This is a genomic window from Methylophaga frappieri (assembly GCF_000260965.1).
GTDB lineage: Bacteria > Pseudomonadota > Gammaproteobacteria > Nitrosococcales > Methylophagaceae > Methylophaga > Methylophaga frappieri.
The window spans coordinates 1315858-1725000 of sequence record NC_017856.1 but is presented as its reverse complement, the minus strand read 5'-3'; the positions used below and the strand labels follow the sequence as shown (position 1 = coordinate 1725000).

Sequence of the window (409143 nt, the reverse complement as noted above, 5' to 3'; positions counted from 1 at the left end):
AAATCATTAACTGAATCCATAGGTTAATGAAGCGAACCCGGCGAACTGAAACATCTAAGTAGCCGGAGGAAGAAATCAACCGAGATTTCCCAAGTAGCGGCGAGCGAACGGGAAACAGCCTGCAAGTAATAATTAACGTTAGTGGAATGCTCTGGAAAGTGCTGCGGTACAGGGTGATAGTCCCGTACACGAAAGCGTTAATGGTACTAAGCTTGCGACAAGTAGGGCGGGGCACGAGAAACCTTGTCTGAACATGGGGGGCCCATCCTCCAAGGCTATACTCCTTATCGACCGATAGTGAACCAGTACCGTGAGGGAAAGGCGAAAAGAACCGTTGAGGGGAGTGAAATAGAACCTGAAACCGTGTGCGTACAAGCAGTAGGAGCTCTTCGGAGTGACTGCGTACCTTTTGTATAATGGGTCAGCGACTTAATTTCAGTAGCGAGCTTAACCGGATAGGGGAGGCGAAGGGAACCGAGTGTTAACTGCGCGAGTAGTTGCTGGAATTAGACCCGAAACCTGGCGATCTACCCATGAGCAGGTTGAAGGTGCGGTAACACGCACTGGAGGACCGAACCGGGATCTGTTGAAAAAGATTCGGATGACCTGTGGGTCGGAGTGAAAGGCTAATCAAGCCAGGAGATAGCTGGTTCTCCTCGAAAGCTATTTAGGTAGCGCCTCGTATCTCACTCTCGGGGGTAGAGCACTGTTTGGGCTAGGGTCATCCCGACTTACCAACCCCATGCAAACTCCGAATACCGAGAAGTGCAATTACGGAGACACACGGCGGGTGATAACGTCCGTCGTGGAAAGGGAACAACCCAGACCATCAGCTAAGGTCCAAAATTATGGCTCAGTGGAACGAGGTGGGAAGGCACAGACAGCTAGGAGGTTGGCTTAGAAGCAGCCACCTTTAAAGAAAGCGTAATAGCTCACTAGTCGAGTCGGCCTGCGCGGAAGATGTACCGGGGCTTAAGCCATATACCGAAGCTATGGATGCACTTAGTGCATGGTAGAGGAGCGTTGTGTAAGTCTGTGAAGGTGAGTTGAGAAGCTTGCTGGAGATATCACAAGTGCGAATGCTGACATGAGTAACGATAAAGGGGGTGAGAGGCCCCCTCGCCGAAAATCCAAGGTTTCCTGCTCAACGCTAATCGGAGCAGGGTGAGTCGGTCCCTAAGGCGAGGCTGAAGCGTAGTCGATGGAAAACAGGTTAATATTCCTGTACCGGCTGTTACTGCGATGGGATGACGGAGAAGGTTAGGTCAGCCAACTGTTGGACATGTTGGTTTAAATGTGTAGGCATGCTTGCAGGCAAATCCGCAGAGCTTAGCTGAGGCATGATGACGAGTTCATTAGAAACGAAGTGATTGATACCCGGCTTCCAGGAAAAGTCTCTAAGCTTCAGGTAACAGACGTCCGTACCCCAAACCGACACAGGTGGATAGGATGAGAATTCCAAGGCGCTTGAGAGAACTCGGGTGAAGGAACTAGGCAATAGCACCGTAACTTCGGAGAAGGTGTGCCCTCATTAGGTGAAGCGACTTGCTCGCGGAGCTGACGGGGGTTGCAGTGAACTGGTGGCTGCGACTGGTTATTAAAAACACAGCACTCTGCAAATCGAAAGATGACGTATAGGTGTGACGCCTGCCCGGTGCCGGAAGGTTAATTGATGGGGTTATTCTTCGGAAGAAGCTCTTGATCGAAGCCCCGGTAAACGGCGGCCGTAACTATAACGGTCCTAAGGTAGCGAAATTCCTTGTCGGGTAAGTTCCGACCTGCACGAATGGCGTAACGATGGCCACACTGTCTCCACCCGAGACTCAGTGAAATTGAAATTGCGGTTAAGATGCCGTATACCCGCGGCTAGACGGAAGACCCCGTGAACCTTTACTACAGCTTTGCACTGAACTTTGAACCTACTTGTGTAGGATAGCTGGGAGGCATAGAAGCGTGAACGCCAGTTTGCGTGGAGCCGCCTTGAAATACCAGCCTGGTATGTTTGGAGTTCTAACCTCGGCCCATTATCTGGGCTAGGGACAGTGTATGGTGGGTAGTTTGACTGGGGCGGTCTCCTCCCAAAGCGTAACGGAGGAGCACGAAGGTACACTAAGCATGGTCGGACATCATGCGGTTAGTGCAAAGGCAAAAGTGTGCTTGACTGCGAGACAGACACGTCGAGCAGGTGCGAAAGCAGGTCTTAGTGATCCGGTGGTTCTGAATGGAAGGGCCATCGCTCAACGGATAAAAGGTACTCCGGGGATAATAGGCTGATACCGCCCAAGAGTTCACATCGACGGCGGTGTTTGGCACCTCGATGTCGGCTCATCACATCCTGGCTGTAGCCGGTCCCAAGGGTATGGCTGTTCGCCATTTAAAGTGGTACGCGAGCTGGGTTTAGAACGTCGTGAGACAGTTCGTCCCTATCTGCCGTGGGCGTTGGAAATTTGAGAGGAGCTGCTCCTAGTACGAGAGGACCGGAGTGGACGTACCCTGGTGTTCGGGTTGTCATGCCAATGGCATTGCCCGGTAGCTATGTACGGACGGGATAACCGCTGAAAGCATCTAAGCGGGAAGCCCCCTCAAGATAAGATTTCCCAGGACTTTAAGTCCCTGAAGGGCCGTGGAAGACTACCACGTTGATAGGTTGGGTGTGGAAGTGCAGTAATGCATGAAGCTAACCAATACTAATTGCCCGTGAGGCTTGACCATATAACCCAATGCGTTGTGAGCTACACAGCCAAAGTTACTTCCGAAGGCTTATTGAAAGATAAGCAAACCAGTTATGCCTGGCGGCCATAGCGAGTTGGCACCACCTGTTCCCATCCCGAACACAGTAGTGAAACGTCTCAGCGCCGATGATAGTGTGGAGTTCCCATGTGAAAGTAGGACACTGCCAGGCTTATATAAAGATACCCGGCCTCTCAGAGAGGACCGGGTATTTTTTTGTCTCTGAGAGTTGTATTGACCTTTACTCTAAGCAATACCAAGAAGATTCGTTAATCCATGGGAGCGATAATGGACGCCGATAGGCGCACGAAGGGTGAGGTGTCGGAAGCCAATGCCAAGCTTTGTATATAAGAAAAAGGCCATCCTCTTTGAAGGTGGCCTTTTTTTGTCAAACTACGTTGGGAGTCCTGTGTTTATGTATTTGGCTTACAATTTGTTGCCAAAAAGAAATAAGATTAGCGCAGGCATTATTAAGTCAACGTATCACCAATAGTAATAACGATAGCCAAAGCGTGGTCCATACCAGACACCAGACTTGATTCGCGTGTTCCGGCTCAAATTCCCGATTAAGCACATTGGGTATATCAGGCCGTTCAACAGTCGCTTGTTTATAAGCATGAGGTCCCGGCTGTTTGCAAATCAGTCCCAGCTCAGACATCAGCCGTCTGACCTTGAAGCGGCCAATCTCTATCGCTTCGTCCCGTAGCATGCCGACGATGGTACGACTACCAGCGCTGTCTCGGCTTTTTGTAAATAGCTCATTCACCTTGGAGCGTAGTTGAAGTCGCTTCACGTCGGGCTGTGTCCGGCGCCTGTCATAAAAGCTACTCAGGCCAACACCAAACAGCGAGCAAATCAGGCTCAGCTTACCGTGCTCTCTCAATTGCTCTATCAGCGTGTAGAGCCGAGTTCGTCCGACATCAAGAGAGCGGTAGCCTTTTTTAATATGGTTTTGTCCTGCTCCAGACGTTTAACACGGGCTTCCAGCTCCTGAATACGCTGTTGTTCAGGCGTCAGAGCTTTTGATACTGGGGTACTTCCACCACGCTCTGCTTCTAATTGTTTAACCCACCGCCGCAGGGCTGACTCGCCAACATCCAGCGCTTTGCAAGCTTCTGTAACGCTGTAGTTCTGGTCGACAACTAGACTGGCTGCTTCCAGCTTGAACTCAGGGGTAAAACTTCTTCTTTGTTTTGTCATTGAACACCTCTTCGGAGGTCATATTACCTCCTAAAATGGTGTCCGGGATCAGTAAACCACTACAGATACATTTTAGCTGACGCGCAATAAACTGTGCCACCCAGTGGTGTAGCTAGGTGTTTTATGTTCTTGTTTCATTTTCCAAGGGTGTTTAAATCCTTCTCGAGCAATTTTCAGGCTATCTCGGCCTATGTGTTTATTAATATCATCCAGTAAATTCATGATTCGAGTATCTGTGATCGCCTGCTTTTCTTCAAAAAGATAAGGATGTTGCTGCTCAGTCGTTGTGATGTCTCCAAGCGCAATACCAGCTTTTGCATATCGCCGTCCCGGAATATAAATCTCTTTCAGAATTATCAATGCGACCTTAAGTAGCTTTCTAGTGTCATTTGTAGGCGTGTTAAGTGCGACACAACGGTATCCATGATAGAGCGGCTCACTGCTTTTAAAAGGACTTGTTCGAATCGAGACGTAGAGGGTGGAACAGACGGATTCCTGTTGACGAAGTTTATTGGCAGCACGGCTGATATGTAGCGTCAGCGATTCCGCTAAACTTTCTTTGTCTGTAACGGGTATACCAAAACTACGTGAACTTAGAATTTGCTTTTTTGCTGCCTTAGTCTGTTCAAGCTCAATGCAAGCGATGCCATTTAATTCTAAAACAGTTTGCTCCATTAATACGCTAAACTGGCGTCTTAATTGATTTGGGTTGGCACGTTTAAGATCATAGGCAGTAGCGATTTTATATTCATTACTAAGTCTGCGGGCAAGTTTTTTGCCGATCCCCCAGATTTGCGTATGCGGTATCGACATCATGATTTGGTCCAAGATCGTAGGGGGGAATTGATTGAAATTACAAACACCAGCTAAATGATGCTGTTTTTTTGCTTGATAATTAGCTAATTTCGCAAGTGTTTTGGAGGCACCCAAACCAATGGAAATTGGTAAGCCAGTCCATTGTTGAATGGTTTGACGCATTTTTTGCGTATAGTCATCTAAATCAAGATGTTGAAAATGTGTTAAATCAAGAAAGCATTCATCAATGGAGTATATTTCTTGATCCGGACAGAACTGACTCAGAATACGCATAACGCGATTACTCATATCGGCATATAGTGCGTAGTTAGATGACAAAGCAAGGATCTGGTTTTGTTTAGCAAAAGCTTCGAATTTAAACCAAGGGGCCCCCATTGGAATGCCAAGCCGCTTTGCTTCATCACTCCGCGCCACAGCGCAACCATCATTATTACTGAGCACCACAACCGGACGGCCATTGAGTTTAGGGTTAAAGACCCGCTCACAAGAGACATAAAAGTTATTGACGTCGATTAACGCAATGTGTCGTCGGCGATTTGACATGTTAGAACCGTCTGAAAGAGCCAGTTACTACCCCCCAAATCTCAAATTGCATATCCTCATTGATCACAATTGGTTGATAAGTACCAAGGTGATTTTCAGGTAATAAGACAGCGAGACCGTCACGACTGATACTTAGCCGCTTAATAGTGAACTCACCATTTACAACAGCGAGAACAATATGATTTTTTTGTGGTTGTTTTGAGCGATCAACGACGACTTTGTCTCCAGGCAGCAACCCAGCATCAATCATAGAGTGTCCCTCGATTGTGACGAAGAACGTGGCATCTTGGTTATCAATGAGAAAGTCGTTGGGGTCGAGCCGCTTCTCCATATATTCATCAGCAGGAGAGGGAAAACCAGCCGCAACTTTACTACTGAATAATGGATAGGCATGGATACGAAGTTGTTGACTTGGTCGACTCATCGTATCGGTTATTTTTTCTGACTGGAAAGTCTGACTCTTATAAACCTGAATAAAGTTTTTGACCACGGTTTGCTGACTTTGAGGAATACGCATGACAACAGTAGGTTCTTGTTTGCGAGTGCCTTTTTTTCGTCCTGCGCCAGGCCGACTTCCACCATGCGAAAATAATTTTGTCACAAAGTTAACTTGAATAATTGAAACATTTAATCAAGTTTAAAGTTTATCCTTGTTACTGACAAGGATAAATATGATGCAAATCTGGTAAATGATATCGTGGTTTTGTATTTAGAGAAAAAGCAAGAAGTAGCTGGAAATAAAATATAAGTGGCTAAAGTGTTAGGGCAGGCCAGCTTGCTTGCAGCTGACCTGCGCAGCATAAAAGCGTTTTAATCTTGTGTAGCTAGCCAGTCATCATCTGAGTCTTCATTCATCCCTTCAAATAAGAAAGTGGAAAGGTAGCGCTCACCGGTATCAGGTAGCATTGCCAGTATGGTTGCGCCCGGTTCAGCATGCTCAGCAACTTTCATTGCGGCTGCCAAAGTTGCGCCACAGGACAGGCCGACAAAAATGCCTTCTTCACTAGCCAGTTTCAATGCCCAATGCTTCGCTTCGTCATCGGTGACCGGGTACAGTTCATCATAAATGTCACTATTCAAGACTTCGGGAATAAAGTTGGGCGTCCAGCCTTGAATTTTATGTGGGTTCCACTCCTTGCCGCTCAATAAGGCTGCTGCGGCTGGTTCTGTCGTGACAATACGTGTGTCTGGCCTGGCTTGTTTAATAATTTCACCGGCACCAGTTAATGTGCCCCCAGTTCCCCAGCCTGAAACCCAGTAATCGAGCCGCTTTCCGGCAAAGTCACGCAAAATTTCCGGCCCGGTTGTATTACGGTGATAGGCAGGGTTGGCAGGATTTTCAAATTGTCTGGCAACAAACCAACCATGTTTTTCAGCGAGTTCTTCCGCTTTTTTTACAGTGCCACTGACCTTTTCAGCTGCAGGCGTCAGAATCACTTTTGCGCCGAGTGCCCGCATAATTTTGCGGCGCTCGATAGAAAAGGTTTCAACCATGGTGGCAACGAAAGGATAGCCTTTTGCAGCACAGACCATCGCTAATGCGATACCAGTATTACCTGATGTCGCTTCAACAACAGTTTGTCCCGGTTTTAACACACCACGTTGCTCAGCATCTTCGATGATAGCGATGGCTAGGCGATCTTTCACAGATGCCATCGGGTTGAATGATTCGACTTTAACGTACAGATTAATATTTTCGGGGGCAATACGATTCAGGCGGACAACTGGGGTATTCCCAATTGTCTGGAGGATACTGTCATAAATCATGGAATTATCTCTGTCGTTGGAAGGTTAACATCGTGTTGTCAATCAAGTGTAACAGAGAGAGGGGGGATACAGAACTGCCGCCCAATAGCAGATTGGGCAGTCTAGTTCGGGCTACTGACGTGTATCGTTTGTTTTGTAGATTGTGAACTAATGGGTTTACGTGAGTCCGGGTTAGCCGTTTTTTCTAATGCTTTCAAAATGCCTTGGCGCGTAATTGAGCCAACCAACCGGTTCTCTTTGATGACTGGCATACATTTGTAAGCTTTTCTCAGGAAAATATCGGCGACATCAATAATCGAGGCCTCGTAATCAATGGTTTCTACACCATGATGCATAAACTCTTCGACCCGACCCGCTGCTTCACCCTGATAAGCGGCATTGAGCGCCACTTGCATGCAGTCTTTTTCAGATAAAAACCCAATCATATTGCCCCGTTGATCAATCACCGGTGCACCTGAAATTTTAAACTCGATTAATTGATGTATAGCTCGGCGAATCTCCATTTCTGGCGTGAAAGTGAGTTTAGTGCCGTTCATATAATCTTTAACTTTGAGTGATGCCAGCATGGGAGTATCCTCGCGTCTACGTCTTATTTATGGGATTCTTGACGCGTTGCACATTGGCGTTTTTCTTCTAAACTACATGCGCCACCGCAACTTCCAGAGAGCCCCATGGCACCAAGTCCGCCACAGCTTCCCTGAATCGCATTACGCCCAAACAAAACCCCTATCGCCATTGCAGCAATGACGACTAATAAAATGACAAAAGCAGCAATAAAAGTCGACATTTAACCTCCGAAATCATCAAGCATGATGTTTTCACGTTCAACACCCAGATCTTCAAGCATTTTGATTACAGCAGCGTTCATCATTGGTGGGCCACACATGTAATACTCACAATCCTCTGGTGCTGGGTGATCTTTGAGATAATTCTCGTACAAAACATTGTGTATGAATCCAGTGTAGCCCTGCCAGTTATCTTCTGGCAATGGGTCTGACAGCGCGACATGCCAAGTAAAATTGTCATTTTCAGCTGCGAGTTCGTCGAAGTCTTCTGTGTAAAACATTTCTCGTAGACTTCGAGCACCATACCAGAACGTCATTTTACGCTGACTATTGATACGGCGAAGCTGATCAAAGATATGGGAGCGCATTGGCGCCATACCGGCACCACCACCGATGAAGACCATTTCTTTATCGGTATCTTTAGCAAAAAATTCACCAAATGGACCAGAAATAGTGACTTTATCACCGGGTTTCAGGTTAAAGATGTAAGAAGACATAATGCCTGGCGGAACGTCATCATCGTTTGGCGGTGGCGAGGCAATCCGCACATTTAACATGATGAGGCCTTTTTCTTCGGGATAGTTCGCCATCGAGTAAGCACGGACAACGTCTTCTTTTACGACCGACTTGTATCGCCATAAATCAAATCGATCCCAGTCGGGACGATATTCATCTGCGATATCGAAGGTTTTATATTCAACGGTATGCGGTGGGCACTCTATCTGAATAAAGCCACCAGCGCGAAATTTAACATCCTCACCCTCAGGCAATTCCAGAATCAGTTCTTTGATGAATGTCGCGACATTATCATTAGAGCGAACAGTACATTCCCATTTTTTTACACCGAAAACTTCTTCAGGCACTTCAATGCGCATGTTTTGTTTGACACTGACCTGACAAGAAAGCCGATCACCATCTGCCGCTTCACGCTTGGTAATGTGAGATTCTTCAGTGGGCAGGATTGAGCCGCCACCTTCCATGATACGCACCCGGCATTGCGCGCAAGTACCACCACCACCACATGCGGATGACACAAACAGATTCGCGTTAGCGAGTGCACCAAGCAGTTTGCCACCAGCTGGAGTACGAATCACTTTTTCGTCATTGACAACGATTTCAATATCGCCCGTTGCAACCAGTTTTGACCGGGCCCCCAGGATCACACCCACCAGAATCATGATGATCAGCGTGAACAGAACAATACCAAGTACTATTTCCATTACAGTTGAATCCCCGAAAAGGCCATAAATCCAAGCGCCATCAATCCCGTCGTAATGAAAGTGATGCCAAGTCCTTGCAAACCATCCGGTACATCGGAGTATTTCAATTTCTCACGAATACCAGCAATAGCCGTAATGGCAAGTGCCCAGCCAAAACCACTCCCCACACCGTAAACAGCACTTTCAGCAAGATTGTAATCGCGTTCAACCATAAACAATGTGCCGCCAAGAATGGCGCAGTTAACCGTAATTAAAGGCAGAAAAATACCCAGTGCGTTGTATAACGCCGGTGCATATTTATCCATGGCCATTTCCAAGATCTGCACCATGGCGGCAATCACGCCGATGTAGCTGATTAAACCAAGAAAACTCAGATCTATTTCCGGAAAACCTGCCCAACTGAGCGCGCCTTCTTTCAATAAGTACTGATAGATAAGGTTGTTGGCCGGTACGGTTATTGTTTGTACAACGATGACCGCAATACCGAGCCCCAGCGCCGTTTCAATCTTTTTTGAAACCGCTAAAAACGTACACATGCCAAGAAAAAAAGCTAATGCCAGATTCTCGACAAAAATAGAGCGGATAAACAGACTGAGATAATGTTCCACTTACAATACCTCCGTCCGATGAACCTGATGTATTTGATAGTCGGGTGACTCGACCTGCTGTGGCTTCCAGCTCCGGATAGCCCAAATCATCAAACCAATCAAGAAAAACGCGCTTGGGGGTAACAGCATCAGGCCGTTTGGAATATACCAGCCGCCTTCATTGGCAACCGGAATAATCGTGTGCCCGAATAATTTTCCCGCGCCGAGCAATTCACGGAAAAAGGCGACACCCATCAAAATCAGGCTATAGCCAAGGCCATTACCTAGCCCATCCAGAAAACTCATCACGGGCGGGTTTTTCATGGCGTAGGCCTCGGCACGCCCCAAGACAATACAGTTAGTAATAATCAGTCCGACAAACACGGATAATTGTTTACTCGCTTCATAGGCGTATGCCTTGAGGATTTGATCGACGATGATGACCAGCGAGGCAATAATCGTCATCTGCACGATGATACGAATATTGGCTGGAATATGCCGCCGAATAGCACTGATCATCGCACCAGAAAAAGCAGCAACACTGGTGAGTGCAATAGACATGATCAAAGCTGCCGTCATATTTGTGGTGACGGCCAGCGCAGAACAGATGCCTAACACTTGTAGGGTGATCGGATTGTTATCAATCAGCGGATCAACAATATTTTTTTTCGCCTGACTTGCCATTAGTTACTCTCCAGCTCAGTGCGTAAATTTTTCAGAAATGGTCCAAAACCATTGTCGCCCAGCCAATAAACCATCATGTTGGATACCCCCTGACTGGTCAGTGTCGCGCCAGACAAACCATCAACTTTGTACTCGGCATTTTGGGCATTTTCATCAACAAAGCCCCGAACGACACGCAAGGCCACATTGCCGTTCTCATCATAAATTTGTTTGCCTTCCCACTTGGCTCGCCAACGCGGATTATCAATTTCACCACCAAGACCGGGGGTCTCAGCGTGTTGATAGAACCGCAAACCAGCGATGGTATTTAAGTCAGGCTGTAATGATAAAAAACCGTACATTGTTGACCATAGACCGTAGCCATGAACGGGCAAAACAACTTGTTGTACCGCTTGGGTTTCAGGGTCACGAAGTAAATAAACCGTGGCGTATTGCGCACGATTACCAATGCCGGCAATATCATTTTCAATATCAACACCATATTCTGCCGTGCCCGCCGCTTTGTATTGATCAAAGCTCAACGGATCGAGATCGGTTTCTGCAAATTCACCCGCTGACAAATCGACCAACTTAGCTTCAAATTGTTCAAATGCCGCGTTGACATCCATGCCCGGTTCGTACAGTCCGGTAACCGCTAAAATATTTTGGCGAATATCATTTTTTTTATTCGCGGTTTGCTGGCTTTTCAGAGCCACCGCGGCCGTTGATACTAGAACAGAGCAGACCAGACAGAGCAGGACGGCAATCAAAATGGTTTTACGAGGGTCGTCATTTGGCAGCGCCATTAAACGACCAAACCAGCCTTTTTTTGGGTTATTTCTGACATATTTAAGTTCGCTGTAATCTGCGTTTTACATTGGCCTGGACGACGAAGTGATCAATTAATGGGGCAAAAATATTGCCAAACAAAATCGCCAGCATAATACCTTCCGGGAAGGCGGGATTAACGACGCGAATCAGAACAGTCATAAAACCAATGAGTGCTCCGTAAATCCAGCGACCTTTATTGGTCATGGCCGCAGAGACCGGATCTGTCGCCATAAAAACCATGCCGAAAGCAAGTCCGCCCAAGGAAAGATGCCAATACCAAGGCATTCCAAACATGGGGTTAGTTTCACTGCCAATCAGATTAAAGAGAGCAGAGGTAACGAACATCCCCAAAAAAACACCAAATATGATGCGATAAGAGGCAACCCGTGTGATAAGTAAAAATGCCATCCCTATCAGAATTGCCAAAGTAGAGGTTTCACCAATAGAACCAGGCATCATGCCAAAAAAGGTTTGACTCCAGGTATATCCCGCCTCTGTAATCGCGGCTACGCCACCCATCGCGGCTAAACCGAGTGGCGTCGCACCGGTATAACCGTCGATAGCAGTCCATACCGCATCTCCGGACATCGCGGCGGGGTAGGCAAAATAGAGAAAAGCACGGCCCGTCAGAGCCGGGTTGAGGAAGTTCTTACCGGTGCCACCAAACACTTCTTTGCCAATGACGACACCGAAAATGATGCCTAAAGCGACCATCCAAAGGGGAGTGGAGGGAGGTAATGTTAACGTATACAACATGGAGCTGACCAAGAAGCCCTCGTTGACCTCATGGTTCCTGACAGCAGCAAAAATGACCTCACAGACACCGCCCGCTACCAGCGTCATAATGTACATCGGAAGAAAATACAACAAGCCATGAAACATATTGGCAAACAGGCTTTGCGGATCATAAGCAATGCCCAACCCGTCCATCAGCCAGCCACGCCAGCCGTCGACCGTTGACATACCAAGCTCAGCCATAGCGCTGTTGGCCTGAAAACCGGTATTCCATAACATGAGTAATAAGACCGGGAAAGTGGCCAATACCACATAACTCATTACCCGTTTGAGATCGATGCCATCCCGGACATGGGGGGAACCCCGTGTCACATCAGCAGGGCTGTATATAAAGGTGTCGACCATTTCGTATAAAGCATAAAACTTCTCGTACGGTCCACCCTTTTGGAAAGCTGGTTCGATGCGGTCAAGAAAACGTCGTAAACGTGCCATAAATCAGCCTTCTTTCTCTATCTGTGTCAGGTTTGCCCGTAATGCCGGGCCATATTCGTATTTGCCGGAGCAGGCATAGGAACACAGTGCCAGATCTTCTTCATCCAATTCCAAACAACCTAGCGCTTGAGCAGAATCGGTATCTCTAACTAGCAGCGCACGTAATAGCTGCGTCGGCAAAATATCCAGTGGCATGACGTACTCAAAAACACCGACCGGCACCATCGCTCTGGGGCTGCCATTTTGCGATGTAGTGAGTGCCAGTTCTTTTTTACCAAACAACTTTGAAAAAAAGACATTTAGCGCAGAAAACTTGTTTTTACCGCCTGGCCGAATCCAGCCGAGCAGCTCGCGTTGGTTACCTTCAGCCAATACCGATATTTGTGTATGAAACCGGCCAAGGTAAGCTGCCCAGTTACTTGCTGTGTGGCCATTAAGAACCGAACCAGAAATGACCCGTGATTGCACAGCCTGTATTTCACCACGAACCAGGTCTTCAGTGCTGGCTCCCAGTCGGGTTCGAAGCAATCGGGGTTGGCTCACTAGCGGACCGGCAAGGGCAATAACGCGTTCAGTCCAAATTTGGCCAGTTGTAAATAATTTTCCAATAGCAATGACATCTTGGTAACCGATATGCCATACCGATTTAGTGGCACTGACAGGGTCAATGAAATGGATATGGGTACCGACCAGCCCGCTGGGATGTGGTCCGGAAAAGGTATAGGTTTTTAACTGTGTCAGCTCAGGGGTCGGTAATGCTGACTGCGGTGTTTGGCAGAGATTGATCGGGCCATCCGTCAACCGGCTTAGAATGGTAAGCCCATACTGGAAATCAGTCGCATGTTCTTTAATAACGACCGCCGGATCCGCCGCTAATGGGTTTGTATCCATTGCCGTGACAAAAATGGCTTTAGGTGTACTGCCCGGGGCCGGGCTTTTGCTGTAAGGCCTGGTCCGAAATGCCACCCAAAGGCCAGATTGCAGAAGCTGTTGTTCAACAACCGCTCGATCCAGTACAGCCAGTTTCTCAGCGGGATGCGCGTCAAACTGGATGGCATCTTCAGCGTTATTATCCAGCTCAATAATGACTGACTGCAAAGCGCGTTTGGCGCCTCGATTAATGGCTTTGACGACACCAGCACCCGGCGCGGTAAATAACACGCCTGGAATTTTTTTATCTTCAAATAATGGCTGCCCGAGTTTTACCTGTTCACCTTCTTCAACCAGCATGGTGGGGCGCATACCAACGTATTCATTGCCCAAAACGGCGACAGAGGTAACCGGGTTTGCATCACTAATGGATTGTTCCGGGCTACCGGCAATGGGCAAGGTTAGCCCTTTCTTAATTGAGAAATGCATATCTCACCTGATTTATGACGACAGGGACCAGACGGTCATCAGTAGTTATTATTAGTTAAATTTAACCTCATAATTATAACGGTTTTATGTGAATATTGGGAAGTTAAGCGCAATCTAGAATAAATGGGTAATAGGTTAATTCCTTGCGCGGGTTTTAGGTTCAAGCCAAATAAGACCAATCAAAAAACTGAACAGGGCCACTACGGCTGCCAGTAAAAAAGTGTCAGTCGGACCTGGGCTTAGCCACAGATAGCCACTCAATAAACTGCCCACCGCACTGCCGGCACCAAAGCTGACACTACTATATAAAGCCTGCCCCCGGCCTTGATTTCTCCCTGTAAAATGATGATGTACCCAAGCGATAGCCGCCGCATGAAACATGCCGTAACTTGCTGCATGCAGGCTTTGTGCAATTATCAGCATGGTCAGGTTTTCGGGGAACAGGGCAATCAGCAACCAACGGAAAGCGCTGAGCAGGCAACTTAACAACAATACGTTACGCAGACCAAATCGAGGCAGCCAGCGATGCATTAAAAGAAACACGCCAACCTCAGCAACGACCCCCAAAGCCCACAGCACACCGATCAAACCACGACTATAGCCGTAACTCTCCAGATAAATACTGTAAAACGTGTAATAAGGGCCATGGCTCATCAGCATCAGAAAGCAAATCATCAAAAATGCCATCACCGCCGGTCTCTTCAGCAAGTTTGCGATCGTGATGTGATATTGGCTTTGTTCTGTGGCAGCAGATTCAGGTACGGTCAGACTGACCAGCCAGATACCTGTCGTCGTCATCAATAGGGCGACGGGAATGATGCCAAGATCAAATTGCTGGGTCAGCCAGCCAAGTAACAGCACGATTAGGATAAAGCCTATCGAACCCCAGACTCTGACTTTGCTGTAATGATGACTGAGATCACCCAAGTGTTGCAGCGTTGTGACCTCAAATTGCGGTAAGGTCGCATTCCAAAAAAAACTGAATGTCATCAGCACCAGCGCCATCCAGAGATAGCTTTGGTTGAAAAAGATACCGCTCAATGCCAGCACGCCAATAAAACTGGCGAAACGAACTATTTTCATGCGGTTTCCCGCATGATCGGCAAGCCAGCCCCAGACATTGGGTGCGATGATACGGGTTGCCAGCAAAATGGCGGTTAATTCACCAATCTGGCGTGCGTTAAACCCAGTCCACTGCAAGTAAAGACTCAGGTACGGTACCTGTATACCAAGCGTTGCAAAGTAAAAAAAATAGAAACCGGACAGTCGCCAGTAAGGAACCTTGCTGATGAGTTTTGACCCCGATTTACTTGGTTATAACCGGCGTGCTGGTTGTCACATCGGCATTTTGTGCGCGATGACGAAGCAGGTGATCCATTAAAACTAATGCCAGCATGGCTTCTGCAATTGGCGTTGCACGGATGCCAACACAAGGATCATGACGACCATGGGTGACGACCTCGACAGGTTCGCCGTCAATATCAATGCTTTGTCCGGGAATACGCAAACTTGAGGTGGGTTTTAATGCCATGCTGACCAGAATATCCTGACCACTGGAAATACCGCCCAAGGTGCCGCCAGCATGATTGCTCAAGAATCCATCCAGTGTCATTTCATCACGATGTTCCGTACCTTTTTGTGTCACAGCATCAAAACCGGCGCCGATTTCCACGCCTTTGACGGCATTAATGCTCATCATTGCATGCGCAATATCGGCATCAAGTCGATCAAAAACGGGCTCCCCCAAGCCTGGCGGCACATGCCGGGCAATGACATTGATGCGGGCACCAATTGAATTGCCTTCCTTGCGAAGCGCATCCATGTACTTTTCGAGTTCGCTTTCAATAGCAGGGTCGGGGTTAAAAAACAGACTCTGATCTCGGTGTGCCCAGTCCAGCCTGTGTCCTTTTATTGGGCCTAACTGTGCCAGATAGCCCTGTATTTCAATGCCATAGCGATCCATCAGGAATTTTTTGGCAATCCCGCCAGCGGCAACACGCATCGCCGTTTCTCTGGCTGATGAGCGACCACCACCACGATAATCACGAAAGCCGTATTTATGGTGATACGTATAATCGGCATGAGCGGGGCGAAATTGTCGTGCGATATTGCCGTAATCTTTAGAACGCTGATCGACGTTTTCAATCAGTAAACCAATCGGCGTACCAGTTGTTTTTCCCTCAAACACACCGGAGAGGATTTTGACTTGATCTGGCTCTCGACGCTGCGTTTCATGGCGACTTTTGCCAGGACGCCGCCGGTCCAAATCCCGTTGTAAATCTGCTTCAGATAACATGAGGCCTGGCGGACAACCATCAACAATACAACCGAGCGCTAAACCATGGCTTTCACCGAAAGTGGTGACGGTGAAGAGTTTTCCGAAGCTGTTGCCTGACATAAAAGTTTTTCCGGTTATCTGTTAAACAATAAATAGCGTAGCAAATCCGAGGAAAGCCATAAAACCGATGACATCCGTAATCGTTGTCAGCAAAACACTGCCGGATAACGCCGGATCAATCCCCACCTTTTTCAGTGCTAATGGAATAGTGACGCCTGCCAGCGAGGCGGCCAGCAGATTAATAATAATCGCAATGCCGATAAGCACGGCAATGCCGACTTCCTGGAACCATAAGTAAGTGACAAATGCGATGGCGATAGCCCAAATAATGCCATTTACTGCGCCCACCGCAATTTCTTTGCGCAGTAGCCAGCGTTTGTTATTGTCATTAAGCTGTCCCAGCGCCATAGAGCGAATTACCAGCGTAAGCGTCTGACTACCGGCGATGCCGCCCATACTAGCCACAATAGGCATGAGTACGGCGAGCGCAACCACTTTTTCAATGGTGGTATCAAACAGCCCAATTACCCACGAGGCAAGAAAAGCGGTCAACAAATTAATCCCTAACCAAACCGAGCGACGATGGACGCTACGCTTGACTGGGGCAAAGGTGTCTTCATCTTCACCAAGACCCGCCATACTCAGCATCGAATGCTCGGCAACATCACGGATAACATCGACGACGTCATCGATAGTAATCCGTCCTAATAGGTGATTATCTTTATCTACGACTGGGGCGGAGATAAGATCATGTTTTTCAAACCGATGCGCGACATCTTCATCTGACATATTGGCCGGAATTGGCTCAATCTGATGCGACATGACTTCGCGAACCGTCATTGAACGACTTCGACTGACGACTTGAGATAACTGTAGTGTTCCCAAATATTTGTCATTATGGTCAACGACATAAAGGCTATCAGTGTTTTCTGGCAGCTCACCGAGCATACGCAAGTAGCGTAAAACAACTTCCAATGTAATATCAGAACGAACGGTGACTACGTCCGTATTCATCAAGCCACCGGCGGTATCCTCTTCATAACCGAGAATAACTTCGATTCTGCGACGCCGTTGACTGTCCATCGCCCGCAGCACTTCCTGCATAACATGGTCAGGCAAGTCTTGCAGCAAGTCGACGACGTCGTCTGTATCCAGATCTTCGGTCGCATTCAGCAGGTCCGCCGTATCCATGTCGACCATGAGGCTGGTCCGAACATCTTCACCGATGTAGGACAGTACTTCACCGCGAAGCTCGGGATTAATAATTGGCCAACAGACTTTGCGTTCTGCTGGAGGCAAAGATTCCAACAGGTGTGCTGTTTCAGCAGGATGTAAACTGGACAACAATCGCCGCATCCTGATGAAACGTCCGCTTTGTAGCGCTTCAGCAAGGGTATTCAGCGACTGGTTTAACGCATTGTGTTGTTCCAGTTCAGACATGTCCGTCTCCACAGGGCGGCGGGGTTAAGGGGATAGATTTGTCCCACTATTTTAGCTTGTGGTCGACCTGCTGGATAGCGTTAATCTAGGCTTGATGATCTGGCTCGTTGATTTGTTCAATCAACATGTCCGCTTCTATGGCATCAGAAACAGCCATGATTTGCAGTGTGTTTGCGGGTAACTGAGCTAAATCGGTTTCGTTGATAATCCGCTTGACCTCAAGCAATGCATTGGGGTGCATACTGAAGTTTTCCAGACCCATGGCGAGCAGTAATCGCGTATAGCGGGCATCACCTGCCATTTCACCGCACATGGAAACCGGTATTTGATGTTTTCTGCCAGCTTCCAAGGTCATGTGAATCAATTTCAATACGGCGGGATGGAGCGGATCATAAAGATAGTTAACGTGGTCATCAATGCGGTCAATGGCCAGCGTATACTGAATCAAATCGTTGGTACCAATTGATAAAAAGTCGACATGGCGGGCAAACATCTCCGCGCAAACTGCACTGGCTGGAATTTCAATCATCGCGCCAATTTCAATATGTCGGTCATACTCCAGACCTTCCCGATCCAGCTCTGCTTTACATTGTTCCAACAGATTTCTTGCTTGAAATAATTCATTCATCGTTGAAATCATCGGGAACATGATTTTGATTTTGCCAAAGGCAGAAGCCCGCAAAATGGCGCGTAGCTGTGTCCTAAACATTGCCGGTTGCGTCAGACACAGTCGTATGGCGCGTAACCCCAAAGCAGGATTGGTGACAATGTTTTGTGACAGTTGCCGTCCGCCATCAACCGTTTTGTCGGCACCAAGATCGAAGGTTCGAATAGTGACAGGTTGACCATTCATCCCCTCCACAACATCGCGATAGGCTGCCAACTGTTCTTCTTCTTCTGGCGGTGAGAGCCGGTTCATATAGAGAAACTCAGTACGATACAGGCCAATGCCTTGGGCGCCAGCAGCAGAAATGGTACTGATATCCTCTGGCAATTCGGCGTTAGCCAGTAAAGTAATGGCTTTGCCATCCCGGGTTTTTGTTGGTTGAGATTTATAGCGGCTGAGCGAGGAAATATGCTCATCAAAAGCGCGCAATCGACGCTGGAATTCATTGGTCGTGGTTTCATCTGCCCCGGCAATCATAATGCCGGCCTCACCATCGACAATCAGCGGTTCATTATCCTGAACATAACGTCGTACTGACTCGACACCAATAATCGCGGGGATACCAAGACTTCTGGCCAAAATGGTCGTATGCGAGGTGGCGCCACCGTGTTCTGTGACAAAAGCAGCAATGCCCTGATGCTGCATAAGAACCGTATCTGCTGGTGTTAAATCTTCGGCGATAATGATATGGCCTTTGAGTCGTCCATCTGGAATCTCATGATCGGCCACTTCCTGATCGGCCAATATCCGGTGCACACGATTGATAACATGATCAATATCATCACGCCGGGTACGCAGGTAAGGATCATCCATTTCGTTAAACACATTAATGAGGGCATCACGCTGTAATTGAAGTGCCCACTCTGCGTTGCAACGACGCTCACGAATCATTTCTACAGGAACCTTATTCAGTGAGGAATCACTGAGCATCAAAATATGCGTATCGATAAACGACGTGATGTCCGAAGGCGCATTGGCAGGAATATGGTTGCGAATAGATTTGAGTTGCTGTTTTGCTTGACTCAGGGCATCTAATAATCGGTCAACTTCCTGTTGTATTGCAAAAGCAGGAATCAGATATTCTCGGACATCTGGCTGATTATGAAACAGAATATGTGCACGCCCGATGGCGATGCCACGAGAGACACCAATACCCTGAAGCTCCAGCGTCATTGGCCTTCTCCAAAATAATCGTTAATCAAGATGCCAATGTCTTGCAGTGCCTGTTCTTCATCATCCCCTTCGGCAACAACCGTAATTTGCGTCCCTTTGGCCGCCGCCAGCATCATGACACCCATAATACTTTTGCCGTTGACTTCCCGATTGTCTCGTCTGACCCGAATATCAGCACTAAACTCGGACGCTTTGGTGACGAACTTAGCGGCAGCGCGCGCATGCAAACCAAGCTTGTTAATGATGGTAAACGTTTGCTCAGTCATGATAAATAACCCGAATGATGGCAACGCACAATGCCTTCCTGACCGCCACTGATGGCTTTTATTTCAAGCTCATCAAGTGACAGTGCCGGGTAATTGAGCACGCGAATTAACATGGGAAGATTCAAGCCGGAAACAATGCGGATATCATTCCGATCTGAAACAGCACACGCAATATTGCTTGGCGTAGAGCCAAACATATCTGTCAAAATGAGAATACCATGTCCCTGATCTAGTCCAAGTAACTCCTGATCTAGCTGTTTACGAATCGCCTCAGGATTGTCTTTGACTTCAATAGAGATGACTTTGGTTGGCAGCGGACAACATGAAAGCATTTGCCTTGCCGTATTAATAAGTTCCGTACCGATATGGTTATGCGATACGATTAAAACGCCTACCGTCATTAGTGCGGGGACCTGTGCTAAAGCGGGGTAATTGGCCTGAATGTAATGTATATCAGGGTATTTCGCAAATTTCAGTGTTGTTTTTGTTTGCTGTATTACTAAACCGAGCCTGCGATTTCAGGCGTTGGGTTGGATCGTGACTTCAACCATAAAGCAACCCTTGAGGGTAATGGGAGAGGATTGCTAACAGTTAGCGATAATTTTGGTAGCGCTTTCCCTGCCAGCATTTCGACAGTTGCTGACTCGTCAAGCAACGCTGTCGGTGTCAATGATAATGAAATTACAGCATCAATCTTGGCAGCTGGACAAAACGCATCACTGCCAAACATAGCTCGAATATCCAGTAAGCCGAGTTCACGATGATGTAACAGGCCGATAATTTTCGGTGGGCAACGTGCCGTTAACCAATCGTTATCGGACACGATATCAATACAATCGTCAGCAACTAATTGTCCGCCAAGTTCAATCAGGGCGAGCGCCAAACTGCTTTTGCCAACGCCTGGCTGGCCGGTAATGAGCAACCCAGTCTGTTGCCAGACAACCATTACGCCATGTTGATAGCGCGTAATGTTTGCGCTCATGAGACTAATCTTCGTCTAATGACAATAAATACTCAAATATCGCATCAGCACTGCCTGCATGGCGAATTTTTCCGCAGCAATCGGCATCGCGAAATATACTCACCAATCGTGATAAATGCTGTAGATGATTTTCTGAATCATCTTCTGGTACCAGCAGACCAAAAGCGATATCAACTGGCTGTCCATCAGCAGATTCAAAATCTACCGGTTCACTTAAGGTGAGCATGGCTGCCATGGTATGGGTTAAACCTGGAACGCGGGCATGGGGGATCGCAATACCTTTGCCGAGTCCGGTACTGCCCAAACGTTCCCGTTCAAGCAGTACCTGAAAGACTTTATCGGCAGACAGCGCTTCGCTGTTAGCCGCCAGCAAGTGACTGAGGTTTTCCAGTACTCTTTTTTTACTGGTGGCTTCATCCTGATAACTAATATTATCGGCATTGACTAACAGCGCAGCGATCAGCATGAGTCAGCCCTTAACTCGCATTATGTTTTTTCATGGCACCATCCGCTTGATGGTGATTGGTGATTTTATCTTTGTGTTTAATAATCTGGCGATCCAGTTTGGCAACCAGATTTTCAATTGCGCTGTACATGTTTTCCTGCTCATCAGAAGCGAACAGATCGGCGCCACTGACATGGACCGTCGCCTCGGCTTTTTGTCGCTCTTTTTCGACGGACAAAACCACATGAACGTTGGTCATATGGTCAAAATGACGGGTCAGTTTTTCAAATTTTTTGTTGACGTGATCACGAAGACTATCGGTGATGTCTAAATGTTGTCCGCTTAAGTTTAATTGCATAATGCTTCACTCCTGTTGGTGGATGAAAACTGGTTTACACCAGTCGCTTACGCTCGTTTGACGGAGGGATAAACAAGGTTTCCCGGTATTTAGCAATGGTACGTCTTGCAACATTGATCCCCTGTTCTTTGAGAATATCAGCAATTTTACTGTCGCTCAGCGGTTTTCTTGGGTTCTCGGCTGCGACCAGTTTTTTAATAATAGCTCGAATTGCCGTTGCTGAACATTCGCCGCCGCTTTCGGTGCCGACATGACTGGAGAAAAAGTATTTCAGCTCAAAAATACCGCGGGGCGTATGTAGATATTTGCGGGTTGTGACTCGCGAGATCGTAGATTCATGCATTTCAACCGTTTCAGCAATGTCTGCCAACACGAGTGGCTTCATGGCTTCATCGCCGTGATCCAGAAAATCGCGTTGTCTGTCGACGATGGCTTGCGTTACTTTGAGTAGCGTTTCATTGCGACTTTGCAGACTTTTCAGGAACCAGCGCGCTTCCTGCAGGTTATTTTTCAGATAAGTATTTTCGGCACTGTTATCTGCCCGATTAATTAATTGAGCATAATGGTCGGCAATTTGTAATTTTGGCGCATTGTCAGGATTCAAAGACAAACGCCACTGGCCTTGATATTTACGTGCATAAATATCTGGTACCACATATTCGGTATTGTCCCGCTGGATTAATGTGCCAGGCCGCGGGTTCAAAAGTTGTATCTGACGCACCAGATCAGTCAGTTCGTCATCACTGACTTTGAGGGCTCGTTTGATTGCGACATAATCACGTTTTGCCAAGGTGTCCAGATGTTGATCAATCAACGCCGTCAATACATCCAGATGCTGGACGGCATCTGCATCGAACAGACGAAGTTGGATCAATAAGCATTCCCGCAGATCTCTGGCACCGACGCCGACCGGATCAAAATGTTGAATGCGATGTAAGACAGTTTCGATTTCGTCTAATTCGATTTCTTCAAAATCATCGCCCAGCGTCAGTTGAATGTCTTCAAGCGTGCATTTGAGGTAGCCATCGTCTTCAATGGAGTCGATTATTGCCGTCGCAATGGCATATTCAATTTCAGTAAATGGCGTCAGGCGCATCTGCCACAGAAGATGTTGTTGCAGGGTATCACCACTCTCATCGTGACCATCCCGCTCAAAATCTGATTCTGCGGTGTTTACAGAGGTTGAGGCTGTATAGGTTGTCTGGTCGTAAACATCATCCCACTGACTATCAACAGGTAACTCTTCTGGAATATCACGATTTTCGAGTTCACTGATTTCTCGACTATCGTGGTCTTCATCGCGCTTTTCAGGCGCATCAGATTCACCGTCGAAATCAAAGTCTTCTTCAACTTCAAGCAGGGGATTCGTTTCGAGAACTTCCTGAATTTCTACTTGAAGCTCTAACGAAGAAAGTTGTAGCAGACGAATGGCCTGTTGTAACTGCGGCGTCATCGACAGGCTTTGGCCTACACGTAGCTGTAATGATGGTTTCACTTAAATGCGCGACGAGTTGTTATGACCATGTGTCAATGTTACCGCAAAGCTCCTGCCATTGCCTATACAACAAATCAAAATTTCACAGCAAATAAGGTAACCAGCTTGTTTTGCTGATATTGATCACATTAATTTAAGGCGTAAGCAGTCCCAGACGTTCACAAACCGTTAATACCGGCTGGGTTTTGTTCATTGTGTAAAAATGTAGTCCTGGCACATCCAGATCCAGCAATTGCTGGGTAAAATCAGTCAGGAAATCGGTTGTAAAAGCTTGCAATGAAGCCGTGTCGTCATGAAATGCTTCAAGCCGCTTACTCAACCAGCGCGGAATTTCAGCTCCGCAGCCGGCGGAGAAGCGAGCTAACTGGGAATAATTATTGATCGGCATGATGCCCGGAATGATGGGAATATCCAGTTCCGCCTGCTCACAGCGATCGACAAAATATAAATACGCGTCAATATTGTAAAAATATTGGGTAATGGCACTATCGGCACCTGCATCGACTTTGCGTACGAAGTTGTCAAAATCAATGTTGGCATTCGGCGCTTGTGGGTGTACCTCAGGATAAGCGGCAACTTCAATCGTAAAATGATCTCCCGTTTCGGCACGGATGAATTCTACTAACTCATTTGCATAGCGAAACTCTCCCGGATCACGCATCCCGGACGGCAGGTCACCACGTAAGGCAACCAGTCTGGAAATGTCGTTATCGATGAATGTTTGTAAAATCTGGCGAATCCCTTGGCGAGATGAACCGACGCAAGAGAGATGCGGCGCGGCATCTATGCCGGTTGTAGCGGCACGTTGCTGAATCGCAATCACGGCATCAAGCGTATTGTGTTGTGTCGAGCCACCGGCGCCAAACGTGACCGAATAAAAAGCCGGTTGGAGTTCGGCAAGTTCTGTTGCCACCTGCAAAAATGTGTTGACGCCTTTCTCTGTTTTAGGAGGGAAAAACTCGCAACTGATAATAGGGGATTTAGCCATTTTCTTCCTCGCAAAAACAGGCTGGTGGGGAGCAAGTTCAGCTCCCCTGCTAAGGGTTAATAGCGATAGTGTTCTGGTTTGTAAGGACCGGTTTTCGGTAATCCTAGGTATTGTGATTGCGCTTCGGTCATTTCTGTTAGTTTGGCGCCAATACGAGTTAAATGTAATTTTGCCACTTTTTCATCAAGGCGTTTTGGCAATACATAGACTTTATTTTCATAGTTCTGGTGATTTTGCCAAAGTTCGATTTGCGCCATCACTTGATTAGTGAATGAGGCAGACATGACAAAGCTGGGGTGACCCGTAGCGCAGCCCAAATTAACCAGACGACCCTCAGCCAATAAGATAATGCGTTTGCCATCAGGGAAGATAACGTGATCAACTTGAGGCTTGATATTTTCCCATTCGTATTGGCGTAGGGAAGCGACATCGATTTCATTATCAAAATGACCAATATTGCAGACAATGGCTTCATTTTTCATAGCCGTCATGTGCTCATGATTGATCACATTGATGTTGCCAGTTGCCGTTACAAAGATATCGGCTTTATCCGCAACGTCTTCAAGAGTCACGATGCGATAGCCTTCCATCGCGGCCTGTAATGCGCAGATAGGATCAATTTCAGTTACCAGAACGGTTGCTCCCATACCGCGAAAAGCTTGAGCGCAACCTTTACCGACGTCACCATAGCCTAAGACGACGCAGATTTTGCCGGCAACCATGACGTCGGTTGCACGCTTGATACCATCCAGCAAGGACTCACGACATCCATATAAATTATCAAATTTCGATTTGGTAACCGAGTCGTTCACATTGATAGCCGGGACTTTAAGACTGCCGTCGCGCATCATTTCATAAAGGCGATGCACACCGGTGGTGGTTTCTTCTGATAGTCCGCGCACTTGTTCCAGTAATTCGGGGTAATCGCTATGCATCAGTTGGGTTAAATCCCCGCCATCGTCGAGAATCATGTTTGGCCGCCAGCCATCTGGGCCTAGAATCGTTTGACGAATACACCAAACAGCTTCTTCTTCGGTTTCACCTTTCCAGGCAAATACGGGAATTCCCTGATCGGCGATGGCCGCTGCAGCATGATCCTGAGTCGAAAAAATATTACAGGATGACCAACGCACCTCTGCGCCAAGTTCGACTAATGTTTCAATGAGTACAGCAGTTTGAATGGTCATATGCAGACAGCCTGCAATGCGGGCACCTTGTAATGGTGCTTGACCTTGATATTCGTCGCGTAATGCCATCAGGCCAGGCATTTCACTTTCCGCAATTTTAATTTCCTGATGTCCCCATTTCGCCAAGTTAATATCAGCAACTTTATAATCGGGAGTCAGATTTTCGACAGCAGCATGAGAGGTCATAGTATTCAATTTCCTAATAAATTATTTGAGGCCAGCCGCATTGCGCAACAGTGGGGCAAGGTTGGTTTGTTCCCAAGGGAACGCCACGTCTTCACGGCCAAAATGACCGTAAGCAGCTGTGGCCTGATAAATCGGTCTAACCAGATCCAGCATCTTGATAAGGCCGACCGGGCGCAAATCAAAATGTTCACGTACCAGCTGGACTAATTTGGCTTCGTCAATCTTGCCGGTGCCAAAGGTATCGATACTGATCGAAGTCGGTTCAGCGACGCCTATAGCATAAGAAATCTGAATTTCACAACGCTCAGCCAAGCCGGCGGCAACGATATTTTTAGCGACATAGCGACCCGCGTACGCCGCACTGCGATCAACTTTGGAAGGATCTTTGCCTGAAAAGGCGCCACCACCATGACGTGCCATACCACCGTAAGTATCGACAATAATTTTTCTTCCAGTCAGACCGCAGTCGCCAACCGGACCGCCAATAATAAACTGACCAGTCGGATTGATATGATATGCGGTTTGCGAAGTTAACCATTCAGATGGTAAGACGGGTTTAATGATATGTTCCATCACCGCTTCGTGCAGATCTTTCTGGCTGATGTCTGGGTTGTGTTGAGTGGATAATACGACGGCATCAACACCAACGGGTTTACCGTTCTCATAAACAAAAGTAATCTGGCTTTTCGCATCTGGACGTAGCCAAGGTAATTCCCCTGAGCGACGAACTTGCGATTGTTGTTTGACGAGACGATGCGCGTAAGTAATGGGCGCAGGCATTAATACATCGGTTTCATTACTGGCATAGCCAAACATCAGGCCCTGATCCCCAGCACCTTGCTCGTCTTCATTACCGCGGTCAACGCCCATGTTTATATCGGGCGATTGTTTGCCAATGACAGACATGACGCCACAGGTTTCACCGTCAAAACCCACATCAGAACTAGTGTAGCCAATGTCTTTAATCGTTTTGCGAACGATGTCTTCAATATCGACCCAGGCTTCGGTGGTGATTTCACCGGCAATAATGGCAACCCCCGTTTTTATCAACGTTTCACAAGCCACACGCGCTTTGGGGTCCTGGGTAATGATGGCATCAAGTATGGCATCAGAAATTTGATCGGCGACTTTATCTGGATGACCTTCTGAAACAGATTCAGAGGTAAAGAGATAAGCACGACTCATAGACTGCATCCTTAGTTAGGGGGCGGGTAGGTACAGATAGCAGAATGGTGAGAAAAGTTCAGAGACGATGCCCATTACTACCAGTGACCTGTTAATAATGAACGCCGTTTTATGCTACATCATTGAATAAGCCTAGCAGAATCGGTGTCTGTCGCAGCGTTCCTTATTCAACTGCAATATGTTAATTCATCTTGGGAAAATTACAAGTAAATCCGGCCGTTAAAACAGTAACGTATGGCCCTGCTGCTTCAGCCATTGCCGCTGAATTTTAAAATCAGGCATCTGCTCCCCGACTAATCGCCAGAATGCCGGGCTGTGATTCATCTCTTGCAAATGGCAAAGCTCATGGATCAAGACATAATCGATAACCGAAATCGGTGCCTGAACCAGTTGCCAGTTCAGCCGAATTTCGCCGCCAGCGTGACAACTCCCCCATCGTGACTTGTAATAACGTACCCGAAACCTGGCTGGCATGAGGCCGGTTTTTTTGGCAATCTGCCAACCGCGTTGTGGCAGATAATCTGTGGCTAATGTTTGATAAGCTTCGCTTAATTTATTTTTGGCGATCCTTTGATCTGAATCTGTCGGCAGTTTTAACTGTATTTGTTCGTCGTTCAATATAAAGGATGAGGTTAATTGTGGCTTGAAGCGTAATTGTAACGACTGGCCTAAATAGGGTTGCTGTGAGTTGTTGTTATAGCGACGAACCGGCTGATTGAGCTGTTTTTTTAGCGAGTTTTTCAGCCACTCTTGTTTTTGCTCAAGAAACTTCTCTCCTAAGGATAATGGGCAACGCCAGGGTAAATGTAAGCTGATCCTATTATCAGTGACTTTGATTGCTACCGATTTTCGACGTCGGTCACGACGAATCGAAACCGGCTGGTTTTCAAAGAAAAGTTGTGGGGGTTGGTGAGTCTTTTTACGAAACATCCGCGCATTTTAACCGTTGATTTGCGAAAATAGATATTTTGTCATTGGAAATATTGTGAACACTGCGCTTAAACTGGCTCATCGATTATCCGTCGCGCCCATGCTGGATTGGACTGATCGTGATTTTCGCTATTTATGCCGATTATTGTCGAAACGCGCCATGCTGTATACCGAAATGGTAACTACCGGGGCGTTATTGCATGGTGATGTGGCCCGCTTTTTGGCACATGATGCACAAGAATATCCCTTGGCTTTACAGTTGGGTGGATCTGATCCAGAGGATTTAGCGACTTGTGCCAAGCTGGCTGAGTCAGCCGGTTTTCAGGAAATAAATTTGAATATTGGCTGCCCCAGTGATCGCGTTCAAAATGGTCAATTTGGCGCCTGCTTGATGGCTAGTCCAGAATTAGTTGCAGATGGCATCGCTGCCATGAAAGCCGCAGTGCGTATTCCCGTGACGGTCAAAACACGATTAGGAATAGATGACCAAGATAGTTATGCATTTTTGTGGCAATTCGTTAATGCGGTTAACCAGGCAGGGGCGGATGCGTTGATTTTGCATGCGCGCAAAGCGTGGTTACAGGGGTTAAGCCCAAAGCAAAATCGCGAAATCCCATCACTGGATTATGATCGCGTTTATCAGATAAAAGCCGATTTTCCTGAGCTGCATCTCGATATCAATGGCGGCATTCAGACGCTTGAGCAGGCGGCATGCCATTTGGAAAAAGTAGATGGGGTGATGATTGGACGAGCGGTCTATAATCAACCACATCTTCTCGCATGGGTTGATCAAAAACTTTTTGGTGACGACACGCCAGTCATTAGTGAAACAGAGGTTGTAGAGAGCATGATCCCCTACATCGAGAGACGTCTTGATGAAGGTCGGCCTTTAAAATCAATCACTCGGCATATGTTGGGATTATTTCAAGGCCAACCTGGTGCACGCCGCTGGCGGCGCCATCTGAGCGAAAATGCTCACTTGTCTGGCGCCGATACCGGAGTCATTCGTGAGGCATTAAAACAGCTTAGTTAACGGTTAGCTTCTGAGGCCGGTTCCTTTTTTTAATAAATGCAAGGCATACCAAGTCAGACTGGCAATAAACAATAAAATAATGACAAATGCTGCGACAACAGGTACATCACTCGTCCCTAACAAGCCGTAGCGGAAGGCATTTACCATGTAGAGAACAGGGTTGAGCAGAGACAGTTTCTGCCAGACTTCCGGCAACAGACTAATGGAATAAAACACGCCTCCTAAATAGGTTAATGGTGTCAAAACAAAGGTCGGAATAATGGAAATTTCGTCAAAACTGCGAGCATAAACGGCGTTAATAAATCCACCAAGGGCAAACAAGATAGCGCTCAGTACCACCATGCTCAGCGTAACCCCCCAGTGCTGCACCGACAGGTCGGTAAAAAACAAGGCCACAATAGTAACAATTACCCCAATCAGCAGGCCGCGAGCTGTGCCACCAACGACATAGCCGGCAAGAATCAAATAATTGGGTACGGGCGCCACAATTAACTCTTCAATGTGGTTTTGAAACTTGGCACTAAAAAAAGATGAGGCTACGTTGGCATAGGCATTGTTGATAATTGACATCATAATCACGCCGGGCGCGATGTAAGCCATATAATCAAATCCGTCCATCGCGCCTATACGGCTACCAATGAGACTGCCAAAAATAATGAAATACAGGGTCATGGTTATTGCCGGCGGCAACAGTGTCTGTGCCCATATACGCAAAAACCGGCGTACCTCACGAATGACAATGGTACTAAAAGCAATCCAATGCTGGCGGTGACGCGTTGTCGTCATTTGGGTTGCTCCGATGGTTTAACGAGTTTCAGGAATAATTCTTCCAGCCGATTGACCTTGTTTTTCATACTGCCAACCTGAATGTTACGCGCCGTAAGAAACTGGAATAAACCGTTTAAATTGTCACGTCGGTTGATTTCGACTTCCAGTGTTGTGGCATCAATCAAGTGATAATCCAAACCTTGCAAACAACTGGTATCAGTGAGTTCTTGCTGCAAGTCCAGCACAAAAGTCTCTTTATCCAATCGATTTAGCAGTGACTTCATATCGGTATTTTCCACTATTTCACCTTTGTCGATAATGGCGATGTTTCGACATAGGTTTTCGGCTTCTTCCAGATAGTGAGTAGTCAGGATAATGGTTGTGCCTTGACGGTTTATGTCACGTAAAAAAGTCCACATGGATCGGCGCAACTCTATGTCAACACCGGCGGTTGGTTCATCCAAAATTAACAATTTAGGTTGATGAACCAGCGCCCTTGCAATCATTAAACGTCGTTTCATACCGCCCGACAATGAGCGAGAAGGGGTAAAACGTTTCTCCCAGAGGCCTAACTGTTTCAGTAACGCATCGGCGCGAGGTTCCGCTTCATTTGCAGCCAACCCATAGTAACCGGCCTGCGTTAGCAGGATATGTTTGACCTGTTCAAAACCATTAAAATTAAATTCTTGTGGTACCAGACCGATGTAACTTTTTGCCAGTTCAGGATCCTCATCCAAATCAGCATCAAAGACCTGAATTTGCCCCGCTGTTTTGGTGACGAGGGAGGTAATCAAACCAATCGTGGTCGATTTACCTGCTCCGTTCGGCCCTAGTAATGCAAAAAAGTCCCCATCCTGCACGGTGAGGTTTATCTCTTTCAATGCTTGCAAGCCGTTATCGTAGGTTTTGCTTAAATTATTCAGCGATAGTGCGGTCAAAATGGTTATATCTCGGGCAGAAATGAGCTGGCTAGATTATCATGCCATTATGTCAGATCAAATTTTCGTGCCAAGAGTTCCGCCGGCATCTGAATCAGAGTTAATGGAGCGCTGTCGCGCCATTTCAGGCAAAACTTTGGGCCAACTTGCAGCGTCAGCGGACGTTGTTGTACCCAAAGATTTGCGACGCCATAAGGGGTGGGTCGGCGGCTTTTTAGAATCATTGCTTGGCGCTGATGCTGGCACATCGGCAAGGCCAGATTTTACCCAATTAGGCATTGAACTGAAAACCTTACCCTTAGCGGCCACAGGCATGCCCAAAGAATCTACGTATGTCTGTACGGTAGACATGTCAGAGTATGGTGAGATGCCCTGGGAACAGAGTTGGTTGAGACGAAAGCTTGCGAAAGTGCTATGGTTACCAGTGGAAGGCGTTTCAGCGGTTCCCTTGATTGATCGGTATGTCGGTATGGGGTTTTTATGGTCACCGGATAGCCAACAAGCCGCTTTGCTAAGGCAGGATTGGGAAGAGTTAATGGAAATGCTGCTGACGGTGGGACCAGAATCGGTTACGGCTCGGCAAGGTGAAGTGTTACAGATCCGGCCTAAAGCGGCGAATAGTCGGATGCAGGTTGCAGGATTAACCATGGATGGAGAACAAACGCAAATTAACCCGCGAGGGTTTTATTTGCGACCGGCCTTTACCAAAGCCATTCTGGATAGCAATAAAGCTTGCCGATAGGTTGCTGGTAAAGGCAGAATGATGCGATGGAGAAGGAATCACCTGTGCAAAAATTAACTGCGCTTGTTGTCGATGCGGCGGCTGGCTTTCGTGAGCAAGCAAAATCAATTCTAACGGCAGCAGGCTTCAACGTTGAAGTGGCTGAAAATGGTCAGCAAGCCCTGACTTTGGCAAGTGCCGGTCGGTTTCGGCTGATTTGTTGCAGTGATGATTTGCCTGATATCGCGGGCAGTGATTTTTGCGGTCAGCTCCGCGCGCTGGATGGTTATGATTATGCGGCGGTGTTAATCATGACGGACAATGATAACGCCAGAAAATTAAAACAGGCTTTACTGGCAGGCGCGACCGATATTTTCAACAAGCATGATACCCAAGAGTTAGAAATATATGTTCGTCGGCTAGCGGAGCGAGAGACACGTCATTTATCGGGGCGCGTCTTGTTCATTGAAGACTCTCGGGTATTACAGACAATCATCATCGATTTGCTGACCGATATGGGCCTCGATGTGGATGCATACACCTTTGCCGAAGAGGCTTGGGCCGCTTTTAGTGGTGGTGATTATGATTTGGTTATCACCGATATCATGCTGGAAGGGAGTATGAGTGGCATTACACTCGTTCGCAAAATCCGCAGATTACGGGAAGAGTCTGGGAACTTACCGATTATTGCAACGTCTGGCTTTGATAATATGTCCCGCAAGATTGAGCTTTTTCAGTTAGGCGTCAACGATTTTGTTTCTAAGCCTATCAACCGTGAGGAATTACGTCAGCGGGTTTTTAATCACATTACCAGTTATCAAAATGTGCGTGAACTGCGTGCGCAACAGAATTCACTTTATAGCCTCGCTATGCTCGATCAGTTGACGCAATTATTTAATCGTCATGCGCTGAGAGAGTTTGCGGGTAAGTATTTCAGCGAGGCTTATCGATTTAACCGGACGTTGTCTATGGCAGTGTTGGATCTAGATCATTTTCGTGATTTAAATGATAAATATGGCCATGACAAAGGGGATCAAGTGCTGGCCGAACTAGGCAACTGGCTGAAGCGACATGTTCGTGATGAGGATATGATAGCGCGATGGGCTGGCGAAGAGTTCGTCATGTTATTGCCAGGTTGTGATGCCCCAGCTGCCGTCGTATTAATGCAACGTATGCAAAAGCGGCTGCAACGCTTCAAGCCGGCAAATATGACGATTTCACTTAGTGTTGGCGTGGCCGAGATGCGACACGAGCCCCAGGATAATTTGAATACGCTGTTTGAATTAGCGGACCGGGCAATGTATCAAGCAAAAATGGCGGGTCGCAACTGTGTCCGCCAGTATCAAACAGAAGAGGGCGAAACGCTTTAATGATAGCGGTTTGAGAAGTCAACGCACTGTTGTTGGGTCAACATAAAAATGCCTTGGCCGCCTTGCTCAAAACTTAACCATAAAAAATCCATTTCTGGCCATGTTTCCATCACGGTAACGTCACTATGGCCTACTTCGACAAACAGCAGACCATTCTCAGTCAGATGCGTTGCTGCACCAATAATAATTTGCCTTACTAAGGCAAGGCCATTATCGTCAGCACGTAAGGCGTCGACGGGTTCATGGCGATATTCTGCAGGCAAATCCGCCATTTCATCATCACTGACATAAGGTGGGTTACTCACGATTAAATCGTATTGCTTATCCGCAAGGTTTTGCCATAAATCTGAGGTAATTAAATGGAGCCTGTCTTGCAGTTGATGTTTGTGTTGATTAATTTTGGCAACTTCAAGTGCCGCATCACTAATATCAACGGCATCGATGTCAGCATCAGGAAATACATGCGCTAAGGCGATAGCAATACATCCACCGCCCGTACACATATCGAGAATATGACTTGTGTCATCGGGCGAGCTCAGCCAAGGACTGAACCGGTCAGAAATCAATTCTGCAAAAGGCGAGCGGGGGATTAGAACGCGCTCATCAACGTAAAACGGAAGACCAAGAAACCAAGCCTCTTGGGTTAAATAAGGTACGGGAACCCGTTCTTCTATGCGTTTTTTGATTAAAATCATTAGCGCTGTTTTTTCTGCGCTAGTCAGTCGGGCATCCAGAAATAATTCAGGTACCTCGCCAACCGGTAAGTTCAGGTGGTGTAGGATGAGCTGCGATGCATCGTTAAAAGCATCTTCAGTACCATGACCAAAAAATAATCCAGTTTCCTCAAAGCGTGAAGTCGTCCAGCGCAGAAAATCCCGCAAGGTCATTAATTCTACCGTTGCGGAATCGTAATCAATGGTCATGAATGATCAGTAATATCAACAAAGTGGCCAGCGATTGCGGCGGCGGCAGCCATTGCAGGGCTGACTAGATGGGTTCGCCCACCTTGGCCTTGACGACCTTCAAAGTTACGGTTTGAGGTCGAAGCGCAATGTTCGCCTGCTTCCAATCGATCGGCATTCATAGCAAGGCACATCGAGCATCCTGGGTCACGCCACTCAAAACCGGCCGCAATAAAGATTTTATCCAACCCCTCTTGCTCAGCTTGCTGTTTTACCAGGCCCGAACCCGGCACAACCATTGCCTGTTTGACACTGCTCGCGACTCGGCCACCTTGTATAGCACTGGCAGCCTCACGCAAATCTTCAATGCGCGAATTGGTACATGAGCCAATAAAGACCCGGTCCAGATGAATGTCAGTAATGGCTTGGTTTGCATTCAATCCCATGTATTTTAGTGCTTTTTCCATGCCGTTGCGTTTGACGGCGTCAGCCTCGCCAGAAGGATCTGGAACCATAGCGCTGACTGGCACGACCATTTCTGGTGAGGTGCCCCAGGTGACCTGAGGTTTGATGTCTTCCGCCTTCAGTACCACGACTTTGTCAAAATACGCATCGGGATCAGAGTGTAATTGCCGCCATGCCGTTACCGCCTTGTCCCAATTTTCGTCTTGTGGGGAAAACGGGCGGTTTTTGAGGTAATTAATAGTTGTGTCATCGACCGCAATCATACCGGCGCGGGCGCCTGCTTCAATCGTCATGTTGCAGACAGTCATACGACCTTCCATACTTAACGCTTGGATCGCTTCGCCAGCAAATTCAATCGCATAGCCAGTACCGCCAGCAGTACCAATTTCACCGATAATCGCCAACACAATATCTTTGGCAGTAATACCCGGTTTGACATGTCCTTCGACACGAACCTGCATATTTTTTGATTTTCGTTGAATCAGGCACTGTGTGGCCATCACATGTTCAACTTCCGAGGTACCAATCCCAAAGGCCAGCGCGCCAAAAGCGCCATGTGTAGAAGTATGTGAGTCACCGCAAACGACCGTCATGCCGGGCAGGGTTGCGCCTTGTTCCGGACCCACCACATGCACAATGCCCTGCCGCATATCGCTCAGGCCAAATTCGGTAATGCCAAACTGCGCGCAATTTTGGTCAAGTGTCTCGACTTGTAACCGGGAAATCGGATCAGCAATGCCTTTCTCGCGATCTGACGTCGGTACATTGTGATCCGGGGTTGCCAAGATAGCACTTAATCGATAAGGCTGACGACCGGCTAGACGCAACCCTTCAAATGCCTGTGGAGAAGTGACTTCATGAACTAAATGGCGATCAATATATATCAATGCAGTACCGTCGCTCTCGCTACGCACTACATGTTGATCCCACAGTTTGTCGTAAAGGGTTTTCGCGGTCATCGTAATGTACTACAAATTTCAGTAAACAGGTCATTATACAACGATATATGGAGACGCTCTATTATCAAATCAACTGACGTTAAATTGAAGCAAAAAAAAGGCAGCCCGGAGGCTGCCTTTTTGGCATATGACTTCAGGAACAGTGGTTATTCCATATTGGCATGCCGGTACCGCATATCTTCTTCTGCGATGCCTTTCTCATGGATAAGATAAGAAATTGTGGCTTCGAGAAAAATCAATGTGGAAAGTTCAAACATGGTGCCCATGGGCAGGCCTTTAGTTGTTGCAAAGCTGCCATCGTTACCGATTTGAACCGTTTGGTCTGCAATATCGCCAATTGTGGATTTTGATTTAGAGCAAATCAGAATCACTTTTGCGCCTTCTGACTTGGCCTTATTGGCGAATGAAACCAGTTGAGTGGTTTCCCCTGACCCGGAAATGACGATCAGAAGATCACCACTACGGATACTTGGGGTAGCAACTTCACCCTGAACATAGGTTTCATAACCACTATGCATCAATCTCATACCCAGGAAATTACCTACTAGCTTGGAACGACCAGCACCTGTAATGAAGATACGCTTGGCATCATCACACATAGAAACCAGTTTGGCTTCATAAGATTCTTCCGTCGCGCCAAGAATGTCAGTGATTTTGTTTAACAGTAGATCACGATGCATTATTTAGTTTCCTTATTTTTATGCTTAGGCTGCGTCAACCAGTGCACGCAGTTCTTTAGCAGATTCTGCTGGAGAAGGCGCGCCGTAGATAGCTGCACCAACAACAACGATAGCCGCACCTGCTTGTACACAGCTTTGGATAGTGTCTTTGTTGATACCACCAGCAACAGAAACTTTAACATTCAGACCCAGACCAGTGATGGTTTTCAGATCTTCGAATGGTGTTTGACCTGCAGCTTGTGCGTCCAGACCAGTGTGAACACCGATGATGTGCGCGCCGTTAGTTGCTGCATCTTTAGCAACAGCAGCTTTATCTTCAACACCGATCAAGTCGATTTGAGCTTCGCCGTTGTTTGCGTTAGCCGCTTTGATAACCCCTTTCATGGTCGCCATATCAGAAGCGCCCAGAACAGTTGTGATGTCACCACCAGCTTCAAAGAAAGGAGTGGCTTCGTATTCGCCCGCATCCATTGTTTTCAGGTCAACCAGGATTTTCTTGTCTGGGTGAGCAGCTTTCAGTGCTTTAACCAGTTTCAGACCGTTGTATTTGATGCAAGGGGTACCAATTTCCAGAATATCGACGTAAGGAGCGACTTGTTCAGCCAGCGCCATTGTTGCGTCAAAATCCAGTGAGTCCAGAGCCATTTGAATTTCAGCCATGTTGTTTACTCCTAAAGTTAAAAAATGATCCCATTATGGTTAACGGGTTTTTCTTATCAGCAATTAGAACAGCGTGCTGTTCCAAAAGACTGTGTTGTCCGGTCGGGTAGTTCAACCGACCGGACGGGTGCTAATGATGTTCGATTAGCTTTCCAGCTCTGCCAGACGTGATGCCAGCAGTTCTTCCAAGGTTTCCAGCGCCTTAGCAAAACCATCAATGCCTTCGGACAATTTCTCTGCCGCCATGCGGTTTTCATCATGCATTTTGTCGAAAGTGGCTTTATCGATACTGATTTTATCGATGTTGGCATTGGCTGCTTTCTCTGGAGACAGTTTACGTTCCAGCGTGCCTTCTGTTTTTTGCAACTCATCTAACAGAGCAGGCGAAATGGTCAGCAAGTCAACACCGGCCAGTTCAGTGATTTCACCCACATTACGGAAGCTGGCGCCCATGACTTCAGTGTTATAGCCAAACTTTTTGTAGTAGCTATAGATTTCGGTGACAGAAAGTACACCTGGATCTTCATGAGAAGCATATGAATCACGACCGGTATCTTTTTTGTACCAGTCAAGAATGCGGCCAACGAATGGTGAAATCAGTGTGATACCGTTTTCTGCGCAAGCAATTGCCTGGTGCAGACCGAACAGCAATGTCAAATTACAGTGAATGTTTTCTTTTTCCAGCACCGCAGCAGCCTGAATACCTTCCCAGGTTGACGCGATTTTAATCAGGATACGATCTTTAGATACACCCGCTGCTTCATATTGCGCAATGATTTCACGCCCTTTGGCGATGGTTGCTTCTGTATCGTAAGACAGACGCGCATCAACTTCAGTTGAGACACGACCAGGAATGATTTCCAGAATTTTCAAACCAAAAGAAACGGCCAGACGATCAAACGCCAGGGTAGCGACTTCTTTGGCATCCGCACTTGCTCCCAGGGATTGACGCGCTGCTTTCAACGTATCATCTACGATAGCCTGATATTGTGGCATTTGCGCGGCTGCGGTAATGAGTGATGGGTTGGTTGTCGCATCACGTGGTGTATATTTTTCGATGGCTTGAATATCACCAGTGTCTGCAACAACAATGGTCATTTGCTTCAATTGATCAAGTAAGTTCGCCATTTGAGTACCTTTTTTAAACGAATATTTAAAAGTCTGTCGGGTTGGGCGGCCCAGTTAAAATTGCCGGCCAATGCCGGCAAAAATTACGACGCCATAGCAATGCGAGCATTGCTGCGTCGTAATGTAGCTGTTTGCTTGCGTAGCGCTTTAAGACTTGCTACGGATATAGCGCTCTACACCAGTCAGTGGTTTGGTGCCAGCACTGTTACGGATGTATTTCTCTACACCAGTCAGTGGTTGGTTGTTGCTGAGTTGATTGCGAATATAACGCTCAACACCGGTCAAAGACTGACCATTCTGCGCTTGGTTACGAATATAACGCTCAACACTGGTCAGTCCATCATTTGCCGGTTTGCTCGACGCATTATCGTTGCAACAATCACTGTCCTTAGAGGCGGAAAACAATCCTTTCAGGAAGCTGCAAATTGATGCCAAAAGTCCTTTGTCACTCATGAGAAATACCCCTGTTACCTTATTATTCTAACCCCATCTGCCCAACGGTTAGTGAGGTTGGCGCAACGGGTAAATTACTATTTTAGGTTTCTTGTGGCAAGCCAACACATAAACGCGATTAAAATTATAGCGCTGCAAAGTTGTCTTTGACCACTCTCAGCTAGCCGACAGTTTTGGCTGCGTGCCTGACAAGTTCAACCAGCCTGTAAGGAATCTGATAAAAAAAACGAGTGGCAGTGTGCCACTCGTTTTCTAGTTTCGTTCAATGGTCTCGCTTAAGCAGCATCAACCAGAGCACGCAATTCTTTAGCAGATTCTGCTGGAGATGGCGCACCGTAGATCGCCGCACCAACAACAACAATGTTAGCACCAGCTTGGATAGTTTTCTGGATAGTGTCTTTGTTCAGACCACCAGCAACAGAAATACGCACACCCAGATTCAGTGAAGCAATGGCTTGCAAGTCAGCGAATGGGGTTTGGCCAGCAGCTTGTGCATCCAGACCAGTGTGAACACCAATGATTTGCGCACCGTTTTTCGCTGCTTCAGTGGCAACGGCTTTTTTATCTTTAACGCTGATCAAATCGATTTGTGCTTCAGCATTATTTGCATTGGCTGCTTTGATAACGCCGCCCATAGTTGCTTTGTCAGAAACACCTAAAACGGTGCAAATGTCAGCGCCAGCTTCATAGAAAGGCGTCGCTTCATATTCACCCGCGTCCATTGTTTTCAAGTCAACCAGAATCAAGTTGTTCGGGAATTTGGCTTTCAGTGCAGTAACGATTTCCAGACCGTTATATTTGATGCACGGTGTACCAACTTCGAGGATGTCGACATAAGGCGAAACTTGCTCAGCAAGTGCGATAGTTTGATCGAAATCCAGAGAATCAAGGGCCATTTGAATAAGTGCTTTTGCCATGCTGACATGCTCCTAAAATTTGATTTAATTTATGGTTTTACGTTGAATTTACGCCACAAGACTATAAAGCAGTTGCTCAAACGCTGTCAATTTTTAGCCATCAAGCGGCTCGGTGAACTGGTGGATTGGGCTGGACAGGGTCACAGCAAAGTGCGACGCTTAAATGATTTTTTATCTCAGACCAAACGTAACTCACATGCAGACGAAAATTGAAAATATCGGCGGGCTGATCATCGATATGGATGGCGTACTCTGGCACGGCAATAACGCGTTACCCGGACTATCGGAGTTTTTTGCTTTATTGCGCTCGGTAAAGTTGCCGTTCGTGTTGGCGACTAACAACGCCAGTCTTACCCAAACACAATATATCGACAAATTAGCCAGTATGTCAGTTGAGGTATCCGCGGATGAGGTTTTAACTTCGAGTATGGCAACAGCCCGTTACCTTAAGGAAAATCTGCCAGATGACAAAAAACGGGTATTTGTGATTGGTGAGGCTGGCTTACGGCACCCCCTTGAAGAACAGGGTTTTTCGTTAACAGACCTCATTGATTTAAAACCCACGCACCCTGATGAGTCGGTTGACTGGGCCGATGTTGTTGTTTCTGGCCTTGATAGAAAACTGACTTGGGATAAATTAGCCACCGCAACGCTTAACCTGAATCATGGCGCCCTATTTTATGCGACAAATGCTGACTCTAGCTTGCCTACAGAGCGGGGAGAGGTGATGGGCAATGGTGGCGTCTTGGCGGCGTTAACCAGTGTGACTGGAAAAGCACCAAGGGTTATTGGTAAACCGGAACCGATCTTATATCAACAAGCTTTTGAAATTTTGGGAACAGAGAAACACAACACCATTGCCATTGGCGATCGTTTGAACACCGACATATTAGGGGCTGTTAATGCAGGTATCCGGAGCCTGATGGTATTGACTGGTGTTTCAACAGCATCGGAAGTAGACGACTTGGACTACGGGCCAGACTGGATTTTACCCGACCTGCCTGCGATTACTGCTGCGCTGGAAGCTAGTCTGAAATAAGGAATCTATTGATGAAAAAACTATTGAACCAACCGGACACATTATTGACAGAGTCATTACAGGGCTTTGCCATTGCCCATGCCGATATTGTCATTGCAGAAACGTCGCCGAGATTTGTTCGGCGAAAGCATATTGCGAATCACCCTAAGGTCGCGCTTGTTTCAGGTGGTGGTGCGGGTCATGAACCACTGCATGCCGGTTTCGTTGGTCAGGGGATGTTGGATGCGGCCTGTCCGGGACAGGTCTTTACCTCACCAACGCCCGATCAAATGCTGGCGGCGGCTGAATCCGTTGAAAACGGTGCTGGTGTGCTATTCATTGTCAAAAATTATGCTGGTGACGTGATGAACTTTGAAATTGCCGCCGAGATGTTGGAAGCAGAAAATGCGACCGTGCTGGTAGCGGATGATGTCTCGTTGCCAGCAGATCACAGTACGGGCAGACGGGGTGTTGCCGGGACACTTATCGTCGAAAAAATTGTTGGTGCAGCCGCTGAACAAGGTCGGGATCTCGCTGCCTGTAAAGCACTGGGCGAGAAAGTCTGTCGTCAAACTGCTTCAATGGGGTTGGCGCTGAGTAGTTGTACCGTTCCGGAAGTGGGTAAGCCAACTTTTACGATCGCTGATAATGAAGTCGAAATGGGTGTAGGTATTCACGGTGAGCGCGGCCGCGATATTGTGCCGATGGCCTCAGCGGAAACATTGGTTCAGCAATTAACCGAAACGATTGATCGGGATTTATCGCCACAGGCTGGACAAAAAATATTGCTGCATATCAATGGTCTTGGCGCCACCCCATTGATGGAGTTGTATTTGGTATTTGATATTGCTGCCAAATATTGGCAACAAAAAGGTATTGAAATTCATCGTAGTTTAGTGGGGAACTACACAACCTCTCTGGACATGATCGGCTGCTCTGTCACGGTTACCCTGTTAGATGAAGAACTCATTGCACTCTGGGATGCTCCCGTGCATACAGCGGCTTTACGGTGGGGCTGTTAAACCTTATTGGTTTTGAATAACTTCGTCTGCAATGGCGCTGAGAATGAGCTGACTGGTTCTGGCACCTGCATCAATATGGCCGCGTGCTCGTTCCCCCAGGAAGGACGCACGGCCTTTGGTCGGCAACATGTCTTTTGTTGACAACATGCCTTGCTCGGCGGCCTGCTGCAATGACTGCATTGCTTGCATCAGCGAGTCGTTTGAACGCACACTGGCCTGCAAACTCACCAGCGCGGGAATCAGCGTGTCCAACATGGTTTTCTCGCCAATATCTGCCTTACCGCGAGCCTTGACTGCAGCGACGCCCGCGGCATAAATGTCTACCAAGCCTGCAAAGTCTGCTAGGGTGTTTTTAGCCGTTTTGCCCATGGTGACAAACATGGATCCAAGCAATGAGCCGGACGCACCACCCATAGTGGACATCAGTGTCATACCAATTTTGCTCAACGCCTCAGGTAACGCCATCTTATCCAACGAACTCGAATCTTGCGTGAGGGCAGTCAAGCCACGTTGCAGATTAACCAGGTGATCACCATCGCCAATGGCCTGATCCAGTTCCGCAACCTCATCAGCATGCTGTTGCAAGGTCAGTGTAATGGCGTTCAGGCAGGTTGAAATGGCAATAGTCATATTCATCAATTAGCAATAAAAGAATCTCAAAAGCTATTAAAAAAACGGCTTTGGTGCAAGCCAAAAATAAAAAAAGCCCCAACCCGAAGGTTGAGGCTTTCAAGACGTTAAGCTGAATCCAGTGGATTCAAGCTAACTGGTCTTACCAGCTAATGAAACCACCGATAGCGATAACATCAGTTTCTGGTTCTGCTGAAGTATCATGGAATTCAGTTTCCATTTTAGAGTATTCAGCAACCAGTTTCAGGTTGGAAGTAACGTCATGGTAAACACCAACAGTAAACATGCTGTTTTTATCGAGGTTACCGAAACCATCAGAAATCGTTGCAGCACCAGCGTTATCAAGTGTTGATTCACCGTAAGAAGCTGCAAGGAAAGTTTGTCCACCAAAGCGGTAACCTAACTGTGCATAGTAACCATCGCCTTCACGAGCATCGCCATTAGCATCAAATGCCCCCAGACCTAAACCAGCCAGGCCTTGGCCTTCACTGTCATAGTATGCGGCAACGGCTTCAAAGCCACCTAATACTAATTGGCCACCCAGTGTCCAAGCGTGTGAACGATCGTCAGTACCAACATACTCAACTTTTTGAGACATGCCGTCTAACCACAGCTTCATGCTGCCGCCGTCAAAAGCACCCGCATAGCTGATAGACGCTTCATAGCGTGGGTCTTTTTCTTCAATACCACGGCCATAAATCGAATTTTCGTAGTCGTCAGCATCCAATACCGCAACAGCAACTTTAAAGCCGCCCATATCGTTTGATGTCCACTTGATTTGTGAACGCCAGTTTGCGTACTCATAACCCCAGCCAATACGACCCAGTGTCGTAACAGCAGAGTTTTGTGCACCACCAGCAGCCAAGCCAGTCGCACCCACACCAAACAAAGTTTGATCCAGCAAGATGTTGTTGGCTGAGTACAGACCCAGACCTTTACCTAACATCACTTGACCAAAAGAACCGTCAACAGTCGCAAACGCTTCACGTTGCTCCATTGCGCCACTGCCTTGGTTCAAAGCACCGCCGAAATAGCTGCCATCATTAGTCGATGGAGAGATAGAAACGCGTGCGGCTACTTTCAGACCATTGACTTCAGGTGCTGAAACGTTGAAGCCAAAGAATGTTGGCAACAGGCCGTTGGCAACTTGAGAATTTTTTTGATCGCCCATGCCTGGGTTATCTGAATCCGTGTGGATAAAGAATTGGTTGATATTACCGTCAACACTGAACTCGTAACCATTTTCGCCACCAACAACGATTGTCGCGTTGGCTGCGCCAGCTACGGCAAATGCTGCTGCGCCGATCAGGCTCGCTAATGTAGTTTTTTTCATGTCTGTTTACCTTCTAATTGTTAACAGATTACTTTAAGTATCTCTCGTAACCGGACTTCTCTCTCGGTTATTGCTTATTTTGCACATCCAAAAAACGTTTGCAACACTTTTACAACAAAAAGTTTACCGATTTGGCAAAATCGCCTTTATTTGTGTGTTTTTTACCACAGATAGTGTTGAGCGAGGTAAGGATATTTTAGAAGGCAATGCGATAAAGGCGTTGTCTTGGCGGCAGACGGTGTGGTTTGAGGAAAGTGTGGCAGGATGTGGAATGCTTATCTGGCTAGACAAAAAAGCCCGACCTAATTACAGGCCGGGCTTTTTGTATTCGTGGTGGCTCGACCTGGAATCGAACCAGGGACACAGGGATTTTCAATCCCTTGCTCTACCAACTGAGCTATCGAGCCAATAAGGTCGCGTATTAAACCTGTTCAGCCGGCTGCTGTCAAGCGCCTACCTTAAAAACGATATTCATGACTTGTTGCCAGCAAGATCACATGGTCTAATGACAAAAATAATATTGGGAATATTTCCGGTAATATTTCGGGAATTTTTGGTGGTATATGATGCAGGCAAAACAATTTTGGCTCTGGGGTGTGGTGTTATTAAGCACATTGGCAATAGGTATTCTAATGTCTCCCAATATATTGACATCAGATTGGTTAGATAAGCTTGATTCAGATGATGATGTCGTTGCGTCTGATAGTGAGAAGTCTGCACCTAGTTTAATGGCCGTTGAACTTGATTCGGATTTGATTGAGTTGGCCGGAATTAAAACGGCCATAGTAAAAGAAGCCATATTATCTCCTGAAGTTCGAGCTTGGGCTTCAGTTCATTCTGTTCAGCCATTGTTAGAACAGCGGGGAGAGCTTGTACAGCAACAGGCACAACGTAAAGAAGCGGAAGTTGTGATGGATGCGATGTACCAAGAGTGGTCACGCTTGCAAGAGTTAGCGACACAAGCTGGCAGCATTGCTAATAAGGAAGTCGCTAGTGCTAAAGCAAAATGGCAAGCAGCAAAAGCAAGGTTTGATTCAGCGCAACTTCATTTTGACCTGATAAAAAACAAGATTGCAGGGTACTGGCCTGAAACAATTGCAGACTGGATAACTGCGGACAATAGTTTGGCTTTAAACCGGATTGTTAGCCGTCAGGATAGTTTGTTGCGCGTGAGTTTGCCGGTTGGATCTTCGTTAAATTCAGAAGTGAAAACTCTCAGCGTTGTCTTACCTAATCAGGAAAAAGCGCTGAAAACGGCGACCTTTATAGCGCCTGTATTAAGCGGTAATCAGAGTGCGTTTGGTCAATCATATTACTTTCTAATTAAGGATACCGCATTACCAGAAAGCCTTAGGTTGGATGTGTGGGTACCTAAACAACCAACAGCTTTAAAGGGAGTCTCAATACCGGGGGAAGCGCTTGTCTGGTATGGCGGCCAACAATGGATTTATGTAAGGCGTTCATTGGAAAACTTTCAGCGCGTTTCAGCGCAGTCCATGATACCTACAGCTATAGGTGTGTTTGACATAAACAATCTTATTTCACCCCAAGAAAAGGTGGTTATAAGGGGGGCTCAAACGCTTTTGTCAGAAGAATTCAAGTGGCAAATCATGGATGAAGACGACGATGACGATGATGATTAGCTTTAAAGCACGTGAATTTAATTTAGAGAGAATTTGAGCGACTTCCTATGTTAGCCAAAATCGTGGCCTTCTCGGTTCGTTTTCGTGGTGTCGTGCTGGTGCTTGCTGTGTTGATGATGGTCTATGGCGTCTATCAGCTAAATGGCGCTAGTCTGGATATTTTTCCGGAATTCGCCCCCAAGCAAGTTATTATTCAAACCGAATCTCAAGGATTTACAGCTAAGCAGGTTGAAGCACTCATTACTCAGCCCTTGGAAAATGTTTTAGGCGGTCTACCGGATGTCGACTTTGTTGATTCTGCATCAACACCGGGCCTATCCGTCATCACACTTACCTTTGATGATAAAACAGATATTTACCGAAACAGGCAATTAGTTGATGAGCGGTTAGCGGGCTTAAAAGACATTGTTCCTGAATTTATAACACCGGCGATGGTACCGTTAGAATCTTCATCGGGTACTATCATGACGATTGGTTTGACATCAGATTCGCAAGACTTAATGTCATTACGATCCGTTGTTGATTATGCCCTTACCCCTAGACTTCTTGCTGTGCCGGGCGTTGCAGATATTAATGTCTTCGGTGGAGAGGTTAAGCAACTGCAAATTCAGCCAGACCTTCCGGCACTACAACAACTTGGTTTAACTATTCAAGATGTTACGACGGCAGCCAGACAGGCTACCGGCCTACATGGGGTTGGATACATAGAAAATAGCAATCAACGCATTATGTTGACAGTCACTGGCCAGCCAAATTCAGCCGATGAGATGGCCAAGGTTGTCGTTAAACATCAAGGCGAGAATGTGATTCTACTCGGTGATGTTGCGACAATAACAATGGCGGCGGCACCGACGATTGGTGGTGCCGCCGTGAGCGGTCAGCCCGCTATCGTCATGATGGTGATTGGGCAATATAAAGGGAATACGTTGTCGGTGACTCAAGGTGTGGAAGCTGCCTTGCGTGAATTCCAAAAGGGGTTTGAGAGTGATGGGATTGTGCTCCACGACGATTTATTTAGGCCCGCAAATTACATACAACGGTCACTGAGTAATATCCAGCATCATTTGTTTGTCGGCGGCGGGCTGGTCTTATTGGTTTTATTCCTTTTTTTGTTTAACTTCCGTACGGCATTAATTTCGATCACTGCAATTCCATTATCTTTGATGGCGGCCATTATTGTTCTTCTAGAGATGGGCGTTAATCTAAATATAATGGTTCTAGGCGGGTTGGCGATAGCGTTAGGGGAGGTGGTAGATGATGCGATCATCGACACAGAAAATATTTTCCGAAGGCTCAGAGAAAATGCATTATTAAGTGAGCCAAAGTCAGTTACAACGGTCGTTTATGAGGCCTCGATGGAGGTGCGAAGCTCGGTTGTTTATGCCAGCTTTATCGTCATGCTTGCGTTTGTTCCTCTACTAACCTTAAGCGGTGTGGCGGGACGTATGTTTGAGCCGCTTGGTGAAGCCTATATCCTGGCGATTTTTGCTTCATTGTTAGTTGCATTAACCGTCACGCCAGCCTTATGCCATTTAATGCTGGGCAAACTCAGTCATACCAAAAATGGGGAACCACCTTTAATAAGATGGTTAACACCAAAATATGGCCACATGCTGGGCCGGATTTGCCAGTTTCCTAAAATAACGTTCATGACGGTATTGGTTTTATGTATTGGTGGTATTTCCGTATTACCTTTTTTCGGAAGCGGCTTTTTGCCCGAGTTGAGGGAAGGTCATTACATTATCCATACGACAAGTATTGCTGGCACATCAGTTGAATCATCATTGCAAATAGGTGGGCAAATCGAGCGGCGTATCGCAAAAATCCCTGGTGTCAGGGCAACATCGCAGTGGGCTGGAAGAGCAGAACGTGGAGCGGATACTTACGGCACCCACTATAGTGAGTACGAGGTTGATCTTGAGCCTGATTTAAACGGTCAACAACAACAAGCGATTTTAGATGAAATCCGGGAAATCTTATCAGAGTTCCCAGGCATTGCTTCAGAAGTGAATTCTTTCCTCGTTGAACGCATTGACGAGACAATTTCTGGTTATACATCTCCGATTGTCGTGAATTTATTCGGTAAAAATCTGGATGTACTGGATAGCAAAGCAAGGGAAGTTGCTGCGGTGATGGCGGAAATCCGTGGCGCGTCAGATATACAAATTCGTGCACCGGTAGGAGAACCTCAGTTACAGGTGAGACTGAAATTAGATCAACTTGCTTTTTGGGGGCTTAGGCCGACAGAGATAATGACCGTATTGAAAACGGCCTATGATGGCATGTTGGTTGGTCATGTCAGTGAGGATAATCGACAATTTGAGACTGTTGTTGTCTTACCAAAAACACTAAGACATAACCCGCACCAAATTTTGACCTTACCCGTTCGCACATTGACTGGCGGCATCATCCCCTTGTCAGAAGTTGTAGAGCTATCACAGGTTTCAGACCGACATGCGATTCTACATAAAGGGGGGCAACGTTTACAGACGGTAACCTGTAATTTAACTGGCCGGGATCTCAGTTCATTTTTCGATGAGTTGCGGAAACGTATCCATGAGCAGGTAACGTTTAGCGCTGAGGTTTATCCAGAGTTCACCGGCGCCGCAGTTGTTGAGGCTGAGTCACGGTCTGATTTGTTATTACACTCGTTATTAGCCAGTATCGGGGTAATGTTGTTGATCTACGTGGCACTACGAAGTTTTCCCAATATGATATTGGTCCTAATGAATTTGCCGTTTTCATTGTTAGGTGGTGTTGTTGCTGTACTCATTACTGGCGGCGTACTATCAATTGGTTCTTTAGTTGGTTTTGTTACTTTATTTGGTATTACGTTGAGAAACTCAATAATGCTTGTTTCGCATTACCATTATTTAGTAGAAAAGCTGGGAAAACCTTGGCAGCTAAGTACCGCCATTCAAGGGGCACAGGAGCGCCTGCCGTCAATTTTGATTACAGCCCTGGTTACAGCATTAGCAATGTTGCCGATAGCCATTGATGCCGATAACCCGGGACGTGAAATCATGGGGCCGATGGCGGCAATTATTATTGGTGGACTTGTCACTTCGACATTACTAAATCTTTTAGTTCTGCCAGCCATTATGCTGCGTTTTGGCGTATTTAACTCAAATGCGCATCAAACCACACATCTCAGTCGAGAGGGATGAGCCAAGCGATAGCGACAACAGCCAATACAATACCGACAAAAATGAGCTCAAGCCACATCAGTTGCTGATGGCAAATGTTTTGACCTCTTCTGCACGGTGCTCAGCAAAGTAGAGGTAGATATCACGTATTTCATCTGCCTCAAACTCAATCATAATCAGTTGCTGGCCTGGGAATATCAGATTAGGGTTACGCCCCATGGCTTCGGTTCTGAAGTTATAAACATAACTGCTGGTGACTTTTTGATTGAGGATTTTACCTAGGAAAGAACTCAGTCCATCCGGTAGCGGTTCATCGGCATCTGCGGGGATGGTAACACTTAAGGTCGATTGCGGCCCCATACCTTCCAGACGCATACCGCGACGAAATTTGTTAATGAGACCTGACTGAATAATGCCCCATAAACCCTGATAATCTGCCTCGGTTACCCGGTGCAGATAGAGCAGACTGTCTTTCTCTATTGGTTCGCCCGCGAGCAGCTCTTCGAGTGCAATTTCTTTGTTGCCATGATTGATGACAACCGTTACTTCCTGCTGGGGGGCAATATCAGATTTGGCCAATTCGGCGACGGTGGTCTGAATTTGCTTCTTTTCCTGACGTACCTCGGTGACTGGTTGGTTTTTGTCTATGTCGTCGCGTTTAACCAGCTCCGATAATGGTGCTGTAATGGTTTCGCCGGATTCGGTTTCGATGGTCACTGGTGCGATGTGATCTTCTTTACTCTCGACCATCTTTTGAATAGTCGTTTCTTCACGCGTTTCTTCGGTGAAAAAAACTGATACGGGCGTATCATCCGCAAGGGCTTCATCATCGAGTAGTTTTTCAAGCGTGGTCACACGCTCTTCCAGAGAAGGTAGCGCAATAACACTATCTGACCGGACAAATTGATCTTCGCCCTCGGTTAAACGAACCGCTTCCGTTGGTTCCGCTGCCAGGTTTTCAACAAAAATCTCTGCTTCATTTTCACGAATTTCTTCTTGAGCCGGCAGGCTGTCATCCACTTCGATGATCTCCAGCGGCAGCTCTGGTTCAGCGAGTTCGATGGGCGGATCAACGATTTCCTGTTTTTTAAAATGTTCGCCATCGGTAAATAACAAATAGCCAAACACCCCCAGCACAATTATTGCCAGCAAAAATGCCAGCCATAAAGAACGGGTGCGGGAAAACTTTTCCATAGCTAACGCCTCGAATCGCTTGATTTCACTCGGAGAATAAGCTAGTAAGCAAGGCTTTATCAAGTTGCTTTGCCCATGCAACCGTTTGCCAGGATAGGTTTTGACAGGATTCCAGCAAAGATTGTGCATCAGTAGCGGTAAATTGGCGCGGCACATGGCGACATAAAAACAGGGCGTTCGACAACATATCTTGATCAGGTGTGTTAGCGAGAATGTTGACCAGTTGATCAAACAAATTCTGTAGATCAATGGCGCCAAAGAGCGTTGGAAAGGCAAGGATTCGAAGCTGCTTGTTTTCAATCTCTATATGCACACCAAGCTTTTCCAGTCTGTCTTGATAAGCAAGGAATAATTCGGCTTGAGCAGCGTCAATATGAAAACTGACGGGCACCATGACCGGGCGGTGGCTGAGTTGGTTTTGCGCGATGGCTTGGCACCACTTCTGATACGTCAATTCTGTCTCAAGCTTGATCAGATCAATTAGCCAATGTTGTTGCTGATAATGTATTACGACAAATTTCTCAGCGATAATTTGTAATGAGTGCGATGCTGGTTGAGCAGGAATAGCAAGCTGATGGTAATCGGCTGCAGATTCTCGGACAGATACCGGTTGGTTGTCGTAATGACTGGTATGTTGCGGAACGGTTGTTGAGGTTGATTTTGGCATCGTCTGGCGCAAAGCATCGCGAATTGCACTGGTGATAAGCCCATGGATAAGCCGTGCCTCTCTAAAGCGTACTTCGTGTTTCGTTGGATGGACGTTGACATCCACCCGGTCCAAAGGCAATGTCAAATACAGTACATAAGCTGGATGTCTTCCTGCTGGAATTTGTTCCGCAAAAGCTTGGCGTACAGCATGACTTATCAATCGATCACGAATCACGCGCCCGTTAATAAAAAAATACTGAATATCATTGTGGGCTCGGTGTGCAATTGCTGGGCAAATCCAGCCATTGAGCTGCATTAAATCGCGCTGTTGTTCGATAACAAAAGCATCCTTTACAAAGCGGCTACCACAGATTTTGCGTAACCGCTGCAATTGTTTACTGTCACTATCCGCAGCAGGTAGAACCATTTTTTGTTGGCCATTAAGCTGACAATCTAGGGCGATATCTAAGCGACTTAATGCCAATCGTTGCAGTGTGGTTAAAATGTGTTGTTGTTCAGTTCGCGCACTGCGTAAAAAACGACGCCTTGCAGGCAGGTTGAAGAATAAGTCCCGCACTTCAACGGTGGTACCTAAGGGGTGAGCGGTGGGTTTTAAGGTATTTTCTGACGGTATTAATTGCCACGCACAATCGCTGTCCGCTTGCCTTGAAATAAGTGTCAGTTTGGCCACAGAGCTGATACTGGGCAAAGCTTCACCGCGAAATCCGAGACTGCCTATCTGGCTCAGTTGGTCACTGCTACTTAATTTGCTGGTGGCATGTCGCGTTAATGCCAGCGGCAAATCTTCCGGGTGAATGCCTGCACCATTATCCCGGACATGAATCAGTTGACTGCCACTGCCTTCGATTCGAATATTTAATTGCGTTGCGCCAGCATCCAGACTGTTTTCAACCAACTCTTTAACAACGGAAGCCGGACGCTCGATCACTTCGCCCGCGGCAATCTGGTTTGCTAACTGCAGTGGCAGGGCATGAATACGCGGTATGTTGAGCGGTTTATTGACCATGCCCTAGTGTAAACCGGCAGCACGATAGCCGAAACAGGCCGTGAGAAAAATACCTTGGATAATCTGCTCCGAAGCGGCGAGCCTCAGGTCAGTTCAGCGGTGCAGGATCGCGTTGAGGTTTAGGGGATTTGCAGTACTTCACCAATACGTAAAGTATTACTTTGCAGATTGTTATTGGATTTCAATTCAGCCATTTTGACTTGGTAGCGTTGGGCAATGCCACTCAATGTGTCGCCACTACTCACAATGTGTTGTTGTGTCTGGCCTGGCCGAGTGACGGGGTTGCGTTTGAAATACCCACGAATACCCGACATCATTGCGGCGGCCAATTTATACTGATGATTGGCGTTTCTCAGGTTACTTTCTTCTGTAGGATTAGAGATAAAAGCCGTTTCAACCAATACGGAAGGAATGTCTGGTGACTTCAAGACCACAAAAGATGCGGATTCAACCTGCTTTTTATGCACTCTGCCAACGCGTTTTAAACCGCTGAGCACCGAGTTTCCGACTTCCAGACTGGCTTCCAGACTGGCTGTCTGCGACAGATCCAGTAGTACTGATGCCAGCACATCGTCTTTGTCTTCAAGTGTGACGCCGTAAAGATCTGCTGCATTCTCGCGATCGGCTAAGATTTGTGCGGCTTCACTACTGGCGCCGCGATCTGATAGCACATATACCGAAGATCCACGTGCATTTCTATTGGTAAATGCGTCGGCATGAATTGAGATAAACATATCCGCACCATTTTGCTTCGCTCTAAGAATACGTTGACGCAAAGTAATGAATTCATCCTTACTGCGGGTCATGTAAGCACGCATACCCGGTTCTTTGTTGACCAGGGTTTCCAGTCGTTTGCCAATTTGCAGCACTACGTCTTTTTCACGTGTACCACTGGGTCCAATTGCGCCTGGATCACGACCACCATGTCCGGGGTCAATGGCAATTACGATATCGCGACGAGGCAGGATGGGGGCTTTTTTTATCACAGTATCGGTCAGCGGTGGCGGCGTGACTGCTGCCAATTTTTCAGGTGTCTCGATCGGGTCTGAAGTTCTTGGCAGCGTTGTTTTACTGGCAGCCAGATCAATGACCAGTCGGTGCGGGTAGTCGCCACTCGGCGCCAATTTACGACTGGTAAATGCGGTTTCTTGGTGGAGATCAAGCACCATGCGCAGCGTTGTTGGGTTCAACTGCCCTTGACGGATATTTTTGATATGGCTTTGCTCAAGTTCAGGCATCGCCAGATTTTTGTTGGTTTTTCCACTGCTGACATCGATGACTAGACGCGGCGGATTGTCCAGCGTGAAGGTTTTGTAGTCAACGGACTCGTCCATATCTAAAACCAGTCGCGTGACATCCTCTCCATGAGAGAGTCGGATCTGCTCTACGGTCGCTGCCGAAACCGACAATGACAGCAAACTGAGACAGATTGTCATCAACAGCATCCGCATTGCGTTTTTTCCGTGTGAGTTTGACTTAGGGGTAAGTGTGAAATGGTCAAACAAAAAAATCAAGCTTTTTTCATATATTTAAACAAGATAGCTTGTAAATCTATACTTGATTGTGAAGTTTTTCGCAGATTGCTTTGCCGCGGGCTGACTGGTCTTTTAGCTCAAGTTGGCGACCATCTGCCTGATAACGCAGTTGAATGATCATATCCGGAGGGGGTAACAAGTCACCAGCTTGCTCCGGCCATTCGATTAGCAGTAAGGCCGATTGACTTAAATAGTCTTCGATACCCAAATATAGGAGTTCTTCCGGATCAGCTAGACGATATAAATCAAAATGAAAAACCTGTCTCTCAGCAATATGATAGGGCTCAACCAGCGTATAAGTCGGACTTTTGACATTGCCTTGATGACCCAAAGCATGGAGCAAACTGCGCACCAGCGTGGTTTTACCGGCCCCTAAATCACCTTGCAAATGGAGTGTGAATGATCCCGCAGGGATCAATTGGGCAAGCTGGTAGGCAAAATTCTCTGTCGCTTCGGTATTTTCCAGCCACATTACGCCGACCCCTGCAAATTAATCAGTTGTTGAAGAAACGGCAAACAGTCCAATGCCAACAAGCCTCTTTCGCCACGGACTTCTGCTGCTTTGTCGTTCGCCAAGCCGTGTAAGAATACGCCCCGCTCAGCGGCTTGTCTTAGGGGTAGTCCCTGTGCGGCAAGACCCGCAATAATACCGGTCAGACAGTCTCCCATGCCACCACTAGACATGCCCGGGTTACCCGTTGATGACAAACTAAGCTGCGGAGGTTTATTGGCGATCAGTGTGCCTTTACCCTTCAAAACAACCGTGCCGCCGTAGCGTTGTTGTATGGCTTTTACGGCTGTAACTCGATCTTCTTGGATAGCACGGTTTGGTAGGTCGAGCAGGGTTCCTGCCTCGCCAGGGTGTGGCGTTAAGACCCAGTTATCGTTCTTCAAGTCTAATTGGCTGAGTAGAACAAGTGCATCGGCATCAACAACGATTGGTTTTTGAGAAAAAATAGTAGTCTGAAATAGCATCTGCGCCCAATCGTCATTGCCCAAGCCAGGACCGATTGCAATGACAGAAGCGCGTGCAATGAGTGTTTGGAGTTGTTCTACGTGCGTGATGCCACTCACCATAATTTCAGGACGGTGTAAGTTGATTAATGAGGCATGTTGCTGATGAGTGGCAATGGTAACGAGGCCAGCGCCTGAGCGAGCGGCTGCCTCCGCGGCGATTAATGCAGCGCCTGACATGCCAATATTACCGCCAATGATGAGAACATGGCCAAAGAGACCTTTATGACTGTTTTTGGCGCGTGGCGGTAAGATGGGGAACAACTGTTGCGTTGTCAGGTGATACGCTAATGCAGAAACTTGCGCTTTAATAGTGTCTGACACATTCAGATCGTCAAAATGTATGTTGCCGCAGTAATCGGGACCATCGTGAGTCAATAACCCAATATTAAGACCAATTAAGCTAAGCGTTATTTCTGCTCGAACTGCTTTGCCCATGATACAGCCGGTATCGGCATTAATACCAGAAGGGATATCCAGTGAAAGCACGTCGTATTGACTTTGGTTGATTGAGTCTATTGCAAATGCGTAGTCGCCACTTACTTCTCGATTTAAACCCGTTCCAAAAAGTGCGTCAACAATACAGTCTACCTGAGGGAGGGGATCTGACAGGCTGATCTGATTGACGCCAGCAGCCAAGGCTTGTTGATAACAAAATTTTACTTCAGCACTGGCAAGTCGCGGATCCCCAACTGACAATAAGGTGACGTGTTTGCCTGACTTTGCGGCTTGGCTGGCAAGCTCGTAGCCATCTCCGCCATTATGCCCTTGCCCACAAAAAATAAGGAGTTTTTTTGCATCGGGCCAAGCTCGGTTGATACAGGTCAGTGCTGCCGCGCCTGCTCGAGTCATCAATGTTGCTGAGTCTAAGCCGGCGTTTTTTAACGCAAGTTCATCAATTTGACGAGTCTGTGCGGCCGTATATAACGCTGTTGGCAAAGGCAACATTAAGCACTCCGTTTTCAATATGTTCTCTGCTTTATACTATCTGGCATGATCCAAATTAATACAACACAGTCTGCTGAGGCAGTAATTGAAGAGATGCAATCTCTTGCTCGACAATGTGGATTTCAACAGATTGGTGTGAGTGATATCAATTTAACAGAGGCTGAAAATCAGCTTCAAGATTGGCTGGCGCGAGGCTTTCATGGCGAAATGCATTTTATGGAACGCCATGGGGTTAAGCGCAGCCGTCCTGACGTTTTATTGCCCGATACTGTGCGAGTTATCACGGCGCGAATGGATTATTGGCCTGAGAGTACGGCAGCGCCATGGCCAGTTATCGCCGATGACCAAAAAGGCTTTGTTTCCCGGTATGCCTTAGGACGGGATTATCACAAACTTATGCGTAAGCGGTTACTTCGTCTATCAAATAGTTTGGAAGCACTATTGGGGAAAATGGGATATCGGGTTTTTTGCGATAGTGCACCGGTCATGGAAAAGGCGCTGGCCGAAAAGTCAGGCCTTGGTTGGATGGGTAAGCATACGAATATATTGAATCGGCAACATGGGTCGTACTTTTTCTTAGGTGAAATTTATACAGATATGCCGCTGCCGTTGACGAAATCTGTTTCGGCACATTGCGGCAAATGTTCAGCCTGTATCGATATTTGTCCTACGCAGGCTATCGTTGCGCCGTATCAATTAGACGCGCGTCGTTGTATTTCATACTTGACTATTGAGTTGAGGGGAGCAATTCCGGAGTCTTTACGGCCGTTAATTGGTAATCGGATATACGGCTGTGATGATTGCCAACTGGTTTGTCCATGGAACAAATTTGCACAACCCAGTATGGAGAGTAGTTTTCAGCCAAGAGAAAATCTGGATGCTCCTCAATTATTGGACTTGTTTGCTTGGTCAGAGACTGAGTTTTATCAAAAACTGGAAGGTAGCCCCATTCGTCGTATTGGATATGATTGCTGGCAGAGAAACTTGGCTGTTGCTCTCGGTAATGCACGTCCAAGTCAGCCGATACAGCAAGCTTTGCGAGCCAGGCTTCCCATTGTCAATGAGATGGTTGCAGAACACATCGAATGGGCGTTAAAGCGTCAATTAATGTCATAAAATCGCATCGTAAAACGGTTAAGCTTTTTGTTTTGATCACCCATAGAAGTTAATTTAGGGAAAACGGGTATGCCACCGAATCTCTTTTCATCGCTATTAGATAAGCAAGTTCGGCGACGCAAAGTATTGCAATATGGACTAGGCGGTCTCCTTGCCGCAGCGATGCCTGTCTCGGTTCGAGCGGCGACATGGCACCAAGCTAAGACCCGTTTGTTAGGATTTGCAGCCGTAGCCAGCGCCGATTTGAGAGATGATATTCAAGTGCCTTCGGGGTATCAGGCTGAGGTGATTTATCGCTGGGGCGATCCAGTGTCAGCGGGGCCGGAGTTTAATCAGGATGCAAGCAATACAGCGGCGGAGCAGTTGCTTCAGGCCGGTATGCATCATGATGCCGTGCAATATTTTCCTTTACCGAAAGGGTCGACGAATAGTGATCATGGCCTATTGGTCATGAACCACGAATATCTGGATCTGGATTTGATTCACATTGACGGTAGTCATATTCACGCGACACCTTACTCTTCAGAAAAAATGATAAAAGAGCAGCATGCTCATGGTGTGTCACTGATAGAGGTCAAAAAAAAGAACCATGATTGGCAGATTGTTCGGCCATCGGCTTATGCGCGACGTTTGACCGCAAACACACCGATGCATTTAAGTGGTCCTGTTGCAGGCCATGAATTAGTCAGAACGATTGATGACCCGGATGGCAGAGTGGTTCTTGGTACATTAAATAATTGTGCTAATGGTAAAACACCCTGGGGTACTTATCTTGCTTGTGAGGAAAACTTTCAATACTACTTTGTTCGAAACAAGATGATTGAGAAAGCGCCCCGAATAGAGCGCCGCTGGCAACGCTATGATTTGGGGTTTAGCTACTACGGCTGGCATCAATTTGATAAGCGGTTTGATCTGGACAAAGTCCCCAATGAAGCGAACCGGTTTGGCTGGGTTGTTGAGTTCGATCCTTACGATCCGGAGCATATTCCGATCAAACGGACGGCACTTGGTCGATTTTGCCACGAGAATGTGGCGCATAAAGTTGGCAGAGATGGACGGGTTGCCTTCTATTCTGGTGATGATGCTCAGTTTGAATATATTTACAAGTTTGTGACTCGCGAAGCGTGGGATGGTAGCCAAGGGGTGGAAAATGGTCATTTGCTCGATGAGGGCGTGTTAACCGTTGCCCGGTTTGATGACAATGGTCAAATGCAATGGTTGCCATTAATTTTTGGCGAGTTGGGGTTAACGCCGGATAATGGCTTTCAAGATCAGGCGGATGTGTTAGTGCATGCCCGCACAGCGGCTGACATCTTAGGAGCGACCAAGATGGACCGACCGGAGTGGATCACGGTCCATCCCCATTCTGGCGACGTATTTGTGTCATTGACCAACAATAATCAGCGCGGTGTTGACGCGCAACCTGATAAAGACGGGGCGAACCCACGCAACCAGAATCATTTTGGTCACATTCTCAAACTTCGTGAGACAGACGCGACGGCTTTGGCTGGGCAGTGGCAGGTGTTTGTTTTGGCGGGTGAGAGCGATAGTAAAGGGGAGATATTTGCCTGCCCAGATGGACTTTACGTTGATGAGCGTGGTGTACTCTGGATTCAGACGGATGTGAGCTCAAGTGCCTTAAATCAAGGAAAATTCAAACGCTTCGGTAATAACCAGATGCTGGCAGCAGATCCCACAACTGGCGAAATTCGACGATTTTTAACGGGACCTGTGGGCTGCGAAGTCACCGGTGTCGCCATGACGCCGGATATGAAAACCATGTGGGTCAATATTCAACATCCTGGTGAAACCTTGTCATTGTTAAAAAATCAGGGCCTGAAAACATCTCCGGAAACTCCCAGAGCCGTCAGTAACTGGCCTGATCATCATCCCGAGGGCCGGCCACGTTCCGCAACGGTGTTAATCACGAAAAAAGATGGCGGCATTATTGGCACCTGAATAACGGCTGCCGGCAATCTGATAGTTTGTTGTCTCAGACTAAACAACTTTCATGAGCAGAAGCTTCGTGTTTGAAACAGGAAGTTTTCCTGATTTTGAGATTAAGCGCTTGTAGGGCAGGTGAATTAAGCATAGGGTGGAACTTCTTTTTGATTTAGAAGCCAATCAATCACCAGACAGCTTAAATCAAGTCTATTGTTAGAAACCATCAACGCTGAGGTTATTATGTTTAATTTTCGTTACATCCTTTCATCTTTACTGATTGGCTTTGCTTTCTCAACATCTGTCCAAGCTGCGCCTAGCAGTCAGGATTTGATTGGCACTTGGTACAACGAGCGTGAGGCAGATGGTGAAACCATGAAATGGTTGATGCGGCGGATGGATGACAATAAATATGCTGCCCTGTTTTTAGTGTGTAATGGCGACGATTTATCTTGGGTTCAGAAAGAACTGGGTGCCTGGCAAATTCAGGATGATAAATTAATTGACACCATGCACACGTTGGAAAATATGAATGGCAAACAAGCTGCGCCAGAAAATACCCAAACCGTCTATATCGATTTAAGTTTGGACGGAGAAAACCTGCATTATCAAAAGCAGAACTCAGACAAACAGTTTGACTATAAGCGGGTTGAGAATGGGTTTCAGATCAGCTGCAAATAAAAATCGGTAACGAAATTTGAGGGCAGATCGCTGGTTGAAAACGGCATGGCTGAGTGGTTTAAATTGAATTTCAGTCACAGACTTGCTGTAGAAAGCGACTTTTCTGTTGATTTATTAGATACTAATAATTATCATTTTCACCCAAATTAATCACGTTATCAGGTGGACTATGGTTGCAATTGTCTATGGATCAACGACTGGCAATACAGAAGATGCAGTCGCTAAAATTCAGGCTTTCTTCGGGGAAGATAATACCGAATTATTCGATGTAAAAGACGCTGGACTAGCGGCGCTGGAGTATTTCGATAAGCTGATTTTTGCTTTGCCAACATGGGATTACGGCGAAGTTCAAACGGATTGGCAAGATGTCTGGGATGAAATCGATGAAACCGATTTTACCAACAAAACAGTTGCTTTCGTGGGAATGGGCGATCAATTTGCTTATGCAGAATGGTTTCAAGATGCCATGGGTATGTTGCATGACAAAGTGATTGCCAAAGGTGCCACCGTTATCGGCCACTGGCCGGTAGAGGGTTATGAGTTTGAAGCTTCCAAGGCGCTGACTGAAGACAAAAAATCTTTTGTTGGTCTGGCACTGGACGAAGACTGCCAACCGGAATTAACTGAACAACGCGTTAATCAGTGGTGTGAGCAAATCAAGCCCCACTTATTTGGTTAACACGCTACAAACCGCAGGGAAGCGGTTTACTTTTCTGGTAAATCCTTAAAAGCGGCAATGGCTTGTTGGCGTGCTGATTTGTAATCAATAACAGGCAAGGGGTAGCCGCACTCGGAGCGCAGCGCATCCGGCGGATTATGAATTTTTGATGCTGGAATCTCGGCTAACTCAGGCACGAAGCGTTTAATAAATTTGCCATCGGGGTCATAGCGTTCAGACTGGAGCGTCGGGTTAAAAACCCGAAAATACGGTGCGGCATCAACGCCCGTCGATGCACTCCATTGCCAGCCGCCATTGTTGGATGCGTAATCACCGTCAATGAGATTTTCTAAGAAATAATCTTCACCTTGCCGCCAGTTAATTAATAAGAGTTTAGTGAGAAAACTGGCACTAATCATCCGCAATCGATTGTGCATCCAACCGGTTTGATTTAGCTGGCGCATTGCTGCATCCACGATTGGAAAGCCTGTTTTGCCTTCGCACCATGCGTCAAAACCGGCCGCATCCTCTCGCCAATGCACAAATTGTGTTTCTGGTTTGAAAGGTTGATGCTTACTTAGCTGAGGAAAATATAGAAGTAATTGGCGATAAAAATCCCGCCAGGCGAGTTCACGCAACCAATCATCATGTCGCCAATCTCGGTTCTGCTCACCGCAAAAAAATTGTACGGTCGCTAACAGTCTTCTTGGTCCAAGCTGACCAAGGCTAAGGTAGGGTGATAATAAACTGGTTGCGGGTTTGTTCGGGATGTCGCGTTGCTTTTTATAATCTTGCAGCTTTATTTCACCAAATAACGACAAGCGTGATAAGGCATTTTCTTCATCGCCCGGCCAGAGATCGTGTCTAAATTCACCCGCCCATTGATATGGCCATTTCTCTGGCTGGTAAGCTTCACCTTGAGGCTGAAGGGCAGGGTAAGGGGAGGATTGACTGTCTTCCAAAATTTGCAGCCAGCGACGGTAGTAAGGTGTGAAAACTTTAAAGGGCTCATTTTGTTGCGTTTTGACGGGTGCGGCGACAATCAAGTCATAATCCAGCTCATGAACCTCTATATCTGAATCAGCTAAACATGCGCTAACAGCAGCATCGCGTTGTGTTTCATCCCAAGGGGTTTCCGGTTGAAACCACAAGGCTTGAATCGACGCTTTTAAACAAAACGCTTTCAGCAGCGCCGGCACTTCCTGAAACCAGTCAGTTTCCAGTATCGTGAAGGGAATCCCCAGCTTGGCTAGCCTATCTGCAATATCTTTTAAGGCGGCTGCTTTCAGGCCTAATTTTGCCGGTGACTCTTTATGATGACGCCATTGTGCAGGTGTCGCGACAAAGACAACATGAATGGGACCTTGCTGTTGTGCTTCACTTAACGCTGGATGATCATCCAGCCGCAAATCATTGCGTAACCAAACCGCTTGTTTATTAGTCATAAGGCTTCTCTAGGGTAGTTGACGATGCAGTTTTTCAGCGTGTTTACGAATCGCTTTTTGTTCAGATTTTGACTTGCGTTGCCAGTTTTTGACTTGCATGCCCAATCTTGGATTTTGACTGAGCAGATCGTGATGACGATCAACAAACGCCCAGTATAACGTTGTAAACGGACAGGCCTTTTCGCCATGCGCTTGTTTTGGATCAAAACGACAATGCTGACAATAATTCGACATTCGGTTGATGTAGGCGCCACTCGCAATGTAAGGCTTGGAGCCGACGATACCGCCATCCGCATATTGGCTCATACCTAAAGTATTGGGTACTTCAACCCAAGCAACGGCATCAACATACATGGCAAGATACCATTCATGTATTGCCTTGGGTTTCACGCCCCATAAGAGTGAAAACAGCCCCGTAACCATCAGTCTTTGTATATGATGGCCATAACCGTAAGTAAGCACTTGCATGACAGCTTGGTTCAGACAGGTCATGTCGGTTTTTGCATCCCAATATAACTGCGGTAGTTCGCGGCGAGCGTTGAGTGCATTCATTTGCAGCCAGTCTTGTTTATGCGTCCAGTACAATCCCCTGACATATTCGCGCCAACCGAGAATTTGTCGGACAAATCCTTCAACCGCATTGAGCGGTGCTTCGTTCCGCTCGTAAGCTTGAATCGCAGCATCGATAACCTCATCAGGTGAGAGGAGTTTGAGATTTAAGGCAACGGATAAACGTGAGTGATATAAAAAAGGCTGATCCAGCCACATCGCATCTTGATAATCACCAAACTTGGCAAGTCGTTGTGAAATGAAATCATCCAGCGTTTGTTTGGCTTGATTCAGTGTGACCGGCCAATTGAATTCGTCAAGGTCTCCGGGTAAATCCGGTAAATATTGATGAATCGCCTTTATCACGTCTTTTGTTATTTTATCGGGCTTGAATTGATGAGTCTCCGCAAGAGCATCGGGCCCTTTTTGAGAAAAAGCGTGACGATTATCCTGATCAAAATTCCAGCGACCACCAACTGGTGACTGGCCTGACATCAAAATCGCTCTTTCTTTGCGAAGCTGGCGGTACCAATATTCCATGCGAGGTTGCTTTCGTTCAGAAAGCCACCTTTTAAACTCACCTTGGCGCGCAATAAAATGTTGGTCTGGTAACCATTCGATGGAAATATCGTGTTGATTTGTCCAATGATTAATTTCTTTAACAACACGATAATCGCCGGCGAGAACACAACGAATGGTTTTGAAGGGAGTATTTTTCAGATGGTGGTCTAGTGCATCGCTGAAACTTGCTAACCGTTTGTCCAGAGAATAATAAAATAAGGGCAGATCGTCTTTTTGACAGTTTTCAGCAAAGTGCCGCATGGCAGAGAGAAATACGGTGGTTCGTTGTTTAGATGAGAGGTAACGACTTGATTCATCCAGCACTTCAGCCATCATGAAGTGTGAGGTCTTTGTATCGACATCCTCAAAAATCAAGCTGTTCCGGTTTAATTGATCACCGAGTATCAGTAAAAGCGTTTGTGATGTCATGACGTACTAATGCCAGGGTTGGCTGTCGTATTCTGAAAAGGCCGTCAAGGTCAGAACGTCAAGGTTTGCCGGACGGAGTTTAGTCAAAAAGCGAATTTGAATTCGGCAGGCATCCAAATCAAAATGACGAGGCGTGTTGGTCTCGCTTTCGAGTTTGTGTTGAGCCTCATGCGCATCTTTTACACGCCCTAGATACAGCCATTGGTCGAGTAAGTGATAATGTACTTCGATGCTCTCATCTGAGACAGATTTCTCCCGCACAATAACAGGCCCTGACCAGGGCCATGCCTGATTTTTAAGACCTAAAAGCGCGATATTCAAACGCAGGTTGTAACGATTAGCGGACTCGATGCCATGACATGCACCACGACATTTTTTTAATTGATAGTTAAAGCAAGTGCCTTTATGGGTGGGTTCGAGCCCAGTTAACTGCGGACATAGCTGTTGTTCTTGCACAATTTGTAACAATTTTTGCTTGGCTTGGCGTTGACTCCGAAACAGGCCGTAACGCGTTGACAATTGTGAAAGCTGTTGTAAATCAGCCATTTCGATCCTGAGGCGCTGATATCCTTGAGCATCTTTGTGGAGTGCAAATTGAAATAACTTTTTGGCTTTAGTTTGACGTCGGTTGTAACGCGGTATTTTCGATTTAATTAACTGATTTTCCAGTAACTGCGCGCCGAAATCAGATGGGGTAGTAATGAAGTTGATGTGTGCGAGTTGTTGCTGAATTTCTTGATGACGTGCTGTTTTGGTATCAGCAAAATGGCTAAGAACACGTTGCTTAATATTGACGGATTTACCGATGTACAGCAGCCCGCCCTGCGCGTCATAAAACTCATATATGCCTGGACTGTTTGGCAACTTGTCGATTTCAGCTGTATCCAACTGACTGGGTAGACGGGGGCATTGCATGACCTGTCGGCAAGCATCAGCAATAGTTCCGCTATCGTGATCACGGCTTATCTGCTCAAACAGAGACACAATCACTTTAGTGTCGTCCATGGCACGATGACGATTCGCTATGGTTAAACCTAATCGAGAGACGATAGCATCGATACCATGTTTTTTTTGATTAGGATAAAGCGCCCGGCTTAACTTTACTGAGCACAAGGTCGGCGACGTAAAATCAATACCGCTTCTTCGAAATTCGGCGGATAAAAAACGGTAGTCAAAACGCGCATGGTGGGCAACCAAAACAAACCCAGAGAGCTTTTCAAACAATGTCTCTGCAAGCATCTCAAAAACAGGCTGGTCAGCCACCATCTCGTTGCTAATGCCAGTCAGGTTTGTAATCCAGTCGGAGATAATTTGCTTCGGATTAAAAAGCTGTTGCCAGTGATCTGTTATTCGGCCATTTTCAACAAAGATGAGCGCAAGCTCAGTGATACGGTGATGATTTGCATGTGCCCCCGTTGTTTCACAATCCAGCAATACCATTTTTTCCGGGAAGCCATTCGACAAAGCCATTATAGATGTCGCTGCCGTCGACAGCGTTCACTGCAATAAATGACACTTTGCCAACAATTTGCCCATTTCTTTCGCCAGGAAAATGGGCGTTGGCAAATGGGACATTGTTTTTCAGGAAGATGCGGTTTTAAATGCGCCATAAGCAAAAAATATTCTGTTTAAGCGCAATGTTAGTTCTACGGTGTGAAAACGCCGTGAATGGAATAGTATTCTGGCGGGGTTACTCGGGTAACTTAATGAGAAATTCGCGGTAATGCTGAAGTTCACGAATCGAGTCTTTAATATCATCCATGGCAAGATGGGATGATTTTTTCTTAAAGGCTTTTTCGACTTTGGGGGCCCAGCGTCGTGCGAGTTCTTTAAGACTGCTCACATCAAGATTACGGTAATGAAAAAAGGCTTCCAGCTCTGGCATGCAGCGCGCCATAAAGCGGCGATCCTGACAGATACTGTTGCCACACATCGGGGAGGTATTGGCGGGGACATATTGTTTTAAAAATGCCAGTGTTTCGGCTTCTGCTTGTGCTTCCGTATAGGTACTGCTGCGAACCCGTTCGGTCAGACCAGAACTGCCATGTTGCCGGGTATTCCATTCATCCATGCCGTCCAGTTTGCTGCCAGACTGGTGAATTGCAATGATAGGGCCTTCTGCAAGGATGTTGAGGTTGGCATCTGTGACGATAGTGGCAATTTCGATGATGCTGTCATTTTGTGTATCCAGACCCGTCATTTCGAGATCAATCCAGATCAAATTATTTTTACTTTTGGCCATGGTCTCCGCTTTATATTGCTAGTGAAGAAGGAACGTTGTTGCTTCAAATTGTATCAAAGGCTACTCTGCTGTTCACGAATTAGGTTTTTATAGTTGAATTGAAATGAACGAATTTACTTGGGTATTTATTTTTGCGCTCTTGTTGATGACAGGTATTGAGATCTGGTTGAGTTTGCGTCAAAAACGGCATGTATTAGCCAGTCGACATGCGGTACCAGCTGCCTTTAGTGAACAAATCAGCTTATCAGCACATCAAAAAGCAGCGGACTATACCGTCGCAAAAGGGGGCTACAAACGTGGCGAAGCAATTTATAGTGGCGTGATTTTATTGCTATGGACACTCGGCGGCGGTTTGGCGCTTCTATACGGAGGTTGGTCTGCCTTGGGACTCTCTGAGACTGTGACAGGGCTGTTGTTTATTCTTAGTTTTATGGTGATTGGCTCAGTGCTTGAGTTACCGGCGGGCTGGTATAAAAGCTTCGTGATGGAAGAAAAATTTGGTTTTAACCGGGCAACACCGAACATTTTCTTTGCGGATTTTGCCAAACAATTGCTGTTATTAGTGGTCATGGGGGTGCCAGTTGTCTGGGTGACCTTATGGTTAATGAATAGTACCGGCGAATTTTGGTGGTTGTATTTGTGGGCGGCCTGGATGGGGTTTGCCTTATTCATGATGTGGGCTTATCCGGCCTTTATTGCCCCATTTTTTAATAAATTTACGCCACTTGAAGATCAGGAGATGGTCCACCGGGTGGATAACTTGTTGCAACGTTGCGGGTTTAACAGCCAGGGTATTTTTGTGATGGATGGGTCCCGCCGAAGTGGTCACGGCAATGCCTATTTTACCGGGTTGGGTAATAATAAACGGATCGTGTTTTTTGATACTTTGCTTGAGACGTTGAATCCCGATCAAATTGAAGCGGTACTGGCACATGAGTTGGGCCATTTCCGCCGTCAACATGTCATCAAAAATATGGGATTGCTGGCGATCCTGAGTCTTGTTGGCTTGGCATTGTTGGGCTGGGCTTCGACACAAACCTGGTTTTACACCGGACTCGGCGTTGATACGCAAAATGCTGCTATGGCACTTACCTTGTTCATGCTGGTTATTCCGGTGTTCAGCTTTTACCTGCATCCCTTATTGACGCATTTATCGCGTAAATATGAGTTTGAAGCCGATGCCTATGCGGCCAGTGTCGCTAATGCGGATGATCTGATTGCGGCATTAGTGGCGCTTTATAAAGAGAATGCCAACACGTTAACGCCAGATCCGTTGGTGTCTGCTGTGTATGATTCGCATCCACCAGCTTCGATGCGTATTGCTGCATTGCAAAATCATCCAGTCTGAAATCGTGCCGTGAGGATAGCTTGTCATCCTCACGGTTTGCTATTTGCGGTGTTGCTTATTGCTCAAGCTCTGCCGCGGTGGTAGATGTTGGCCAGATTTGCACGCGATTACGACCCGATTGCTTAGCCTGATATAAGGCTTGATCGGCACGTTCAATGAGTTCGATAGGCGTATCGCCGACTTGATATAGACTGGCACCAATCGAGATAGTGACTTCACCGATTGATTCCTGGCTATCCTTTTTCTTTAATCGACTGGCGGCGCAGCTTTGCCGAATACTCTCGGCGATAGCGTGAGTTTCCTCGGCAGTCGTATGTAATAGCAGCATGGCTAACTCATCACCACCATAGCGCGCAGCAATATGCAGATCGTCACAATGTTTGTGTAACAATGACGCAAGATACTGCAGCAGCTTATCGCCAAGGGCATGACCAAAACGGTCATTAATTTCTTTGAAGTAATCGATATCAATTAATAATAATGAAAACCGAACCTGGCCAGTTTGGCAAAGTTGTGACAGCTCTTTATCAAATTGTCCGCGATTATTCAGGTTAGTCAGGCTGTCTGTGCGTGCTTGATGTTTGACCGCATTGAGCTCGTTACGCAACTTCAGTATTTCTTGAGTTGAATCGGCGAGTTCTTGACGAAGGCTCAGACTGGAGTCGGTTAACTTACGGGTATTTTCCAAAATACTTGCTAACACATCACGGATATCGTCTATATCGTGGCAATTTTCTAGAATGCTTTGCCGTTTGTGCAGGTCATTGGCGACGTCTCCAGCAGTGGATTCGGCCCGATTAATGTAATTAATCGTATTGTCCACTACCAAACGGAGACCATTGTTGGTTTGTGACAGCTTTTCTGGCATGCCCATCAAAACATACTTTTCGTAAAGGTACTGGTTTATCTCATTGCTGATCGTCTCACCTTTACTCAACCGGGTATCAATGGCGTCAATCAAGGCCTGATTATGGCCAGAGACATATTCATACCAAACCGCATAATTCACCGGATTAACCGGCGTTTTGTGCTGATTAATCAGCGGCAGGGTTCGGCGCAGATTTTCAGACGCTTGTTGAAAGGCATCTGTGTATACAGGCGGGAAAGAGGTTGGTTTTGCCACAAATTCATTCCTTGTTTTGGGGCTTCGCTGGATTATTGCGCTGTTTCACCCGTAAATCAACTCCGCATGTTTTTCTTTAGTTTAAAAAGTATCGGGGCTAATAATATTAGCGTCAACCAAGGCAAAAACTGTAAAAAAAGTGTGCTGCTTAGTTGATAGCTGGCTATTATCCAGGTCACGAGAAGAAAGCTGACCATGGTCAAATTCTGGATCCAGTTATTGCCAGCCAAGATGGTGCCGAGCTTTGCTTTGGGCGCCGTTTTTTGAATCAAAGCGTTCAGTGGAATAATGAACAAGCCGCCGGCAAAGCCAAAACCAATTATTGCGATCGCATAACCTGATACATTCTGGATGGATGGGATAGCCGTTAAGGCAATCACCATTCCCGCACCACCAATCAAGATCAGGCTATAGCGAATAGCTTGCCGACAAAGACGCCCTGCCAGTAATGACCCGACAATAATACCAATGCCTGAGCAGGCGAGCAGTCCTTGAATAACGATGGTGTTGGTTTCATTCAAAACCATTTTGGCAAAAGCGGGGAAGACAGCCAGCATCGTTTGAGAGACACCCCAAAACACGGACAGGCCCAGAATGCACCTCCAGATTAAAGTGCTCCGGCGTAATTGTTTCAGGTTTTCGCGCAGTAAATAGCCACGCCGATAAGCCTGCCAGTCATACTGTAAAGCGGGATTTGCAGCCGGTAAACGGGGCAGCCGCGTCGTTAACCACAATTCAAGCAGGGACAGCGCAATTAATAACCAGCCCAAGGGGGCGATCTGCCGAATGACATTCGTTTCAGTTAAGTCACTTTGTCCGGTCAGTAACAGTTCAAAAAAAATGGTAAAGACAAAAATGCCGGTGAGGATGGCAATAATCGTTGTTGCCTGCAAAAAACCGTTGGCAGGTGCCAACTGCGTGTTGTCCGCGACTTCACGAATATAACCATATTTTGCTGGCGAATAAATGGCACTTTGCACGGCAAGGATAAAAGTAAACCCAAAAGCCGCTTGAAACCAGCCTTGGTAATAACAAAGCGTAATCATTGACGTGATGAATACCGCAGAACATGCTGACCAGCGCATGATTTTGGGTTTGGCGAACCGATCAGACAGAAAGCCAGCTGGCGTAAACAATAAAATAAAAGGCAATAAAATCAGTGCATTGACCACAGCTGTCAACGCAACCTGGGTCGCATCATCATACACCTTGAATAGGGTGTTCTGGATAGTGATTTTATGCCCCAAGTCGACCATCGCATTGATAAAGGCGACCAATAAAAAGGGGATTAATCCCGAGATGTTTTTTGGCATTAAGGCTTAGTCATCCTGTAAGCGTACGGCCAAAACATCGCAATGAGCGTGGTGTAATATGGCATTGGCGGTGGAGCCGAGTAACATTTTTATGCCATGCCGGCCATGCGAACCCACGACAATCAGATCGACGTTATGCTCATCGGCAATCCGCACGATATCCCGGCCGGGACTACCACTTTCAACCCACTGATAATCGGCAGGAATATGGTATTTCTCACCAAGACTAGCTAATTGTTGCCGCCCGGCATCAAGCAATGAGTCTCGCATATCCAAATCGACACTGATCATGGGTTCATAAGCAAAATCGGTAAGCGGAAAGTCCTCGACAATATGACATAAACAAAACTGGGACTTGGCAGACTCAGCAAGTGCCAGTGCGCGTTGCATGACCTGATCGGTATGATCAGAAAAATCGGCGGCGATCAGAATATGTTTGTAGATGGACATCGCTTATCTCCTAAATAAAAAGGCAGGTTTTAACCTGCCTTATCAAGGATTACTTCTGACTTTCTAAAAATCGTTCTGCATCCAGCGCCGCCATACAGCCGGCCCCTGCAGAAGTAATGGCCTGTCTGTAAATAGGATCAGAAACATCGCCAGCGGCAAAAACGCCCGGAATACTGGTCTGCTGACCTTTTTTCAAAATGATGTAATCATGTTGCATATCCAATTGTTCCTTGAACATGCTGGTATTGGGCTGATGGCCAATGGCAATAAATACCCCTTGGACAGCCACTTCTTGCGTAGTCTCATCCTGACTATGCTTAACGCGAATGCCGGTGACACCAGCATCATCACCCAGCACTTCATCAAGGGTGCTGTTCCACAAAATCTCGACATTGCCCGATTCCGCTTTTTTCATCAGTTGATTAATCAAGATTTTTTCGGCGCGGAAGCTGTCGCGACGGTGTATCACAGTGACCTTTGAAGCAATATTTGACAGATACAAGGCTTCTTCGACCGCCGTATTACCACCACCCACAACAGCAACAGGTTGGTTTTTATAGAAAAAACCGTCACAAGTGGCACAGGCCGAAACGCCTCGGCCTTTGAAGGCTTCCTCAGATGGCATACCCAGATATTTTGCCGAAGCTCCAGTTGCAATAATCAGCGCATCTGCGGTGTAGGTACCGGCATCGCCCGTCAATGTAAAGGGGCGTTGTTGTAAATCAGCAGTGTGAATATGATCAAAAACGATTTCAGTACCAAATCTTTCTGCATGCTTTTGCATTCGTTGCATTAATTCTGGTCCTTGCACGCCATCAGCGTCGCCAGGCCAGTTGTCTACGTCGGTGGTCGTGGTGAGTTGTCCGCCTTGTTCAATGCCGGTAATCAGAACGGGATCCAGTGCTGCCCGGGCTGCATATACTGCAGCAGTATAGCCAGCCGGGCCAGAACCCAGAATCAGTAAACGACAGTGTTTGCTGTCTGCCATGTAACGGTTCTCCGCGTTAAATTTAGGATGATAGTCAAGAGTAACCATTGACTCGGATTTGGACAAGCGTATCAGTTAAAAAGCTGTGTTAGAATTTGCCGATAATTTGTTGGCGTAACTGGATTTATTACATTGGCACAGGCGACCCGGGTAAACGACAAAAACAAACAGGAAAGCACTGAAGGCGCGGTCAGTTTTCGTTTGCGAGAAGCAGCGTTAATTTTGGCATTGGCACTGGCCGCGTATTTGCTGTTGTCCTTATTCACTTATGAGCCAACCGATCCGGGTTGGTCAACCACCGGCACTGATGACCTGATTGCCAATCGTGGCGGTATTGTTGGGGCGTGGCTAGCCGATGCGTTGCTCTATGGATTTGGCCTGCCAGCGTATTTGGCGCCATTGATGGTGGCATTTTCAGGTTGGTTGTTGTTCAGTTGGGGACGACGTGCTGATAGTGCTGACGCATTGCATTTCTGGGTGTTAAAGCTCGCCGGCCTGCTGATCGCGCTGGCCGCTGCCAGTGGTTTGTCGACGCTGGGATTGATGGATTATGCAACCCTACTCCCAATGGGCGCTGGCGGGGTGTTGGGTGAAGTTGTCGGCCATGGGTTTGAAGCTGTTTTTGGCGCTTCTGGAACCAGCCTGTTGCTTCTGGCTTTATTATTGACGGGGGTGACTTTGTTTACTGGTCTGTCCTGGTTAATGGTTATCGACAGACTCGGTGCGGCCGCACTGGTGTTGATTAACTGGTTTGCCCGGCGCAGCAGAGATCTGCAAGCTGAGATTCAGGCCAAAAGAACCCGACAGCAACGCGAAGAGACTTTCCTGGAGCAAAAAGAAAAACTGCAGCATAAAGCTAAGGTGCGTATCGAGCCAGTGCTTAACAAACCGTCAGCGCCAAGTAAGCGCGAAGAAAAAGAGCGGCAAAAGCCGTTATTTGAAACGCCGGATACGCCCGGTATGCCGACATTATCCTTACTGGATATGCCAAAAGCAGCGCAACAAGGCTACAGCGAAGAGGTATTACAGGCGTTATCCCGTCAGGTTGAGCTCAAGTTGAAAGATTTTGGCGTTGAGGTGCAGGTTGTCGAGGTACAGCCTGGGCCAGTTGTGACCCGGTTTGAACTGCAGCCTGCGGCAGGCATTAAAGTGAGCCGCATCAGTGGTCTGGCCAAGGATTTGGCGCGAGCATTATCGGTGAGTAGTGTGCGCATCGTAGAAGTGATTCCAGGCAAGCCGGTGGTCGGGCTGGAAATTCCAAATGAACATCGGGAAATTGTCCGGCTGCGCGAAATTCTGGCGTGTGCCGATTATGAAAACAGCAAATCTCCTTTAGTCATGGCCTTAGGTAAGGACATTGCTGGCAGGCCCGTCGTCGCTAATCTTGAAAAAATGCCCCATCTTCTGGTGGCAGGGACCACTGGTTCGGGTAAGTCAGTCGCTGTAAATGCAATGATTCTGAGCTTGCTATACAAAGCAACTGCCAAGGATGTGCGGCTGATTATGGTCGATCCGAAAATGCTGGAGTTATCCGTTTATGAGGATATTCCGCATCTGTTAACGCCGGTCGTGACAGACATGAAAGAGGCAGCTAATGCCTTGCGTTGGTGTGTTGCTGAAATGGAGCGCCGCTATCCACTGATGGCAGCGTTAGGAGTGCGCAATATTGCTGGTTACAACAAAAAAGTGCAGGAGGCGATTGATAAAGGTGAGCCGTTAACGGATCCGACTGCAGAGGTATTGCCCGGAGAACCTTTACCTTATCTTGAGCCATTGCCATTCATTGTGGTCATCATTGATGAGCTGGCCGATATGATGATGGTGGTTGGTAAGCAGGTCGAAGAGTTAATCGCCCGGTTAGCACAGAAAGCACGTGCTGCCGGTATTCATTTGATATTGGCAACGCAGCGCCCGTCGGTGGATGTGATTACCGGGCTTATCAAAGCGAATATTCCGACCCGCATGGCATTTCAGGTGTCATCTCGAATTGATTCACGGACCATTTTGGATCAAATGGGCGCGGAACAATTACTTGGTCAGGGCGATATGCTGTATTTGCCGCCCGGAAGTGGTTTGCCTGAGCGGGTACATGGCGCATTTGTTGATGACAATGAAGTGCATGAAGTAGTGAACTTTCTCAAATCGCAAGGCGGCCCGGATTACCTTGAAGAAATTACCCGGGCATTGAGCGATGAGGGTGAAGGTGGCGGCTTTGGCGATGGTGCCGATGGCGAGCAGGATGAGTTATATGATCAGGCTGTGCAGATCGTGACCGAGTCTCGTCGTGCCTCTGTTTCAGGTATTCAACGCCGATTAAAAATTGGCTATAACCGGGCTGCTCGAATTGTTGAGGCCATGGAGGTTGCGGGTGTGGTTTCTGCAATGCAGGGGAATGGCAGCCGGGAAGTGTTGGCGCCACCGCCGCGCGACTAGCGCACTAACTGCGTATTCAGCTTGTCTGAAACCTGAGTTCAACTAAGATTTAGGAGAAAATATGGCTAGGCGATTTTCGCTTTCCTTGCTAACGGTATTGAGTTTGTTATTCAGCGCATCAACTTACGCTGAGGATGCCGTTGTTGACCGATTAACGCAGTTTGTTGATCAGGTTCAGCAGTTTCAGGCACGGTTTCAACAGGTGGTCGCAGATCCCGAGGGACAAATAGTGGAGCAGGCCGCCGGTGTTTTCTATTTATCACGGCCAGGCAAATTCCGTTGGGATTATCACACACCCTACGCCCAGCAAATCGTCGCAGATGGTCAGCAGATCTGGTTTTACGATGAAGATTTAGAACAAATTACCGTAAAAAATCAGTCTGCTACATTAGCTGATACGCCAGCTGGCTTATTGTCTGGAAAAAGCCGACCGGATGAGGCTTACCATATCACCCGGCTGAATTCTGACGATGGTTTGCAATGGGTTGAATTGACGCCGAAGGAAGCCGATGCGAATTATCAACGGGTGCAATTGGGATTTTCAGAACAATCCCTGCAACAAATGCGCATGGTGGATGCTTTTGATCAACAAACGCGTCTGGTTTTCAGCGAGGCCAATGTGAATCAGCCAATTGCGGCCGAAAAGTTTCAGTTTGTCCCGCCTCAAGGCGTTGATGTTATTGGAGAGTCACCCTAAGTGAGTTTGTTTGATAACCTGCAAGTCGCATCCGGACGGCCATTGGCCGACAGAATGCGGCCGCAGAGTTTGGATGACTATATCGGACAATCGCACTTGCTGGCTGCCGGCAAACCGCTTCGTCAAGCGATCGCCAGTGGCCAACCCCATTCGATGATTTTTTGGGGGCCGCCAGGGACGGGAAAAACAACACTGGCGCGTTTGATTGCAGGCTATTGTGACGCGGAATTTATCACTATTTCAGCGGTACTGGCTGGGGTCAAGGAGGTACGAGAAGCCGTTGCCAGAGCCAAGTTGTTGGCTCAGGAACGTGGCCGCCGTACGATGCTCTTCGTTGATGAGGTGCACCGATTTAATAAGTCGCAGCAAGATGCGTTTTTACCTTATGTTGAAGATGGCACCTTTACCTTTATTGGTGCGACGACCGAAAATCCCTCGTTTGAACTAAACAATGCGTTGCTATCTCGCGCGCGTGTTTACGTTCTGAAGTCGCTGGAAACTGAAGATCTGAGGCAGATTGTTGATCGGGCGCTTGCGGATGGTATCAAAGGTGTCGCTGCACGAAATGTAACGATGGCAGAGCCACTGCGTGATTTGCTGGCAGAGGCCGCTGATGGTGATGGGCGTCGTGTACTCAATTTATTGGAGATTGCGATTGATTTAGCTGACAGTCAGGGCCAACAGGCCGTGACTGAAGCAGACATGACCTCCGTATTGAGCGGCAGTTTTAGACGCTTTGATAAGGGTGGCGAAGCATTTTACGATCAAATTTCCGCACTGCATAAGTCGGTGAGAGGTAGTGCTCCGGATGCGGCTTTGTATTGGCTTTGTCGTATGCTTGACGGGGGATGTGATCCCGTTTATTTGATGCGACGGATTGTGCGTATGGCAACGGAAGATATTGGCAACGCTGATCCGAGAGGCTTGGAAATCACCCTCAACGCCTGGGACAGTTTTGAGAAACTCGGCCGGCCTGAGGGGGAATTGGCCATTGCCCAAGCCGTGGTTTATCTAGCTTGTGCCCCTAAAAGTAATGCTGTCTATAACGCTTTTAAAGCGGCGATGCAGGATGTACGCAATCATGGTTCAGCGGAGGTGCCGCTGCACCTTCGAAATGCGCCCACTAAGCTGATGAAAGAACTCGATTATGGTAAGGCGTATCGCTATGCACATGATGAACCTGAGGCTTATGCCGCAGGTGAAACGTATTTTCCGGAGAGCCTTGGCGAAAAGCAGTATTACCACCCCGTTGATCGGGGCTTGGAAATCAAAATTGCTGAAAAACTTAGTCGCCTTCGCGTTTTGGATAAACAGGCACGACAAAAAGGTTAAGTCAGACGCGGTTTATAAATATCATAGCGGGTATTTTTGCTGGTAATTGAGGCGACTGGTTTGATTTGAGCAAGAAATGCGGCTGATTTTGGCCGCTTTACCACAATCCGTTGTCGTGCTCGTTGGCAGGCGATATCGAGTAAGTCGTGGCTGTGTTGATCGGTGCCAACCAGCTGATGCAACAACTGCATTTCTTTTTTTACCAGAGCCGTTTTGTCCCGTTGTGGATACATGGGATCCAGATAAATCGTGTCTGGCCAGTCTATTTGAGACAATGTCTGCAAGTAATCAACCGCATTAGCTCGGTGAAGTGACATGCGCTGAATGATCGGGGCAACAGCCGGGTCTGCATTGCCACGTGTCAAACCGTCGCTAATTAATGCAGCAATGATTGGGTGCTGTTCAATCAGCGTGACGTTAGCACCAAGCGAGGCCATGACAAAGGCATCACGGGCAAAACCGGCTGTTGCATCGATAATAACGGGGCTGACACCTTGCTTGAATCCCAAAGCTCTTGCCAGGGGTTGATTGCGACCACCACCATAAAGTCGCCGATGGGCATTTTTACCCGATACAAAATCTACCTGAAGCGGGTTGCCTGACGATGGCGCTGACAGTGATAAGCCATGAGCATTAAGATGTAATATGAAAGATGATGTAGGTGTGGTCGATACGGTTAATCCAAGTTGGCTGGCCAATTGATCTGCCATATCCAGCCAGTCTTCGGATGCCGGTTTTATCTGACAAAATAGTTGCATTATCGTCCAGTAATAAAATCACCAAAAGCCCGGCTACCTTGTCCTGTTTCAAGTGTATTGATAACGGCATTTAGAGCTGTATCAATAATGGAAACCCGGCCGCTTCCCCAGTTTGCGACATAAACATAGCGTCCGTCTTCAGTGATATCAATACCCTCCGGGGTGTCATCTACCGCGATGTCGGTAACGACCTGTTGACTTTGTGTGTCAACTTTAGACACGGTGCTTTCATCTTGATTAGTCACATACAACCAGCGATCATCAGGACTTAGCACGGCACAATATGGCCATTCGCCGACATTAATGGTGGCTAAGACTTGATGTTTTTGGGTATCGACCACACTGACCGTATTGTCTTGGACATTAACGGAATATAGCCGTTGACCATCACGTGTGAGAGCAAGGCCAAATGGTGCTTTACCAACGCTAATTTTGGCAATCTTTTGATACGTGGTTAAATCAATGATCGTGATGGAATTATCGTCACGGTTAGCAACATAGAGTTTATGTCGCTTATTATCAACAATTAAGCCTGCTGGGCTCTTATCAACTGGGATTGAGTGAATGATTTGACGTTTTTCAGTATCAATCACCTTAACCACATTTTCATACCAGTCTGCTACAAAAACGCGATGCCCATTTGAATTAGTTGCGATCCCAACCGGGCCACTTCCAGTTTTGAGTCGAAAGGATTCCTGCATCAAAGCGGTATCAATGAATGAAATATCCTGAGAGTCTGGGTTGGTAACGAATAATTTCTTCCCATCTTGGCTTAAAGCGACACCAGCAGGTGCTTTACCAACCTTAATGGTCTGAATTACGGATTGTGCTTCTAAGCTAATGATACTGACACTGTCGTCGAGTTGGTTTGTGATATAGGCATATCGCGGTGTCTCTGCATAACTTAATATCGGGATAGAAGAGATAAGAAAAAAACGGCCCATGAAAGGACCGTTTTCGTTGTATAGCTGAAATTCGTGATAAACATTATTTTTCTAGTACGTTTTTCAGATTTTCCAAACCAGATTTATAAACATCTGTAATCACATCGACAGCATCCGAATCCGATTGACCTTCTGGAACGGGTGGATTATCCATAAACGAGCGATAAAATTTTCCCCGCCATTTAACTTCGGTTCCTTTATCGACTTCTTTAACATAAATCCATGATTTATATGTGGAAACTGGCAAAGTGTAATAAGGTGTATCTTTACTATTGAAAGTAATCGTCTTGACAACGCTCATGTCTTCAATGGTGTAGATTAACATCATTTTTTCATCATCAACTTTGTCCAGTTCCTCAGTGATCGTTGGCTCACCATCCGCTTTAAGTGTGAGTGTGCGTGTTTTATCATCTTTCATTGCAACGCTTTTGACTGCCGGATGCCATTGATCTATTGCAGAGAAGTCTTTGACCATTGCCCACACTTTGTCGACCGGCGCATTAATAATAATTTTCTCTTCCACCATTTGACGAGTTGGACCATGAGCACTTGCCAGCATTGGTATGATAGTCATGGTAACGGCGAATAAATGTAACAATTTTTTCATTTTTTACTCCGAATTGATTTACAACGCACTAGGGAACTTATCACGTCAATTCTGAACTGACTATGAACAAAAACCAACGGAAAATTTCCTATTCGAATGCCGAAGGAGAAATCATAGGCGCTAATAAGTGGTCATGACACCTTAGTTTGATTTGACTTAAATCAACATATTACCCAAAATTAACCCCTTTATTTTTTAGTTGCCGGCAGGGCTATGACGCCACTGATCAAAATACGGGATTTGCATTTTTATCGCGGTAATAAAGCGATTTTCGATGGTATCGATATCGACATTTATCGCGGTAAGGTGACGGCTATCATGGGGCCAAGTGGCACAGGAAAAACCACTTTGCTGAAGTTGATTGGCGGTCAGTTGAAACCCCATCGTGGCACTATTGAAGTCGATGGCCAAGATGTCAATAAACTGAATCGGTCGTCACTGTATGCGCTTCGTAAACGGATGGGAATGCTGTTTCAGAGTGGTGCATTACTTACTGATATCAGTGTTTTTGATAATGTTGCGTTCCCGCTTCGCGAGCATACGCGACTGCCCGCCTCGATGATTCGCGATTTGGTATTAATGAAATTACAGGCCGTTGGTTTACGTAATGCGCGACATTTAATGCCATCAGAGTTGTCAGGAGGTATGGCGCGTCGTGTTGCGCTGGCCCGTGCCATGGCGCTGGATCCGATGATGATTATGTATGATGAGCCTTTTACTGGTCAGGATCCTATCTCAATGGGCACCCTGGTCAACCTGATCCGGCGGGTTAACGATGCCATGGGACTAACCAGTATTGTGGTGTCACATGATGTTGCCGAAACAGCGCGCATTGCCGATGATATTTACTTACTTTCTGGCGGAAAAGTGATCGAACAGGGCACCACAGAGCAGTTGAAAAAGTCGGGTTCGCCTTGGGTTGAACAATTTTTGCAAGGTTTACCCGATGGTCCGGTACCGTTTCATTATCCGGGAACCAGTTTTGAGGCGGATCTGATGGCAGGGGAGGAATCCCAATGATGACAATCCGACGTCTTGGGCGCTGGGGCTTAAGCACAATGGAACGTCTGGGACGTGCCAGTTTGTTGCTTGGTCAGGTTCTCGTTGGCACGCCCGCTTTATTCTTGCGTTTTTCTCTGGTGGTTCAGCAGCTTTTCTATGTCGGGGTCTTGTCGGTACTGATCATTGTGATTTCCGGACTGTTTGTCGGCATGGTGCTTGGCTTGCAGGGCTACAATACGCTTGTTGATTTTGGCGCAGAAGAATCGTTAGGTGTGTTGGTCTCTTTGTCGCTGGTGAGAGAGCTGGGACCGGTGGTCAGCGCGTTACTGTTTGCCGGTCGTGCGGGTTCGGCATTAACCGCGGAAGTCGGTTTAATGAAAAGTACGGAACAACTTTCTGGTATGGAGATGATGGCGGTTGATCCAGTGCGTCGCGTCATTGCACCACGGTTTTTGGCCGGGGTAGTTTCGATGCCTCTGTTAGCAGCGATATTCAGTGCTGTGGGCGTCTTGGGTGCATTTCTCGTTGGACATGGCCTGCTGGGTGTTGACGATGGTGCTTTCTGGTCACAAATGCAAGCTAAAACAGATTGGTATGATGACGTATTAAACGGCGTAATTAAAAGCATTGTATTTGGTTTTGTTGTCACATGGATAGCCTTGTTTGAAGGCTATGATGCGGTGCCGACATCTGAGGGCGTGGGACGGGCGACAACCCGTACCGTTGTGCACTCAGCATTTGCGATTCTTGGGCTGGATTTTGTTCTGACAGCGTTGATGTTCGGAGAGTAGGTAATGATGCAAAATAAACAAGCAGAGATTCTGGTCGGCCTGTTCGTCGCCGCTGGGTTAGCAGCCCTGTTCATGCTGGCAATGAAAGTCAGTAATCTAGGTGATTTGGCGGATCAGCAGGGCTACCAAGTGACGGCCAACTTTCAGAATATTGGCGGGTTAAAAGTGCGCTCACCGGTTTCGATGGCCGGGGTGCGCGTTGGTCGTGTCGCCAATATTAAACTGGACCCGAATACGTATGATGCCGTTGTGACACTCAATATTTATTCCCAGTACGACACCATCCCGCTGGATAGCTCGGCCAGTATTTTCACCGCTGGTTTGCTGGGTGAACAATATATCGGTTTAGAAGCCGGCGCAGATGATTTTTATCTGGCCGATGGTGATGAAATAATGCTGACCCAACCAGCGGTGGTGCTGGAGCAGATTATTGGTCAGTTTCTTTATAGTCAGGCAGAAGGTAACTGAACATGATGCAACTATTAAAAAGTCCAAAACAGTTTACTGCGATGCTTCTCAGTTTGGCATTGCTGGCGGTGATAGGAACTGTATCGGCAGCCGACATGCCGGCACCTCAGGCATTAGTTAAAACCGCTTCTGATGATATGTTGGCCGCGCTGAAAGAGAATGAGGCCAAGTTGGAAGCAGATCCAACACAAATATATGGTCTGGTGGAAGAAATTCTTATTCCACATTTTGATTTTGCTCGAATGGCCAAGCTGGCATTGGGGAAAAACTGGCATCAACTGGACGGGGAGCAACAAAAACAGTTTGTTGAAGAGTTTCGCATTCTGCTGGTGCGTACTTATTCCACTGCGATGTTGGAGTACACAGAAGAAGAAATTCGGTTTTTGCCGTTTCATGATGACTTAAGCAAAAAACGGGTCAATGTGCCAATGGAAGTGGTGCAAACTGGCGGGCCTGCTATTCCAATGGTGTTGTCGTTGTATCAAAACAAAGAAGATGCCTGGAAGGTCTATGACGTCAAAATAGAAGGTATTAGTCTGGTGACCAATTATCGTTCTTCCTTTGCGCGGGATATTAATAACGGCGGGGTGGAAAAACTGCTTGCAGATTTGACCGCCCGGAATCAGAAAGCCCGGTTATGACGGTCAGTTTGGACGATGCAACACAAAGACTGATAGTCAGTGATGTGCTGACGTTTGAAACGGTTGCGCAGAATTTGGCGCAAAGTGAACCACTTATCGCTGAGCTGACAACAATCAATGTCGATTTGGAGAATGTTGAACACAGTGACAGTGCGGGACTGGCATTGTTGATTCAATGGTTGCGTATGGCAAAACAACAAGATAAAGCCATTTACTTCTCAAATCTGCCCACACAAATGCAAGCCATGGCGAAAGCCAGTGGTTTGGAAACACTTTTACCTCAGGAATCTTTGTAAGTATGAAAGCCAGTGAAATTAAGCAGTTAATCGAAGCCGGATTGCCTGATGCCGACGTTGTCGTTATCGGCGAGGATGGTGAGCATTTTGATGCGGTGGTGATTTGTCCTGCCTTTGCTGGTAAAAGCCTCATTGAACAACACCGTATGGTTAAGGCCACACTGGGCGATAAGTTTACCAGTGGCGAACTGCATGCCTTGTCATTAAAAACCCGTGCCGAGAAGTAGTCTGCGACCACTGAAAATCGAGAAACTATGGATAAATTGATTATTAATGGTGGCGCGGCGCTGGATGGCGAGATCAGAATATCTGGTGCGAAAAACGCGGCATTACCGATATTAATGGGCGCGTTGTTGGCCGACGGGCCAGTTCGCATCGGTAATGTGCCACACTTGCATGATATTACGACTACGCTTGAGCTATTGGGTCGGATGGGGGTGACGCTAACGGTCGATGAACGTTCTGGTGTTGTCATTGATCCGACTACGCTGTCGGCCACCGAAGCAGCCTACGATCTGGTGAAAACCATGCGGGCTTCCATTCTGGTGCTTGGTCCATTATTAGCAAAATACGGGAAAGCAGATGTGTCTCTGCCGGGTGGTTGTGCTATTGGTTCACGCCCAGTAGACCTGCATTTGCGTGGGCTCGAAGCAATGGGTGCAGACATAAAAGTTGAAAATGGCTACATCCGTGCGACTAGTGGCAAAGGCCTTGTCGGCGCGCATATTTTTATGGATCAGGTAACGGTAACCGGTACTGAAAACTTGATGATGGCGGCGACTCTGGCAAAAGGCAAAACGGTTATCGAAAATGCGGCAAGAGAGCCGGAAGTGGTTGATTTAGCCAATTACCTTATCAAGATGGGTGCTAATATTCAGGGAGCCGGTACCGCGACGCTTACCATTCAAGGTGTTGAGGTGTTATCAGGAACAGATTACACCATTTTGCCTGACCGTATCGAAACGGGTACCTATTTAGTCGCGGCGGCAATGACGCGTGGTCGGGTCAAACTGAAAGATACCGATGCCAATCAATTGGAAGCGGTACTACTCAAGCTGGAAGAGGCGGGTGCAGAGTTAACTGTTGGTAAAGACTGGATTTCATTAGATATGCAGGGTCGTCGACCTCGCGCTGTGAATATCAGAACGGCACCTTATCCGGCCTTCCCAACCGATATGCAAGCACAATTTACGGCATTGAATAGCGTTGCTGAGGGGCAGGCAACCATTGTGGAAACCGTGTTTGAAAACCGGTTTATGCATGTACAGGAAATGCAGCGTATGGGAGCAAACCTGCAAATTGAAGGTAATACGGTTGTCTGTCAGGGACAACCTCAGTTAACTGCTGCGCCGGTAATGGCTACCGATTTGCGTGCCTCAGCCTGCTTGGTGCTGGCGGCATTGGTCGCTGAAGGGGAAACGGTGGTGGAGCGGATTTACCATATCGACCGTGGTTACGAGTGTATCGAAGAAAAATTACAGCAACTCGGTGCGCGAATTCGACGGGTGCCAACGGCGATCCGGAGTGCAGCCAATGGCTGAGCAATTGACGCTGGCCTTATCCAAAGGACGTATTTTTCAAGAAACGCTGCCCTTACTTAAAGCAGCCGGTATTGAACCTGTTGACGATCCAGAAACCAGTCGCAAGTTGATTCTGGAAACCAATCAGCCAACAGTCCGTCTTATTATTGTTCGCGCTTCTGATGTACCGGCATATGTTGCTTTTGGTGGCGCAGATCTTGGGGTGGCAGGTAAAGATGTGTTGCTTGAGCATCCTGATGCCGCGTTATATGAGCCAGTTGATTTGAAAATTGCCCGTTGTCGATTGATGACGGCCGGTAAACCCGATATACCGACTCCGATTGGTCGGCTCAAAGTGGCAACCAAATTTGTCGAAAGCACGCGACGGTTTTACGCGGCAAAGGGCGAGCAGGTTGATATTATAAAGCTTTATGGCTCAATGGAGTTGGCGCCATTGGTTGGCTTGGCTGATCGTATTGTTGATGTGGTTGATACCGGCAATACCTTAAGAGCCAATGGTCTGGAACCCTTAGAGCATATCGCGGATATTAGTTCGCGCTTGGTTGTGAATAAAGCGTCAATGAAAACCAAACATCAACGGATTCAAGAGTTTATTTCTAATATCCGTGACGCGGTAAGAGAAAGAAATGATGATTGATATCAGTCAACTTAATTATAGTTCAGCCGATTTTTGGCAACAACTTACCCATCTTCTGGCTTGGGAAGGCGTGTCTGATGCGGCGGTAACGGAAACCGTTAGAAACATACTGGCCGACGTAAAAAAACGTGGCGATGCGGCGGTGGTCGAATACAGCTGTCGTTTTGACCGCTTGAACGTCTCCACTATGGCGGAGTTGGAAATTCCACTGAACCGTGCGCAGGCAGCGCTGAATAATATTCCAGTTGTGCAGCGCCAGGCCTTGGAACAGGCGGCAGAGCGGGTTCGTCGTTACCATGAACATCAAAAACAAGATTCTTGGCAATATACGGAAGCCGATGGCACGGTACTGGGTCAACAAGTAACACCTTTAGACCGGGCTGGTTTGTATGTGCCTGGTGGCAAGGCGGCTTACCCCTCTTCGGTATTAATGAACGCTTTGCCAGCCAAAGTGGCCGGTGTCAAAGAATTGATTATGGTTGTGCCAACGCCGGATGGCGAAGTGAATGAACTGGTGCTTGCTGCTGCAGCCATCGCAGGTGTTGATCGGATTTTTGCCGTGGGTGGTGCTCAAGCTGTCGCTGCTTTAGCTTATGGTACTGAAACCATTCCGCAGGTAGATAAAATTGTTGGACCGGGCAATATTTTTGTGGCTACGGCAAAAGGCATGGTGTTTGGGACCGTTGGTATTGACATGATTGCCGGGCCATCAGAAATTTTGGTGATCTGTGATGGCAAAACGGATCCTGACTGGATAGCGATGGATTTGTTTTCGCAGGCTGAGCATGACGAAGATGCGCAATCCATTTTGGTTTCACCCGATGCCGATTTTTTACGACGAGTTTCTGAATCCATCGAAAAGTTGCTGCCCACGATGGAGCGACAAGAGATCATCACAACCTCACTGAACAGCAGAGGGGCATTGATTCAAGTGGCAGATTTGGATGAAGCGATTGAAGTGGCTAACTTTATTGCTGCGGAACACTTGGAGCTGTCTGTTGATGATCCAGCCGAAATGGCGAAAAAAATCCGCCACGCGGGCGCGATTTTTATGGGCCGTTATACGCCGGAAGCGCTTGGTGATTATTGTGCGGGACCAAATCACGTCTTACCTACCTCGCGGACAGCCAGATTTAGTTCTCCGCTGGGCGTTTATGACTTTCAAAAACGATCCAGTCTGATTCAGGTTTCTGCAGAAGGCGCACAGCCTTTGGGTAAGATTGCTTCGGTACTGGCGAGAGGCGAGAGCCTGACCGCACATGCACGCAGTGCGGAATATCGTCTGAAGTCCTGATGAGTCAATATTGGAGTGACTTTGTGCATTCGCTGGAGCCTTACGTGCCCGGTGAACAACCGCGTGGCCATAATTTGGTTAAGCTAAACACCAATGAAAATCCATTTGGCCCTTCGCCCAAAGTGATTGAAGCCATTCGACATGCGGCAGATGACCGGCTGCGTTTGTATCCGGTTCCGGATGGTGGCCTATTACGTCAAACGATTGCCGATTACCACGATGTTGAGATAAAGCATGTTTTTGTAGGTAATGGCTCTGATGAAGTGCTGGCGCATGTTTTTCATGGCTTGTTCAAGCATGACTTACCGATTTTTTTTCCGGATATTACGTACAGTTTCTATCCAGTCTATTGTCAGCTATACGATATTGATTATCGTCAGATCCCGTTAGCTGGGGACTTTTCGCTGAAGGTGTCTGATTATCTGCAGCCCAATGGCGGTATTATTTTCCCCAACCCGAATGCGCCCACTGGCCGACCATTGTCGGTGTCAGAAATTGACGTATTACTGCAAAAAAATACCGGATCAGTCGTCGTCATTGACGAAGCTTATGTTGATTTTGGCGGTGAATCGGCAGTTCAGCTAACAAAGCACTATCCGAATCTATTGGTTACGCAAACACTCTCCAAGTCGCGGTCTTTGGCAGGAATGCGAATTGGCTTTGCTATTGGTGATGCCGCACTCATAGAAGCCTTGGTAAGAGTGAAAGATAGCTTTAATTCTTATCCTCTTGATAGCCTAGCGATTGCGGCGGGTGTTGCTGCATTTGAAGATGAAGCCTACTTTGCTTCTTGTCAGCAGAAGGTGATTGCTGCGCGAGAGGATGTGACACAGGCAATGCAAGCATTGGGTTTTGACGTGTTACCTTCAGCCGCGAATTTCGTGTTTGCCCGACATGCTGATTATGACGCGGCTAAATTGGCGCAGGCATTGCGCGAGGCCGGCATCATTGTCCGACATTTTAAAAAGCCACGGATTGAACAGTTCTTGCGAATTACCATTGGCACAACGGAACAGAACAGATTATTGCTGGCCGAGCTGGCGCGCTTGCTTTAACGTTTTTTTCTTTCCAAAAGATAACGTAAACGCTGTCGGTCATCAGCATATTGTTGACGTGCTTGTTCCAGTTCGGTGCTAATCTCACGGTGCATCTTTTGGTGATTGGTCAATTCCTGACCTGCCGCCATCAATCGTTTTTGCAGATTATTACTGATTGACTGACCTTCGATTTCCCGCTGCGCCGCTTCTTGTTGAATCCGAATCAGTTTTTGCTCTAAATCAGGAATCTTGTCCTTAAGCAGATTTTGCTTTTCAATGAGATAACTCAGTTCTTTATCCTGCGCGGCATCAAGTTCAGCTTCAGAACGATACAGGGCTAATAAATTAGAATCATAGAGTCGTTGTTGCCGTTGGCGTTCCGCTTCTACTTTGGCTTGTTGTTCAGCGATGGCACGTTGCTCTGCCTGCTTCTCAGCGCGTACCGCCTGTTCGGCAAGTTCTGCTTCTGTCAGCGCGGGTGGAATCCGTTCAATCAAGCGCATGGTTTCATCATCAAGAATATCGTAGCCTTTTTGCGCCGCTTCAGATGGTAGGTGTTTACTTAGTGTTGGCGTACCGGACTCATCCTTGAAACGAAACAACTGGCCTGCCTCACTCACGCTGACAATGGCCAATAGGGTAAGTAAAAAGGTGCTGTTACATAACGCTTTGCGTATCATCCCTAGCCTCGACTAATTTTTCGGGTGTCTTCATGACGCTGTTTGAACATTGTATTCTGTTTGTTGTTTCATTGTTAGCCAATACCTTTTCTGCGTTAAGTGGCGGTGGTGCCGGCCTGATCCAGTTCCCGGTGCTGATTTTTCTGGGCTTGAGTTTTGCCGTTGCTCTGGCGACACATAAAGTTGCCAGTGTCGCCTTGGGCTTGGGGGCGATATTGCGTTATCTGCGTACCAGTCGGCTTGAACGACAGTTTGTCAGTTTGTTACTGGTTGCCGGGTTACCGGGTGTCGTGCTGGGGGGCAATCTGATTTTGCAAGTTCCGGATCGGCTGGCCGAGGTGGCACTGGGTGTATTAACCGGCAGTTTGGGGATTTATTCATTTTTAACACCGGACTTAGGGCAAGATTATCAACCTAAACGACGCGATGTGCGTGGTTTTGCTTGGGGTGGTGGAGCGCTGTTTTTTCTGGGTGTGTTGAATGGTTCGTTAACTTCCGGAACCGGTTTGTTTGTGACGCTGTGGCTGGTGCTTTGGTTTGGCATGGATTATCAACGTGCCGTTGCCTACACCCTAATTCTGGTGGGACTGTTCTGGAATGGGGCGGGGGCGATAACGCTGGGCATATTGGGAGATATTCGCTGGGACTGGTTGCCAGCACTGCTCTTCGGCTCATTAATAGGCGGTTATCTCGGTTCGCATTTGGCGCTGCGCTGGGGTAATCGCTGGATTAAACGCTGCTTTGAAATCGTGACATTATTGATAGGAATTCGGCTCATTACCGGGCCAATTTAAACACCATATTCAGCCCGATAGGCAGCGACGGCATCACGATGTGTTTGTAAGTCAGATGCTGATTCCAGATAACGCAATAAATCTGCCAGACAGATAATACTGAAAACAGGTATGCCATAGTTGGCTTCAACTTGGGCAATGGCAGACAGCGCAGTTTGCCCCCGTTCCTGCCGATCCAGAGCGATAACAACCCCAGCCGGTTCAGCGCCTGCTGCCCGAATCAATTCGACAGACTCGCCGACAGAGGTACCTGCAGAAATGACATCATCAATAATGAGAACACGACCTGCAAGTGGGGCGCCGACCAACGTTCCGCCTTCGCCGTGATCTTTGGCTTCTTTACGATTAAAAGCATAAGGCACGTCACGTTGATGCTGTTCCGCCAAGGCAATCGCCGTGGCTGAAGCAAGCGGAATACCCTTATAGGCAGGCCCAAACAACACATCAAAAGCCACTTCACTGTCAACAATACGCTGTGCGTAAAACTGGCCCAGTCGTGCCAGACTGGCGCCACTATGGAACAAGCCACTGTTAAAAAAGTATGGGCTTTGGCGGCCTGACTTTAAGGTAAATCGGCCAAATCGTAATACGCCGGTGTTAAGTGCAAATTCAATAAATTGTTGTGGCTGATGCGTCATGAGGCAATATTCTGAATGAGATAAACAGCGGTTTCACCAAACAAGTTAGGCAATAACCGAATAGCCGGAGTGTCTTTGTAAGCATGGTTGACGACACTGCGGCCCAGCACATTATAACGATTTGCTGCGCATAATTTTTCAAAGTCTTTAATGGTACAAAGATGAATATTCGGCGTTTCAAACCAGGCGTTTGGCAGGCTTTTCGAAACCGGCATATGGCCACCCAGACCCAGCTGTAAACGACAACGCCAATGACCGAAGTTGGGAAAACCAATAATGCCATGTTGACCAACACGCATGATTTCATGCAACAGAAAATCCGGGCGTTTGATAGCCTGCAAGGTTTGCGACAAGATGACGTAGTCAAAACTGTGATCGGCAAATTGCCGCAACCCATCATCCAGATCGGCTTGGATGACTTGGATACCAGCGCGCAGACAGTCCGGAAACTTACTATTGTCGATTTCCAGTCCGTAACCCGTAATACCTCGCTGTTGCAGGTGGTTAAGCAAAGTGCCATTGCCGCAACCAAGATCCAGCACGCGGCTGCCGTCTGGAATCCAGTCACTAATGATTTGCAAGTCAAGTCGAAGGGTCATTAAAGGTTTACCTCACGCGCCACTTGTTGCATATAGGTCGAAAAAATTTCCATATATCGGGGGATCGGCATCAGGAAAGCATCATGACCTTGGTTTGCTTCAATTTCAGCATAGCTGACTTGTTTACCAGCGGTTAACATGGCATTGACGATTTCTAATGAACGGAGTGGAGAAAAACGCCAGTCACTGGTAAAGGACATGACCAGTGTTTTCGCTGTGATGGGTTGCATCGCCGCCGATAAATCATCATTGAATGCTTTGGCAGGATCAAAGTAGTCCAATGATTTGGTCATTAGAAGATAAGTATTGGCATCAAATCGTTCGACAAAGCTTGAGCTCTGATAGCGTAAATAACTTTCGATTTGAAACTCAACGCCGTAGCCATATTGAATAGCGCCGCTGCGCAACTCTCGACCAAACTTTTGCCCCATGGCCTCATCAGACAAGTAAGTAATATGACCCAACATTCTGGCCAGACCGAGTCCTTGTCTGGGCAATGTATTATGCGCGGCATAATGGCCGTCATGAAAATCTGGATCCGACTTGATTGCCGTACGGGCAACTTCATTAAAAGCAATATTTTGTGCTGATAATTTTGGCGCAGCGGCAATAATCAAGGCATGTCGCAGGCGATTCGGTAACGAGATAGCCCACTGTAGCGCCTGCATACCACCTAAACTGCCACCAATTACCGCTGCCCATTGCGACACGCCTAATGTGTCGGCGAGAATGGCCTGACTGTTCACCCAGTCATTAACGGTGACGATAGGGAAATCTGGCCCATAAACTTGGCCGGTTTCGGGATTTATTGTGGTTGGCCCGGTTGAGCCTTTGCAGCCACCTAAATTATTTGGACAGACGACGAAAAAGTGATTGGTATCAATCGCTTTTCCGGGACCAATCGCGGATTCCCACCAACCAGGTTTACGATCGTCAAGATCATGATATCCCGCTGCATGGTGGTCGCCAGACAATGCATGACAGATCAGAACCGCATTGGATTTGTCGGCATTCAATTGTCCATAAGTTTCATAAATGAGTGTGAACTCAGGTAACGTGCGACCGCAGTCCAATGTTAATGGTGTTTTAACATGCAATGTGTGCGGCGCGACAATACCAACAGAATCGGCTGGCAATGAATCAGGCATAGTGGCGTTCCAAAGAGTGTAGAAGCATTTTAAGTGGCGACAGTACGCTCGACAATCATATTAGCGATCGCGATAGCTCAGAAATAAGGCCAACAATAAACATATTGAAGGCTTGCAATAGAACGATCACTAATAACGGCGCCAAATCTAAGCCACCCATGTCAGGAAGTCGCTGCCGAACCGGATCAAGTAGTGGCGCATTTAACCTTGAAATCAGCGACATCATGGGGTGATAACTGCCGGCAGGCGTTACCCAACTGAGAATCACTTCAACGATGATACTGATGGTAAATAAAGTGACAAATAAAGAACACAAGTCGGCGAGTGCAAGCAACAGCAACATGAACAGATTTGGCACAACACCTTGTAATGCTGTAATGAAAAATAATTTGCAGAGTGCTAATAAAATCAAGAGCAACAAGACGGCGCTATCCAGTCGACCAATGGCCGGCATGAACTGACGCATCGGTTTAATTGCTGGTTGCGTAGCACGAATGACAAATTGACTAAGCGGGGCATGGCTTGGCCAATGAATCCACGGCATCAATAAGCGCAGTGCAACCACCATCATGTAGAGAAAAAACAGCGTTTCGATAATGAAGATTAACGGGTTTGCAAAATAACTAGGTGTCATTGTCCTGTCCCAACTGGTGGCCGAGTTCTCGCGCCCGAAGCGCCGCTGCAACGATGGCATTTTCAAACAAGCCGTGTAGGCCGCCATCTTCTAGTTCATGAATGGCGCGTTCTGTGGTGCCGCCCGGTGAGGTAACCTGATGTCGAAGCGTTGCAGCAGAATGCTTACTTTCCAAGGCCATTTTAGCGGCGCCAAAAGCGGTTTCCAAACATAACAGTCTGGCGGTTTCCTCGGGTAATCCTAATTCCATCGCCGCTGCTTGCATGGCTTCCATGACCAGGAAAAAATAAGCTGGACCACTGCCGGATATCGCGGTGACGGCGTCCATTTGCTGTTCATTTTCAACCCAGATAACGAGTCCAACGGCGCGCATCACGGACTCTGCTAACTGGCGCTGTGCCGTCGAAGTTTGTGTGTTGGCAAATAACGCGGTTGCCCCCGCCTGAACTAAGGCTGGTGTGTTCGGCATGGCGCGCACGATAGCGGTACCGGCATGATTCAGCCAGCGCGCCATATCATCAGTATGAATCCCGGCCGCGATAGAAATCATCAGTGCTTGCGGCGGCCAAACAGGGGACAGACTCTTAATCACCTGCTGAAGCATTTGCGGCTTGACTGCCAGAATGATCACAGTCGCCTCTTCTAAGACTGTGTCTGCAGCATTATAAACGGTGATGCCAAAATCAGCGGCAAGGCGCTGTCTAGTTTCGGTTTGCGGCTCGATAACATGGATCTGTTCCGCGGGCATTTTATCTGCAATTAAGCCACCGATGAGGCTGCGGGCCATATTGCCGCCGCCGATGAAAACGATCTTGTCTTGAATCATAATGCTGTTCTGATTTGTGTGAAGTGGTCAGTGTACTGAATTATGGTGTTTGCTGGGTATGTCGTTCACCAAATAATGCTGTGCCAACTCGGACAAGGTTGCTGCCTTCAGCAATCGCAATGGTCATATCTGCTGACATCCCCATTGACAGGGTATCAATAGATTTAAATCGACTTTGCAATGACTGATAAAGTTGATATGTCCTAGCGAATGTGCGTCGTTGCTCGGATTCATCCGGTGTGACTTTGGGAATGACCATTAGTCCTCTCAGCGCCACCTTGGGCAATTTGATGACGGCATCCGCCAGTGCCGGTAATGCTTCAGGCGTAACACCGGATTTTTGTGGCTCTTGGTCAATATTGACTTGTAAACAAACATTTAATGGCGGCAACGCATCTGGACGTTGTTGGGAAAGACGCTGAATTATTTTAAGCCGGTCCACGCTATGCACCCAATCAAAATGATGAGCAATGTCCTGCGTCTTATTGGATTGGATCGGGCCAATAAAATGCCAGATGAGATTTTCGTTGCCAAGCAGGTCAATTTTAGTCAGTGCTTCTTGCAGGTAATTTTCACCAAAATCTCGTTGGCCGGCTTCAGCCAGCGTTTTCACCACATCTGCAGGCCAGGTTTTGCTGACAGCCAGCAGAGCGACGTCGTTTTCTGGTCGTCCTGCTTGCTTTTCAGCAGAGCGAATATTCGTCAGTACGTTTTGTAATCTTTTTTTTGCGTCCATTTTGTTGCAAGCCTTTTAAGAGCACGCTACCTTAGCAAAATAGCGGCGGCATTACGCCAGACATTCATTACAGGAAAAGTCTATGGATATTACTGAACTGCTTACCTTCAGTGCAAAAAACAACGCCTCGGATTTGCACATATCCTCGGGTGAGCCGCCTATGATTCGTGTCGATGGTGATGTTAAGCGGATTAATCTACCGCCAATGGAACACAAAGATGTTCACAGCATGATTTACGACATCATGAATGACAAACAGCGCAAAGACTTTGAGGAGTTTCTTGAAGCCGACTTTTCATTTGAAGTGCCAAATCTGGCGCGTTTTCGGGTCAATGCATTCAATCAAAATCGTGGTGCGGCGGCTGTTTTTCGGACCATTCCTTCGGTCGTTCTCACTTTAGAGCAACTTGGGGCGCCAGATATCTTTAAGCAAATTGCCGATAATCATCGCGGCATCGTTTTGGTGACAGGACCGACCGGTAGTGGTAAGTCCACCACGCTGGCGGCAATGATTAATTATCGTAATGAAAAAGATAATGAGCATATTCTGACGATTGAAGATCCGATAGAGTTTGTGCACAAAAGTAAAAAATGCTTGATCAACCAGCGTGAAGTACACCGCGACACCCATGGCTTCAGTGAAGCCTTGCGCAGTGCATTACGGGAAGATCCTGACATTATTTTGGTGGGTGAGCTACGGGATTTGGAAACCATCAGGCTGGCTTTGACTGCTGCGGAAACAGGTCACTTGGTGTTTGGAACGTTGCATACCTCTTCAGCGGCGAAAACGATTGACAGGATTATTGACGTTTTCCCAGCAGCGGAAAAAGCCATGGTGCGGTCAATGTTATCAGAATCGTTACGGGCCGTTATTTCGCAGACATTGTTGAAAAAAATAGGCGGTGGTCGTATTGCTGCCCATGAAATTATGATTGGGACGCCAGCAATTCGTAACCTGATTCGCGAAGACAAAGTCCCGCAAATGTACTCAGCAATCCAAACCGGTGGCGCGATCGGTATGCAGACTCTGGATCAATGCTTACAAGATCTGATTCGTCGTCAGCAAATTACCAAAGGCGAGGCATTGCCTCGTGCGGTTAATAAAGACTTATTCCGTTAGGAGCGATTGATTATGGAAATTGTCACCATTCTCAAGGCAGCGGTAAAACATGAAGCGTCGGATATATTCATTACGGCAGAGCGGCCGCCGACATTGAAAGTCAATGGGCGTATGGCAACATTATCGCAAGAACCGTTGACAGATGAGCAGGCGCGTAATCTGGTGCTCAGCACCATGAATGATGAACAAAAAAGAACCTTTGAGCGTGATAAAGAATGTAATTACGCCATTGATGCCAAAGGGGCTGGACGTTTTCGGGTGAGTGCGCTTTATCAGCGTAACCGGGTGGGAATGGTCATGCGCTTGGTCAAAGAGGACATCCCCACCATCGAACAATTGAATGTTCCGGAAATTATCAAAGATCTCTCTATGACCAAACGCGGGTTGGTTATTTTTGTCGGGGCAACCGGTAGCGGTAAATCTACAACGCTGGCAGCCATGATTGGCTACCGTAATCAAAACAGCACCGGGCATATTTTAACTATCGAAGATCCAATCGAGTTCAGTCACAAACATGCTGGCTGTGTGGTCACTCAGCGTGAAGTCGGCGTCGATACCGATTCCTATGCCATTGCTCTGAAAAACTCTCTACGGCAGGCACCGGATGTCATCATGATTGGCGAGATTCGTTCTCGCGATACGATGGATTACGGTATTGCCTTTGCTGAGACGGGGCATTTATGTTTATCGACATTACACGCGAACAATGCCAACCAGGCCTTGGACAGGATCATTAACTTTTTCCCTGAAGATCGTCATCAGCAACTGTTTATGGATATGTCGCTTAATTTAAAAGCAGTAGTAGCACAGCGACTCATTCCTAAAAAAGATGGCATCGGGCTCTGTGTCGCCGTTGAGGTCATGGTAAATACGCCACTGATTGGGGACTTGATTGAAAAAGGCAAAGTCTCTGAAATTAAAGATGTCATGAAGCGTTCTCGAGAACTAGGCATGCAGACCTTTGACCAGGCTGTTTATGACTTATATAAAGCAGGGCAGATTTCTTATGAGGATGCTTTGAAAAATGCCGACTCAACAAATGAAGTCAGGCTAATGATTAAACTGGGTGCTGAGACTGGTGAACTGCCGGAATCACTGGCTGATGATGGTGGTCTCGCATTGGAACCTGAAAACGAAGGTTTTATGGGACGCCTATAAGAAATGACTAATAACCTTGATTAATGAATGTATTAGACGGCAATCATTATTCGTATTATGATTACTGTCAGGCAAATGCAACAGTTGTACTTTTTAAGCAACACAGCTGTTGTTTACGCTTTGTAAAACTCTTTCTGTCTTAAAGAAAAAAGGAAGCGCTCATGAATTTATTTGTCAAACTTGCTGCGACTGTGATGACAGTCAGCCTGTTGGCTGCCTGCGCCGGCCAAGATAAACGTACAGCCGATACTTACCTGCTTTGTTCTGCCAGTGGTGCCATTGTCGGTGGTGCAGGTGTTGGTGCGGTGAGTGGTGGTGCCGGTGCTGTTGGTGGTGCCGTTGCTGGCTCACAATTGGCCTTGTTACTCTGCGGTCCGGACGAAATGCCTGCTGAGCCAGAGCCTGTTGAAGAACCTGTAGTGTGTGAAATGACAGCGCCCGCGGGTGCTCTGACAGACCAAAATGGTTGTGCTTTCGATAGTGATAATGATGGTGTCGTTGATGGTATCGATATGTGTCCAGCAACCCCTGAAGGTGTTCAAGTAGACAGTGAAGGCTGCCCATTAGATTCTGATGGTGATGGCGTTGCAGACTACAGAGACCTGTGCCCAGGTACGCCTGCTGGTGTCAAAGTGGATAGAGATGGCTGCCCAGTAAGTGGTGCCAACATTCTGTCATTGACCGGTGTTAACTTTGCCTTTGATAAAGCGGTTCTGACACCAGAAGCTGAAATGATTCTGGATGATGCGGTCGCACAAATCAAAGATACCGATGATGTTTTGGAAGTTCGCGTTGAAGGTCATACTGACAGCGTGGGTCCTGAAGCTTACAACCTGAATCTGTCTCAGCGTCGTGCTGAAGCTGTAGTCGATTATCTGGTTGCAAACGGCGTTAATGGTTCACAACTGGTGCCAGTTGGTATGGGTGAAGGTCAGCCAGTTGCCGACAACAGCACTAGCCAAGGTCGTGCTGAAAACCGTCGTGTTGATTTCGTTGTTGTTGAATAAAACAACGTTAATCTGAGTGTTACAAAAAAGGCCCTTCACAGGGCCTTTTTTTTGGTCAATGAAGCAAGGGATATAGCCCGGAAGATCTCACCTGACCATCCGCTTCATTCAACCATTGCTGATATTCATCGGTTTGCATAATTTTAGTGACATGTGACCGTACCTGTTTTGCGGACATGCCCGGCCGCAGACTGGGGTGGTAAAGTAGTTTTAATAGCATGTAATCCAGCCCAGTCAAAAACTCATCCACACTTCGATCATTAAAAATTGATGGGAAAACGCGGTCATCATCGTTAGGTAATCCCATGATCTGTGTGAGCTCTTCAACAATACAGCTTAAGAGTTTAGCGTTAGCACGAGCACGGTCAACCGGGATCAGTACCAGCGCATGCTTGATGTGATTACCTGCGGTACTGATACGTGCCAGGCAAATATTATGATGCTGAATAGCGGTTAATTGTGTCCCAGTCAGCTCAAATTTTTGTTTTAAATCCTCACCTAAATTTTGCTCATTAGTAAAATAAATTTGCAACTTTGATGATTCAGCTGTTTTAGCAGGCAGGAAGGTGGTGCCGGTAATACTGGCAAGTTGTGACAAATGAATTTTGGTCAGTTGGTTGTGCAGCGCTTTATCACCTGTCTCATGGTGAATAAAGTAGGTGATAGGTTGCTCCCAACGACGAAGCACTTGGGGAGCTGAATTATATTCACTTTGCAGTGCAATACGCTCAAAACTCTCTTGAATAAATGACGGGTTTTGCCAATGTGATGCGAAGCTGGGAGGAGGGCCAAGACATAGCAGTATCGTGACCATCCCAGATGATCGTACAAGTTGTTTTTTTATTGAATGGCTTAAAGAGACTTTGAACGTTTTTTTCATGAATAGTGTCAGCTTGAAGGGGTGGGCTTCACGCGTTAATTTAAAAGTAGTTTAGAGCCAAGGGACTGAATGCCGTATCAAATATGGCAAGGCTGTTGGTCAAGTAAAAATTGCAAACCTAAATTTAATCGGAAAGCCGAGTTTTGATTTCTAAAATTTCCGTCATATTTTGCTCTAAAAGTGGCGGTAAATCTGGATCGAGATGCGTACCAGCTTGTTCTTTAATATAGGAAAGGGCCTCTTCAACCGGCCAGGCATGCTTGTATGGGCGCTCACTAGTCAACGCATCGAAAACATCGGCAATCGCGATGATACGGCTTTCAATCGGAATCTCTTCACCTTTTAAACCATTAGGATAACCGGAACCATCCCATTTTTCGTGGTGTGTTAGCGCAATTAAATGCGCCAATTGGATAAGTCTTGATCGAGAGTTGGCTAAGATTTCCGCACCAATTAGCGTGTGCGTTTTCATTTCATCAAATTCTTCGGCTGTTAATTTATCAGGTTTCAGCAGAATCCGATCAGCGATGCCGATTTTACCAATATCATGCATCGGGGCGGCCATCATCAGTTCATCAGCCGCATAGTCATCAAAGCCATACGCAAGAGCTATAACCTTGGCATAATGACTCATTCGCTGAACATGCATGCCGGTCTCATTATCTTTATACTCTGCAGCGCGGCCAAGCCGATGAATCAAATCAATGTGCGTAGCATGAAGTTCATCTGCTCGCACTAACGAGATGTGGGTTTTAACTCTGGCCAATACCGTTGAAGGCACCACTGGCTTAACAATGTAATCTACAGCACCAATTTCAAAGCCTTGGGCTTCATCAACGGCATCTTGTAACGCAGTAACAAAAATGACAGGTATATGAGCATAATCGGTCATCGATTTGAGATGTTGACAGACCTCCAGCCCGGTCATTTCGGGCATCATAATATCGAGCAGAATTAGATCTGGCTGCTCTTTCTCAACGAGTTCAATCGCGCTTTTACCCGAGCGTGCGAAAGATAATTTGTAGCGGTCTCCCAAGATTTGACGTAATACTCTGAGATTGGTCGGCTCATCATCGACAACTAAAATACGAGGGGTAGCTTGATTAGTTAGGGTCATAAACTAGCTCTCGTTTGCAAGGCGAGCCTGGATAACGGCTAAATGATCTTGAGCACCGTTAAAGTCAAAATCATCCAATGCAGTTTGCACTGCGGAGGCCGTACGGTGCAAATCAGCAGGTACGCCCTTGACCAGTTGTTGAATTAGCTCCTCATCAACCTCACCAAGCTGGGCCATTTTCGTCAGGCTCGTCAACAAATTCTGAAGCGCATCAGCATTAAGGCTTTCTACTGAATTTGGCATGTTTTGTGATTGGTTGATGGCTTGGCTGAGTGACGACATTTCATCATGAAATAATCCCATCGCGACTCGGAGTGACTCAATATCCGCCAGTGTTTTTTCAGAGTTCTGTTTCGCAATATATTGTTCCATTTGAACGGCACAATGATAGATTTTGGTCAGTCCAAGGTTACCAGACAGACCTTTTAATTTATGCGCTGTACTCCGCAGTGCAGACCAGTCTTTGGTCTCACAGAGTGTGGTTAGTGTATCGACAATATCATGGTGTTGTTGCCAAAAACGGCCTATTTCATGAAGATACGTTGCTTCATCGCCCCATAAAGCGGTGCCGTGCTCAAGGTTAATGTTCGGCGTTGATGTCACTTTATTTTTGTTCAGTGCTTCAGCCGTTTCTATTGTTTCATCAAGAAGCCCCAAGACACGCGCCATTTCGACATTGAGGGCACGTATATCAATTGGTTTATGGGCAAAACCATCCATGCCGGCTAGCTTTGCTTCAATTTTATCTTCGCTTAAAACGCTTGCTGTTAAAGCAACAATAGGGGTTGGCGTAAGCTGATTTTCCGCCTCATAAATCCGAATCATCTTGGTGGCAGTAAAGCCATCCATGACCGGCATTTGCAAGTCCATCAAAATAATATCTGGTTGCGATTTTTTGAATATATCTAACGCTTGCTCGCCATTTTCTGCTTGAATAACGATGTGTTTTTGACGTTCTAAAATGAGCGTGAGTAAAGTCAGGTTTTGTTGAATATCGTCCGCTATTAAAACTCTTTTCGGTAACAAATGAATGAGCTGGTTTTCGGCAACTTTACCAGGATCTAACTGAGTTTTCTTGAGCGGCAAAGCGAAGTAAAAACGACTTCCAATACCCGGTTCACTGCTTGCCTGTAACTTCCCGCCCATTAGCTCTACAAGTTGTTTTGAAATGGTGGTCCCTAGACCGGTGCCGCCAAAACGACGACTCATGGAGGCGTCCGCTTGTGAGAATGGTTCAAAAACCTTATCCAGCGTCGCTGAGTCCATACCAATACCGGTATCTTCAATGCTGAAACAAATATGTTGTTGTGCATTAATGGAAACCGATAAGTTGACGCCACCCTGCTCGGTGAATTTGATCGCGTTACCAATGATATTAATCAGTACTTGTCGGAGACGGTTTTCATCGCCACGGTAGGCTGTATGGATATTGTCAGGGAGCTCAAAATTCAAATACAAGCCTTTATGCTTTGCTTGTAACCATAGCGTTGAGATAACCGAATCGACTAAACGGGTGAGATCAAAGGTAGTTTCATCTAACTCAAGCTTGTTTTTTTCAAGCTTGGCGCTATCCAAAATGTCATTTAATAAATGCAACAAAGAGCTGGCTGATTGGCTGATAGTCTGCAGATGCCCTCGATTGCCTTCTGGCATATCATCAGCATCAATCAATACATTGGTAAACCCAATGATAGCATTCATTGGTGTGCGAATTTCATGGCTCATGTTGGCGAGAAATTGGGCTTTACTTTCTGCAGAAATTTCCGCTTTCACCTTGGCTTTTCGAAGATTATCCTCCATTTCCACCCGATCGGTGATATCGAGGATCAAACCATCTATCCAGACCGGTTCCTCGTTTTCCCAGATAATGGAGCCATGTTCCAAGACCCACAGTGTTCTGCCATCGCGGTGGTTATAGCGAAACTCAATGCTGTAATTGGATTTTGTGTCCAGAGCAACTTGAACGGCTTGATTCGTTTTTGCCACGTCATCTGGATGAATGACGTCGGCAAGTTCGATTCGTTTATTATAAAAATCATCAGGATGCCAACCGGTTAAATCATAAATGGCATCACTAACAAATATCGCTGTCCAGTTGGCATCGATCAAACAACGAAAACTGGCGCCAGGAATGTTTTTGACAAGAGAACTAAATTTTTCTTCACTTTTACGCAGCTGCTCTTCCATTGCCCATCGCTGAGAGATGTCAGTAACAAACCCAACAAACATAGACCCCACTTCTGACAGATTGATATGACCTACGCCGAGCCGTATCGGAAAAGTATGGCCTTGTTTGTGTTTAGCGAATGTCTCTCGAGCTTGTCCGCTTAATTGTGTCGTATTGGTTTGCTGAAAACTCGTCAGATAATCATGAAATTCAGCTTGGGCATCATCAGGGACTAATTTCAAAAATGGTTGGCCAATGATTTCATCAGATTGCCAGCCAAAAATCTCGATAGCAGAACGGTTAAAATCCCGGATAATGCCATTGGCATCGACCGTTAAAATGCCATCGACTGCCGTTTCCATCATTGTTTGTAAACGCCGCTCATTCGCTGTCTTTTCAATCAGCAACTGTCGATAACGCAACTGAGAAGCAAGCGCTGCCGTCAGAATAGAAATCAATAAAGTGGTAAATGCAACGATGTACGATAACTGCAAATGTTCATTTTGCATCGCGTGCGCCACGACTGTCTCGTCGGTGACAACATATCGTGCAGCAGCCATACCGGTGTAATGCATGCCTGAAATAGCGAGCCCCATAATGACCGCGCTAATACCATTAACTTTGGTCATCGAGATGTGTTGCCAAACGAGGCGGAGATAATAGCGTGCCGAAAGTGCAATAAAAGCCAAAATGACGGCGACAATTATCGAAGTGCCAAATAGCAGAGGGTCATATTGCAATGAAACATGCATCTGCATTGCCGCCATACCGGTGTAATGCATGATACCGATCCCCGCACCGACACACACACTGCTGATAATAAGTTGCCACAGGGTGAGATGAGATTTTTGTAACATCTTTAGTGCGATATAGGCTGCTACTAAAACGGGGATGATGGAGAGTAAAGTGAGCGTAGTGTCGTAACCGACATGTGACCCCATGTTGTATGCCAGCATACCAACGAAATGCATACTCCATACGCCGCCAGCCATGATGGCTGCACCAATCATAATGGCCAGGTGCCGATGACTGCTGACCAAAATAGCTCTGCTCATCGATGCAAAATGCAAGGCGATAAATGAGGCGACCGATGCGACAATAATCGAAAGCACGACCAAATCGTAGTTATACACGCCACTAATTTGGGCTAATTGGTCGGACTCAGTAACAAAAAATGTTTCCAGCCACTGCATGGCAAATCCTAATGATGAAAATTACAGATTGTTGTTTGGTACGTGCTTGGTTTGATTGTGAGCGTTAACATCAAGCCTATGCAATTAAATAAGCTTCATAAAAGCCTTTGAATTACATTAAAAATTCGCCGAATATCACTTAGTTTTATGCCAAAGTATCCGAGGTGTGCAAGCGGCTTAACGAAGTTTTTCGTTGCTGACTACTTTGTTGTTCAATTTTGTTCGCAAGATAAAGTAGCAATTTATTGATAATAAATAAATTAATTTAGAAATAAATATCGGCAGCACGATCACAAAATTTAAGGAATTTTTATACAACAATCTAACCTGCTCAGCCAATGGGGCATCTCAAAGCAAGATAAATTAAAGGGCATCATGACAATTTTTGATAAAGCGTCTGTGTTATCTGCTCGATGAACTCACTACGCAATGATAAAATTATCATCGTATAGTCACATCACCTGAGCAAAATCTTGAGGCAAGTTTATCTGTTGCGCTTTTTCGCATGCTGTGGAAGCGTTCAGTCTCTTGCTGTCAGTAGAGATATGAAAATTTAATTTAATGACGACTTAAGTGTATTTGAATAAGGAAAAACAATGAAAAAAGCACCACGCGATATTTTGGATCAATGGATGCAGGCTGTGAATGGAGCGGATGTCGAAGGATTACTCGCCCTATATGACGCTAATGCGGTACTAATTCCAACCTTTTCAAACAGTGTGGCCAATACACCTGAAAAACTGCGTGCTTATTTCGAAAAGTTGGGTAGCCGTCCGGAGTTAAGCATTGCGCTACATGACAAAACATTGATCATTCAAGAATTGGAAAATGAGGTGTATGTTTTGGGCGGTATTTATAACTGGCGTTTTGCGGTTGATGGCGAAGTTCTTAACTTTGAAGCTCGCTTTAGCTATGTGATGGATACTTCCAAAACAAATCCAATTTTGCATCATCATTCATCACAAATTCCGCGCTCGCTTTAAGACGGTAAAGCGCGCAGATACGGATCCAATTAGAAGGTAGACGGCAAGTAAATTGTTCACTGCGATCGGTTTGCTTGCCGATGTGTTTAGCGCCACAACAGAGTTGTTTCTGTGGAGTAATAACAAATACTTTTCTGGAAAATAATACCGATTGATGTTGCTGGCGGAGTGAAGAAAAAAATGGCGCGCCCGACAGGACTTGAACCTGTGACCCTCGGCTTCGGAAACCGATACTCTATCCAGCTGAGCTACGGGCGCTTAACTTGAGAATGGAACACAATCCCATCTTAACAAGGCGATGCATTATACGGCTTCAGAGCCTGCCCGGCTAGGGCAGGCCAGAAAAAACTTAACCAGAAAATGTGATTTGCCAGCTTAGTCTATGGGTGATCCAATAGGCGTCAGCTTCCAGATATCCTGGTTATAATCCTGCATCGTCCGATCCGTAGAAAACTTGCCGCTGTGAGCACAATTTAAAATACTCATTCTGAGCCAGCGAGACTGATCCTGATAAGCCAAGCCAGCCTCATGTTGAGCATTGACGTAGCTACGGAAGTCGGCGATGGTCATCCAAGGGTCCTGGGGGCTGGTTAAGGCTGCGAGAATATTGTCAAAGCACCCTGATTCGAGCGGATTAAAGTAACCTGATTTGAGCCATTGCATGACTCGTTTGAGATCTGCGTCCTGCTCAATGATTTGCTGTGGGTTATAGTGGCCTTTGCGATCGTGAACTTCGGCTTCTGTCAGACCAAACAAGAAAAAGTTTTCTTCGCCGGCTTCTTCTCGAATTTCAATATTCGCGCCATCCAATGTGCCGATAGTCATGGCGCCATTCATCATAAATTTCATATTACCGGTGCCCGAGGCTTCTTTGCCAGCGGTTGAGACTTGCTCAGACAAATCCGCCGCCGGGCAAATGACTTCCATCGCCGACACTTGATAGTTCGGTAAAAACACCACTTTCAGCCAATCGCCAACAGCCGGATCGTTGTTAATGACTTTGGCAACGTTATTAATCAATTTAATAATTTGTTTTGCCATAGCATAGCCGGGTGCAGCCTTACCGCCAAACAGCACACAGCGTTTAACTAAGCCTTCAGTTTCACCATTTTTGATGCGGGCATAAAGATGGATGACATGCAGAATATTGAGCAACTGACGTTTATATTCATGAATGCGTTTGACCTGAATATCGAACATGGCGTCAGGATGAAATTTAATGCCACAATTGTCCGCAACCAGTTCAGCAAGCCGAACTTTATTATTGCGTTTGGCAGCGTGCCATTTCTGCTGGAATATCGGGTCATCTGCATAGGGAACCAGTTTTTTCAGTTGGCTGAGGTCGGTTATCCAATCATCACCGATGGTATCTGAAAGCAGCTGTGTCAACGCCGGATTACACCAAGCCATCCAGCGACGCTGGGTGACGCCATTGGTTTTATTGTTAAATTTTTCAGGCCAGAGTTCGTAAAAATCACGAAACAGACCTTTTTTCAGAAGTTCTGAGTGGAGCGCAGCGACGCCGTTGACCGAAAAACTGCCCACAATGGCCAAATGTGCCATCCGAACTTGTTGTTGATGGCCTTCTTCGATAATTGATAACGCATTTAAACGAGATTTATCGCCGGGCCAGTGGTTGGCAACTTCACGCAGAAAGCGCGCGTTAATTTCGTAAATGATTTCCAGAATCCGCGGCAATAATCGCCCAAACAGGTTCACCGGCCAACGCTCCAGTGCTTCTGGCAAGAGCGTGTGATTGGTATAAGCCATGGTGCGGGTCGTGATTTGCCAGGCCGCTTCCCAACTCATCTGGTGTTCATCAAGTAGCAGACGCATGAGTTCTGCAACGGCGACTGTAGGGTGAGTATCATTGAGTTGAAAACAATTCTTGTCGGCAAAACCGGTAAAATCTTGTCCATGCCGATTCACCCAGTGCGCCAAAATATCCTGCAAGCTGGCTGAAGCCAAAAAATACTGTTGTCGAAGACGAAGCTCTTTACCATTTTCACTGGCATCGTTCGGATAGAGCACCATGCTGATGTTTTCAGCCGCGTTTTTGGCCGCAACCGCATCGGTGTAGGAGCCTGCGTTGAAATCTTCTAGGTTAAATTCATCCGTTGCGGCTGCTTTCCACAGTCTGAGCCGATTGACGGTACCATTTTGATAGCCTGGAATAGGGAGGTCATAAGGCACGGCTAATACATCGTTTGTCGCAACCCATTGCACTTCCATCCAGCCACTGGCAGAACGATGGTATTCTGTATGCCCGCCAAATTTAATGCGCCGGGTATATTCTGGTCGTTCTAATTCCCAGGGATTCCCATCTCGTAACCAGTGATCCGGCATTTCCTGCTGATAGCCATTTTCGATGCGTTGCTGAAACATGCCGTATTCGTAACGCAAACCATAACCGGTAACGGGTAGCTGCAGTGTGGCACAACTATCAATAAAGCAGGCTGCCAACCTGCCCAAACCGCCGTTGCCCAGACCGGCATCATGCTCCATTTCTGCCAGATCTTCGTACTCCAAACCCAGTCCGTTAAGCAGCTGTTTTAATTCGTCATCAAGCCCCAGATTCAACGCCGCATTGCCTAAGGCGCGACCCATGAGAAACTCCATTGACAGATAATAGGCTTGCTTACAATTTTGTTGTCGATACGTTTCTTGCGTTACCCGCATCCTCTCGAGCAGACGATCTCGCAAGGTCAAAGCCAAGGCTGTGAAAAGGTAGTGGCCGGAAGCACAGCCTTTACCTTGTGCCAAATGGACACCGTAATAGCGCTTGAAATCATCAGTCAGCGCTGATGCGGAGAGCGATAACGCTTCAATATCGTAAAGGTCGGGGGCAGGCGTGGCAGAGCAACTGTAACGTGTAGTCATAAACAATTCCTTGCTAAAAATCGGCACGATCAGGGGGCAAAATGGCCTGACAATGACTTGCATTTGAGGGCATCTTTACCCACGGTTTAGGTTGTTTGGCGTCAGAATTGACTGAACTCGAGTATAACACCCGATGCCGTCAAAAAATCTAGCGGCTTCGCTGTTTTTTGCCCGTGTAGATGGCGTAATTTATTAATCTTTGAATATTCGCCACCGTAGCGCCATTTTTGTCTTTAGCCAAGTGAAAGGCACACGGCGTAGTCACTTTACGCAAGCGATTGACACCACGGCCGGGTACAAAAATAGTTTCAGCACTGCGGGTTGGCTTTTTGGTCACAAAAGCGGCGGAGATGAGAGATAATCAACTGCTAGCGTTAGCCCGCATGCCGTTTTGAGAATCCGTTGCCGGTTGAATACCTAAGAGGCGGATGCCGGCTGCTCAGGGAGGTTAAACCATTCATCGAGTTGACTGATGGCCTGGTCTCGCCCTGATTTGTTCAATGAAGAAAAAAGCTGCACTGTTGCAGGAATATCGGTGCGTTGTAACTGTTGGCGGACTTTTTGTAAGACACCATTACCGGCGCCCCGGCTAAGCTTGTCGGATTTAGTGAGTAAAATATGCAGGGGTAAGGCCGCCGCCTTCGCCCACAGCAAAATTTGTAAATCAAACTCTTTCATGGGATGACGACAATCCATCATGAGGACAAGTCCTTTCAGACTTTGGCGTGACTCAAGATATTTACCTAATGTTGCTTGCCATTGCAGCTTCATTTTTTCCGGGACTTTAGCAAAACCGTAGCCGGGTAAATCGACCAAGGCACGCGTCTCGTCCAGCGTAAAAAAATTAATCATTTGGGTGCGCCCTGGGGTTTTGCTGATTCGAGCTAAGCCATTGATTTGCGTGATGGTATTGATAGCACTTGATTTGCCAGCGTTTGAGCGTCCAGCAAACGCCACTTCGATGCCGGTGTCGGCAGGAAGCTGGTCTAATTGAGCGGCGCTGCCAGTATATTGAGCCCGGCGATAAACCTCTGACATGGGAACCTTTCTAGGTGCAAAAAAATCCGATAAAGCGTACCATATCGAAAAATTTATTATCAGAGAGTGTGTGATCGGAATCGACCATGAAAAAATTTGTTTTGGCAGTAATTTCGAGCCTTATAATAATTAACTCGGCTCAGCTTGCTGCAGCTGGCGATGTCAGCGCCGGTAAGCAAAAGTCTGCAGCATGTGCGGCTTGTCATGCAGCGGATGGCAATAGCCCCTCACCAGATTTTCCAAAGTTAGCAGGACAAAACGCTGGTTATATCGCCAAGCAGCTATCAGACTTTAAAAGCGGCGCACGAGAAAATGCCATTATGGCGCCCATCGCTCAAGGGTTAAGTGAGCAGGATATGCTTGACTTGGCAGCCTACTTTGCAAGTCAGGAGGTTGCTGCTGGCGCGGTTGCGGAAGATTTGATTGAAGCGGGAAGACAACTTTACCGAGGCGGTAATGCGCAAAGTGGTGTGCCTGCTTGTATGGCATGTCATGGACCCAATGGTAAAGGGATTCCCTCTGCTAAATGGCCGATGTTGTCATCTCAGTACAGCAAATATACCGAAACACAGTTGCATCAATTCGCTAAAGGGAACCGTGCAAATGATCCGAATAGCATGATGCGGGATATTGCTGGCAGATTATCTGAAGCAGAAATCAAGGCGGTCTCTGCATATGTTTCCGGTCTGCACTGAGACTGGTTTGAGATGACAACGGTGCCAACATCGCGTTGGCATCACAAACGTCAAAGCGTTTACTATGTCGCAGCCAAAATCCTCTAGGTTAAAAAACGTGCCATTTGGCAAGCGTTTGTTTGCTTTTCTTGGTTCGATGGACCTCGCCATTACATTGCTTTTGACGTTAGCGATTGCTTCTGTCATCGGCACGGTCTTGCAACAAAATCAGCCCTACACGGATTATGTTCTCAAGTTCGGTCCCTTTTGGTTTGAGGTCTTTGAACAGTTGGGGCTTTATGATGTTTACAGTGCCGGCTGGTTTCTTTTAATACTGACATTGCTGGTTATTTCAACGGGCGTCTGTGTTATTCGACATTTCCCGTCAATGGTTCGGGATATGTGGCAGTTGCGAACCCAGGTGCAAAAGAAGTCTCTTCGGCTCATGCCGCATCATGCGCAGTGGTCAGTGCGTACCCCACTAGAAACGACCACAACCACACTTCGAGATGTCATTAAGCAAACAGGCTATCGTAGCCGACTGGTTGAAAAGCAGGGCGGCTTATTAATTTCAGCAATGCGAGGTGGGGCGAATCGATTAGGGTATTTGTTTACCCACATCGCGATTGTTGTGATTTGCCTAGGCGGGTTGATTGACGGCAATTTATCGCTAAAACTGGCTGAGTTACAAGGCAAAATACAAATTGAGACCCGGGATTTGGCGATTCGTGATATTCCGGCACAAAGCCGTCTGCCGGTCGGCGATAAAGCTTTTCGTGGCACGGTCAGTATTCCGGAAGGCAAGTCAGCCGATGTGGTTTTCTTGCCCGTGCGAGATGGCTATTTATTGCAGGCTTTACCGTTTCGCATTGAAGTGGAGGAGTTCCGGGTCGAGCATTATCCAAACGGCCAACCGAAGTCTTTTGAGTCAGATTTACGTATTCATGACCCGGAGTTGGCGGCGCCGTTAGAGCAGACAATTGCGGTCAATCATCCTTGGATTTATAAGGGACATGCTATTTATCAGGCCAGTTTCAGTGATGGCGGATCTCATGTAAGCATTAAAGCTTGGCCTTTGTCAGGGCAAAGCACAACTACTGGCCCGGCATCACTGGATACCAAAGTATTTTCAACTAGCGAAATGCAGGTTGGTGAACAGCTGTTCAAGTTGGAAATGATTAATTTTCGGCCATTTAATATCAATCCGGATCCGACAGAAGAAGACTCGGATAATTTGCGTAATTTTGGTCCCAGTATCGGTTTTAAAATTCGAACTGAAACGGGTGAAGCCCAAGAGTTTGAAAACTATATGTTCCCGGTGCCACGAGATGGACGTAACTTTTTTCTGAGTGGTGTCAGAAACACTCCTGCTGAGCAATTTGCCTACTTGTATTTACCAGCGGATGAAAACGGGCAGTTAGAAGGGTTTATTGCTTTTAATCAAGCGCTGAGGAATGAATCGGTTACCAGCCGAATCGCTGGCGAGATGATGCGTGATGCTTTGTCTGTGCTGCCTGCAGCCAATGCTGAACTGGAGCAAAACCTGCAGTCGACATTGGAAACACTGCTCAGCATGTTTGTGCGTGGTGGCTTTGATGAAGTAAGACGCTTTATTGATGATGAGCTGCCAGATAGTGAACGCGATAGTCTCGCCCCTGCTTACCTTGGAATGTTGCGGGAAATGCTGTCCCGTATTTATTTCACTGAGGTTGCACCCGATGCCAGTATTGATGATCCAGATGCGATGCTGTTCTTGCAGGATGCGGTCGATGCGATCGGTATTTTACCGCGTTACGGGGCACCAGTTTTCTTGCAATTAACCGACTTTAAACATATCGAATCTACCGGTCTGCAAATTGCCAAAGCGCCGGGGAAAAACATTGTTTACTTTGGCTGTCTGTTATTGGTCATTGGGGTGTTTTTGCAGTTTTATCTCCCGCAAAGACGCTTCTGGCTCTGGGTGGAACCGTCAGAAAACGGCAGTCAGATTTTGCTGGCGGGCTCAAGTAATCGCAGGGGGCGTGACTTTGATGAAGCCTTTAATCAACAACACGAGAAACTATTGGCGGCAACCCGTACAAGGGAACTCTAGACCCTGTATGGCAACCTAATTTGTACAGCCCGCTCATATTAGAAACATAGGGAAGCTGATGACAACGACTTATCTAACAACGCCAGCCTCACGTCAGTCTTGGTGGTGGCCTTTGCTACTTGCCGCTGCAACGGTGGGTATCTTTTACTTTTTTTATGCCTCGCTGGATGTCTATGAACAGATTATCCTTGTTCTGACCGCTATCAGCATGGCTTGGCTTGGATGGTACTGGCCAGCATTTCGTTGGCATAGTCTTGCGGTCGCTGCGCTTAGCCTGACGGCAGTGCAACTTTATGGCACCGACTTGAATCAGGCGGAATCGAGTTTCTGGCTGATTTATTTTCTTTCCAGTCAATCAGCACTAATGTGGATGAGCGCATTGTTTATTGCTGCAACAGTGACTTACTTTGCGGGGCTTACGCTGCGTTCGGATTATTTGGAAAAAATGGGTAGTGTCCTGACTTGGATTGCTACCACACTCGGTATGACCGGTTTGATGGTGCGCTGGCGAGAAACTCACTTGATGGGCGCCGATATTGGCTATATTCCCGTAAGTAATTTGTACGAAGTCTTTATTTTATTTGCGGTTGTGACGGCGTTGTTATACCTGTTTTATGAGCGGCGTTATGACACCCGTAAACTGGGAGGCTTTGTACTTTTAGTGATTACGGCGGCGGTGTTTTTCCAGTTATGGTATAGCTTGGAACGTAATGCCCATGAAATTCAGCCATTGGTGCCTGCGTTGCAAAGCTACTGGATGAAAATTCATGTGCCGGCCAATTTTATAGGTTATGGTGCCTTTGCCATGGCGGCAATGATTGCTGTAGCTTACTTGATAGTGCATTGGCGCTTACAAAAACAGCCGAATGGAACTTGGGTGCAAGCAATGCCGTCTTTAAGTCTGATGGACGATGTCATGTATAAGGCGATTGCGCTTGGATTTGCCTTTTTTACGGTGGCGACGATCTTGGGCGCATTGTGGGCAGCTGAGGCTTGGGGTGGCTATTGGTCTTGGGATCCCAAGGAAACCTGGGCTTTGATTGTCTGGCTTAATTACGCTGCCTGGTTACATATGCGAATGACTAAAGGATGGACGGGACCGCCAATGGCGTGGTGGGCAATTGTTGGTTTATTCGTCACATTGTTTGCCTTTTTAGGGGTCAACATGTTCTTATCCGGACTTCACTCATACGGCACTTTATAAAAACAAAGGAAATAATTATGACGACTCTCTGGCGGACTTTGCTGATTTTGCCAAGCCTTATGCTGTTACCAATGACCGCGAGTGCAGCGGACTTTCAGCAAGGCCAACATTATGAAGAGACCGGGACACAAATGCCCCGTAACGACAGCAGTAAAGTACAGGTGATGGAGCTGTTTTCCTATTCTTGCCCGCATTGTTTTCGTTTAGATCCGTTGGTTTCTGACTGGAAGCAAACATTGCCAGAAAATGCTGAGTTTCAATTAGTGCCAGCGATTTTTCGCGATAGTTGGTTACAACTGGCCCGTGTTTATTATGCCGCAGAGCAAACGGGCGATTTACCTCAACTTCACGATAAGCTGTTTCATGCGATTCATGTTGATAAACGACGTTTGAATACCGAAGACGATTTGCTTGATTTTGTGGAAGAGCAGGGTATTGATCGGGAAAAATTTGCTAAACAAATGAACTCTTTTACGGTGCAAACCAAAGTAAAGAAAGCACTGGTTATCAGCCGGACTTCAGGAATCACAGGGGTGCCATCCATGATTGTTGATGGAAAATATCGTACGGATGCGCCACAAGCAGGCAGTATGGAAGCGATGCTTGAGGTTGTTGATTATCTGGTTGAAAAGGCTGCGTTAGAAAAATAGCTTAAGTCTCGGTCAACAAAAAACCCGCGTAAGCGGGTTTTTTTATCATCATAATGCAGCGGGTAGTGCCTGACTTGGTCCTTCCGGTGGGGTGATAACTGGCGGAGGGATGGGGTTGATATTTTCATGCTGCAATAAAATATCGTAATAGCGACGAATATTGGCAACATAACGTACAGGTTCACCGCCGTTAGCATATCCGTAACGCGTTTGTTCAAACCATTTCTTTTGGGCGAGTAGTGGCAAGTTTTCACGAATATCACTCCAGCGATCTGGATTACCGCCATTCTTCTGGGTCAGAATGCGAGCATCTTCGAGATGACCCAAACCGATATTATAAGCGGCTAGTGCCAGCCAAGTGCGATCGGGTTCTTGTATTCGTTCAGGCAGCCGTTTTCGCATTTCATCTAAATAGGCCGAACCGGCCATAATGCTCTGATACGGATCTTCCCGATCGGTTACCCCCATTTCTTCTGCTGTTGCTCGCGTCAACATCATCAAGCCTTTCACCCCAGTGCTGGAAACAGCTGTTGGATTCCAGTGAGACTCCTGATAGGCAATGGCGGCGAGCAATCGCCAGTCAAAATTATTGACGCTAGACGCCTCCATAAACCACGATTCATAATCCGGTAAGTGCGTTAGGATACGACGATGAATTGCTCTCGTGTCGACATAATCAAAGCGACGAATATGGCCGTAATAGCGTTCAATAAGCTTATCTAAAAAGCCTTTTTCTTCAATTTGTTCGAAGTAACGCATGACCTCACGGTAAAGACTGACATCCGGGCCTTTTGCCAGCCCCCAAGCAAGCGGCTGGGGGTCGGAGACATCAAAGGCCACCCGCAACTCTGGGTAGGAACCTTGAATCGCAGCAAACTCGATAGAATCTGTAATCGTGTAGTCAATTAATTCCAGTTCAATTAACCCCAGCAATTCCTGACTGTCAGCATCATGATTTGGGATCCAGCTCAGGTCTGGAATCTCTTTTTGCAAAGCAATTAAATGTTCTTCGTGGCTACTGTTAGCAATGATTTCGAGTTGCCCGTTGCCCAGATTAGCAATATTACGGGGTCGTTTTGCCCCATTTCGATAAATTAATTGTTGTGTTACCTCGTGATAAACCGGACCAAAACGCATTTTTTGTTGTCGCTCCGGTGTCATCGTCAGGCCGGCAGCAGCAATATCGGCACGACCATCATCCAACATAGTCAGCATTTCACTGAGATTTGCCGGCACGATCATGTTGAGATCCACCCCTAATGTATCGGCAAAATGCTGTGCCAACTCATATTCAAAGCCACTAAATTCTCCGGGGGTTTTTTCATAATAATTGGTTAAACCGGTTCGCGTAGCTACACGTAATTCTCCGCGCTCCAGAATACGGTCGAGATGGGTTCTGTCATCGTTGCAGGCGGTTGCAATACCCAGACAAATCAGCGTTAACAGGCGGATTATTTGGCGCATTTTTCGTTAGTCTAGCCGCACAAAATAAGCAAAATTAATAAGTTCATGCTAACAGATTAGTCTTATCGTCATAGATAAAGTGCGCTTAACGACGCTGACGAAAAAAAGTACGTAATAATTCACTGCTTTGTTCAGCCAAAATGCCAAATTCACATTGAACGCGGTGATTAATACCTGACAAAGCAAAGCAATCAATTAGACTGCCAGCGGCACCTGTTTTCGGTTCTCGAGCAGCGATGACGAGTCGTGCAAGCCGAGCATGAATCAAAGCGCCTGAACACATCAGACAAGGCTCCAAAGTCACATACATAGTAGCGCCGGGTAGACGATAATTTTCTTGTTCTGTGCAAGCATGGCGTAAGGCGATAATTTCAGCATGTGCCGTAGGGTCAGCGAGTCGGATTGGTTGATTAAATCCTTCTCCTAGAAGTAAATCATCACGAACGATGACCGCGCCAACCGGGACTTCACCATGTTGCTCAGCTTGTTTTGCCAACGCCAGTGCACGCTGCATCCAGTAATGATCATCCTTCATCGAGAATATGTCGCTTCACTAGATTGAGTAGTCGGTTACTTGCACCTTGGTTCTTCCGAATGATTTCGAGTCCTGCTTCCCCCATTTCGGAACGTCGTTTTGGATCTGCAAATAAAGCACAAACGGCTTCGGCCAAACTCGCAGCATCGGCTTTGACTTTAACTGCCGCTGACTGGGCCAGAAATAACTCGGTAATTTCGGTAAAATTAAAATAATGAGGACCCGTAATGACAGCACGCCCCAATGCTGCTGGCTCGAGCAGGTTATGTCCACCATGGGGTATCAGGCTGCCGCCAATAAAGGCAACGTCGGCGGTCGGGTAAAACAGAGTTAACTCACCCATGGTGTCAACTACCATGACCTGAGTTCGGCTTGTACACGGTTTGTTTTCGCTTCGACGTAAGACATGTAATCCATGCCGGCGACATAATCCAGCAACACGATCAAAGCGTTCTGGGTGCCTTGGCACAATCAGTAATAATAAGTCTGGAAATTGACTACGCACTTGTTTCGCTGCATTGAGAATAATTTCCTCCTCACCATCATGCGTACTGGCTGCAATCCAAACAGAACGATTACCCCACATTGATCGAATAGCTTCTGCTTGCTCATTCAAACTGGCCGGTAAAGCAATCTCATATTTTAAGTTACCAATAGCGTGTACGTTTTCTGGTTTTGCGCCCAGAGCAAGAAATCGGCTCCGGTCAGCTTGGGTTTGCGTCGCTATCAAAGGCAGACTAGTAATAACTTGCTGACTAAACGCTGATAAACGCTGGTAGCCTCGTGCGCTACGTGCTGATAAACGGGCATTAGCCAGCGTTAAGGGGATATTTTTCTGTTGGCACGACAGTAATAAATTTGGCCAAAGTTCGGTTTCCATAATGATCCCCATTACAGGGTGCATTGCTTTCAAAAAACGCCGAATGGCGAAGGGGAGATCATAGGGTAAATAAACGTGTTCAACTTTATCGCCAAACAAATGCCCGACGCGCGCACTGCCGGTTGGCGTCATCGTGGTAATCAATAATTGATGATTGGGGTATTGCTTACGAAGTCCATTAATGAGTGGACGACTGGCTTCAACTTCACCCACTGATACTGCGTGTACCCAAATTAGCGGACTGTGTGATTTTCTCTTTGCGACAAAACCAAAGCGTTCTGGCCAGCGTTTAAAATAGTCAGGTGCCTTAATCCCTCGCCAGATCAATCTAAGCAGGATAAATGGCAAAGCCAGATAAAAAAGCAGTGTGTAAAGTAACCTCAAATTCAACTCACATTGGTTTCAGTTGGGCGAGAAATGACGTGAAATGATAGCATAGGCGCGTTTTTACAGATGACTGCCATTATGAAATCACTGTTTGTCACTTATTGGCACCCACGGCACTGGTTTAGCTGGATTGGACTCAGTTTAATGCGTCTATCAGCATTGTTGCCGGTTATGGGGCAACGATTCGCTGGAAAGGTGATTGGTCAAATGATGTGGTGGTTTGCCAGAGATCGCGCTGATATTGCCAAGCGCAACTTGGCGTTATGTTTTCCCGATTTGACGCCTCAACAACGGCATCATCTATTGCATAAAACGATGCAAACCATGGGCATGATGCCAATTGAGACGGCATTAAGCTGGTGGGGGAGTGATGAGGCGCTCGCAAAGCGTGTTGATTATCATGGTTTACAGCATTTACAAGAAGCGTTAGCTAAGGGCAAAGGTGTATTGTTACTGACAGGTCACTTTACCAGTATGGAGTTAGGAGGGCGCTTAATCCTCCTCAAACAACCTGCTTACATCATGTTCAGAGAACTGAAAAGTCCATTGTTCAATGCAGTCATGCTCAAATATCGAAAATACCATAGTGAAGGCACCATATTACAAGCAGATATGCGCGGTATGTTACGTGCTCTAAGAAAAAACAAGGTGGTTTGGTATGCGCCCGATCAGGATTTTGGTCGGCGAACCAGCGTGTTTGCCACTTTTTTTGGTGTTAAAGCGGCGACCATTCCGGCGACAGCACGGATTGCAAAAATGAGTGGTGCAGCGGTGGTGCCCTATGTGCCGAGACGTTTGGCCAATGGCCGCTATCAGATTGATATTGGTCCCGCCTTGGACAACTTTCCCAGCGATGATGAGTTGGCTGATGCACAACGCATAAACGATTGGGTAGAGCAGCAAGTCAAACTGGCTCCTGAACAATACTTATGGGTTCACCGACGGTTTAAAACACAGCCAGAAGGGCGCGGCCAACTTTATAAATAAATTTGCATGGATCAGCGGGTAAAACTGTAACTAAGAATCACTGACTCTGAACCTGGATTATTTCCCGATAACCCGGCGTTAGATAAGTGATAAAGCGTTATCGCTAACTTTGATCCTGATGTCAGGCGATAACCCAGTTCTATCCCACTCCGAAAAAGTAACCCACTGCCCAGATCTTCACCGCCGCCATTTTCATACCCGACGAGGGCCAGTTGTGGTGTTATTAGCCACTTTTGATTCAGTTGTAAATCATAACGCAGCCCCAGATGCGCCCAATAGCCGCCATCGCTATTTGCAGACAAACCGATTTCTGGAATTAACGACCATTTTCTCGGGCTAAAACGATAAGCCAAACCGAATTCGGCACTGCGTTGGGTTGCAAAAGCTTCAAAAGCACCACCAGACAGGACAAACTCCGGGGCGTCTTCAGCGCGAGTTGGTGTGACAAAAACAAACAATAAGACGGCAAAGGATAAGACTGAGATACGTGACATAAGCGATCCTCTGACAAATAAGTTTTTGTAATCTATTTATCACACTTTTTTTTAAAGAGCAAAAAAAAGCCACCCGAAGGTGGCTTTGAAAAGCTGTGAATGATACCAACAATTAACGTTTGGAAAATTGTGGTCTCTTGCGTGCTTTGTGAAGACCGATTTTTTTACGTTCGACGGCACGCGCATCACGTGTAATGAAGCCAGCTTTGCGCAAGTCAGTTTTCAATTCATTATCAAGCTCAACCAGTGCCCGGCTAATACCATGACGGATAGCACCGGCTTGACCATTATTACCACCACCACGAACGGTGATTTTCAAGTCAACCTTGTCGAGCATTTCAACCAATTCAAGTGGTTGGCGAACGACCATGCGAGATGTTTCACGACCAAAATAGTCTTCAAGACTACGGGTATTGATAGTGATGTTACCGCTGCCTGGTTTCAGGAAAACACGCGCTGTTGAGCTTTTGCGACGGCCGGTTGCGTAATATAAATCTGCCATGGGGATATCCGTTAAATTTCCAGCATTTTAGGTTGTTGGGCAACATGAGGGTGTGCTTCGCCAGCATAAACTTTAAGCTTGCTGAACATGGCACGACCCAGCGGATTTTTCGGCAACATGCCTTTAACCGCTGTCTGGATAACACGCTCTGGTGCTTTGTCCAGCTGTTTTGCCAGAGAAATTGATTTAATGCCGCCGATGTGACCAGTGTGATGATAATAAATTTTATCTTGCATTTTATTACCAGAAACACGCAGTTTTTCAGCATTGATTACAACGATATAGTCACCAGTATCGACATGCGGCGTATAGATCGCTTTATGTTTGCCACGCAGACGGCGGGCGATTTCGGTTGCCATACGACCCAGCGTTTTGCCGGTCGCGTCAATAACGAACCAGTCACGACGAACTTCGGCTGGTTTTGCACTTATGGTTTTCATTCCGCAGGTTGCTCCAGAAAAATACGCAGGCGGTCTAAATAAAGAGGGAGAATATTACGGACACAATCCCAGTCTGTCAACAGCTATCATAGAAATAACCAGAACAGCACGCCGCCAAGAATCAGTCGATAAACGACAAAAGGCCACATACCGATATGATCCAGCATTTTCATAAAAATGACCACACATAAATAGGCACTGATTGCTGAAAACAGGGCGCCACTGAACAAAACCATCCAATCTGTTGGACTATCCGCAACGACCAATTGAACAGTTTTTAGGCCGCCAGCCAGAAGGATGACCGGAATAGACAATAAAAAAGAAAACCGGGCCGCCGCCTGACGTGTCAGACCCAGCATGAGACCCGCCGTCATAGTGATGCCGCTGCGGGATGTACCAGGAATAAGAGCTAGTGCTTGGGCACAGCCAATAATGATGATATCAAGCCATCGTAATTGGTGTTCATCACGGCGTCGTTTACCCCACCAGTCAGCCAGTCCCAGTAAGATGCCAAAGACGATGGTGGTGGTTGCGATGACTAAAGGGTTGCGTAACATAAACTCGATGGCATCGTTAAAAAAAAGTCCGGCAATGCCAACGGGAATGGTCGCGATGCCCACCGCCCATGCTAAGCGGCTATCACCAATATGCCGTTGTTTAAGAACTGAGTTTGTCCAATCCAGGATGAGGCTTTTCAGCTGACCGCGAAAATAAAAAACAATGGCGCTGAGCGTACCGACATGCACGGCAACATCAAAGGCCAAGCCTTGATCTTGCCAATCGGCCAGCATCGGCAACAAAATGAGGTGTGCTGAGCTGGAAATAGGTAAAAACTCCGTCATGCCCTGAAGCAGAGCCAACAGCAAAATGTGCAGAAAGGGCATGCGTAATATCCTGACTTAACGATCTGGTGTGTCTTGAAGCGAACCAGATGGCATTCTACATCGTCGTGATAGAATAGTGTCGTGGATAACCTGACAAATCAATAGAAACCAAAGATGATAAACCCAGAGCACGAGCCATTATTAGCGTCTTTAAAAAGTATTGTTGGCAAACGTTATGTGTTGACAGCACCTGCCAAAATTCAACCTTATTGCAAGGGCTTTCGCTTTGGAGAGGGTGAAGCGTTAGCGGTAGCCAGACCGGCGACCTTGCTACAGGTATGGCAATTGTTGCAGCAGTGTGTTGCTGCTGATGTGATTGTCATCATGCAGGCGGCGAATACCGGTTTGACTGGCGGTTCCACACCGGATGGTAATCAGTATGATCGACCAATCGTCATTATTAATACTATGCGCATTGATCAAATTCAGCTGATTGATAATGCGAAACAGATCATTGGTTTGGCAGGTAGTACCTTGTTTGGACTGGAAACCGTATTGGCGCCCTATGGCCGAGAGCCGCATTCGGTGATAGGTTCCTCTTGTATAGGGGCATCCATTGTCGGTGGTATTTGTAATAATTCCGGCGGCGCTCTGGTGCAACGTGGTCCCGCTTATACCGAGCTGTCATTGTATGCGCAGATTGCGGCGGATGGCACCTTATCACTGGTTAATCATTTAGGAATTGATCTGGGCGAAACGCCAGAAGCAATGCTGACCAATCTGGAGCAACAAAATTATCGCCAGACAGATATTCATTATCCCGATAAACGGGCGTCAGATGATGAATATCACCATCGGGTCAGACAAGTAGACGAAGAAACGCCAGCCCGATTTAACAATGATGGTCGGCGGTTGCATGAGGCATCGGGTTGTGCCGGCAAGCTCGCCGTATTTGCGGTACGGCTGGACACCTATCCGATCGCGAAAAAGCAACAGGTGTTTTATATCGGTACCAATGACAGTACGGTGCTGGCAAAAATGCGACGTGACATCTTGTCTGAGTTTGATAACTTGCCTGTTTCTGGAGAATATCTGAGCCGTGAGTATTACGATGTTTGTAAAAAGTATGGCAAAGACACGTTTTTGGTTATTGATAAACTGGGTTCAAAGTACATTCCGAAACTGTTTTCGCTTAAACGCACGGTAGATCGCATTGCCGGCAATTTTAAATTTTTGCCGGCTAAATTATCTGACCACCTTATGCAGTACCTGAGTTATCTCTGGCCAAATCATTTGCCCAAAAAAATGGATGCGTTTCGTGAGCGGTTTGCACATCACTGGATTCTGGAAATGAATGACGACGGGGTGGAAGAAGCCCGGCAGTATTTATCGACTTTTTTTGCGTCGCATGAAGGTGACTATTTTGAATGTACGCCTGCCGAGGGCGAGAAAGCGATTTTGCATCGGTTCGTTGCTGGTGGCGCGGTTGGCCGTTATCACACGATTAAACGCAAACAGTTTGGCCCGATGATGACGGTTGATGTGGCCTTAAAGCGTAATGAACAGCAATGGCTGGAAGTTTTGCCGCAAGAGATTGAAGATAAACTGGAAGCTAAATTATATCTTGGCCACTTGTTCTGTCATGTCATGCATCAAAATTACATTTTGAAAAAAGGCGTTGATGCCAAAGCGCTTAAACAACAGCTATTGGCATTTTTTGATGCCCGCGGCGCGGAATATCCCGCTGAACACAATGTAGGGCATGAGTATCATGCCAAGCCAGCGTTAAAGACTTTTTACAGAAAACTGGATCCCACCAATGGATTTAATCCCGGGATAGGCAAAACCAGCAAGAACAAGCACTGGTCAGAATAATGAGATGCCTGTCTTTACCATCAAGATGGTAAAGACAGGCTACGCCGTTAATATAGAACTCTGAGACGAATGGTGCCTTCAACGCTTTGCAAATGCTCATAGGCCAGGGTGGAATCAAACTCGGCAACATCAATCAGCAAATAACCAATTTCATCCTTGGTTGTCATGCTTTGCGCCAGAATATTAATATCATGCTCGGCAAACAGCCGGTTGACATTGGAGAGCACGCCGGGCTGATTATGATGGATATGCAGCAAACGATGTGTATTGGGTCTGGCCGTCAACGCAATTTGCGGGAAATTGACGGCCGATACCGTGGTGCCACTTTGTGCAAATTGAACAAACTTGTCTGCGACTTCCAAACCAATATTTGCCTGCGCTTCAACGGTTGACCCCCCGATATGTGGGGTCAGAATAACGTTCGGGTAACCACGAAGTGGCGATTCTAATGGCTCTTCGTTCGATTTTGGTTCAGATGGAAAAACATCAATGGCGGCGCCAGATAAGCGTTTTTCATCCAGCGCGGTGACCAGATCTTCAATTTTGACACAGGTACCTCGGGCGGCATTGATGAAAATGGCACCAGACTTCATTTTGTTAAATTCGACCTTGGTCATCATATTTTTGGTTGACTCAAGTTCAGGCACATGCAGCGAGACAACATCTGATGTGCGCAGCAGTTCGTCCATGCTGTCAATCTGGCTGGCATTACCTAGCGGCAGCTTGGTCACCACATCGTAATAAATGACATTCATACCAAGCCCTTCGGCGAGTACAGACAGTTGTGAACCAATGCTGCCATAGCCAACGATGCCGAGGGTTTTACCGCGAGCTTCATAGGCATTAGCTGCTGTTTTTGGCCAGGTGCCGTTGTGAACATGCCAGCTTTTTTCCGGAATACCTCTGAGCATCAGTATCAACTGACCGATCACTAACTCTGCAACAGAACGGGTATTGGAATATGGCGCATTAAATACGGGGATACCGCGCATTTTTGCGGCTTCCAAATCCACCTGGTTTGTGCCAATACAAAAACAGCCAATGGCGGTCAATCGGTCTGCTGCATTAATAACCTTTTCGGTTAACTGGGTTCTTGAGCGGATGCCGACAAAACGCGCCCCTTTGATTTTTTCAATCAATGCCGCTTCATCAAGGGCATGAGAAATATATTCAATATTGGTGTATCCGGCCTTTTCAAGGGCTTCAACCGCATTTCTATGCACGCCTTCCAACAGCAAAAAGCGTGTTTCGGACTTCTTATAAGGTTGTAATTCCATTGCGTGATATCTGTGTTTAAGTGGTGGGCGAAAAAATGCCAGAATTCTAACACGAAGCGTTATCTTTTGAGTAAAACATGGATAGTGCTAACCGTTTTTTTGTGGTGTCAGAGCGAAATAATTTTCACTGCTTATGCGAGAACACCTTATTTTTTTGTTAGGGGTTCAGCGGCAAAGCTGATGCCATCCCAGCCATGTTTTAAAAAATGCCGGATGTTTTGATGATCACTGCCTTGTGGTTGTAACAACACCTCTTTTCGGTAGTAGTCTCCAAAACAAGCTAACGTTTGTGCCTCATTAAGATCTTGTAACAGACCAAAAGCGAAAATTTTACAAGATCCGTTATTTTCACCAGCCTGGTTTTCCAAGCCTGCATTTTTAAAGGCGGTCGGTGTGAAATCATAATTAGCGTCAATGACCGCCATCGTATCTGTAAAACGAATGCGCTCAGGCTGGGTTTCAAGAAGACTGAGGTAGGTAGTGAGTTCCATTATTTCTGCTCCACGCAATAATCAAAATAGAGTGAGGTGTTGAGCCATCTCTGGTTTTTTGCAGGATGACCCAGTTTAATTTTCAAATTTAGGTTCGGCTTCTTTCAGGTGGAGTACAAAGCCAATCATGAGCGTTGCCAAAGCCAGCAAAGCCAGTTGATAGAGCCATTCGCCCCACAAGAAACCAATCGAAAAACTAAATGCAATTACCAACATTACAACGGCTTGTAATTTGGTTTGACGACGTACCGTTCTGGTTTGGTCCCACTGCTTAAGCGGTGGGCCGATCCACCGGTTATTGAGCAACATGCGATGAAATTTCGGCGAGGTTTCAGCAAAACAGGCAAGCGCCAGAATCATAAATGGTGTGGTTGGCACCACAGGCAAAAGTGCGCCGATTAAACCGAGAATGACACACAGCCAACCACAGCAGAACAGGAAGTAATGCTTCAGTCGAGCTGGCAACATGGAGGACGTTTCTCTGACAATGGCGAGTTATCTCTGACACGATGATTTACGCTGGCATTATAGCGGGCCAAGATTAAGATTGTGTTTGAATTAAGTAATAAGCGCTTTGCCACAGCTATTTCGCGGCACCGAGTGTCTATAGGCTTATAATAAATAACGACAAAGCATAAGACAGAAGAGGCAAAAATGGCAATTCAGTGGTATCCGGGACATATGTATAAAGCCGGACAAGAAATAAAGAAACGTCTGCCAGAAGTAGATCTGGTGATTGAAGTGCTGGATGCCCGTATTCCCTTCAGTAGTGCTAACCCATTGCTTGAAAGACTGGGCGATGGCAAGCCGTGCTTGAAAATATTAAATAAGGCAGATCTGGCTGATCCGCAGTTGACCCAACAATGGCAGACTTTTCTGGAGCGGGATCAAGGTGTCAAAACGCTGGCAATAACCGCTCTGCAAGGTGACAGTCGGCAGCTTATTCTGCAGCTTGCAGAAAAACTGGTACCAGCCAAGTCAGAAAACAGTAAAAAGATACAAGCGTTGATTATGGGGATTCCAAATGTCGGGAAATCAACGTTGATAAATCTGCTCTCTGGCCGCGCCATTGCAAAAACGGGTAACGAGCCTGCTATTACAAAAATGCAACAACGTATCAAAGTGGGTGACCGACTGGTGTTACATGACACGCCAGGCATGTTGTGGCCAAACTTGGAAAACCCTGGCACAGGGTATCGGCTTGCGATAACCGGCGCGATAAAAGAAACCGCCTTTGAAAATATAGATATTGCGCTGTATGCGGTGAGTTATTTAAGAAAAACCTATCCCCAAGCCTTAAAACAACGATTTTTATTGGATACGCTTTCTCATGATGATTTGTTGTTAATCACTGCTATGGCGGCAAAGCGGGGTTGCTTACAGCGCGGCGGCAGTGCTGATTTCGACAGAATCAGCAAGTTAATGTTAACTGAACTCCGTGCAGGAAAAATTTGTCCAGTCACTTTAGAAACCCCTGAGATGATGCTTGAAGAGCAAGCACAACTGGTAAAAATTCGGGCAGAAAAAGCGGAAAAGAAAGCATTGCGTAAGCAAAGACGTGCCGCCAAAGTAAAGTAACCCTTCTTCGGCTGCTAGAGGGCGAGCTTAGCGGGTTAAAAGGAAAACGGACATGCGATTATTGATGTTACTGCTGAGTTTTGCTTTGGCTGGTTGTGCGATGCAACCAGCAAATCCCTGGCAGCCCAGAGCGCAGGATATCTCATTAAATGATGTGCTGAATTCACCAGACAGTAACTTGCAAGCCCCGATTCTTTGGGGTGGTGTGATTGTCGATATCAGCAACAAACCGGATGGTGCAACACTGACTATTGTGGCGTTTCCATTAAGTCCTGATGGCAAACCCCTTACCACGCAATCCAGTGCGGGTCGATTTGTGGTCGAGTCAGACGGATTTCTGGATCCTCTCATTTATGCTCCGGATACCTTAATTACCGTCACCGGAAGCGTGTCAGCGATCAGGCATATCACTATTGATCAGAAAACATTAAGCGTTCCGTTAGTGGTACTTAAAAACGCGAAAGTCTGGCCCGAAAAATATGCGGATAGACGCAGACCTTATAATCCAAAACATGATTTACCGTTTGCTGGATATGGTTACTACGGTACGGGTTCTTTTTCGCCTTAAATGACCGGAATTTAACGGTCTTTACCTCACAAATGAAAATGATTTGCATTTAGATTATCTGGTGATCTATACTCAATCTCCATGTTGAGTGCCGATCGCTGAGGGTCAATCTTATGCCGTTTCGAAATGTATTTCGTAAACGTCAGGCCGTGCGCCTGGCTTTTCGTCCAGATAGGTTAGAGGCGCTTATCCGTCAAGGTAAGCTGCACGCCGCTGATTTTAATTGCTTAGATGCTTCTTCTAAACGAAGTGTCTGGAGTATGTTGCTTTCTGCTGCTGCACGCCGCACCGAGATGTAATCATGTCGGTGTTAAACGAGCCAGCATGGAGCTGTGAAGTGATGCAGGCAGCCATAACAGAATTGGAAACACGCTACCGCCAACAAGCCAGTGCCTGTCTGGCATTACAAATTTCACGTAACTACCGGTTATTGACCGAAATGGATGCGCATCCGTTAAAACAACGGTTGTGGCAGTCACTTTCTCGACGCTGGTGGTTGAGTTATCAATTACATCGGGGATCGCGACTCAATTGCGAAACCTATGAAATGTCCTTGTAAGGAGAAATGAATGGCTGCAACGAATAGTTGTCGTCCGGAAACAATTTTTAGTTCACCGGGTTGTGAGGTGCAGTATTGTGCCGATTGTCAAATGGTTCACCTGAATATGGGTGCGTTAACATTGCGAATGTCAGAACAACAATTTGCCAACTATGCCATTGATATCAGCAAGGCCATGTTCAGTCTACGGCAACGTGAAGTGGCCACCACCCATCAGCCGGCACAGTACGTCATGTAATGATTCCTTCGTGCCGGCTGTTTTGCTGTAACCGCTCCAACCGGCACGTCTGATCAGCTGGGCGTAAGCCTAATGTTGTCTCGAAAGCCGAGCGATTATCTACTTCGATTGACGCGTTTGGGGGCGCATGTAACGCTGATAATTGAGCAGACTGGGTTTGCATGTATTAAATAAGGCTAGGCAATTGAGCACAGTGACGGAACAGAATATGGCGTTTTTGTATAGTAAAACGGTGCTCTGTTTCCTGTCTTTTCTCTCCAGATTCGGTAAAATGGCTGTTCAACAACAAGCCTTAACATCTAACGCCCTAATGAAAATATTGGCTTCATCGCTGCTCAAGTGGTTGCTGCTTTTAATGACTGGCCTGCTGATCGTGTTCTGGCTGGGTAGTGCGATTCTGTTAAACCATCAGAGTTTCCTTGGTCTCGACAAAGTGAAAATCAGCACTGCCTGGCTCAAGCAGCATTATCAGGTGGGTGAACTGCAGGCAGATAAAGCCTATGTCTTGGCGGGGCACGTCATTGTCGGCGTTAATGAAAAGCTCTACGTCAATGCGCAGCCCTTATTGAATTTACCCAGACCACTGGTCGGTGCTGTCGCGTTGGAAGATCTGCTCGTGCTGGCAACAGATGATGCATTGATCTTGCTTAATAAAGAAGGCGAGTATCTGGATACGCTTGGCGCTGCTGCCGGTATTCCGCCACAAATCCAAAATATTGGGGTGCATTACAGCGAACCGGTGCTGCAGACCTACACGGGCATGTGGCGCGGTAACTTTCTTCTCGATCAGTGGGAGTTGATGTCTTTACAAGGGGTCAGTTGGAGTCAGCCTGAAACCATGTCTTCAGCCAGTCGTAAAGCGATGGAAGTTCAATTGTACGGTGATGGTATTCCGATTAATCGCGTGCTCACCGACTTGCATACGGGGCAATTGTTCAATGGTATTGCCAGATTTTTCATTGATGTATGGCTGCTCTTGCTAATCGTCATTGCCTTCCATGGTATGTTTGGATTAGCAGGTAAGTTTCAGCGCCGCTAAATTGTGTCATGATGTCGGTATTGAGGAGGAAATTTTGCGTCAGACCGACTTTCCGTATTTGCCCAAAGATTTCATCGAAACCGATGAAGGGCTGGTGTTTGCGGTCATTTCCTATCATCCCCATCAGCAGCATATTGGTTGTTTTTTGCGATATGTTAAGCAAGATGGACGTTGGCAGAAAGTCGATACAGACACGGCAAATCGATTGCTGGAAAGACACTATCCTGACTATCTGTATCAATCTGCGCAGTTTGATGCGGCTTTTCATGCCGTTAGACCGGACAATGTCGTCCGGCATTATCGACCTGAAAGTAAACTTGCCGAATTGATGACAATGCTGTCTCAAGACCAATTGACTGATAAACTGCAACGATTGACGGCACTATTTTGTGCGGCGGGTATTGCGTCAGACAAATTGGGTGTAACGGGTTCCGTGTTGATCGATAATCATGGCCCGGATTCTGATATTGATTTTGTGGTTTATGGTAGAGACAACTTTCACCAAGTCAGACAGGTGGTGAAAGAGAGCGTGGCAAACGGTACGCTAAAGCTCTTGGATGAGACATTGATGCACGCTAATTATGAGCGACGACAAAGTTCATTAAACTTTGATGATTTCGCCTGGCATGAGCAGCGCAAATTTAATAAAGCCATGCTGGACGGCAGCAAGTTTGATATTGGCATGGTCTGTTTTGAGTCAGAACTGGAGCCGGAACATCGGCATTTCATGAAGTGTGGCAGCCAGGTGACTCGGGCCCGGGTGATTGATGATCAAAATGCATTTGATTTTCCGGCCCGTTACAGCGTTGATCACCCCAGAACACCGGAGGTGATATGTTTTACGCATACGTATGTTGGACAAGCGTTTGCTGGAGAGATAATTGAGGTGGCGGGAGCGGTGGAGTGTGACAATGCGGGAAACTGCCGGATTGTTGTGGGGTCATCGCGCGAAGCCGATGGTGAATATATAAAGGTGATAACGAAATTATGACAGTAATGGAGAAAAAGGCTGATATTGGCCTGGTTGGTCTGGCCGTCATGGGGCAGAACCTTGTATTAAACATGAATGATAAGGGCTTCACAGTAGCAGTTTATAACCGGACAACCAGCAAGGTTGATGAGTTTATTAACGGACCGGCCAAAGACACCAATATTATCGGTTGTCATGACCTGAAAAGTTTCGTGGAAACGCTGAAAGCGCCACGCCGGGTGATGTTGATGGTGAAGGCTGGTCCTGTTGTGGATCAGTTTATTGAGCAACTCGTTCCTTACCTCGACAAAGGCGATATTATTATTGATGGCGGTAATTCGTTATTCAATGACAGTGATCGGCGCACCCATGAGCTACACAAAAAAGGCATTTTATTCATTGGTAGTGGTGTTTCAGGCGGTGAAGAAGGTGCTCGGTTTGGGCCTTCCTTGATGCCGGGTGGCAATAATGCGGCCTGGCCCGCAATTAAACCGATTTTCCAGTCTATTGCTGCACAGGTTGACGGTGAACCTTGTTGTGATTGGGTTGGTAATGACGGTGCTGGTCATTATGTCAAAATGGTACATAACGGTATTGAATATGGCGATATGCAATTAATTTGCGAAGCCTACCAGATGATGCGCGAAGGTCTCGGCATGTCAGGTGATGAGATTCAACAGGTCTTTGCAGAGTGGAATACCGGTGTCTTGGACTCTTATCTTATCGAAATTACCCGGGATATCCTGACGGTTAAAGAGCCGGATGGCAGTTTGCTGATTGACCACATTTTAGACACTGCCGGTCAGAAAGGGACGGGCAAATGGACGGGTATGAATGCCTTGGATCTGGGTATTCCACTGACCTTGATTGGTGAGGCCGTTTTTGCACGGTGCTTGTCTGCACAGAAAGAAGAGCGTGTCGCCGCCTCGGAAAAACTTCCTGCTTTGGCAGCCAAGTTTGAAGGTGATACCCAAGAAATGGTGGATGCCATTCGAGATGCCTTATATGCCTCGAAAATTATTTCTTATGCCCAAGGCTACATGTTAATGCGTGAAGCTGCTGCAACCTATGGGTGGGAGCTGAATTATGGTGGCATCGCGTTGATGTGGCGTGGTGGTTGTATTATTCGCAGCCGTTTCCTCAGTAATATTCGGGATGCGTTTGATCGCGATCCCTCTTTGCAAAATCTGTTGATGGATGATTTCTTTATCAACGCAATTACGGAAGCCTTACCAGGTTGGCGTAAAGCGGTTGGTACCGCGATTAGCCTTGGGGTACCGGTACCCAGCTTCTCGAGTGCCTTGTCTTTTTATGATGGTTATCGTAGTGCTCGCTTACCGGCAAACCTGTTGCAAGCACAGCGTGATTATTTTGGGGCGCACACTTATGAGCGTCTGGACAAGCCACGTGGCGAATTTTTCCACACCAACTGGACAGGACGTGGCGGAGATGTGTCTGCCTCAACCTACGATGTGTAAAATTTAGGCTAAATCATCAGCAGAGCAGATCTTGCTCTGCTGATTTTCTTTATGGCAACGCCAAGTTCTCGAAAAACCTTGTTGTTGATGCGGCATGGCAAAGCTAGCAACAATAGCCACTATGCTGATATTGACCGTCCTTTGACCCGTATGGGGGAAGATCAATGTCGACAAATCGCTGACTGGTTAGGAAGTCATGTCGGTAAGCCCGACTACTGGTTAGTTTCACCGGCACTGCGAACCCAGCAAACTGCTGATATTGTCAGTCATCGTTTACGATGTCACCCTCGTGCCTCAGTGAGTCCAATTTCTCTCTATTTAGCTGAACCGACCAGTTTGATCGGGAGTCTTCGGCAGTTACCGGATACGGTTCAGACTGTGATACTCGTTGGTCATAATCCGGGGCTGAGTGAGTCATTACGACTACTGACAGGGGGAACGATGCTGGAGAGTCTTTTGCAGCCTGCCAGTTTGGCAGTGATGACATTGGATGACGCTTGGTCGAGACTAGGCAGTTCGCCATTGCGGTTATATCAAGTCAAACATGCTAGCTGACAATGTCAGCATGATTATTGAATGATGGAAACGGCTTTTACCTGCGCATAAACGGATTGTCCAATCTGGCAATTAAGCTGATCGGCGGATTTTTTTGTGATGCGACTGAGAAGATACGTTGTCCCGATCTGAAGGCGCAGTAAAACCTGCGCATCAGAAACGGGCCGGATATCAGTAATCCGCACCGAAAAGCTATTTAAAATACTGCTGTTGATAGGGCGGGTAAGGCTGATGCTTACATCCGTTGCATTGATTCGCAAGCGAACTGCGGTGCCAATGGCTAACAGCTTTGTGATAAAAAAATCGTCATCACCAAATTGCAGACGCGATAACCCATATTGCGAATCATGACTGATAACAAGGGTATTAATAATGGCAGCGGCATTATCTGCTCTGGCCAAGGGCGAGTCCAATGAGGTGAGAATCGTCTGACTTGAGCCATAAGCGATAGACCGTCCATGATCTATCAGCATAATGTTATCGCTCAGGCGGGCGACCTCAGCTAAATCATGACTGACGTAAAGCATGGTTATTTTCAGTTGACGCTGAAACATTTCAATATAACTCAGAATTTCAGCCTTATGGGCTTCATCCACTGCGGCAAGCGGCTCATCCAATAATAGCACTGACGGTGATGTCATAATGGCTCTTGCCAAGGCGACACGTTGGCGTTCGCCACCAGAAAGCGTCTGTATACGCCGCGACAGCATTGAGGAGAGTCTGAGTAGTGCAATAGTATCGTCAAAAGAAGATCGGCGTTGTGAGACAGGTAGTCGCTTCAGACCAAACCGAATGTTTTCTTCTACAGTCAGGTGGGGAAGTAAACCGGCATCCTGAAAAACAAAGCCGATACGGCGCTGATGTGCGGGCAGGCAAACCGTATCACTGAGCCAGATTTCATTATGGACTTGTATCCGGCCGGTGACATTTTTTTCGAGACCGGCAATGCTCCTTAAAATAGTGGTTTTGCCACTGCCAGATGGGCCAAAAATAGCGCTAACTTTGCCCGTTGCAACGGTTAAATCAAGATCCACGGTGAAATCTTCGCGCGGAATGTTGAGGGTTGTCTGTAAACTCATGTTCGCAACACACTGAAACGCCGATTAAGGCCATAAACCGTCAGTAACATAATCAAAGACAGGATCAGCAATAGTGCGGATAAGGTATGCGCTGAAGTGTAATTTAGTGATTCCACATGATCATAGATGGCGATAGACACCACTTGCGTGCTGCCTGGAATATTGCCACCAATCATCAACACAACTCCAAATTCGCCGATAGTATGGGCAAAACCCAGTACTGTCGCGGTCAGAAACCCTGGTTTGGTGAGTGGAAAAATGACGCTGAAGAATCGATCAACTGGCCCGGCGCGTAAAGTGGCAGCTTGATCTAGGACGTTTGTACCAATGCCATTAAATACATTTTGTAAAGGCTGAACCACAAACGGCAATGAATAAAACACAGAACCAATAACCAGCCCAGTAAAGGTAAAAGCGAGGGGCGTTCCCCCCAGTGTCGTTGTTAATCCACCTATGGGGCCGTTTGGGCCCAACATAATCAATAAATAAAAGCCCAGTACAGTAGGCGGCAGAATCAGAGGTAACGCAATAATGGCCTCAATGACGAACTTATAGCGCCACTGACTGCGAGCCAGCCACCATGCCAGCGGCGTACTGATTATCAGCAGCAATACAGTTGTGACGGCAGCCAACTTGAAGGTCACCCATAATGCAATCAAATCACTCGTCAGCATCGGGGGTTTGATAACCATAACGTTGAATCAAGGCCTGACTCTCAGGTTGATAAAAAAACTGCATAAACTGCCTGATTAATGGCGAATCGTTGAGTTTAACCACTTGCTGCACGATAGGTTCATGACTTTCTGCTGGAATCAGCCAATAGTGGCCTTGATCAGGGGCACCTGGCTGTAGCAGTTGTGACAAGGCGATTAAACCATACTCTGCATTACCGCTTTTAACAAAATGATAGGCCTGACCAATATTTTCACCACGAACGATTCGTTTTTGCAGCGTTTTCCATAAGCCTTGTTGCGTAAGAAACTGTTGTGCAGCGAGTCCATAGGGAGCCAAGTGGGGGTTCGCTATGGCTAAATAACGAAAATCATCCTGCTGAAGTGTCTGACTATTTAGCGGGAAATCAGTAGATAACGTCCACAGTACTAAACTGCCAATTGCATAACTACGCCGGCTACCAGCGATAATACGATTTTCTTGTTCTAATTTGGCCGGTCGATTTGCATCTGCAGCAAAAAAAATATCCACGGGCGCGCCATTCATAATTTGCGCATAAAGCTTACCCGTTGATCCCGTTATCACAATGACAGGTTGTTGGTGTTTCGCCTCAAAGCGTGCTGCAATCGCTTTCAGAGGGAGTGAAAAATTGGTAGCAACGGCAATACGTAGCGATTCCGCTTGCGCGGGCAGGGCAAACACCAAGACCGACAACAAGAAACAGTTCAGTATAAAGTGACGCATGTGACGGGTTTTTCTGAGCGTTTTTGTAACAAGTTTGGACGGTTGATGTTATTCGTCAACATCATCCATGTCGGCTTGCCCCGACAAGCGTCGCCGGATATGTGACCAAGACATGCCCACCGACAGAACCGCCGCTGTCAAAAACAAAACGATATAGGTCAGGCCGGAAAACTTATCAATGCTGAGCAGCCCCAGATCAACCAGCCACCAAATAATGATGGCAAAAAAAGCAAATGATAATAGGAGTCCAAAGCCACCTAACGACCGCAAGGTGGCGCGCAAGTATATTGTCCAGCCAATCAAAAGAATAATGGTGATGAGTGCAAAGGGCGGTGTGAGAAAAACCGAACTGTCAGCAATAATATCACTGGCCCAATGATAGTAACTAAAGCCACTAGGGTTAAATGTTGCAAATACCAAAATTAATGCAAATAAAAAACGTAGCCAAAAACCCCGAGCATTAAATCTTTGCGCCATGTATGCCTCTTGTCACCATGTTATATCAAAGTGACATCATAACGGTTACGGCCGTTTTGACAATCCGTTTTGGTGTGTATTCAGAAAAATCAGGAACGACCGGTCAACTGCGATGAAGGCATACCGAAAAATGCGCCTTGAGAAAAGTCAATGTTCATCGCCAACACTTCTTCCTGTACGGCTTTGCAATGCACAAATTCTGCGACGGTTTTCATATTGAGTCGTTTTGCAAACTCCACGATCCCCTCAGTGACCTGTCTTGCTGTTGGATCTTCGTGAATATGACGGATCAAGCTGCCGTCAATTTTGATGATATCCACATTCAGGCGTTGTAAGTGGGCAAAGTTGGAATATCCGGTACCAAAGTCATCAATGGCAATCTGGCAACCAAAGGCTTTAACCCGATGAATAAACTGGATGACGTCATGATAGTTGGCAATGCCATCTGATTCGAGAATTTCAAAGATGACTTGCTTGCCTAATCCTGTCTCACGCAGCGTATCGGTCAGAAAATCCACTAATCCTGGCTCTTGAACATCGGCACAAGAAAGATTAATCGAAAAGGTAAAATCGGTATCCCGAAAGGTAGCAAAACATTTTTCTATCATGCGCCGGGTCAGTTCTCGGGAGAGGCGCAGTTGATGCGCTAATTCCAGAAACTGGCCTGGGCTAACGATATTGTCTGTCTGATCTACCAAGCGGATGAGACATTCATACTTGTTTATTCGTCCGGTGACATTATCATAGATCGGTTGAAACCAGGGAATGATGCGATCGGCGGTCAGCGCATCACGCAATTGTCGGGATAACCGCATATTCTGCTCATAAACAGCCTCTTGGGAATCAGCCGGATCATAAAACCCATAATTCCTCGATGCGCTTCGCGCTTCGCGCAGCGCAATACTGGCATAGGTAAGCAGTCGATCATCATTAGGCGTATGACGTTTATCATCCTGGCTGGCAATACCAAAAGTGAAATGCAGGGTTAGCAGTTGACCCTGCCAATTTACTGTCAGTCCTTGAAGCTGTTCATGTAGATTGCTGGCCAGTTGCTCTCGTTCGGTCGCTGGCAAGATTGGAAAGATGAGTGCAAACTCATCTCCAGGCAATCGATAAAGCTGCATTTCCATGGGTTGAGCAATACGTTGCAGTTTATCCGCCACGGCAATCAATACACTGTCCCCACACGATTGGCCAAAAAGTGAGTTAATCTCTTTAAAACGGTCAATGTTAATTAGGACTAACTCAACTCGGTCACTGCTTGCTATATCAATCAGCAGCTTAGGTCGGTTTGGCAGATGGGTTAACGAATCAGTGTAGGCTGCGTTCAGAGCTGCCAGTAATTTCAGCATGCGCCGAAGTAGCCAGAAGCTGATGCCCATCAGTATGAGACCAGTAACAATCAGAATATGCTGATTGGTATCACGCATTGGCAACAGGACGGCATCAATTTCATCTTGCGGCGCTCCGACCCCAAACACCATGCCAGCAGGCGTACTGTCAAACCAGAGTAACCAGTCCCTGTTTGCAATGTGAACCTCATCAGTGTTTGGTTCAGGTTGCGCCCTAAGCGTGGGATCATTGGGTAAGTCCAGCGCCAGAATGGCATCAATCAACTCTTGGGCAAGTAGGGTATCTTCATTCAGGTTGAGGCTGGATAAAGATCGATTATTTTGATCCAGTAAAAATGCAAAACCACTATGGGTGACATGTGTCTGGCTGACCATTTCGATAATAGTATCGGCTGCCCAGTCGGTTGTGGCATAGCCAATAAGATTATTTTCAATATCAAACATGGGGCTAATCAGCGCCAGTTTTGCCTGCTGTTCAACGACATCAAAATAGGCGGGAGTCCAATAGACTTTACCGGGAATGGGTGGGCTGTTACCAAGCTGTTCGGAAAGGTGTCGAAACCAGCCTTCTTGCTGGTAATCTTTATCGGCTGATAACGGGGCACCAACATGACCATTGTCTAAGTGATAACCCAAGGCCCCAAAGTAGGCTGCCAGATCGGATTTAAACCACAGGTAACCACCAGACGCGCCCTCAAATCCTTGCAGGTGTGCTTTCACCGTGTGATCGAGTTGATCCCGGAGCCGGGTTTTGGCGATAGGCTCATTGCTGGTTTGTGTTAAACGCCAAAAGCTTTCTCCTACTTGGGCTAGTGTCGTGTTGTAGCTTTGCAGCGCATTTTGCCGATGTTCAATTCTGGCGAGTCCCGCTTGGAAATTATCTTTTATCTGCTCACTACGCAGACCAGATAACGTTTTTTCCGAAAAATTCAGATTCAAGGAAGACAACACCCACATGCCAGTAAACATCAGCAATACCAGCAAAACGATCAGCCATAACAAGCTTTGTCTGGCATGATCCTTAAGTAAGGCAGGCATACCCGATTTCAATCGTGAAGGGAGTGCCAATTTCAGGGGATAACCTCAGTGGTGGCTTTTTTTTCAAGTAACTTTATCGCCTCAGGATGACCTGATTCGGCGGCTTTCTGATACCAGTAATTGGCTTTATTGAGATCTTGCGATGTGCCTTGTCCTCGCGCATACAGAGTCGCTAACAGAAAGCTGCTATCCGCAGAGGCAGGCGCGGCTTTTTCGGCCCATGAAATAGCTTCATCATACCGGTAGAGTGCGTTCAGTATTTTTGCCATTTGATATTGCGCCGCCGTATCGCCTGCGGCAGCCAACGGCTCACAGGTTTTTATTGCTGCGCTGTAATTTTTGATGCTGGTCAACAGATAACACTTTTCAAGCTCGGCCGAAGGCGTAGAACTCGTTGTTGCATTGTTTTCAGAAGAAAGCGACTCACTTTCGTTCGCCACCGTGCTGTCTTGGTCTGTTGGTTCAAGTCGTGCTGCATAAGCAGATACTTCAGCGGGGCAGGAAAACTGATAACCAGATTGGTATCTGGCAACCGACTCAGCGGTAACAGGGCGGTTATCATATTCTTTGGCAATAACCTGACAACGTCGGTCTCGTTCTGCTTTGACAAGTTTTATTGAGGCTGACAGATTTGTCTGATCAGCATGCGTTTTCAGATACTGTGTCAGCGGGTCAATATAATCTTGCGCAAACAAATCGCGCACGGTTTGCGCGTCTTTTAGATCTGAAAAAGCATCACGTTCAGGTTCCGTGATCTGCGTGTTTGTCTCTTGGTTGGCATCCGGGCCCGGTTCAAGTGTGACTGCTGATTGCGTTGATGTGGTTTGTTGTTGAAAAAAGGTACAACCAGTCAGCATCAGGCAAACGGTTGCCAATAGCACCAGAGACACGGGGAAATGAGTCGGCTGTGATTTCAGAAAATTACCCTGCGTTGCAACAATCAGATTCCATATAATCTGACACACCTTTTTATATTTCAGCAAATCAAATTGCTAAGCAATTATTTTTGTCTGGTTTAGCGCTGTTTATCGGCTCTGACAGCTGTTTTTTTTAAGATACTCAAGCGAGAGGCAGACTCGCTTAATCCATCCTAAGAGAAATACCGGCATTCAACGCCGTTAAGCATAATTTTGCTCTAAAATCGACTCGTTAGGCTATCCCGTTGCGAAAAGCTGCTGAGGTGATCTCGCAGCGAATAACTCAGCGCACATGCTGCGATGATTATTCCCACTCGATTATCAATAAGAGGTTTTTATGTTTTATTTTCAGTAGGTTAGGGTTTCGTGTTTGACTGATACCATGAAAAATACCATGCTCAGAAAATGCTGAAAAATAGTTACCTCCGTGCCTGAAGGTTTGTAGTTCGCCACGCTGCCCGACCCAACCCCCCTCAAGAAGCAATACTTTTTGTTTGAAATATAATAGCATATTGCTATATTAGAACGCATGGGAAAAGTGCAGTACAGCAGAAAAGCAATTAAAGGACTTCGGAAACTACCCGCAAACGTTGCTGACCAGTTCCGTACTGCATTTCAGGAAATAGCTAATAGCCGAGGCCATTGGGAAGTCAAAAAACTGGCAGGACGCGAAGGCTACCGGCTGCGGATTGGCGGGTACCGTGGTATTTACAAAATTGAAGGCGAACAGGTAACGGTTCTTGTGTTGGCTGTTGGCCCACCTGGAGGTATCTACAAATGAGCGCACAGATCATTGAGAACAATGGCGTGCCCGAGTATGCGGTGGTGCCAATTGCCGACTACCAGGCATTAATCGAAAAGGCTGAAATGCTGGACGATGTAGCCGCTTTTGATAAGGCCGAAGCCACACTGGCGGCAGGTGAGGATGAACTGGTGCCGTCTAATATCGTTGATTCGTTGCTGGCCAATGTAAACGCGGTGAAAGTTTGGCGTGAATACCGTGGTATGTCACAGGCTACTCTGGCTGATGCTGCAGGGCTTTCACAGGCGTACATCGCGCAAATTGAGACCGGAAAGCGTGAAGGACGGGTTGATGCCTACAGGGCCATTGCCAATGTGCTGGATGTCAATATAGATGACTTGGTGTAATGATCGGGTTTACGAGATACTTAAACAAAAGTGCTCGTTGACCTTAAAAATAATCTGAAAACTTCATAAAGGCTTGGGCAGCCCGGCAGAATCTTTGATCAAACCGCCTCAGCTCATACCTTGTCCCTACCAAAAACTCCATCCATTAACAGCTCCCTCTTCTATTTGATCGAATAATTTGCCTGTGAACAGCTGCCAAAATTTTTGGAGACGTATCGATCATCTACAGTGACATAAATCCACGCAATTATTGTTGGCGACCATGGGCAGATCGTCGCATCATCTGAGCACAGACGCCTTGCTATTGGGCCGGTATTTACAGACCCGCAGTCTTGGCAAACAAAAATCAAGCTGCGCGTCGGTACTCTGTCGCAACAACGCCTGGTTCAAAAAACATAGCTGGTATGCAGATGAACTCGTCGAGCTGAAACGGCCGGTTGGTCCGCTGCTCAGTTAAGAACTGAAGGCTCTACTTCTCGCCATTTGCTATCGCCACTCTTTCTAGTTGCGCAGCATTATGTTCGTCATACATGCCTAATAAATTTGCCTCAAACTGCACTTTCTCAGGCGTATTGCAGGACAGCTTGCTCATGAAGGCGCTAGTGGCTGCCGTGACGTCTGATACTGTCAATCGTTCTTCGTCGCCATGCATCCGATTCAGAATGCTGTCTGAGACCTCAGCTTGGTAAGGATCTGCTCGGCTTATGGGCACGAGTCTCTTATAGAGACGCTCTGGCACGGTATGCCTGATGGTATTCGAAGACGTCACCCGCTCTGACTCAATACCTAAGCCGTAATCGGTTTTGGTAATCGCTATCCAAGGGATGGAAATTGTTTTCGGATTCGGCCCCATACATTGCGAAAACGTATCGTCATAACGGAAGAGATAGGTGACGTAGGCGGCAGGTAAAAGGCTTTGATTGGCGATCCATTCATCCATGGCAGCTCTTTCGCGCTCTGTCAAAAATCCTTTCCCTGACAATAAAGAGCTCAAATCCTGATAGGCCCGGTTTCCATCTCCCGTCATGGCCTTGACATAGGGCGCCGCGAAACGACGATCAGACACGGCCACCTTATTTGGCAGGTTTCGATAAATCGCCTCGACATAAGCGCCACCTGTTGGCAAACCCTGGACCAACTGCGCATCTTTACCCTGTAGCTCTTTGTCATCAAAAGGATTGCTCGTTGGAGCCACCGACGCATACATGCTTTTCTCGGGAATGCCCTCGCGGGTCAGTTTTACTGTGGTGAGATACTGCCTCAAGACCGGCGTCAAAGTAGACGGCATTAACGTCGCAGCAGTTTTGGGAGAGGCCGTTTTGCGATCAATCGCAAGCTTACCAGCCCATTGGCGATCACCCGCAAGGGTAAATTGACCATAAAGGCTGGATTGCGCCATGACGTCCTCAGAACCGCCGCCGCAATTTTCAGACATTAATTCAGGATAGACTTTGGAATGCTCTGTTATCTGCCCTCCATCCGTCTGAATATAATATCGGCTAGTGCTATATCGTGCGGTTACGGGGCGAGGATGTTTGTCAGCGATACGAATATTTACGGGCAGAACACAATCGCGCACTGGGTCATGGGCAAAACCGTCATAGATTCTCTCCGCATACGAGCTGCCCTTTGTCTCATATAAAACGAGGTCGAGCGATCGGTTTTGCGCCGCCAGTCGCCATGGCCCTTCGAGGTTTGCAGTGGCGGGGATATTGCTCGCGGCTTCACGCGCTTTTTGAATACGGTCACGTTCTTCCTGCCGACGTTGCGCAGCAGGTTTTTTCATTTCAACACCCGCTTGCCCAAACAGGTCTTCCAACGTGCTGCTCATCTCCTTCATCGATTGAGCAGATGCAGCCACAGGTGCCAAACCAAGTGAACTTGAGGCAATCACAGCAAAGAATATTTGATAGAAGATATTGCGAGTGGTAAGTCTCACGGTCGCCACATTTCTGAAGATTGATACAACATGAGTATACCCGATTGGAGTGGTCAAGTGGTTTTTGACAACCCAGTTACGCCGCGACATTTGCTGTTCGGCGGGTGTTGACACGTTTACGACTTTCAATGTGGACCAAGAATTCTGGGCTAGGTCACACCGTTGGGCTCGCTATACTTGCAGTGACTTTGACTTGACCGTCACGGCGTTCGAAGACCTCAACATCGATAACAAATGTTCATTATTGCGGCCCGGTATGCGTAACACCCAAGGCCTCCAGTCGGCTGGTTAACAGCGCAATGGCTTTGGCATAGCGTTGCGACAATGATGCGGCCTGGGCATCGGGTAAGTCACGAAGGCGCTCAGGGTCAGTATTGTCCAGCAGATCGCAAAGCTTCACTTGCATTGCACCTACTGTCCCCTGCTCCGCCAACCACTCGATACGTTGCGCATAGGTGCGGTCATCATCCGGGTTCTTGGTCAGCGCACTGACGATGTCAATGGTATCGTCCGAATAACCCCGTTGGTGCAGGTCATCTGCGGTGATACCGCAATCTTCCATCACGTCGTGCAACAGGGCAGCGTGGCGGACATCCTCTCCCGCATCGGGAAACAGCGCCTGCAAGCGCATATGTACACGCAGCGGATGCTGGGCATAGGCGTGGCCAGCCTTGTCGGTTTGCCCGGCATGCAGTTTGATGATCCAGGAAACCGTGTCATGTACGCGTCGTTCTCTTGCCCAGCGATCCCATGTCTCATCCGTGACCTTGTCGTCATCAAAAATGCCATAGACATCGAGTGTATAAATCTGGCCGGCAAGATCCGCATGGAAGTCCTCGTCGACGCCGGGCAGGCCCTTGCCCTCGGTATCGGTGACACACTGGGTCAGCAATAATAATTCATCCCTGAATAACAACTCGACAGGGGGTTCTCCCCAAACGTTTTCCATCGCTTCGCTCAAGGACTCAACCTTCTGCGGACGACGTTCTTCTGGGCCAGAAATAAGGTAATGCAATTCCGTAGCCCAGTAGTGATTAGCGCAATACCGCACAATTGCCTTGATCGCCGCCCATTCCTCGATGGAGGCATCGACGGCGGCGAAGGCATAGTCTGTGCGTTCAATGGTGATCATAGCCCTGACCTCAGACACACTTACTGTTTGGTGGAGAGGCTTTCAGCTCTTTTCATGGCACTCTGACCGCGCGACTTGTCGCTGAAATAGGCCTTGAGCAGTGCATCAACCTCATCAAAGGTAGTGAGAGATAATGCCTGGTTTGCCGTCACAGCTTGCTCCAGCGGTTTACTGGCCTTTTGCAGCTGCTCCAGCGCGTATTCATAATAATCAATCTGGCGTCTGACCCGCTTGCCATCGCCATGGATATCTCGATGCGAGTAGGCCAGATTCAGCCCGATATCCGCGGCCGTGATGTACAGTTCGAGCCAATCGGATTCCCTGGCTAAGACCCGCTTGTTCTCTGCTTCCACGATATTACTAATCGCTTCACGGGCATCGGGGTTATCGTTATAGGTGAGCCAGTTCCGGTAGGCTGTATCGCGAACCAGCTTCAAATGACCCGCATCATCAATCTTAAAGTTCAATTTATCCGGATTAATCCGTTCATCGGCAATCCTCCCCTCTTCAGGCCTGAATTTCAGCACCAGCAGCTGCTTTGAATGCGGGTTGGCGTTGGGAAAATCAGGGCATATTTGCTTAATCTTAGGAATAATGGTGTTCTGTAAATACGCGGCAGGATTGGCAGCCAGCAGCGAGCTTTTTACCTGGTCATTCTCGTATTCAGCAATCACGCTGACATACGCGTGTTGGCACCAGGCTTTGCCGGCTGAATAGAAATGAGAGTGTGTAACCAGCCCCGGCGCTCTGTGGAGAACGTAATCAGTAAATTCTGGGTAGTCGTCGACCGATTTTTTAGCCCGGCTCACAGCAGCGGGGTTCGGCTTGGGCTGATCCCTGGCACCGCACAGTACCGGCAGATCATCCCACTTGCCGCTACTAAAATCACCGTAGACCGGAAAAAGATCGTCCCATGACACCATCTTGCGCTGGTCCCGGTCATACCAGGAATTGTGCCCCCTTAAGCCCATGTAAGGCGCATCACCAGCGAGCTGACGATACTCCTCGGCAGTGAAGTTGTGGTTATCCTGGGATTGAAAGGCTTTGTAGCTAATCACCCCAGGTAGCGTGGAACAGGACGGCCGCTTATCCGGATCAAGGTATTGCTTGAACGGGATAACAAAGACATTGCCGTATTCGGTGGTGATGATGTCCTGTGCGTGCGCGGACGATATGCCCACTACCGCAGCCATAAGGTTTAACAGTAGCTGCCTGTGCCAACGAAACATTGTAGGGTCCCTCATTCTGGTTAGTGGGCGAGTCGGAATCCGCCTCTGGCCATAGGGTAACTGCCAGCCATGAGCCTCTAGCAACCAAAACCCGATAGCGTAACCGCATGGCCGGAAATTCGGGCCATTGGGCCCATGAAACCGTCAGGGTCATACCCGACTTCGACAACAGCGTCGCCAGTCTTGCGGTGAAGTCCAGCGGGTTTCCTTTCCATATGTATGAAAACGATAACTCGGAATTACCTATGCTGCCGGGTTTTAAACCCCACCCTGCCGTCGAGGGGTTACGACTCGTAATGTTGCGATGTTATACTCGTTAGTCAAGTATCGGAGTCTAGGGAAATTGCGAACGATGACCCAAAAAATAGTTCTGACGTTGATCTTTTTCGGTCTGCCAATCAGTGCTACTTACGCCAACACAGACTGCAACATCGAACAACTGGCAGGCGAATACAAATCAGCTTACGGGGCGATGGAGTGTGGGGCGGCTTCAGGCCGACTTGATTGCTGCTACGGTAATGTTCGCTCGTGTGATAAGAAACTGGAGCTTACGCTATCCTCGCGCGGTAACGAGCTGACGGGCAAATGGATTGAGGGGAGCCAGAACGGGGCAGCACGGTTTACCGTCACAAGAGATTGCAGCGTAAGTGACGGCTTCTGGGGTAATGGTCGACGCGCCACCTCGCCCTGGTCGGTTGCACGCGTGGGACAAGCAAAGAAAGCACCCGCTCCGACCCAAGGTACTGCCAAGGCCACGGTCAGCCGACCTGCCCCTGCTCAATCCATTAGCTCATCATCAAGCTCACAGTCAGATACCGCCACTGGAATGCGCATCGAAAGTGCTCTCGCCGCGCTGGGATACGACCCGGGCCAGGTGGATGGCGTAATCGATGGGAATACCCGGCTTGCTATTGTCGATTGGCAGCGCAAGACCGGGCACAACGCAACCAGGGGGTTGTCGACGCGCCAGCTGGAGTATATGGAAGAGCAGGCGGTCGAAGCACGTGCGCTTGCTGAGCGCCGCGCCCAACTCGAGTCCATAAGCCCGCTGGCTCGCTTTAACAGGCGTGTAGAGCGCAATGAAGCCGTCGTCCTGTTGGATACGAAAACCCGCTGCGAAGAAACAGGCGACCCGCTGGTCGTTATCGCCGAGAGCGAAGCGGCCATACCCGAGAGTGGCCGCGTGCTGGGTGCTTTGCAGAACGCCATCAGCTCCATGCGTTCCGAGTGTCGCAGAAACTGGCGGCGTTTTGACGTTCCCGTCTACACACCGGCAGGTGCAAAGCTGAGCGAACGCTACATGTATATGTACAAATCAGGCGTGATCCTGCCCTACTCTGTTCTTACCGCAGAATATCTGGATTTTCTCAGCAATGACCCAGGGTACCCGTTTGCCCGGGTGGCTCCCCCCCTGATCAATATAGCCAGTGGCTTGTGGGAGCGGGAATTTACCCGCGGCGGCTGGTCTCAGTCCATGGGTGGCGATGCACATTGGCAAACCATCGCATTTCAGTTCGCGCTGGCGGATGCACAACTGTGCAAAAACCAGGTCGGTAAGACCGTAACCTACAAACACACTATTACGCAGCAGGACGAATATACCGTGGATACCACTACGGTCACCTATGAGTTTGATGCAGACTGGGAGCCGATTATTCTGCAGATACTTGCAAACGGAAACCACATCGGCATTCCCATGGGCACCGGCGCCAAGCACCTGATCCGGACTTTCGGATGTGATTCAGAGGAAGTGGCCCGCCTGCGGCGCAACCCGATTACCGTGGTGGCAAAAACGCTGGGTATGCCATTGCCGCCCGGCGCAGGACACGTTGAGCAGTAAAATATACTCCGAGGAACAGCGGCGGCTACTGGTCGAGATAGATTTGCAATATCTCGATCAGAGTTGCCATTGGGGTCTTCGCTGATCGCAATGTCAGCCATGCGCCGGCAGCAGCGCTCAGTCCACAGCCCGCGCCGTACAGTGCGCATCTTTACGACATAACCTCACACGTCAGGGAACACCGATTGGGCCAAATGATCTACTGATTGCTGCACATGCCCTTGCGAATGACCTTACGGTGGTGACTGCAAATATCGGTGAATTCTCGCAGGTTCCTGGACTGAAAATAGACAACTGGTTGCAGAACTAGCCATCGACGCCAGACTTGACCGTGGAGAGAAATCTTCGTGACTGCTGTCGAAAATAATCATTGACAGTCTTCCCAGAAAAAACTGTCCACTCTCGATTCGCTGAGAAATATGTCTTTGTCGTTAATACCTGCAGTTGCTAGTCGGTGCCAGACATTGCCTGTCAGTGCCGGTCACTCCCACTCGATTGTAAATAAGCATTTATTTTTCTTATTTTTCATACAGTTACAAATCGCCATATTCCAAATACCACGAAAAATACCATGCTCAGAAATTACTTGAAAATAATTTCATTTTTTACTGGTTAGCCCAGCCTTAAAGGGCAAGCACCAGAACAACCGAGTGTCCCCTATGGATGGGGTTAGCAAAAAACTCACATGCTGACGATGTTACAACATCTCTCCCCTTAGCGCCTCAAAGGGATCTCAGTCATTCTCGACAACAATGGCAAAATGCTCAGAGCGCTTCCCGGGGAGGCCGTCTTTGCGGAATCGCGTTTCCTGGCCGCCTGCATCCCGCTTGAGATCTAGTCGCTGTTCTTCTGTACTGACCCGCGCATAACCAATAACGCTCAAATTCCGCCCCTTTAATTTCGTTCACACTTAGTTTCCACGCAAAATAGATAAAAAAGATCCTTTTTGTTATGGTTTTCATATTTTTTTTGATGATGAGTGCACTACCGCAGTCTACGGGGTTCGAAAGCCCCCGCCTCAACACATCCCGGCAGGCTAAAAAGGATCCATTTCCGATCTCGTATAGGAATGGGCGCACCGCAAGACATTAGAAAACCTAGCGATTTAAGTGAGGATCGAACCTATGACAAGGTACGGCGATAGTATTGAAAGGATTCAAGCAACCCTGACACTGATGGTATGGATGGCGATCCTGTTTCTGCCCCTCTCACTCCAGGCGGCAACGCTAGAAGAAAAACGTGCCACAAGACTGGAACGGATGGGTGTGATGATCGGGCGCAGCGATAATTACGAGGTCTATTCAAATCAAGCGGAATTCAACAATGGCAAAGCGGTTTGCTCTATAGGATTAGCCGTTGCTGACAGGGCAAAAGCCGAAGCTGAATTCAATACCCGCCAAGAGGCTTTACGCCTCGCCCATGAACCAGAAGAGAGGCGCATTCAACAAGCTCTCACGGATATCGGGAATACGTTAAGAAGCCAAAAACTGAGTGGGCCAGAGGTCAAACGGTTGACAGAGGACATGGCCAGATTGATGGAGGAAAATAAAGACCTCAAGGCGCGCTATTTAGAACAAACAGACGCAATAGATGCATCGCGGAATGCTGCCATATCCAAGGCTGGTGCAACCAAAGTCGATTTCAATATACTTCATACACCATCTCATCCTACGCAAACAATATTGCCATTTTCCGGCGATCAACCCGATAACAGGTTTATCAAGAGCCTGAACGATATCGTCAGTTTGTTCCTGGGCACATGCGGCAAGACCAATGGAGCCTATAGTTCTCACTATTATAAAAATGCATTCCGCTACGGGGAGAGTGACAAGCCTGTTTTATCTTTTGGCTACGAGGTCGAAAACAACCGGCTGAACTTCAATCGCTGTGATACACCGGCTTGCCGTGCTATCAGATCATCACGGGGCATCACTGCTGATCCGCAGGAAAACCCGGAGCTAACCCTCGCGGGCTTTATCAAGGGCGAACTGCAAAAAGCCGAAAGTGCCGGAGATTACCGGAAAGCATTCGCTTATGAAGCTGGGCGTCGCGAGGGCATCGTCTACAAACTCGATCCCTATTGGGGGCGCTATGACGGGTTTGATATCGCCCGGCGCATCTTCGAGGGAGAGTTTGGCGAGTACCGCAATACACCGGAATTCAAAGCTTTCTACACTGGCTTGGCCATGTCCTATTCCAAACGCTGCAAAGCCCATGTAAAGCAGTGGCAAACTTTCGAGCGCAATTACGATGCTTATGAAGGCACGGATCATAATCTCGACGGATCGAGAACCATCCATACCTCGGAGCAAACCAAGACCTACCGGATTGATGCACGGTTCGGCGCGCACTGGGCGCAGTTTGACTCCGACCTCAACAGGGCCGTTCTGGATCAGGGTATCTTTCAGGGCTTCGGGCTTGTGCTTGGCCTGCGCGGGGAGATGGAAACTTTCCTCAAGACTCATGCATGTGACAGCGCGACTGTCCGTCAAATGACAGATAACTTTATCCGCGCGGCAAACGGCCAGCCATCGGTGCAGCAGGCCGGGCTGCGTTTTGCCGGAGCGGCAACGGAAAGCGATGCACCCACAAAGACAGGAGCACCGCCACCGCCCTTTACCCCTGTCGCGAACGTGCAGGAAGAGAATGAAACCGTCAATGCAGCGGTTGCAGCTTTTGGCGGGGGCGGTCTATTCGGGGAAGACTGGAAAACGCCGACAATGAGCGAAAAGGAATTCAACCGGGAAGTGGATCACGTTACCGGAGAAGGTCAGGATAATTTCAATCGCGCCGCACGCGATGCCGAGCAATCACTGGATGAGCTGGAAGAAGCTACGCGAGAAGCGGCACAGGCCCAATCCCAAAACAGGCAAAACCTTGAGCAGCGCCTGATCGAGTTGATCAAGGAGCGCAATCAAACGCCGGAAAATTCGCAAAGGTACAACGACCTGCAAAACACTATCGAATTCACCATGCAGCATATGGGAATAACGGAAGAACCGACAGTCCCCTCCGAGAACAGGCCGCCTGCCCCCAAAACACGGGGTCAAAGCCAACAACCCCAACAAGACAGCGCACGTCAGGCAACCGCAGACCGCCGTCAGCGTATCCGCCAGATTGACCAGGAAACCGATAAGAAAGTTCAGGCTCTGATACAGGCGCAGCATCAAACGCAGGTCGAAGAGGCCGAAGTGTTCATGAAGCAGATAACCACGGTTTCCGGACCCGAGCGTACCCGTCTGCTCAAAGACTACGAGCAAAAACAAAGAGCCGCTGGCGAACAATTGCGTGAGCAGGTTCAGGCTCTCAGGGCTGAGGCGAATGAGCGCAAAAGACAACTTTAACGATGACAGTTTTAAATCTGTACTCGCCGTTGCAAGTCTCTGCGTCCTGAACGCCGCCTGCTCATCCCCTGTTCCATCGCCGCAAGATGATCAACGCACGAACGGACACGCCCTTGAGATACAGGATGGGGAAGAGCGTTGTTTCGAGATATCTTCAGGCAATGGAAAAGACGGCGCAAAAAACAAGTCCACAACCGTCTGCCCGTTTGTTGATCTCCGCCGGAAATCAGACGAAAGGTGAAAAATGGACGAAGCATTTAGTGGCGTAAAATATTTCATGTTCGACAAAAACTCAATCAAAACCTTGTGGGAAGAAGGCATTATCACCGAGTGCTATCGCATTGAATGTGAAACCAATAAGCTTATCCGTGATGATAGGCTGGCATATTATATAACGATAGAGCTCAGTGATCGGCATGAGATCAGTCAACGTGAATTTGATAATCAAAGCAAGCTTGCTGCAAAAGTAGGATGATTAACCATTATGAATAAAATCAGACAGCTTACTCTACTAAATAGCGGTAAACGAGAAGCTTTTATGTTACTGCACAAGATAACGTTGGCGTTATTAGTTATCCTTTCGCTATCAACGGTAAGCGCAACGGCTACAGCTGCCAACACAACGGGTGAGAGCAATCTCAAAGCAGGTGTCATCAATTATCTACTGGAGCGTCAAAAACAGCGGCTACCCGATGTATTTATCGATGAGTATGCAGGATACCTGACTCAACAACTGTCAGGTTCGCCTTATATTGCCAGTCTTCTGGGTCGCGCTTCGCAGCCAAAAAGCGGCAAGCCATTTGTCAATTTAGGCATCATTGGTGATGCCCGCTATGGCGGTCTCACCCCAGCAACGACCAAGCAAGCCTTGAAAGAGCTAATCGAAAAAATTCAACTGGCCGACCCACTGGCCAACGCCATGTTCTACGATCTCTGGCTTGTTTCATCTCGCCCCGACGGACTCTCTTTGCCAGCCAATATTGAATCCATGCTCTTAGCCCAACGACCTTCCGGAGCGGGTGCCCTGGCCAATATTGCACTGATTGACGGCAATGCAATGCTCAGTGATTTGATTCAGAATTTCACACCAAAAAACCAAAGGCGCCCAGCTTATATTGCAGCAGATGGCTATCGGCAGCCACTAGGCGATGTTTATTTTATTAAGGCAGAGTATTTTCCGGATAACGGTGATACACACTACACCGAACAGCATTGGTTTTGGTATGAATCACCCCCCAGTTTTTGGCCAGAGTTAACGGCAGAATTAACCACCGTGGATTTTAATAGAATCCATGAGAGAGTTAATTTACCACCAGCTTATGTCAAGAATATTGTGCGTTCCTCCGGCCCTTCTCTCCGGTTTACCTCACATGGCCTACTTAAAATAGACGATCCCTTTCTCAAGGCTCCTGGCCTGGAAAGTGATTTGTACACGCCTTCAGTAAAAGTTCAGTCACTACTGGGTTACGCCATGGTTCAACCTTTGCGCAACAAGCGTGATTATTTTTTGTATTTCAATGACTTTATCAATGCCTATAGTGAGCGTTGCTCCAATTTTATCCAAAATAAAGTGCGCTACACTACTCGCGCAGATCAAGTCACCACACAAGGCGGCTTTGAGGTCGGTCGCGTCAAAGGTAAAGAACATACTGTTTATGCCGATGAACGTTATCTACCTTACTACAAGGCATACACACAACGGCTGAATACTATGCTGGCAGGTGACCTGTTTCGATTATTGTCCCGAGGACAAAACAAGGACGCCATTGCCAGCGGCATGTCTTTAATTAATCGCAAAAATGGCACCGTAGAGGCACTTATTGACAAAGGTTGTGACAGCAAAGTCGTGCAAGTTGTCTATCACAATATGCTGTATGAAACCGGGAAAATCTCGGCTGATACTTCACTTCGATATTAAGAGGTCATTTTCCATGATCACCTTTGAAAACCAGCATGATGGCTTCCTGGATATGGATTGCACGCAGGAAGAGTTTGACGCCATTAGAATAATGATCAGCCATGCACTGGCACATTATGATAAAACAGACTTATTTTATGCCAATATAGATCGCAAAGATGTTGAAGGCTTAAAAAAAGAATTAGACATGTTTCATGACTTACCTTTACCACTGGAAGAGAAATATTTTTTCCGTCTCCTGGCCGTTATGGATAGCGCACATTCTTTTATCATTCCAGAAATATCTGAAGCACGGAAAAAAGATATTAATCGACAAATACAAGCGGTCAGTATCGACAAGTTATTTAATAAATTATAATTCCGAATCACACACTTCATCGTCCTGAGGTGTCTTTTCAGGTTTTACCGTACAAAAAATAGGGCAAAGAATAACGGGGCGGTCATCGCCTTCAAGTTGACGGTCACAACAGCTTCTTGGCCCTGTCGCTGACTCAGAAAGTGAAGGTGAAGGTGAAGGTTTGCAAGATACAGCCTCCTGTGACACCGAACGCGGTGGTTTTGGTTGTGGTTGCGCCTCGCAAGCCACCAGGCAAGAGGCTATAAGAGCAAGCAGTACATTAGGAGATAACCGCCAGCCTGTTAGTGACTTTTTTAACCGTTTGCTGTTACTTTCCATTCAATACCAGACCTCAAATTCAATACCGGCCCTGAATATTCGTAAGGGTATAAGTTAAAAATTCCGTCATTCCTAATCACGCCCTGCCTTTTCAAGTCACTCTTTCCAATAACTCCCTCAGCCAATCTTGTGATTTAACGTACTGGGACTTACCGTCTTTCCTCTTTACTGAGTTCCAATGAGGTTCTGTCCAAACCAGCAAACTTTCAATTATCGTTTTACTCCCCTGAGGCCATATAGCGACAGGTAACTCTTCAAGCAGATAAGCACCATGCAGCGCTATAAGCCTGTCTTCAGAACACATCCCCCAGATGGCAAAATCTCGATGATCTTTCTGGTTTTTAAGCAGATGTTCCTGATGAAATATCACCCGATCCAGAATCCTTTTCTCTATCTCAGTATAAACTTGCGTTTGAGAAAGCGTCTTACCCAAACGCTCCGATGGCATAAAGCGTCGTGCCCAGGCAATAAAGCGCTGACGCTGTTCGTCATTGAGATCAATAAGCCAGTAAGCATTGGACAGAGCACGCAATGGATAATGCTGTGCACAACTGAAAAACAGCTCAAACTCATCTTCACCATAGAACCAGTGCGCCATGCCGATGAGATCATCGACATCCTTATAGGAGTGCTCTGCCAACGCACTGTAGATCGCACTTTTATACTCACCCCGATTAAACAGGTTGGTTAAAGACTGTATCGAAGGTTTTAGCTCATCGAGATGAGCTGGCCCTTCACTATCGGCTTCCCAGTCGAAAAAGCTTGTCACAATTTCGGTGATATGATGCAAATCTCCCAGACTCAGCTGCATCTCAGTCACATACTCAACAAATAGCGGAAAAGCCTTGAGAGCTTGGTCATAGTCCTGATCTTCCTGCCAAAAAATCATTTCCGAAATGATGCTGTAAGCTTCGGCAAGATTACGAATGACCGCCTCTCCCGGATTCCCGGCGGCGAGTGTTTCGTAAAGCCCGGCGCCGTAAAGGGCCTCCAGATAGGCTTCTATATTCTCTACGACTGGATAACCAATCTCGCCAACTGAGTACAGTGAAACAGCAAGCGGGTGAGGTGACTGAGTGCTTGGCATCGCTAAAACTCTCCTTGTGAAATCTGAGTAAGACCTTTCTAGGTCATTTGGTGTTTAGCTTGCTTTGCCCGGCCACTGCGCCAACGGTCTTTTGATGTGGATGGTTGTTTATCATCTCGCTCTGTTGGCAACTGGCCTTTTTGCTTCATTACTTATGCCCATTCGCACGGGCCATGCGTTCATTTTGCGCAGCATTGTGTTTGTCATACATCGAAAATAAATTTGCCTCGAACTGAGATTTTTCAGGCGTATTGCATGATAGCTTGCTCATGAACGCATGTGTGGCAGCTGTGACGTCAGATACTACCAAACGCTCTTTATCACCATGCATCAGGTTCAAAATTCTATCTGAAGCTTCTGCCTGGTAAGGATCTGCTCGGCTTATGGGTACAAGTCGATCATAAAGGCGTTCTGGCACGGTGTGAACGATGGTGTTCGAAGACGTCACCCGCTCTGACTGAACGCCAAAACCATAATCAGTTTTGGTGATTGCCACCCAAGGAATATGAACAGATTTTGGGTTCGGCCCCATACATTGCGGAAATGTATCCTCATAACGGAAAAGATAGGTGACGTAGGCGGCCGGTAACAGGCTTTGATTGGCGACCCATTCATCCATTGCGGCTCTTTCGCGCTCTGTCAAAAACCCTTTACCTGACAATAAAGAGCTTAAATCTTGGTAGGCCCGGTTTCCTTCTCCTGTCATAGCCTTCACATAAAGTCTTGCAAAACGACGATCAGCCACAGCAACCTTATTCGGCAAATTCCGATAAATGGCCTCTACATAAGTCCCACCTGTGGGCAATTCTCCGACCAATTCTGCATCCTTACCCTGCAACTCTTTATCCGCGAAAGGGTTATTCTTCGGGGCCATAGACGCATAGATACTTTTCTCGGGAATTCCTTCACGAGTTAGTTTTACGGTGGTAAGGTATTCTCTCAAAATCGGTGTTATCGTAGAGGGTATTAACGTTGCCTCTAATTGTGTCGCATCAATACGTCTATTGACTGCAAGCTTGCCTGACCATTGGCGATCTGCTGCTAAATTAAGCCGACCATACAGGCTGGATTGTGCCATCACGTCTTCCGACCCGCCGCCGCAATTGCCAGTCATCAATTCCGGATAGACTTTGGAATGGTCTGTTATCTGCCCACCATCAGTCTGAATATAGTATCGGTTCGTGCTATAAGTCGCGACGACCGGATGAGGATGTCTGTCCGGGATACGTATATTGACTGGCAGGACACAGTTGCTCACCGCGTCTTGGACAAATCCGTCATAAATTTTTTCAGCATATGAGCTGCCCTTCGTCTCATATAGAACGAGATCGAGCGATTTATCATGCGCAGTTAAACGCCAAGCACCTTCCAAATTAGCAGCAGGTGGAATTTTACTTGCGGCTTCACGCGCTTTTTGTATACGGTCTCTTTCTTCCTGCCGTCTTTGCGCGGCCGGTTTTTTCATTTCTACACCCGCTTGCCCGAATAAGTCTTGCAGAGCTTTGTTCATCTCTTCCGGTGTTTGTGCAGAGGCAATCGTTGGGAACATACCAAATGACCACAACATGACGAAGGACATGAATAGCTGATAGACAATTGTTCGAACTCGATTTTTCATTGCTGTCTTTTACCTGTTTTGAGTTTACATATTTGGTTTTAGGATGACGAAAGACTGAACTCATAGTTCTTAATCCTGTTTACTTCCATAATAGGCTGGAAATAATCCATTTAATTTTTGGTAGTATCTCAGTTTAAGCTGTTTACCTTCATAACCTTCAAAGCGCCTGATTCCGACATGTACGCCTATTTGCCAAACAAACAGGCAGCGTGGAACCCTTTAAACCCTTTTTCATCAGACTCTGAGCCAAAATCACCTAACATCACAGTCCGAACCGCACCATTCTGTCTGATATCGGCGTAGATTTTCAAAGTCTTGGATTTCATCGCCTCTTCTAGCGAAAGAAAGCCCCCCGCCATCTTCGTCAACCCCTCTACGGACGTTCCAAAGAGTTTGGCCTGAATTCGAGCGCGCTCAAGCGCTGCCGGATCCTGAACGTATTTGTTGTCTCGCCTGGATGGAATCAAATCGGCGAAAGTAAGACTCAACGTATTGGTGTATAGCGTTTTGTTGACCTGCTTTAATGCAGCGTTATGAATGATGGTACCGCATTCAGTTTCTATTCGAACCGGTATCGAATCGCCCCGCCTCACCGCCCATTCAGCATTCGTTGCCGAAGAGGATGCATGGGTGACTGTTACGTAAATTGCCTGATAACCTGAGAGGTTGTGGCAAAGCATCTTGCTTTTGAATAAGAGTCCCCGGTCGCGGAAATTTCGTTCAACCCCGAAGTATTTGCCGCCAACACCATCAAGTGTACCCCAGCGTTCAACGTCCAGTTCATTATTGATGTCATAGGCTCCCCGGTGCAAGATGGACAGCTTTTGGTTCAAAGTGGCAAGTTGCTCCTTAGGTGTAAGTTCTGTCTTTTCTGATACCCCTGCATTTTCAGCTGTTTGCCGGGAAGCACGCGCCTCGGCCAGCTCTACGGCACCAGCCTTCATCTTAGCCATCTGTTGTTTCGTTTGCGCCTTGCGCAGAGCATCACCTCTACTCACGGCTTCAAAGAGCCCATCCTGATCGCCGTGGCTATGCGTCTCTATTTTGTATTCATCACATTGCAGTTCACCGCGGCGTTTAGCTTCCGTCACTTCGTTCAGAACAAGCATCGCTATTCCGGCCTTTCTGGTGAACGCCTGTTCGGGGGCGTGTATTGAAGCAAATTCCGAAAATTCTTTATGCAGACCCTTTCCTTTTTGAAGAAGGGTTGAGCATATGCCAATGACGTCGTTCGAGACAAAACTCGCTAACACCAATTGGCCTGGCTGCTCAGCTTGCTGCAGAGTGGAAATAAACAGCAGGGTCTCTTCATCCTGAAAAATCGATCTGGAAAATGTAGGATTCGCCTGCCAGTCTTCACGCGGTTCTTTATAAGCTGCCATTCGATCCACTGGAATAAAGCCTATATCGAACAATCTAAACTTTTGTTCGAACGAGTTTTTCTCTGCCTCTTTAAAAACGGGTACATATTGATTTTCAGAATTGATTGAATAAACACCAAGCGGCCCGAACTCGTCACTGATAGTCACTAGGTCACCTTGTACCGGCAAAAAATAATCGTCGGTGCTATAAATATAGTCTTCAGATTGCCAGCAGCCAGCAATTACCAAGACTGAAAATAAAAGTAATATTCGGGTCAAAATCATGGTCACATCTTCTCTTTTCAGTTTGGCGGTAACATCTTTTAGATTCGTACAGAACCTATGCTCTCGAACAGTATCAAGCATTTCGCTGAATGCGACAAATAACCTTTTCGGTTATTATTCGCTCTCTGTCGGTCACCAGCTTTACACACTGACTGACATCGATTGCTCCGCTCCGAGATCGCTAACATCTTCCATTTTTCCGAGAAAAATTCAGCAGTAGGTTTGCGCTTCTTAGTGGCATACAAGCAGGAAACGAAGGGAAGCGAAGACTAAACTTGTCACAGATCACAGAAAATTATAAAATTTTGAAGTCTTGCGCACCACCCGATCAGGGAAAATATCACCGTGAAGGATACTCTAAAACCTGTCTTACTATCCGTTTTTACTCTTGTTTTATTTGCAGTTCCGTTTTCTGTTTCTGCGCAAGAGCCTGATGAGAGTTATAAATACGGCGTTCCTCCGCTTGATATCGAGACATACCAGATCTTCGATGGCCGCGTGATCTAACTTCCGGCATCCTCAAGCATAAGTCCCGAATTTATGGGCGAGATGCAGTACGCCTATGCGGAATGTAAACTGAATGATCTTGACTACGGCCCGACCTATTGCGGTTGCCGCGCAATGATCATCCTGAAAACCCGCCTGGAGATGCCCGAAGCAAACGTACGGAATGTGAGGAAGGAAGCGGGAAAGAAGATGCACTGCTACGTCCCCGAAAAGCTTCAGGCGAGATACGTCTTCGAATGTACGAATTCCATGCTCTACAAACGGGCGGCCTCCAAGGAAGAAGGCGATGCGTATTGCGCCTGTTACGCGGAAGAGATAACGTCGAAGCTCATTACCCTTGAGCCCGGCTACCACCAAGACAACAGGTTCATGAGGAACAGCCCTCTGAGCAAGAGCGCTCAGAAAAAGTGCCGTCGGTGACGGCCCGTAGAACCAGCTACTCTTGTGGCGGGGGCGAGCGTGACAGTTTATCGTTTCCGCCACGCCCATCCATTAGGTCTGGATTTGCTGAACCATAGTTGTTATGTGCATCATCGGTATCAATCAGTGTCAGCCCGTCGGTCAAGTCCAATGCGGTTTCATCAGAATTTTTATTTTGAATACAGGTATAATCCTGCTTATTGTTGGTCTGATGATAGATTATCAGCGAATGAATTGATAGTCTGGTTACATTTTTAAAGTTGTTTTTGTCCAGGTAAAAATACCAGCATCAAGGATAGGTTTATGCAGTTACCATTCATGCTTTCAAACAAAAAAATTATCTATGGCGTCTTCGGCTTTTTAGTTCTTATTATCCTTCCGAAAATTGTTTTTTCTTCCAACGATCCTGTCATTCGTGCCGATTTACCGATCCTTGAAGACGTCTATAAGGACGTGCATGCAAAGCGTAAAGATTACGAAATTTATGGATTTTACCCCGGCATATCGCGTCAGGAAGTGATTGATCAGGCGCAGGATATAGCCGATAAGGAGATTAAATATATTCGCCCTCAAAGCGATGCCCCACTCGAATTTTATACCGAGAAAGGTCGCATGCAGATTAAAACGAAATTTTCGACCTCTGCTGCTCATAAAAAAATCTTGCGACATCGTGGGAAAAAAGAAGATGACTCCGTTACTTTTGCTACTTGGATCCAGATTGAAGAATTATATGAAGATGGCAAACTCAATAGTGAGAAAGTTTTAAAACGTGCCCGTAAAAAATTTGGTACGCCAATCGCGGAGACGCAGAGCGATAAATTTCATGCATTAGAATATAAAATGGATGATGCGATATATGAAGTTGCCCGGCGCCAATGCATTGCTGAAGTGATTGAGAAGCGTGGGGACAAAGCGTATGGATATGGTGCGGAGTTCGGACGAAAAGTGGCACACATAAAAGCGGAGCCGTTAGCTGAAGCTATGAAAATGTGTCCGAATAGTGTGCAGGCATTACGCCGGGCAATGATCAGTGAAATGAGTCCACGGTTAGAGGTCCGTGTTATTGCACCTCGTAACCGCGTTATTTATACCATGAGCTATGAAGCAGGAAAGACATTCCAGCATCGTAACGCAATCAAAGATTTAGCGGAGATCAAAAAGTAATAAATTTCATTGTGCAGGACACGCACGTTTTAAGACAGCTTCAAGATCAAAATCACGCGTTCGCCAATCGCGCATATCGCAATAAAAATTACCGGAGCGATCATAGGGCGCGCCGTGATCATCACATGAGGTGAGCCTCTTGTCGCACTGGATGATCTCCGGGCAGCCCCATGTTTCACAATTTTGATAATCCGTAACCTTGGCACACGTAATGATGTGCTTCATTGCTTCATCGCGGCACGCTTTCACTTGTTGGCTATACTTAACAGTACCCGCGGGAGCGCTTGCGGTGTTGTCACGGCTGTTATTCTCACTGCCATACTTCAGCATCGTACCGATAGCTTCCCCCAGCTCGTAGGCCGTCATTTCTTTTTTAGGCTGTACGTCGCGGGCTTTTTTCTTGGCGACCATCAACTCGATCGCAGCTTTGTGCATGGCATCCATGTCTTCGTTGGTACCGCCAATCAGCTTCAAGTCGTTCATATAAAACGCTTGATACCACCAGAGCGCTCTGTCTGTGTCTATTTCCACACCTTTACCGTAGCGATAAATATCACCGACTTCTCTTTGTGCGCGGATATGCCCTTTATTCCCGGCTTTTTCGAACCAGAAAAGGGCCTGCTGCATATCATATCTGGGGTTATTCTTATCCGCATATTCTTTGGCCAGCTCATATTGACCAACGGGATCAGTCGGTTCAAGTACGTTTTCTTCCGCTTGGGTCTGATTGGAGCCGGTCGCCTCAGGATTTTTTTTGATTGCCTTAGGCAACTCCAGAAAAGCCTCAGATGATCTGTATGGGGTATCCCATCCATCGCCGCTTTTGCGATTCTCAGAAGCAGGTGATGCCGTGCTGGCAGCCGGTGTATCGGTGCGGTCATCTGCAAACACTGCAAGTTTGCTTTGGGAAAACGCTATACCGAGTGCACCAAGTGCGGCTACTACAATCAGTGATTTATTCAAGAAGTTTCCAGAACTCACTCTTTAATACCTCTAAGAAAAATACCATGCTCATCGTTGAGCTGTGATGCCGCAAAGAAACTATCTCGCAGAGCCGCATCTGAACGAACAGGCTGCCCTCGACCCGAGAAATGAAGCAAGGCTTGGACTTACTTCCCATTGATAATCGCAAGCGCATCAAGGCTGTTGGTCGGGCAGGCCGAGATAGCATATTTCATCCCCTTATAGACATCCGTCTCTTTGCTGCGTGCAGCCAACAGGCGGTCCAGCTCGGCGGGCTTCTGCTCGTACCAGAATGCGTAGCTCAGGGTCTTGTACTCACCATTGTCATAGAAGCCGGTTGGGCCGTAATTGCAGTAAAGTACGGGATAGCCGCGTTTTTCCAGTTCGAGACCGACCGTGCGCATGGCGGGAACCTGACGCCGGCCATCATTGGCCATGCCCATGCCGGTCCGGTAGGCGACCAGATTTTCATCATAATAGGCATATCCCTGCGCCTTGGGACCGGGGTTGCGGGCGCGCGCAGCGATGGTCTCATCCATAAAGCGGCGAGTATCGGCGCGCTCATAGTCGGCGCTGGCTGCATCTGCCCCCACAAACGAGATTCCAGCTCTTTGTGCAGACGACCGCCCATTCGCGCCGCGCCACAGATTTTCGCCATATTGCCGAACGATCGGAGAGGTGCAGCCTTCCGTGCGCAGGAAACGGGCTGTTTCCCGGTCTGTAACGAGATCCTTTGCCAGCCCCGTCAGAGTTTCACCAACGAAAGAGAAGGGATTACGACCTTCTACTTCAGCCATGGAGTTGACGATCGACATCAGGAAAGCGGAAGTATCCTTCTTGTACTTGATATCCCCCATTTTCTCAAAGGCTGTCGCAAACCGCGGAGCCATTTCAACGTAAGAGGAACTGGTCTGTGAGGTTACGCCATAACGCGTTTCAAACCAGGTTGCGGTGTAGGATTTCCGGCCTGCTGGCAAGTGGGGTTCGCAGACCTCATAGTACTGATACACATAGGTGAGGTAGGCTTCAGCAAATTCGGCCGGGTGTTCAATGAAGTGAAAGTTGCCTTCGATGACATTCCGGGGTGTGTCGAAATTCGCGTATTGCTTCCAATATGAACCAGGCTTGTTGACGATCCCCGAACGCCGGTCTGTGACCAGCCTGCGGGCATAGGCGTTCTGTATATCAGTCTGCATTTTCGCTGCAGCTACCTTGTGGCGGTCAAACATGGCGAGGATCATTTTTCGGTCATCACTCACGCCATCATCAACGCGTTTACGGCGCTGCAGAACGCTTGCAACAGTGAGGCGATCGACGGTTTCGGCGTGGCCGAGCAAGCCGTCCACCTCATAGGCCGGACGCCATTTTCCGCCACTGCCTTGTCGCTTCAGCAACATCCAGAATACGGCATCTTCGGCGGTGCCTGAATAATCGAAATCACGCGTTGTTTGCAGATGCAGATCCTGAATATAGAATTCGACGATCACGCGATCCTTATAGTGTTTCCACATCGGATGCGCGCGCCATTCCGGAAAAATGCGATCAACATTGGGCAGGACATGGTTTGCAATACGGGCGATCTCATCCTCCCCATAGTTCAGGCCGTCCTGGGCCGGAGCCTCCTTCTGCGGTTTTGCTTTAGCCAGCGTTGCATTGAAGAAGACACCCTTTGCATCCGGTATGCGTTCGACAAAGATCTTTAATTCCTGTTCGTAGAGATTGGCCTGCCGCGGACAACCATTGCGATGGGTGACGATAGCGCCGTAATATTTGCCGCTGGCATCTTGATAGAGAAGACGGGCGTCCTGAATTTTGCGACTTTCCAGGCCTTCAACACGCTGAAAAGACTCACTTTCAGCCAGAACATCAGCCGCGCGCTTTTGTGCACCAGACTTGCCATAGTCATCGGCCACACCGTAGGACTTTGAGGCCGCCTGCATCAATTCACTGGCCTTATCCTGCTGTCCGGCCGTCCGGGCCTGCTTCGCCTGCTCATATTTTATCTCGGCGTCATAGAACCAGTAGGCTGGGCTTTTCGCTGGGCCGCACGCGGCGAAGGACGTCAGAGACGAAGGGTCAAGACTTTTTCTGTCCGTGAAGTCCCCAAAGAGGATTTCACATTGCGCTGTCAGTTGTTTATCGGGCAGAAGCATTGCCTGTCGCTGCTTACTGTCCTGCACAGGCCGGTTACTGGCGTAGGTGACTTGCGCCGTGCGCAGCCCTTCTCCTGCACGAATATAGTGCAGCTCCACCCCCGGTTGCTGATCGGTGCTCACCAGCTGGGGCAGGCTTGCCGCTTGCGACAATGCCTTACCATGAAAACGCACGATCATATCGCCAACGCGTAACCCGGCTTGCTCAGCACTGCAAGATGGCTGGATCACGTTCACAACCAGACCGTATTGGTACGCTCCGGCGTTCGTCAACTTGCTGTTCCAGGCAGAGGCACCCAGCTTCAAACAGTGCGGCAGCGTGGCCACCATGTGTTCTGTTATTCTCTGTGCAGCAGCCTGAGCCGACTTTTCAGAGACCTCTGACTGCGCTTGCAGCGGGGCTGCCAACATGCATAGAAATAATGAAAATCTGGCCTCAGCGGCTGTTATGCGCATCTGATATTCTCCTTTGCTTATCGGAACGACGATTCCCTCTTTTTATCTGGTTAGTACATCCCGGTATACGGAATAAAACAGTCGGATTGGACCGTAAGGAATCGGCGTGGTGCATCAGGCGCCCAAACGAGTGCCGTCAGCCCGCCACCGTGAACCGCACCGGTATCAATACCTGTGGCGTAGGGAAACTCTGCTGGCCTTTCGAGAAACAACTGATGGCCAAATACAACATGCCCAAACCGGCCATCATACGTCTCTGCCCAGAATGGATCTTCTGGGCGCTGGGCGCCGAGGGCGAGAAACTCGCCTGAAGCTGCATCGACATAGCGCGTACGAAAAATCTTTTCAAAGCGTTTTGCTGCTCGGCCAGTCAGCCGTCTTGCCTCGTCGATTGACGAAGGGAATGTGCTCATGGTGCCAGGAATACCACCGTGAACGACAAGCACATCAAGCGGCTTGTAGTGAAAAAACGGCACTGACCCATCCAGAAATGCTAACCTTTCCGCGTCTAGCTGTTTGTGCAGTAATGCCAGTTCAGGTGCGCGGACGGCCTGTTCCGTGGCAACGTTCGGCCGCAGTTTACGGTTGCGTAAGTAACGACGCATCCGGTCTTCGTGATTCCCTTCAACAAGAACAACTTCAAAGCTGGCATGGCGACGCAGTGCTTCAACATAACGTAGAACACCGATAGAGTCCGGCCCCTTGTCGATCAGGTCGCGCACAAAAACCAGCGTGTCCGAAGGCTGAATATCCAGTTCATCGACAAGCTGGCGAAGCGCATCGAGCATGCCATGAACATCACCAATGATGAGGAGTCTGTCGTCCATATCAGAGTTGAAACCTGTAGCTGTCGAACGCATCAATACCCAGCGTATTTTCGATAACGATCACGTTTGGCTCCACTTCGCCCTTTAAGTGCATATTGCAGTCATGCCTGCCAACAATCAGCATCTGCAAAGTGTAAAACCCGTCCCAAACGTAAATTTGCCCTGAAGCGCCATAAGTGGTTCCACCGCCGCAAAGACGCCCGTCTGACGTAATAAACCAGTCTGAATAGCCCGCCTCTGCGCCAGCAAGGTCCCATATCCGGTAGCTCGCGTGCTGTTCCGTGTTTGGCTGCCAGGGTTTTACCACCTTTTGCGCCTTTTCAGATTGAGCCGCGCACTTGAAACTGTACTGCTTTCCACCCGGCCTGACGATCCAGTCAATGCGTACATCTGGTGACGGTAGATGGCGGGTGTTGATGTAGCGCTGTTTTTCGGAAGGCTTCATCTGGCCAAACTGCTCGCATGACAAGACCGCACGACGATCTGATGGCTCCGGCCACAAAGGCAGCGGCAAAATATCAGTACATTCACCGGACTGGCGACTCCAGACGCGCACAAGATAATCGCGGCCCCAGGTAATCAGGCGATTATCATCGAGCAGCTCTGCGCCTGTTACATCGCCCAGATGATGACCCTGCAAATAGCCTGTGCACACCCCCGTTTGCGCATTCCAGATCGCCATGGGCTGAGGGGTTAGTGGTCGCCGCCAGCCGTCATCAAGAAATTCTTTGCGATAGCACTTCCAGCCAAAATCAACGCCGAGAACGGTTCCGTCACCAAGATCAAATAATTTGGATACCTCAGCGCTGCCCGCCAGCAATACAGGTTCACCTGCTTCCGGGATAAACCAGGCCGGTTTGCTTCTATCCCAGATCATTAGAAACTTTCCATCTTCCCAGTGTTTTTCATAGTCACGCTGAGCTGCGGTTAGTTTATCTATCTGGCGGATTGCGGCCTCCATCTTTTGCCGGGCTGATGCATTCGCCGAATGGACCGATATTTTTGGCGGTTGCCAGCCGCGCCCGCCAACCGCTTCTTCAATCCATAGCAACACATCATAACCCGTGCCTCGCTCATCATCGCCGAGGTCATGGTCAAGGCTGATCTCCGTTACCTCGCCAGAATAAAGCAGCTCAATGACCTCATCTGGCCAATAACACCTGACCCAGCCGTCTGGAGTCTTGCGTTCATCGTCGAGGTAAACTTTCATGTGCTATTTATCTTCCATACTTACGCTTTGATTCGAGCATTCCCTCTCAAAATTACAGAGTTAAATGACATGACTTTTGACATCGCAGTTTCCTCCTCCTCGGTCAGCTCTCCATCGTCGAGATCAAATGCATGCGAGCTGTACGAGCTGTAAGTCGCCCATTCACTAAAAGTCATTGGCACAACCACGGGCGATTTCGTGCTTTCATCAATCTGTTTCAGCTTTGCAACGAGTGCTACGAATTTATCCCACTCGGTGAGATCGTACATTGAGTTGTCGATGCACTCAGGGTCATCAATCATTTTCTGAAAAACCCGATTATGGGCTGAGAGTTCTTCAGGCGTAAATTCCAGGACAATATAGAGCTGATCGTTATAGTTCCGATCTTTGCCATAACCATCGTCACTACAGGCCTCGTATACCATCTCAAGCAGCACTCGATCAGCCAGTGTCTGCGCAGCAAACCCGGCATAATCCAGCAGCCGGACGAAATCGTCCTGTTCATCCGTGCTCATCTGCAGATTGACACCTCGATGCGCTGTTGTAACGTAAGGCTCAAGCATTGAGATCATTCTCTGGAGATCTGCGTCGTTTATGATCCATGCCGCATGGTCGATCACCCCCGCTGTATGATAATTTTTCAGCATGTAAGCAAAGGTCTCGTAAGCGACATTGACAATGCGTTGATCGAGCCACAGCGAGACAGGTGCCGCTGTTTTTTCAGGCAGGGCTGCCACTTGAGTGTGTTTACCGCCTAGCAAGGTGCTCAATCGCTTTTTAATGGTGGTTAGAACACCCATAGTTAATGATTTCCCTATACAGTTTCAGAGTCCAAAAGTCTGTCATTCTGGCTCACCAGACGGTAGCCCAAGTTTTCGCTGACAATCTCCGGTGCGCCCTCTACGGCAGACAACACACCCCGTAAACGGCTAATGGCGGTATTGATAACCGTGTCTTGCGGCGACAGGTTTTTGTAATCCGTCCACACTTCATGCCAAAGCGCCTTGCGACTGACCCACTCTCCCTGGCGTTCGGCTATCGCCTTCAACAGTGCAAATGATTGCGGGCGAAGCGGTAGTGGTGTGTTGTTGACCAACGCCTGGGCGCTCGATTTTCTGATTTCGAGTGTGTCAAAAATCAGCACACTCGCCGGTGCTCGATTGGACGCTGCACGACGCGCAACAGCACGCAGGCGCGCCCTCAACTCTTCGCGTTCGAATGGCTTGTTGATGTAATCATCAGCGCCCGTCTCTAAGCCCAGCACATGGTCACTCACAGAGCTCAGGCGGCTGGCGATGAGAATCCCAGGGCGCTTTCCCTCCAGTGCGTTCAGCCACTCGATGTAATCGAGCCCCTCGCTACCGTCCCCCAGCATCCGGTCGAGAATAACCAGATCAGGCAGCTGCGTGACGCTCTGCCGCTTGGCCTGGTCGAGGGTTTCTGCTTGACTAATCCCATAGCCAAGTTCGCCAGCAACATCAGCCATCAGCGATGCAATTACCGGGTCGTCCTCAACAATGAGTACGTTACTGGTTTCAGACATTTCCTTTCGCTTTCCTATATCATCTTGGCCAGAGTACCCCGAAAACACGCTTTCCGCACCTAACAATCGAGGTTAGACACTTTTGAGCTATTCCAGACTATTAACCTTGGGGCTTACCTCCCTACTGATCACCGGATGCCTTACGCAAACAAAGACACCTCCAAAATTATCATATGACGCTTCGAGCCCTTTTGACTCTTCGCTTGCGAGTGCTCTTTACCAGTCCGAGGTCAGCTTTTTGGATCGACAAGCGGCAGGTGACGCCTATGGCATGGCGCGCGCCGCAAAATCGCGCTTGAACCTGGTTGAACAGCTTGACTCAAACACTCTGGAACAAAACACTCACCGTTTTGATCTCAAATCTGACCAACGCCGATCAGCAATCCTGGCGTCAGCTCGCGACATGGTAGAGGCTGCCAACCGTATGGCTGCCGATGATGAAGACACGCTTCGCCGAATTGAACAGTTATCTCCTCTAACGCCAGCTACGCAGCCCAGTCTACTTGGTGGATTTGCCGGCATCATTGGCAGCCTGCGGGAAGTCAAAATGACCATAGGGCTGGAAGTACAAGCAACCCTCTCCCCTGCTGAAAAAGACAGCATCAGATTACCTGTTGATGGAAGTCAAGGCACAACGATCTACGCCCAACCTGCCGGCCATCAACACCTTGAAACAGCAGCCAAAATCACCATGAACATCTCGCGTTATGCCCAAAATGAAGAAAGTTGGAAAAGTGTCATTTGCCCGGAGACGACTGCAGCGCGGCTGCCTTGCTTTGTCCCACCAGGCGACCATTCTGAAATCGAAATCAACCTGCAGAATAATGGTGATTCAGGGATTGATGTACTGGTTTTCATCAGTGGCAATGCCAAAACCGTGGCCACATCAATGGAACGACAACAAGCAAACCAACCCAATCGGTTAGGTGACGAGTAACCAACACTTCGCCAATAATAAGCAGAAATTGCGTATCAGCATACCCATCTTAGGGAGGGACAGTGCGAGCCAGAAATCCAATCGTTGTTGCTCTACTCATCAATATACTGGTGACCCTACTGGTTGCCTTGATTGCCGGGGTTACGGCCTACAGCGCGATCAATATTGCGGTTGAGCGATCAGTCAAAGAGGATGTATCTCGCGACATAGCGGTTATGCTGGAACGGGCGCCAGAGCGCGGCATTATTCCCGACATTACTATTTTAATGAAGAACATAGGTATACGCCTATCGGGAGATGAAAGTGGGGAAAACGGCGCAGTCTATTTGCTGGCTAATTCCAATGGCGAAAAGATCATCGGCAATGCGGAACGAATGCCGAATCACCCGTCAGATCCCTGGATAGAACTGGATGGCGTAGACATTGGAATAGCCGCAGGCCCATTGCTTCTACACCGCGTTCATATTGAACCGGATTTTGCGCTTGTCGTCGGCCGCCGCCTGAGTGCGCGAGAGTCATTGAATCATTGGTTTGTTCCAGTGATGATAGTGGCTGTTATTTTTCTCGGTCTTTGTAGCTCTCTTCTTTTGGGATCCCTCAATCACCGCTTTCGTAGCAGAATTAGACGTATCAATGCTGTTTTTCAACGCATTGAGGAAGGCGACCTGTCTGCCCGAATTTTTTCAACACCGAAGGCTGGGTCTGGTGATGAGCTTTCACAATTGTCTGTCAATATTGACAAGGCTTTGGCTGAAGTCGAGCGCCTGCTGCACGGCCTTGAATCCTACAGCCAGGTCGCAGCACACGAGCTTAATCACGCCATATCGAATCTACGCAATCAGATAGTCGCCGCTGGCAATACCGAGATCGCCGCTGAAGCTGACCAGCTGATTGAACTCGTCACCCATATTCTGGAGCTTGCAAAAATCGAGGCAACACCAGGCTTTGCCATGAAGCCGCTCAATCTTGAGAGCGTCGTACAATCGGTTGTTCAACTCTATGCTGATGCGTTTGAAGAAAGCGCTGTCACCTTGAAACAGGAGATCTTATGCGAGATGGCAGAAATACTGGGATCCAGACCACTTATTGAGAGTGCCTTGGTCAACCTGATTTCAAATGCATTGAAATACGCACCACCTGGCTCAACGGTACTGATAACGCTCAAACACGATGGTTACCGGTTCTCGTTAAGTGTGCGTGACTATGGGGCCGGCATTGAGGATACAACGCTGGATCTGCTGGCAGCTTTAGGCCGTCGCCAGGATTCAGGCGGGCATGGATTTGGTCTGCGCCATGTGGAAGCCGTTGCGATCCGTCATGGCGCAAAGCTGTCGCTGGAAAATGCTAACCCGGGGCTCAGGGCTACATTGCATTTTAACGCGGCTATGAGATCCTAACCAGGATGGTTAGATGGCAGAGAAAGCTCAATGGTGTAAGCTCAAGAAATAGAACCCAGAGTATTTCAACCCTATTTGTAGAAGAAATATTGGTAAAAAAATGTCTGTAGAAGAAACACAAAATCGCGAAGCGGATATTATGGGCCAAGCTTATCAGGTTATCGCACAAATCGCTTTGGCAGCTGACCTCTTCGACAATGAGGACGTTCAGCGTGCGCTGAATTACTTTTCCGCAAATGAATATCGGGAAGATTTCTTGCCTTTCCCATCAAACCCAATGACGCCCTCGAATGCTAAAACCTCCTCGGCGGAAGAGTATTAATATCAAGGATACGGAAGACCATCATGACGACTAAACCAACTCTACGCACTTCTTTTTCGCTGTTAGCGTTAATGTGGCTTTTTCTTGGCCAAACTGCATTTGCAGAAGCAAAACTCGGTATCGAGCTTAAACAAGGTTATAACACAGCGTACATCTCTGATATTGATCCTTTTGGTAGTGGCGCCGCCTCTGGCCTTATGGCTAGTGACCGTATCAAAGAAGTGAATGGCGTTGCCATCTGGTTTGTCGATCAGGCAGAGCGTATGTTGAAGTACAACATCGCAAAAGAACAGCCCTTTATCGTTATGGTAGAACGTAAGGGTGGACTCAACCGTATTATGGTTGACGCCAATAAACCTTCACGTAGTTTTCCAAAGAAAAAAGGGAGTGATTTTTATGCCAACTGCTACATGGCCCCTGATGCAGCCTGTCTTGAAACTGTTATCGATAACTCACAACCGATGACTCAAGATAATAGCTCAATAATGCGTAACTACAGCAGTAAAGTAGAGCGTTATAGTTTACTTGGAAGGCAACAAAAAACGCTCTCAGCTTATAAACAAATGGATGTCCTCTTTTTTCGGGATAAAGGTCTTATCAACTATGATACGGCCACGCTGTTTTCAGCGATGGAGAAACTGGGCCTCAAACCTGAGAAACGTCACTTCGATTACGTTTATGTAAATACAAAGAAAAGTGTCAGTGCTCTATCCGGTGCAGCCGACCTATTTGCAAAATACGGCTCGATGAATCATGCCAATGCTTTTTATAAGGATATGGTTAATTTGATCAAGCAGAAGCCAAAAGAGCTTAAAAATAAAACGATGTATGTTGGCCAAACCCTGGCTAAGTTAGGCAAAAAAGATCAGCTTATCTCCTATCTAAAATCAGACCAGCACTCATCCGAAACAAAAAACAAACTGCTTGAAAGATACATTGTTGAACTGGTCAAATCTCAGAAAAAAGAAGAGGCGCAGGAAGCTGTCAATCTTGTATATTCCGTAAAACGATCATGGACAAACGGGGACTATATTATTTTTGTACGGTTATTTCATAAGTTGCATATGCAAGATGCAGCCTGGAATACCATCAAACGATTGGAAGCGTTCTACAAAAGCGGAGAAGGTAATATGTTTATTCAGCCCCTCACCGCAGGCAGCCTTGTTGAAGCCTATGGTGCAGTGGGTAGCATTCACAATGGGCGCAAGTATATTGATAAGCACTTTAAAGACAACCCCCTTGAGATGATGATGAAACTGACCATCGAAGCAGCGAACTCCAGAAGCGCCAAGGGGCTAGCATTACAGCATTACAAAGACTTACCCAAACTGGTTGATGAGACTTATGCCAAATTCAAGGCTGCGACACCAGAACAAAGAAAAAAACTAAGCAAGCTTGTTGTTGAACAGTTTTATGAGGTTTTAGCAGCCTATCTACCCGCCAACCCTTCTGTTAACGAACTCTCCCCCTTTGTTGATGATAAATATGGACACAAAGGAGTTATAGACGCTTTTATTGAAGTACGAAAATTTGATAAAGCAACAGAGTGGACCAATGCCGTTGAAACCAAATATGGAAATACCTACAAGCATAATGACATTTTGGCCGCCGTTGGCGCTCTGGCATCATCCCATGAACAAGTAGAGCAATTTAAACGCACCACCGCTTTTAAGAAAAAGGACTTCTTCCTCAAAAGACCCTATTTAAAACGTCTTTATTGGAATGGTTATTTTGATCAAGCCCTGGCTGAATTTAATACAATGCCCGAGAAAGAGAAAGTCAACGCTATATTAGCGCAGATGCCTTTTGTTGTTGGTTGTAAAGGCTGCACGCTTTGACAACTGCCTGTTCAAGTATTGGCTTATGATCAGCGCGAGTAATAGGCAATCATCCCAGCTTCCAAGGCCTTAATATGCGGGTGATCACAACTGTGTTTTTCCGTTACCTTTTTCAAACCTCGCACCAGCTTACCGATTTTTGATCATTGAATAACGCATCGCTGGCAACGGCATCACCACTGAAACTGGAACGCCACAATTTTTCGAAATGTGGTGCCAGGCGGCGCGGCATGGTGTACTTATCGTATTCTGTCCAGGCATTGCGCGAGATTTCAAAACCAAAACCATCTTTTCTGGTTTCAGTTGTAGTTTTGCTGACAGTAGCGATAAATCGATCGGCACCCAGACAGTCAGGGTAAGTTTTCTGATAGTTCAACATATAGCTGGAAAAAAAAGGATTTACCGCCGTCATATTGCGTGAAAAACTTGCAGAATCCTATCTGGCATTGGTGTTAATCATCGACATGGCTTTGCCCGCCAGGGCAATAAAGGGCTTAAACCCCTGGGTGTATTGCTGATCCAGTTCTCTTAGCGTCTGCGCATCACGATTAGCCAATGGGCAATTGCGACCTCACTGATGCAATGTTATATGATATTAAAATCTCACTTTGGAAAATGCCCAGTTTTCTTATTCTTAATAGGAGCTTGGTAAAATTCACGACTTTTAAAGGACCACTCATCAAAAAATGCTATCATATTGAATATATTGCCGATTTTCGTGGCACACTGGATGAAAAAGACTCTGTTACGTTTTATTGAGTTACCGCTGTTATTTGATTTTCAAATAAATTTTATATAGCTATAAACACAAGGGAAGTTCTTTCTCCTTAAATGAACATGACAATGGAATACAAATAGATGCGCTATCAATTTAAGCCTCTCAGGTTAAGACAAAAAATTCTCTTCATGCTGCTTTGCCTGATGCAATTTAGCGGCATCGCTCTGGCAAACCCGTTAAAAGAGCGGAATTTACCTGATGGGAAGCTTTTATATTCGGACGGAACGAACGCCTATTACGGGGTTTATATGACCAGTGACTACAATGCTCTTAACGGTTTGGATGCCAGTGATAAAAAAGCTAATTTTAGGGTGATTGCATTTCGAAAGGCGGCTCCGGATGGAACGCTTGTCAGCTTTCTGCCACAACAAATAAAAGACTATAATGGCAATCCGATTGAAGGAAAGCGCTACGGTCAAAATGAAATTGATCTAGTCAATCAGCATATTATTGGTCCGGTAGATGAGAAGTTTCCAGAGCGCCGAGAAAAGAATTACTTAAGAATTCTTGTATATTCGAAAGGTGAATATTTCTCCGGCTCACCACTAAGCACGCAATCACCAAATCCAGACCTTGAAGAGCCGGAACAATGGATAACAGGCTTGAATTTTGAGAGAAAAAATCAAAGATCACCCATGCGGCCTGCTTATGAGGCACTTGGAAAAACAGGGGTGCCAAAAATACATTATGCAAAAGGTACGCAGGATACAAAAAGAAAGAAACTGCCTTCTACGATTGCCAGCCTTCGAAGTAAACGTCAGGCTGAAATTGCTATAACGAAACCAGAAATTAACCCAGCGCTCGGAAAACAAGTGGTTAAGGATCAGGAGTTTTGGGATCGTCTTCAATTTAGCGGTACGGTCAAGGATGTTTTTGAGGGTAATTTCAGCGATACATCATCCAAAACGTTCAAAGTATATTTTTCAGCCATGCAATGGGCCTATTCAGATAGCTGTAAACCCTATCTTCCGGCCAACACGGTAAAGCGAGGATATGTCACATGGAATGTTTACAGTGATGGCTATAAGGATACTCCGGTTGAGCGTAGCGCACTGATTGATCCGAAATTCATTGAGCTCTACGATGCCTATCAAGATGATGTCTCCAGCTTTATGCAGCAACAGAAACGAACACTGCAAAGTCAGGCAAATACTTCGATATCAAGGGGACGCGGTTTATCCGACGTTCTAGGCGGCGCAATCAATAATGAACCCATCCATCAATTGTCTCGCTTTATCGCATCATCAGGTGGCTGCGAGACATCTGCTGTTTACCAGCTAAGGGAAAACTTTCTGCGCGCAGCAAAAGGACAGCCTTCTTTGCAAAAGGCGGGTATTGTTTTAGAGAACGCTGTTGCTGAAAGTAGTAAATCCAAATCTTCATTGTATGGGTCCTGTATGAACACCTATGATCCCAGTAAAAAATATTGTTTATGTTTTGAAAGAGAAGCCCTCAAGGTGCTTAGCAGTAAAGAGCGCCAATTATTTGAAGCTGATTTTGATGAATATTACAAAGCTGTGAGAAAATTAAGCGAAAGGCCTGCACCTCCGGCATCTGACAGAGCATGGGCTTTAAACGCTATTCGCTCAAAATGTAATTAAATGCAAATAAAAGCCGTAGTGGCCTAGCGCGAGAGCATTCAAAACAGCCAACCCACACCAGCCGCGACCAAAAAGCAATTTTACGGAACCATCTCGCTTGACCCGGTCAAAGCCAAAATGGACTTTGCTACAATCATGGATGAAGTCGTTCAGCAGTTCACGGCCAAGCTTGGCGTCAATGTCAAAATTTCGGTTGAGATTGAAGCCAGCAGCCGTGACGGATTTGACGAATCCATGCAACGCGCGGTCAAGGAAAATTGTAACGTCCTGCGCTTTAATTCAGTGGAGTTTGAGGAGGAATCATGACCGCTACAGCGGAAAAACCCCGTACTCGCCGAGTATTGTTGGCTGCCTTTGCGGTTATAGCCGCCATCGGCCATTTTCTACGCGATGTGCTTGGTTTTTTCGCTGAAGGTGCAGACACTGACGCTGAAAGAACGTCGTCTGATACTGTTCGTGGAGGCGTTATGAACTACCGCACCGGCAAACTCGACGACGGCACAGACGCCGCTGGCTGGTACGAAAAAAATTAACGCTTCTTGCCCTTGGTTAGCGCCATTTTCCCGATACTTCCCCCCTGGTTTCCCGCGTCCTGCGCGGGAGCCTTGATGGGGCTCGCTGCGGCGTCAATCGACCGCCCTACTTTCACACCTGCCCACGCCATCATCCCACTCCACAGCAACGGCAATCCCAAATAGAGGCTGGTGGTAATCATATTCAGCAGCATGCGCTTGGCGTCGTGTTCGCCGGGGTTGGCGAAGATCTGCAGGAAGACATTGACGTCCGGGTACATGGACAGAATCAGGTTCTGATCGACCCACATAGCCAGATACCAGAGCACTGTCCAGAACTTGATGGTGAAGATGGCCATGCCACCAATTACCATCATGGCGATGGAGTAGCGGGACAAGACCACGACCAGCGGCAGCAGAGCATAGATGCCCAGCAGCAGTATGGCCTGCACCATCGGCAATGATTGCAGCACGGCGGTCATGGTGACAGAAAACAGGGCCGATGCGGTGACCACACCACCGGTCGCCAGGCCGCCTTTGACGATATTCCCTGCCGTATTAAACAAGCCCGAGCCGGAGGCATTATTGGCGATCAGTTCGTTGCTCGACCAGGAAGGCGGCGCATTGGTAAGCACGGTTTTGGCGACAGCATCGTTTTGCTGTTCACTGGCCAGTGCCGGCGCAATAGCGACCACCAGACCGGAGAAGCCGGCAGAGGTGGCATCCGCCTCGTTGATCAGCTTTTCCCGCAGGCCGATGGCTCCATCCTCCCACCACTGTTTGCAGTAGGGTTTGCCCCAGGCGGGCGGTGTCGCGGGATCGTATTCGGTATCCCTGATCGGGTTGTAAGCCCAGCCGGTGATTTGATTGGCCGGTCGCAAGGTGTCGTAGAAGCCTGCGGTATCCCGGTAGACGTGTGAGCCCATCCAGTCGGGGTCATCGGCGCCGTAGGTGGTGAGAATGCCATTGATGGCCGCTGTGTTTGGTCGTTCAGCCTGGTATTTGGAGCGGGCCGGGATATAGCACTGGCTGAAGAAATCGCTCACCTCCTGCCGGAGTCGCGGATCGGCGATGGTGGCCAGGTGTGCTTGTTGCTCGAAGGTGCGCATATCCGCCACGGTTGGCAGGCCTTCGACAATGGCGTGATTCAGGCCGGAGCTGAGGGCGATCACACCGTACCACCAGACGGGAACATTGACGGTTGCGGCAGAACCCGTGAAGCCGGTCGTGCCATAGGTGCTCTGTGGGGCCGCGACAGTCACGGTTGTTGGCGTTGGATTCAGCAAGGTCGGCGGCGGCGAGTAGGACAAGGTACCGGCATTGAGTGGCGTGAGGGCAGCGGGTTGCCCGGCCAGCACAACCACTAGTAGCGCAATGAACAGCTCGATCTCCATGCGCCGCAGTGAGAGGCCACTGGCATGGCCCACCTCACCGCCCTGCGCCGGTTCGCGCCAGTTGTCGATCAGGATGCCCAGAAACGGAAGATAGACGATGCCGGTACTGACCAGCACGTCCCACAGAATGCCGTAGAAGGTCCAGCCAAAAAGGGAAGTAAAGAGCTCCAGATAGCTATCGACACTCATTGCCCTGCTCCAACGATCAAGCTCTAACCATCAAGCCAATGGCGTTGACCAACACACCCTGCCCTAGCACCAATTCGAGCAAAACCAACCAGGTGACGGCGCGCCAGCGTAAGTCTGTTAGCCGGGTTGCTTTGGCCCGGTTCAGGATCTCCGCATCAGCCAGCCAGGCAACCAGATGATTCCAGCCAAAGGCAATGACGGCGATCACTGTCCAGCGCATGGCTGTTAGTGTCGTCCGCCAGGTATCGATGCATTGTTGGACGGATTGCACGGAATCCGTTTGTAATCGATGCATCAGGAGATACCCCACCAGTCCCGTCAGCAACACAGCCATGGTGGTGCATAGCAGAAAGTTTTTTCGCCGTGATCGGAGGTTATTGAACACGCCCACCTCGCAACGGATTGGGATCCAGGGTCGGCACTTCCGGTACGGTAAGTGAACTCTGCCGTTTGGCAGCCGCTCGCTCCAGTAATGTGGCAACGGTGTCGGACACCACTTCTTTGCGCACACGGGTTTCAAACAGCAGGTTTTCGATTTCTTTATCGAGCTCGGCGATGGAGTTGTCGGCATGCTCGCGGGCCACTTCGGTGGCATAGACTTCGGGCACCTGCCGCCCCGACAGCAGCAGACGGCGGGCGTACAGTGCCTTCTCGACCGTGCGCGCAGTGCTGATCTCGGAGACCAGTCGGCCCATGATCAGGCTCTGCTCTGAGGCAGGCATCTCGCGGATCGCTTCGATCACCTGGCGGGTAATGGCCACGCCGGGGGCGGTGATCTGGTCCAGGTTAGCCAGAGTGGGTGGTGTCGCGCCACTGACCAGGTTCTGGATCTCGGTGGTGACGGTGGCGGATTCCTGATAGAGCTTCGGCAGCAGGCCCGTACCGGGAATGCTGTCCTTGCGGCAGGTATCGCAGGTAGTGACGATATTCTCGCCCACCACATCCACGGTCCAGTCCCGGGCTTCGGCAGGCGACCCCCAGATTTCCGACAGATGGGTGGCCGATGCGGCCGGTACTGGACTGGCGTCAGTCACGGCGCGATTCATATTGATGTTGTAACCAGCCTCGACGATATCGCCGGTGAACTCCAGCACTGGCTGGCCGGTTCCTCCGGCCTGCCCGCCGATCCAGGGCACACCGTTATCGCCGTTAGAGGATTCCACCGTATCTTTGGCGGTGACGGCATCATTGCCGCCTATACCCATTTGCACCTTCCAGTCGTTGCCTTTGGATAGAGTGATCAGATCGGCGTAGGGGTTCTTGCCTTGGGCGATTTCGGCCTCCATCTGCTCACAGGATTTGGTCGCCAGCTGCATGGTTTCTTCGGCCTTGATCAGGGCATTCTGGAAGAGATCGTACAGGCCGGGGTTGGCTCGTTGCAGAATGAGCGCCGGTAACGACGCAATAGCACTGGTGGCCGCTGCCGTCATGGCGTTCATCATGTTGTCGACACCGGAACCGATGTCGTTCAGGGTATTGGTGACCGCCGCCACCGGATCGAACTTGCCGCAGCTGTAGCCGAGTCCCAGTTGGGCAGAGCCTCCCAATGTCGTGGAGACCACAGCAGGATTGGCCGGTACCGAGACCGGTTCGGCGCCACCGATCTCGTAATACCACAGCCCATCTTCCGTGGGCGCCTGAGCGGCATAGCTGTCGGGGACAATAGCGACGGCCAAAGCGATCAGCAGACAGTGAATAGGGTTGTGTTTGATCATGGCGGGTAATCGATCCAGTTGATGTCGAACAGAAAAAACTGACCTTCTTTTTCACAGCACTGATAAGGCCTCCACAGGTTCCAGGCGTAATCACCCTCCTCGTCCACGCGGCCACCACCCCAACCATTGGCGCTAGCGAGATCGTTGGTGCCAAAAACAGCGCAGCTTGATTCTGCTTTGGGGAGCAACATCTGCCACTCACCGGTGGCGGGATCGTCTTCAACCAATGGACCCGGCGACCAAATCCGCTGGTCGGAGCTGGAAGACGGTTCGATCTGATCGTAAATGTGCGGCTGACCGTTCCGGGTCACGATATCCCCGGCTCGCTGCGCATTGATTGCTGCGGCCTTGGGTTCCTCTGCCTGTGTGGTCCAGCCTGTTCTGGGGTAGACACCACCCCAGGTTTGCGATGGCCAATTACCGATTTCCCGCAGACCGGGGATCAGGCTCGCTGGATAGAACATCTCCGGGATTTCCATCCGCCAGGAGAGTGCATCCAGGCTCGACATGAAATAGGGATAAAAGGAGGTGGTTTCCGATTCACACAAATAGCCGGTACCAGCGAGGACACCCGACAGCGAACCTAAAGGGTGGCCAATGACATCGGTCTCCCGAAAGATCAGATTGCGGTGATCCTTGTTGCCCTGCCCACCTTCCGTTCGATTCCCGGCGCTCTCGATGGGCACGGCCAGCAAGCTACCGAGCAGTCCTGTCGCGGCGGAACTTTGGGCGGCTCCAAGAATGCTGCGAATCTCTGTCCAGGGATTGCTACCAAGTTCGTTGTAACTGCTCACCACCGCATCCGGCTGGTAATGGCCAACTTTGATTGAGGTCTCGACATCGCATTCGTAAATGGAACAGCGCAGCCAAAAGCACATCCCCACGGGCATCCAGCGCATACAGCTGAGCGCGGCACTCGTGGTCTGGGAGACGATTTCCGTGGTGGAGATGGTTCCAGCATGGCTCATGAGCGGCGCACACATCAGCAGGATGAATCCACAACGGCGGATAGCGCGCATCATGGTCGAGCCTCCCCGGCCTGCCACTGCCGATACCGTTGGGTTGCCGCTCGAATGTCAGTGATGCCGTAAACCACCGCATTGCCATCGAAGACAATGGCCGGGTAGCGATCAATGCCGTACTGCATCGCCTGCACCAAACCGTTAGCGGCGTTTTCCAGTTCATGGCTGAGTTTATTGTCCATACGCTGAAAGCGATGGAGGGCTGTCTGTTTTGCAACTTCGGGATTCGCTGGCAAGTCTTTGGAGAGTTCCTTCTGAAGTCGATCAATACGGTCTATGTAGTACACCGTTATACCGTCCGCATTATTCGCGACCGGGTTCATTGAATCGGTAAATACCTCGATCGCAGTTGAGGGTTCGTCAGCCAAAACCGGCTCACAGAGCACCCCTGTTAGACCGATCGAAAGAATGAGATGAGCTCTTGCAATATTCACTGGCGGCCATCCGGATCCACATACCTTTGACAGAGCATTCATGCTGAAGGATTGACGGTGGGGGATAAACGGAAAATCCAGACATGAAGCGTCGATGTTTCTGGCCGACCAGAGGCGACATTCCTATAATGGCGGGACATTCGTAACGGAAGAAATACAGGAATGGATTTCAGCCCCATCATCCAACAGGTCTACGGCGCGCTGTGGTACCTCATACCTCTCGCCATCCTGGCAGGTGTTCTCAAGTCCCCCTGGTTCAAAGGCATTACCGGTGAGTTTCTGGTGAATACGGCCGCACGACTGTTTCTTCCAAAGGACGAATACCGCCTGATCAAGGATGTGACATTACAAACCGATGATGGCACCACACAGATCGACCACATCATTGTGTCGCGCTACGGCGTATTCGTAATTGAAACCAAAAATATGAAGGGCTGGATATTCGGCTCGGCCAACCAGAAAACCTGGACCCAGAAAATCTACAAACACACCCATAAATTTCAGAACCCACTGCACCAGAACTATAAACACGTCAAAACCCTGGAAACCCTGCTGAATATTCCGGCTTCCGCGATTCACTCGCTGGTGGTGTTTGTCGGTGATTCGACGTTCAAGACGGAGTTGCCCGAGAATGTGGTTTATGCCGGTGGGTATATCCGGTATATCAAAGCGCGGCGCGAAGTGATCCTCAGCCAGGCCGCCGTGGATACTATGACGGCACAAATCGAACAGCTGAGATTACAGCGGGGGTTTACCACCAACCGACAGCACGTCAAGCATTTGCGCCAGAAGAAGGCTCCCTCACCGCCAGCCGCCCCCGCAGTCGTGCCGTCAGTCACAGCGTCAACGACGCCCCAAAGTCAAAAACAGTGCCCAAAGTGTGGCGGTACGATGGTGCCAAGAACGGCCAGAAAGGGACAAAACGCCGGCAATCAATTTTGGGGATGCGCAACCTATCCGGCCTGCCGTGGAGTCGTGAAACACCCCTGAGATCAGTAAAACTGCTACGCACGAGACTGCTCGATACGCTTGGCGATCTCGTAAACCGCCTCCAGCTCCGAGCAGTTCTTCTCACGCATAATCGCTGCACGTTCAGCCTTCTCATGCTTTTCGGTCATGGCCAGGGCGAGCGATAAGGCTGGCGGTACGTTGCGGAACAGCGCTTCGACCTTGTCGGCCAGGACGACTCCTTCCACGTATTTTCCCGGCTCCTTGCGGGCAGACAACAGGAGGTTGCGCTGTTCGTCATTGAGATCCTTGAAGCGGGCGATCTGCTCCACCTCTTCTTTCGGCATGACCAGGCACAGCCACCACTCCATCATGTTGAGCATCTTGCGGCTGGCATCCGGAAAGTCTTCCAGATTCTGGGTGGCGATCCAGAACCAGGCACCGAGCTTGCGCCACATTTTGGTGATCTTGACCACGTAGCGCGCCAGCAAGGGATTGGTGGTAATGATGTGGCCTTCGTCAGTCACCACCAGCGTGGGCCGATCGTCATGTTGATGACGTTCCACCAGGTCATTGATATGGCTCATCATGGACAGGTAGGCGACGGTGAGCTGATCCTCGTAGCCCTCTCTGGCCAACATGCCCATTTCGAGGATAGTGACATCGGCTTCAGGCCAGGACTGTCCCGGCCGGTTGAAGAAGTGGCCCGCCAGGCCCGAACAGAACAACGCCATACCATCCCCCATTTCCAGGGCTCGATTACGCCGGTGTTCGGGCAATTCCCTGTTGGTGGCGATGGTCTGGAAGGCGTTGACCACATCCTGGGTAATCACCTGGGTTCGACTGGTCTCTTTCACGGTTTTTGCGGCAAGGAATATGGCATTGCGGATCAGCAGTCGGTCGGCCCGGGTCAATCGCGCGTCTTCGCGTTCATCGCCGCCGGTAATCATGATACGTGCAGCGATCTCCATTTCGCCGAGGATATCGCGACCGCCCCCTTCCTCCTCGATCTCATCATCTTCGTCTAACGTCTCCTCCATTGTGGATACATCGACATCGAGTGGATTAAACGCGTGACGCCGATCCAGAAGTCGAAGCGCATCGGCGAAAGGCGGCAGGCTAACATCGACATTAGGGTTCAGGGTGATCTGGTTCACTGACAGACCGTGATGCGCAAAATGCTGCCCCAGCAACGAAAACGAAGCCCCTGCCTCGATAATAAAAAACCGTGGCCGATGCCGTGCCATCATCTGCTGCAGCAGATATACCAACAGTGCCGACTTGCCCGCCCCCGTCGGCCCAAGGATCAGCATGTGGGCGTTTTTCTTACGGTCATCCCTGTGCAACGGGTCGAAGACCAGCGGTTCGGCGCCCCGGTTGTAGAACACCAGGCCGGGATGACCGGTGCCACGGGAACGGCCGTAGAACGGTACCATATTGGCAATATGCCGAGAGAAGATCAGCCGCGAGCGTCGGCGGGATTTGTCCAGGTCGGCGTCGTAGGCCATGGGCAGGTTACGGATGTAACTGTCGAGCGACAGCAGGTCAGCTTCCTGGGCAATGGGCTGCAGACCATTGGGCAAAAGCAGCGCGTGGAGACGATTCAAATTGTTCCGTAGCGCCTTTTGATTATCTCCGCGCACATAGAAGGCCATGCTCACGGGATACAGCTTGTTCCCCTGCGCCATTTCCCGCTCCACGTGTTCCGCATCTTCCCGGGTGATCGACGCCTCAGCGGAATCGCCTACCGAAGCACGCTTGATCTGGGCAATGTGATTGCGGGTAGTGTCTTGCGGTTTGAGCGTGAGAGTTATCGCCATGATGGTGTGCTCGGGTAAACGATCGAACAGCGAATACACCTGATCCCCGGCCTGGCGTTCCGCCGTGAAGTGCCCTATATCTGGCGCCCGCCGCAGACTTTGAATGGTCACCACCGTATGAGGCAAGTTATCGAAGAGCCAAGTCGCTGTTGTCTCGTCGGAACGGGGCATCGACAGGGTCAGCTGTTCGGCAAAGTCATAGCCGAAGGGTAAATTGTCATCGCCCGGATAGGGTGCCAACTGGAGCATTGATTCTGGATTACCGTCTGCCAGCGGTGGATTGGGATTGAACCAGCTCAGCAACCAATGATAAAACGCCTGACCATTGACCCGTTGGGCGTTGATTCCGGCAGAGGTCAGTGAGGCGATCCATTTGGTGGCCACGTCATTGAGCGCCTCCTCCACTTCAACAGCGGGTGGCATTTTGCCGTTGCTTTTCAAACGGCGGTAGAGCACAACGCGGATCCGCCGTTGCTGCCCCTGCCAACGCGAACCGGTGACGGTGGTATCGTCAAACAACCCACCCGGTCGGGAAATCGCTTGCAGGTGCTTCGACATCACCGACTGGTAATGTTGAGAGTAATCCGAAGCACGAACCGCCGGCGACGGATAACGGGCCAACGACTCATTGAATTGAGTTAGCCTGGGCTCGTCCTGCACATAGATCTGCAATACCCAAGGCGCATCGTCGCGCTCGGGAATGGCCTCGTTGATTGCCGTTTGAATGGCGTCACGCAGCTGGGTCATAAAGGCTGGCGTCCTTGCCTCACAACCGACCGGCTGCACCTCGAACAGCGCGCCGAGGCTGACCCCATCCTCTAACAGAAAAGCTCTACTCTCGGGAATGTATTCCATCCAAGGCAGCAAATCGGTAAACGACGGCGGGCGGGTATAGTGTTGTTTGACCGCGGCAGTGGTTAAGGGCGCACCCTCGGGAAGGTTAGGTTTATGTTTTGGCATCAAGCGTTCCTACTGATCCAACGTCGAATGATTGGCCGTTGCGGACGATTCACCAGGTACTTCCCCCGGCACTTCTCCCGGTAAGGCGTACTCCACCTTTTCATAGAAGGGAAAGGTGGTGACATAACCTGGTACCGGGGTGCGCTCACTGCCCGACAGGTGGGGAAAGATATACATCACCAGCGTAGGATTCGGCAGACGGGGAAATACCGTGTCGATTTCATTAGCGGCCTCTCGCACAAAGCCCTGGTAGTGGTCGATACCGGATTGCGGTAACGGCTGACCACCGATGACTCGCCGATGGTCTGGCTTCTGAACATCCACCATGTGCTGATCGTAAATGGACTTCATGGTCGGGCCGTCCTGCGGTAGTACTGTCTCTTTAGTACTGGCGCAGCCGACCATCAAGGCGCTAGTCCAGACCAGAACCAGTGGTAATCGTCGCTTGCTGGAAAAGATGGGTTTCATGATGAAGTTTCCTGCCGTTGGAATGGAAATCGATGGGGAGTTCATGATCAACGTGGATTGCCAGCTCGACACCGGCGGGCACGAAGACCGCATCGAAGCTCTGTGCCTGACGCTCCCGCAGCCACTGGGCGACTTCGTCGCTACCGCCGCTCAGGGTTTTGCCCAGTACGTATTTACCGGTCTCACCAGAGACCACACTGGTGGCCGAGCCTGAATCATTGATCAGCGTTGTGGTTTCGGCCTGTGCTGCCGCTTCACCAGCCGCTTCGAGAGCCATCACGCCAATGCGCTGTGTCAGGAATGCGGGTGCGTTGGTCTTGCGTTCGCCCGTGATACAAGGGATACCCCGTGCATCGGAGATCCAGCCCAGCGGTCTATCGCTGCTTCCACTGGAACCACCCCGTTGGTTGTCATCGCTGGAGAGGGTCTGAATGGTGCCGTCCTCGAACACGAAGGTCACCGATTCCAGCTTTCCGGTCACACAGGAGAGCGTCCAGTCGCCAACTGCCGTTCCACTCCAGATCATGCCTTCAATGCCTGGAATGCGCAGTCCATTGGCGGCGAGGTTTTCTTTGCCGGTAATCACCTTGAACGGCATGGGGTCGCGCACCTGTCCCTGAATCGGCACCCTGCCCACCAAGGCGGTCATGCCAGTTGATCCAATCAGGGTGGCATTGCGCGGCACGGTGTAGACCGGCAGAGCGGTATTGAGGGCTTCAGATCCTTTCGTTACCAGCGATTTCACTTCCGGACCGGCGCTATCTAACGCATTGCGGCTGCCGCGACTGAAGCGGTTGAGCATCGTCTCCTTATCATTGTCAGCTGACGGAGTGAGTTCGAGAGGGCTGACCCACACCAGCGATTCCGCTTCCGCAGATGATCCTCTGACACCATCCAGACCGAGCCCGACCGGAATATCAGAACCCGTGGAAGACCGCTGTGTCGATGATGTCCCAAAGCGGTTGGCCAGGGAATCCACCCTCGCCGTCAACGCGGCGATGGCCGACGTGGTTTCGCTTGGCGCGGCGTCGCTACGCTTTGCCTCCAAGGCTGTCTGCACTCTCGACAACACGTTGTTCTCGATCTGCTTTCGGTCTTCGATCAAATCGCGGTTTTCCTGTTTGAGTGCGGTGTTATCCCGGCGCAAGGCGTTGAGCTCCGAAGTCATGGCGCTGACATTGGCCGTCAGTGTCTTGATGGTATCCGCCGGGGTATCGGCATCCGGTTTCGGTGCCTGTGGCACGGCTTCCAACAGCTGGGGTTGATGGTCACTCGGGGAACAGGACTTCACCGCGACGACCACCGCCATCAGCACAACGGAACCGGCAAGAAGTGGTAACAAACGATTACTGGTGACCATCGACATGGTGGATTCCTATCCTCTCTCAAAGCGCCACATCAAAAGGCCGCATCAAAGCGCCGATCCGACACCAGATAGACGGCTGTGGTATCGGCCTCACTGCCAGCGGGTAACAGGCGATTGTGCTGAAAGGTTGCCGCCAGCCATGACCCGCGCAGTTCGCGTGGATCCAGCACGACGGGGCTTTGGGTACGATTGATCAGCTTGACGGCAGTGACGTAACGCAAACCCGCCTTCCAGGCAGCAACCGGCACGGCTTCGATCTTGCCGCCCACTACAAGATCGACCGGTTCGGGGTTTACGGGTACGGCAACCACGCCCGGCTGCCGGGGGATCAGTCGTGTTGGCGCATAGAGTTGTTGCGCGGCATACCGGGTTAAAGCGGCATAACCCAAAGACTGTGATTGCTTGTCCGAAGTTGACTGATCGGCACCAGCATCTTCCGACAAATCCTGTGGTGATTTCAGCAGTACCTGCACATCCGGCAATGATCGACCGCCTGCTCCGCCTGGCGCTGCTGAAATATCGAGGACGTAGATTGGGCCGTCGGTTTCCGAGCGCACCATGACACGGGTGGGCTCAAAGGCTTGCCTGGCCAACAGGTATAGAGTGCCGTTGATGCTTTGGCTGCGCAGCAACGGTGTCAGTGACTGCGGCAGGCCGATGCTCACCGAATCCGGAAAATGCACCTGGCGCTCTTCACCAACGACCAACGGAATTGCGATGGGCGCTTTGTTCCAGACAACGCGTTCTGGAACGTTCGGAGCCGCATCATCGACTTGTGCAAAGGACAGCAGCGGGAAACAGAGACCGAGCAAAGCGATCCATCTCAATGGCGTAAAGAAATCACGAGAATTCATTGGGAGGATTCCTTATTGGTAATGGCGCCAGTCACGCTGGGTTCAGCCAACTCGGCTTCGGTTAATCGACGCGGGCCGTCGCTAGAGTACCCATCGAGTGCCAGGCCCCAGGGATTGGTTTCCGGATCGATAGCCTGACGCACCACCCGAATCGGGTAGCGAATCGTGGTTTGCTTGACGGTCATGCCTTTCACGGACTCCAGCAGATCCAGATCCAGCCAGACAATCCAGACATCGGGCGATAACACATCGACGCGGCGCTCCTCGTAGCCGTGCCCCGGCACTTCATGGACACCGCGCACCCGGTAGGCCAACTCGCCGCGCCGGGCTTTGAGTTCCATATCGGCGATCAGGTCATTGCGGTAGCGCGGTGTCAGGTAGGGCGAGAGCCGAAAAATTGCGCTGCCGTAATCCGTTGCGCCGTTTTCTGGCCAGCGATTGAGCTGCTGGAAAATGTAGAACGCAAAGGCATAGACATTGGCCGGAGGCACTTCTTCGGCCGCCAGAACAGCACCCGACCGCAGATCAGGTGGCACATAAACACGCAGCTGCTTGGGTGCCTGGCTCCAGCCGATCCAGAGCGCGAGAATGATCATCCCTTGCAAGCCAATCACGACCCACAGGGAGCGCAAATGGGACCGCACGTTATCGATTTCGAGTCGGTAGCGGCGCATAGTGCGTTCTCCCTATATCCCAGGAACCGCTGCGTAGTACCCAGGGCGTGCGATACAGCCCCATCGTCTGCAGACGAATACGCAGCCATTGCTGGTAATAGCCTTCAGGCCGGCCGCGTTTGATACGCTGAAAGAGCGTCGCCAGAGTGACTACAGTGGCCACCACACCGACACCGGCAATACCAAAACCCATGGTGATGGCACCCAGCAACCAGGCCAGCAACAGACTGAGGGGCAGCCATATCACAATGGCTAACCCCACAATCATGCCCAGCTCAGAAGATGAGCAACCCTTAAAAATGGCGGGCTCGGCATTGAGCCGATCCGCCAGAATTTCATGGTCGTTGGACATTCGCGTCTCCTACGGCAAGTTGATATTGACGTCGGGTGTTAAATAACGCCGGCCGCTTCTGTGAGCAGATAGCTGGCAAAGATCAGCACGATCGCGCCGACAATCCCCAGCACACCGACTTCAGCCCACTCTGCCTTGCCCTGGCGAGCTTCATTGAATTTTGCGAAGCCTAGGTAGGCGATCCAGAGAAAACCCAGTACAGCGATGGCCAGTCCGAGTACCAAGCCGCCGTCTTTGATGTAGCCCTGAATCAAGCCGATCCAGTCACCCGCTGGCGGCGCCGTACTCGGCGCAACCGGCGTCGGCAACGCCGCCCAGAGCGGCAGTGGTAATAGCCCCGCGACCGCTGCCGATAGCGACTTGCGGATGGCAACAGATTTCTTGTTGAAACCGCTTTTTGTATTTGATGTGTCCATAACAAATGTCCTCTTCTGTAACGCTGATAAAAAGGGGAACCATCCCCGCATCCCACTGCGCTGCATCGCCGTTTGCCCTTACCGGACTTTCTCGGTCTCAACTCGATCGACTCACCGCAAATAGAAACCCAAAACCATCAACACAATGCTTGCCCGCAGGGTGCTCCAGGTCAGATCAAAGAGCGTGGCCTGCCCTTCCTGCCAGGCCCGAAAAGTTCCTAACGCTACCCAAATCACCCAGACAAACGCCAACACCAACACCATCGACGCGATGGCCGTCAGCATGGTGGCCGGGGTAATACCGGAACCGGCTTGAAAGGCTGTTTGTTGTGCGGCGTTCATGACGAGACCTATCGACGGTAATCGCCGCGCAATGGCGGAAATGAGCGAGGCTGAGCACGGGGAGAGTCGATGTGTGAATGGATGCCATCCTTGATCTGCTTCAGATCCTGACGCAGCCAGTCATAGCGAAATCGGATACGGGAATCCTGCTCGGCGTTGGCCTCGGCACGCTTGATTAATGACTCGAGGGCATTGAGCTCATGGATGACTTTGGCGAGCGCCTCGCGCTCGGCGCCTGCATTGGCAAAAGCCGCCGGCGTGACAACCAAGCCTATAATCAGAAAAGAAGGTAGCCAGAGATGGCGTTTCATGGCACTGCTGCTCCCGTGAGTTGTTACGGGGCATAGTGCGAGAATTAATGATGGGGGACGAGGGGAAATCTATTCGGTGGGTGGGGTGGTTTTTAATTCTAGATCGTCATTCAACAGTTGCTACCAGGAGGGATATTACTTGAGCAAACTATCCTCGAGATTCTGAATATGAATGTGAGCAAGAGACTGAGGTGATACCGCGATAGTTAGGGGGGGGGGAGACGACCCGCTCCTGCCGCCTGGTTACCCAACCCCCAATTGATATAGGAGCCGTGAAGGCGCTTGTGTGTGGGCTGCCAACAGCCATTAAGGGTAGAGCGGTGCGCCACGCCTAATATACTTCACGACTGCGCTTGGCGTCTAGCTCTTTACCGAGATCGAATTTGCCCCCCCATGCCGTAAACCAGTGGTCATTGGTCTTCTGAATAGCTGTAAGTGTTGTGGCATCCAGCCCGAAAAACTGGCCTATCGCGTCCTTAGTAGCGGTGCTAATGTAGGGGCATACAATCAAATCCAATAGAAGGATCATGGCTTCCGCATCATTGTGGCAATGCGCTCTCATATACTCGAGCTTACGAATGATGTGCTCTTCAGTGAAGGCCTTAAGTTTCGCATAGCGGACTTTATCCTTTATGTAAGACAACAGCACCGTAATGGAAAAATGACTCATGAATCCGACACGCTGATACTTGTGCGTGGCCTCTTCCTCCGTAATGAGAAAATGCCGCAGCAAGACTGACTCAGGTAGCCAATACTCTCGCCCGATTTGCGACAAAGAAATGAGAAGATATAAGCTTTCGACTTCACAATGAGCGTTCATCGCGTTCTTTTCCAGCTGTTGCAATACATTGTCATGGACGTATTTGAACAGCAAGTGCTTCAATTCATAAGGAAGTGAATTAACGCAGAGAAAGTCAATTGAGGCTGTAATCATCCGGCAAAGCCGAATCGTATGATTTACGCGCGGGTTTGCAGAATACACAAAAAATGCGAACTCCATAACCGCCAAAAGCGTTTTAAGTAGCTGCTTCTGGTCATGTATTGTTTTGTCACACGCCAGATAGGATTGAAAAAGTTTTTCGATTTTGTTTTCGGTAATAGCGAGAGTGTAATTCAGTAGCTCGCCGTAAGTGACAGACGTTTCTTTAATTACCGTCTTGAAGCGAATAATGAGCCGATTTGAATTTACGGGACATGCGAGCTTTATAGCCCCTGCCTCCTCAGGGTCCTCTACAACAACCTCTTCAGTGGCCGGATTGATTTCGTTATTCAATAGCGTTGATATGCGATTCTTGGCAATCGTGATTTCGGTGATGATGGGCTTTTGATAGTGCTTAATCTTGGAGGTATTAATACTTAACTTATTGACCTTCAAAAAAGCTTGCAGCGTTTCTATAATTTTTAACTGTGTAGACTCCTCATTGTAAAAAACAAAGTAGTCATCAACGTAACGAAAAATCTCATAATCAACTTTATGCGTAAGATTAGAGTCTTCGGACAGACGCTTCGAAAGCTCGACATCGACCGCCTGCAGGATAATCTCTGAAAAAATTCGGGAGAATTCTGGCCCGATCACAATCCCGTTGGTTTCATTGTGATTGAGGTTCTGCATCAATGTATCGAACAATCCACCGAACGTATGTTTGGATTCCGATAAACTGAACTTTGTCTGCGACTTTCCGAGCACAGCCCAAGGTAGAGAGTGAGTATAAATACTATCAAAGCATTTATTTACGTCTATTTGGACCATCGCGTCATATTTTTTCTCACATCGATGATATTTGTACGACTCAAAGAACTGGTGAATATTGCGGTACTTTTTGTAAACAAAATAAGAGCCAAGCTGTTCATATTCCTTGTCTTCTTCTTCCACACCGGCGACGGAATCCAGCTTTTCCTGATGCAATCTGTCATTGAAATATGCATGGCGAGATACCGAAACCGGCCGCCGAATCGAGAAGTCACTTAAAGAAGTGTAGTAAACAATTAGCGCGCTTTGCGCCGCATAGAAACTCGCGACCGCAACCTGATTGCGCGGATGCACGACACTTAGGGTTCGACCGTCGAGATTGTGAGAAATCTGGAAATTGAAAGGTATTGTTGTCATATTGCATTTTTTCAAACGAACATATCTACGCGTCTTCGTCCTCCCCCACTCGCTTAAAATTTCGGTTTCAATCGAGCCCTTGTCTTCGATGCCGAATAACAGTTGCATTGTTGCATCGAGATCATTGGTATCTGAAACCCAGCGAATACATCCATCATCAATCTCTATATCGTGATCTCTTAAAAATCGGTAAAAACCTCGATTGGAGAAGGTCGGAGGCACCTCAAACGGCAGCATATCCGTTAGAACGGATCGCTGCTTTCTATGGGTGAGAGTGGCACGCCGTTTACTCATATTTCCAAGCCTTTACTATCGTTTGCAGCTCACGCGAATTGAAATTATGAAAACGCCGAGTCTTAAAACCCTCCGTGAACTTGTAAGTTTTGAGCCGCTTCCGAAGACTTGCACGCTTAATCTTCGCCACACGTTTCTTCATTAGTTTATCCAGCATCTCGAAACTAGAGAGATCGTTTGCAATGGAATTGTTGTAATATATCCCCGTTGCCGCCCGTGACTTGCTATTCGAAAGGCGAGTGTTACCTGTTAGAAACTTTATTCGCGATACAAGAACACGATAAGCCCGCCTGGAGTCAGTGGAGCAGCTTTTCCAGTAGTCTTCAAATGCAGCGTTCATGCGGTTCTTATATTTCAGAATTTTCGCAGAACTGGCTTTAATTTGGCACTGGCCAGGCTGGACCAGAAATCGATAACCAAGGTACTCGAACTTCTTCGGCTCCTGCCTCTTCAGATCAAATTCATAAGTCTTGTCCAGATTGTGTGTCAGACCATTTTCTGCAAAAACTTTGATGACGTGATCTTTATATGAGCCAAGATCCGTGCCAGTGGGAGGACGCGCAAAGATCGCCACTACGTCATCGACAAAACGGCAGTAAAGAATAAGCCCTGGAATGGCGCGAATTGCCTTGTCAACTGGACGCAAGTAGAGTTCAGCTAAATAAGCGCTGATGCCTACACCCCTAGGGATACCGGTGGATGTTCCGGATAGAACCCCGTAGGAATCCAATACCTGATTAATGAACTTTTTTGAGGAAGGGCTTAGGAGCTGATCCTTATCAAGTTTCTTGATGAGCCTCTTTCTGTCAATACTTTCGTAGAACGTTGAGATGTCTGTCCGAACCATCTCAAAAGGAAATTTTGTCCCGACGGTATCACGCACTTGGCATACGAGATCGTGGCGATTGGCCTGTTTGACGCCATAAATCCGGTAGATATTACGCTGAAGCTGTTTGATGACAAAAAAGGTCTCTGGCTTCGAATCAATACAATAAACAAGCTTTCCCTTGGGTCCAGTCTTTTGGCTAAGTTCGATTTTGAAGCTAGGCTGCAGTACCTTGAGGCTAATATCATCCATTTTCTCGTCAATCGCAGCGGACTTTGTGGCTTTCAAATGGACGAGCTCAGCCTTTAGGGCGTCTAGATTCTGCTTGAAATCTTCAGCCTTGATGCTGGATTCTCTTGATCGATACGCACGAATTTCCTGAACTTTGTTGCGAACAGCGAGAGTATGGGGTTCGAGATCGGGAAAATAGAGACCTGCGAGATCAAGACCCTTCCGATTTTCACTATCATAGATACGTCGGAAATTTTCCGCAGTGAACATCTGATCAAGCATCTACACTTATCCTCCATTGATAAGCCACTCTTTGGCTAGAAAACTGGTGGCAATTCATTGCGCAATTTCGCTCATCATGACTCAAGGTTAAAACCTAATTTGCATTTCCATTACGTCTCATCACCTCTGTCACTTGAGCCGTCTGCCTGCTATCAATTTCCGCCCCATGAGCTCCACCAATCTTTGCTCTGAGATCTTCAACGCCAACCGCTTTCGTCAACGCGTCTAACGATGGACCTCTGTGGCTGCACGGCAAATTCGCTGCCTGTGCCCACGGAATGGCGGCTTTCTGACTGCAGAACACACCTTGAATTGGCGGCATTGATAAACCGTATCGGGCGACGTGATCCAGCAGGATCGGCCAGTCAAAACTGGCGTTGTGGATGACGATGAGTTGATCTTTCAGGTAGTCGGCAATCTGGTTCCATTGGGAATCAAAGGCATCAAATCCTGCAGCCTGTTCATTGGTAATACCGTGTATCGACTGCGCTTCTTCTGAAATGTGTTTTTGTGGCCGTGTTTTAAACTCGACGGATTCCGCTATCTCTCGATTTCTCACCACGGTGAAGCCAATCGTCACGATATCCGGCGGGCCGTTTTCGTCAGGGAGACCGGTGGTTTCGGTATCGAGGACGATGTAATCGTCCGGGAGTTGTGTGAAGATCCACAGCAGCTCTTTATACATTGCCATCACCTCCTGCCACTGCCATCGAGAGATTCGACGTTGACTATCGCCCCCTGGTCATAGTGGTAGCTCAGATAACGCCAGTGAATCGCATCGGACAGCGATCGGGCACGCATCACTCCGTAGCACTCCCCTTTTGCTCTCACGCTTTGGTAGTGAACACCGTAACTTTTAGCATCACGTAACGCGTAACCGAGCTGCTGGGCTTCGTCATAATGATCAAGGTCGTAGATGGCGTCTTCAAGCAGGTGACGGACATCGTGGAGAGTTGTCGGCCCCAACTGTGCGCGAATCACGCGCATTTCCTGGGTGGTCTTGTCGATTCGGGACTCACGCAGAAATCGCGCCCGGTGGTAGGACGATTCGGCGATGGCGACTGCTTCATCGGCAGCGCAGTAATAGATGCCGAAGTCCCGGTTGAAGCGACCACCTCGGCCATCCACTGGCGGGTGGGTAAAGGCCGCCATTATCCAGGATGCACCGTCACCGTAGACCCGGTCTTCCGGCGGCACCAGGCGAATATCACCAACTTCATCCCGTAGCCTGGGATTCGTCAGGGACTCGACGGCGTAGAGCACCTCCCAATCCTGTGGGCTGGAGACGCGTTCGAACAGGTGGATCTGCGGGTAGCGCGACAGTATGACCCGATAGACCGGTTCATTGACCTCGCTGCTGGGTAGCGTATCGATTGCAATCACCAGCCACCCCGCTCCGCATCAAGAAAATCCCTGACCACGGCCAGGTCGACCACCTGACCAGCGAGTATCCGGTCCAGCGGCGCCGTGCCATTGAACAGCGGGTTGTCGTTCGGTGTGGCCAGCCACTGGTCAGCCAGCACCTGATCAGGCAACAGGATTTGCAGGGACTTGTAGATCCCCAAAATGTAGCTGGCCCGTTCCAACAGGTCTCGCGTCAGCTTGGCCTTCTCGGGTTGGCTCTTCCAGTTATAGAGGGTCTTCTCATTGCTGAGCCCCAGTAGCGTCATCTGCTGGGCACCAGTGAGGCGCCACTGGCTGAAGATAGTGAAAATCGCCGGCAGCAGTGACCTGGTGACACTGGAACCACGTTGCAGCAGTTGTTCGGCTTGAGCGATCATGATTGCCTCCTAAACAGCATTCAGACTGTATCTTTACAGTGCTTAAATGCAGCCTAGCAGACTGTAACGGTACAGTCAACTGGCTCAATCACTTTGTATTAAAGGTACTTTTTAAAGGTACTGGCTGTGATGGTGACGGCGAAGGCAAAGGCCAGCGCGAATGGCAGGATGATCCAGGACGGGTGCAAACTGAACGGCAGCGCCAGGTACAACACCCAGGCCATGATGATCAGCGGTATGGCGGCTTTCTTGGCGTAGTGGTACACGAAAGAACTTTCCCTGCCGCCGCCCCAACGCCGCAGGTCGCGCCGCACCAGCCCATCCACCAGCGCTACCAGGGTGAACAGTCCAAATACCGGCGTGGCCAGCGTCAGGATGGCGAGTCGTACCGCAAAGACCTGGGTGATTTGCATACCCGCCAGCACATAGTCAGCGACGGGCCGGTAAAATCGGTGCAGTACCGGTCTCAGACCAGTCTCCTCCGCAGACGGTACCGGTGTGATCCAATGAATCAGATCCACGAGCCCCGTCCACTCGAAGGCAAACTGGTAGACGCGATCCGAGAGGTTACTGGCGAACACCATCGGCTGGGCGGTTAACCAGCTGCGATGAAAGTCGGTGCCGAGGAACTGCAATTCGTTCACCAGCATCTGTCGACTGTGGCCAAGTCCTTGCTCTTCCCACCAGAACACCATGCCGACCCACTCCACCAGAATGGAGAACAACAGGGAGAGAAACAGCCACTTGAGGCACTGGGCGATACCCGTCAGCAACCGGGATACGGTACCCGGCTGTGCAACCGGCCGTCGGGGATCACGGGGCTCCACCGTGCTCAAGCCTGCTCACCGGCGTCTGAGGGTCGGATCGCGGCCTCGGAGACTGCGTGCCACCAGTGGTCGGTGACCCGGTACCAGTGATCGTTGGTGATATAGCTGCGGCGCATGGCCTCGGCTATTGCCTCGAAGTCGTCGGGCATGGCCGTATCCTCGCGGTCGTCCGGCAATGGGATACGGATTTTCCACAGCTGGCCGCCTTCCAGCAGGGCGAAGGCCTGCCCTTTGGGCAGCGTGACCATATCGGCGGCAGTTAGCATCGGTACTTCCGAGACACTGATCCGGTCTTCGTTGCGGGATTTGAAGTCGACCCCGGAACCGGGATCCGACGAATCATCGACGCCAGAGACACTCATCAGGGTGAAGACTTCAACCCGCGGTAACTGCTCGGTCAGCATGGCGGCAGTATCCAACTCCTTCACTCGTAGCATCAGCATAGTGTTGAAGTTACCGGCCACCTGCCCCGCTTTGGCCCGACTACCGATACGCGCTTCGACGTCCGACCAGGTCTGGGTGTAGGCCGTGACCTGAAAGCCTGCCCCGCCCGCCTTGTTCAACAGCGGCACGAATTCATCACCGATCAACTCGTTGAACTCATCCGCATGCATAGAGATGGTGGGGGTCGAATGCCGCTGACGTTCTGATTCGGACGCATCAGCGCCATTGGCCGCGACGCCGTGCTTGTAGATATGCCCTGCCACAGACACCAAATCAGCAAACATGGAATTGCCCACTGCACTGGCGACCGTGGTATCGGTGAGCGCATCCAATCCCACATACACGATACCCTTGCGGCGCACCACATCCATCCATTCAAAGATCGGCCTCGCATCCTGCTCGTCCTGGTAATCCGGTGAGATCAACCCGGCGATGGTGCCGGTGGTCAGCTTTTCCATCAACGGGCCGACAGAGCTGACGATCTTGTCGAAATAAGTCTTATCGTATTTGAACGCGGAAATCAGCCCGTCCAGGACAGGGTCATAAATGGCCTTCTCCTGCAGCAAGCGCATGCAGGCGATGGCTTCCATCGACCGGCCACGCAGGGCATTGGGTAAATTGCGCTCTTTGATATCCGCCGCGCGCGCTTCAACCAGAGACGGCCAGGCTTCGATGTCGGCCACACCGGCGCAGTGCCCGGCGTATTCCACAAACAAGGGCTCAATGTCGTTGATGTAGCGACGGATCTGCTGGTAGTCCGGCCGGCGTTTCAGGGCCACCAAGGCGCGCGCAATGATATTCACGAAGCGCCAGGCGAACTCCTTGAAGGCAGCTGAGTTGCCCTCGTTGGGCAGCTGATTGGCGATGCGAGTCGCGACCTCGGTGATGCGGGAGAAGTTCCCGATGGCGTTGTAACGCGCCGACAGTTCCGGAAAACCGAGATGGAACAGATAAAAATCGTCCAGCCGACCGGCGCGCTTTGCCTCGGCGTAGATGCGACGCAACAGATCGGCATCCCCTTTCGGATCGAAGACAATGACGACATCACCCCGGCGGATGTCCTGGGTAATCAGCAGTTCCGCCAGGCGTGTCTTACCGACGCGCGTGGTGCCCAACACCAGCGTGTGCCCGACCCGTTCACCCAGATCCATCCACACTGGCTGCTCTTGCGGTTCAACCGCGTGCAGGGCGGGCTTACCGCCGACGGCCGGTAATGGCGCCAGCGGGTTCCAACGGCTGCGACTACGCAGAGCTTTGGTCAGCAAAGACAGGACTGGAATCGATTCCCAGGCAACTTCCTTTTGTCGCGCCCACTGGTAAAGCGTGCCCGGCTGAACGTAACGTTGAACCTCGGGCTTCAGGGTATCGCGCAGACGCTGAGTGTGTTGCTGGCTCCAGCGAAAGCCTTTGCCCAAAAACAGCTTATGGCGACTGACGGGAATCTGGTTGGCCCGCACTTGGTAATCCGGCAGCCGCTTCATGTGATGCTGGTAGCGCAATACACGCCATGCTTGACGGCTCCGCCACAAGCCAAAACCGAAAAAGGTCAGGCTGGTGGCCATTGCGATACCCGGTGGCATCATCAAGGCCCAGGGGGCGAGCCAGGCCAGTGTACCCGCCGCAAACGCCGTACAGGTGGACCACAACTCCACGGGAGGCCGCAACAGCGCTTCCATCGGATGCGAGCTCATTGCCGGATGCCATCACGGGTAATCAATACCGGGTAATGTTGAATACCCAATGCGGCGGCCAGATCACTCCCGGACCCCAGAGTGATGGATAAGTCCTGCGCCACTTCAGCAACCCGTCGAACATCCGCCTCGGTATCGGCTTGTACCAACATGCCCACCGCACCCAGGTCTTTGAGAGTGTCGTGGTGAGTCGCCAGCCATTGCAATGACAACGCATCCGAGCCGATGAGAAAGAAGGGGCGTGGATTCCCTTGCGCCAAACGCGCCAGGGCTTCGGGATTCAGTTGGCTATCGGCGGTATCGCCAACCGCCAATCCGGGTGACCGTATGGGCAATAAATTGCTGAGAGTCGCCGGACCGAGCAAGGACTTTGAAGATAGATTCTGGTTGTTCGATTCAGCCGGGGCGGTCGATTGAGTATTCTTCAACAAAAGTGGGCTGAGTAACGGCGCCAAGGGCCGGGTCTCACCACTGTCATAAATCACCGCCAGCTCAGCCAATACGGAGGAGTTCATGACCAGCCCGAGCACGAGGACTGGTAACGATCGTTGTTTACGGATTCTCAAAGCGTACCTCCTGTGATGTATCGGCCAACCGCATCCAGTGCGCCTTGACCCGCTGACCATAGCGATCAGCTCGGGCAGGATCGTTGGGTGCGTGATAGCAGCCGGCGCTTTGAATCCAGTGGGTGTGTTCGACGAAGCAGTCGCGCAGGATCGCGGCGGCCACACGCAGGTTGTGGTAGGGATCCAGCGCTTGCCAGGATGAACCCAGGACTGAACGGTGGTAACGCCAGCTGATTTGCATCAGCCCGATATCCACCGAGATTTTGGTTTCCGTCAACACCTTCTCCAAGGCCTGCCATGCCATCTGACGCGACAGGAAATAGTGTCCTTCCCCATCAATATTGAGAGCCCACGGCCAGGGGCGGAACTGTCCATCGCTAAGCGAGCTTTGTCCGCTCTCGGTCAAGGCCACCGCGTAGAGCAGGCCCGGAGGCAGGCCGTATTCGCTCGCGACTTGCTGATACCCCACTGGCACGGATTGCGACTGCGCGGCCGTCGACCACCACAGCAAACCGATGACACAAGGTATGATCGGCCAACTCCCCATGACCGGCGCCCGCTAGAATCGTGATACCGGCAAGGGCATCAAGCGATCATCCCGCCGCAGTATCAGTACGGGCAAATCTTTTCCTTGCAGCCCCGTATGTGCGGAGACCTTACCTAGCGCACCGGCGTCGATGTTCAGGGTAATCTTGTGCTCGCTCACCCACTGGGGATCGATCTGTTTCGAGGCCGCCCAATCACGTATGCGAGATTCCTCACCGGCAAACACATCGATCAGGTACAGATCGATGCCGGAGAACTGTTTGATCTGGCTGACCAATCGCTCCAGCACCGCATCGCAGGTCGGGCATTGGGTATCGGTAAAGAACAACACCCGGTCCGACGATTGCCACACGAATTTTCCAGCCAGACCTTGATCCGGCTTGGTGGACGCTGCAACACCGGGATCGATCAACAAACCGTTGGGGAACAAGCGCCGCTGGGCGTCGTCGTAAGCCCGCTGAAACGCCAGGATGCGCTCGGCATCGTCACGCATCATCACTGCCCACTGTTCAGCGTAGCGCCGACGTTCATCGGCACTGCGGGCGTGGATGCCCAGCACTTCGAGGGGTGACAAGGTCGCAGGACTCACGCTGCCCCGGATACCTTGCAGCAAAGATTGGTAACGCTGCCATTCCGATTCATCTAATCCCCACTGGTCAGCACGAAACGTCTGAGAATCGATACGTTCTGTCGTCGATTGCTCGACAGTCGGGGCGTTTGAAGATTTTGATTCGGCTGCCTGTCGGGTATCCGCGTTCACGGGCAACGTGATGCAAAGGCAGAACCCGACTAATGCGATGGCAGGTTTTCTCATGCGATGCTCAATGGTCATCTTCATTGACCTGTTGATCAACGGGCACGGTCAGATCGCGCTGAATGATCAGCTGATACTCCTGATCAAAAATACGCACGGAGCATTCTCGATCGTCTATCTGATCGCCGATCGAAACCGCCTCACTTTCAGCACGCGGTTCCGGATCAACTTGCCTGGACTCAGCACCCAAAAACCATGCGGTAACAAAAACGATGGCAATGACGAAGGCCTCCATTACTGCGCACCTCCCGTCACATTGGGGGAAGAAATATCCACGCAACGCTCGAACGCAATGAGGCGGTGAACGGGATCCTGGATGAGATGAAAAGCAGGACCGATCATAAGTCCCATCACGGTTTGAAGTGGCATGGGCTCAAAGCGGCGATGCACCGCTGGCAGTGGCAGCGCCAGCATGGCTTTCGCCTCCTCCGACAGCACAGCATCGGCCGCCAGGCGATAGCCGGAATCTCGCAACATCCAGTGGAAAGCCTCCCCCACACTGTCGATGTCGCCTGGAATCGTGATCGCTCTCGTCACCGATAACAGATCCCGCTGCCCGGCGGTCGGCTGAGCGACCATCACTGAATAGCGACTCGTTTGGGTCAGTGTGGTCATTGTTGTGACGGGCCGCTCGGCCGCCACTACCGAATGGCTCCCGACGGCAGCACCAGAACAGCACACCATTATCGTTAGGAGACGAGGGATTCCATGATGTTTAAACGGAGACATGTTTTGGCCTCAATCGTGATGAATGGCATCATAATCGCCAAGTGATCTTCTGGCGTGAATGGTTAATCCACTCGGTGAGTGTCGTGCTTATCCATGAGACGCCTCAACCCAAACTCATCGACCTAAATACACAGCGCTGATCTGCTCGCGGGCGTGGCCCAATTCGCGACTGATGGTGAGTCGTGCCTGATGGTCCTGCTTTCGTTGCTCAATGCTCAAACTGTTTGCGACTGGTCCACCCGCCGCAGGACAGGCCCAACCCGTCAACGCCTGATAGCGTGACTGGGCATACGCATGGCGCAGGCCATGCAGTTTCGATAAACCTGCCTGAGTGGTATGACGTTCGTAGGTCCGCAGCTGCTGGATGTAGGTTTTCTGCGGTGGAATCAGGGAACCAGATCCCACCAGTCGGTGGGCACGATTCAAGACGGCACGCTGTTCCTGGGTGAGCACCGGCACCATCCGCGTCTTGCCTCCTTTCGTCCAACTGGCTTTCAACCGAATGTGATCACCCTGATCGGCATAAGCTGGGATAAATTTGATTGCTTCCTCCCTGCGCAATCCGAAGGCGCGCTGTAACTCCAGAGTCATTCGCACATGCTCATCTTTAACGCTGGTCAACGCATCGTTACCGACAACCACCGCCTTGGAGTGTTGACTGACGAACTGCCGATCGGGAATGCCGTAGAACTCATTCGATCTGGCGATAACATTGCGTCTATCCACCTTGGCAGCCCACCAGCGCAAGCAATTCATACGGTTTTTGATGGTACCGGCTGCCATGCCCTCGCTGAGCCATCGTTTCACCAGGGCGTCCACGTGCTTCGGCTTCAGGGATCGGGTAGTCATACGCCGATACCCCATCTCCTGCAGTTGATTGGCAATCTGATTAAGTATGCGCGCTCGATTGGCTTGCGTACTGTAACTGCCATCGCGATTGCGTTTGCACAACTGTTTCAATTGGTAGTTCAGGTCTCTCATCGTGTACTTTCCAGTCTGGTAAGTGTTTCTGACCAACCACAGGCTCGTAGCCTGACTGGGTCCGCCGAAGCGGAAGGGTCAAGGGACACTACTCCCCGTTCGACCTGATAAGCCTGGTCGCAGGCAACCTGGCTGCTCTTCTGCTGAAGATGGTGCCGGGTAAACCAATGGACTCTAAGAGTCAGTTGCGATGGTGAGTACTTCACCTCCTTTTAAATGAGCGGAACCATCGGTCCGCGAGTTGAAAGAAACCGTCGGTTAAACGGCGCGTTGAAAAGTCGGCTACTTGCAAGCCGGGTTTGAGGTGGCGTTAGCCAGATTGAAGTGAGGACGAACGTCCTGCTATTGAGGAAACGTTGAAGATGAGCCGCAGCTGATGCTGTGCGCCATGGTAGCTCGGCTGGCGCCGTTGCCGTTTTTGCCATTTTCGATGGCGAGGGCGACAATCCTCATCCACGTTACCGCCGTGGCCGCGTATGGAACTGTTTACGTTTCTTGCCCGCTAGTATAGTTAGAGCGAACTCGCTGGGAACGCATCAATCCGAGCGCAATCCGTTGTCGTTCCGTGCTCCGCCGCCCTCGTCACTACCCCGCTTCGCTAAGCAGTGACGAGGGCTTCGTTCGAATCAACTACCACGCCAGGTCTGCGACCTGTCATGGCAGTTGAACAGACAAATCTGTTCGACCCATGGTTACAGTGGAACCATAAGCAAAACGTCAGGTTGATGCGGTGTTGGCACTTCCGATTGAAAGCAAGATTAAGCGGAACGGCAGGCGGGAGCAGATGAAGTGCCACTTTATCCCAAGTGGCCAGGGCAAGGAGCCGATTCGATCGGCGACATTAATCTTCGTTGGGCAGCATGATCGTGACGACCGGTTCACCGGCATCACCGGGGCCAACCATCAGTTTCAAACTCACCTCGCCGGCTTCTGTCGAATGCCCGTCTTTCGGCACGCGGTACAACGAGAACAGCAACCGATCACCAGGAGCAGTAGCCGTTCGAATGGCGTAGAACGCCATAAACAGCACGTCCCACAAACGGCCAGACTCGTCCTGGTGCACTTGAAAGCGGTTATCCCGCTCTGTCCAGGCTACGCAATCACACCAAGCCGTGTGGGTAAGTGCGACTGGCCACTTGAAGCCAGCCTCACGTGCCATAGCGGTGACATCGATCAGGACGCCATCTTCTATAGCCTGTGCACGACTGTAACTTGCGACAACAGGACCGAAGACATCTTCCAACGACTTGTACTCTGAATTTTTCATAAGGTTTCTCCCTGGAGAAATGAATTAAGAAATTCAGGGAGCACCTCCTTCCCATTGGGGAAGAAGACTCCCCAATGGGTTAAGTAAATGGCGTTACAGCAATCCGCGTTCGGCGAAGGAAACTGATTCCCCCACCGTGACCACAAAGTGATCCAGTACACGGATGTCAACGAGTGCCAGCGCATCTTTTAATCGCCGGGTAATCGCTTCGTCCGCGTGACTGGGCTCGGCGACACCACTCGGGTGATTGTGAAAAAACATCACCGCTGCCGCGTTAAGCGTCAGCGCCTGTTGTACCACCACGCGGGGGTACACCGAGGCGCCATCAATGGTTCCCTGGAACAACTCTGCGGCTTCGATTACCCGATGCCGGTTATCCAGGTACACACAACCAAAGACTTCCGCTTTGCGTTCAGCCAACAACATCCGCAAGTAATCACGGGTGTGGTTGGGGCTCGGTAGCTCCAGGCCCGGCTGGTGCAGGTCCTGCAAGATCGCAAAGGCCAGCTGCAGCAGGGATTGCTTTTCAGGATCGTTCAACGACGCCATGCGAATGGCCGCAAAACGGTTTTTAGGAATCACCCGGGAGGGTGAGGATTTGGAAGCCATGAGCGGTCTCCTTGAAGAGTCGAGGAGACCTGCCCAGCAAGGGAGAATCTCCCTCGCTGGGTTGAAAAATTGATCGCATCACAAGATGCGATCAGATTTGGTCGTCAGGCTACGGCGTTGTGGGTCTCAGCCGTCGGCGCCGGAAAGGGCTGACCTTCGACTTTGATCCACTGGAACCGCAGTAACCGGGACTTCAGGCTGATGCCCGTCGTACCGGCTCGATCACCGTTTTTGAAGATGAAGGTTTCGGCTTGCAAATCACTGAGGTGAAAACCCACCAGCACTTTAAAGTCAGCTTCCACCGCAGGCAGCAGCTGACGCACCAGATCCTTCGCCTCTTCACCCACCACCACGCACTCGAAATGCGTGTGCTGAACGTTATCGGCTGGCCCTCGTAGCGCCGCGATGGTGACACTGAGAAAGGGGAACCCATTCTCGGGTGTTACTTCGCGAACCCGGTTGAGGTAACCAATGCCGTGGATATCAAGATCGAAATACTTCGGTTTTTCAGGGGTAGATTGTCTACTGGTCATAACAGTTTCTCCTTGAACATAATGGAAAGCCGGAGAACACGATTCCCTGGCGGGAAGGTATTTCCCGGCAGGGTGAGTAAAATCAGGGCAAGCCCTGACACTGGATTGACGGTAAAACCGCGATGTCACTTGCACAATCCGCTGACATCTTCTTTGCCACTGAGACCGCAGTGGCCACGTACAAAGTCGTTACCCCTCCCTCACCGGGGCGTCGCAGACAAACTGCAGGTACTTGAGCATGCCCCTTGCGTTAGCAAAAGCGGCATGGTCGGCAATGGTTTGATTGGGAAACCAGTTGGCAATATCAGCGGCTAACGCGGCACTGCCACCGCCGACGAACAGTACACGATCCAACTCCACACCGAGTCCAAGCTTGCGGCGGGTTTCGGTATAGAGTCGCTCCACCAACTCGCGTTTTGCTTCCGCCACCATGGCCGAGACATCGTGATCCTTGCCATGCAGGCGCAACCGATGTGTATCGACGGCCCGACTGATACTCTGCTCGCCCAGTTCGTTGATATCGAACTGTTCCTGTATACGGTTCGCCACGCGAATCTTGACGTTCAGCATGCCGCGATTCAGAGAGCCGGAGGAACCATGCACAATGCCCTGGTCCTGGACCACCACATAATCCGTGGTGCGGCCACCGATATCGACAATGGCGATGGGCGCGTTGACCCGATCCGCGTCCAACGTCACACCATCATCATCGGTCATAACAATCACATAGTCGTACCAGGCAGCCAGCGCCTCCGGAATAACTTCATGAAAGGCGATGCTCACCTTTAGGAGCCCCTGTTGCGCTGCCCTTTGCGATGCTTTTCTGGCAACAACAGGCTCAACCGCCAATTTCAAACCCTCCCTTTTTGCCTGGATCGCTCGTCGTCGTTGCTGACCATCGTTGCGGTAAAAGGCGGAGACCGGCAACCCCGTCACCACATGGACGGATCGGCCCGACAAACCCGCCTGTTGCAGTGCATGCTGGACGATCACCCGATTCAGGGCCGAGCCCGGGTATTCATCGAATTGAGTGGGCTCACCATCGACCGCACCGACGGAATACACACTGCCACCGGTTTCGTACTCAAAAATTTTCTGTTCCTCATCCCGTATCCAGGTGACACCGGCCGATCCCATGCGTGCCCGCGAAGGCACCGCCAGGAGGCGACCATCCGGTAACGCCACTTTGGTATAGGCATAGCCGTCATCGAGACCCACCTGCCCAACCGCCATGGGATGAGTGGTCACGGGAGGTTTGTCTTCGTCAGAAAATTTCTCATCGGTCAGTTCTGTCATGGTGCGATTCCTGATATCGGGGTTAGACGTCTTTACTCACCGATCACTCGTCTCAGGTGCGTAAAGGGTTTTCTGGTGTCGTTTGGGGGAGCAAGCCTGGCGCGTTCGCTGTTGTGTGAGCTGCCAGGTGACCGCGCAGCGTGATCGAGCATCGTCTCGGTTGTTCGCGGCTGGACGGAACCCGCTCCGCGACTTCCGTTTATCTGGGTGGATGTACACGGCTGGCTCATAGGCATTGCGTGTGCCGGCAGCGCTTGCTCAGATCGGATGGCCTGACACTCGCTTCGAAATCCCACCAGCAACAGCTGCCGCAACCACTCGTTTTGTCTGCTGTTAGGCAGGCGGCGTAAACGCTGAAGCACCATCGCTTCGAGTGGAATTCGCGTATCGAGCGAGATGACAAGCTGCTGAAGCGTGCTGGTGGCCACGGCGTTCAGCCCTCGTCAGAATCTGCGATGGCGTTGTTATTCAGCTGTTGAAATGCCAGGGGACGCAGAGACGGCAACCGCTCACCATTGAGGATGTCCTGGGGAATCTCGCCCATCCGCTCTCTCGCTTTGATGGCTGCCGGTGTTCCTTGCCGGATATCGGAGCGACGAACGTCCAGGCAGTGATACCCCTGGGGCAACGCAAACACCCGGCGCACCCATCGCCCACTACCCGACACCTGCTCAATGAGGTCAGTGGGCATGTCGAGACCTAAGTAATGCAACGTCATGTCTGCGCACATCAACCGGTCGTACTCACCCAGCAACTGTGCAGCGCGGAAGGCGTAGGGATTGGCGAACTGTAACGATACGCGCTGTGGTCGACTCGATTGTGCGACGCTGAATTCGAGAGCACTGTTGGATTCAGTGATAAGGGCGTCCATCCTTTGCTGCAATCCCTGCAGCTGTGCGCGGATATCGGCAACGCCCTCTTCCACTTTGAGCAACCACCAGTCGGCATAAGGGTCGTCGAAGCGGACGGCCTGCCATAGCGACTTCAGCCGATCTGCAAAACCGATCAATCCCATAATGGCAGGCTTGCCATCGGCTGCACGGCGGCCGCGGATCAGGCTCTGAGCCTGATAGGTCTGAATCGTCAACCAGACTTCACCCTGCAGGGCGCCTGGCACTGACTCGTTTTGATTTTCAGCTGTATTCTCGTGTGACTGTTCTGCGTCTGAATTCATTTGCGTCATTCCCTTCAAGATCAACTCTGACGTGCTATGAATCCACGAATGGGAAAATGGCACCACGGAATATCCATCCGACTGGTGCAGTGTTTTGCGTTGCTGCGATCAGATGGTTCCAGTGGAAACAGTGCAGGGAAGTAACGACGGAGATATGTCACATCACGTGTGATAACGGGCGGTCGCGCTATTTATCCATATTCAATGATGCTCGTAACTTGGCCAGCTGCTCACGCCCATAGGCTTGGTTTCGTGCTCGCTCTTCAGCCGCTTTAGTTTTCTGTTCTTCGTTTTCTGGCGGTGGTACGTGATGTGCCCGATCTTGTCTTGCCTCGGCCACCTTGATCCCGAGGTTGGGCACAAATTCGCCTTGTTGTGCCGCCTTGCACAGCGAATGCAAGAATCGCAGCTCGTCATAAACCGGCTTCATGCCTTTTTGCTCAGACTCCAGACGACCCTGAAGTTCGTCGAGCACCAACTGCCGATCATCAAGATCGATCATGGCAAGATACCTGTCCGCCAGGTGTTTCTGGTTCTCCGACAAGCGCGGCGGATAGATCAGCGCTCGCTCTGTCACCGACGGGACTGATGGATTGGATTCAGAAAATGTTTTCTCTTCATGGTTTGTATTTTGTGTAGTGGTTGTTGTAGTTGTTTTTTTATAATGACTACTACAACGACTACTGTAGTGTTCCTTAGCCTCCGCCTTTGAATTTTGGTCCTGGACGGATTGTGCTGATGCGCAGGCCCCGGACGAATTTTTCAGTTTCCCGATGGTCGCGGCGTGAAAGGTAAAATAACGACCGCTGTTGCCGTGGTTTCCGCTGGAAACTGACAATTGTTGGGCGGCCTGCAGTCGACGCTCAATAGTTGACTCCTTCCGTCCTAACGACTCGCCTTCCTGAATATCCTTATCCAGACTCTCCAACACAGCTTGCGCCACGCGCCGGACGCGGGCGTGATGATGCTCCTGGGATTGGGTAACGAATGCCATGTAGGACTCATCCAGGTACAGGGCATCGACCAGAGGCAGGGGTTCATCGTGAAGACTGTAGACATTGCCGGTGAAACGGCCGCTTTTTTGACGCACTCTGGCACACAGCGTTAGCCAACGCGTCAAGCGCAGAATGGCAATAGCACGAGAGACAGTGGAGGTTGAGGAAACGTTAGTTTTAGCCGCAATGGTATCGTAATCGGGAAACGCCGTTCGTCCTCCAGTCTCTCTGGCATGGAGCATGATAACCATCCATACCAGTTTATCGACGGGTTCCAACACCGGGTCCTGGATGACCATGGCCGGCACGGCCTGATGCCAATTCCCCATGAACAACATGGCATCCGGTAACGATGGATCACTCTGGGCACGAACCTTGGCAACAGTTGCCTTGATTAAAGCGTCGAGAGCAACAGTTTCTGGTCGCAGCGCATCCGCATCATGGGCCATTCTCGACAACCCGCCCGGACGTCGCGGCACTGCTTCCCTCACCGTAGGTTTCCCAACGCTGCACCAGCGCCCAAATCGATCGCAATCCAATGCCTGTCTGTTGCTGTAGGTCGAGATAGTCCTCTGCAGTTAATGTGGATTTGTCATCCGCCTGAACCTTATCCTGCCAGGCATACCAGAGCGCGTGGGTATCGGTTTCATTCAGTTCGGGAGGCCGGCCCACGGCCGGCGCCAGCGTCAACAATCGGCGCCATCGCGTGTACTCCCGAGAACTCACACCAAACAGCTGCTGCATCATCTCTAACGGTGCGTCCGCGACCAGCAATGTTCGCTGGAGATCCTCAGATTCCCGCTGATGACGCAGGTGATCGAGCATCGGCCAAAAAACATCACGATTGAGACCAATCTGCAGACAGTGCACACGCAGTGCATCGGCCCGATAGAGATCGGCCAGATTCATCTCTTTCAGGGCGTCCAGTTCTTTGGGGCCAAAGTTCATGGCGCGCAATGCCTGCTGATCCCCCTCTGCCAGACATCGCATGGCGTACAACAGCACGGCGGTGGTGAGGTCGGCTTCCTTATTGGACGACATCGCTTTCACCTCCTTGTTGCGCCCAAAGCTCGACCCCAGTATCGAAGGCTAACCGTTTAATGCTCCGGTAGGACTCCATCATTTGCAGCAAACGCTGCCAGTCTGGCGGGTTCAATTGCTGCCAGAGCTGGCTGTTGAGATGGCCGGGATCAGGCGTCCAGACACTGCCAAAGAGCAGACCGGCATCATGGGATGCCAAGGCCTGGTATAGGGACGAGTCTTTATCCAGGTAGGCCAGGACAATGTCCGTGGGAGCGACGGTCAACTCTGAGCTCGCAGCCAACTGCCACCAGAGTGCGGACACTAAATCCAGCATGTCCTGGTCAAGGGATTCCCGCAGCTCCGGTGAAGGCACATCAATCAGCAGAAAGCCCAAGCCCTGATCCGGCAGATGAATGACTGTCTCGTGCAGTCCGTGGGATGTCGCCAGGGTTACTGCGCAGTCCCACAACTGGCTCCGCAAAACCTCAAGATTTCTTTGCTGACCACCTTTTTGGGAATTCGGCGCAGAGGTCAACTCAGCCGGCATGTTCGGTTGGTCTTTGCTTTTGTCATGACCACTCGCCGGTGAATCGATGTCAGCGGGCTGCTTTTCCAATGTCGTCGTATTCGATGGCGGCCCACTATCAGAATGCTCCGGGTGTTCCGGGTCCCTGTCCGCCCCCGGCTCTGTAACCTCTTCGGTATGAGCGGGAAGGCTGAATGCGCGGCCCGATAGTTGTGCCTCCATCTCCAGATGAATCACCTGGCGATTCAGTTCGGACTCCACGGCGATCTCATTTTCCAATGCATCGCGCAGTGGCTGAATGTCCCATTCGGCGCCATCATAACGGCGACACAACTCGGCAAAGATCGCATCGAAGACGGTGTTATCCCCCAATTGGCGACGATCCCAGATCGCTCGGGCAGCGCGTTCAAGGGCTCGGATCTTTTCCACCTGTGGTCGACCCAATCCGGCAGCTAAGGCTTTTGGCATCAATGGCCACAAGGTCTCAACGGCATATCCCATTTTGGAAATCATGCTGTGGCTGAGCCCGAAACCTCGCTCTCTGAACAGCTCTTCCAGTTGGCGCTGAGACAGGCTCTCAACCTCCATCTCGCTTTCGAGGAGAGACTTTGCTTCGAATACGGCCAACGCTTTATCGATGAAAGGCAAACCGCCGCGCAATTCGTTTTCCCGGAGGTGGGCAAAAAGTACATTGGACTCCTGCGACCAGGGCTTGACGACGCAATCGATCCAGCGAAATCGCTCATCGCCGGTTTCGTCCAAAAGCTCCTTCAGTATCCTCAGCCGTGTATTGCCGCCACTGTGGAGCACATAATCAGCAGCCCCCGGCTCCTGTGATAGCACCAATGGTTGATCCAGGCCTTCAGCCTGGATCGACGCCTTTATTCGATCGTATTCCGGGTTCTGCTGCCGGCGGGGATTGCGGGAGTAATGGTGGATACGAGTGACGTCTACACGGGTGATCTCGTGGACGGATGGCGATCTCTCAGGCGTCATCGTTACCACCTGCTTCTTGTGCACCCGATTCAGGCACGACGCCGTAGAAAATCTCTGGATGTCGAACCATGCTCGCCCGAGGCACAGGCTCCAGTCGACCATCCGAAAGGTCCGCCACAGTACGTGTGTAATGCTCGATTTGCGTCGCCATCAATGGACTGGCATATCGATGCTGGCCGGCAATCTGATACAAGTAGGAGACTGAGTCGCCACACGCCGCAGCGACGTCGGCCCGCTCCCGCTTGGTTGCCACTTTGAGAAAGTCCTTTAGCTCCATGCGTAAAAACATTAGCACCGTGCGAATCATCGGGCAACGACAAGCACCACGTTTTTGCTTAGCATCCTGCTAAATTATCTGCTAAAGTATTTCGCATGACGCTAAAACTTAACCAGATCCGGCTCCACAATCTTGAGGTTTTGATTGCCGAAGCGGGGTCAGCTGCCAAGTTGGCGCGCGCGGCTGGGACCAATAGCTCCTACCTCAGCCAGGTGCGCAACCAGCTGCCAACCAAAAAAGGAACGCCCCGCTCTATCGGAGATGAGCTGGCGGAAAAACTGGAAAAGGCTATGAATAAAGACCAAGGATGGATGGATACCCCCCATGCGGACGGGGCAAGACAAGAGGAACACAACGCCCACGACGGCCCGGATTTGCGCAGTCTCCACCCGCTGATATCCTGGGTCCAAGCGGGAAACTGGTATGAGATTTCTGAAAGTTTCGTACCGGCCTACGGTTCAGAACTTTTACCCTGCCCGGTGTGTTGTAGTCCTGAATCCTTTGTACTTAGGGTTCGCGGCAGCAGTATGGAACCCAAATTTCATGAGGGCGACCTGATTTTTGTTGACCCCAATGTTTCACCTGACCACGGAAAGTACGTGGTTGTTCGACTCGATGAATCCAATGAAGCCACGTTCAAGCAGTTAATTATTGAAGAGGGCAAGCAGTACCTGAAGGCACTCAACCCTGACTGGCCGAATCGCATTATCGAAGTGGATGAAGAAGCGACAATCTGTGGAGTCATTGTCTTCAAGGGGGAGGTGGTCTGAGTTTTCCCAGCGGACCCAGAGACACGAGCAACAATAATTTCGAGTGATCGCATGCAGCGCAAATATGGTGAATGACGCTGTCACGGCAACACTCCTAAGTCCGTCACCCCACCCTGATGCAGTAATTGTTTATCACATTGCTAAACATTCTCTTTTGCCAAAATGATTTGCACGGTGCTAACGTTTAGTTTTTGGCAAGCCTAAGACTCTGACACGTGCGGTCCGGAGCGAGAGTGAGAAGCAATGGATGACGGACACCCTACTCGACCAAGAAAGACTTTAATCAATCGAAAAACATTACTGGCTATGATTCCGCTTTCAGATCGCGCCATCTTCAATATGGAGAAACGAGGCGACTTTCCGCGCAGAATCGTGCTGACAAGCCGCAATGTCGCCTGGGACTTGGCCGAGGTGGAAAAGTGGATCGAATCGCGCAAAGAGTCTGAAGATCAACCTATCCGGCCAGGAATCCCCATTAACGTTTCACGCTAGTCCACTCGTCAATCATGTCAGCCCAGTCTTGCAACATCGCCGCCCGTTGCTCCCGGTATTCGGCTTTATTGTAAATTGCCCTTACTCCTTTCTGCTCATGGGCAAGACACTTTTCAATCCAATCAGTGTTGTAGCCTGCTTCATGCAATAAGGTGCTGGCTGTGCGACGCAGATCGTGCGGACCAAATTTACCAAGCTGTTCACCATCCTTTTGTGCAGCCTGATACGTCAGGGCAAGAACGCGATTCAAAGTCGCTGCACTCATAGGCAAGTCGGAATCATACCGCGAGGGAAGCACGAATTCAGAGCCACCGGCAAAGGTCTTCAGTGCGATAAAGATATCCAGTGCCTGGCGAGACAGAAACACCAAATGTGGATTTCGTCGCTTCATACGCTGTTTCGGGATCGTCCAGAGTGCCTCGCTAAAATTGATCTCTTCCCAGGTGGCGTTGGACAACTCGGATTTTCTGACCATGGTCAATAACAGCAGCTTGATTGCGGCTCTATATTGCGGCGAGGTCCCGATTCGATCCATGTACCGATACATCAGACCAATTTCGGCAGGACTCAGGGCGCGGTCTCGGGGTTCGAATCTGGCGATACTGTTGGGGCGAACCATTTCAGCGGGGTTTTCAACTTTCTGTCCGCGTTCGATCGCCCACCGATAAACCTGTAATACCACTTCTCGGGCGTGGACGGCTGTTGCTGGCGCTCCTCTTTCCACGATGGCATCGGTCACTGCCCGGAGATCCTCATGTGTGATCTCAGATAATTTCTGATTGCCGAAGCGCTTTTTCAACTCACGATTGTAGACCGATTTACGCATGTCGCGTGTCGAGTCAGCCATCTGATAGCCGCGCAACCATTTTTCAGCCCATGCCCCGAATGTTTCGGCATCCTTCACGCGCGATTTGTCGCGCGCTTTCTCTCTGGCCGGGGATTTGCCGGCTGCAATCATTTTCTTTGCTTCGCTCAGCAGTTCCCGCGCTTCCGCCAGTGTGATACCGCCACTGCCATATCGACCGATGGTCAACGTCTCCTGACGGCCGCTGATGGAGTAGTTATGTCTAAAAGAGATTGTCCCTGCCGGTGTGACTGCTACGTAAAGGCCGTCTCGGTCGTTGACCTTGTAGAGCTTGTCTTGAGGTTTCAGGTTGCGAAGCTTGGTATCGGTCAGCATGGCTAATCCTCCTTTTCTCGTCCTTAATACCATGATCAAACATGCCGTATTTTTCGCCTATATTTCCTTTAATATCAGCATGTTAGTGATTTTCGATACCATGACTACTCCAAAATTCATGGCATGGTATTTCTTTGAGGTCGCGGTATCAGCTCGAACAATACCATCAAAAATACCATGAAAAAAGTTTGCTTGAGGGTGCTAGGGAGTGCCTGACATTGCCAGGAAAAATAAAGAAAAACCCATTGATATCAATGGGTTAATAGAGGTTTACTGCTTGTGAATGCCAGCCAGTGCCAGACGTGGAATCATTCCCACTCGATAGTGGCAGGCGGTTTGCCGGAAATGTCGTAGACCACCCGTGAAATACCGGCAGTTTCATTAATGATGCGGCGTGAAACCAGATCCAGAAAATCGTATGGCAAGTTAGCCCAGCGTGCGGTCATAAAGTCGATCGTTTCCACGGCACGCAGTGACACAACATAATCATAACGGCGGCCATCACCCATTACACCGACGGATTTCACCGGCAGAAAGACAGCAAATGCCTGACTGGTTTTGTCATATAGGTCGTGTTTGCGTAATTCTGCGATGAAGATTTGATCGGCTTTGCGTAATAAGTCGGCGAATTCTTTTTTCACTTCACCCAGAATTCTGACGCCAAGACCCGGGCCAGGGAAAGGGTGACGATAAACCATGTCTGAAGGTAAACCGAGTTCGACGCCGAGTTTACGGACTTCGTCTTTAAATAATTCGCGTAATGGTTCGACCAGTTTGAGTTTCATGTGCTCAGGCAATCCACCGACGTTATGGTGTGTTTTGATCACATGCGCTTTACCGGTTTTTGCGGCGGCAGACTCGATTACATCCGGGTAAATCGTGCCTTGGGCCAGCCATTTGACGTTTTTCAGTTTGGCGGCTTCTTCATCAAAAATGTCGACAAACTTATTGCCGATGATTTTGCGTTTTTGTTCCGGATCATCGATGCCTTCCAAAGCGTTGAGGAAACGATCTTCGGCATCAGCGCGGATCACACGAATGCCCATGTGTTTGGCAAACATGGCCATGACCTGATCGCCTTCGTTTTGACGCAGCAGACCGTTATCAACAAAGACACAGGTCAGTTGATCACCAATCGCTTTATGCAGTAATGCTGCTACAACCGAGGAGTCAACACCACCTGACAAACCCAATAACACTTCGTCATCGCCCACTTGTTCGCGAATGGCAGCAATACTGTCTTCGATGATATTGGCAGAGGTCCACAAGGTTTCACAGCCACAGATATCAATCAGGAAACGCTCAATCATGCGTTGTCCCTGGGTGGTGTGGGTGACCTCTGGGTGAAACTGTACACCGTAGAACCGACGCGATTCATTCGCCATACCGGCAATTGGCGCGCTATCTGTACTTGCTATCACCTTAAAGCCTTCCGGCAAACTGGCAACGCGATCACCATGGCTCATCCACACATCCAGCATGCCCCAGCCTTCGGTTGTCGTATGATCTTCAATCTCACGGAGCAGTTCGGAATGGCCACGCGCGCGAATACGGGCATAACCAAATTCGCGATGAGCGGATGATTCCACCTGTCCGCCCAATTGTTGTGCCATGGTTTGCATGCCGTAGCAGATGCCTAAAACTGGCAGTCCCAGTTCAAAAACACATTGTGGCGCACTCGGCGCAGCGTCACCAATGGTGGAGTCGGGGCCGCCAGAAAGAATGATGCCCCTGGGATTAAACGCACGAATTTCCGCTTCAGACATTTCCGGGTTGCGTAACTCACAATAAACGCCCGCTTCGCGAATGCGGCGGGCGATTAATTGCGTGTATTGCGAACCAAAATCCAGGATGAGGATGCGGTGATCGTGAATATTGCTGCTCATTGGGGTCTCTTTAATCGGCAAAATACGGCAATCAGATGCCGGGAATGATTAGCTAATCCGGTAATTCGGGGCTTCTTTAGTAATAGTGACATCGTGGACGTGGCTTTCACTCATGCCGGCAGAGGTCACTCTGACAAATTCAGGTTTGGTTCGCATTTCTTCAATGGTACGGCTACCGGTATAGCCCATACTGGCGCGCAGGCCCCCCATCAATTGATGAATTAACGGGCTTAGATTGCCTTTGAATGGCACTCTGCCTTCAATACCTTCTGGAACCAGTTTGTCGGCATCGCTGGACTCCTGAAAGTAACGGTCACTGGAACCTTGTTTTTGCGACATCGCACCCATTGAGCCCATGCCACGATAAGATTTGTATGCGCGGCCCTGATAAAGCTCGACTTCCCCTGGCGCTTCTTCGGTACCGGCAAACATACCGCCAACCATAATGGCCTGTGCGCCAGCGACAATGGCCTTGGCAATATCACCCGAAAAGCGCACGCCACCATCAGCAATCAGCGGCACGCCAGTACCGGCCAGAGCAGCAGCAACGTTACTGATAGCAGATATTTGCGGCACACCAACACCAGCCACGATGCGCGTTGTACAAATCGAGCCTGGTCCAATACCAACCTTGACGGCATCGGCACCGGCATCAGCTAACGCTTTAGCCGCTTCTGCCGTGGCAATATTGCCACCAATAACCTGTAATTCCGGGTAATGTTGTTTGACCCATTTGACCATATCCAACACCCCTTGGGAGTGCCCGTGCGCCGTATCGACGACGATGACATCAACGCCCGCAGCAGCTAAAGCCGCAACCCGTGTTTGACTTTCAGCGCCAATACCCACCGCGGCCCCGACGCGTAAACGCTCCTGAGCATCTTTCGATGCGAGGGGATTATCGGTTTGTTTTTGAATATCTTTGACTGTGATCATGCCCTGAAGATGGAAGTTGTTATCGACAACCAACACCTTTTCGATGCGATTACTATGCAATAGGTGCAGGACTTCTTCGCGACTGGCGTCTTCACCAACCGTCACCAGTTTGTCTTTGCCGGTCATGATTTCTGAAACAGGGCTATCGAAGTGGGTTTCAAATCGCAGATCACGGCTGGTAACGATACCGACCAGATCATCGCCGTCCACAACTGGCACACCGGAAATGCTGTGCGCACGGGTCAGGGCAACAACCTCACCAATCGTTGTGGTGGGGCTGACGGTAATTGGATCACGCACAACGCCACTCTCAAACTTTTTCACACGACGCACTTCTTCAGTTTGTTGTTCAATGGTCATGTTTTTGTGCAAAATACCCATACCACCTTCCTGTGCCATAGCAATGGCCAGCCGGCTTTCGGTCACGGTATCCATGGCAGCGGACAATAATGGGATGTTCAAACTGATTTCACGGGTCAGCTGTGTGGTCAAACTCACTTCACGTGGTAACACGTTGGAGTAGGCAGGCAGGAGCAGCACGTCGTCAAATGTCAGGGCTTCTTGCGCAATTCTCATCGGGTGGATTCCTGATTTTCCTGTAATATGATCGGCTAATTATATCAGTAACAGGAAGATTTATGGCAGCACCTGTCACATCTGATTCAAGCTCGAAACTCGCCAAGCGTCAGGTTACGGATATCTATGGGGTGTCGCGATTGGTGCGTGAGACCCGACAACTCCTGGATGGCAGCTTCCCATTGCTTTGGGTTGAGGGCGAAATTTCTAATCTGGCCATGCCTGGATCCGGACATCTCTACTTTACGCTTAAAGATGAGGCAGCGCAGGTGCGTTGCGCAATGTTTCGCGGCCGCAATCAATACCTCCGGTTGACGCCTGAAAACGGCATGCAGGTGTTATTGCGGGTTCGCGTTACGTTGTATGAAGGACGCGGCGAGTTTCAGCTCATCGTTGAACACATGGAGTCTGCGGGCAGTGGTGCGCTGCAGCGGGCATACGAAGCGCTAAAAGCTCGGTTAGGGCTGGCCGGCCTGTTTGATACTGCACATAAAAAAACCTTACCGTCTGCGCCAACGGTTATCGGTATCGTTTCCTCGCCGGATGGGGCGGCTGTGCACGATATTTTGAGTGTATTAAAACGTCGCTTTCCGGCGGTAAACGTGATTATTTATCCCACTGCAGTTCAGGGTGAAACTGCGCCATCACAGATTAAGGCGGCGATTGAACTGGCTGCGAGTCGAAAAGAGTGTGAGGTATTGATTGTGGGGCGGGGCGGTGGCTCATTGGAAGACTTATGGGCATTTAATGATGAAAAAGTAGCACAAGCGATTTTTGCTTGTCAGATACCAGTTATCAGCGCGGTAGGACATGAGGTCGATTTTACCATTGCGGATTTCGTCGCTGATGTGCGTGCACCCACACCTTCTGCGGCGGCAGAAATGGCCGTACCCGATATGACTGATCTGCTTAGAAGTTTAGCGCAGACCCAAAACCGACTGTCGTTGACGATCAAGCGGAGGTTGCAGCAGCAAAACCACTATTTGCATTATCTCAGACAGCGGCTGCCGCATCCTCGACATGCATTACGCAGCCAACAGGAATTACTTCAGCGATTGTGCTACCAGTTGCAAAGCACCATGCAACGTCGCCTGCAGTCCGCCTATCAGCGGACCGATTTTTTGCAGGCCAGAATACTGCATCCACAGGCAAAAATTGCGTTTCAACGCCAGAAACTGCTGGGGCTGGAGAAACAATTGAATGCGCATTGGCAGCATCATATTCAGTCAGTGAGCCAGCGATTGCAGCGATCTCAACAACAAGTGGGTGCGTTACAGGGCCGATTACATAAAACATTGCATCAGCAGTTGCAATCGCGTCGTCAGTCACTCACTCAGCAGGCACGAACGTTGTCAGCAGTCAGTCCGCTGAATACCCTGGATCGTGGTTACAGTATTACCAGTTGTGATGACGGTCGTGTGGTGACAAACAGCGCGCAGGTCACCACGGGCGATGCGGTCTCGATTCGTCTGCATCAGGGGGTATTGCAGTGCAAGGTGATGGGGAAGCGCTAAACCAAACAGTTATGGGGACAGGTTATTTTGTAAAAAAATATCCAACTCATTGAAATTGAGTGGTTTGGTTAAATAGGCATCAAACAAGCCGCTGGCACGTTGTTGTTCATGCGGCATGGCAGCGGCGGTGATGGCAACAATAGGGACGGGTTTCATCCCCGGCATTTGCCGAATCTGACGGGTTGCTTCCAAGCCATTCATGCCAGGTAAATTAATATCAATCAAAATTAATTCTGGTTTTAGTGTGGTAATTGCCTGTAATGCCGTTTCGGCAGTTTTACAGCTATGCATGACACAGTGTGAATGCTGGCGGAAATACGCTTGCATGAGTTGTATATTGGCCGGGTTATCTTCGACATACAGTACGGTCATGGTTTTGCCACCAGGCACAGACTGACTTGACTGGATTTCTGGCAAGGATTCAGTGTCGACAGGCGCTGGTGACGGCGTCATCTTGGTTTGCATCAATGCCAAATCAAGCCAAAAGCGACTGCCTTCACCTTCGCGGCTATCAAACCCAATACGCCCTTGCATAGCCTCAATCAGACGTTGGGTTACTACCAGTCCAACACCGCTACCTTCAATGCCGGAGGCATCCTGACCAAGCCGATCAAATGCAGTAAATAAACGTGTTTGAAGCTGTTTTGGAATGCCTATCCCGGTATCGGTAATGGTGATTCGCAAGATCTGGTTGTCTGAGAGTTCATCCAGACTGATACTGACCATGCCCTGTGGCCGGTTGTATTTAATCGCGTTGCTGAGCAGATTAATCATCACCTGTTTCAGCCGGGTTGCATCCGCCTTGACCCAATGATTAGTCGCGGGCGGGATATCAATTTGGATGCTGTTGTCATGCGCCAACGTTTGCAAAAAAGGCAAACAGTCCTCAATCACCTGACTGACATTCACGGGCACCAGAGTAACATCAAGATTGCCGGACTCGATGCGCGACAATTCCAGAACATCATTGATCAATTTGGCAAGATGCGAACCGCTTTGCAAAATAATATCAAGGTGGCTGCTTTGCTCTGCTGAAAGTTGATTCTGGATATCCATTTTTAGCAGTTGGGCAAAGCCCATGATGGCATTTAATGGCGTTCTCAGCTCATGACTCATGGCCGAGAGAAATTCTGACTTGGCCTGATTGGCTTTTTCTGCTTCCTCCTTGGCGGTAATCAAAGCTTGATGTTCCGCCTGTCGCAAAGAGATATCGCGAGCGATACCGGTAAAAAAGTATTGTGACTCCCATTGATAGGCACTGAGTGTCAGCTCAATCGGGATTGTCTGACCACTCTTATGCAACGCCTCAACTTGCACTGCTGAACCAATCACGTTTGATTCGCCATGTTGCAGAAAACGCAGCATTCCCTGTTCATGTTGATGACGAAAAGTCGCCGGCATTAACATGGTGATGTTTTTGCCAATGACATCATCAGGTTGATAGCCAAACAAAGTGGATGCGGCTTGATTAAAATGGCTAATTTTGCCACTGGCATCGATCGTGATGACGCCGTCCTGAGTATTATCCAGTACGGTTTTTAATCGTTCTCCTTCACGTTTGGCATAATTTTCGAGTGTTTTTCGATGTTGTAATTCCTGCGCCAGCGCCGCAGTTTTTTCGGCCACCTGACTTTTCAGAAGTAAACTGTGACGGCGTTTTAGATGAAAACCGAGTAAGGCCATGATGGCGATCAGAGCTAATAACAGCAAGCCCCATTGCCAAGCGGTCACATCCCTTTCTGAGGGCGGCTCATACAGAAATCCAGCCAGCGGCTGGCTATTATTCACGACGCCTTGTTTTTGATAATAATCTGCGATGGCCTGCCATCGAGCCAGTGTCATATGACCAATCTCCACCATAGGATAAAGGCTGAGAGATTTTAATGCGTTCGCTTCGTAGTAGAGGTGGGCACGTGTCTTCTGTTGCGTGTTGTAATTACGCAGGATAGTGTCAATAACGGCGTCAGGATAGTTCAGGGCATCTTCCCAGCCTTGCAGTGTTGCCCGATGAAAAGCAGCGACGATTTCTGGCGACTCACGTAAAAACTGCTCACTGGTAAACAGAATATCGCTGTAAAAATTAATATCAAAGTCATGGGGGGAGATAGCCCGATAAGCGATATTCCGCTGTTCCAGATAATAAGGTTCGTTGGAAACATAAGCTGGCAAAATATCTATCTCCCCGGCAATAAGGCGTTGCAGATCGTTTGGTTGGCGTGGCACAAAGTTAATTTTCGTGGTGTCGATATTCTGCTGCCAGAGGATGGCTGACAAATCATCTACCGAGGAATGTCGCGTGACGGTTTTGCCAATAAAGTCGGTGGGTTCTTCAATTGAACTCTCAGCGAGCACCAGCCAGGTATAAGGACTGCGTTGGAAAATGGCAGCTAGCGCCACAAAAGGGCGTCCGTTAAGGCGTTCGACAACCAGCCCGGCACCAGAAAAACCAAACTCAACTTCACCGCTTTCTACTTCATCATGAGGCGGTTCCCAAGCGGTTTCGATAGTGACATTCAGCCCGGCATCACGATAGTAACCCGCTTCGATGGCAGCGTATATGCCAGCAAACTGAAATTGATGAAGCCAGTGCAGTTTGACGGTCACCGGTGTCAGCGTTCGACTTTCCTCGACTGCCAGCAAAGAGCCTGGCAAGACAAGCAACAGACACAACAGAAAGCGGCGGTAACAGGACATCCATCATCCCTAAAGGGCAATTGGGCTTATCATACCCTGAATTAAACGTATTTAAAGCCTGAACTCGCGACCCAGATAAACATTGAGGACTTGTTCATTTTTTAATATCTCTGCCGGGGTCCCTCTGGCAATGACTTCCCCTTCGTTAAAGATATAGGCGCGCTGACAGACGCTCAGCGTTTCTCGGACATTGTGGTCGGTAATCAGGATGCCGATACCGCGTGCGGCCAGATCTTTAATGATGCCTTGAATGTCGAGTACAGAAATCGGATCGACACCGGCAAAAGGCTCATCAAGTAAAATAAAATCAGGCTCGGTTGCCAAGGCGCGGGCAATTTCGACACGCCGTCGTTCGCCGCCGGACAAGGCCATACCCAGCGCGTCACGAATGGGTTCAATATGAAAATCACTCAGCAGACGATCAAGCAGAGACGAAGCCGCGTCGGCAGTGAGATCCTGCCGTGTTTCGATAATGGCTCGCAGGTTCTGTTCTACCGTTAGTTTACGAAATACCGATGCCTCCTGGGGTAGATAGCCGATACCGCGCTGGGCGCGCAGATGCATGGGCTCACGAGTGACTTCCTGTTGGTCCAGAAAGATATGCCCCCGATCTACGGGGACTAAGCCGACGATCATATAAAAACTGGTGGTTTTGCCCGCGCCATTGGGTCCCAATAAGCCGACTATCTCGCCGCTGTTAACTTCTAGCGAAATCTGTTTGACGACCTGACGAGAGCCATACTGTTTGGCAAGGTGCTGTGCAGCAAGTTTACGCATTGAAGTTAGGGCGCATCCTGCAGATAACGTGCATTTACCCAGCCGATGGTTGGTTCGCCATCGACCATGCCTTTGACCTGTGCCCATTGTTGCTGACGTGTCAGAACTAGCACCTCGGTATTGGCAGCAAAAGTGGCAATCCGTTCGTATTGTGTCCCTGGTCCCGTGCGAATATTCAATACGGTGGAGACAACACCAGTCGGGTAGGAAGTATCTCCGGTTTGTGACGGCGCCTGAATAGTTTCGGCTGGCACTGCGGGCTCGGCAGCGGGTGCTTGCTGACGTTGTCCTGGAGGCTGAATAGTGACGTGTACACGGCCACTGCTCCGGCTTTCGCCATCAATATCAACAGAGCGTGAATTGGCAAAAACCACATTACGGGCAATATCGTATTCGATTTGATTGCCTTTAAATTCATCCCCGTTCTGCCAGACGTAACCTTCACCAATCAAGTAAATTTTTTGATCACCAGCGAAATAATCCATGCGTAATGCTTTGGCACGAACGGGTTCTTCACCGGGTTTATGGACTTGTTTATAAGTGGCCAGTTTTCCTTCGGCAACGGCTTTTTTCAGTTGTTTATTCTCATCGTAATAAAAGGTGATGATATCGCCTTCAATACGCAAAGTGCCTTGAGTCAGGATCGCATCACCTTTGTACTGGGCGACACCCGACGCGTCGTCCATCTGGGCATGATCCGCTTCGATATTGATTGGCTCATCTCTATCACTTGGTAATGCCCAAGCCACGATTGGCAGCCAGAAAAGAAGCAGGCTAGTTAGTTGCAGGCGCATCATATTGTCCTCTTACCCTTGAATGCAAATTGATGGTTTCTTCCTGTAAAGCGGCATGAAAGCCAACCGCATGCGTGTCCCCATTGGGTGACCGCATCACAACCGGACGATCGGTATAGGCCGTATTATTGACGGTGTCCAGATGCATCAGATCGGTCAACAATTGTATCGAAGGCTGATCCTTGTTGGTGATAATAACATTCCCGGTCAGCACAATGTGTTCTCCCTTACCAGTGGTATCGGCCATATCGGCTTGCATAATCCAATCATCTTTTTGTTGATGCATGATCAGGCCTTCCGGTTTGATGATTTGTGTCCGATCGCCATCAGGATAATGGGCTGCTTCTCGACCTTCGATAATCCGTTGCGGATAGCCATTGGTATCCATCACCGTCATGACGAAATCGGTCATTGCGTAATCGCTGCTTCGTTCGTCGCTGACTGGATTGGTGTTGCGCGTGGTTGGTTCAGGTTCACTGGCCAGCAAAAGCCATAGACTCACCACTACCGCAACAAGCAGCCCGAGACGGGTCAGTCTGGACAGATTAAAGATGGCGTTCAAATTGATCCTGCAGGGTACCCTGCGCTTCCATAATGAGTTCACAGACCTCACGTGCAGCACCTTGGCCACCGCAAGATGGCGTAATCCAATGCGCATGTTGTTTGGTACGCGCATCTGCATCCTGCACTGCAATCGAAAGCCCAGCTCGACTCATGATCGACAAATCGACCCAGTCGTCGCCCACATAAGCACACTGCTCGGGATTGATGCCCAGTTTGGCGGTCAATTCTTCAAAAGCCGGTAACTTGACCTTTTGTCCCTGATAGACGTGGTTGATACCCAGGTTTTGCATACGATGCTCCACCGTCTTGGAGGTCCGGCCGGTAATAATGCCTATCTCAACCCCGGTATATTGAAGCAACCTCATGCCATGACCGTCACGCGAATGAAAGGCTTTATATTCCTGACCATCGTCACCGATAATGATGCGACCATCCGTGAGGACGCCATCAACGTCAAAAATAAGCAGTTTGATTTGTTTGGCTCTCGCCAGAATGTCTTGCATGATGATTCCTGTTTTAGACGACGCCAGCACGCAGCAAGTCGTGCATATTTAGCGCGCCAACCAGTTTTTGCTGCTGATCGACAATGAGCAGCGCGTTAATTTTGTATTGATCCATTATCGCCAAGGCCTCTGCGGCAAGCATATCCGGCTGGCCGGTTTTACAGTTTCGGGTCAGATGGTCTGCCAGCAAAGCGGTATGCACATTAACGGTTTGAGATAATACCCGGCGTAGGTCACCGTCCGTGAAAATGCCACACAATTGACCCTGTGCGTTAGTCACTGCCGTCATGCCCAGACTTTTATTGCTCATCTCCAGCAGGGCTTCACTTAGTCCGGCCGATTCCTGGACCTGCGGAATAGCCTGACCTGTATGCATAATATCACTGACGCGGAGTAATAAACGCCGACCCAAATGGCCACCGGGGTGAGACAAAGCAAAATCATCAGCGGTAAAACCACGCGCTTCCAGTAAAGCAATCGCAAGTGCATCGCCCATGACTAACGTTGCCGTGGTACTGGCGGTGGGTGCCAAACCAAGCGGACAGGCTTCTTTGTCAACGCTGACATCTAAATGTGCACTGGCGCATCGGGCAAGCGTGGATTGTGGCCGACCAGTAAGCGCAATCAGAGGGATATTAAGTCGTTTAATAATGGGGAGAATCGTCAAAATTTCGCTGGTTTCGCCCGAGTTTGAGAGCGCAACGACCACATCTTTGTTAGTAATCATACCCAGATCACCATGACTGGCTTCGCCCGGATGCACAAAAAAAGCGGGGCTGCCAGTGCTGGCAAAGGTCGCCGCCAGCTTGCCGCCGATATGACCGGATTTGCCCATGCCAATAACGACAATGCGCCCCTCGCATTGCAATAAAAACTGACAAGCCTTTACAAAAGTGGCATCAATTCGCGACCGCAAAGCACTGACTGCATCCAGTTCGGTATCGATCACCGCGGTTGCCAGTGAAATCAGTTTGTCATTGCTTAGCGTCATGTTTTTTCTTGGTGGTGAATCCCGGCCATCAGTATAAACATCTAAGGCGAGAATCGCAGTGGTTATAGCGTATTTTTATCGAGAACAGGTAAAAAAAAGCCGGCGTAAAACCGGCTTTTCAAATCTGGCATGACCTATGGGTTACAGGTCATCAAACAAATCAAAGTCATCATCGGTTGTTGGTGGGTTGCCGTCATGAACCAGATATTGACGGCGCTGCAGATAGGCATCCCGAATATAAGCGTATTCATCGTCAGACGCTTCAGAAACAATCTTGCTGGCTTTTAGTAAATTGGCACGCGTATCAATGACTCGTAAGCCGGCCAAGGCCAATCGGGCATCATCGCCTTCAACATACATGACCGGATCCGTAAACATATCACCAACCAGACCAAAGCTATCGCGCACGGTACGCGGGCCAAAGAAAGGTAAGACGACGTAAGCGCCCGGTTCAACGCCCCAAACGCCTAGGGTCTGACCAAAGTCCTCATTATTTTTCTTGTGTCCAGCATGGCCTGCGACATCGAAAATACCGAATACGCCAACGGTGGTATTGAGTGCAAAACGACCCGTATCGTGGGCGGCCTGCTCAAACTTGCCTTGCAGTAAATCGTTGATGATGACCGTAATTTCGTTGAGGTTACTAAAGAAATTACTGACACCCCAGCTGATCGGATCAGGGACCACCGCGTCATAGCCTTGCGCAACCGGCTTAATAACTGCTTTATCCAGCGTGTCATTAAATTTGTACATGGCCCGGTTGTAGCTCTCGTAGGGATCCTGTGGATTATTGCTGGTGCTGGCACAACCTGTCATTAGCGCCAGTAAAGCGATAAAACCAAAGCGTCGGAATAAGTTATCGTGCGTCATGGCGCTATTTCCTGAAGTTACTTACAGAGAAATAATCTCACGCACGCTGATGGGGAATCAAGCGATCTGTCGCAAAAAAGTCATAATTCGCGTTGATTGTGGTGCTGAAACCACAGTGAAAATGCGTTTGCAAAAGGTTATACGACCTCTGTTAGGGCATTTGCTGGTGGTTCAGGCGTATTATTAAACATCTTGGACTCAAATTCGCGACTACAGGCTGTCCAGCTATTTAATCCGGCGAAATAAATGCAATCGGCTTTATTCAGTGTTAATGCCTGCTGTGCTGCAAGTTGCAAATTATCATCCATCCAGCCGGTACTCCCTTGATCGATAATATCAATGGGCCCCGTCACAGGGTAAGCGGCGACGGGCAGGCCACAGGCCATGGCTTCCAAAATCACCAGACCAAAGGTGTCGGTTTTACTCGGAAATACAAAGACATCGCAGCCAGCCAGCCAGCTTGCCAGTTCTTCACCGAACTTCGCACCTGCAAAAACGACATCGGGGTAGCGTTTTTCTAGTTGTGCTTTGTCTGGTCCATCGCCGATAACCAATTTACTGCCTGGTAAATCTAAATCCAAAAAAGCCTCAATATTTTTTTCCACCGCCACACGGCCCATATTGACAAAAATCGGCTTCGGCAAGTCCAGTGTTACTGGGTTTTCAGGTTGAAAAACCTGGGTATCGACACCGCGTCCCCACACTTCAACCTTATCAAAACCATGTGACTGCAAACGTGTCTGCTGCGATTTAGTTGGCACCAGAGTACGCTCTGCAGGTTGATGAAAGCGTCTTAAAAAAGCATAGCTCCAACTCAGTGGAATAGGTGCACGCAACCGTAAATATTCCGGAAACTGAGTGTGGTAAGAGGTGGTAAAGCGGACATGATGGCGTAAACACCAGCGCCGAGCGGCTTGGCCTAACGGTCCTTCAGTTGCGATATGAATCGCGTTGGCCTGCTTGTCGCGCAAAATTCTCGCCAACTTTCTATAAGGTAAAATAGCTAAACGAATACTGGGATAAGAAGGACAGGGCACTGTTTTAAAGCGTTGCGGGGTGATCATGGTGACATCATGACCAAAACTTTTCAGATAATCGCGCGTTTTCCCCAAGGTCCGGACCACGCCATTGACTTGCGGCTCCCAAGCGTCAGTGACAATAATAATTTTCATCAGGCCGCCTGAGCAATAGCGCTGGTTTCTGCTGCCAGTTCAGTCCATGACAAAATTTCCATACTGCCATCCGGATTCTCTACCAAAGCTGTGCAGCTCTCTACCCAGTCACCGCAGTTATAGTAATCAATGCCATGCAGTTGCGTTATTTCGGCGCGGTGAATATGTCCGCAAACGACGCCATCGACGCCTTGCCTTGCTGCTTCGTGCGCAACCGCTTCCTCAAAATTACTAATGTATTGCACGGCATTTTTGACTTTGTGTTTTAAAAACGCGGCCAGTGACCAATAGGAAAAGCCCATTTTGCGTCGCACATAGTTAACGTAGCGGTTGGCTCGTAACAGAAATTCGTAGAGGCGACTGCCAATCTTGGCCAGCATGGGCGATATTTTCACCACGCTATCAAATTCATCCCCATGCAAAATCAGGAGTTTGCGACCGGTTGCCGTGGTATGGATGGTGTCGTGTTTGATTTCGACATTGCCAAAAACCATGCCGTCATAATCACGCAAAACCTCATCATGGTTACCGGGTACATAAACCACTTTGGTATTGTGCTTTGCCTTGCCCAGCAGGGTGCGAATCACATTGTTATGTTCCTGCGGCCAAAACATTTTCTTTTTCATTTCCCAAATATCAATGATGTCGCCAACCAGATACAGGTACTCGCATTCCACGTGGTGCAGGAAGTCCAGCAACAATTCAGCGCTACAGCCCCGAAAGCCAAGGTGAATATCTGAAATCCAGACGCTGCGAACTTTTAGTTTTCGTTTTGGACTGACTTGTGATTGCATAATATGCCCCAACCTTTGTGTTGAAAGCACACTAACGAATGCATATTGCAGCGATGTGAATGTTTGGTTGCACTAATATGACCGCCAGTCGTCATCGCCGCTGACAGACAGAATGACAGGAGCCAACAGGCCATGAGTAATCCTTTGCTAAATCAAGATTTTTTACCGCCGTTTTCAGCTATCAAGCCTGAGCATGTGGAGCCGGCGCTGGATGCTGCGCTTGCCAGCGCTCGAGATTTAGTCAAAACCACTTTGCAAAATATTGACAAACCGACTTGGGAAACCTTGGTTGTGCCAATGGAAGAGCTGGACGTTATGATCGACACGGTCTGGTCACCGGTCAGCCATCTCAATTCGGTGATGAATTCTGAGGATCTCCGTAAAGCCTACAATGCTTGCTTACCTAAACTTAGTGATTTCAGTACCGAGTTAGGGCAAAACGAAGCGCTTTATCAGGCTTATAAAACGCTCCAGCAAAGTGACGAATATCATCACCTCAATGTGGCCCAGAAGAAAGTAGTTGATAATGCCGTTCGTGATTTTCGACTGTCTGGGGTGGAGCTTGATGAAGCGGATCGGCAGCGTTTTAAAACACTGTCGCAGCAGATGACCGAACGTAGTGTCAAGTTTGAAGAAAATCTGCTTGATGCCACCCATGCCTGGAAAAAACATATTACCGACGAGACGTTATTGGCCGGGCTGCCTCCCTCAACGGTGGCTATGGCCAAACAGATGGCACAGCGGGAAAATCTTGATGGCTGGTTGTTTACCCTGGATTTTCCGTCTTATATGCCGGTGATGTCTTACGCTGATAATCGTGATTTGCGCGAAGAAATGTATACCGCATTTGCAACCAAAGCCTCCGATCAAGGCCCGCATGCCGGTCAATGGGATAATTCTCAGGTCATGCAGGATATTCTTCAGTTACGGCATGAGCTAGCACAGTTGCTCGGCTTTGAAAATCACGCCGAGCGATCACTGGCCACCAAAATGGCGCAAACTCCCCAGCAAGTATTGGATTTCCTGACGGATCTGGCACAGCGCAGTAAACCGATTGCTGAGCAGGAATTTAAAGAACTTTGCGATTACGCCAAAGAAAAATCTGGTTTAATAGTATTAGAAGCCTGGGATATTACTTACTGGGCAGAAAAATTACGCCAAGAGCGTTATGCCATTTCGCAAGAAGAGGTTAAACCCTATTTTCCAGAAAATACCGTTGTCGACGGTCTGTTTGCTGTCGTCAATCGCTTGTATGGACTGCAGATAAGAGAAAACAAACAAGTGGATGTCTGGCATCCCGATGTCCGCTTTTTTGAAATTGTCGGTGATGATGGTGCGGTGCGCGCCCAGTTCTATCTTGATTTATATGCCCGTCAGCATAAACGCGGTGGCGCCTGGATGGATGAATGTAAAGTTCGTCGCCAGACCCGTCAGGGTATTCAAATCCCGGTAGCATTTTTGACCTGTAATTTCTCCGAGCCGGTCGATGGTAAGCCGGCCTTGTTTACACATGATGAGGTCACCACGTTGTTTCATGAATTTGGTCATGGCTTGCATCACATGCTGACCAAAATTGATGTCGCTGGCGTGTCTGGTATTAATGGTGTGGCGTGGGATGCCGTCGAATTGCCAAGCCAGTTTATGGAAAACTGGTGTTGGGAGCGTGAAGCCATTGATTTGATTTCGGGGCATTATGAAACAGGCGAAAAATTGCCTGATGACTTGTATCAGAAAATGATTGATGCGCGAAACTTTCAATCCGCCATGATGATGTTGCGTCAGTTAGAGTTTTCACTGTTTGATTTCCGTCTGCATTTGGAATTTGATCCAGCCAAAACGAATCAGGTCGATGCCGTATTGGCGCAGGTTCGTGATGAAGTAGCGGTTGTCAAACCACCAAGATTTAATCGATTTGCGCATAGCTTCGCCCATATTTTTGCGGGGGGCTACGCGGCGGGTTATTACAGCTATAAATGGGCCGAAGTGTTATCTGCCGACGCCTTCTCCAAGTTTGAAGAAAACGGCATTTTCGATCGTAAAACCGGCCAAGAGTTTTTGGAGTCGATTCTTGAACAAGGTGGTAGCCGTGAACCGATGGAGTTATTTATTGCATTCCGTGGGCGTGAACCACAAATTGATGCGTTACTCAGGCATTCCGGTATCGCAGCTTAAATAAAAAAGGGCCAAACGGCCCTTTTTTATTGTCTCACTAATTTAGATGGAAATCGGCTAACGGAGTTGACTATCCTTACTGCCGCGGCGGTTAAATAAGCTAGTTGCTTTGTTTTCTTTATCAACGATTTCCTGGCATTGCACACATAACCTGACGCCCGGTATCGCCTCACGCCGCGCCTGCGGGATAGGCTTATCGCACTCTTCACAATGCGTCAGACTCTCACCTTTAGGTAAACGCGACCGTGCCTGATGAATCGCATCCTCGACACTGGCATCAATTTGATCTTGTACCGCCCCATCTCGGGACCATCCTCCAGCCATAGCAACCTCCTGATGACGGTATCAAAACCCAATTTAATCATATTCGCGCTGGCGGGGGGAAATCTTCCACCAGGGTAACCACCGCGAATGCTGGAAATCATTAACGCTGGTAGTCGCCTGCGCGTTCGGGTTGATAAAGGATATCGATGATGGTGACTTTCAAGGTATCACCGCTTGGATTAGGCCACTCAATTTGATCGCCGATAGCCAGACCGAGCAAGGCGCTGCCAACTGGTGACAAAATAGACAAGGTTTGTCCACTGTCATCCATATCTTTCGGATATACGAGTGTCAGTTCAAACGATTTTTGCGTCGATTCGATAACAAACTGCACGGTCGAATTCATGGTCACAATTGTCGGCGGCACTTCTTGTGGCGAAACCAATGTGGCGCGTTCAAGCTCTTCTTCAAGATTGATAATCGCAGCATGATTGGTGTCTGGTAACGCATCGATCAATTGATAAAGCCGTTGTGAATCGATAGTCGAAATGGTGATGTCTGGTCTGGTTTGCATGGTTTACCTCGATAGGTTTGTTTATTTTTTAAAAGCAGTTTGATGACTGGCAGTGCGCTAAGCAGGGTTATCCTGTGCCGGTTCAACTGCCGCATTAGCCTGCGCATTTACAGCTAATCTGACCTTCGGGCTTCTCAGCCTGCGCAGTACAAAAAATAAAGGTAATCCGTACATGAGTATCATGGCGAATGTCATGAATATCGACACAATTTGAGGAGCATGTGATGCGTCCACCGAACCCATGTTCAGTATTTTCATCATGACGAAAAAGAAAAAACCGGCTAACAGCAGTATTGATAGCCAAGTGAGGATTTCGAGAGTAAAGCGTGCCCAAGGCCGCATCTTCAGAAAAAAAATGCCAGCAACGAGGCCCATGATCGCGACTGCGATTTGAGTCAGGGCAATGGTCGGGTACAAGTAAGTGGTAAATTGCCAATCAGATTCAGAAAAGTAACCGCTGGTTACCAGATGAGCAAACAATCCCAATGTGGCCGAAATCAGCATCAAAAAACCAATAACGATCCATGCCCATGCAATAACGCTCACGCTCGTTGGTCGTTTTTCCAAATACATCATTCATCCTACCTGAATAGCCGGTATACATTTGATAGTGTGGGGGATTAAGCAAGGTCAATAGCCAAATCAGCAAGTGCTGTCTAACCCAATGAAATAAACAAGCGGGTTTAGTTCAGACCGACTGCATAACTAATATAAGCTATCCCTAACAGAATCGGAATAGCATGAAGCCAATACCATCGTGCTGCCGCATCGGCAAAATACAAAGCACTAGTCAAAACGATGATCACCAAGGATACCAAGGGTAAAACATGCAGCGCATTATCCAGAATAAAATGCTGCATTGGCGTTAATGATTGCGTGTTAACCAGACTGGCTGAGGAGAAAACCACCGCCATAAAAGCCAGCAATGCATAACAAAGCTGCAAAACGTTGCCAGCGATCACCCATCCCAAACGCATGATTTATTTCCTAATGGCAGATTCAAATCATACTTACAGATTGGCCTTTTTCGTCTGTAAATTCAAGGTGCCAAGACTCACTCTGCGCAGACATGGTTAACCATGACAAATCGCTATCCCAATGTAAAGTACGCTTGACACTTGCAGGGTGGTCGCATAATGTGTCAAGTCATCTTTACATCTCGGGAGGGCGATATGCTAAACAGTAAGCAATACCTGATTGAATTCGGTTCGAGTATGGCGCTATACACTCTGGCGATTTTTTTTAGTATTGGGTTTTTGATCATGTATCCACAATCCCCATGGCGGATTTGGGTAGCGCTCTTACCCGTAGTGCCGGCATTAATGGCGACTGCGGCTATTATTCGCGCTGTCGCCCGCTTAGATGAATTACAGCAACGTATCCAACTAATGAGCTTTGCACTCAGTTTTGCTATTGTTGGTTTGAGCACATTTACTTATGGCTTTCTGGAAAATGTCGGCTTTCCCAGCATCCCGTATGTCTGGATTCTGCCGTTTATGATGGTGGTCTGGGGTTTTGCGACGCCGTTTGTCGCAAGAATGTATAAATGAATAACACACTGCGAGTGCTCAGAAATCAGCACGGCATTTCGCAGGCAGAAATAGCCAGCCAACTCAATGTTTCTCGGCAGACCATCAATTCCATCGAAAATGGTAAGTACGATCCCAGTTTGCCGTTGGCATTCAAGATAGCGCAGTATTTTCAGCTGAAAATCGAAGATATTTTTTTACCAGACGAACATCGTCATATCTAAGGCGGAGGGGCTATGCAAACAGTGGTTATTTGGGGGGCAGGAAGTGGTCTGGGTGCGGCAATGGTTGAATTGTTTCACCACCAAGGCTGCAAGGTGATTGCCGTAGCGCGGGATCCATCCAAAAACCCACAGCTTTCAGCGTTTGGTTTACAAACGTTTTCCTGTGATGCCACACAAGCGTCGCAAGTTAATGAAGTGGTTGCTGCGCTTCCCAAAGCGGCATGGGTTATTTCAACCATGGGCAGTTATCGGGCTGAGGTACCGGTCGATTATATCGGTCACCGTCATCTGATAAATGCACTGGAAGCCAATAACGTCTTGCGATTTCTACTGGTGACCTCGTTGGGTTGTGGGGACTCCTGGCAATATCTGTCCGAGCGCTCCAAGCAAGGTTTCGGTGCAGCCGTTCGGGAAAAGTCTCTCGCAGAATCATGGCTGCAAACCAGTCTTCTTGATTACACCATTTTGCGCCCCGGTGGCCTCAAAGATGGCGGCATCACCCATACCGGCCAATTATCACAACATGATGAAGTGCATGGCTTAATTTATCGTAGTGAAGTAGCCAGATTGGCGCATCAATTATTGAGCGACGCTGACAGCATCGGTCAGATCTATCAATGTGTCGATCAGGACTTGCGTTGGCCGTCGTAACGCTTGCAAGGCTACGTCACTCGGGCGCTTCCAGCCCGGCATCAACCAGTGTTTTCGGTTTATATGAAAATTGCGGATCTCGCCACCTTTGCCAAACACTTTCGTCGACCGTCACATTGACTGCTGGATAGTCATTATGTCCGGTGGCGTATTTACGAAAGTGTTTGCCGTCTCCTTTGGCTTTGAGGCGTCTGAAGAACGCATAGGCTCCACCAAGAAACTCGTTGAACGAGGGCGCTGGTGCGCTGTGCCACGCTTTGTTATCAGCTGCATAATCATCAAGCACTAGCCCTGCATTCCGGGCTTTGGCGCTCATCCATGCCAATGAGATGTCGGCGAGCGGATCTGCCCCGTATCCACCTCCAACATTCGCATGCGCACCAATGAACCACCGTTGTTCCAGAGCCAGTTGACTCGGTTTAGTTGTGCCTTCTGGACTGGTCCAAAGCGCCACATCATAGACGGCTCGAAACTCATCAAGTGCCATGGCATGGTAGGCTCGTTCGACAATGCTCGACAGCTCGGTGTCGTGCCACGAATACTTTCCATACTCAGACAGATTGGTTCCGGGAATACCGAGCGCCCCGACCGTATCCCATACGCCGATGAAATGGATTTTGACTTCCCGGCTATAGGTGGCCCGAAACTGTTTACATTCATCGGAATCGGGAGCTGCTTCTTTGTTGCGATACAATTTTTCGGCATCGTCGAGCAATTTTGGTTTTGTTATATGGAGCAGGCCACATTTTCTGATCATGCCAACGAGGCTTCGCGCCGTATACGCGCCACGGCTGAAACCAAAAACCCAGATTTCATCACCGGCTGAATATCGCTTTACCAGCCACTCATAGCCTTGCCGGAGATTTTCACTCAGACCATAGCCAAAGGTGCCACCAAGAAAACGGGACAATTTGGAGGTCCCGACGCCCGGATCATAAAAGAACCGCTGGTGTATCTCGCCATCGTAGTCGTGAATCTGACGAGACAATCTGTATACGTTGGTCTGATCTTCCGGGTCATTCCAGGTCCCATCGAATAAAACAATCAGTCTTTGTTTGTTCATTGCATCTCTCCTTGATTAATACGTTGAACAGCTAACAGTCTCCCTCAAATTGGCAGTGATTCATCAAACACTTACTCGCTTTATATCCTAATATCAATCTAGTTTGACTTCAGGTTTCAACAAAAAAGAATGTTTAACGTTGATTAAGCCCTAATGCTTTTTGTTGCGCCTTGGTCAGGCCAAGTGATACCAGCCGGTGTGATTCTTGAATATAGTCTTTGAGATCTGCATCGCCACCTTCGATGACAGCATATTGCTGAATCCATTTCATGCCTCTGGCTGCCATGTATGGCGCGGCTCGAAAGCCCGGCTCATCTCGCAAAATATTGAAGTTTAAGGTTGAGGTTTTAAAGGTAAAAGCAGGATCACTTTCTTTTTCCCAACCACCAATCGCAAAGACTTTACCGCCTACTTTCCAAACATGCGCCTTGCCCCATTGCATGACATAGGTTGTTGCAGGTAGCGCGCCACAAAAATCATTAAATTCTGCGTATGTCATGCCAAACAATGGGGTGGGTAACAACGGTGTCGATGTAACCCCAAAAATAACTTTCCGTATAAATGAAAGGCATCTGCACCCTCAAACTAACTGTTTTTGCCGCAGCATTTTTTAAACTTTTTCTCACTACCGCACGGGCAGGGATCATTTCTGCCAATTTTGGGGTAATCGCGTGTGATGGGGCTTTGTGGGGCGCAGCAACCCGCGTCATTACAGCACGACTCAGCTTCCGTGGTTAAGGTCTCTGGTTCAAGATTGTCTTTTGTCGCCATTATTCACTTTTAATCATTAACGAAATGATTATCTTACGCCAAGCCATCGATGACGGGTAACCTTATCCCAACAGCTTTGTGCGCGAGTCGGATTAAGCTAAGCAACAGAAAGAAATAATCGAGGCGCTGACACACCAAACTACGATAAAGAGCGGATTAATACGCCATCGCATCAGCAGAACGAGCGCAATCAATACGATAAAAACATCCAGATAACCCGTAATACCTGACGTGATAATTGGATCGTATAATGCCGCGCCAAGTAAGCCGACAACCGCTGCATTGACACCAGCGATTGCCCGAATCGCGTTCGGATTTTGTGAAATCACACGCCAAAAAGGCAAGACACCGCTAATTAATAAAAAGCCCGGTAAAAACAAAAAGACCAGCGCCGTCGCCGCCATCCAATACGTTTGTTGCCATGGCGAAATAATAGCGCCCAAATACGCCGAAAAGGCAAACATTGGCCCCGGAATCGCCTGCGCTGCGCCATAACCAGCTAAAAAGTCTTGTGTATTAGCCCAGCCATTGCTGACCACCGTATCCTGTAGCAATGGCAACACAACATGGCCACCGCCAAATACCAAAGCCCCCGCCCGATAAAATGCCTCAGCAACAGAAATAAACCCGAGTTGGCTCGAAGCAAAGAGCGGTAAACCGAGCAATAACAAGACAAATACAGCCAGCAGCATCGCACCCAATTTGGTTCCATAGGGAAGGGGGATTGGGGTCTGAGAAGTGGACTGATTGGTCTGCCTGATAAAAACCATCCCCATCACTGCCGCCAAAGCGATGACAGCCAGCTGCGTTAAAGCAGACGACGCAAAAATTAAGATAGCAGCCGATAAGAGGGCGATAAGTTTCCGAAGCAAATCAGGACATAATTTTTTGGCCATGCCGAAAACCGCATCGGCAACGACAGCACAAGCAACCAGTTTTAGGCCGTGTATTGCAGCCTCGCCAATCGGTTGAGAAAGCCAGGGTAAGGCAGCGGCAAAAGCGACAAGTAATATTGCAGAGGGCAGGGTAAAAGCCATGAACGCCGCAAACGCTCCCAGCCAGCCACCACGAAGTAACCCAAGCGTAAAGCCTAATTGGCTGCTGGCGGGGCCAGGCAAAAACTGGCAAATAGCGAGCAATTGCCCAAATTGCGCATCACTGAGCCAGCGTCGTCGTTCCACAAATTCCGTTCGGAAGTATCCCAAATGCGCGATAGGGCCGCCAAAAGCCGTTAAGCCAAGTTTCAAAAAAGCGAGAAAAACCTCAAGCGGCTTACCGGATATGCGGGTTTTGGGATTTGAATTCATCGAAAACAACTCACCTAAAATGAGGGCTTACCTTATTAAAATTTGTCCCGTATTGCCAGACTTCGATGCGAAGCGAGATGGCTCTATCTCGCTCATTACCAATAAATTAAACCAACAGGCGATGCATACTTCAGAAAGTCGCTATCAGGTTTTGCTTGATGAGATCAAAATGGAGCTTTATGCCGCCACCTCTGAAGCAATGTGTCAATTAACGCCATGAATAGCCGTGCAGCGTGAGCCATCTCCGGCGATCAAAGACAGCGATCTGATTCAAGGCTATGCCTCATCACGCCTTTACCAGACGTCACTTCAATTAGGGTGTCGAAACAACCTCAACACTATCCGCACGGCAGGCGTTCTTACTTCTATCAAAGCTGTTAATAGGGTTGGTCACGTAGCGAATTCCCGACACCCTGACGGTGGCGCCTTTAGGCACATTCCACGGTGTACCGTCACCGACTATAGCTGATGATCGGCAGTAACGTTTCCAGTCATCACGCCCTTGGGCATTAACCAAGGCACCACGAAAGACGCCGACCACATCCGGCAGCGGCGCATATTCGGGTGTCCAGGTTGGTTCAGGTTTGGCAGGCGTTGCTAGCTGAGCATGCGCATTTCGGCAGGCTTCAATGTCGGCTTCTGACACCTCTCTACCATCATCAAGCTCCCGCGATGGAATAAAACAAGCTCGGACACAGTCGCCGATGCGTGCAGTACGACATTCCATGGTCTTTTGTCGCAATTCCGCTGCTATATCAGATTGCGCAGAGGCGACTGGAAATAGGCTGGTGGTTAACAACACCATTGACAATGTGGCTTTGGCGATTTGACTAAAAGCTGCTGAATTCATTGGGAATCATCTCTTGTATTGAAAGTCTGGCAACGGGAAATGTTAGCGAAATTAAGCAGATCGCATCGAGGCGTATGGGCATAAAACCTAAGCTGAGAGGCGTTTGAGGCAGCCACGTTTTTGGTGGATGCCAAAAAATCGGCGACGGGTCAAACGTCCTTTGCAGCGCATTGTTAAGCACAGCCTGCACCGAACCCAACGAAAAATTTATTGAGCAAATCTCCGAAACCCCAGATTAGTGAGCCTAGAAAGCTGAGTGTCGGGCCGACTACACCGAGAGCAAACCTACTGTTTTGATCTTGAACTACGTAGTCTGGAATTGGCTGATTTTTCGTTTGGTAATACTCGGGAGCGTTGAGATTAAGATCACTGTCGGATGCTTTTATTTCTAGGAGCAGATCTTTCTTTAGGATGAATGTGCGCGATAGAGAAATGATGCCAAGGCCGACAACTAACGAGCCAGACCGAGATACCCACTCAAAATCTTGCCAAAGAACACTGGCTAATATACCGGCCACCAGACATGAAAAAGCCAGAAGTATAATTAATAAATTGTTTGTTAGTAACGATTTCATGCGGTGCCTAACGCCTCAAACACCGGCATGATGAAGTTGGCGGCTTTTTTGGAACAAAAAAGATGACAGTTTTACCATGTCCGCGTGCTTTGATTTATTATGCATTTAGCTACGTTTCATACGTTTAGACCAGATTTCTCTTAGCATCGACTTGTGCTGCTCTGCTGCCTCTTTTGCCTCTCGCCTTGAAAATCCTGACTTTTTAAACGTCTTTACAAGATTGTTCGTATAAAGCTTTTCCCAATCAGGTAAAAATCCCGTATCAGGTATCTCTACAAGGATCTTACCCTTGTCTAAACCATCAACAACCTTCAACCCCGATTCCGAGGGTTGGAGGTAAAGGGCGTTGGCATGTAGAATTCCATCTACTACGCCACCTTGTTTTTTTATGTTGAATTGTAATAGCACCTCTAAAGCTGACGGTCTTGAAAATTCCAGCAATAGAGCCACACTGCTTTTGTCTCTCTTTAGAACAGCCCATGTGACAGTTACATCTCCAGGAGGCGAATATTCATGGGCATAGATAAGGTCTCTAAGTTCTACTCTTTCTGTGCAGTCAACCACTAAGACAGGAACCATACGCCCCTCACCTATTTCATGAGTAGCTATAGCCCCATCGCTAATAATAGGTACTAGGGAGGAATCTGAAATTTTACGAAATTTCTTCATATTTCATTTCCCGTAAAATATATGATTCGACCGAGACTTCTTCACCATTAGCATTTCGCGCTACCACCCTATATTTTTCCACCCGCTTTGATCCCTCAGCAATTGGAGGGATACCAAAAACAAACCATCCGGTTACTGATGACCGAGGTTGAATGACGATGGGAAGTGATGCGGGCTTTGCGCCGCCAGACAGCCATTTTTCGGCATTTTCTTCATGTGCTGAAATCAAATGGCCAACCCTATCTTTTGAGTTGACATAAAAGGTTTCGAGACTTATTTCAGTTATAGAGTCGGAAGCTTCTGACTTATTTGCGTATGCAATTGAAAATATATACTTACCTTCTCTCAAGGCTGAGTTATAAGCTCTAAATGAATCGGCCAAATAGGCAGAAATATTTGATCGTAAGGAATCATTTTGAAGCTCTGCCAATTCTAATGCTCGCTTGGACACACGATAGCTTCTAAACGCAAACAATGCTGCTATCCAAGCCGCAACAGCTGCAAAACCTGCAATTATTATTTCTGGTTCAAATACTGGCACTTTAGTGACTCATATACTGCATAACGCCCGCAGCACGCGCGGCGTTATAGTGAAGGCGAAGCCGCAACGGAAAGCTGTCGCCGTGCCTGCGCTTGTTAGGTGCGACTCTGATATTGGCACCCTTACATTCCATAGTACTTAGAGCTGAACGCAACTGAGATCGGGGCACCGTCGTATGTGCACATGACAGTTACCTTCATCTTTTTTTGTGATCGTAGTAGGTGTGACAGTGCGTCTGCGCGCGAACCAAATCAAGCTCGCTTGGATTGATGCTCAATGCCCCGAGCATTCGCTCAGGATCAAATTCCTGATTTTGATTAAAAGGGGCGGTTCGCTTCAGGTCAACGTCAATGTAGCTGACAAAATTTCCCTCACGCTCCAGAAACATCCGGCACTCCTCATTTTCTACGATGATGTTTCCGGCTTCATTCATTTCCCCACCAACGATTTCGTGCACTTCTTTGACGTTCATACCCATGTATTGGAATGGCCTATGGAAAGGCTTAACCAACATAGGAAGATTAAACACGTATGCCCTGTCTAAAGCCTCACCGAGAGTCGCTCCCGCCCGCCCAGAATCGAGTACTGATTTATTAAAAACTACGCCGATGCTTTCGACCAAGCGTTTCAGGGCAGCAGGATAGTTTTTCTCATCCGTAAAATCCGCATAAAACTTGCCTAGCAGGAAACCAGGCAGTTCACACGTGTGATACAGGATTGGGAGAACCCTAACTTGGCGTCCTGAAATCTCCTGATTCATCGCCACATCTAGTTCGCGCTGAACCCACGGGGATGCAATGGAATTTGGCGAAAGAATTGCCGCAACATAGTCTACGGTATCCAGACCATGGCGTATTTTTTCAATGAGGGATTCGCCAACCTTAATTTCGGCTTCATCTAGCCAATACCGAATGCCATGTGCTTCGAGATCAGAAGCCAGCTTCCGAACGAACGGCTTATCGGCGTGCGTATGGCTTAAAAAAATACTTTTCCTCAACGGATACTCCTTAGCACCTAACGCCCACAACACGGGCCGGAGTAAGCGTAGCTTACGGAGGTCCGGCACCACGTACTGGTGCTTGCGTGGTTGTGATTGTTATTTGATTTCACAGATTCAAACCCTCGATCCAATAACTGCCAAATTTGTAGTGATCGTAAGGGTCAATTCGATCTCTTATATAGTACTCTCTCAGCTTCTGAATACCGGTAACACAAAGTTGATGGAAAAACCCTGTAGGATATACAAGCTCCCATGTGTATGACTCATCGTTTAAATTGCCCATAGAATGATAGAAAGGAGCTTCGTTTTCACTAAACTCCATGCCATATCCTGGCTCTCGCATTTCATGAACCAAGCTATTACGGTGCCGATAAAATAAATTGGCGTGCTGAAGATGCTCAATTTGTATATCTTCTAGTGGCTTTGGCACGTTGCGAGGCCACCTTCTTCTTGCTTCATCGATGGTCAAATCTCTATCTAGGCGAATCACGTCGCCAGAATGCCAATGATCAAATAAGCCAAATGCATATTCTCTCAATTCAGAAAATTGTGGATCGGGAATTTTTGTCAGCAAACGAACTAAATGGGGAAGACTTATACGATCTTGATATTCCCAATCTGAAAAATACCGCAAAAACGAAATTATCCGTTCTCTGTTCCCTGTTTTTTGCAAAGTGACGCTTTTCGATAGCGCATCAATAATTCCCAAATAGAGCACTTTTCTGAAAAGTCTTGTAGACTCCCCAAATTCTGCTCCATTAATTTCCTCAAGCTTCCTTTCAAAGAATCCAAGAAATCTCTCTATATTTTCTTGAACATCATCGCTCACTCGATCTCTCCATTCACATAACGCCGCCAACACAGGCCGAGCGGTAGCGAGGTCCAGCCCAATGCGGCTTTTTGCATTGGGCGATTGTGATTGGCTTTGTTATTTGTATTGCGTGACATCATCAAGCAACCCCGTATTAACGGCAACCTCATACTCACCAAAATCCGTTTGGTTGGAAAACAACACGTTCTCTCTATAATAAGTTGCCCATAAAACAATTCGATCTAGCGGATTGAACCAATCCTGTGATGCGTAGTGCTTAAAAGCGAATTCTGTAGCACAATTCTCGCAGGTACTCCAAGATTGACCAAAATTACCTGACTCTAACTCTGATTTACTACAACCTCTGAAAATAAGAAACTCCTCGTCTAGGGTCTCTTTGTCATTTGGTATCAATTCTTTAGTAAGAACTATTTTTGGATACCACACCTCATTTTCTTGGCGGGTGAACAATTGGTGAAGCCCGTTAAAGGCAAAGGAGACAAACGCGTGCCGTAGTGAATCTAATGTTTCTTTTGCAAAATCACTTGTTAATTTTTTAGAAAGACCCACAGAGTAACTATTTATAAATTTCTCAGCCTCACTGTCTTCAAATGAGTAAATATCACGAACTTCTCCAGAGTTAATCTGATTGATGATTGCCTCTATAAATCTTGCTATGGCGATTTCCAGGTCTTCCTTAGCATCTTCAAGCCGATGATCGTCGAGCCTTAAATCAATTGAGTTAAGATCAATCATCATTTCTTCTGTCATAAACTTCCTGTCTGATTCAGCTAGCACAGGGTTTCCTTAGATGAGAGCACATAACGCCGTGTTTTGGGGCGCCGGAGCGCCAGCGAAGGCGTCCCAGCAGCGCGGCCTTTTGCGCTGCGACAACAACACCTTGTTACAACTTGCCCCATTTGTGGCATTATGCTACATTCCGCAATATGCCGACTTGCGGAGGATGTGACCATGGCTACAACAAGCATACGATTAGACCAAGACCTGATTGATAAAGCCACGATTATGGCAAAAGCCTTGAATAGAACTCCGCCTAAGCAGATTGAGCACTGGGCGAAAATTGGCGAAATGATGGAAGATAACCCAGATTTGCCATATGAATTTGTTAAGCAGGCGATCATAGCCAAGGCGGAAAAAGAGGCTGGAAAGCTTGAGGAATACGACTTTGGCTAAGGTCGTTAGTGTATTACAAACACCTACGTTTAAAAAGGTGGTGAAAAAGTTGAAGCCAAACCAAAAAAAGGATTTGGATACAGCTATTAAAGCACTGATGAAAGACCCAAAACTTGGGGAGCAGAAGAAAGGCGACCTAGCTTTTTTGCGTGTACATAAATTCAAGATGAACAAACAGCTGACCTTGCTCGGATATAGTTTTGACGAAGGACAGTTGATTTTGGAATTAATGGCGCTTGGCTCCCATGAAAATTTCTACCGTGATATCAAACGTGGGACATAGAGTTGTAACGCCACACACAAGGGGCCGCAGCGTAGCGGAGGTCCCTGCCCATGGAGCGATAGCGTAATGGGCAAACCTTGGTGTGATTGTTATGAGATTTTGTTGACCGAGGCATTCAACTTGTCCTTCAGCTCATCTTGATTTTCGCTGTCAGTTTCACCAAAAACATCTCGAAGCCCACCTAAGACATTGATCAAAAAGTGCGCAAAGTCATACGCGTGCTGCCCAATATCGCCAGGTTGCGGCCCATCAACTAAGTCAGTGATGTTTCCAGCGTCATCTTCTTGAGTATATTTCTCAAGGGATCTCGGTGTTGTATGCAAGGAGGGACTGGTTAACCTATATAGGCTATCGTATATCTCGCTGCACCCGATATTCTTTGCATATTCTTCACTTTTGAATGCCTTTGCCCCTTCAGAATCAACAGTGCTTTTTAAGTTGTCCTTTTCCTGATCCGCATAGGCTCTAGCTGATGCAAAAAGTGTTGATGAATGCTGCTGCGATACATTCATCAGTTTGAGTCTAGCTCTAAGATCGGTTTGAAAATATTCCTTAACAAAACCAGGGTTCGTGCATACGTTCCCAAACACAAAATACGCGTCCAGAAACACTCTGAGCATCGTCATTGATTCATTAGTCATGCCTTTGCGCATGATAAGAATTCCCGCTTCTGATATCTCCAGAATCCTCGTCGCCAACACCAGCGCGATAATTCGCTGGTGATCGGTTTCCGACTCTTGAACAGGAACGGAGTGAGCTTTTATAAAAGCTCGAATCAACGCCAATATTTCATTCAACCTTTCGAACACAGCCAAGTGCGGCTGAATGGCCGATTCCGCGCGCTGATCTGCCTGCTCGGTTAAGAATCCATCACCATCTACGTTCATGATTCTTTCCTATTGCTCATAACGCTCACAGTTGGGGCGGCCGGTACGGCCGTCCCAACAACCTGTGCTTGTTAGGCGGTACACTCTACGCTACTCAATATTCATTTTTGTAATGAGTTCGTAAGAGAGCTCGATACGTCGCTCTACAGGGACCTTCCGCATCGATGCCACAACAGAGCTAAACGAACCCTCACCAAGCTGATAGGAATCATTTGCGGCCGCCAAAAACGCAGCAAAAACGAGCCCTTCGTTGCCTAGATCATCCGGTGCAACATCTTGATAGGAAGAAACTGCCTTCCCTAGCAGAAGTACATTATCGATTACATCAAGTGGCATGGCTTGCTCAGGGTCCCGATCAGCGTGTTTCAAAAAGTTTGCGGCTCGATTGGTATCGTTCCAATACTGACGTTCCAATTCCGGTCCTATAGAAGCTTGGACATCGCTTAGTCTCGATTCGGCAGTAATAGAAGATAGCTTCTCAGCAAGTCTCTCTATCTCAGTCATAAAATCCGAATCTCTGGTCATCTCCTCCGGAAGGTTACCGCGTCGGTAATCCCGCACGATATAGAAAACACTGACAAGATATGTATCTGCGGCTTCGCTCATACCGCGCGACTTCTTTATATCTTTCAGCAACCCGTAAGCTGCCGCAGCGATGGTATGAACTGCAAGTTCGTCCTCTGATTGAAAATACATTCGAATTGCCGCTTGAAGCTGACGCTTTGCAGCAGACAGTTTGTTGACATGAAGAGCAGCTTTGGCCATTCACTTACCGCCTAACGCCCAAGCTCAGTTGCCGCCGGATCAGCGGAAGGCTGCGGAGAGTACCCGAAGCGCGGCAGCGCTTTGGGCGGTCAACTGCAGCGATTCGTTAGGTGCCCGATCAACGTAGCAATGATAAAAACTCGTCATCCGTGATTTCTTTGTCTTCGTAATTATCCTCATCGTGCACAATCCAGCCGTTTGAGCCATGCTCAAGCTTATGGTGGGGGCCAACTAACACACAGTTTGGAATGACTACTTCCTTTACGAATGGAAAATCTTCATATTGTTTTGCGACGTAAGCCGCTCCTCGAGCGCCCTCGATATACCACGGCTGTGACCCAAACGCCGAAAACTGCTTCTCAACAATATTCTGAAGCAAATGAATTGCTTCGATTGCGAGTTCTCGAGCATTTTGGTCAGTCTCCGGGTTGAAGTGGACGGCTTGGTGTCGGATTCCTCCAAGCTGACGTAGATCTTCGGCAGCCGCCGGAAGTAGCACCTCCCATGACTCTAAGGTTCCAATCGCATACTCCCAGTTATCGAATGACTCTTTACGATAAATTTTTTTGTATTCGGTCGTCGATCTGAAGTATTCGCGTAGATGAATGATGAGCCGGTTCAAGATACGCTCACCCAAAGTGCAAGCTGATACCAAGGCGGAATAGTAGGAGCCTACGACGAAGGATTTTCGGCATTGCCCTAAGAATGCGTTATGAAATGCCAGGAGTGATAAAGGGCTTGCTCCGAGCTCTATAAAGTTCTCTATTTTCTCTTCGTGATTTTGGGCTCCAAACTCGTGCACAAGACCTTCACGGATTTTTCGCTTGTTCTCCATCCATTGCGACTTTACTTGCGACTCCCAAGAATCCTGAATTTCCGTCGCAAGTAAACGAGCTCGCGTATCGAAACTAAAAGCTAATACTCGGTATCGTTTCATGATTGTAGGGGTACCTAACGCCGCAATAACCGGCGCGAGGTACGAGCGTCCGGCGCCGCAGGCGCGTAGTTGATTGCTTTGTTATCTGTTTTCATCTTGCTCGGACCAACATGTCAGGCAGTAGCCGTCACCGCCAATTACGTTGCCTTTACAGTCAGGCACCTGGCAATTTTCCCGCTCCACCTCATAATTTTGGTCGCAAACCACACAGTATAGATTTTTAGATGTTGGAGTATTGGGACTTAAAATAGCGTAATTTGAATCAGTTACATCATACTCATGGTTAAGCCAGTAATGGCACGATGGGCAATAGTAATTTCTTTGTTTTAAGTTGACACCAAGCATCTCACCAGATTTCGCCTTGCCCAAATAGGACACCAAAAACTCAACATATGTCGTTACACTTGCCTTTTCGTGGTCACTATCATATATGCCAAATAATGGTTCATTAAACACATGATTTTTGAGTTGATCCCACCATTTTCTCGGCCCCCAAATATGGACAGCAACAGTGTAAAACGTCTCTATGACATAGTTGGGAGTCAAGATCCCTTCAGTTACTCCGTGTGTAATCTGATTCCGCTTTATTCTAAGGTCTTCTAATTTGGTCTTTGTTTGTGGTGTTAGCTCTCCAAGTCCTAGCTCTTGATATAACACCAAAAGATCATCAAATTGGTGAATAAATAACTCACTAAACTTTTTACTTTCTTTAGCTGAACCCCATTTTTTGGGTTCGCCTGCCAAAAGAAGTAATGGTGAAACTCTACATATCTCTTTTTTTAAATAATTTTCCAAGCTTAAAAAAAGTAGCGTTAATGAATTGTTTAGTATCCCTTGATGATATTCCCAGTAGTCTTCTTTTCTAACATCGCAATCTTCAATAAATTCAAAGTTTTCTTCATTTGACCTAATGAGATCAAGTGCTTGAATTAAGTACTGAACACTTTGTTTTTCAAAGTCTTTTGGTTCTGGCTTACTTTTGATCATGGTTCATCGTGTTCTTACAGATAACGCCGCCAACACAGGCCGAGCGTCAGCGAGGTCCAGCCCAATGCGGCTTTTTGCATTGGGCGATTGTGCTTGGCTTTGTTAAGTTTTTTCACGACATTTGTGCCTAGATAGTGAATTTATTAACTCGGATTTACATTGCTCAACGTCACCATAAATTCCTTGCTCAGCAAGCGACAGTTCATCATCTATTTGATCAAACTCCCAACGGACTTCTTCTGGGAGCTGAGTAATCTACGCAACATCCAATGCTTTTCGTGCTACTGATCGGACACTCTCTCCCTGCGCGAGCCTATTACTCAGTTCAGAAAGTAACATTGCCCCAGAAACTTGCAGATTTCTTTCACCTAAAACCTCTTTCAGAGATTCCATAACTCCATTGCGACCTCTGGGCCTACCTAATGCGACTTCAATGATTTCACCAGAAGGCAAATCTTCCGATTCGATGATTTTATCTGCCCAAGCGATAGCCTCTTCAAATTGAAGTATTCCCAGCTCTATTCCATAGAGGTAATAATCTGCTTCTATTCCGTGGCTCTGATTCATGGGTAAACTTAACAGTGTGTTTTATAAGGCCGGCGGCCTTATAACAAATATTAAACGGGCTTCCTTATAATTCTCTTTTTGTGTTATGTAAGTTATTGTTTAGTCGGCGTTAAATGTTTTATTTTAAGAGTTAAAAGGCCAGTATTTTGCTATGTTTTAACCAGCTAATGTTTCAAGGAAGAGACAATTCGCATGAAAAAATCTGCATTTTTAGGTTCTGTTGAGTCCTTTATGTTGACCAGGCGTTATAGTCGCAGAACGGTCGACACATATTTGTATTGGATTAAATATTTCATAGTCTTTAATGATAAGCAACACCCGAGGGAGTTGGGTGATGACCATATAGAGAAGTTTTTAACGTACCTTGCTGTAAAGCGAAATGTGTCGGCCGCAACGCAGTCGATAGCCTTAAATGCCCTTGTATTTTTAAAGCGCAGGTTTTTGGAGCAGGACGTTGGGTATGTGGGTGCCTTTAAAAAATCAACTCGTAAGAAAAAGTTGCCTGTTGTCTTAACGGTTAATGAAACTGCTGATTTGATCAAGCAGACTTCGGGTGTCAAAAAACTGATGATTTCTCTGTTGTATGGCTCCGGCTTAAGGCGGATGGAGCTTGTCAGGTTGCGGGTAAAAGATATTGAATTTGATTTAAGTCAAATTCATGTATGGGATGGTAAAGGGGCAAAAAACAGGATTGTTACCTTGGCTGGTAAGCTTCACCAACCGTTGAAATTAGAAATTGAACGTGTTGAAAGGCTGTTAAAGCTGGATTCTAAAAATGATGATTATGATGGTGTCTGGATGCCTGATGCGTTAGCAAGAAAATATCCAGGTCAGCCTTTTGAATTGGGGTGGCAGTATTTGTTTCCTGCTTCAAAATTATCGGTAGATCCACGTTCTGGTAAAATTCGACGGCATCATTTTGACGAAAGCGGTTTGAATAAAGCGATTAAAACTGCAGCGCAACACGCAGGCATTACGAAGCAGGTAACCAGGCCATACTTTGCGTCATTCTTTTGCCACCCATTTGTTGCAATCAGGTGCAGATATTCGGACAGTACAGCAGCAACTTGGACATGCGGATGTAAAAACAACCGAAATTTATACGCATGTGCTGAAACAGGGGGCGCAAGGTGTGGTCAGCCCACTTGAGTTACTGGATTTAAAAGAGAAATAAAGACGAATGAAATACACCGACCTGCGTGACTTTATCGATGGCCTTGAGCAGCAAGGCGAGTTGAAACGAATTCAGATGGAAGTGGATCCGGCTTTGGAGATGACGGAAATTGCTGACAGGGTGTTGCGGGCGGGTGGTCCGGCGTTGTTGTTTGAAAACCCGAAAGGCTCGAATGTACCAGCATTGGTGAATTTATTCGGCACCCCGAAACGGGTGGCGATGGGCATGGGCGAGGAGTCGGTCGAGGCATTACGTGAAGTCGGCAAGTTACTGGCTTTTTTGAAAGAACCTGAGCCGCCCAAAGGCATGAAAGACGCGTGGGAGAAGTTACCCATTTTCAAGCAAGTGCTGAATATGGGGCCTAAAGTCGTTAAAAAAGCCGCGTGTCAGGAGCAGGTGATTGAGGGCGACGACATTGATTTAGCCAATTACCCGATTCAACTCTGCTGGCCGGAAGATGCTGCACCGTTAATCACCTGGGGATTAGTGGTGACCAAAGGCCCGCATAAAGAACGGCAGAATTTGGGCATTTATCGGCAGCAGGTGATTGGTAAAAACCGGGTGATTATGCGGTGGTTGTCGCATCGCGGTGGCGCGTTGGATTTTAAAGAATGGCAACAGACCTATCCCGGCGAACCGTTCCCGATTAGTGTGGTGTTGGGTTGCGACCCGGCCACCATTTTAGGTGCGGTGACGCCGGTGCCGGACACGTTATCGGAATATGCGTTTGCCGGTTTATTACGTGGCAGTAAAACGGAATTGGTGAAAAGCATCGGTAATGACTTGCAGGTGCCCGCCAATGCCGAGATTGTGCTCGAAGGCTTTATTTACCCGAATGATATGGCACCGGAAGGGCCATACGGTGACCACACCGGTTATTACAATGAAGTGGATACCTTTCCGGTGTTTACCATTGAGCGGATTACGCAACGCAAAAATCCGATTTATCACAGCACGTATACTGGCCGCCCACCGGATGAACCGGCGATTTTGGGCGTGGCATTAAACGAAGTGTTTGTGCCGATTTTGCAAAAGCAGTTTCCGGAAATTGTTGATTTTTATCTGCCGCCAGAAGGCTGTTCTTATCGCATGGCGGTGGTGAGCATGAAGAAGCAATATCCGGGGCATGCCAAGCGGGTGATGATGGGCGTGTGGTCGTTTTTACGTCAGTTTATGTATACCAAGTTTGTGATTGTGGTCGATGACGATGTGAATGTGCGTGATTGGAATGATGTGATTTGGGCGATTACCACACGAATGGATCCGGCGCGTGACACCACGCTGGTGGAAAACACGCCGATTGATTATTTGGACTTTGCGTCGCCCGTGTCGGGTTTAGGTTCTAAAATGGGCATGGATGCGACCAATAAACTGCCCGGTGAAACTGACCGAGAGTGGGGCAGACCAATTGTGCGGGATGCGGCGGTGGTCGAACGTATTGATGCTATATGGGCTGAATTGGGACTGGATCAGGAATAAACACGCCGGGGAGATTACGCCCCGGCGCGGAGCGAATCAGGATTTATCCGCCTGTTCTTTTTGCCACCAGGCCGCGTGACTGTTTTGCACATGATGTTTGCTATCAACGGGTCGCATCAGGCGATTACTGATTAAGGCGACAATTAACAGCGCCGCCATCACATACATCGTGGTGTTATACAGACTGGGCGTCGGATCAACCGTTCCCGCCGGGGCGATTTCCATCATGGCATTAATGGAGACGGTGCTTGAAGCAATGAGGGTATCCAGTTCCGAAATCGGTGCACCAAACCGATTCATAAACACGGTTGGATCAACGGTGCTGGCGAGTTCATGAATGGCTTTATAGATAGAGTTTTCTCGCAACTGTGTCAGTAACACGGGCCCCAATACACCGGCGGCACTCCATGCCGTTAGCAGCCGGCCATGAATACCACCGACATGCAAGGTGCCAAATATATCGGCCAGATACGCCGGAATCGTGGCAAAACCGCCGCCATACATGGTGAAAATCAACATGGTAAAGGCATAAAACAACACCAGCCACATGACCGATGGGCTGACACTGGCCTGCATTGCGATCAGCGGTATCGACAGATACAACAAGGCGCCGAGCATAAAGAAAATGCTGTAGGTGGTTTGGCGGCTGATGTAGTCAGACAAGGACGACCAGAAAAACCGCCCGGCCATATTAAATACGCTGATCATCAACACATAGGTCGCCGCAAAGCCAGCATCGACAATGCTTGGCAGGCTAGGCTCAAAAATATCCGTGATCATGGTTTTGGCAACCCCAATCACACCAATACCGGCTGTGACATTGAAGCAGAGCATGATCCACAGCTGATAAAACTGCGGTGTTTTCAGCGCCTGATCAATATGGACGTGATTTTGGGTAATCAGGGATTTACCCGGTTTTTTGGCGGTATCTGGATTCCAACCTGCCGGTTTCCAGTTGGCTGGCGGCACGCGAAAGCTAAAGGCGGCAATCGTCATGACCAGAAAATAGACAACCCCTAAAATCAGAAAAACTGTCGCCGCGCCGGTCGTACCACTGCCAACCACATACACACCTTCAGGGCCGGGAACAGGCAAGGCAGCCATGTCTTTTGCTGTGGTGACAACGACTTCGATTTTTTCGCCAGCGGACTCGACAAAGCGACGCCCATTTTCGGTAATCAGTGATAAATCGGTGGCTTTACCGAGATAGGTTGGCGCTTCATAAAATAAAGACAGTAAATAGCCTTTGAGTGGCGCACCGATAATAGCGCCGCCGCCAAAACCCATAATCGCGATCCCGGTTGCCATGCCGCGTCGATCAGGAAACCAGCGAATTAAGGTACTGACGGGAGTGACGTAGGCAAGCCCCAGACCACAGCCGCCGATGACCCCGTAGCCGAGATAAATGAGCCATAGCTCATGGCTGTATAAGCCGAGGCTGCTGATTAAAAAACCACCGCCCCACAAACACGCTGCCAAAAAGCCGGTTGCGCGTGGCCCCACTTGCTCCAGCCACTTTCCGCCAATGGCAGCGGCTAGGCCTAAAAACACAATCGCGGTTGAGAAAATCCACACGACGGAGGCAAATCGCCAATCATCTGCCGCACTGGCCACGACGCCTAATTGGCGCACCAATGGCGGATTAAACATGCTCCAGGCATAAACAGAGCCGATGCAAAGATGAATGAAGACAGAAGCGGGGGCAATCAGCCAGCGGTTAAAACCGGGTTTTGCAACAATATGCCGTTTATGGAGCCTGGCCAGCATGGGTCATGTTCCTTGTTTTTATTGATTATTTGTTGGTATTAAGCCGGTATTAACGGTATGAGTCAAATACGGGCGGTATTAAGCTGAGTGGGCGGTTTGATTCTGCATTTGGGCAATCGCGTCGTAAACAACGGGGGATAGGCTGGCGCCATTATTTGCTGCAGCAAACAGATCTTGACGCATTTTGGGTGCCCAGAATTTGGTTAAATGCTGGGCAATACGGCTGGCAGCTTCATCATGTGGGTAGGCGCTGAGATTGGCTGCGATTTGATTGACCATTTTGATCAAAATACCGGTCTGGTCGTGTGTGTCGTGACTCATGGTGTCCCTTTGTCAGATGGCCCGCCTCAGTTGAGCGGGGTCATGATAGATAACTTGTTTATTGGCCCGGGCAAAGCCAATCAGCTTTAAGCCGGCTTGACGGGCTTGCTCGATAGCCAAGCTGGTGGGGGCAGAAATCGCAACCAGACAGCCAATACCAGCCATACAGGTTTTTTGCACCATTTCATAACTGGCCCGACTGGTTACCAAAACAAAGCCTTGCTGACGATCAACTGTCATGCCAGACAGGGCGCCAATTAATTTATCAAGCGCATTATGACGGCCCACATCTTCACGAACGAGCACAATCTCGCCGGCAAGTGTGCACCATGCCGCAGCATGCGTGGCACCAGTCAGATGATTGATAGGCTGGGCCTTACGAATGGCATTTAATGCTCGATCAACGGCAACATGACTGACGGTTGGCGCCAACACAGAAGGGATCGGCCGAATGGCTTGTTGCAAGGTTTCCGTGCCGCAAAGTCCACACCCTGTCCGGCCAATCATGTTGCGTCGTCGTGATTTGAGGGCGTCAAAATCGTCATCGGCAATTTGCATTCGGATGGTCGCCCCATCCGGTCCCGGCGTCACATGCACGGAGTAAATATGGTCACGCTGACTGACGATTTCTTCCGTTAAGCTAAAACCAATGGCAAAGTCTTCCAAATCAACGGGTGAGGCCATCATGACTGCATGTGAAATGCAGTTATAACGCAATGCGACCGGCACCTCGACCGCCACGTCATCATGCCCAAAATGGGACTGATGGGTGCGGCTGTCGATGACTTCGACCGCACTGGATTGCGTTGTTGGCATGTCATCTGACATTAATTTCGTCCCGTGACCGAATCTTCCTTGGCCGCTTCCAATAAGCCAAGTTGCATGGATTCAAAGGCTTTAAAGTTACGTTGCCATTCCGACGGCTGGCTAACGCGCTCAACTTGCACTGCGGTCACTTTATATTCTGGACAATTGGTTGCCCAGTCAGAGTTATCCGTTGTGATCACATTTGCGCCGCTGCCGGGATGGTGGAAAGTGGTATAGACCACACCGGGTAACACATCTTCTGAAATGCGTGCCCGCAGCACAGTTTGTCCAGCACGGCTGGTAATACCTACCCAGTCATTTTCTTTGATACCACGCACTTCAGCATCATGTGGGTGTAGATCCAGCCGATCTTCGTCATGCCACATTTGGTTTTGAGTGCGACGCGTTTGTGCGCCTACATTGTACTGCGACAAAATCCGTCCCGTTGTTAATAGCAACGGGAAGCGGCTGTTAGTGCGCTCATCAGTCGCCACATATTCGGTAACACTAAATTGACCTTTACCAATCGGGAAGTCCACTTCATGCATGGTCGGCGTACCAATCGGATGGTCATCATTACAAGGCCATTGAATACTGCCAAGCTCATCCAGCCGTTTGTAGTTAACGCCAGTAAACGTCGGCGTGAGCGCAGCGATTTCATCCATGATCTCGGACGGATGGTTGTAATGCATCGGGTAGCCAAGCGCGTTCGATAAATCCATAGTGACTTGCCAGTCTTCTTTACCAGCGAGAGCTGGCATCACTTTGCGCACCCGGTTGATACGTCTTTCAGCATTGGTAAAGGTGCCATCTTTTTCAAGGAATGAAGAACCCGGCAATAAAACATGGGCAAATTTAGCGGTTTCATTCAAAAACAGATCCTGCACAATCAGGCACTCTAATGATTTCAAGGCACTTTCAACATGCTGGGTACCCGGATCTGATTGTGCAATATCTTCACCTTGAACATAGAGTGCTTTGAATTCACCGGAAATCGCCGCATCAAACATATTGGGAATACGCAGCCCCGGTTCGTTATCAATTGACACGCCCCAAACCGACTCAAACCGCTGCCGGGATTCATCATTACTCACGTGCTGATAACCCGGTAATTCATGCGGGAACGAGCCCATATCACAAGAGCCTTGCACATTGTTTTGACCACGTAGCGGATTAACGCCAACGCCTTCACGGCCAATATTACCGGTTGCCATAGCGAGGTTGGCAATACCCATCACCATGGTTGAGCCTTGACTATGCTCGGTCACGCCAAGCCCGTAATAAATCGCGGCATTAGGTGCGTTTGCATAAGTACGCGCGGCAATACGCAGTTTTTCCGCCGCAACGCCGGTAATCGCCTCAACGGCTTCTGGTGAATGTCTGGGATCCTGAATAAAGTCACGCCAGCTATGGTAGCTTTCCATATCACAGCGTTTTTCGACGAAGGCCATATCTTCCAGCCCTTCAGTAACCACAACATGTGCCAAGGCATTCACCAGCGCAACGTTTGTGCCGGGACGTAATGGTAAGTGCTGGCCCGATTTCAGGTGCGGCGTATCCAGCAAATCAATATGTCTTGGATCGGCCACGATAAGCTCTGCACCTTCGCGCAGACGGCGGCGCATCATGGAGCCAAACACTGGATGCGCATCAGTCGGATTCGCACCAATGACCAGCACGACATCAGCTTTCATCACTGAGTCAAAATTCTGGGTGCCGGCGGATTCCCCCATCGTTGCTTTCAGACCATAGCCGGTAGGTGAATGACAAACACGGGCACAAGTATCGGTATTGTTGTTGCCAAACGCGGCGCGAACCAGTTTCTGAACCAGATAGGTTTCTTCATTGGTACAACGTGAAGAGGTAATGCCACCGATACTGTTGCGACCGTATTTTTGCTGGATCTGTTTCAGTTTGTCTGCAGCAAAGGCAATCGCGTCTTCCCAGCTGACTTCCCGCCACGCGTCAGTAATCGCATCGCGAATCATGGGTGATTTAATGCGATCTTGATGTGTGGCGTAACCAAAGGCAAACCGGCCTTTAACACAGGAATGACCGTGGTTGGCATCGCCACCTTTATACGGCACCATTCGAACCACTTCGTTGCCTTTCATTTCTGCTTTAAATGAGCAGCCAACACCGCAATAAGCACAGGTAGTCACCACGCTGTGTTCAGGTTGGCCCATTTCAACGACACTTTTTTCCATGAGTGTTGAGGTCGGACAGGCTTGCACACAGGCACCACAAGAGACGCATTCAGAATCCATGAAGTCTTCATGCTGACTGGGTGAGACGACGGAGGCAAAGCCTCGGCCATCGATAGTCAGGGCGAAAGTGCCTTGTACCTCTTCGCAGGCCCGAACACAACGCGAGCAAACGATACATTTGCTTGGGTCAAAGTCGAAATAAGGGTTGCTGAGATCTTTGGCACTTTCCAGATGATTTTCACCAGCATAACCATATCGCACGTCGCGTAGACCAACGGCACCGGCCATGTCCTGCAATTCGCAGTTGCCATTGGCGGGGCAGGTTAAACAGTCCAGCGGATGATCGGAGATATACAATTCCATGATATTCCGCCGCAGTTTGCCGAGCTTCTGGTTCTGCGTGGTGACTTTCATGCCTGCTTCAACGGTTGTGGTGCAGGAGGCGGGATAACCCCGTTTGCCTTCAATTTGTACGGCACACAGGCGACAGGAGCCAAAAGATTCCAGATTATCTGTGGCACAAAGTTTAGGAATATTGATATCTGCTAATGCTGCAGCCCGCATGACGGAGGTACCTTCTGGTACCGTGATTTCCACGCCATCGATTTCTACGGTAATCAGTTCTTCTGACAGACTTGGCGGGGTGCCATAATCTTTGTTTGGATTATATGTTTCTACTCTCATGACTTACTCCTGACGCCCATGGCGCAGTTCGTCGGGGAAAAATTTCATCACACTCTGCACTGGGATTGGCGTCATACTGCCCATGGCACATAACGACCCATCGACCATGGTTTCGCAGAGATCTTCCAGCAATGCCCAATTATTGTCAGCCGCTTCACTGGCCCGAATACGATCGATAACTTCAACGCCGCGGGTTGAGCCGATTCGGCAGGGGGTACACTTGCCACAAGACTCAAACTTGCAAAATTCCATGGCGAATCGGGCTTGCTCTCCCATGTTGGCGGTATCATCGAACATCACTACACCACCATGGCCTAATACCGCTTGTTCGGAAGAAAACTCTTCGTAATCGATCAACGTGTCCCACTGACTTTCTGGTAAATAAGCACCAAGCGGACCACCAACTTGCACGGCTTTCAACGGGCGACCCGAGGCCGTACCACCACCAAACTCATTCATCAATTGATTCAGTGGCATGCCAAAGGCCAGTTCCACCAGACCGCCGCGTTTAACATTACCGGCCAGTTGTACAGGCATCGTGCCACGAGATCGGCCAACGCCGAAGTCAGCATAAGCCTGACCGCCTTTATCGAGAATATAAGGAATCGCGGCGAGCGAGAGCACGTTATTCACCACAGTCGGCTTGCCAAATAAACCAACAATGGCGGGTAGTGGTGGTTTGGCACGGACAAGTCCACGCTTACCTTCGAGACTCTCCAATAAAGAGGTTTCTTCACCACAAATATAAGCGCCCGCACCCAGTCGGACTTCTAAATGAAATGCTTTACCGCTGCCGAGGATATTGTCGCCGAGGTAGCTATTTTCATATGCCGTCGCCAAGGCTTGATTCAATATGTCGTGGGCAACCGGGTATTCAGAACGCAGATAGATATAGCCTTGATTGGCGCCCACCGCCAAACCAGCGATTGTCATGCCCTCAATCAACATGAAGGGATCGCATTCCATTACTAGTCTGTCAGCAAAGGTGCCTGAGTCGCCTTCATCAGCATTACAGACGATGTATTTTTGTGGGTCTGGCGTATCGAGCACAGTTTGCCATTTAATCCCCGTTGGAAACGCAGCACCGCCACGACCACGTAGACCGGAGGTTTTGACTTCATCAACAATTTGTTGACCAGAGAGATGCAAGGCATTTTGCAAGCCACGAAAACCGTCATACTGACAATAGTCTTCTAGTGAGACCGGATCAGTGATACCACTGCGGGCAAACGTCAGACGTTGTTGATTTTTCAAGTAGGGGATGGCTTCAACTTCACCGACACAGAGAGGATGGCTTGTATTGCCTGATTGGAAATCATGATCAAACAAGCTGACCACATCACGTTCAGTAACTGGCCCAAAACCAATCCGACCATTTGAAGTTTCAACTTCAATCAGGGGTTCCAGCCAAAACAGGCCCCGCGAACCATTACGAACCAGTTCAATTTCCAAACCGCGTCTGATAGCTTCAGTTTGAATACCCGCTGCAATTTGATCTGCCCCCAGAGACAGTGCGGTTGTGTCGCGCGGCACAAAAATCCGAGTCGCCATCAGCCAGCCTCCTGCATCGAGTCCCGGCAAGTATCCATCAAGGCATCGAAGCGATCAGACGTGACACGTCCGTAGATTTGATTGCCAATGCGAATTGATGGGCCTGTTGCGCAATTTCCGAGACAATACACTGGCTCCAGAGTGACGCTACCGCAGGGGGTTGTTTGTTCAAAATCAATGCCGAGTGTGTTTTTTGCGTGTTGTTCAAGTTGCCGACATCCCGTTGCCTGACAGGCTTCGGCGCGACAAATTTCGACAACATGACGTCCGGTAGGATGGCTACGAAAATGATGGTAAAAGCTAATAACGCCGTGAATTTCTGCGCGGGTAAGGCGCATTTCCTCAGCGATTAAAGGTACAACGTTGTCCGGGATATAGCCGATTTCATGCTGAATAGCATGTAACACCGGCAATAACGCACCCGGTTTGTCTTTATGCAGACGGATCACGGCTCTGATGTGATCACGCTGCCAGGATACGGTTACTGACATCTCTCTCTCCAATATGCATTCTTGTGCATATATTTTTGTTTTATTATTGACAACTTGAACTTAGCAGATTGTCAGGCAGTTAAAAATAGGATATTTATTTCCTATTTCTCCCTTTAATAAAGGCCAACCCTCGATCTTCTTATCTCTTCCTTTTTAGAAAGAAATCAATCAACTAAGTTTCGAAACTAGCGGATTAACGTGACAATTTGATTTAGAGAAGAATTATTCTGAGAAAGGTTTGTTTATGCTGCTACAGGCGTGGCGCTGGTGAATTTAATTGCCGGAGGTGTTTTCGCTAACCCAGACAGTCCCGTGCTGACGATATTCTTTTTTCCAGAATGGTGCGTTAAATTTTAATTCTTCAATCAACCAGGCACAGGCATCTAAAGCGGCACGGCGATGGGCTGACCAACAGCCAATTAGGACAATGCTATCGCCAATGTGGATATCACCAAACCGGTGGACAATAAGGCAGGCATTGAGTGGCCATTGTTGTTCGGCGCGCTGCTCTAATTGCTCAAGGTAGCGTTGCGTCATCGCCGGATAATGTTCCAGTGTCATGTGTTGAATAGATTCATTATCGTTAAAATCGCGCATGGTGCCGATGAAACTGGCGGATGCCCCATGCTGTCCTGACGGCAGTTGTGTTTCAAATTCGCTTAACCATTGGTAGGGCTGAAAACCCTGCTCAAGCAGGTGTACGCTCATTTTAGCCTCCGGTGACCGGCGGAAAAAAAGCGACTTCATCGCCATCTTTAACGGGACTGTTTAGCGTGGCGTAGTCAAGATTAACGGCAACGAGCAGGTTGGCAGGTTTGCTGGCGTTGTTTGTAGCGTTATCCCATGCTTCGGAAACCGTCTCAACTGCCGGTATAGTGATTTCACTGATATCGAGTTGCTCTCGCAAGCTGGCAAAAAATTTGACTTGAATGGTCATCGGGTTATGGTTGCACTCAAATAAACACAGGATAACATCGACAATGGCTGAATTAACGCATTTTAATCAATCTGGCGATGCGCATATGGTGGATGTTGGGATGAGAGCGGTTACCCAGCGTCAGGCTGTGGCAAGTGGTCGTATTAGCATGTTACCGGCAACATTGACCCTGATAACCCAAGGTGGCCATAAAAAAGGGGATGTGCTTGGAATTGCTCGGGTGGCGGGTATCATGGCAGCAAAAAAAACAGCGGATTTGATTCCTTTATGTCACCCACTTGCGTTAAGCAAAGTTTCGGTAAACTTTGAGATTGATACCGCGCATACCGCCGTGATCTGCCAGGCAACAGTCGGCACGACAGGTCAGACAGGAGTTGAAATGGAGGCATTGACGGCGGTGCAGGTTGCCTTGCTGACGATTTACGATATGTGCAAGGCGGTAGATCGTGGCATGCAGATGACAGATATTCGTTTGGAAACCAAGTCTGGCGGTCAATCCGGCAATTGGCAGCGTGAATGCTAAAGCGTGGCTAAAGACTCAGCTGGATGATTGAAAAATATCGCTATAACTAACCGGTTGTCCAGACAGGCGAAGATCATACCCTGCCAGATCCGCCAAAGAACGCTGCCATTCGGGTAATTGCAAAATTCTAATTAATTCCTGAAAAGGGGCTTCCTGCAAGCGATCGGCCGGTAACGCAAGACAGTAATGTTCTTCAACCAAAGGCAAAAAGTCTAACGAAAATTTGCGGGCCACGGCGGCCAGCCCAAAACCACAATCGGCAACACCACTAGCCACAATCGCTGCGATAGCCATGTGCGTAAATTCTTCATGGCTATAGCCTTGAATTTGTTGGCTGTTAATGGCCTGTTGCCTGAGTAATTGATCCAATAAAAAACGCGTAGCAGAACCTTGTTGGCGGTTGATAAAGTGCACATCGGCACGGGCTAAATCAGACAAAGTGCGAATCGACTTGGGATTACCTGCTTGGACAATCAATCCTTGTTGACGGCGAACCAGGTAAATGAGTTGAATTTTGTTTGGATCTAATAATGCCAGGTAGTCAGGGGTCAACTGCTGGCCGAGAGGGCCGATGGGAATATGAAAACCGGCGCCATCACAATTCCCCGTTTTTAATGCTTCCAGATTTTCCAGACTGCCATGAAAGTGCAGATCAATCGGGATAGCCAGTTCATTTAATCTATCGCGCAGCGCATTGACAACCAAACCATGACTGGCAAATAAGGTCAGTCGTAGGTTTTGCTGCGCCGCTTGAAGCTGCTGAAGTTGTTGGCGAAGTTGCGTGGCCTGGTTGCTTAATTGCGGCATCAACCGTGCCTGTAGCTGTTGATGAGCCCGTAAAAAGTATTGGCCGGCAGGCGCCAGCGCGGTGCCACGGCCACGGTGTTTTTCAATCAGCGGCAGGCTCAGCTCGGTTTGCCATTTTTCCATCAAGCCCCAGGCATAACGGTAAGAAATTTGCGCTTGTTTCGCGGCGGCCTGCAATGAGCCAGATTCTTCAATACTTTTTAATAACGCAATCAAAACCGGATCAATGGCTTTTTTGCGGTTGCCATGACTGAGCTGCCAGTGAAAATCAATTGTAAATTCCATCAGCCGATTTAAGCACAATTTGCCCTGATGTGTTTTTTCAGATTTCCCACATCAGGGCTTGGCATCGTGACGAATTAACCCTGTTCAAGGAGTCGACGCAAATCAATCATGGCCGCATTGGCACGGGAAATATATGACGCCATGACTAAAGAATGATTGGCAAACATGCCAAAACCACTGCCATTTAAAATGATTGGCGTCCACAACGTTTTTTGGGTGGCCTCTAATTCGCGGATGATTTGCTGCAAACTGACGCGGGCATTTTTTTTGGCTAAGACATCGGCAAAATCACTATCCGCGGCTTTAAGCAAATGAATCAGCGCCCAAACGCTACCCCGTGCTTCAAAAAAATTATCATCAAGTTCGGTCCAGGGCGTTTTGGTAATTTGTTGCGAGGCATTGGCAGTGGACTGATGCGCAGCGGGGTCACCGGCCAGATCCGTGTTGATTCGAACCTGTCCGACACTGGCAGATAGCCTTTGAGATAAGCTGCCTAAGCGTTTTTCTGCAATAGCCAGCCAGGCAACTAAATTATCGGCGCGGGCATAAAACTGCGCGGATGCCTGCGGATCGCTCAAGCGAGCGTGATAGCGTTTTAAGGCATCGATCGCTTCACGGTATTCGACTTCTGTTGGGGGAAATAACCAGGACTCCGAGTCAAAATTAAACTGTGGCTCTGCAATAACCAAATCTTTGTCTTCAGCCGATTGCGATTGGGAACGGCTCAGATCATTTCTCAGTGCTCTAGTGTAATCACGGACCTGAACGAGCACACCAAACTCCCAGTTAGGCATATTATCCATCCACACCGAGGGTGGCATGACATCATTACTTAAATAGCCACCGGGCTTTTCCAGTAAGGTTTCCGCCAAATGAATCACGGTTGCCGTGCTTATCGAGCCGGTCACAATATCCTGAGCTTGTCTCTCAGCTTGTTGATGGGCAATGTCGGTTGGTGAGAAAGCCGCGGGTGGCATACTCCACCAGATCATCAATACTAGGAAAATACCGAGCAGCATTGCCAAGACCAAACTAAGAAAAAGGCTCAAACGACTCTGACGGATGCGTGCCCACAAAGCCGCGGTTTGTTGACGAATAGCGTTTAAAAATAACGAATCAGCCATGTCGAATCTCTAGTTTCAAAACTGGTTTATTAGCTTAATCTTTTATAAATGACGATGACAAATTGAATTGGGCGCATGGGCGAATCGGGTAATAATTCCTAAAAAATGCTGGGAATTATTCTTGACTATTGTTGGTCTGTGTCTGAATAATGGCGCACTTGAAGACTAACAGTATGAAAAACAGGGGATGCTGACAAGATGACGCAAGCGATAGAAATTGCAGATTTAGTGAAGCATTTTGGCGAAATTAGAGCTGTCGATGGCATCAATCTTAATCTCTCTCGAGGCGAGGTGCTTGGCTTCCTTGGACCGAATGGGGCTGGTAAATCGACCACCATGAAAATGATTACCGGTTTTTTATCACCGACAAGAGGCCGTGTTAGCGTTTGTGGTCATGATGTTCAGCAAGCATCGATTCCAGCTAAAGCGAGCATTGGCTATTTGCCTGAAGGTGCACCCGCTTATGCTGATATGACGCCAGCCAGTTTTTTGAGTTTTATTGCCGATATTCGCGGTTTTTCAGGTAAGGCAAAACGGGATGCTGTCGCTGTTGCGGCTGAGCGAGCGCGTGTTGTTGAGGTGATGTTTCAGCCGATTGAAACACTTTCAAAAGGGTACAAACGCCGAGTAGGCCTAGCACAAGCAATTCTTCATAATCCACCAATCTTGATCATGGATGAACCCACTGATGGGCTTGATCCTAATCAAAAGCATGAAGTGCGAACGTTGATTAACGAAATGGCGCATGATAAAGCCATCATTATTTCAACGCATATTCTGGAAGAGGTGCATGCTTTGTGTACTCGAAATGTGCTCATTTCGCGAGGCAAAATTGAGTTTGATGGTACCCCACACGAACTAGAGTCATTGTCCCGTTATCACAATGCCGTCGTCATGACCATCAGCGGTACGCATACCACAGCGCTAACCGACTTTGTCACTGCTCTCCCTTTTGTCGACAGCTATGAAGTCCTTGGTGATTTGACGCTTCGAGTTTTTCCTTTAAATCATCAGCAAATAACGCTGCCATTATCAGAAAAAATTCGTGAAAAAGGGTGGGATATTGTGTCGCTTTATAGTGAAAGTGGCCGTTTAGATGAAGTGTTTCGTCAGATTACAACTCGGGCATCGATGGAGATAAATTAATGAACATACGCAATATTTGGTTCATTATGAAACGCGAATTTAATGGCTATTTTGCCACCCCGGTAGCCTATGTATTCATCATTATTTTCTTGTTGTTAGCTGGCTTTTCGACCTTTTATGTTGGCAATCTTTTTGAAAGAGGTGAAGCAGACTTATATCCGTTTTTTTCCATGCACCCTTGGCTCTACATTTTGCTTATCCCGGCAATATCAATGCGGCTTTGGGCTGAGGAGCGAAAAAGTGGCTCAATCGAATTATTAATGACGCTGCCTGTGTCTGTTTTTGAGGCAGTTATTGGTAAATTTTTAGCAGCATGGGCGTTCACAGGGCTGGCTTTACTGCTGAACTTTCCGCTTTGGGTTACGGTTAATGTTTTGGGTAACCCGGATAACGGGGTCATCTTTACTGGATTTATTGGGAGTTTATTAATGGCGGGTGGTTTTCTCGCGATTGGTGCGTCTATTTCGTCCATTACCAAAAACCAGGTTATTGCTTTTGTAATCAGTTTAATTGTGAGTTTGATTTTCGTGTTGGCAGGGTTCGGTATCGTGCTGGATTTTTTTAGCAGCTGGGCACCACAAACATTAGTCAACGTAATTAGTTCTTTTAGTTTCCTGACGCATTTTGATGCAATTTCTAAGGGGGTAATTGATCTACGTGACATCCTGTATTTTGTGGCATTAATTGCAATTTGGTTGTTTGCCAACGCGCTTATCATCAATGTCCGTAAGGCCGATTAGGAACAAGATGATGAATAAAAGTGTGTTGTCAAAAACCGGGCTTGCATTAGCGGTGGTTTTATTCGTTTCATTCATTATCGTCGTGAATGAAAACTTACGTTCATTTCGTGTCGATTTGACCGAAGATAAGCTTTATACCCTTTCCGAGGGCACACAGAATATTTTGTCCGGATTACAGGAACCAATTACGCTGCGCTTGTACTATGCGGAGCGGGTTGCACAGGCGTTGCCAGCGGTGAAGAGCTATGGTCAGCGTGTTCAAGAGTTATTACGTGAATATCAACGCGCTTCTGGCGGTATGATCCGTCTGAAAATAATTGATCCAGTGCCTTACTCCAATGATGAACATCGCGCCGATCAATATGGACTGCAGTCAATTCCAATCGAGGGCGAAGAAGATCCTTTATATTTTGGTCTCGCGGGTACGAACCTTTTAAATGGACTCGAAATCATTCGTTTCTTTCAGCCTGAAAAGGAAGATACGCTGGAATATGATCTGACACGTTTAATTTTTCAACTGTCCGATGTACAACGCAAAAATATCGGGGTTCTGAGTTCGCTAAGCTTAGATGGTGAACAATATGATCCACTCAAAGGCGAGGTGATCAGTGATGCTGGCAGTAAGCCTTGGCCGGTTATGGATCAGTTACGCATGATGTTTGATGTCTCCATGCTGCCTGACGATATTCGTCGTATTCCAACCTCGCTTGATGTGTTGATGGTCATTCACCCCAAATCCTTAACAGACTCGACACTGTATGCGATTGATCAATATGTTCTCTCTGGTGGAAAACTCATCACCTTTGTTGATCCTTTCGCAGAAGTCGATGTACCTGAAAAAGATCCAGAAAACCCGATGGCAGCTCTGACAGCGCAACGGGGTTCTAATATGCCGGAGTTGTTTAATGCCTGGGGCTTTGAACGTGATGGTCAATTTGTGGTCGCTGATCGCAAGTTTGCACGTAAAGTTGATTTCGGAGCGCGGACGGGAAATGAGCCAATTGATTATGTGCTTTGGTTAGGTCTCAATGACGGTTCTTTAAATATGTCTGAGAAGATCACTTCTCGTTTGAAACGTATAAATGTGGCTACCAGTGGTTTTTTTAAACAACTAGATGGCGCAACCACCCAGATGACCCCCTTGGTTTCATCGAGTGATGAAGCAATGCTGGTAGATAAGCGGGTTGTGCAGTTTCGTAATGATCCTGTTGGGTTGCTGACAAGGTATGAAGCAGGAACTAAGCAATACCCATTGGCTGTTCGTGTGACTGGTGACGTGAAAACGGCCTTTCCAGATGGGGCAAAAAACAATATGGGCGACCTACAAAAAATGCCCGATCATCTTGATATGGCAAATGAGCCTATAGATATTATTGCTGTAGCTGACGTGGATATGATTGATGACCAGTTTTGGGTTCAGGTTCAAGATTTTTATGGGCAAGATTTAGCATTTAACACTTCCAACAATCTTGACTTTGTTTACAACGCTATTGAGGACTTAACTGGCACAGATGGGTTAATCAGTGTTCGGTCACGTGCAGGTTTTTCAAGGCCTTTTATCTTAGTGAACGAGATTGAACGTGAAGCTGAACGAAGATATCGCGCAACAGAACGTGAGCTTGAACAGCGACTTCAAGATACGGAACAAAAAATCGCCCGTATGCAGGTTCAGCGCTCAGGCACGGGTGAACAAATTTTGACCGCTGAGCAACAAAAAGAAATCAACGAAGCGCGCCTGTTAGCTGAGCGTACAGAAGCAGAGTTACGAACAGTGAAGGGCAATTTGCGCCAGGATTTGGATGCGTTAGAAGCCGTTGTTAAATTTGTGAATATTGGGGTAGTGCCAATATTAGTCGGAATTTTAGCTTTAATTACCGGCTGGTTAAGGCTGCGAAAACGGACACATGGCCGCTTTAACGTAAATAAAACAGGTTCTTAACATAACATGCTGAAAAAAATTAACAATCTGACAGTTTTAGCAATTTTAACGGCGATGATGGTTTTGGTAATGTTCGTTACGATTTATCGTGCGGATACAGAATCAGATGATTACAACTTACTTTACCCCACCTTATTTTCACAACTGACTAAGGTTGACACGCTGACATTTGACAGTGTCGATGGCAACTTTACGCTGAAGCAGGTTGGCGAGGAAGACTGGGTTGTTGCAGATTATTTTAATTACCCAGCTGACTTTGATCTTGTGAAGCGTATGCTCATCGATATATCTGAAGCGGTTGTTATTGAGGAAAAAACCGCAAACGAAAAACAGCATGGATTTCTTGGTCTGGTGACGAATGAAGCTGGTGGTGATGCACTGGAAGTTAAGTTATATGATGACGATGAGATGCTTGCCGGCCTGATTTTAGGTGAAACACGTGCCATTACAGCACAGGCAGGACCTCGTCAAACGTTTGTCCGCCGCAGTGGCGAAGCGCAAAGTTGGCTGGCGGAAGGTTATCTACAAATCAGTCCTCTTATGCTGAACTGGATTGACGGTGAAATAATGAGTATTGGTCGAGAACGTATTGCTCGCGTAGACATTATTCAGCCAGATGGCTCAACTGCCACACTTGTTAACCTGGGAGAAAAAGACAAGTTTGGTACACCTGAATCGGGCAAGAATACCGTTTTTAAATATGAGCAATTAGGTTACGACATAGCTGGCTCTTTATACCAGCTAAGACTTGAAGAAGTTATCCCTGTCAATGGTTTCAGTCGTCAAGGTGCCGAAGTCGTCGAGGCAACGTTTATCACCTATGATGGCCTTAAGGTTACCTCTCAGACCTCTTTCATTGATGGTTTTTATTATGCGACTTTCCGCGCGGAATATGATGATCATTATTTGGATAAGGTCCCCCCTGCTATCGCTGAATTGGATCTTTTAAAAAGTCGTGACAATGTTGAAAATGAAATCGCGAAACTGAATGAAACGTTGGCCCCTTGGGTGTATCGCGTTGGTGGTTTTACGGGTACGAATTTGATGCGAGCTCGGGCTGATATTGTGACCGAGTCGAGTCAGCAGATACCAATGCCCGCCGATATGAGTGGTAGAGGTATGTTACTACCGTAACTATTCATCAATGAGTGCCCTGAATAAGCTCAAAAACTTTTTAGCCGGTACAAATCTTGCTTCAGTTTTACTAGGGGATTGGGCGAACAATCTGTAAACCGATCCGAGGTTAAAATCTAGTAAGGCTACCTAGATGGTTAAACAGTTTTTTTGCACAGCGACACTCTACGCCATGTTTTTGACATTGCCTGTGAATGCAGCGGATTTGCATGAATTAAATGCGATTGAACATGCGGCGTATCTATTTGCATTAAATGATGCACAGAGCCGTTGGAATAATCCGGTCGTTAGTGTGGACTCACTTGATAAACGTTTACGCTTGCAACGTTGTGACAGTGATCTAGAAACCTTTACCAATAATGACCAATTACGTTCCGGCAAGCTGACCGTGGGGGTACGATGTCATCAGCCTGTCGCATGGACGGTCTACGTTCCTGCTACAATTGAAGTCATGCGCGCCGTTGCGGTGACAACGCGGCCGTTATCTGCAGACCACATCATGACTGCTGACGATGTTAAACTGGCAAATCAGAACATTCTTACCATGCGAAGTGGTTATTCCACCGATATGCAATCTCTAATCGGCCAACAATTAAAATCGCCTTTGGCAATGGGCGCTGTCTTGTCAAAACGTCAATTTAAACCTCAGCATCTCGTTCAGAAAGGTCAATTAATTACGCTGGTGTCTGCCGTTGGCAATATGGAGGTTCGCGTAAAAGGGGAGGCGATGGCAGATGCTGAAATGGGCCAGCGGGTCAGAGTGAAAAATACGCGTTCCGAGCGCATCGTTGAGGGCGTCGTCGATGCCGCCGGTGTGGTCAGAGTTGGGACGTTATGAAATTCGGAATTAATTTAAGTTTTATGGGAAATGGCCGATAAGGTCATTAAGCCTTATTGGAGACAGTTATGTCAGAAATTAACAATATCAAACCCGGCAATTTGCCCAATACCAGCAATCCGTCACGGACTGGTGTGGCAGGGGAAAAGTCATCTGGCGGGACCGTTGATGCGCGGGCAGTGAGTTCAGATACGTTTAGTCTGACCGATACCGCTAGCCAGTTACAAAGTTTGCAAAAAACGATTGCTGCTATGCCGGAAACAAATCAGCAACGGATCGCCGCGCTTCGTGAAGCAATAGATAACGGGGATTACCAAGTCGATACAGAAAAACTGGCACAAAATATGATTGATTTTGAGCGTCAATTTTAATTCGAGACAATGCCATGACCATGACGCCAGCACAGCAAATGCAATCGACACTCAAGTCTGAAAGCCAAATTGCCAATGAATTTGCCAACTTACTCCAAGTTGAACGTCAGGCGTTAATGGATCGTGATGAAACTAAACTGAATCATTGTCTTAAACAAAAGCAACCGCTGGTCAGGCAACTTGAGGCGCTTGGAAGACAACGGGAACTGATTTTAAAACAGGCCGGGTTCCCGGCAGATCGGCAAGGTATGGCGGCATTTATTGCCAATCAGCTACCAGCGCAGGCGGAAACGTTACAAAAAATGCTGGCATCGTTAAAGCAAACCGCGCAGGCATGTCAGCAGAATAACCAAATTAATGGCGGAATTGTCAGCGTAAACCGGCAATATTTGCAGCGTGCGATGAGTATTTTGCGTGGTCGGGATCCTGAAGCATCCGCTTATGGACCGGGTGGGGAATATACCAGTGGCGTGGTACGGCAACCCCTTATTGGTCGGGTTTAAATCAAGCTTGTCTGAGCCATTTTGCCAAAGTGGATACCCAGGCAGGGTGAACATTTAAGCAGGGAATCAGCGTTAATGATTCGCCGCCCGCCTCCACAAACACTTCTTTTCCCCGAATCGCGATTTCTTCCAATGTCTCCAAACAATCGGTAACAAAAGCGGGGCACATTACCATCACATTCCGAGCCCCTTCTTTGGCCAACTGGGTGAGAATATCCTCAGTATTGGGTCCCAGCCATACCTGTCTGCCCAAGCGAGATTGGAAGGCAACGGTGTAGTCTGTTTGTGCCAGTCCTGCCTTTTTGGCAAAGGCTTGCGTGGTTGCCATCACTTGATGCCGGTAGCATGTCGCATGGGCTGGATGTGGTTGCTGGCAACAATCCTGACGTTGGAGGCAGTGTGCGCCAGAAGGATCAGAGCCGGTGATATGGGATTCTGGCAAACCATGATAGCTAAAAATCAAATGATCATAGGGCTGTGAGAGATACGGCAGACTTTGTTGATACAGGGCATCAATATAATCCGGCTCTTGATAAAATGGCGCTGGAATAATCAGTTTTAAATCAAGATCATGTTCTTCGATGACGCGTTCTGCTTCGTCAATCGATGTCGCAATGGTGCTGTCAGCGTAATGCGGATAAAGTGGTAGATAAACCACTTCCTTGATGGCAGGATTGGTAGCAATTTCCAGCAAGGTCGATTCAATCGCGGGATTACCATAACGCATGGCCAAGTGAACGGGCATAGCAACTTCGGCCTGTACCGCATCGCGCAATTGCTCTGACAACACAATCAATGGCGATCCTGCAGGCCACCAAATGCTTTGATAAGCGGCAGCTGAGCTTTTGGGGCGGGTTGGCAAGACCAGTAGACTCACGATCAGCCGACGTAATATCCAAGGTAACTGGATCACGTAGGGATCCATTAAAAACTGATTCAGATAGCGGCGTACGGCAGGCGTATCAGGCGCATCCGGCGATCCCAGATTTGCCAATAAAATGGCACGTTCAGACATATCTCTCCGTTACTTTTTAGTTTTTTTGACGACATTGGCAAGCGCCGCTGTCAGATCAGTATAGTGAAACTGATACCCGCTTGCTTGCGCTTTTTCAGGCAAGGCGCGTTGACTATCAAGTAATAAGGTAGCCATTTCACCCAGCATGCCTTTTAACAGGCAAGCAGGCATGGGCAATATGGCCGGTTTTTTTAGTATAGCGCTAAGGGTGTCGGTAAATACCTGATTGGTGACGGGCAGCGGCGCGGAGCCATTGAAGACGCCACGGGCATTGGGCTGATCGGCCAGAAATAAAATCAAATGACAAATGTCTGTCAGGTGAATCCATGGCATGAATTGTTTGCCATCGCCAACGCGGCCGCCGAGGCCGAGTCGAAACACAGGTAATAGGCGACTTAAAAAACCACCTTGCGGTGATAACACCAGTCCGGTTCGGACGATAACTACGCGGATACCGAATTCCACTGCTCGGTTAGCGGCCTGTTCCCAGTCTGCGCATAGTGTATGGGTAAACCCCGTATTGGCTGAACTAAGTTCATCGAGAATGGTGGCCCCTTGATCGCCGTACCAGCCAACTGCAGAACCACTAATCAAGGTATCGGGTTTTGTGGTGCGTTGGCTTAACCAGGCAACCAGTTCCTGGGTGTAGGTGATACGACTTTCATAAAGTTGTTGTTTTCGTTTTGCTGACCAACGGCGTGAGGCAATAGGCGCCCCCGCCAGATTAACGACAATATCGATCTTCTGGTGGGCAGGGATAGCCTGCAAATTGGGCAGTAGCGTTACCCGCTCGGGAAACCGGTGACGATGGCGAGCACGGTGACGGCTGAGTATGAGCACGTCATTATCCTTTTGCAGCCAGGCCTCAGTTAATGCCGAACCGATGAGGCCGGTACCACCGGTTATTAGTATGACAGCCATGATGTGATTCCTTTTTTGTCCCTAAACATCACATTAACGCTTTGTGTGTAAAAAAATTGTGCAGTTACTCTACTCGAAGATGATCATAATGAGCCGTCCAACGAGGTGAAATTTTTGTGAAAATTGCGGCTTGCATCACTGAAAATCAGGGCATTTACGTTAAAATTAGCATGGTAAAAAAATCTTTCTTTTACCAGCAGTCAAAACGTAATTCTGTTGGTCATTCGGCCGATTTCACGTTAATTAAATCAGAATTAGAGGAAACAGCGAGTATGGATGGGGCCGCCTTGCCCAGACAGCAAGCATTTTTATTGTCCCAGCAAGCGCCGTTTGCCAATTTGACTGTCATTGCTGTTGCCTGGTTAATGGCACTGGTATTTGGGCAGTATGATTTCAGTGGCTTATTGCAAGTCTGGGCCGGTGTAATCAGTTTTTTTTCCGGTATCAGACTGGTTTTGTGGTGGCGCTATCAGCGCGGGGCTGAGTCGATTTCGGTACACCGCTGGATAAGACAATATACGTGGGCAACACTCTTTGTTGGGCTGGCATGGGGAGCGCTAAGCCTGTTTTATTTAGCTGCTACCGATCCGCAGATAAGCAGTCTTTTTTATATTTTAATCAGTACCGTCCTGGCTGCGGCAGTACCCGTACTTGCCGCATCATTGACCGCTTTTGTCGCTTACACGCTACCGCCGGTATTAATGTTGATTATGGTCACGGCCTATCAGGTTTTCAGTCAGCAACAGGCCAGTAGCTTACCCTTGTTTTTGGTCGCCGGACTGACAGCATACTATCTCTTTATGATTTCGCTGGTACGCCGCGCCAATCAGAACATTACCGACAGTTTTCGTTTACAACAAAGTCACGAGGCATTGCTGGCCGATTTGCAGTGGGAGGTTGCCCAGCGCGAGAGTCAGATTGAAGCACGTACCTTGGCGTTAACCGAAGCGAATACCCGACTTTCTGAAAAACAGGCGCATTTGCAAAAATTATCGCGTGCAGTAGAAGCGAGCCCGAACGGCATTATTATTACCGATCGGCAAGGTTTCATTGAATATGTGAATCCTCGTTGTGAAAAAATTACTGGTTATAGCCAGGCCGAAGCGCTTGGTAAAACACCTCGATTATTTAAAGTACAGTTTAGCAACCCTGGCCGGATTCGGTCCTTGTGGCAAACCATTCAGGCTGGACGGCAATGGGTGGGTGAGTTTTCCAGTCGACGTCACAATGGCCCCGTGTATTGGGCCAAGGTTTATATTGCGCCGATTCGCTCAGTGAACCAGGAGATCAGTCATTTCGTGGCAATTCTGGAAGATGTCAGTGAGGCACACTCATTGGCACAAGCCTTGAGTCATCAGGCGACACACGATCCGCTAACAGGTTTGATCAATCGTAGTGAGTTTGAACGTCGCTTGACGGCGTTGAACCTGCAGAACACAGATCAGCATGCGCTTTGTTACCTTGATCTAGATTTATTCAAGGTCATTAACGAAACAGCAGGCCATACTGCGGGAGATGCGCTGCTTAGTCAGTTATCTGGTTACTTAAGTCAGTTCATTGGGCCACAAGAAACCCTGGCAAGGCTAGGCGGCGATGAATTTGCCTTGTTAATGGAAAGTAGTGATCTTGAACATGCTAAAACAGTGGCTGAAGAAATACGTTATGGCATTGATAGTTTTACATTTTTTTGGCAGTCAAAGGAATTAACCACCACCGCCAGTATTGGCGTGGCGATGATTGAAGATGAGGCGTCAAATAACGCGGATAAGGATCCACTGAAGCGGGCTGAGTCCGCTTGTAATGCGGCAAAGCAGTTTGGTCGAAATTGTGTCTATGTGTTTCAGAATGATGATGCAATGCTCGCTGAACAATCGGGTGAATTTCAGTGGGTTCAAAAAATTAAACACGCTTTAAGCGAATCGCGCCTGATGCTTTATACCCAGCCAATTCAGGGCCTGCATGACAACGCAAATACACTCAAGTACGAAGTGTTATTGAGAATGCGCGATGAGACAGATCAGATTATCTCGCCCGGTGTTTTTTTACCTATTGCTGAACGTTACAACCTTGCCGATAAAATTGATCGTTGGGTGATTGATACCGTGATTGATTGGTTAACACACCACCATCAGGCGCTGCCCTTTAATCAGACATTAGCTATTAATCTTTCTGGTTCATCAATGGGGAATCAGGCTTTGTTGACCCATATCAGCCAGCGTTTGCATGACGCCGTTTTTCCGGTCTCCATGCTCAGTTTTGAAATTACGGAAACGGCGGCAATCGCCAATGTTGATCAGGCAAAGCAATTTATTCAGGTACTGCGCAATGTCGGGTGTCATTTTGCGCTGGATGATTTTGGCAGTGGTCTGTCGTCATTTGCTTATTTAAAAAATCTGCCGGTCAGTGCAATCAAAATCGATGGTTTATTTGTTCGCGATATGCTGACCGATCCGATTGATGCGCAAATGGTTCGGGCGATCAATGAGATTGGCCATGTGATGGGATTAGAGACAATTGCAGAATTTGTTGAAAATGCTGAGGTTCTGCACAGCCTGGAAAGCATAGGCGTCGACTATGCTCAAGGTTTCCATATAGGCAAACCGGCGCCGATTGATAGCTTACTGACGACCAAGACATGCTAGATTAGCTTGATGACTGTGTTTTTAGCGGAGTGTCTATGCAGCGCAGGAAGCTGTTAAAACTGGCTGGACTCGCGTGTTTGCCAGCATCGCTGCGGGCGGTTTCAGCAAGTTCCAACGAATCACTCAAAACCGGGTTGGTGCTGGATGATCGCTTTGTGGATTATCAAATCACACCGGACCACCCTGAATCGCCAGCGCGATACCGCCAGGTTGCACATACTTTAAATGCCTTACATCGTGCCAATAAAGTGACCTCAATTGCCGCAACACCGGCAAAAGTTCGCTGGTTAAGCACCATTCACAGTATTGAACATCAAGCGTCAATAAAACGTCACGCGCCGGAGGCTTATGCCACAGCCAGGTTAGCGGCGGGCGGGGTGCTGAATTGCGTTGATGCGGTGATGCAGGAAAAAGTTAAAAATGCGTTTTGTGCCTCCAGGCCGCCCGGTCATCATGCGACGAATACGGGGCGGGAAGAAGGTTTTTGCTATTTTAATCATGTTGCGATTGCCGCGCGCTACGCTCAGCAGCAGTATGGGCTTGAGCGGATCTTGATTGTCGACTGGGATTATCATCATGGCAATGGTACAGAATGGGCCTTTTATGATGATCCCAGTGTCTTGTTCTTTTCGACACATGATCGGGATGCCTATCCGCGAACAGGCCTACCCGAGCGCACCGGCCATGGTGCTGGGGAAGGATTCAATATCAATGTGCACCTGCCGTGTGGCAGTGGTGATGCCGCTATGCTGGCTGCATTTAAAGAAAAATTGTTACCGGCGGCGAATGCTTTCTCTCCGCAGCTGGTTTTGATTTCCGCTGGATTTGATAGCCGTGTAGACGATCTGCTGGGTTGTCATGAGATAACCGATGACGGATTTAAGGCACTGACAAAAATGGTAATGCAAATTGCGGCTCGCCATTGTCAGGGGCGGTTGGTTTCTGTTTTAGAGGGTGGGTATCACATTCCGGGTTTAGTTCGTGCCAGCCAAGCTCATATTACCGCGCTTTCGTCTTTAAGTGGTTGATTTAAATATACAAAAATATTTTCCACAAAAGGCTGAAACGGTCTGTCTTACCCTAAAATAAAAAAGACGGCACAGTTCCTGCTAGTTATCCATCAGTTACCCTGCCAACGCTGAACAGGGTTGTCAGCCTCGGGCACATCAAGGAGATGGATATGAATGCTTTAGCACAGTTGAACACATCTGAAGCAAAGGAAAACTTCAGTGTAAAACAACGCTATCAACATCTAACAACGCATTACGACGCCAAGTACAAGGCAGCATGGTTTCTCATGCATGGTGAACCAAGACCCTGTTTTACTGGCACTTTATTGACTGACATTGCTCACTTTTTCGACGATGTCAAAGCAGAGCACGCTGCAGGATTGACAGATAAATATCAATTTCTGGTGTTAGCTTCCGATGTGCCTGGTGTGTTCAACTTGGGCGGCGATTTAAACGCTTTTGCCACTGCGATTGAAAACGGTGACAGAGATTTACTATGGACCTACGCCACAAAATGTATTGATGTATTACATCGCAACATGCGCCATCTGGACTTACCGTTGACAACGATTGCTCTGGTCAAGGGTGATGCCTTGGGCGGTGGTTTTGAGTCGGCGCTGTCCAGTAACGTGTTGATTGCCGAACGTGGAACGAAAATGGGGCTGCCCGAAGTTTTGTTCAATTTATTTCCGGGGATGGGCGCGTATTCACTACTGAGTCGCAAAATCGGTTCCAGCAAGGCCGAGCAAATGATCATGAGCGGGCAGCTTTACGACGCGGAAACGCTTTATGAAATGGGCGTAGTGGATATTCTGGCGCAGCAGGGAGAAGGCGAACTGGCCGTGTATCGTTATATTAATGATGCGCAGAAACACTGGGTCAGTCACCGCGCCATGGCGAATGTTAAGGATTATTGTAATCCCATCACGGAACAAGAGTTGATGGACATTACCCGAATCTGGGTAGATTCGGCGATGCAGCTAAGCGGTCGTGATTTGCGCATGATGAACCGGCTGGTGCAACGTCAATCAGCGCGCATCGCGTCCTGATGGGGAGGCCGGCTCGCGTTGCTGCTGGGTTAATTCCTGTTGCAGCGCGATGACTGTCTGTTCAAAAGCCTGCTCAATCGTGGTCAATAATCTCTGGTTGGATTGTGCGTGCATCTCATGTGGTTTGATTTGTTCCGCTTGACGACATAAGCCGGAGAGTTGATTTGCCCCCATTTCCGCGGCGGAGCCTTTTAAGGCATGCAGGCTTTCACGCAGGGTCAAATAATCCTCGCCATTAGCGGCGGCAATCCGTTGGATATGTGTTTCACCATCAGCGATAAAACCCTGAACCAATTGTGCTAAAAATTCGGTACCACCACCTAATTGACTCAAGTCACGCAGGGTTTGTGGATCAAGCCAAAGCGTTGTTTGCTCATTATGGTCAGTGGGTGAGGCCGTTTTTGGATTTTCGCTTAGTGTGACTGGACGGTTTGCGGCCAGTTCAGCGATAGCTTTCAGTAGTGCACGCGAGTCAATCGGTTTGGTTAGAAATACATCGGCGCCGGCATCCAGGCTGCGTTTTTTGGCTTCCGGCGTTGCATCTGCTGTCAACATAATGACGGGCAAGTGAATCGAGGTATCTAGGTAACGCATGGCCCGAATCACTTCTGCACCAGAATAATCCGGCATATTCATATCAACAATTAACATGTCGAAACTACGCAGACTTTTTGTCAATGCATCTAGAGCCTGCTCACCACTATCAGTAATTTTTACTTGATGGCCGGCATGTTCCAACACCCCAGCCAAGACTTGTTGATTCACTTTGTTGTCTTCAGCAATAAGGATAGATAAAGGTTTCGCGTGGGACTGTGAGGCATAATGTTCGGCAAGTGAGATAACATTCTCTTCGCTGGTCTGATGTCGCGACTGGCCGGCATGAATCGCATTAAACAGCTGTGGCTTGTTGGTTAAGTCTTTGACAATGCAGATAAAATGTTCTTTCAATAAGGGGTCGTGCAGACTGCTGGAAGCGGGATTAATTAATACTAGTGATAAGCCAGACAAACTGGGTTCGGAATGAATCATCTTGGCAAATTGAATAGGCGCAATATCCTGCATGCACTGCTGATCAATCAATAACGTGTCGCAGGCGGTGCCTGCATTCGCAAGGCGCATGAGTTCGGCAAGCGCTTGAGCCGTTGTTGCGGTGTGTTGATAGTTGAGTTGCCAGTCCACCAGAATTTGATCGAGCTGTTGCTGAATGGGCACGGCACAGAGTGTAAGCATCGGCATATCTTTTTGTAGTTGAGGTTGTTCTGCCACCTTGGCAAGCGGTAACTCAAACCAGAAAGTGGTACCCACCCCCGGTTCGCTCTCTAAATCAATTTGGCCATCCATCAGCTCAACCAATTCCTTGGCGATGGTCGTCCCAAGACCGGTCCCACCCGTACTGCGCTGACCCAAACCGGCGACTTGCGTAAAGTCATTGAATACAGTTTTCTGGGCGTCCTGTGAAATGCCGATGCCGGTATCGATAATTTCAAACCGAACAAACGGTTCATCTGCATTGTTATCGGCCATTAACACATGAAGTTTAATGCTACCGGTATCCGTGAATTTTATGCCATTGCCGATTAAATTAATGAGAACTTGTCGTAAATGTTGAGCATCGCCTTCAACCATGAATGGCACGGCAGGATCAATATGAAAGCTGACGTGTAAGCCTTTGCTTCGTCCCATAGGGGCTTGCATGCTCATAATGCCGTGCAATAACTGATGCAGATCGAATACTTCTCGGCTGATTACAATTTTTCCGGCTTCAATTTTGGCGATATCCAGGACATTTTCAATCAAGCCAAGCAGCGTATGTGCCGATGTACGCATAATGCCGACAAAGTCACGTTGCTTCGTATCCAGGGCGGTTTCATTAAGCAGATCGGCAACCCCGATGACGCCGTTCAATGGGGTACGTAACTCATGGGACATATTAGCCAGAAAACGACTCTTGGCTTCATTTGCCTGTCGGGCGCTGGCAATCGCCGCATGCAGTTTGGTGATCAAAAAAGCGGAATAGAGTGGAATCAAAACCAGCAAAAACAGCAAACTAAAACCAAACGGTTTGTGTTGAGGATGTTGCCAGTAAGCGCCGCCGAGCACCGCCAGGGTAAAGCCAATCAGTCCGATAATGAACGAGATATAAAGGTAGTTAACGCCATATCGGAAACCATTTCCCAGCATAATCCAGAGATATAGAACAAACAGAAAAACACTCTGATCGCCAGCAAAAAACATCAGGATTGAGAGTGCGAGGAGATCGATCAAAATTCCACAAATCCGGCGTAAAGGGGCAGGACGCGGGTGAATCAGGATTGCCGTCGCAATCATTAAGGCTAATGCATAATAGATGAGGCTGATGAGGCTGGGTAAGCCCACCAGTGTGGACAACCATGTCTGATCCTCGCGCCACGGAATACAAAAATAAAAAATAATAATGAGCCCGATGGTTAGTCGGACTTTGATTGCCTGTTCCGGTTCGCTATCGCCTGTTTGGGCCAGTCGCAGTTTTATTTTTTGCCATAAGGAAAGCGGGGGCGATTTCATCATATCCAGAACCCGTTATTCATCCGCATAGGCTGCCTTGATGGTTTGAATCGTTTCATATCGTTCCATAAAAGCCGCCACGCAACGTGGATCCAGATGGCTACCTGCATTGGCATTGAGAAAGTCCAGCGCATCGGTTTCTGACCATGCTTTTTTGTAGGGGCGTGCAGAAACTAAGGCATCGTATACATCTGCAACGGAGACAACGCGCGCGATAAGGGGTATCGCATCGCCTTTAAGGCCATTAGGATAGCCTTTGCCATCATATCTTTCATGATGGTGTAAGGCGATAATGGCGCCAATTTGCATATATTTTGATTGACTGCCGGAGAGGATTTCATGGCCGATAACCGAGTGGCTTTTCATAATCTCCCATTCTTCCGGATTTAATGGCCCTGGTTTTAACAGCACATTATCGGGAATGCCGATTTTTCCAATATCATGCATCGGTGCGGCATACTCTAAATCTTCACATTCCTGCATGGTGAAACAGCCCATTGCTTCGGCAATCTGCCGGGCATATTTAGCCATTCTGATAACATGGTTGCCCGTTCCTTCATCACGATATTCACCTGCTTTAGCAAGTCGAATGATCGTCTCTTTTTCGCGTTGCAGGATTTGTTCGGTGGCGAGTTCAACCTGACGCTCCAGCCAGTTGGCACGGTCTTCGATAATCAGATGTTGCTCATGGAGCTGCAACAGGTTGCGGCAGCTGGTACGGCATTCAATCTGATCGATGGGACGCATCAGAAATGCGGTTGCTCCTGCCTCCAATGCTTCATAACGGACGGCTTTTTCACTAACCACCGTGATCATCATGATGGGTACATTGGCATATTTGGGTTGCTGACGTACTTGCTGAATGAATTCAATGCCATTGATGTCGGGCATGCGGTAATCGGTCACAATCAAGTCTGCTTCATTCAAATTGAGCCACTCAAGTGCGGTAATCGGATTACTCAACGCTGTCACTTCAATGTTATCGCCAATTTGTTGAATGATCTTGGCGAGGATGGTTCTCCCCGTTGACTGGTCATCGATGATCAGAACTTTTTTGGTTTTTCGGAGAATATTCAAGCGTCTGGCCTTTTCATAAGGTGCCAGCTCAGTGGATTGCTTTGCGTCGATGGTCATCCGGTCAGATGCTCCCAGCATGACGATATTCAGGTTGCTTCCGGCAACAAGCCATTAAGGCAAAAAGGACAGACTTCCCGACTATCCAGCTGTGTTACAAATATTTCATCATAAACCGTTTTTTTAATAATGCGAAGTGCGTCACATTTTTTCAGGTTCATTGTCGGCGTTTTCCATCACTATCGACTGATATACTCCAACTATACCACCGCTTGAAACAAGATTAAGGATCACCCTAATGTCGATGGACGCTGAAATGTATCAAAAAATTCATGATGATCCCCGATTCCAGCAATTGGTCACGCAACGCGCACGCTGGGTATGGAGTTTGTCAGCCATCATCTTAGTCCTTTATTTCAGTTTTATTTTACTGATCGCGTTTATGCCGGGCTGGTTGGCCCAGCCAATTGAGGCTGATACGGTGATGACGATTGGCATCCCGCTGGGCGTGGTCATTATTGTCTCGGCGTTTGTGCTGACTGGCATTTATGTTCACATGGCGAACACCCGTTTTGATGCGTTAACGCAGGCGATTTTGCAGGACCTGTCATGAAGCAACGTTACGTCTTTTTGATACTGTTCGCTCTGTTCCCAGCAATAGGGATGGCTGAGGTTGAGCAGATCACAGCTGATTCAGCAATTAATGTCCCTGCCGTGGTGATGTTTTGCCTGTTTGTGTTTGCGACACTGGCGGTGACTTATTGGGCAGCGCAACGCACACGCTCAACAGCAGATTATTACGCTGCTGGTGGTGGTATTACTGGTTTTCAAAATGGTCTGGCCATTGCCGGTGACTTTATGTCTGCGGCGTCATTTCTGGGTATCTCCGGTCTGGTTTTTTTGTCCGGTTATGATGGACTGATTTATTCGATCGGATTTTTGATTGGTTGGCCACTGATTTTATTTTTGATTGCAGAGCGTCTGCGTAATCTCGGCCGTTATACCTTTGCTGATGTGGCCTCATATCGGCTTGGTCAGCTGCCGGTGCGGGTTTTATCGGCGTTTGGTGCGCTCGCAGTCGTATTGCTGTATCTCATCGCACAGATGGTCGGCGCTGGCAAACTGATACAGATCTTATTCGGTTTGCCTTATGAGTTAGCGGTTGTGCTAGTTGGCGTGTTGATGGTGTTATACGTCACTTTTGGCGGCATGCTGGCAACCACATGGGTGCAAATTATCAAGGCCGTGTTGCTCTTATCTGGCGCGACCTTTATGGCATTTATGGTATTACGTTCCGTCGGGTTTGATCTCAATCGCTTATTTTCTGAAGCCGTCGCCGTACATCAAAAAGGACTGGAAATCATGGCACCGGGTGGTCTCGTTTCTGATCCTGTGTCTGCAATTTCACTTGGTGCGGCGTTAATCTTTGGTACCGCCGGTCTGCCACATATTTTGATGCGCTTCTTTACCGTTGCAAATGCCAAGGAAGCACGGCGATCAGTATTCTATGCCACTGGTTTCATTGGCTATTTCTACATTTTGACATTCATTATCGGTTTTGGCGCCATCGTTATGGTGTCAACCAATCCGGCATTTTTAAATGTGCAAGGTGGATTAATCGGTGGTAACAACATGGCAGCCGTCCATTTAGCCGCCGCCGTGGGTGGCAATATCTTTTTGGGTTTTATTTCTGCGGTCGCTTTTGCCACTATTTTAGCGGTTGTGGCCGGGTTAACACTGGCCGGCGCATCGGCAATTTCACATGATCTCTATGCCAGCGTAATCAAAAAAGGTCAGGCCAGCGGACAAATGGAAATGCGTGTCTCCAGAGTGGCTACCATTTTTTTGGGCATGGTTGCGATTGGTCTCGGGATCCTGTTTGAGACGCAAAATATCGCCTTTATGGTTGGACTGGCCTTTGCCATTGCCGCCAGTGCCAATTTCCCGGTGTTGTTTTTATCCATGTACTGGAAAAATTTGACTACCCGAGGGGCCGTTATTGGTGGTTTTTCCGGATTATTTACGGCGGTAATGCTCGTGATTTTGGGGCCTATCGTCTGGGTAGATATATTCGGCTTTGCCGAGCCAGTCTTTCCATACAAATACCCGGCGTTATTTTCTATTATGGTGGCATTTGTATTGATTTGGTTATTTTCAATAACTGACCGCAGTGCCGCCGCTACCGAGTCGAGATCCTTGTTTCGTGACCAGTTTATTAGGGCACAAACAGGACTTGGCGCGCATCATGCCAGTCAGCATTAGCTATAGGGAGTGAAATGAAAGCGTTATTAATTGTGGCGCATGGTAGTCGCCGAAATCAGTCGAATCATGAAGTGATGGCACTTGCTGAGTCTCTCGCGGCAAAGTGCCAGCACCAATATAGTTTGGTCATGGCAGCCTTTCTAGAATTAGCTGAACCATCTATACCCACAGGCATCAGAGTTTGTGCGGAGCAGGGTGCAGCAGAGGTTGTGATTTTGCCATATTTTCTAAATACCGGCCGCCATGTCGCGGAGGATATTCCCGAACAAATCGATATTGGAAAACAGGACCTACCAAATCTGACCATCACTTTGCTGCCACATATTGGCGCACTACCCGAGATGCAGAATCTATTGATACAAGCTGCGGTATCTAAATAAAACCGCCCACCCTGTTATAATCTAGCGCCTTGTCCCCGTAGCTCAGCTGGATAGAGCGTCCCCCTCCTAAGGGTAAGGTCGCAGGTTCGAATCCTGCCGGGGACGCCATTTAATCTTCCTTTTTTCAATGAGTTATATTATTTTGGTGTCAGGAGTTATTCTGTAAATCGGTGTTTTGGGACACTGTTGGGACACTCATAAAATGACACTAACGTAATAAAGGATGATTTAACGTTATGGCAAGTTATATAAAGCGTGGGGAAGGCCAATGGCAGGCAAAAGTCCGCAAAAAAGGCTACCCAGTCCAAACCAAAACATTCAGAAACAAATCTCTGGCCCAAAAGTGGGCTACTCAAGTTGAAGCTCAAATGGACAACAAAATGTTCATTTCAAGCACTCTTGCAGAAACCACCACTGTCCAGCAATTAACTAAACGTTATATTACTGAAATACTCCCCTCGAAAAAGTCTGCTGTCAGTATGGGATCGATGATTCGTTGTATCAGCAATTGCATTGGGGAATATGCTGTCATTAGCATCACCCCTAGTGTGTTGGCAGATTACAGAGACACTAGGCTTAAAAGAGTAAAGCCGGAAACCGTTAGAAAAGAGTTGTTGTGTATTAAACGGATCCTGACCATTGCCTCCAAGGAATGGGGCATTTATTTGCCTCATGGCAATCCTGTAGACAGGATCACTGTACCACCTCAGCCAAAACGAGGTAGGGAGCGTAGGTTAGAAGGGAATGAACAGGAACGGATTCTTGATGCAGCAAAAAAATACGGTGGTGAAATATCAGCCATTATTCGATTTGCAATTGAGACTGCCATGCGTAGAGGAGAAATTGCCAAACTGCGCTGGGAAAACATTGATATAGCCAAGAGAGTTGTAACTCTCCCAGATACAAAGAATGGTGATAGCAGAACAGTCCCACTTTCTACATCGGCATTAAATATCCTTGCTGAGATCCCACGAAATATTAACGGTAAAGTGTTTTCAATGCGTGCTGATTCTATAACACATGCATTTGAACGTTGTTGTAAATGTGCCAATATCGCAAACTTACGTTTCCATGATTTACGGCATGAAGCTACAAGTCGATTTTTTGAGATGGGATTGAACATAATGGAAGTTTCATCCATAACTGGCCATAAGGATTTGATGATGTTAAAGCGTTATACCCACTTAAAAGCGGAGGATTTAGCACGAAGGTTAACTAAGTAATGTAAACGTAGTGCACTAAAAATGATAAGCTTCCGACCTTTGCTCTTATTAAAGTTGGAAGTTGAGGTTGAGGTTGAGTCTTCCTCAAATTATAAAAATGGAAATAACGAATTTTGACTTAAAATGTGCAGATGCACTTGATTTTTTAGGAGCTTTGGCTGACGAGTCTGTTGATTTGTTTATCACTGATCCACCATATGAGTCATTAGAAAAACACAGAGCAATTGGAACAACAACACGCTTGAAAAATAGCAAGGCATCAAGCAACGCATGGTTTACTATTTTTCCTAACTCATCTTTTGAACAATTATTTATTGAAATATATCGAGTTCTCAAAAAAAACTCCCACTTTTATTTATTTTGTGATCAAGAGACTGCATTTATTGTAAAACCTATAGCTGAAAAAGTAGGTTTTAAGTTTTGGAAACCACTAATTTGGGACAAAAAAAAGATAGGAATGGGCTATCACTATCGTGCAAGATATGAATTTATCCTGTTTTTTGAAAAAGGAAAAAGGAAGTTAAAAAACTTTTCTATTCCAGATATTCTAGAGGTCCCTAGAGTTTATAGAGGATATCCAACTGAAAAGCCAGTAGAATTAGCTGAAATTTTGATTGGTCAAAGTTCAGATGAGGGTGAGCTTATAGTGGATCCATTCATGGGGGCGGGATCGTTTGGTGTCGCTGCAATTCGAAATCATAGACGCTTCTTAGGAGTAGACATAGCTGAGGAAGCAGTAAGTGTTGCTAAAGAACGTTTATATAATGAGCTTAGTCATTAGAAAAATAAGGATGGTTTATGACAGCACAAGGTAGTTATAGTTGGGCACAGGATATGCCGAAACACTGCCCTTTAACCGGTAGTATTCCTACTACAGGTATCCTTTTTAGAATAGTTTATAACTCTCCTCCAGATGACGATGACTTTCTGATGACTGTTGATGACCCACACCAAATACACTATGGATTTAGAGATGAATGTGGTGAGCTTTCTGAAAGGTTTGGTGACCTACCAAAAGATAAACAATGTGACGCCTTCGCTACATCGCACTTTGACAATATAAAAAATTGTAGGCGCATAGCTATACATAAGAATAGAACTGCTAATGTGAAAATTGCTGAGGTTAATTTAAAGCCAAGCTTAGGGGTAATGAAAGAGACTAGACCAAATCATTTTTCAGTTTGGTTTGATGTGAGTGCCCAACCATGGAGCTGTGTTGTAAAAATACATCCAGTATAAGGTGAGCTAATGTTGCTAAATAAAAAATCCCAGTTAGGAGATTTAAGCATTATTGAAGTATATGAATACTTTGATATGCCAACTCTTTATTGTGCAAAAGATAAGGTTATGGGCACCTATTACATTGTCTTTTGGTGCGATAAAAAAAGTGAACCAGTACATAAAGAGGGTTGGCTTTATTTACCTATATCAAAAAACAAACTCAACCTATTGAGAGCTAAGCGGATTTCGTTTAGAGAAGCATATGAGCAGCCTGAACGAGGTTACTATTTGGCTTATATTGGAAAAGATCCTGAGCAAGATGAAGTAACTTTTATTAGACAAAAAGATTTGCCCGATGACTTTCTACCAACAGAAGGGTTTTATGTTGACTCAATCGATAAGTGGAGCTCTTCACCTGAAGAAAGTTGGATTTTTAGGCTAGTCGTAAAAAATGTAAACAAAAAAACACATAAGGTTGCAGCAGATATTTCGAATGCGATTCAAGAACAGTTTACAGAGCTGTTTAAGTCAGCTATGAGTTTATTTGATCTTTCCAATAAACGAGTATTCAACCTGTATGAGTTGGGAGCAGACTTTAGTTCTGTTGATGTAAGACTTGGTGCTAATGATGAAGAGCTTGCCTATAAAGCCTTAGACGTACTCGAAAATGTTTTTACAGCAGGCAATATTGAACAACTTAATGAAGCCCTTTCTAAATATTCACTTGATACTCATCAAATTGAGCAGTTTTATAACAAAATAGTTTCTAGTAATGTAAATGTGAAAATTATTCCAAAGTATATTGGAAATGAAATTGTTCTAGATAACCAAAGCGTTAAAGAGAAGCTAGATCCGCTAAAAAATACTAATTTAACATCCATATCATCAATTGATGTTCCTCAAGCAAATGATATAGAAACCATCCTTAAAGTTATGGATTTAGTGGATCATGGTAAAACACTGACACATGATAATTTTGAAAACATAAACTCACCAAGACAGGTTAGTTATTATGTTGATGCAGCAAAGGCGTTAGGGTTACTTACTAGGAAAAATGAAATTACTTCCGAAGGATCGTTTTTATTAACTCGGAAATCAAATCATATAAAGTATCAAGTCTTAGCAAATCTATTTGAGCTTTCTGAATGTGGCACTAAGTGGATGAGGTATTGTGAAAAATCAGATATTAGTGAATTGGATCCGAATTCAGCTGAGCAGTTCCTCTTAAACTGCGTATCTTCATTATCTGAGAAAACGGCTAAACGTCGTGCTACAACATTGAAAAAATGGTTAGCGGATCTTCAACCATACAAAATTGAATATAAGGAAGACATATAGCTCTTTAGTTGTATTTTCTCGTTGGTTAATAATGTCAATTGTATTGGCTTGGCACTTGTTAATCGTAATCTTGAATACGTTGAATAATATAATCTTGTAGTGCCAAGCCTTGAAGCTTTTGCTTACAGCCATTAACTTTAACCCAAGTGTTGCCTGACGAATTAAAGTATAAGCCTGTTGAGTTTGATTTCGGCACATTTACTTCTAATACATGACCATTTGTAGCCTCTAAAACCTTGTGGAAGTGAATTCCAATTTTAGTTGGGTCTATCGATGGCTCAATTGTATTTATCTTTTGATAGATAGCTTTTTTAATATCGTCTTTTTCTCTAGAGTTTAGCTCAAGGCTTTTTACCTTTCCATCATCGCAAATACCCCAGAAGATACTACCACCAGAACTATTTAAAAATGCCAAAATATATTCATCAACAAGATTTTGAATAGATTTTGTGGGGTTGTTACCATTTACTTCTTTAAATTCATGGTAAAGATTTTCTTCCAGTGAGCATTTTCTTCCTTCAATAAATTCATAACTTTTCATAGGAATGATTTGTTCAAAGTCATCAGGTAACGATTCAAAAAAATTTCTGAGATATTTAATTGACTGGGGACTCATTCGGACAGATTTTGACATTTTGTTGATGGAGCCATATTCAACAACCAGTAAATCTAGTTCAGCCAAAGCTTTTGTTTTCCCAACTAACTGACCCCAAGCTTCAATTAGCCTGTTTCGTTGGGGGCCAGTTGTTAATCCCCCAGGATAATAAACTTGATTGATTTCATCAAAAGCGTTTTGAAGGCACCAATTTTTATCAATTAACAATTCAAGATCCTCGTCATTATGGTGCAACTAACGCCATTCATAAAGGCGCGGTGTGTTTAAGTAACAACCTAAAATTTTAATAGCTTCAATGCCATCTGCCACAGGTAATTCATTGTAATTCAGTCCTTTATCTATAACTCTCCGAATGTAAGTGCCTTTACCATCTCCAAACCTAGGATGAACATGAGGGTTTCTCATTAGACGCAACTCTGTTAACTGTGACTCCATAGCTTTATCAATAATATCGAGTTCACGGGCTTTAGAAATAAGCTGTGCGAATCCTCTTGTACAAATTGATTCATGTTCGGTTAGGAGGAATTCATTTGCCAAACAGTGTTCTATAGCCAGTTGGCAAAGTAAGATACAAGCAATAAAATTACCTCGTTTAAAGCTATCTTCAATCTCATATAAAATAAAAGGATCTAGGCCGCCGGAAAACAGCATATCACCCTGATGTATATCTATGACATGGCTCCTGAAAAATTCTTCCCTTTTATCAGGTGAGTCAAAATCACCGTATTTTTCTAACCATTCCAATTTTACAAACTCCATTTTCCGAATAAGGGGGGATTACAAGTAGAACCCTTTTGTGTGCTATGAGTAACAGGTAGCTGCTGCCGACAGCTCGTCTTTGTCACTCACAGAGAACGATGTTATTTAAAAATCATCTCATTTCATGTTGTGCAACAAAATGCATACATTCTGTTGCATGAAGGTATCGAAAAAGGCCATTTCTGGTCGGTAAAGAATCATTTATGCTAAAAATTTTAGCTACAGTGCAACACTATTACCAATTTTGAGGCTTTTTGGCTTGGAATAATCTCTGTTAGATATGGACTTTTATAAATCTTGTAACATTTGGTGTGTTACATGGTACATAGAGAAAGTATGGATAAAAAAAATATCACGCCAGCCAAGTGGACTCTATTTCTAGTCCTTGGGACATTTGCTATTGGTCTAATGACTCCGATAGCCTCAGATTGGATAAAGTTAATTATCCTTCTATCTGCATTGATTCTTTTTATAGGCTGTTTTATATCGATTCTTAGTATTGCTAATACTTATAACAATAGAGCCAGTTCTATCAATGGAATTATCTCGTTGTATCTTGATACTGTGATGCTGTTTGCGTCAGCTTACTTTTTTACTTCAGTGATTGATTCTGGTGATTCTATTGTCTTTGGGATATCACAAGTATGCATGCAATCAGAGTGTTACCTAAATAGTCTGGTTCAAGCCCAGAGTCTGGTAGATGCATTTATGGATTCCATTTACTTGAGCGTTCTTGTTATGACTACATCAGGTGATTCTTCCATTGGAGTGGGCGAGGGATGGGGGAGATGGTTAGTAATTTTTCAATTGTTCACTACTGTATACATATCTCTCGTGGGGTTAGCTAATTACTTTTCACATAAATCAAGCAGAGAATTAGCTGATATGGAAGAGAGGGTAATTAAGCACCTCACCGGGAAAGTGTCTGTAGCTACGCAGCCAATCGGGCAAGGCAAGAAAACTATATGGCAGAGACTGGTTAGTTTTTTTTCATGAAAGTTGAGTGTTTGTTCAAGATCATTATTTGCGTGAGTATGCACTCAGATACTCAGATGAGTAATTGCTCTAGATAATGTCTTCCATTCGTCAATCATCATCCATTGTTGATCAGTCAAATCCGCTTTGAGCTTATCTAGCAGCTGGTAGACGGTCTGCTTTTCCGAGTCTTCGGGGAACCAGTCATCTAAAATCACCGTGTCCGTGATGCTTTGGCCGTTCTTGACCAGATCAAAGATCATATCTACAACGGCGCGATAGTGATTTGCTGCATAGATTTCGGCTTGGTCTGGCAATGGTGAAGCACCATATTTTTTAAGAATGTCTGAGCATTCAAAAATGCCATAGTCACCGAGTAGGTGACGGGTCGATATTGTGTCGATTTCGGCTAAGTGTTGCTGGGGTAAAAAGTCCCCATGATGAATAAAACAATCCGAAAAATGCCAGTCTCCCGTACCATCCAGTGACGGGATATTAAGGGCAGCAATCGACGTGATGTAATGCTGTTTTGTTGTGTTGGTAATGGCGTTTTCCATAACGTTTAAAACCTTATGATGTATGAGCAATCCGGTCTAACTGCTCACTAACAAAAGCATTTAGGCTTTTGCCTGATTCTTTAGCTTTAATGAATAATTCTCTATGCAGTTCTGGCTTAACTCGCATAACAAACTGCCCTGAGAATGGCTTTTCAGGTGCTTTTCCTTCATCCTCACAACCTTGTAAATACTCATCTACAACAGCGTGGAATGAGTCAGTTATTTCGGCAATATCATTACCGTCAAATACTAAAATATCGCGAGTGTTGACCACTTCACCGATAAAGGTTTCATCTTCATCACTGTATCTAATAACAGCTTCATATCCTTTGTATTTCATTTCAATACACCTTCATTACTTAGTAGGGTTCGAGTAGCTCTCCTCTCACCTGTTCAGCGAATTGAGCAAAGTCTATTTTATGTAGACTTTTTGTATCGACTTTCTGTTTTGCTTGCCATAGATCATAACTTTCCTGAAGACGTAACCAGCTTTCAGCGGTACGTCCAAGAACAGCAGAAAGACGTACAGCCATTTCAGGTGATAAATCAGATTTACCGTTTAATAAACGGTTAAATGTGCTTGGCGATACACCCAATGCAACAGCAATTTTGTTAGCTGATACATCATCGAATGGTTCAATGTATGTGCGATAAATTAATTCGCCAACGTGGGGCGGGTTATGTTGTTGAAAAGTCATTAGTGATAATCCTCATAATTAACGATGTAAGCGTCTCCATCTATAAACTCAAAGACAATTCGCCAATTCCCTGAAACAGTAATGGAATACTTTCCTTTAAGCTTGCCCTTTAATTCATGCAGTCGAAAGCTGGGTAAATCCATATCTTCGATACAGGTTGCAGAATCTAAGAACGCAAGTTGATCTCGAACCTTTGCTGAGTGTTTCGCCTGAATACCGGCTGTGCTTCCAGTCGTGAAAAACTTCTCAAGTCCTTTATGTTTGAAGCTCTTAATCATGATTAGTAGTTTATCAGCGTGTTGCGTATTGCGCAACGAGGTATTTTGGTTTCATGTAATGTCTGCCTAGTAAGCCTTGGTTACAGCTCATCCAGTGTAATTACTCTGGACGGTTGGCCTTCACGCTCATGGACAATTTGGGCTAGTTCCATATCATCCAGCTTATCTATTAACGCTTCATATGCTGCCGCTGGTACAGCGTAGAACACAGGGACATTTTTCTTCAGTACAGCGACAGGAAAGCCTTTGCCCTGTTCAATCACGACCATAGGGTTTTTCTTCAGGTCCGATATAGAAACCGCTGTGTCAGCAAAGATTGGGTGTGTACTCAAGTAATACTCCCATTTTCATGTAAGTAATTAATGATCTGATAACTCCACGATACAGAACTTTTGCGCAAAATGATTGGAAACACTGGAGCTGTAAACAAATATGCAAAGACACTATAAGTCATTTCATCCATGCAGAGTTTTAGAGTTAGTTCAATTGTAGAGATGGTGATGGGATTAAAGTGAAGTAGAGGTTTTGGGACAAAACGGAACTTTTATCCGTATCCTGCCCTCCCATCTCTACTTTTATTTTTGTTATTTATTTTGGTTGTTTAACTGTTTGATAATTAAAGCTTAAATTCTGATTATTTATAATTTACTTATTGTTACTTATGTTTTACTTATAAGTTACTTGATTTTGTTCAACTCGCACTTCGTGATTACTTCAAATTTCATGAATAGTTCTCGCCTTAGAAAAATCTTTTGTAATTCATTTGCTTGAAGTCGAGATCCGCGGTGGTTATAACTTCTAAAGCTCAACAGCAAATTTCATAATCAGAAAAGGAATAGCTTTATGAAGTTAACGAAGTGTGTTCAGCCCCTCGTTTTCACATCCACATTGTTTCTATCCAATCCAATTTTTGCAGGTGGAATTCCTGTTATTGATGTTACTGCCATAGCTGAAGCGGTAAAAACACTGGTTCAGCTTGAGAAGCAGTTTGATGAATTACAGCAACAAACTGGAATTTCAGCAGAGCAACTTGAGGCATTAACTGGTGCTAGAGGGTTGGCTGATTTAGTAAACGATCCCTCTAGTCGTTATTACATACCAGCTGAGCTAGGAGAGATATTAAAGCTGACAGCTGATTTGGGTGGTGGTGACTATGATGAATTGGAAGATCGTATTCAAGAGATTATGAGTGCTACACGAATCATAGATGTTGATGAGGTTGGGTTAGGCGAAGGGTCAACTCATTCGATTGATTTCAGTGCTAATCAAAATCAAGTTGCACTAAATAGTGCTCTCGCAGAGCAAGCCTATAACGAGGCTAATAAACGCACACGAAACCTTCAGGTGTTACTTGAGCGAATTAACGTTGCTGAAGATCCAAAAGAAATAGCTGATCTAAATGCTCGCATTGCTGCCGAGCAACTAATGTTGACGAATGAAGCTAATAAATTAACTGCCCTGCAACAAAGCCAAACAGCTTATAGAGAAAGGCAGTCTCAACGGACTCTTGAAAAACGTATTCAGAGCACAGGCGGCAAAGGCTTTGATTTTGTTAGCTGGTAATAATCAAGGAAGAGAAATGAAAAATTGGACATTAATACTTATTGCATTGGCAACTTTGAATGGATGCAAAGAGGAAGGAAAGGTAGCGATTGAACCTGAAGTCATCGAGGAATGTTTGGCTATCACTAATCTCAATGATAGAGACCTCTGCAAAATGACATTCAACGAGAAAATGAAGCAAAAAAGAATTGAGAGTACGGGTGGTAAAGGACTGGACTTTGTTGACTGGTAAGGGACTAACACGACATGGCAGCTACATTAGTACAAAAAACGTTTGATGAGATTGATACAACATTAGCCACATATATCAATGACGTTGCAACATCAGTCATTGCATCCATTACGCCAGTTGTGACGACGTTATTGCTGATTTACGTGACTTTGTGGGGATGGAAGGTTATCACTGGAAACTCGACTGAGCTGGTGACTGATGGCTTCAATCGTGTTGTGAAGTTAACCCTTATTGTTTCTTTGGCTGTAAACCTTGGCTATTACAATTCATTTGTTGTGGATTTTCTGTTTAACCTACCAAGTAGCTTAGCGAACTTAGCATCTACGACAGGTGGGGCGACAGGTATCGGTGGGTTTCTGGATAGCATTTTGATGGATATGTGGGATTTGGGTACCACATTTCAGACCAAGGCTGAGCTAGAGGCTGAATGGGGTATACCTAATCTATCGTTATTGTTGTCCGCATACGTGATTTGGCTGTTAGGTTTGGCTCTCACAATTGTGGGGGCGTTTCTATTGGTGTTATCAAAACTAGCTCTATCTGCTTTATTAGCGGTCGGACCAATTTTTATTGTTTTGATTATGTTCGAACCGACGAAAAGGCTGTTTGAGTCATGGATTATGCAGTGTTTAAATTTTATTTTTATTTCAATGTTAGTAGGTGCCATCCTCAAATTAATCGTCACCTTGTTGAGTAACTATTTGTCCGCCTATACGGCCGTGGCAACACCATCAAACGTTGAGGTTAAAGGTGCCATACCGGCAATATTTCTGTCAGTTATGGCGATTTTAGTTCTGCTGCAAGTGACTTCCATTGCATCAAGCTTAGCTCACGGTATTTCTTTGAGTTCAATGCTCTCAGGTCGTCGTATCACGGGCTCAATGGTAGATAGTGTGAGAGGGGTAGGTCGTTTTACTTTCAAGGCCGGAAAAAGCACTGTGGAAGGTGCAAAATCATCACGTAACGTGGCAAAAGCTATTACAGCAAAATTGAGAAGAGGTAATACCATCACTGGTTCGTAAAATGATGAGCCTTCGAGGGATTGAGCAATGCTTACTGAATGGATATTGATCATTACATTAACTGCATTACTGACATTTATCATTTACAGGCGATATCTGCTGGCAAAATATCGTCTAAAACTCTGCATGGAAAATGGGGTAATTCAAAAGATTGATGGCCAGAAGATCATTTTCCATGAAGATCTTGGCTTCTCGGATAGAAGAAAAATTATCGTAGAGAAAATATTGGTTGATAAGGCACCTTCATTCTATAAGCAATTTGACCGTCTAATTGAGCGTAATAAAAACTCAATCTGATGCTTTAGAAAAGATGTTGGCTTTCCATTGGCCTTTGGCCCCGACTACATGAACCCGCTCTCCCTCTATGGTGTTGCCAAGCCGTTGGCCTTGATACGTGACATCTTGGTTTGTTTTGGAGCCGTGCTTTAGAGGATGTAAAAGCAGGGAATAGAAGCCAGCCTCAATGTTTCCGCTGATAGGTGCTTTTTCCATGTTTCCGTCGATGGCTTGTCCAGTTACGACGTCGTCTTGGATTATTAGCGACATATACAGTGGAAAATCCGGTGACTCATCGGTGGGGAAGGAATATGTTCCGATCCATGTTTCTGTAATTGGTGCTTTCTCACAGGACAACAAGAATATGCTGATTGAGAGGACGAAGAGGGCTCTAATTGTGGCGATTGATTGTTGGAACATTCGTTTTAGATGTCTAGCGCCCAGCGACCGCAGGGTGCAAATTTAATTGTTTGGTTAGCCATTTTAGACCCACTGATTCTCATAAATTGTTTTTCTCAGCGCTCTAGCGGCGAACAGAGCTATTTCTTCTAGCTCTTTTTCCGACTCTTCAGGAGCATCTAGCAGCATTTGATCATCCCATGGGTCATTTACATGCCCCCACATATTTCGGTACTTCCTTAGCTTGTGCAAATCAGATCGAAGGTCGTCTGATATGGGAGCACGATCAATTAACTCAAAGAGGCTACAGCGCTCTTTCTCGGAATACTCGGAGCGCAGATAGGTTTCGATCCCAGAAACTGCCGTAAGTATTGATGTCAGATTTGCTCCATGTACAGACGCCAAATCCGATTCTCGGATCATAAAAGAGCAGCACTCCGAGAGGATGGCCCCACCTTTTAAGAGTTCTTCATCAAGCGATACGATGTGATTACAGCGTTCTTCTTCGTTCATATGGCTAACGCCTCAAACAGGGGCGCGTGTTAGCACGTCCCGGCCGAAGGCTCTTGCTGCTTTGATTTGTTATATGCCTCTTGGAGTGCCACCATGTATTTCTCCCACAATGTGACACTGTCTCTTGCTAGTTCAAGGGCATCTAAGAAATCTTCATTACTGAGCACGGTATATTTACACTTCATAACCTCTCCGCCTCCGTCGCCAGTTAGCCATCCCGATGTATCTCGCCGCGTACCTGAAATATGAGGTTGTCGTTCTGTTCGTAACGACCGCGTCAATTTACAGTGCTTAGATCCATTCGCGAGATCCGCGCAAATCATTAGAGACCTGTGACTATTTATGTATAAATCTACCTCTTTAGCCGTAGCCCCCAGCCTATTCAAATGGATAATCCAGTCTCTAACGTGGTAACAATGAATAAAGAATGAAATCACATCATCGTCATATGAGTCACGATCATGTGATGATGAAAATATTCCTTCATATATTTTTTCCATGCGAGTGAGATATCTTTTAGCTCTCTCTAGTTGTTCCACGCACATACTCTCTCGGGCATATAACGCTTCATTCAGCCGACGCGGTAGTGGTCGGCTGCAGTGACTTGTTAGGCACTATCTCCATCTTGATTGTAGAACCATTTCTTACAATCACTTTAAATCCCAATTTTTCATAAAGATGTTTGGCCGGATTATCCTCAAACGTTGTGAGTCTGATTACAGTATTTTGATTTTTTGTCAGAAAATCAGTGAGAAGCTTTGTCCCAATACCTTGCCCTTGAAATTGAGAGGCAAGTTGAATGTTATCGATGTAGAGTGAATCTTTGTTGATTACATAGCTGAAATACCCTATCGCTTTATCTCTGACTCTTATTATTTGAATATTGTCTGCGACAAAGCCTTTTCGGAATTCTGAGTCGAACCAACCACCCCAGTGACGACAAAATAGGTCGTACATATTCTGTTTTGTAAGCTTGTAACAAAATTCATAATCACCTTCGTTAGCTCGTCGGAGATCATAATTCACTTTTTGAGATTCCATATCACAGCCTAACGCCCAGCACAGCGGCTTGTTATATCCTTGTCTGCTTCATTAAAAAATAGCTTGTGTAGGTCGGAGGCATATCAGGTAATTGCCCAAATAAAACATATCCTTGTTTTTCATAGAAGCCCAAGGCTTGAAAGGATGTTGTTTCAAGTCGAATGTTAGTTATGCCTTTTGATTTCGCATAAGTCTCAAGCTTACTTAGGAGGCCTGCCCCCAATCCTTTAGACCTCACGGACTCCGAAACCCATAACCCTTTTATGTGTAACCAACCCCAGTTAATTTCTCCGAGGATACCGCCTACCGTTTCATTTTTATCATTTTTTACAAACGATGAAACCTTTTCATTAAGAAGTGGCCCAGAATGAACCTCATTGAACCCATTTAGTCCATTTTTCAGGACCTCAAAGTCCTCTTCTGACGGTTCAGATACTTCAGTGATTAACATAGCTCGCTACTCATCCCTGGATATAACGCTTCATTCAGTCGACGCGATAGCAGTCGGCTGCAGTGTCTTGTTAAGCTTTTTTGCTTTTAGGTATTTTATGACCTCATCTGCATTTTCATTGGGTGGAAATACTGGATAGAAAACTTTTTCTATAACCCCATGATTAGCTATTACCGTCACCCGTTTAGACAAGGTCATACCTGAGACCTCCAGAGTTGGGATATTCAATGCTTGAATGAATTTTAGAGAACTATCACTAACCAATGGAAATGGGAGGTGCAGGCGGCTTACTGCTTCTTTTTGATACTCAGTATTCTGAGTGCTGAGCCCATAAACTGAAGCTTGAAGTTCCCTCAACTCTAAGTAATGGTCTCTAAATGAACAAGATTGTGGGGTGCAGCCTCTAGCACCAGGAATTTCATCCCAGCCATCAGGCAATGTGGTACCCGGTCGACCAGTCATTGGATAGAAATAAATAACTACACGATTATCAAGATTAGAGAAATCGACTTCCAAATCATCAGTTGTTGATAGCCTAATTGAGGGAAGTTTCCTGTTTTTAAGGTGATCACAAGCACCATCATCAAAAGGAACAGGTAAGTTTTCAGGTAAGTCCGTTAAGTTTTGCATAATATCCCTTTCGATACTTAACGCCCCTGTCAGCGGACAAGCTTGTTAAGCACGATACTCTGATGCCAGCATTGAGTATATTGCATGATCAACAAACTTTGAGTATAGCCACTCACATTGCCTTAAACTTGCTTCATATTTGAATCCAAGTCGCTCTGGAATAGCTCGGCTCTTCGAATTATTTTTCGCACATCTTATTTCAATTTTATTGAGACTATATTCTTCAAATCCAATTCTAAGCAATTCTTTGACTGCGGCTGTAGCAATTCCCTTTCCAGTTCGATTCTGGGCTATCCAATACCCAATTGACCCATACTTGTGCTGGCTGTTTATGTTGTGAAAGCCAGCTACTCCACAAATTTTACCACTGTAAAATAGTGCAAATGTTGCAGGGCCATTCGTTGTAGATTCGATAAATGCCATCGTATCGGAGATCGAACCTATTGAATCAAGCCAAGGGAGCCACTCTCGCAAGTACTCACGGTTACATTCAGTCAACTCGTAAAGCTCTGATGCGTGATCTTCTTTCAGCTTTTCCATTGATATATCCGACTTCACTACATGCTCCGATTCTAAGAATGCTTAACGCTTCATTCAGCCGCCGTGCTAGCGGTCGACGGCAGTGACTTGTTATTTGATGATTTCATGTATCAGTTCTCTTGAGGGAAGTTTCATCTCAACAGCATCAATACAGGGACAATAAAGCACCCCTTTGTATGTCATGCCGAGGTATTCAAAAGTCAGTTTAAATGTCTCTTCAAAACATTCGGGTAAAGCGCTATCACTACCCGTTGCCAGAATAGAACAAGATAAACCTCTCAACCGTCTCCCTAAATCCTTTTCAATTGTCAGAAGATCAGAAAGTCTGTCGAAAAAGATTTTTAATTGAGCACTCATCGAATATCAATAGACTGGTGTAGCAAACACAAGGTGATCATGCTGTACCAACTCTCTAACCAACGGCAGATAGTCATCATTTTTGTTCTGATGTTGATAATCGAAAGGTGTGATGTCGTAATCCTTTAGTTCAAACAATGAAGCATCTATCTCTGAGCGAACTTGTTTGACCAATTGACTCGTATTTCCATCGTATCTAGATGAACCAAAGATTATTGCTGACTTCAATTTTTACCCCTTCACATAACGCCGCAAGCAGCGGTGCGAAGCATCCGACTGCCTTGCCTTGTTAGGCACTTGGCACCCTAAGTTCATAGCTCGTGTATTTTTGACCAAACATCGTGCTTTCGTACACTCGTGATGCTATTTTTGTAAGAAACTTGTATTCAGGGCGAGTATTAAACAAATGCAAAACTACAAGTCTGTGGCCCAACTCTGAAGCCCATATCATCATGTCTTTAAACACGGCAGTACCAATACCCCAGTAGGCTTCATTCAAAACTACTGCGAGCTCATAGGATTCATTTTCAAACTGGATTCCACACCAACCAGCAACAGCCCCATTTACACGTATTCCTCTTACTTTACATCCTTCGGCTGAATCTACACTAAGCTTGCTTGAAACCCATTCAGCCAACGATTGTTCGTTGAATTTATCGTGTGATACCAAGTGCTCTCGGATCTTGTCTTTATTTAAGACTGAAAGCAATTCACCCTGATCAAGATCTTGCAAATTTGTATATTCTATTTTTGTCATAAATGGACTTATTGTTGCCTAACAGTGTATTAGGCTGCCATCCATAATTTACCTAACTAGATGGATGGCAGCCTAGTTCAATTCCAATTTATTTATCACTATGAAACATCGTGGTCTAAGCACCTTTGGTACTAACACTAATAACCTCGTACATGTTTACCATGCTCTTGCATTGAGTCTGTAGTTTTCGACAAATAAAACTACAGTTTCTGGTAATAACATAGCTCTGTTCGGTCACTAGATTCATTTACAACACGGAATTTGTCCACTCATAGCGTCGTCTATTACACACGCTTTTTCGTCTATCACACACGTTTTGTTGGTTTATTTGGCTTTATTGGAGCTAAATATGGTTACTCCTAATCTTGAGATTGTAGCTCCCTGATACCGTGTAAACCCTGTAAAAACAATGTTGTGGAGTTAGTATGAGTGAGATCTGCAATGTCATCCTGCATAAGCAGTGAATAGCTTCGGCTATTACACACGCCTATTTCGTCTATCACACACGCTACACGTAAATTGTCCACTCTATCCCCACAGTATTGGTAGACCGATGCTCAGAAATTATTCTGATCATATGAAAACCAAACACGTTTGATCTGAGCAGATTTCGAGAAAACTTTTAGTTATCCACATAATTTAGCGAACTAACTACAGGTAATAACTACAGGTAATACTATAGGAGGGGGCTGGAAAGCCTTGCCTAGTATGGCTTTGAGGGTTAATGGCGCGACCGTTAATGCGTAAAAAACGAACTTAGCGCGACCGTTAATGCGTAAAAATAAGCTTCTAACGCGACCGTTAATGCGTGGATATCTTTCATCACTAACAACTTTGTCCACATGAGTCTGGCTTGTGAAAATCAGCGTTTAGGAATGTGCGTCAAACTTGGTTTTAGCTCTAAACCGTTCTTAACAGCCCTCACTCTTGCAGAAGGGTATACGGCCAAAACTCGATTCAGATGTTGAATGAACTTTGCTTTGAAGTCTCTCATTCTTGCGTAGGAGCTTCCTATTTGTATTTGAAGGTCTTGCCATGAGATCACTATTGTACGCTCAAGGTAGCTCATTCTATATGTCAGCCAACAATAGATATCCACTTCCAGAGGAGACTTTTTAAGTGCCATTAGGGCTCTCATATCAATTGGAACGGGTCTTTGGGTCACTTCTTTGAAAAAACCTTCATTTAGGCATACATGACTTTTGAATAGGGACGATTGATCTGGAGATGTAGGGTGCCACCACAGATCATAGCTATCAACAATATCTAAGTTAGTTCCACTTACGAGATTCTTGTTAGTGTATGTGCAAGAAATTCGAGTTGAGAACAAACGTCTCATTTGCTCTTTTACCCTGGTAATGCCTCCCCCTGGCCCTCCGTTGGGTGTTTCTTTCAGTTTGGTAAGAAAGTCAGATAGTGATTTACCAAGCTCAATATCACGACTGTTCGTTCTTACAGCTTCTGTAGTTAGAAATGCAATCAAAAGTCTGGGCAAGCTTCCGTAGGGAAGGCCGATATCGGGGTGTGCCATTAGTGCAAGGCTGAAATTCCCATTTTTGCGAACAAAAAAAGGATCTTGTCTTTTACTGTGGGGAAGTGTCGCCAAAACTAATGACCTAGGCATATATGCCCGACTCCCTGCTTCTTGAGCACTTATTGAGTTGATGTCTGAGGCTTGAGTTATAAACCTATGGACATTTTTCTCTTCTGCGCTAAGAGCTTCAGTTTGAGAAGTCAAAACGTGAGCGTCACTAAGTAAAGAATGCTCAAAAAAGACTTATGATTCGATGGAATCAATCTTCGACATAATCCAGTCGTTTAGCTCTCTTTCAGGGAATAAGCGTCTGTGCCCAACTTTGATAGATGGTGGCATCGGCTCACCACGACTTAACCTGTTTCTGATTGTTGCTGCGGTCATGTGCAGAATCTCGGCCAATTCTGGCACGGTCAGTAACTTGATATCTTTCTGATGCATGGACTTATCTCAACGTGTTGTAAAGTTGCCGTTGATGATATGAACGCTTAGCATTGGGAGACAGGAATTTACGAAAGTTAAGAAATTTGGCTAATTTTCTTGACAGAAAGGATTTTTATAATCATGGAACGACGAGCTATCCAATATTTACCTACGTGGGAAATCAGGCAAGCGATCTGGTTAAAACATTTAACCCTTGAGCTATCAGAGAAAGGCTATGTGGGTGAAGTGACTGAGACTGATTTGTGCGAGGGGATTGAAACACTTCACATGGATGCTGGACTGACACCCCCTGAAGTAAAAACGATCAAGAAATGGGTTAATAAGTCGAACTACCCGAAAGGAGAAAAGCTTGATCGGCTATTGAAAGCTTGTCCTTCAGCCGCTAAATGGCTCAAAACAGATTACAGTGATGAACCGCTACATTCCCTTTTAAATGCCATTGACTATTATTGTTGCTCAATTCAGCCAAACAGACATCCCACCTTATTCAGTACTGACGAACAAAAAAACTTTGCTCGCGGTTACTTGGAGAGAGTTGCGGCCCGCTGGGAAATCTCTTCAATCATTGAAGGTAATGAATGTAATTTAGTTAGCAAGCTACAAGATATTTCTCTATCTAAGTTACAGACGCACGGCCATTCAGCAATACCACTTTATCTCTGTTGTGTTGCTCAGCAAAAAACGTTTCTGGAGCGCGATTGCCTTGATTGGTATATAGATCTTTTGTGCTCAACGCTAATAGTTACAGCAAACTTATACAGACAAAATTTCGGCTTCGGTTTGACCTTCCCACTCGACTATTCGGATAAAGCGGAGTACATGGGGACATGCCCAAATTTGCTTAATGCGATTGGTAGGTTTTTGCTGTTACCCGAGAACGACGCGGTAGAACTATATCGGGATGACAGTACTCACGGTGGGTTTGACGAGATATTGAACAGCGAAAAATTATTACAAGCAATTTTGTCAGGCAACAAGCAATTAAATGAACCGCTCGAATCTCTGACCGTTGATTCTGAGCAGATTAACGCTACTTTCAGAGTGAGCGGTGCGTCTGAAGAAGTATTTGTGCCTAAAGTTCACAAAGATCACATTAGGATGAAAAACTCATTGAGTGAACCAATTAGTTTTGAAAGTCGTGATTTGTTAACGTTTCGTTTACTTCCTGAAGAATCATCCAATCCAAGAAGAATTGTAAAAATAATCAATGGTGGCTCACCAGAGTTAATAGCTTGCCGTGCTCCAAAAAAGAGACTGGATAACCACTATTCATGGGGGTACGGCGGGACAGGGGTTAAAAACGCAGCCTATACACTAATTTTTGAGGTGTTAAATCACAGAAGGTATGGAGTTGAAAAGCAAATACCAAGTGACTCTCAAATGGATCTCTTGGTTTATAAAATACTATCTCGGCTATATAGCTGTTTTGAATATTCTCTCAGTTCAATACAGGTTCTGGAGGCATTGAAAGAGCCTCTGCCTGCTCACAATACAAGTTCCTCCAAGTTTGTCATTCAACCAGCTCTTGATGATATCGCTGTAAGTGACAATTTTCGCTGGGTCGAGTGTGACACGGATATGAATACTGACGATGATAAGCAAGCTGCGGCAGTTTGATTTATGACGGAAATAATGACTATTTCGAACTGACTTTAGGTCAGGACATGGATGAACTATCAAAAAAGGACTTTGAATATGTCAGATCAAAGAGTTGAGTGTAAGAACTGTGGAAAGCGAGCAACACCGAGGCTTTGGCACACAGGCTCATTCTTCACGAAAAAGAAAATAGAGCATATATGCCCGTACTGTGGAACCACTATGTATACGACAGGTGGTGGTTTATCTGCTTTCAGTTATTTAGTGATCTTATTTGTAGTTGTTATCTCTTTGGGGCCAGTTATGTCTGTACTTAACCCTGAGGTAGGGGCAGTTCGTGATTTAAAAACTGAAATAGCATTCTCACAAAAGCAAATTAGTAAATACGAGGTCGAAATAGTTGCTCTTGAGAACAGCATTGCAAAAGAGCCATCACCCTACTTACTAAAAAGAGTGAAAGAGTTCCGCGAGCGCAGAGACAAGTTTCAAGCTCAACTCAACGAACTGCAGTCGGAGTTAAAAAAACACAATTAATTTTTCCGCAGCTTTACTTTTAACCAGTTTTCATGTGCTTCATTCGCCGGTTTGGATTTGGGACAATTTTGGGACACTAACACGATGATTAGTAGTGACTTAGTGTGATATGACGTTATACTAAGTGACTTAAAAATCAGTGTGTTGCAAATTCACCCTATATAAAACAAAAGGTTAAATCCGTCTCCTAAGGGGAAGGTCGCAGGTTCGACTCCTGCCGGGGACGCCATGCCGGTTTAGTCTGGGGTTTGTATGATGGGCGATCTTTCTAAGTGTTTATCACTAGTAGAGAGGCCGGCCGTCAGAATCCAACGCATGGCATCTTCAGTGCCTAGTTCTAGGGCTTGCACCTGATTGCGAGGTATCAATACCGTGTATCCGCCAATTTGATAACTCATCGGCAGGTAGACGGCTACTCGATCTTCGGTATCTTCTTCGTTTTCCAGTAAGCCGTGAATATTGTCACGTACCTGAAACCCTATCAGGTGAACGCCATTAATAGTAACGGCCACCGCATGATTGAGATTTTCACGTTGTTTGTCACGCGAAAAGAAATGCATAAAGTCGCGTAAGGCGCCATGAATGGATTTAACCAGTGGTATACGTTCGAGCAGGGATTCACCCAAGTCGAACAGGCGTTTAATCAACCAAGCGTTAACGGCGATACCAACGGCAAAAATCAAACCAATACCAGCCAATAATCCCATTCCCGGCCAATACAGATGCTCAGGCAAAATGGCTTTTAGAATAGGGCTAACCGCTTTTTCTGCAGACAGGGCTAACCAGTATATGATGTAAAGCGTCAGGCCCACTGGCAATAAGGCCGCCAGTCCTTTGAGAAATGTTTTCCAGATAAATTGCATGCCGGGCCTCGTTTTTAAGATCAGATATAAAGGGTAATATCGGCCTCGCTGGCAAAAGCCAGAAAGGTTGCGGCGCCGCCATGGCTGATACCATCAATAAAATCGTGGTTTTTGAAGTCAAACAGATCGACCGTCATTTGGCAGGCAATCAGCTCGACATTAGAGTCCAAACAGATAGTGCGTAGTTCGGTCAGGCTGGCGACGCCTTTTTGTTTTAATTTCCGCCGCATCATCCAACTGGCAAAGGCTTCGACCCCCGGCAAAATCTGCAATAAATTTGGCATTGGCACAGGCATTGGCATGGCAGGATTGCCTAGTGGGGAGACTTTTGGGCTTAAGTCTTTTTTAAGAAGTTGTAGGCCGTAAAAGGTAAAAAAGATTTTGGCTTCGAAACCAAGTGCTGCCGCGGTTGATGCTAGTAAAAATGGGGGGTAAGCCCCATCCAGCGTGCCTTTGCTGGCAATGATCGCCATTTTTTTAGTCATCAGATGCCGCCTTTTTCGATGATAAAGTGCAGTTTGTCGTCGGTTTCACTGCTGTCAATCAGCGCATTTCCGGTCATTTTGCAAAACGCAGGAATATCTTTAGCTGCACCTTTATCCGTGGCGATTAGATGTAACTGTTGGCCTGTTGTCAGTTCCGCTAATGCTTGACGGGCCTTGAGAACCGGTAGGGGGCAATTGAGCCCGGAGGTATCAATTTCTGCAGCAAAATCTGACATACTGCTGTCTCCGAATAATTCTAGAAAACAAGGGGCCATGATAAACGTATCAGTTATTTTTCGCATGGCGAGTTTTTTGGAACCGCGCTTATTGGGCCAAGTCTAAACGCGTTATGAAAAAACACATTATCAGTTTGATTTTGTTTCTGGTCATACCAGGCACCCAGGCCAATCTGAATATTCAGTTGCCTGAAATGGGGGACAGTGCCGGCGAGTTGGTGTCTCCAATTGAGGAGTATCAGGTTGGCCAGAGTTTTTATTGGCAATTGCAGCGACAGGTCGACTTTGTTGCCGATCCGGAAGTGCAGGATTATGTGCGCAGTCTGGGTTATCGGCTCGCGGCAGCCAGTGATCAGCCAGCCTTACCGTATACTTTTTTTATGGTCGAAGATCCGTCAATCAATGCGTTTGCCGCACCAGGTGGATTTGTGGGGGTACATAGTGGGTTAATGATGACCGCCGAAACCGAAGATGAAATGGCGTCGGTTATTGCGCATGAGATTGCTCACGTTACCCAGCGTCATATTTTGCGTGGTTATGAAAAAAGTGAGCGGTTAAGTGTGCCGCTAACAGCCGCTATGATCGCTGCTGCGCTGCTTGGTATCGCTGATCCCAGTGCCGGCAGTGCCGCGATGATGGCAGTGCAGGGCGGCGCGGTACAAATGCAGTTGAATTACACGCGGGCACACGAAGCGGAGGCGGATAGTCTGGGCATGCAGACCTTGGTCAGTGCGGGTTTTGACCCTTATGCAATGCCGCGGTTCTTTGAGCGATTACAGGTAGCGGGTCGCTTTTATGGCGGCGCCCATGTGCCGGAGTTTTTGCGGACTCACCCGATTACGGGGTCCCGTATCGCTGAAACGCGTGCCCGAGCAGAAGATTATCCGTCTGTCAGCAATCAGCGCGACACCAAACAGTTCTATCTGATGCGCGAAAAATTACGGGTGATGACCAGTGATGATTTGCAGGCCACGCTGGAGGAATATCGAAAAAAACGGCGAGAAAATTCAGACGATCATGATCAGGAAGTATTGCAATACGGTTATGCACGGGCCTTGTTAAAAGCCAATCAAACAAGCGAAGCGAGAAAAGCGTTAATGCCGCTGGTAGAAAAAGATGGCGATAGACTCAGTTATCAGTTGACCCTTGCCGATTTGGAAATTGCCGTGGGAAACACCAGCAGGGCGTTGGCAATTTATCAGGATAATCAGCGGCTTTATCCTGATGATCGTGCCTTAACATTGGAGCAAGTTGATTTGCAGTTACGCACAGGCCAGCCCAGTCAAGCCGCGAAATTATTGCAACGCCTGATCGATATTGGCGAAAACTCACAAGAAGTGTATCGCTTACTTGGCAAAGCACATGAGCAAATGGGCAACCGAAGTCAGTCACATTTTTGGCTGGCAGAGGCGTATTATCAGTCTGGACAAATCGCCGCGGCGGCAGACCAGTTGCGTATTGCAGCGGACCATGCCAAAGGCGATGCTTATCAACAGGCACGAATTAATTCACGCCTTAAACAAGTGGAAGACCAACTGGCGCTGATGGAAAGACAACGATGACTAGCCATTTTGATAAAACTCGCCGTTATTGGTTGAAGCAAGGTGTATCGGCAGCGACACTGGCCTGTGTCGCTGCTAGTGGCCTGCTACTGCCAAAGCAAGTATTGGCACATTGGCCGCGAGAAGCCTTTGCGGCGAAGACGCTGGAAGATGCATTGAAAGCGTTACTTGGCCAAGCAGAAACGATTGATGATGACAGTGTCAGCTTCACCGTTGGTGCGCCGCCGACTTATGCCGTGAATGGCGCGACGGTGCCGGTTGAAGTCAACACCACGCTGAAAAATATTGAACATCTTGCCTTGCTGGTGGATAAAAATCCATCGCCGCTGGCGATGAGTATGACCCTGCATAGCGCGGTTATGTTGCCATTCAAAACGCTGATTAAGGTGGCTGAGGATGCAGACATTATTGCCGTGATCCGGGCAGAAAATCAGTTATACATTGCGAAAAGGTTTGTCGAGATTGACATTGGAGGATGTGCCTGATGGCGGTGAAAGGCAAAGATCGTATTCGTGCCAAACTGCATGATGGCGACACGCTGATTCGGATTTTATTAGCACATCCCATGCACACGGGCCGTGGTGAAAACACGGAAGGAGAGTTGATTCCGGCTAAGTTTATTCAGGATATTCGACTCTGGCGCAATGAGATTGAAGTGCTGACGGTGAAATGTGGCACAGCAACCTCACGTAATCCTTTCTTCGCCTTTCAGCTGCAGGGAGGCGTCGTTGGCGATAAAATCAAATTGCGCTGGGTGGATAACACCGGTGGCAAAGGGGCGGCTGAAACCACAGTACAATGAGTTTAAAGTTAAAAGTTAATCTTTTTTTTGCGCTGCTGCTGTTTTTGTCGGTGTTAGCAAGTGCCTGGGTGCTGATTTCCAACGCGCGTCAGTCGGTCAAGTCTGAAGTCCAAGACACCATGGATGCAACCGCACATATTATTACGGTGACGCTGGCTGGAGCGCGGCTGAATCGTGATAGACCCGTCAGCGAGCATATGAAAGAGCTGGTTATTGCGCTCAGTGAGATGCGCAGTCTGCATATTTTGATGTTTGATGAGCAGGGACTGATGTTTGAAGGCCAGCCTGAGAACAGGATTAAAGAGCAGCCGCCGGGATGGTTTGTCAGAATATTGTTTCCGGAAATCAGTCCCTTGTCGCGCCGCTTTGGCGATGGTCACATGGTTATCTATGCTGCGCCGATTCAGGAGATTGCCGAACGCTGGCGGGACATACGAGACATTATGGCGCTGGGACTGGTCATTTTTGTCTTTGTCGTGGTGTTGATTTACTGGGGAGTCGGCTGGTTGATGCGTCCCCTGCAGCGATTACTGGATGCCCTGTCGGGTATGGAGCGCGGGGATTTGCATTTACGCCTGCCACATTTTTCGTTGGCTGAGATGGATCAGATCAGTCAGACATTCAACCGGATGGGCGAAGCGTTACAACTTAGCAGTGTCGAAAACCGCCGGTTGGCAGCGCTGGTAAAACAGTCTGGAGATGCCATTTTATCTTTGGATCATGCGGGTTACATTACTTTCTGTAACGCCACCGCTGAAAGGCTGTTTGCGAACCAAACACCGGTGTTGATGGGAGAATCGTTAACGGCGCTGGGATTAAAGGAAAATCGTGGCCAGATTATTCGTATCATTGAGGGCTGCCAGGCGGTGGAAAACCTGCAAACCAGTTTGGTCACACCAAATGGTGAGGTTGTCTCACTTTTGATGTCTACCGTGCCGTTACAGGAAAACGATGGTTGCATTATTGGGGTCATTTGTACTCTAAGAGATATCACTCAGCACAAGCAGGCAGAAAAAGCCAAAGCGCAATTGCATGAAAACCGGCTATTGACCAAGCATCTGGAGCAGGCACAAGAAGCCGAGCGCCGACATTTGGCGCGAGAACTTCACGATGAACTGGGTCAATGTTTGACGGCGATCAAAACGGATGCGGTTTTGATTCGAAACCGCACTTTGGAAACCGAGCCCAAGTTATTCAAAAGTGCTCAGGCGATCATTGATACCGCCAGTCATATCTATGATGTTGTGCATAATATGATTACCCGTTTGCGGCCAAGTCCGCTGGATGATCTGGGGCTGAAAGCGACGCTGGAAGAAGCGATCAAAAATTGGCGTGAGCGGCAGCCGGAAATCCAGTTTGATATGACAATTGATGATGCCGTATCCGGCCTGAACGAAGCCTGTAATATGACCGTGTTTCGTGTTGTGCAGGAGGCAATTACCAATGCGGTCAGACATGCTCAGGCCAGTCGTATTGAAGTGAGTGTTACCCGTGAGCAGGATGCCGAAGAGCCGTATCTGGAAATCCGCATTTGTGATGATGGTAAAGGCATGGAAGTACATGATTTTCATTCAGATGTTGATTTTGGTTTGCTGGGTATGCGGGAAAGAGCGCAAAGTATGGGAGGTAGCTTTACGTTAGAGAGTCAATTAGGGCAGGGTGTGAAGCTCAAAGTGACAATACCGCTGCAAACGGAAAATGAACATGGCATTGAGTAAAATTAAAGTATTACTGGTCGACGATCACGAATTGGTCAGAGCAGGCTTCCGTAGGCTGCTGGAAGATGGTGACAAGTTTGAGGTGGTTGCAGAATCCGGGTCGGGTGAACAGGCCGTACAAGATTTTAATAAATATCATCCGGATGTAGTGGTGATGGATATTTCGATGCCTGGAATAGGTGGCGTTGGTGCCATTGAGCGTATTGTGGCTCGGGAACCGAATGCCAAGATTCTGGTATTGAGCGTTCATGAAGACAGTGTTTTTACCACCCGGGCTATGCAGGCGGGTGCTTTGGGTTTTATTCCCAAACGCAGCGCGCCGGAAGAAATGCTTAAAGCCGTGGATATTGTGGCGCAGGGTAGAACGTGTATCGCTCCGGAAATTGCCCAGCAGATTGCCATGCAGAAACTGACCGGCTCGGAAAGTCCATTGGATGTGCTGAGTCAGCGTGAATTTGAAGTGTTTCGTCTATTAGCGGAAGGGAAAACGGTTAACGACATTGCCGATATTCTTAATCTGAGCCCAAAAACGGTGGGTACGCATCACACTAATATCAAGCAAAAATTGAATGTGTCGAATGCTGCAGAGCTGGCAAGATTGGCAATACGGAGCGGTTTGCTTGATGCTTAAATAGATGGCTGTCCGCCCCTGCTGGGTATCATGATTATTGCTGTAATTGCATTTATAAGAAGCAGTATCAGGGGTTGGCTATGAGGTTGTTGTTTAGGTTCAATTTAATTGCGGTAATTATTTTTTTCGTCGGTATCGTTATCGCGGAATATTTAGCATTAAGAGATCTACGAGATCGCGTGCATACTGATTTGACCATGACTTCCGCCTTGTCTGATTATCTTATTGAGTCACAAACCAGTCGGTTGCAAAATGATTTTCGTAATTTTGGACAAATGCCGACCAATGGGACGTTGTCACGCTTATTTGATTTATCTCGCCTGAGTGCTTTACGACATATTGAAATTGCTTTTCTCAGCGCCGATGGTGAATTGTTGGATGCCAATTACCCTGATGAAACCGTTTCAGATAAATTGATGCCAGAATGGTTTTATAGACTGTTGTCTGGCTATTTGCATGAGGACACAATATATAAGCCTGTTTTCCTTGGCGGCCAGCTGATTGGGCAAGTAAGAATTAAACCGAATCTAAGTAGTGAGGTGACAGAAATATGGCAAACCAGCACTCGCATGATTTTGCCCCTCATGTTGATTTATGCATTAGTAAGTTTTCTCATTGCCATGGTTGCTTCGCTTATTTTAAAGCCAACAGAAAATCTTCTCAGGGTATATCGCCAATTATCAGACTCAGGTAAAAAGTCGAAACGAAAAGAGCAACCATACAGCCTGTTTGGATTGCGCGATCAAATTGGTGATATCGGGCGACGCCTCCAAAATTACAATCAGGAATTGCGTCAACTCAACGACAAACTATTGAGTCTGCACGAAGATGAGCGTAAGCGTCTCGCCGCTGAACTGCATGATGAGATAGGTCAGCATTTGACTGCCATTCGGTTTGATACTGCGGCAATCAGAGGGGCTAGTGATTTAAAAGAGGCCAAACAAGCGGCGCAATCTATTGAGACAATTAATCGCGAATTAACAGACATTGTTCGCTCGATGTTACAACGATTGCGGCCGCCCTCATTAGATAGTGTTGGCCTGACAGCAAGCCTGAAAGAATTAACGACAGATTGGCAACAACGCCATACTCATCATCAATTAATTTTACTAGCTGAAGAAGAGCTGAATCATCTTGACGATACAATAAAGCTCACGGCTTACCGTGTTGTACAGGAATGTCTGACGAATATTAGTCGTCATGCTGGCCCTGCTGTCTTAGTCTGGATTACACTCTCTTTGCAAGGTGAAACATTGTCAATTGAAATTTCAGACAATGGTAAAGGCTGTGATTTAGATGCTATAACCCCCGGAATTGGCTTATTAGCAATGCGAGAAAGGGTTGAAACTTTGAAAGGTGAGTTTTCTGTGAGTGCTGCTTATGAAGAAGGAATGCATGTGTCACTACGTATTCCAAACGCACTGGGATAAGTAATCATTATGATAAATGTATTGTTAGCAGATGATCATGAAGTTGTTCGTTCAGGGCTGGCAAGAATGCTTGAGCGTAATCCAGATATGCGTGTTATTGGTGAGGCCAGCAGTGGAGAGCAAGCATACCAACTTTATACTGAGCTGATCCCAGACATATTGGTCATGGATATGACGATGCCTGGAATTGGTGGGTTGGAAGCTCTCAGGCGCATTCGAACACGCTATACGCAGGCAAAAGTTATTATGTTCTCCATGCATGAAAATGTGGCACTTGCCGTTCAAGCAATGAGTGCGGGTGCGATTGGCTATTTATGTAAATCTGGCGAGGTCAGTGAATTGTTAACTGCGATACGCCATATTATGGAAACGGGTAAAACGTACCTTAGTGCAGAAATGGCCCAACGTATTGCGATTCAAAGCGTTTCTGGTAGTGATGATCCCACTCAACGCCTTAGCGTGCGTGAATTTGAGGTATTTCGTTTACTGGCGGAGGGCTTGCCTCTGGATGAAATTGCGAACCGTCTCAGTCTAGGCCAAAAAACCGTTGCTAATTACCAAACGGTGCTCAAACACAAGCTTGGGTTTAATTCCTCGGTTGAATTAGTGCGATTAGCTATTAAGTACAACGTCATTGATCAAAATTAAGCGGGACATTTTTCCCGAAGCGCGAAAATAACAAAGACATTGCTAGCTCTTGCTCTCCGTCTTGTTCGGGAGTTTTTCCCATTTATTGCAGGACTAACTCCTAATGATTTATAGGTATAACCGGCATAAAGTCATACTCTCATGAAAATGCAGCAGCGATTGCTTTCATGAATAACAATATAGAGGATAACTTTATGAAGCTGAAAACATTATCAATTGCCATGATGGGACTGGCAGCACCAGGGCTGGTAGCCGCTGATGAACTGCTGGACATGCAAAAAAACGAAAACAATTGGGTTATGCCGGCTGGTAACTATGCTAATCATCGTTACAGTACGCTAACGCAAATTAATAAAGAAAATGTCAAAGATCTGAATATGGCTTGGTCCTTCTCCACAGGCGTTCTCCGTGGTCATGAGGGTAACGCATTGGTTATGGACGGTACGATGTATGTTCATACCCCGTTTCCAAACATTGTTTTTGCACTTGATTTGAACAATGATGGGGCAATCAAATGGAAATATGAGCCAAGCCAAAACTACGATGAAACCGTCCCAGTCATGTGTTGTGACACGGTGAACCGTGGTCTGTCTTATGCTGACGGTAAAATCTTCCTGAACCAGGCTGATACCACGTTAGTGGCATTGGATATGGAGACCGGTGAACAGGTTTGGTCGGATAAACGTGATGATCCTAAAGTAGGTGCGACCAGCACTGCTGCTGCCCACGTTTTTGATGACAAGATCATTGTCGGTATTTCAGGGGGTGAGTTTGGTGTTCGTGGTTATGTCCAAGCTTATGACTTAGATGGTAACGTTGTTTACAAAGCCTACAGCACCGGTCCTGATGACGAAATGCTGGTGGATCCTGAAAATACATTATCTATGCTGAAACCAGTTGGTAAGGACTCATCCCTGAAAAGCTGGCAAGGCGATCAATGGAAAATTGGTGGCGGTACCACTTGGGGTTGGTATTCATATGACCCGGACTTGAATCAGTTCTATTATGGTAATGGTAACCCATCAACCTGGAACCCAGTACAACGTCCTGGTGATAATAAATGGACAATGTCCATGTGGGGACGTGATTTAGATACTGGTATGGCGAAATGGGTCTACCAAATGACACCATATGATGAGTGGGACTATGATGGTGTTAACGAAAACATTTTGGTTGACCAAAAAGTCAACGGCAAAATGCGTAAAACAGTCGTTCACTTTGACCGCAATGGTTTTGCCTATACGTTAGACCGGGTGAATGGTGAATTGCTGGTTGCAGAAAAATACGACCCAGCGGTGAACTGGTCAAATGGTGTCAGCTTGGAAACAGGTCGTCATGACCGTGTTGCTAAGTACTCCACTGCCCGAAATGGTGAGGATGTGAATACGACAGGTATTTGTCCGGCAGCATTGGGCACAAAAGACCAACAGCCAGCGGCATACTCACCGCGTACAGGCCTGTTCTATGTGCCAACAAACCATGTGTGCATGGACTACGAGCCATTTGAAGTGGAATACGTCGCTGGTCAGCCGTATGTGGGCGCGACATTAGCAATGTATCCAGCACCAGGTGGTACACACTTGGGTAACTTCATTGCCTGGGATGCACGCGAAGGTAAGATCGTTTGGTCTAACCCGGAACGTTTCTCGGTCTGGTCTGGTGCGTTAGCGACCGCTTCGGATGTTGTTTTTTACGGTACGCTTGAAGGTCATTTGAAAGCGGTAGATGCACAATCAGGCCGTGAACTGTGGCGGTTTAAAACGCCATCAGGGATCATCGGTAACGTGAACACTTACAAGCATGATGGTAAGCAGTACATTTCTATCTTGTCAGGTGTCGGTGGTTGGGCTGGTATCGGTATGGCTATCCCAAGTCTGGAAAATGATTCAGATGGTTTGGGTGCGGTTGGTGCCTACCGTTCACTGTCTAGCTGGACAAACCTGGGTGGTGTATTGAGTGTGTTCAGCCTGTAATAAGGCCATGCGTATATTGATTGATTAAATATACGAAGCAAAAAAGAACCCGGTAGCCGATTGGCATCGGGTTTTTTTGTTTTGAGGAAAGTGCCCGGAATGACTATCCTGAAAAGCATTCAGGAAAATCCCGATAGTTAAGGCGTTAATTGCTGACGTGAATTTCCGGCAAGCGGATTAATATCGTTTCTGCCTGCTGATGTTCAGCCGGTTAAATTAATTTTTCACAAGAGAGGAATAAGATTATGTGGACTAAACCAGAATATTCAGATATGCGTTTCGGTTTTGAAGTAACAATGTACATCAACAACCGTTAATAGCGTTGTGGAAAGGTGTCCGGGACGCCTCCTGTCCCGGACATTTCCGGTTAATAAATGACAATTAATGTGTTTAATCAAATTGCGTCAATTGCCATTTATTTATCGAATTTTGGGAAGAAGTTATGTTCATTCACGTTTTGGGATCGGGTGCAGGTGGTGGTTTTCCCCAGTGGAACTGTAACTGCAATAACTGTAAAGGCGTTAGAGAAGGCACCGTAAATGCCTTACCCAGAACCCAGTCATCGATTGCGGTGAGTGCGAATGGTGAAGACTGGATTTTGTTTAATGCTTCTCCCGATATCAAAAAGCAACTGGATGCTTTTCCGGCTATCCAGCCGGCAAGACAGGTTCGTGATACTGCCATTAAAGCGATTTTATTAACAGATGCGCAGATAGATCACACCACAGGTCTGTTCACGCTGCGTGAACATAATCAGCCTTGGGATATTTATTGCACTGAAGCGGTACATGAAGATATGACCACGGGCTTGCCAATCTTCAATATTTTGGGCCATTTCCGTGGCGTCAATTGGCATGAAATCAAAACCGATCAACAGCCTTTTACCATGCCCGCAGCGTTGGGTCTGGAATTTACGGCGGTGCCGTTGAAAAGTGAAGCACCGCCTTACTCACCGCATCGGCATAACACGGTGCCCGGCGATAATATTGGCATTCGTATTCACGATACCCGTTCCGGGAAAAATGTATTTTATGCCCCGGGTTTAGGGATCGTCGAAGAGCATGTTCTAAATTACATGCGCGATGCCGACTGCATTTTAATGGATGGCACAGTCTGGACTGATGATGAGATGTCGCGAGAAGGTATCAGCGATAAACGTGCTACCGAAATGGGTCATATCAATCAATCCGAAGCAGGTGGTTCGGTCAGTATTCTTAATAGCTTGGAAAAACCACGCAAGATATTGATTCACATAAACAACACCAACCCAATCTTGAACGAAGACTCTCCCGAGAGAAAGATTCTTAATGAGGCGGGTATTGAGCTTGCTTATGATGGTATGGACTTGGAATATTAAGAGGAAGGCCGATGACAACTGATAATACGCTATGGTCACGTGAAGTATTCGAGCAGAAGTTGCGCGACAAAGAACAGTACTATCACATCAATCATCCTTTTCATAAGTTGATGCATGATGGCAAGTTAACGCAAAAACAAGTGCAGGGCTGGGTGGCGAACCGGTTTTATTATCAAACTGCCATCCCGGTTAAAGATGCGGCAATCATGGCGAACTGTGAAGATGCCGAAGTTCGGAAACATTGGGTGCAACGTATTCTCGACCATGATGGCTATGACGGGGAAGAAGGCGGTATTGAAGCCTGGCTGCAACTCGGTGAGGCCGTTGGCCTGACCCGCGAAGAGTTAACGTCTTACCAACATGTACTACCCGGCGTAAGATTTGCAATCGATGCCTATGTTAATTTTGCCCGGCGAGCCAATTGGCAAGAAGCCGCAGGTTCTTCATTGACGGAATTATTTGCACCGAAAATTCATAAGGCCCGACTCGATAACTGGCCATCGCTTTATCCGTGGATTGACGAAAAAGGCTACCGCTATTTCAGAAAGCGGTTAAGCGAAGCGCGCCGTGATGTTGAACATGGCTTACAAATTACGTTGGATTATTGCGATACCCGTGAGAAGCAGCAGCGCGCTCTGGATCTGTTGCAATTCAAACTCGATATTTTATGGACGATGCTGGATGCAATGTGGATGGCGTATATTGAAGAACGACCACCTTATTGTATGGATGTAGAAAAATGAGCGAACACAAGTTTAACGATAATACGGTATTGGATTTAGCGTTAGGTTACCGATTTCAATGGGAACCAGCACAAAATTGCCATGTACTGCTTTATCCAGAAGGCATGGTGAAGTTAAACCCGGCCGCTGCGGAGATTATCAAGCGGATCAGTGAGAGAGAACTAACAGTTGGTGAACTGATAGCGGATCTAAAAGCCGCCTTTGATGGCGCAGATCTGGACGATGATGTTTATCAGTTTTTGGAGGAAGCCCATGACAACGACTGGATCAGAACAAAATAAAGCGCCCGGCAGTATTGCCGGTTCATTAAGCATGACGGATCGGAGTAATATCCGACAGCCGCTATGGTTGTTGGCGGAATTGACCTATGCCTGTCCGTTGCAATGTCCTTATTGTTCAAACCCGATGGACTTTGCCAAGATCAAAAGTGAATTAACCACGGCGCAATGGGTTGATGTATTCAAGCAGGCGCGGGCAATGGGTGCCACTCAGCTTGGCTTGTCTGGTGGTGAGCCGCTTGCTCGCCCCGACATTATCGAATTGATTACTGAAGCCCGTAATATGGGGTTTTACACTAACCTGATTACTTCAGGTATTGGCTTGAATGAAGATCGCGCCAAAGCATTTAAAGAGGCCGGTCTGGATCATATCCAAGTGAGCTTTCAGGCGAGCTCCGAGGATTTGAACAACCTGATCGCTGGTACCAATGCTTTTCAGCACAAGATTGATATGGCCAGAGCCGTTAAAGCGGCGGGTTATCCGATGGTCTTGTGCTTTGTCACCCATCGTCAGAACATTGATCAAATCGACGAAATACTGGACTTGGCGATCAATTTAGATGCCGACTACGTCGAGCTGGCAACGACTCAGTTTTACGGTTGGGCAATGCATAATCGTGATCAGTTGTTACCAATGAAAGAACAGCTGGAACGCGCTGAAGCCATTGCTCATGAATACCAGGAAAAACAAAAAGGCAACATGAAAATTTACTACGTGGTGCCGGATTATTATGAGGTAAGGCCAAAAGCTTGCATGAATGGCTGGGGTAATGTGTTTTTGACCATTACACCAGACGGTACGGCATTACCTTGTCATGCGGCAAGACAATTACCGGGTATGGCCTTACCCAATATTCGCGATTATTCCATTGATGAAATCTGGAATGGGTCAACGGACTTTAACCGCTTCCGTGGTTATGAATGGATGAAGGAGCCCTGCCGCAGTTGCAGTGAGAAAACCAAGGATTTTGGTGGTTGTCGTTGTCAGGCCTACATGTTGACTGGTGATCCTGCTGCGGCTGACCCGGTCTGTGATAAATCACCGCACCATCATCTGATTTCGGAAGCCATTCAGCGCGGACGTGATGAGGCGAATAAATCAGCAGGTGATGCGAAACCATTAGTTTTCCGTAACCCTAAAAACTCTAAAGCAATCAGTGGACTCTGATTACGCGATAGCTTGTCACGGTCTGACTAAGTACTTTGGTGAGACTGCTGCGGTCAATGACCTTGATTTGCAAATTAAGGCTGGTCAATGTTTTGGTTTGCTGGGGCCGAACGGGGCAGGTAAAAGCACCACCATCCACATGCTGACCACGATGACAAGTCCCTCTTCGGGTGAAGCCTTAATTAGTGGCCACGCTTTAACGGAGAATCCGGTTTATATCCGCAGTCTGGTTGGCCTGGTCTTTCAAGATTCGGCATTAGATCGCATGATGACGGTTGATGAAAATCTGCAATTTGCCGGTGCACTGTATGGCATGTTGCCTGCTGAAACCAATGAACGAATCGATACTTTGCTGTCGATTTTTAATCTCGATAAAAAGCGTCATATAAAGCTGGCAGCCTTGTCAGGCGGACAACGGCGTGCAGTAGATATTGCCCGTGGCGTGCTTCACCGACCCAAAGTGCTGTTTCTGGACGAACCAACTATTGGCCTGGATGTGCCTAGCCGCCGCGCAATATGGCGCTTTATTGAGCAGTTACGCCGTGAACAGGGGATGACGGTTTTTTTGACGACACATTATCTGGAAGAAGCTGAAGCCTGTGATTCGGTTGACTTCATGCAACAAGGGAAACTGCAGAAGGGTGGTAAACCTGCGCGTCTGATGCGTGATCTTGCCTCGTATATCTTGGAGTTGAATTGTGCTGAGCCAGAACAAGTCAGCCAACAACTCGCATCACAATTTGGCATGCCGCTGGTTGAAGATCAACATTTGACCTTTCGCGTAACAGAACCAGAGACCGATTTTTCTGCGTTACAACGTGCATTAGGGAATAAGATCATTTCGATGCAATGGCGTCGGCCCAACCTGAATGATGTATATCTTTGGACCGTAACACAACAAGGGATGAGCCTGTGAGTTGGCTAGCCGTTAAAGCAGTGACGCGCCGTGAACTCAACAAAACGTTCCGGCAGCGTGGCCGTTTGCTGAGTGCCATGGTACGGCCATTAATTTGGCTTTTAGTTATCGGATCTGGCGTTGGCAGTATGCTGGCTATTGAGCAGCAATCTCAGTATCTACAGTTTCTGGTGCCCGGTGTGGTCGCTATGACTTTGTTATTTGCCGCGTTGTTATCGGCGTTAACGTTGGTTTATGACAAAGAGTTTGGTGTTATGCGCATGATGATGATCGCGCCTATCGCACATGGCTGGATAGTCGTTGCCAAGTTGATTGCCGCGGTGATTATCGCCATGGTTCAAGCGATATTGTTATTGCTGATTTTGGTGTTGATTGGGTTGCTCGACTGGCAGTTCGCTCTGATGTTACTTGCCCCAGCAGCGCTTACCGCCGTATTGTGCGCGTCAATGGGCGCCTTGATAGCGGTCTGGTCGCATACGCTGGATAACTTTGCCGTGATCATGAACTTCGTCATTTTTCCGGTTTTTTTCCTCAGTGGTGCCTTATATCCAGTGACACAATTGCCGGATTTGTTGCGCTATGTCGTGTTGGTCAACCCGTTTAGTTACGGCGTCGACTTACTTAAACATGCTAGCCAAAGCGGCCAGGCGGATTTTTCGGTGACAACGGATTTGATGGTCATCATCGTTTTTTCTATTGTTGCCGTTATGGTCGCTTGTTGGCGATTTTCTCGTGAGTCGGTGCACGAGCCATTGTTTCGGGGTAGCAAGCCCGGCAAAAAGTAGTGCGATGGCTTTAATCTGAAATTAAAGATGCATTAAACGCGCAAGGCTGGTTGATAATAATGCCTTAGAATGCGCTTGCGCCTATCACGTAAACCCCCTATCCTTAAGCCTTTCCAGCGTTGTTATTGATCTGTCCGGGGGAAACATGACTGCCGAAAGTAATGCGCATCGCAATATGATCTGGCAGCAATTGCGTCCTAATGATGTGTCAGATCCGGCAGTGTTACAGACACTGGAAAAGATCAACAGGGCAGATTTTGTTGCGCCGGAATTGGCAGAACTGGCCTACGCTGATACCGCCTTAGCCATTGGCTGTGATCAATATTTGTTATCGCCATTACAAGAAGCCAGAATGCTGCAAGCATTACAGCTGAGTAATCAAGATGTCGTGCTGGAAGTCGGTACTGGCAGCGGTTATTTTACGGCGCTGCTCGCATCACTTGCATCAAAGGTTTATAGCGTTGAGTTTTATCAAGCGCTGAGTGATAGTGCGCTGCGGCGCCTGCAGTTGTTACGATTGAACAATATTGATTTCTCAGTTGGTGATGCTGTTAATGGTTGGCCACTGCCCGATAGGGTTGATGCGGTGATCTTAACCGCTGCAGTTCCAGTGGTATCATCGGCATTTCTTGAGCAAATCCACGTTGGTGGTCGACTCATCGCCATTGTTGGTGAAGCACCAGCAATGCAACTTCAACGCGTGACACGTATTAGTGAACGTGAATGGCAGACCAATGTGTTATTTGAAACCGTAGCGCCTTACTTACTGGGCGCAGAAAAGCGACCTGAGTTTGCATTTTAACGACGGAAACGATAATGAAACAAATGTCTGCACAAAGCTTAGCTCCATGGCTGGCTGAGCATGAAGATGCCATTTTGATTGATGTACGTGAGACCCATGAATTGGTCAATGGCATGCTGGATGGCGCGGTGCATATTCCGATGAATCATATTCCTGGCAGTATTGATGAACTTGTTGCGCATAAAGCCAGTCCGATGGTGCTGATTTGTCGCTCAGGTTACCGCAGCATGCAAGTAGGATACTTTTTAGAGCAGGCGGGGTTTACCGATATCATTAATTTAGAAGATGGTATGAACGGCTGGGCGGCAAAAATTGATACCAATATGAAGGTGTATTGACCAACTATGAAACGTTTCAGTGCTGCTTGGCTATTTATTTTCTCTCCAACGCTCTTTGCTAATCAGGATTTGTTAGATAGCTACGATTTAGCTTTACAATCGGATCCCCAGTTATATGCGCAAGCGGCTGACCGTCAAGCCACCGCCGAATTGGCCGAACAAGCAGATGCTTTGTTCTTACCTAACATTGGTCTGACGGCAAATGTGAACAAAATTTTTACGGATAATTCGTCTCAACAGTTTTCTGGTAAGTTTGATTCGCTGGATCGAGGCTATACGCTCAGTTTGATTCAACCGGTTTATCGACGCGAAAATTTTGTTCAGAACCGTCAGGCAGATATTGCGATTGATGGCGCTGAAGCCCGTTATCAGGTTGTCTCGCAAGCATTGATAGTGCGGGTTGCAGAAGCTTATTTCACCGTATTGGCTGCTGAAGATGATTTACAGTTCGCTGAAGCTGAGCGTGAAGCCATTAATGAGCAGCTTGATGAAGCAGAAAAACGCTTTGAGGTTGGCTTAGCTACGATTACCGATGTCACCGAAGCCCAAGCCGCTTATGATTTAGCCAATGCTGCGGTGATTACGGCTAAAAATGCGCTGGCAAACAGCCAGGAACTATTAAGAGAAACGACCGGGCGTTACCCGGATGATTTAGCAACATTAACGGCTGAGGTACCGTTGGTTCGACCTGAGCCTGAGGATATCCAGCAATGGCGTGACTCGGCATTGGTCACAAACCCCAGTTTGTTAGTTGTCGGTGCCGACGTCGAGCTTGCTAGAGAAAACATTGAGTTGCAACGCAGCGGTCATTACCCTGCTCTCGATTTTATCGCCCAAAAAAGTTATCAATCACAGAGTGATAGTAACATCAGTGGTCAAACTCAAAGCCATCAGGAAATTCTTGGCTTGCAGTTCACCTTGCCAATTTATGCTGGTGGGAGTGTGCTGTCACGGACGCGGGAAGCGGGTCACCGTTTGGACCAAACAATGCAATTCGAAGAACAACAACGGCGGGCAGTCTTGAGACAAACCAGTGAAGCTTATAACAGTGTTTTGTCAGGTATTAGTGGTGTTCAGGCACTTGCGCAAGCTGTGCGCTCGAATGAAAAAGCATTACAAGCCACTGAAGCTGGTTTTACTGTTGGGACAAGAACCACTGTGGATGTGCTGAATGCTCGGCGCGAATTATTTAGTGCTCGTCGTGACTTTGCCCAAGCAAGATATAGCTATATTGTTGATACATTACGCTTGAAACAAGCCGCTGGCATCGTTACAGTCACTGATTTACAACAAGTCAATGCTTGGTTAAACGCTGGTCGTTGACGCAGTGTTTTCATCAAAACGAGGAGCCGTATCATGAAGGCGCAGACCGCAGACAGTGTCCTGGTGGTCGTGGATATTCAACAGAAACTGGCGACGGCGATGCCTAAAGGAGTAAGGGATCGGGTAATAGAGCAGGTTAATATTCTGTCTACCGCTGCGGATGTGCTTGGTGTGCCCGTTTTAGTGACAGAGCAATATCCTAAAGGACTTGGTGTTACCGAGCCCGCTTTGGCTGAAAAGCTGCCTGTTGGCACACAGATAATTGAAAAAACAGCTTTTTCATGTGCGGATGTTGCGCCTTTTAAACAAGCTTTAGCGAAAGTAAAACGAAAACAAATCATCCTAACCGGGATGGAAACTCATATCTGCATTCTTCAGACGGCACTTGATTTACAAAATCAGGGCTATCAGGTTTATGTGGTCGAAGATGCGGTTAGCTCACGTATGAAAGGTAATCAATACAATGCGCTGCATCGTATGAGACTTGCCGGGGTCAGCATTAGTAACGTGGAATCCGTTTTATTCGAATGGCTGGGTGATGCGCTGCATCCCGACTTTAAAACCCTTGCTAAATTGATTGTGTAAGCCTGCTCTGATTGAAAAATGGCGCGCCAGACCCTGATATGAGTGCCCATGAGCAGCAATGACAAATCATAAAAAAGGCCGGACAATGCCGGCCTTTTTTTGTCTTGGCTGAGGGCAATTACCAGGACAAGGTTGCAACCACACCAATTACCCGCGGATCACCATAAACGGCACTCCCATATTGCGAGTTACTGGCGGTACGTTCTGTGCGGTAATCTTTATCAAACAGATTGTTGGCATACAGATACGCACCCCATTGATCTTGTTCGTAACCAATTTTCAGGTTAACCAATGCGTAGGCATCCAGTTCGGTATTTGGCGTACCAAGGCTCTCTTCGCCTTCACTGGCATAAGAGATATTGCCGTTGACAAACCAGCCACTGTCAAAGCGGTAGGTGCTGGCGAGGTTAGCTGTCCAGTTTCGCGCGTACTGGAATTCTTCACCTTTGTAATCAATGCCATTATTTTCGAATTTATCGAATTCAGTTTTGCTGTAGCCAATGCCACCGAATACATCCCAGCGACGATTTACCGCAAATTTACCTTCAATTTCGAAACCATACAGGTGAGATTCACCGGCATTAACGACAAACCTATCCAGCGGGTGAATGGCGCCTGCCGGGGCAATCGTGACCTGTTGATCTTTCCAGTCCGTGAAGAATACGTTGACGTTGAAGTTCAGGCGGTTATTTAAGTGTAGTGAGCGTAATGAAGCTTCATAATGGGTTGTGAACTCTTCGTCATACGCTTGCACTTGCCCCCGAATCGGGTTGGTTGACACCCCACCTGGCCGATAACCACGTTGCACGACAAAACCAGTCGACAGGGTGTCTGACCACATGTAATTGAAACCCAGTTTCGGTAGGAGATTGAAGTAACTCTCGTCCCCAGATTGTTGTCCCGGACCAATCAATGCGGCAAGACCAGCATCAATGGTTGGATCAAAAGGACCGTAAGTTGCTGCACGTTCAATCGTCGTCCGCACATCACTTTCCCGTTTTTCATAATCCGCGCGCAAACCAGCTAATAAAGTCAGTTTGTCAGTTAACTGAAAATCAATGTCCGTAAATAGTGCCGCGGTTTTATATTCTTCCTCGGTAAAGTTGGAGGAATTCAGAAGAATGGGGAAACCAATACCGGGATCCAGCCCCACATTTGCTGTGGTATACGCATCATCCAGCCGACCTTTAGCGAGAAACAAACCGGTAACCGAGCGGAGACGGTTTTTTTCATATTGCAGCAGAAACTCCTGATTGAACTTGTACTCATCCGTTTCCTGAACAAGTAAGCCATCACCTGGGCTGCCATCAAAGTCACTATCCCGCTCAAAATCACTGTAAACATAGCCAGTGCGGGACTCGAAAGTTAGCGTATCAGTTAAGGGTTGGATGATATCAAGCGACGCTGTTGTGCTCTCCGTACGCCAGCGGCTCGGGTAGTTCAAGCGACTTTCGCGTCCACTGCGATTATCATCAATCGCCGCATCACCATGCTCTTTAAAACGATTATGATTTAACGTCAGCATGACTTCACCATCGCTGGGTAAGAGGTAAAGTAACTTACCGCGCATATTGGCATTATGATTACGGTTAAAGTCATCATCATCTAAGATGTCATTGTCAACGTAACCATCGGTGCTTTGATAGTCACCGGTAACGCGATAGGCCAGATTATCTGTGATAGGGCCAGTTTGCATAATGGCGGTTTGGTAGGTGTTATCCTCGCCATAAGCCGCTTTGACCGCACCGTTGCTGCTAAATTCGGGATCTTTGGTTTTCAGTCTGATTTCACCGGCCAAAGAATTACGACCAGAAGTAGTCGACTGTGGGCCGCGTAATACTTCAACGCTCTCCAAATCCCAAGTACTAATGGCATTGTCTTGAATACTGCGAGCAGTAAGTAAACCGTTATCAATGTAGATCCCAATGGTACTGGCACCGTTATCAGCACCAGTTGGTCCTGCATTGGCGATGCCACGAATGGCCAAGCTGTTAAAGCCACTGGTATTCGTGACGTTTGGCAACATCTCGATTAATTCGTAAAGGTTGTCGTTGCGAGTGCCGTTTTCCAGCTCTTCACTATCCACAACACGGACGCTGGAAACGGTTTCCATTTGCGTACGCTCAATTTTTTGACCGGTGACAATGACAGGGGAAAGTTCAGTCGTCGTGTCATCGGAAAAAGCAATTCCAGGCGCCATTGCCCCAAATAGAAGGCCATATAAAACGGTACGTTTGCCCATAGCATTTCCTTGATCAGTATTTGAAAAGAGGTGAACTAGGCAAATTGTACACAATAAACAACAAGATGTTAATGCATATGAGAATTGTTGCTATTTAACAAATTAGTCGTTAAAAGCCAGCGATTGTCGGAGTTTCTCAGCGTAATCAGCCAAGGCATCTAAAATCTGGTGTTGTTCTATCGCATCAATCTGTTGTCGGCAAACCGCAATTGCCTCGTCGAACCTTTCAAAATTCAAAATAGCGGGGTGCGTATGGTGAGCCAAACGCTGTTGGCGATAAGTCAGCCAGACTTCTTGCTCTTCTGAAGTTAAGGTGTCTGGCCAATTTCGTGCCCGGTAGCGGAATAACAACTCCGCAAGCCGCACATCTTCAAATGGCAACGTCAAACCCTGTAATTGCGCTGGCGTACTTTGTCTAATAGTTGCCATGTGCTGTTTGTCACGGTCACTGAAAAAGCCACCGCTGTATAAGCTGGCCTCGGGATCCGTGACAGGTGCAAACTCCGGTGGGGTAAAAATCTGACTAAGCTTGGCCCGCAGATTAGGTGTGGCTTGTAATTTTTGCAGATTCGCCTGATGTACTTTCAAATCAATTTGTAAGCGTTGCGCTGCGGCATCATCCAGTGTTTTGACAGGAACAACAATAGGACACTTGTTCAAATGGATGGTTTTTAAAGCCGGGCGAGGTTGATCTGCCGACAATTCATGAGTCGATGTAAATAAACGTTCGCGTAAGGTGTCGGCATCAAGCTGAATTACATGCTCAGGGTCATACCGAAGATCGTAAACGATGATGGCATTTTTATTTGTCGGATCGGGCGCGAGTGGCACTACCATGGCAGTACTACAATATTCGGCAGGATACATGCGAGAAACATGTATCACGGGTTTTTGATCTTGCCAGTTCAGCAGCGGAGCAACCTGATGCTTGCGTCGATGTTGAAAAACGAAATGGTATAGTTTGGGCTGCGCGAATTTAATTTTTTTGGCAATCTCGATAGTGGCATAGACATCCGCCAAGGCATCATGGGCTCCCGTATGCTCAATCTGGTTAGCTGCGGTCAATGCTTCTAGTCGAAAACTCGGTTTGCCTTGCTCATTATCTGGCCAGTTGATGCCCTCGGGACGCAGGGCGCGGGTTAATCGAACCATATCGATGATATCCCATCGGGAATTACCATTTTGCCACTCACGGGCGTAAGCATCGTGAAAATTGCGAAACAACGTAAATCGCGTAAATTCATCGTCAAAGCGAAGGCTGTTGTAGCCAACGCCGCAGGTGCCTGGCTGGGATAATTCCTGATGAATGCGTTCAATGAACGCCGCTTCATTTACCCCCAATTCCGCCGCTTTTTGTGGTGTTAAGCCGGTAATAAGACTGGCTTGGGGGTGGGGTAAAAAATCATCAGACGGTTTACAGTAAATCATCAATGGCTCACCGATGACATTAAGATCGGTGTCTGTGCGAATACCGGCAAATTGCATGGGACGATCAAACCGTGGATCCGTCCCCGATGTTTCATAATCGTGCCAGTAAAGCGTTTCCACTTAGAGTGTTGCCAAAGCTTTTTCAGCGGCAGCTAATGTCGCATCAATTTCGGCGTCTTGATGTGCTATGGAGACAAATCCAGCTTCATAGGCAGAGGGCGCTAGATAAATGCCGTTAGCTAACATGGCATGGTAAAAGCGTTTAAACCGATCCATGTCACATTGTGTCACTTGTTCGAAAAATTCAATTTTTGGCGTATCGGTAAAGAAAAAGCCAAACATGCCTCCTACCTGATGCGTCGTCAGCGCAATGTCGGCTTGATTCGCAAGTTGCTGTAAACCTTGGGTTAATCGCTGTGTTTGCTTGGCAAGTTGTTCGTGAAACCCTGAGACTTGAATCAATTTCAACGTAGCAATCCCCGCGGCCATGGCAATCGGATTGCCAGATAAGGTGCCTGCCTGATAAACCGGACCAAGTGGTGCAATATATTCCATCACCTCACGTTTACCACCAAAGGCGCCAACGGGCATGCCGCCACCAACAATTTTGCCTAAGGTGGTCAGATCTGGGGTGACACCATATTTTTCTTGGGCGCCGCCCAATGCCACCCGAAACCCGGTCATGACCTCATCAAAAATCAAGACGCTGCCGTAGTCATCACAAGTTTGTCTTAACGCTTCCAGAAATCCGGGCACGGGAGGGATACAGTTCATATTGCCAGCGACTGGCTCGACGATAATGCCGGCAATTTGTTCACCTAGCTCAGCAAAACACTGCTGAACTGCCTCGATATCGTTGAAACGAAGCGTGATCGTGTGTTCCGCTACTGAGGTGGGCACGCCAGCTGAAGAGGGAGTACCCAGCGTTAACGCGCCGCTACCAGCCTTGACTAACAAGGCATCCGCATGACCATGATAGCAGCCTTCAAATTTGACGATTTTGTCTCGGCCAGTATAACCGCGTGCCAACCGGATTGCGGTCATGGTGGCTTCTGTCCCTGAGTTCACCATGCGCACCATTTCCATTGACGGTACTAATTGGCAAAGCAGATCCGCCATGTCAGTTTCGATGGCAGTCGGTGCGCCGTAACTGAGTCCGGATTCACAGGCCTGTTGAACCGCCGTAATGATTTCAGGATGGGCATGGCCGGCAATCATAGGGCCCCATGAACCGATGTAATCAATGTATTTTTTGCCTTCTGCATCAGTCAGATAAGCGCCTTTGGCACTGGCAAAAAAAACCGGATCTCCGCCGACGCCTTTGAATGCTCGCACCGGAGAATTAACACCGCCGGGGATATGCTTTTGTGCCGCAGAAAAAAGTTGTTGATTACGGTTTGCCTGCATGAAATAAGATCCTGTCTGATATGTGCGATAATGCTTGATTAAACAGCCTTTAGCCTAACACAGCAGGATAACGATTTTATATGAGCCTGAAGCTGCGACTTTTATTTATTGTGTCGCTGATTTTGATCATCAATTTTTTTGCTGCCGGTTACTTTATGGTGCAGAACGCCCGTCAAGCCATCGCCGCAGAAATGGTGTCCAGCACACAGTTAGCACGCGGTTTGTTGATTAATGCGCTGCCGACGTTGCGGTTTTCAAATGATCTCAGTGAGCGTTTGACGCTCATTGTGGATAGTGTTCGGCATACGCGGCATATCCGCGCTTGGTTTGAAGATATGAATGGTCAGCCATTAATCGGCCAGGAAGAGCGTATGGCGTTTTTCAACAAACCGGATGCGCCGGACTGGTTCATTCGTATCATGGAGCCTGAAGCGGTGGCCTTTCGTCGATTGATAACCAAGGGTAGCCAATCTTTTGGCTATCTCGTTGTCGAGGCAGACCCGAGTGATGAGGTGACCGAAGTCTGGCGTGATATGCAGGTGTTGATGGTATTAGGTGGTTTTTTCCTGATATTAATTCTCATACTTGTTTATATGGCGCTCAGGCAAGGCCTTAGACCGCTTGGTGAATTATCTGATGCATTAGCGAGACTCGAAAACAGTGATTTTACGGCACGTGTTAACTCTGGTGGGGCAAAAGAACTGACACCGATCCAGATTCGATTCAACCATATGGCCAGCGTTCTTGAAAATACCATGGCCGAAAATCATGCACTGGCCGGTAACATGCTGACGGTGCAAGAGTCAGAACGTCGTGATCTCGCCCGCGAACTACACGATGAGCTGGCGCCATGTTTATTTGGTATTCGTGTTGATCTGGGCGAAATTGAACGAATTGCGATTGATAACTCGCTGCCGGATATTGAAGAAAAAGTCAGCTCTGTAAAGCTGATAACCACTCATATCCAGTCGTTGGTTCGAAAAATGCTGAGCCGTCTGCGGCCAATGACGTTGGATGATCTTGGCTTAACCGATGCACTGCGCGATATGTTGCATAATTGGCGTGATCGACAACCTGAAATTGATTGGGAATGGGATTTTTCTGGTGAATTGAATACGCTTTCTGATACACAACAGGTGACTATCTATCGTGTGGTTCAGGAGTGTACCACCAACTGTGTTCGTCACGCTCAGGCCAGCCATGTCAGAGTCGAAGTGAGACGAGAAAAAGAAAATATTAAAGTTTCAGTAACTGATGATGGCCGGGGGCTTGATAACGATTCGGTGATCAAGGGGTTCGGCCTCATCGGAATGCGAGAGCGGGTTTCCGCGCTTGGTGGTAGAATTGCCTTTGATACCGAAGAAGGGCTTGGTTTGCAGGTTCGGGTATTAATTCCGGTGAAAAGTGAAGATTGATATGAAACCAGCTATAACGATTTTGGTTGTTGATGACCATCCAATTGTGCGTGCCGGTTGCCGGCAGTTGATTCAACAAATACCCTCTGCCACGGTGGTTGAAGCGGAAACGGGCGAAGAGGGATACCGTTTGTTTCAAGAAATCTATCCGGATATGGTGTTGCTTGATATTACTTTGCCTGGCGTGGGCGGACTTGAAGTCCTGCGCCGGATCCGTGCCAATCGGGACACTGCCAAAGTGTTGATGTTCAGTATGCATGAAGATCCAGTATTTGCTTCTCGGGCCATGCAGGCTGGCGCGCGCGGCTATATCACTAAGAATAATGCGGCAGATCATCTGGTCGAAGCTGTTGGAAAAGTGCTGGAGGGTAAAGTGTATTTAAGCCCTGACATGGCACAGCAGCTGGCTATGTTGAATATTGATTCGGGTACCAGTGCCCTCAGTGACTTGTCTCGACGTGAATTGGAGATTTTGCGTTTGCTAGGTGAAGGCAAGAGCATGAATGATATTTCAGAAGTATTAGGAATCAGTTACAAAACGGTTGCCAATAATCTGACCCAGATAAAAAGCAAACTGGATATCAGTAAAACTGCCGAGTTGATGCGTTTTGCAATCAGTCATGGTTTGTCTTCGTAACAAAATTGTCGTAAAACATCACAAAATTAGTCACTTACAGGAATTTTTTCCTGTTGTTATTGGGAGAAGTCGCTCATGGCGACAGAGGCTAGAATTCCTATAATGTTTCTAAAGTCGATAGGATGTTCAGCTTCTATAGTCTTAATATTTCTCTCTCCTTCCTAGAAGGTTTACGCCAGATCCCAACCGGATCTGGCTTTTTTTTGTCTTGTTTCGGGTTAATGATAATTAATCTCATTAACACTTCCAAATAACTTCCCCTCCTGCTAAGATGCCAAATTGATTTCAGCCCTGACAACAGGAACCGAATTTATGCTTAACACTTTCCAGGGATTGATGCGCTGGCGATTTTTAGTCGTCGCTGGTGGCATCATGCTTCCTTTCAGCGCCACTTGGTCTGGTGCAGTCGATCAGGCGGTTGATGAACAAGTCGCGACCGAAATAGCTGCTCAGCGCACGCAATCTGAAATCGACAATTTAGATGACGAAACGCGGACGTTGCTTAACGAATATCGTGCTGTGCTACGTCAAAGTGAGAGTCTTGAAGCCTACAATACCCAATTGGAACAATTGGTCAGTTCTCAGCAGGATGAGTTGACGTCAATTGAGAATCAGTTGGCGAATATTGACACCACACAGCGTGACATTGTACCAATGATGTTGAAGATGATTGATGTGCTGGAGCAGTTTGTAGCACTTGATATTCCATTTCTGCCGGAAGAACGTGCCGATAGAATTGCCGAGTTAAAAACGCTGATGGATCGATCAGACGTTAATCTGTCTGAAAAATATCGTCGTATTCTGGAGGCTTATCAGGTTGAAACTGAATATGGTCGTACCATTGAAGCTTATCAGGGTGAAGCCGAGATCGACGGCACCATTCGCAATGTGGATTTTTTGCGTATTGGCAGATTAAACCTTTATTACCTTTCCTTAGACGGACGTAGTGCCGGCATTTGGGATAATCAACAAAACAGCTGGCAGCAACTCGGTAGCGAATACAATCAGGGGATCGCTGAAGCGCTCAAAGTTGCTCGAAAACAATTACCACCGGATTTACTGATCTTGCCGGTTAAAACTGCAGGAGCGGCGCAATGATCCGGAGTATTGCCTTATTTCTTTCTCTGTTCAGCCCGGTGTTGCTGGCGCAAACACCAAGTAACCTGGATGAATTGCTTGAGCAAGTAAAAAAAGATCGCGTCGTCGAGCAACAGCAAAATGAGCTGCGTTTGCAAAACTTTATTGCAGAGCGTGATCAGCAGGCGCAATTATTGGAGCAGGCAAAAGCTGAACTGGCGGCTCAGGAGCGTCGTGGCGAGCAGTTGAATGGCGAATTTGAAGCCAACGAGGAATTGCTTGCTGAACAAGAATCTTTATTGCAAGAACGTTCGGGCTCCTTAGGAGAGTTGTTTGGAACGGTACGGCAAATTGCTAATGACAGTCGCGGCGCGTTAGAAACCTCGGTTACCAGTCTCCAGTACCCAGAACGAAACGCTTTCCTCCAAGCTTTGTCTGAGCGTCGCCAGCAGCCTACCATTGATGAGTTACAACAACTTTGGCTGACACTGCAGCAAGAGATGACGGAATCAGGCAAGGTGGAAACATTTACCACGCCAGTTATTACCGCAACCGGTGAAGTGGAAGACAGAGCGGTGACCCGCGTTGGTGTGTTTACTTTCTTTGCGGATGGAAAATATTTGCGCTATTTACCTGAAACTCAAGATTTAGTGGAGTTGGCGAGGCAGCCTGTACCACGTTTACAGGATTTGGCGACACAGTTTGAGCAGGCGGAACCCAACACTTGGCAGCCGACCGTAGTGGACCCCACGCGCGGCGCCATCATGGCATTGCTGGTACAAACGCCTAATCTCAAAGAACGCATCCAACAAGGTGGCTGGATTGGTTACATTATTATCGCGCTAGGTGTGATCGGGTTGCTGATTGCCTTGTTACGATTTGTCATTTTGTTCGTCACCGAGCGTGGCGTGCGCCGACAGCAGAAGCGCGCAGATAAGCCATCAGCTAAAAATCCACTGGGTCGCATTTTGTCAGTTTATGATCAGGAACAGGATGATGATGTTGAAACCTTGTCACTGAAGCTGGATGAAGCGATTTTGCGTGAAACACCAGCATTGGAGCGTGGCTTGACGACCTTGGCCATTCTGGCAGCGGTAGCGCCCATGTTGGGCCTGCTGGGTACCGTATCGGGCATGATTGAAACATTCCAGGCTATTACTCTGTTTGGTACCGGTGATCCGAAATTGATGTCAGGCGGGATTTCACAGGCGCTGGTCACAACAGAGTTAGGCTTGGCGGTCGCGATACCTATTTTGCTGATTCATAGTGCTTTATCGAGTAAGAGTAATCGGTTGATTCAAATTCTCGATGAAGAAAGCGCAGCTATCGTCGCTCGTAACGCAGAGCAGCACAATAACCGTGACTGATAATCTATTTCAAATTCAATTGCTGATGGAAAGTGGCGGCATGGTGCTGTGGCTGATCCTAATTGCATCGGTATTGATGTGGACACTGATTATCGAGCGTTATGTCTATATGTTTTTTCGCCACCCCAAAGAAAAGCGGGAGGTGATCAACCATTGGAACCAACGCCATGATAGACGTAGCTGGTATGCCCAGCAAATCCGCCAAGGCATGATCGCTGAAAATCGGATACGCCTAGAGCGTTATCTAATGTTGATCAAAACGTTGACAATGGCGCTACCAATGCTGGGCCTGCTGGGCACCGTCAATGGCATGATTCAAACCTTTGATGTCATGACTGTGTTTGGAACCGGTAATACGCGGGGTATGGCGGGTGGTATTTCGATTGCGCTGATTACCACCATGGGTGGCTTATTGACGGCATTGTCAGGTTTGTACTTCAGCACGCAATTACAACAACAGGTAACCCGGACAGTCGATAACGTCGCTGACGCGTTACGACGGGATTAGGAAAGTCACATGAGAAACCGACATTCACGGCGACAAAGTGGCGGTATCGCCGAAATCAATATGACACCGCTCATTGATATGGTTTTCATTTTGCTGATCTTCTTTATTGTCACGACGACCTTCGTCAAGGAGACAGGGGTTGAAGTCAATCGACCATCGGCGAAAACAGCGGTTGAAAAAGAACGGGCCAATATTTTGGTGGCAATTCGTGAAAATGATGAAATCTGGATCGATAACCGACAGGTTGATAGACGGGCTGTGCGCGCTAATGTTGAGCGCCTGCACGCAGAGAATCCGGAAGGATCGGTCATTATTCTTGCTGATGAAAATGCCAAAACCGGTCTGCTGATTGAAGTCATGGATCAGGCAAGGCTGGCTGGTGTGGCGAATGTGTCTATCGCTGCGGAACGGGATTAACAAACACGATGCGTTTATTGCTTGGTTTGTTGCTGGCGATTCTGGTCAATTTTGGCCTATTTACGTTGATGCAGCGTATGACTACCTCAGATGGCCTGGAAGACCGTACCATTGAAGACGTGTTGTTGCTGGACTTTGTCCGGGTTCAGGAAGAAGAAGCACCACCAGAAACCAAACGTCGCCAGCCACCCAAAAAACCTAAACCGCCAGAGGAGCCACCGCCACCGCCACCAGCGCAAACGCCATCGCCAGAACAACCTGATGTGCCGCAGCCCCAATTACAGGCGCCGAATATTGATGTGCCGATGAATATTGCCGGCGGGCCTCATCTTGGAGAATTTCAGGCTGATCCGGTGCCAGAACCGGTACCGACGACATCGCAACCCATTATGGATGATGACGTCATGCCTTTGGTGCGCATTCCACCTAATTATCCACGCATGGCACAACGTCGTGGTATTGAAGGTGTGGTGACAGTCTCCTTTATTATTACGAAAGATGGCCGCGTTCGGGATCCGCAAGTTATCTCGGCAACCCCTAAAAATGTGTTTGATGATGAAGCGCTGAAAGCGGTTTTGAAATGGCGGTTCAAGGCCAAACAGGTTGATGGTCAGCCGGTGGAGCGCCGTGCAACACAAGAAATCGAGTTTACACTGGATCGTTGATGAATAAATTGAAATCATCATTGTTTGTCTTCGTTATTTGTACTGTCTGGCCGTTTGTCGTCATGGCAGAACAAGCGTATTTGCTAACCGAGAAAACTTACAAAGCGCTGGAAGCGGCACAGCAACAAATGGCCGATGAGCAATACAGTCAGGCTGAGGTTGCCTTGATTAAATTGGTTTCTGAAACCACCGATGGTAGCTATGAACGCGCTGTGGTATTGCAAACACTGGGCTATCTTTACACTGAAACGGGAGATTATGCCCGCGCAACAGAACGTTTTCGGGCTGCGTTGGCATTAAATGCGCTGCCCGAAGAGGTCAACCATAATTTGCGCTATAACCTGGCACAATTATTAATAGCGGATGGGCAGTTTCAGCAGGGTATCAACCTATTAGAACAATGGCTGCAAAAAGAGGATGGGCCGGAAAACCGCGTTTATGTCCTGCTGGCGACGGCACACTATCAATTAAAGCAATTTACCAAGACGGTTGAAAATATTCGTATTGCTATTTCCCGGGATAACGCACCCAAAGAGGAGTGGTTCCGGTTGCAGTTGGCGGCACACCTTGAGATGCAGCAATACGATTCGGCAATCAATGTGCTGGAAACCTTGCTGATCATGAAGCCCAAGGACAAAACTTATTGGCAACAATTAAGTTCCCTGTATGCCCGTCAGGAAAAACAATTGACCGCGTTGGCCGTAACGGCACTGGTCAAACGCTTGGATCTGGGAGATGCAGATACCGTGATGCAATTAAGCAATATGTATCGTTATTTGAGGATTCCATTCAAGTCAGGTGAATTATTGCAGCAATCACTCGACAACAAAGTGATTAGCGGCAATTTTGAGAATCTTGAAAAATTGGCCGATAGCTGGTTATCGGCAAGAGAAGGCGATCGCGCTGCCGTGGTGCTTGAAAAAATGCGTGGTGCGGACAATAGCGGTGAAACGGATCTCAAACTGGCGCGAGTATATGTCAGCGAAGAACGTTGGCAATCAGCACAGGAACCGATTGTCGCTGCGATTGATAAACTTTCCTCAGAAAAACAGGGCGATGCCTATTTACTGGCAGGGATGATCGCCTATCATCTTGAAGATATCGAAACGGCTGAACAACGACTGCAACAAGCATTGCGATTTGATAAACAACGCAGTCAGGCGGCACAATGGCTTCGTCATTTGCAGCAGCGTCAGCCGGAAGAAGATGTCTGATCCTATCGTTGAATTAAACGAACTAAAACAACAACTCGTCCAACATTACCGCTGGCTACGCCAGTATGGCTGTAATGATTCGCATAGTGGTAATGCCTCACTGCGTTGGCATGACCAGATTTGGATAACACCAACCGGCTGTTGTGCTGATACCTTAATGCCGGATGATCTGGTGTGTTGTCATATTGACGGCGATTGTGGCACTGGCGCTTCTTTAGATGCCAGACTACACATCGCGGTTTACCAAAAAAATGAATCTGCACAATGTGTCATACATAGTCATGGTCCGCATGCCGTCGCTTTTAGCCTGACAGGCAAGGATTTCACCCCAATCGACTTTGAAGGTCAATATTATTTTCCAGTGGTGCCGGTCATTCACATTAATTACACAGATTATGTGACAGAATCACCTAAAAAAGTCGCTTTAGCGTTGGCTGAACATCCGATAGTCATGGTAAAAGGCCATGGTCTTTACGCTTGTGCGGAAACAATTAATCTCGCCTACAAGTGGAGCTGTTCATTGGAGCTGTCAGCAAAAACTGCTTGGTTGGCAGCGCAAATCGCGTCAGAGTAGGTCTTGTCTACTTGGGGTAATTTATTTGTTAAGTTAATGCAAAGCTGCAAAACAAGGATTGACTGATGAATGCAAAAAGTGCGCTATCTACCGATACTACAGCGCTAATCCAGAGAACCCCCGTTTTGGCTGGTGAGGATGTCGCGGCGAAGCGCCGCGAGATTGCAAATTGGTTTAATGCGACCTTTGAACGTTATGAGTCCTTGTTCGAAACCTTAGAGAATGAAACGGGTTTTTATCGAAAATCGATCCCTTTGCGGCATCCATTAATTTTTTATTATGGGCATACTGCAACTTTTTTCATTAACAAAATGTTGCTTACGGGGCTAATCAAAACTCGCGTCGATGCCAAGATAGAATCCATGTTTGCTGTTGGCGTTGATGAAATGAGCTGGGATGACCTTGATGAGAGGCATTATGACTGGCCATCCGTGAGTCGTGTTCGTGACTATCGGCAGGCGGTTAAAAAACTGGTTAATAAGGTGATTGCTTCGGCACCATTGAAGTTACCAATTGACTGGCAAAATCCATGGTGGGCGATTCTGATGGGAATTGAGCACGAGCAAATCCATCTGGAAACATCATCTGTCCTGATTCGTCAGCAGCAGCTTGATTATGTGCGTAAACAAGCGCAGTGGCGTCCTTTTACCCAGACAGGCCAGGCACCTGAAAATCAATTGTTACCGGTCACTGGTGGAACGGTAAAGCTTGGTAAAGCATTCGATGACCCTGTCTACGGCTGGGATAATGAATATGGCGATCACCAAGTTGAGGTGGCCGACTTTCAAGCCAGCCAGTTTTTGGTCAGCAATCAGGAGTTTCTGGAATTTATCGAAGCTGGTGGATACGAGCACGTTGAGTACTGGACTGAAGAAGGCAATCAATGGCGCCGATTTGCCAAGGCAACGCATCCCACTTTTTGGGTAGCAGACACATCAGGCTGGCAATTACGATTGATGACAGAAGTCGTACCAATGCGATGGGATTGGCCTGCCGAGGTGAATTATCATGAAGCGAAAGCATTTTGTCATTGGCAAGCAGAGAAAACTGGCAAAACGGTACGACTGCCAACCGAAGACGAATGGTATCGGCTTTACGACTTTGCCAAAGTTGCAGAGCTGGATGGTCACCCTGCCGAAGCTAATATTCATTTGGATTATGCAGCTTCATCCTGCCCAGTAAATCTGTTTCAGCATGGTGATTTTTATGATGTCATTGGCAATGTCTGGCAATGGACGGAAACCCCCATTTATCCATTTGATGGCTTTAAAGTGCATCCGATCTATGATGATTTCACTACGCCAACTTATGACGGTCAGCACAACCTGATTAAAGGGGGGAGTTGGATCTCGTGTGGTAATGAATCTCGGGGTTCGGCCAGATATGCTTTTCGACGTCACTTTTTTCAACATGCAGGGTTTCGTTACGTGGTTTCTGATGCGCCGGTCAACGTTGTCGATTCGCATTATGAGACTGACAAAATGCTGTCTGAATATGCAGAGTTTCACTACGGTGAAACTTACTTTGAGGTGCCTAATTTTCAAAAAACCTTGATGGAATATGCCATCAAGGCTATGGCTGACAAACCAAAACATAAGGCATTGGATTTGGGATGTGCCGTTGGCAGAGGTAGCTTTGAATTGGCACGTGAATTTGATGCTGTCACCGGGATCGATTTTTCTGCACGTCTAATCAATCTGGGGGTGCAACTTCAGCAACGCGGTGTGATTCGTTATACCATCATTGACGAAGGTGAACTGGTGCAATACCGGGAGCAGCATTTAGCGTCGTTTGGTTTGTCAGAATTTGCCGATAAAGTGAGCTTTATGCAGGGGGATGCCTGTAATCTGAAAAAAACCTATCAAGGCTATGACCTGATAGTCGCTGCGAATCTTATCGACCGTCTTTATGATCCTGCTTTGTTTTTACAATCCATTCATGAGCGGTTGAATCAGGGGGGGCTGTTGGTACTTGCCTCTCCCTATACTTGGTTGGAAGCGCATACCGAAAAAACCAAATGGTTGGGCGGGTTTAAAAAAGACGGAGAAAGTTTTACGACCTTGGATGGTCTCCATTATATTTTGGATGAACACTTTGCGCGCATTGCCGAGCCACAATCCATACCGTTTGTAATCCGTGAAACCAGCCACAAATTTCAGCATACCCTGTCTGAGGTGACGATCTGGGAACGTAAGCGTTGAGTCAATTTGATTTCGACCAACGTTTGCAAAGAGCCGCAACAGGTGCGCAGAAGTATGACAATAGAAAAGCCCTGTTTGGCCGGGATGATGTCATTCCATTATGGGTTGCCGATATGGATTTTGCCTGTCCATCCGCAGTCACAGCGGCATTACAGGCTCGGGCAGCACATCCGATTTATGGTTATCACCTTTTTCCCGATACGCTGTATCAAGCTATACAGGCGTGGTATCTGAAACGGTTTGACTGGCAGATAAATAAGACAGATCTAATGATGTGTCCGGGTGTTGTGCCGTCGATTCATGCTTGTATTAATGCGCTGACCGAACCCGGTGATGGCGTGATTGTGCAGCCACCGGTTTATTTTCCGTTTTTTTCTGCCGTTACCGAAACCGGAAGAAAATTGATCGAAAATCCTTTGTTAGCCACTGAAAACGGATATCGGATGAATCTGGTTTCCCTCGCTGAACAGGCGCGGCATGCCAAACTATTCATCTTATGCTCACCGCATAATCCGGTTGGCCGCGTCTGGGATGAGTATGAGTTACGTGCGTTACTGGCCATCGCTGAACAGACCGGCTTGGTTATACTCAGTGACGAAATACATGCCGATTTATTGTTGGCACAATCACAACACACCCCACTGGCCAAGTTGGCAGCGCCAGGACAGGTGATTACAGCAATTTCCGCCAGCAAAACATTTAACATCGCTGGCTTAAACTTATCATCGCTGGTAGTACCTGACCCAGCACAGAAGCAGGCTATCGACGCGGAGTTCAAGCGCTGGCATGTCAGTGCCGCCAATCCTTTTAGTATTGTTGCTACAGAAGCCGCTTATCGATCAGGTGAAGCATGGCTGGATGCCTTGCTGGATTATGTTGAGCAAACTCGGCAACAGGTATGCGCATTTTTTGCCGCGCAGATGCCTTTTATCCGTATTACGCCGATACAGGGGACTTACCTGCTGTGGCTTGATTGCCGAGCATTGAAAATGAATGACAATGCACTACAGAATTTTTGGGTGCAGCAGGCGGGGGTCGGATTAAGTCCTGGCAGTCTTTTCGGTACCGGCGGTAATGGCTTCATGCGAATGAATCTGGCCGCGCCAAGAAACATGATTTTACAAGCCTGTCAGCAGATGGCGGAGGCCTGTGAACAGCTTCGCTACCAGCAGCAGTCTTAATTTTAGATAGGTTTTCAATAGGGTGATGGCCGCTTCTCCAATTTACGTTTAGAGGCGATTTTGGATTGATGTCAGAGAGAGTGGTCTCGTTTCGGGCTTGCTGTGCGCTCTGCACTTGACATGCCAGTATGCATGGTACTTGTACCAATGGCTTTATCCTGCTAAGTTTCGGGCATTCTCGAATGGACAAAATAACACCCATGAACACGATATATGATGCTTCGGCGATCGAGGTGCTGACCGGTCTGGAGCCAGTCCGAAAACGCCCCGGCATGTATACCGATACCACCCGGCCAAATCATCTGGCGCAAGAAGTCATTGATAACAGTGTGGATGAAGCCATCGCCGGGCATGCCAAATCCATTCACGTTATTTTATATGCGGATAATTCACTGGAAGTGATTGATGATGGACGTGGCATGCCGGTTGATTTGCACCCTGAGGAGGGCGTGCCCGGCGTCGAAGTGATTTTGACCCGCTTGCATGCGGGCGGTAAATTTTCCAACAAAAATTATCGCTATTCGGGCGGTTTGCATGGCGTTGGTGTGTCGGTTGTCAATGCACTATCAACTCGACTGGAAGTTGGGATTCGTCGTGATGGCATCAGTTATCAGATTGCGTTTGCCAATGGCGCGTTAATTGAGCCATTGGCGGAAACTGGCACTGTTGGCAAACGCAATACTGGCACCCGCGTGCGCTTCTGGCCAGATGCCAGTTTTTTTGATGCATCGAAGTTTCTGGTGTCGCGGCTCCGGCATGTGTTACGCGCCAAAGCGGTTTTATGTTCCGGGCTGGTGGTGACATTTGAAGATCAGAGTGGAGCTGAAAAACAAACCGACACTTGGTGTTATGAAGACGGGGTAAACAGTTATCTGGCAACGGCCATGACCGATGTGCCCTGTGTGCCGGCAAAGCCGTTTGTTGGGCAATTTGCAGATGAACAACAAGAAGTCGATTGGGCACTGATGTGGCAGCTGGAACCGGGGGACGTTTTAGCGGAAAGTTATGTCAACCTTATTCCGACCGCGCAGGGCGGTACGCATGTGAATGGGTTGCGAAGTGGGATTTTAGAGGCCTTACGTGAGTTTTGTGAGTTTCGTAGTTTGCTGCCGAGAGGAGTCAAGCTGTCGGCTGAAGATATCTGGGAATATTGCTGTTATGTCCTTTCCGTCAAACTGGAAGATCCGCAATTTTCCGGTCAAACCAAAGAGCGTTTGTCATCACGGCAATGTGCTGCATTTGTTAGTGGCGCAGTCAAAGATGCATTTAGCCTTTGGTTAAATCATCATATCGAAGACGGTGAAAAAATTGCGGAAATCGCTATCAGCAATGCCCAGTCCAGACTGAAACAAGCCAAAAAAGTGGTCAGAAAACGGGTTCAATCCGGCCCTGCCTTGCCAGGCAAACTGGCAGATTGCACCTCACAGGATCCCAGCCGATCGGAATTATTCTTGGTTGAAGGTGACTCCGCAGGTGGTAGTGCCAAGCAGGGGCGAGATCGGGTTTTTCAGGCCATCATGCCGTTACGAGGCAAAATTTTAAATACCTGGGAGGTTGAGCCTTCTCAAGTGCTGGCATCTCAGGAAGTCCATGACATTGCTGTGGCGATTGGTGTTGATCCGGGTGCAGAGGATCTGAGTGGATTACGTTATGGCAAAATCTGCATTCTTGCGGATGCTGACTCCGATGGTGCGCATATTGCCACGCTACTCTGTGCGTTGTTTGTCAGGCACTTTCGGGCGTTAGTTGCTGCCGGACATGTCTGCGTTGCGATGCCGCCGTTATATCGTGTGGATGTTGGTAAACAGGTGTTTTACGCCCTGGATGATGAAGAGCGGCAGATGATTCTTGATCGGATTGAGCGCGATAATATTAAAGGCAAACTTAGCATCCAACGCTTTAAAGGCTTGGGCGAGATGAATCCACTGCAGTTACGGGAAACCACCATGGCACCGGATACCCGTCGTTTGATTCGGCTAACGATTGATGCCAATGATGAAACAGACATGACGCTAGATAAATTATTGGCCAAAAAACGGTCTGCAGATCGTCGTATTTGGCTTGAACAACATGGTGATATGGCCACTGTCGGATAGATAGGGAACTAAACAGTAATGATTGACGATTTGGAACAACTACCGGTCCGCAACTTTACCGAAAAAGCGTATCTCGATTATTCCATGTACGTCATTTTGGACAGGGCGCTACCGCATTTAGCTGATGGCCTGAAACCGGTGCAACGGCGTATTGTCTACGCTATGTCTGAGCTTGGTCTCAGTGCTGTTTCCAAACACAAAAAATCCGCTCGAACGGTTGGTGATGTATTAGGTAAATATCACCCACACGGCGATTCAGCTTGCTATGAAGCCATGGTGTTAATGGCGCAGTCATTCTCTTACCGTTATACCTTGATCGACGGACAAGGTAATTGGGGCTCGATGGACGACCCCAAATCCTTTGCAGCGATGCGATATACCGAAGCCAGACTGGCGCCTTATGCACAGAGCCTGTTATCAGAGCTTGGTCAGGGCACGGTTGAGTGGGTGCCCAATTTTGATGGCACCATGGATGAACCGGAGTTATTACCAGCGCGATTGCCAAATGTGCTGTTAAATGGCGCAACTGGCATTGCTGTCGGTATGGCAACGGATATTCCGCCGCACAATCTGCGAGAAGTGGTTGAGGCTTGTTTATTATTACTTAAATCATCTCGCACCACGCTGGATGACCTGCTTGCCGTGATTCAGGGACCCGATTTTCCCACCGGCGGAGAGATCATTTCTTCCCATGCTGATATTCGCAAAATTTATGAAACCGGCAATGGCTCTATTCGGCAACGTGCTTGCTATCAGGTGGTCGATGGCGAAATTATTATTGACGCCTTGCCTTATCAGGTATCCGGCGCCAAAGTTCTGGAACAGATAGCCGCGCAAATGCAGGCGAAGAAACTGCCGATGGTTGCCGACCTGCGAGATGAGTCGGATCACGATCAGCCGGTTCGGTTAGTCATTGTGCCGCGTTCCAATCGCGTCGATACCGAGAGCTTGATGTCGCATTTATTTGCGACAACAGACTTGGAGCGCAGCTATCGGGTCAATATGAATATGATTGGTCTGGATGGCCGGCCGCAGGTGAAAAACCTGCGCGACATGCTCAGTGAGTGGCTAACTTATCGTATTCAAACGGTGACCAGACGCTTGCAATATCGCCTTGATAAAGTCCGGGATCGCATGCATGTGCTTGAAGGCCTGTTGATTGCGTACTTAAATATTGATGAAGTTATCGCCATCATCCGCACAGAAGATGAACCAAAAACAGCATTGATGTCCCGTTTCCACTTGTCTGAGCGACAAGCTGAATCGATTCTTGAATTACGCTTACGGCATTTAGCGAAATTAGAAGAGATGAAGATTCAGGGCGAAATGGATGACCTTGCCAAAGAGCGGAAAACCTTGGAACAACTGCTGAACTCTGAAACCAGACTGAAAACCTTGATTCGCAAAGAGTTGACAGCAGACGCAGAAAAATATGGCGATGAACGTCGAAGTCGAATCAAACCCCAAGAGGCAGCTAAAGCGCTAAGTGATACTGAATTGTTACCCACAGAACCGTTGACGATTGTATTGTCTGCGAGCGGTTGGGTTCGAGCTGCCAAAGGTCATGATGTAGATCCGGAGTCACTCAATTACCGAACTGGTGATCGCTATTTGGCTTCCGTGAAAGCACGCAGTAATCAGCAAATTGTTTTTCTTGATGAAACCGGGCGCAGTTATTCCTTGTCAGCACATACCTTGCCTTCTGCACGCGGACAGGGTGAGCCACTAAGTGGTCGTTTGCAGACTGGCGCAGAAGTCCGTTTTGTTGCGGTATTGACGGCAGAGTCGGAGCAGAAAGTCTTGTTATCAAACTCTGCTGGGTATGGCTTTATTACGACCTTTGATAATTTACTAGCCAAAAATAAGGCCGGTAAAACCATGTTTAATCTGCCGGATAAGGCCGCCATGTTGCCGCCTATTTTGTTACCTGTTAATCAGGATGTGCACGTTGCCGTAGCCTCAGGTGATGGCCGCTTATTGGTGTTTGCGGCAGACGAAATTCCGGCCTTAAATAAAGGCAAAGGTGTCCGGTTAATTAATATTCCATCAGCCCGGTTTAGTGGCGGCCAAGAATGGCTGCAGTCAGTTACCTTAATTCCGGAAAATTATAGTTTGACGCTGTATGCTGGCAGAAGGCATTTAACCTTAAAACCAGCAGATTTAACGCACTACAGCGGGGAACGCGGCAAACGTGGCCACAAGTTACCGAGAGGTCTGCAAAAAGTCAGTGAGGTGACAGCATCGGAATAAAATTAAGTGTGCCACATTGGGAAAGCGCTGCTTAATCAATCGGTTTTAGTGTTTTCAAGGTCACGTGCCTGCTATCATAGCGGGACGTTAAATCAACATAATTTCAAAGCCAGGTCCAATGAAAATCCTGATTAGTAATGACGATGGTTATATGGCGCGCGGCCTGCATACGCTGGCTCATGCGCTGCAAGATTGCGGTGATATTACGGTGGTGGCGCCGGATCGAAATCGTAGCGGTGCCAGTAATTCATTAACACTGGAAAATCCGTTGCGTCTGGATCGGCTAGAGAATGGTATTTACCGGGTTGAGGGTACGCCTACAGACTGTGTGCACTTGGCCATTACCGGTTTGTTGGAAGACGAGCCAGATATGGTGGTTTCCGGCATCAATGCCGGTGCCAACCTGGGGGATGATGTGCTTTATTCGGGTACTGTCGCTGCGGCGATGGAAGGCCGATTTCTCGGCTTGCCGGCCATTGCTATTTCACTAACCAGTTTTGAGGGTAAGCATTATGAGACAGCTGGCTGGGTAGCAAAACAACTGGTTACCAGGCTCAGCAAAGCGGCTTTACCCGCAGACACAATCTTGAATGTGAATGTACCGGATATCCCCATCGATCATATTACTGGATTTGAAAGTACTCGCCTTGGCCATCGGCATAAAGCCGAACCCATTATTCGGGAACAGGACCCTCGCGGACGCCCGATGTATTGGATAGGTCCAGCCGGTGCTGAACAGGACGCCGGACCCGGTACCGACTTTGATGCCATCCGTCGCGGTGCGGTATCCATTACGCCGTTGCAGATAGATCTCACCCGTTATGATGCCATTGATGGGGTAGCAAACTGGTTGGCAGATCTCTGACAATGGTGGCCGATCCACGCGGCATTGGCATGACCTCGCAACGCACGCGAGATAGGTTGATTCAGCGTTTGCAAGATCGAGGAATCAAAAATCAGCAGGTATTAGCAACGATGCGACAATGTCCAAGACACTTGTTTGTCGATGAGGCGTTAGCCAGCCGGGCTTATGAAGACACGGCGTTGCCAATTGGTCATGGACAAACAATTTCGCAACCTTTTATTGTCGCCAGAATGACAGAAATTTTATTACAGGGATCGCCACGCAGTAAGGTACTGGAGGTCGGTACCGGATCGGGGTATCAAACAGCCGTTCTGTCTAATTTGGTGCCTCGGATTTTTAGTGTTGAACGTATCTCACCGTTACTCAAACAGGCGCGTGAACGTTTTTATCAGTTGAAGCTAAACAATATTCGTCTCAAGCATAGTGACGGGAGTTGGGGATGGCAGGAAAATGCACCCTATGACGGTATTATCGTCACCTGTGCGCCCGAACAAATCCCCGAGAGTCTATTGCATCAATTGGCTCCCGGAGGACGGTTGGTGATTCCGGTGGGCACAGCAAAAGGTCAATCATTACGGGTGATTGATCGTAATGGCAATACTTTCGAAGAGTCCGAATGGGAGCCAGTCAGTTTCGTACCGTTACTTAGCGGCCATATTTGATGAAGATTTTTTCGTCACTCTATGCCCGGACAATGCAGTGGGCACGTCATCGGTATGCGAGTGTTTGGTTAGCGATAGTCAGTTTCACCGAGTCTTCATTTTTTCTGGTGCCGCCGGATGTCATGCTGGCGCCAATGTCATTAGCCCAGCCGAAAAAAGCCTGGTTTTATGCTGCATTAACGACAGTTATGTCGGTAGCAGGCGGTTTACTGGGATATGTCATTGGTCAGTTTGCGCTGGAATTAGTGCAGCCGTGGCTGGTGAGGTTTGATTACCTTGAAGCGTACCTGATCGCCCAAGGCTGGTTTGAGAAATGGGGTTTTTGGGCGATTTTTCTGGCTGGTTTCACGCCTATTCCGTATAAAATTTTTACCATTGCAGCGGGCGCCGTTGCCATGCCATTGTTACCGTTTATACTTGGCTCTCTGGTCGGCCGAGGCAGCCGTTTTTTCTTAGTTGCAGCGCTGATGAGATGGGGGGGCGAAGCTTTGGAAAGCCGACTGCATCAATGGATGGACTGGTTAGGTTGGCTGACGGTCGCTATATTGGTTTTCACTTATTTTCTTATCCGATGATATGAAACGTTATCTGTATCTATTGTTCTTAGCTTTGACGGCCTGTGGCGGCGGTAAGGCTGTCGCACCAGTAGGACAATATGAAAGTCGTAGTTCACAGCGGACACCGACAGCGCCTCTGGATGCGCCACTAAGCTACAGTGTTAAACGTGGTGATACGCTTTATTCAATTAGTTTCCGATATGGGATGGATTGGCGTGAATTGGCTCGTGTTAATGGTATACGGTCGCCCTATACCATATACGTTGGACAGAAATTGAAATTCCGTGGTGCGCCACCAGCGCAGCGAACGGCGAGTGTGAGCAAACCCGTGGCTTCATCTGTGCCATCGAATAAGCCGAGCGTAGCATCGCCAAAACCGGTTCAGAAAACGCCACCATCGCCTGCGACAACGGTTGCGCCAAAACCAGCGGTGAAACCGGAACCGGCAACACAACCCCGGCCATCCTCGTCGCCCATGCCAACCGGTTCAGGCAATCCATCCTGGCGCTGGCCAACAGCGGGTCCTTTGTTATCCAGCTTTTCGAATACCAGTGCGACCCGTAAAGGCATCAAAATTGCTGGAAAAGCCGGTCAAGATGTCGTTGCGGCTGCCAATGGTCGAGTGGTCTACAGTGGTGATGGTTTGCCACGCTACGGTAATTTGCTTATCGTTAAACACAATGATGTTTATTTAAGCGCGTATGCCCATAACCAAACCTTATTAGTCAAAGAAGGGGATAGCGTGCAGGCCGGACAAAAAATTGCCACGTTAGGCCGGACAGGCACACAACGCGACCAGCTGCATTTTGAAATACGGCGTAACGGTCAGCCTGTCGACCCAATGCGTTATCTGCCCAAGCAATAAGCCCTTTTTTTCGTTACAATACTGGGTTTTCTGACTTTTTGAACATTTGCGAGAAGAGGTGCAGCTTGGAACTGGGCGCAACGATGCAACGGATTAAAACACTTCGAGATCGCAGTGACGATCTCAGGGGGTATCTTTGACTACGATGCCAAGGCAGAACGGTTAGTTGAGGTTACCCGAGAGTTAGAAGTGCCTGATGTCTGGAACGAACCAGAGCGAGCGCAAAAACTAGGTCAAGAACGGGCCAACCTGGAAAAGCTGGTGCAGACTTTGTCTGGTCACCGCGATACCCTTGATGATGCTAAAGATTTGCTGGAAATGGCAGTTGAAGAGGGCGATGAAGCAACCTTTAACGCTATTACTGCCGATTTGGATGAGCTGGAAAAAGGGCTGGAAAAACTGGAATTTCAGCGCATGTTTTCCGGCAAGCTGGATGCCAGCAGTGCTTATCTCGATATTCAGGCAGGATCGGGCGGTACCGAAGCGCAGGACTGGGCCAATATGTTGCTGAGAATGTACTTGCGTTGGGGAGAAGCCAATGAGTACAAAGTCGAATTGATGGAAGTGTCTGCAGGGGATGTGGCGGGTATCAAATCAGCGACAGTTAGGCTGGAAGGCGAATATGCTTTCGGTATGTTACGTACTGAAACCGGCGTACATCGGTTAGTTCGAAAATCACCCTTTGACTCGGGCGCACGTCGGCATACGTCCTTTGCATCGGTATTTGTTTACCCGGAGGTAGACGATACCATTGAGATTGATATTAATCCGGCTGACTTACGCGTGGATACGTATCGATCCAGCGGCGCAGGTGGTCAGCACGTTAATACAACGGATTCGGCGGTCAGGATCACCCATATCCCGACCAATACGGTTGTGCAGTGTCAAACGGAACGAAGTCAGCACCAAAACCGGGATCGGGCAATGAATGCATTACGCGCCAAACTGTACGAACTCGAACTGCAAAAACAAAATGAAGTGAAGCAGGCTGCAGAAGAGTCTAAATCAGACATTGGCTGGGGCAGTCAGATTCGTTCATACGTATTAGATCAATCTCGAATTAAAGATCTACGCACGGGCGTAGAAACTGGCAACACGCAAGCAGTCCTTGATGGTGATTTAGATCAGTTTATCGAGGCGTCATTGAAATCAGGCTTATAACATGACCCAAGAAAATGAATTGGATGAAAACCGGCTCATCGCGCAACGCCGGGAAAAACTGAACCATATTCGCGAGCAAGGCAATGCTTTTCCTAATGATTTTCGTCGCAATGTGATGAATAGCGCGTTGCAGACTGATTATGCCGATTGGGATGCTGAAAAACTCAAAGCGGCTTCTATCCGGGTGGCTGTTGCCGGCAGAATGATGACCAAGCGGGTGATGGGTAAGGCGAGTTTTGCCAACCTTCGTGATATGTCTGGTGATATCCAGTTATATGTTGCACGTGATGAGTTGGCAGAGGGGATTTATCCGCAGTTCAAAACCTGGGATATGGGCGATATTATTGGCGCTGAGGGCACCCTGTTTCGCACAAAAAAAGGTGAGTTGTCAGTGCATGTCGACACGATTCGCCTGTTGACCAAGTCATTGCGGCCGCTGCCAGAAAAATTCCATGGCTTATCTGATCAAGAAACACGCTATCGACAGCGTTATGTTGATTTGATTATGAACGAGCCCAGCCGTGAAATTTTCAGACTGCGTAGTCAGATCATTGATGGCATTCGCCGGTTTTTAATCGACAAAGATTACCTCGAAGTCGAAACACCCATGATGCAGGCCATTCCCGGCGGGGCCACCGCACGGCCTTTTACAACCCATCACAACGCGCTGGATATGGATTTATTTCTGCGAATCGCGCCAGAGTTATATTTGAAGCGATTGGTCGTCGGGGGATTTGAACGCGTCTTTGAAATTAACCGTAATTTTCGTAATGAAGGCTTGTCGACACGCCATAACCCAGAATTCACCATGGTTGAGTTCTATCAAGCCTATGCAGATTATATTGAGTTGATGGATTTGACCGAAAATATGTTGCGCTCCGTAACGCAGCATGCGTTGGGGACAACCCAAGTCCATTATCAAGGGCTGGATATTGATTTTGCCGAACCTTTTTCACGGATGACCGTGAAAGAATCCATTTTGCACTTTAACCCAGCATTAACTGCAGCGCAGTTGGATGACCTGGCTGCTGCGACGGCGGTTGCCAAAGCGCTTGGTATTCCCATCAAAGACAGTTACGGTTTAGGCAAAGTCCAAATCGAAATTTTTGAAAAGACCGTTGAACATCAACTGATGCAACCCACTTTCATCACCGCTTATCCGACCGAAGTTTCGCCCCTGGCCAGACGAAGTGATGGCGATCCTTTTGTGACCGACCGATTTGAGTTTTTTGTTGGCGGCCGTGAAATCGCTAATGGTTTTTCTGAGTTGAATGATGCGGAAGATCAGGCTGAGCGGTTTAAGAAACAGGTTGAAGATAAAGATGCTGGCGATTTGGAAGCCATGCACTATGATGCCGATTATATTCGCGCTCTGGAATACGGAATGCCGCCGACAGCGGGCGAAGGGATTGGTATTGATCGGCTGGTCATGTTATTAACGGATTCGCCCTCAATTCGTGATGTGTTGTTATTTCCACATATGCGGCCAGAGTAAATTCGCTCAGCTTATCGCATAATGAAAAAACGGGTTTACGCTCGTTTTTTTGTGTCTGATGTATCGCCATGCTGCCAAATCGGCGGCTTGCGTCACAACCCGGCGCAACATTCTCTCAAGTTAGTGAGACGGCGAGACAAGGATTCTTTGTCATAACAAAGTTGAAGTCTGACCAAAGCAGGAGGAAACTAATTAGATAGCTTTACCTATCACAGGAGAGTAGGTCATGTTGACGGTTAAACGTATTGGTGAGAATCGGCTGGATATTGCGCTGCAAGGCAAGTTAGATGCGATGCAAATGCGGACAGCATTGGATGAGCTGGTTATGCAATCAGCAGGTATTGAACATGGTCTGATGCTTTACGATATTGTTTCGTTTCATTTGCCCTCACTCAGCGCGATTGGCGTCGAGCTATCTCGTTTACCCGCAATGTTGAAACTGGTTAAACAGTTTGATCGGGTTGCTGTGCTGACCGATAAGCAATGGATAAAAACGGTGAGTGAGTTGGAGGGCGCGTTGTTTCCGGGCTTGACGATTAAGGCCTTTGAACGGCATCAGCAGGATCAGGCAGAAGCCTGGCTTGTCGGCTAGTTTGATAATATCGATATTCGTACCTAATCTAGTGGATAACGCGTGTTAATTTCAAGGAGCGATGATGAATTTTCGGTTTTTGGGTGTATTGTTAGTATCGTTGACGGCCTGCGCGCAGGCAGAAACTGCCACTGAGCATTTTCAAGATGTGGTGACAGAAGTCAAAAGTCGTCAGGGTCAGCAATATACGTATTATGGAATATATCCGGGTATGTCACGCGCTGAGGCATTGAAGCTGGCCAAGAGTGGAGATAAGGTGCTTGCCGCTCACGAGGATCCGGCGACCAAGGGACATTTTCTATACGAAGTGACCGACCCTAAAATGAAAGTCAGTATTTCCTTTCCTAACTTTGGCCGGGATATTCCGGAAACCAGAGACAATGCTGATATTCGCTCACCACTAATCACCATTACGCGTATTGCGCTACGCAATGCCATGTTTGATAAGACAAACATATTTGATGAAATCCAGTCTGAGTTGGGTGACGCTGATGCCGTAGTTTCACGCGGGCCGATGCATACGTTTTATTATGGCTATCATCCACAAGAGAGTAGCAAGGCACTTTACGCAGCGTGTCGGCAGGATTTCATCGAAAACAATCCGGAAGGGCGTATTCCGAAGGCTTTCGCACACTTCAGATTTAGTGACAAGATAACCATCGCGCACATTCAAACAATACTGGATATCTGCCCATCGACCATTGAATTATATAAATCGGCACAAATCAACGCATTGTCACCCTGGTTGTGGATAAAATTTAACGAAAAGCAGCGTGATTTCAGCATTTATATGAATTATCAGGGCGAAGATTATTTTTCCGCCGAAAACCCAAAAGGACCACTTTATGAGCAGTAAGGCCGGCGTGATAACGGTATGCTTAAGAGATTAATCAGATGAAACGACGTTTATCCGCCGTATCGCAGTTAGCGACAGGATGTTTTATCTTATTGGTACTCACCGCAATACATCATCTTTATGGCGCTATCCTGTTCGATACCCCATGGCGTGGTCATGTGGCGCATATTGCTTTTGTCATTGGTTTAGCATTAACGGTGTGTTTGTTGTTTTATCGCTTTATCAGTCTGTTCAGGCAACCCGCCGGCTGGCTTTTTCTGGGGTTGGCGATATTGTTGCCAATCGGCTGGATCGGGTTTTATGAAGGTGGCTATAACCACGTCATCAAAAATGGACTGTATTTATTTACCGGCGACAGTCCACTTTGGCAGCGATTGTTTCCGCCGCCGCTTTATGAGCCACCCGTCGATTTCTGGTTTGAATTTTCGGGCATCCTGCAGTTTGTGATTGCCGTCTGGTGTGTTGTTATCGTGCCACGAGTTTGGCAGCAGCTAAAAGCGTAAATAAACGCAGTCATATTGCGTTTGTGATGGTCTTTAATCTATATGAAAACCTCACGACGTGCATTATTCCTTTCTCATGGCGGTGGTCCGCTGCCGCTACTTGGCGATACCAGCCATCAAGAGATGGTCATGGGTTTACAGGCTATCGCCAAACAGATTCGAAAGCCTTCAGCAATTATCGTGGTCAGCGCACACTGGGAAAGTAAACAAGCAGCAGTCACTGCCGCGGCTAAACCCGCTTTGCTCTATGACTATAATGGCTTTCCACCCGCAGCTTATCAAATCGAATATCCTTGTCAGGGACATCCTTTGTTGGCTGAAGCCATCAAAAACAAACTTAATCAGGCAGGTATATCCTGTCGTGCTGATTCAAAGCGAGGCTTTGATCATGGTCTGTTTGTGCCCTTGAAAATAATGTATCCGCAGGCTGACATCCCTTGTGTGCAATTATCGCTATTTAGTCATTTGGATCCATTACTGCATATTAATCTCGGGCGAGCACTGCAACAAATAGCTGACCCGGATTTACTGCTGATTGGATCCGGTTTTTCTTTTCATAACATGCGCGCCTTTTTTACACCGGAAACTTCAGCGACAGCCCAGGCCAATCGCGAGTTTGAACAGTGGTTGCATGACACATGTCAAAATCCAGGCATGACAGAATTACAAAGAAGTCAGGCATTGATTAATTGGCAAAATGCGTCCCATGCTGAATTTTGTCATCCCAGAGCAGAACATTTAATGCCTTTACATGTCTGTTACGGATTTGCCGAGTCTGCCTGTACTCGAGCATATTCATTATCTATTTTAGATAAGCGAGCAAGTATGTACCTCTGGGATGCAGCTTCAAAATGAGTCAAGTGACGATATTGCGTTGATTTTTATATAAATATGGCGAAAAAGACGAATGCAGTTGTAAAGAAACGGCAAATTGAACTCATTTATGATGGTGAATGCCCGGTGTGTTCTGTTTACAGCCGCGTAATGAATATCCGTGATTCGGTAGGTGAATTGACACTGATTGATGCACGTCAACACCCTGATAAAGTCAGCGTCTTACAGAAAAAGGGGTTTGATCTGGACGCAGGCATGATTTTAAAAGTAGAAGAACAGTATTATCTCGGTGCAGAGGCGATGCATGTATTAGCGTTGCTGAGCAGTCGATCGGGTGTATTTAATCGACTGAACTATTGGCTGTTTCGTTCCAAGTGGCTTGCCAAGATCCTTTACCCTGTATTGCGGGGTGGGCGACATCTTTTGTTAAAACTATTAGGCAGATCATCTTTTGGCGACCAGAATAATGCAGCGAAGTAAGCTCGGATAATCGGGGGTGTCAGTCAGGGTGAATGCGTTACAGGTGCGCTGCTTGATGATCATGTTTAACGACGCCAATATCATAAGCGTTGCCAGTTTTGCCAAAAGTCGTTATTTTTCTCCTTGCAAGAACCGAATTCCACGTAGGTAAACTAGGAGGGACATCACATGGCAGCAAAGTTCGAACTCTATCAAGACAAAGCGGGAGAATATCGCTTCAGACTCAAAGCCGGCAATGGCGAAATTATTCTCACCGGTGAAGGCTATACGACCAAAGCCGCTTGTAACAACGGCATCGAGTCCGTTAAAAAAAATGCGCCCGATGACGCGCGTTATGAAAAAAAAGAATCAGCAAGCGGCAAATTCAGTTTTTCACTCAAAGCCGGTAATCATCAGGTGATTGGTGTCAGTCAAAGCTATAGTTCGACATCTGGTCGTGATAATGGCATCGCCTCGGTTAAAAAGAATGCGCCAGAAGCGTCGGTCAATGACTTGACTGACTAAACAGAGCAAGATCAAAAGTGACGAATGAAACGGGCTGAATGGCCCGTTTTTTTCACTGTTAATGCAAGCAAGCCAAACTTTGGTACTAGGTCTTATTTCAAGGGCATACTATGCCTGAATACGTCAATGTCTTTTTATTAGCTTTGCTGGCTGGGCTCGCTATGCCAGCAGGGGCAATATTAGCGCGGGCAGATTTATTGCATCCCGCTTTTTTAACGGCTAATTCGCGCTGTTTTATCATCGCCTTTGGCGGTGGTGCGCTATTTTCAGCGGTGGCATTGGTACTTGTTCCAGAAGGAATCAGTAAATTAAGCCCCTTCAACGCCGCTTTATACTTCATTGCTGGTGGCTTCTTCTTTTATTGGCTTGAAGGTTGGCTGAAGCGTTTACGAAGTGCGGCAGGTCAGTTAGTGGCCATGTTATCTGACTTTATTCCCGAAGCCATTGCATTAGGCACCGCCTTTGCTACGGGAGGGCAGACAGGATTAATTCTCGCGTTGATGATGCTGCTACAGAATTTACCGGAGGGCTTTAATGCCTATGAAGAACTGATTAAAACATCGGACTTTTCTGCCAGTAAAATCATTTACGCTTTTTCAGGACTGGCACTTATTGGACCAGTTGCTGCTTTAATCGGATACTATTTATTGGCTGATATGGAAGCTTTAGTCGCCGGTTTAATGTTATTTGCCAGTGCCGGAATTTTATATTTGGTTTTTCAGGATATTGCACCAGAATCTAAATTGATTAATAGCCGAATTCCAGCATTGGGCGCGGTTTGTGGATTCATGTTGGGTCTGGTCGGTAATATGCTGATTCAATAATTTAGTGTACACCGCGGTACGCTGACAGGAGTAAAGAAAATGATGACGTTTGGCATATTGGGCTTTTGTTTTGGCATTATCGGTTTTGTGTTTGGTGTGGTGGCCTTGAGCAAAGTCCAACAATTGGAAAAACAGCTTAAATTGGCACGGTTGCTCACATGATCTCCATGGCAGGAAAATATGCGCTACACCATGACGATGACTGAAAAACTGGAGAATTCATGCTGATTTGGCACAGTATTGCAACAATACTACTGGTGTGTATTACGTTGTTGCCGCAGTGGCGACATCCACACTGGCTGATTCGAGGCATGGATTATCCACGTTTGCAGATCGCGGTATTGGCACTGGGGTTGCTGCTGGCGCACTTTTTCTGTCTAGATGCCCGATCTGACTTGGTTTGGCTGTTGATTATAACCACGGCAGGATGTCTGGTCTGGCAATTATGGTGGGTGCTGCCTTACACTTGGCTTTGGACCGCAGAGGTCAAAGCAGCGGTAGAGGATATGCCCGACCGGCAGCTGACGATTTTGACGTCAAATGTGTTGACGCCAAATCGCAATGCGGAAGCATTGCTGCAACTGGTCCGGCAATATCAGCCCGATATTTTGGTGACATTGGAATCTGATGCGTGGTGGCAATCGCAGTTAGACAGCCTGCTCACTGAGATGCCTTATAGCATAAAGTGTCCGCTGGATAATTTATATGGCATGCATGTCTATTCGAGACGACCACTTTTGGAAGCAAAAATCAGTTTTCTGGTCCAATCGGATGTTCCCTCCATGCATGCGTTAGTAAAAATGCCATGTGGCGAACAGGTACGGATGCATTTCCTTCATCCAGCCCCGCCCAGTCCAACCGAAAATGAAGAATCAAGCGAGCGTGATGCTGAACTTATCATGGTCGGGCGCAGTGTGTTCAGCAGTGATCAGCCGGTGATTGTGACTGGAGATTTAAACGATGTCGCTTGGTCAGCAACGACGCGACTGTTTCGTAAAATCAGCGGCTTGCTGGATCCCCGAATTGGACGAGGTATGTTTAATACCTTCCACGTGAAGTTTCCCTTTCTTCGCTGGCCACTGGACCACCTTTTTCACAGCGCCCACTTTACGGTAAACGAAATTCAACGTTTGTCTTCGATTGGCTCAGATCATTTCCCTCTGCTTGCCAGACTGACACTGAATCCAAAGCCAAACCCCGAACAGGAAGGTTTGGATGCGGATGCCGATGATCAGCAATGGGCATCTGAGATAACCAACAGTAAGAACGTGAGCCAGCAACAAGTGCCGCGGCCTGGTAGCGAGGCTTAGGATAACAACCAACCAACGGATACTAGCCCCAAGCAAAGGATTGACATGACCAGAATAATTTCTACAAAGTGTTGCATTACCCATGCTTCAAGTTTCAACATAATGAACTCCTGTTTGTTGTTGTGATTAACAAGTCCTGTGTTATTTTTGGCTTTAATGGCGGGACAGGCATTGATCCAGATCAAACCAGAAGCGATTGCTCACTGTTTTATAATTTTTTTAAACAGTGAGCTTGATGAATCAGGCTAAGAATAGGCGATTGGATTGAGGCGTATGAATATGTCGATAGCGCGGTATATCCGGATGACAACACAACTGTTGTTACTCTTTTTAGGGTGTTATTTTATGCCCTTGATCAGCATGGCGAGCGAGACGGATTATCGTATTGAGCTCATGAAAGATAATGTTTATCGATTTACTGCAGGGCATTATCACGCCATATTTGTCGTCACAGAAGCGGGCATTCTGGTGACCGATCCTATCTCGGATGCGGCTGCGCTCTATTTAAAAAAGGCCCTAGCCAGTCGATTTGATGTACCGGTACGTTACCTTGCCTACAGCCATAATCATATCGACCACACAATGGGCGGATCGGTCTGGGACAAAGATAATATCACTGTGATTGCACATGAATTAGCAGCAGAGGATCTCCGCTGGACGCGCGCGCCGACGGCCATGCCGGATTTAACTTTTTCAGATAAATTAAACCTGACCATGGGCGAGACAGAGATAGTCATGCAATACCATGGCGTTAATAATGGTCGAGGTTCCATCAGTATGCGGATATTACCGGCTAATGTGCTGTTTGTGGTGGACTGGATTGTTGTTGGAAGAATGCCATATCAAGATTTACCTGGCTATGATATTCACGGCATGATTCACGCTACGCGAGAAATTCTTGATGGGCCATCATTTGACTTATTTATTGGTGGTCATGCCGACATCGGTGAACGTGAAGACGTTGAACGATATCTTAAGTATTTAGAAGCATTATATTCTGCTGTCAGAGATGGCATGTTAGCCGGAAAAAATCTCTCCACCCTACAAGCAGAAATTACTTTGCCTGATTATGCGGATCTGCGAATGTATTCAGAATGGTTGCCAATGAATGTGGCAGGGGTTTATAGAACCTTATTGAATACGTCCTATTTTAATTTTCGGTCGGATATTGAAGCGACATTTTCCGATTGAGATCTTGGGTTAGGCTGAGGAGCCAAATCCAATAATCATGAAAATTGAACGGATTAATTTTTAATGGCCACGACTTGATTAGTGGTCGGACTATTGACTCATCAGCGCGATATTGCAGTAGGCGTCGAGGTTATCGTTGGTCCTCATCACGTTGTATACCCCGTTTTTTCTGATATTTATGGCGTTGCTACCTGAGGCAGTACAGGCGCCGTAACCACCACAGTTGATATGACCGTTAAGGGAATAGTGTTGTTGCCAAAGCGGCACGTCACCGAGAAAAGCACTATTGATGATGGCAGTAGCTCTGATGTTGAGGATGCTCAGGATTTTAATTTTTATAAATCAACAAAATCTGATAACTAATACCAATTAGTGGCACCAATGAGGCGAACCGGGGTATCCAGGCTTTCCGATAGGTCAGCATAAAAACGGGAATCAGTGCGATCACACCAAACAACATAATGGCATGTGAGATCCCCATAGAAACGTCATCACGGGGAAGCCACATCAGGATGGCGATACTCAGTAACAGGCTGGCAGTGATTTGAAACAAAAGGGTGTAATAGCGATCCAGAGGCTGTTCGAGAATCAACTTGCCTTGCTGTGAAATGACCAGCATGAGTAAACCTTGCAAAGCAAGCAGGCTGGATAACATCATGGCAAGGAACGCTTTAACGAAGAACGAGGTTTGACGTTCTTGACTACATTGGACTGGCGTTGGCTTAACTTACGACTGGTGATCAATGCCAGCATCCCCATCACCAGCAGGACAACATCAAAGCTGAAAGTTAATAGACTATGGCCCGGTAATCGCCACAGGTTATAAATTGGCAGGGTCAGAAATAATAACGCCATCAGCGCAAGTTGTTCGATCCATGCCTGTCGGTGATTGCGAAACAGGCTGTAAAGCAGACTGCCCAGCCAGACAATGAAGAAAATCCGGATTTCCCATAATTCACGTTGCGCGATAGTAGTGGGTAAGAGACGGTTTGCCCAAAATGCAGCGGCAGTTGCTAATGGTAAACCAGCTATGGCGGCCACATTCGAGATTTGTACAAGGCGGAATGATCGTCGCCATTCGCCATTCTTGGCAACTTTTTGTTTGCGTTTTTCTACCCATAACAGTAATCCGGTTGCTACCATGATGGTGCCGAGAATACCCCCCAGAAAAAATAACCAGCGTGGTAAGGCGTCAGCGTAGCGAAGCAGGTGCAGTGCCGTGACGACGTTATAAAAACCACGCCAGAAACCAACCTCTGGTTTGCCTTGCTCTAAGGTAAGCACAGATGTGTTGGTGTCAAATTGTAATGTTTCACTTCTGGCCCGATTCAGCAAACTATTGGCACCACGCTGGCGCAGTCTAATAGACGGTGAGCCCTGAGGATCGACAATCTGCAGACTGTCTACACCTCGGGACCAGCTTGTTTCAGCCATGTGCATTAATGTCTTTGTTTGACTGATCAGCGAAGTGTGACTTGTTAGATCGTCAGGCAAAGGCATAGTGACTGAAACAGACCCGCCACCGCGCCCCCCACTTGCTTCGAAGTATGCGCGCATATCCCCGTTATATGCGGTCTGAATCCCCCACGGCATCAGCAAATACAACAAAAGCAAGAGACCACTGAAGGTGATCATCAAGTGGAAAGGCAGAGCCAGCACACTGGATACGATATGAATATCCATCCAGGAACGCTGCCCCTTGTGCGGGCGAAAAAGGAAAAAATCTTTAAATATTTTTTTATGAATAATAATGCCGGTGATAAGTCCGATGAACATGGCCATGGTGGCAATACCCACCAGCCAGCGTGCTAATTCACGCGGCATCCCATAAAGATCAAAATGCATGCGATACAGAAAATCGCCAATCCGTGTTTCTCTGGTAACGATAGTCTCGCCAGTTGCCGGATCTAATAAAGCGCGATGTCCACCGCGTCGGTTAACTTCTTCACCTTCATCAAACCATTGCAGTTCAATGGCAGGTTGTCGTTCGCTGGGCAGGTTGATAGCCCATTGCGGTGAAGCAGGTGCGGTGTCACTGAGAAATTGCAGCGCGTTTTGCCAGCCAGCCGCGGTTTCCGCTTGGGTAATTTGATTGAGTTCAGGCTGCGCCCAGGTATTGATTTCTTCACGGAAAAAACTCAATGAGCCGGTAAAAAAAATCAGATATAGCAGCCAACCAACCACGATGCCGCTCCAGGTATGTAGCCAGGTATTGCTTTGACGAAATAATGGTTGCGTTTCACTCATGACGACGTACTCCGCAACAAGAGAACACCGGCCAGCATGACCATACCAGCCAATGCCGAGCCCCAGACAATATGTCGCAAATACTGACTATGGAACACCCAGATAACGTAAATCGTGAAAAACATAAAAGCGGTGATGGTTGCTGTCAGCACTGCCTGATGCAGTTCGCCCGGTAAGAGAAGACTGAGTAAGGCTGCCCAGAGGCCAGATAACAGGTAGCCTGCAAATACTGCTAACAAACTCCGAATCGCGACGTCACCTCGGGTTCTTCCGGCCATAGCCTTGGTGGAGGGTTGTGACAACCAATGATAAATACGCTCTATTCGCATGCCAATGATAACGGTTTGCTTTATTATTTATATTTTTGCGAGGTTATCAGCCAATCCTGACCATAAGCTGACAGCCGGAACAATGTTGGAGGATCGGGTGTGAAAATATTAATTGTCGAAGATCACCCAGAATTAGCGGTATTGGTCAGTCGTCATCTGGCGCGAAACGGACATGTTATCGATCATGCGGCAACGGCTTCTCAGGCTGAAACCCTGTTGCAACTATCCCAATACGAAATGCTGATTCTGGATCTGGGACTACCGGATGTGGATGGTCTGAGTTTGTTAAGACGATTGCGGCAAAAACAGCTGTTAACGGACAGCTTCTGCCTTATTTTATCGGCTCGTGACGCGATAGAAGATCGGGTTTCTGGTCTGGATGCCGGTGCCGATGATTACCTTGTCAAACCCTTTGATATTGCTGAGCTGGAAGCACGAATCAAGGCATTGTCACGTCGTCCAAAACAAGTCGATATAACACAGCCCGCATTGGGCAATATGTGGCTGGATATGAGCAGTCATGTTTTACATGCTGAAGATCACGCAATTGGTCTTGCCAGGCGTGAACTGGTGATGTTGGCCTTATTGATGCGTCAGCCACATCATATTTTCAGCAAGCAGGCGTTAGAGTCACAGTTGTATAGCTGGGATGAAGAGTCATCAGCGAATGCGATTGAAGCGTTGATTTCAAGAGTGCGACGAAAAATGCGAGAGGTGGGCACCAACTGCCGAATCGAAACCGCGCATGGGCTGGGCTACCGTCTGATTTTAAATTCTTCTCAATATAACGCACCAGAATCATGAAAAACCACACGCGCAACAGCCATTATCATTTAAACCGCCGTATTAGCATTGCCTTGATTGTGATGGTTGTCGTGAGCTTTGTGATCATTGCTTATAGCTTTTTCCTCAATACGGATGGCATTCGACGGGTCGTAGCTTTTTTTGAAGCACGGATACTGACCGCTGGGTATACCGCAGACAGTGAGTTAGAGCAGTTGCCAATTCGGTTAGGCAATAAAAATATTGCTTACACCTTGTATGACACCGACGGTAAGGTTTTGTGGATGTCGGAAAACTTGCATCGGCCACTCCGCTATCGGCCGTTTATCATGAACCGAAGCTGGTTACAGCGGCCAGGAAAATATTTTTCCGGAAAAGTGCTGGTGGTGCCGGCCTATCTGGCTGACGGTACGACCATGATGGTCGCCAAGGAAGATCTGCAACAACGTGAAATCCTCCAACGGGTGATGTTGGAGCGACTCTTTAACAGTCTGTTGCTGCTGATTCCGTTAAGTTTAATTGCCTTGGCAACCTTGATACCGTTGTTACTATTATGGATTCTTAAACCTGTTCGGGCCGCTGCCCGTGTTGCCGAAACCATCACGCCGAGTGATAAGGAAAAGCGTATTCCTGATGCGGGCTTGCCGCGTGAGATCATGCCACTGGTAGAGGCTGCTAATCAGGCGCTGGAGCGGCTGATGCATGCTGTTCAACGTGAGAAAGTATTTGTTGCCGATGCCGCTCATGAACTCCGTACGCCGTTGACCATTCTGGATTTGCATATTCAAGAGCTACAAAATACCGGGCAGACGGATATTGCCGCAATGCTCCGACAACGGGATCAAATGCGTTTATTGGTCGAGCAATTATTATCGCTGGCCCGGCACGAGCATCAACAAACCGCGTTGCATGATCAGCGGTTGATTGATATGGCAGATCTAATTCAGGAGTGTATTGAGGATACGGCGCCGTTGTTTGCCTCCCAGCAACGACAGATTACTTTTGATTGCCAAACAGAAACCTATTACTGCGTTGCCGAGTACAGTGCGATGATGGAAGTCGTTACCAATGTGTTGAGTAATGCATTGCATCATGGCAAAGGGGAGACGGAGATTCGCCTTACGCAGCAGAACGGCAGTCTGGTCATTGAGATACAGGATGCGGGCACGTCATTACCTGTGGCGCTGGCAGACAGTATGTTTTCCCGGTTTAAAAAACAATACAGTAATACGCCGGGAACCGGGCTGGGTCTGGCTATTGCCCGACAAATTGTTCGTAATAATGGCGGCGAAATTAGTTTTGTAGAACGTGCATCTACGTGTTTACAGATTCGATTACCCGCTGCCTTGGCAGCGGGTAATCCCAATGTGATTTAAAAGCCGACGGTAATGCCTGCTGAAAAACGCCGTCCTTCCAGTGTTTTGCCGTAATCATCTGGCAGGATTTCTTTATCCAGCGCGTTGTAAATACCACCATAGATTGAGACGTTGTCAGAAATATCATAGCCAAGACCCGCATCAACGACGGTATAAGATGGATATTGGGTTGGGCCACCACGACCACCAACAGTTTGTTCAGTTTCGCTCTTGTAGCGTGCCCGGGACCACATCCGTAACTTGGGCGTGACACGCCAGTTCAGGCCTAAGTTGAACATCCGTTTTGGATAGTTATTCAACGGGTTACCTTTTAGTTCACCAGAGGTGATTTCCGTATCACTCAGGGTAAAGTTCATGTTGACCCGAATCGTGTCTGAAAGCGGGAATTGCAATGCTGCTTCCAAGCCTTTCAACTCGGCTTCGTCCACATTGATGTATTGATATACCGCTTCGTAATCATAACCACCATAAATGCAGGTTAGCTCTGGTCCAACACGCCGATCACAGATAATGGGTTTTTCGATTTTATCTTCATATTTCGTCTGATACGCGGTTAATGAGGCCAACACGCCTTCAGGATGCGTCCAGTAAAGACCGAGTTCGTAGGTTTTACTACTTTCTGGTTTCAGGCTGCTGTTACCAATGTCAGCGCCATCGGTACCCCCACCACCACCGCCTTCGACCCAGTCATCTGTACCTTGTTTCAGATCTGGTGTGCGGTAACCGGTACTGTAGCCCCCTTTGACGCTGACGTTCTGGGTAAATTTATAGACACCATATACGCGAGGGGTGATTTCATTACCGTATTCTTCATCTTTGATAAAACGAGCGCCAGTCGTTAACGCAAAATTATCGGTAATAAGCCATTCATTCTCAGCAAACAATGCGCCATCCCAGCGTTTCAGGTTAGGTTCACCAATTGCACGACTCGGGTTTTCGGTTTCCTGTTCGCGATACTGGCCGCCAATAGTCAGTGTGCTGGTATCGAAGAAAATAGCCGTTTGGGTATTAAAAGTGAGACGTTCATACCGTGCATCCTGTGTGCGGTTATGCAAGATGGATTGTTGCAGGTAGCTATGCGTTTTTGCCTGACCATTCCAGTCATAATCATGGCTCAGGCCATAACTGCGACGATCGGTTTCCAATTGCGAATCCGTCAATTCACCACTGCGTGAAATACTGGAGTCTTCCATCTCCTGGGTAGCGTAGTTGGCATCCAGTTCGAAAAAATTGTTTTTGCTGGCTTGCCAGCTCAATTTGGCAGAGTTGGATTGGTTATCCTTATCTGCAGAGCCACCAATAAAATCAGCCTGATCGTGGTTATATTGGTTGCCATAAAGCGTTAAGCCCAGTGTTTTGGCCTCATTTAATGGCCCAGACAAATAATAGCGATATTGATCACTGTCACCGAACTTGGCGTCTTGGGGCTGAGTTTGTTCAATCGTTAACTCGCCATGCCATTCATCGCCAACCGGCTTTGTGATGACGTTGATAACCCCACCTAATGCGTCGGAGCCATACAAAGACGACATTGGGCCTCGAATGACCTCAATTCGTTCAATGACCGATAAAGGGGGCAACCAGCTGTATTCGGCGCCTGAACCAAAGCCGTTGTAATAGGATTGAGAGGAGTTTTGTGCGCGACCATTAACCAGAATCAAAGTATATTTTGGATCGAGACCACGAAACGACACTTGTGGCGCGCCACCCTTACCGGAAGTACTGGTGCCGCCTTCAACGGTCACCCCAGGCACATCCAATAAGGCATCGGTCAGATCACGATATTCGCGTCCTTGTAGATCTTCTTTGGTAATGACGGTAATTGATGCCGGTGCATCGACTATTTCCTGTTCATAACCGGAGGCAGTGACAACGGTCATTGGTGGAAGCGCTGCTGTGTTTGTTTGTTCTGTGGCGCTAAATACCGCACTGGGCAGTGAGCCAAGTCCCGCCATGCCAATAACGATTGACAGGCGTAAACGCTTAATCTCCATTCTGGAATCCCCTTAAAATAAAAAACACCAGCCCGAAACAGCAATTGAGTCGGGCTGAAAAAACGATTTACAAAGCGGGGGGATGAATAATGCAGGCGATACTGAACGGAGCTCGGTGATGTTGCGCCGAAACAGAGTTCAATCAGGCAGGTTTAAAGTGGGGGGAACCTGACTGTGAATGATTATCCGTGGCAAATGATAATCATTTATATTACAAAGTCAAGATTAAGTTTTGAGATGCACTTTGCCAGCTTCTATGGGATGTTTAACTCAAGGCCGGATGCGTTGCTTATCAATTCCTACGTAAAGATGGGATAAATTCCATATCGGCTGCAGGATTGCAATATTAAGCTTCGAGCTCGACTAATTTTAACTAACAAAAAGCGAGAGATTATGAGTGAGCAGGACAAGGCGTTTTTCGACCGCGCGGATGCGTTTATTCAATTAGCCAATTCACAAATGGCAGAAGGCACCGAGGCAGGCCAGGTAAGTGCTTCATTTATGTATAGTTTAGCGAGATATAATGCTTGGTTCAGTGCCGCTGGTTGGCAATCTGGGCAAGATTTGGCCAAGGTGCGTGGTGAAACCATTGAGATGTTCGTGAAAGAATTTCAGCGATTACTGGAAATGAACATGGATGATTACATCACCAATTTTGATAAATACATTCCGGTTGCCCGCAATAATCAACCTTGATTCGCTCTAATCCCAAGCAATCCGGCCGGTGACGTCATGAATAACGAACCGGCTGTCTGATTTATTTTAGTCGCTTATCGCGCTATTTATGTTTAAATGCGGACATTCCTGATATTGGATTAATTTAAAATTATGGTTTTATCCGCTTCACCTTCGTCGCTATCCTGCCCTGCGATCGATGTTCGCAACTTATCTAAAGTTTACCCCGATGGTCTGACGGCCTTAAATCAAATCAATCTCCAAATCCAGCAGGGAGAAATATTTGCGTTATTGGGGCCCAATGGGGCGGGCAAAACGACGCTGATTAGTATTATCTGTGGCTTGGTGAATGTTGGCCAAGGACAAGTCCTGGTTGGCGGTCGTGATGTGGTGAGTGAATATCGCGCCGCCAGAAAACAAATCGGGCTGGTACCGCAGGAATTAACGCTGAATATTTTTGATAATGTCTGGAATACGCTGGTTTTTAGTCGAGGCGTATTCGGTAAACCACGTGATGACGCCCATCTGGAGTCAGTACTTAAATCCTTGTCATTATGGGACAAGCGACACACGAAAATTCAATCTTTATCGGGTGGCATGAAGCGGCGTGTTCTGATTGCTAAAGCGCTTGCTCACGAGCCGGATATCTTATTCCTTGATGAGCCGACTGCCGGTGTGGATGTGGAATTACGGCGTGATATGTGGCGGTTAGTGGCGTCATTGCGAGCGCGTGGCGTTACTATCATTCTTACCACACACTACATCGAAGAGGCCGAGGCAATTGCCGATCGGATCGGCATTATCAATCACGGTGAGATTTTATTGGTGGAAGATAAACAGGCTCTCATGAATAAGCTGGGACGAAAACAGCTGATTTTACACTTGCGAAATCCCATGACGTCATTACCAAAATCACTGGAAAAATTTGTGTTACAACGTGGCGAAGACAGTCAAACGTTAATTTATGATTATGATGATAATCAGGCAAGTCATCATGTAACGGATGTATTGTCAGCCGTACATGCGTCTGGTTTGGAAGTGGATGATGTCCAAACCCGGCAACGCTCTCTGGAAGAAATATTTGTGGGGCTGGTGGAGGGCGAAGCATGAATTGGTATGCCATGAAAGCCATCTATTTTTCTGAGCTATACCGAAGCTGGCGGACGCCACTGCAAAGTATTGCATCACCCGTGCTATCAACGTCACTTTATTTCATTGTGTTTGGTTCAGCCATTGGCTCAGCCATGACCGATATTAATGGCATCAGCTATGGCGCTTTTATCATTCCTGGCCTTATTATGCTGATGGTCCTGACTGAGACAACGTCTAACGCATCATTTGGTATTTACATGCCGAAATGGTCTGGAGCAATTTACGAGGTGTTGTCAGCACCGGTTTCTGCTGTTGAGGTCGTTGTTGGCTATGTGGGAGCTGCTGCAACCAAGTCATTGATTCTGGCCATGTTGATTCTGTTGACAGCCCGATTTTTTGTGGATTACACGATTTTGCATCCTGTCTGGATGCTGCTGTTTCTGGTATTGACCTGTGTGACCTTTAGTTTATTAGGTTTTATTATTGGTATCGTTGCGGATGGCTTTGAACGACTGCAAGTGATTCCATTGATGGTGGTGACGCCATTGGCCTTTCTTGGCGGGACTTTTTACTCGATCAATATGTTGCCAAACTTCTGGCAAACTGTGACTTTATTTAATCCGGTTGTGTACCTAGTCAGTGGTTTTCGCTGGAGTTTTTATGGTGTGGCAGACGTGAATTTGGCGTTTAGTCTGGCGATGATATTTACTTTTTTGATGTGCTTTTCATTATTTGTCTGGTGGATATTTAAAACCGGTTATAAGGTGAAAGTTTAGGTCGAGCTTTGCTCTGCTAAATAGTCATTTTTGAGCCGAACATAGTTTTGGCAAGCATATTTAAAATACGCTTTCTCCTGGTCGGTTAATTTGCGGATTTGTTTGACTGGCGAGCCGAGATACAGGTAACCCGATTCAAGTTGTTTACCTGGCGGTACCAAGGCGCCTGCACCAATGACGACATTATCATCGATGATGGCGCCATCCAGAATAATTGCTGCCATCCCAACCAAGACCTGATTGCCAATTGTGCAACCATGCAACATCGCCTGATGGCCAATGGTCACGTCGTCACCGATTTGCAGTGGAAACCCATCCGGGTTGTGGTCGCTGGCATGGGTAATATGCAAACAGGCATTATCTTGAATACTGGTTCGTTGACCGATTCTGATCCAATGCATATCGCCCCGAATAGAGACATGGGGCCAAACTGAACTGTCATCACCAATAACGACATCACCGATGATCACCGCGCTGTCATCAACCCAAACCTGCTGGCCCAGCTGAGGGGTATACCCACCAAAAGCTTTAATCGTCATACTATTACCTCTTTTACAAAAAAGAGTTTAACGAAAATCTGCTTGTCAAGTGAAACTGCCGCGACAGCGTATGGTGTCAGAAAAGGTTTATCACGATTCGCACTTTACAGCGTTTGAATATCGGCACCGGCTTCGCGTGCCTGATCAAGAAGCTCACGCGCTTCACGGGTATTAAGTCGTACGCCATAAGCGGCATAGGAAAAATCAGACAGCGGCGCCTTGGTACTTTTGAAAAAGGACCATTGTTTGTTTTTCCGATAAAACGTTTCGACAAAGCTGGTCAAGGCAATGATACCGCGCCCCCCCTGACTATCGTTAACCATCCAGGGGCCACCGGAATCCCCGCGCGTTGGCATTGGTAACGTGAGGTCATAACGATGAGCCGTCACTCGATTTACTGCCAGCAAAGCCGACTGTGCATCGACAAAGGCATTTTTGGCCGTAAATTGGGCTCGAAATTGCAGGTGTAATTGCGGATCCAGTTGCTGGTAATATTGCGGCACGAAGCGATAGAAGTTGTCATCAGCAGATAAAACGGCTTTATCAGCACAGCTTGGATTATCAAAATAGCGATCCTGATAACCACGCCCATAACCACAGATTTTAACGGTTTGCGCTAATTTGTTACTGATGGGGATTGCATTAATGCCAGCAGGCGCGTCGCCATCAAAAATCAAAACGGCAATATCTCTCGCCAGGTTCGATTCCACTTCATGCATTTGGCTGTAAATTACCTCTTTGACAGCTGGCAATGGGACACCAAGGTACAGTGACACAATAGGGTTACCCGTTACCGGGTGGAGTTTGGCGTCTTGCAGGCAGTGAGAGGCAGTTAACACAGTAAGTGGTGCGGTGCCAACGACCACGGCACTACAATGATTGTATTCCGTTACCATGCTATTTGTTCCACCATACCAACGATACAATTCCACTTGCAGACGGCCTGTTGAAACAGCGGCAACAGGAGAAGGCTGACCATGAATCACAGCCACTGCCGGCAAACTCAGCATGCAGGAAAAACAGAACAAAAGAAGTCGTCGAAAACCCATCAAACTAGCCTCTTGTTTGATTTAAAAACTGATTTCTTCCAATTCTAGACAGTCATTTTGTTGAAATGACTCGTGGCGAGTTCCATCAAATGTCGGACACTGTGCTAAAGCAGGGGGCGCACACTCAACGGATAGCTATTTTGACCTAGGCAAGTTTTAAAGCGGCGGTAACCGGTTTAATCTAAGGGGGCGATACGAATTGCCTGGCTGAAATGGCGAGACCAATAGGCATTATAGAGGTTGGAGATCATCACTCCACTTGAGGTGGAGGCATGCAAAAACTGATTGTTTTGTAGGTAAATGCCGACATGACCAGCATTGCGGAAAAATACCAAGTCGCCTGTTTTCAGGTTGGCGCGCGGGATGTGTTTCCCTGCCAGTCGCTGTTTTGCGGTAGTCCGTGGCAAATCAATGCCCCATAATTCACGATAAGTCAGTTGCACAAATGCCGAACAATCAATGCCAGCACGACTGTTTCCACCTAATTGATAAGGCGTACCTTGCCAGACAGCATGATGTTGATAGAGCCGCTTCAGTAAGGGGTTTTGGTGGGGTATCTGACTGGTTTCTGGAAGTGCAGATGGAGGTCTGGTGACATTTCCCTGGCAGGCGGCAAGCATCAAAATTACCATCAAACTGCCGACATAACGCAGCGTTAATGAAGCTATTTGAGACGTTAAAAACATGCTATCAATCATCTTACGGCAAATTGTGAAGCAAAACGGGATTGTAATGGCGAGTAAAACAAACGGTCTTATTCGGTAGTCTGACGCCGAGAGTGAATTAAAGTTTATCAGTGGGAGTGACATGTTGTTCGGAAATCGTCTTATCAAAATTATCTTGCTTGCTTTGGTTTTGGCTGCCGTTGTCGGGGTGGTCAGTTATGGTCTGAATTATCATTCGGTATCGCCTCAGTCTGACAACGCTTTAAATTATATTGAGCAGCAAGGGGTGCAAATTATTGGTGATTTTTCGACGTCAGCTGGTTTGACTGGTCATGTCGGCACCTATCAAGGCGAGGCGATGAGTATTTACACTACGCCTGACGGTGAATTCGCGATTGTTGGTGATTTAATTGACAGTCAGGGTAACAATTTGGGCGCGGATGCGATTTATGAACTGGTGAGCGCGCCACATAACCAGCGGATATGGGAAAATGTCACGAAATCAGCACATTGGATTAAGGATGGCGATGCGTCAGCCCCACGGATTATTTACACATTTACAGATCCGTATTGTCCTTACTGTCATCGTTTTCGTGAGCTCGCTGCTGACCATATTGACGCGGGAGCAGTGCAGCTACGCCACATCATAGTCGGCATTTTGCAAGAAAACAGCTTGGCGAAAGCGGCTCAGATAATGAATTCAGACTCACCGGAGTCCGCTTGGCAGCGCTTTCTTGCCAATAAAGAGACACAGACCAGCGCTATACTACCCTTATCTGATGGTACAAAAGGGCAGCAACGTGTTCTTGCTAACAATGCCTTGATGGAACAATTGGGCTTGCTGACAACACCGAGCACGCTTTATCAGGACGAGCGTGGTGATATTCATTTGCTGGAAGGCTTACCCACTCGTACCGAGTTGCACCATTTATTTCAAATAGACAAACAGCCAATATCCTCATCAACAAATTGAGGTAGGTTAAGCTTTGGTTTTTTGTAAGTGTTACTAATCGATAGATGCATTCCATAAAGGGGAAATGATGAACTTATTACTGAGTGACAAAAACGCGCTGGTGACTGGCAGTACGGCTGGAATCGGCTATGCGATTGCCGCTGCATTATTGGCAGAAGGTGCGACCGTTATTATCAATGGTCGAACTCAATCGTCGGTTGACAAGGCAATTCAGTCATTGCAAGACGAAAAATTCCCCGGAACAATTTTAGGGTTTGCTGGTGATTTGTCCCTGGAATCTGCGGCCGCAGCATTGCACCAGCAGTACCCGGCAGTCGATATTTTGATCAATAATCTGGGGATATTTGAACCCGTTCCATTTGCAGACATCAGCGACGCCGAATGGCGCCGGTTTTTTGATGTCAATGTGCTGAGTGGTGTACGTTTGAGCCGAAGTTATTTACCAGCCATGCAGCAGCAAAACTGGGGCAGGATTATTTTTATTTCCAGTGAAAGTGGTGTTCAGATACCGCCCGAAATGATCCACTATGGTATGACAAAGTCTGCGCAAATCGCCGTGGCAAGAGGGCTGGCTGAAACCGTTGCGGGGTCGGGGATTACTGTGAATTCCGTGTTACCCGGTCCAACCCGTTCCCGAGGTGTAGAAACCTTTGTCAGTGAACTGGCTCAGCAAAACGGACAAGATCAAGAGACATTCGAAGCAGATTTTGTCGAGCAGGCCCGTCCGACATCACTGATTAAGCGCTTTGCCCGGACGGATGAAGTTGCTGCGATGGTCTGTTATTTGTCGAGTCCTTTAGCTTCTGCGACAACGGGTGCTGCGATTCGCGTTGATGGTGGGGTGATAAAAAGTGCGTTTTAGTGCCAGCGAAATTCGGCTAGTTTGACCCGGTTTCCTGTGAAACGGACTCCTTCCTGGATAAGTCGCTGGTATTGCTGTTGATAAGCGGCACTGCCAACCGGAAAGGCGAGATGACCATCAGCACGAATAACACGGTGCCAAGGTAAATGCGACCCATCTGGTAAGTTTTTAAGTATGTTGCCAACTTGTCGGGCATGATTTGGATAGCCAGCCTGCTTCGCTAAATCACGATAACAAGTGACTTTACCGGACGGTACGGCAGCGAGAAGTTGCCAAATAATGTGGTCGAATATTGGCGTCATGTGGTGGGATAAAAAGTCTTGTAAGTCGATTTTTTAGGAAAATAGCATATTTTTTTGTCGGCTCGGATAATTCACAGATAAGAATGTGTCCCAAGCCGGGTAATCTTGCTAGACTCAATGTCACCCTAAAGGGTTAGCTCAGCGATTACGCATATTAATAATTAAGGAGAAAGACAATGGACAATTTTCTGGCAGCGTGGCAACCGCGCATTTTAAGTGTGCTGCGGATTGTAGCCGCTTTTTTGTTTATGCAGCATGGTGGACAAAAAATTCTCAGTTTCCCGGCAGAAGCACGTGGACCATTTGAGTTACTGTCGTTAGGTGGGGTCGCAGGCGTGCTGGAGTTGTTTGGTGGCGCATTGCTGTTAATTGGCTTATTTACCCGTCCGGTTGCGTTTTTACTGTCAGGTTTGATGGCCTTTGCATATTTTATTGCCCACGCGCACCGTGATTTCTGGCCAATCAATAATGGTGGTGAGCTGGCGGCCTTGTTCAGCTTTGTCTTTTTGTATATCTGGACCGCTGGTGGCGGATCATGGAGTCTGGATAACCTGATTAATAAAAAATAAGGTTTCCAGCTTGCAATATTAAGGCCCGCCGTACGCGGGCCTTTTTTATTGGTAATTTAGAAATTTTCAAACATCGCTAATGCCTCAGCATATTCGGCACTATTTTCATCAAGCTCAACCACACTAATACCGGTATCAATACCGAGTTTTTCAAAAGCCAATACGCGGTGTCTGGTCTGTGGGTCTAAGGCTTTATCGGTATTAAAATAGCTTTGCAGGTTGGCGACTTGCACAACATCACATAAATCCGGACCTTCTGGGCCACTGTTTCGATTGAGGTTGGCATGTTCTGCGGCAACGGTAATCAGATTAGGCGAAAATTCCCAGCTTTTCAGGATGGCGGCGCCTATGCGTGGGTAAAGGTTTTCGATGAGCATATCGAGCCGCGATTCATCATCAAGCAATTCGGGGTCTTTTTCGGCCCTGGTCAGGATGGGGAGCACACCAATCGCATGAATAAGTCCAGCAAGCATGGCCTCATCCGTTTTAATATTGCTTTGTTTGCTGGCAATGACCTGGCTGATTGCGGAGACTTCAATACTGTGCTGCCACAAGTCTCGAGCACGCTTTTCCAGTTTTTTAGAAGTGGGTCGGAATACTTGCTCGACAACCAGACCGGTCACCAGGTTGCGAACCATTTTTAAGCCTAAGCGGGTAATGGCTGTTTGTACCGAGTCGACATGAATTCTGCCTCGATAGAGGGGGCTATTAGCGACTTTAAGCAGCCGTGCAGATAACGCCGCATCTGTCATAATAATGTCGGCGAGCTGGGCTGAAGTGGCATCGGGGTCACTGACAACATCACGAACTTTGATTGCGACGTCGGGCAAGGTGGGTAAAACCAACTTACCTTTGTCCAAATCTGTCAGTATGGTGTTGTATAATTGGTTTTGCTGACTCATCGGCATCCTTAATTTAAATGAATTTGATGTGTCCGTGATTTTCAGTTATTTTGCTTTGTTTGCCAACCGCTTTAGCTTATCGCAGGTATCAAGTTGAACGACGAATTTCCCAGAATCAAACGTCTGCCGCCCTATGTTTTCAATATTGTAAATGATTTGAAAGCCAAGGCTCGAGCGCGGGGGGAAGATATTATCGACTTTGGTATGGGTAATCCGGATAAGCCGGCACCCAAGCATATTGTCGATAAATTAGTTGAGGCGGCACAACGACCAGATACGCATCGATATTCCGTTTCGCGCGGTATTCCTCGGCTCCGCAAAGCAATTTGTGACTGGTATCAGCGTAAGTTTGATGTCGAACTCGATCCCGATGCAGAGACGATCGTCACCATCGGCTCTAAAGAAGGTCTGGCTCACCTTGCCTTGGCAACGGTTGGTCCTGGGGATGCCGTGTTGGTGCCAAATCCTGCTTACCCGATTCACCCCTACGGTTTTGTTATTGCCGGCGCGGATATCCGACATGTGCCGTTGACGCCTGAAGTAGATTTTTTCGCGGAGTTGGAAAAGTCGGTTAAAGATTCATGGCCAAAACCGAAAATGCTGGTTTTAAACTTTCCGGGCAACCCAACAACACAATGCGTTGATCTGGCTTTTTTTGAACAGATCGTCGCATTTGCCAAAGAGCACCAGATTTGGGTGATTCACGATCTGGCATATGGTGAGATTTGTTTTGATGGCTACAAGGCACCGTCAATTTTACAGGTACCCGGTGCCAAAGATGTCGCTGTCGAGTTTTACACCCTATCCAAAACTTATAATATGCCCGGCTGGCGAATTGGATTTATGTCCGGCAATCCAACCTTGGTCGCTGCGTTGGCACGGATGAAGTCTTATTTGGACTATGGCATGTTTACGCCAATTCAGGTTGCAGCGATTGCTGCACTGGATGGTCCGCAAGAGTGTGTCGCAGAAATTTCCGAAACCTACCGCCAGCGTCGTGATGTGCTGTGTGATGGGCTCAACGCCATCGGCTGGACAGTCGAAAAACCTAAGGCAACCATGTTTGTCTGGGCGAAAATTCCAGCACAGTATCGTGAAATGGGTTCATTGGAATTTAGTAAAAAATTGCTGAAAGACGCGAAAGTCGCGGTATCGCCAGGGGTCGGTTTTGGTGAGTATGGTGATGAATATGTCCGGTTTGGCCTGATTGAAAATCAACACCGTACCCGTCAGGCTATTCGAGGCATTCGTGACATGATTAAGAAAGACCAGGGGGCTGTGTGCAATCAGTAAAAATCGGTATTCTCGGACTTGGCACGGTTGGTAGTGGTACCGTCAGTGTTTTAAAACGTAATGCCAGAGAAATCAGTCGGCGCGCCGGCCGTGATATAGAAATTTTCACCGCCGCGGATCGTGATACAGATAAAAATTTTGATTGTGACCTGACTGGGGTCGCCCTCACGGATGATGCGTTTTCGGTTGTAAATAATCCCGAAGTACAAATTGTTGTTGAGTTGATTGGCGGTACTGGTGTCGCGCGAGATCTGGTGATGCAGGCGATTGATAACGGCAAGCATGTTGTTACGGCAAATAAAGCGCTGATCGCTATGCATGGTAATGAGTTATTTGCCAACGCCCAGGAAAAAGGCGTCACCATTGCCTTTGAAGCTGCTGTGGCTGGAGGTATTCCTATTATCAAAGCCATGCGGGAAGGTTTGGCTGGGAACCGCATTGAATGGCTGGCCGGCATTATCAACGGAACCGGTAATTACATCCTCACCGAAATGCGTGATAAAGGCAGAAATTTTTCGGATGTTCTGGTTGAAGCACAGGCATTAGGGTATGCCGAGGCTGATCCGACTTTTGATGTGGAAGGCATTGATGCGGCGCATAAGCTGACCATCATGGCTTCTATCGCGTTTGGCATTCCGCTACAGTTTTATAAGTGCTACACCGAGGGTATCAGTAAAATTGCGCAAGAAGATGTGCAGTATGCTGCTGAGTTGGGCTATCGAATCAAACATCTTGGTATTGCCAAGCGGACTGCAAGTGGCGTAGAGCTGCGTGTGCATCCAACGCTGATTCCGCATCGTCGCCTTATTGCAAATGTGAATGGTGTGATGAACGCCGTGGTGGTCAAGGGGGATGCGGTTGGACCAACGCTTTATTATGGTGCTGGCGCAGGTTCTGAGCCGACGGCATCTGCTGTCGTTGCGGATATTGTTGATATCGTTCGTGCCTTGACCTCAGATCCCGAAAATCGTGTTCCCCATCTTGCTTTCCAGCCAGATGCCATCAAAGACACGCCGATTTTACCTATGTCAGAAGTGACAACATCTTACTACCTGCGCATTCAAACTGAGGACAAACCCGGTGTTTTAGCAAACATTACCCGGATTTTCAGTGAGCAGGGTATTAATATTGAAGCCATCCTGCAAAAGCAACCTGAAGATGATGAGGGACTGGTGCCTATCATTATGTTGACCCAGCCAGTTGCTGAACAAAACATGGACGAAGCTATCGCCCAGATTGAGGCGTTGGATACCGTCAAAACGACCATTATGCGTATCCGCATGGAAACGCTGGGCTGATATCGGCCTATTTTAAGAATTTAAGAGGAAAATATATGCAATTCCGACCCCGTTACACTGGTCTGATTGAACATTATCGTGATCGTCTGCCGGTCAATGACGATACGCGCTTGATTAGTCTTGGTGAAGGCAATACACCACTCATTAAGCTCAACAACATTCCCAAAAAAATCGGCAAACATGTCGATATGTATATTAAGTACGAAGGGCTCAATCCAACCGGATCATTTAAAGATCGTGGTATGACCATGGCGGTTACCAAAGCGGTTGAAGAAGGCAGTAAAGCCATTATTTGTGCATCGACGGGTAATACTTCAGCGGCGGCCGCAGCCTATGCATCACGTGCTGGTATCACTGCGTTTGTCCTGATTCCTGATGGTAAAATCGCGCAGGGCAAGCTTGCTCAGGCGATGATGCATGGCGCCACGGTGATCCAGATCAAGGGGAACTTTGATCAGGGTATGCAATTGGTTAAAGATGTCGCTCAGCATGCACCGGTGACTATCGTTAATTCGATTAACCCGTATCGACTACAAGGTCAGAAAACAGCCGCGTTTGAAATTGTTGAAGAATTATCTTGTGCGCCAGATTATCACTGTCTGCCGGTCGGTAATGCTGGCAATATTACCGCGCATTGGATGGGCTACAGCGAATATTATGAAGATGGTATTGTCGCCACGCGGCCAAAAATGCTGGGCTTTCAAGCCAGTGGCAGTGCCCCATTTATGCGTGGCCACATGGTAGATGATCCCGAAACAGTCGCGACCGCCATTCGAATTGGCCATCCGCAAAGCTGGGACAAGGCCTGGAAAGTGAAAGAAGAATCAGGCGGTTGGTTTGATGAGTGCACCGATGAAGAAATTCTTGCGGCTCAAAAGTTACTAGCAGAAATGGAAGGCATTTTCTGTGAACCGGCTTCGGCGGCTTCTGTTGCTGGCGCATTACGGGATATCAAGAATGGCAAGATTCCAGAAAACAGTAAAGTGGTTTGTACGCTGACTGGTCATGGTCTGAAAGATCCCGATACGGCTATTAAGCAGAGCACTTCTGCTGTGGTAACAGTGAATGCGGATCTGGATTCGGTCCGTGATGCGATATTGAATAATATGGGTACCTAAATGACGGCGGCACTGGCGCCAACAGAAACGGAAAGAAGTATCGCGCGCACGCCACACGATATCTTTCTGACCAATCTCATTGCCAACCATATCTTGTTGTTTACGGCGATAGCTGCAACAGGAAAAAGCTATTTTGAATTTATTGTATTGGTGCCAGTGCTGTCTTTTTGTTTTCTTGGCTATACGTTCTGGCGCGCCAGTCGTGTCAAGCGCAGTGATAGTGAGTTTGTTTACATTCACTGGCAGATTGCCCGGCGTTGGAGCAAGTTATTCGCATCCGTTTTACTGATTCTGGTCAGTATCACTGTTCTGGGATTTCTCGGCTACACTTATTTAGGCATGATGAAAGAAGCGGTATTTGCCTTTATCGGTGGTTTAGGTTTTTTGCCAACTTTGCTGACAACACTGGCGTTAATCGTTATTGAATCAGATTCTCTGCATCATGCGCGGGTAGGGACTTTACCTAACTGGGCAAAACGTCGGTTTTTGGGTATTGAGACGGTCACTGAACCCTGATTATTGTTGTCGTGGTACCACGGCGTGGATGACTTGGCTGTGTTCGAAAAACACATCAAAATCAGGGTAGTGCCAACGTGTAATCGGCGGTTCACCAATCGCATTTAAACGCTGACTCGGTGCACCAAAGCGTTGTTCAACTTGCTGCATGGTCATGCCCTGCGTTGGTCTTAATACCCCAGCTGCACTATTCGGTGTGGTGTAGGTTGGCGTTGCAATTGACAATACATCGGCCTGTGCTGAAACAGAAACCAAAAGCATGACCGTTGCTGAGACAAAAAAGCCGCATTTTGGCATGGCACCAACTCCCGATGAATGAAGAAAGCTAAGCATACTATTCCGGTAGAAATAGCTCAATGAGTGTATTCAGGTAGCGACGACCTTTCTCAGTTGGGCAAATCCGGTGAATATCGTAATGCAAGAGATTCTCTGTCTCGGCGATTTGGAGTGCTTTATCGAGATGCTTCAATGGGATACCAGTCCGCTGTTGAAATAAACGCGTCTCAAACCCCTCCGTTAATCGGAGTGCATTCAACATAAACTCAAAGCCAATATCCCGCACGTTTAATAACTCTGACTTAAACAGTCCAGCCTGATTCATGGTTTTATCCATATAGGCTTGGGGTTGTTTGTGTTTGAGTCGCCGCGTAATCGTCTGTTGGGCAGCATCAGAAATTTTGCCATGTGCGCCAGCCCCGATACCAATATAGTCACCAAACTGCCAATAGTTCAGGTTGTGGCGGCATGCTTTGCCGGATTGGGCATAAGCAGACACTTCGTACTGTTGGTAACCCGCTTGTGCAAGACGTTGTTGACTGGCCTCCTGCCAATCAATGATGGGATCATCTTCGGGTAAATCAGGCGGCTGTTGATAAAAGAGCGTATTCGGCTCGATGGTCAGTTGATAATACGAAATATGCGTTGGCGCTAAATCAATGGCCGTTTTAACATCTTGTTCCGCTGTCACTGCTGTTTGACCGGGCAGACCAAACATCAAATCCAAATTGAGATTTTCAAAGCCCACCAGTCGAGCAATCTCTACGGCACGCTTCGCTTCTTCACCATCATGAATTCTGCCTAACCGCATAAGCGCGTTATTATCAAAACTTTGTATGCCAATGGAGAGGCGATTGATACCTAACTGCCGATAGTCATGGAAGCGGGCGGCTTCAAATGTGCCGGGGTTAGCTTCCAGCGTGATTTCTGCATCTGCACGCAATGGCAATAAAGAACGAATACCAGAAAATAGCTGATCATAAGCTTCAGCAGAAAACAGGCTTGGCGTGCCGCCACCGATAAAAATGCTGTTAACCGTTCTTCCCCAAATAAGCGGCAGTTCTTGTTCGAGATCTGCTAGCAGAGCCTGAACATAGGCTTTTTCAGGAAGCGTGTCACGTGCATGATGAGAATTAAAGTCGCAATAAGGGCATTTGCGGACACACCAAGGCACATGAATGTATAAGCTCAGCGGCGGCAGTGTAGTGAAATGAAACATACCCAGAGCGAGGTGCGTGATCAGGGCAAATGTCTGGCGTATTGAAACGCTTCTAGAAACTGCCTTAACGCTTTACCACGATGACTGATCGCTTGTTTTTGTTCAGGGCTCAGTTCTGCCGCGCTGCTATCTGTTTCTGTAACCCGAAAGATTGGATCGTAACCGAAGCCACCATCCCCAACCGGTTCGGTCAGAATTTGCCCTTGCCAGCTGCCCTGACAAATCAAGGGAGTGGGATCAGCGGCATGACGCATAAAGACTAAAATGCATTGAAACCTTGCCGTTCGCTCAGTTTCTGGGACCTCGCGTAATGCTGCCAACACTTTGTTGATATTTTCAGCATCTGACGCTGATTCTCCAGCATATCGTGAAGAGTAAATGCCCGGCGCGCCATGCAAAGCATCAATTTCAAGGCCAGAGTCATCAGCCAGTGCCGGTAAACCGGTTATCTGAGCGGCATGGCGTGCTTTGATGATGGCATTTTCGACAAAGCTGAGTCCGGTTTCGTCAGCATCGTCAACGCCTAACTCTGATTGCGCTAATAATTCGAAGCCAAGTGGTGAGAGAAGCTGAGACAATTCTCTCAGCTTTCCTTTATTACTACTGGCTAGCACGATTTGAGTCACGCGGAGAGTGCCTCACGTTGCTTTGTCATTAAGGTCTGAATGCCTTTATCTGCGAGTTCCAGCATCGCTTGTAGCTCCTCTCGACGAAAAGCATGGCCCTCAGCCGTGCCTTGTAGTTCGATGAAAGCACCGGCATCATTCATCACCACATTCATATCGGTCTCCGCACTGGAGTCTTCCGGGTAATCTAAATCGAGCACTGGCGTTCCCTCATAGATACCAACAGAAACAGAAGCAACCTGACCGTGCAAGGGGCTTTTTTTAAGTTTGCGGTTTTTGATGAGGTAATCAATGGCATCCTGCAGCGCGACAAAGGCGCCTGTGATTGACGCGGTTCGAGTCCCGCCATCAGCCTGAATAACATCGCAATCAATGGTAATAGTGCGCTCGCCAAGTGCTTTCAGGTCAATGGCAGCCCGCAAGGAACGGCCAATTAACCGTTGGATTTCCATGGTGCGTCCACCTTGTTTGCCGCGAGTTGCTTCACGTTGCATGCGTGAGCCGGTAGAACGTGGCAACATACCGTACTCTGCTGTTACCCAGCCTTCACCCGTGCCGCGTAAAAAAGGCGGTATTTTTTCTTCAATACTGGCCGTACACAATACTTTGGTATCGCCAAAAGCAATGAGCACCGATCCTTCAGCATGTTTGGTGTAATGTCTGCTGATGGTGATGTCGCGTAACTGGTCCGGTAAACGACCGCTGGGACGCATAAATTCAATCCTCTTAAAAAAACAGCCCATTATACTGACAATCTTTTTCATGATGGGTTTTGCCCATCATATTCGGTACCATACCTATCTTAAAAATAAACAAGGATTTTGGTTGTGACACTAAGTATGACGGCGTTTGCTCGCCATGAAATGGTTTTAGATAGTGGTGTGCTCAGTTGGGAGATAAGAAGTGTAAATCACCGTTATCTCGAATTGAGTCTGCGCATGGATGAGTCGTTTCGACCGCTGGAAATAGCAGTCAGAAAAGTGATGTCTGCCGAAATCAGTCGTGGCAAAGTAGAAGCAATTTTACGTTTTCAACCTGCCCATCAGGGAGAACAAGCGCTGGAGATCGATGAAAAACTGGCCAGCGCCGTAGTCAATGCCAGTCGCCAACTAGCTGCCATGACAGCCGCATCGACCCCGATTGATCCGTTAAAACTATTACAATGGCCGGGGATTCTCAAACAACCAGATGTCGATATGGCAATCCTGCATGAACAAGCTTTGCAGTGCCTGAAACAGACACTGACCGATTTTATTGATACCAGACGGCGAGAAGGGGCGTCACTGGCAGTGTTATTACAGCAGCGTTGTCAGGATATTGGCAATATTGCCAGGGATGTCCGGCAACTGTTGCCCGAAATTTTGACCAGACATCATGAAAAACTGCTGCAACGCCTGCAGGATTTACAAGTCGAGCTGGATAGTGAGCGGTTAGCACAAGAAGTGGCGCTATTGGCTCAGAAAAGCGATGTTGCAGAGGAGCTGGACAGGCTTGAGAGTCATATCAGCGAAGTGCAGAATATTTTGTCTCGGCAGGGCCCTGTTGGCAGACGATTGGACTTTTTAATGCAAGAACTTAATCGCGAAGCCAATACCTTAGGATCAAAATCGATCGATACTGCCACAACGCGCTATGCGGTTGATTTAAAAGTGCTAATTGAACAAATGCGCGAACAGATCCAAAATATCGAATAATGCCGTAAATGGCCAAAAAGGGCAGCATGATGTCAAACTCATTATTAGCACTGACTAAATCACGTTTTGACGATGCCAATCAATTCAAGGACTGCATCCGCGTAACCGACTGATGCGCGATTTTCTGAAGCGTGCCAAATCGACGTTACGTAAAAGAGTGTCGCTTAGCATATGACTGTGTCCAGAGAGACCTTTCGTTTCATGCCGGCAGAAGCTGACTTCTCAGATCAATACTATCCACGGGACATGAAAGCCTAATAGGAGTTCGTATCGTGACTGACATAGTGTCAGCCGGTTTTGCCGCGATATCGCGAACTGAAATCGGCGTATTGCATGGTGTTTTGGCATATATTTATTGTCAAACCAGAAGCATTACTTAACCGTTTAGATCAATAGCGTTTAGGTAATATCTGGATCCTTGAAGGCGATGGCCTGGACGATAGCGCTGAGTCCTGTGTGATAAATACCTTCGTTAACATCACGTTGTTTCTCAATCAAGTGAGTAAATGATAAGCCAGACAGTTCTTGTTTAAGTGACAATATGGTTTGCATCTGATCGGGATCTTTACCGCCACCGGTATTATTTTCCACCTGTTGCGGGGTATAGGCTTCTATTATGATACTGCCTCCGGGCTTCAAGGCGTTGACTACCTGTTTGTGCATACGGCGTCTTATCGGGGATGGCAGTGCACAAAAAATCGAGACAATGCCGTCCCACTGATTCAAGCCCAGATCAAACTCCGCCAAATCCGCGTGTATCAGTATCAATGGCACGCCGCGGGATGCCGCAAGGGAACGGGCTTTGTCTAATCCCACGGCGGATAAATCAACGGCAGTGACAGCAAAGCCTTGTTCAGCCAAAAACACGGCATTACGACCTTCACCTTCTGCTAAACACAACACATTTCCCTTTGGCAGTTCGCTGAACTTCTCTTTTAAAAAATCATTCGGCTCTGTGCCATAGGCATAATTTTTGCCGCTGTATCGTTCATCCCACATTCTGAACTCCTTTCTCGTATTGATTTAAACTCTGCGTAAAGTGCATGCTATTACTTCAAGTTAACTTGAAGTCAAGGATAAACATTGGATATAGGCGAGGTAGTAAAACGAACGCGTATTCCCGCATCGACATTACGTTTCTATGAGGAAAAAGGCTTGATTCACGCCATCGGCCGTCAAGGCTTGCGACGCGTGTTTGATGATGGCGTTATTCAACGACTTGCTTTAATTACCTTAGGAAAAAAAGCCGGACTCACTCTTGCAGAAATCAGTCAGATGTTGCTTCCTGAAGGCGTCACAATAAACCGGGAAATTTTATTGAATAAAGCCAATGAGCTGGATAAACAAATCAATGAAATGGCAGCTATGCGAGATGGTTTGCGCCATGCTGCCATGTGCCCAGCGGCAGAACATTTGTCCTGCGAGACATTCCAGCGCTTATTGCATATTGCCCATCGTCGATGGCGTAATGTGAAGGCTGTCGGTAAAACTTCCAAACAAGTCGATCACTGACGTCGAAACACCGGCAAATGCGCGGCTTCAAGCCGAATACCCAGCTTTTCGCCAATATTGTGTTGATGGTGGCTTTGTACCAGACAATATATCAGTTGTCCTGAGGCCAGTTTCAGTGTGTAGAGATAGACCGCACCGCGAAATGCCCGATTAATAATTTGCGCTTTTAGCGGGCTGTCATCGTCGTGAATAACATCATCGGGTCGAAGTAATAAATCCACCGTGTTTTGCTGGATATGATCTGCCGCTATCTGGCCGGTAACGATGCCTAACTCGGTACGAATTTGATCCGGCCCGATAATTTCTCCGGGTATTAAGGCACCCTGACCAATAAAGTCAGCAACGAACAAATCGGCGGGTTGATGATACAGTTCGTAACCCGTACCCCATTGGTGTAGCTCTCCATTTCCCAACACGCCAATCTGGTCGGCCATGGCAAAAGCTTCGTTTTGGTCGTGGGTAACCAGGATAGCGGTGATACCATCCTGTTGCAGTAAGTGGCGAACTTCGCGGGCTAATTGCTCGCGTAAATCGGAGTCCATGCTCGAAAAAGGCTCGTCCAAAAGTAAAATATCGGGACGTGGTGCCATCGCCCGAGCCAACGCGACACGTTGTTGTTGGCCACCTGACAATTGATGCGGATATTGTTTGCGTGCTTCTGACAGCCCAATCAGGTTCAATAGGGTTTCAACGCGTTCCGTACGTGCCTGACGAGTCAGCTTGTGTAAGCCAAAGCCGATATTGTCGGCAACCGTCAGGTGTGGAAATAAGGCGAAATCCTGAAATACCATGCCAATTCTGCGTTGTTCAGGTGGCAAATGTTGATTTGGCTGGCTGACTTGTTTGCCATCTAGGTTAATCGTGCCAGTCTGAATGGGTTCAAATCCGGCAATTGCCCGCAGCAAAGAAGTTTTACCGCAACCTGACGGGCCAAGTAGACAGCCAATCTCCCCGACGTTAAGCGAAAAAGAAATGCGGTTTGCCACGACGTGATCGCCATAGGCAATACTGACATCTTTCAAGGTAAGTTGGTTAGGCATCAGTCTCCCTTAAATTGGCATCAACGTGGTTGGCAATACGCCGGCTTCGGGTGATGGTTCGGCTCAGTAAAATGACCGGAATAATACCCGCGACGACAATTGCCAATGCGGCGGGTGCGGCCTCGGCAAGTCGTTCATCAGAAGCGAGTTCATAAGCTCTGACAGCGAGCGTATTAAAATTAAAAGGCCGTAAAATCAGTGTGGCAGGCAGTTCTTTCAACACATCGACAAATACAAGCAGTAATGCCGTTAGCAGACTCCCTTGCAATAATGGCACATGAATTTTTTTAAGTGCCTGCATTGGCTGATAACCCAATGATCTTCCTACCTCATCCATGGCGGGCGTAATCTTTCCCAGCCCGCTTTCCACCGTTTGTAGGGCGACAGCCAGAAAACGACATAAATAGGCAAAAGTCACGGCGACCAAGGTGCCGCTCAATAACAAACCGCTGGAAATCGACCAGTTGTCGCGTAACCAGCTATCCAGCGTATTATCGAGCCAAGCGAAGGGAATCATGACACCAACGGCGATGACCGCACCGGGAACAGCATAGCCCATGCCTGCCAAACGCACAGCAAATCGGACACTTCGGCTTGGATAAAGCCGTTGTCCATAGGCCATGGCCAATGCAATGAGCAAGGCCAGCATGGCAGCAATCGCCGCTAATTGCAGGCTATTTAGTAACATATCTAGGAATTGTGCATTGAGTATGCTGCCAGCAACTTGCCATGTCCAGCTAGCTAATTGCGTTGCCGGTAGCAAAAAGCCGAACAGCAGGATTAGCAGACACAGCCCAAATGCCCCCATGGCACGGTTTCCCTGCAAAATATAGCGGCGCAGATCTTGATGTCGTCGGCTGGTATGATGGTATCGCGCTTGGCGTCTGGAAAGGCGTTCTAAAATAATCAAGGCAAACACAAACACCATCAACCCTGCTGCCAATTGTGCTGCCGCGGCGGCACTGCCAAGTCCAAACCAGGTTCGAAAGATGCCGGTTGTAAAGGTGCTGACACCAAAATATTGAACCGTTCCAAAATCGGCCAAGGTTTCCATTAATACCAAAGACAAACCAGCAATAATCGCCGGTCTGGCTAGTGGCAGTGCGACTTTATAAAAAGTCCGCCATGGGCCATTACCTAGCGTACGGCTGACATCCAGTACGCAAATGGATTGATTTAAAAAAGCCGCCCGACTGAGCAAATAGACATACGGATAGAGTACCAATGTGAGCATAACAATGGCACCGCCTAATGAACGAATCTGGGGAAACCAATAATCACCATAACCCCAGCCGGTCAGATCTCTGATAGCCGTCTGTACAGGGCCGGAAAAGTCCAGCATACCGGTATAGGTGTAGGCAATAATATAAGCAGGCATGGCCATTGGCAGCAACAACGCCCATTCGAACACGCTGCGACCAGGGAATTGGCACATGGTCGTTAGCCAGGCAGTGCTAACACCGAGTAGTAATGTGCCAATGCTAACCCCCAGCATAAGTAACAGCGAGTGCTGGATATAATCATCAAGTACCGTACTGGCTAAATGTGCCCACACCTCGCCGCTAGGCACAAAAACAAAGGTCAGTACGACAATAACAGGTAATGCAAGCAGCAACGCCGTCAGGATGACGGCGTTGCGATATAAGGATGAAGATTGGTTTTTAGACATCAGCACGCAGGCATTACGGCAAAGTTGCCAACTTTACGTGCTACAGTCATTATTGCCAACCAGCGCGGTCCATGAGCTTAACAGCATCGGCATTATTTTCACCTAAAACCGACATGTTCAAATCATCTGCTTTGAAATTTCCCCATTGTTGCAGCAATTCGCTACTTTCAATATCAGCGACAACAGGGTATTCACCATTTACCTCAGCATACCAGTGTTGGGCTTCGTCAGAGGTTAAAAACTCAAGCAGTTTGATGGCATTGTCACGGTTTTGCGCTGCTTTGGTAATCGCTGCACCAGAAACATTCACATGGGTGCCGCGATCCGCCTGATTTGGCCAGAAAACGCGAATTTTACTGGCGGCTTCCTGTTCGCTGACATCCGTGCTGTTCATCATGCCGGCGAGGTAGTAGGTATTGGCGACAGCCAGTTTACATTGACCAGCGGCGGCGGCTTTGATTTGATCTCGATCCCCGCCTTGCGGTGGTCTCGCCATATTATTGACTAAACCCTTAGCCCAACTCTCAGTAGCCTCAGGACCATTCGCTTCAATCAAAGAGGCAACCAAGGATTGATTGTAAATATTACTTGATGAGCGAATACAAATTTGTTTTTGCCATTTTGGGTCAGCCAGATCTTCGTATGTTGACAGCTCGGCAGGATCAACTTCACCTTCGACATACATGATTGGCCGGGCGCGTAATGATAAGCCAAACCACTGATTATCTGGATCGCGATACGCTTCAGGAATACGCTCAGCCAAGATGTCGGAAGAGACTGGTTGGACAACGCCAGCTTCCTTGGCACGATGTAAGCGGCCAGCATCGGTGGTGATCAGCATATCTGCCGGTGAATTACGGCCCTCCGTTTTTAACCGGCTGATGAGTTGGTCAGCGTTACCTGTAACAAGGTTGACATTAATGCCGGTTTGCTCAGTAAATCGGTCTAATATCGGCTTAATCAGGCTTTCTATTCGTGCTGAATATAAATTGACCTCTTCTGCAGCGGAGGCCGCTACCGGGAAAGCCAGACTCAATGATAAACCGAGGCAGGCAAGTAAACGTGTCGGACGCATAATTTCTCCTTTCAATAAGTGAATAGTTATAAAATGATAATGAGATTTATTTTCAATAAAAAGGGGCGTTAACAAAATTTTACGAGATAGCAAAGGAATGGTGATGGTAGCCATTGTCTTGTTTACCGGATCCTGTTGAGACTGGCGCAAAAAAGCAGAAACCAGTATTGTTTGCGTCATTAAACAAGCTATTCATCGCCCAAATCCAAGGTTTTAACATGTCCGGAAATCTGTTTATTGTTGCTGCACCGTCCGGTGCCGGAAAAACCAGTCTGGTCAATGCCCTGGTTAGCACGCAGCCACAAGTTCGGCTGTCGGTGTCGCATACAACGCGTCCAGCACGCGCAGGTGAAATTGATGGACAAGATTATCATTTTGTCGATATGGCTACCTTCGGGCAGATGCGAGATGCCGGTGAATTTATGGAGTCAGCCAACGTGTTTGACAATTTCTACGGCACGTCCGCATCGGCGGTGCAGGCGCAGTTACTTCAAGGATTCGACGTCATCCTTGAAATTGACTGGCAAGGAGCACAGCAAGTTCGTAATAATTTTGCTGACAGTCATAGCGTCTTTATTTTACCGCCATCAAAAGCCACGCTGGAACAACGTTTACGACATCGCGGTCAAGATGATGAAGCAACCATTAGTCGCCGCATGCGTGACGCAGAGCGGGAAATTTCGCATTATGTGGAATTTGATTACTTAATTGTTAATGATGATTTTGATACCGCATTGCACAGCTTAACGGCGATCGTTGTCGCAGCCCGGCATCAACAACGTCATCAAGTGAACCAATATCAGTCGCTGTTAGCGGAATTACTGGCGTGAAATGCCGATTTTTCGTACCATAAACGGTTTACTACAATCAGGATTAATTCAATGGCGCGTACGACGGTAGAAGATTGTCTGGAACATGTTGATAACCGTTTTCACCTGGTATTAGTTGCTGCCAAACGGGCAAGACAGATTGCCTTAGGTGATGACCCGCTGGTATCACTGGATAATGATAAACCCACGGTGCTTGCGTTACGTGAGATCGCCGCAGGCTTAGTGAATCCCAATATTTTGGAACAGACGCATGCTCGTGAACACGCAGCGGTCAGTCAAGTTACCGAAGAAGAGTTGCTGAAAGAAGTCTGATTCCAGTGAGTGCAAAGCCAACTGTCGCGACCGAACTGGATTTTATTCAGGAGTCTGAACCCCGACTCACTATCGACGACTTGTGCTTTGCTACCGCAAATTATCTGGAACCCGCGCAGGTAGAGGCCATTCGGCGAGCATATCATTACGCCGATAACTGTCACGAAGGCCAAACACGGCGAAGTGGTGAGCGATACATCACGCACCCGCTGGCGGTCGCGCACGTCTTGGCCATGATGCATATGGATTACGAATGTATCATGGCTGGTCTATTGCATGATGTTATCGAGGATACACCTGCGGCGAGGGCAGATGTTGCGATCGAATTTGGTGATACGGTTGCCGAATTAGTTGAAGGCGTCACCAAATTGGCCAAAGCGGCCTTTGAAAACAGCAATCAATCCCCGGTTGAAAAACAAGCTGAAAATCTGCGCAAGATGTTATTGGCAATGTCCAGAGACATTCGCGTTATTATCGTTAAACTTGCCGACCGATTGCATAACATGCGGACGCTGGGTCATTTGCGGCCGGACAAGCGGCGGCGTATTGCAAATGAGACTTTGGAAATTTATGCGCCGATTGCTCAGCGGCTCGGGATGAATCTGATGCGTTGTGAGCTGGAAGATCTGGGCTTTCACGTCCTGCATCCGATTCGGTATCGGGTACTAACCGATGCGGTACGCAAAGCCCGAGGGAATCGCAAAGAAATTGTCACACAGATTACCAGTTCTATTCTCAACCGAATGGAGCAGGAAGGCCTGACCGCCGATATTCAGGGTCGAGAAAAAAACCTTTACAGCATTTACAAAAAAATGTGGAGCAAGCAGCTATCTTTTTCCGAGGTGATGGATGTTTATGCTTTTCGGATTATTGTTGATGATGTCGATGCCTGTTACCGGATGCTCGGGGTTGTTCATAATCTCTACAAGCCGGTCCAAGGCAAGTTTAAAGATTACATTGCTATTCCTAAGGCCAATGGCTATCAATCGTTACATACGGTTTTGTTTGGCCCTTATGGGGTGCCGATTGAAGTGCAAATTCGCTCCCGGGACATGGATCATCTGGCAGAAGCAGGAGTGGCTGCTCACTGGCTTTATAAAAGCGGTGAGAGTGGTGGCAATACGCTGGCTGATAGAAAAGCGAGACAATGGCTACAAGGCATTTTGGAAATGCAAAAAAGCTCTGGCGACTCGGAGGAGTTTCTGGAAAATCTGCGCATGGATTTGTTTCCGGATGAGATTTATGTGTCTACGCCGAAAGGGGAAATTCTCACGCTGCCACGCGGTGCTTCCGCCGTCGATTTTGCTTATGCGGTGCATAGCGATGTCGGCAATAGTTGTGTTGCCGCGCGGGTCGGCCGTAACGTGGTTCCGCTGAGCTCCCAGTTGGAAACCGGGCAGTCAGTTGAAATTATTACCTCGCCAACGGCCCATCCGAACCCGGCCTGGCTTAATTTTGTGGTGACCCCTAAAGCGCGGACAAATATTCGCCAATACCTGAAAAATCTGCAGGAAGAAGAAGCCATCACCCTTGGTCAGCGTTTGTTGAACAAACATTTGGTGGCGTTTTCAACGGCAATGGAAAATATTTCCACCAAGCGCATCAATGCCGTTGTGAAGGAATTTGAAGCACCTAATTTTGATGTGGTACTACGTGATATCGGACTGGGCAACCATGCCGCTTTACTGGTTGCACAAAAACTGGTTCATAGTGAAACCCCGGATAAAGAACCGCATGCGTTACTGATAGCCGGCACGGAGGGGATGGTCGTTAGCTTTGGTCGTTGCTGTCACCCGATTCCAGGGGACCCGATTCATGGTTATGTCAGTACCGGGCGCGGCATTATTATTCATCAGCTCAGTTGTAAAAATATCTCTCACCTGCGTGTTCAAAATGAGAAATGGCTGGATGTTGCCTGGGCGTCGGATATTAGCCGGGTTTTTCCGGTGGAATTAATGGTCCATGTCAAAAATCAGCGCGGCGTACTGGCGACGGTTGCGGCGGTCGTTTCTGAAGCAGACTCAAATATTGATAATGTCGTCGTTGATGAGCGTGATGGTGGCTATTCAGATTTGCGCCTGACTATCGAAGTTTATAGCCGGCAACATTTGGCGCGTGTTATTCGTCGGTTACGATTACTGGAAATGGTTGAGCGGATCAGCCGGATTAATAGCTAAATCTTTTTGTTCAATTTGTCACGAAAAGTGACTCACGGAGAAAATTTATGTCGCGTGAAGTGATTCACACTGCGGATGCCCCCGAAGCAATTGGCACATACTCTCAGGCTATCAAGGTCGGTGATGTCGTTTATCTGTCCGGGCAAATTCCCTTGGTTCCCGAGACGATGACGGTTATTGAGGGGGATTTTGCGACGCAGGCAAGACGGGTTTTCGATAACCTGTCAGCAGTCGCCAAAGCCGCGGGGGGCAGTTTGCAGGATGTTGTCAAACTGAATATCTATTTGACGGATCTCAGCTATTTCGGCACGGTCAATGAAATTATGGCTGAGTATTTTCAACAGCCCTATCCGGCGCGTGCGGCAATTGGCGTGGCATCGTTACCCAAAGGGGTGCCGGTAGAAATGGACGCGGTGCTCCATCTCAGCAGTTAATAACGCGCTGAGTAACGGCCTTGAGCCAAATCACTCTGCAAGCATCGGTAACGGCGCTGCGCGGCGTTGGTGAAAAACTGCAACAAAAACTGAATAAACTCGGTATCACCCGGGTTAGTGATGTGTTATTTCACTTGCCGTTGCGTTATCAGGACCGCACCAGACTGGTACCACTGGGCAGCTTGCGCATGCAGCAGGAATGTCTGATTGAAGGTGTGATTAATCTGTCGCAAATCACTTATGGCCGGCGGCGCGCTTTGTTGTGTCATATCGGCGATGGCAGTGGCAGCCTGATACTGCGTTTTTTCCATTTTGGTAAAAGCCAACAGCAGCAGTTAGCCAAAGGCCAACGAATACGTTGTTTTGGTGAAGTTCGACAAGGCCCATCTGCACTGGAAATGATTCATCCCGAATATCAATTATTACCAGCGGATGAAGTCATCCCGGTTGCGGCCACATTGACGCCAGTTTACCCAACAACCGAAGGGCTACATCAGCTGACCTGGCGTAAATTAATCGCGCAGGCATTAACGGTTCTGGCGGAGAGCGCTATTAAGCCGTTGCCCGATGAAATGGCAAAACAGTTTTCGTTATTGGAAATTCCGCTTGAACACGCATTAAAACTGGTTCATCAGCCGCCACCAGAGGCACCAGTTACCGACTTGGTTGCCCGCCAACATCCAGCACAGAAAAGGCTGGCATTTGAAGAGTTATTAGCGCATCAGCTCAGTATGCGTCAATTACGACAACAGTGGCAGCAATATCAGGCGCCCGTCTTAACAACAGATTCCGCTTTGTCAGCATCGTTTCTTTCGGCGTTGCCTTTTTCACTGACTGTCGCACAACAACGCGTCGTCGGGGAAATCTATGCCGATCTGCAACAGCCCATTCCAATGCAACGTCTTGTTCAGGGAGATGTGGGGTCGGGCAAAACCGTGGTTTCTGCACTCGCGGCGATTGCTGCTGTTGCCGGCGGTTACCAAGCGGCGATCATGGCGCCGACTGAGTTGTTAGCAGAACAGCATTATCAAACTTATAAGCAATGGTTGTTGCCATTAGGTGTCTCGGTTGGCTGGTGTTCTGGAAAACAGACGGCTAAACAACGCCGAGACATGCTCGCCGCTTTGGCTCAGGGAGAAACGGATGTCCTGATTGGCACGCATGCGTTATTTCAAGATCAAGTGCAATTTCAACGTTTGGCCCTGGTCGTGATAGACGAGCAACACCGGTTTGGTGTGCACCAGCGTTTAGCTCTGCGTGACAAGGGCCATCAGACTACAATTTATCCGCACCAATTGGTAATGACGGCAACGCCAATCCCAAGGACATTGGCAATGACGGCTTATGCGGATTTGCAAGTGTCGATTATCGATAGTCTGCCACCCGGTCGTCAGCCGGTAACCACCGTTGTGGTAGCGGATAACCGACGTCAGGAAGTGATCGCCAGAATTCATGCGGCGTGTCAGCAGGATCGGCAGGTCTACTGGGTTTGCACCCTGATTGAAGAATCAGAACATTTGCAGTGCCAGGCCGCAGAGCAGACCCTTGCCGATTTGCAGCAGGCTTTACCAGACTTGCGGCTCGGCTTGGTTCATGGTCGCATGAAGTCAAATGACAAAGAGGCGATAATGCAGCGGTTTAAAGCCGGTGAAATCGATCTTTTGGTGGCGACCACTGTTATTGAGGTGGGTGTGGATGTGCCCAATGCCAGTTTGATGGTTATTGAAAATGCCGAGCGACTCGGGCTGGCACAATTACATCAGCTTCGAGGCCGGGTCGGACGAGGCGAGATAGAAAGTCATTGCGTGTTGCTTTATCATCCGCCGCTCTCCGAAAATGGATCGGCACGATTAACCTGTCTGCGAGAAAATCAGGATGGCTTTGAGATTGCGCGCCGAGATCTGGAAATCCGGGGACCTGGTGAATTATTAGGCACACGACAAACCGGTTTGCCTCAGTTTCGAATAGCGGATTTGTTAGCCGATGCGATGCTTCTGGATGATATCAGCGCGGCAGCGGACAGACTGATGTCAGCCTATCCGGAACAGGTGCCAGTATTAATCAAGCGCTGGTTTGCAGAAAAAATGAATTTCGGACAAGTATGAGAGACTTTAGCCATTGGTATCCGCGTTTTAAAGGGCAGTTGCCAATATCATTGGCGACTTGGTTGCAGGCTCGTGGTTCCCTAACTGCGCGTCTTAAGGGAGTCAGTCAACAGGGTTTTTCAGTCAATATACAGCGTTGTAACTGGCAGTATCCCATCGTTGATGAAGCGCTTGCATTGGGGACTAAGCACCATGCAAAAGTGTTTTGTCGTGAAGTCTGTCTGATGGATGGCGATAAGCCGCAGGTCTTTGCCCGAACAATCGTGCCTCAAGGGAGTTATCGTCAACTTCAACGTCGTCTGCAACGTATCGGCCGGAATTCTCTGGGGGATTGGTTATTTCGAACGCATGGCGTGGCGCGGGGGCGTATCATGATCAGTAAGTTGCCGGTGAATCATCGTCTTTGTAAGCAAGCCTGCATGGCTGCTGATATCCGTCCACAGCAACTCTGGGCAAGGCGTTCGGTGTTCGATTTTAAAGGATGCCAATTACTGGTCAGCGAAGTATTTTTAACGAATCAGTTTGGAAAACCAACGTGAATCTATTACGGCATTGCTGGCAATTAACCCGGCTAGATCGACCGATTGGCATTTTGTTATTACTGTGGCCAACGCTGATGGCTTTATGGATTGCCGCAGAGGGCGTGCCTGATGCACAGATCCTGTTGATCTTTGTTGCAGGTGTGGTTCTGATGCGAAGTGCTGGCTGTGCGATTAATGATTTTGCCGACCGACATGTTGATGGCCAGGTCTGGCGTACCGAAAACCGCCCACTTGCCACGGGCAAGTTGCGTCCCTGGCATGCGGTAATGGTGTTTATTATATTGACCTTGATGGCTTTCCTGTTGGTACTGCAACTCAATCAGCTGACCATACAGTTATCATTGGTCGCGGTGTTACTGGCGTTTTGTTATCCCTTTATGAAACGTTATACCTATTTTCCACAACTGGTGCTCGGTATGGCGTTTGGCTGGGCGATTCCCATGGCTTTTGCTGCCCAGACGTCATCGGTACCAGCAATTGCCTGGTTACTGTTCGTTGCCAATATTGTCTGGACGATCGTCTACGACACCTTTTATGCCATGGCGGATCGGTTCGATGATTTGCAGGCAGGGGTGAAGTCGACAGCAATTTTATTTGGCAGTCAGGATCGTCTTATTCAGGCCGGACTGCAGGGGGTATTTTTGCTGTTAATGCTTTTGGTGGGGTGGCAATTATCGTTCAACGCGCTGTTTTATTTGGCGATCGTGATTGTCTCGGCATTATTCGGTTATCAACAGTGGCTGATTAGAGATCGTGAGCCAAAAGCGTGTCTGCAAGCATTTTTGAATAATAATTATGTTGGCGCGGTGTTGTTTTTTGCCGTTGTTGCACATTACGCCTTTGCCGGATGAAATGGCCACTCAGCATGAGTTTGATAAGCGCCTTGTTGTTGGCGTCTCTCGCCTCAGCGACAGAAATATATCGGCATGTTGATTCGCACGGCAACATTGGATTTTCAGATCAGCCCCGGGCAAATGCTGAGCGTGTTGATATCACACCGATATCCAATCGGTACCGGTTTCAGGTTCGGCGTGTTCATGATGGCGATACCGTCATATTGGGCAATGGCGAAAGCGTCCGCTTATTAAATATCAATGCGCCCGAAGTTGAAAGTGGGGTGAGTGTGGCAGAGCCACAGGGGCAAGCGGCACGTGACTGGTTACGTCAGCAAATAGGCAACGGCCCGGTATGGTTGCGTTTTGATGTTGAGCGTCGGGATAAATATGACCGACGTTTAGCGCATGTTTTTCTTGAAAATGACCGTCATCTAAATCTGGAATTATTGCAGCAAGGCTTGGCTTCGCTAACAATACACCCGCCAAATCTGCTATACGCTGACGCAATGCAACAGGCAGAGCAACAAGCGAAAGCAGCGAAAATCGGTATCTGGAATGGTCAGGATTATCCGCTTCGTCAAGCGAAGTCAGAGTTACCCACTAGCGAACGACGTGGCTGGCAGCGCTGGCGTATTACAGTAGATAGCATCCGGGAGACCCGAAACGATATCTGGTTGATGGCGGGTGACAATCTGAGCTTACGGATAAGTAAACAAAATCGACATCTTTTTGCTGATTTGAATAGTTATCTTGGTCGTCAGTTGGAAGTGACAGGATGGCTGTCACGTCGTGGTAATGAGGCTTTTATTCTGGTGCGCCATCCCAGTGTGATTACAAGTTCTGATTGATTTTTTTGTAATCCTGACGCCGGAAATTTTGAACGTTACGGCGCCTGATGGATGCGATTACGCCCAGAGATTTTTGCCGCATACACCGCCTGATCTGCGGCCTGCAACAATTGATGGCTGGTGTGAATCTGATTGCTATGGTTCATAGTTGCCAGCCCTATCGATAAAGTTATTTGTATCTGTTTATTGGCATTAACAGCAAAAAATTGTTGTGACAGGTGAATACGCATGCGTTGTGCAATATCCGCTGCGGCGTTGGCCGGTGTATCAGTTAACAGAATGACAAACTCTTCGCCGCCAAACCGTGCCAGCACATCTGTGCTGCGTAAAAGCTGATTGAGTAAACTGGCAACCTGTTTGAGTACGGCGTCACCGGCTGCATGACCGTATTGATCATTAATCCGTTTGAAGTGATCCAAATCCACAAACAAACAGGAAAGCGGCGAATGTTGTCGTTTAGCACGGCTCACTTCTTCATCAATCCGCTGATCGAAAAAACGACGGTTGTTGATACCCGTTAAAGGATCGCGGAGTCCCACCAGTTTGATCTCTTCGTGCAACCGCGTGTTTTCCAGACAGGCCGCAACTACCGCCGCCATATGTTGTAAAAACTGGCTACCAATATCGGGCTGGAACCGACTGGCGTTACGACTGCCAAGATTTAAACTGCCAATCAGTTTACGTTGACGAATCAGGGGCAGCAGCGCAACGGAACCCAGGTTGGGATGGTCCGGAAATAAACGACTATGCTGATCTGCAGAAAATGAACAAAGCCTTGGCGTGCGTTGTAAATTGAAATACTGATCCAGCGTAGCTTGGGTTTCGGTAAATATCAGCGTTGACTGCCATACAGAGGGCAATACCAAGCCTTCTATCAGTCGTCGGAAAGTATATTCGGGATCAAACAAAAGCAGCGTGACACTGGTTAGCTGAAAACGTTGGACGTGTTCTTCCAGAATGAGTTGCAATAAGGCCTGCAAGCTACTGCAATTAAGCAGGCTTAATTCATATTGTTGAAAGTGTGTCTGTTTGCGTTCATTACTTTTGGCGATGCGGAGCAGGGCATCCAGCCGGTCTTGTAGCGTTGTTGCATCTTTTCGCATCAGGCAGCCTTGTGGCTGAATCAGGAGATATTGCTAATCATGGCGTATGGCGCGGGCAATTGTCCAGACATCCAGCCGTTTCACACCAGCCTTGCGCAGGCAACGCGCGGCTTCAGAAACCGTGTGGCCAGTCGTATAAACATCGTCGATTAGCACAACATGTTGCTGTTGTGCTGCTGTCAGTGGTTGACACTGAAATGCATTTCGCAAATTACGACGTCGTTGAGAAAAGGCAAGATTACTCTGCGGTTGGGTTGCACGGACGCGCTGCAAGAGATGATTAGCAACAGGCCTATTCAGTAACCGACCAAGCCGTTGGCTGATATCCGTTGCCTGATTGTAGCCACGATAACGCAAGCGGCTGGTGTGCAATGGAATAGGCAGAATCAAGTGTGGCAGATCGTGGCCTGAACGACGTACTTTCTCAAATAGTAACTGGGCAAATAATGGCTGTAACGCCAACTGGGAACGAAATTTATACGCTGTCACTAATTTGTCGGCGGGCCAAATGTAATACAAGGCTGCCAGTGTGGTATCCTGCGGCGGCGGAGATTGCTGGCAAGCGCCACAAACACCGTTGTTGGGCAGAGGGGCTGCGCAACGTAAACAGGCGGTTGAAGTGTGCGGTAAATCTGCCAGGCAGTCGTTGCAAATAATCTGCGCTCCCGCCGGTGCATGACACAGGAAACACGGATTTGGCATCCAGATGTTGTATAATCTTCGCAATCGATGCGCCGTTGTGGCAATAAAGTCCTTGGCCATCCCCGTTAATCCATTAAGCTGAAAAAGACCATGTCCAAGACTATCACAGAACCGACTCCCGTCATCCGTCATGACTGGCAAACCTCTGAAATAGAAGCCTTGTTTGACTTACCGTTTGCTGATCTGATGTTTCAGGCCCAGACGCTTCATCGACAGTATTTCGATGCTAATGCCGTGCAAATCAGTACCTTGTTGAGCATAAAAACGGGAGGCTGCGCTGAAGATTGTGGTTACTGCCCGCAAAGCGCGCACCACAAATCTGCCGTCAAAGCGGAACCCTTGATGCCATTGGATAAAGTGCTCGAGTCCGCAGCGCAGGCCAAGTCTACCGGTGCCAGCCGTTTCTGTATGGGTGCCGCATGGCGAAACCTGAAAGACCGGGATGTGGATCGGGTGGCAGCCATGATCGAAGGCGTCAAAGATATGGGACTGGAAACCTGCGTCACGCTGGGTATGCTGGAAGCACATCAAGCGAAACGCTTAAAAGATGCCGGGCTTGATTACTACAACCACAATCTGGACACCTCACCCGAATTTTATGGTGAAATTATTTCGACGCGGACTTATCAAGATCGTTTAGATACATTAAGTCATGTTCGTGAGGCAGGCATTAATGTCTGTAGTGGCGGCATCGTCGGCATGGGGGAAAGTCGTCGGGATCGGGCTGGTTTATTACGGAGTCTGGCCAATCTGTCAAGTCATCCTGAAAGTGTGCCAATTAACTTGCTGGTTCAAGTTAAAGGCACACCACTTGATGGCATCAAAAATCTCGATTCTTTCGAGTTTGTTCGCACGATTGCGGTGGCACGCATTATGATGCCCAAGTCTTATGTCAGGTTGTCTGCAGGTCGGGAAAACATGACTGATGAATTGCAGGCGATGAGCTTCCTGGCTGGTGCTAACTCTATTTTCTACGGTGAAAAATTGCTGACCACTGATAACCCGGCAACAGAACACGATCAAAAACTGTTCCGCCGGTTAGGTATCAAACCACTGGAAATTGTGCAGCATACGGATAAACACTGCTCCGCTGCTTAATTAACGATGGCCCAGTTGCCATGGCACAAAAGTCTTCAGCAAGCACTGGTTCAGCGGCAGACTGACGGATTATATCGATATCCCCGTCTTCGACAGGGGCCACAAGGCGTTAACGTCAAAGTTGATGGTCAGGCATTTATCAGCTTTTGCAGCAATGATTATTTGGGCCTTGCCAACCACCCTGAAGTCGTCAAGGCATTTCAAAAAGCGGCAGATCAGGAAGGCGTGGGGAGTGGTGCCGCGCATTTACTGACTGGACACAGCCAGTATCATCATGAGTTAGAAATGGCGTTAGCGGCGTTTACCGGCCAGCAAAAGGTGATGACATTTGCGACCGGTTATATGGCTAATCTGGCTGTGATTGATGGTCTTATGAATCGGGGTGATGTGGTTATTCAAGACAAACTTAACCATGCCTCTTTGCTCGATGGCAGCCGACTGAGTCAGGCAACCCTATACCGATATGCGCATAATGATATGGCCAGTTTGCACCAGCGTTTACATCAGACAGCGAATATCGAACGCAAGTTGATTGTCAGTGATGGTGTGTTCAGCATGGATGGCGATATGGTCGCTTTGCCCGAACTGATGGCATTGGCGAAGCAACATCATGCCGGTGTGGTGATTGATGATGCGCATGGACTGGGCGTGGTCGGAGATGCCGGCAAAGGCACCCTGCAATATTTTGCCGATCAAATTGCTGAAAAGCCGATTTTAGTCGGTACTTTCGGCAAAGCCTTTGGCACAGCAGGGGCGTTTATTGCTGCCGATGAATTGATTATTGAAACGTTGACACAGCATGCACGGAGTTATATTTACACTACTGCGCCACCCCCGGCGATTGCTGCGGCTACGCTTGCGGCGTTGCAAATAAACCAACACGACGATGCTTATCGGCAACGATTGCAGGCCAGAATAGAGCAGTTCCGGCAAGGTGCATCACAGCTCGGTTTAAAGATCATGGCATCGCAAACTGCAATTCAACCGATTTTGATTGGCGATGATAAACAGGCACTCAAGTTAGGTCAGCAGTTAGAAGAACATGGCATATTAACCGGCGTGATTCGACCACCTACGGTACCAAAAAATACGGCAAGACTTCGTATTACCCTGTCCGCCGCACATACTGAGGTGCAGGTGAATCAGTTGTTGTCAGCATTGGAACAATGCCATGTTCATTGAGGTGACCGGGCAGGGACCGGATATGGTGTTAGTTCATGGCTGGAGCATGAATCGTCATGTCTGGCAACCAATCAAGTCCTGTCTTGAAAATGACTTTACGCTACATTGCGTGGATTTACCTGGCCATGGTGATAGTGACTGGCAGGAAGGTGACTTTGCGGCTGAAAGGCTGCTAGCTCAGCTAGCAAAACAACTCCCATCGAACGCGATTTGGGTAGGCTGGTCACTGGGTGGATTGATTGCGCTGCAATTTGCGCATGCCTTTCCGCAACGGGTCAGCCAATTGATTATGCTGGCAGCAACACCGAAATTTGTGGCAGATGCAACGTGGCACACCGCCATGCCTGCCCGGAATTTTGCTGATTTTTCGGATGCACTGGATCGGGATCCGCAACAAGTGATGCAGTCATTTTTGTTGTTGCAGGCACGTGGGGCACAACAGGCGCGAGAAACAATCCGGCAGTTACAGACGATCATGATACAGACACAACATGCGCACCCTTCGGCCCTGACAGCAGGACTTTCCCGTTTGGAAAAAACAGATGCCAGAACCGCATTGGCTGAATTGGCTATGCCGGTGGGATTGCTGTTAGGCGCACAGGATAATTTGATTCCCTCCTCACTGGCTGTGGCGGCGCAACAATTAAATCCTGATTTGCAATGTCAGATCATTGATGGTGCCGGCCACGCACCGTTTTTATCGCACCCAGCGCCGACGCTGGCGTTCATTAGAGAACAGGTACATGACTGAACCGCGTCCTGATAAAAAACGCGTTGCGCAATCGTTTTCAGCCGCAGCCCGGTCTTATGATGATGTCGCCGTGTTGCAGCGACAAACGGCAGATGAATTACTGGACAGGCTGGGCTTATTACGAATACAGCCGCAACAAATCATTGATCTGGGCGCGGGAACCGGACGAAATCTGCCACTACTCAAGAAACGCTATCCGAAAGCGGATTTATTAGCCGTCGATATTGCGCCGCAGATGCTGGTTCAGGCGCAGCAGAGAATGCAGACTGGCTGGCGACGATTTGTGCCAGACAAACGTTTGGCCTATCTGGTTGCTGATGCTGAATCGTTGCCACTTAAAGCAAATAGTGTGGATTTGATTTTTGCTAACCTGTCATTTCAGTGGTGTGATCTAACAAAAGTATTCGCTGAGTGTCAGCGTCTGCTTCGTCCCGAAGGCGTGCTTATGTTTACTACGTTGGGTCCGGATACGTTGATTGAGTTACGGCAAAGTTGGGCAGCGGTAGATGCCTTGCCCCATGTGAATCAGTTTCTGGATATGCACGATGTGGCGCAGGCCATGCAGGATAGCGGATTACAAGATGCGGTTCTGGATGTCGATCGGCATCAGTTAGGCTATCCGGATGCCAGAAAGATGATGCGTGATTTAAAATTGCTGGGCGCGCGTAATCAATTACCGGGTCGGCGTCGTGGCTTGACCGGCCGGCATCGCTTACAGGCAATGCTGGCGGCCAGTGAACAGTTTCGTCTGGCTGACGGTCAGTTACCGGCAACCTATGAGGTGATTTATGGTCACGCTTTTTCGGTTGATCGCTATCAGTCAGTTGCTGCAGATGGCAGTGTACATGTCAGTTTAGCGCAGTTGAAAGGGCGGTTATGAGCAGCGGATTTTTTATCACAGGAACAGATACTGAAGTGGGGAAAACCCGAATCAGTGTTGGATTGATTGAAGTCCTAAAACAACAGGGGCATCGTGTTGCTGCGATGAAACCGGTCGCCAGTGGTTGCGAGCAGACGGCAACCGGATTGCAAAATGAGGATGCACTCGCATTACAGGCTGCGGCATCGGTTCGGTCACCGTATAGTCAACTCAATCCATATGCCTTTGCGCCGGCTATTGCGCCACATATTGCCGCGTTACAAGACGGCGTGGAAATTAATCTGACGAACCTCGTCACGCACTACCAGCAGATCGCTGAGACAGCAGATGTTGTCGTCGTTGAAGGCGCGGGAGGCTGGCTGGTGCCGCTCAATCGGCAGCAGACAATTGCCGATCTGGCCATTGCCTTGAACTTGCCCGTTATTCTGGTGGTGGCCATTCGTTTGGGCTGTATAAATCATGCCTTGCTGACGGCAGAAAGTGTCAGACGGAGCGGATTAACCCTGGCCGGCTGGGTAGCCAATAACCTGACAGTTGATCCCCAGCAAGAGAACATCATCGCTGCGATTTCCGAACGTATTGATGCGCCTTGTCTAGGCGTAGTACCGCGACTGGCTGACAAAAGCAGTGCTGCGGATTATTTGATGGCGCCGGTATGCTGATTCGTTATTTTTTCTTGCTGGTACTGGGTTTTTTATTATCAGCTTGCGGCAGTACATCCAAACCGAAATTGTCGTCACCTGCGGCCACTTTTGAAGACGGTATCAAGCCGGAAACAGCCGCGCGAGTCCAATCTTGGAAAAAACTGATTGCAGAAAATCGCAATCAACCTGCCCATCGACAGTTAGCGGCGGCGAATGATTTTATCAATCAGTTTGCCTTTGTTGATGATCGATTGCATTGGCAACAGGCGGATTACTGGGCGACACCACTGCAAACGATTGTCACACAGGCCGGTGATTGCGAAGACTTTGCTTTGGCAAAATACTACACCCTAACGCGGATGGGCATGCCGGTTGAACAACTGCGACTCACTTATGTTAAAGCGTTGACATTAAATCAGGCGCATATGGTAGTGAGTTATTATGCCCAGAAAAACGCCATGCCGCTGGTCCTAGATAACTTGGACCGGCGAATTTTACCGGCGACATCCAGACAAGATTTATTACCGGTTTATAGCTTTAATGAAACCGGATTATGGCTGGATAAGGCCAATACCTCAGACTATATCGATGACAGTAGCCGAATCAGTTTGTGGCAACAGTTGCAGACAAGACTGCGGCAGGAACAAGGCAATGAATCTGCTTACGTTTGTCAGTACCAGTATCGTGGCGGTAATGCTTTAGCGGGGCCAGAGCAGTGCCCGGATTAAAGGGAATTTTCTGAGGTCGATTGTTTCTGTTGTCGCAGGTCTTCTGCTTGGCGGCTCAAAGTATGTTTGACCAAGCGGTTTCGATCCGTCTCGTTCATATGCGTAAACGCCAGTCTTAAAAAACAGGACTTGTCCGGTGCTTGCTCAGCTACCGGTTCACAGGCGATAACGTTGGCAATGGCATGTACGGGCTGATTCCCAGGTAGCAAGGTCAGTTTCACCTCCAGAGCGGTATGCTTGTCGAAGCGTTGCGGACTCATCAAAGCGATACCACCCGCACTCAGATTAACAGCCTCCGTGTCCTGTTCATTGACTGGCCGCAACAAATGCTGCACCTGACTACTCAGAATGTTTAATTTTTCGTCCAGCATTCTTAATGCTCTGGCAACATCCCGATCCGTATGGCCAATCTGATCAGTCAAATGGGTGAAAGCGGATTGCAATGAGGAAAATTGCTGGCTGGGATCGGTTGGTTGCGGCGTGGCGTGCATAATTTGTTGCGCAAGCGGGGCGACCGCTGAGGAAGCCAATGGCAATAACGTAATCAAGATACGATCATTGATTCGAAAATAGGCACGGCGATCTATGCCGGTTGCTGCGCTGACATCATCCATAAACGAAACTCATTTTGCTATTCGTGAACGTATTTGATGCTATCACGATTTACGTTATAGATTTTCTGAGGCGAAGTCGGCAAGCCGCGAGCGTTCACCACGCAGCAAGGTAATATGCCCACTATGCTGCCAGTATTTAAAATGATCCACCACATAGGTGAGGCCGGATGTGGTCTCACTCAGATACGGTGTATCAATTTGTGAGACGTTCCCTAAACAGACGATTTTGGTGCCCGGGCCTGCACGGGTAATCAAGGTTTTCATTTGCTTTGAGGTCAGGTTTTGCGCTTCGTCAATAATGATGAAACGTTTCAAAAAAGTCCGGCCACGCATGAAATTTAACGATCGAATTTTAATCCAGCGTTGCAATAAATCATTCGTTGCCTGACGTCCCCAATCACCGCCGTCCGTCTTATTTAATACTTCCAGATTATCCATCAAGGCACCCATCCAAGGTGTCATTTTTTCTTCTTCGGTGCCTGGTAGAAAGCCGATATCCTCACCAACCGGGACGGTCACCCTGGTCATAATAATTTCGTTATAACGTTTGTGCTCAATGGTTTGGGTTAATGCCGCAGCTAAGGTTAACAAGGTCTTGCCAGTGCCGGCTTGTCCCAGCAAACTAACAAAATCGATATCCGGATCCATCAATAGATTCAGGGCAAAATTTTGTTCACGATTCCGTGCTGTAATGCCCCATACCGCATGTTTGTCATGTCGATAGTCCTGAATTAGCTCAATGTCGGCTGCGTCATTCGTTACCGTTCGAACAACCGCTTCAATTGCATTTTCGGTTTCCGGTGAGTAAATCAATTGATTTGGATACCAGTCTTTGACCACTTCGCCCTGAACCTGATAAAAAGTCCGCCCATCCTGCATCCAGGATTCGAGTCGATTCAGATCTTCCCAAAAACCGGCCAGCAACTCACTGGCACCGCGGTAAAGCAGATCAACGTCATCCAGAACTTTGTCGTTGTAATAATCTTCGGCACAAATACCTAATACGGTGGCTTTAATACGGAGATTAATATCTTTGGAAACTAAAATGACATTGGTATCGGTCTGAGCTTGTTGCAAGCTGATAGCAACCGCCAAAATGGCATTATCCGCCTGATGACCAGGCAGTTCTTTGGGTAAATCCTGAGCCATTTGCCGGGTCTGGAAAAATAACCGGCCCGTTGCCTCCGGTAATTCGCTGCCGCTAATACCGGGTAGAGGAATACCACTATTAATGGCATCAGTATCGATGGCTTTTAACAGTAAGTCATCCAAAAAACGACTGACTTGTCGGACATTTCGCGATACCTCAGATAGTCCTTTTTTGCCTTTATCCAGTTCCTCCAAAACGACCATAGGCAGGAAAATATCGTGTTCATCAAAGCGAAACAACGCCGTTGGATCATGCATTAGTACATTGGTATCCAAGACAAACAAGCGTTTGCTGGCGTCAGGTCGTTTAATCATCCGGAAATCATCCTCATCATGTGTTTAGACAGCACCTGATTCTGATTATGATCGAGAAAATGCCGACTGCAAAGGGCTGACAGGTGAGTGATTGAAAATACTGACATTCTTTTTTTAACTGCTTTATAAAACAGACCATTTATCCGGAATATTGGCGCTAATGAAGCTGTATTTTTAAGGCAACGGATTATCCATTCACTGGCAATGCGGTTGTTTTGATCGGTGAATTCATCACAAACGAAGTATGCACGCCGGTCACGCCTTCAATACGGGTCAGTTTCTGCAATAAAAGCTGTTGATAGGCATCCATATCTTTGACGATAACCTTGAGCAAGTAATCTGCAGACTGGCCGGTAATCAGATGACACTCCAGTACTTCGGGATATTGCGTCAGCGTTGATTCCAGTGTGGTAAAGCGTTCTGAGGTGTGTTTATCCATGCTGATGCCAATAAATGCCATCAGTGTCAGCCCGAGTTTTTTGGCATTCAGAAGCGCAACATAGCCATCTATCAACCCATTTTCTTCAAGTTGTCTGACCCGTCTCAGGGTCGGGGAGGGCGATAAACGGATCGCCTCTGCTAATTCTTGATTTGATAGGCGGCCCTGTTTTTGCAGTATCGTCAAAATCTGCTGGTCGTAGCGGTCAAGTGGTTCAGTCATGATATGCATAAAACCCTTTATTAAAGGCAATAAATGTCATTAATTTATTATAAATTAGCATTTAATGCTTTAATTTAGGCTTTATAAAGATTTTTTGCAATTTAATTTTCAGGTTGTCTGTTTATAATAATGTCATGCCTGAAACCGGCTACTGCCACGCCAAAAGCGTGATGTGCATCGGCGGACTCAAAGGTTGGCAAAACTGACCGAGAGACGCAGGAAGCATCAGAATTTACCCTGTTCTGATGGCGCATGGTGACCGGTGACCGACATGAATTTAAAACGTGTTGTTTTCAGGCAAATTACCTACTCAGGAGAGGATCATGATCGCGCAACCGCAGGATAAATATCGTCGCTTTAAGCCCATTGAATTAAGCGATCGGCAATGGCCAAACAAGGTGATTTCACAACCCCCTGTTTGGATGAGTACAGATTTGCGTGATGGTAATCAAGCACTTATCGACCCGATGTCCGTTGAAACCAAACTCCGCTTTTTTAAAGCGCTTGTGGCAATGGGGTTCAAGGAAATTGAAGTGGGTTTTCCTTCTGCTTCAGAAACGGATTTCAATGTGGTGCGCCGCTTGATTGAAGAAAATCTGATTCCAGATGATGTGACTATCGAGGTTTTGACACAAGCACGGGAAGATTTGATTGAGCGTACCGTTAAGTCATTAAAAGGCGCCCGACGAGCCATTTTGCATATGTACAATCCTACCGCACCGGACTTTCGGGAAATTGTTTATCGCACCGACAAAGCGGGTGTTCGCGGTATTGCCGAACAGGGCACGCGTTGGGTAAAACAGTATACGGCGCAACAACCTGAAACAGAGTGGGTTTATCAATACTCTCCTGAAGCATTTTCATCGACAGAATTAGAATTTGCCAAAGAGGTATGTGATGCCGTGTCTGCTATCTGGCAGCCGACGCCTGCTCAAAAAATGATCTTCAATTTGCCGGCAACCGTGGAGATGTCAACACCGAATACCTATGCTGATCAGATTGAGTGGATGCATCGAAATTTGAATAATCGTGACGCCATTGTCTTGAGTGTTCATCCGCATAATGACCGTGGTACCGCCGTTGCGGCAGCTGAGTTAGCGGTAATGGCCGGCGCCGATCGGGTAGAAGGATGTTTGTTTGGTAATGGTGAGAGAACCGGTAATGTCTGCTTGGTCACATTGGCTTTAAACCTGTATTCACAAGGGATTCATCCGGGCTTGGATTTTTCTAATATTGATCAGATCCGGCAACTGGTTGAGTCCTGTACCAATCTGCCGGTACATCCTCGGCATCCTTATGCTGGCGAGTTGGTTTTTACCGCGTTTTCTGGCTCACATCAGGATGCAATAAAAAAAGGCTTTGCTGCACAAACGGCGAAGAGTTTATGGAATATCCCTTATTTACCGTTAGATCCGGCTGATTTGGGGCGCAGTTATGATGCCGTCGTTCGAGTGAATAGTCAGTCAGGTAAAGGTGGCGTCAGTTTCTTATTACAACAGCAGGCGGGGTTTGAATTGCCGCGGCGGCTGCAAATCGAGTTCAGCAAAATTGTGCAACTGGTCAGTGATGAAACCAGTAAGGAAATTAATGCATCGGCAATTTATCAGCTGTTTGATGAGGCTTATTTACAGGTCAATCAGCCTTATACGTTTCGTTCCAGTAAGGTCAACGATGATAATGAAGAACGCGTGACAGCTGATATTAGCTTACAACATAATGGCCATCAATTGACCTTGAGTGGTCAGGGTAATGGTCCATTGGATGCGGCAGCAGTCGCTCTGAGCCACCACTTGGGCGAGGCAATTACCGTCGTCGATTATCACGAGCATGGTATAGGGTCGGGTAGTGATGCCATGGCCGTTTGCTATGTCGAACTCAAAGTTGGTCAGGGCAATCCTGTGTTTGGCGTCGGCCAAGATAAAAATATCAGTCGTGCTGCAATCAAAGCGTTACTAAATGGCATTAATCGAGTGCTGCAATAACGCTTTAAAATGCCAACGATATTTATATTGTTCGGAATCAGGCGTGTGGGCTAATTTGCCTGCACGCCTGATTCATTTTCTGTGCGGTGTGATGCCGAATCACGTTGGCATGCTGTGCGATAATGAATGTCCGATTGATTAGGATCAGGATATGGATGCCATTAATACGCTGTTTTTGTTCAGCGGGTTTCTTATTGCACTAAGTATCGTTGCCAGCCGATTATCCTCGCTGTTTGGCTTGCCTATCCTGATCATTTTTCTGGCATTAGGCATGCTGGCGGGAGAAGAGGGGCTACTGGGCATTGCATTCGATAATTACGCTTTAGCCTTTGTCATTGGTCACCTCGCACTGGCGATGATTCTTTTGGATGGTGGGCTGCAAACCCGCTTATCGACCTTTCGGGTGGGTTTTAAACCGGCCTTGTCTTTAGCCACTTTTGGCGTGCTATTTACCAGCGGTATTGTCGGTGGTCTGGCAATGTGGATCTTCGATTTGTCTTTGCTGGAAGGGCTGCTGATTGGTGCGATTGTGGGTTCAACCGACGCGGCGGCGGTTTTCTCTATGCTTAAAGGGCAAGGGATCACTATCAATGAGCGGGTCAGCGCCACCTTAGAAATTGAATCGGGTACCAATGATCCGATGGCGATTTTTTTGACCATCATGTTGATTGAGTTACTGACAGGAGAAACGTCGGGCTGGCAATCGGCTTTTTTATTTTTGGTGCAGCAGTTTGGCTTAGGCGGGGTAATTGGGATTGGTTCAGGCTGGTTAATTGCGCGCTTACTGATAAAGCTGGATTTAGCGCCGGGTTTGTATTCCCTGCTGGCATTAGCACTGGCATTTTTTGTGTTTGGGCTAACCAGTTCATTGGGCGGAAGCGGGTTTCTTGCGATTTATCTCTGTGGTTTGATGATTGGTAATCAACCTGGCAAACACCTCACTCATATTTTACCGGTTCATGATGGTTTGGCCTGGCTGAGTCAGATTGGATTATTTTTGGTATTGGGCATGTTGGTCACACCAAGCGAGGTGTTGACCTATGCTGTTCCGGCTGTGCTTATTGCTTTAGCACTGATATTCATTGCCCGGCCGCTGGCCGTACTCATCTCCGTCAAACCTTTTTTTAAATTTCGCTGGCGGGAGATTGGCTTTATTTCCTGGGTTGGGCTACGTGGTGCGGTACCCATTGTATTGGCTATCTTTCCGGTTATCGGTGGTGTTGATAATGCCGCGTTATATTTTAATGTGGCGTTTGCCGTCGTGCTGTTGTCGTTGCTGGTGCAAGGGTCAACGTTATCGCCGGTTGCCCGGTGGTTACAGGTTGCTGTACCCAGAGGACGTTCACCAGATCAACGCGGTGCATTAGGGATTTTGCCTGAAAATGATTTTGAAATGTTCGTATACAAAGTCGATAACCCGGCACTGGATGAGCAGCAAATCCGATTATTACGGTTTCCTTCTGGCACCTTGATCTCAGCTTTATTCAGGGAGCATCACATGTTGCATCCCAAGGGCAGTACAACACTGAAACTGGGCGACACGCTGTGTGTTATCAGTCGGAGCGAAGACCTGCCAAAACTGAATCAACTCTTTAATGGCGATGCGAAGTTGCGTCAGGCTGAAGCCTTTTTTGGAGCCTTTGTGCTGAATGGGGATGCCTTGTTACGTGATGTTGCCAAAGCCTATGGTTTAACTGTCAGTGACAACGAGCAAGAAACCACACTAGCGGAGTTTATATCGCGTCGCGTTGGTGGGCACCCTGTGGTCGGTGATGATGTGGACTGGCATGGCATTCACTGGGTCGTGAATGAAGTCGATGGTGACAAGATTCAAAAAGTCGGGATGCGTTTGTTTTAGGCTGATTGAAGCGCTTTGCAAAGCAGCGGGTATGTTAAAATCAGCGGCATTTTCAACACTATATTTTGACAGGAAAAGCATTTGACCACGGTTTCTCAACAAATACAGCAACTGCTTGAACAGCGTATTCTGGTTCTGGATGGTGGCATGGGCACCATGTTGCAAAGTTATCAGCTCAGTGAAACTGATTTTCGCGGTGAACGCTTTGCCGATCACCCGTGTGACGTAAAAGGCAATAATGATCTGTTGTCGCTGACCCAGCCACAAATTATTCGTGATATTCACCGTGCCTATTTTGAATCCGGGGCAGATATTGTTGAAACCAATACTTTTAACGGTACCGCTATCGCAATGGCGGACTACCAGATGGAATTCCTGGTTTATGAGTTGAATAAAGTTTCAGCGCAGCTTGCCCGAGAAATAGCCGATGAATTTACTCTGGCCAACCCACAAAAACCGCGTTTTGTCGCGGGGGTACTGGGCCCCACTAACCGTACCGCCAGTATCTCGCCGGATGTCAATAATCCAGGATTTCGAAATGTACATTTTGATGAGCTGGTGAACACCTATCTTGAAGCCATTCGGGGGCTGGTGGATGGCGGCGCTGATCTGCTGATGGTTGAAACGGTGTTTGACACATTGAATGCCAAAGCAGCGGTTTTCGCGATTGATACATTTTATGAACAGCATCAGGTGCATTTGCCGGTCATGATTTCCGGCACGATTACCGATGCCAGTGGCCGAACGCTGTCAGGTCAGACAGCAGAAGCCTTTTGGAATTCATTAGCACATGTCCAACCGTTGTCTATTGGCTTGAACTGTGCATTAGGTGCCGAGCAGTTACGCCAATATGTTGAAGAGTTGGCAACCATTTCGACCAGTTATGTCAGTGCGCACCCTAATGCTGGCCTGCCCAATGAGTTTGGCGAATATGATGAATCGCCAGAAACGATGGCTGGCCACATTCGTGAGTGGGCCGAGTCCGGTTTCTTAAATATAATTGGCGGTTGTTGTGGCACCACGCCAGGCCACATCAAGGCGATTGCGGATGCTGTGTCTGATCTGCCGCCTCGGCAACGTCCAGAAAATCAACATCATTGTCGGCTCAGTGGATTAGAGCCGCTCAATCTAACGCCGGACAGCTTGTTTACTAATATTGGTGAACGGACGAATGTGACGGGATCCTTGCGGTTTGCCCGCCTTATCAAGGAAGGCGATTTTGACACGGCACTGGATGTGGCTCGTCAACAGGTTGAAAACGGCGCACAAGTCATTGATATCAACATGGATGAGGGCATGTTGGATTCGCAGGAAGCGATGGTGACTTTTCTCAACTTAATTGCGGCAGAACCAGATATTAGCCGGGTGCCAATCATGATCGACTCATCGAAATGGGAGATCATCGAGGCCGGACTGAAATGCATACAGGGTAAAGGCATTGTCAATTCCATCAGTCTTAAGGAGGGAGAGGACAAGTTCATTGAGCAGGCCAAACTGGTTCGACGTTATGGTGCGGCTGTTATCGTCATGGCATTTGATGAACAAGGTCAGGCTGATACCCGGGCACGTAAGCTGGAAATATGTACGCGAAGCTATCAAATCTTGACGGAAAAGCTTCATTTCCCGCCAGAAGATATTATTTTTGACCCGAATATTTTTGCCGTCGCCACCGGTATTGAAGAACACAATAATTATGCGGTGGATTTCATTGAGGCCACCCGTGATATCAAACAGACCTTGCCACATGCTCGGGTAAGTGGGGGGGTATCCAATGTCTCGTTTTCATTTCGCGGTAATAATCCGGTTCGTGAAGCTATCCATGCTGTTTTTTTATATCACGCCATTAAGGCCGGTATGGATATGGGCATTGTTAATGCCGGGCAATTGGCTATATATGATGATCTGCCGGAAACGCTTCGTGATCATGTAGAAGATGTCATTCTCAATCGCCGTGATGATGCGACGGACAGGTTGTTAGCGATCGCGGAGGAGTACCAGGGCGGGGGGGCAACCGAGAAAAAAGAAGATTTAGCCTGGCGTGCGTGGCCGGTTGCCAAGCGACTTGAACATGCCTTGGTTAAAGGCATCGCCGATTACGTTGATGAAGATACCGAAACTGCGCGTCAACAATATGACAAACCCCTGGAAGTGATTGAAGGGCCACTGATGGACGGCATGAATGTCGTGGGTGATTTGTTTGGCGAGGGCAAAATGTTCTTGCCACAAGTAGTGAAATCAGCACGGGTTATGAAAAAGGCGGTTGCTTATCTGATGCCTTACATTGAAGCAGCCAAAGAAGAAAATGACACCAGTAAAAATAATGGACGGATTCTACTGGCGACGGTGAAAGGGGATGTTCATGATATCGGTAAAAATATCGTCGGTGTCGTTTTACAGTGCAACAATTTTGAGATTATCGATTTGGGTGTGATGGTGCCGGCTCAAACGATTCTCGATACGGCTAAAAAAGAACAAGTCGATATTATCGGTTTGTCTGGGCTTATCACGCCTTCACTTGAAGAAATGGCTCACTTAGCAAAAGAAATGCAGCGATTAGAATTTGCATTACCGCTCATGATTGGGGGCGCGACCACCTCTTTGATTCATACGGCAGTTAAAATCGATCCCAACTATCAAGGTCCTGTTGTTTACGTTAAAGATGCGTCGAGAGCGGTCGGGGTGGCACAAAGCCTGGTGAGTAAAAGTGCTCGTGATGCGTTTGTTAGTAAAACCAAAGCGGATTATTTAAACAAACGCGAGCAACACCAAGGGCGTAAATCCTCGCGCCGCTTTCTATCAATTGAAGCCGCTCGTCAAAATAAAACGCAGATTGACTGGGCGAATTATCAACCCATTGAACCACGCCATCCTGGTATTCAAATTTTTGATGACTACCCACTTACGGAGTTAGTTGATCGGATTGATTGGACACCTTTTTTTCAGTCATGGGAGCTGGCAGGCCGCTACCCACGGATATTAAAAGATGAAATCGTCGGTGAGCATGCCACGCAATTATTTCGTGATGCGCAAGAAATGTTACAACGCATCGTAGAAGAAAAGTGGCTTCAAGCAAGGGCAGTGATTGGCTTATTTCCAGCCAATAGTATCGATCATGATGATATTGAGGTTTATACCGACACCCGTCGCCAGCAGGTCAGGATGACCCTGCACTCACTGCGACAACAGGCCGAGAAGCCGCCGGGTCGTCCCAATGCGGCGTTAGCGGATTTTGTTGCACCGAAAGAAAGTGGCGTTGCCGATACCATTGGCGCCTTTGCGGTCACGGCGGGGATCGGCATTGAGGAACATATTGCGCGATTTGAAGCAGATCATGATGATTACAATAGCATCATGCTCAAAGCATTGGCTGATCGACTTGCAGAAGCATTAGCAGAACGCATCCATGAACGGGTTCGCAAAGAGTTTTGGGCCTATGCTGTGGATGAGCAACTCGATAATGACGCGTTAATTAACGAAAAGTATCGTGGCATCCGCCCGGCGCCGGGGTATCCAGCCTGTCCGGATCACACCGAAAAGGGCCTGCTTTGGGAGTTATTGTCTGTTGAGGAAAACATTGGTATGACCCTCACAGAGAGTTATGCGATGTTGCCAACCGCAGCGGTCAGTGGTTTTTATTTTGCGCATCCGGATGCACGTTATTTCGGTCTTGGCAAAATCAATGAAGACCAAGTGGTCGATTATGCCCGTCGTAAAAACTGGGATTTACCGACTGCTGAGCGCTGGCTCGCACCCGCTTTGTCTTATGATGGGAGTGACTGATGCAAGACGACATTATTGAGCTGCAAACCCGACTTGCTTTTCAAGATGGCATCATCGATCAGTTGAATCAGGTCGTGACGCGTCAGCAAATTCAAATTGATCGTTTGCAACGTCAATTGGAAAAGCTGAGTGGGCAAGTTGAAAATCTCCATCAAGCTCAGTTAATTCGTCAGGCTGACGAATCACCGCCACCACACTACTGATTCTCTGATGTCGGATGCCGTCCATCGATTTAGTCTATTTTGCGAAGGGGATAGTGAGTCGCTTGGTCAGCGTATCAAACAGCTTCGCGATTATCCCGATCAGGCGAAAATAGTCTGGTTTGCCGCCAAAGCGCATCCGCAGCAAAATATTCTCAGTCAGTCTCAGGCAAGCCAATATCTTGGTCAAGAAACCGATCTGCTTATTTTTGATGCCAGTGAGATCTGTCGGGCTGATGCTTTAGCTGCAGCTTTGGGGACGCTGAGAGGTGGCGGCGTTTTTATTATGCTGTTGCCAATAGAAACAACCAGCCGTTGGATGCGGCGCTTCAAGCAGCTTGCTGAACAGGCAAGCAGGCATACAGATAAAATCATCTACTGCAAGTCTGACGCACCTTGGCCAGAAATACGTCTGACGCCGCTGACGCAAACCGAATTTCAGTTAACGCAAGATCAGCAACATGCCTTACAAGCAATCCAGCAGGTTGCATTTGGACACCGGCGGCGACCATTGTTAATGATGGCAGATCGGGGGCGCGGCAAATCGGCTGTATTGGGTGTTGCGGCTGCGAGTTTATTGAGGCAGGGAAAATCTCGATTATTACTGACAGCGCCGTCTAAACTGGCTGTTAAAACGGTTCTGCAACATTATCAGCGTGAGTTGGAAGCGCAGGGTGCCAGGTCTGATAACAACAAGATGGCGTTGCAGTTTATTGCGCCAGATCAGTTGCAAGCAACGCTGCCAGTAGCGGATGTGTTATTAGTCGATGAAGCGGCGGCCTTACCACAAATTTTGCTACAAAGTTGGCTTAAGCATTACGCCCGCATTATTTTTTCCACCACTTTGCAGGGGTATGAAGGCTCTGGTCTCGGCTTTAAAACGCAATTTAGTCAAATTTTAAATCGAGACGTGCCAGGCTGGCAGCAACAGAAACTCATCACTCCTGTTCGCTGGCAGGCTGGAGATCCACTCGAACAATTCAGCTATCGAGCATTGTTATTAAGTACCGAACTGGAAAGAAGCCACCAGGCGGTTAATTTGCAAGCTGAGTTATCTTGCGAACTCGTAACCTCAACCGAATTGAGCACCAATCCGGCGCTGATGGAGCAGATATTTGCGCTGTTAGTTTCGGCGCATTATCGTACGCGACCATCGGATTTACAGGCCTTGTTGGATGATGAAAATCGGACCATTTGGGTGCTGCGTGATGCCAGGCAATGTCTCGGGGTTTGTTGGCTAAATCGTGAAGGGCCGCTCGATGAGGCGTTGACGCAAGCCGTTCATAAAGGCCTGCGCCGCTTGCCGGGCGAGCTGTTACCGCAAAGTTTATTAACGCATGCGGGTGATAGGCAGGCTGGCAATTTGCGTTATCAACGTATTATTCGGATTGCCATTCATCCAGCGTATCAGCGACAAAATCGTGGCAGCGATCTGGTGCGTCAACTATTGTCCAAATTGCCATCCGATACCGACTTGATTGGTTGTAGCTTTGCTTTACAGGCGGGTATTTATCGTTTTTGGCAGCAACTCGGTTTTGTGCCGGTTAGATTGGGATTGCATGAAGACACCATGAGTGCGGGACGGGCCGTCATTATGCTCAAATCCTGTTCAGTGGCAGGTGACGATCTAATTGCGCGATTGCAGCAACGTTTTGCGGAACAATGGCCAGAGTTATTGCCCCGTTATTTTGCGGATTTGCCTTGCGAGTTAGTCAAACAAATCACCACTGATTTACCCCAAATAGCGCAGTCTTTATCCGAGGCGGATAAAGCGGATATTAGCAGCTTTGTAACCGGTCAACGCGCATTGGAATATAGCTTTGTGCCGCTTCGAAAACGATTGTGGCAGCAGTTGCCGACGGCGGCGTTTACGGCGTGTTCTCCCTCAGCGCAGGCCATGCTGATTCAGGTGTTACTCCAACAGCAACCGATCACGGATGTGTGTCGATACCATCAATTAAGCGGGTATAAGACGCTACTCAGTCAGTTACGACAACACTCAGCGTTGCTGATGCCGGACTAGATACACATCGCCTTTGTTGTCTGTTTCTATATTTAATCGGGTTAATGATTGGCCTCGACAGGGGCCAGAAATACACAAACCATCATCTGGGTTAAACAACGCACCATGAACACTGCATTCAATGTGAGTGCCTTCTAGCGACATAAAAGTATCGGGTTTCCAGTTAAGTGGTACACGTAGATGTGGGCATAAGTTCAAATAGGCATAAATAACGCCCTCAAATCGCATAACAAACCCGGCCATTTGACTGTCATCCACCGTGATTTCAAATTCGCGCGCTTGGTTTTCTTTCAGATCAGCCGCGTGGCCGATGTAAAAATGATCAGTCATGGTGGCTATCCAGAATGCGTCCCAAACCTGAAAAACCATGTTGTTGACACTTAAGTGCAGCCAGTTGGTTTGCGAAAATCAGACTATCTCGTAATGTGTTGTTTTGCAGAAAACCATGAATGAGGCCGGCGTTCAGGCTGTCACCGGCGCCCAAGGTGTCAACGACCTTGTTTAAGGGCACAGCGGACACGTTATAGATTTGTTGGGCAGACTTTCCCCAGACACCGGCTTCGCCCCAACTACACGTGACGTTGTCCAAAGTGAGCGTTTGCAAAAACGATTCTGGTTCATTGTGCCCCATGGCCTGAGCAAAAGGCTTGGAACACATCACCAAACTAGCCTGTTCGGTGAGTGACATAATCCCTTCACGGGGCTTTTCCAGTTCTACCGAACGAGGGAGGTGTGGATGGTGCTGTGCCACATAAGCCAGCATTCGCTTGGTTTCGGGGACATGGCGCCCCTCAAAGTGTATCCAGTCGTAGCCCGATAAGTCGATTGCAGCAAACTGATCGAAAGTCAGCTCTGGACAATCACGAACATGAACAATGGTCCGACTGCCATTGAGGCTGCTGACGGTAATATACGAGGTTGGCATTTTGCCTGTTTGCAGACGAGGACAATGTGCGTAACCAATCTGGTACTGATCAAACTCAGTTAGAATCAGTGCCAGATCAGGCTCATTGATTAACACGCCGGCGAAATCAACAGTATGACCTAACTGGCTGAGTACAACGGCTAAATTAGCCGCATTACCGCCGCGCCGCTGCACTTGGGATAGGGCTCTGACTTCATCGTCTTCAGAGGGGTAAGCGGCGACCTGGTTGATAATGTCCAGCGTCGTAATGCCAACCGATAAAACTCGCGCCACAATAACGGCGTGGCCTAGATATCGCTAAAAATATTGCTCACAGACTGCGTGATATCATCGATATTACCGGTACCTTGAACCGTATGCAGCTTCTGTTGCGACTGGTAATAGCCAATCAATGGCGCTGTCTGATCCTGATATACCTTGAGCCGATTACTAATGGTTTCGGCATTGTCATCCTGACGCTGAAACAGTTCTCCGCCACATTTGTCGCAGATATTTTCAGTTTTGGGTGGGGATAAATGGACATTGAAAATCGCACCACAGTTTTTGCAGGTACGACGCCCCGTTAAACGTTGCATTAACTCTTCAAATGGCACATCAAGCAGTACAACGCCTTGCAATGGCTGACCCAACTCATTGAGCATGGTATCCAGTGCTTCGGCTTGAGCAATGTTGCGTGGAAAGCCATCCAGAATATAGCCTTGTTGCGCATCGCTTTCTGATAAGCGCTCGCGAATCAGACCAATCACGATGTCATCTGAGACCAGTGCACCGGCATCCATTGCTGATTTCGCTTTTATACCTAACTCGCTTCCCGCAGCGACGGCAGCACGTAATAAATCCCCTGTAGATATTTGCGGAATGCTGAATTGCTGGGATAAAACTACGCCCTGTGTGCCTTTGCCGGAACCCGGTGCGCCCAATAATACCGTTCTCATGATTGCCTCGTTCTCTCTCTTCAATTAAGTCATAAATCTTAGTTTTCTGTCCGCATCAAATCGGCCAGTGTATCGAGTTGCTGATTGACCTGATATAGCAAGCTTGGCATCGCCTCGGGGGATAACGCCAATGTGGTCCATGCATTTGGATCCAAAGGTGGAACGTGTCGATCCCCATTGTGACCAAATGGCACACTACTGACCATCACATCAGTAACATGTATCAGTGCGACGTTTAATTGGTACGTTGTTGCCAGAGATGGGGTGTGATGATGTTGCGCAACCACCACCAAAGACTCCGGGAGTCGCCATTTTTGCAATAAAATGGCGCCAACATCCCCATGATGAAACCCTAACAGCCTTTGCTCGGCTTCGTGCAGGACTTCGTGTCCAAACCGGGCGCGGTTGATCGACTCACGTGCAAGTTCTGGGGCAGACTGATACAGCACTAGGCTGCCGATATTATGAAGCAGCCCGGCAATAAAATATTGTTCACTGTGTTCGAGTGCCAGTGCTTCCGCCAGATAACGTGCGGTAATTGCACAGGCCAGACTGTGTCGCCAGAAGGTCTGCATATCCATCAAATTTTTTGGGATACCGTGAAACGCATTCATTACCGTGGTAGCCAAGACCAAATTCGTCAGTTCACGAGTGCCGATGATTGTGATGGCACGCGATAAGGTATTGATTTGGGATGGGAAACCATAGTAGGGGCTGTTGACGATCTTAAGCAGGCGGGTCGTTAATGCGGGGTCAGTATGAATGACGTCACTGATATCATCGATGGCGCTGTTGGGATCCCGGATCAAAGCGTCTAGGCGTGCATAGGTTGTTGGCGCCGAGACCAGTTCCAGAGATTGATTGACCAACGATTGTGCCGTCAATGTCATATTGAGTCACTCGTATTATCATTGGGAAGTTGCAACGGAAATAACACCTGAATCAAGGGTTGTGTCATATCGGTATAACGAAACAACTCTAACCGTTCGGCCAACTGTTCCTCATCGAAGGTGTTTTCTGGAATGGCAACGGTCATTGTAGACTCCAGTTCGCCGTATTGCGTAATGTGCTGCCAATACTTGCCCCCAACGTGCCAGCAAATCGATCAAGGTAATTCGGACGCGGTGTGTAATCAATAATTTCTTCCGCACCTACCTTGTCTCTGGCAACTTGACTGCTACTGGCTAAGCCATCAATCAGCCCAAGTTCAAGCGATTGCTCACCTGACCAGAACAATCCTGAAAACAATTCGCTATTATTGGCGTTAATACGCTCGCCACGGCCATCAATCACCACGTCAATAAATTGTTGGTGAATGGTTTGCAGCATGGCGTTGGCATGATCAATATCATTGGGTTGTAGCGGTTTGAATGGATCAAGAAAGGCTTTGTTTTCTCCAGCAGTGAGTGAGCGACGTTCAATACCTAATTTATCAATCGCTTCGGTAAAACCGAAACTGTCCATACGAACGCCAATTGACCCCACGATACTGGCTTTATCGGCATAGATTTCATCCGCTGCAACGGCAATGTAGTAGCCACCTGACGCACAAATGTCCTGAATCACCGCATAGACAGGAAAGTCAGGCCTTGTGCTACGTAAGCGGCGAATTTCATCATTGATAATGCCAGACTGAACTGGACTACCGCCAGGCGTGTTTAAGCGCAGGATCAGCGCTTTTGCCTGCGTCGAATCAAACGCATTACGAATGCCGGTTACAATCCGATCTGCATTTGCTTCACTATCAGCACTGATAAGGCCGCTAATTTCAACCAATGCGGTATGCGGCTTGCCAGCCGACTCGGTGCTGCCACCCGGCATCATCAGGAACAAGAAGGCAAACAGATAAAGCAGAATAAGCCCTTTAAATACATACCCCCAGCGGCGACTATTGCGCTGTTCTCGAATAGCCGCAAAAGCGATATCTCGGAGGGTTTGGCGTTCCCATTGCAGATCAGCCTTGTCTTTTTCCGAGGTTGTCGAGGTGTTTTGCTGTGGGGGAAAATCGCCGAAAGTGGCCATTCGTAAGTTTCCTGAAAGTCAATTAGAGGGACATCATATCAAATGACGGCAACACTGCTATCCAGCCAGCTTTCCAATGCATGCAAATCTGGCAGAATCGCGAGCGGATCGCATGATTGTAATTGTGCTGAGGGATGTGCGCCATGACTGATAGCGAGGCAGTCGGCTCCGGCATTGGTTGCCATTTGTAAGTCAAAGACCGTATCGCCAATCATGAGTGTTTCAGCCGGCGATACGCCGCAGAAATCGATAATTTCTGTCAACATTTGTGGATGTGGTTTCGAAAAACTCTCGTCCGCACAACGTGTCTGAGTAAACAGGGGGCCAAGACCGGTTTCTGCCAAGACCTTATTTAATCCTCGTCGACTTTTGCCGGTTGCGACGCCCAAAAAACATTGGCGCGACAATCTATTCAACAACGCCTGTGCATTTTCAAACAGGGGGGCTTGATACGGGTGGTTAAGCCAAATGCGTCGATAGCTATCAGCTAACTGTTGCACCGCGGCGGGGCTACTATCAGGATAAAGTGTCAACACAGCTTCAGGTAAACCTAAACCGATAATATGACTGATCTCCGCATCCCGTTTGGGGGGGAGCTTAAGCTGTGCAATGGCTTCCCGCATACAAAAAACAATATGTCCGGTCGAGTCCATCAGGGTCCCATCCCAGTCAAATACGATGAGTGCGTAATTCATGTCGCTAAACTTGTGTTCAAATGGTCAAGAAAAAGCCGTAACTCAGAAGGCAATGGCGCCACTAACTTGAGTGGTTGGTCAGTTTCCGGGTGGGTCAGCGTCAATTGCCAAGCATGCAAGAACATACGATTTAATCCCGATGTTTTCATTAATTTATTGAAATCCCGCTGGCCATATTTACTGTCTCCGGCTACGGGGTGACCCTGACTGGCAGCATGGACACGAATCTGATGCGTACGTCCCGTGAATAATTTGACGGCCATCAACTGGCAATCGCGAAATGACTGTTCGATCAGAAAACAGGTTTGGGCTGTTTTACCTGCTTCGTCTACAGTCACCATATTCTCTCCACCAATCACGGTATTTTTTTTCAATGGGAGATCAACCATGGTCTGTTTTTGTTGCCAGTGGCCTGCGGTCAGCGTCAGATAATGTTTGTCCATGCTTTGCGACCGCATTTGATTTTGCATGTGCAGTAGCGCTTGTCGACTTTTGGCCACCAACAAGCAACCTGACGTATCCCGATCCAGACGATGCACTAACTCCAAGAATAGGGTATCAGGGTGCAGGGTTTTTAATGCTTCAATCACGCCAGTCTGGATGTCAGTACCAGCGTGAACGGCCAAACCGCTGGGTTTGTTAATCGCCAGCAAATGCGCATCTTCATACAGGATCTGTTGCTTTAGTGTTTGGGCAAGGCTGTCACTGACATGAATCACGGGTTTTTCTGTGACCCGTAATGGCGGAATCCGGACTTCGTCGTCAGCTTGAAGTTTGTAGGTAGGTTTGATGCGCCCCTTGTTAACGCGAACTTCACCTTTGCGTAAAGCACGATATATGCGGCTTTTCGGTACGCCTTTTTCCAGTGTGATTAAAAAATTGTCGATACGTTGCCCAGCCTGTTCATGGCGAATGCGAATAAACTGGACGCCTGACGATTTTTGCGGTGGGTTCGACATAGTTTGGATAGTGTGAATTGCTTGCTGACAGCGCCGGCGACTGATATATTCGACGATTGGTCTGTCCTGAAAATAGATGAAGTATACCTTTTTTTCCGAATGCAGGCCGGAATATAGCAACGCCGCTCCCTTCAATTGAAGGTCGATGCGGTGATGGAAATGAAACGAATTTATGACGCTGAACAGGGGTTCAGCACGTCGCCCGGCAACCCGGGCAGGTTAAGATTTTGATGGTTCCCACGTCCCGGCAATAGCTCAAACACAATGATATGCAGTGGGCAGGACAAGATAATAATAATCAACGTCAGTGACTGAGGGCAGTCTTGTGACGAAACGACTGCAACCACATCTTGCAGTAAACACGAAGTGATATTTTGCCGGCAGGTCGGTTACCGTGCCAGGCCCGTTATAGATTTGATTATGTTGTCCGTGCAGTCTGTTCGCACCTTCCGTTGCGGCTGCATGCCAAACCGCTTTTTAAATGCTGGTGACCGTGTGAACCTCCTTAAAGAGGTTTATGCATGAAACGAATTTTAATTAATGCGACACACGAAGAAGAGTTGCGTGTCGCGATGGTTGATGGCCAGAAACTGTTCGATCTGGACATCGACACTCCCTCCCGAGAACAAAAAAAGGGCAATATTTATAAAGGGAAAATCACCCGCGTTGAGCCCAGCTTGGAAGCTGTTTTTGTCGAATACGGTGCTGAGCGTCAAGGTTTTCTGCCACTAAAAGAAATTGCCAAAGCGTATTTCCGACCCAGTAAAAACAGCAGTGAAGACAATGGACGTATTAATGTCCAGGATGTGCTTTCTGTTGGCCAGGAACTGGTCATTCAAATTGAAAAAGAAGAGCGTGGTAACAAAGGGGCAGCGCTGACTACCTTCATCAGTCTGGCTGGTCGTTACCTTGTTTTAATGCCTAATAGTCCACGTGCTGGCGGAATTTCTCGCCGCATAGAAGGTGATGATCGGGCTGAATTGCAGGAAGCACTGCGACAGCTGGATATTCCGGATGGCATGGGCATGATTGTGCGAACGGCTGGGGTAGGCAAGCAATCTGAAGAGTTGCAGTGGGATCTGGAGTATCTGCTGCAATTATGGACGGCAATTGATACGGCAACAAAAGACCGACCAGCGCCATTTTTAGTCTACCAAGAAAGCAACATCATTATTCGTGCGTTGCGTGATTATCTGCGTAAGGATATTGGTGAAATTCTGGTCGACTCACCCGACGTTTACCAAACGGGCTATGATTTTATGCGCATGGTCATGCCGCATGATCTGAGTAAGTTCAAGCTGTACCAGGATCGCGTCCCTTTATTTACGCGCTATCAGGTCGAAAGCCAGATCGAGAGTGCTTTCCGGCACGAAGTGCGTTTGCCTTCGGGGGGCGCCTTGGTCATCGATCCAACCGAAGCATTGGTTTCCATTGATGTGAATTCAGCCAGAGCCAACAAGGGTGGCGATATTGAAGAAACGGCGCTCAATACCAACCTTGAAGCAGCGGAAGAAATTGCACGGCAATTACGCTTGCGAGATTTAGGCGGTCTGGTTGTTATTGACTTTATTGATATGGGGCCAAGTCGCCATCAGCGCGAAGTTGAAAATCGACTTCGTGAGCATTTGAAGGCCGATCGGGCTCGGGTGCAGGTCGGGCGGATTTCTCGTTTTGGTCTACTGGAAATGTCACGGCAGCGACTGCGTCCTGCTTTGGGTGATGCCCACCAGGAAGTGTGTCCAAGATGTGCTGGTTTAGGTCATGTTCGCGGCGTTGAGTCACTTGGGCTCGCGGTATTACGATTGATGGAAGAAGAAGCGAGCAAAGACAAAATTACGCAACTCGTCGTGCAACTACCGGTTGCGGTTGCTACCTTCATGCTGAATGAAAAGCGTCATCAAATTGACATCATTGAAAAACGTCATAATGTCCGTCTGATGTTGATACCGAATCCACATCTTGAAACACCACATTATGATATCGAACGTGTCCGTGAAGGCAGTGAGCGCAGCGCAAATAGCCACGAAATGTTGAATACTCCGGAACCAGAGTTGCCGGCCGTATTAAAAGATAAACCTGCGATGGAGCAACCGGCGGTAACCGGTGTCGCGCCATCAGCACCGGCACCTATCATTTCAAAACCGGCCGACACACCGCGTCCGCCAAGTTTGCTGAAACGTTTGCTCGGTGTGTTGACTGGTCAAAGTGATGCGATTGAAAAAGACAATGCTGTTATACAGTCTGCTGATACCGAAGAAACAAATGGTGATAAACGCAGCCAAACTAATCGTCGTGCTCGTGGTGGCCGTAATCAAAATCGCCGAGGCAGCGGTAATCGTCAGCAGCGTCAGGAAAAGTCATCGCCAGAAAGTAACAATAATGAGACAACGGCAAAGGAACAGGACGAAAAACCATCACGTCAACGTCGTAGTCGCCGTGACAAAGATAGCGTCGACAAAAACAATGAAGTCACCGACGTGAATGATACCGCTTCTCAACCTACAGAAACTGACCAGGATAAAGAGCGTACTCGAAATAGTCGTCGATCTCGTCGGGGAGGACGTCGTCGGCGTAGCAGCCGTCAGGACAATGAGGGCGGTTCCAACATAGCGGCACCTGTCTCCGATGACGCTGGTAATCGACTCCCTCCTGCCAAGCAGGAAGTCGATGGCAATGCACTGCCGTCGCCGGAACCCGAGATTAATGGCAACGTTAAGAAATCCAGCCAAAACCCGGCAGAAGCAGATGGTAACTCGGTCAAACCGGCGAAGCCGCCAAGACGTAGCAGGAGCAGCCAGTCCGGCAGTAACAATCGCCGGCGCCGCTCCGATAAACCATTAGCTGCGGACAGCAGTGAGGAAAAAAAGACGCTAGCCAAAAGTGATACGCCGGTTGATAATGAAAATAAAAAACCGGCAACCCGTGTCGCGGAGGCTACCGTCGAGAGTGATGCCAGCGAAAAGTAACCTAAGCAATGAAGCCCTGCTGATCCTGATTGGTCAGCAGGTGCATTACCATCAGCATCCGTGTGAAGTGATAGAGTTATTGGATGGATGTGAGCTAGTGCTTCAGGTCTTGGATACAGACAGCAGTATTCAGCCAACGCAGTATGGCGAGGGGCATCGCCCTGTACCGAGAACTTTCATTTTGCCGGTGTTTGATGGACGTGGTGAGCTACATCCGGAGTTAATTGCCACTGGCCTTGCGAGATTACTGTTGCCGCAATAGTTGCTCGGCGATCAACAAATCGGATTCCGTATCGACGCCGTGGCCGGCAGCCTCTGTTGCTTCTGTCAGATGGATGGCATTGCCATGGTATAAAGCGCGCAGCTGTTCAAGCGACTCAAACTGTTCCAGATCGCAGGGACTGAAATCGGTATAGCGCTGTAAATAACTGCTCCGATAGGCATAGAGGCCAATGTGGCGCCGATGGGGCAGCTCGGCAGGTAACGGCTTGTCCTCGCCAAAGATGCCTCTCAGCCAAGGTACCGGCGCACGACTGAAATACAGCGCATAGCCTTGTGCATCCACCAGTACTTTGACAATGTTACTGTCAAAAATCTGTTCGGCTGAACTGAGTCGACTGAATAATGAGGTTATGGCTGCTTTAGGATGTTCGGCAAGATCATGGGCAACTTGATTTATCAGCGCCGCTGGCAGACAGGGTTCATCCCCTTGTACATTGACGATGATGTCATCCGGGTCAAACTGCCGTAGGTTGACCACTTCTGCCAGTCTATCTGTCCCAGACTGATGATTAGCCCGGGTTAGACAGATATCACCACCGAATTGACTCACCACATCAGCAATACGTTGATCATCCGTGGCAATAATAACGCTCGAGGCGTCACTTTCCCGAGCCCTTTCATAAACATGTTGAATCATGGGTTTGCCGGCGATTTCCCGGAGCGGTTTGCCAGGCAGTCGCGTTGAAGCATAACGTGCCGGAATGACGACGCGAAAAGTCATGCTTAATCTTCATCCTGCGACAATGGTCGCGCTGCATCGACTAGCAAGACCGGGATACCATCCTGTATCGGATAGGCTAATTGGCTGGTTGTTGAAATAAGCTCATTGGTTTCTTTTTGATACGTCAGCGGACCATGACAGACGGGACAAACGAGCATGGCTAACAAGGTTTCATCCATTCGCGACATCCTTTAATTGAGTGATAACAGCAGCTAACAATGTAGGCGATAACTCGGTCTCTGCCGGCACATACCACCAGTTTGCCTGCGCAAAAGAACGACATTTTACCGCATCTTTTTCAGTCATCAGCACCGGCAGATCAGAATTAAAGTGAAAATCCTCCACAACATAACGGTGATGATCCGCAAAAGCATGGGCGATGAGATTGAGCCCCGACTGTTGCAATTGCTCAAAAAAACGTGGCGGATGGCCAATCCCGGCAACGGCGTGCACTTTTTTGCCTTGCCACGCGGATAAAGCCTTGTGTTGACCTGTGCGGAGATTAATGGCTTTAGTTAGTTGTAATCGCATGGCAAATAAGGCCTTGGCCGCGCCATGTTCTACATGATAATCCACTTGTTTTAGACGCGATATTGGTTCTCTAAGCGGACCGGCTGGCAGACAAAAGCCATTACCAAATCCACGATGCATATCGGTAACGGCAATTTCAATATCGCGATGCAGGCGATAATGTTGCAAACCATCATCACAAAGCAACACATTACAAGGTTGGGTTGCTAACAGTTGTTGACCTGCGGCGACGCGATCTGGACCGACCACGACGGGACAACCTGCGCGCATTGCCAGCAATTTTGGTTCATCCCCACAATGAGCGGCATTGGTATTTTCCGTAACAACAAGCGGGTAGTGCGGACTTTTTCCACCATAGCCACGGCTAATAATGCCAGGCTGCCAACCCTGCTCACGCAGTTGTTCCGCCAACCATAACACCAGCGGTGTTTTGCCGCTGCCGCCGGCAGTCAGATTGCCGACAACGATGACCGGAACCGGTAACGCAACCCGCCTAAACAAGCCGGTCTGATAGGCAAAACGACGCAAGGCAACCACCAGTCTGAATAGCCCAGACAAGGGCCACAGCAACCATGTCCACCAGCGGCGCTGATACCAGCTGTCAGTTAACCATTGCATCGATCAGCCCTGTTGAAATTGCAGTCGGTACAATTCGGCGTAATGCTGACCGCGTTCCAGTAATGCCTGATGAGTCCCACTCTCAACAATATCACCGTTATGCATGACCAAAATCAGATCGGCTTTTTCGATAGTTGATAATCGATGTGCAATAACCAGCGTGGTGCGAGTTTGCATTAGTCCCTCGAGCGCCGCCTGAATGTGACGTTCGGCTTCGGTATCGAGTGATGCTGTCGCTTCGTCAAGAATGAGTATTGGTGCATCTCGGAGCAGTGCTCTGGCAATAGCAAGGCGTTGCCGTTGCCCCCCTGACAGCAAGACGCCATTTTCCCCAACGTCGGTATGTAGGCCATCGGGCAGGCGTTGAATAAAGTCCCAAGCATGCGCGGCTTTGGCTGCGTCAATAATATCGGCTTCAGTCACATTAGGTTGACCATAACTGATGTTGTTGGCAACCGTATCATTAAACAGGATAACCTGTTGATTAACGAAAGAAATCTGGCGTCTCAAATCACGCAATCGTAATGTTTGAATGTCGATGTCATCAACCAAGATACGGCCGCTGGTCGCATTGTAGAAGCGAGGTAACAAACTGACTAAGGAAGTCTTGCCACTGCCCGAATGTCCGACAAAAGCAATCGTTTGACCGGGTTTAACCTGAAAGCTGACCTGATTCAAAACCGCAGGACTGTCTGAATCATAACGAAAACTAACTTGCTCATAGCTTACCTCACCGCGAGCCCGATCCAGTGCAATCTGGCCGTTGTCAGCTTCGGGAGATTCGTCAAGCAGACCGAAAATGCTTTCAGCCGCGGCAATTCCCGCTTGCAGTTTGGCATTCACTTTGGTCAACCGTTTCATCGGGGTAAGTAGCATCATCATCGCTGTGATGAAAGAGATAAAATCACCAACCGTAATCTGCTCCAGCATGCGTGGCAGCGTGGCGATGTACACCACGATGGCAATGCCAATCGCGGCAATCAGGGCAGTTAGCGGTTGACTGATGGCATCGGTCGCGATTTTTTTCATTTGTTGTTGGCGGTTTCGCTCATTAACTTTCTCAAAGCGTCGCGCTTCATATTCCTGACCGCCAAACGTTTTGATTTCTCGATGACCTTCAATAATTTCGCCAGAAACATGGCTGACGCTGCCCATTGAATTCTGGATTTGTTTACTAATATGGCGAAAGCGAATACTGACGTAATAAACCAGCAAGGCAATAAAAGGCACGGTAAACATGATCAATAATGCTAAAAAGCCGCTGAGATAAATCATCCAAACCAGGAGGACAATGATGGTGAGACTATCGCGGATAATGGTGAGTACCGCATCCGTTGCCGCGGAAGAGACCTGTTCCACATCGTAGAGTAATTTCGACATTAATTGACCAGAATTACCATGGTCATAAAAGCGAGCGGGTAATACCAGCAGTTTTTCAAAACTCTCTTCCCGTAACGTTTTGATGACATTGCGGGCTATCCAACCCAGACCGTAGGTAGTGAAAAAATCAGCCAGACCCCGAATAATAAACAGTCCGACAATCGCAACGGGAATCAAACGGATCACTTCAGCATCACGTGCAACAAAACCTTCATCCATGAGCGGTTTCATGATCATGGCAATCCCTGCCTCGGTTGCCGCATAGACCACCATTGCCAAAACGACAACGATAAAAAAACGCCAATACGGCTTGGCGTAACACAATAAGCGCTTATATAGCTGAAAAGCGCTGACTTCTTGCGATTGTTTTTTCATGGATTGGCAGTGGATGTTTGGCGGGTGGCGAGTGTCAGTCTGGCGAAGCCAAGCGAGCTTGCGGCATCCATTGCCGTGACAACCAGTTGGTAGGCGGCGCTGGCATCGGCGCTGATAATGATGTGTGGGTCGGACTCATTGCCAGCTGCACTCCTTAACGCGGCGCGGACATCGCTGGCAGTCGTTGATGCAACCACCAAGTCATTGATACTGATGTCGCCATTGGCATTAATCACAATATCAATGGGTTCAGCTTGTTCCTGCATCGTCTCACCTGTCGCCTGTGGCAGATCCACTTTCAATGAGCTCTCGCGAATGAAACTGGTAGAAATCATGAAAAACAGTAATAACAAGAAAACCACGTCAATCATGGGAGTGAGATTGACATCCGGCTCTTCTGAATAACGGGGTAACAGCTTCATGGCAACTTGGCCTCATCCGGATCGAATGCCCGGTCACCATGTAGAATTTCAATTAATTGCAGCGCCTGCTCTTCCATATTCACCACTAGCCGATTAATTTTACCGCGGAAATAACGATAAAAAATGACACTAGGAATGGCCACGACTAGGCCGGCCGCTGTCGTGATCAAGGCTTCAGAAATACCCCCAGCCAGCGTTTCCGGATTGCCAACACCTGAAACGGTGATCGTCGCGAACACTTTAATCATCCCGACGACGGTGCCAAGAAGACCTATCAAAGGAGAAATGGCAGCAATGGTGCCAAGGGTATTCAGGTTCCTCTCCAGTGCCGCGGTGACATGGCGGCCAATATCTTCAATGCTTTCCTTGGTGATTTCGCGGGCCGCATTGCGTTCCTGTAACCCTGCGGCCAGAATTCGGCCCAGCGGTGAGTTTTTTTGGAGTTTACGAATGCGGTCTTCATCAACTTGGTTATAGCGCAACCATTGCCATATCTGAGTAATCAGTTCCGGCGGCGCGATACGCTTGCTTCGCAAGCTCCAGAATCGTTCAGCAATGATAGCGATAGCGACAATCGAACAGGCTAACAATGGCAACATTAACCATCCACCGGCTTCTAAAAATTCCAGCATAATTCTTATCCTGCAGGCACAAATCTGCTGCCATGATACGTGAAAATAACATCAGTCAGTAGCGGTTGCCGTCCATAAACGACGTTGATGACGTCGCCATTCGACAGGACGACGATCAGATTGTGCATCGAAGCGTAACAACAGGGCACCACTATTGGCAGTCTGCCATGTCAGAATATGCCGTTTTGCATAGCGCTGTTTCACTTGTGCTGCTGGAAATCCGAACCGATTGGCGAAACCGTTGGCAAATAAAGCAA

At 47.8% G+C, this 409143-nt stretch carries 420 protein-coding genes, 3 tRNA genes, 2 rRNA genes, 4 pseudogenes and 1 riboswitch (2 of these 430 cut by a window edge); of the genes and pseudogenes, 188 read left to right on the top strand and 241 right to left on the bottom strand.

All coding sequences use genetic code 11. The features are described 5' to 3' along the window. Positions 1–2712, top strand: a 23S ribosomal RNA gene (locus Q7C_RS08275); it begins 146 nt to the left of the window's first position. 76 nt (positions 2713–2788) lie between these two features. After that, positions 2789–2902 (top strand): 5S ribosomal RNA (gene rrf, locus Q7C_RS08270). Between the two features lie 333 nt (positions 2903–3235). Here the strand turns inward: rrf and Q7C_RS13875 are convergent. The 26 genes and pseudogenes from Q7C_RS13875 to Q7C_RS13330 form a co-directional block, all read right to left on the bottom strand. Beyond that, a pseudogene (locus Q7C_RS13875) lies at positions 3236–3930 on the bottom strand (transposase); the annotation flags it as partial. Between the two features lie 72 nt (positions 3931–4002). Further along, entirely contained in the window at positions 4003–5289 is a 1287-nt protein-coding gene (locus tag Q7C_RS08255; RefSeq protein WP_014704282.1) for a Y-family DNA polymerase, read from the bottom strand. Between the two features lies 1 nt (position 5290). Then, entirely contained in the window at positions 5291–5890 is a 600-nt protein-coding gene (locus tag Q7C_RS08250; protein ID WP_041366673.1) for a LexA family protein, read from the bottom strand. Positions 5891–6099: 209 nt separating this feature from the next. Then, complete coding sequence (cysK, locus tag Q7C_RS08245) at positions 6100–7056, bottom strand: cysteine synthase A (RefSeq protein ID WP_014704280.1); 957 nt, start codon at positions 7054–7056, stop codon at positions 6100–6102. A 101-nt stretch (positions 7057–7157) separates the two neighbouring features. After that, positions 7158–7622, bottom strand: coding sequence for a CBS domain-containing protein (locus Q7C_RS08240; RefSeq protein WP_014704279.1), 465 nt, complete (start codon positions 7620–7622; stop codon positions 7158–7160). 23 nt (positions 7623–7645) lie between these two features. Then, on the bottom strand, positions 7646–7843 hold the full coding sequence (gene nqrM / locus Q7C_RS08235) for a (Na+)-NQR maturation NqrM (RefSeq protein WP_014704278.1): 198 nt from the start codon (positions 7841–7843) through the stop codon (positions 7646–7648). After that, positions 7844–9061, bottom strand: a complete 1218-nt coding sequence (gene nqrF / locus Q7C_RS08230) for an NADH:ubiquinone reductase (Na(+)-transporting) subunit F (protein ID WP_014704277.1) — start codon at positions 9059–9061, stop codon at positions 7844–7846. It abuts the gene before it with no gap. Next, positions 9061–9669, bottom strand: a complete 609-nt coding sequence (gene nqrE, locus Q7C_RS08225; RefSeq protein ID WP_014704276.1) for an NADH:ubiquinone reductase (Na(+)-transporting) subunit E — start codon at positions 9667–9669, stop codon at positions 9061–9063. The genes nqrF and nqrE overlap by 1 nt, the downstream gene beginning before the upstream one ends. Further along, positions 9670–10332, bottom strand: a complete 663-nt coding sequence (locus Q7C_RS08220; protein ID WP_014704275.1) for an NADH:ubiquinone reductase (Na(+)-transporting) subunit D — start codon at positions 10330–10332, stop codon at positions 9670–9672. It lies immediately after the preceding gene. Continuing rightward, on the bottom strand, positions 10332–11117 hold the full coding sequence (locus tag Q7C_RS08215) for a Na(+)-translocating NADH-quinone reductase subunit C (RefSeq protein ID WP_014704274.1): 786 nt from the start codon (positions 11115–11117) through the stop codon (positions 10332–10334). The genes Q7C_RS08220 and Q7C_RS08215 overlap by 1 nt, the downstream gene beginning before the upstream one ends. 43 nt (positions 11118–11160) lie before the next feature. Then, the gene (locus Q7C_RS08210) at positions 11161–12369 is read right to left on the bottom strand and encodes an NADH:ubiquinone reductase (Na(+)-transporting) subunit B (protein ID WP_014704273.1); all 1209 of its coding nucleotides are present in this window, start codon (positions 12367–12369) and stop codon (positions 11161–11163) included. Between the two features lie 3 nt (positions 12370–12372). Next, on the bottom strand, positions 12373–13728 hold the full coding sequence (locus Q7C_RS08205) for a Na(+)-translocating NADH-quinone reductase subunit A (protein WP_014704272.1): 1356 nt from the start codon (positions 13726–13728) through the stop codon (positions 12373–12375). Positions 13729–13863: 135 nt separating this feature from the next. Continuing rightward, complete coding sequence (locus Q7C_RS08200; RefSeq protein WP_238532366.1) at positions 13864–14994, bottom strand: MFS transporter; 1131 nt, start codon at positions 14992–14994, stop codon at positions 13864–13866. A 40-nt stretch (positions 14995–15034) separates the two neighbouring features. Further along, the gene (aroC, locus tag Q7C_RS08195; RefSeq protein WP_014704270.1) at positions 15035–16126 is read right to left on the bottom strand and encodes a chorismate synthase; all 1092 of its coding nucleotides are present in this window, start codon (positions 16124–16126) and stop codon (positions 15035–15037) included. A 21-nt stretch (positions 16127–16147) separates the two neighbouring features. Beyond that, positions 16148–17506 (bottom strand): magnesium transporter, encoded by a 1359-nt coding sequence (mgtE, locus tag Q7C_RS08190; RefSeq protein WP_014704269.1) that lies wholly within the window; start codon positions 17504–17506, stop codon positions 16148–16150. A gap of 85 nt (positions 17507–17591) precedes the next feature. After that, positions 17592–19346: a phosphoenolpyruvate--protein phosphotransferase gene (gene ptsP, locus Q7C_RS08185; RefSeq protein WP_014704268.1), complete on the bottom strand. Its 1755-nt coding sequence runs from the start codon at positions 19344–19346 to the stop codon at positions 17592–17594. Then, entirely contained in the window at positions 19343–19612 is a 270-nt protein-coding gene (locus Q7C_RS08180; RefSeq protein WP_014704267.1) for an HPr family phosphocarrier protein, read from the bottom strand. Before Q7C_RS08180 ends, ptsP begins: the two co-directional genes overlap by 4 nt. Beyond that, positions 19609–20013 carry a PTS sugar transporter subunit IIA gene (locus Q7C_RS08175; RefSeq protein ID WP_014704266.1) on the bottom strand — a complete coding sequence of 135 codons (405 nt, stop codon included), beginning with the start codon at positions 20011–20013 and terminating at the stop codon, positions 19609–19611. The genes Q7C_RS08180 and Q7C_RS08175 overlap by 4 nt, the downstream gene beginning before the upstream one ends. A 98-nt stretch (positions 20014–20111) precedes the next feature. Beyond that, entirely contained in the window at positions 20112–20594 is a 483-nt protein-coding gene (locus tag Q7C_RS08170) for an HPr kinase/phosphorylase (RefSeq protein ID WP_014704265.1), read from the bottom strand. Between the two features lie 4 nt (positions 20595–20598). After that, the gene (locus Q7C_RS08165; RefSeq protein WP_014704264.1) at positions 20599–21060 is read right to left on the bottom strand and encodes a PTS sugar transporter subunit IIA; all 462 of its coding nucleotides are present in this window, start codon (positions 21058–21060) and stop codon (positions 20599–20601) included. Between the two features lie 10 nt (positions 21061–21070). Beyond that, positions 21071–21397 (bottom strand): ribosome hibernation-promoting factor, HPF/YfiA family, encoded by a 327-nt coding sequence (hpf, locus tag Q7C_RS08160; RefSeq protein ID WP_014704263.1) that lies wholly within the window; start codon positions 21395–21397, stop codon positions 21071–21073. Between the two features lie 34 nt (positions 21398–21431). After that, positions 21432–22892 (bottom strand): RNA polymerase factor sigma-54, encoded by a 1461-nt coding sequence (locus tag Q7C_RS08155; protein WP_041366671.1) that lies wholly within the window; start codon positions 22890–22892, stop codon positions 21432–21434. 133 nt (positions 22893–23025) lie between these two features. Beyond that, complete coding sequence (metF, locus tag Q7C_RS08150) at positions 23026–23880, bottom strand: methylenetetrahydrofolate reductase [NAD(P)H] (protein WP_014704261.1); 855 nt, start codon at positions 23878–23880, stop codon at positions 23026–23028. Between the two features lie 56 nt (positions 23881–23936). Then, positions 23937–25253 (bottom strand): adenosylhomocysteinase, encoded by a 1317-nt coding sequence (gene ahcY / locus Q7C_RS08145; protein ID WP_014704260.1) that lies wholly within the window; start codon positions 25251–25253, stop codon positions 23937–23939. 21 nt (positions 25254–25274) lie between these two features. Continuing rightward, the gene (gene metK / locus Q7C_RS08140; protein ID WP_014704259.1) at positions 25275–26438 is read right to left on the bottom strand and encodes a methionine adenosyltransferase; all 1164 of its coding nucleotides are present in this window, start codon (positions 26436–26438) and stop codon (positions 25275–25277) included. Positions 26439–26530: 92 nt separating this feature from the next. After that, positions 26531–26609: riboswitch (S-adenosyl-L-homocysteine riboswitch) on the bottom strand. Positions 26610–26657: 48 nt separating this feature from the next. Next, on the bottom strand, positions 26658–27368 hold the full coding sequence (locus tag Q7C_RS13330) for a M48 family metallopeptidase (RefSeq protein WP_014704258.1): 711 nt from the start codon (positions 27366–27368) through the stop codon (positions 26658–26660). Positions 27369–27423: 55 nt separating this feature from the next. On the opposite strand from Q7C_RS13330, the gene dusA reads away from it, so the two are divergent. Then, a complete protein-coding gene (gene dusA / locus Q7C_RS08130; protein ID WP_014704257.1) occupies positions 27424–28401 on the top strand; it encodes a tRNA dihydrouridine(20/20a) synthase DusA in 978 nt (325 codons plus the stop codon). Between the two features lie 3 nt (positions 28402–28404). Here the strand turns inward: dusA and Q7C_RS08125 are convergent, their stop codons facing one another. Continuing rightward, complete coding sequence (locus tag Q7C_RS08125; RefSeq protein WP_014704256.1) at positions 28405–29187, bottom strand: ABC transporter permease; 783 nt, start codon at positions 29185–29187, stop codon at positions 28405–28407. After that, a complete protein-coding gene (locus tag Q7C_RS08120; RefSeq protein WP_014704255.1) occupies positions 29184–30107 on the bottom strand; it encodes an ABC transporter ATP-binding protein in 924 nt (307 codons plus the stop codon). Before Q7C_RS08120 ends, Q7C_RS08125 begins: the two co-directional genes overlap by 4 nt. Positions 30108–30156: 49 nt before the next feature. Between Q7C_RS08120 and mutH the strand changes: the two genes are divergently transcribed. Beyond that, the gene (gene mutH, locus Q7C_RS08115; protein WP_041367027.1) at positions 30157–30849 is read left to right on the top strand and encodes a DNA mismatch repair endonuclease MutH; all 693 of its coding nucleotides are present in this window, start codon (positions 30157–30159) and stop codon (positions 30847–30849) included. Between the two features lie 44 nt (positions 30850–30893). Next, complete coding sequence (locus Q7C_RS08110) at positions 30894–32198, top strand: GGDEF domain-containing response regulator (RefSeq protein WP_014704253.1); 1305 nt, start codon at positions 30894–30896, stop codon at positions 32196–32198. Here the strand turns inward: Q7C_RS08110 and prmB are convergent. The 7 genes from prmB to hxlA (Q7C_RS08075) all read right to left on the bottom strand — a co-directional run bounded on the left by prmB (position 32195) and on the right by hxlA (Q7C_RS08075) (position 38362). Then, complete coding sequence (prmB, locus tag Q7C_RS08105) at positions 32195–33121, bottom strand: 50S ribosomal protein L3 N(5)-glutamine methyltransferase (RefSeq protein ID WP_014704252.1); 927 nt, start codon at positions 33119–33121, stop codon at positions 32195–32197. The genes Q7C_RS08110 and prmB overlap by 4 nt on opposite strands. Beyond that, the gene (leuC, locus tag Q7C_RS08100) at positions 33118–34524 is read right to left on the bottom strand and encodes a 3-isopropylmalate dehydratase large subunit (protein ID WP_014704251.1); all 1407 of its coding nucleotides are present in this window, start codon (positions 34522–34524) and stop codon (positions 33118–33120) included. The genes prmB and leuC overlap by 4 nt, the downstream gene beginning before the upstream one ends. A gap of 146 nt (positions 34525–34670) precedes the next feature. Then, positions 34671–35204 (bottom strand): 6-phospho-3-hexuloisomerase, encoded by a 534-nt coding sequence (gene hxlB, locus Q7C_RS08095; RefSeq protein WP_014704250.1) that lies wholly within the window; start codon positions 35202–35204, stop codon positions 34671–34673. 24 nt (positions 35205–35228) lie between these two features. Further along, complete coding sequence (gene hxlA / locus Q7C_RS08090; protein WP_014704249.1) at positions 35229–35864, bottom strand: 3-hexulose-6-phosphate synthase; 636 nt, start codon at positions 35862–35864, stop codon at positions 35229–35231. A gap of 144 nt (positions 35865–36008) precedes the next feature. Then, on the bottom strand, positions 36009–36992 hold the full coding sequence (locus Q7C_RS08085; RefSeq protein ID WP_014704248.1) for a transaldolase: 984 nt from the start codon (positions 36990–36992) through the stop codon (positions 36009–36011). A gap of 147 nt (positions 36993–37139) precedes the next feature. Further along, entirely contained in the window at positions 37140–37445 is a 306-nt protein-coding gene (locus tag Q7C_RS08080; protein ID WP_014704247.1) for a hypothetical protein, read from the bottom strand. A 275-nt stretch (positions 37446–37720) separates the two neighbouring features. Beyond that, complete coding sequence (gene hxlA / locus Q7C_RS08075; RefSeq protein ID WP_014704246.1) at positions 37721–38362, bottom strand: 3-hexulose-6-phosphate synthase; 642 nt, start codon at positions 38360–38362, stop codon at positions 37721–37723. Positions 38363–38558: 196 nt separating this feature from the next. Here hxlA (Q7C_RS08075) and Q7C_RS08065 point away from each other — a divergent pair, with 196 nt between their 5' ends. Beyond that, positions 38559–39401, top strand: a complete 843-nt coding sequence (locus Q7C_RS08065; protein ID WP_014704244.1) for an HAD-IIA family hydrolase — start codon at positions 38559–38561, stop codon at positions 39399–39401. An 11-nt stretch (positions 39402–39412) separates the two neighbouring features. Beyond that, a complete protein-coding gene (dhaK, locus tag Q7C_RS08060; RefSeq protein WP_014704243.1) occupies positions 39413–40402 on the top strand; it encodes a dihydroxyacetone kinase subunit DhaK in 990 nt (329 codons plus the stop codon). 3 nt (positions 40403–40405) lie between these two features. Here dhaK and dhaL read toward each other — a convergent pair whose 3' ends face one another. The 3 genes from dhaL to Q7C_RS08045 all read right to left on the bottom strand — a co-directional run bounded on the left by dhaL (position 40406) and on the right by Q7C_RS08045 (position 42772). Next, positions 40406–41032 carry a dihydroxyacetone kinase subunit DhaL gene (gene dhaL, locus Q7C_RS08055; RefSeq protein ID WP_238532299.1) on the bottom strand — a complete coding sequence of 209 codons (627 nt, stop codon included), beginning with the start codon at positions 41030–41032 and terminating at the stop codon, positions 40406–40408. Positions 41033–41174: 142 nt separating this feature from the next. Continuing rightward, positions 41175–42365 (bottom strand): porin, encoded by a 1191-nt coding sequence (locus tag Q7C_RS08050; RefSeq protein ID WP_014704241.1) that lies wholly within the window; start codon positions 42363–42365, stop codon positions 41175–41177. Between the two features lie 331 nt (positions 42366–42696). Beyond that, a tRNA-Phe gene (locus Q7C_RS08045) sits at positions 42697–42772 on the bottom strand. Between the two features lie 156 nt (positions 42773–42928). On the opposite strand from Q7C_RS08045, the gene Q7C_RS08040 reads away from it, so the two are divergent. Both Q7C_RS08040 and Q7C_RS08035 read left to right on the top strand, forming a co-directional pair. After that, complete coding sequence (locus Q7C_RS08040; protein ID WP_151194747.1) at positions 42929–44008, top strand: hypothetical protein; 1080 nt, start codon at positions 42929–42931, stop codon at positions 44006–44008. Positions 44009–44055: 47 nt separating this feature from the next. Next, positions 44056–47175: an efflux RND transporter permease subunit gene (locus tag Q7C_RS08035; protein ID WP_014704239.1), complete on the top strand. Its 3120-nt coding sequence runs from the start codon at positions 44056–44058 to the stop codon at positions 47173–47175. Positions 47176–47232: 57 nt separating this feature from the next. Here Q7C_RS08035 and Q7C_RS08030 read toward each other — a convergent pair whose 3' ends face one another. The 5 genes from Q7C_RS08030 to Q7C_RS08010 all read right to left on the bottom strand — a co-directional run bounded on the left by Q7C_RS08030 (position 47233) and on the right by Q7C_RS08010 (position 53520). Beyond that, positions 47233–48348: a hypothetical protein gene (locus tag Q7C_RS08030; RefSeq protein ID WP_014704238.1), complete on the bottom strand. Its 1116-nt coding sequence runs from the start codon at positions 48346–48348 to the stop codon at positions 47233–47235. 25 nt (positions 48349–48373) lie between these two features. Beyond that, positions 48374–50023 (bottom strand): DNA mismatch repair endonuclease MutL, encoded by a 1650-nt coding sequence (gene mutL / locus Q7C_RS08025; RefSeq protein WP_014704237.1) that lies wholly within the window; start codon positions 50021–50023, stop codon positions 48374–48376. A 119-nt stretch (positions 50024–50142) separates the two neighbouring features. Further along, on the bottom strand, positions 50143–51474 hold the full coding sequence (locus Q7C_RS08020; RefSeq protein WP_014704236.1) for an N-acetylmuramoyl-L-alanine amidase: 1332 nt from the start codon (positions 51472–51474) through the stop codon (positions 50143–50145). Positions 51475–51574: 100 nt separating this feature from the next. Then, complete coding sequence (tsaE, locus tag Q7C_RS08015) at positions 51575–52030, bottom strand: tRNA (adenosine(37)-N6)-threonylcarbamoyltransferase complex ATPase subunit type 1 TsaE (protein WP_014704235.1); 456 nt, start codon at positions 52028–52030, stop codon at positions 51575–51577. Continuing rightward, positions 52030–53520, bottom strand: coding sequence for a bifunctional ADP-dependent NAD(P)H-hydrate dehydratase/NAD(P)H-hydrate epimerase (locus tag Q7C_RS08010; RefSeq protein ID WP_014704234.1), 1491 nt, complete (start codon positions 53518–53520; stop codon positions 52030–52032). Before Q7C_RS08010 ends, tsaE begins: the two co-directional genes overlap by 1 nt. A gap of 45 nt (positions 53521–53565) precedes the next feature. Here Q7C_RS08010 and queG point away from each other — a divergent pair, with 45 nt between their 5' ends. From queG to Q7C_RS07990, 4 genes are all read left to right on the top strand, one after another. Further along, positions 53566–54636 carry a tRNA epoxyqueuosine(34) reductase QueG gene (gene queG / locus Q7C_RS08005; protein WP_014704233.1) on the top strand — a complete coding sequence of 357 codons (1071 nt, stop codon included), beginning with the start codon at positions 53566–53568 and terminating at the stop codon, positions 54634–54636. Positions 54637–54705: 69 nt separating this feature from the next. After that, a complete protein-coding gene (locus tag Q7C_RS08000; RefSeq protein ID WP_014704232.1) occupies positions 54706–56595 on the top strand; it encodes a PhoX family protein in 1890 nt (629 codons plus the stop codon). A gap of 225 nt (positions 56596–56820) precedes the next feature. Beyond that, entirely contained in the window at positions 56821–57258 is a 438-nt protein-coding gene (locus Q7C_RS07995; RefSeq protein WP_014704231.1) for a hypothetical protein, read from the top strand. 169 nt (positions 57259–57427) lie between these two features. Beyond that, positions 57428–57937, top strand: a complete 510-nt coding sequence (locus tag Q7C_RS07990; protein WP_014704230.1) for a flavodoxin — start codon at positions 57428–57430, stop codon at positions 57935–57937. A 26-nt stretch (positions 57938–57963) separates the two neighbouring features. Here Q7C_RS07990 and Q7C_RS07985 read toward each other — a convergent pair whose 3' ends face one another. The 5 genes from Q7C_RS07985 to orn form a co-directional block, all read right to left on the bottom strand. Further along, the gene (locus tag Q7C_RS07985; protein WP_014704229.1) at positions 57964–59361 is read right to left on the bottom strand and encodes a cryptochrome/photolyase family protein; all 1398 of its coding nucleotides are present in this window, start codon (positions 59359–59361) and stop codon (positions 57964–57966) included. A gap of 9 nt (positions 59362–59370) precedes the next feature. Further along, complete coding sequence (locus Q7C_RS07980; RefSeq protein WP_014704228.1) at positions 59371–60900, bottom strand: cryptochrome/photolyase family protein; 1530 nt, start codon at positions 60898–60900, stop codon at positions 59371–59373. 6 nt (positions 60901–60906) lie between these two features. Beyond that, entirely contained in the window at positions 60907–62370 is a 1464-nt protein-coding gene (locus tag Q7C_RS07975; protein WP_014704227.1) for an exonuclease domain-containing protein, read from the bottom strand. After that, on the bottom strand, positions 62370–62510 hold the full coding sequence (locus Q7C_RS13520; protein WP_083839455.1) for a DUF2256 domain-containing protein: 141 nt from the start codon (positions 62508–62510) through the stop codon (positions 62370–62372). Before Q7C_RS13520 ends, Q7C_RS07975 begins: the two co-directional genes overlap by 1 nt. An 80-nt stretch (positions 62511–62590) precedes the next feature. After that, positions 62591–63142: an oligoribonuclease gene (orn, locus tag Q7C_RS07970; protein WP_014704226.1), complete on the bottom strand. Its 552-nt coding sequence runs from the start codon at positions 63140–63142 to the stop codon at positions 62591–62593. A gap of 103 nt (positions 63143–63245) precedes the next feature. Between orn and Q7C_RS07965 the strand changes: the two genes are divergently transcribed. Continuing rightward, a complete protein-coding gene (locus Q7C_RS07965; RefSeq protein ID WP_014704225.1) occupies positions 63246–64490 on the top strand; it encodes a M48 family metallopeptidase in 1245 nt (414 codons plus the stop codon). A gap of 55 nt (positions 64491–64545) precedes the next feature. Here Q7C_RS07965 and Q7C_RS07960 read toward each other — a convergent pair whose 3' ends face one another. The 4 genes from Q7C_RS07960 to trxB are packed head-to-tail and all read right to left on the bottom strand — an operon-like array spanning position 64546 to position 68364. Further along, positions 64546–65613 carry a GGDEF domain-containing protein gene (locus tag Q7C_RS07960; RefSeq protein WP_014704224.1) on the bottom strand — a complete coding sequence of 356 codons (1068 nt, stop codon included), beginning with the start codon at positions 65611–65613 and terminating at the stop codon, positions 64546–64548. A 56-nt stretch (positions 65614–65669) separates the two neighbouring features. After that, complete coding sequence (locus tag Q7C_RS07955) at positions 65670–66926, bottom strand: MFS transporter (protein WP_014704223.1); 1257 nt, start codon at positions 66924–66926, stop codon at positions 65670–65672. 6 nt (positions 66927–66932) lie between these two features. Beyond that, positions 66933–67376 (bottom strand): universal stress protein, encoded by a 444-nt coding sequence (locus tag Q7C_RS07950; RefSeq protein WP_014704222.1) that lies wholly within the window; start codon positions 67374–67376, stop codon positions 66933–66935. 49 nt (positions 67377–67425) lie between these two features. Beyond that, the gene (gene trxB / locus Q7C_RS07945) at positions 67426–68364 is read right to left on the bottom strand and encodes a thioredoxin-disulfide reductase (protein ID WP_014704221.1); all 939 of its coding nucleotides are present in this window, start codon (positions 68362–68364) and stop codon (positions 67426–67428) included. 132 nt (positions 68365–68496) lie between these two features. Between trxB and Q7C_RS07940 the strand changes: the two genes are divergently transcribed. From Q7C_RS07940 to Q7C_RS07930, 3 genes are all read left to right on the top strand, one after another. Next, a complete protein-coding gene (locus Q7C_RS07940) occupies positions 68497–70797 on the top strand; it encodes a DNA translocase FtsK (protein WP_014704220.1) in 2301 nt (766 codons plus the stop codon). 61 nt (positions 70798–70858) lie between these two features. Continuing rightward, a complete protein-coding gene (gene lolA, locus Q7C_RS07935) occupies positions 70859–71494 on the top strand; it encodes an outer membrane lipoprotein periplasmic chaperone LolA (protein ID WP_014704219.1) in 636 nt (211 codons plus the stop codon). Next, positions 71495–72826: a replication-associated recombination protein A gene (locus tag Q7C_RS07930; protein ID WP_014704218.1), complete on the top strand. Its 1332-nt coding sequence runs from the start codon at positions 71495–71497 to the stop codon at positions 72824–72826. Here Q7C_RS07930 and Q7C_RS07925 read toward each other — a convergent pair. The 3 genes from Q7C_RS07925 to Q7C_RS07915 are packed head-to-tail and all read right to left on the bottom strand — an operon-like array spanning position 72823 to position 75135. Further along, positions 72823–73584, bottom strand: coding sequence for a class I SAM-dependent methyltransferase (locus tag Q7C_RS07925; RefSeq protein ID WP_014704217.1), 762 nt, complete (start codon positions 73582–73584; stop codon positions 72823–72825). The two genes, Q7C_RS07930 and Q7C_RS07925, sit on opposite strands and share 4 nt — an antisense overlap. Further along, entirely contained in the window at positions 73584–74528 is a 945-nt protein-coding gene (locus tag Q7C_RS07920; protein WP_014704216.1) for a YncE family protein, read from the bottom strand. The genes Q7C_RS07925 and Q7C_RS07920 overlap by 1 nt, the downstream gene beginning before the upstream one ends. A gap of 43 nt (positions 74529–74571) precedes the next feature. Next, positions 74572–75135: an SRPBCC family protein gene (locus tag Q7C_RS07915; RefSeq protein ID WP_014704215.1), complete on the bottom strand. Its 564-nt coding sequence runs from the start codon at positions 75133–75135 to the stop codon at positions 74572–74574. Positions 75136–75348: 213 nt separating this feature from the next. Between Q7C_RS07915 and Q7C_RS07910 the strand changes: the two genes are divergently transcribed. The 10 genes from Q7C_RS07910 to hisC are packed head-to-tail and all read left to right on the top strand — an operon-like array spanning position 75349 to position 82860. Beyond that, positions 75349–76155 carry an ABC transporter ATP-binding protein gene (locus Q7C_RS07910; RefSeq protein WP_014704214.1) on the top strand — a complete coding sequence of 269 codons (807 nt, stop codon included), beginning with the start codon at positions 75349–75351 and terminating at the stop codon, positions 76153–76155. Continuing rightward, positions 76152–76928, top strand: a complete 777-nt coding sequence (gene mlaE / locus Q7C_RS07905) for a lipid asymmetry maintenance ABC transporter permease subunit MlaE (RefSeq protein ID WP_014704213.1) — start codon at positions 76152–76154, stop codon at positions 76926–76928. The genes Q7C_RS07910 and mlaE overlap by 4 nt, the downstream gene beginning before the upstream one ends. A 3-nt stretch (positions 76929–76931) precedes the next feature. Beyond that, entirely contained in the window at positions 76932–77396 is a 465-nt protein-coding gene (gene mlaD, locus Q7C_RS07900) for an outer membrane lipid asymmetry maintenance protein MlaD (protein ID WP_014704212.1), read from the top strand. Between the two features lie 2 nt (positions 77397–77398). Then, positions 77399–78037: an MlaC/ttg2D family ABC transporter substrate-binding protein gene (locus Q7C_RS07895; RefSeq protein WP_014704211.1), complete on the top strand. Its 639-nt coding sequence runs from the start codon at positions 77399–77401 to the stop codon at positions 78035–78037. Then, positions 78034–78333 carry an STAS domain-containing protein gene (locus Q7C_RS07890; protein WP_014704210.1) on the top strand — a complete coding sequence of 100 codons (300 nt, stop codon included), beginning with the start codon at positions 78034–78036 and terminating at the stop codon, positions 78331–78333. The genes Q7C_RS07895 and Q7C_RS07890 overlap by 4 nt, the downstream gene beginning before the upstream one ends. Before the next feature lie 2 nt (positions 78334–78335). Further along, complete coding sequence (locus Q7C_RS07885; RefSeq protein WP_014704209.1) at positions 78336–78560, top strand: BolA family protein; 225 nt, start codon at positions 78336–78338, stop codon at positions 78558–78560. A 27-nt stretch (positions 78561–78587) separates the two neighbouring features. Further along, positions 78588–79874 (top strand): UDP-N-acetylglucosamine 1-carboxyvinyltransferase, encoded by a 1287-nt coding sequence (gene murA / locus Q7C_RS07880; RefSeq protein ID WP_014704208.1) that lies wholly within the window; start codon positions 78588–78590, stop codon positions 79872–79874. Further along, entirely contained in the window at positions 79867–80511 is a 645-nt protein-coding gene (gene hisG / locus Q7C_RS07875) for an ATP phosphoribosyltransferase (RefSeq protein ID WP_014704207.1), read from the top strand. The genes murA and hisG overlap by 8 nt, the downstream gene beginning before the upstream one ends. Next, entirely contained in the window at positions 80504–81805 is a 1302-nt protein-coding gene (gene hisD, locus Q7C_RS07870) for a histidinol dehydrogenase (RefSeq protein WP_014704206.1), read from the top strand. The genes hisG and hisD overlap by 8 nt, the downstream gene beginning before the upstream one ends. After that, positions 81805–82860, top strand: a complete 1056-nt coding sequence (hisC, locus tag Q7C_RS07865; protein WP_041366669.1) for a histidinol-phosphate transaminase — start codon at positions 81805–81807, stop codon at positions 82858–82860. Before hisD ends, hisC begins: the two co-directional genes overlap by 1 nt. Here hisC and Q7C_RS07860 read toward each other — a convergent pair. Next, positions 82857–83522 (bottom strand): hypothetical protein, encoded by a 666-nt coding sequence (locus Q7C_RS07860; RefSeq protein ID WP_014704204.1) that lies wholly within the window; start codon positions 83520–83522, stop codon positions 82857–82859. The genes hisC and Q7C_RS07860 overlap by 4 nt on opposite strands. Positions 83523–83554: 32 nt before the next feature. On the opposite strand from Q7C_RS07860, the gene Q7C_RS07855 reads away from it, so the two are divergent. Continuing rightward, the gene (locus Q7C_RS07855; RefSeq protein ID WP_014704203.1) at positions 83555–84316 is read left to right on the top strand and encodes a sulfite exporter TauE/SafE family protein; all 762 of its coding nucleotides are present in this window, start codon (positions 83555–83557) and stop codon (positions 84314–84316) included. Here the strand turns inward: Q7C_RS07855 and pyrE are convergent. From pyrE to Q7C_RS07825, 6 genes are read right to left on the bottom strand one after another with little or no spacing between them, the layout of a single operon-like run. Next, complete coding sequence (pyrE, locus tag Q7C_RS07850) at positions 84313–84954, bottom strand: orotate phosphoribosyltransferase (RefSeq protein ID WP_014704202.1); 642 nt, start codon at positions 84952–84954, stop codon at positions 84313–84315. The genes Q7C_RS07855 and pyrE overlap by 4 nt on opposite strands. Beyond that, positions 84951–85553 carry a methionine biosynthesis protein MetW gene (gene metW, locus Q7C_RS07845; RefSeq protein ID WP_014704201.1) on the bottom strand — a complete coding sequence of 201 codons (603 nt, stop codon included), beginning with the start codon at positions 85551–85553 and terminating at the stop codon, positions 84951–84953. The genes pyrE and metW overlap by 4 nt, the downstream gene beginning before the upstream one ends. After that, positions 85553–86701, bottom strand: coding sequence for a homoserine O-succinyltransferase MetX (gene metX / locus Q7C_RS07840; RefSeq protein WP_014704200.1), 1149 nt, complete (start codon positions 86699–86701; stop codon positions 85553–85555). Before metX ends, metW begins: the two co-directional genes overlap by 1 nt. A gap of 55 nt (positions 86702–86756) precedes the next feature. Beyond that, entirely contained in the window at positions 86757–87335 is a 579-nt protein-coding gene (locus Q7C_RS07835) for a YggT family protein (protein ID WP_014704199.1), read from the bottom strand. Further along, complete coding sequence (gene proC, locus Q7C_RS07830) at positions 87325–88161, bottom strand: pyrroline-5-carboxylate reductase (protein ID WP_014704198.1); 837 nt, start codon at positions 88159–88161, stop codon at positions 87325–87327. Before proC ends, Q7C_RS07835 begins: the two co-directional genes overlap by 11 nt. 40 nt (positions 88162–88201) lie before the next feature. After that, positions 88202–88897, bottom strand: a complete 696-nt coding sequence (locus tag Q7C_RS07825) for a YggS family pyridoxal phosphate-dependent enzyme (protein WP_014704197.1) — start codon at positions 88895–88897, stop codon at positions 88202–88204. An 82-nt stretch (positions 88898–88979) separates the two neighbouring features. Here Q7C_RS07825 and Q7C_RS07820 point away from each other — a divergent pair, with 82 nt between their 5' ends. From Q7C_RS07820 to Q7C_RS07810, 3 genes are all read left to right on the top strand, one after another. Continuing rightward, positions 88980–90017, top strand: a complete 1038-nt coding sequence (locus Q7C_RS07820; protein ID WP_014704196.1) for a type IV pilus twitching motility protein PilT — start codon at positions 88980–88982, stop codon at positions 90015–90017. 12 nt (positions 90018–90029) lie between these two features. Next, a complete protein-coding gene (locus Q7C_RS07815) occupies positions 90030–91175 on the top strand; it encodes a PilT/PilU family type 4a pilus ATPase (RefSeq protein WP_014704195.1) in 1146 nt (381 codons plus the stop codon). Positions 91176–91336: 161 nt separating this feature from the next. Then, on the top strand, positions 91337–92182 hold the full coding sequence (locus Q7C_RS07810; RefSeq protein WP_014704194.1) for an OmpA family protein: 846 nt from the start codon (positions 91337–91339) through the stop codon (positions 92180–92182). 55 nt (positions 92183–92237) lie between these two features. Here Q7C_RS07810 and Q7C_RS07805 read toward each other — a convergent pair whose 3' ends face one another. The 3 genes from Q7C_RS07805 to Q7C_RS07795 all read right to left on the bottom strand — a co-directional run bounded on the left by Q7C_RS07805 (position 92238) and on the right by Q7C_RS07795 (position 97539). Beyond that, positions 92238–92996 carry a DUF2927 domain-containing protein gene (locus tag Q7C_RS07805; protein ID WP_187287363.1) on the bottom strand — a complete coding sequence of 253 codons (759 nt, stop codon included), beginning with the start codon at positions 92994–92996 and terminating at the stop codon, positions 92238–92240. Between the two features lie 190 nt (positions 92997–93186). Next, complete coding sequence (locus Q7C_RS07800) at positions 93187–94179, bottom strand: response regulator (RefSeq protein ID WP_014704192.1); 993 nt, start codon at positions 94177–94179, stop codon at positions 93187–93189. 3 nt (positions 94180–94182) lie between these two features. Beyond that, positions 94183–97539, bottom strand: coding sequence for a PAS domain S-box protein (locus Q7C_RS07795; RefSeq protein ID WP_014704191.1), 3357 nt, complete (start codon positions 97537–97539; stop codon positions 94183–94185). 596 nt (positions 97540–98135) lie between these two features. Between Q7C_RS07795 and Q7C_RS07790 the strand changes: the two genes are divergently transcribed. Continuing rightward, positions 98136–98522, top strand: a complete 387-nt coding sequence (locus tag Q7C_RS07790; RefSeq protein WP_014704190.1) for a nuclear transport factor 2 family protein — start codon at positions 98136–98138, stop codon at positions 98520–98522. A gap of 181 nt (positions 98523–98703) precedes the next feature. Here Q7C_RS07790 and Q7C_RS07785 read toward each other — a convergent pair. The 3 genes from Q7C_RS07785 to yihA form a co-directional block, all read right to left on the bottom strand. Beyond that, positions 98704–98780: transfer RNA gene (locus Q7C_RS07785), tRNA-Arg, on the bottom strand. Positions 98781–98897: 117 nt separating this feature from the next. Then, complete coding sequence (locus tag Q7C_RS07780) at positions 98898–101402, bottom strand: glycogen/starch/alpha-glucan phosphorylase (protein ID WP_014704189.1); 2505 nt, start codon at positions 101400–101402, stop codon at positions 98898–98900. Between the two features lie 417 nt (positions 101403–101819). Further along, positions 101820–102440, bottom strand: a complete 621-nt coding sequence (gene yihA, locus Q7C_RS07770) for a ribosome biogenesis GTP-binding protein YihA/YsxC (RefSeq protein ID WP_014704187.1) — start codon at positions 102438–102440, stop codon at positions 101820–101822. A gap of 86 nt (positions 102441–102526) precedes the next feature. Here yihA and Q7C_RS07765 point away from each other — a divergent pair, with 86 nt between their 5' ends. The 4 genes from Q7C_RS07765 to Q7C_RS07750 all read left to right on the top strand — a co-directional run bounded on the left by Q7C_RS07765 (position 102527) and on the right by Q7C_RS07750 (position 107060). After that, complete coding sequence (locus Q7C_RS07765; protein ID WP_014704186.1) at positions 102527–103135, top strand: c-type cytochrome; 609 nt, start codon at positions 102527–102529, stop codon at positions 103133–103135. Between the two features lie 64 nt (positions 103136–103199). After that, positions 103200–105206 carry a cytochrome c biogenesis protein ResB gene (locus Q7C_RS07760; RefSeq protein WP_041366668.1) on the top strand — a complete coding sequence of 669 codons (2007 nt, stop codon included), beginning with the start codon at positions 103200–103202 and terminating at the stop codon, positions 105204–105206. Between the two features lie 58 nt (positions 105207–105264). Beyond that, complete coding sequence (gene ccsB, locus Q7C_RS07755; RefSeq protein WP_014704184.1) at positions 105265–106410, top strand: c-type cytochrome biogenesis protein CcsB; 1146 nt, start codon at positions 105265–105267, stop codon at positions 106408–106410. A 17-nt stretch (positions 106411–106427) separates the two neighbouring features. Then, positions 106428–107060, top strand: coding sequence for a thiol:disulfide interchange protein DsbA/DsbL (locus Q7C_RS07750; RefSeq protein ID WP_014704183.1), 633 nt, complete (start codon positions 106428–106430; stop codon positions 107058–107060). Positions 107061–107108: 48 nt separating this feature from the next. On the opposite strand, the gene mltF is transcribed toward Q7C_RS07750, so the two are convergent. From mltF to waaA, 3 genes are all read right to left on the bottom strand, one after another. Next, positions 107109–108524, bottom strand: a complete 1416-nt coding sequence (mltF, locus tag Q7C_RS07745) for a membrane-bound lytic murein transglycosylase MltF (RefSeq protein ID WP_014704182.1) — start codon at positions 108522–108524, stop codon at positions 107109–107111. Between the two features lie 85 nt (positions 108525–108609). After that, a complete protein-coding gene (tadA, locus tag Q7C_RS07740; protein WP_041366667.1) occupies positions 108610–109059 on the bottom strand; it encodes a tRNA adenosine(34) deaminase TadA in 450 nt (149 codons plus the stop codon). Next, the gene (gene waaA / locus Q7C_RS07735) at positions 109049–110323 is read right to left on the bottom strand and encodes a lipid IV(A) 3-deoxy-D-manno-octulosonic acid transferase (protein ID WP_014704180.1); all 1275 of its coding nucleotides are present in this window, start codon (positions 110321–110323) and stop codon (positions 109049–109051) included. The genes tadA and waaA overlap by 11 nt, the downstream gene beginning before the upstream one ends. Positions 110324–110470: 147 nt before the next feature. On the opposite strand from waaA, the gene Q7C_RS07730 reads away from it, so the two are divergent. Continuing rightward, complete coding sequence (locus Q7C_RS07730) at positions 110471–111313, top strand: LpxL/LpxP family acyltransferase (RefSeq protein WP_238532297.1); 843 nt, start codon at positions 110471–110473, stop codon at positions 111311–111313. A gap of 11 nt (positions 111314–111324) precedes the next feature. Here Q7C_RS07730 and Q7C_RS07725 read toward each other — a convergent pair whose 3' ends face one another. The 4 genes from Q7C_RS07725 to Q7C_RS07710 form a co-directional block, all read right to left on the bottom strand. Then, complete coding sequence (locus tag Q7C_RS07725) at positions 111325–111807, bottom strand: acyloxyacyl hydrolase (protein ID WP_014704178.1); 483 nt, start codon at positions 111805–111807, stop codon at positions 111325–111327. Between the two features lie 112 nt (positions 111808–111919). Then, the gene (gene rpsI / locus Q7C_RS07720) at positions 111920–112309 is read right to left on the bottom strand and encodes a 30S ribosomal protein S9 (protein ID WP_014704177.1); all 390 of its coding nucleotides are present in this window, start codon (positions 112307–112309) and stop codon (positions 111920–111922) included. A gap of 11 nt (positions 112310–112320) precedes the next feature. Next, the gene (gene rplM / locus Q7C_RS07715; protein WP_014704176.1) at positions 112321–112749 is read right to left on the bottom strand and encodes a 50S ribosomal protein L13; all 429 of its coding nucleotides are present in this window, start codon (positions 112747–112749) and stop codon (positions 112321–112323) included. 86 nt (positions 112750–112835) lie between these two features. Then, the gene (locus Q7C_RS07710; RefSeq protein WP_014704175.1) at positions 112836–113633 is read right to left on the bottom strand and encodes an undecaprenyl-diphosphate phosphatase; all 798 of its coding nucleotides are present in this window, start codon (positions 113631–113633) and stop codon (positions 112836–112838) included. Positions 113634–113747: 114 nt separating this feature from the next. On the opposite strand from Q7C_RS07710, the gene dld reads away from it, so the two are divergent. Next, positions 113748–115448 (top strand): D-lactate dehydrogenase, encoded by a 1701-nt coding sequence (gene dld / locus Q7C_RS07705; RefSeq protein ID WP_014704174.1) that lies wholly within the window; start codon positions 113748–113750, stop codon positions 115446–115448. A gap of 47 nt (positions 115449–115495) precedes the next feature. Here the strand turns inward: dld and serA are convergent, their stop codons facing one another. The 3 genes from serA to Q7C_RS07690 all read right to left on the bottom strand — a co-directional run bounded on the left by serA (position 115496) and on the right by Q7C_RS07690 (position 117684). Continuing rightward, positions 115496–116725 carry a phosphoglycerate dehydrogenase gene (serA, locus tag Q7C_RS07700; RefSeq protein ID WP_014704173.1) on the bottom strand — a complete coding sequence of 410 codons (1230 nt, stop codon included), beginning with the start codon at positions 116723–116725 and terminating at the stop codon, positions 115496–115498. Between the two features lie 146 nt (positions 116726–116871). Then, a complete protein-coding gene (locus Q7C_RS07695; protein ID WP_420795001.1) occupies positions 116872–117234 on the bottom strand; it encodes a HopJ type III effector protein in 363 nt (120 codons plus the stop codon). A 57-nt stretch (positions 117235–117291) separates the two neighbouring features. Further along, on the bottom strand, positions 117292–117684 hold the full coding sequence (locus Q7C_RS07690; RefSeq protein WP_014704171.1) for a YbaN family protein: 393 nt from the start codon (positions 117682–117684) through the stop codon (positions 117292–117294). Between the two features lie 186 nt (positions 117685–117870). Between Q7C_RS07690 and ylqF the strand changes: the two genes are divergently transcribed. The 9 genes from ylqF to Q7C_RS13325 all read left to right on the top strand — a co-directional run bounded on the left by ylqF (position 117871) and on the right by Q7C_RS13325 (position 124201). After that, positions 117871–118794 carry a ribosome biogenesis GTPase YlqF gene (gene ylqF / locus Q7C_RS07685; protein WP_014704170.1) on the top strand — a complete coding sequence of 308 codons (924 nt, stop codon included), beginning with the start codon at positions 117871–117873 and terminating at the stop codon, positions 118792–118794. 52 nt (positions 118795–118846) lie between these two features. Continuing rightward, the gene (locus tag Q7C_RS07680) at positions 118847–119362 is read left to right on the top strand and encodes a Slp family lipoprotein (RefSeq protein WP_014704169.1); all 516 of its coding nucleotides are present in this window, start codon (positions 118847–118849) and stop codon (positions 119360–119362) included. Positions 119363–119475: 113 nt separating this feature from the next. After that, complete coding sequence (locus tag Q7C_RS07675) at positions 119476–119661, top strand: hypothetical protein (RefSeq protein WP_014704168.1); 186 nt, start codon at positions 119476–119478, stop codon at positions 119659–119661. Between the two features lie 2 nt (positions 119662–119663). Next, positions 119664–119921 (top strand): hypothetical protein, encoded by a 258-nt coding sequence (locus Q7C_RS07670; protein ID WP_041366666.1) that lies wholly within the window; start codon positions 119664–119666, stop codon positions 119919–119921. Between the two features lie 10 nt (positions 119922–119931). Then, on the top strand, positions 119932–120159 hold the full coding sequence (locus tag Q7C_RS07665; RefSeq protein ID WP_014704166.1) for a hypothetical protein: 228 nt from the start codon (positions 119932–119934) through the stop codon (positions 120157–120159). 271 nt (positions 120160–120430) lie between these two features. Further along, positions 120431–121198, top strand: a complete 768-nt coding sequence (locus Q7C_RS07660; protein ID WP_151194746.1) for a peptidase — start codon at positions 120431–120433, stop codon at positions 121196–121198. A gap of 34 nt (positions 121199–121232) precedes the next feature. Next, positions 121233–122189: a nucleotidyltransferase domain-containing protein gene (locus Q7C_RS07655; RefSeq protein WP_014704164.1), complete on the top strand. Its 957-nt coding sequence runs from the start codon at positions 121233–121235 to the stop codon at positions 122187–122189. After that, on the top strand, positions 122186–123646 hold the full coding sequence (gene gnd, locus Q7C_RS07650; RefSeq protein ID WP_014704163.1) for a decarboxylating NADP(+)-dependent phosphogluconate dehydrogenase: 1461 nt from the start codon (positions 122186–122188) through the stop codon (positions 123644–123646). Before Q7C_RS07655 ends, gnd begins: the two co-directional genes overlap by 4 nt. A 51-nt stretch (positions 123647–123697) precedes the next feature. Further along, a complete protein-coding gene (locus tag Q7C_RS13325; RefSeq protein WP_014704162.1) occupies positions 123698–124201 on the top strand; it encodes a SixA phosphatase family protein in 504 nt (167 codons plus the stop codon). Between the two features lie 14 nt (positions 124202–124215). Here the strand turns inward: Q7C_RS13325 and modC are convergent, their stop codons facing one another. The 6 genes from modC to Q7C_RS07615 form a co-directional block, all read right to left on the bottom strand. Next, positions 124216–125280, bottom strand: a complete 1065-nt coding sequence (gene modC, locus Q7C_RS07640; RefSeq protein ID WP_014704161.1) for a molybdenum ABC transporter ATP-binding protein — start codon at positions 125278–125280, stop codon at positions 124216–124218. Then, the gene (gene modB, locus Q7C_RS07635) at positions 125277–125972 is read right to left on the bottom strand and encodes a molybdate ABC transporter permease subunit (protein ID WP_238532296.1); all 696 of its coding nucleotides are present in this window, start codon (positions 125970–125972) and stop codon (positions 125277–125279) included. The genes modC and modB overlap by 4 nt, the downstream gene beginning before the upstream one ends. Beyond that, the gene (gene modA, locus Q7C_RS07630) at positions 125941–126696 is read right to left on the bottom strand and encodes a molybdate ABC transporter substrate-binding protein (protein WP_014704159.1); all 756 of its coding nucleotides are present in this window, start codon (positions 126694–126696) and stop codon (positions 125941–125943) included. The genes modB and modA overlap by 32 nt, the downstream gene beginning before the upstream one ends. A 48-nt stretch (positions 126697–126744) precedes the next feature. Then, the gene (locus tag Q7C_RS07625; protein WP_014704158.1) at positions 126745–127173 is read right to left on the bottom strand and encodes a DUF6524 family protein; all 429 of its coding nucleotides are present in this window, start codon (positions 127171–127173) and stop codon (positions 126745–126747) included. A gap of 89 nt (positions 127174–127262) precedes the next feature. Then, entirely contained in the window at positions 127263–129563 is a 2301-nt protein-coding gene (locus Q7C_RS07620; protein ID WP_014704157.1) for an EAL domain-containing protein, read from the bottom strand. A 32-nt stretch (positions 129564–129595) separates the two neighbouring features. Then, a complete protein-coding gene (locus Q7C_RS07615; RefSeq protein ID WP_041366665.1) occupies positions 129596–130546 on the bottom strand; it encodes a tetratricopeptide repeat protein in 951 nt (316 codons plus the stop codon). A 472-nt stretch (positions 130547–131018) separates the two neighbouring features. Between Q7C_RS07615 and Q7C_RS07605 the strand changes: the two genes are divergently transcribed. Both Q7C_RS07605 and Q7C_RS07600 read left to right on the top strand, forming a co-directional pair. Then, positions 131019–131261, top strand: coding sequence for a type II toxin-antitoxin system RelE family toxin (locus Q7C_RS07605; protein WP_187287362.1), 243 nt, complete (start codon positions 131019–131021; stop codon positions 131259–131261). Continuing rightward, positions 131258–131629: a helix-turn-helix transcriptional regulator gene (locus Q7C_RS07600; RefSeq protein WP_014704153.1), complete on the top strand. Its 372-nt coding sequence runs from the start codon at positions 131258–131260 to the stop codon at positions 131627–131629. The genes Q7C_RS07605 and Q7C_RS07600 overlap by 4 nt, the downstream gene beginning before the upstream one ends. Positions 131630–132098: 469 nt before the next feature. Here Q7C_RS07600 and Q7C_RS07590 read toward each other — a convergent pair whose 3' ends face one another. From Q7C_RS07590 to Q7C_RS07580, 3 genes are all read right to left on the bottom strand, one after another. Then, positions 132099–133460 (bottom strand): hypothetical protein, encoded by a 1362-nt coding sequence (locus Q7C_RS07590; RefSeq protein WP_041366664.1) that lies wholly within the window; start codon positions 133458–133460, stop codon positions 132099–132101. A 349-nt stretch (positions 133461–133809) separates the two neighbouring features. Then, positions 133810–134583 (bottom strand): guanosine-3',5'-bis(diphosphate) 3'-pyrophosphohydrolase, encoded by a 774-nt coding sequence (locus tag Q7C_RS07585; protein WP_238532295.1) that lies wholly within the window; start codon positions 134581–134583, stop codon positions 133810–133812. A 137-nt stretch (positions 134584–134720) separates the two neighbouring features. After that, on the bottom strand, positions 134721–135893 hold the full coding sequence (locus tag Q7C_RS07580; RefSeq protein WP_151194744.1) for a hypothetical protein: 1173 nt from the start codon (positions 135891–135893) through the stop codon (positions 134721–134723). 388 nt (positions 135894–136281) lie between these two features. Between Q7C_RS07580 and Q7C_RS07575 the strand changes: the two genes are divergently transcribed. The 5 genes from Q7C_RS07575 to Q7C_RS07555 all read left to right on the top strand — a co-directional run bounded on the left by Q7C_RS07575 (position 136282) and on the right by Q7C_RS07555 (position 143389). Further along, positions 136282–137769, top strand: coding sequence for a peptidoglycan-binding domain-containing protein (locus Q7C_RS07575; protein ID WP_014704148.1), 1488 nt, complete (start codon positions 136282–136284; stop codon positions 137767–137769). Positions 137770–138893: 1124 nt separating this feature from the next. Further along, positions 138894–141113 (top strand): hypothetical protein, encoded by a 2220-nt coding sequence (locus tag Q7C_RS07570; RefSeq protein WP_014704147.1) that lies wholly within the window; start codon positions 138894–138896, stop codon positions 141111–141113. Positions 141114–141357: 244 nt separating this feature from the next. Further along, the gene (locus Q7C_RS07565; RefSeq protein WP_014704146.1) at positions 141358–141588 is read left to right on the top strand and encodes a hypothetical protein; all 231 of its coding nucleotides are present in this window, start codon (positions 141358–141360) and stop codon (positions 141586–141588) included. Between the two features lie 9 nt (positions 141589–141597). Next, complete coding sequence (locus Q7C_RS07560; RefSeq protein WP_014704145.1) at positions 141598–143031, top strand: hypothetical protein; 1434 nt, start codon at positions 141598–141600, stop codon at positions 143029–143031. Between the two features lie 13 nt (positions 143032–143044). Further along, positions 143045–143389: a hypothetical protein gene (locus Q7C_RS07555; protein WP_014704144.1), complete on the top strand. Its 345-nt coding sequence runs from the start codon at positions 143045–143047 to the stop codon at positions 143387–143389. Between the two features lie 409 nt (positions 143390–143798). On the opposite strand, the gene Q7C_RS07550 is transcribed toward Q7C_RS07555, so the two are convergent. The 3 genes from Q7C_RS07550 to Q7C_RS07540 form a co-directional block, all read right to left on the bottom strand. Further along, positions 143799–144794, bottom strand: a complete 996-nt coding sequence (locus Q7C_RS07550; protein ID WP_014704143.1) for a hypothetical protein — start codon at positions 144792–144794, stop codon at positions 143799–143801. A gap of 148 nt (positions 144795–144942) precedes the next feature. Then, a complete protein-coding gene (locus Q7C_RS07545) occupies positions 144943–146412 on the bottom strand; it encodes a hypothetical protein (RefSeq protein WP_014704142.1) in 1470 nt (489 codons plus the stop codon). A gap of 185 nt (positions 146413–146597) precedes the next feature. Then, on the bottom strand, positions 146598–148139 hold the full coding sequence (locus tag Q7C_RS07540; RefSeq protein ID WP_202946502.1) for a hypothetical protein: 1542 nt from the start codon (positions 148137–148139) through the stop codon (positions 146598–146600). 540 nt (positions 148140–148679) lie between these two features. Here Q7C_RS07540 and Q7C_RS07535 point away from each other — a divergent pair. Together Q7C_RS07535 and Q7C_RS07530 are read left to right on the top strand one after the other, a co-directional pair. Then, positions 148680–148985 carry a hypothetical protein gene (locus tag Q7C_RS07535; RefSeq protein WP_151194743.1) on the top strand — a complete coding sequence of 102 codons (306 nt, stop codon included), beginning with the start codon at positions 148680–148682 and terminating at the stop codon, positions 148983–148985. Positions 148986–149288: 303 nt separating this feature from the next. Then, a complete protein-coding gene (locus Q7C_RS07530) occupies positions 149289–150149 on the top strand; it encodes a hypothetical protein (RefSeq protein ID WP_014704139.1) in 861 nt (286 codons plus the stop codon). 6 nt (positions 150150–150155) lie between these two features. On the opposite strand, the gene Q7C_RS13320 is transcribed toward Q7C_RS07530, so the two are convergent. The 6 genes from Q7C_RS13320 to Q7C_RS07500 form a co-directional block, all read right to left on the bottom strand. Then, positions 150156–151112: a tetratricopeptide repeat protein gene (locus Q7C_RS13320; protein ID WP_014704138.1), complete on the bottom strand. Its 957-nt coding sequence runs from the start codon at positions 151110–151112 to the stop codon at positions 150156–150158. A gap of 146 nt (positions 151113–151258) precedes the next feature. Then, on the bottom strand, positions 151259–153721 hold the full coding sequence (locus Q7C_RS07520) for a PDZ domain-containing protein (protein ID WP_014704136.1): 2463 nt from the start codon (positions 153719–153721) through the stop codon (positions 151259–151261). 50 nt (positions 153722–153771) lie between these two features. After that, entirely contained in the window at positions 153772–154548 is a 777-nt protein-coding gene (locus Q7C_RS07515; RefSeq protein ID WP_014704135.1) for a metallophosphoesterase, read from the bottom strand. 1 nt (position 154549) lies between these two features. After that, entirely contained in the window at positions 154550–155758 is a 1209-nt protein-coding gene (locus Q7C_RS13780) for a cyclic-phosphate processing receiver domain-containing protein (RefSeq protein ID WP_014704134.1), read from the bottom strand. A 20-nt stretch (positions 155759–155778) separates the two neighbouring features. Beyond that, on the bottom strand, positions 155779–156558 hold the full coding sequence (locus Q7C_RS07505; protein ID WP_014704133.1) for a hypothetical protein: 780 nt from the start codon (positions 156556–156558) through the stop codon (positions 155779–155781). Between the two features lie 14 nt (positions 156559–156572). Further along, positions 156573–157349: a response regulator transcription factor gene (locus tag Q7C_RS07500; RefSeq protein WP_202946501.1), complete on the bottom strand. Its 777-nt coding sequence runs from the start codon at positions 157347–157349 to the stop codon at positions 156573–156575. A gap of 190 nt (positions 157350–157539) precedes the next feature. On the opposite strand from Q7C_RS07500, the gene Q7C_RS07495 reads away from it, so the two are divergent. The 4 genes from Q7C_RS07495 to Q7C_RS07480 all read left to right on the top strand — a co-directional run bounded on the left by Q7C_RS07495 (position 157540) and on the right by Q7C_RS07480 (position 161795). Beyond that, the gene (locus tag Q7C_RS07495; RefSeq protein WP_014704131.1) at positions 157540–158238 is read left to right on the top strand and encodes a hypothetical protein; all 699 of its coding nucleotides are present in this window, start codon (positions 157540–157542) and stop codon (positions 158236–158238) included. 62 nt (positions 158239–158300) lie between these two features. After that, positions 158301–159635, top strand: coding sequence for a sensor histidine kinase (locus tag Q7C_RS07490; RefSeq protein WP_014704130.1), 1335 nt, complete (start codon positions 158301–158303; stop codon positions 159633–159635). A gap of 100 nt (positions 159636–159735) precedes the next feature. Then, positions 159736–159957: a hypothetical protein gene (locus Q7C_RS07485; protein ID WP_014704129.1), complete on the top strand. Its 222-nt coding sequence runs from the start codon at positions 159736–159738 to the stop codon at positions 159955–159957. Positions 159958–159980: 23 nt separating this feature from the next. Continuing rightward, positions 159981–161795, top strand: coding sequence for a PDZ domain-containing protein (locus tag Q7C_RS07480; protein ID WP_041366662.1), 1815 nt, complete (start codon positions 159981–159983; stop codon positions 161793–161795). A 112-nt stretch (positions 161796–161907) separates the two neighbouring features. Here the strand turns inward: Q7C_RS07480 and Q7C_RS07475 are convergent, their stop codons facing one another. Next, positions 161908–162207 (bottom strand): hypothetical protein, encoded by a 300-nt coding sequence (locus Q7C_RS07475; RefSeq protein ID WP_014704127.1) that lies wholly within the window; start codon positions 162205–162207, stop codon positions 161908–161910. Between the two features lie 446 nt (positions 162208–162653). On the opposite strand from Q7C_RS07475, the gene Q7C_RS07465 reads away from it, so the two are divergent. The 3 genes from Q7C_RS07465 to Q7C_RS07455 all read left to right on the top strand — a co-directional run bounded on the left by Q7C_RS07465 (position 162654) and on the right by Q7C_RS07455 (position 164707). Then, positions 162654–164174 carry a hypothetical protein gene (locus Q7C_RS07465; protein WP_014704124.1) on the top strand — a complete coding sequence of 507 codons (1521 nt, stop codon included), beginning with the start codon at positions 162654–162656 and terminating at the stop codon, positions 164172–164174. 135 nt (positions 164175–164309) lie between these two features. After that, entirely contained in the window at positions 164310–164480 is a 171-nt protein-coding gene (locus Q7C_RS07460) for a hypothetical protein (protein ID WP_014704123.1), read from the top strand. Next, positions 164477–164707 carry a hypothetical protein gene (locus Q7C_RS07455; protein ID WP_014704122.1) on the top strand — a complete coding sequence of 77 codons (231 nt, stop codon included), beginning with the start codon at positions 164477–164479 and terminating at the stop codon, positions 164705–164707. Before Q7C_RS07460 ends, Q7C_RS07455 begins: the two co-directional genes overlap by 4 nt. On the opposite strand, the gene Q7C_RS07450 is transcribed toward Q7C_RS07455, so the two are convergent. The 5 genes from Q7C_RS07450 to Q7C_RS07430 are packed head-to-tail and all read right to left on the bottom strand — an operon-like array spanning position 164704 to position 169374. Further along, positions 164704–166269 (bottom strand): conjugal transfer protein TraG N-terminal domain-containing protein, encoded by a 1566-nt coding sequence (locus Q7C_RS07450; protein ID WP_014704121.1) that lies wholly within the window; start codon positions 166267–166269, stop codon positions 164704–164706. The two genes, Q7C_RS07455 and Q7C_RS07450, sit on opposite strands and share 4 nt — an antisense overlap. A gap of 16 nt (positions 166270–166285) precedes the next feature. After that, the gene (locus Q7C_RS07445) at positions 166286–166603 is read right to left on the bottom strand and encodes a hypothetical protein (protein ID WP_014704120.1); all 318 of its coding nucleotides are present in this window, start codon (positions 166601–166603) and stop codon (positions 166286–166288) included. 40 nt (positions 166604–166643) lie between these two features. Beyond that, positions 166644–167984, bottom strand: coding sequence for an integrating conjugative element protein (locus tag Q7C_RS07440; protein ID WP_014704119.1), 1341 nt, complete (start codon positions 167982–167984; stop codon positions 166644–166646). Next, on the bottom strand, positions 167981–169006 hold the full coding sequence (locus Q7C_RS07435; RefSeq protein WP_014704118.1) for a TIGR03756 family integrating conjugative element protein: 1026 nt from the start codon (positions 169004–169006) through the stop codon (positions 167981–167983). Before Q7C_RS07435 ends, Q7C_RS07440 begins: the two co-directional genes overlap by 4 nt. Further along, positions 169003–169374: a TIGR03757 family integrating conjugative element protein gene (locus tag Q7C_RS07430; RefSeq protein WP_202946500.1), complete on the bottom strand. Its 372-nt coding sequence runs from the start codon at positions 169372–169374 to the stop codon at positions 169003–169005. Before Q7C_RS07430 ends, Q7C_RS07435 begins: the two co-directional genes overlap by 4 nt. Before the next feature lie 228 nt (positions 169375–169602). On the opposite strand from Q7C_RS07430, the gene Q7C_RS07425 reads away from it, so the two are divergent. Then, positions 169603–170430 carry a nuclease-related domain-containing protein gene (locus tag Q7C_RS07425; RefSeq protein WP_014704116.1) on the top strand — a complete coding sequence of 276 codons (828 nt, stop codon included), beginning with the start codon at positions 169603–169605 and terminating at the stop codon, positions 170428–170430. 14 nt (positions 170431–170444) lie between these two features. On the opposite strand, the gene Q7C_RS07420 is transcribed toward Q7C_RS07425, so the two are convergent. The 31 genes from Q7C_RS07420 to Q7C_RS07270 all read right to left on the bottom strand — a co-directional run bounded on the left by Q7C_RS07420 (position 170445) and on the right by Q7C_RS07270 (position 198766). Beyond that, positions 170445–173168: a conjugative transfer ATPase gene (locus Q7C_RS07420; RefSeq protein WP_014704115.1), complete on the bottom strand. Its 2724-nt coding sequence runs from the start codon at positions 173166–173168 to the stop codon at positions 170445–170447. Positions 173169–173177: 9 nt separating this feature from the next. Further along, positions 173178–173636 (bottom strand): TIGR03751 family conjugal transfer lipoprotein, encoded by a 459-nt coding sequence (locus tag Q7C_RS07415; protein WP_151194740.1) that lies wholly within the window; start codon positions 173634–173636, stop codon positions 173178–173180. Then, positions 173581–175002, bottom strand: a complete 1422-nt coding sequence (locus tag Q7C_RS07410) for a TIGR03752 family integrating conjugative element protein (protein ID WP_014704113.1) — start codon at positions 175000–175002, stop codon at positions 173581–173583. Before Q7C_RS07410 ends, Q7C_RS07415 begins: the two co-directional genes overlap by 56 nt. Positions 175003–175034: 32 nt before the next feature. Then, positions 175035–175856: a TIGR03749 family integrating conjugative element protein gene (locus Q7C_RS07405; protein ID WP_014704112.1), complete on the bottom strand. Its 822-nt coding sequence runs from the start codon at positions 175854–175856 to the stop codon at positions 175035–175037. After that, complete coding sequence (locus tag Q7C_RS07400; protein WP_014704111.1) at positions 175853–176530, bottom strand: PFL_4703 family integrating conjugative element protein; 678 nt, start codon at positions 176528–176530, stop codon at positions 175853–175855. The genes Q7C_RS07405 and Q7C_RS07400 overlap by 4 nt, the downstream gene beginning before the upstream one ends. After that, positions 176502–176882, bottom strand: coding sequence for a TIGR03750 family conjugal transfer protein (locus tag Q7C_RS07395; RefSeq protein ID WP_014704110.1), 381 nt, complete (start codon positions 176880–176882; stop codon positions 176502–176504). Before Q7C_RS07395 ends, Q7C_RS07400 begins: the two co-directional genes overlap by 29 nt. A 38-nt stretch (positions 176883–176920) precedes the next feature. Beyond that, a complete protein-coding gene (locus Q7C_RS07390) occupies positions 176921–177298 on the bottom strand; it encodes a TIGR03745 family integrating conjugative element membrane protein (protein ID WP_014704109.1) in 378 nt (125 codons plus the stop codon). Positions 177299–177409: 111 nt separating this feature from the next. Beyond that, complete coding sequence (locus Q7C_RS07385; RefSeq protein WP_014704108.1) at positions 177410–177640, bottom strand: TIGR03758 family integrating conjugative element protein; 231 nt, start codon at positions 177638–177640, stop codon at positions 177410–177412. An 8-nt stretch (positions 177641–177648) separates the two neighbouring features. Continuing rightward, entirely contained in the window at positions 177649–177951 is a 303-nt protein-coding gene (locus Q7C_RS07380; protein ID WP_014704107.1) for an integrative conjugative element protein, RAQPRD family, read from the bottom strand. Positions 177952–178282: 331 nt separating this feature from the next. Beyond that, complete coding sequence (drt3b, locus tag Q7C_RS07375; RefSeq protein ID WP_014704106.1) at positions 178283–180352, bottom strand: antiviral reverse transcriptase Drt3b; 2070 nt, start codon at positions 180350–180352, stop codon at positions 178283–178285. Next, positions 180345–181691, bottom strand: a complete 1347-nt coding sequence (drt3a, locus tag Q7C_RS07370; protein ID WP_014704105.1) for an antiviral reverse transcriptase Drt3a — start codon at positions 181689–181691, stop codon at positions 180345–180347. Before drt3a ends, drt3b begins: the two co-directional genes overlap by 8 nt. Before the next feature lie 94 nt (positions 181692–181785). Further along, positions 181786–182376: a 3'-5' exonuclease gene (locus tag Q7C_RS07365; protein ID WP_014704104.1), complete on the bottom strand. Its 591-nt coding sequence runs from the start codon at positions 182374–182376 to the stop codon at positions 181786–181788. A gap of 5 nt (positions 182377–182381) precedes the next feature. Continuing rightward, on the bottom strand, positions 182382–183074 hold the full coding sequence (locus Q7C_RS07360) for an RES family NAD+ phosphorylase (protein WP_014704103.1): 693 nt from the start codon (positions 183072–183074) through the stop codon (positions 182382–182384). Next, on the bottom strand, positions 183071–183472 hold the full coding sequence (locus tag Q7C_RS07355) for an MbcA/ParS/Xre antitoxin family protein (protein ID WP_014704102.1): 402 nt from the start codon (positions 183470–183472) through the stop codon (positions 183071–183073). Before Q7C_RS07355 ends, Q7C_RS07360 begins: the two co-directional genes overlap by 4 nt. A gap of 98 nt (positions 183473–183570) precedes the next feature. After that, entirely contained in the window at positions 183571–184299 is a 729-nt protein-coding gene (locus tag Q7C_RS07350) for a TIGR03747 family integrating conjugative element membrane protein (protein WP_014704101.1), read from the bottom strand. 5 nt (positions 184300–184304) lie between these two features. After that, positions 184305–186419 carry a type IV conjugative transfer system coupling protein TraD gene (gene traD, locus Q7C_RS07345; protein ID WP_014704100.1) on the bottom strand — a complete coding sequence of 705 codons (2115 nt, stop codon included), beginning with the start codon at positions 186417–186419 and terminating at the stop codon, positions 184305–184307. A gap of 11 nt (positions 186420–186430) precedes the next feature. Continuing rightward, on the bottom strand, positions 186431–187000 hold the full coding sequence (locus Q7C_RS07340) for an integrating conjugative element protein (protein WP_202946498.1): 570 nt from the start codon (positions 186998–187000) through the stop codon (positions 186431–186433). Next, complete coding sequence (locus Q7C_RS07335) at positions 186987–187511, bottom strand: lytic transglycosylase domain-containing protein (RefSeq protein ID WP_202946497.1); 525 nt, start codon at positions 187509–187511, stop codon at positions 186987–186989. The genes Q7C_RS07340 and Q7C_RS07335 overlap by 14 nt, the downstream gene beginning before the upstream one ends. 48 nt (positions 187512–187559) lie before the next feature. Further along, positions 187560–188378: a TIGR03759 family integrating conjugative element protein gene (locus Q7C_RS07330; protein WP_014704097.1), complete on the bottom strand. Its 819-nt coding sequence runs from the start codon at positions 188376–188378 to the stop codon at positions 187560–187562. After that, positions 188368–188595: a hypothetical protein gene (locus Q7C_RS07325; protein WP_014704096.1), complete on the bottom strand. Its 228-nt coding sequence runs from the start codon at positions 188593–188595 to the stop codon at positions 188368–188370. Before Q7C_RS07325 ends, Q7C_RS07330 begins: the two co-directional genes overlap by 11 nt. Further along, the gene (gene pilL2, locus Q7C_RS07320) at positions 188595–188975 is read right to left on the bottom strand and encodes a PFGI-1 class ICE element type IV pilus protein PilL2 (RefSeq protein WP_202946496.1); all 381 of its coding nucleotides are present in this window, start codon (positions 188973–188975) and stop codon (positions 188595–188597) included. The genes Q7C_RS07325 and pilL2 overlap by 1 nt, the downstream gene beginning before the upstream one ends. Positions 188976–189203: 228 nt before the next feature. After that, positions 189204–190070, bottom strand: coding sequence for a phage integrase N-terminal domain-containing protein (locus tag Q7C_RS07315; RefSeq protein WP_014704094.1), 867 nt, complete (start codon positions 190068–190070; stop codon positions 189204–189206). A gap of 841 nt (positions 190071–190911) precedes the next feature. After that, positions 190912–191337 carry a DUF6573 family protein gene (locus Q7C_RS07310; protein WP_014704093.1) on the bottom strand — a complete coding sequence of 142 codons (426 nt, stop codon included), beginning with the start codon at positions 191335–191337 and terminating at the stop codon, positions 190912–190914. A gap of 93 nt (positions 191338–191430) precedes the next feature. Beyond that, on the bottom strand, positions 191431–191946 hold the full coding sequence (locus Q7C_RS07305) for a JAB domain-containing protein (RefSeq protein ID WP_014704092.1): 516 nt from the start codon (positions 191944–191946) through the stop codon (positions 191431–191433). A gap of 104 nt (positions 191947–192050) precedes the next feature. Continuing rightward, a complete protein-coding gene (locus Q7C_RS07300) occupies positions 192051–192479 on the bottom strand; it encodes a DUF3577 domain-containing protein (protein ID WP_014704091.1) in 429 nt (142 codons plus the stop codon). A 189-nt stretch (positions 192480–192668) separates the two neighbouring features. Beyond that, entirely contained in the window at positions 192669–193775 is a 1107-nt protein-coding gene (parM, locus tag Q7C_RS07295; protein WP_014704090.1) for a ParM/StbA family protein, read from the bottom strand. Between the two features lie 433 nt (positions 193776–194208). Further along, positions 194209–194949, bottom strand: coding sequence for a PFL_4669 family integrating conjugative element protein (locus tag Q7C_RS07290; protein ID WP_014704089.1), 741 nt, complete (start codon positions 194947–194949; stop codon positions 194209–194211). A gap of 187 nt (positions 194950–195136) precedes the next feature. Continuing rightward, positions 195137–196423, bottom strand: coding sequence for an STY4528 family pathogenicity island replication protein (locus Q7C_RS07285; RefSeq protein WP_014704088.1), 1287 nt, complete (start codon positions 196421–196423; stop codon positions 195137–195139). After that, on the bottom strand, positions 196383–196985 hold the full coding sequence (locus Q7C_RS07280) for a DUF2857 domain-containing protein (protein WP_014704087.1): 603 nt from the start codon (positions 196983–196985) through the stop codon (positions 196383–196385). Before Q7C_RS07280 ends, Q7C_RS07285 begins: the two co-directional genes overlap by 41 nt. Beyond that, the gene (locus Q7C_RS07275; RefSeq protein ID WP_041366656.1) at positions 196972–198489 is read right to left on the bottom strand and encodes a ParB family protein; all 1518 of its coding nucleotides are present in this window, start codon (positions 198487–198489) and stop codon (positions 196972–196974) included. The genes Q7C_RS07280 and Q7C_RS07275 overlap by 14 nt, the downstream gene beginning before the upstream one ends. Next, the gene (locus Q7C_RS07270; RefSeq protein ID WP_202946494.1) at positions 198479–198766 is read right to left on the bottom strand and encodes a hypothetical protein; all 288 of its coding nucleotides are present in this window, start codon (positions 198764–198766) and stop codon (positions 198479–198481) included. The genes Q7C_RS07275 and Q7C_RS07270 overlap by 11 nt, the downstream gene beginning before the upstream one ends. A 95-nt stretch (positions 198767–198861) precedes the next feature. Here Q7C_RS07270 and Q7C_RS07265 point away from each other — a divergent pair, with 95 nt between their 5' ends. Beyond that, complete coding sequence (locus Q7C_RS07265) at positions 198862–199536, top strand: LexA family protein (protein ID WP_014704084.1); 675 nt, start codon at positions 198862–198864, stop codon at positions 199534–199536. 243 nt (positions 199537–199779) lie between these two features. Continuing rightward, positions 199780–200028 (top strand): helix-turn-helix transcriptional regulator, encoded by a 249-nt coding sequence (locus tag Q7C_RS07260; protein ID WP_041366655.1) that lies wholly within the window; start codon positions 199780–199782, stop codon positions 200026–200028. Here Q7C_RS07260 and Q7C_RS07255 read toward each other — a convergent pair. The 3 genes from Q7C_RS07255 to guaB form a co-directional block, all read right to left on the bottom strand. Next, positions 200012–201208: a tyrosine-type recombinase/integrase gene (locus Q7C_RS07255; RefSeq protein ID WP_014704082.1), complete on the bottom strand. Its 1197-nt coding sequence runs from the start codon at positions 201206–201208 to the stop codon at positions 200012–200014. The genes Q7C_RS07260 and Q7C_RS07255 overlap by 17 nt on opposite strands. A gap of 308 nt (positions 201209–201516) precedes the next feature. Continuing rightward, a complete protein-coding gene (gene guaA, locus Q7C_RS07245) occupies positions 201517–203094 on the bottom strand; it encodes a glutamine-hydrolyzing GMP synthase (RefSeq protein ID WP_014704080.1) in 1578 nt (525 codons plus the stop codon). 48 nt (positions 203095–203142) lie between these two features. Next, positions 203143–204606 carry an IMP dehydrogenase gene (gene guaB / locus Q7C_RS07240; protein ID WP_014704079.1) on the bottom strand — a complete coding sequence of 488 codons (1464 nt, stop codon included), beginning with the start codon at positions 204604–204606 and terminating at the stop codon, positions 203143–203145. Between the two features lie 62 nt (positions 204607–204668). Here guaB and xseA point away from each other — a divergent pair, with 62 nt between their 5' ends. Continuing rightward, positions 204669–206120, top strand: a complete 1452-nt coding sequence (xseA, locus tag Q7C_RS07235; RefSeq protein ID WP_014704078.1) for an exodeoxyribonuclease VII large subunit — start codon at positions 204669–204671, stop codon at positions 206118–206120. 9 nt (positions 206121–206129) lie between these two features. On the opposite strand, the gene Q7C_RS07230 is transcribed toward xseA, so the two are convergent. The 9 genes from Q7C_RS07230 to Q7C_RS07190 form a co-directional block, all read right to left on the bottom strand. After that, on the bottom strand, positions 206130–208814 hold the full coding sequence (locus Q7C_RS07230) for an ABC transporter substrate-binding protein (RefSeq protein WP_014704077.1): 2685 nt from the start codon (positions 208812–208814) through the stop codon (positions 206130–206132). Between the two features lie 51 nt (positions 208815–208865). Continuing rightward, on the bottom strand, positions 208866–209591 hold the full coding sequence (lptB, locus tag Q7C_RS07225; RefSeq protein WP_014704076.1) for an LPS export ABC transporter ATP-binding protein: 726 nt from the start codon (positions 209589–209591) through the stop codon (positions 208866–208868). 5 nt (positions 209592–209596) lie between these two features. Next, positions 209597–210388 carry a lipopolysaccharide transport periplasmic protein LptA gene (gene lptA, locus Q7C_RS07220; protein ID WP_041366653.1) on the bottom strand — a complete coding sequence of 264 codons (792 nt, stop codon included), beginning with the start codon at positions 210386–210388 and terminating at the stop codon, positions 209597–209599. Further along, positions 210366–210947, bottom strand: a complete 582-nt coding sequence (gene lptC / locus Q7C_RS07215; protein WP_014704074.1) for an LPS export ABC transporter periplasmic protein LptC — start codon at positions 210945–210947, stop codon at positions 210366–210368. Before lptC ends, lptA begins: the two co-directional genes overlap by 23 nt. Continuing rightward, positions 210931–211452 (bottom strand): 3-deoxy-manno-octulosonate-8-phosphatase KdsC, encoded by a 522-nt coding sequence (gene kdsC, locus Q7C_RS07210; protein ID WP_014704073.1) that lies wholly within the window; start codon positions 211450–211452, stop codon positions 210931–210933. Before kdsC ends, lptC begins: the two co-directional genes overlap by 17 nt. A 13-nt stretch (positions 211453–211465) precedes the next feature. After that, the gene (locus tag Q7C_RS07205) at positions 211466–212443 is read right to left on the bottom strand and encodes a KpsF/GutQ family sugar-phosphate isomerase (protein ID WP_014704072.1); all 978 of its coding nucleotides are present in this window, start codon (positions 212441–212443) and stop codon (positions 211466–211468) included. A gap of 141 nt (positions 212444–212584) precedes the next feature. Beyond that, on the bottom strand, positions 212585–213313 hold the full coding sequence (locus Q7C_RS07200) for an MlaA family lipoprotein (RefSeq protein WP_014704071.1): 729 nt from the start codon (positions 213311–213313) through the stop codon (positions 212585–212587). A 137-nt stretch (positions 213314–213450) separates the two neighbouring features. Continuing rightward, a complete protein-coding gene (locus tag Q7C_RS07195; RefSeq protein ID WP_014704069.1) occupies positions 213451–214485 on the bottom strand; it encodes a glycosyltransferase family 4 protein in 1035 nt (344 codons plus the stop codon). Next, the gene (locus tag Q7C_RS07190; RefSeq protein WP_014704068.1) at positions 214485–215279 is read right to left on the bottom strand and encodes a UDP-2,3-diacylglucosamine diphosphatase; all 795 of its coding nucleotides are present in this window, start codon (positions 215277–215279) and stop codon (positions 214485–214487) included. Before Q7C_RS07190 ends, Q7C_RS07195 begins: the two co-directional genes overlap by 1 nt. A gap of 132 nt (positions 215280–215411) precedes the next feature. Here Q7C_RS07190 and prlC point away from each other — a divergent pair, with 132 nt between their 5' ends. Beyond that, positions 215412–217451 carry an oligopeptidase A gene (prlC, locus tag Q7C_RS07185; RefSeq protein WP_014704067.1) on the top strand — a complete coding sequence of 680 codons (2040 nt, stop codon included), beginning with the start codon at positions 215412–215414 and terminating at the stop codon, positions 217449–217451. Positions 217452–217508: 57 nt separating this feature from the next. Here prlC and Q7C_RS07180 read toward each other — a convergent pair whose 3' ends face one another. The 4 genes from Q7C_RS07180 to Q7C_RS07165 form a co-directional block, all read right to left on the bottom strand. After that, on the bottom strand, positions 217509–217775 hold the full coding sequence (locus Q7C_RS07180; protein ID WP_014704066.1) for a DksA/TraR family C4-type zinc finger protein: 267 nt from the start codon (positions 217773–217775) through the stop codon (positions 217509–217511). A gap of 100 nt (positions 217776–217875) precedes the next feature. Next, positions 217876–218289: a nucleoside diphosphate kinase regulator gene (gene rnk / locus Q7C_RS07175; protein ID WP_014704065.1), complete on the bottom strand. Its 414-nt coding sequence runs from the start codon at positions 218287–218289 to the stop codon at positions 217876–217878. Between the two features lie 57 nt (positions 218290–218346). Then, positions 218347–218865, bottom strand: a complete 519-nt coding sequence (locus Q7C_RS07170; RefSeq protein ID WP_151194736.1) for a hypothetical protein — start codon at positions 218863–218865, stop codon at positions 218347–218349. A gap of 107 nt (positions 218866–218972) precedes the next feature. Then, a complete protein-coding gene (locus Q7C_RS07165; protein WP_014704063.1) occupies positions 218973–219266 on the bottom strand; it encodes a hypothetical protein in 294 nt (97 codons plus the stop codon). 195 nt (positions 219267–219461) lie between these two features. On the opposite strand from Q7C_RS07165, the gene Q7C_RS07160 reads away from it, so the two are divergent. The 3 genes from Q7C_RS07160 to Q7C_RS07150 are packed head-to-tail and all read left to right on the top strand — an operon-like array spanning position 219462 to position 220693. Beyond that, positions 219462–219839 carry a hypothetical protein gene (locus Q7C_RS07160; protein WP_014704062.1) on the top strand — a complete coding sequence of 126 codons (378 nt, stop codon included), beginning with the start codon at positions 219462–219464 and terminating at the stop codon, positions 219837–219839. After that, on the top strand, positions 219836–220042 hold the full coding sequence (locus tag Q7C_RS07155; RefSeq protein WP_014704061.1) for a helix-turn-helix transcriptional regulator: 207 nt from the start codon (positions 219836–219838) through the stop codon (positions 220040–220042). Before Q7C_RS07160 ends, Q7C_RS07155 begins: the two co-directional genes overlap by 4 nt. A 12-nt stretch (positions 220043–220054) precedes the next feature. Beyond that, on the top strand, positions 220055–220693 hold the full coding sequence (locus tag Q7C_RS07150; protein ID WP_014704060.1) for an SDR family NAD(P)-dependent oxidoreductase: 639 nt from the start codon (positions 220055–220057) through the stop codon (positions 220691–220693). Positions 220694–220709: 16 nt separating this feature from the next. Here the strand turns inward: Q7C_RS07150 and Q7C_RS07145 are convergent, their stop codons facing one another. The 4 genes from Q7C_RS07145 to chrA all read right to left on the bottom strand — a co-directional run bounded on the left by Q7C_RS07145 (position 220710) and on the right by chrA (position 223834). Further along, positions 220710–221756: a DUF2235 domain-containing protein gene (locus Q7C_RS07145; RefSeq protein WP_014704059.1), complete on the bottom strand. Its 1047-nt coding sequence runs from the start codon at positions 221754–221756 to the stop codon at positions 220710–220712. A 133-nt stretch (positions 221757–221889) separates the two neighbouring features. Then, positions 221890–222255, bottom strand: a complete 366-nt coding sequence (locus tag Q7C_RS07140) for an MmcQ/YjbR family DNA-binding protein (RefSeq protein ID WP_041367002.1) — start codon at positions 222253–222255, stop codon at positions 221890–221892. Between the two features lie 86 nt (positions 222256–222341). After that, the gene (locus tag Q7C_RS14020; RefSeq protein ID WP_083839452.1) at positions 222342–222527 is read right to left on the bottom strand and encodes an SEC-C metal-binding domain-containing protein; all 186 of its coding nucleotides are present in this window, start codon (positions 222525–222527) and stop codon (positions 222342–222344) included. A gap of 92 nt (positions 222528–222619) precedes the next feature. Continuing rightward, complete coding sequence (gene chrA, locus Q7C_RS07135) at positions 222620–223834, bottom strand: chromate efflux transporter (RefSeq protein ID WP_014704056.1); 1215 nt, start codon at positions 223832–223834, stop codon at positions 222620–222622. Positions 223835–223853: 19 nt separating this feature from the next. On the opposite strand from chrA, the gene Q7C_RS07130 reads away from it, so the two are divergent. Continuing rightward, entirely contained in the window at positions 223854–224054 is a 201-nt protein-coding gene (locus Q7C_RS07130; protein ID WP_151194735.1) for a hypothetical protein, read from the top strand. A 93-nt stretch (positions 224055–224147) separates the two neighbouring features. Here Q7C_RS07130 and Q7C_RS07125 read toward each other — a convergent pair whose 3' ends face one another. The 7 genes from Q7C_RS07125 to Q7C_RS07095 form a co-directional block, all read right to left on the bottom strand. After that, entirely contained in the window at positions 224148–224684 is a 537-nt protein-coding gene (locus Q7C_RS07125; RefSeq protein WP_014704054.1) for a hypothetical protein, read from the bottom strand. 173 nt (positions 224685–224857) lie between these two features. Beyond that, entirely contained in the window at positions 224858–225259 is a 402-nt protein-coding gene (locus Q7C_RS07120) for a hypothetical protein (protein ID WP_041366651.1), read from the bottom strand. Between the two features lie 105 nt (positions 225260–225364). After that, entirely contained in the window at positions 225365–225928 is a 564-nt protein-coding gene (locus Q7C_RS07115; RefSeq protein ID WP_041366650.1) for a hypothetical protein, read from the bottom strand. After that, a complete protein-coding gene (locus Q7C_RS07110) occupies positions 225912–226469 on the bottom strand; it encodes an amidohydrolase family protein (RefSeq protein WP_041366649.1) in 558 nt (185 codons plus the stop codon). Before Q7C_RS07110 ends, Q7C_RS07115 begins: the two co-directional genes overlap by 17 nt. A 196-nt stretch (positions 226470–226665) precedes the next feature. After that, positions 226666–227466: a toll/interleukin-1 receptor domain-containing protein gene (locus Q7C_RS07105; protein ID WP_014704052.1), complete on the bottom strand. Its 801-nt coding sequence runs from the start codon at positions 227464–227466 to the stop codon at positions 226666–226668. A gap of 109 nt (positions 227467–227575) precedes the next feature. Beyond that, the gene (locus Q7C_RS07100; RefSeq protein WP_014704051.1) at positions 227576–228298 is read right to left on the bottom strand and encodes a hypothetical protein; all 723 of its coding nucleotides are present in this window, start codon (positions 228296–228298) and stop codon (positions 227576–227578) included. Between the two features lie 99 nt (positions 228299–228397). Then, the gene (locus Q7C_RS07095) at positions 228398–229051 is read right to left on the bottom strand and encodes a hypothetical protein (protein WP_014704049.1); all 654 of its coding nucleotides are present in this window, start codon (positions 229049–229051) and stop codon (positions 228398–228400) included. A 201-nt stretch (positions 229052–229252) separates the two neighbouring features. Here Q7C_RS07095 and Q7C_RS07090 point away from each other — a divergent pair, with 201 nt between their 5' ends. Together Q7C_RS07090 and Q7C_RS07085 are read left to right on the top strand one after the other, a co-directional pair. Next, positions 229253–229474, top strand: coding sequence for a TA system antitoxin ParD family protein (locus Q7C_RS07090; protein WP_014704047.1), 222 nt, complete (start codon positions 229253–229255; stop codon positions 229472–229474). Further along, on the top strand, positions 229467–229757 hold the full coding sequence (locus tag Q7C_RS07085; protein ID WP_041366648.1) for a type II toxin-antitoxin system RelE/ParE family toxin: 291 nt from the start codon (positions 229467–229469) through the stop codon (positions 229755–229757). The genes Q7C_RS07090 and Q7C_RS07085 overlap by 8 nt, the downstream gene beginning before the upstream one ends. A gap of 89 nt (positions 229758–229846) precedes the next feature. On the opposite strand, the gene Q7C_RS07080 is transcribed toward Q7C_RS07085, so the two are convergent. The 5 genes from Q7C_RS07080 to Q7C_RS07060 form a co-directional block, all read right to left on the bottom strand. Beyond that, entirely contained in the window at positions 229847–230644 is a 798-nt protein-coding gene (locus Q7C_RS07080) for a DUF5677 domain-containing protein (RefSeq protein WP_014704045.1), read from the bottom strand. Positions 230645–230734: 90 nt separating this feature from the next. Then, a complete protein-coding gene (locus Q7C_RS07075; RefSeq protein WP_014704044.1) occupies positions 230735–231409 on the bottom strand; it encodes a hypothetical protein in 675 nt (224 codons plus the stop codon). A gap of 118 nt (positions 231410–231527) precedes the next feature. Beyond that, on the bottom strand, positions 231528–232346 hold the full coding sequence (locus Q7C_RS07070) for a hypothetical protein (protein WP_014704043.1): 819 nt from the start codon (positions 232344–232346) through the stop codon (positions 231528–231530). A gap of 81 nt (positions 232347–232427) precedes the next feature. Beyond that, a complete protein-coding gene (locus Q7C_RS07065; protein ID WP_014704042.1) occupies positions 232428–233333 on the bottom strand; it encodes a hypothetical protein in 906 nt (301 codons plus the stop codon). A gap of 255 nt (positions 233334–233588) precedes the next feature. Then, positions 233589–233900, bottom strand: a complete 312-nt coding sequence (locus Q7C_RS07060) for a hypothetical protein (RefSeq protein ID WP_014704041.1) — start codon at positions 233898–233900, stop codon at positions 233589–233591. Between the two features lie 192 nt (positions 233901–234092). Between Q7C_RS07060 and Q7C_RS07055 the strand changes: the two are divergent. The 3 genes and pseudogenes from Q7C_RS07055 to ubiD all read left to right on the top strand — a co-directional run. Then, positions 234093–234842: pseudogene (locus Q7C_RS07055) on the top strand (integron integrase); the annotation flags it as partial. Positions 234843–234900: 58 nt separating this feature from the next. Next, entirely contained in the window at positions 234901–235074 is a 174-nt protein-coding gene (locus Q7C_RS13990; RefSeq protein WP_337998621.1) for a tyrosine-type recombinase/integrase, read from the top strand. 6 nt (positions 235075–235080) lie between these two features. Beyond that, positions 235081–236553 carry a 4-hydroxy-3-polyprenylbenzoate decarboxylase gene (gene ubiD, locus Q7C_RS07050; protein ID WP_014704039.1) on the top strand — a complete coding sequence of 491 codons (1473 nt, stop codon included), beginning with the start codon at positions 235081–235083 and terminating at the stop codon, positions 236551–236553. Between the two features lie 36 nt (positions 236554–236589). Here ubiD and Q7C_RS07045 read toward each other — a convergent pair whose 3' ends face one another. The 8 genes from Q7C_RS07045 to Q7C_RS07010 all read right to left on the bottom strand — a co-directional run bounded on the left by Q7C_RS07045 (position 236590) and on the right by Q7C_RS07010 (position 245318). Beyond that, positions 236590–238320, bottom strand: coding sequence for an OFA family MFS transporter (locus Q7C_RS07045; RefSeq protein ID WP_014704038.1), 1731 nt, complete (start codon positions 238318–238320; stop codon positions 236590–236592). A 78-nt stretch (positions 238321–238398) separates the two neighbouring features. Continuing rightward, positions 238399–238641, bottom strand: coding sequence for a formate dehydrogenase subunit delta (locus tag Q7C_RS07040; RefSeq protein WP_014704037.1), 243 nt, complete (start codon positions 238639–238641; stop codon positions 238399–238401). A gap of 12 nt (positions 238642–238653) precedes the next feature. After that, positions 238654–239469, bottom strand: coding sequence for a formate dehydrogenase accessory sulfurtransferase FdhD (fdhD, locus tag Q7C_RS07035; RefSeq protein ID WP_014704036.1), 816 nt, complete (start codon positions 239467–239469; stop codon positions 238654–238656). Next, positions 239469–242339, bottom strand: coding sequence for a formate dehydrogenase subunit alpha (gene fdhF, locus Q7C_RS07030; protein WP_014704035.1), 2871 nt, complete (start codon positions 242337–242339; stop codon positions 239469–239471). Before fdhF ends, fdhD begins: the two co-directional genes overlap by 1 nt. A gap of 3 nt (positions 242340–242342) precedes the next feature. Continuing rightward, complete coding sequence (locus Q7C_RS07025) at positions 242343–243890, bottom strand: formate dehydrogenase beta subunit (RefSeq protein ID WP_014704034.1); 1548 nt, start codon at positions 243888–243890, stop codon at positions 242343–242345. Continuing rightward, entirely contained in the window at positions 243890–244381 is a 492-nt protein-coding gene (locus Q7C_RS07020; RefSeq protein WP_014704033.1) for a formate dehydrogenase subunit gamma, read from the bottom strand. Before Q7C_RS07020 ends, Q7C_RS07025 begins: the two co-directional genes overlap by 1 nt. A gap of 273 nt (positions 244382–244654) precedes the next feature. Further along, positions 244655–245089: a molybdenum cofactor biosynthesis protein MoaE gene (locus Q7C_RS07015; RefSeq protein WP_014704032.1), complete on the bottom strand. Its 435-nt coding sequence runs from the start codon at positions 245087–245089 to the stop codon at positions 244655–244657. Position 245090: 1 nt separating this feature from the next. After that, entirely contained in the window at positions 245091–245318 is a 228-nt protein-coding gene (locus Q7C_RS07010; RefSeq protein ID WP_014704031.1) for a MoaD/ThiS family protein, read from the bottom strand. Between the two features lie 43 nt (positions 245319–245361). Here Q7C_RS07010 and moaC point away from each other — a divergent pair, with 43 nt between their 5' ends. Next, positions 245362–245841 (top strand): cyclic pyranopterin monophosphate synthase MoaC, encoded by a 480-nt coding sequence (gene moaC / locus Q7C_RS07005; RefSeq protein ID WP_014704030.1) that lies wholly within the window; start codon positions 245362–245364, stop codon positions 245839–245841. 15 nt (positions 245842–245856) lie between these two features. On the opposite strand, the gene Q7C_RS07000 is transcribed toward moaC, so the two are convergent. After that, positions 245857–246933 (bottom strand): substrate-binding domain-containing protein, encoded by a 1077-nt coding sequence (locus Q7C_RS07000; protein WP_014704029.1) that lies wholly within the window; start codon positions 246931–246933, stop codon positions 245857–245859. A 74-nt stretch (positions 246934–247007) separates the two neighbouring features. Then, entirely contained in the window at positions 247008–248057 is a 1050-nt protein-coding gene (locus Q7C_RS06995) for a DUF2333 family protein (RefSeq protein ID WP_014704028.1), read from the bottom strand. 198 nt (positions 248058–248255) lie between these two features. Here Q7C_RS06995 and Q7C_RS06990 point away from each other — a divergent pair, with 198 nt between their 5' ends. The 7 genes from Q7C_RS06990 (at position 248256) to Q7C_RS06960 (ending at position 254728) form a co-directional block, all read left to right on the top strand. Further along, a complete protein-coding gene (locus Q7C_RS06990) occupies positions 248256–249203 on the top strand; it encodes an ATP-binding cassette domain-containing protein (RefSeq protein ID WP_014704027.1) in 948 nt (315 codons plus the stop codon). Next, complete coding sequence (locus tag Q7C_RS06985; protein WP_014704026.1) at positions 249203–249943, top strand: ABC transporter permease; 741 nt, start codon at positions 249203–249205, stop codon at positions 249941–249943. Before Q7C_RS06990 ends, Q7C_RS06985 begins: the two co-directional genes overlap by 1 nt. A 7-nt stretch (positions 249944–249950) precedes the next feature. Beyond that, complete coding sequence (locus tag Q7C_RS06980; protein ID WP_238532294.1) at positions 249951–251882, top strand: Gldg family protein; 1932 nt, start codon at positions 249951–249953, stop codon at positions 251880–251882. Positions 251883–251888: 6 nt separating this feature from the next. After that, the gene (locus tag Q7C_RS06975) at positions 251889–253016 is read left to right on the top strand and encodes a DUF4340 domain-containing protein (RefSeq protein WP_014704024.1); all 1128 of its coding nucleotides are present in this window, start codon (positions 251889–251891) and stop codon (positions 253014–253016) included. A 133-nt stretch (positions 253017–253149) separates the two neighbouring features. Then, the gene (gene flgA / locus Q7C_RS06970) at positions 253150–253854 is read left to right on the top strand and encodes a flagellar basal body P-ring formation chaperone FlgA (RefSeq protein ID WP_014704023.1); all 705 of its coding nucleotides are present in this window, start codon (positions 253150–253152) and stop codon (positions 253852–253854) included. Between the two features lie 68 nt (positions 253855–253922). Then, positions 253923–254225: a flagellar biosynthesis anti-sigma factor FlgM gene (flgM, locus tag Q7C_RS06965; protein ID WP_014704022.1), complete on the top strand. Its 303-nt coding sequence runs from the start codon at positions 253923–253925 to the stop codon at positions 254223–254225. A gap of 14 nt (positions 254226–254239) precedes the next feature. Next, a complete protein-coding gene (locus Q7C_RS06960) occupies positions 254240–254728 on the top strand; it encodes a flagella synthesis protein FlgN (protein WP_014704021.1) in 489 nt (162 codons plus the stop codon). A 1-nt stretch (position 254729) separates the two neighbouring features. Here Q7C_RS06960 and hemH read toward each other — a convergent pair whose 3' ends face one another. Together hemH and Q7C_RS06950 are read right to left on the bottom strand one after the other, a co-directional pair. Beyond that, positions 254730–255743, bottom strand: a complete 1014-nt coding sequence (gene hemH / locus Q7C_RS06955; protein WP_014704020.1) for a ferrochelatase — start codon at positions 255741–255743, stop codon at positions 254730–254732. Between the two features lie 9 nt (positions 255744–255752). Continuing rightward, positions 255753–256664: a TIGR01777 family oxidoreductase gene (locus tag Q7C_RS06950; RefSeq protein ID WP_014704019.1), complete on the bottom strand. Its 912-nt coding sequence runs from the start codon at positions 256662–256664 to the stop codon at positions 255753–255755. Between the two features lie 116 nt (positions 256665–256780). Here Q7C_RS06950 and Q7C_RS06945 point away from each other — a divergent pair, with 116 nt between their 5' ends. The 3 genes from Q7C_RS06945 (at position 256781) to Q7C_RS06935 (ending at position 261365) form a co-directional block, all read left to right on the top strand. Then, a complete protein-coding gene (locus Q7C_RS06945) occupies positions 256781–259306 on the top strand; it encodes a putative bifunctional diguanylate cyclase/phosphodiesterase (RefSeq protein ID WP_014704018.1) in 2526 nt (841 codons plus the stop codon). A 35-nt stretch (positions 259307–259341) separates the two neighbouring features. After that, positions 259342–260334 carry a histone deacetylase family protein gene (locus tag Q7C_RS06940; protein ID WP_014704017.1) on the top strand — a complete coding sequence of 331 codons (993 nt, stop codon included), beginning with the start codon at positions 259342–259344 and terminating at the stop codon, positions 260332–260334. Between the two features lie 152 nt (positions 260335–260486). Continuing rightward, on the top strand, positions 260487–261365 hold the full coding sequence (locus Q7C_RS06935; RefSeq protein ID WP_014704016.1) for a crotonase/enoyl-CoA hydratase family protein: 879 nt from the start codon (positions 260487–260489) through the stop codon (positions 261363–261365). Here the strand turns inward: Q7C_RS06935 and Q7C_RS06930 are convergent. Genes Q7C_RS06930 through Q7C_RS13985 form a run of 3 tightly spaced genes read right to left on the bottom strand, consistent with a single transcriptional unit; the run spans position 261345 to position 265204 of the window. Further along, positions 261345–263912, bottom strand: coding sequence for an ATP-binding protein (locus tag Q7C_RS06930; protein ID WP_151194734.1), 2568 nt, complete (start codon positions 263910–263912; stop codon positions 261345–261347). The genes Q7C_RS06935 and Q7C_RS06930 overlap by 21 nt on opposite strands. Before the next feature lie 12 nt (positions 263913–263924). Next, entirely contained in the window at positions 263925–265043 is a 1119-nt protein-coding gene (locus Q7C_RS06925; RefSeq protein WP_014704014.1) for an HD domain-containing phosphohydrolase, read from the bottom strand. 29 nt (positions 265044–265072) lie between these two features. After that, the gene (locus Q7C_RS13985) at positions 265073–265204 is read right to left on the bottom strand and encodes a hypothetical protein (RefSeq protein ID WP_014704013.1); all 132 of its coding nucleotides are present in this window, start codon (positions 265202–265204) and stop codon (positions 265073–265075) included. Between the two features lie 77 nt (positions 265205–265281). On the opposite strand from Q7C_RS13985, the gene Q7C_RS06920 reads away from it, so the two are divergent. The 8 genes from Q7C_RS06920 to Q7C_RS06885 all read left to right on the top strand — a co-directional run bounded on the left by Q7C_RS06920 (position 265282) and on the right by Q7C_RS06885 (position 271407). Further along, a complete protein-coding gene (locus Q7C_RS06920; RefSeq protein ID WP_014704012.1) occupies positions 265282–265596 on the top strand; it encodes a DUF485 domain-containing protein in 315 nt (104 codons plus the stop codon). Further along, positions 265593–267245, top strand: coding sequence for a cation acetate symporter (locus Q7C_RS06915; RefSeq protein WP_014704011.1), 1653 nt, complete (start codon positions 265593–265595; stop codon positions 267243–267245). The genes Q7C_RS06920 and Q7C_RS06915 overlap by 4 nt, the downstream gene beginning before the upstream one ends. Before the next feature lie 14 nt (positions 267246–267259). Then, positions 267260–267625: a sirohydrochlorin chelatase gene (locus tag Q7C_RS06910; protein ID WP_014704010.1), complete on the top strand. Its 366-nt coding sequence runs from the start codon at positions 267260–267262 to the stop codon at positions 267623–267625. 31 nt (positions 267626–267656) lie between these two features. Beyond that, positions 267657–267733 (top strand) — tRNA-Arg (locus Q7C_RS06905). Between the two features lie 128 nt (positions 267734–267861). Beyond that, entirely contained in the window at positions 267862–268848 is a 987-nt protein-coding gene (locus tag Q7C_RS06900; protein WP_014704009.1) for a site-specific integrase, read from the top strand. Positions 268849–268945: 97 nt separating this feature from the next. After that, positions 268946–269629, top strand: coding sequence for a DNA-methyltransferase (locus tag Q7C_RS06895; protein WP_041366998.1), 684 nt, complete (start codon positions 268946–268948; stop codon positions 269627–269629). Positions 269630–269646: 17 nt separating this feature from the next. After that, the gene (locus tag Q7C_RS06890; RefSeq protein WP_041366643.1) at positions 269647–270087 is read left to right on the top strand and encodes a hypothetical protein; all 441 of its coding nucleotides are present in this window, start codon (positions 269647–269649) and stop codon (positions 270085–270087) included. A 9-nt stretch (positions 270088–270096) separates the two neighbouring features. Continuing rightward, on the top strand, positions 270097–271407 hold the full coding sequence (locus tag Q7C_RS06885) for a DUF6575 domain-containing protein (RefSeq protein ID WP_014704007.1): 1311 nt from the start codon (positions 270097–270099) through the stop codon (positions 271405–271407). A 58-nt stretch (positions 271408–271465) separates the two neighbouring features. Here the strand turns inward: Q7C_RS06885 and Q7C_RS06880 are convergent, their stop codons facing one another. Both Q7C_RS06880 and Q7C_RS06875 read right to left on the bottom strand, forming a co-directional pair. Beyond that, on the bottom strand, positions 271466–272230 hold the full coding sequence (locus tag Q7C_RS06880; protein WP_041366996.1) for an AlbA family DNA-binding domain-containing protein: 765 nt from the start codon (positions 272228–272230) through the stop codon (positions 271466–271468). 27 nt (positions 272231–272257) lie between these two features. Continuing rightward, positions 272258–272767 (bottom strand): hypothetical protein, encoded by a 510-nt coding sequence (locus Q7C_RS06875; protein ID WP_151194733.1) that lies wholly within the window; start codon positions 272765–272767, stop codon positions 272258–272260. A 351-nt stretch (positions 272768–273118) separates the two neighbouring features. Between Q7C_RS06875 and Q7C_RS06870 the strand changes: the two genes are divergently transcribed. Continuing rightward, complete coding sequence (locus Q7C_RS06870; protein ID WP_151194732.1) at positions 273119–273778, top strand: hypothetical protein; 660 nt, start codon at positions 273119–273121, stop codon at positions 273776–273778. A gap of 44 nt (positions 273779–273822) precedes the next feature. Here the strand turns inward: Q7C_RS06870 and Q7C_RS06865 are convergent, their stop codons facing one another. From Q7C_RS06865 to Q7C_RS06845, 5 genes are all read right to left on the bottom strand, one after another. Beyond that, a complete protein-coding gene (locus tag Q7C_RS06865) occupies positions 273823–274314 on the bottom strand; it encodes a hypothetical protein (RefSeq protein ID WP_014704004.1) in 492 nt (163 codons plus the stop codon). Positions 274315–274327: 13 nt separating this feature from the next. Beyond that, positions 274328–274654 (bottom strand): type II toxin-antitoxin system HicB family antitoxin, encoded by a 327-nt coding sequence (locus Q7C_RS06860; RefSeq protein ID WP_014704003.1) that lies wholly within the window; start codon positions 274652–274654, stop codon positions 274328–274330. Positions 274655–274673: 19 nt separating this feature from the next. Continuing rightward, positions 274674–275012: a HigA family addiction module antitoxin gene (locus tag Q7C_RS06855; RefSeq protein WP_014704002.1), complete on the bottom strand. Its 339-nt coding sequence runs from the start codon at positions 275010–275012 to the stop codon at positions 274674–274676. Then, positions 275012–275290 (bottom strand): type II toxin-antitoxin system RelE/ParE family toxin, encoded by a 279-nt coding sequence (locus Q7C_RS06850; RefSeq protein WP_041366993.1) that lies wholly within the window; start codon positions 275288–275290, stop codon positions 275012–275014. The genes Q7C_RS06855 and Q7C_RS06850 overlap by 1 nt, the downstream gene beginning before the upstream one ends. 80 nt (positions 275291–275370) lie before the next feature. Further along, positions 275371–275622, bottom strand: coding sequence for a type II toxin-antitoxin system Phd/YefM family antitoxin (locus Q7C_RS06845; protein WP_041366639.1), 252 nt, complete (start codon positions 275620–275622; stop codon positions 275371–275373). 511 nt (positions 275623–276133) lie between these two features. On the opposite strand from Q7C_RS06845, the gene virB5 reads away from it, so the two are divergent. The 4 genes from virB5 to Q7C_RS06825 are packed head-to-tail and all read left to right on the top strand — an operon-like array spanning position 276134 to position 278404. Then, positions 276134–276853: a P-type DNA transfer protein VirB5 gene (virB5, locus tag Q7C_RS06840; RefSeq protein ID WP_014703999.1), complete on the top strand. Its 720-nt coding sequence runs from the start codon at positions 276134–276136 to the stop codon at positions 276851–276853. A gap of 16 nt (positions 276854–276869) precedes the next feature. After that, positions 276870–277085, top strand: coding sequence for a hypothetical protein (locus tag Q7C_RS06835; RefSeq protein ID WP_014703998.1), 216 nt, complete (start codon positions 276870–276872; stop codon positions 277083–277085). A gap of 14 nt (positions 277086–277099) precedes the next feature. Continuing rightward, entirely contained in the window at positions 277100–278107 is a 1008-nt protein-coding gene (locus tag Q7C_RS06830; protein WP_014703997.1) for a TrbL/VirB6 family protein, read from the top strand. A gap of 27 nt (positions 278108–278134) precedes the next feature. Continuing rightward, positions 278135–278404 carry a hypothetical protein gene (locus Q7C_RS06825; protein ID WP_014703996.1) on the top strand — a complete coding sequence of 90 codons (270 nt, stop codon included), beginning with the start codon at positions 278135–278137 and terminating at the stop codon, positions 278402–278404. Here the strand turns inward: Q7C_RS06825 and Q7C_RS13610 are convergent. The 11 genes from Q7C_RS13610 to Q7C_RS06770 form a co-directional block, all read right to left on the bottom strand. Further along, a complete protein-coding gene (locus Q7C_RS13610; protein ID WP_014703995.1) occupies positions 278396–278599 on the bottom strand; it encodes a hypothetical protein in 204 nt (67 codons plus the stop codon). The genes Q7C_RS06825 and Q7C_RS13610 overlap by 9 nt on opposite strands. A 267-nt stretch (positions 278600–278866) precedes the next feature. Continuing rightward, positions 278867–279295, bottom strand: a complete 429-nt coding sequence (locus tag Q7C_RS06815; protein ID WP_041366635.1) for a hypothetical protein — start codon at positions 279293–279295, stop codon at positions 278867–278869. Between the two features lie 567 nt (positions 279296–279862). Next, entirely contained in the window at positions 279863–280336 is a 474-nt protein-coding gene (locus tag Q7C_RS06805; protein ID WP_041366632.1) for a GNAT family N-acetyltransferase, read from the bottom strand. Positions 280337–280367: 31 nt separating this feature from the next. Next, complete coding sequence (locus tag Q7C_RS06800; protein ID WP_041366631.1) at positions 280368–280787, bottom strand: GNAT family N-acetyltransferase; 420 nt, start codon at positions 280785–280787, stop codon at positions 280368–280370. Between the two features lie 30 nt (positions 280788–280817). Continuing rightward, positions 280818–281417: a peroxiredoxin gene (locus Q7C_RS06795; protein WP_014703992.1), complete on the bottom strand. Its 600-nt coding sequence runs from the start codon at positions 281415–281417 to the stop codon at positions 280818–280820. A 45-nt stretch (positions 281418–281462) separates the two neighbouring features. Continuing rightward, positions 281463–281957: a GNAT family N-acetyltransferase gene (locus Q7C_RS06790; RefSeq protein ID WP_041366628.1), complete on the bottom strand. Its 495-nt coding sequence runs from the start codon at positions 281955–281957 to the stop codon at positions 281463–281465. A gap of 90 nt (positions 281958–282047) precedes the next feature. Continuing rightward, positions 282048–282314 (bottom strand): flavodoxin family protein, encoded by a 267-nt coding sequence (locus Q7C_RS13605; RefSeq protein ID WP_151194731.1) that lies wholly within the window; start codon positions 282312–282314, stop codon positions 282048–282050. A gap of 6 nt (positions 282315–282320) precedes the next feature. After that, a complete protein-coding gene (locus Q7C_RS14070) occupies positions 282321–282542 on the bottom strand; it encodes an NAD(P)H-dependent oxidoreductase (RefSeq protein ID WP_151194730.1) in 222 nt (73 codons plus the stop codon). A gap of 61 nt (positions 282543–282603) precedes the next feature. Then, positions 282604–283071: a hypothetical protein gene (locus Q7C_RS06780; RefSeq protein WP_041366626.1), complete on the bottom strand. Its 468-nt coding sequence runs from the start codon at positions 283069–283071 to the stop codon at positions 282604–282606. A gap of 862 nt (positions 283072–283933) precedes the next feature. Further along, positions 283934–284809 carry a replication protein RepA gene (locus Q7C_RS06775; protein ID WP_050954400.1) on the bottom strand — a complete coding sequence of 292 codons (876 nt, stop codon included), beginning with the start codon at positions 284807–284809 and terminating at the stop codon, positions 283934–283936. 39 nt (positions 284810–284848) lie between these two features. After that, a complete protein-coding gene (locus Q7C_RS06770) occupies positions 284849–285046 on the bottom strand; it encodes a helix-turn-helix transcriptional regulator (protein ID WP_014703988.1) in 198 nt (65 codons plus the stop codon). A 123-nt stretch (positions 285047–285169) separates the two neighbouring features. Between Q7C_RS06770 and Q7C_RS06765 the strand changes: the two genes are divergently transcribed. Next, on the top strand, positions 285170–286666 hold the full coding sequence (locus tag Q7C_RS06765; RefSeq protein WP_014703987.1) for a hypothetical protein: 1497 nt from the start codon (positions 285170–285172) through the stop codon (positions 286664–286666). A gap of 78 nt (positions 286667–286744) precedes the next feature. Continuing rightward, entirely contained in the window at positions 286745–287179 is a 435-nt protein-coding gene (locus tag Q7C_RS06760; RefSeq protein ID WP_151194729.1) for a hypothetical protein, read from the top strand. Between the two features lie 236 nt (positions 287180–287415). On the opposite strand, the gene Q7C_RS06755 is transcribed toward Q7C_RS06760, so the two are convergent. From Q7C_RS06755 to Q7C_RS06745, 3 genes are read right to left on the bottom strand one after another with little or no spacing between them, the layout of a single operon-like run. Next, a complete protein-coding gene (locus Q7C_RS06755) occupies positions 287416–288042 on the bottom strand; it encodes a DUF502 domain-containing protein (protein ID WP_014703986.1) in 627 nt (208 codons plus the stop codon). A gap of 20 nt (positions 288043–288062) precedes the next feature. Continuing rightward, positions 288063–288527, bottom strand: a complete 465-nt coding sequence (dsrE2, locus tag Q7C_RS06750) for a sulfur carrier protein DsrE2 (RefSeq protein WP_014703985.1) — start codon at positions 288525–288527, stop codon at positions 288063–288065. After that, the gene (locus tag Q7C_RS06745; RefSeq protein ID WP_014703984.1) at positions 288527–288763 is read right to left on the bottom strand and encodes a sulfurtransferase TusA family protein; all 237 of its coding nucleotides are present in this window, start codon (positions 288761–288763) and stop codon (positions 288527–288529) included. The genes dsrE2 and Q7C_RS06745 overlap by 1 nt, the downstream gene beginning before the upstream one ends. 113 nt (positions 288764–288876) lie before the next feature. On the opposite strand from Q7C_RS06745, the gene Q7C_RS06740 reads away from it, so the two are divergent. The 19 genes from Q7C_RS06740 (at position 288877) to Q7C_RS06655 (ending at position 305822) form a co-directional block, all read left to right on the top strand. After that, positions 288877–290325 (top strand): M48 family metalloprotease, encoded by a 1449-nt coding sequence (locus tag Q7C_RS06740; protein WP_014703983.1) that lies wholly within the window; start codon positions 288877–288879, stop codon positions 290323–290325. Next, a complete protein-coding gene (locus Q7C_RS06735; RefSeq protein ID WP_014703982.1) occupies positions 290322–290810 on the top strand; it encodes a thiosulfate oxidation carrier protein SoxY in 489 nt (162 codons plus the stop codon). Before Q7C_RS06740 ends, Q7C_RS06735 begins: the two co-directional genes overlap by 4 nt. Next, positions 290810–291127 carry a thiosulfate oxidation carrier complex protein SoxZ gene (soxZ, locus tag Q7C_RS06730; protein WP_014703981.1) on the top strand — a complete coding sequence of 106 codons (318 nt, stop codon included), beginning with the start codon at positions 290810–290812 and terminating at the stop codon, positions 291125–291127. Before Q7C_RS06735 ends, soxZ begins: the two co-directional genes overlap by 1 nt. Next, entirely contained in the window at positions 291124–292845 is a 1722-nt protein-coding gene (locus tag Q7C_RS06725) for an ATP-binding protein (RefSeq protein WP_014703980.1), read from the top strand. The genes soxZ and Q7C_RS06725 overlap by 4 nt, the downstream gene beginning before the upstream one ends. Next, complete coding sequence (locus Q7C_RS06720; protein WP_014703979.1) at positions 292832–293476, top strand: response regulator; 645 nt, start codon at positions 292832–292834, stop codon at positions 293474–293476. The genes Q7C_RS06725 and Q7C_RS06720 overlap by 14 nt, the downstream gene beginning before the upstream one ends. An 80-nt stretch (positions 293477–293556) precedes the next feature. Next, positions 293557–294906, top strand: a complete 1350-nt coding sequence (locus Q7C_RS06715; protein WP_041366621.1) for a histidine kinase — start codon at positions 293557–293559, stop codon at positions 294904–294906. A 9-nt stretch (positions 294907–294915) separates the two neighbouring features. Next, positions 294916–295554 (top strand): response regulator, encoded by a 639-nt coding sequence (locus Q7C_RS06710; RefSeq protein WP_014703977.1) that lies wholly within the window; start codon positions 294916–294918, stop codon positions 295552–295554. Between the two features lie 194 nt (positions 295555–295748). Beyond that, positions 295749–297527 carry a methanol/ethanol family PQQ-dependent dehydrogenase gene (locus Q7C_RS06705; RefSeq protein WP_014703976.1) on the top strand — a complete coding sequence of 593 codons (1779 nt, stop codon included), beginning with the start codon at positions 295749–295751 and terminating at the stop codon, positions 297525–297527. Between the two features lie 245 nt (positions 297528–297772). Then, a complete protein-coding gene (gene pqqA / locus Q7C_RS14065; RefSeq protein ID WP_083839481.1) occupies positions 297773–297844 on the top strand; it encodes a pyrroloquinoline quinone precursor peptide PqqA in 72 nt (23 codons plus the stop codon). 125 nt (positions 297845–297969) lie between these two features. Continuing rightward, the gene (gene pqqB, locus Q7C_RS06700) at positions 297970–298884 is read left to right on the top strand and encodes a pyrroloquinoline quinone biosynthesis protein PqqB (RefSeq protein ID WP_014703975.1); all 915 of its coding nucleotides are present in this window, start codon (positions 297970–297972) and stop codon (positions 298882–298884) included. An 11-nt stretch (positions 298885–298895) separates the two neighbouring features. Then, positions 298896–299627 carry a pyrroloquinoline-quinone synthase PqqC gene (pqqC, locus tag Q7C_RS06695; protein WP_014703974.1) on the top strand — a complete coding sequence of 244 codons (732 nt, stop codon included), beginning with the start codon at positions 298896–298898 and terminating at the stop codon, positions 299625–299627. Then, positions 299624–299908 carry a pyrroloquinoline quinone biosynthesis peptide chaperone PqqD gene (pqqD, locus tag Q7C_RS06690; RefSeq protein WP_014703973.1) on the top strand — a complete coding sequence of 95 codons (285 nt, stop codon included), beginning with the start codon at positions 299624–299626 and terminating at the stop codon, positions 299906–299908. The genes pqqC and pqqD overlap by 4 nt, the downstream gene beginning before the upstream one ends. After that, entirely contained in the window at positions 299880–301073 is a 1194-nt protein-coding gene (gene pqqE, locus Q7C_RS06685; RefSeq protein WP_014703972.1) for a pyrroloquinoline quinone biosynthesis protein PqqE, read from the top strand. The genes pqqD and pqqE overlap by 29 nt, the downstream gene beginning before the upstream one ends. After that, positions 301063–301989, top strand: coding sequence for an ABC transporter ATP-binding protein (locus Q7C_RS06680; RefSeq protein ID WP_014703971.1), 927 nt, complete (start codon positions 301063–301065; stop codon positions 301987–301989). The genes pqqE and Q7C_RS06680 overlap by 11 nt, the downstream gene beginning before the upstream one ends. After that, positions 301986–302774, top strand: coding sequence for an ABC transporter permease (locus tag Q7C_RS06675; RefSeq protein WP_014703970.1), 789 nt, complete (start codon positions 301986–301988; stop codon positions 302772–302774). Before Q7C_RS06680 ends, Q7C_RS06675 begins: the two co-directional genes overlap by 4 nt. Before the next feature lie 145 nt (positions 302775–302919). Then, on the top strand, positions 302920–303576 hold the full coding sequence (locus tag Q7C_RS06670) for a protein-L-isoaspartate O-methyltransferase family protein (protein ID WP_014703969.1): 657 nt from the start codon (positions 302920–302922) through the stop codon (positions 303574–303576). Positions 303577–303590: 14 nt separating this feature from the next. Further along, positions 303591–303914, top strand: a complete 324-nt coding sequence (locus Q7C_RS06665) for a rhodanese-like domain-containing protein (protein WP_014703968.1) — start codon at positions 303591–303593, stop codon at positions 303912–303914. A 6-nt stretch (positions 303915–303920) separates the two neighbouring features. Continuing rightward, a complete protein-coding gene (locus Q7C_RS06660) occupies positions 303921–305237 on the top strand; it encodes a TolC family outer membrane protein (protein ID WP_014703967.1) in 1317 nt (438 codons plus the stop codon). Between the two features lie 33 nt (positions 305238–305270). Then, a complete protein-coding gene (locus Q7C_RS06655) occupies positions 305271–305822 on the top strand; it encodes a hydrolase (protein WP_014703966.1) in 552 nt (183 codons plus the stop codon). 118 nt (positions 305823–305940) lie between these two features. On the opposite strand, the gene Q7C_RS06650 is transcribed toward Q7C_RS06655, so the two are convergent. The 3 genes from Q7C_RS06650 to hemL all read right to left on the bottom strand — a co-directional run bounded on the left by Q7C_RS06650 (position 305941) and on the right by hemL (position 310899). Beyond that, positions 305941–308064: a TonB-dependent receptor gene (locus Q7C_RS06650; RefSeq protein WP_014703965.1), complete on the bottom strand. Its 2124-nt coding sequence runs from the start codon at positions 308062–308064 to the stop codon at positions 305941–305943. 102 nt (positions 308065–308166) lie between these two features. Beyond that, complete coding sequence (gene sbcB, locus Q7C_RS06645) at positions 308167–309612, bottom strand: exodeoxyribonuclease I (RefSeq protein WP_014703964.1); 1446 nt, start codon at positions 309610–309612, stop codon at positions 308167–308169. Next, on the bottom strand, positions 309613–310899 hold the full coding sequence (gene hemL, locus Q7C_RS06640) for a glutamate-1-semialdehyde 2,1-aminomutase (RefSeq protein WP_014703963.1): 1287 nt from the start codon (positions 310897–310899) through the stop codon (positions 309613–309615). Positions 310900–310979: 80 nt separating this feature from the next. Between hemL and Q7C_RS06635 the strand changes: the two genes are divergently transcribed. The 29 genes from Q7C_RS06635 to Q7C_RS06500 all read left to right on the top strand — a co-directional run bounded on the left by Q7C_RS06635 (position 310980) and on the right by Q7C_RS06500 (position 339200). Continuing rightward, positions 310980–312314, top strand: a complete 1335-nt coding sequence (locus Q7C_RS06635; protein ID WP_014703962.1) for an ATP-binding protein — start codon at positions 310980–310982, stop codon at positions 312312–312314. 1 nt (position 312315) lies between these two features. After that, complete coding sequence (locus Q7C_RS06630; protein WP_014703961.1) at positions 312316–312951, top strand: response regulator; 636 nt, start codon at positions 312316–312318, stop codon at positions 312949–312951. Between the two features lie 312 nt (positions 312952–313263). Further along, the gene (locus Q7C_RS06625) at positions 313264–314049 is read left to right on the top strand and encodes a DUF3450 domain-containing protein (protein WP_014703960.1); all 786 of its coding nucleotides are present in this window, start codon (positions 313264–313266) and stop codon (positions 314047–314049) included. Next, on the top strand, positions 314046–315395 hold the full coding sequence (locus tag Q7C_RS06620) for a MotA/TolQ/ExbB proton channel family protein (protein WP_014703959.1): 1350 nt from the start codon (positions 314046–314048) through the stop codon (positions 315393–315395). Before Q7C_RS06625 ends, Q7C_RS06620 begins: the two co-directional genes overlap by 4 nt. Then, on the top strand, positions 315388–315903 hold the full coding sequence (locus tag Q7C_RS06615) for a MotA/TolQ/ExbB proton channel family protein (protein ID WP_014703958.1): 516 nt from the start codon (positions 315388–315390) through the stop codon (positions 315901–315903). Before Q7C_RS06620 ends, Q7C_RS06615 begins: the two co-directional genes overlap by 8 nt. Positions 315904–315912: 9 nt before the next feature. After that, positions 315913–316320: an ExbD/TolR family protein gene (locus Q7C_RS06610; RefSeq protein ID WP_014703957.1), complete on the top strand. Its 408-nt coding sequence runs from the start codon at positions 315913–315915 to the stop codon at positions 316318–316320. Between the two features lie 8 nt (positions 316321–316328). Beyond that, a complete protein-coding gene (locus tag Q7C_RS06605) occupies positions 316329–316985 on the top strand; it encodes an energy transducer TonB (protein WP_014703956.1) in 657 nt (218 codons plus the stop codon). After that, the gene (locus tag Q7C_RS06600) at positions 316985–318199 is read left to right on the top strand and encodes a tetratricopeptide repeat protein (protein ID WP_014703955.1); all 1215 of its coding nucleotides are present in this window, start codon (positions 316985–316987) and stop codon (positions 318197–318199) included. The genes Q7C_RS06605 and Q7C_RS06600 overlap by 1 nt, the downstream gene beginning before the upstream one ends. After that, positions 318192–318773, top strand: a complete 582-nt coding sequence (locus Q7C_RS06595; RefSeq protein ID WP_014703954.1) for a class II aldolase/adducin family protein — start codon at positions 318192–318194, stop codon at positions 318771–318773. Before Q7C_RS06600 ends, Q7C_RS06595 begins: the two co-directional genes overlap by 8 nt. Positions 318774–318838: 65 nt before the next feature. Beyond that, the gene (gene ovoA, locus Q7C_RS06590; RefSeq protein ID WP_014703953.1) at positions 318839–320974 is read left to right on the top strand and encodes a 5-histidylcysteine sulfoxide synthase; all 2136 of its coding nucleotides are present in this window, start codon (positions 318839–318841) and stop codon (positions 320972–320974) included. Next, positions 320971–322155 (top strand): MalY/PatB family protein, encoded by a 1185-nt coding sequence (locus tag Q7C_RS06585; RefSeq protein ID WP_014703952.1) that lies wholly within the window; start codon positions 320971–320973, stop codon positions 322153–322155. The genes ovoA and Q7C_RS06585 overlap by 4 nt, the downstream gene beginning before the upstream one ends. 200 nt (positions 322156–322355) lie before the next feature. Further along, positions 322356–324251 carry a DNA topoisomerase IV subunit B gene (gene parE / locus Q7C_RS06580; protein ID WP_041366982.1) on the top strand — a complete coding sequence of 632 codons (1896 nt, stop codon included), beginning with the start codon at positions 322356–322358 and terminating at the stop codon, positions 324249–324251. 18 nt (positions 324252–324269) lie between these two features. Further along, positions 324270–326501, top strand: a complete 2232-nt coding sequence (gene parC / locus Q7C_RS06575) for a DNA topoisomerase IV subunit A (RefSeq protein WP_014703950.1) — start codon at positions 324270–324272, stop codon at positions 326499–326501. A gap of 118 nt (positions 326502–326619) precedes the next feature. After that, positions 326620–327366, top strand: coding sequence for a 5'/3'-nucleotidase SurE (gene surE, locus Q7C_RS06570; protein ID WP_014703949.1), 747 nt, complete (start codon positions 326620–326622; stop codon positions 327364–327366). 2 nt (positions 327367–327368) lie between these two features. After that, positions 327369–328028, top strand: a complete 660-nt coding sequence (locus Q7C_RS06565) for a protein-L-isoaspartate(D-aspartate) O-methyltransferase (protein ID WP_014703948.1) — start codon at positions 327369–327371, stop codon at positions 328026–328028. Then, positions 328028–328603, top strand: a complete 576-nt coding sequence (locus Q7C_RS06560; protein WP_014703947.1) for a YqaA family protein — start codon at positions 328028–328030, stop codon at positions 328601–328603. Before Q7C_RS06565 ends, Q7C_RS06560 begins: the two co-directional genes overlap by 1 nt. Before the next feature lies 1 nt (position 328604). After that, positions 328605–329450, top strand: a complete 846-nt coding sequence (locus Q7C_RS06555) for a peptidoglycan DD-metalloendopeptidase family protein (protein ID WP_014703946.1) — start codon at positions 328605–328607, stop codon at positions 329448–329450. A gap of 83 nt (positions 329451–329533) precedes the next feature. Then, positions 329534–330611, top strand: a protein-coding gene (prfB, locus tag Q7C_RS06550; RefSeq protein WP_151194806.1) for a peptide chain release factor 2 whose coding sequence is annotated in 2 segments (ribosomal slippage) — positions 329534–329587 and positions 329589–330611 — 1077 coding nt in all. Because the reading frame shifts where the segments join, the coding sequence is not laid out codon by codon here. Position 330612: 1 nt separating this feature from the next. Next, entirely contained in the window at positions 330613–332106 is a 1494-nt protein-coding gene (gene lysS, locus Q7C_RS06545; protein ID WP_014703944.1) for a lysine--tRNA ligase, read from the top strand. A 226-nt stretch (positions 332107–332332) separates the two neighbouring features. Next, positions 332333–332698, top strand: coding sequence for a SpoIIAA family protein (locus Q7C_RS06540; RefSeq protein WP_014703943.1), 366 nt, complete (start codon positions 332333–332335; stop codon positions 332696–332698). 61 nt (positions 332699–332759) lie between these two features. Further along, a complete protein-coding gene (locus tag Q7C_RS06535; protein ID WP_151194728.1) occupies positions 332760–333554 on the top strand; it encodes a hypothetical protein in 795 nt (264 codons plus the stop codon). Positions 333555–333592: 38 nt separating this feature from the next. Next, positions 333593–334057: a hypothetical protein gene (locus Q7C_RS06530; protein ID WP_014703941.1), complete on the top strand. Its 465-nt coding sequence runs from the start codon at positions 333593–333595 to the stop codon at positions 334055–334057. Positions 334058–334099: 42 nt separating this feature from the next. After that, positions 334100–334912, top strand: a complete 813-nt coding sequence (locus Q7C_RS06525) for a DODA-type extradiol aromatic ring-opening family dioxygenase (protein ID WP_014703940.1) — start codon at positions 334100–334102, stop codon at positions 334910–334912. A gap of 36 nt (positions 334913–334948) precedes the next feature. Next, positions 334949–335371, top strand: coding sequence for a DCC1-like thiol-disulfide oxidoreductase family protein (locus Q7C_RS06520; RefSeq protein WP_041366617.1), 423 nt, complete (start codon positions 334949–334951; stop codon positions 335369–335371). Positions 335372–335539: 168 nt separating this feature from the next. Then, positions 335540–335875 carry a YegP family protein gene (locus Q7C_RS06515; RefSeq protein WP_014703937.1) on the top strand — a complete coding sequence of 112 codons (336 nt, stop codon included), beginning with the start codon at positions 335540–335542 and terminating at the stop codon, positions 335873–335875. Positions 335876–335985: 110 nt separating this feature from the next. Beyond that, on the top strand, positions 335986–336699 hold the full coding sequence (locus tag Q7C_RS06510) for a ZIP family metal transporter (RefSeq protein WP_014703936.1): 714 nt from the start codon (positions 335986–335988) through the stop codon (positions 336697–336699). A 39-nt stretch (positions 336700–336738) separates the two neighbouring features. Continuing rightward, positions 336739–336861 carry a hypothetical protein gene (locus tag Q7C_RS13980; protein ID WP_014703935.1) on the top strand — a complete coding sequence of 41 codons (123 nt, stop codon included), beginning with the start codon at positions 336739–336741 and terminating at the stop codon, positions 336859–336861. Between the two features lie 59 nt (positions 336862–336920). Beyond that, positions 336921–338009, top strand: coding sequence for an endonuclease/exonuclease/phosphatase family protein (locus Q7C_RS06505; protein ID WP_014703934.1), 1089 nt, complete (start codon positions 336921–336923; stop codon positions 338007–338009). A 303-nt stretch (positions 338010–338312) separates the two neighbouring features. Beyond that, a complete protein-coding gene (locus Q7C_RS06500) occupies positions 338313–339200 on the top strand; it encodes an MBL fold metallo-hydrolase (RefSeq protein WP_202946493.1) in 888 nt (295 codons plus the stop codon). Positions 339201–339528: 328 nt separating this feature from the next. On the opposite strand, the gene Q7C_RS06495 is transcribed toward Q7C_RS06500, so the two are convergent. The 3 genes from Q7C_RS06495 to Q7C_RS06485 are packed head-to-tail and all read right to left on the bottom strand — an operon-like array spanning position 339529 to position 341776. Continuing rightward, positions 339529–339858, bottom strand: a complete 330-nt coding sequence (locus Q7C_RS06495; RefSeq protein WP_041366615.1) for a DUF3325 family protein — start codon at positions 339856–339858, stop codon at positions 339529–339531. Then, positions 339855–341447, bottom strand: coding sequence for a PepSY-associated TM helix domain-containing protein (locus Q7C_RS06490; protein ID WP_014703929.1), 1593 nt, complete (start codon positions 341445–341447; stop codon positions 339855–339857). Before Q7C_RS06490 ends, Q7C_RS06495 begins: the two co-directional genes overlap by 4 nt. Beyond that, positions 341444–341776 (bottom strand): hypothetical protein, encoded by a 333-nt coding sequence (locus Q7C_RS06485; protein WP_050954398.1) that lies wholly within the window; start codon positions 341774–341776, stop codon positions 341444–341446. Before Q7C_RS06485 ends, Q7C_RS06490 begins: the two co-directional genes overlap by 4 nt. A 99-nt stretch (positions 341777–341875) precedes the next feature. On the opposite strand from Q7C_RS06485, the pseudogene Q7C_RS14060 reads away from it, so the two are divergent. From Q7C_RS14060 to Q7C_RS06475, 4 genes and pseudogenes are all read left to right on the top strand, one after another. Then, positions 341876–342160 (top strand): annotated as a pseudogene (locus tag Q7C_RS14060) (response regulator); the annotation flags it as partial. Beyond that, a pseudogene (locus Q7C_RS14055) lies at positions 342149–342242 on the top strand (DNA-binding response regulator); the annotation flags it as partial. The pseudogenes Q7C_RS14060 and Q7C_RS14055, both read left to right, overlap by 12 nt. A 32-nt stretch (positions 342243–342274) precedes the next feature. Next, entirely contained in the window at positions 342275–342580 is a 306-nt protein-coding gene (locus Q7C_RS14050) for a winged helix-turn-helix domain-containing protein (RefSeq protein WP_420795005.1), read from the top strand. Beyond that, complete coding sequence (locus Q7C_RS06475) at positions 342577–343935, top strand: sensor histidine kinase (protein ID WP_014703926.1); 1359 nt, start codon at positions 342577–342579, stop codon at positions 343933–343935. Before Q7C_RS14050 ends, Q7C_RS06475 begins: the two co-directional genes overlap by 4 nt. Here the strand turns inward: Q7C_RS06475 and Q7C_RS06470 are convergent. Further along, complete coding sequence (locus Q7C_RS06470; protein WP_014703925.1) at positions 343932–345929, bottom strand: TonB-dependent receptor domain-containing protein; 1998 nt, start codon at positions 345927–345929, stop codon at positions 343932–343934. The two genes, Q7C_RS06475 and Q7C_RS06470, sit on opposite strands and share 4 nt — an antisense overlap. A 393-nt stretch (positions 345930–346322) precedes the next feature. Here Q7C_RS06470 and Q7C_RS06465 point away from each other — a divergent pair, with 393 nt between their 5' ends. The 3 genes from Q7C_RS06465 (at position 346323) to Q7C_RS06455 (ending at position 348472) form a co-directional block, all read left to right on the top strand. Then, positions 346323–346625, top strand: coding sequence for a DUF3144 domain-containing protein (locus Q7C_RS06465; RefSeq protein WP_014703924.1), 303 nt, complete (start codon positions 346323–346325; stop codon positions 346623–346625). 132 nt (positions 346626–346757) lie between these two features. Further along, the gene (locus tag Q7C_RS06460) at positions 346758–347714 is read left to right on the top strand and encodes an ABC transporter ATP-binding protein (protein WP_014703923.1); all 957 of its coding nucleotides are present in this window, start codon (positions 346758–346760) and stop codon (positions 347712–347714) included. After that, positions 347711–348472 carry an ABC transporter permease gene (locus Q7C_RS06455; protein ID WP_014703922.1) on the top strand — a complete coding sequence of 254 codons (762 nt, stop codon included), beginning with the start codon at positions 347711–347713 and terminating at the stop codon, positions 348470–348472. Before Q7C_RS06460 ends, Q7C_RS06455 begins: the two co-directional genes overlap by 4 nt. Here the strand turns inward: Q7C_RS06455 and Q7C_RS06450 are convergent. The 3 genes from Q7C_RS06450 to Q7C_RS06440 form a co-directional block, all read right to left on the bottom strand. Then, positions 348469–349011 carry a gamma carbonic anhydrase family protein gene (locus Q7C_RS06450; RefSeq protein ID WP_014703921.1) on the bottom strand — a complete coding sequence of 181 codons (543 nt, stop codon included), beginning with the start codon at positions 349009–349011 and terminating at the stop codon, positions 348469–348471. The two genes, Q7C_RS06455 and Q7C_RS06450, sit on opposite strands and share 4 nt — an antisense overlap. Before the next feature lie 104 nt (positions 349012–349115). After that, complete coding sequence (locus tag Q7C_RS06445; RefSeq protein WP_041366613.1) at positions 349116–350060, bottom strand: trypsin-like serine protease; 945 nt, start codon at positions 350058–350060, stop codon at positions 349116–349118. A 176-nt stretch (positions 350061–350236) separates the two neighbouring features. Next, positions 350237–350746: an NlpC/P60 family protein gene (locus Q7C_RS06440; RefSeq protein WP_151194727.1), complete on the bottom strand. Its 510-nt coding sequence runs from the start codon at positions 350744–350746 to the stop codon at positions 350237–350239. Positions 350747–350867: 121 nt separating this feature from the next. Between Q7C_RS06440 and dsbG the strand changes: the two genes are divergently transcribed. Then, entirely contained in the window at positions 350868–351698 is an 831-nt protein-coding gene (gene dsbG, locus Q7C_RS06435; protein WP_014703917.1) for a thiol:disulfide interchange protein DsbG, read from the top strand. 67 nt (positions 351699–351765) lie between these two features. Next, the gene (locus Q7C_RS06430; protein WP_014703916.1) at positions 351766–352560 is read left to right on the top strand and encodes an SDR family NAD(P)-dependent oxidoreductase; all 795 of its coding nucleotides are present in this window, start codon (positions 351766–351768) and stop codon (positions 352558–352560) included. Here the strand turns inward: Q7C_RS06430 and Q7C_RS06425 are convergent. Further along, positions 352557–352862 (bottom strand): MGMT family protein, encoded by a 306-nt coding sequence (locus tag Q7C_RS06425; RefSeq protein ID WP_014703915.1) that lies wholly within the window; start codon positions 352860–352862, stop codon positions 352557–352559. The two genes, Q7C_RS06430 and Q7C_RS06425, sit on opposite strands and share 4 nt — an antisense overlap. A gap of 176 nt (positions 352863–353038) precedes the next feature. Between Q7C_RS06425 and Q7C_RS06420 the strand changes: the two genes are divergently transcribed. Then, on the top strand, positions 353039–353431 hold the full coding sequence (locus tag Q7C_RS06420; RefSeq protein WP_014703914.1) for a DoxX family protein: 393 nt from the start codon (positions 353039–353041) through the stop codon (positions 353429–353431). A 56-nt stretch (positions 353432–353487) separates the two neighbouring features. Here the strand turns inward: Q7C_RS06420 and Q7C_RS06415 are convergent, their stop codons facing one another. Further along, positions 353488–354333 carry an HDOD domain-containing protein gene (locus Q7C_RS06415; RefSeq protein ID WP_014703913.1) on the bottom strand — a complete coding sequence of 282 codons (846 nt, stop codon included), beginning with the start codon at positions 354331–354333 and terminating at the stop codon, positions 353488–353490. A 93-nt stretch (positions 354334–354426) separates the two neighbouring features. Here Q7C_RS06415 and alaC point away from each other — a divergent pair, with 93 nt between their 5' ends. The 4 genes from alaC to Q7C_RS06395 are packed head-to-tail and all read left to right on the top strand — an operon-like array spanning position 354427 to position 358558. Next, positions 354427–355626 carry an alanine transaminase gene (gene alaC / locus Q7C_RS06410; RefSeq protein ID WP_014703912.1) on the top strand — a complete coding sequence of 400 codons (1200 nt, stop codon included), beginning with the start codon at positions 354427–354429 and terminating at the stop codon, positions 355624–355626. Beyond that, positions 355614–356924, top strand: coding sequence for a homoserine dehydrogenase (locus Q7C_RS06405; RefSeq protein WP_014703911.1), 1311 nt, complete (start codon positions 355614–355616; stop codon positions 356922–356924). Before alaC ends, Q7C_RS06405 begins: the two co-directional genes overlap by 13 nt. 35 nt (positions 356925–356959) lie before the next feature. After that, entirely contained in the window at positions 356960–358042 is a 1083-nt protein-coding gene (gene thrC / locus Q7C_RS06400) for a threonine synthase (RefSeq protein WP_014703910.1), read from the top strand. Beyond that, complete coding sequence (locus Q7C_RS06395) at positions 358043–358558, top strand: hypothetical protein (protein WP_014703909.1); 516 nt, start codon at positions 358043–358045, stop codon at positions 358556–358558. On the opposite strand, the gene Q7C_RS06390 is transcribed toward Q7C_RS06395, so the two are convergent. The 4 genes from Q7C_RS06390 to rph are packed head-to-tail and all read right to left on the bottom strand — an operon-like array spanning position 358559 to position 361392. After that, positions 358559–358855, bottom strand: a complete 297-nt coding sequence (locus Q7C_RS06390) for a hypothetical protein (protein WP_014703908.1) — start codon at positions 358853–358855, stop codon at positions 358559–358561. Positions 358856–358892: 37 nt separating this feature from the next. Continuing rightward, positions 358893–360053, bottom strand: a complete 1161-nt coding sequence (gene hemW / locus Q7C_RS06385) for a radical SAM family heme chaperone HemW (protein WP_014703907.1) — start codon at positions 360051–360053, stop codon at positions 358893–358895. A 20-nt stretch (positions 360054–360073) separates the two neighbouring features. Continuing rightward, positions 360074–360679 carry an RdgB/HAM1 family non-canonical purine NTP pyrophosphatase gene (gene rdgB, locus Q7C_RS06380; protein WP_041366610.1) on the bottom strand — a complete coding sequence of 202 codons (606 nt, stop codon included), beginning with the start codon at positions 360677–360679 and terminating at the stop codon, positions 360074–360076. After that, on the bottom strand, positions 360676–361392 hold the full coding sequence (gene rph / locus Q7C_RS06375) for a ribonuclease PH (RefSeq protein WP_014703905.1): 717 nt from the start codon (positions 361390–361392) through the stop codon (positions 360676–360678). Before rph ends, rdgB begins: the two co-directional genes overlap by 4 nt. Before the next feature lie 114 nt (positions 361393–361506). Between rph and Q7C_RS06370 the strand changes: the two genes are divergently transcribed. After that, a complete protein-coding gene (locus tag Q7C_RS06370; RefSeq protein ID WP_151194726.1) occupies positions 361507–362373 on the top strand; it encodes a YicC/YloC family endoribonuclease in 867 nt (288 codons plus the stop codon). Positions 362374–362772: 399 nt separating this feature from the next. On the opposite strand, the gene Q7C_RS06365 is transcribed toward Q7C_RS06370, so the two are convergent. Further along, the gene (locus Q7C_RS06365; RefSeq protein WP_014703903.1) at positions 362773–363372 is read right to left on the bottom strand and encodes an SAM-dependent methyltransferase; all 600 of its coding nucleotides are present in this window, start codon (positions 363370–363372) and stop codon (positions 362773–362775) included. An 84-nt stretch (positions 363373–363456) separates the two neighbouring features. Between Q7C_RS06365 and Q7C_RS06360 the strand changes: the two genes are divergently transcribed. Further along, positions 363457–363885 (top strand): helix-turn-helix domain-containing protein, encoded by a 429-nt coding sequence (locus Q7C_RS06360; RefSeq protein WP_014703902.1) that lies wholly within the window; start codon positions 363457–363459, stop codon positions 363883–363885. Here the strand turns inward: Q7C_RS06360 and Q7C_RS06355 are convergent. From Q7C_RS06355 to Q7C_RS06345, 3 genes are read right to left on the bottom strand one after another with little or no spacing between them, the layout of a single operon-like run. Continuing rightward, complete coding sequence (locus Q7C_RS06355; protein ID WP_014703901.1) at positions 363879–364925, bottom strand: ABC transporter ATP-binding protein; 1047 nt, start codon at positions 364923–364925, stop codon at positions 363879–363881. The two genes, Q7C_RS06360 and Q7C_RS06355, sit on opposite strands and share 7 nt — an antisense overlap. Then, complete coding sequence (locus Q7C_RS06350) at positions 364918–366594, bottom strand: ABC transporter permease (protein WP_014703900.1); 1677 nt, start codon at positions 366592–366594, stop codon at positions 364918–364920. Before Q7C_RS06350 ends, Q7C_RS06355 begins: the two co-directional genes overlap by 8 nt. 49 nt (positions 366595–366643) lie before the next feature. Then, the gene (locus tag Q7C_RS06345; RefSeq protein WP_014703899.1) at positions 366644–367669 is read right to left on the bottom strand and encodes a Fe(3+) ABC transporter substrate-binding protein; all 1026 of its coding nucleotides are present in this window, start codon (positions 367667–367669) and stop codon (positions 366644–366646) included. Between the two features lie 218 nt (positions 367670–367887). On the opposite strand from Q7C_RS06345, the gene gmk reads away from it, so the two are divergent. Genes gmk through Q7C_RS06305 form a run of 8 tightly spaced genes read left to right on the top strand, consistent with a single transcriptional unit; the run spans position 367888 to position 375753 of the window. Further along, on the top strand, positions 367888–368499 hold the full coding sequence (gene gmk, locus Q7C_RS06340) for a guanylate kinase (protein ID WP_014703897.1): 612 nt from the start codon (positions 367888–367890) through the stop codon (positions 368497–368499). A 51-nt stretch (positions 368500–368550) separates the two neighbouring features. Then, complete coding sequence (gene rpoZ, locus Q7C_RS06335; RefSeq protein ID WP_014703896.1) at positions 368551–368811, top strand: DNA-directed RNA polymerase subunit omega; 261 nt, start codon at positions 368551–368553, stop codon at positions 368809–368811. A 5-nt stretch (positions 368812–368816) separates the two neighbouring features. Then, a complete protein-coding gene (locus tag Q7C_RS06330; RefSeq protein WP_014703895.1) occupies positions 368817–370988 on the top strand; it encodes a RelA/SpoT family protein in 2172 nt (723 codons plus the stop codon). Positions 370989–371035: 47 nt separating this feature from the next. After that, positions 371036–371422, top strand: coding sequence for a RidA family protein (locus tag Q7C_RS06325; RefSeq protein ID WP_014703894.1), 387 nt, complete (start codon positions 371036–371038; stop codon positions 371420–371422). Between the two features lie 20 nt (positions 371423–371442). After that, complete coding sequence (gene recG, locus Q7C_RS06320) at positions 371443–373527, top strand: ATP-dependent DNA helicase RecG (protein ID WP_014703893.1); 2085 nt, start codon at positions 371443–371445, stop codon at positions 373525–373527. Continuing rightward, positions 373524–374066 (top strand): chorismate--pyruvate lyase family protein, encoded by a 543-nt coding sequence (locus tag Q7C_RS06315; RefSeq protein ID WP_014703892.1) that lies wholly within the window; start codon positions 373524–373526, stop codon positions 374064–374066. Before recG ends, Q7C_RS06315 begins: the two co-directional genes overlap by 4 nt. Then, entirely contained in the window at positions 374063–374920 is an 858-nt protein-coding gene (gene ubiA / locus Q7C_RS06310) for a 4-hydroxybenzoate octaprenyltransferase (protein WP_014703891.1), read from the top strand. Before Q7C_RS06315 ends, ubiA begins: the two co-directional genes overlap by 4 nt. 14 nt (positions 374921–374934) lie before the next feature. Continuing rightward, complete coding sequence (locus Q7C_RS06305) at positions 374935–375753, top strand: thermonuclease family protein (RefSeq protein WP_014703890.1); 819 nt, start codon at positions 374935–374937, stop codon at positions 375751–375753. A 35-nt stretch (positions 375754–375788) separates the two neighbouring features. Here Q7C_RS06305 and Q7C_RS06300 read toward each other — a convergent pair whose 3' ends face one another. Together Q7C_RS06300 and Q7C_RS06295 are read right to left on the bottom strand one after the other, a co-directional pair. Beyond that, complete coding sequence (locus Q7C_RS06300; RefSeq protein ID WP_014703889.1) at positions 375789–376856, bottom strand: DUF484 family protein; 1068 nt, start codon at positions 376854–376856, stop codon at positions 375789–375791. A 33-nt stretch (positions 376857–376889) separates the two neighbouring features. Next, entirely contained in the window at positions 376890–377690 is an 801-nt protein-coding gene (locus Q7C_RS06295) for a ComF family protein (RefSeq protein WP_014703888.1), read from the bottom strand. On the opposite strand from Q7C_RS06295, the gene bioB reads away from it, so the two are divergent. Genes bioB through Q7C_RS06265 form a run of 6 tightly spaced genes read left to right on the top strand, consistent with a single transcriptional unit; the run spans position 377649 to position 382841 of the window. After that, positions 377649–378656 (top strand): biotin synthase BioB, encoded by a 1008-nt coding sequence (bioB, locus tag Q7C_RS06290; RefSeq protein WP_014703887.1) that lies wholly within the window; start codon positions 377649–377651, stop codon positions 378654–378656. The genes Q7C_RS06295 and bioB overlap by 42 nt on opposite strands. A 6-nt stretch (positions 378657–378662) precedes the next feature. Continuing rightward, positions 378663–379838, top strand: coding sequence for an 8-amino-7-oxononanoate synthase (gene bioF, locus Q7C_RS06285; protein ID WP_014703886.1), 1176 nt, complete (start codon positions 378663–378665; stop codon positions 379836–379838). Then, positions 379828–380589 (top strand): pimeloyl-ACP methyl ester esterase BioH, encoded by a 762-nt coding sequence (gene bioH / locus Q7C_RS06280; RefSeq protein ID WP_014703885.1) that lies wholly within the window; start codon positions 379828–379830, stop codon positions 380587–380589. Before bioF ends, bioH begins: the two co-directional genes overlap by 11 nt. Beyond that, positions 380582–381469 (top strand): malonyl-ACP O-methyltransferase BioC, encoded by an 888-nt coding sequence (gene bioC, locus Q7C_RS06275; RefSeq protein WP_014703884.1) that lies wholly within the window; start codon positions 380582–380584, stop codon positions 381467–381469. The genes bioH and bioC overlap by 8 nt, the downstream gene beginning before the upstream one ends. Beyond that, positions 381466–382131 (top strand): dethiobiotin synthase, encoded by a 666-nt coding sequence (bioD, locus tag Q7C_RS06270; protein WP_014703883.1) that lies wholly within the window; start codon positions 381466–381468, stop codon positions 382129–382131. The genes bioC and bioD overlap by 4 nt, the downstream gene beginning before the upstream one ends. Then, on the top strand, positions 382125–382841 hold the full coding sequence (locus tag Q7C_RS06265; RefSeq protein WP_014703882.1) for a transglutaminase-like cysteine peptidase: 717 nt from the start codon (positions 382125–382127) through the stop codon (positions 382839–382841). The genes bioD and Q7C_RS06265 overlap by 7 nt, the downstream gene beginning before the upstream one ends. Here Q7C_RS06265 and Q7C_RS06260 read toward each other — a convergent pair. The 3 genes from Q7C_RS06260 to Q7C_RS06250 form a co-directional block, all read right to left on the bottom strand. Further along, a complete protein-coding gene (locus Q7C_RS06260) occupies positions 382838–383455 on the bottom strand; it encodes an MbeD/MobD family mobilization/exclusion family protein (RefSeq protein ID WP_014703881.1) in 618 nt (205 codons plus the stop codon). The genes Q7C_RS06265 and Q7C_RS06260 overlap by 4 nt on opposite strands. Before the next feature lie 54 nt (positions 383456–383509). Next, positions 383510–384919, bottom strand: a complete 1410-nt coding sequence (locus Q7C_RS06255) for a PhoH family protein (protein WP_014703880.1) — start codon at positions 384917–384919, stop codon at positions 383510–383512. A 187-nt stretch (positions 384920–385106) separates the two neighbouring features. Further along, a complete protein-coding gene (locus Q7C_RS06250; protein ID WP_151194725.1) occupies positions 385107–385580 on the bottom strand; it encodes an Lrp/AsnC family transcriptional regulator in 474 nt (157 codons plus the stop codon). Between the two features lie 323 nt (positions 385581–385903). Here Q7C_RS06250 and leuA point away from each other — a divergent pair, with 323 nt between their 5' ends. The 5 genes from leuA to Q7C_RS06225 all read left to right on the top strand — a co-directional run bounded on the left by leuA (position 385904) and on the right by Q7C_RS06225 (position 395423). Beyond that, positions 385904–387562 carry a 2-isopropylmalate synthase gene (leuA, locus tag Q7C_RS06245; protein WP_014703878.1) on the top strand — a complete coding sequence of 553 codons (1659 nt, stop codon included), beginning with the start codon at positions 385904–385906 and terminating at the stop codon, positions 387560–387562. A gap of 151 nt (positions 387563–387713) precedes the next feature. Further along, the gene (locus Q7C_RS06240; protein ID WP_014703877.1) at positions 387714–389420 is read left to right on the top strand and encodes a potassium/proton antiporter; all 1707 of its coding nucleotides are present in this window, start codon (positions 387714–387716) and stop codon (positions 389418–389420) included. An 81-nt stretch (positions 389421–389501) separates the two neighbouring features. Next, a complete protein-coding gene (gene metH / locus Q7C_RS06235) occupies positions 389502–393200 on the top strand; it encodes a methionine synthase (protein WP_014703876.1) in 3699 nt (1232 codons plus the stop codon). Further along, positions 393200–393403: a SlyX family protein gene (locus Q7C_RS06230; RefSeq protein WP_014703875.1), complete on the top strand. Its 204-nt coding sequence runs from the start codon at positions 393200–393202 to the stop codon at positions 393401–393403. The genes metH and Q7C_RS06230 overlap by 1 nt, the downstream gene beginning before the upstream one ends. Positions 393404–393410: 7 nt before the next feature. Further along, complete coding sequence (locus tag Q7C_RS06225) at positions 393411–395423, top strand: tRNA(Met) cytidine acetyltransferase TmcA domain-containing protein (RefSeq protein WP_014703874.1); 2013 nt, start codon at positions 393411–393413, stop codon at positions 395421–395423. Here the strand turns inward: Q7C_RS06225 and Q7C_RS06220 are convergent. The 8 genes from Q7C_RS06220 to rluC are packed head-to-tail and all read right to left on the bottom strand — an operon-like array spanning position 395400 to position 400959. Beyond that, complete coding sequence (locus Q7C_RS06220; RefSeq protein ID WP_014703873.1) at positions 395400–395753, bottom strand: Rieske (2Fe-2S) protein; 354 nt, start codon at positions 395751–395753, stop codon at positions 395400–395402. The two genes, Q7C_RS06225 and Q7C_RS06220, sit on opposite strands and share 24 nt — an antisense overlap. After that, on the bottom strand, positions 395746–396621 hold the full coding sequence (locus tag Q7C_RS06215) for a PfkB family carbohydrate kinase (RefSeq protein WP_014703872.1): 876 nt from the start codon (positions 396619–396621) through the stop codon (positions 395746–395748). The genes Q7C_RS06220 and Q7C_RS06215 overlap by 8 nt, the downstream gene beginning before the upstream one ends. A gap of 14 nt (positions 396622–396635) precedes the next feature. Beyond that, complete coding sequence (locus tag Q7C_RS06210) at positions 396636–397283, bottom strand: adenylate kinase (protein WP_014703871.1); 648 nt, start codon at positions 397281–397283, stop codon at positions 396636–396638. A 38-nt stretch (positions 397284–397321) separates the two neighbouring features. Then, positions 397322–398173, bottom strand: coding sequence for an HDOD domain-containing protein (locus Q7C_RS06205; RefSeq protein ID WP_014703870.1), 852 nt, complete (start codon positions 398171–398173; stop codon positions 397322–397324). Next, entirely contained in the window at positions 398170–398319 is a 150-nt protein-coding gene (locus tag Q7C_RS13695; RefSeq protein WP_014703869.1) for a hypothetical protein, read from the bottom strand. The genes Q7C_RS06205 and Q7C_RS13695 overlap by 4 nt, the downstream gene beginning before the upstream one ends. After that, entirely contained in the window at positions 398316–399305 is a 990-nt protein-coding gene (locus Q7C_RS06200; RefSeq protein WP_014703868.1) for a S49 family peptidase, read from the bottom strand. The genes Q7C_RS13695 and Q7C_RS06200 overlap by 4 nt, the downstream gene beginning before the upstream one ends. 38 nt (positions 399306–399343) lie before the next feature. Beyond that, positions 399344–400000, bottom strand: coding sequence for an HAD-IA family hydrolase (locus tag Q7C_RS06195; RefSeq protein ID WP_041366608.1), 657 nt, complete (start codon positions 399998–400000; stop codon positions 399344–399346). Next, on the bottom strand, positions 399997–400959 hold the full coding sequence (gene rluC / locus Q7C_RS06190) for a 23S rRNA pseudouridine(955/2504/2580) synthase RluC (RefSeq protein WP_041366605.1): 963 nt from the start codon (positions 400957–400959) through the stop codon (positions 399997–399999). The genes Q7C_RS06195 and rluC overlap by 4 nt, the downstream gene beginning before the upstream one ends. Positions 400960–401480: 521 nt before the next feature. Here rluC and Q7C_RS06185 point away from each other — a divergent pair. Together Q7C_RS06185 and Q7C_RS06180 are read left to right on the top strand one after the other, a co-directional pair. Continuing rightward, a complete protein-coding gene (locus Q7C_RS06185; RefSeq protein WP_014703865.1) occupies positions 401481–403925 on the top strand; it encodes an Rne/Rng family ribonuclease in 2445 nt (814 codons plus the stop codon). After that, the gene (locus Q7C_RS06180; protein WP_014703864.1) at positions 403909–404187 is read left to right on the top strand and encodes a hypothetical protein; all 279 of its coding nucleotides are present in this window, start codon (positions 403909–403911) and stop codon (positions 404185–404187) included. Before Q7C_RS06185 ends, Q7C_RS06180 begins: the two co-directional genes overlap by 17 nt. Here Q7C_RS06180 and kdsB read toward each other — a convergent pair. The 7 genes in view from kdsB to Q7C_RS06150 are tightly spaced (at most 51 nt apart) and all read right to left on the bottom strand, a layout consistent with a single transcriptional unit that may run on beyond the window. Continuing rightward, positions 404170–404928 carry a 3-deoxy-manno-octulosonate cytidylyltransferase gene (gene kdsB, locus Q7C_RS06175; protein WP_014703863.1) on the bottom strand — a complete coding sequence of 253 codons (759 nt, stop codon included), beginning with the start codon at positions 404926–404928 and terminating at the stop codon, positions 404170–404172. The genes Q7C_RS06180 and kdsB overlap by 18 nt on opposite strands. A gap of 2 nt (positions 404929–404930) precedes the next feature. After that, entirely contained in the window at positions 404931–405107 is a 177-nt protein-coding gene (locus Q7C_RS13500) for a Trm112 family protein (RefSeq protein WP_014703862.1), read from the bottom strand. Beyond that, a complete protein-coding gene (gene lpxK, locus Q7C_RS06170) occupies positions 405100–406077 on the bottom strand; it encodes a tetraacyldisaccharide 4'-kinase (RefSeq protein WP_014703861.1) in 978 nt (325 codons plus the stop codon). Before lpxK ends, Q7C_RS13500 begins: the two co-directional genes overlap by 8 nt. 3 nt (positions 406078–406080) lie before the next feature. Continuing rightward, positions 406081–407832, bottom strand: coding sequence for a lipid A export permease/ATP-binding protein MsbA (msbA, locus tag Q7C_RS06165; RefSeq protein ID WP_014703860.1), 1752 nt, complete (start codon positions 407830–407832; stop codon positions 406081–406083). After that, positions 407829–408254, bottom strand: coding sequence for an ExbD/TolR family protein (locus Q7C_RS06160; protein WP_014703859.1), 426 nt, complete (start codon positions 408252–408254; stop codon positions 407829–407831). The genes msbA and Q7C_RS06160 overlap by 4 nt, the downstream gene beginning before the upstream one ends. Then, positions 408251–408886 carry a MotA/TolQ/ExbB proton channel family protein gene (locus Q7C_RS06155; RefSeq protein ID WP_014703858.1) on the bottom strand — a complete coding sequence of 212 codons (636 nt, stop codon included), beginning with the start codon at positions 408884–408886 and terminating at the stop codon, positions 408251–408253. Before Q7C_RS06155 ends, Q7C_RS06160 begins: the two co-directional genes overlap by 4 nt. Before the next feature lie 51 nt (positions 408887–408937). Continuing rightward, positions 408938–409143, bottom strand: partial view of a DNA internalization-related competence protein ComEC/Rec2 gene (locus Q7C_RS06150; RefSeq protein ID WP_014703857.1) — the end only. The gene runs 2056 nt beyond the window's last position; 206 of the gene's 2262 nt are visible here — the last part of the coding sequence; the start codon falls outside the window, past its right edge; it ends in the stop codon at positions 408938–408940.

What these genes read in the sequence shown, in the direction of transcription:
- Q7C_RS08255 (WP_014704282.1), bottom strand. Translation starts at nt 5,289, where the DNA reads ATGTCAAATCGCCGACGACACATTGCGTTAATCGACGTCAATAACTTT.
- cysK (WP_014704280.1), bottom strand. Translation starts at nt 7,056, where the DNA reads ATGATTTATGACAGTATCCTCCAGACAATTGGGAATACCCCAGTTGTC.
- Q7C_RS08240 (WP_014704279.1), bottom strand. Translation starts at nt 7,622, where the DNA reads ATGCTGGCATCACTCAAAGTTAAAGATTATATGAACGGCACTAAACTC.
- nqrM (WP_014704278.1), bottom strand. Translation starts at nt 7,843, where the DNA reads ATGTCGACTTTTATTGCTGCTTTTGTCATTTTATTAGTCGTCATTGCT.
- nqrF (WP_014704277.1), bottom strand. Translation starts at nt 9,061, where the DNA reads ATGGAAATAGTACTTGGTATTGTTCTGTTCACGCTGATCATCATGATT.
- Q7C_RS08220 (WP_014704275.1), bottom strand. Translation starts at nt 10,332, where the DNA reads ATGGCAAGTCAGGCGAAAAAAAATATTGTTGATCCGCTGATTGATAAC.
- Q7C_RS08215 (WP_014704274.1), bottom strand. Translation starts at nt 11,117, where the DNA reads ATGGCGCTGCCAAATGACGACCCTCGTAAAACCATTTTGATTGCCGTC.
- Q7C_RS08210 (WP_014704273.1), bottom strand. Translation starts at nt 12,369, where the DNA reads ATGGCACGTTTACGACGTTTTCTTGACCGCATCGAACCAGCTTTCCAA.
- Q7C_RS08205 (WP_014704272.1), bottom strand. Translation starts at nt 13,728, where the DNA reads ATGCATTTCTCAATTAAGAAAGGGCTAACCTTGCCCATTGCCGGTAGC.
- aroC (WP_014704270.1), bottom strand. Translation starts at nt 16,126, where the DNA reads ATGTCAGGCAACAGCTTCGGAAAACTCTTCACCGTCACCACTTTCGGT.
- mgtE (WP_014704269.1), bottom strand. Translation starts at nt 17,506, where the DNA reads ATGTCTGAACTGGAACAACACAATGCGTTAAACCAGTCGCTGAATACC.
- ptsP (WP_014704268.1), bottom strand. Translation starts at nt 19,346, where the DNA reads ATGACGCTGGAGCTTCAGGGTATTGGTGTCTCTCGTGGCATCGCCATC.
- Q7C_RS08180 (WP_014704267.1), bottom strand. Translation starts at nt 19,612, where the DNA reads ATGACTGAGCAAACGTTTACCATCATTAACAAGCTTGGTTTGCATGCG.
- Q7C_RS08175 (WP_014704266.1), bottom strand. Translation starts at nt 20,013, where the DNA reads ATGACGGTAGGCGTTTTAATCGTATCGCATAACCATATCGGTACGGAA.
- Q7C_RS08170 (WP_014704265.1), bottom strand. Translation starts at nt 20,594, where the DNA reads ATGAGCGCAAACATTACGCGCTATCAACATGGCGTAATGGTTGTCTGG.
- Q7C_RS08165 (WP_014704264.1), bottom strand. Translation starts at nt 21,060, where the DNA reads ATGCTGATCGCTGCGCTGTTAGTCAATGCCGATAATATTAGTTATCAG.
- hpf (WP_014704263.1), bottom strand. Translation starts at nt 21,397, where the DNA reads ATGCAATTAAACTTAAGCGGACAACATTTAGACATCACCGATAGTCTT.
- metF (WP_014704261.1), bottom strand. Translation starts at nt 23,880, where the DNA reads ATGGCTAAATCCCCTATTATCAGTTGCGAGTTTTTCCCTCCTAAAACA.
- ahcY (WP_014704260.1), bottom strand. Translation starts at nt 25,253, where the DNA reads ATGACCTCTCATGCTGCTGTCGAAAATCTGACTCCCGATTATAAAGTT.
- metK (WP_014704259.1), bottom strand. Translation starts at nt 26,438, where the DNA reads ATGAGTCGTGCTTATCTCTTTACCTCTGAATCTGTTTCAGAAGGTCAT.
- Q7C_RS13330 (WP_014704258.1), bottom strand. Translation starts at nt 27,368, where the DNA reads ATGTTTCGTAAAAAGACTCACCAACCCCCACAACTTTTCTTTGAAAAC.
- Q7C_RS08125 (WP_014704256.1), bottom strand. Translation starts at nt 29,187, where the DNA reads ATGACGACAACGCGTCACCGCCAGCATTGGATTGCTTTTAGTACCATT.
- mutH (WP_041367027.1), top strand. Translation starts at nt 30,157, where the DNA reads ATGTCAGATCAAATTTTCGTGCCAAGAGTTCCGCCGGCATCTGAATCA.
- prmB (WP_014704252.1), bottom strand. Translation starts at nt 33,121, where the DNA reads ATGACCATTGATTACGATTCCGCAACGGTAGAATTAATGACCTTGCGG.
- leuC (WP_014704251.1), bottom strand. Translation starts at nt 34,524, where the DNA reads ATGACCGCGAAAACCCTTTACGACAAACTGTGGGATCAACATGTAGTG.
- hxlB (WP_014704250.1), bottom strand. Translation starts at nt 35,204, where the DNA reads ATGCATCGTGATCTACTGTTAAACAAAATCACTGACATTCTTGGCGCG.
- hxlA (WP_014704249.1), bottom strand. Translation starts at nt 35,864, where the DNA reads ATGGCTGAAATTCAAATGGCTCTGGACTCACTGGATTTTGACGCAACA.
- Q7C_RS08085 (WP_014704248.1), bottom strand. Translation starts at nt 36,992, where the DNA reads ATGGCGAACTTACTTGATCAATTGAAGCAAATGACCATTGTTGTTGCA.
- Q7C_RS08080 (WP_014704247.1), bottom strand. Translation starts at nt 37,445, where the DNA reads ATGAGTGACAAAGGACTTTTGGCATCAATTTGCAGCTTCCTGAAAGGA.
- hxlA (WP_014704246.1), bottom strand. Translation starts at nt 38,362, where the DNA reads ATGGCAAAAGCACTTATTCAAATGGCCCTTGATTCTCTGGATTTCGAT.
- Q7C_RS08065 (WP_014704244.1), top strand. Translation starts at nt 38,559, where the DNA reads ATGCAGACGAAAATTGAAAATATCGGCGGGCTGATCATCGATATGGAT.
- dhaK (WP_014704243.1), top strand. Translation starts at nt 39,413, where the DNA reads ATGAAAAAACTATTGAACCAACCGGACACATTATTGACAGAGTCATTA.
- dhaL (WP_238532299.1), bottom strand. Translation starts at nt 41,032, where the DNA reads ATGACTATTGCCATTTCAACCTGCCTGAACGCCATTACACTGACCTTG.
- Q7C_RS08050 (WP_014704241.1), bottom strand. Translation starts at nt 42,365, where the DNA reads ATGAAAAAAACTACATTAGCGAGCCTGATCGGCGCAGCAGCATTTGCC.
- Q7C_RS08040 (WP_151194747.1), top strand. Translation starts at nt 42,929, where the DNA reads ATGATGCAGGCAAAACAATTTTGGCTCTGGGGTGTGGTGTTATTAAGC.
- Q7C_RS08035 (WP_014704239.1), top strand. Translation starts at nt 44,056, where the DNA reads ATGTTAGCCAAAATCGTGGCCTTCTCGGTTCGTTTTCGTGGTGTCGTG.
- Q7C_RS08030 (WP_014704238.1), bottom strand. Translation starts at nt 48,348, where the DNA reads ATGGAAAAGTTTTCCCGCACCCGTTCTTTATGGCTGGCATTTTTGCTG.
- mutL (WP_014704237.1), bottom strand. Translation starts at nt 50,023, where the DNA reads ATGGTCAATAAACCGCTCAACATACCGCGTATTCATGCCCTGCCACTG.
- Q7C_RS08020 (WP_014704236.1), bottom strand. Translation starts at nt 51,474, where the DNA reads ATGCGGATGCTGTTGATGACAATCTGTCTCAGTTTGCTGTCATTGTCG.
- tsaE (WP_014704235.1), bottom strand. Translation starts at nt 52,030, where the DNA reads ATGTGGCTGGAAAATACCGAAGCGACAGAGAATTTTGCCTACCAGCTT.
- Q7C_RS08010 (WP_014704234.1), bottom strand. Translation starts at nt 53,520, where the DNA reads ATGTTGCCTTTGCCAACAGCGTTATATACGGCCGCACAGACTCGTCAA.
- queG (WP_014704233.1), top strand. Translation starts at nt 53,566, where the DNA reads ATGATCCAAATTAATACAACACAGTCTGCTGAGGCAGTAATTGAAGAG.
- Q7C_RS08000 (WP_014704232.1), top strand. Translation starts at nt 54,706, where the DNA reads ATGCCACCGAATCTCTTTTCATCGCTATTAGATAAGCAAGTTCGGCGA.
- Q7C_RS07995 (WP_014704231.1), top strand. Translation starts at nt 56,821, where the DNA reads ATGTTTAATTTTCGTTACATCCTTTCATCTTTACTGATTGGCTTTGCT.
- Q7C_RS07990 (WP_014704230.1), top strand. Translation starts at nt 57,428, where the DNA reads ATGGTTGCAATTGTCTATGGATCAACGACTGGCAATACAGAAGATGCA.
- Q7C_RS07985 (WP_014704229.1), bottom strand. Translation starts at nt 59,361, where the DNA reads ATGACTAATAAACAAGCGGTTTGGTTACGCAATGATTTGCGGCTGGAT.
- Q7C_RS07980 (WP_014704228.1), bottom strand. Translation starts at nt 60,900, where the DNA reads ATGACATCACAAACGCTTTTACTGATACTCGGTGATCAATTAAACCGG.
- Q7C_RS07975 (WP_014704227.1), bottom strand. Translation starts at nt 62,370, where the DNA reads ATGGCTTTGTCGAATGGCTTCCCGGAAAAAATGGTATTGCTGGATTGT.
- Q7C_RS13520 (WP_083839455.1), bottom strand. Translation starts at nt 62,510, where the DNA reads ATGGCGCATTTAAAACCGCATCTTCCTGAAAAACAATGTCCCATTTGC.
- orn (WP_014704226.1), bottom strand. Translation starts at nt 63,142, where the DNA reads ATGGCCAAAAGTAAAAATAATTTGATCTGGATTGATCTCGAAATGACG.
- Q7C_RS07965 (WP_014704225.1), top strand. Translation starts at nt 63,246, where the DNA reads ATGAACGAATTTACTTGGGTATTTATTTTTGCGCTCTTGTTGATGACA.
- Q7C_RS07955 (WP_014704223.1), bottom strand. Translation starts at nt 66,926, where the DNA reads ATGCCAAAAAACATCTCGGGATTAATCCCCTTTTTATTGGTCGCCTTT.
- Q7C_RS07950 (WP_014704222.1), bottom strand. Translation starts at nt 67,376, where the DNA reads ATGTCCATCTACAAACATATTCTGATCGCCGCCGATTTTTCTGATCAT.
- trxB (WP_014704221.1), bottom strand. Translation starts at nt 68,364, where the DNA reads ATGGCAGACAGCAAACACTGTCGTTTACTGATTCTGGGTTCTGGCCCG.
- lolA (WP_014704219.1), top strand. Translation starts at nt 70,859, where the DNA reads ATGGCTAGGCGATTTTCGCTTTCCTTGCTAACGGTATTGAGTTTGTTA.
- Q7C_RS07925 (WP_014704217.1), bottom strand. Translation starts at nt 73,584, where the DNA reads ATGCAACTATTTTGTCAGATAAAACCGGCATCCGAAGACTGGCTGGAT.
- Q7C_RS07920 (WP_014704216.1), bottom strand. Translation starts at nt 74,528, where the DNA reads ATGGGCCGTTTTTTTCTTATCTCTTCTATCCCGATATTAAGTTATGCA.
- Q7C_RS07915 (WP_014704215.1), bottom strand. Translation starts at nt 75,135, where the DNA reads ATGAAAAAATTGTTACATTTATTCGCCGTTACCATGACTATCATACCA.
- Q7C_RS07910 (WP_014704214.1), top strand. Translation starts at nt 75,349, where the DNA reads ATGACGCCACTGATCAAAATACGGGATTTGCATTTTTATCGCGGTAAT.
- mlaE (WP_014704213.1), top strand. Translation starts at nt 76,152, where the DNA reads ATGATGACAATCCGACGTCTTGGGCGCTGGGGCTTAAGCACAATGGAA.
- mlaD (WP_014704212.1), top strand. Translation starts at nt 76,932, where the DNA reads ATGATGCAAAATAAACAAGCAGAGATTCTGGTCGGCCTGTTCGTCGCC.
- Q7C_RS07895 (WP_014704211.1), top strand. Translation starts at nt 77,399, where the DNA reads ATGATGCAACTATTAAAAAGTCCAAAACAGTTTACTGCGATGCTTCTC.
- Q7C_RS07890 (WP_014704210.1), top strand. Translation starts at nt 78,034, where the DNA reads ATGACGGTCAGTTTGGACGATGCAACACAAAGACTGATAGTCAGTGAT.
- Q7C_RS07885 (WP_014704209.1), top strand. Translation starts at nt 78,336, where the DNA reads ATGAAAGCCAGTGAAATTAAGCAGTTAATCGAAGCCGGATTGCCTGAT.
- murA (WP_014704208.1), top strand. Translation starts at nt 78,588, where the DNA reads ATGGATAAATTGATTATTAATGGTGGCGCGGCGCTGGATGGCGAGATC.
- hisG (WP_014704207.1), top strand. Translation starts at nt 79,867, where the DNA reads ATGGCTGAGCAATTGACGCTGGCCTTATCCAAAGGACGTATTTTTCAA.
- hisD (WP_014704206.1), top strand. Translation starts at nt 80,504, where the DNA reads ATGATTGATATCAGTCAACTTAATTATAGTTCAGCCGATTTTTGGCAA.
- hisC (WP_041366669.1), top strand. Translation starts at nt 81,805, where the DNA reads ATGAGTCAATATTGGAGTGACTTTGTGCATTCGCTGGAGCCTTACGTG.
- Q7C_RS07860 (WP_014704204.1), bottom strand. Translation starts at nt 83,522, where the DNA reads ATGATACGCAAAGCGTTATGTAACAGCACCTTTTTACTTACCCTATTG.
- Q7C_RS07855 (WP_014704203.1), top strand. Translation starts at nt 83,555, where the DNA reads ATGACGCTGTTTGAACATTGTATTCTGTTTGTTGTTTCATTGTTAGCC.
- pyrE (WP_014704202.1), bottom strand. Translation starts at nt 84,954, where the DNA reads ATGACGCATCAGCCACAACAATTTATTGAATTTGCACTTAACACCGGC.
- metW (WP_014704201.1), bottom strand. Translation starts at nt 85,553, where the DNA reads ATGACCCTTCGACTTGACTTGCAAATCATTAGTGACTGGATTCCAGAC.
- metX (WP_014704200.1), bottom strand. Translation starts at nt 86,701, where the DNA reads ATGCCTGATTCATTGCCAGCCGATTCTGTTGGTATTGTCGCGCCGCAC.
- Q7C_RS07835 (WP_014704199.1), bottom strand. Translation starts at nt 87,335, where the DNA reads ATGACACCTAGTTATTTTGCAAACCCGTTAATCTTCATTATCGAAACG.
- proC (WP_014704198.1), bottom strand. Translation starts at nt 88,161, where the DNA reads ATGATTCAAGACAAGATCGTTTTCATCGGCGGCGGCAATATGGCCCGC.
- Q7C_RS07825 (WP_014704197.1), bottom strand. Translation starts at nt 88,897, where the DNA reads ATGGACGCAAAAAAAAGATTACAAAACGTACTGACGAATATTCGCTCT.
- Q7C_RS07820 (WP_014704196.1), top strand. Translation starts at nt 88,980, where the DNA reads ATGGATATTACTGAACTGCTTACCTTCAGTGCAAAAAACAACGCCTCG.
- Q7C_RS07815 (WP_014704195.1), top strand. Translation starts at nt 90,030, where the DNA reads ATGGAAATTGTCACCATTCTCAAGGCAGCGGTAAAACATGAAGCGTCG.
- Q7C_RS07810 (WP_014704194.1), top strand. Translation starts at nt 91,337, where the DNA reads ATGAATTTATTTGTCAAACTTGCTGCGACTGTGATGACAGTCAGCCTG.
- Q7C_RS07805 (WP_187287363.1), bottom strand. Translation starts at nt 92,996, where the DNA reads ATGGTCACGATACTGCTATGTCTTGGCCCTCCTCCCAGCTTCGCATCA.
- Q7C_RS07800 (WP_014704192.1), bottom strand. Translation starts at nt 94,179, where the DNA reads ATGACCCTAACTAATCAAGCTACCCCTCGTATTTTAGTTGTCGATGAT.
- Q7C_RS07795 (WP_014704191.1), bottom strand. Translation starts at nt 97,539, where the DNA reads ATGCAGTGGCTGGAAACATTTTTTGTTACTGAGTCCGACCAATTAGCC.
- Q7C_RS07790 (WP_014704190.1), top strand. Translation starts at nt 98,136, where the DNA reads ATGAAAAAAGCACCACGCGATATTTTGGATCAATGGATGCAGGCTGTG.
- Q7C_RS07780 (WP_014704189.1), bottom strand. Translation starts at nt 101,402, where the DNA reads ATGACTACACGTTACAGTTGCTCTGCCACGCCTGCCCCCGACCTTTAC.
- yihA (WP_014704187.1), bottom strand. Translation starts at nt 102,440, where the DNA reads ATGTCAGAGGTTTATCGCCGGGCTCAATATACTGGCAGCGCCGCTCAA.
- Q7C_RS07765 (WP_014704186.1), top strand. Translation starts at nt 102,527, where the DNA reads ATGAAAAAATTTGTTTTGGCAGTAATTTCGAGCCTTATAATAATTAAC.
- Q7C_RS07760 (WP_041366668.1), top strand. Translation starts at nt 103,200, where the DNA reads ATGTCGCAGCCAAAATCCTCTAGGTTAAAAAACGTGCCATTTGGCAAG.
- ccsB (WP_014704184.1), top strand. Translation starts at nt 105,265, where the DNA reads ATGACAACGACTTATCTAACAACGCCAGCCTCACGTCAGTCTTGGTGG.
- Q7C_RS07750 (WP_014704183.1), top strand. Translation starts at nt 106,428, where the DNA reads ATGACGACTCTCTGGCGGACTTTGCTGATTTTGCCAAGCCTTATGCTG.
- mltF (WP_014704182.1), bottom strand. Translation starts at nt 108,524, where the DNA reads ATGCGCCAAATAATCCGCCTGTTAACGCTGATTTGTCTGGGTATTGCA.
- tadA (WP_041366667.1), bottom strand. Translation starts at nt 109,059, where the DNA reads ATGAAGGATGATCATTACTGGATGCAGCGTGCACTGGCGTTGGCAAAA.
- Q7C_RS07730 (WP_238532297.1), top strand. Translation starts at nt 110,471, where the DNA reads ATGCGTCTATCAGCATTGTTGCCGGTTATGGGGCAACGATTCGCTGGA.
- Q7C_RS07725 (WP_014704178.1), bottom strand. Translation starts at nt 111,807, where the DNA reads ATGTCACGTATCTCAGTCTTATCCTTTGCCGTCTTATTGTTTGTTTTT.
- rpsI (WP_014704177.1), bottom strand. Translation starts at nt 112,309, where the DNA reads ATGGCAGATTTATATTACGCAACCGGCCGTCGCAAAAGCTCAACAGCG.
- rplM (WP_014704176.1), bottom strand. Translation starts at nt 112,749, where the DNA reads ATGAAAACCATAAGTGCAAAACCAGCCGAAGTTCGTCGTGACTGGTTC.
- Q7C_RS07710 (WP_014704175.1), bottom strand. Translation starts at nt 113,633, where the DNA reads ATGCCCTTTCTGCACATTTTGCTGTTGGCTCTGCTTCAGGGCATGACG.
- dld (WP_014704174.1), top strand. Translation starts at nt 113,748, where the DNA reads ATGATAAACCCAGAGCACGAGCCATTATTAGCGTCTTTAAAAAGTATT.
- serA (WP_014704173.1), bottom strand. Translation starts at nt 116,725, where the DNA reads ATGGAATTACAACCTTATAAGAAGTCCGAAACACGCTTTTTGCTGTTG.
- Q7C_RS07690 (WP_014704171.1), bottom strand. Translation starts at nt 117,684, where the DNA reads ATGTTGCCAGCTCGACTGAAGCATTACTTCCTGTTCTGCTGTGGTTGG.
- ylqF (WP_014704170.1), top strand. Translation starts at nt 117,871, where the DNA reads ATGGCAATTCAGTGGTATCCGGGACATATGTATAAAGCCGGACAAGAA.
- Q7C_RS07680 (WP_014704169.1), top strand. Translation starts at nt 118,847, where the DNA reads ATGCGATTATTGATGTTACTGCTGAGTTTTGCTTTGGCTGGTTGTGCG.
- Q7C_RS07675 (WP_014704168.1), top strand. Translation starts at nt 119,476, where the DNA reads ATGCCGTTTCGAAATGTATTTCGTAAACGTCAGGCCGTGCGCCTGGCT.
- Q7C_RS07670 (WP_041366666.1), top strand. Translation starts at nt 119,664, where the DNA reads ATGTCGGTGTTAAACGAGCCAGCATGGAGCTGTGAAGTGATGCAGGCA.
- Q7C_RS07665 (WP_014704166.1), top strand. Translation starts at nt 119,932, where the DNA reads ATGGCTGCAACGAATAGTTGTCGTCCGGAAACAATTTTTAGTTCACCG.
- Q7C_RS07660 (WP_151194746.1), top strand. Translation starts at nt 120,431, where the DNA reads ATGGCTGTTCAACAACAAGCCTTAACATCTAACGCCCTAATGAAAATA.
- gnd (WP_014704163.1), top strand. Translation starts at nt 122,186, where the DNA reads ATGACAGTAATGGAGAAAAAGGCTGATATTGGCCTGGTTGGTCTGGCC.
- Q7C_RS13325 (WP_014704162.1), top strand. Translation starts at nt 123,698, where the DNA reads ATGGCAACGCCAAGTTCTCGAAAAACCTTGTTGTTGATGCGGCATGGC.
- modC (WP_014704161.1), bottom strand. Translation starts at nt 125,280, where the DNA reads ATGAGTTTACAGACAACCCTCAACATTCCGCGCGAAGATTTCACCGTG.
- modB (WP_238532296.1), bottom strand. Translation starts at nt 125,972, where the DNA reads ATGGTTATCAAACCCCCGATGCTGACGAGTGATTTGATTGCATTATGG.
- modA (WP_014704159.1), bottom strand. Translation starts at nt 126,696, where the DNA reads ATGCGTCACTTTATACTGAACTGTTTCTTGTTGTCGGTCTTGGTGTTT.
- Q7C_RS07625 (WP_014704158.1), bottom strand. Translation starts at nt 127,173, where the DNA reads ATGGCGCAAAGATTTAATGCTCGGGGTTTTTGGCTACGTTTTTTATTT.
- Q7C_RS07620 (WP_014704157.1), bottom strand. Translation starts at nt 129,563, where the DNA reads ATGCCTGCCTTACTTAAGGATCATGCCAGACAAAGCTTGTTATGGCTG.
- Q7C_RS07600 (WP_014704153.1), top strand. Translation starts at nt 131,258, where the DNA reads ATGAGCGCACAGATCATTGAGAACAATGGCGTGCCCGAGTATGCGGTG.
- Q7C_RS07590 (WP_041366664.1), bottom strand. Translation starts at nt 133,460, where the DNA reads ATGAGCAGCACGTTGGAAGACCTGTTTGGGCAAGCGGGTGTTGAAATG.
- Q7C_RS07580 (WP_151194744.1), bottom strand. Translation starts at nt 135,893, where the DNA reads ATGGCTGCGGTAGTGGGCATATCGTCCGCGCACGCACAGGACATCATC.
- Q7C_RS07575 (WP_014704148.1), top strand. Translation starts at nt 136,282, where the DNA reads ATGACCCAAAAAATAGTTCTGACGTTGATCTTTTTCGGTCTGCCAATC.
- Q7C_RS07570 (WP_014704147.1), top strand. Translation starts at nt 138,894, where the DNA reads ATGACAAGGTACGGCGATAGTATTGAAAGGATTCAAGCAACCCTGACA.
- Q7C_RS07565 (WP_014704146.1), top strand. Translation starts at nt 141,358, where the DNA reads ATGGACGAAGCATTTAGTGGCGTAAAATATTTCATGTTCGACAAAAAC.
- Q7C_RS07560 (WP_014704145.1), top strand. Translation starts at nt 141,598, where the DNA reads ATGAATAAAATCAGACAGCTTACTCTACTAAATAGCGGTAAACGAGAA.
- Q7C_RS07555 (WP_014704144.1), top strand. Translation starts at nt 143,045, where the DNA reads ATGATCACCTTTGAAAACCAGCATGATGGCTTCCTGGATATGGATTGC.
- Q7C_RS07550 (WP_014704143.1), bottom strand. Translation starts at nt 144,794, where the DNA reads ATGCCAAGCACTCAGTCACCTCACCCGCTTGCTGTTTCACTGTACTCA.
- Q7C_RS07545 (WP_014704142.1), bottom strand. Translation starts at nt 146,412, where the DNA reads ATGAAAAATCGAGTTCGAACAATTGTCTATCAGCTATTCATGTCCTTC.
- Q7C_RS07540 (WP_202946502.1), bottom strand. Translation starts at nt 148,139, where the DNA reads ATGCTTGATACTGTTCGAGAGCATAGGTTCTGTACGAATCTAAAAGAT.
- Q7C_RS07535 (WP_151194743.1), top strand. Translation starts at nt 148,680, where the DNA reads ATGATCATCCTGAAAACCCGCCTGGAGATGCCCGAAGCAAACGTACGG.
- Q7C_RS07530 (WP_014704139.1), top strand. Translation starts at nt 149,289, where the DNA reads ATGCAGTTACCATTCATGCTTTCAAACAAAAAAATTATCTATGGCGTC.
- Q7C_RS07520 (WP_014704136.1), bottom strand. Translation starts at nt 153,721, where the DNA reads ATGCGCATAACAGCCGCTGAGGCCAGATTTTCATTATTTCTATGCATG.
- Q7C_RS07515 (WP_014704135.1), bottom strand. Translation starts at nt 154,548, where the DNA reads ATGGACGACAGACTCCTCATCATTGGTGATGTTCATGGCATGCTCGAT.
- Q7C_RS13780 (WP_014704134.1), bottom strand. Translation starts at nt 155,758, where the DNA reads ATGAAAGTTTACCTCGACGATGAACGCAAGACTCCAGACGGCTGGGTC.
- Q7C_RS07505 (WP_014704133.1), bottom strand. Translation starts at nt 156,558, where the DNA reads ATGGGTGTTCTAACCACCATTAAAAAGCGATTGAGCACCTTGCTAGGC.
- Q7C_RS07485 (WP_014704129.1), top strand. Translation starts at nt 159,736, where the DNA reads ATGTCTGTAGAAGAAACACAAAATCGCGAAGCGGATATTATGGGCCAA.
- Q7C_RS07480 (WP_041366662.1), top strand. Translation starts at nt 159,981, where the DNA reads ATGACGACTAAACCAACTCTACGCACTTCTTTTTCGCTGTTAGCGTTA.
- Q7C_RS07475 (WP_014704127.1), bottom strand. Translation starts at nt 162,207, where the DNA reads ATGACGGCGGTAAATCCTTTTTTTTCCAGCTATATGTTGAACTATCAG.
- Q7C_RS07465 (WP_014704124.1), top strand. Translation starts at nt 162,654, where the DNA reads ATGCGCTATCAATTTAAGCCTCTCAGGTTAAGACAAAAAATTCTCTTC.
- Q7C_RS07460 (WP_014704123.1), top strand. Translation starts at nt 164,310, where the DNA reads ATGGATGAAGTCGTTCAGCAGTTCACGGCCAAGCTTGGCGTCAATGTC.
- Q7C_RS07455 (WP_014704122.1), top strand. Translation starts at nt 164,477, where the DNA reads ATGACCGCTACAGCGGAAAAACCCCGTACTCGCCGAGTATTGTTGGCT.
- Q7C_RS07450 (WP_014704121.1), bottom strand. Translation starts at nt 166,269, where the DNA reads ATGAGTGTCGATAGCTATCTGGAGCTCTTTACTTCCCTTTTTGGCTGG.
- Q7C_RS07445 (WP_014704120.1), bottom strand. Translation starts at nt 166,603, where the DNA reads ATGGCTGTGTTGCTGACGGGACTGGTGGGGTATCTCCTGATGCATCGA.
- Q7C_RS07440 (WP_014704119.1), bottom strand. Translation starts at nt 167,984, where the DNA reads ATGATCAAACACAACCCTATTCACTGTCTGCTGATCGCTTTGGCCGTC.
- Q7C_RS07435 (WP_014704118.1), bottom strand. Translation starts at nt 169,006, where the DNA reads ATGATGCGCGCTATCCGCCGTTGTGGATTCATCCTGCTGATGTGTGCG.
- Q7C_RS07425 (WP_014704116.1), top strand. Translation starts at nt 169,603, where the DNA reads ATGGATTTCAGCCCCATCATCCAACAGGTCTACGGCGCGCTGTGGTAC.
- Q7C_RS07420 (WP_014704115.1), bottom strand. Translation starts at nt 173,168, where the DNA reads ATGCCAAAACATAAACCTAACCTTCCCGAGGGTGCGCCCTTAACCACT.
- Q7C_RS07415 (WP_151194740.1), bottom strand. Translation starts at nt 173,636, where the DNA reads ATGAAACCCATCTTTTCCAGCAAGCGACGATTACCACTGGTTCTGGTC.
- Q7C_RS07410 (WP_014704113.1), bottom strand. Translation starts at nt 175,002, where the DNA reads ATGTCGATGGTCACCAGTAATCGTTTGTTACCACTTCTTGCCGGTTCC.
- Q7C_RS07405 (WP_014704112.1), bottom strand. Translation starts at nt 175,856, where the DNA reads ATGAATTCTCGTGATTTCTTTACGCCATTGAGATGGATCGCTTTGCTC.
- Q7C_RS07400 (WP_014704111.1), bottom strand. Translation starts at nt 176,530, where the DNA reads ATGCGCCGCTACCGACTCGAAATCGATAACGTGCGGTCCCATTTGCGC.
- Q7C_RS07395 (WP_014704110.1), bottom strand. Translation starts at nt 176,882, where the DNA reads ATGTCCAACGACCATGAAATTCTGGCGGATCGGCTCAATGCCGAGCCC.
- Q7C_RS07390 (WP_014704109.1), bottom strand. Translation starts at nt 177,298, where the DNA reads ATGGACACATCAAATACAAAAAGCGGTTTCAACAAGAAATCTGTTGCC.
- Q7C_RS07385 (WP_014704108.1), bottom strand. Translation starts at nt 177,640, where the DNA reads ATGAACGCCGCACAACAAACAGCCTTTCAAGCCGGTTCCGGTATTACC.
- Q7C_RS07380 (WP_014704107.1), bottom strand. Translation starts at nt 177,951, where the DNA reads ATGAAACGCCATCTCTGGCTACCTTCTTTTCTGATTATAGGCTTGGTT.
- drt3b (WP_014704106.1), bottom strand. Translation starts at nt 180,352, where the DNA reads ATGAGTAAACGGCGTGCCACTCTCACCCATAGAAAGCAGCGATCCGTT.
- drt3a (WP_014704105.1), bottom strand. Translation starts at nt 181,691, where the DNA reads ATGCTTGATCAGATGTTCACTGCGGAAAATTTCCGACGTATCTATGAT.
- Q7C_RS07365 (WP_014704104.1), bottom strand. Translation starts at nt 182,376, where the DNA reads ATGTATAAAGAGCTGCTGTGGATCTTCACACAACTCCCGGACGATTAC.
- Q7C_RS07355 (WP_014704102.1), bottom strand. Translation starts at nt 183,472, where the DNA reads ATGATCGCTCAAGCCGAACAACTGCTGCAACGTGGTTCCAGTGTCACC.
- traD (WP_014704100.1), bottom strand. Translation starts at nt 186,419, where the DNA reads ATGGAAGCGCTGTTGCGGCCTCCCGTGGAGTTGTGGTCCACCTGTACG.
- Q7C_RS07330 (WP_014704097.1), bottom strand. Translation starts at nt 188,378, where the DNA reads ATGACCATTGAGCATCGCATGAGAAAACCTGCCATCGCATTAGTCGGG.
- Q7C_RS07325 (WP_014704096.1), bottom strand. Translation starts at nt 188,595, where the DNA reads ATGGAGGCCTTCGTCATTGCCATCGTTTTTGTTACCGCATGGTTTTTG.
- pilL2 (WP_202946496.1), bottom strand. Translation starts at nt 188,975, where the DNA reads ATGACCACACTGACCCAAACGAGTCGCTATTCAGTGATGGTCGCTCAG.
- Q7C_RS07315 (WP_014704094.1), bottom strand. Translation starts at nt 190,070, where the DNA reads ATGAGAGACCTGAACTACCAATTGAAACAGTTGTGCAAACGCAATCGC.
- Q7C_RS07310 (WP_014704093.1), bottom strand. Translation starts at nt 191,337, where the DNA reads ATGAAAAATTCAGAGTACAAGTCGTTGGAAGATGTCTTCGGTCCTGTT.
- Q7C_RS07305 (WP_014704092.1), bottom strand. Translation starts at nt 191,946, where the DNA reads ATGGCTTCCAAATCCTCACCCTCCCGGGTGATTCCTAAAAACCGTTTT.
- Q7C_RS07300 (WP_014704091.1), bottom strand. Translation starts at nt 192,479, where the DNA reads ATGACCAGTAGACAATCTACCCCTGAAAAACCGAAGTATTTCGATCTT.
- parM (WP_014704090.1), bottom strand. Translation starts at nt 193,775, where the DNA reads ATGACAGAACTGACCGATGAGAAATTTTCTGACGAAGACAAACCTCCC.
- Q7C_RS07290 (WP_014704089.1), bottom strand. Translation starts at nt 194,949, where the DNA reads ATGAATTCAGACGCAGAACAGTCACACGAGAATACAGCTGAAAATCAA.
- Q7C_RS07280 (WP_014704087.1), bottom strand. Translation starts at nt 196,985, where the DNA reads ATGTCGTCCAATAAGGAAGCCGACCTCACCACCGCCGTGCTGTTGTAC.
- Q7C_RS07275 (WP_041366656.1), bottom strand. Translation starts at nt 198,489, where the DNA reads ATGACGCCTGAGAGATCGCCATCCGTCCACGAGATCACCCGTGTAGAC.
- Q7C_RS07270 (WP_202946494.1), bottom strand. Translation starts at nt 198,766, where the DNA reads ATGGAGCTAAAGGACTTTCTCAAAGTGGCAACCAAGCGGGAGCGGGCC.
- Q7C_RS07265 (WP_014704084.1), top strand. Translation starts at nt 198,862, where the DNA reads ATGACGCTAAAACTTAACCAGATCCGGCTCCACAATCTTGAGGTTTTG.
- Q7C_RS07260 (WP_041366655.1), top strand. Translation starts at nt 199,780, where the DNA reads ATGGATGACGGACACCCTACTCGACCAAGAAAGACTTTAATCAATCGA.
- Q7C_RS07255 (WP_014704082.1), bottom strand. Translation starts at nt 201,208, where the DNA reads ATGCTGACCGATACCAAGCTTCGCAACCTGAAACCTCAAGACAAGCTC.
- guaA (WP_014704080.1), bottom strand. Translation starts at nt 203,094, where the DNA reads ATGAGCAGCAATATTCACGATCACCGCATCCTCATCCTGGATTTTGGT.
- guaB (WP_014704079.1), bottom strand. Translation starts at nt 204,606, where the DNA reads ATGAGAATTGCGCAAGAAGCCCTGACATTTGACGACGTGCTGCTCCTG.
- xseA (WP_014704078.1), top strand. Translation starts at nt 204,669, where the DNA reads ATGGCAGCACCTGTCACATCTGATTCAAGCTCGAAACTCGCCAAGCGT.
- Q7C_RS07230 (WP_014704077.1), bottom strand. Translation starts at nt 208,814, where the DNA reads ATGTCCTGTTACCGCCGCTTTCTGTTGTGTCTGTTGCTTGTCTTGCCA.
- lptB (WP_014704076.1), bottom strand. Translation starts at nt 209,591, where the DNA reads ATGCGTAAACTTGCTGCACAGCACCTTGCCAAACAGTATGGCTCTCGT.
- lptA (WP_041366653.1), bottom strand. Translation starts at nt 210,388, where the DNA reads ATGATGCGCCTGCAACTAACTAGCCTGCTTCTTTTCTGGCTGCCAATC.
- kdsC (WP_014704073.1), bottom strand. Translation starts at nt 211,452, where the DNA reads ATGCAAGACATTCTGGCGAGAGCCAAACAAATCAAACTGCTTATTTTT.
- Q7C_RS07205 (WP_014704072.1), bottom strand. Translation starts at nt 212,443, where the DNA reads ATGACGCTAAGCAATGACAAACTGATTTCACTGGCAACCGCGGTGATC.
- Q7C_RS07200 (WP_014704071.1), bottom strand. Translation starts at nt 213,313, where the DNA reads ATGACGCACGATAACTTATTCCGACGCTTTGGTTTTATCGCTTTACTG.
- Q7C_RS07195 (WP_014704069.1), bottom strand. Translation starts at nt 214,485, where the DNA reads ATGAAAATTATTATTGTCACTGACGCTTGGGAGCCGCAAGTCAATGGC.
- Q7C_RS07190 (WP_014704068.1), bottom strand. Translation starts at nt 215,279, where the DNA reads ATGCAATCACAAGTCAGTCCAAAACGAAAACTAAAAGTTCGCAGCGTC.
- prlC (WP_014704067.1), top strand. Translation starts at nt 215,412, where the DNA reads ATGAGTAATCCTTTGCTAAATCAAGATTTTTTACCGCCGTTTTCAGCT.
- Q7C_RS07180 (WP_014704066.1), bottom strand. Translation starts at nt 217,775, where the DNA reads ATGGCTGGAGGATGGTCCCGAGATGGGGCGGTACAAGATCAAATTGAT.
- rnk (WP_014704065.1), bottom strand. Translation starts at nt 218,289, where the DNA reads ATGCAAACCAGACCAGACATCACCATTTCGACTATCGATTCACAACGG.
- Q7C_RS07170 (WP_151194736.1), bottom strand. Translation starts at nt 218,865, where the DNA reads ATGATGTATTTGGAAAAACGACCAACGAGCGTGAGCGTTATTGCATGG.
- Q7C_RS07165 (WP_014704063.1), bottom strand. Translation starts at nt 219,266, where the DNA reads ATGCGTTTGGGATGGGTGATCGCTGGCAACGTTTTGCAGCTTTGTTAT.
- Q7C_RS07160 (WP_014704062.1), top strand. Translation starts at nt 219,462, where the DNA reads ATGCTAAACAGTAAGCAATACCTGATTGAATTCGGTTCGAGTATGGCG.
- Q7C_RS07155 (WP_014704061.1), top strand. Translation starts at nt 219,836, where the DNA reads ATGAATAACACACTGCGAGTGCTCAGAAATCAGCACGGCATTTCGCAG.
- Q7C_RS07150 (WP_014704060.1), top strand. Translation starts at nt 220,055, where the DNA reads ATGCAAACAGTGGTTATTTGGGGGGCAGGAAGTGGTCTGGGTGCGGCA.
- Q7C_RS07145 (WP_014704059.1), bottom strand. Translation starts at nt 221,756, where the DNA reads ATGAACAAACAAAGACTGATTGTTTTATTCGATGGGACCTGGAATGAC.
- Q7C_RS07140 (WP_041367002.1), bottom strand. Translation starts at nt 222,255, where the DNA reads ATGACATACGCAGAATTTAATGATTTTTGTGGCGCGCTACCTGCAACA.
- Q7C_RS14020 (WP_083839452.1), bottom strand. Translation starts at nt 222,527, where the DNA reads ATGGCGACAAAAGACAATCTTGAACCAGAGACCTTAACCACGGAAGCT.
- chrA (WP_014704056.1), bottom strand. Translation starts at nt 223,834, where the DNA reads ATGAATTCAAATCCCAAAACCCGCATATCCGGTAAGCCGCTTGAGGTT.
- Q7C_RS07130 (WP_151194735.1), top strand. Translation starts at nt 223,854, where the DNA reads ATGAGGGCTTACCTTATTAAAATTTGTCCCGTATTGCCAGACTTCGAT.
- Q7C_RS07125 (WP_014704054.1), bottom strand. Translation starts at nt 224,684, where the DNA reads ATGAATTCAGCAGCTTTTAGTCAAATCGCCAAAGCCACATTGTCAATG.
- Q7C_RS07120 (WP_041366651.1), bottom strand. Translation starts at nt 225,259, where the DNA reads ATGAAATCGTTACTAACAAACAATTTATTAATTATACTTCTGGCTTTT.
- Q7C_RS07115 (WP_041366650.1), bottom strand. Translation starts at nt 225,928, where the DNA reads ATGAAGAAATTTCGTAAAATTTCAGATTCCTCCCTAGTACCTATTATT.
- Q7C_RS07095 (WP_014704049.1), bottom strand. Translation starts at nt 229,051, where the DNA reads ATGACAGAAGAAATGATGATTGATCTTAACTCAATTGATTTAAGGCTC.
- Q7C_RS07090 (WP_014704047.1), top strand. Translation starts at nt 229,253, where the DNA reads ATGGCTACAACAAGCATACGATTAGACCAAGACCTGATTGATAAAGCC.
- Q7C_RS07080 (WP_014704045.1), bottom strand. Translation starts at nt 230,644, where the DNA reads ATGAACGTAGATGGTGATGGATTCTTAACCGAGCAGGCAGATCAGCGC.
- Q7C_RS07075 (WP_014704044.1), bottom strand. Translation starts at nt 231,409, where the DNA reads ATGGCCAAAGCTGCTCTTCATGTCAACAAACTGTCTGCTGCAAAGCGT.
- Q7C_RS07070 (WP_014704043.1), bottom strand. Translation starts at nt 232,346, where the DNA reads ATGAAACGATACCGAGTATTAGCTTTTAGTTTCGATACGCGAGCTCGT.
- Q7C_RS07065 (WP_014704042.1), bottom strand. Translation starts at nt 233,333, where the DNA reads ATGATCAAAAGTAAGCCAGAACCAAAAGACTTTGAAAAACAAAGTGTT.
- Q7C_RS07060 (WP_014704041.1), bottom strand. Translation starts at nt 233,900, where the DNA reads ATGAATCAGAGCCACGGAATAGAAGCAGATTATTACCTCTATGGAATA.
- ubiD (WP_014704039.1), top strand. Translation starts at nt 235,081, where the DNA reads ATGAAATACACCGACCTGCGTGACTTTATCGATGGCCTTGAGCAGCAA.
- Q7C_RS07045 (WP_014704038.1), bottom strand. Translation starts at nt 238,320, where the DNA reads ATGCTGGCCAGGCTCCATAAACGGCATATTGTTGCAAAACCCGGTTTT.
- Q7C_RS07040 (WP_014704037.1), bottom strand. Translation starts at nt 238,641, where the DNA reads ATGAGTCACGACACACACGACCAGACCGGTATTTTGATCAAAATGGTC.
- fdhD (WP_014704036.1), bottom strand. Translation starts at nt 239,469, where the DNA reads ATGTCAGATGACATGCCAACAACGCAATCCAGTGCGGTCGAAGTCATC.
- fdhF (WP_014704035.1), bottom strand. Translation starts at nt 242,339, where the DNA reads ATGAGAGTAGAAACATATAATCCAAACAAAGATTATGGCACCCCGCCA.
- Q7C_RS07025 (WP_014704034.1), bottom strand. Translation starts at nt 243,890, where the DNA reads ATGGCGACTCGGATTTTTGTGCCGCGCGACACAACCGCACTGTCTCTG.
- Q7C_RS07020 (WP_014704033.1), bottom strand. Translation starts at nt 244,381, where the DNA reads ATGTCAGTAACCGTATCCTGGCAGCGTGATCACATCAGAGCCGTGATC.
- Q7C_RS07015 (WP_014704032.1), bottom strand. Translation starts at nt 245,089, where the DNA reads ATGAGCGTACACCTGCTTGAGCAGGGTTTTCAGCCCTACCAATGGTTA.
- Q7C_RS07010 (WP_014704031.1), bottom strand. Translation starts at nt 245,318, where the DNA reads ATGACCATTCAAGTCAAATTTTTTGCCAGCTTGCGAGAGCAACTCGAT.
- moaC (WP_014704030.1), top strand. Translation starts at nt 245,362, where the DNA reads ATGGCTGAATTAACGCATTTTAATCAATCTGGCGATGCGCATATGGTG.
- Q7C_RS07000 (WP_014704029.1), bottom strand. Translation starts at nt 246,933, where the DNA reads ATGGAATTTACAATTGATTTTCACTGGCAGCTCAGTCATGGCAACCGC.
- Q7C_RS06995 (WP_014704028.1), bottom strand. Translation starts at nt 248,057, where the DNA reads ATGGCTGATTCGTTATTTTTAAACGCTATTCGTCAACAAACCGCGGCT.
- Q7C_RS06990 (WP_014704027.1), top strand. Translation starts at nt 248,256, where the DNA reads ATGACGCAAGCGATAGAAATTGCAGATTTAGTGAAGCATTTTGGCGAA.
- Q7C_RS06985 (WP_014704026.1), top strand. Translation starts at nt 249,203, where the DNA reads ATGAACATACGCAATATTTGGTTCATTATGAAACGCGAATTTAATGGC.
- Q7C_RS06980 (WP_238532294.1), top strand. Translation starts at nt 249,951, where the DNA reads ATGATGAATAAAAGTGTGTTGTCAAAAACCGGGCTTGCATTAGCGGTG.
- Q7C_RS06975 (WP_014704024.1), top strand. Translation starts at nt 251,889, where the DNA reads ATGCTGAAAAAAATTAACAATCTGACAGTTTTAGCAATTTTAACGGCG.
- flgA (WP_014704023.1), top strand. Translation starts at nt 253,150, where the DNA reads ATGGTTAAACAGTTTTTTTGCACAGCGACACTCTACGCCATGTTTTTG.
- flgM (WP_014704022.1), top strand. Translation starts at nt 253,923, where the DNA reads ATGTCAGAAATTAACAATATCAAACCCGGCAATTTGCCCAATACCAGC.
- Q7C_RS06960 (WP_014704021.1), top strand. Translation starts at nt 254,240, where the DNA reads ATGACCATGACGCCAGCACAGCAAATGCAATCGACACTCAAGTCTGAA.
- hemH (WP_014704020.1), bottom strand. Translation starts at nt 255,743, where the DNA reads ATGTCTGAACGTGCCATTTTATTGGCAAATCTGGGATCGCCGGATGCG.
- Q7C_RS06950 (WP_014704019.1), bottom strand. Translation starts at nt 256,664, where the DNA reads ATGGCTGTCATACTAATAACCGGTGGTACCGGCCTCATCGGTTCGGCA.
- Q7C_RS06940 (WP_014704017.1), top strand. Translation starts at nt 259,342, where the DNA reads ATGCAGCGCAGGAAGCTGTTAAAACTGGCTGGACTCGCGTGTTTGCCA.
- Q7C_RS06935 (WP_014704016.1), top strand. Translation starts at nt 260,487, where the DNA reads ATGAATGCTTTAGCACAGTTGAACACATCTGAAGCAAAGGAAAACTTC.
- Q7C_RS06930 (WP_151194734.1), bottom strand. Translation starts at nt 263,912, where the DNA reads ATGATGAAATCGCCCCCGCTTTCCTTATGGCAAAAAATAAAACTGCGA.
- Q7C_RS06925 (WP_014704014.1), bottom strand. Translation starts at nt 265,043, where the DNA reads ATGACCATCGACGCAAAGCAATCCACTGAGCTGGCACCTTATGAAAAG.
- Q7C_RS13985 (WP_014704013.1), bottom strand. Translation starts at nt 265,204, where the DNA reads ATGAACCTGAAAAAATGTGACGCACTTCGCATTATTAAAAAAACGGTT.
- Q7C_RS06920 (WP_014704012.1), top strand. Translation starts at nt 265,282, where the DNA reads ATGTCGATGGACGCTGAAATGTATCAAAAAATTCATGATGATCCCCGA.
- Q7C_RS06915 (WP_014704011.1), top strand. Translation starts at nt 265,593, where the DNA reads ATGAAGCAACGTTACGTCTTTTTGATACTGTTCGCTCTGTTCCCAGCA.
- Q7C_RS06910 (WP_014704010.1), top strand. Translation starts at nt 267,260, where the DNA reads ATGAAAGCGTTATTAATTGTGGCGCATGGTAGTCGCCGAAATCAGTCG.
- Q7C_RS06900 (WP_014704009.1), top strand. Translation starts at nt 267,862, where the DNA reads ATGGCAAGTTATATAAAGCGTGGGGAAGGCCAATGGCAGGCAAAAGTC.
- Q7C_RS06895 (WP_041366998.1), top strand. Translation starts at nt 268,946, where the DNA reads ATGGAAATAACGAATTTTGACTTAAAATGTGCAGATGCACTTGATTTT.
- Q7C_RS06890 (WP_041366643.1), top strand. Translation starts at nt 269,647, where the DNA reads ATGACAGCACAAGGTAGTTATAGTTGGGCACAGGATATGCCGAAACAC.
- Q7C_RS06885 (WP_014704007.1), top strand. Translation starts at nt 270,097, where the DNA reads ATGTTGCTAAATAAAAAATCCCAGTTAGGAGATTTAAGCATTATTGAA.
- Q7C_RS06870 (WP_151194732.1), top strand. Translation starts at nt 273,119, where the DNA reads ATGGATAAAAAAAATATCACGCCAGCCAAGTGGACTCTATTTCTAGTC.
- Q7C_RS06865 (WP_014704004.1), bottom strand. Translation starts at nt 274,314, where the DNA reads ATGGAAAACGCCATTACCAACACAACAAAACAGCATTACATCACGTCG.
- Q7C_RS06860 (WP_014704003.1), bottom strand. Translation starts at nt 274,654, where the DNA reads ATGAAATACAAAGGATATGAAGCTGTTATTAGATACAGTGATGAAGAT.
- Q7C_RS06855 (WP_014704002.1), bottom strand. Translation starts at nt 275,012, where the DNA reads ATGACTTTTCAACAACATAACCCGCCCCACGTTGGCGAATTAATTTAT.
- Q7C_RS06850 (WP_041366993.1), bottom strand. Translation starts at nt 275,290, where the DNA reads ATGATTAAGAGCTTCAAACATAAAGGACTTGAGAAGTTTTTCACGACT.
- virB5 (WP_014703999.1), top strand. Translation starts at nt 276,134, where the DNA reads ATGAAGTTAACGAAGTGTGTTCAGCCCCTCGTTTTCACATCCACATTG.
- Q7C_RS06835 (WP_014703998.1), top strand. Translation starts at nt 276,870, where the DNA reads ATGAAAAATTGGACATTAATACTTATTGCATTGGCAACTTTGAATGGA.
- Q7C_RS06830 (WP_014703997.1), top strand. Translation starts at nt 277,100, where the DNA reads ATGGCAGCTACATTAGTACAAAAAACGTTTGATGAGATTGATACAACA.
- Q7C_RS06825 (WP_014703996.1), top strand. Translation starts at nt 278,135, where the DNA reads ATGCTTACTGAATGGATATTGATCATTACATTAACTGCATTACTGACA.
- Q7C_RS13610 (WP_014703995.1), bottom strand. Translation starts at nt 278,599, where the DNA reads ATGGAAAAAGCACCTATCAGCGGAAACATTGAGGCTGGCTTCTATTCC.
- Q7C_RS06815 (WP_041366635.1), bottom strand. Translation starts at nt 279,295, where the DNA reads ATGAACGAAGAAGAACGCTGTAATCACATCGTATCGCTTGATGAAGAA.
- Q7C_RS06805 (WP_041366632.1), bottom strand. Translation starts at nt 280,336, where the DNA reads ATGGAATCTCAAAAAGTGAATTATGATCTCCGACGAGCTAACGAAGGT.
- Q7C_RS06800 (WP_041366631.1), bottom strand. Translation starts at nt 280,787, where the DNA reads ATGTTAATCACTGAAGTATCTGAACCGTCAGAAGAGGACTTTGAGGTC.
- Q7C_RS06795 (WP_014703992.1), bottom strand. Translation starts at nt 281,417, where the DNA reads ATGCAAAACTTAACGGACTTACCTGAAAACTTACCTGTTCCTTTTGAT.
- Q7C_RS06790 (WP_041366628.1), bottom strand. Translation starts at nt 281,957, where the DNA reads ATGGAAAAGCTGAAAGAAGATCACGCATCAGAGCTTTACGAGTTGACT.
- Q7C_RS13605 (WP_151194731.1), bottom strand. Translation starts at nt 282,314, where the DNA reads ATGAGTGCTCAATTAAAAATCTTTTTCGACAGACTTTCTGATCTTCTG.
- Q7C_RS06780 (WP_041366626.1), bottom strand. Translation starts at nt 283,071, where the DNA reads ATGACAAAAATAGAATATACAAATTTGCAAGATCTTGATCAGGGTGAA.
- Q7C_RS06770 (WP_014703988.1), bottom strand. Translation starts at nt 285,046, where the DNA reads ATGCATCAGAAAGATATCAAGTTACTGACCGTGCCAGAATTGGCCGAG.
- Q7C_RS06765 (WP_014703987.1), top strand. Translation starts at nt 285,170, where the DNA reads ATGGAACGACGAGCTATCCAATATTTACCTACGTGGGAAATCAGGCAA.
- Q7C_RS06760 (WP_151194729.1), top strand. Translation starts at nt 286,745, where the DNA reads ATGTCAGATCAAAGAGTTGAGTGTAAGAACTGTGGAAAGCGAGCAACA.
- Q7C_RS06755 (WP_014703986.1), bottom strand. Translation starts at nt 288,042, where the DNA reads ATGCAATTTATCTGGAAAACATTTCTCAAAGGACTGGCGGCCTTATTG.
- dsrE2 (WP_014703985.1), bottom strand. Translation starts at nt 288,527, where the DNA reads ATGACTAAAAAAATGGCGATCATTGCCAGCAAAGGCACGCTGGATGGG.
- Q7C_RS06745 (WP_014703984.1), bottom strand. Translation starts at nt 288,763, where the DNA reads ATGTCAGATTTTGCTGCAGAAATTGATACCTCCGGGCTCAATTGCCCC.
- Q7C_RS06740 (WP_014703983.1), top strand. Translation starts at nt 288,877, where the DNA reads ATGAAAAAACACATTATCAGTTTGATTTTGTTTCTGGTCATACCAGGC.
- Q7C_RS06735 (WP_014703982.1), top strand. Translation starts at nt 290,322, where the DNA reads ATGACTAGCCATTTTGATAAAACTCGCCGTTATTGGTTGAAGCAAGGT.
- soxZ (WP_014703981.1), top strand. Translation starts at nt 290,810, where the DNA reads ATGGCGGTGAAAGGCAAAGATCGTATTCGTGCCAAACTGCATGATGGC.
- Q7C_RS06725 (WP_014703980.1), top strand. Translation starts at nt 291,124, where the DNA reads ATGAGTTTAAAGTTAAAAGTTAATCTTTTTTTTGCGCTGCTGCTGTTT.
- Q7C_RS06720 (WP_014703979.1), top strand. Translation starts at nt 292,832, where the DNA reads ATGGCATTGAGTAAAATTAAAGTATTACTGGTCGACGATCACGAATTG.
- Q7C_RS06715 (WP_041366621.1), top strand. Translation starts at nt 293,557, where the DNA reads ATGAGGTTGTTGTTTAGGTTCAATTTAATTGCGGTAATTATTTTTTTC.
- Q7C_RS06710 (WP_014703977.1), top strand. Translation starts at nt 294,916, where the DNA reads ATGATAAATGTATTGTTAGCAGATGATCATGAAGTTGTTCGTTCAGGG.
- Q7C_RS06705 (WP_014703976.1), top strand. Translation starts at nt 295,749, where the DNA reads ATGAAGCTGAAAACATTATCAATTGCCATGATGGGACTGGCAGCACCA.
- pqqB (WP_014703975.1), top strand. Translation starts at nt 297,970, where the DNA reads ATGTTCATTCACGTTTTGGGATCGGGTGCAGGTGGTGGTTTTCCCCAG.
- pqqC (WP_014703974.1), top strand. Translation starts at nt 298,896, where the DNA reads ATGACAACTGATAATACGCTATGGTCACGTGAAGTATTCGAGCAGAAG.
- pqqD (WP_014703973.1), top strand. Translation starts at nt 299,624, where the DNA reads ATGAGCGAACACAAGTTTAACGATAATACGGTATTGGATTTAGCGTTA.
- pqqE (WP_014703972.1), top strand. Translation starts at nt 299,880, where the DNA reads ATGACAACGACTGGATCAGAACAAAATAAAGCGCCCGGCAGTATTGCC.
- Q7C_RS06670 (WP_014703969.1), top strand. Translation starts at nt 302,920, where the DNA reads ATGACTGCCGAAAGTAATGCGCATCGCAATATGATCTGGCAGCAATTG.
- Q7C_RS06665 (WP_014703968.1), top strand. Translation starts at nt 303,591, where the DNA reads ATGAAACAAATGTCTGCACAAAGCTTAGCTCCATGGCTGGCTGAGCAT.
- Q7C_RS06660 (WP_014703967.1), top strand. Translation starts at nt 303,921, where the DNA reads ATGAAACGTTTCAGTGCTGCTTGGCTATTTATTTTCTCTCCAACGCTC.
- Q7C_RS06655 (WP_014703966.1), top strand. Translation starts at nt 305,271, where the DNA reads ATGAAGGCGCAGACCGCAGACAGTGTCCTGGTGGTCGTGGATATTCAA.
- Q7C_RS06650 (WP_014703965.1), bottom strand. Translation starts at nt 308,064, where the DNA reads ATGGGCAAACGTACCGTTTTATATGGCCTTCTATTTGGGGCAATGGCG.
- hemL (WP_014703963.1), bottom strand. Translation starts at nt 310,899, where the DNA reads ATGCAGGCAAACCGTAATCAACAACTTTTTTCTGCGGCACAAAAGCAT.
- Q7C_RS06635 (WP_014703962.1), top strand. Translation starts at nt 310,980, where the DNA reads ATGAGCCTGAAGCTGCGACTTTTATTTATTGTGTCGCTGATTTTGATC.
- Q7C_RS06630 (WP_014703961.1), top strand. Translation starts at nt 312,316, where the DNA reads ATGAAACCAGCTATAACGATTTTGGTTGTTGATGACCATCCAATTGTG.
- Q7C_RS06625 (WP_014703960.1), top strand. Translation starts at nt 313,264, where the DNA reads ATGCTTAACACTTTCCAGGGATTGATGCGCTGGCGATTTTTAGTCGTC.
- Q7C_RS06620 (WP_014703959.1), top strand. Translation starts at nt 314,046, where the DNA reads ATGATCCGGAGTATTGCCTTATTTCTTTCTCTGTTCAGCCCGGTGTTG.
- Q7C_RS06610 (WP_014703957.1), top strand. Translation starts at nt 315,913, where the DNA reads ATGAGAAACCGACATTCACGGCGACAAAGTGGCGGTATCGCCGAAATC.
- Q7C_RS06605 (WP_014703956.1), top strand. Translation starts at nt 316,329, where the DNA reads ATGCGTTTATTGCTTGGTTTGTTGCTGGCGATTCTGGTCAATTTTGGC.
- Q7C_RS06600 (WP_014703955.1), top strand. Translation starts at nt 316,985, where the DNA reads ATGAATAAATTGAAATCATCATTGTTTGTCTTCGTTATTTGTACTGTC.
- Q7C_RS06595 (WP_014703954.1), top strand. Translation starts at nt 318,192, where the DNA reads ATGTCTGATCCTATCGTTGAATTAAACGAACTAAAACAACAACTCGTC.
- ovoA (WP_014703953.1), top strand. Translation starts at nt 318,839, where the DNA reads ATGAATGCAAAAAGTGCGCTATCTACCGATACTACAGCGCTAATCCAG.
- parE (WP_041366982.1), top strand. Translation starts at nt 322,356, where the DNA reads ATGAACACGATATATGATGCTTCGGCGATCGAGGTGCTGACCGGTCTG.
- parC (WP_014703950.1), top strand. Translation starts at nt 324,270, where the DNA reads ATGATTGACGATTTGGAACAACTACCGGTCCGCAACTTTACCGAAAAA.
- surE (WP_014703949.1), top strand. Translation starts at nt 326,620, where the DNA reads ATGAAAATCCTGATTAGTAATGACGATGGTTATATGGCGCGCGGCCTG.
- Q7C_RS06565 (WP_014703948.1), top strand. Translation starts at nt 327,369, where the DNA reads ATGGTGGCCGATCCACGCGGCATTGGCATGACCTCGCAACGCACGCGA.
- Q7C_RS06560 (WP_014703947.1), top strand. Translation starts at nt 328,028, where the DNA reads ATGAAGATTTTTTCGTCACTCTATGCCCGGACAATGCAGTGGGCACGT.
- Q7C_RS06555 (WP_014703946.1), top strand. Translation starts at nt 328,605, where the DNA reads ATGAAACGTTATCTGTATCTATTGTTCTTAGCTTTGACGGCCTGTGGC.
- lysS (WP_014703944.1), top strand. Translation starts at nt 330,613, where the DNA reads ATGACCCAAGAAAATGAATTGGATGAAAACCGGCTCATCGCGCAACGC.
- Q7C_RS06540 (WP_014703943.1), top strand. Translation starts at nt 332,333, where the DNA reads ATGTTGACGGTTAAACGTATTGGTGAGAATCGGCTGGATATTGCGCTG.
- Q7C_RS06535 (WP_151194728.1), top strand. Translation starts at nt 332,760, where the DNA reads ATGATGAATTTTCGGTTTTTGGGTGTATTGTTAGTATCGTTGACGGCC.
- Q7C_RS06530 (WP_014703941.1), top strand. Translation starts at nt 333,593, where the DNA reads ATGAAACGACGTTTATCCGCCGTATCGCAGTTAGCGACAGGATGTTTT.
- Q7C_RS06525 (WP_014703940.1), top strand. Translation starts at nt 334,100, where the DNA reads ATGAAAACCTCACGACGTGCATTATTCCTTTCTCATGGCGGTGGTCCG.
- Q7C_RS06520 (WP_041366617.1), top strand. Translation starts at nt 334,949, where the DNA reads ATGGCGAAAAAGACGAATGCAGTTGTAAAGAAACGGCAAATTGAACTC.
- Q7C_RS06515 (WP_014703937.1), top strand. Translation starts at nt 335,540, where the DNA reads ATGGCAGCAAAGTTCGAACTCTATCAAGACAAAGCGGGAGAATATCGC.
- Q7C_RS06510 (WP_014703936.1), top strand. Translation starts at nt 335,986, where the DNA reads ATGCCTGAATACGTCAATGTCTTTTTATTAGCTTTGCTGGCTGGGCTC.
- Q7C_RS13980 (WP_014703935.1), top strand. Translation starts at nt 336,739, where the DNA reads ATGATGACGTTTGGCATATTGGGCTTTTGTTTTGGCATTATCGGTTTT.
- Q7C_RS06505 (WP_014703934.1), top strand. Translation starts at nt 336,921, where the DNA reads ATGCTGATTTGGCACAGTATTGCAACAATACTACTGGTGTGTATTACG.
- Q7C_RS06500 (WP_202946493.1), top strand. Translation starts at nt 338,313, where the DNA reads ATGACAACACAACTGTTGTTACTCTTTTTAGGGTGTTATTTTATGCCC.
- Q7C_RS06495 (WP_041366615.1), bottom strand. Translation starts at nt 339,858, where the DNA reads ATGATGTTATCCAGCCTGCTTGCTTTGCAAGGTTTACTCATGCTGGTC.
- Q7C_RS06490 (WP_014703929.1), bottom strand. Translation starts at nt 341,447, where the DNA reads ATGAGTGAAACGCAACCATTATTTCGTCAAAGCAATACCTGGCTACAT.
- Q7C_RS06485 (WP_050954398.1), bottom strand. Translation starts at nt 341,776, where the DNA reads ATGCGAATAGAGCGTATTTATCATTGGTTGTCACAACCCTCCACCAAG.
- Q7C_RS14050 (WP_420795005.1), top strand. Translation starts at nt 342,275, where the DNA reads ATGTGGCTGGATATGAGCAGTCATGTTTTACATGCTGAAGATCACGCA.
- Q7C_RS06475 (WP_014703926.1), top strand. Translation starts at nt 342,577, where the DNA reads ATGAAAAACCACACGCGCAACAGCCATTATCATTTAAACCGCCGTATT.
- Q7C_RS06470 (WP_014703925.1), bottom strand. Translation starts at nt 345,929, where the DNA reads ATGGAGATTAAGCGTTTACGCCTGTCAATCGTTATTGGCATGGCGGGA.
- Q7C_RS06465 (WP_014703924.1), top strand. Translation starts at nt 346,323, where the DNA reads ATGAGTGAGCAGGACAAGGCGTTTTTCGACCGCGCGGATGCGTTTATT.
- Q7C_RS06460 (WP_014703923.1), top strand. Translation starts at nt 346,758, where the DNA reads ATGGTTTTATCCGCTTCACCTTCGTCGCTATCCTGCCCTGCGATCGAT.
- Q7C_RS06455 (WP_014703922.1), top strand. Translation starts at nt 347,711, where the DNA reads ATGAATTGGTATGCCATGAAAGCCATCTATTTTTCTGAGCTATACCGA.
- Q7C_RS06450 (WP_014703921.1), bottom strand. Translation starts at nt 349,011, where the DNA reads ATGACGATTAAAGCTTTTGGTGGGTATACCCCTCAGCTGGGCCAGCAG.
- Q7C_RS06445 (WP_041366613.1), bottom strand. Translation starts at nt 350,060, where the DNA reads ATGGGTTTTCGACGACTTCTTTTGTTCTGTTTTTCCTGCATGCTGAGT.
- Q7C_RS06440 (WP_151194727.1), bottom strand. Translation starts at nt 350,746, where the DNA reads ATGTTTTTAACGTCTCAAATAGCTTCATTAACGCTGCGTTATGTCGGC.
- dsbG (WP_014703917.1), top strand. Translation starts at nt 350,868, where the DNA reads ATGTTGTTCGGAAATCGTCTTATCAAAATTATCTTGCTTGCTTTGGTT.
- Q7C_RS06430 (WP_014703916.1), top strand. Translation starts at nt 351,766, where the DNA reads ATGAACTTATTACTGAGTGACAAAAACGCGCTGGTGACTGGCAGTACG.
- Q7C_RS06425 (WP_014703915.1), bottom strand. Translation starts at nt 352,862, where the DNA reads ATGACGCCAATATTCGACCACATTATTTGGCAACTTCTCGCTGCCGTA.
- Q7C_RS06420 (WP_014703914.1), top strand. Translation starts at nt 353,039, where the DNA reads ATGGACAATTTTCTGGCAGCGTGGCAACCGCGCATTTTAAGTGTGCTG.
- Q7C_RS06415 (WP_014703913.1), bottom strand. Translation starts at nt 354,333, where the DNA reads ATGAGTCAGCAAAACCAATTATACAACACCATACTGACAGATTTGGAC.
- thrC (WP_014703910.1), top strand. Translation starts at nt 356,960, where the DNA reads ATGCAATTCCGACCCCGTTACACTGGTCTGATTGAACATTATCGTGAT.
- Q7C_RS06395 (WP_014703909.1), top strand. Translation starts at nt 358,043, where the DNA reads ATGACGGCGGCACTGGCGCCAACAGAAACGGAAAGAAGTATCGCGCGC.
- Q7C_RS06390 (WP_014703908.1), bottom strand. Translation starts at nt 358,855, where the DNA reads ATGCCAAAATGCGGCTTTTTTGTCTCAGCAACGGTCATGCTTTTGGTT.
- hemW (WP_014703907.1), bottom strand. Translation starts at nt 360,053, where the DNA reads ATGTTTCATTTCACTACACTGCCGCCGCTGAGCTTATACATTCATGTG.
- rph (WP_014703905.1), bottom strand. Translation starts at nt 361,392, where the DNA reads ATGCGTCCCAGCGGTCGTTTACCGGACCAGTTACGCGACATCACCATC.
- Q7C_RS06365 (WP_014703903.1), bottom strand. Translation starts at nt 363,372, where the DNA reads ATGTGGGATGAACGATACAGCGGCAAAAATTATGCCTATGGCACAGAG.
- Q7C_RS06355 (WP_014703901.1), bottom strand. Translation starts at nt 364,925, where the DNA reads ATGCCTAACCAACTTACCTTGAAAGATGTCAGTATTGCCTATGGCGAT.
- Q7C_RS06350 (WP_014703900.1), bottom strand. Translation starts at nt 366,594, where the DNA reads ATGTCTAAAAACCAATCTTCATCCTTATATCGCAACGCCGTCATCCTG.
- Q7C_RS06345 (WP_014703899.1), bottom strand. Translation starts at nt 367,669, where the DNA reads ATGCGTCCGACACGTTTACTTGCCTGCCTCGGTTTATCATTGAGTCTG.
- gmk (WP_014703897.1), top strand. Translation starts at nt 367,888, where the DNA reads ATGTCCGGAAATCTGTTTATTGTTGCTGCACCGTCCGGTGCCGGAAAA.
- rpoZ (WP_014703896.1), top strand. Translation starts at nt 368,551, where the DNA reads ATGGCGCGTACGACGGTAGAAGATTGTCTGGAACATGTTGATAACCGT.
- Q7C_RS06325 (WP_014703894.1), top strand. Translation starts at nt 371,036, where the DNA reads ATGTCGCGTGAAGTGATTCACACTGCGGATGCCCCCGAAGCAATTGGC.
- Q7C_RS06315 (WP_014703892.1), top strand. Translation starts at nt 373,524, where the DNA reads ATGAGAGACTTTAGCCATTGGTATCCGCGTTTTAAAGGGCAGTTGCCA.
- Q7C_RS06305 (WP_014703890.1), top strand. Translation starts at nt 374,935, where the DNA reads ATGAGTTTGATAAGCGCCTTGTTGTTGGCGTCTCTCGCCTCAGCGACA.
- Q7C_RS06300 (WP_014703889.1), bottom strand. Translation starts at nt 376,856, where the DNA reads ATGCGAAAAGATGCAACAACGCTACAAGACCGGCTGGATGCCCTGCTC.
- bioB (WP_014703887.1), top strand. Translation starts at nt 377,649, where the DNA reads ATGTCCAAGACTATCACAGAACCGACTCCCGTCATCCGTCATGACTGG.
- Q7C_RS06295 (WP_014703888.1), bottom strand. Translation starts at nt 377,690, where the DNA reads ATGACGGATGACGGGAGTCGGTTCTGTGATAGTCTTGGACATGGTCTT.
- bioF (WP_014703886.1), top strand. Translation starts at nt 378,663, where the DNA reads ATGGCCCAGTTGCCATGGCACAAAAGTCTTCAGCAAGCACTGGTTCAG.
- bioH (WP_014703885.1), top strand. Translation starts at nt 379,828, where the DNA reads ATGTTCATTGAGGTGACCGGGCAGGGACCGGATATGGTGTTAGTTCAT.
- bioC (WP_014703884.1), top strand. Translation starts at nt 380,582, where the DNA reads ATGACTGAACCGCGTCCTGATAAAAAACGCGTTGCGCAATCGTTTTCA.
- bioD (WP_014703883.1), top strand. Translation starts at nt 381,466, where the DNA reads ATGAGCAGCGGATTTTTTATCACAGGAACAGATACTGAAGTGGGGAAA.
- Q7C_RS06265 (WP_014703882.1), top strand. Translation starts at nt 382,125, where the DNA reads ATGCTGATTCGTTATTTTTTCTTGCTGGTACTGGGTTTTTTATTATCA.
- Q7C_RS06260 (WP_014703881.1), bottom strand. Translation starts at nt 383,455, where the DNA reads ATGGATGATGTCAGCGCAGCAACCGGCATAGATCGCCGTGCCTATTTT.
- Q7C_RS06255 (WP_014703880.1), bottom strand. Translation starts at nt 384,919, where the DNA reads ATGATTAAACGACCTGACGCCAGCAAACGCTTGTTTGTCTTGGATACC.
- Q7C_RS06250 (WP_151194725.1), bottom strand. Translation starts at nt 385,580, where the DNA reads ATGACTGAACCACTTGACCGCTACGACCAGCAGATTTTGACGATACTG.
- leuA (WP_014703878.1), top strand. Translation starts at nt 385,904, where the DNA reads ATGATCGCGCAACCGCAGGATAAATATCGTCGCTTTAAGCCCATTGAA.
- Q7C_RS06240 (WP_014703877.1), top strand. Translation starts at nt 387,714, where the DNA reads ATGGATGCCATTAATACGCTGTTTTTGTTCAGCGGGTTTCTTATTGCA.
- Q7C_RS06230 (WP_014703875.1), top strand. Translation starts at nt 393,200, where the DNA reads ATGCAAGACGACATTATTGAGCTGCAAACCCGACTTGCTTTTCAAGAT.
- Q7C_RS06225 (WP_014703874.1), top strand. Translation starts at nt 393,411, where the DNA reads ATGTCGGATGCCGTCCATCGATTTAGTCTATTTTGCGAAGGGGATAGT.
- Q7C_RS06220 (WP_014703873.1), bottom strand. Translation starts at nt 395,753, where the DNA reads ATGACTGATCATTTTTACATCGGCCACGCGGCTGATCTGAAAGAAAAC.
- Q7C_RS06210 (WP_014703871.1), bottom strand. Translation starts at nt 397,283, where the DNA reads ATGAGAACGGTATTATTGGGCGCACCGGGTTCCGGCAAAGGCACACAG.
- Q7C_RS06205 (WP_014703870.1), bottom strand. Translation starts at nt 398,173, where the DNA reads ATGACATTGACGGCACAATCGTTGGTCAATCAATCTCTGGAACTGGTC.
- Q7C_RS13695 (WP_014703869.1), bottom strand. Translation starts at nt 398,319, where the DNA reads ATGACCGTTGCCATTCCAGAAAACACCTTCGATGAGGAACAGTTGGCC.
- Q7C_RS06200 (WP_014703868.1), bottom strand. Translation starts at nt 399,305, where the DNA reads ATGGCCACTTTCGGCGATTTTCCCCCACAGCAAAACACCTCGACAACC.
- Q7C_RS06195 (WP_041366608.1), bottom strand. Translation starts at nt 400,000, where the DNA reads ATGAATTACGCACTCATCGTATTTGACTGGGATGGGACCCTGATGGAC.
- rluC (WP_041366605.1), bottom strand. Translation starts at nt 400,959, where the DNA reads ATGTCGAACCCACCGCAAAAATCGTCAGGCGTCCAGTTTATTCGCATT.
- Q7C_RS06185 (WP_014703865.1), top strand. Translation starts at nt 401,481, where the DNA reads ATGAAACGAATTTTAATTAATGCGACACACGAAGAAGAGTTGCGTGTC.
- Q7C_RS06180 (WP_014703864.1), top strand. Translation starts at nt 403,909, where the DNA reads ATGCCAGCGAAAAGTAACCTAAGCAATGAAGCCCTGCTGATCCTGATT.
- kdsB (WP_014703863.1), bottom strand. Translation starts at nt 404,928, where the DNA reads ATGACTTTTCGCGTCGTCATTCCGGCACGTTATGCTTCAACGCGACTG.
- Q7C_RS13500 (WP_014703862.1), bottom strand. Translation starts at nt 405,107, where the DNA reads ATGGATGAAACCTTGTTAGCCATGCTCGTTTGTCCCGTCTGTCATGGT.
- lpxK (WP_014703861.1), bottom strand. Translation starts at nt 406,077, where the DNA reads ATGCAATGGTTAACTGACAGCTGGTATCAGCGCCGCTGGTGGACATGG.
- msbA (WP_014703860.1), bottom strand. Translation starts at nt 407,832, where the DNA reads ATGAAAAAACAATCGCAAGAAGTCAGCGCTTTTCAGCTATATAAGCGC.
- Q7C_RS06160 (WP_014703859.1), bottom strand. Translation starts at nt 408,254, where the DNA reads ATGAAGCTGTTACCCCGTTATTCAGAAGAGCCGGATGTCAATCTCACT.
- Q7C_RS06155 (WP_014703858.1), bottom strand. Translation starts at nt 408,886, where the DNA reads ATGCTGGAATTTTTAGAAGCCGGTGGATGGTTAATGTTGCCATTGTTA.